The organism is Isosphaeraceae bacterium EP7 (assembly GCA_038400315.1).
Lineage (GTDB): Bacteria > Planctomycetota > Planctomycetia > Isosphaerales > Isosphaeraceae > EP7.
The window spans coordinates 5,590,426-6,051,798 of the sequence record CP151667.1; the positions used below are offsets into that span (position 1 = coordinate 5,590,426).

Sequence of the window (461,373 nt, forward strand, 5' to 3'; positions counted from 1 at the left end):
GGTTCGAGGCAAAACCCCAGAGTGCGCCGACCGAGGGGATTCGGGCGTGATAGGCCGCCTGCGAATCGCCCGGATCGTCTCCCACGCACAGGCATTCGCCGGGGGCAACGCCGAGCTGCTGGATTGCGTAGTTGAACGGCTCGGGGCTCGGCTTGTGGGCCTCCGTGTCCTGATATGCGACCAGGACGTCGTGCTCGATGGCGAAACGCTCGAGCACCTTGGTCGCATACCCTCTCAGGGAGGAGGTGACTACAGCCACCTTCTTACCCCGCGCGCGGAGAGCGGCTGGAATGGTCTCCGCCGCTGGTCCCGCCGTTGATGGGAATGTTTGCACTTCTCCCAGTCGGCGGAACACCCGCTCCCAGTTACCAGCTTTGCGGTCGGCCTCCACCCGAGATGAATCGACCAAAGTCATGTCCAAGTCGAAGATTACAGCTTTCGGGTCCAATATATACTCCCTGGGGAAACCCTCTTAAAAGGCGCGGTCTCGCTGTGGAGCGGGCGAGGTGCATTTATAAATTAGCTAGCTGGTCGAGATTATTGAGGAGGGGTGAATTGCGGAGTGACAGAAAGGGCGATCCGTCGCCCAGGGCGCTTGGCGGTTGATCACTCGCCGCGGCCTGCCTTGTTGCGGGTGGGGTCGTTCATCACGTATCCCATCCCCGGCCTGGGAGTCGGGGGCAGCGGCTCGCCGCGGACGACCGTGACTTCGCGGCCGGTGTCGCCGCCGCGAGGGCCGACGACCCCGTACTGACCGGATCGCGGGGCGGTCTGACCGGGCTTCATGGGTTTGGCGGGCACAGCCTGGTTCCTTTCCGGTTGAGCCGAGCGGCTCCTCTCGAGTGCGGGGGGGGGGAGACGACCCCGCCCGCTGTCATGAATGGACTCGCTCAGCTCCGGCCCTCGAACCAAGGAAAACCCGGGCTCGCGCGATTTTAGTGGTCTGAATCGTGAACCATATAGGTTAGCGTCAGCCCCGTGTTCCCGAGCCGTTGCGCCTCCTCCCAAAGGGTGCCGCGCCGATTCTCGTACCAGACATCCGCTTCTATCTTGCCTTCAGAGAATTCGTCCGAGCCTTCCACAAGTAGGCGGGCCGTCTTCGACGTCTGCGGCACGCGTGAGCGATGGCGAACGAACCTGTAGCCGAGGCTTTGCATGTCGTAGGACGCGACGTGAAATAGCACCACGCCCTCCCTCGCGAGGACCACGCTGCTAGCCTCGATGTCCAGTTCGCAGTAGCGGCGGACGGTCGCAGTGATCGACGTGCCGAGCCGTTCGGAGAGAGTGATCAGATCCCTGAGCGTACACACCCTCTGCCTGAAGCGTGCTACCGCCGTCCTAAATAGATCCGCGGGCATCAACAACCCGGCGGAGAAGCGATCGGCCTCCCTCTCCAGCCTGTTGTCGCTGACGAATCCGGTGTGAGAGCCGTGCCAAAGGCCGCTCAGGAGATACTCTTTGTGCTCTTCGAGATAGTAGTGGCCGAGCTCGTGGCCGATGGTGAAGTGAATACGGCCTTCGGTCCGTCCAGTTCGTTTATCCGCGTAGAGGAGCAGGAACCTCCCCTTCTTGCGGTGGAATTCGAGCCTGGCGTCGAATCGCCCCCCGAATATCCCCGGAGCGAGGCGGATGCGCTCGTTCTTGGCGATCTCGAACGGATCGACCGGGAGCTTATAAAGGCCGTGAGCCTTTAGGATGGACGCGGCATAAGCCTCGATCGCCCGGTCGTCCATCGGCTTTGAGCCGGCCATCGATGCGTCACTCCTCGAAGTCCACTTCCTCATCTTCCAGAAGTTCTCGCCGATGTTGTTCGATCTCGTCTAAGACGTCCTGGGGCAGATCGTCGTCCCCGCGGTGGAGCGCCATGATATCCGGCGAGATCGTTACGGGGCCTGGAGCTTCGATCCAGGAAGGAGGCGCGACAGGCCCCTCCTCCCCAGCCTCCCTCCTGGCGATGAGCCGGTCGACCAGGTCATCGCCGAGGCCATCGATCGCCTTCCGATCCTCGGCGTCCAAGACGGAGGGGTCGTCAACGTTCCCCACAGCGTCCTCGGAGCTGATGTGGAAGAACGACGCGATAAGTGCATCAAGTGCTCTCTCCTCCCGCTCTCTGTAGGTCATGACGCGTCTCCAAAAATCTCGCTGGCCTGATATCCACGCGTTTCCAGGTGTCGCCGCAGCGAAACCCGGCCGTTGCTCAACGCTCGCTTGACCGAGATGAAGGTGTGGTTCGGTCCGTCCTTCTTGCGGACCAGTTCGCACAAGTCCTGCTCGCTCGGTCGATCACCGGTCGCCTCAAGCGCTTCGAAGAAAACGCTCCAGACAAGACGCTCTTTGGAGGGCAATTTTGCGATTGCCATCCGAACCTCGTCGCGGATCTCGCCTCGCACCACCGCTTCGAGCCCCTTCCAGCACACGCCTGCCTCGGTGCCGCCGAGCGACGATCCGACGTACTGAATAAACTCGTCATGTCGCCTGGCCCTTCGAAGCCAGTCGACTCCGCGACGGCGGGCGATCGTGAGCAGAAATGGGAGAATCGGTTCGTCAGGATTGAACGACGTAGATTGGGTAGAAGAGGCGGGCGCATCGAGGATCCGCATGAAGTGGATGAGGACGTCCGAGTAGCATTCGGCCACGTCCTGGGGCCGCATCCCGGGGAAGTGGGAGCGGAGGCAGGCGCACACCCGCATTCGGTATGCTTCATCCAGTTTGCGCAAACCCTCGTCGCGATCGGTCTTACCCCCGATTAGCAGGACGGCGATCTCGGTTTCATCGAAGTCGCTGGTCTCGTTCAAGATACGGACTCCCAAACCTGGCCACCTTGAGCAGATCGAGAAGTGGCGCTCCGTTTGGCTGGAGTATAACTCGCTCGAGATGAACTTTCGGACCAAGAGAACAAAAATTCAGTTGCCCCTAATCTCGATCGACCCTACGGGCGGGAGGGGCTGGAGCAAATCGTCGCCTCTTCCTGGTCCCGTGGCCGCTGGTGTTCCAAGCTCTGTGCCGGTATCTTGGACAAAGTTTCACCAAAGGGCGGGGCGATGAGGCATGGCTGACAAGTCGAAAATCGAATGGACTGACGCAACCTGGAACCCGGTAAGAGGTTGCACCAAGATCAGCCCCGGATGCACCCACTGCTACGCCGAAACGTTCGCCGAGCGGTTCCGGGGGGTCCCCGGCCACCCTTACGAGCAAGGGTTCGACCTCCGAACCGTACCCCACAAGCTCGTCGAGCCGCTTCGCTGGTCGCGCGCGAGGATGATCTTCGTCAACTCGATGAGCGACCTGTTCCACAAGGACGTTTCGGACGCCTATGTCGGGATGGTCGCGGATCTCATGCGCGCCGCGAACTGGCACACCTATCAGGTCCTGACGAAGCGCTCCGAACGGCTGGCCCAGATGCTACGGTCCGACCTGGCCGGGGCTGCCCAAGAGCCCCACATCTGGTGGGGGGTGAGCGTCGAGAACCGGAAGCACGGGTTGCCGCGCATCGATCACCTCCGGGATGCGCCTGCCGTCGTGAGGTTCCTCTCGATCGAGCCCCTCCTCGAAGACCTGGGCCAGATTGACCTGGCGGGGATTTCCTGGGTGATCGTCGGCGGGGAGAGCGGTCACGGTGCGCGGCCGATGCAGCCCGAATGGGTGCGTAACATCCGCGATCAGTGCAAGGACGCTGGCGTCTCCTTCTTCTTCAAGCAGTGGGGCGGGGTCCACAAGAGCCTCACCGGGCGCGAACTCGACGGCCAGACCTACGACGCGATGCCCGAGCTGAGCCCGAACCCGATCGCGCCGGCCTCCGTCCGCGCGGGCCATCAGCGGAGACTCGAATCGCAACTCGCCGCCGCTCTCTGACGCAGGAAGGGGTGTCCGTTGATTCCTTCGTTGCAGAAGTTCGGGGACCGAAGCTGGACCCAGGACAAGCTCGAACGCGTCCGGAAATATCTGGTCGCCTACAGCAAGATCATGTCGAAACGGCGGTATCCATACGCCTACATCGACGGGTTCGCCGGCACGGGTTACCACGAGCTTGAGCGCGAGGAAAACGAGACGGAAAGCCTCTTCCCAGAGTTGGAGGAGCCCGCGGTGGAGGAGTTCCTCGACGGCTCGGCGCGAATCGCCCTCCAGGTCGAGCCGCGATTTCACAAGTATATCTTCATCGAAAAGAGCCGGAAGAAGTCGAAGGAACTCGGGAAGCTTCGCGAAGAGTTTCCGGAGCGAGCGGCGGACATCGTCGTCGAGAAGGCGGAGGCGAACGCCTACCTCCAGAAGCTCTGCCTCGAGCGCTCCTGGTCAGACCGCAGGGCGGTGCTATTCATCGACCCGTTCGGGATGCAGCTCACCTGGGAGACGGTCGCCGCCATCGGGACGACGAAGGCCATCGACACCTGGATTCTCTTCCCGGTGAGCGCGGTGAACCGGCTCCTGAAAAAGGACGGTAACATCCCGCCCTCTTGGCGACGTCGGCTCGACACGATGTTTGGCGAGCCCGCGTGGTTCGACGTCTTCTTCCCGGAGGAGAAGCCGGGCCTGTTCGGGAGCGACATGGTGGTCCGCCGCAAGATCGCCGGCATGGACCTGATCGGGAAGTATTTCAATCAGCGACTCGCGACGGCTTTCGCCGGGGTCGCCCCGAATCCCTACACCCTGCGAAATAGCCAAGGCACGCCGCTGTTCCTCCTATGCTTCGCGGCGGCGAACCCGAACGCGGTAGCCCCGGCGATTAAGATTGCCCAGGACATTCTCAAGCGAGACCCGGCGACGGCGCTCCTTCCTTTGGGTGATTAGCAAGTGATGCGCGTAGCGGCTACTCGCCGACGACCCGCGGCTGGACCCGTGAGTCGCCGGCGAGGACTGCCGCCTCACGAGCCTACCGTCTGCGGCCTCCAGCCGTGCTTTCGGAGGCTGATCAGCCCCTTCAGGATGAAGACTCGACCCAGGCGGGGAGCGTTGAGCCGTTTCCGCACGGTCGCACAGTAGGTGGCGCTCGTCTCTTTCCCGAAGGCGAGGATCTCGTCGGTGATGTCGGGGTAGAGCTCCGCCTTCACGGCGGCGAGCGTCTCTCGGAACGTCTCCAGGTCTCCGGCGTAGCCCGACTCCTTCAGAACGTCGGCGTGACGCGGTCGCATGGTAGTTGCTCCCGGATAGTGAATGGATATCCACTATCATTCTAGAAGCCACCAAGCGACAATCAAGTGATCACTTTAGAATCTCAAGCGGCGCGATTTTGCGGTGTCGATATTGGAGAGAGGGGCGGGATTCGAACCCGCGTGCCCTGGGTTGCAACCAGGTGGCTCGCCTCTTGCCTACCCTCTCGGAATGGGTGTGGAGGGATTCGAACCCCCTCAGTCAGGGACACCGCGTTTACAGCGCGGTCCGGCTCTCCAACTCCGGCGCACACCCATGGAACGGAAGCGGCAGGATTCGAACCTGCGGTGGTTTCCCACACCTGGTTAGCAACCAGGCACGATAAGCCTCTCTGACACGCTTCCAGAGAGCGGAGGGAGAGGGATTCGAACCCCCAAGTCCTTTCGGACGGCAGTTTTCAAGACTGCTGCCTTACCAGTTAGGCTATCCCTCCGTCGGGTCCGAACGAAACGGGCCGAGCGTCCACCGTGGATCAGGCGGGCGATCGAATCGTCTCAGCTACCGAACGGATTTCTTGGGGATATAGGCCGGAGGGGATCCGGCCACGACGGGCCACGCGTCATTACGACAGGTGGCCCGAACTGGAATACCGCGAACAATAACTCGCAAATCGCGCCGGGAGCACGAGGGAGGTGACGAGTTGTTCGGGGTGGGTGGTCATGATTGAGCCGTAGCATAGCTTGGGGACGATGCGCCAGTCGAGGATTCGACACGGCAACCGCTCGCCAGGTTCGCCGCGAGCCGACGTTTTACGAGATCTCCCGGGCCGTGCTACCCTCGACCCATGGTCAAGAAGCTAGCCCCTTTCGCCCTCGCCCTCTTCATGTTCGGTTGCGGCAACCCAGCCGACGAGACGGACGACGTCGAAGCCACGCCGTCGCCGACCGTCGAGCCGACTCAGGCGCCGACTCCCGTGGCGTCGCCTACAGCGACCCCCGTGGCAACGCCCAAGCCCAAGCCGACCATCGCGCCCGCGCTCGTCCCCGATGCCACCTGCACGCGGATGAGGACCGGAAAACCGGGGGGCGGGCAGTTCGTGAACAACCCGAACAACGACAAGGGCGTCCTGAAAATCATCTGGCCGAACGAGTACACCAACAAGATCGTCGACGTCACGGTCTGGGGCGGGATCCACTTTTACGAGCCGCTCATCCGGAAGACGCCCAACGAGTACAACGACCGCGAGCGTTACTACGGCAAGCTCCAGGTCCGCGAGTATCCCAAGCCCCTCGTGGTCGGAGCTCGGCTCTACGACGGGAATCGGGTCTGCGTGACTATCCCCGACCCGGCTCAGAGGCTGGATCTCAGGCTCGACTAAAACCTGCTTGCGCTTCGCGCCAGGACGAGATACGTTCGGGCCATGAATCATTGCGGCTAACATTTCCCTGACTCACTACGTCGTCATCCGGGCCGATCTTCCGCTCGGCTTCATGGCGGCCCAGATCGTCCACGCTGCCGGAGAGTCCGTCTCCGGCGAAGTTCCACCAAACACGAACGCCGTCGTTCTCGCCGTCGAAGACGAGACGGAGTTGCACGTCGTCGCGCGAAGGCTTCAGCTTGCTAGCGTGCCGCACATCCTCGTGCGTGAGGTGGACCCGCCCTTCGATGGGCAATGCACGGCGATCGGGGTTGTGCCGGTGTCGGACCGGGCAAAGGTCCGGCCGATTCTCGGAAAGCTCCCGCTTCTCGGGACGTAATTTTTACGGGGGAGGGGTGTGTAGACGCACTCCGGGGTCAGCCCGGAGGAGTTGGTTCAATTCCAACCTCCCCCACCATTTGCCCCTGTGATGAAACGGCATCATACCGAAACTAATGACTTCGGATTTGCGGGTTCAATTCCTGCCAGGGGCTCCATTCCTCGTTTCAATCAGCTCGCTCCCTCGATCCCGTCACTAAAGTCGGGTGCCGCAACGTGGTTGGGCACCGCCGCCGTTGCAGCCTTAACGGTTTCCCGGTCGATGCTTGTGAGCTTCTTATCGACTGCATACTGAATGACGTTCGCCGCGCGAGAAAGTGTTGTGCGGGGGTGAACCGAGGTCGGCACGCCCAGCAACTCGTCTAGGCCATCCGTCGTAAACGGCCTGATCGAACCCTTCTCTTTCGGGTTCATGCGATAGTAATCGAGATGGGCAACGATGATGTCTTTCGCCTGATCCTTACTCGGGAAGGGAAGCTCGACCGAGTTCTGCGAGCCCGGATCGAGGCGACCGACAGCGGCCAAGCCCGCCTCGCCCCATGCGACAGCCAGGTAGGACGAGGCCTGCTGGTGCGTCGTGAGAACGCACGAGAAGAACTTGTAGGCCGTATTCGCGTAGCCCGGTCGAACAGTGCAGAGTCCGAATTCCTTAGCGAATTCGATGCGCTGTTTCCGCGCCATCTGATCGACCAAGTTCTCGATGTCGTCGATGAACAAGTAGCCGCCCCCATAGCCCGCCGCGCGCAGGTAGTTCACCACGTCATCAAAGAGCAGCCTGCGTGAGTATTCGAGGATCTTCGTGTCACGAGGCATGTAGAGCGGTTCAAGCTGCCCGTCCTTACGCATCGATCGCAGGTAGTCTTCGAAGGTGCCCCGGGCAAGTTGGCGAGCGACCACGGCCTCCACGCCCCCGGCAGTGAGCGTCTTCGCGACCGTTTCGTCGAGCTTGATTGGATCGACACCATGCTTCGTCAGGATGTGATCTTTGAGCAGATTATCGGCGCTCGCTTCCCCTTCGGAATCATCGGAGAGCACCAAATCCGTCTTGTCCTCCGGCATCGCATTCAGGCGTAGTACGGCGCGCGAGGCTTCCAGCACGCCGTTCTTGCAGACATCGACCAGGCCGGAGAGAGCGAGTTGTTCCATGTAGCGACGGTCCACCTGGCTTTTGAAGCCGACGTAGATGACCGCGGCTGAGAACTTGCCATTGAATTCCGTGTTGCCCCAGTCCTTGTTGATGCGCTGACGGAAGTACTGGAGTAGAGCCGTCTTGCCGACACCACGACCAGTCTCGCTGTCGCCCTTCGCCCACAGGTAGGCGAGCTGCGCGCGGTTGGGGAAATCGTCCGGCCGAATTAGCAGGCTCTCGAACTTGGCGATCGTTTCCCTCGCTGTGGACTCCGCGTAGATGGCCCCGTTGATCTTCGGATCGGGACTGTGCGGGTTCACGAAACCGTTGCTAGGGAACGGCATGTTCGTCAGCCCGAGGGGCGCGTAGATCGAACCAAGCGAGTCAGAGCTCTTCTTCGGCAGGTTGATAGGCATTAGGCCCTCGTGATCAAGTTGAAAATCTGTGTGTTTTCACGCGCGCGAACCAGCGGCTTGCGTCGCCCTGTGATTCGGTCATATGTCAGCCCGAGTGTCACGGGAGGCTGCTTCATGTCGAGAAGAGCGTTAATGCCCTCGTCGAACGCCGCTTCCGGGATCAGCAGATTTTGACAGACAAGATCCCTCACGTCCGGCAAATCGTAATATCCCGCTTGCGATTTCAGCGCGTCGAATGCCGTCATCACACCCGCAAGAAATTCTCCCCTGGTGGTCCGGTCCGCCATGTCAGGCTCGCTAAGGTAGATCGTGTAATGGCCGTAATTCGGAATCGTCACCTCCATTGAGTTGTGCCACCGCCTGTTGTCTGCACCCTCGGTGCATGGCGAATAGCTTTTGGAAAACTCACCGCTCTCGTTCGTGACCCGCATAATGTTGAGCAAACGTAAACTGATGAGTCGATCCCCCATCGCACGGAAGATCGGGAGCTTGAGCCCCGGAACGGCCTTGTCGAGAATCCGTTCTCGAAGAGCGTTTTCGAGGGCCTTCGGCGAATCTCTGTCTATTTGCTGGAGGAGTTGGGCCGCCTCCGTTTTGGCGGCGCCGTCGAAACTTGGAGTCAGAAGGCCCTCAATGTATTGAACGTCCCCCTGTCTCCCTGTCTCCACGATCGGGCTCAGGAGGCCGCCGAGAGCGATGTGCGAGTGGACGACGGCGAATAGGTTCGAGTAGGTCCGCAGATGAACGGCCGCCATCGTGCGTCGCAGCTCAACAAACTCCTTGTTTTCGAGGAGCGCCAAGACACGCGAGCCCTCGTCGGTGAGCGTGTACCCCTTATTACGGACGGGATCTGCGAAATTGAAGTGGGCAAGCTCCTGACAGATCTTATCTCCCAAGGATTCGTAGTTGCTCTTTGGCTCGGGCAGCATAAGGCGGATCGCCTTGTCGCGCGAAAACTTCAACACGCTTCGCGAGATCGTTTGCGTTTGCTCCTCGCGCGTAGCCGTGGGCATCGCCGCGACAACTCGCAGCCCGATGTAGTGATAACCAACATCGGTCACGTTGAAGCTGGTGATTTTCATGAAGTTCTCCTGACGGTGGCCGTTTTAACCACTTCTATCAGGCGAGAGCATTCCGCGTTCACGGCACGCAACTGGTCACCGATTTCCACGGTCTGACTCATCTTCGTGGCGCGGATCGTGATCGTTTCTTCGTTGAGAGAGTCGCACCGTCTGTTGAGGTCGGCTGGCGAAAGGAGAGCCGATAAGCGATTCAGCTCTACGCAAAAATCCTCGTATGCGTCCCACTCACCCTCGGGGAGCGCGAGCCCCTTGTCCCGCTCCGCCCCCATGCAACGCGCGTTGTGAACGAGCAGGGGTAGGGGTCTCAGGCCGGGAGCCACGGGATGGATGCCAAGACCGATGCACGCGGCGAGTCCGGTGTACTCGAACGCGAAAGCCGACATGAACACCGGCACCAAGGTCTGCTTGAGCAGGCTCGGGTTGACGCACAGGTAGTCCAGGATCTTCGCGAAGAACACGATCACGTCGTTTTTCTCGGGCGGAAAATCCTGCCGGTTCTTTAGCTCGAAGATGCACCTAAGCGGTTCGTTCTGGGCTACAAGATCGATTTCGTGGAGCACGCCCGACGAGGTGGTGAGCACGCTGCCGAGGTTCAGCTCGCGGTGCTGAGAGATGACCCAGCCCGGCTGAAGGCAGCTTTCTCGAAATCGCTCCTCGAAGCCCTGATCGGGAATCGGCTCGCGTTTCATGTGCTGCCAGCGTTCGGTAACGAACAGGTAGGTGTGACGAAGGAGAGCCACTCCACCTTGAGGTAATTCGTTTTCGATGCGAAGCGTCATGCGAAGCCGGGCCCCCAACCGCCACGAGATCGCCTTTGGCGTCCCGCGAACAGGGACCGACACACGATCTCGCTATCCAGGTATATTGTAGGATTTTGCGACGCTACGCGACAGGTCAGTAGGCGGCGAAAAAACGCCGTCACGTGACGGAATTCCAGAGACGGGCTCCAAGGCCTGACCGCCGCTCCTGTCCCCGTTTGTCCCCGATTTGTCCCCGAGCCTATTGCAAGACGATCAAAAGCCTGTAGAATTCTGCGAACCGGCCGGTCGTCGCTGAGGTTTCTCTGCGGGGACATGTCGGGGACAAAACCCCGCAAGGCTTGCACTTACGGTTACGGCAGAAGCCAAAAAGCTGAGTTAAACCAGCTGTCTACGGAACCGAAGGTTATAGGTTCGAATCCTATCGGGTGCACTCAAAGTCCCTGCCGTTACGCGGTTAATAGGGCACGCAGTTCGATCTCGGTGCGAAGTACTTCGAGATCGAATTGATCGGTTAGGATCTCATCAACATGCCGTCCCGGATGGCTTCAGCCCCCCGAAATTGGGCTGAACGTCCGATCGTTGTTCCTTCATCGGCCCACCGAGACTGTTGTCGATCGGCCGGCTGACCTGGGTGACGCTCACGGTCTGTATGGGTCGTTTTGTCGCGGGGATTTTCAGGCAGCTTGGCTCGGGCCGCGACCTCTCTGCCCATCAATTCAAGGCACGCCAGGCGGCGCGAAGCTTGTTGAAGAGATCCGCGCCGCGTGGGGAGATTCGTGCCGGGCTCCGACGACGACCTCAGGCGATGTGGCCGTGCGGCAGGATGTAGCCCAATTCGAGGAGCTTGTCGATGATCACGTCGGCGCACTCCTTGGCGCCGAGCGTGCTCGTGTCGATCGTGACCTCGGCGTTGAGTGGTGCTTCGTAGGGATCATCGACGCCCGTGAAGCCCTTGATCTCGCCGGCGCGGGCCTTGGCGTACAGGCCTTTGACGTCACGCTTCTCGCAGACCTCAATCGGCGTGTCGCAGAAGACCTCGACGAAGTTTCCCTTCGACAGCTTGCGGGCATTGTCCCGGGTGTGGCGGTAGGGGCTGATGACCGAGCAGAGGGTCGTCCCGCCATGGGAAGCGACGAGGCCAGCCACGTAGCCGACGCGGTTGATGTTCGCGTCGCGGTCTTCCTTGCTGAAGCCGAGGCCCTTCGAAAGGTGCGTGCGGATCTCGTCGCCGTCGAGGAACGAGACGTTGCGGCCGAACTCGGCCAGACGCTCGACCAGGGCGTGGGCGACGGTGCTCTTGCCCGACCCGGACAGGCCGGTGAACCAGATCGTCAATCCCTGTCGGAACCTGGGCGGACTGGCTTCGTTCAGGATCGCGGCGACGGCCGGGCGGCTGAACCACTCGGGCAGAGGGATGCCCTTGGCCAGGTAGTCGTCGCGCACCTGGGTGCCGGAGAGCCCGGCGGTCTTCGCCCCATCGGGGACCTCGTCGACGGCGCTGTAGCGGTCTTCGTCGGGCAGATAGACCATCGGCTTGACGTCGACGATGCCCATGCCGATCTCGTCTTTGTACCTGGCCATCGCCTCACGGGCCTCATCGGGACCGTAGAAAGGCTTGCCCTTGCTGTCGGCACCCGGGCCGGCGTGGTCGCGTCCGACGATGAAGTCGGTGCAGCCATAGTTGCGGCGGATAATCGCGTGCTGCAGAGCCTCGCGCGGGCCGGCCATGCGCACCGCCAGCGGCAGCAGGCTGAGCACCACGGAACCGGGCGTGTAGGCGGTATCCACCAGCGCGCGATAGCAGCGGATGCGAGTGTAATGATCCACATCGCCGGGCTTGGTCATGCCGACGACCGGGTGAATCAGGAGACCGCCGCCGATCTGCTTCGCGGCTCGCTTGGTCAGCTCTTCGTGAGCCCTGTGTAGCGGTTCGCTGGTCTGGAAGGCGACGACCTTCTTCCAGCCGAGGCTCTCGAAGTGCTCGCGAAGCTTCGAGGGGGTCAGGCGTAGGTCGACGAAGTCGAAGTGCGGCGGGACGCGGATGACTTCCAGGCGGCCCGCCGCGTAATGGTCGGCCGACCGGTCGAGGTAGGCGACAGACGGGTGCCTGGAGTCATTGGTGCCGTACGCGCCTCTGGCCTCGACCGCCTTGTCGTAAGCGTAGATTTCCTCGATGTGGAGGAACGCGAGGAGGTTGCCGTAGACGTCTCTGAGCGCGAGGGTCTTGCCCACCTCGACGCCGTCGCCGGGCTCGACCGGCAGGGTCACCGGCAGCGGCCAGAGGGTGCCGTCGGCCAGCCGAGCCTCGGCAACCACGCGATCGTAATCGGCCTTGCCGAGAAAGCCGGTCAGGGGACTGAACCCTCCGATGGCCAGCAGTTCCAGGTCGCACAGGGTACGCTCGTCGAGCGTCAGGGTTGCGAAATCTTTCGCGGTGGCCTTCATCTCGCCGGCGCGGGCATCGGAGACGATCAGGTTGACGAGCTTGCCACCATACGGGGAGTTCAGTCCGGTGGCCGGGATCGCTGTGCCGGAAATGGGAAGGCTCCTTGAATCCGCCAATGGAGAGGGGTTGGCGCATCGTGGCGCCCGAGTTCGGCGATTCGGGGCGTTCTCGACCATCGCGTGAGCACGCCCAACGGCCGCCATAGCATGTCGGTCCGAGATCGAGCTTAGATGACCCAATCAGGGGGAGACGGAGGCGCGGCCAATTGGGCGATCGATGTGGAGTCGAGCACCGACCGTTCCGCGGCGCGGATCGCGGCCCAGACGGCGGCCAGGGATCGGGCGGACGGGCCATCCCCTTCCTCGCGCTCTCGCTGGGCCAGGTCCGGGCCGTCGATGGCCGAGAGGACTTGCCCCAGGGTCATTAGCTCGGCGGGCCTGGCCAGGCGATAGCCGCCGGCGGCTCCCCGGGTGCTGACCACCAAGCCGGCCCCCTTCAATTGCAGCAGGATTTGCACGAGATAGCGCTCGGGAATCGCGTGCGACTCGGAAATCTCCCGGATGCGCAGGGGCGGCTGATCCTCGCGTCGTCTGGCCAGCGCCAGCACGGCCAGACAGGCGTACTCAGCCTTGGCGGAGATCCGCATCGAAAACGCCCCCACCCTCAAGGCCCCAAGTGTGGGACCCTGAGGGACCTGCCTTGGTTCAGAGTTGGCTGCTGTCCAGGGAATGCAGCCCGCATTCGGTCTTGGCCTGTCCGGCCCAGCGGCCAGCCCGTTCATCGGTCTCGCCCGAGCCGACCGCCCTCGTGCAGGGCCAGCAACCAATCGACGGGTAACCCTGGTCGTGCAACGGGTTGTACGGCACGTCGTGGGTCACGATGAACGCCCAGACGTCGCGTTTCGTCCAGTTCAGGAGCGGATTGATCTTGGCCAGCTCGAACTTCTTGTCCCAGCCGACGACGCTCGTTTTGGCCCGGTGCGCCGACTGCTCGGCCCGGATGGCCGAGATCCAGGCGTCGTACCCGGCCACGGCCCGCCGCAGCGGCACGAGCTTGCGGTCGTTGCAGCACTGGTCGGAATTGGTCACGTACAACGGCCCGCCGTTCTTCGCCTCGTACTCGGCCACCGAATCATCGGCCCCGACCAGCTCGACCTCGATCCCGTACCGGGCCGCGATCTTGTCGCGTAGCTGCAAGGTCTCGGCGAACTGATAGCCGGTGTCGAGGTTGAAGACCCGCACCGTCGGATCGATCTCCGAGAGCATGTGCAGGATGATACATCCCTCGGGTCCGAACGCCGTCGCCATCGTCAGCCTGGAGGAATAGGTCTCCACAGCCCATCGCAACACGTCCTGGGGCGAGGCCCCGGCTAGTTGCTGTGCTGCCGATTCCAGATTGACGCGAGAGACGACTTCGATGGCCATCGACCGATCCCCTCCAGATTGAGTTACCACAATCTTACTCATCATACACAACGAAGTCAACTTAGTCGGATTTAAGTGCCCTGTCTTTTCGGCCCTGAGCGAAGTGGGCGGTTCAGGGAGTCGGTCGGGCCTTCTTCGAGTTGGCAGGCTTGATGTCGCGCGGCTTGAGGAACATGAGGACGAACGTGCCCTCCTTGGGGATGGCCGCGGTGTTCGCCTCGAACGTTCGATTGGCGTCCTGGTCCGAGCTGGCGAAGGGAAGGTCGAGTAAGGAGCTGGGGAAGTTGACCACGGTGATCAGGTCTCCGTCATCGGCACCGTAGATCATTCGCTTGGAGTCGGGGTCCTGCCAGAGCTCGCTGCCGGTGAAGACCCAGTCGGTCTCCAGCGTGCCACCGGACTTGAGGTCCTTGATCCAGCTTCGTGCATTGGCCGTCTTCGATTTGCCGTCCTCGACCCAACTCAGCTCGATCGCCATCGGCGTCCCCTTGGGCGGGACGAAAGCGGGACGGAAGCGGACGGTGCTCCCCTTCTCCGCGCCGGTGAGCAGGATCGCGGCGTGAATGGCCCGCGCGGGGGCATCGGTGGCCAGCACCGACTCGTGCTCCTTGGTCCCCTTCAAGCAGAGCAGATGCTCGAGGGGCCCCTCACGGAGGGCGACGCGGGCGCGTACGACCACCCGACGTGCGGCGGGATCGAACCAGAGATTGGTCCCCAGGCTCTTCCAACCCGGCTCGGGCTGGAACGCGTCCTTGGCGGGCTCCTGCCCCCCGGCCTGGGCCAGGACGGCTGCCAGCAGCAGTGTCAACGTCATTGGTGCCTCGCAAGGTGGAAAGTGGGGCAGGTGGACCATCGGCAAGGTTGCGTGCGGAGCGTGGGAACCGGCCCTCGTGGACGTTCGATTCTATGCGACCTGCCTTCGACTTCGAAGGATGAGGCGGCGCATTGCCCACCTGACTTCGGAACCTACGCGGATCATCGGCGACTCGCTGGGCAGGAACTTTGGGAATGAAAACGAGCGTCGCCCGTCGGGCTGGGGTTCAGCCGACGGGCGACGCCCGCTCGTTCCGGCCACAATCGTCGGTGGACTCGGCATCCATCGCGGCGTTGGAGTCGTCCGACCTCAGACCAGGTCCTTCAGCGCCTTCAAGGGCAGAGCCTTGATCGCGCGGCGGGCGGGCTTGGCCTTGATGGTCATCGGCTCCTTGGTGAACGGGTTGACGCCCTGCTTGGCCTTGGTGGCGGGCTTGTTGACGATCTTCAGCTTGAGCAAGCCGGGCAGGACGAAGAGGCCGGGGCCCTTCTTGCCAAGCTGGGCGGTGATCAGCTCGCTCATGGCGTCGAAGACGCTGGTGATTTCCTTCTTGCTCAGGCCGGTCTTCTCGGCGAGCTTCGTGTAGACCTCGCCCTTGGTCGCGGCTTTGACGCGCGGGGCGGACTTGGCGGGCTTTTCCGCGGGGGCCGGGGCGGGGGCCGGGGCGGCTTTGGATTCGGCGGCCTTGGGCGCGGCTTTCTTGGCCATGGGTCGAGAACTCCTCCTGCAGCGGCGTGCTCGTCGATCGGCGGACCCGCCGGCCACCAACTTCCCATCGAAGGTGGCGCCGTGATCCCTGCCGAATTTTTCGGCCCGGACGCTGGAAACATACAGGAAAAAACGAGGATGTGCCCCTGGAACCCCAAATTTCCCCGGAAAATGCCGCCGGAGGGCGTCTCAATGGGGAAAACAGGCCACGTCGACCGCTCCGAGAGGCCTCACGCGAGGTTTTTCGACCACCGACGTCGGACGGCGGAACGGGGGTGACATTGACCAAATGTCGATCCGGAGACACCATGTCCGCGCGGGCTGGGCATAGGCCGTCGATGGATCGCCGCCGGGCCCGGCCCCCCCACGGCAAGGATGCCCGCGATGCCCCAGGCGACAACGATCTCCGCCGCCCCACGCCTCTCGGTCATCATCGCCGCGGTCAACGGCTGGGACCTGCTGGGGCCGACGCTCGAAGCCCTGGATGGCCAGCCGGAGCGAGCCTCGATCGAGATCATCGTCGTGGCGAAGTTCGCCGACCAGGTCCGCGAGCCCCTGGCCGCGGGGCCCTGGCCGGTCAGGCTCATCGAGGGAACGGCCGGCGCCACGATCCCGGCGCTGCGGCATCAAGGGGTTGTCGCTAGCCGGGCCGATGTCGTGGCCATCCTCGAGGACCACGTCCGGGTCGGTCCCGACTGGGCCGGCGGGATGCTCGATGCCCATGCCAGCGGAGCATGGGGAGCCGTGGGCGGGGCGGTCGAAAACGGCCGGGAAGGGCTGGTCAACTGGGCCGCATTCCTCTGCGAATACGCCAAATATATGGGCCCTCGGGCCGACGAGGCGACCGACGACCTTCCAGGTAACAATATCTCTTATCAACGTTCCCACCTCCTGCGGCATGCCCACCTGCTGGCCGAGGGGAAGTGGGAATCCTGGATCAACGACCAGCTGCGTGCCGACGGCATCCCCCTCCGGGGCTCGAGCCGGGCCGAGGTCCGCCACATCAAGCCTTTCAAACTGGCACACTTCCTCGTCCAGCGGTTCCACTTCTGCCGATCGTATGCCGGGATGCGTCGGCCCGACCAATCTTGGGCCCGCCGACTGATCTACGGAGCCGGCTCGACCGCCCTGCCTGCCCTGCTCACGCTGAGGCTGGTCCGGACGGTCCTGGAGAAGGGCCGACACCGTCTGAAGCTGGCGGCCGCTCTACCGCTGATCGCCGTCTTTTTCGCGGTCGGGGCGACGGGCGAGATGCTCGGATACTTGATCGGGCCGGGGCGAAGCCTCGAACTGGTCGAATGAGCGGCCCAACGCCCGAAATCCCGGCCCTCTCGGTGGTTGTCATCGCCGGCGGTTCGGCCAAGGCCGTCGACCGACTCATCGCCTCATTCGGCGCTAGAACGACCGCTCGGGTCGAGGTCATCGTCGTTGCCGATTCGGTCCTCGGCTTTAATGGCGACGCTCGGGAAGTCGTTTGCCATCCGGGCACCGCGGCCCCGGCGATGCGGATTCAGGGGATGAGGTCGGCACGATCCCCGTTCGTGGTCTTCGTGGAAGATACGTCGGTCTGCGATCCAGGTTGGCTCGAAGCCTGGATGGACTCAGCCCGGGATGAAGGGATTGTGGCGGCCAGCGGGCCGGTCTCGCTCGATCCAGGCGCCTCGGCCGTCACCTCCTCGGTCTATTTCTGCGAATACGCCCGGTACTCCCCCGGGAGCCTCCCCTGCCCGGCGGGCCATCTGGCGGGCAACCATTTCGGCGTCCGCCGGCTCGCGATCCTGGACGTTGAGGCGATCCACGAAACCGAGCTGGCCGATAGTCTGCGAAGAGCCGGCCTCGCTCCGGCCTGGATCAACACCGCACGAGTGCGACACGTCGAGTCCGCCGGATTCGCCCGAGCCGCCCGGGATCGGCTCCGATTCGGCTTCGACTTCGGCCTGGGTCGCGGCCGTCACGACCGATCGAGCGGTCGCTGGCTGGGTCCGCTGGTCGGCCTCGGGATCTGGCCCATCCAGGTTGCAAGGCTGACCGTGCTTGCGGCCCGCTCCGAGCAGCCCTGGCCGCTCGGGCGATTCGTGACCTTTTTCCCGCTCACGCTCCTGCTGCTCGCCCTCTGGAGCCTGGGCGAGTGGGCAGGATGGACGATTGGACTGGCGGGCTCGGCCGCTCGACGACCGCGTGCAGGATCGGCCCGATCCGCCTTGCGAGCCACTGGCCAGCCCAGGTCGAGGCCAGGCGGTTGTACAACTGGCCCAGGCGGCGTTTCAGCGGGCTGAAGTGGGCGAGGTCGGCGGCCGGTAGGAGTGGGGCCAAGATCGAGCCCCCGCCGAACGGGCTGGATTTGAGAAGCTGGCTGAACTCCCCCGCCCCGAGGTTGCGGATCGCCCGGTAATCCCGACCGGTCCATACCCTGACATACCAGCCCATCCAGGCCCGCGGCAGATAACCGACCCCGAAGACCCCGACATGCGGTTCGGCCCCGAGACTGAAGCGGTTAGGGGTGGCGAACATCGCCCGGCCTCCAGGCTTCAGCACTCGGAAGGTCTCCCCGATCGTGGCAGCCTGGTCGCGGACGTGTTCGATCACGTCGCCCGAGACGAGCGCCGCGAACTGGCCGTCGGCGAACGGGAGCCGCTCCGAGCCGCCGCAGACGAGCCTGGCCCGATGGAGTCCCCCCTCGTCGAGACGCTTGCGAGCGACGAGCAGCCAACGCATCGCGATGTCCACCCCCACCCAGGTTCGACCCGTTGCCTGAGCGGACGCCAGGAACGAGCCGCTTCCGCAACCCAGATCGAGGCCCGCCCCCTCGCCGACCTCGCCCAGAGGACCGATCCAGCCGCCGACCCTGCCCGGCGCCGTCCTGATGTGCCGGGCGTAGCGGGATCGATCGGCCTCGGGCACGTCACCTGAGAGCTCGAAGAATCGGGCGAGCAGGCCGTCGAAGTCGTGGCGGTCGAACTCGGCATCCAGGGCTTCGGCGATGGCCCAGTCGGCTTCGTTGTCGAGGTAGACGTCGTCCTCGATGCGTAAATCCGGGATGCCCCGAAGGCCGCGGTACGTCGCCGAGCATCCGTCGCACGTCCAGGACTGGGGTGTCGTGGCTTGCAGCGGGGTTCGGCAGGCCGGGCAGAGGATTTGGACTTCGAGGTGTGGCGGAGCTTCCGAGCTCACTTCGCCCCCGCATCCTTCGTCCCGGCAAGGGTCCGTCGGAAGAACTCGACCGTCCTGTCCAGCTCGTATTTCCGACCGCTCTCGCGCCTCGATGAGTGGCGATCTTCGGGCAGCGGGATGAGCTCGAACGACTTGCCGGCGGCGATCAACGCTGTGGTCAGCCTGGCCGTGTGGCGGAAGTGGACGTTCTCGTCGAGCATGCCGTGGATGACGAGCAGCGACCCCCGCAGCCGATCGACGCGGGTCAGGACCGTCGACGCTTTGTAGCCGGCGGGATTCTCCTGAGGCGTACCCATGTATCGCTCGGTGTAGCCGGTGTCATAACCGTCCCAGTCCGTGACCGGCGCATTGGCCACCCCGGCCTGGAAGACCTCGGGGGCCTCCGTCAGGCATCGGAGAGTCATGTAGCCGCCATAACTGGAACCCGTCACACCGACGCGCGACAGATCGACCTCTGGCTTGATCGTCTTGAGGAACGCGACGCCGTCGACCTGGTCCCGGACCTCGACGGAACCCATGTCGCGCGAGAGGGCAGCCTCGAACACGACCCCTCGGCGTGATGACCCGCGATTGTCCATCTTCCAGACGGCGAAACCTTCGCTCGCGAGGAGTTGGGCCTTCATATCGGCCGTCAGCGTCCAAGAGTCAGTCACGGTCTGGACGTGCGGGCCGCCGTAGAGCATCACGACCACCGGGACACCCGCGCCTGAGCGTAACGCCTCGGACCTCGGAGCGTAATAGGCCCCGAACAGGCGAACACCATCCCGCCCACGGAACTCGAGAAGCTCCGGGGCTGGAAGATTCATCGCGGCGATCCTGGAATCGGAGTCGCCGCGACCAAGCTCGGCACGGACCGCACCCGCCCGATCAAGTAGTCGGGCGACCGGAGGGTGGCTGCGGTCCGAGGAGACCACAACGCGGTGCTCGCCGTCGGGGGAGACCGCCGCGGCGTGCGTTCCTGCATCATTGGTCATGCATTCGACGGGACCGCCATCGAGCGAGACCCGGTACAGGTGCGACTCCAGGGGCGACTCGCGATTGCCCTGGAACCAGGCCTCACGTCGAGCCGAGTCGAGGGCCACAACGCCGCGCGACCCGGCATGCGTCGCGGTCGGGTCGACGGCCCAGTCCCCCTCGGTGAGGGTCCGCACGAGCTTGCCATTCTTGTCACGCAACTCCAGGTGGCGGAAGCCGCTGCGCTCGGTGGACCAGAGCAGCTCGCCGGTCCCCTCGACGATGCGCAGATCGTCGTGCAGATTGATCCAGTGTTCGGCCCGCTCCTCGATAAGCACCTGCCTCGATCCGTCGTCGAGACGATGGCGGGCCAGGATCGTCTGTTTCTGGTCACGCGAGAGGGTCTGCACGAGCAGGCTCAGCGGCGACTCCCAGGTCACCCGGGCGAGGTAGAAATCTTCGGTCGGGACCACCAACTCCAGCCAGCGAGTCGACCCGCCGCCGGCCCCCACGATGCCAAGCTTGACCCTTGCGTTGGCCTTGCCTGGGAACGGGTAGCGGTGCGTCTCGACCGAGACCTCGGTGCCTCCCTGATGAACGATCGGATAAGGCGGGATGTGCCGCTCGTCTGTCTCCTGATAGGCGATCGTCTTGCCGTCGGGCGACCACCAGTAGCCGCTGAACCGATCCAGCTCCTCCTGCGCGATGAACTCGGCCAGGCCGTGGGTCAGGCCATCCGCCGCCCTCGTGGTCAGGCGGGTCTCGGCCAGGGTCGCCAGATCGAGGACGTAGAGGTCGCCCTCGCGGACAAACGCGACGCGCGTGGCCGCGGCGTCGAGCTTTGGGTCGAGTTCCGGGCTGGGCGTGCTCGTCAGGCGAGTCAGCTCCCCTTCCCCTCTCTGGAGATAGAGGTCGCCGTTGATCGGGATGAGGGTCGCATCGGCGGCGCTCGCGCGGACGACCTGGGCCAGCCCCGTCGCCGTCTGCCGTTGCCGCTCGCGTCTCAGCGCCTCCTCGGGCGAGACGGTTCGCTCGGACACCCCCTCGCCGGGGGCCCGGGCGATGACCCGCGGCTTGCCGCCGGCCAGGTCGACTTTCCAGAGGACCTTGGCCAGGCTCGCCCCTTCGGGCTTCAGATAGGTCAGCGACTTTCCGTCGGGGGTGAAGCCGAAGGAGTCGGGCATCGCGACCCCCGGGAACGGCCTGCGGGCCGCCTCGATGGGCTCGACTCGATGCATCTCGGGCTCCTGTGCGGGACGGGGCGGCGCCTGCGCCGCGGCGACCGAAGCCAATCCGACCCAGGCCCAGGCGGAGGCCAGCGCGATCAAGCGGGCATTCAACGGGGTGCGCCTCCGGGGTGAACTCTCGGCCGGGCGCAAACCGCCCAGCCAAAGGGTAATCACCGGCGGGTCGCCGACCAACCCCTCACTGCCCGTCGACACGCGGCTGATAGGCCAGCCAGAGTGAGCGGAAGTACGCCAGGACGCGCTCGGGGTCAGAGCTCCCGGGGATCTCCGCGAGCGTGAACCCGTCATAGCCCGCCTGGTTCAGCAGGGCGAACAGGTCACGCCAGGGATAGGCCTCGTCGGTCAGGTCCCGCAGGTGGACCTCACGGATCTTGGGGGCCACCAGCTTGAACGTCTCGCGGATCGAGCCATCCTTCAAGTCGGTCGGGTTGGAATTCCAGCAGACGTAGACATTGGGATGGTCGGCGTAGTCGATGATCTTGGCGAGGTTGCCAAGATCCTGAGTCACGGCCCCGTGCACCTCGACGCGAATCTGGACACCGAACCCGTCGGCATCCTCGCCCACCTCATGTAAGGCCCGGCCGATCTGCCGCAGGGTCGCGTCCAGGTCGGCCCCACGCGGGATTCCGTTGGGCCGGACCTTCACGCCAGGCGAGCCGATGTCGTGGGCCAGGCGAACGTACTCCTTGGTCCCCTCGACATTCTTCTTGACCTCGGCGGGATCAGTCGCCTGATACTCGAACGCGCTACCGAGGCCCGCCAGCTTCACCGGGCTGTCGTCGAACCGCTTGCGAACCTCGGCGCGTTGAGCGGGCGTGAGGGAGACCTCAACGCCGTGTTTATGGGTCGTCCGAAGTTCGACCCCTTCGTACTTCAGGACCGCCAGCTTGGTCAGGAGCGTCGGCAGGTCCCAATCCTTGGCGATATTGTAGGTGATCGTCCCGAGTTGGAGCATCGCGGAAGTCCCCCGACCTGGCGCATTCGACCCGACGTAGGCATCAAGTTCCTGGGAACCTTACTCGCACGGCGGGTCGTACGCCAGCGGGGGCTCAGCCCATCTCGGGGATGAACAGACCGTCGGATCCGAGCGTGATGGGGCGGCCGGCCCGGTTGGGGAAGGCCAGCTCGGTGTCGATCCCGAGCTTCCGGTAAATCGAGGCGGACAGGTCTTGCGGTCGCAATGGGCGGTCCTTCGGGACCTCGCCTCGGGCATTCGAGGCCCCGATCGTCTGGCCGCCCGGCACGCCCCCGCCGGCGACGAGCACGCTCATGACGTCGCCCCAATGGTCGCGGCCGGGAGTAGGGTCCTGCGGCAACCCCTTGTTGATCCGGGGAGTCCGTCCGAACTCGCCCATCACGAGCACCATCGTCGTGTCGAGCATCCCGCGCCGGTCGAGGTCGGAAATGAGCGTCCCGACCGCATGATCCAGGACGGGGAGGACGTCGTGCATCCCCTTATCAAGGTTTGCGTGCCAATCCCAGCCGCCATACGTGAGCGTGACAAAGCGGACGCCGGCCTCGACCAGCCTGCGGCCGAGCAGGGCACTCTGCCCCCAGAGGTGGCGTCCGTAGCGATCGCGGAGCCGAGGGTCTTCCTTAGACAGGTCGAACGCAGCCCGCGCGGCGGGACCGGTCACCATATCGAAGGCTTCGCGCTGGAAACCGTCGAGCCCTTCCATCAGGCCCGACCCGTCGGCATCGCGACGCATCGTGTCGAAGGAGTTGAGCAGGCCCCTGCGGTCGTCCAGCCGGGGCGAGTCAACACCGCTCAACAGGTCGAGGTTGGGCACCCGGTAATCGGGGTTGTTGGGGTCGCCGTCGGCGTTGAACGGATTGTAGCCAACCCCAAGGTAGGCCCCTCCGTGATAGCCCGGGGCCAGGCCCACCGAGTGCGTGTTCGGCAGCCCGACATACGCCGGCATGCCCGGACGCCGAGTCCCCTTGACCTTGGAGATCACCGAACCGATCGAGGGGTACTGCGCCGCCAGGTTCGCCGAGTTCGAGCCGAGGTAGCCCGTCAGCATCCAGTGGGCGGCGGCGAAGTGATCGCCATTGGAGTGGGCCATCGACCGGATCAGGGCGATCTTATCCATCTGCGCCGCATGCAGAGGCAATAATTCGGAGAGGTGGATGCCCGGCACCTTGGTGGGCATCGCCTTCAGGGGGCCGCGGAATTCGATCGGCGCATCGGGCTTGGGATCGTAGGTCTCGTGCTGCGGCGGCCCGCCGTCGAGCCAGATGAGGATGACCGAGATGTCCTCGGTCTTGGGCCTGGCCGCGGAGCCCGCCGCGAACGCCGCCTTGGCTCGCAGCAAATCGGGCAGGGCCAGGCCTCCGATGCCGAGCGTCCCCACCTTGAGGAACTGTCGACGCGAGACGCCGCTGCAATTCCCGAACGTACGATCGCCGAGTCCGATCATGGCAGCCTCCTCTTAAGCCTCCCGAGGCCCCGGACGGGGCGACGAGGCGCGGGCCAGCTTGGCCCGACGGTTGGATCGTATGTCAGTCGTTGAACTGAAATTCCTTGGAATTGACCAGGGCCCAGAGGATGTCCTCGAAGGCCTCGCCACGCTTCGTCGCGTGCGATTCCAGATAGCTCGTCGCGCCGGCCGACTCACCCGTCGTCGGGGCCCGGCCGAACGCCGCCCAGAAGAGTTCGTCGACCTTCACGACATCGGGCCTGGGATCGGCGGCGAGCGCGATCGCCCTGCCTCCGGCGGCGGCCAGTTTCGACTGCACCTCGCCGGAATTCAGCAGCATCAGGCTCTGGCCGAGGCTGGCGTCGGTCACCCGTTCGCACTCGCACGATGTGTCCCGCTTGGGGCGACCGAAGACGTCCAGGAACGTCGAGGCGATGCTCTCGTCGGGCAGTTCCACCGCCCTGGTCCCCGCCGGCATCCCGCCGAACGGGGTAGCCACGCCGGTCAGTTCCGAGATCGCGTCGAGCAGCACCTCGGCCGTCATCCGCCGCGGATAGTGCCGGGCGAAGCTCTGCTTGTCCTTCGCGTTGAACTCATTGGGGATGCTGGAAAGGGCATACGTCCGGCTCGTGCAGATCAGCCGCACAAGCGCCTTCAGGTCGTACCCGCTCTCCTTGAATCGCGAAGACAAGGCGTCGAGAAGCTCCGGGTTCGACGGCGGGTTCGTCAGCCTGAGGTCGTCCATCGGCTCGACGATCCCCCGGCCGAAGAAGTGCGACCAGTATCGATTGACGAGCGCCCGGGCGAAGAACGGGTTGTCCGGATTCGTCATCCAGTCGACCAGGTTTTTCCGCGGGTCGGCCGTCGCCGCCAGCTTCAATTCAGGGCCGCCCAGCCCGCGAGGAACCATCACTTTGCCCGTCTTCGGGTGAGTGACGGCCCCCTGCCTCGCGTTGAAGATGACCTCCTCGGCAGGAGCGACTCCGGGCGCGGGCGGTAGACCGAACGGCTTTCGACCGATCTTGGCGAAGAAGGCCGCGAAGCCGTAATAGTCGTCCTGGCTCCACTTTTCGAACGGATGGTGATGGCACTTGGCGCACTGGAGTCGCATGCCCAGGAAGACCTGCGCCGAGTCATCCACGAACGCGTCGGCCTGCCTCAACCTGCGGAACCACTGGACGGGCGGGGCCGTCTCCGGAGTGCCCGTGGCGGAGAGGATCGACCTCACGAACTTGTCATAGGGGACATTCGTGTCCAGGCTCTCGCGGATCCAGTCGTGGAAGCTGAACGACCCACGCTGATAGAGCGGATTTCCCTCACGCTTGTTGCGCAGGACATCGGCCCACTTCAGGGCGAAGAACGACGCATACTCGGGGCTCGCCAGCAGTCGATCGACGAGAGCGCGACGCTTCTCCGGGTCGGTGTCCGCCGTGAACTCCTTGATCTCCGCCGCTTTCGGCAGCGCACCGGTGATGTCGAGGCTCGCCCTGCGGATGAACTCGGAGTCGGAACAAGGCCCCGACGGGGTCACCCCGAGTGCCTGCCACTGATTGCGTGTCGCGGCGTCGATCGGATTGGAGGAGTCGAACTCCGCAGCGACTACGGCCCCCTTGCGGAGCGGGACCGTGGCGCGAAAGACGGCGACGTTGCCCTGGTAGCGGGCCATGATTGCCGCCTGACCCGACATCTCGCGAGCCCGGGCCACGCCCCCCTGGGCGACCTCGGCCACGTCGACGTCGTTCGACTGATACTGGGCCCAGCGGGTCACGTCCTCGGTCGCCCCGTCCGTGTAATGGGCGGTGACGATGACTTGCTGCGTCTGTCCGGCCGACATCACCCGGGCGTCGGGATAGATCTCAACCTTGGCGACCACCGGGTCGGTCGACTTCCCGAACGGCATCCCCGCCCCGATCCAGCGGGCGATGACGCGATATTCGTGCGACCCCCGCTCCATCTTTCGACCGCCACCGTGGGGCACCTCGGCCACGGCCTTCTGAAGCAGCAAGCTCCGCTCCGGGTTCGCCGGGAAGAGGCGCCGCCCCCGGCCTTCCTTCACGAGCGTCTCGTAATCCAGGGGAGGATCGAAACCGAAGAGGCTCAGCTTGAACCCGTTCTGGCCCGTCGCCTTGCCGTGGCAACCGCCCGAGTTGCAGCCGAGCTTGGTGAAGATCGGGACGACCTGATTGCTGAAATTGGTCGGCGTGGTGCCGGCGAAGTCCTTGACCTCGACGGGCACAACCTCGGTACGCCCCGCCGCTGTCACCCGGATCGATGCCTTGCCGTCCCCCTTCGCGGTCACCGTCCCGGCCGCGTCCACCGTGGCCACCGCCTCGTCCGAAGACGCGAAGATCGCCGCCGCCGTCACGTCTCCATGATTCTGGAGGTTCTCGACGGCGAGTTGTTGAACCGAGTCGGGACCGCGCAACGTCGCCTTGGGGGGGATAACTCCGATGCCCGGCTCCTCAGAGGCAGCAACGCCGGCGATTCCGGAGATGCAAGCGACCAAGACCAGGCAACAGAGGCGTCGAAGGTGCGATGGGTGCATGGTGAGATTTCCGCGGTTCGGGCGGCCATCGCCCCTGGAATCAGTCTGGCGGATCGGGCAACCCTTACCCCGGCCGTCGAGTCTCCGGCCGAACTCTATTCAATGTGTACTCGATTTACAAAGTGCATTGTTGGATATTTCTTGGAAATCGCTCGTCGTGGTGCGATTTTTCCACCAACCTTCCGCGACCAACCGGCCTGAACCCTGGACGGAGGGACGATGTCGGGTTAAGGTATCAGTCGATCGCCGGGGCCTCGTGCTCCTGCGGCCGGATGACCGGGTAGCTCAGTCGGTAGAGCAACGGACTTGAAGGCATCGCAAGATGCAATCGGAGCCTCGCGCGGGAAGAAATCGAACTGCGCGAGTGCATGCCGCAGTATGCTGGGACGCCCTGAGAGCGGACGACACCACAGCGTGGCCGGTAACGGCGAGCGCGACGGTCGAAAAGGCGTCCGATTGGGTAATCAGCAGGCAAGGGACCGCCCACTCAAGCGGCCCCGGCCCCAGAGACTAGACGCGGCACGCCTGCGATGGCGAAGGGATAGTCCAGACTTGCAACAACCCAGCCCCAAGTCGGAATGACCTCAAACGTCTTCCTTCCTTAAAGCTGAAGTTGGTCGGTGAAAGCCGAAGCGGTATGTTAATCCGTTGGTCCTGGGTTCGAGTCCCAGCCCGGTCACTTTTCAACACCCCACTTCCCCCTCTCCTCTCCCGCCTTCGAACTCGCCACTTCGTTCTCGGTCGCTCGCCAGGATGATGGCAATGACGAGGAACCCGGCCGAGATCCTCATCATCGGTGCGGGGCCCACCGGTCTGACGCTCGCCCTCTGGCTGGCGAGGCTGGGGGTTCCGTCACGGATCGTCGAGAAGAACAGCGGCCCCGGTCTGCAATCGAGGGCCATGGTCGTTCAGGCCAGGACGCTGGAGTTCTACCGCCAGCTTGGTTTCGCCGAAGAAACGATCGAACGAGGCTTCAAGCTCGACTCGGTCCATCTCCGCCGGGGAGGGGCCGAGGTGACCCACTTCCGAATCGGCGAGATCGGGGTGGGGCTCAGCCCTTTTCCGTTCGTCCTTAGCTTCCCCCAGGACGACCACGAGCGGCTCCTCATCGAGCAACTCTCCGATGCAGGAGTTGAGGTCGAGTGGGGCACCGAGCTGACGCGCTTCCGGGAGGAAGACGGTCGCGTCCGCGCAATCTTGCGGCACGAGGGATGCGAGGAAGTCGTCGAGACCTCGTACCTCTGCGGCTGCGACGGGGCCAAGAGCACGGTTCGACAGGGGCTCGATCTGGACTTCCCGGGCGGCACTTACGCTCAGACCTTCTTCGTCGCCGACACGGTTGCAACCTGCCCCAGCGGCGAGCGCGATGTCACGCTCTTCCTGGGCGATCGCGATTTCTTCGTGATCTTCCCGATCCGGAGCAGCGGCATGCGCCGGGCGATCGGGATTTTCCCTCCCGAGGTCGAAGGGCGAGAGGAGCCCTCCTTCGAGGACGTCAGACCCAGGCTGGAAGCCGTCGCCGAACTTCGGGTGTCTAAGGTGAACTGGTTCTCGACGTACCGCGTTCATCACCGGGTCACCGACCGATTCCGCATCGGCCGAGTCTTCATCGCCGGCGATGCGGGGCACGTTCACAGCCCGGCGGGCGGCCAGGGGATGAATACAGGGATCGGCGACGCGGTCAACCTCGCCTGGAAGCTGGCGGCCGTGCTCCAGAATCGCGCCTCGCCGGCCCTCCTCGAGACCTACGAGGCCGAACGACTCCCCTTCGCCAGGCTCCTCGTCTCCACCACGGACACCGCGTTCCGGTTTCTCGTGGGCAAGGGCGTGCTCGGGAAGGCGTTTCGGACGCTGGTGATGCCTCGTCTCGTTCCCTCCCTTCTGCGCATCGAGTTCGTCCGGACCCTGGCCTTCAAGGTCGTCTCCCAGACCCGCATTCACTACCGGAAGAGTCCCCTTTCGAGCGGCCACGTTGGGAAGGTCAGGGCCGGCGATCGGCTCCCCTGGCTCGCCGAGGATGACAATTTCGCGCCGCTCGAATCGCTGGATTGGCAAGTTCACATCTATGGTGACGTTGCCCCGCACGTGAGGCGGCACATCCTCGCGACGGGCCTCCCTCTCCATATTTTCTCCTATACGGAAAAAACTCGGGCCACCGGATTGGCACGTGACGCTCTTTATCTCGTCCGTCCCGACGGCCACATTGCGCTCGCGGACACCGGACAGGACCCAAGTCGACTCGATACCTACCTCTCCCGCTTCGCAATTCGTCCCGCCAATCGATCGATCCTCCCGACGGCCTGATGGCCGAGCCTCGACCGAGTCGGCCGGGATTTCTTGACGTAACTTCTTGCAGAAAAAAGATGTTCCGACCTGAATCGTGCGTAGAAGGCCGGCATGCCCGTCCCCGGGTTCACGCATGCCTAGAATGGTTCGTTGCGAGGTTCCAGCCCCGGCTCACTCGAACGTCGACCTCCTCTTGTTGAGAGCGATCAAGACGATGATGACGATCCGTTTGAACCGACTGGGGTGTGCCTTCATCGTCCTCTGGATGGGAGCTGGCCTGTCTCCGACGTTCGGGGCGGAACCGGGGGCCAAGGATGCCTACCGGGACAAGATTCTCCCCCTTCTCGAGCGGTTCTGCATCGACTGCCACTCGAAAGACTATTCGGAGGGGGGGGTCGTCCTCGATCTCTTCGAGTCGCAGGACGCGGCCATCAAGGACGGGCAGACCTGGCTGCGGGTCAGAGACGCCATTGAAGGGCGGATCATGCCGCCGGTGGATTCCGATCAGCCCACGCTGGAGGAATTCGACGCAATGATCGGCTGGATCGAGAACGACTTCCTCGCCGCCCAGTGCGGGACGAGGGAGAGTTCGGCCTCGGTCGTAATCCGTCGCCTGAATAAGCAGGAATACAATAACACGATCCGGGACTTGCTCGGCCTGGACCTGAAGCTAGGCGATTCGTTCCCGGCGGACGACATCGGTTTCGGTTACGACAACGTCGGTTCGGCGCTGAACATCTCCCCGGTGCACGTCGAGAAATATCTCGACGCTGCCGAGCTGGCGATGGGCAAGGCGATCATGCTGCCCGATGCCGAAGGGCATCCGCCGATTGAGCTGATCGGCCTGAAGACGTATCCGCTGAAGCCGAAGGAGCCGGTCGAGTTCAAGCACACCCTGAAGCCGGGTCGGTACATGGCCGACTTCAGCCTCGTGCGGGTGGGGATCCCCGAATCGGTCCCCGCCCCCCGAATGCTGATCGGCCTCGGCAAGGACAGGCGGACCGTGGAGGCCGTGCAGATCCAGGATGAGACGGTCGTCTATCGGTTCTGGATCCAGGTCGCTGAAGGCGACGATACCGTCCATGTCGAGATTGCACCGGGACCGATCGCCCCCCCCAAGGACGCCAAGCTCGGGGATGTCGCCGACAACGTGAGCGGGGACAAGCGGTACGGCAATGACCGCGGCCTGCACGTCGATTCGATCGTCGTCCGCGGCCCGGTGGTTCTTGCGGCCAACTCGGCCCCTGAGTCTCATCGCAAGATCCTGGTCCGGATGCCCGAATACGGCGACCAGTCGCGGCTGGACGCAGGCCGCGAGGTCATCACAGGCTTCGCGACGAAGGCATTCCGCAGGCCGGTTCAGAACGATGAAGTTGACCGCATCCTCACGGTCTTCAGTCTGGCCGATGACCGCGGCGAGAGCTTCGAGCGTGCGATCCAGGTGGCCCTGACGACGGTCCTCGCGTCGCCCGAGTTCCTGTTCCTGGTCGAGCCCGATGAATCCAGCAAGGATCGCCCCCTGACGGAGTTCGAGCTTGCCAGCAGGCTTTCTTACTTCCTCTGGAGCAGCATGCCGGACGAGGAGCTGTCACGCGAAGCCGGGACATCGACGCTGCGAGCGAACCTGAGGAAGCAGGTCGTCCGGATGCTGGATGACCCGAAGTCGGGCGAGTTCGTTGGGAATTTCGCCGGCCAGTGGCTTCAGCTACGCAGGCTGGCGGGGGTCGCACCCGACCCGAACCTGTTCCCTGGGTTCGACGACACGCTCCGCGACGCGATGCGTAAGGAAACCGAGCAATACTTCGGGGCGATCCTCCGAGGCAATGGCAGCGTGCTGGAGCTGCTCGACTCGGACTACACCTACGTCAACGAAGCATTGGCAAAGCACTACGAGATCGAAGGGGTCAAAGGGGATGAGTTCCGTCGTGTCTCGTTGACAGACCGGCGTCGCGGTGGGGTCCTGACGCAGGCGAGCGTGCTCACCCTGACGTCGAACCCGAACCGGACCTCGCCGGTGAAGCGTGGCCAGTGGATCCTGCAACAACTGCTGGGAACCCCGCCCCCCCCTCCCCCGGCCGACGTCCCAAAGCTGGACGACAGCGAGCAGGCCTCGGGCGTCTCGTCATTGCGCGAGCGTATGGAGCTGCATCGGAGCAATCCTCAGTGCGCCTCGTGCCACCAGCAGATGGACCCGCTCGGGTTCGCCCTGGAGAATTTCGACGCGGTGGGTCGCTGGCGAACGAAGGACGGGGACTTCAAGGTTGACGCCTCCGGCGAGCTGACCGGCGGACGGAAATTCTCCGACATCAAGGAGTTGAAGCAAGTCCTCGGGTCGACCGCGACGAAGAAATTCTCGAGGACCCTGATCGAGAACATGCTAACGTACGGGCTGGGTCGCGGGCTCGAGCCCTATGACTTCTGCACGGTCGAGGAGATCCGTGGGCGGCTGACCGCCGACGATTATCGAATCCGGAACATCCTCTTCGGGATCGTGGAGAGCCGATCGTTCCAGTATCGGGGTGCGGCCGAATAGCGATTGCACCGCCCGAGCGCTCCTCGGAATCTCACATGCCAATGCGATGGTGACTGCAACCTTCGCGAATCGCGCCCGGCTCAAACGAGGTCATGATGATTCAGCCGACACGTCGGACGATGCTTCGCGGGATGGGCGCGGCCCTGGCCCTCCCCTGGATGGAGAGCTTCTCGGGCGTGGCCCGCGGGGCGGCCAAGGCGGCTGTCAAGCCTCCGGTGCGGATGTGCTGCTGGTATGTCCCCAATGGCGTGCACCTGCCGACCTGGTTCCCGCAGAACGAGGGGACGCTCGTCGACCTGCCCGACACCCTGAAGCCGCTCTCATTCGCCCGCGAGTACCTCAATTGCTTCCACGGGCTGACGCATAACTCGGCCATGACCAACGGCGACACCGAGGGATGCGGCCACGGCCAGGGCTCGGCAAGCTTCTTGACCGGCTCCCAGGCGTACAAAACGCAGGATGCCGTCAAGGTCGACATCTCGGTCGACCAGCTCTACGCCAGACATGTCGGCAACGCCACTCGCTTCCCGAGCCTGGAGCTGGGCTGCGAGTCGGCCCGGTCGGGCAATGCGTTCGGATACAGCGGGACCTACAAGACTCACATCTCCTGGCGCACTCCGACCTCGCCTGCCCCCTATGAGATGAATCCGAAAGTGGTGTTCGACCGGCTGTTCACCAAGGGAAGCAGCAGCCTCACCCAGGCGACGGTGGCCGATCGCGACTTCTACCGCAAGAGCATGATCGACTACGTTCTGGCGGACGCCAATCGGATCCGCAGCCGGGTGGCCAAGGCAGACCAGCGCAAGCTCGACCAGTATCTGACGGGAGTCCGCGAAGTCGAGCGGCGGATTCAGCATGTCGCAACCTCGTCGGAGCAACCGGGGGCCGAGTTCCCCAGGCCCGCGGGCATCCCGGAAGACTTCGACGACCACCTGAAGCTGATGTGCGACCTGATGGTGCTCGCCTTCCAGACCGACAGCACCCGGGCGTCGACCTTCATGCTGACCAAAGAGGCCAGCGACCGGAACTATCCCTGGCTCGGCTTCACCGACGGCCACCACGAGCTGTCGCATCACGGCGGCGAGGCGGAGAAGAACCGCAAGCTGCGTGAAATCGACCGGTATCACATCTCGATCCTCGGCTACATGGTCGAGAAGATGATGGGTGTCGAGGAAGCCGACGGCTCGACCTTGCTGGACAACTCCTTGGTCCTCTTCGGCAGCGGGATCAGCGACGGCGACCGCCACGACCACGTCAACCTGCCGGCCATCTTGCTGGGCAAGGGGGGCGGGACGATGCGTGCCGGGCAGCATCAGAAGCTCCGGGCGGAAACCCCGATGTCCAACCTCCTACTCGCCATGCTCCAGCAGGCCGGCGTCCCCATCGACCGATTCGGCGACAGCACCGAGCCGATCTCGGGCCTGCTCGCCTGAGCGACCCGGGCTTCAATGCTCTCCCCTCGCCGGATCACAACGGGCGAGGGGAGGGACGCGCCAGGGAGTCAGACCAACCCGCGAGAACGCCTCACCGAATCTGAGCGGCCGAACGAGGATCCGACCATCCCCTCACCACGAAGGGCCGAGTGCGGATGCCCCTCCCAGGCAACCTCGAATGCGCCACGAGTAGGAGCTTCGCCGTGTGCATTCGTCGCCCCATCCGGGCCATTGCCATCGTCGCCTGCGTCATCGGATACGGACCTTTCGCCTCGCCGGGTTGGGCTGTCGAGCCCACGGCCGCTCTCCTCGAACATCTGCGATCGGGCGAGGTCGAGGTGCGTCGTGATGCGGCGGCCAAGATCCGGCTGGCGGAGAAGAACGTCCAGCGAGAGGCACTTCCCGTCCTGATCGAACTCTTGCAAAAAGAGAAGGATGGCCAGGTACGGCTGGCGGTGCTCGACACGGTTACCTACCTCGGCCCCGACGCCGAACCCGCCGTCCCGGCGCTCGTCCAGACCCTGCGATCCGACTACGGAGGCCTGGGAAAAGAGGAGCTGCACCAGGATTATCGGTCGGCCCTGGCCCTTGCGACCGTGGGCAAACCGGCCGTCGAAGGGCTCCGCGGCCTCCTCTCGGAGAAGAAGGAGAGTGTGAGGGCCGAGGCGGTGATGGCCCTGGGCCGAATCGGGCCCAATGCCGAGGCGGCCGTGAAGGACCTGATCCCGCTGCTCGGTCATACGTCTGAACGGATTCGACGGGAGGCCTCGCTGGCGCTGGGTCGGATCGGCAAGCCCGCGATAGGACCTCTGGTCGACGCCGCATCGGGCGAGAATCTGCAGGTCCGAGCCCTGGCGGTCGATGCACTCGGGCACCTTCCCGCGACCGACGACATGACCCGAGGAGCGGTCCTCGCGGCGGCCCATGATGGCTCGCCCGAAGTCAGGGCGGCCTCGACGAGGTCGCTGGCCAGACTCGGGCTGCCCGAGGACGTCGTGCTACCGATCATCAAGGAGAATCTCCGGGACGAGGACGAACTTGTCAGGTTGGCAACGGTCGACCTCCTGGTTGGTCGACCGGCATTGCTCCAGCCTTTGGTGGCGGACCTGGAACAGCTGCTGACGTCCAAAAACCCGGGGATCTCTCGCCACGCCGCTCTCCTCTTGCGTCGAGTCGGGCCGGATTCCGCCCGTCTGCTTCTCAATGCCCTGGCCCGCAAGGAGAGCCGGATCGATCAGATTGCCGAGGCGTTGGGGCAGGTCGGCCGTCCGGCGGTGAGCCAACTCGTGACATCACTCCAGGACCCCGAGCCCCGCGTTCGCCGGGGCGCGGCCCTGGCACTCGGACAGGTCCGGCCGCTGGCGCCTGGCGTCGTGCAACTCTTGACGGCCGGACTCAATTCGGACGATCCAGAAATGAAAGCCTCGTTCCTTGCCGCCATCGGCTCACTCGGCCCGGGCGCCGCGGAGGCCGTCCCTGCGGTGCGAGGCTTGCTGAAGGACGAGTCCGAGGAGATCCGACTCCAGGCAATCTCCATACTGTCCCGGTCCGCACCGCGCGACGAGCGTCAGGTCGGCGACCTTGCGGGCTTGCTTGGAGACCCGAGTCCCCGGGTCCAGCGCCTATCGATCGAGACGATCCGCGCGCTAGGACCGCTGGGCCGCAAAGCGCTGGGACAGGTTATCGAGTTGCTGAAGAGCCCCAGCACGGATGTTCGCCTGGCCTCGGCCGAATTCATCGGCAGCCACGGGCAGTCGGCCGAATCGGCCGTCCCGTCGCTTCTCACGCTACTCGACGACCCGACTCCCGCTGTCCGGTCGATGTCCGCCAAGACGCTGGGCTCGCTCGGAAAGGCGTCGCAACCGGCCCTTCATCGGCTCGCTTCGTTGCTTGATGACGGCCAGGCGGAAGTCCGTTCGGCCGCAGCCCTGACCCTCGGGAGCCTGGAACTCGAGCCCGAAGCGATCCGTCCCCACCTGGCCAAGGCCCTCAGAGATACCGATCCTGACGTTCGGAAGTCGGCGATGGGGGCGATCCAGCGCCTGGGACCTCCGGGTGCAATGTTCATCCCGGACATCATCCTGATGGCCGAGAAGAAGGAGAACGTCGGCGCGGTTCAGCGCATGCTGCGCCGGTTCGAACGCAAAGGCCCGGACGCCCGCTCGGTGCCGGAACTCGTCAAGCAGTTGGATCACCAGCAGGAACCGGTGCGGCTCCTGGCGGCGAAATTCCTCGGCCTCGCCGGCACTCATGCCCAGGATGCGATCCCCATCCTGGAAAAGATGCGGGACGACCCGAGCACCGAGATTCGAAAGCAGGCCGAGGCTTCGATCGAGCAGATCAAGAAGGGCTCGGCCCCGAGCTGAGATCGAAGCGTCTGGGGACGATCCGGCGACAGCCTTGCCGGCGAAGTCCGGCAGGGCTGATGCGCTTCGAGCAGCCCTGAGCCCTCGAGCGCTCGCAGGTGACGAGCGGAATCGTTCAACAGGATCATGCGTCGACGAAAAAAGGGGCCCGAGGCCCCTTGATTGAACGTTCAGTGGAATGGCTGTCGTGAACCATTCCGGGTAGTGGAGGATAGGGGATTTGAACCCCTGACCTCTTGCATGCCATGCAAGCGCTCTCCCAGCTGAGCTAATCCCCCGGCTCTGGATCTGCTTCGGAAACAATCCAAAACTTCCGTATGAAACGGCCGTCTTGAATTCTTTCCGACGGGCGAATCATCCCAGGAAATGGGAGCGTTGTCAAGGATGGCCCCACGATCTGACCCAACATCAAAGGAGTCCAGGCGTTGAGATCGAGCTGGGCTCACGGTTCTTTCGCAGACCCGTGGGAGGATTGAAAGCGTCCTGGCCATACGGTCCTACCGGCGAACCTCGGGCAGAGGGTCTAGCCCTAACATAGAGAGAGTATGTAACGAGGTAACAAGACCTCGATCGAGGCAAGCGGTCTCGAGAGCGAAGGCTCGCTGCGTTGACACTGTCGATCGAGAGGGCGTATGATGACTCCGGGTTCGACGCGAATGCATGCACCCTTCTTCCTCGCGTCCCCTTCCGCTTCCGCTTAGACATGGTCCGGCATGGATGTGACTCCGCGCGGGGAGCCGAGCCGTCGCCCCATGGACCTCGGGTGAGATTCTTGATGCAGGGTTCCGAGTTCGGGCACCCCCAGGGACATCCGGAGGCAACCGGGTCGTGGCGACCGGCTGCGGCCGACGAGGCTCCCGAGATCGGGGCCGATCCCCCCACGGTCCGATCGGGCAACTCCGGCTCGACCAATGTCCGCAAAGGCGGGCCCGTACCCGACCCGACCCCGCTGCCCAAGCCCGGCGAGTCGCTGGACCAGTTCGTACTGGAGGACGGCATCGGCGTCGGCGGCATGGGGGCGGTCTATCGGGCCCTCGATGCCCAGCTCGATCGCTACGTTGCGCTGAAGATCCTGCCACCCGAACAGGCGGTCGACCCCGAGGTCGTCCAGCGGTTCTATCAGGAAGGGCGGGCCGCGGCCCGGCTCGACCACGAGAATATCGCCAGGGTCTATTCCATCGGGCACGACGCGGCGATCCATTACATCGCGTTCGAGTACATTGACGGCACGACGATCCGCCAGCGAGTCGACGCCACAGGGCCCCTGCCGGTCGGCGAGGCGGTCAATTTCACGCTCCAGATCGCCAATGCGCTGATCCACGCCTCGGAACGCGGGGTCGTGCACCGCGACATCAAGCCGTCGAACATCATCGTGACGCACCAGGGGCGAGCCAAGCTTGTCGACATGGGCCTGGCGCGAAGGTTCGAGCGCGGGGGCGATGAAGGGCTCACCCAGAGCGGGATGACGCTCGGGACGTTCGACTACATCAGCCCCGAGCAGGCCCGCGACCCGCGCGACGTGGACGTCCGCAGCGACCTCTACTCGCTGGGCTGCACCCTATTCCACATGCTCGCCGGGCGTCCCCCGTTCGCCGAGGGAACCGTTCTTCAGAAGCTGATCCAGCATCAGGAAGAGCCGGTCCCCGAGATCCGCGACATTAACCCGGATGTCCCTTCCGAACTGTCGGCCATCCTTAACAGGCTGATGGCCAAGGACCGAGACAATCGCTTCCAGACCCCCGAGCAACTGGTCCGAGATCTCCTGATCGTCGCCGGGAGCATGGGATTGCGGTCGACGAGCCCCGAGGGCCTCATCTGGATGGCCCCGATTCAGTCGCCCGCCTGGCAACGGCACGCCGCCTGGGCCCTTCCCACCGCAGGGCTCGTCGCGTGCCTTTGCTACCTCCTGCTCAGGCCCGAACCGGTCATCATCCCCGAAACTCAGCCGAGTCAGGCCATCCCCAAGGTCGCCGATTCGGGCGCGAAGACCCAGGCCGTGACCAAACTGGTCGAGGAGCCCACGAGCCCCCGCGTGGGCGCAAGCCTCGGCTCAACACTTCCGGGCCTTCCCGGCGAGATCTCGGTCGATTCGAGCCAGGATCTCTGGGCGTCACTGGTCCGCGCCCCGGCAGGTTCCGTGGTGGTGCTCGTCGACGACGGCCCATACCTGCTCAAGCCGATGCCGAGCGACCCCGACCTGCCGGCGCGACTGGAGTCTCCCGACCTGACGATCCGTGCCGGTGAGGGAGTCTCCCCCTTGATCCGGCTGGACCACACCGGCGAGCCGTTCGACTTCGCCCCGAGCGAGGCGGTGCTCAACGTCAAGGGCGGCCGCCTCAATCTCGAAGGCCTGACGATCCAGATCGACGGGGGTAGGCCCGAGCAAGATGGGCAGATCTCGGCCCTCCAGGCCGTTGACGTGGACCTGACCGTCCGCCGCTGCTCGTTCCGCCGGAAAGGACCGACCTCGCCGGGCGACCGATCCGTGGGGATCTCGCTCACCGCAACGAAGCGGCCGACCGCCGAGATGAAACGCCCCCCAGACGTCGAGATCGAATCCTGCCACATCGAAGGGGCATCTGCGGCGATCCACGCGACAGGTCCGGTCGACCTGACCATGCACGACTGCACGGTCGCGGCCGTCGAGAGCATCCTCTCCGCCGAGAATTTCGACCAGACGCCCACCGCGGCCGAATTCCGCCTCAAACACGTCAGTATCGCGGCCGGGACCCGGCCCGTTTTCGTTTTCATCGGTGAATCACCCAGAGTTCGGCTCGATGATTCCGTGATTGCACCCTCTCAAAGTCGCGACCCGATGATCGACGGCCCGCTCGTGCTGGTCGCCGCCGACCATCCCGAGCAGCTCGACTGGCGCGGGCGGAACAATCTTTATTCCAAGATCGACACTTACCTGCTCCCCTCCAGGGGGGCTGGCGTCCTCACATTCAAGGATTGGCTGGCCTACGGGCCTTCGACCCGCGAATCCAACTCGATTGCCCGGCAGGGCCCCGACTGGCGCGTGGGCAACCCGCTGGAGACGCTCGCCCGGACAGACCGCGACACCACGCACGCCTTTCAGCTTGTTGACGTCCCGGTCAAGCTGCCCGGTGTCGGCGTGACTCGCGGACCGCACGCCACGGCCGAGGCGGTGGCTTCGACGGCCCGCGATGCGACGTCCGACGCCCGTAATCCGAGGGCCGGGGGCACCTCGCAGCCCGCCTCGCTGAAGGACAGGATTCTCGCGGCGATCCCCACCGGAGCCCTTCTCCCCGACACACAGCCGAGCAAGACGGTTATCCGGGACAATCCGATCGGCGACGCGGGCGCCAAGGGCTCTCCGAGTCCGCCCACGGTCCCCATCGAACCCGGCGGGGGCGTCCTGGGGGCATCGGAGCCAGAGGCCGGCCGCACCGAGACGACGATCCGCCCGGATGGGTCGTCTCGGAAAGTTCCTCCGGGACTTACGCCCCCATCCCCCCGGCCAGGTGCAATCGTCCGCACCGATCGAGGGGCTCTTGCCGGCGTGGAGCCCGCTTCGGACTACCCCTTGATCCGCACGGCAGAGCAATTCGTCGAGCTGCTCGGACGCCCCGAGGCTCGCGGGGGGACGGTGATGATCGCGTCGAACGCGAACCTGGAGCTCCCCAGCACGACGGTCCGGGCCAGCGGCTCCTGGAAGATCCGCGGAGAAGCGGGCAAGACAAGGCCGAGGTTCACGTTCCGTCCGGAGCCCGGAGACGCCGCCAAGGGAGCCGTCTGGCCCGCCTGGCTCCACCTGGTATCCGGCAGGCTGAAGCTGGAAGGGATCGACATCGTGCTACCCGATGTCGCCGCCGACGGCATCAAGCGGGGGGTCTTCAGCGTCGCACCCGGCACCGACCTGACCCTGGACGTATGCACGATCACCGTCGAGGGGACCCGCGGCCCCTCGGCCGTCTTCCTCATCCACGGCGAAGGCCCCACGCGCGACGCGGCCACGGAGCCCGAGCCGCCGGCCGCGACCGTCGGTGTCAGCAATAGCCTGATCCGAACCGGCGGAGTCCTCGTCGACGTGGCCGCGGGCCGACGCGTCGATCTTGAGTTGAACAACTCGGTCGTCGGCACCGGAGGCCCGATGGTCGCTGGCCACGGCCTTCCCCGCGGCAAGCCGGTCGAGCGGATCAAGATCGAGCTGCGCCAGGTCACCGCCCGCGCCATCGGCGGCCTGGTTGAGCTCAAGGGAACCGATCAGGACCCCGAGCTGCCGACCGCCGACGTCCTAGCACGCGACTCCATCCTGGCCACCACGTCTGAGGGCGACCCCCTCTTCCGCGTCAGCGGCCCGGACAGCCTGGAGATGCTCCGCGATCGGATTAAGTGGGAGGGGCACGCCGTCGCTTATCACCAGATCCGAACCTACCGGATCGACGAATCGCTCAAGCCCGGCGGCCAGCCCAAGTTCTACGACCGAACGGGGTGGGACGACGCCGTGTCCCTTTCCGACTCGGCGCCCTCGCACGACAAGCTCAAATTCACCGGCGACTGGGACTCGGGCCAGCCTCCCTGGAGCCTCAGGCTCGACGACGTCAAGCTCGCGCCCGGCGCCACGATGGCAACTTCTGGCCCGGAACTCCAGCGAATCCCCAGCCCGCCCGCACGCTGAGGCGAACCCGGCCCCAGGGGTCGACGACTCTCGACGCGGCCCGTTCAACGCGGTTGCTTGAGCCGCTCGCGCACGAGATCGGGCAGATACTTAACCGGCAAGGTGCCGTGCGACATCACGGCCTCGTGGAAGCGCCCCAGCTCGAAGGCGTCGCCTTGCTCACGCTGCACCTTCTGCCGGAGCCGGTAGAACGCGGTTCGTCCGGCGAAATAGGTCGAGAGCTGCGTCGAGGACTGCTTCGATCGGATGACTTTCCCGAGGGCCTCCCCCTCGCTCTGGAAGGCTCGGCCTACGAGCAGCTCCATCGCTTGCGTGTCGGTCATGGTCTCGCAATGCATCCTGTGGTCGAGGATCGCGTTGACCACGGCTCGCAGGTAGAACTTCAATTGCTGGAGCCTGAGCTTCAGGTCGCCGTCACCAAACCCCTGGTCAAGCATCATCTGCTCGGTGTAGACGGCCCATCCCTCCGCGAATGTCCCCGATGAGAGGATCAGGCGGATGGGCGACGGGCACCGGTTCGCATATTCGAGCTGCACGTAGTGGCCGGGATAGGCCTCGTGGATGGTCAGGATCTTGAGCATCGCCCGGTTGTATTCTTCCAGATAGCTACGCACCTGCCGCTCATTCCAGCCCGACGGGGGTGGGCTGATGGCGTACTCGCTGGGTGCCTCGCGATCGAGCGGCGGGGCCGACTCCAGGTAGGCCACCGAATTGCCCCGCTTGAACTCGGGCATCTCCAGAATCTTGCAGCGGTCGGGTTCGGGGAGGCGGAGGATGTCTTTCGTGGTGATAAACCGCTTGATCGCGTCGACGGTGGAGCGAGCGTCGCGCACCAATTCCTCGGGCGTGCCGTGATCCCTGGCGATCTCGGCCAGGACGCGCCGGGTCATCGCGCGCCGACCCTCCTCGTCATCGGGAGGGACCGCCTCGATCGGGAACATCGAAGACCAGAGCACCCGAGCGATGACGGCCATCTCGCGCTCGACCCGGGTGGCCTCGGAAAGCGCCTCGGCCAGCAGGTCGTCGGCCGTGATGCCGGCGTCGATCTCCAGATCCAACTTGCGGGCGAACTTCTCCTTGCCGAGCCTCCAGTCTTCGGTCGCCCGGGCCAGCACGTCTCCTTCCAGGTTGCGCTGATGCGTCTTGAGGGCTTCGACGATCGCGTTCGCCCGCTGACCCAGCTCGCCTTGCCCGGCGGGCTCTCCGGCCAGCGTGAACAGCTCGCCTTGATAGAAGCCGATTGCCCCCTTGGTCTGGCGGATGGCCGTCTCCACCATCACGCGCGGGGCCTTGCCGATGGTTGAACGGGCCACGTCGACCAGGGCCGGGATCTTCTCCATCCTCGACAGCACGTTGCGAAGCTTGATCTCTCGCGGCTGTGTCGACTGGCTCAAGATCAGGTAGACGCTGTCCGAGAAATAGTCGCCATAGATCCGCGGATCTTCGACGAACGGATCGGTGTTCTCGGCAAGCCAGATGTTCCGAACGAGATGATGTTCGAGGATGTCGAAGTCGACCCGGCCGTCGCCCGAGAGGCTGGCGCGGTCGACGAGCGTCGGCAAGTCGGCCAGCATCGTCCGGTCGCGTTCGACGTTCGACTTGCGGGCCTCGGGGCTCAGATCATCGAGTTCTGAGTCGAATCGACGATCACCTAGGCGGGTCGCCAGCAGGGGCTCGGCGCGGAAGACCCGCTCGAGATAGTCGCGGAACACGCTCGCGAGCTTGGCGTCTTCGGGCGTGGCGACGCCCGCTATCGCGGCCGGATTGACGATCATCGCCCACCCTCCAAGCAGCAGACAACACGCGGCAAGTCGACGCGGCATGGCATCCCTTCGATGGATCCGAAGCCCGGCCCACGCGTCCGACCGGCCGGCCGTCGTCATTCCGGGCAGGCGGCTACTGTAACGCGACCGGTCCCGTCGGCGTACCCGCCATCAATCCGTCCAGTGTTTCGATCGCCGCGGCCTGGTTCCCTTCGGAAAGATGGATCGAGGCCCGTCTCAGCGCGTCCACATGCTCGACCCGAAACGGCACGGCATCCCTCGCTCCAGGGGCATTCATGGTCAGGCGGGCGGCGATGGCTTCGATCAGCGCGGGGAGCCCTTCGCCGGTCGCGGCCGAGACGGCGAGGGCGTCGACTTGTCCTTCATCCCAGGCGGCGGGCAGGTCGGACTTGTTAGCCACAATCAGGGAGCCGGGAACCTCTGGTTCGCAGTCATCACGGGGAAACGACCGATCGAGGACCACTACGACGAGGTCGGCCCTAGCGTGCCAGCTCCTGGCCGCGACGACCCCGGCCGCCTCGATCGCGTCGCCCGTAAGGCGCAGCCCCGCGGTATCGGCCAGCTCGACGGGCCAACCAACCAGGGACGTCGCCGCGGTCACCACGTCGCGCGTCGTGCCGGGCGTCGGGTCGACGATGGATCGGTCGTAGCCCGCAAGCGCGTTGAGAAGGCGGCTCTTGCCGACGTTGGGACGGCCCGCCAGCGCGACTCGCCAGCCCGTGATGAGCCGGGTGCCGACCTCGGCCCGCTCGATGAGGCGAGCCAGATGGTGCGCGGCAGCCACCGGATCGTGGGAGACCAGGTCGATGATCAGTCGAATTTCGCGGTCCAGCGCCCCGTCGACCTGATCCATCAGGATCTCGGCGGCCCGAGCCGTGGAGGCCGCGGCCAGATCCAGCTCGGCCTGGACGGCAAGCGGCGAGGCTTGACGACTCACGAGCCAGTCGGAGGGAGCCGCCAGCGCGACGCCGGAATCGACGAGCGCGTCGAGCACCAGCGATAACGCGGCCGGCCCGCCGTGGGTGTGGATCTCGACCTCGCAAGCCGCGCCGGGAACGATCGAGACGACCACTTCATCGCCCAGGCCCCGACCGATGCGTCCGAGCCGGGGGCGTCCGGGGTCCGTCCGCGTGAGAGCCCGAGCTCGGTCGGGGCGGAACGCAGAGTCGACCGCGTCGACGGCCCCGTTTCCCCAGACCCGGACGACGGCCAGGGCCCCTCGCCCATCGGCGGTCAGGACGCATGCGCGGGAACCGGCGTCCTGCTCGGACGGGTTCACGGCCGGGCCCCGCGGGCGAGGATCGCCAGGCCTTCGAGGACCAAGTCGGGGGCGACCTCGATTCTCGAGTCGCCCAAACCGGCGGCGATGGTGACGGCATCGCCGCCGCAGAAGACGATCCAGGGAGTGCCCTCGGACTCCTCCGCCTGGCGGGTGAGAAGCTCGCGGGCGATGCCCACGGCCCCCCAGTAGATCCCCGCTTCCATCGCCGGGCGGGTCGAGTCGCCCGATGGTGGCGGCGAGCTCACGGGCGTGATCTGGGGGAGCTGATCGGTTCGCTCTCCCAATGCCCTCGCCATCATGTTCAGGCCCGCCGCGATCGCACCACCGCGCCAGATTCCGTGGTCATCGATCGTCTCCACCGTGATCGCCGTCCCGCAGCAGACGACCTGGCCCGGCCCGCCGACCGGGTGAGCGGCCAGGGCCGCGAGCACCGCCAAGGCCCGGTCGACCCCGGTCGAATCGGGCCTGGCCAACGCGTGGCGGACCTGGACATCAGATGCCGAGGTGAGGAACGTCGTCTGGCCCACGCCCCGGCGCTCCAGGAAGGCGCGGAAGCGGGCCATCACGGGTCGATTCACCGAGGCGACGGTCCACTGCAACTCTTCGGGATCGCAGGGGCAGAAATCGTCCCAGGCGTCGTCCCAGGTGCATGGGTCGTCGAAGACCAGGGCCCTGACGTCGACGAGGCGCCCGGCCTCGTCGAGTCGGCCCCACTTGAGCCGCGAGTTGCCCAGATCGGCCACCAGGTGGGGCAACGCTCAGACCCCCATCGGGGCGGTCGTGTCATCCGTCAGGGACGAGATTTCGCCGCCGGCATCGGTGTCGTGGTCGGCCGGAAGTTCTTCGGGGATCTCGATCTGAGTCAGCTCGGCAAGCCTCGATGTGATCGTGCGGATCAGTTCGGGGATCCCCTTGCCAGTCACGGCGGAGATCGACAGCGGCTCGACCCCGAGCTCGGCGGCGAACCGGTCCCGGGCCTCTTCCGATCCCGTCAGGTCGAGCTTGGTGACGATCAGGAGCTCGGGCCTGGACGAGAGCGCGGGGCTGTAAAGCTCCAGCTCCTTGCGAATCGTCCGGTAGTTAACGATCGGGTCCGAGCCGTCCATCGGCATGGCGTCGACCAGATGGACCAGCAGCCTGGTCCGTTCGACGTGCCTGAGGAATTCATGGCCGAGGCCGTGACCCGAGTGAGCCCCCTCGATCAGGCCGGGGATGTCGGCCACGACGAACGCCTGGTCGCCGTCCCCGTGCACTGTGCCGAGGTTGGGATACTTGGTCGTGAACGGATAATCGGCGATCTCGGGGTGGGCCCGGGAGATGCGCGAGAGCAAGGTCGACTTGCCGGCATTGGGCAGGCCAAGCAGGCCGACGTCGGCGATGACCTTCAATTCGAGCGAGATCTTCCGCTCCTCGCCAACCTGCCCCTGCTCATGCTGGCGTGGGGCACGATTGGTGGACGACTTGAAGTGGGCATTGCCGTGCCCACCTCGACCGCCGCGGGCCGCAATGACTTGGTCGCCGGGGACCTTAAGATCCTTGAGGATGTGCTGGCGTTCCTGGTCGCGGACGATGGTGCCGACGGGGACGTTGATGATGAGGTCGTCGGCCCCCCGCCCCGAGCAGTCGGAGCCCGACCCGTTATCGCCTTTTTCGGCCCGCCAGTGCCGCTGGCTGGAAAGGTGGGCGAGGTTGGTGAGCCCATCGGCGGCGCGGATGATCACGCTGCCGCCGCCCCCGCCGTCGCCACCATTGGGGCCGCCCTTGGGCGCGTATTTCTCGCGACGGAAGGCCAAAGCCCCGTTGCCACCGTCTCCGGCCTTGACGTAGATGGCCACGCGATCGACGAACATGGGAGCACTCTCGCCAGAGGGAGCGGATTCGCTCGACTTCGAGGCGACCTGGAGACGTGAACGAGGTGCCGGAGGTCCGACCCTAAGTTAGGCCGGCTCCCGCACCTCATGGAAGATCAGACGGATCGATCGGGCGGGATTCGCCCGGATGCGACCCTTGATCAGACGGCGACTGCGGCGACGGGGGCATCTTCCAGGATCGGATCGACGTTGATCCGGCGGCCGTCGCGATCGAACCGGACCGTGCCGTCGATCAGCGTGAAGATCGTGAAGTCGCGGCCCAGGCCCACGTTCTTGCCGGGGGTCCAGCGCGTGCCACGCTGGCGGCAGATGATGCTGCCGGCGCGGGCAAACTGGCCGCCGTACAGCTTGATGCCCAGCATCTTCGGATTCGAGTCGCGGCCGTTGCGGCTTGATCCCTGACCCTTTTTATGTGCCATCGACGAAACACCCTCGTTCTCGGACTCTCAGGCGGCCATACCCGGCTCGCCGTGGGCGCAATGCGGTCTCGCCCAGCGGCGGAACGGTAAACCCCGAGCATACCCAAGTCTCACGAATGCTGGCAACCCACGTCGACTTCAGATTCGCGACCTGGGATTGCGCAAGACCTCGCGATTCACCAGGTTCCTGGGGGCTTCCCCGGACAGGATCCGGCGGGCTTCCTGGGCCGCCTTGGTCCGCATCTCCACGAATCCTTCCCCGCTGTAGAACGCCGAATGCGGCGTCAGGATGACCTCGGGGTGCGACCTCAGTCGATCGTCGTCCAGCGGCTCGCGTTCGAAGACGTCGATGCCCGCGCCCGAAAGGTGCCCGGACTCGAGCGCGGCGATGAGTGCCTCCTGGTCCACCAGGCCGCCGCGAGCCGTGTTTAACAGGATCGCGCCCGGGGGCAGAAGGGCGAGCGTCCGCGCATTGATGATGTGATGGCTCGTGTGGTCCAGGTAGCAATGCAGGCTGAGGAATTGACTCTGGGCCAGTAGCGAGTCCAGGTCGTACTCGCGGCGGATGCCCAACGCCTTCTCCATGCCCGGCGGCTGCACCGGATCATAGAAGACGACGTCCAGCCCGAAGGCCTTGGCCCGCAGCGCCGTGGCGATGCCGATCCGGCCGCAGCCGATCAGCCCCAGGGTCTTGCCACGCAGCCTGGGGGCCGACTGCCCCACCTTGTAATCCCAGACGCCGGCCCGCATCGACGCGTCGAGGTGCAGGAGCTTTCGAGTGGTCGCAAGCAGCAACATGATCGCGTGATCGGCGACCTCTTCGGTGCCGTAATCGGGCACGTTGCAGACGAGGATCCCGCGCTCGCCGGCCGCCTTCCAGTCGACATTGTTGTAGCCGACCCCCGCGCGGATCACGGCCTTGCAACGCTCGGCCTTTGCGAAGGTGGCGTCGGTCAGGGCCGCGATGTCGTGGAAGATGATGATGACATCGGCGTCGCGGCAGAGTTCCTCGATGTCGCGCTCGTGCGTCGCGTGGCCGAGCACCAGGTCGGCCAGGCCGGAAAGTTCGGGAGCTTCGAGCGTCGTCTCTTCGAGGAAGTCGGTGATCAGAACTCGCTTCGGGCCAGCCATCGTTGTTCGTCCTTCGGAGGGAGAGGGTCGTTGCGTTCGGCCCGCCGGGCCGGGGCCCGATCGGTGACCAGGTCTGCGTTCGCGTCGAGCCAGGCGACCGTGCCCCCGGGGTCGGCAAGGGCGAAGATCTCCTCGACTCCGTCGCGTCGAGTGAGTCGGACGTAGTCCGGTAGATCTCGGACCATCCCGAGGAACATCCGCGGAGCTTCGACGACCTTGACATCGGACCAATCGCCGGCGGGCAGGCAGAGGGGTTCGTGGTCCGACGAGTCGGGGAAGAACCAGAGACGCGTGTTGGTGCGGACGAGCATCCCCGGCCCCCACGACCAACCGCCACGTCGCCGCGCGGGGCTCGAGCCGATGACCGACTCGAACGCACCCAGGTGGAACGACGCCGCCTCTCCGCCTGAGGACGGCGCGTGCCAGCGTAAGACCGCGGGACGGATGATGAGCCGGACGATCAGGTCGGCCGCGATCGTACAGCCGGCGGCCACCATGAATGCGATGAAGAGGAACCGGGGCGAATAGAAGAAGAAGATCGCCCACCGGGGCAGGGCCGGCGGGTTCGCCAGCTTGCCCGCCTCGCTCCAGAGGGCCATCTCCACAAGCAGGAAGAGGACCATCGAGAGGCGAAACAGGAGGCGTGCGAAGGCCAGGCGAACTTTGGGCCTCGATCTGGCCGCAGGCTCGGTCTCGTTCGACATGGAGACGGACCTCAATGACCCGCAGCTCGCTCGTTTGACCCGGCCGGGGCGCCGCTTCGTTATCGCCGACCGGACGTGTACGATCAAGTCTCTGAGCGATCGACCCCAGACGAGACGAGGGCCGCCCATGCTCCGGATCAAGCCGCTACTAGCCGAGGGGAAGGTCGTCCGCCTCTTCGGCGTCGGCCAGCTGTTCCTCCCCAAACTGGTCGAGATCGTCGGCCGCCACTCCGGCTTCGACGGCCTCTGGATCGACGCCGAGCACGCGGGCCTGACGATGAAGGAGATCGAGCTGGCCACCCTGGCGGCCGACGCGGCGGGGCTCGATCACTTCGTCCGGATGCCCGCGACCGACTATGCCTCGGTCATGCGGGCGCTCGAAGCGGGCGCGCACGGCATCATGGTGAGCATGGTCCGGGAGGCGGCCGACGCCGAGCAGGCGGTGCGCTGGGCCAAGTTCTGGCCGAGGGGCGAGCGCGGCATGAATGGAGGCAATCGGGATGGCCGGTTCGGGCTGACCCCGCTTTCCGAGTATGTGGTCGACGCTAACGCGGAGACGTTCGTCGGCATCCAGATCGAGACCGCCTCGGCGATTGAGCAGATCGACGCAATCGCCGCGGTGCCCGACGTCGACCTCCTGTTCGTCGGCCCCGCCGACCTCAGCCAGGTCCTGGGCGTGCCCGGCCAGTTCGAGCATCCGAAGTGCCTGGCGGCGATCGAGAAGATCGCCGAGGCCTGTGCCCGCGCGGGCAAACCCTGGGGGACCGTGCCGCGTGGGCCCGAATATGCCGCGAGGATGGAGGCCCTGGGCTGCCGGATGTTCGTCATCGGCATCGATATCCACGTCGTCCACGCCGGGATCCGGGCCGCGCTGGAGCGGTACGCGACACTTGGCACCTGATCGCCGACCTCAGGCCCTGGCCACTTCAGAGGCGAGAGGCGATTGACGCGGCCCGGCATCTAATTAGAGTAGGGGCCCCAGAGCCGGGTCGGGCGTTCCTCTCTTGCAGCGACGAGGCAGAGTTTCATGGCGACAGCGATCCTCAATGAGACGCAGCTCGAAGAGCTGCGCCGGTACAACACGCCGACGATCGCGAACGCGATCGAGATCTTCGACGTCCGCCCGCGCCATGTTGGCTTCCTGCCTCATGAGATCCGCTGCCTCCTGCCCGAGATAGGCCCGATCATCGGCTACGCGGTGACGTCGCAGACCAGGGCGCTGCCCAGGCAAGACGATGAGCCGACGGCTGACCTGCTCGGAGACTATCTCCGCTACGTCGCCGCCCAGCCAGGTCCGAAGATCGCCGTGGGGAGTGACCTCGACGATCCGCCGGGTCTTGGAGCCCAGTTCGGCGAGGTGACGGCCACGATCCACAAGAAGCTCGGCTGCGTGGGGCACATCACCGACGGCTGTCCGCGCGACCTCGACGAGGTGGCCAATCTGGACTTCGCCCTCTTCGGCCGCAACCCCTGCGTCAGCCACGGCTACGTCCGCCTGGTCGGCTACGGCAAGCCTGTCCGCCTCGCGGGCGTCGAGATCAAGCCCGGCGACCTTCTGCACGCCGATAAGCACGGCGTCTGCATCATCCCGCATGAAATCGCCTCCAGGCTCGCCGCGGCCTGCGCCGCCGTCGAGGCCATGGAGCGACCGCTGCTGAACGCCTGCACGACCGAGAACTTCTCGCTGGAAAACTACATCGACTTGCGGAACGAGGCCAAGGTGACGATCCGTGAGTGAGACCCGCCAGGTTTCACCCCGACCTCCGTCCGTCGAGGACCGGGCCCGATGACCCATCCGCCCTCCATACTGACGCGGCTCGTCGTCCTTGGGATCGTCCTCGCGCCCCCGTCACCCCTTCGCGGCGACTTGTTGTACTTCAAAGGGGGGGGACGGGCGCAGGTCGCGGCTCGCGTCGAGGGCGATTCGGTCATTGTCGACGCCCCGATGGGGAAGCTCGCCTTCCTGCGATCGGATTTCTTGAAGCTCGTCCCGGGGTTCGACCCCCGGGGGGCCTGGCCGGCACGACGCGAGGCCGTCCGCGACGCGCCGGCCGAGGCCCAATTCCGCGAGGCCTGGTGGGCCCTGGAAAACGGCCTGCCGCGCGAGGCCGTCGCCCTGCTTCGCGACCTTCATGTCGGGCACCCCGATCATCAGCCCACGGCCCGGATGATCGCCGCCTATGACAGGCTCTGCGTCCCCATCGAAGATCCCGACCTCTCCTCGCTCACGCCGGCCCTGGCCCAGGTCGGCCGCCCGCATCGCACGGCTCATCTCCTTCTGTATCATGAAGGGCCCCCCGAGGAGGTCGCCGAACGGGCCGAGATGCTCGAGGACGTGGTCTCGGCCTACCAGCTGATCCTGACCGGTTGGGGACTCGACCTGAAGCCTCCCGCGCATCGGCTCCCCTCGATCTATCTGAAGTCGCGAGCGAACTATCTCGAACTCCTCGGGCAGCAGGGCTCGGCGGCGTTCGCCACCACCCGGGGCTATTACCACCCGACGCTCAGAGTCGTCTTCGCCTACGACACCCGGGGCGACGAGGCCCAGGCCCGATCCAGGTCGCGGATCGCGGCCGTGCAACGCCAAGTTGACGGCTTCGAGACCATGCTGTCGCGAGTTCCGGAATCGGGTCGGGTGCTCATCGAGGCGACCGGTGCCGACGGCAGCCGGAGAGTCACCAAGGCGGAAGCCGGCCGGGTCCTCGACGACAAGGTGCGCGACCTCCGGCGCCTTCGGATGCTGGCCGATCTCGACTGGCGCGCAATCGACCTGGGGATTGCCGCCCACGAGACGATCCATCAGCTGGCCGTCGAGACCGGGCTCGTCCGCCGCTTCGACGACCTGCCGACCTGGCTGCACGAAGGGTTGGCCGCGCAATTCGAGGTCGTCCGGGGTGGCCGCTGGGCCGGATTCCGCAGGGCCCACGACCTGAGGCTCCCCGATGCCCGCAAGCTCTCGCCCCCGCCTCCGCTGGAACCCCTCGTCCGGGGTCGAGGTTTCGGGCCCGGCTACGACCGCGACCGCTATGCCGCCGCCTGGTCGCTCGTCGACTTCCTCGCCAATGAAGCCCCCGTGGGCTTCGTCTCGTTCCTCGAGATCCTTCGCACCTCGCCCCCGAAGTTAGCCGATGATCGGGGCGATCGGGCCTGGAACGCCTTCAAGCTCAGCCTGACCGCTCCGACATCGGACCTTCAGCGAGACTGGCATCGCCACCTGAACGATCGCCGGACACCCCTCGAAGAGGAAGCCCCGCCCCCATAGACTCCTTCTCGGAACATTTTGAAGACCGGAAACCCCGGACAGGCCCGAAGTTTCGCCGAATTCCTCGATAACAAGACATTTTGTCTAAGCGAATGTTGCTCCCGGGCAACACGCCGAGGTCGTCCTCAAAAAATGCGTGAGCAAATGACCCTTTACGTAAAGGAAGACGGGAAGGCCACTTAATGCATCCATCCAGCTAAACATCGGCAGGAACGATTGTCCGGCATTTTCCGGCCGCATCGTCGCCCCTACCATGCTTAAGTACGATCTTTCTCGTGCGTCACGGGCTCGCTAGACTAGAGTAAATCTATCGTAAGTTGGCAGGACGCAGATCGTCATCAAGGGCTTGAGTCGCGATGTTCAGGCGGCTCGTGCGACGAGATTTTCCGGGATGCCGGCCCGCGATGTGATCTGCGGCCCGGTCGCTAACTTCCTTCTCGTGGCGAAAGTACGAATCCATGGCCCGCGCGAAAAACTCTCCCGAGGCGGTCAGGACAAAACATTCCTTGGCGGAACGCTTACGTACGCTGAGGATCGAACTGTATGGCGAGCGTGGCGGCCCCGAGCTGGCGCGTAGCCTGGGGATCCCGGTGCGGACCTGGTACAACTACGAGGCGGGCGTGACCGTCCCGGCCGAGGTCGCCCTGAAGATCGTCGAGCTGACGTCCGTGGAGCCGCTCTGGCTGCTGCGGGGCACAGGCGTGAAGTTCCGCGAGGAGTCGGGCCCGGGCGAGACCCGTCGTGAGACCAGCGTCGCAGGCCTGCTGCGCCAGGCCATCGAACGGCTCGAGCAAGGCAGGGACTCAAACAGGGCCGAGGGCGAACAGGGGCGCTCCGTCCACGAGCTTCCCGGCACCCCCGAAGACCACGTCGAAGATGGCTCGGACTTCGTCCTGATCGCGGTCGAGGACGAAGGCCGGGTGGCACTTTCGCGAGTCTCGGGGCCGCGTTACATCGCCGCCAGGCGCGAATGGCTCTCGGCCGAGCGCGACTGCCGATGCGTCCAGGTCGAGGGAGATGCCATGGCGCCGATCATCTCGGCAGGCGCCTACGTCGCATTCGCCGAGGCCGAGGAAGCCGCCTCGACGCTCGACGGAAAGCTCGTGGTCGTCTGGATCGAGGGGCAGCCGATGGTCCGCTGGTTCCAGTACAGCGGCCAGTTCGCCCTGCTGAAGACGGAGAATACCTCCGCCGAGATGGCCACCACGCTCGTCGAGCTCGACGCGATCCGCGCCTCAGGCCGGGGCATCCGCCGGGTCCTCTGGATCAACACACCTCATTGACCCGCCGTCATCGGGGCCCCAGATGACCGCCTCGCCCAGGCAGGGGACGATCATGATCTTGCCGTCGCCGATTCGACCCGTGCGGGCCTGCCCCTGAATGGCCCGCACGGCCGCCTCGGCATCCACGGCCCGCACGAAGAGGGTCAATTCCACCTTGGGCAGGAACGACGAGTTATACTCGCTGCCCAGATAGCGGCTCAGCCGGTTCTTCTGCCGGCCATAGCCCATCGCCTCGCGGACGGTCCCTCCCAGGATCTCGACCCCTTCCAGGGCCGCCAGAACCGCCTGGGCTCGATACGGCTTGACCGTCGCGATGATGCAGACCAACACTCACCTCGGATCGTCCCGGCGAACACCCGGCCCGACACCCGAGCCGCGTCCACGAGTTGTACGGGGCGGGGCGTCTGCTTGACAAGGCGATTGAGGGAGCGGAGATTTGAAGGGACGTGCCCCGGCGATCCGATCCGGGGCCTGCCCTCTTGCGGTTCGAGGTGACGCATGCGACGGGTCTCGGTCTTGCTCTTCTCCGCGTCACTACTCGTCGCGACCGGCTGCGGCCTGAAGCGCTATGAGCAGCGCATGGACCTCAGCTTAGAAAAGCTCAAATACGAGAAGCGCCTCGCCGACAATCTGGCCCCGCCGCCCACCGATCCCAGGTTCCAGGAGCTGGGCATCTACGTCCGCCCGCCCAAAGGGCTGGAGCTGACCAAGGTCTTCCAGCTAGGCGACGTGCCGCCCGGCCTCTATGACGTGGAAGCCAGCTTCATCGAACCACAGAAGCAGCAGATGCACATCGTCGCCCGCAACAAGCAGGCCGCCAAGAAGGCCGTCCCCAAGGGCCAGGCAGCCCCGCCCAAGGCGGCACGCAACGACTTTAATGCCGACGTGCTGCAGGGCATGCTGGGCCCGGTCTACGGCGTGACCGAAGAGGTTCAGCTCACGAAGCTCAAGGATGAGACCAAGAAGGCACCCCCGGGTGTCGGGGCGGGCAACAAGTTCAAGCGTCTTCTGTTCCAGGTGGCGACGGGCGCGACCACCAGCGACGTCCAGGTCTACATCTACAAGCAGGACCCGTACGACGTCGCCTTCGTCTTCGTCTTTCCCACCGGTGACGCCAATAAAGCGGCTTCCAAGATTGAGCTGACCCTCGAATCGTTCGCGGTCGGCGAGCGTGCCAGGCGTATCTTCTCGGGCGGCAGCGCCGACGAGGAGGGAGAAGGCGTGGAGACCGGCGGCGGGGTCGCCTTCTGACCGGCCGTTCGATCGCTCATCCCATCCTGTCCATCGCGTCCGACGGCCTGCGTCGGCACGCGATCGGGCCCTGGGCTGATCCCTCTCTCAGGGATCAGCCCGTCAGGAACCGCTGCCGGTCAGGGTCACGCTCTCACGCCAGGCCTTGCGAGCCTCCAGGTCTTCGACATCACCCAACAGTTCTTCGCGGATGATGGAGATGCCCTGGGGGGCCTCGATCCCGAGCCTGACCTGATTCTTGTCGAGCTTGACGACGATGATCCGGATGTCGTCGCCGATCAAAATCCGTTCCGACCGCTTGCGGCTGAGTACGAGCATCGTCGCCTCCTGGTGTCTCCGGGGCCCATCCCTTGGGCATCCCGGTCCGTGGTCTTCATCCTGCAACCACTAAGACTTCGCGTTTCAAGCCCGATCCACGACAGAGATTCGCCGATCCTGGGCCAAACTTGAACGGTTCCGCAAAAATCAATCAATTCGACCCGCACGGCCGGCCCCCTTGGGTCGCTTCAACCTGAACGGGATCATCCAGTTAAGGGCGAAATGATTGAGCCTGCGAGTGTCAAGCAATTCGTGAATTCCGGTCCCGCGGCAGACCTCTCCGGTCGCCTCGCGGATCTCCCAGTCCGAGATCCATCGCAGGTAGAACGGCCCTGAATCGACGAGCGAGCGAGGACGGACAAGGATCTCGGCCCCGTCGGCGGAGATCCGGATCAGGCCCGGGAATGGGATGCCGAACCCGGACCGAGCGGGTTCGTCCATGATAATGGCGGCGGGGCTGCTGGACTCGGATTGAGCCTCGCCGGCGTGGGATAGCCAGAGCGATCGATGGTTCCCGTCCTCGGTCATCGAGTCGTAATAGACGCAGGTCCGATCGCCCAGATGGGCCCGTCCCCAGCCCCATCGGCGCACCGAGACGGAAAGCTCGTGGGCACCGGCGTTGTGATCGTGATAGCCACGCCCTCGGAATTCCAGGGGAGGCGTGCCGTCGATGACGATCTCCCCCTCAACCCGGCAGTCGGCGGCCGCCAGGATCCAGGTATGGGGCGAGCCCGGGGTGCCCAGTTCTGACTCGAAGGGCACGGTGGCCGCCGCGGGCCGGAATCGAAGCTTGGCTCGGATTCGCCTGCGGCCGTCGACATCCGGGACATCGACCTTGATCAAATAGCCTTCGTCGTCCCGCGACACGACGCTCCCGGCCACATCAACGCGGAATGGGCGGGCGGTCTGAGTAAAATCGTCGCGTCGATGGACATTGAGCGCGAACGCCCGTGTTTCCGCGCCGGGCTGGCCAGGCCAACGCCGGGGCGGCCCAGGCTCACCCGGGCGATACCAGCTGATCCCGACCGCGCAGTGGTCGAGCGGATCGGGCGCCACCCCTCGCCCCGTGCGGAGGACTTTCCGCGATGGGACCCCATAGGCGGGGTCGAACGGACATCCCGCGTAGAAGATGATCACGACAGCGTCGCGGCCGTCGTCGGAGATGGCGTCGAAGTACCACCACTCCTGAGAGCCAGGCGTCTTCCTCGCGAAGAAGCGGTCGGGGTCGGGCGTCAAGGCCGCCGGTTCGTTCAAGGGACGTTCCGCCTCTTGCTCGCGGGAGTTGAGATTCAGAGCCAGAACCGGCGAGCCGCATCAGCCCACCCCTCGCCCTGGCAGGCGGCCAGCGTGGCGAGTTTTCGGGCCCCCGACACCCGGGCCCGCGACCGGAACACATCCAGGCCTTGCCGCTCGATCGCCCCCAGGATCCCGCCGTAGAGCCGCCCCATCACCCGGACCGTCAAGCGACTCGACGCCCCTTCCAACCAGGCCACGCCCGCCTCGGCCTCGGCGTAATAGTGCCTGGCACGCCCGATCTGGAACGTCATCAAGTCGCGGAATCCGTCGTTGACGTCCCCTCGTGCAATCTGAGCTTCGGTCACGCCAAACCGACGAAGCTCATCCTGCGGCAGATAGACGCGGCCCATCGCCGAGTCCTCGCCCACGTCACGCAGGATATTGGTGAGCTGCATCGCGGTGCCGAGCGCCAGAGCCTGGGGGAAGCAGCGGTCGTCGCGATAGCCGAAGAGATGGGTCATCATCAGGCCGACGACTCCGGCCACTCGGTAGCAGTAGAGGTCGAGCGCGGCGAAATCCTCGTATTGGCGGACGGTCAGGTCCATTTCCATGCCGTCGAGCAGGTCGTCGAACAGCGGCCGGGGAATCGAACGCTCGCGGACGGTCCGGCGGAACGCGGACAATCCGGGCGCGACCGGCCCTCGTCCATAAGCATCGTCGAGCGAGGCCCGAGCGAAGTCCAGCCGCGCGACGGCCTCGGCCGGGCTCGCGGCGTCGTCGACCCCATTATCCGCCCAGCGGCAGAAACCGTACACGGCATAGGCATGGGCGCGGGTCTTACGAGGCAGGCAGGTCGAGGCGAAGTAGAAGGTTTTGGCGTACGACCGGGTCACCCGCCGGCAGACGCGCGTCCCGCGCTCGTTGGCCTCGTCGGTGCAGGTCTTGACGCTCAAAGGAACCGCTCCAGCACCTTCGCGCTGCTGATGACTCCGGGCAGGCCCGCGCCAGGGTGCGTCCCCGCGCCGACGAAGTAGAGCCCGTTCACATCCTCGCTCCGGTTATGAGGCCGGAACCAGGCGGATTGAGTCAGCGTCGGCTCGAACTGGAATGCGGAACCCTGGTAGGCGTCGAGCTGCGTCTCGAAGTCTTTGGGCGTGAAGGTGATCTTCGAGATGACATGCTTGCGGACGTCCGGGAGCAGGTGCTCGCGTTCGAGCGAGGCCAGGATCCGATCGGCGTATTCATCCTTGATGGCGTCCCAATCCTGGCCGCCCCCCAGGTGCGGCACCGGGCTGAGGACGTAGAAGCACTCGCAGCCCGGTGGCGCCAGGCTCGGGTCGGTCCGGGTCGGGGCATGCAGGTAGAGCGAGAAGTCCTCGGCCACCACCTTCGCGTCGAAGATGTCGCCGAGCAGCCCCTGGTACCTCGGCCCCAGGATAATCGAGTGGTGAGGCATGTGCTCGTAGGTCCGATCCGTGCCGAAGTAGAGCACGAAGAGCGACATGGCATACTTCATCTTCTCGATCCGCCGGTCGGTCCACTTCCGCCGGTGCTCGGGCTTGATCAGCTTGCGGTAGGTGTTTGCCACGTCGCCGTTGGAGACGACCACATCGGCCGTCAGCCGCTCGCCCCCCTGCACTCGCACGCCCGAAACATGCCCGTTCTCGATCTCGATCTCCTCGACACGACGGTTCAGCTCGATCGTGCCGCCCAGGTCTTCGAACAGCCGGACCAGGCCGCGGACGAGCGCCCCGGTCCCACCCATGGCGAAGTGGACGCCCCAGGTCCGTTCGAGGAAGTGGATCATCGAGTAGATCGACGACGAGCGGAGCGGGTTGCCGCCGATCAGCAGCGGCTCGAAGCTGAAGACCTGCCGCAGCGCGGGGTCCTTGATGAACTTCGACACCTGGGCATACACCGAACGATCGGCGCGGAGGCGGATGAGGTCGGGCGCGACCTTGGCCATCTCCCAGATCGAGTGGAACGAGTGATCGGCCAGGTCGGTGAAGGCCCGGTCGAAGATGCGACGGCTGTAGTCGAGGAACGCCCGATAGCCGGCCACGTCGTCGGGGTTGAACCGGGCGATCTCGCCTTCGAGTCGCTCCGTGTCTCCGTTGTAGTCGAAGGTCCGGCCATCATCGAAGAAGATCCGGTAGAACGGGTCGCATGGGACGATCGTGGCGTAATCGGCGATCGTCCGGCCGGCCAGGGCCGCGAGCTCGTCGAGGACGAACGGGACGGTCACGATGGTGGGGCCCGCGTCGTAGGTGAAGCCGTTGTCCTCGTAGACGTAGGCCCGGCCGCCCGGCTTGTCTCTCATCTCCAGGATGGTCGTCCCGTACCCTTTGGCCGCCAGCCTGATGCCCGCGGCCAGGCCGCCGAAGCCACTGCCGATGACGACCGCCGTCTTGCCCTGGCCGGTTTGCCGGGCCTTCGACTCCAGGCGTTTTCGCGGGGCGACGTCCTGGGTGGCGAAATCGAGGGGCATCAGGTCGTCGTTCCTGGCATGGGGCCGGTTCTGATTCAGGTGACCGTCACCGGGCAAGGCTCGCCGATCACCGAAGCAGGGGTGGCCTGCGGCGGCGTCGGGAAGCCGAAAAGGTCCATCAGGGCGACGAAGGAACGCCGCTGGGCCGGCTCGATTGACGAGGCCCGGAGCGCCTCGACCGCTTCTCGCTGGAGATTCATGAGCGTGTCGCGGCTCGACTCGATGGCCCCGCTGTTGCGGATCAGGGCCAGCAGGCGATGCCGCCTCAGGACTCCCGCGGGTGCCTCCAGTGCGTCTTCGATGGCGCGTCGACCGCGCTCCGTCGAGGCCCGATAGGCACGCATCAGAACGTACGTTCGCTTGCCCGAGTCGAGGTCCGCGTGATCGCCGGACGTCTCGTCGGCCTCGAGCCCCTCCAGGTCGTTGCGCACCTGGTAGCCGAAGCCGAGCAGGTCGCCGAACTTGTCGAGCGCCCGGCAGACCGAGGAAGGCGCCCCGGCCAGGACGGCCCCCAGGACCAGGGGGCCCGAGACGCTGTAGCGGGCGGTCTTACGCAGGTAGGCCTCGACGACATGTTCCTCGTCGAGCGTGTCGAGTGGGCAATTGCCATAGAGGACGTCGAGCGCCTCGCCCAGTCCCGTCTCCAGCATCATGTCGGCGACCAGCCGATGGACGCGGCCAAGCCGCGAGTCGTCGAGGCCCGACCGGGCGATGAGCCGCAGGCCCAGCGAGCAGAGCAGGTCGCCGGAGATCAGGGCCAGGTCGGCGGCCGATTTCCGGGTGGTGGGGCACTCGGGCGTGCTCGACCGGAGGCGAAGGTCTTCGTGCAGGGTCGCCCGGTCGCGCCTGAGCAGGCTGGCGTCGATCAGGTCATCGTGCACGAGCATGAAGGCGTGGAGGATCTCCAGGCTCGCGGCGCAGAGCCAGACCGGCCTGGGCGGAGGCTCGCTCCCGCCTTGCAAGATCCGGTAGCTGGCCAGGCAGAGACGGGGCCTGAGCCGCTTGCCCCCCCGCACCACGAACTCCGAGGCCGCCTCGTACAGCGGCCGGACGTGGGGGTTGGAGGCGTACTTCCGCCCGGTCTGGGCGAGGAACGCCGTCAAATAACGGTCGACCCGCTCGCGATCGCGGGCGGGCGAGACTTCCGCCGATGCCGAGCACGTCGCGGAACTTGCAAGCTCGGGCATGGATCCGACCCCCGCGACTCGAGACGACCACCAGGGGTCGCAGCCCAGCCCTCGACACGCCGGAGATCCGGCGTCATCCCGGGATTTCGTCGGGCTCGATTCAATCCCTGAGCATTGTACTCCCCCGGATAGGGGGCAATGACGAAGGGTCTCGACTCAGGAACGGGGGCGAGTCGAGACGTCCGCAGGGAGGATGACGGGGGCCCGTCGCGCGCCCGAGAGAGGTGCGCGACGGGGGCGGGCAAGGCGGCGTTTCAGTCGTCCTCGTCGATCTTCAGGTCGAGCAGGAAGTCGGCGACGGCGTCCTCACCGATCGCGGCTTCCTTCTGGAGCGGGATCACGTCGACGTCGGTCTCGGGCGCCTTCTTCGGGGGCGAGCCCGTGACCGTCTTGGGTGGATCGACTCCCGGGATGGTGGTCGGCTCCTCGCCGAAGTCGAGCTCGAAGGTCTCGTCGTCGATGCTGTCGTCGATGAGGGCCTCGCTGATCGCCGTGTCGCCCGGCGCGGCGGCCCTGACCGAGGCGACCTTCACCGGAGTCCTGGAGGCGAGCTCGCTGATCTGATCAATCCGGAACTTGATCGGGCCGACGGTGAGGGTGTCGCCGTTCTTCAGCGCGACGGGCTTCTCCACCTTCTGGCCGTTGACGAGCGTGCCGTTGGAGCTGCCCAGGTCCTTGACCATGAGCTTCCCCTTGCTCTCGTACAGCTCGCAGTGCCTGCGGCTGACCTGAGAAGAGTTGATACGGAGCTGGCAGTCTTCCTGCCGCCCGACCGTGGTCACGCCCCCGGCTAGTTTGACCACGTTCGAAGCGCTCCGTCCCTTCAGGACGGATAGCTGATAATCCATAGTCGAGATCATCCTGCTCGGGAACCGCGATCGGTCAGTGAACCCCGGGCCCCCCGCGCGTGGGCCGAGACGACATTCTGCCCCTAGCTTAACTCATGGATTCGGCCCGTCGCAATCATCCGCGCCACGCTTCGCGATGACGAACTCGTCGGCCCGCCTCGGAGGTTGCGTCTTGGGCACACCGAGTCGATTAGTAGCCGGCCGCCATGCCGTCCTTGCGCGGGTCCGAGCCCCCCATCAGCACGCCCCGGTCGATGTCCATCCGGATCGCCTGGTAGCCGCCGAAGCCCCCCTTCCCCTCGACGAGCCGATGCCCCAGGGCTTGCAGCTTGCGGCGGACCTCGTCCTCGATGCCCGACTCCAGCGCAACCGACCCCGAGCCGTCGGCCTTCGCGCCGGTCGGGTCGCTCGACCCGGCGTGGCGGAACCGCGCGGAGTCGCCCGCTTCCTGCACGTCCATGCCGAAGTCGACCATGTTCACGATCACCTGGGCGTGCCCCTGCGCCTGCATGTCGCCACCCATTAATCCGAAGGTCATCCAGGGGTGCCCGTCTTTGGTGACGAACGCGGGGATGATCGTGTGGAACGGGCGTTTGCCGGGCTCCAGGCGGTTGGTACTGGCGGGGTCGAGCGAGAAGGAACATCCGCGGTTCTGGAGCGCGAAGCCGAGCGAGCCCGGAACGTGCTGCGAGCCGAAGCCGCTGAAGTTGCTTTGGATCAGGCTGACCGCGTTGAAGTCCTTGTCCACCACCGTCATATAGATGGTGTCGGCCTCAAGGATCACGCCCGGCTCGGGCTTGTCATTGGCCCGATCCAGCTTGATCAGCTCCCCGCGGGTCCTGGCATATTCCTTGGAAATGAGTGTGGCCACTGGCACCTTGGAGAACTCGGGATCGGCGTAATACCTGGCCCGGTCCTCGTAGGCCAGCTTCTTGGCCTCGATCAGCAGGTGCAGGGCCTCCGCGGAATTCGACCCCATCGACTTCAGGTCGTAGGGCTCCAGGAGGTTCAGCATCTGGAGCGCCGCGATCCCCTGGCCGTTGGGGGGCAGCTCCCAGACGTCATAACCACGATAGTTCGTCGAGACGGGCTCGACCCAGGTCCCCTTGTGGGTTTGGAGATCGCCCAGGGCCAGCAAGCCGTCAACCGACTTCGAATAATCGGCGATCGACGCGGCGATCGGCCCCTTGTAGAAGGCGTCGCGGCCCCCCTCGGCGACCAGTTTCAGGGAGCGGGTGAGCCCCGGGTTCTTGAAGACGTCGCCCGTCCTGGGCGGCTGGCTGCCGGGCAGATAGGTTGCGGCGGAGGTCGGGATCCTGGAGAGGGATCGTGTCGAGCCCTGCCAGTCGGCGGCGATGATCTCGCTGACGGGGAACCCGAACTCGGCGTATTCGATGGCGGGGGCCAGCAGTTCGGCCAGGGGCTTGGTGCCGAACCTGGACCGGAGCATCTCCCAGGCGTCGACGCAGCCGGGCACCGACCACGACAGCGGGCCGCTCGTGGGGATGCTGGCCATCCCCTTCGACTTGTAATAGTCGAGGCTCGCGGCGGCCGGGGCACGGCCGCTGCCATTCAGGCCGTGGAGCTTCTTCCCCTTGGCGTCCCAGACGATGGCGAAGAGGTCGCCGCCCATGCCGCACGACATCGGCTCGACGACGCCGAGCACGGCGTTCGCCGCGATGGCGGCGTCGACCGCATTGCCCCCCTGCTGCAAGACCCGGATCGCCGCGGCGGTCGCCAGGGGCTGGCTGGTCGCGGCCATCCCCCCGCGGGCGATCACCGCCGACCGTGTCTTGTGCAGCGGCCCGCTCGGCCTGTCCTGCGCCGCGCTTTGATTTGGCATGATCATCGGGGTCAGGACGTAGGCAGCCAGGGCGGCGATCGGTCCGAGTCGTCGGGCGGTCATCGGGTCACCTCGGTCGGTTCGCAACGGGCGTTCATGCGTGCGAAGCCGGCCGATGACAACGCGCCCCCCGACCCGAGTCAAGCGGTCGGGGGGCGCGGCTACTCCGATCAGTGGGAGACGACAAGCTCGGTCTCGACCAGGTTGGCGTCGTCGGATTCCGCCGACTCCCTGACCGGCCGGCGCCACTCGGCCAGGCGCTGCATCACGACGTAGAAGACGGGGACGAAGAAGACGGCCAGGAAGGTCGCCGCGATCATCCCGCCGAAGACGGCCGTGCCCAGCGAGCGGCGGCTGGCGGCACCGGCCCCGGTGGCGTTGACCAGGGGGTAGATCCCCAGGATGAACGCGAACGAGGTCATCAGGATCGGCCTGAACCGCATCCGGGAGGCCTTGATCGCCGCGTCGACGATCGAGAGGCCCTGGGCCCTCAGCTCGCGGGCGAACTCGACGATCAGGATCGCGTTCTTGCTCGCCAGCGCGATGATGAGCACGATACCGATCTGCGTATAGATATTATTATCCATCCCGCGATACGACACCGCGGCCACGGTCCCCAGCAGGGCCAAAGGGACGACCAGGATCACCGCGGCCGGCATCGTCCAGCTCTCGTACTGGGCGGCGAGCACCAGGTAGACCATCAGGACGCCAAAGGCGAAGACATAGATGGCCTGGCCGCCGACGCGCTTCTCCTGGTACGACATCCCGGTCCACTCGTAGCCCATCGAGCCGGGGAGCTTGCGCTCGGCCATCTGCTCCATGAGCAACATGGCCTGGCCCGAGCTGAACCCCGGCGCGGCCTGCCCCTGCACGGTCGCGGCCGGGTAGAGGTTGTACCTGGGGATGATCTGCGGGCCGTTGGACCGCTCGACGTTGGCGACCGTGCTCAGCGGGATCATCTGGCCGTTGAGGTTGCGCACCTCCAGCCGGCGAATGTCCTCGGGATTACGGCGGAACTTCTGGTCGGCCTGAACCCGGACCTGCCAGGTGCGGCCGAACTTGTTGAAGTCATTGACATAGGCCGACCCCAGCGAGGCCTGCAAGGTGTTGTAGAGTCGGGCCAGGGGGATGCCCAGGCTCTTGGCCTTCTCGCGGTCGATGTTGGCGTAGATCTGCGGGACGCCCGATCGGAACGAGGTCTGCAAGGCGGTCAGGCCGGTCTGGGAATTGCCGTCTCGGACCATCTCCTCGGCCACCTGCTGCATCTCGGCCAGGCCGGTGCCCCCCTTGTCTTCCAGCTTCAGCTCGAAGCCGCCCGCCGTCCCCAGGCCCATGATGGCCGGAGGCGGGAAGGCGAAGATCATCGCCTCGGGGATCTTCTGGGCCTCGGTCATGAAGTGGGTGAGGATCCCCTGCAGGCTCTTCTCGGGGTGCGGCGTCCGCTCTTCGAACGGCTCCAGGTCGAGGTAATACGTGGCCGCGTTGGGCAGCGCGGCGCCGTCGAGCAGCGAGTTGCCGCCGTTCATGAACCAGCCGCGGACCCCTGGGGTCCCTTCGAGAATCTTGTTGACCTTGGCGATGACGGCGCGGGTGCGCTCCTCGGAGGCCGCGTCGGGGAGCTGGATGCCCATGATCGCATAGCCCTGGTCCTCGGTCGGCAGGAACCCGGTCGGCAGCTTGGTGAACCACCAGCCGGTCAGGGCCACCAGGGCGAGGAACAGGGTCATCATCGGCAGGGTATGCCGCACCGCGCGGGTGACGATCGACGCGTAGATGGCCTCGCATCGGTCGTAGATGCGGTTGAACCAGGTGAAGAACCAGTTCTTCTTCTCCGCGGTCGGCCGCAGGTAGACGGCGCACTGCGCGGGCTTGAGCGTCACGGCGTTGATGGCGCTGATGATGGCCGTGGCGGCGATGGTCAGCGAGAACTGGCGGTAGAGCTGCCCGGTGATCCCGCCCAGGAACGAGGCGGGGAGGAACACGGCCATCAGGACGAGCGTGATGCCGATGACCGGCCCGATCACCTCGCCCATCGCCTTGATCGTCGCGTCCTTGGGGCTCAGCTTGCCGCGGTCGATGTGATGGACGGCGTTCTCGACGATGACGATGGCGTCGTCGACCACGATGCCGATGGCCAGCACCAGGCCGAAGAGGGTGAGCATGTTGATCGAGAAGCCCATCGCCGCCATCGCGGCGAAGGCGCCGATGATCGTCACCGGCACGGTGGTCGCTGGGATCAGGACCGCCCGCCAGTCTTGCAGGAAGACCATGATGACGATGAGGACCAGGATGCCGGCCTCGAAGAGGGTCTTGTAGACCTCGTGGATGGCCTCGTCGACGAACGCGGTCGGGTTGAACGGGGTGCTGTACTCGACCCCCTCGGGCAGCCTGGCCTTGATGACCTGCATGGCCGCATCGATCCGCTTGGCCACGTCGAGGGCGTTGGCTCCCGGGAGCTGGAAGACGCCGATGCCGGCGGCCGGCTTGCCGCGGATCTCGACCCACTGGTCGTACGACTGGGCGCCCAGCTCGATGCGTGCGATATCCTTGATGCGCGTCAGCCGCATGCGGGAGGGCTGGTCCTCGACGGCCTTGACGATGATGTTGCCGAACTGCTCCGGCTCGCTCAGCCGCCCCATGGTGGTCACGGTGAACTGGAAGTTCTGGCCCTCGGACGTTGGCGACTGGCCAACCTGGCCGGCGGCGACCTGGACGTTCTGCTCGGAGATCGACGCCAGAACATCCTCGGTGGTGAGGTTACGGGCCTTGAGCTTCTCCGGGTCGAGCCAGATACGCATGCCATAGCTGGAGCCGCCGAAGACCATGATGTCGCCGACCCCGGTGATTCGGCTCAGCGCATCCTTGACGTACAGCGTGGCGTAATTGCTGAGGAAGAGGCTGTCGTACCGTCGGTCGGGCGAGGTGAGGGCGACGACCATGATGATGCTGGTCGACTGCTTCTTGGTCGTGACCCCCTGCCGCTGAACTTCCTGCGGAAGCCTCGGCTGGGCGATGGCAACCCGGTTCTGCACCAGGACCTGGGCCCGGTCCAGGTCGGTGCCGACCTCGAAGGTGACCGTCAGGCTGTACGCCCCGTTGGAGGCGCAGCTCGAGTTCATGTAGAGCATGCCCTCGACGCCGTTGATCTCCTGCTCGATGGGAGAGGCCACGGTATCGGAGAGCACCTGGGCGTCGGCGCCAGGGTAGGCGGCGACGACCATGACCGTCGGCGGCGTGATCGAGGGGTATTGCTCGATCGGCAGGTTATACATCATGACCGCGCCCACGAGCATCGTCATGATGGCGATGACGTTGGCGAAGATCGGCCGTTCGATGAAGAATTTCGAGAACATGTGGGGGTCTGCCCGTCGGCCTCTGGAGTGTTCAGTTGGGACGGGCAGCGGGCGCATCGCCCGCGTCTTCGTGCCTGGCCACGGCGGCCGCGGCCTCCTGGTCGAGCTTCGGGCTGACCTTCAGGCCGGGCCTGGCTCGCAGCAGGCCGTCGACCACGATCCGGTCGTCGGCGCCGATCTTGCCGGTGACCTCGCGGAGGCCGCCATCCTCGATCCCGAGCTTCACCTGCCGCCTCTCGACCTTGTCTTCCTTGCCCACGGCCAGGAGATAGGCCCCTTGCTGGTCGGAACCCAGGGCACGCTCGGGCACCATCAGGGCATTCTGGCGGCTCTCGAACGGCATCCGGACGCGGACGAACTGGCCCGGCGTGATGATGCCCTCGGTGTTGGTGAAGAGGCCTCGGGTGCGCCTGGTTCCGGTGCCGGTGTCGACCATGGGGTCGATGTAATCGACCTTGCCTTTGTGCGGATAGCCATCCTCATTGCCCAGGCCAAGCTCCATGGTCAGGGTCGCCTCGCGATAGTCGCGCTGCTTGCCCGCGCGGATCATGTCCTGGACGCGGAGCATGTCGTCCTCGCTGACGCTGACGTAGGCGTAGACCGGGTCGATCTTGACGACCGTGGCCAGGGTCGTGGCCGTCCCCTCGCCGACGTAGTTGCCCACGTCGAAGTCTCGGTTATTGATCCGGCCGTCGATGGGCGACGAGATCCGGCAGTAGCTCAGGTCGAGCTCCGCATTGCGAACGGCCGCCCTGGCCCCTTCCAGGCTCGACCTGGCCGAGAGGATGTTGATCTCGTAGTCGGCGGTCGACTGCTCGATGGCGGCGAGGTCGGCATCCATCTGGGCCTCGCTCTTCTTGCGGGTGGCCTCGGCGCGGTCGAGGTCCTCGCGAGAGGCGGAGTTGCGCGCGACGAGGGCCCTGGTGCGTGCCTCCTCCAGCTTGGAGAGCGAGAGCTGCGAGTTGTCCAGCTCGTGCTGCGCCTTGGCGATCTCACGCCCCTTGGATCGCTCGGCCTTGGCCAACCCCGCCTCGGCCTCGGCGAGCTTGGCCTTGGCCTGCTCCAGGCCGACCTTGAACGGCTCCTCGTCGATGACGAACAGCACCTCGCCCGCCTTGACGTCGGCCCCGTCCTGGAACAGGCGTTCCTTGAGGAACCCCTTCACCCTCGCCCGCAACTCGACCTTCGAGGTCGGCTGGGCGGTGCCGGTGTATTCCAGGTAGCTGGTCACCCCGCGCAGGACCGGCTTGGCCACGATCACCTCGGGCGGCGGCGGCTCGTGGTAGACATTCCCCTGGCCGCAGCCGGCCGCGAGCAGCGAGACCGCGAGCATCGGGGCGAACATCGCCGCGACTTTCGTCAGGGGACGCCCGTACGGCCGGGCCGTCGTCAGGTCGGGATCGAGCATCGTTGGGCCCATGTGAGTCTTTCGAATCCGGCGGCTGTTTACTGTTCGATCGATCAACTGTAAGATTCCAAGGTCGTCTGAGTCAAGATGGGATGCCTGCGAAGGGTCAGACGTCCAGATCCTGCCGAGGCGAGAAGGTTCGCATTTTCAGGCAATTTTTAGGCGAGATATCCATGATTGATGGGGAGGGGCCTCCCGCCGGCGAGTCGCAAGTCCGGGTCAGGAATGCAACCGCGACGAAGGCGGCCGTGCTGGCCTCGGCCGAGCGGCTGTTCGCCGAGCGAGGGTTCGCCGGCACCTCGATGCGCGACCTGGCGGCGGCTTCGGGGGTCTCGCAGCCCTTGATCCAGCACCACTTCGGCGGCAAGGACGCCTTGTACGCGGCGGTCTTGCGGCATTCCATGGAAGACTTCGTCGAACGCACCCGCGACGAGGCGACGCGCACCGACCTGCCGATCAGCGTCGCCGAGGACTTGACCAGGCTCTTCGCGTTCCTGTGCGCGCACGCATCGGTGATGAGGATCATCGGCTGGGCGCGGCTGGAGGGGAAGCATGACCTGGTCTCGGGGTGCGAGGGGATACGGCTGGCGATGATCGGGAGGATCGTACGCGGGCAGGAGCTCGGCCTCGTCAGGACGGACATCGACGCCCCCTCGCTGGCCGTGATGCTTGAAGGATTGCTGATCTACTGGTTCGAGAATAAGGCACTGAATCGGGTCCTTTTCGACCACGAACCGGACGACGAGGCATTCCTGCGTAAGGCGATCCTCCTCCTGGAGCGCGGGATCGCGCCGGCGACGCCCGGGGCCTGAACGGCTGGCCCCCGGGCGACGCCAGAGGGTCAATTCCCGGCCTCGAACAGCTCGGAGAGGACCCGGCCGTCGGGGCGTCCGAGCGAGACGCCCAGCAGGTGCGCGGCGGTGGGGGCGATGTCGACGGTGTTCACCCGGTCGACGAGTGCCCCGGCCTTGACCCCGGCGCCGTTGACCAGGAACAGGGCGTTCATCTTCGGCTCGGTCGAGACGTAGCCGTGGGAGCCGGTGGGCGTGGCATTGGCCTCGATGAGCCCGGCGCCCTTGGCCGTGGCGGAGAAGCCGTAGCCGTCCTTGGCCACCAGCACGAGGTCGGCCATCGACCGGTTCTCGGCAGGCTGGGGGAAGTGATATTCGGGATAGTCGGCGGGCTGGAGCACCGCGGCGATCCCCTCGGCATCCCGGAAGAGGGACGTGACGGCGTCGCGATCCTGGGCCGCCGTGGAGGGGTCGGTCAGGTAGACCATGCCGATCCCGCCCTCGGAAATGACATGGGCCTTGGCCGACTTGATCTTGGCCTCGTCCGCGACCAGCAGGCCGGCATCCCGCAGGGCGATGTTGGGGCGGATGTTCTTGGTGACGGCGATGAAGCCGTGGTCGGAGAGGACGAAGAGGGTCGTCTGCTTGCGGATCCCGGCCTCCTCAAGGGCCCCGACGACCTGCCCGACGAGGCGGTCCAGCAGCGATGCGGCGGTGTAGCCCGGGGCGGAGTCGGGCCCGTGGCGGTGGTGGGTGCCGTCCAGGTTCAAGAGGTGCAGCGCCAGCAGCCTGGGCTTGCGGGCGCGGAGGATCTGGCAGGCGGCCTCGGTCCAGACCTCGTCGCGGACGACCCCGCCCCCCTTCTCGTAGTTGACCAGAAGACCCTTGTCGGCAAGCTCCTGCTTGAGCCTGGGGGTGGTGAAGTCGAGGTCCTTGGGGACGTCGGGCATGTTGTCGGCGATGCTCTTCGAGCCCCGGGTGCAGGGCCAGAACAGGGCGGCAGAATCCATGCCCGCGTCCTTCAGGACGTCGAAGAGGAGCGGGATCTTGACCAGGTCTTGCTGGCTCCGCGCGGGGTCGACGAGGGTCGGGCTGCCGGGCTCGCCGCGGGTGGCCACGCCGTTGAAGAGGACGCCGTGGCGGTCGGGGTAGACGCCGGTCATCAGTGAGGTGTGATTGGGCCAGGTCACCGACGGGTTGACGACCCGCATCCCTTGCCTGGATGAGGCCCCCTCGGCACGCAGCTTGCGCAGGTTGGGCAGCGAGACGTGGGGGTCGTCCAGCAAGGTCGCCGGGAAGCCGTCGAGGGTGATCACGACGACATGGCGGTCTTCGGCCCGTGCCGTGGACGGCATGACGAGGGCCAGGGCGAGGGCGGCCAGGGCGAGGCGTCGATGCATCGGCTGTTCTCCATGCGATTGGGGCTGAGCCAGGTGCGGGAGGTCTTCCGAAGGTCGAGTTTAGCGGGTCGTGTGTCGAGCGTTCGGTGCATGGAATGTCGGGGCCGTGAAGATGGTGGGAACCTTCATGCGTCGGCCCAGGCGGCCTGCGAGACGGGCTTCGGCCGGGTCGGTGGGCTCGGGACGTCGGCCGGTTTGGGGAAGCGGAGTATGAAGCGGGCGCCCGCGTCGGGACGACTCTCGACCCGGACCGTCCCGCCCCCGGCCGCGGCGATCCGCCTGACCACCGACAGCCCCAGCCCGACGCCGGGCCGGCCGACCATCCGGGCCCTGGGCGAGCGATAGAAGGGGTCGAAGACCGCCTCAGCCTCCTCGGCCGAGAGCCCGCAGCCGTGGTCCTCCACCACCAGCATGGTGGCATCGGCCTCGGGCCAGCAAGCGACACGGACCGACGTCCCGGTTTCGCTGTATTTGAAGGCGTTGTCCACAAGGTTGTCTACCATCTGCGAGAACAAAGGGGGGTGGGCGTTGACCCTCGCCGGGGCGTCGGAAACCTCGACGCGGAGGTCGTCGCCGCGGTCGTGGTCGTGCCAGCGGCGGAGCTGCTCGGGGAGCCAGGTGGCCAGGTCGATCACCTCGGAGTTGGGGTGCACGGCCTCCGCCTCGGTGCGGGCCAGGAAGAGGAGCGACTCGACGATCTGCCGCAGCCGGCTGGCCTCTCGGTGGACCTGGTCGAGGGTCTGCTCGTACTCGTCGGCCGGCCTCGGGCGGCGACGGACCACCTCGATCAGGCTGAGCAGGCCGGCAATCGGGGTCCGTAGCTGGTGAGAGGCGTCGCCGGTGAATCGCCCCTGTCGGTCGAACGATTCATGGACCCGGTCCAGCAGGCCGTTGAAGGCGCGGCCCAGGTCTTCCAGCTCGTCGCCCGTGCCGGGGGTGGGCAGGTGGTGCGAGGCGTCGGCAAGCTCCATGCTCCGCGCCGAGGCGGCCATCTTCGTCAGCGGTGCAAGCGCTCTTCGGATGAAGCGGCGGCCGGCGACGGCGCAGGCCAGCCAGAGGGCTGTCGACACGCAAATCACCGCCATCGCCAGGTTCCGCAGGCTGGCCTCGGCGGGCGCCGGCGAGAGGCCGACGGTGAGGATCATGGTCGAGAAGACGGGGTCATCCTGGTCGTCGTCCTGATGCCCGCGGCCCAGCTTCAGCAGCTCGGGAAGCCGCAGGTGGCGGCGGGCCAGCCTCCAGCCCGGCAAGGTGCCGACCACCGTCGCGTCCCCCTCCCGGGGCGGCAGCACCGACGAGTTCGGATCGGGCGGGGCGAAGCTGCTTTTGAACGAGTTCACCGATTGGTCGAGGATCCGCCCGTTCGCAAGCTGGATCGCCCAGCGCACGTCCTCGACGTCGGGCTCCAGGCCCAGCAAGAGCCGCCGGTCCTCGGGCTCCCACTCCAGGCCCTCGGTCTCGACGTCCACCGCCGCCTCCAGGGTGTCGAGCGCCTGCTCCAGCCGGTCGTCGAGCTGGCGGGTCAGGTATGACGCCCCCAGGGAGTAGATGGCGCCCGAGAAGCCGATGAGCACCGCCGCCAGGGCCGCGAGGAAGAAGACCGACAGCCGAGTGGTCAGGCTCATGTTCATGACGTCTCCTTCGCCGCCGCGGCGGGCCCCTCGCCCAGCACGTAGCCCCGGCCCCTCAGGGTGTGGATCAGCCGAGGGCCGTGCGCCTCGAGCTTCCGCCGCAGCTCGAAGACGTGGACCTCAAGGCTGTTGGAGATCCCGTCGTGACGCTCGTCCCAGACATGCTCATAAATCCTCGTCCTGGAGAGCACCTGGCCCGAATTTCGCATCAGGAAGACCAGCAGGGCGTACTCCTTGGCGGTCAGGTCGACCGCGCGGCCCGCACGAAGGACGCGCTGGCTGGCCAGGTCGAGGCTGATGTCCGAGAAGTCGAGCGTAGTGCCCGATCGACCCTCGCTCCGACGCATCAGCGCGCGGCAGCGTGCCAGCAGCTCCTCGAAGGCGAAGGGCTTGCTCAGATAGTCGTCCGCCCCGCCATCGAGCCCCCGGACCCGGTCGGAGACGGCATCCCGCGCGGTGAGGAACAGGACGGGCGTCTCGCGGTCGCGCTGGCGGAACCGCTTCAGGACCGTCAGGCCGTCCTGCCCCGGCAGCCACCAGTCCAGCACGACGAGGTCCCAGCCCCCGCCCGCCAGGGCCGCCCAGGCCGCGTCGCCGTCGGCGGCGTGCTCGACGACGAAGCCCTCTTCACGCAGCCCCCGCACCAGGGATGACGCGATCAGCTCATCGTCCTCGACCAGCAGGATGCGGATCCCCATTTTCGGCCCCCCTTCGGCCTTAACCCACAAGGCCGTCCACCCCACGCATTTTACCCGGAAAAGGCCGCAATCACATCCAGCGGGGAGCCTCGTCGCCGTCCCGACCCGCAAGCAGGCCCAGCCGCCTCAGCTCGGCCTCATCCTCGGCGGGCTCGCAACCGGCCAGGCCCATCCGGCCCAGGTCGCTCCAGGACTCGACGGCCGGGGGCGAGGCGACGACGTCGGACGGGCCATCGGCGGTCATCGGGGGCTGCATGTCGCGGTCGGTGATCTGGACGAAGCGAAAGAACATCGGATGTCCTCCGGAATGGGCCTTGAAAGGTCGATGGGCTGCGGGCGAGCCTCAATGTTCCAGGTCCTCCCGGAATGGATCTTGGTCGGCCTGGTCTTCCGAGGGCTGGCTGACGAAGACACAGAAGGCGTCGAACGCATCGACCATCGACTTGATCACATAACCACCGGCCAGCCCCGTCACCATGGCCTCGCAGGCGGGCACGATCAGCAGTTCAAAGGCGTTGGATTTCATCGGACTCTGCTCCGCTCGGGTTCGTTCCTCTCAAGGCGGCGTCTCATCTCGCCGGCCACGAAAGAAATCTACCGGGCGAAGCTTAACCCACCGTTACCAAGGGATTAAGATTCGCTAAGTTTGACTTAACACCTTAATTTCATAACCTTTAGGCCCACGAAATTCCCCCCGAAATACGGTCGTTGCCCCCGCTTTGGTCGACCATTCCTTCGCATGACAGGCCGACTGGCTGGAAACGGGACGGCCGGACCCCGGAACCTCCGGCGCTCCGGCTGAGAGACCCTTGGACCGAACCCGATCGCGTTCGTCGGCCCGCGACGCAACGGCCATGGGAGACAGCCCGGGGCGGAACCATCGACCGGCCTGGTATGCGCGATGCCCGCGCGGGGAATCACCTCGTTCGCTCCGAATTGTCAAAGATGGGGGCGATTTCAAGGGCAATGGACCGGGATTCAGGCGGCAGGAGCGGCCAGGAGACGGAGAATCCCCGCTCGTGCAGGAAGCCTCGATGCAACGGACGGCCGGCATAGGCGCCGAGCGGGCCTGGCGAGCGGCTTCGCAGTCAAAGCGGCCACGTTCAGGCCGACGAGCGAGCGGGCCAGGCGGCGGAACAGGCCCGACAGGTGGCTTCGTTCGGCGAATCGGGTCGGGACAGCTTGATGGGTTCGTTCTGTGCGGAGGACCGGGGCGGATTGTGGCTGGATTCCCGCCTGTTCCACGTCACCGGGCGGCTGGGAGTGGCCGCTTTGTTCCGAGGAGTTCCCCCGATCGGGACCGGATGCGGGGGGCACGGGCTCGTGGTCGGGGGCCGGGTCGGTGTCGGGGAATTCGCGGGCGGGCGGACGGACGTAGGAGGTGTCGCGGGGCCGCTCGCGGTAGTCGTCGGACATGGTCAGGGGCGCGGTCTCGCGTCGCTGGCGCCCCTTTTGCAGCATGTCCAGGGCCCACCGCTGGCGGCGGAAGCTGGCCGTCTCGTAGCGCCGGAGCAGGACGAGCGTCGGGTCGTCGACGGCGATCAGTCCCATCGACGTCGCCTCGCGCAAGTCTTCATCGATCTCGTCGAGCATCCCCTCTTTGCGGTCGTAAAGCCCTTCCAGCTCGCCCTCGACCAGCTCACGCAGGTGGGACAGTGTCTCTTCTCCCTCGTCCGCATTGAGCGGGCTGTCCAGCTCTCGCAGCTCGGCGGCGATGCCCAGCAGGTCGTGGGCCAGGCCCTTCTGCTCGGCGGTCCAGCCCCCGTTCTTGTCGAGGCCTTTGCCAAGAGCCCGCCAGCGAGCAATCAGCCAGTCGCACCCGGCCGAGGTCGTCGCCAGCCGCGCCGCCACCTCGTCGGGCCGGTCCGCCAGGGTCCGCCCCAGCTTCGCCGCCTCGGCCTTGCGCTCGTCGCCCCAGCAGGCAACCGCGCGTCTCGCCCGGACATCCCGCACCAGCCGCTCCTCGATCCGGCACCGGTCGATCCGCACGCCCTCGATCGCGATCGTCTCGACCAGCCCCATCTCGAACGCGTTCATCGGCCTGAGCGACGAGACCAGCTGCTCGCCCCGCTCCTGTGCGGCCTGCGCCTCGCATTCGGGAACAACCACGCCACTGCCCGCCAGCCCGTGAATCAGGCTGTTCCGGCGTGATTTCTCCTTCCCCTCGGCGGTCCTCGGCCCGGTGCTGCGCTGAGCATTGCGTCGGTTGGCGTCGATGCGCCGCTGGCTGACTTCGAGCTTGCCCATGATGCTTCGTCGCTTCCCTGGGTGCGAGTTCGAGGGGGTGGATTCGCCGACATCGGCGAGGGGCGGACCGCGTGACTTCGCGAAGAACGGCCCCAGGAGAGACTATCCCGAAATCGGGACTCCCGTCAATGCAAAATTCCATTTTATTCGAGCTGCGGGCCTCGCCGCCCACCCTGGAGTGTCCCTGCCTGCTGATGCCCGGATGACCCCCGCGAACCACTCCATCGATCGCATTCGCTTGCCATTGTTTTCCCCCCAGAATTCGCGAACCAATCCAGTTTGATTTTGTACATACACCGCCGTACAATCCTATTCTGTCATGACGAAAGGATCTCAGGGCCGGCCGATGGGCTTCAAGCAAACTCGCCGGGCCCTGATCGAGGCCTTGCTGGCTCGTCGCATCGAGTTCGAAGACCGGCGGGATGCGGGAAGCAAGAATCTCCTCTATACCGGCGAGGTCACACCGGAGTTCGTCGTTGAGTTGCTACTCCGTTGCACAGGCGACCAACACTCGACGAGCCGGCACCATATGGATCGAGACCAGATCGTCGACATTTTCAAGGTCCCGAATGATGGCGTCCGTTGGTATATCAAGTCATATCTCGTCGAGGACGACGGGGTCCTGGCGATCTTCATCAGCGTGCATCCTTGAAGACGGTCAACTCCCGGGAGGCAGGGCGATGAGGTTGTTTCAGCCGGGCGATCGATCGGTGGGCATTTGCCAGCACTGTCGGTGCAAGGTCCGGACGGTCATGAAGTACGTCGACTTCACGCCGGCCGGGACCGACGCGATTGTCCCCGACGTCCTGCTCGGCATCTGCGAGAGGTGCGACAATGTGGTCGGCATCCCGTACCAGTCGACCCCGAAGATCAACGAACATCGCGCAGCCGCCGCCCACACCCAGGAGAACATCGAGGCCCGCGTCCCCAGGTCACTGGAGGAAGCCCTCGAGCTTGTCACGGCATCGGTCGGCGGCACGCATAAAGAATTCCGGCCTGCCATGATGCGTTATTATTTGAATCAGGTTTCGAAGGACCCGGAGGTCGCCAGGCAGGTCGAGGCCCGGTCGAAGGCAGACCTGGCGAGGGGGAAGGCGGATCGACGCCTGGCGCTGAAGGTCCCATCCCGTCAGTGGGCCGCCGCATGGACGGCTGCCAAGGCCGCGGGGATCACGCGGAATAGCCAGCTCTTGCGGGGTGTGGCTGCGCTGATCGCCGACGATTACGGGATCTCGCTCAAGGGCAAGGGCGGGGAGGGTTTGCCGGCGACCAAGCCTTCGAAGGGGGCCCGGGCACGGATCGCGTTCCTTAAAGATCTCGTTGAATCGATCTGATCGGGCGAAGTCGTGTCGAGAGGAACAGCATGCGGATTATGGTGTGAGGGGCCCAAGTAAGTTAGCCTGGGGTTCACATCTCGGGAGTTTGCCGATGCGATTGCCTGCATTCCGTGTCCGCACCTTGATGCTCGCCGTGCTGGCGTTCGCTGTTATTGTCGGCGGCCCGATGGAGTTTTCCAGGCTCAGGCGGCTCTCGGCTTATTACCGCTGGTGCGCCGAAATGTGTGCGGCGAATGCTCAGAAATCCGATCAAGCGACCCGTCGTGTGATGCGACAACTCGCCGCGGCCAACCTTAAGCCAGGGGAGGCCGAGCGTCTGAGGCTCGATCTCGAGATCTTCTGTTCGCGGACGGCGAACGAGGCCAACCGCGCGGCAATCTTCGATCACGCGGCGTCGCACCCCTGGGAGGCGGTCCCGGAGCGGACCGCGGAGGCGTACGGGCTCAGGCCTGATACCCCACAAGTGCGTCGACTTCTGGCCCTGCCGATCGATACGTCGGCGCCAGCTCCCGACCCGGGGCCGAATTTCCAGTGGCCCGGCGAGACCATGCTGACTCGCGACATCCCGCCGAATCCCCCAGATCCCTCGGCCGCTCCCAGAACGACCGCCGCACCGTCGCCCTGACACCGTGCCCCGGAAAGGTTCGGCCGATTCGTCGAAAGTCCCTGAAAACTTCGGGCAGGCCAGGGCCCGATCGAATGCGGTGGTGCGCCCGGGGTTGAGGTCGGTATGATGGCGGTTTGGCCGGTGGGTCGGTACGCGCGGTTGTCGGTCGGTGAGAGGGGTGGAGCTTGGAGATGGGGATCGAGGGGGAAATCGAGTCGCTCGATTACCCGGTGGATAATGCTCCGATCCGGAGCCTGGTGCATCGCGGGCTCACCATCGAGGGGTATTCCAGGGCCGCGGTTCAGACCTACTGGCGCATCCCCGAGATGAAGCTGGGGTTCGACCTGGGGGTGCAGCCCTGGTCGTTCATGACCACGCCGACCTGGTTTTTGTCGCACACCCACCTCGACCACGTCGCCGCCCTGCCCGTCTACGTGGCCCGGCGGCGGATGATGAAGATGGCCCCGCCGACGATTTACATGCCCGCCGACGCGGTCGAGCCGGTCGAGGCCCTGCTGCGGGCCTTCCAGCGGCTGGACCGGGGGCGGATGCCGGCGAACCTGGTCGGGCTGGTCGACGGGCAGGAGGTGAACCTGTCGCGCGAGCTGGTCGTGACGGCGTTCGACACCAAGCACACGATCCCGTCGCTGGGCTTCCTGGTCTGGGACCGCCGCCGCAAGCTGAAGGCCGAATACCAGGGGCTGCCCGAGGCCGAGATCCGCGACATCAGGCTCTCGGGCCTGGAGGTCTCCTCCGAGGTCCGGTTCCCGAAGCTTGCGTACATGGGGGACACCGCGCCGGCCGGGCTGGACCATTTCCCCGAGGTCTACAAGGCCGAGATCCTGATCATGGAGATGACCTTCGTCGCCCCCAACGAGCGCGCGTCGGTGATCCACAAGTACGGCCACACCCACCTGGACGACTTCCTGGCGCGGGCCGACCGGTTCGAGAACGACCTGATCATCGCGTCGCACTACAGCACGCGGATGCACCCCGACCAGATCCAGCGCATCGTCGAGAAGCGCCTGCCCGAGAAGCTCAAGTCTCGACTGAAAGTCTGGCTGTAGGCGTCGCGGCCCGGGCCGGCATCCCCTCAACGCGGGCGTCCCTCATCTTCCCCTCCATCAACGACACCGAGAGACGCATGCCCGAACCCGTTCACATGAAGTGGTGCTCGATCCGCCATGGTTCCGACCTGTTCGAGGTCTACTGGGATGCCGCGGAGGGGCGGGCATTGCGGGCCTTCTCCGGGACCTACGTCAAGGACGAGGAGCCCGAGGCGACGGCCAAGCCGACCGGCATCGTGGACGTGCCCTGGACGGCGGTCGAGGCGCGGCGGGCGCGGGCCTGGCTGCTCGACGCCCTGAAGTCGGCCCCCCTGGAGCCCGATTCGTTCGAGGTCGGCCAGCGAGTCGCGCTGATCGGCGGCCACAAGAACGAGACCCTGATCCGCTCCACCGAACCCTGCAAGCTTTGCGCGGGGACGGGGACGCTGGCCAACCCCCGGAAACGCAAGGGGACCGAACCCTGCCGGACCTGCAAGGGGGAGGGGACGATCGTCAAGAACCTGGAGAAGGTGCGCGACGACGCGGGCAACCAGGTCTACGAGGCGTTCGAGCCGGACTCCGCGGGCGTGGTGACGAGGCTGGGGAAGGACCGGGGGACGCTACCCGCTCGGAGCAATAACCTGGACGTCTTCGTGACCCTGGACGACGGCCGCGAGATGAAATGCCCGGTGCGCAAGCTCCGCCTGGAGCGGGCCCCCGAGGGCTACGGCCAGTTCTTGAAGGAGGTCGAAGCCCAGGCCGACGCGATGGACCCGACCCCGTTCCTGGGGTTCCGGGCATCCAGCGTGGAATTCCGCGAGAACAAGGGGGGCGCCTTCCTGGGCACCTTGAAGCGTAAGAGCCTCTAGGCCGGGAGGATGACGGCCTAGCCCCCCGCCCCGCATCACTTGGCCGGGCGCCGCGATCCGACGTCGACGGGCGGGCCTCAACGGGCGGCGGGCGGGAGGAGATGAGTGCCGAGCCAGCGATAGGCGGGGATCTGGGCGGCCCGGAAGTACCTGAGGTCGTGATGGGCTTCGGGATTCTCGGTGAGGTCGACGGCGATGCCCCGACTCGCGGCCAGCCAGGCGAACGAGCGGGCCTGGGCGTCGAAGTTGTAGTTGTCCCGCCCCGGAAAATTGACGTAGATCTCGAGCTGACCCGGACGCAGGTCGGTCCGATTGATGAGGTCGTAGGGGTTATCGTGGGCGATCCTGGACAGGACGTCGGGGCCTGAGCCGTAGACGGGTCCCACATACCGCTTCACCCTGCGGGTGAGAAAACCGTGGTAGTAGCGGGCGATGACCATCTCGGGGTCGTACTGATTGCGTTCGCGGAAGGTGGCGGGGTCGAAGTCGTCGCCGTAGCGGTCGTCGCAGGTGTTATAGAGCATGTTGAGCGGGCCGGCGAGGGTGGCGACGACGCCGAAGAGGTCGCGATGCCGCAGGGCGATGGCCATCGCGCCGTAGCCGCCTGCGGAGATGCCGAGCAGGGCATGCGCGCGGGCCTCGGGGCGAATCGGGTAGGTTCGCACGAGGAAGGGAACGACCTCGTCGATGAGGTGGTCCTCGAAGCGGCCGCCCAGGCCGTTGATCCAAAACGAATGGGTGGCGTTGAGCCTATTCTTGCCCTCGTAGGTGCCGTCGGGCGCGGCGATGATCGCGGGACCGAGCTCGCCCCGGTCCATCATCCGGTCGAGCTGCTTGAGGACGACGGGATCGAGGAGGCCGTGCTCGTCGACGTCGGCGCTGTGGAGCAAGACGATCAGGGGGTAGGAGAGGGCCGGGTTGTATCCGGGCGGAAGGTAGACGTAGAGGTCTCGGGGCCCGCCCAGCACATTCGAGACGAGCCTGCGGTCGGCCCCGTGATTGGACGTGTAGTCGACCACCCGGCCGCAGAGCTTGCCGTTGAGATGATCCAGGCCGATCGGTTCGAACAGTTGAGCACGGGCCGGGGACGCCGTCGCGGCCAGGAGGGCGAGGGCCGCCACGAGTCTTCGCATTGATCGATCCTTCGACCGTGACGAGGCGTGAGATTCATCCGATAACCCGGACAAGATCGGACGTGAGGGGGCGACCTCGCGAGCGATTTTGGCCGGGACGCCGAGTCCCCCGCGAATTCCAGGCTCGCGCGGGGCAAAACCGTCGTTCGGTGATCGGGGCTCACGCCGGCGACGGGCGGCAACAAGGCCCGCACGTCCGCGACCGATGCCGGAAATCGTGCATGGTTCATGGCAGCTTGAATCGACCGCTCCGTTCGGATGACGGTCGAGATCGCTCAAATCAGGACTTCTTTGCCGGAGGCGGGGTCAGGTGTGGCTGGCCGACCAGGCTCGCGGGGATCCCCCACGGGGCTCCGAAGACGAATTCGGCCAAGGGTTTCCGGGTTCTGGGAGCTAGGTCCCGCTGGCGATACGTCTCCGGCAGAGTGTCGGGCTCGGCGGCGTAACCGATCGCCAGGCCGGTCAAGGGCTGCACGCCCTCGGGGATCTTGTACAGTTCCCTGGCCCTGTCGGGCAGGATGCCAATCATCTGGTGGACGCAGAGTCCGCGGGCCGTCGCCTCCAGGGTCAGGCCGGCGCTGGCCAGCCCGAGGTCGTGCAACGCGGCGGCGTTGGGCTTCCCATTCAGGGTGAAACTCAACCTCGTGCAGCCCAGCGCAAGCACCGGCGCGGCCGCGGCCCAGGCCTGGTTCCCCTCGACCAGGCAGGAATGGAGCCGCCCGAAGGCTTCGGGCTCCTCCTTCGTCGCCACGAGGTAGCTCCAGGGCTGCTCGTTGTACGAGGAGGCCGCCCAGCGTGCCGCCTCGAACAACGAGCGGAGATCGTCCTCGGAGACCGGGCGGTCATCGAAGGCGTAGGGGCTCCATCGCTGCGCGAGCAGCTCGTGGATGAGATGGTCGGGGGCCGCGTGCTTCTGGGCGTTCATCACTCGCTCCATGCGCCTCGGCGGTTGAGTCGGAGAGGAGATTCGGCGCGTGATGCACCCGAGTTCGGCGCCGAAGCCCGTCGGTGTCGGTGTCGGTGTCGGTGTCGGTGTCGAGCGATCTTCTGAATCCATCCGCGCCATCCACAACGATTAACGTTCCATTATTTCAATTTCCATGTGATCCGCTAGCGCGTTGTGGAGAAAGGTGCCGGCCAGCCCAGGTCGTCAACGAAGCCGGGGGACAGGGCCGGTCCCCGCTCCGTGGTCCTCCGAAGAGATGTTGATGAACGAGGTTCTGCCGCCCAGGAACGAGCGGATGCCAGTCGCGAGATTTCATCGATCCCGGTCAAGATTCAGAATCGTCACGACCGAAATAACGAATCTCAGGTGTCATGCCTGTTGAGTTCCGCATTTCATATTGCTCGTTATGCAGGATGTCCGGGCTGAAGCGGCCTTGCCAGTCCTAGGAGATTTGAGTGATGGGATGGATCTGCCGCTTGGCGTGCGTGCCGGCCGCCCTGCTCATGTCGACGGTCGTCGCGGCCCAGGACATTCCGGTCGATCCGGCCGAAGCAACGGGCCCCCCCCCGGCGAATTACGCCTCCGGCCTCCAGGCGGAATCGCTGCCGGGCGAGCTCTCGGAAGACATCGACGGGGCCCTGCCCGGGACGCCGTTGGGACCGACACCGGTCGCCGACGTCCGTTTCTTGATGGATAATCTGGGATTCAAGAATTTGGTCGGCGAGAGCCGGATCCGTACCTTCGGCTGGTTCGAAGGGGGTTACACGGGGGCGTCGTCCGGAACCGGCATGCTCTCCGTCCAACCCCGGCAGAACCGCTTCGGCAATGAATTCCTGGTGAACCAGATCGGCTTCGTGATTCAGAAGCCGCTCAAGCAGGATCAGTTCGACATCGGCTTCAACGTCCGCTACTTCGCGGGCGGGGATGCGGCCCTGGGACAGCCCAAGGGGGGCATCGGCGACCCGGTCAGCAACCAGCACTTCGCGCAGGACTTCCGCGACCTTTACATCTCCGCCCACTTGCCCATCCTCACCGAGGGGGGCGTCGATGTGAAGGCCGGCCGGATGAACTCGATCATCGGGTATAACGGGTTCCTGGCCCCCTATCGCCCGTTCTACTCCAGCGACTACCAGTTCTTCTACTCGCAGGACGGTGCCTTCACGGGCGTCCTGACGAATCTGCACGCCACGGACCGGCTTGAGATCTGGAACGGCGTGACGTTCGGGGCGAACACGTTCTTCACCAAGCGCAGCTCGAATTCGATCTGCTACATCGGCCAGGTGAATTACTGGCTCACGGACGAGCACAGGACGCGGCTGACGGCCTCGGTCTACACCGGGCCCGACGCCATTTTCGCCGCGCCCGGCATGAACGGCGACTTCAACACGACCGTGGAACTACGCCTCCAGCACAACTGGACCGAACGGCTCTTCCAGGTGGTCCAGTCCAACATGGGCTGGGATGCCAACACCCCGGTCGGCACCGGCTCGTGGTACGGCCTGTACACGATCGGGATCTACAACCTGACCGACACGATCAGCACCCAGGCCCGTGCGGAATGGTTCGACGACGTCCAGGGGACACGGACCGGGGTCGGGACCAATTACTCCGAGGTGACCCTGGGCCTCAACTGGCACCCCAGCAAGTTCTTCGAGCTTCGTCCCGAGATCCGCGGCGACTTCGCCGGCGCGCCCGCCTACGGCGTCGGCGGCGAACACACCCACTACAGCCAGTTGACCGGCGGCATCAGCGCGCTCGTCAAGTTCTGAGGACCGATCGATCGATCGACGCGAGAGGCATCGAGGCGGCGTTCGGCCCGCCGCCCCGATCGTGTGGCTCAAGCCGTCGCCACCCCTTGCGGCCTCGAGAACCAGTGGTTGGGGGCAAGGTCGGTCGAGTCGAGCAGCCAGGGCCGGGCGTCGGGCCCGACGGTCCAGATCGCGGCGAGGCGGAGGGCGGTCCGGACCAGGTCGGCGGTGACGGCCGACGGGTGGCCGCACCAGCGCATGCAGGCCTCGCCCGACTCGAGCCGGAAGAGCGAGCGCCTGAGGTCGGGGCCGGTCTCGGTCCCGGGAAAGTCCTCGGGAACGGGCCCGGCGATGAACAGGCTGCCCGTGGCCAGGAAGCCGCCGACGTGCCAGCCGGTCTCGTCGGCGTTCCAGGGCCCGTCCCAGCGGAATCGGTCGCGGTAGACGAGCGAGCCCCCGCGATGGGCCTGGAAGTCCTGGACGATCCGCTCGAACTGGTACCGCTCGGAGAGGACTCCGCGGTCGTAACGACCCGGCAACCAGATGTCGCCCCAGAGCAGCCTGGCGCGAGGGGCGAGCGCGACCCGGCCCCGCTGGTAATAGCGGCAGGCGCGGAACGGGATCGCGGGGCCGGGCAGGACGACCAGGCAGGCATCGTCCTCGACCTCGACGTCCCATTGCTGGGTCGCGTAGCTCGAGACGGCCGGGTGGATTCGCGTGGCCGACTGCCCGGTCACGACGGAACGCGTCCCGGCCCTCGCCTTCAGCTCGATCAGGTGCCCGTCGCCGTCCATCAGGCCGGCGGTCAGGTTGATCAGATACAGAAGCGAGGCGGGCTCGCCGTCGAAGTCGAACGGCGGCATCAGACAGACGGGGACCTGATGATAGCTCGAGCCCAGGCGGGTCGAGTCGTCGGGCCCGCGGATCAGCTCGATGCGTGCGCCGCCGACGCGGGCGGCCTGGTGCTCCTTGGGCTGGATGTCCCGGAATTCGGGCGGGATCAGGAGTTCTTGACGAATGATGCGAGTTGCTGGCGCACCCACTTGATCACCTCCTCGACCCCTTCCTTCTGGCGGAGGCTGACCATCAGGAACGGCCGTTCGCCGCGCATCTTCAGGCTGTCCCGCCGCATCACGTCGAGGTCGGCGCCGACGTGGGGGGCCAGGTCAATCTTGTTGATGAGGAGCAAGTCACTGTTGCAGATGCCGGGCCCACCCTTGCGGGGGATCTTGTCCCCTTCCGCCACGTCGATGACGAAGATGAACTGATCGGCCAGTTCCCTGGAGAAGACGGCGGTCAGGTTGTCGCCGCCCGACTCCACGATGACCATCTCGAGCCCGGGGAATTGCCGCTCGAAGTTGACCACGGCGCTGAGGTTGGCGCTGGCGTCCTCTCGAATGGCGGTGTGCGGGCAGCCGCCGGTCTGGACGCCGACGATCCGCTCGACGGGCAGGACGCCGCTGCGAGAGAGGAATTCGGCGTCCTCGTGGGTGTAGATGTCATTGGTGATGACGGCCAGGTTGATCTCGGGCCAGAGCTCGCGGCAGAGCGCCTCGACCAGGGCCGTCTTGCCCGAGCCGACCGGGCCGGCGACACCCAGGGTGAAGACCTTGCGCGACGGGCCGGCATAGCGTGCCGGTCCGGGCCTCCCCCTATGATCGTGGGGATTCTCATCGAAGTGGAAGGCGAGGCCCCAGCGGGGCGCGCGCCGACGGCTCGGCGGGTCGGACATCGGGTCAGGACCGATACATCCGGGCATAGAGTTGAGTTTGCTCATCGCAAAGGATCTCATAAAAGGGTGAGCCGGCGCCCGCGGTCTCGGGCTCGCGGTCGACGAGTTCCGCGACCAGGCCCCGAATGACATCGTGAAGGTAGGCCACCACCTGCTGGCCGTGGGTATGCCCGACCGGGATGGCGCGAACGCCCGCGCCGATCATGCCCAGGGCGGCCTGGTGAAGGTAGGCCGTCAGCACCCCCTCGGGTCCGGCGCCCGCGAGGGCCCCGAGCAGACCGAAGGCGATGGCGTGATGCCAACCGGCCGGGATCTCCGGCGTCGGCCCCGTGAATGGCAGCATCCCCGCGGAGCACCAGGCCCAGGTCGCCCCCAGGGCCAGAAGCTGGTCTCCCATCTCCCGGCTCGCGTGTCGGGTCGAGGGGGGGACGATCGAGGCTTCGAGGAGCACGTTCAGGGCGAGGAAGTCGGCCGGGCGGCCAGCATGCACCGCCCGGCAGGCCGAGGCCACGAGCACCCCTTCGAGCGGGCCCAGCGAGTTGCGGAGCCAGAGGCCGGTCCAACGTTCCAGGGTCTCGGGGTCGTGGACCAGCCGTCGGGCGATCGCCGCCTCGAGCCCCCACGAATGCGTATAGCCGCCGATCGGGAGGGCCGAGTCGGAAATCTGAAGCAGGCACAGATTCATCGTTCACCGAAGTTCGCGGGCGGTTGACGGCGAGGCGGGCGGGGGTCGGACCGTCCGGATCAGAACAGGAAATACCGTTGGGTCAGGGGGAGCGACTCCATCGGCTCGCTGCCGACCGACTCGCCGTCGACGTACACCTGATAAGTGTCGGCGTCGACCCGAATCTCGGGGGTCGCCTCGTTGCGCCTCATGTCCTTCTTGCCGATCGTGCGGCAATTCTCCACGCCGACGAGCTCGCGCTTGAGGCCGTAGCGCTCGCCGATCCCCGCCTTGATCGAGGCCTTCGACACGAAGCTCAGGCACGAGTGGGAGAGGGCAAGGCCGAGCGACGCGAACTGCGGGCGCATGTAGACCGGCTGGGGCGTGGCGATGCTGGCGTTGGGGTCGCCCATCTGAGCGGCGACCAGCAGGCCCCCCTTCAGGATGAGGAACGGCTTCACGCCGAAGTAGGCCGGGTCGTACAGCACGAGGTCGGCCAGCTTGCCCCCCTCGATGCTGCCGACGTGATTGCCGATGCCGTGGGTGATCGCCGGGTTGATGGTGTACTTGGCGACATAGCGCTTGACGCGCTCGTTGTCGTTGCGCGAGCTGTCGCTGGCGAGCGGGCCGAGCTGCACCTTCATCTTGTGCGCGGTCTGCCAGGTCCGCACGATCATCTCGCCGATGCGGCCCATGGCCTGCGAGTCGGAGCTCATGATGCTGATGATGCCGCGGTCGTGGAACACGTCCTCGGCGCCGATGGTCTCGGCTCGGATCCGGCTCTCGGCGAAGGCCACGTCCTCGGGGATGCTCCTCGACAGATGATGGCAAACCATCAGCATGTCGAGATGCTCGTCGATCGTGTTGACGGTGAACGGCCGCGTCGGGTTGGTGCTGGAGGGGAGCACGTTGGGCAGGCCGGCGATCTTGATGATGTCCGGGGCGTGGCCGCCGCCGGCGCCCTCGGTGTGGAAGCTGTGGATCGCCCGGCCGTCGATGGCCGCGATCGTGTCGTCGATGAAACCGCACTCGTTCAGGGTGTCGGTGTGGATGGCGATCTGGATGTCGTACTCGTCGGCCACCTTCAGGCTGGTGTCGATGACGGCGAGCGTGGTGCCCCAGTCCTCGTGCAGCTTCAGGCCGCAAGCACCGGCCTCGACCTGGTCGCGCAGGGGCTTGGCGATGCTGCCGTTGCCCTTGCCCAGGATGCCGACGTTGACCGGTAGGCCTTCGAAGGCCTGGAGCATCCGCATGATGTTCCAGGGCCCCGGCGTGCAGGTGGTCGCCCAGGTGCCAGTGGCCGACCCGGTGCCGCCACCGATCAGGGTCGTGACACCGCTGGCGATGGCCACCTCGATCTGCTGAGGGCAGATGAAGTGGATGTGGGTGTCGATCCCGCCGGCCGTGCAGATCCGGCCCTCGCCGGCGATGATCTCGGTGCCCGGCCCGATGACGAGCCTCGGGTCGACGCCGTTTTGGGTCAGGGGGTTGCCCGACTTGCCGACGGCCACGATCCGGCCTTCGCGGATGCCGATGTCCCCCTTGACGATCCCCCAGTGGTCGATGATCACCGCGTTGGTGATCACCAGATCGCAGTGGGGCGGGCTCATCGGCTCGTCCAGCGGGCACTGGTCCTGGCCGTCGCGGATCGACTTGCCGCCGCCGAAGATCGACTCCTCGCCGTAGTCGGTGTAGTCGTGCTCGATCTCGATGATCAGCTCGGTGTCGCCCAGGCGGATCCGGTCGCCGGTGGTCGGGCCATATTTCTTTGCGTACGCCTTGCGGGAAATTCGGACGCTCATCGCTCGATGTCTCCAATCGTTCTGGGTGAGAAGGCTTCGGACTCTATCCGGATGGTCAGCCCGACTTCTTCTCAGAACGAGAGGGACCTTTGCCGCCGCCCGGCTTCGGCCCGGCGGGCTTCGTGTCGGCGGCGCCGGGCTCGGAGGGCTTGTGGCCGTACCCGGCGGCGAAGCAGCGATCCAGGCTGCACTGCTTGGTGTAGGGGTCGTCCAGGCGGCCCATCACCAGCGCGTTGAATCCGTAGACGACGCGCCGGCCGCCGTAGGGGATCAGATTGACGTCCCTGACATCGCCCGGCTCGAATCTGGCGGAAGTGCCGCTCGGCAGGTCGAGCCGCATGCCATAGGCCTTCTCCCGGTCGAGGACCAGGGCCCGGTTCACCTCGAAGAAGTGGTAGTGCGCCCCGATCTGGATGGGGCGGTCGCCGGTGTTGTTGACGGTCACCGTCACCACGGTCTGGTGCTCGTTGAGGACGATGTCGTCGCCGTCGAAGAAGTACTCGCCGGGGATCATGGGTCTGCCTCCGAGGTTTCGATGCGTGCCTGGATGTGCCGAAGACGACGTTTAGCGGATCGGGTCGTGGACCGTGACCAGTTTGCTGCCGTCGGGGAAGGTCGGCTCGACCTGGATCATCGAGATCATCTCGGGGACCCCGTCCATCACGTCATCGCGTCCGAGGATCTCGCGACCGGCGGCCATGATCACCGCGACCGACTTGCCGTCGCGGGCCATCTCCATCAACTCGGCCGTGATCAGCGCGATGGACTCGGGCACATTCAGCTTGAGGCCGCGTTCTTTGCGAGCCCTGGCGACCTGGGCGGCGACGAAGATCAGGAGCTTGTCGCGCTCCTGCGGGGAGAGATTCATCGGCGAGACTCCACGGGACAGGTGCTCATCTTCTGCGGGACGACTTCCGACGCTCCGGGCGCCGGCGGTCCATTGATCCGGGTGATACGGGTGCGGACGTCGTGTGCGGCCCGAGCAGCCTCCCTTCGAACCAGCCCAATGCGAGGACGATCCAGGTCGCAAGGACGAAGGGGGCCGTCAGGGCGGGCAGGCCGAGCAGGGGGACGACTTCGGTCAGGGGGACCGACAGGAGGATGCCCAGCAAAGGCGGGATCAGCGAACGCCGCCAGAGAGACAGGGCCACCGCCGCCAGGGTCGCGTTGTATCCGTAGAGACCGAGCGCGATGTTCTCGAGCAGGGCGCGTTCGACGAGCCGCTCGGGGTCGATCGCCCTGGCCGTCACGGTGGCGTGGTAGCTGCCCACCAAGGTGCCCACGATGGCACCCACCACCACCCAGGCCGCGTGCTTCGTGCTGCCGAGGGCGATGCCGAGCAGGAACAGCACCCCGGTCGCGATGCTCGCCTGGAACATCACCTGGCCCACCCCGTGCAGCACCGCCTCGGCGAACGTGGCCGAGATCGCCGCCCCGGGGGCCACCGGTGCGACGCCCGTCCTCAGGCCCAGGAAGTAGATCGCCCAGGTGATGAGGATGAACGGAGTGGTATAGGTCGGGAACGGCACATGTTTCCGCATCAAGTGGGTCAGTGCCGCCGCGGCGACGCTGCCGACCACGAGCATGGCGATGCTCGCCGGCCCCTGCTTGAAGAAGAAGAACGTGGCGATGCCGACCAGGGCCGAGTTGAATCCGTAGATTCCGGCCGCGATTTCCGCCTCGTCGAATTTCAGCAGCTTGGCCGTCAGCAGCCCGAGCGCCGAGCCGACGACCGCGCCGATCGCCATCAGCGGAGAGCCGATCGCGATGCCGATGACGAAGCAGAGGCCCGAAAGGGCGTTCTCCTGGAAGAAGACCTGCCCGATCCCCCGGAAGACGGGGCGGATCGGGCCCGGGATGACGGAATCCGACATGATCTGCATCGATCGAGCCTCGAAAGGACGATGGGCAATTCTTCGACGGATCTCGACAATCGACGGCCCGCTCACTCCGCGCGGCCAGGCGCCCGTAGTCCCGGACCACGCGTGGCCCCGAGACTGCTCGTGGGTGATGGATCAGGACCAGTGGTCCGCTCCGGTCGGACGCGAGGTCCGACTCAGGAGCTGGACTCATGGCCGGGTCGGCCGATCAGCCGAAGATTTCGACGGTGCCGGACTTCAGATGATAGGTCCCGCCGACCACCTTGAGATCGCCGGACTTGACCATCCCCGACAGGATCGGGTCGAGGCCCTTGAGCCGCTCGACGTTTTCGAGGACGTTGGCCTTGATTGCGTTGGTCAGCTTGTCGCCGGGCTGTTCCCTGCTCTTGATCGCGGCCGGCCTGATCAGGTCGACCAACCCTCGGATTGATCCGGGCAGGACGTCGTTGGCGTCGATGTGATCGATGGCGGCCTGGACGGCGCCGCACTTCTCGTGGCCAAGGACGATGATGAGCCGGGCGCCAAGCTCGGCCACCGCGAACTCGATGCTCCCCTTCAGGGCGGGGCCGGTGCCGCTGATGATGTTGCCCGCCACGCGGACCACGAAGAGGTCGCCGACCCCTTGGTCGAAGATCAGCTCGGGCGAGACCCGCGAGTCGGCGCAACCGACGATGATTGCGACGGGGGCCTGCCCTTCCGCGAGCGGCAGGAAGTCGGCCGGCCTACGCCCGGGGTGAGTCAGCTCCCCCTTGACGAATCGCTGATTGCCTTCGAGGAGGCTGGCGAGCACTGCGTCGGGCGTGGCCCGCACGGCCGGCTCCGCGACGGCCGGGCGGGCGCACGACAGGGCAACGCCCGCCGCGCCAATCGCCAGGCCCGAGCGGCTGAGGAACTCGCGACGCGACGACGCGGCCGCAACCTCCGATGGGTTGCCTCCGCCCTCGACGACGGACATCGGATCCTGAGCCTGGACGTTCGTTGGCCGGGGCTGATTCCGGGGCGTTCTCATGGCGATCGTTCCAGCAGGTTCGCCAAGACCGGCGGGGTTGAACGCAATTCAACCCGACGCGTCGTCGGCGGGGAAGTGTGTTGAGACCGCAAATTCGGAGTCATATTCGGTTATTGCCCATACTCTCGCCTTTACGCGAGCTGCAAGCAACAGGTTGCTCGGGTCGCCGAAGGAATTGGGCCGGTTGACCCGAATCTAGGCATCGGGGAATTCATCAAGGAGCGTTTTTGCTCGAATTTGCTCGGAGGACTGATGCGTTCAGAGGTTCAGACCGAGCACCCTGGTTCCACTCTCCTCAGAAGTAGAGCTGGAACCTCAGCCAGAACATGTCGGCGCTCTCCTGCAAGTGACCGGCCCGGTACTGGACCGGGTCGCCGAATTGCCCGTGGAGCCAGAACATGTAAATTTTGATGTATTCGTTCCAGTACCAATTTGCACCGAGCTCGGTCGTGACGGCCGAGTTGGACCAGAGATTCGGATCGGCGAAGCCCGCGTTGAAGATTTCCCGCCCGAGGCTCAGACGACTGACGCGAGCGACGGCCTCCCAGGCGCCCGGCCCTCGGATTCCCCCCGACTCCAGCGGGATGAACGGCCGCAAGGGCCGGACCCTGGCACGCTGCTCGATCTGCTCGCCGGTCAGGAAGTAGGCGCCCGTGAGGTAGAAGCCCGAGAACGGAACTCGAGTCGACGACGGGTTGGCGGCCGACGCATAGCCGCCGTAGCCGTACTGCCACTCGCCGATCAGGGAGAGGCTTTTGTAGAAATACGCGGCATGGGTCGAGCCCAGCACACGCTGTCCGCGCTCGACCACGTCGCGGTTGAGAATCAGGAACGGGGTCGTGCCGGCCCCCGGGATATCGCCGTTCGGCGAGCCGCCGCCGAGCCGGAACGACATCGGCACGGCCTGCTGGTCCTGGTGGCCGACCGCGACCGAGGTGCCGACGTTGAGGAACCGGGCGAACGGCAGGGCGTCCGTCTGTTGAAACGGCCGCGCATTCAGGTAGCCGACGAAGTCCACGCCGTTGGCGAGGCTTTCGAAGGAGTTGCGCGAGCCATTGAAGATGCCGGCGGCGTAATCGACCTGCTTGTCGAACAGATAGCCCCAACCCATCAGGCCGAACTGGCGATTCAGGCTGAGATTCGTCGTGAACAGCGAACGCTCGGGAGTCGGCAGCCAGTAATTCGAGATTGCGTACTGATCATAGGGAAGCGGCGTGAAGAAGCGGCCGAAGCGGACCTGGAACCGGTCGTCCAGATGCAAGTTGATGAACGCGTTGAGGACGTTGACCGTCCCCCCCGACCCTCGGTTGATCGCGAGCTCGTACTCGACCTGCCGCGTGAGATGCCCGCTGAAGAAGATTCGCTGACGGGGAAGGAAGATCCCGCTATTGTTCGGATCCTGATCGGACCGGCCCCAGACTCGCCCCTCGATCTGGGACTCATAGTGGATCTGGAGCTGAAATTCCCGGTTCTCGGTCTGAAACTGAAACCCCGGCCCGAAGCTGCCCAGGAGCGGCAAGCGGCCTGAGCTTGAGCCGGGTCGCCCCGTCGGGGGGGCGAAGCCGGGCGCGGGCGTGAATGGGGCGAACTGGCCTTCGGTATAGTCCGGGACCGGGCTGACATCCGCCGTCGGAGGGTCGCCCGTCGGAACCGTCGCATCCTCGAGAGCATCGCCACCGAGCCCCGGGCGCGTTGTCCGACCATCGGTCTGATCCCCGAAGCGTTCGAGGATCTCCCTGATCTGGGCGTCGTGCTCACGCTTGCTTCGTTCAAGCTCGTCGGCGAGCTTCCGATTCGTGTCTTCCATCGCCCTGAGCCGCTCGGCAAGTTGCTCGACCGTGATCGGCCCAGCCTGGGGGAGCGGAGGTGGGGCCGTGGTGGAAGGGGTCGCGGGGGTGGGCAGGATGACCGGCGGACGATCCTGCGACCTGGCGATCGAGCGGAATACGGCCAGGGTCATCCAGATGACGACAACGACCCTACGCCAGACAGGCCGACGAATCCCCGATCTCACGCGATTTCGACTCCGTCCACCGGACGCACAGGCTCCATCGCCCTTGGCCGACCCGGAGGCCGATCAATCCCTCGCACGCGGTTGGGACGCAACCTAATCTTTGTCGGCGAATCTCACAATCTCGGATGTCGCGATCTCGGGGCCGCGCAGCGGTCACCCGCCGGCGAATCCGGGCGGTGAGTCGAACGGACCAGGCCTGATCACATAAAATTCTTAATATAATCACTTTTTGACGTGCGGTGAGTCCTCACGCGAGGGCCTTGCGATGGCGTCGAGAATCTCAGATCATTTGCGGGGTCGACGGCAGCGCTTCGAGCCTTCAATTCGACGGTAACGGGCCGCGGCACAAACACTTCGGCGCGATCGCGGCCTCGCCGCAAGCCCCCGAATTCTGCCCGCAGACGAGCGATTCAAGCGAAACTGCCGCCGAGGATGGGCGGGGATTGATCCCCGTTCGGCGGTCCGGCGGTGTTCGATCCCGGGAGAAAGTCCGATGAGAACGCGTTCCTACCCGAGGGCCACGATGGCCGTCGGTGTCCTGATTCTCGGCGGCCTCGCCGGCCTGGCAACGGCCGCGTACCAGGGGGCGGCCCCCCGCTTTGTTTACGCCTCTGGCGCCCAGGGGGTCCGCTACTATGCCAACCCCGGCGCCCGTGCCGTCACTCAGGCACCCCCCGCCCAACGCCGGACCGTCGGGCCGGGCACGCGAGATTGGACGTCAGGACGACGGCTGGGCATGCACAAGCCCTGGCTCCAGTCCCGGGGCTGACCGAATCCGCAAGCGACAACATCCACCCAAGCATAATGATCCGGCCGTCGTGCCGGCGAGGGAGACGGCGATGATGAAAGACTTGAAGGTGTGGCTCGCGGTCATCCTTCTGGGCGCATTTGCGCTCGCTGAAGGAACCACACACGCGGCGGATTGGAAGTCGGAGCACGACGCCGGTTGGGCCGCTTACAAAGAAGGTCGGCTCGACGACGCCGAACGGCATCTCAAGCTGGCGGAAGCGGAAGCGAAGAAGCTCGGCGAGCAGGACCTGGGGCTGGCGACGACCCTCGACCACCTCGCCTGGGTCTTCTGCGCCGAGGGCAAGTGCGACGAGGCCGTGACCCTGGCCAAGTCGGCCCTGGCGATCCGCGAGAAGGCCCTGGGCAAGGACCACCCCGACGTCCTGGTCAGCCTGAACACGGTGGCCTGTGCCTTCGATGCTGCGGGCCAGCCTGCCGAGGCCAAGCCCGCATACGAGTCGTATCTGGCCGCCGCGGAAAAGGCCCACGGCGCCGAGAGCGTGATCGTGGCCGAGGCGCTGGACAACCTCGCCACGGTCGATCATCTGCTGGGAAACGCCCCCAAGGCCGAAGCCTCGTACAAGCGGGCGCTCGCCATCCGCGAGAAAGTCGCCGGCGACAAGCCCGTCGACCTCGCCCCGACCCTGCATAACCTTGGTCTCTTCTACATCGATCAGAAAAATTACGCGGCCGCGGAACCGCTCCTGAAGCGTGCCCTCGACATCAGCACGAAATCGCTGGGCGAAGATCACCCCGACGTGGCTTCCAACCTCGAAGCCCTTGGGTGGCTGTACGCAAGCCAGGACAAGGCCGCCGAGGCGGAGTCGGTGCTGAAGAAGGCCCTGGCACTCTACGAGCTCGACCTCGGCGCGGATCACCCGCACGTGGCGCGATGCAGCTCCAAGGTGGGCCAGGTCTGCTCGACGCTAGGCCATCAGGCCGAGGCCGAGGCCTGCTGCAAGCGAGCGGTGGCCATCTGCGAGAAGGCCGGCAACGATCCGATCGAAACGGCCGTCACCCTCGACGAATACGCAGCCGTGCTCCGCAAGGCGGGCAAGAAGGACGAAGCCGAGGCGGCCGAGGCCAAGGCCAAGACCCTCCGCAAGTCTCACGAACCGGCCAAAGCCCCGAAACGCTGAACTTCGGGCAAACCAGCGAGTCGGCCCGGTGTCACTCACCCAGGGGGAGGTCTTCTGACCATCATGACGCCGGACACAGCCGGACCCGAGCTGAGATGACGCATTGCGTCAGATCAATGTCCGAATGAGACCTCCTCACCGCGACTCGGCCCTCGACCGTCGTCGGGCCAGGGCGTTCAAAAGACCCCTGACCCCGACGACGTATCCCGACGATCGGCCGTGGCTTCGATGGACGACCGCAAGTCGAGTCGCGCCCTTGAGTGTGATCGTTTCCGAGAACGTGACGGTGGCTCTCGAATGTAAGCCGGTCACCTGCCTGTGCTGCGTGCGTGGCAATCGGCGGGAGATTCCCGAGCAACCAATCGCCGTGTTGGCCGACGTCAGGCGGCCCGCGCCTTGGTTCGATGATGTCGCCGATGACGCATCCTGGAGGCCGCGACGAATGAATTTTCGAACTCATCGCAAGCTCGTCCTGGTCCTCCTGGCCATGCACATCGCCCGTCCGGCGACCGCCGATGGGCCGGGGATTCTCTCCCCCGGCGCACGCCCGGAACTCCTTCAGGAACATGGCGCGGGCGAGGGGCCGGCCTGGCACCCGAAGCTCGGCCTGCTCACAAGCGGCAACGGCGACATCGTTCGCCGCGACCTCGACGGCAAGGTCTCGGTCTTCCGCAAAGGGGCCGGTTCGAATGGTCTGATGTTCGACCGCCAGGGGCGGCTGGTCATCTGCGAGGCCGCGAACCGCCGCGTCACACGGATCGAGGTCGACGGGCGACTGACCATCCTCGCCGAACGCTACGACGGCCACCGCTTCAACCAGCCGAACGACCTGGCACTAGACTCTCACGATCGCATCTACTTCACCGACCCCTGCTACGGCGACCGCACGGGCATGGAGATGGTCGACGCCGACGGCCGGAAGGTTGAGGGCGTTTACAGGATCGACCCCGACGGCCGGGTCAGCCGCATCATCGCGCACGAGGTGGACCGGCCAAACGGGCTGGTCGTCACCCCCAATGACCGAACACTCTTCGTCGCCGACAACAACAACGACAGAGTCGGCGGTGCCCGGAAGCTCTGGAGGTTCGTGCTCGGGCCCGAGGGAACGATCGACCCCGACAGCCGGACGCTCGTTTATGACTGGGGCGCCACGCGAGGCCCCGACGGCATCAAGCTCGACGCCGCCGGACGCCTGTTCGTCGCGGCCGGCTCGAACCGGCAGAACCCACCCTACGAGACGCAGGAGAAGCCCACGGCGGGCATCTATGTCTTCTCGCCGACTGAGAAGCTCCTCCAGATGATCCCGATCCCTCGCGACGAGTGCACCAATTGCGGCTTCGGCGGCGACGATTTCAAGACCCTCTTCGTCACGGCAGGCGGCACGCTCTGGTCGGTGAAATTGAATGAGCCGGGGCGCACGGTTTGGAACGTGAAATGAGGCCCTGAGATCACATTCGATCAGCAATCCCAAATCCGTCCCGCCGACAGCGATTTTCATCAGACTCATCCCGTTCGGCCTCATGCTGTCGACACTAGCCAGCAAGGTTGGTGTCCGAGCAAATCTCCGGGCTCGCGACCGAATTCGCGCGTTGAATGAGTTGTTCAACAAGGAAGTTACGGGCAACGAAGCACGATTTGGAGCAAGCCCCCAAGGCCAATCGGATCGGCCAGAAGAAGTGGCAGGACGTGGTGCGGCCATTGGGCGAGAAAAGGAGCGGCGGATGCAGCGAAGGACATTCCTCGGTGCACTGGCAGTCGGCACGCTGCGCGGGGCGGAAACGCCCCCACTCCGGCTCGGAATGGCCGGCCTGGTGCACGGCCATGCGGCAGGATTCCTGTCCCGATACCGTGATTCCAAAGAGATCGATCTCGTCGGTGTCGCCGAGCCCGATCGGGAGGTCGCGGCACGCTACGTCAAGCGATCCCGGCTCGATCCGGCGTCGGTCTATCCCTCACTCGAGGTCATGCTCGACCGTTCGAAGCCGCAGGCCGTGGTCGCGTTCACCGACACCGCGGATCATCTTGCGGTCGTCGAAGCCTGCGCTCGCCGCAAGATCCCGGTCATGGTGGAGAAGCCCCTCGCCATCAACATCGAGCAGGCTCGTGCCATCGAGCGGGCCGCGGCCGCGGCCGACATCCCCGTGCTGGTCAACTACGAGACGACCTGGTATCCGTCCAATCACGCCGCTTACGCCCTGGCCAAGACCACAAAATCACTCGGCGAGATCCGCAAGGTTGTGGTCCACGACGGCCACCGCGGGCCGAAGGAGATCGGAGTCCAGCCCGAGTTCCTCGCCTGGCTGACCGATCCGGAACGTAACGGTGCCGGTGCCCTATTCGACTTCGGCTGCTACGGCGCCAACCTGATGACCTGGTTGATGGACGACGCGCGACCGACCTCGGTGACCGCCGTGACCCGGCAGTTCAAGCCCGAGATCTATCCCAAGGTGGACGACGAGGCGACGATCCTCCTGGAATATCCCGGCGCGCAGGCGATCATCCAGGCGTCGTGGAACTGGCCGTTCGACCGGAAGGACCTGGAGATCTACGGCCGGACCGGGCAGGTGCTGACGGTGGCGAAAGACGGACTCAAGGTTCGCCTGGAAGGGAAACCGGAAGAAGTCCGCCAGGCGGACCCGCTGCCGTTACCCGTCGACGACTTCTTACGCTATTTCGCCGCCATCGTGCGGGGTGAGGTCAAGCCTTCGGGGCTATCCTCGTTGAAGAACAATCTGATCGTCGTGGAAATCCTCGACGCCGCCCGCCGCTCAGCCGCGATGGGTCAGACGGTGCGTCTCAACTGACTGCCCATGGGGATGTCGCGACCGGCGCCCGCTCACGCCGCCCACCGGGCCAGTTCCGCCCGTTTCAGCTCATCGCGCCAAGAGGCACAGGATAGCCCCCCTGCCCCATCGAGACACGACACTCGAAGAGAAAGGGGGCGCCCCGGGTCGACGTCGCGATCCCGGGCGCCTCGTGTTCACTTCCCGCCGTTCGCGGCACCGATCTTGGCCGGCGACGCGCCGGCGAGCTTGATCTGTCGCGGCTTGGCGGACTCCGACTTGGGCAGCGAGAGCGTGAGGACGCCGTGCTCGAATTGGGCCTGCGCCCGGTCCGAGTCCACCGGCGTGGCCAACGACACCGATCGCTGGAACGATCCGGAACGTCGCTCGCGGATGTGCCAGTGCTCGCCCTTCCTCTCCTGCTCCTCCTTGCTCTCGCCGCGGATGGTGAGCGTGTCGCCGTGGACGGTGATTTGCACGTCCTCGGGCTTGACGCCCGGCAGCGACGCCTTGACAACGAAGCTGTCCTCCGTCTCGGAGACGTCGAGCGGCAGCGTCGCCAGGCCGCTGGTGGCCGAGAGTGCCCCGGGCCGGACGAAGCTGTCCTGGAACAGTGTGCTCATCGCATCACGGAGGCTGATCGGCTCGCGGAATGGAAAGGGATCCCAACGTTCGATCGCCATCAGATTCCTCCTTTCTGATTGGGGAAGGTCCTCCCAGCCCTCAATCGCGGAATGAGTCTTCTCCCGGAGCGTGGTCGAACCACCGAATTTCACAGCAAACAACGCGCCGATTCTTTCAACAAATGTGACAACATCGTGAACGCAATTGGAAGCACGTTCCGGGGACGACTCCCATTTCCGGCCGACGCCATGGGCCGGTATGCTACGGTCATGCAGAGTCTCGCTCGATCACCATCCATCGGTGCGAAGCGGCGGAGAGTCGATCCGATCGTCGTTCAGAGTTGCATCTTCAAGACATGGCGGACGTCGAGCATTTCTGGCGACGGCGGCGGCGAGAGCGACCGCAAGGCGCCTTCATCCACGCTTTCGTAGAATCGGCGGATCGCTGCGACTCGGGGCCTCGTCTCGCGATTCGTGTCGATCCGATTGCCCATAGGCAAGCAGGCGAGAACTCAGGCCGATGCAGCGGGACGTCAGGCTTCTCGACGTTTCGAGCGGAGCAGTTGCGCGGGCTCGCGAAAATCGGGCATTCACAACCTGATAAAGGATCCGCGAGCCATCAGGGCGGATCGAACTTTGAGGCCTCGGCTTCCGACCTCCACGCCCGCCAATAGGCCCCAAATCGGGCGACGAAGACTCCGGGACGCTCGCCAAAAATGTCCCGTCCCAGGGCGATTGCGTCCCGCTGGAGTTCGGCCCGGCGGCCGTCGATTAGCGGCAGGAGCGTTGCTGCCGACGCCGTCTCGGCCTCCCCGTCGCCGATGGCTTGGATCGAATCTCGCAAGATGACCAGGTCGTGATCCTCGCCCAGGAGATCCGCCAGCCAATGTGCCGCCACGGCCCGATCTTCGATGAATCCGGGCCGAATGGGCAGGAGCATGTCCAGCGCATAACGGAGGTCCTTGACCCGCTTCCGCCACTCGTGAAGGCCCTCGTCGGTCGGGGCATCCGTCGCTTCGTGGAACGCCCCGAGGCCCCGCTTGTAAATCCTCCGCAAGCCGACTTCGAGGGCGTCCCAGTCGTGCCCTGCGACCTCCCAACGCTTCACCTCCCGACGGGCCTTCTCCAGTGTCTCGACGAGTTCTTCAAGGGCTTTCCCCTCATCGAGGACCCGCCGGTCGACTTCCCCTTTGAGACCGAGGAGAAAATCACGAACCGGGCCGATGGACTCCGGCCCGATTTGCCCGGCGGACCACTCGGCCAATCGGTCGAGCGTCTGGACGAGCACGCTGGCGTCTCGCAGTTCGGACAGGGGACGCCCTGCATCGCGAAAACGGGCGTCCTCCCGGTCGGCGAGCTTCCCCCCAAGTCCGCCTCTGGTAAGTCGGATCAAGGCACGGACCTTCCTGAGCCGCTGGCGGATACGATGGACAACGTCCTCTGGCGCGGCAGCGTCCGAGCCCTTCAGTTCGCCCAGCGCCTGGTCGATCTGGGTGCCGGCGATCCGCCGGACCCTCTTCGCGACCGATTCGTCTGCCTTGAATTGAAATGCCATCGTCCGTCTCCCGACCGCGTCCACGATCACCTCGTCTCCGGCGACTTCCCGCCCCAGCCAGTGGGGGCCTGGAACTGGCGGGCGGCTTCCTCGCGGGGAAACTCGATCTCGGCGGTGACGTGCCCCATGAGCCTGCGCCGGGAAACATCGGCCTTGATGGTGGGCCCGTCGTGCGGAAGCTGGCGATGGGCTTGCCCAGCGTTGAGGGTAGCACCGACCAAGCATCGCCTTACCGAAATTCTCGGTCGAACCCGGCCTGGAGTGCCTTGCTCCCACGCTCCCGGACGATTGCCTCGACTCTCTCGCGCAGACGCGGGTCATCCTTGTAGATTCGAATCGCCGACAGCGCGTCGATTGCGGTGAGTTCCGGCCCGGTTCCGATGAGCTCGTTCAGGTACTCAACCGAGGCGGGTCGCCTGAGGATGGCGATGGCCAGAAGTACGTGCTGTCTCAATTCAGTTGAGTGACACCGCTCAAGGCATCGCTTCAGCGGGTCGAGGGCTTCGGACAGGCGTGACTTTCCAAGTGCCAGTGCCGCCGCCTCGCAAGCAGCCGCATGGCCTGGTTCAAGGAACTCGATGACGATCGACAGATTCTCCACCGGGTCAACCGTGAGGAGCCCCAGGAGGCAATCGGAGAACACATCGAGATCTTTGTCGCCGATGCGAACCTTGAGGCGGAGAATCAACCCCGCGCTCTCGGTCCCGATGGCTCCGAGCGCCATTGCCGCGGCGGATCGCACGTCCCTTGCGGGGTCGATCATCGCATCGACGAGCAAGGGCAAGGAACTCGCGCCTTCAACGCGCGCCAGCGCGACGAGTGCGGCCGCTCGCACGGGTGGGGCGGAATCCTCCGTCGTGCCCCAGACCGGCTCGAGTTGGACGTGTCTCGCCGCCTTCAGGAAGACGTCCGACTTCTGATGCTCCATCTTGTCGAGGGCCTGGACGATCGCGATCTTGGCGCGGCAGAGCTTGTCATCCTTGAGCGGATTGACGAGAAACCGATCGAAGGCCGCTACCAGGTCTTTGGACAGTTCGACGAGCATGTTCTCGCCGGCGATGGGCGCCGCCGCGGCGACGACCAGATTTGACCGATCGCCGATCGACTTCCGCAGTTCGGAAATCTGCTCTGGTGTGAGCGATTGCCCGCGGAGTGTTCGAATCGCCGCCAGTTTGTCATCCAGCGACGCGCGCCCAGCCATGCTTCGTTCCGAGGCCTGGAAGAGGTGAGTTCGTGGAGCCCCATCATACCCCCAATCGTTCACGGCGAGCGACGCCGACCTGGCTGGGAGGGTCGTCCTGAAGGCGCTAATAGACAATCCCAACGAAAAAAGGGCTCCCGGCAAATGCCGGGAGCCCTTTCAATGCAAGTGCCGAAGAGAGGACTTGAACCTCCACGGGCCGTTAAGCCCACTAGGACCTGAACCTAGCGCGTCTGCCAATTCCGCCACTTCGGCATTGAGATCAAACGGAAATCGCCTTGATGGCGAGAGAACTTACGTCACCTCACCGTATTCGACGAGTGATGGGGTGATTCTAAACGATGCACCCAGTTAGGGCAAGAGCTTCGTCGCGGGCGGAGGCGTTTTTAGCGGTCCCCTTTGGGAGTCTCGGAGCTCCCGCTCGAGCGCTGATCTTGCGGTCGTCCACAAGCGTAGAAATTCATCGATCGGATCAGGATTTGACGGCCGCATAACTCGGGCGGAACCAGGTGCCGATCAGGCCGAGGAACAGGCCGGCGAGGGCGGCCGTCGAGAGGAAGAGGCCGTTGCGGAAGGAGACAGGGTTGTAGGTGTAGACGAGCTTGTGCCGGCCCGATGGGACGCCCGCGCCTCTCATGGCCCGATTGGCCCTGAGGATCGGCGCGGGCTTGTCGTCGATGGTCAGGGTCCAGCCCGGATAGAAGACATCGGCCAGGACGACGATCCCGGGCCGCATCATGTTGACGTCGATCTCGACCCTCTGCGGCGAGGGGTAGCGGACGACCGGGACTTCCGACGGATCGGTGATCGAGCGGGTGATGAAGGGTCGCACCTGGTTCACGTCGGTCGTCTCGATCCAGGCGATCGCCTTCGGGTCGATGACGGCCCAATCGGGCATCTTCCAGATGGGGTCATCGGCGTAGAGGATCTCGTTCATCGGCTCGACGCGCGAAGTCTTATCCATCCCTTCGACGGGCTTCAGGAGCCGGACATCGTGGACGACCCAGGCACGGGGGTAGGCGGAGCGATTGCGCAGAATCCGGTAGTCACGAGTCTTGGCGTATTCCAGCTCACGGGCCTCGCGATCGGGCCCGTCGAAGGCGCCGGCCGGGGGATGAACCGCATCGGAGTTGAAGACGAACGAGGCATAGCCCCGATTTTCGTCCTTCCAACCGGCCGAGATGCTGGGCACGACGAAGTATCGAGTATTCCAGAGATCGTAGCCGCGTCTGGGCTGGTAGACGATCCTCTCGCCTTCTGGAATCATGAGGGCGCCGGAGACCTGGGGATTGGCGGATCGCCAGAACGGGGCGAAGAACCAGTCGTAGTCATATAACTCGGCGGTGCCCAGGGTATGGGTATACTCGGCGCCGTAGTTGATCCCGTACTTGGGCTGGATGGTGGCCCGCTCCCACTCGACGAAGTCGGCCACGCGATCGTTCGAGGCCTGCTCCTGCCAGATCATCGGATCCCAGATGGGCATCCTGTGGATCCGGAACGGGCCCGTCGCCGGGTCAAGCTTCTCCGCGTCCTGGATCAGCTTGAGGACCTCGGGCGTCCCCTCGAGCATCGATTGCGGGACCGTGGCGATGAACCGTGAGTTGGCCATCGCCAGGTCAACCGAGGCGAGGAGGAGCAAAGCGGCGCCGGCGAGCCTGGGCCGACGACTCGCGAGAGCCGCCAGCAGCGCCAGGCAGGCGAGCACGCCGGCCGAGTGCACGAACGCCATCCTCGCATTCTGGAACGCCCCCTGGACGTTGAGCGGCCCGAGCTGCGAGCCCGAGGCCGGCTCGGCCGCCGAGGCCGTGAGCCAGCCTACGAACGGCCCCCGGGCCAGCGTGATGGCGAGGATCGCGGCCAGGCCGATCCCCGAGAGGGCCAGCGCTCGCCGCCGAAGGCGACGGGCGGCCTCTTGGTCGGCGATGACGCGGTCCCAGCCCGCACCCGCGAGGATGGCCAGCGCCAGCACGGTGAAGGTGAGCAGCTTGGCCGGATAGCGGAAGGTGTGGAACCCCGGGAAGATCAGGGTCATCATCCAGTAAACGCTGCCATCTCCGTCTCGCAAGTGGCCATCGAATCGGATCGCCGAGGTATCCGGGCCGTCGGGGATGCCGATCAGGCGGGTGAGTGACGGGACACCGCGGGCCCACCAGAGAGGACCGCCGTATTCACCGAGACCGGCGACGAAGCTCAGGCCCGCGACCACGAAGAGCCAACGACGCCACGGGGGGGCGGAGCCCGACTCGGGCCGGGCCATTGCCGCCCAGGCAAGCAGCAGGACCGAGGCCCCCATGTAGAGCGTCGGGACCCAGTTCTTCGCGTGGCGGGTGCGGGGCGGAAGAAACTGATGCCAGGACGTATTGCCGGCCGTGCCGATGTATGAGCCGAAGAAATTCGGCCAGATGGCCCCGACAAGCGCGTCCGGCTCGACGCTGAATGGGTAGATGTCGTGGGTCGACTGGTCGGCCGACCTGGACGTCAGGGCGGTGAACTCGACCACCGGCAACAGTTGCGCCGCGGAGAGCGCCCCGGCGAGGCCGGCGGCGAAGCCCAGGCCCGCCAACCGAACGACGATCGGTCCCCGCCTTCCCCCCTTCCTGCGTGACAACATGACAACCAGGACCAGCGCCCAGCAAGCCGCCGTCAGTCGGGGAAGCCAGGGGACGATCGGCAGGACAGGGGGCGGAAAACCCTTGGGTCGCAGACTTGGCGTGATTGCGGCGAAGGCGAGCACCGCCAGACAGTAGACGATGCCGATGGAGAGCAAGCCGATCGGCCCAGGCATACTGGATCGTGCGAGCGAACGTCCTTCCAAGCGTCCAGAGAGCATGAACGCATAGAGCCCGGCGAAAAGGCCGGTGAGGTAGGATGCCTGCGGGTCGCCCCCCAGCACCTGCATCGCCAGGACCGTGGCCAGGCCCAGAATCGCACGGGTGCGCCCCAGCCTCAACCAGCGGTCGACGGCAAGAAAACCCAGCGGCGCCCAGGCCGCGCCGACCAGGAAGATGATGTTGCAGTACTGGAACACGATGGGACCGGCGAACGCATAGCTGAGGCCCGCCAGCCCCGATCCGACCGCCGAGATCGACCAGGAGCGTGCCAGCGCGAACGCGGCGACAAATGCAAGGACGACATGCGCCACCGCATACAGCCGTGCCCCCCAGGCATAGGGAAGGACGGTGTAGATGAGCTTGCCCGGATAGAGCACCGCGGCCGTGGGCTGTCCCAGCAGCGGCATCCCGGAGTTTTCTTCCATCTCCCAGAGCGGCCATCGGCCCGCCTGCCACTCGGCCTCCACCCGCTGATAGAGCGGATAGTAGAAGTGCGCCGAGTCTCGGAAGGCGAGCTGACCGCCCCGGAACAGGGCATCGCCGAAGAAGACCGCGACCAGGGCCACCAGGCACGCGAAGCTCAGGGCGGGCAGCGGGAAGCGGCGCATGGAGGGATGGCCCGTGACCTTTGTGGGAGCGACTGGTCGACCTCTGAGGACGGACCAATGTACCACGAAGGAGCGACCACGAACGCAGGCCCGCCCCGCTGGCCCGGCCAATCGACCGGGGGCGGGGCGGGCCTTGGAATTTTCAACCTATCGCGAAGCGGAATGGACTCAGCGCACGGGGGCGTGGACGTCGCCCAACGCGGTCTTGGGGCTCGGGGGGGTCAGGGCATCCCTGGGATTGGGGGCCTTGCCGTCGGGGCCGGGCGGGAGGGTCGGCAGCTCGACCTTGATGATCTCGCCGTTGAGGGCCTTCATGAACTCGACGAGGTCCTGCTTCTCCTGGGGAGTGAGGCCGAGCTTCTTCATGTCCTTGTCGATCCAAGGGTTGGCATTGCCGCCGCGGTCGTAGTATTCGACCACGTCCACCAGCGTCTTCTCCTTACCGTCATGCATGTAAGGGAATGTCCGCTCGATGTCCCGGAGAGACGGGGTCTTGAAGGCCCCCTGCTCGGCCGGGTTCTTGGCACCGACCGGGGCGATCTCGAACCGTCCGATGTCGGCGAATTTGTTGGTCGCGACGTCAAAGCCGACGCCCAGGTTATGGAACTGCTCGTCGGTGAAGTTGGCGCCGATGTGGCACGAGGTGCAATTGGCCTTCTTGAGAGTGACCTCGGGCTTGAACTCGTCGTCGGCGTTGAGCCGCAGGCCGAAGAGAACCATCCCACGCTTCTGGCTGTCGGTAAGCGCCTTTAGGTCCTCGGGCGACTCATCCTTCGAGGCCAGGTTGTAGCGGTCATAGGGAGAGTTGCCCGAGAAGGCGGTGCGCTCGAAGGTGGCGATGGCCTTCGCCACGCCGTCGAGGGTCACATCGGTGCCGAAGACTTTCTGGAACTGTTCGCGGTAGCTGGGAATGGTCCGCAGCCGGTTGACGATCTCGCCGTAAGACTGGTCACCCATCTCGATCTTGTTCTGGGGCGGGCCCTGAGCCTGGCCTTCGAGCGACGGTGCGCGACCGTCCCAGAACATCGTCTTGCCGTAGACCGTGTTCAACACGGTCGGGGCATTGCGTCCGCCGACCTGTCCGAGGATGCCGACGGACGTGGGAAGGTTGTCGGTCCAGGCCTTCTCGGGATTGTGGCAGGTGGCGCAGCTGACGGTGGTATCCTTGGAGATCCGCGCGTCGAAGTAGAGTTGCTTACCCAGGTCGAGCTTCGCCTGGGTCATGGGGTTCGCCGCCGGGATCAGCGCCGTGATCGGTCCCAGCCCTTTGGGGGGGGTGATTGCGACGACTTCGGCGGGGGCAATCTTGCTGCTGTCGGGCATGGCCCAGAGGTGGTCGATCGAGGTCGGCACCGCGGCGGTGGCCTCCCCTCCCTTGATTTCTTCCTTCACGACGTCGACCACCTTGCTGGTGTCGACCTCACGGACCGGCGTGACCGACTCGCCCAGCTTGCCGCCGCTCGGGGCCGGGGCCTTGCCGGGGGCCTGGGATTCCGGGGCATCGGCGACGGCGACCGGGGGAGTCGCGGGGGGGGAGGCCTCATTGCCGGCTCCGCCACAGCCGGCCAGGGACAGAAGCGCCGCCGGCAGACACCAGGCCAGCCGCGACGCAATCCGGGACGATGCGAGACGCATGCAAGAACTCCAAACAAGAGGCGTGGACGAGCCGGGCCGCCGCACTGGGCGGGGCTTCCGGCTGGCCGGGACCGGCCTCGGGATCGAGACTCAGGAAAGTACACGGGGACCGAGCAGCACCCGTTTGGGGCGGCCGGCCATGGGGCGAGCAGGTCGCACGAGCGGTCGGCCGGGCTGGGCCGGCACGACGCCCGGGCGGCCCGATTATTTCTTCTTGGCGGCGAGGGTGAGCGCGTTACGCTGGGCGGCCTCGACGAGGTCTTCCCAATGCTTTTCGACGTATTCCGGGGGGCCGCCCTTCAGCGCCACGTACTGGGCCACTTCCAGGGTGTCGACCATGTCGATCGTGTCCCAAGGACAGACCTGGGCGCAATGCTTGCAGCCGATGCAGCGATCAAGGTCGACGTCGCACCAGGTCTGAAGGCTTGGGTGATCCTCACCGGGCACCTTGTAGATGCAGTCGACGGGGCAGACCTCGAGGCATGCCTCGCACCCGGTACATCCATCGGCGTGGATGACGGCCAGGATACGGGGGACCACTTTGCGCGGCTTACCGGCGGTCGAGGCGGCCATGGTGAATCCCGTCTCCTGACTGTGTGCAGGGCCTTACGTCGCGTCGGATCGACGTCGAACCGATAATGATTATTGTTCCGCAGGCCGCGAGGGTCAAGCAATCAAACCCGCTCGCCTCGCGTTTCATCCACAATGGTCCCCGAGGGTGGGGCAAAGCCCCTCGTTCCAGACGTGAAGTATCCGCCCAAGCAAGGCATGTCGGCCGAGGAACGGTTCATCGTCGACGAGACAAACCGGATCACGTTCAGCGATTCCCAGATGCCCGCCGTGCTGGCGACCCCCTGGCTGATCCTCAGGCTGGAGTTCGCCGCGCGGCACGCGATCGAGCCTTGCCTGGAGCCGCACGAGCGCAGCGTCGGCACCTACGTCGAGGTCGAGCATCTGGCCCCCGCGCCCGAGGGCTCAGAGGTCGTCTGCCGCGCCAAGGTGATCCACGTCAATGGACCGGTCGTCACCTTCCAGGTCGAGGCCCACGACGGCATCGAGCCCCTGGCCCGCGGCATCCACCGACGTCGGGTGATCGACACCGAACGCTTCGCCCGCCGCCTCGCCCGCAAGAAAGCCCAACTCGACGAAGGGAGAGGCTGATCCGGAGACAGGGGTCACCGTCGCGCGTGCCCCTGGCACCCCCGGCCCGGCGTGGATATGGTACGCCATCCCCAACGGAGAACTCGGTCCATGGATCACGCGTCGAAGGTGCCGTCGAAAGCCTGGGTCGTGACGTTCGCCGGCATGTCGGTGAACCTCTGCCTGGGCATTCTCTATGCGTGGAGCGTCTGGAAGGCCGGGCTCCTGAGCGATCCGGCTCATCCGGCCGGGACGCCCATGGGAGGGCGGAATGCCGGCTGGACGTACCTGACCGACGCCCAGGCAACCTGGGCTTACGCGCTCTGCGGCATCATCTTCGCGCTGTCGATGATCCCCGGCGGCCGGATCCTCGACCGGTTCGGGCCGAGCTTGGGTGCCACCCTGGGCGGCCTGTTCCTGGCCTCCGGATGCATCCTGGCCGGGCTCATGAAGAGCTATCTCGGGCTGCTCCTCGGCTTCGGGGTGCTGGGGGGAATCGGGATGGGCCTGGCCTATGCCGCGACGACCCCCGCGGCGGTCAAATGGTTCGGCCCGCACCAGCGTGGTCTCATCGTCGGCCTGGTGGTGGGCGGCTACGGAGGCGCGGCGATCTACATCTCGCCGCTGGCCAAGTCGCTCATCGCCGATTATGGCCTGACCGGCAGCTTCGTCGTGCTCGGCAGCCTCTTCGCCCTGGTCGTCGTCGTCGCAGGCCGCTTGCTGGCGTTCCCTCCGGCGGGATACGTCCCCCCCGGTGCCCCGTCCTCGGGCTCTGGCTCCGACCAGTCGGGCCTGACTCGCGTCGACTGGACCCCCGGGCAGATGGTCCGAACCTGGCAGTTCTACGGCCTGGTTTTCCTGTTCATCGGTTCGGCCCAGTCGGGCCTGCTGGTGATTGCCAACGCAACGCCGATGCTCAACGGGACGGCCAGCAAGGTCGCCTTCTTCGCGGCCAATGCCTGGTTGCTCTCGTCGTTCGGAGGTCTTGCCAACGCGACAGGTCGGGTGGGCACGGGGATCTATTCCGACCGGATCGGCCGGGCCAACGCCTACCTGATCAACGGCCTCATCTCGGCAACCTGCCTGTTCCTGATGCCGACGATCATGGCCTCGGGCAGCGTGCCGCTGCTCTTCCTGGCTGTCGGGGTGGCCTACTGGCAATACGGCGGCGGCCTGGCCCTGATGCCCGCGTTCACGGCCGACTACTTCGGCCCCAAGCACCTGGGGAGCAATTATGGTCTCGTCTTCCTCGGCTGGGGGATCGCCTTCATCGTCCCGCAGCTCGCGGGTTACGTGAAGGACGCCACCGGCAGCCTCGACGCGACCTTCTACGCCTCGGGAGTCCTGCTGCTGGCGGCCGTCGTCCTCAGCAGGATGCTGACCCGCCCACTCTCCCCGACGGAGACGATTCGGGCGGAAAGCCCGATCCTGCTCGCATCAAAGTAAGTTGTCCCGCCCGGCATCTCAGCGAGCCGACGCGATCCGGTCGAGGAACGCATGCAATGCGTCCTCGACGCTCCGGCCTCCCGCATCAAAGTAGTCGTTGTGGTCGGCCGCATCGACATCGATGCGTGTCGCGCCGGGCACGCGCTCGGCCAGCCTTTCCGACATGGCGAACGGAATGAGCTGGTCGCGTCGACCGTGGCCGATGAGCACCGGGACCTTCACTCCGCCGATCTTCGAGAGGTTGTCGAATTTGTGCTGCAACAGCAGCGAGGTGGGAAGGAACGGGAAGGAACGGCGGACCATCTCGGCCAGGCTGGTGAACGGGCTGAAGATGGCCAGACCAGCGACCGGCCGACGCGCCGCCAGGTCGACCGCGACCGCCGCGCCGAGCGACCACCCCGCGGCCACGATCCTGGCCGGGTCGACATCCTTACGCGATGAGAGATGGTCGAAGGCCGCGTCGGCGGTGCGGTAGCATCCCGACTCGCCGGCCGATCCGCCGCTGAGACCAAACCCGAGATAATCGGGGATCAGCACGTTGGCCCCCAGCCTCCGGAACGACTCGAACCGTGAGATCGAGTCGGCCAGGCACATGCCGTTGCCATAGAAGAAGAGGATGGTGGGCCGCCTTGACGCCTCGGGATCGGGCGAACCCCCCGGCCCAAGCGCCGGGCCGAAGAGGGCCACCACCTTGTCTCCGTTGGCGTCAAGTGTGACGATCGTCGCACCGGGAGGCGGGGTCACTCGGGCCTCGGGCCTCCCTTGCGAGTCGGCTCCCGGGAAGATCAAACGGTCCTGAATCGCGGTCAGCACGATGAGCATCCCCATTAGGACGAAGACCGGGAGCCGCAGGAAGCGCCAGACCCGGCGGGCGGCGGAATGCCCCGGGAGAATCATCACGTGTCAACCCTCTTACCCGATCACGCGGAGGCAGCAGGACTCCGTGGCGAATCGCCCGTAGGAAGGTCGCATGTCCGGTCACTTCGCGAAAGGCGCAGCACGACGACGGCCGCGTCATCCCCTGGGCGGAAGGATGACGCGGCCGTCGTGCTTGCTCTGGCTCGGGGCAACCTCGGCATCGATCCCGTCGGGGACCGGATCTGTTCAGATCCCTGAGCCGAAGGAGATGTCGCGGTCGGAGGCGACGCCCTCGGCGGAGGTCTCCTTGCGGGGCGCGACGTGGGGCCCGCGTATGACCGACTGTCCGTTCCGGTTGTGCTGGGCGTGGCCGCGGAGCGGGCTGCGACGCAGGGGCGGTGCCTGCTCGGAGCCGGGTGCGCCGGCCTCGGCGCCCACGTGAGCGGGGAGGTTGACGTCGAACTCGCCGCCGTCGAGGTCATCGTAGCGCGAGACGTAGCCGGGCAATTTGGCCCGTTCGAGCTCGTCGGCGTACGAGGCCAGTACGGCCGATTGGATCTTCTCGCGGCAGGACGAGTTGATCGGGTGGGCGATGTCGGCGTGCAGCTTGGCGCGGCCGTCGGCGTCACGCAGGGCGCGGTTCTCGTCCAGGCGGCAGCCGCACTGGTTGCAGAACCGGCTGCGGAGGTGGTTCTTGGTGCCGCAGTGGGTGCAGCGGTCGGTCAGCTTGCGAGATGGCATGGCGACGAAGAAGCCCTTGGCCCCTTCGATGATCTTCAGGTCACGGATGACGTACGAGTCGTCGAACGTGATGCTGCAGAACGCCTGCAAACGCTCGTTGCTGCCCGAGTTGTCTTCCATGAGCTTGATGCGGACTTCGGTGATTTCCACGGCCGGTACTCCTTTACGAGGCGTGTCCCGCTCAAGGGTCGCAGGTGACGGCCCGGACCTGTCCCAGTCCGGGGAGTTGCAGTCGGTTCGCGGCCTCGCGTGCCGCGTCTTTGTCGCGGCAGAGCCCGAAAAAGGCAGAGCCGCTGCCGCTCATCAGGTGCCCGTCGAGCAACGGGCCGAGGTCGGCCAGGGCCTTGTTGACCCTCGCCAGCTCCGGCCGGATCGACTCGGCGATCGGCTGAAGCCGATTAAACAAGAGCTCAGCCAGTTCGGCCGGCTTGCCGCCGGCCAAGGCCTCCACAATCCCTCCCATCGGCCTGGGCCGAGGGGGGGGCACGAGCGCCCGGTACACGTCCGCCGTCGAGACTCCAACGGGGGGGCAGACCAGGACGAAGTGCAGAGGAGCCTTCAGATTGATCGGTTCCACACGCTCGCCTCGACCTCGGCAGACAGCCGCAGGACCGTGCAGGAAGAAGTTGACGTCGCTGCCCAGGCCCGAGGCGAGCTCGTCCAGCGCTTCGATTCCGAGGCCAAGGCCCCAGAGTCGATCGAGGCCGACCAGGGTGGCCGCCGCGTCGCTGGATCCGCCCGCAAGGCCTGCCTGCGACGGGATCCGCTTCTTCAGCTCGATCCTCACGCCGCGCATCGTCCCGGCTCGATCCTTGAGCCGTAACGCCGCGCGGACGACCAGGTTGTCTTCGTCGGTCGGGAGCGTCGGGTCATCGCATTCCAGGGAAACCTGCCCCGATGGGTCATCGACCAGGCGTAACGTGTCACGCAGGTCGACAGCCACCATGACTGTCTCAAGCTCGTGGTATCCGTCGGGCCGCTTGCCCAGGATCTCCAGGAACAGGTTGAGCTTGGCCGGTGCTTCCACCTCGATCGCACCGTCACGGTCATGCACGATCATCCGATCGACACCCCGCGACGGGCCACGCGGGCGGCGTCCCGACTCATCCCCAACTCGTTCCCTAAATCCATGTTCCGGCCTCGACTTCCGTCCATCCCCGGCCGATGCCCGGGCGAGCTCTCGGGGCCACTTCCGGCGACCCTCCCGGAACACCGGACCTTGTATCCCGATCGCGGAAAGGTCGCAAGCCGAAATCCTCAAGTCGCGAACGACGCCTGCCGGATGACACATTTCGCGGCAATTTCACGACGGGCGGCCCGCGCGTTGCTTCGGGGCCACACGTCTCCTAGACTGCGGACTTCGCACCCATTTCGTCCCGATCTCGATCGCGGGCCGAGCGCCCGCCCGGAGGATGCAGCGATGAGCGGCAATCGTTGGAGTCGCAGGTCGTTTCTCGGGACGATGGCCGCCGGCGGCCTGGCCCTCGGCACCGGCGTCCGGCCGGCATTCGCGCTGGCCGGCGGCCAGCCCAAGCCGGGCAAGATCGGCGACTTCAAGATCTCGCTGGCTGAGTGGTCGCTGCACAAGGCCCTCCGCGAGAAAGACGCCAAGATCACCAACCTCGACTTCCCGCGCATCGCACGCGACGAATACGGCATCGAGGGCGTCGAATACGTCAATCAGTTCTTCAAGGACAAGGCCCACGACGCGGCCTACCTGAAGGACCTCAACAAGCGGGCCGCCGATAACGGGGTCACCAACGTCCTCATCATGATCGACGGCGAAGGGGACCTCAGCCTCGCCGACGCCGCCAAGCGCAACCAGGCCGTCGAGAACCACAAGAAGTGGGTCGACGCCGCCGCCACTCTCGGTTGCCATGCCATCCGCATCAACACCGGCAGCAACTACGGCCCCGACAAGACCGACGACGCCGCGGCCGGCTGCTCGGCCGTGGCCGAGTACGGCGCCAAGCACAAGATCCACATCATCTGCGAGAACCACGGCGGGCCGTCCAGCGACCCCGACTCGCTGATCGCGCTGGTCAAGGCCGTCAACAATCCGATGTTCGGCACCCTGCCCGACTTCGGCAACTTCCCCAAGCATAAGAATAACAACACCTACGCGATCGATGTGTATGACGCGATCGCGAGGCTGATGCCCTACGCAAAGGGGGTCTCCGCCAAGAGCTACGACTTCGCCTCCGACGGCACCGAGTCGAACCTCGACTTCGCCCGGATCCTCAAGATCGTCACCGATTCCGGCTACAACGGCTGGGTCGGCATCGAGTACGAGGGCAGTCGCCTGACCGAGCCCGAGGGCATCCGCGCCACCAAGAAGCTGCTCGAAAAGCTGAGGGGCGCGGATTACCGGGGCTGAGCCGGAACCGGCCGCGAACTTCCAAAGGCCGCCCGCGCACGGGAAACCGGGCGTGGGCGGCCGATCCATCTCCAGGGAAGCCCGAGATGCCCGACGATCGCAGGCCGGTGGCCGCCGTGGTGACCGAGTGGCGGACGAACAGCCACGCCGACGTCTTGCTGGCCCGACTCCTTGAGCCCAAGGCCTGGGGCCACGCGGTCCCGTTCAAGCTCAGGCTCGCGTCGCTCTACGTTGATCAGGTTCCCGCCAACGACCTCGCGCAAGACTATTGCCGCCGCCACGGCATCCCCATCTTCCCAACGATCGCCGGGGCCGTCGGCGTCGACACGGGCGGCGAGCCGGTGGCCGGAGTCCTGCTCGTCGGCGAGCACGGCCGATATGCCAGGAACTCGCGCGGGCAGACGATGTACCCGCGTCGCGGACTATTCGAGGGGATCGTCGACGCGTTCCGCTTGAACAAGCGCTCGGTGCCCGTCTTCTGCGACAAGCACCTCTCCTATGAATGGCTCTTCGCCCGCTGGATGGCCGACCTGGCCCGTCACGAGGGCTTCCCCCTGATGGCCGGCTCGTCGCTACCCGTCGGCTGGCGGGTTCCGGCCGCACAGACGCCGATGGGGGTTGAGCTGGAAGCGGCCTTTGCCGTGGGCTATTCCGATCTGGAGGCCTATGGCTTCCACGCGCTGGAGACCCTCCAGTGCCAGGTGGAACGTCGCAAGGGAGGAGAGACCGGCGTGGCCTCGGTTCAGTGCCTGACTGGCGAAACCGCCAAGGCTCGCTTGCGGCCCGGCACAGTGGATGGCGACATTCTCGCCGCCCTATCTAATGGTCGCGTGCAAGCGGTCCCCGGCGCCTTGCCTTATCGGGCTCTTCCCGACGACGTGGTTTTTCTCATCCGCTACTCCGACGGCCTGGAGGCCGCCGTGGCGATGGTCGGCTCCATGGGGGAATGTTTCGCCTTTGGCTGCAGGCGCAAAGGCGAGACACGGCCCGAGACATTCGCGATCGAGCTTGAGCAGGTCCGCCCGTTCGGTCACTTCGGCCACCTGCTGCGGGCCGTCGAGCACATGATCGTGACCGGATCGCCCCCCTACCCGATCGCCCGGACTCTGCTGACCACCGGGATGCTCGCCGCCCTGATGGAGAGCCACCACGAGGGGGGCCGTGAAATCCCCACCCCGCACCTGGCCACGCTGGGCTATTCCCCGACCGACTGGCCCTATGCCCCGGGAGGGATGGGAACGCCGGCCTGAGTCGGCCCGCCGCGGGCGGGATTGACCGATTGTGCGGGCCTTCGTATGGTACCGGCTCGATCCCGGCGCCAAGGATTCGGAGGCCGGTCGCCCCCTCAGGGATGGAGCCCGTGGGTACGCACATCGTCGTGCTGAATTACAACGGCCGCGAACTGCTGGCCGAATGCCTCCCGTCGATCGCGCTGGCCGCCGCCAGGGCGCCGGTCTCCTGCCCCATCACGGTGCTGGACAACGGCTCGACGGACGACTCGCTCGCCTACCTGGCCGAGAACTGGCCCGCCGTGCGCGTCGTCAGCGAGCCGAATGCGGGCCTGGCCTCCTTCAATACGTTGCTCGGCCGCCTGACAGAGCGCACGGTCCTGCTGCTGAACAACGACGTCAAGCTCGCCTCGGACGCAATCCAGCCGCTTCTGGACGAGCTTTACGCGAATCCGGACGCCCTGTTCGCCGCCCCGCTTTGCTGGGACTTCGCCGGCGAGGCGTGCGAGGGGATGCGGACTAAAGTCGGCATGCGGTACGGCCTGATCCGGGGCCTCTGCCGGTTCCCCGGCCATGAGTCGGGGCTCGATTCGCCCGACCTCACGGCCTCGGCCGGGCCGGTGCTAGCGGTCGATCGGCTCAAGTTCCTGGCACTCGGCGGCTACGACCGGATCTATTTCCCGGGCCGGATCGAGGACCTCGACCTCGGCTTCCGCGGCTGGATGGCCGGCTGGACCGGGAGGTACGTCCCCGGCTCGGTCGCCTATCACCGTGGCTTCGGCTCGTTCGGTCCGGCCTTCGGGGTCGGAGGCTGCGACCGCCTGGCGATGCGCAACAGCCTGCTCTTCGCCTGGAAAAACCTGGGCCTCAAGCGACTGGCGGGGCACCTCGCCTGGCTCCCCGCGCGGCTGACCTACGCGACCGTACGCGGCCAGACGACCCCCTGGCTTGCCCTGGCCGGAGCGCTGCGTCGACTTCCTGCGGCCGTCCGTGGTCGCAGGGCGCTGGGAGTGGGCAAGGCGGGGTGGTCCGCGCGAGAAGACGCGTTCTTCGAGAGGTTTGACTGGACGAAGGACGCCCCGACAACTCGCGCCGCCTGAACCCCGGCGGCGTCAAGGAAGGTGTCCCATGGCCCGACCCGCACTGGTCATCGACGCACGCCCACGCGGGCCCGAGGGGCCCATCGCGCTGGCCCTGGTGCAGGGCCGGCCGGTGCTGGCTCATCTCGTGGAGTTGGCAAACACCCTCGACGAAGTGGCCGTCGCCGTCCATGCCCGGCCCGACGAGCAGGCGAGCTTCGGCGCCGTCCTGGACCGCCGCTCCGATCGCTTCCTCTTCCGCACTGGCCCGCCCCCCGAGGGCGCGGCGATTCTGCGTGCCGACCGCGTCTACGACGCCGCAAGGCTTCGGAAAACGCTCCGACGCGGCGGCGACCCTGAGCAGGCCGTGGTCTGGAGGCTGGATGGTGCGCCCGCCTTGCGGGCCGTCGATGATGAGCTGAACCGACGTGCGACTTACCAGCCGCTCGGATCCTACTGGGCGATCGGCCCGGCCCGGTTCCTCGCTCAGCGGCTTTGCCCGACCCATATCCGGCCGAACGCGGTCACGCTCGCCTCGGCAAGCCTGATGATGGCCGGATCGGCCACTCTGGTGCTCGCCCCGGCCACCCTACCCATCCGGCTCGCCATCGCCGGTGCCTTCGCCCTGGCCCTGGTTCTGGACACCGCCGACGGCCATCTCGCCCGCTTGCAGGGGACGACCAGCGACTTCGGCCGCTGGCTCGACTCGACGCTCGACGAGTGGTCCGACATGGCTCTCCACGCCGCGATCGCCTGGTCGGCCTACGCCCGAGACGGACGGCCCGAGTGGCTGGCGGTCGGGATCGCCTACGCGATGGGCAAGTATCTGTACATGGTTGGCGTCCGTGCCTGGGAGCCCGCCGAGGAGTCCGAGGCGCCGAACCAGGCCGCCGTGCCGTCGGGGCTCGCCCGGTGGCTGGTCCGGGCGATGGGCCATGCCGACCTGCGTTGGCACGCCTGGATCCTCCTGGCCGCGGTGGGCCGGCTGGATGTCGCCCTCGCGGTCTACGCGGTTTACTTCCCTCTCAGGGCCGCCGCCGGGCTGGTTGGCAAGGGGGTGCGACATGCCTGAGCCGCGACTTTCCGCCCTAATCCTGGCCAAGAACGAGGCCCTAAACCTGCCCGGATGCCTGGCCTCGGTGCAGTGGGCCGACGAGGTGGTCGTCGTCGTCGACGATGCGAGTCGCGACCGAACCGAGGAAATCGCCCGGCGGGGTGCCGACCGAGTCGCCGTCCGCCCGTTCGACGACTTCGCCGCCCAGCGTAACGCCGCGCTCGACCTGGCCACCGGCGACTGGGTCCTCGCGGTCGACGCCGACGAGCGGGTCACCCCCGACCTCGCCGCCGAGATCCGCCGTGTCATCGACCCGAAGTCCGCCCCCGCATGCGGCTACCGCGTGCCCATCAAGAGCGTGATCCTGGGCCGTCGCTTCTCGCACTCGGGCACCCAGCACGACCGCCCCCTGCGCCTCTTCCGTCGCGACGCGGGCCGATGGACCGGCGCCGTGCACGAGACGGTCGACCTGGCCGGCGAGGCCGGACAGCTCGGGAACCACCTGACGCACAGCACGATCCCAGACATGCAGACATTCCTGCACAAGATCAATCTCTATACGACGCTCGAGGCGGAGAAGTTCCGCCGCGAGGGTCGAGAGACCGGCGCGGTCGACCTCGCGGCCCGCCCGGTCTGGACGTTCCTCAAGCTCTACCTCGGCAAGCAGGGGTTCCGCGACGGCCTGGAAGGCTTCACCTTCTGCGCCCTTTCCGGCCTGTCGGTCGCCGTCCGCCACTGGAAGCATCGCGAGCTGACGCGAGCCGGGAGGGCGGCATGACGGCCCTGCACGAGGCGGGCGTGGCCCTCAGCTTCAACCGTCACGCGGCCCGCTTCAAGCGCCAGGTCGACGCGGATGACGTCCGCCTCCGCGCGGTGATCGATGCGCTCGGGCCGCTCGTAGGGCGGACGATCCTCGATCTCGGCTGCGGCAAAGGGCGGTTCGCCGCCAGGCTGACCGAGGCCGGGGCGTTCATCGTCGGGCTCGATGTCTCGCCCGAGATGCTCGCCGAAGGGTCCGGCGCACGGACGCTCGGCTCGGCCCGACGCCTGCCATTCGCCGATGCGTCGTTCGATGGAGTCTTCGCCATCGAGGTCCTTCAGCACGTCCACCCATCGCATCTCGACGAGGTCCTGTCCGAAGCCCGGCGGGTCCTCGCACCAGGCGGACGGTTGGCCATCGTCGACAAGAACGCCGCGGCTCTCGACGCGAATCGACCCTGGTTGCCGGCCCTGGCGGTGAAGTGGATCGATGTGCGTCGAGGTCGCTGGATGTACCCGGCCCGCGGCCCGCTTAGGGAACGCTGGTTCCTCGCCAGCCGCATGATGGCCCTCCTCTCTCGCCGCCAGTTCAAAGGGGTCGAGGCCACGCCGATCCTCTCGCCTCGCGAGGCCGGTCGGGCCATCTTCCGCATACTCCCGCATGCCCGCTCGTTGATCCTCTGGACGGCGCACGCGCCGGGGGGGCTGAATGACTGAGACGCCCGATTTGAACCTCCCGCTGCTCCCGCTGCTGCTCTACAAGACCCCGCCCGGCCTGGAGCTGATCCTGGCCCAGGAAGGGGTTGCGCAGAAGTCCATCGCCGACCTGACCCCCGCGACCCTGCTCGCAGGCCGGTTCGTGCTGTATGACGGCCGCGTCACCTCGCGAGATCGCCTGAAGGCGATGCTCACGCCCGAGCACTTCGCCATCGACGTCGACCCGTTGCGAGGGGGCGAGTCGGTCGACCCGTTCGCCGCCCTGATCGACAACGAGAGCCGGATGGCGTCGTGGAACATCGGCGGTGCCTTGCCTCGCGAGCGGATCGCGCGGAGGCCGAAGGGGCGTATTCGCCGGACTCTCATCGACCGCCTCAGGCGCACCGTCGGCGAAGCCGGCGGCCTCTGGGCACGCCTCGGCTCGTTCCCCTATCCTTATCGATCGGCCTTCAATTTCAGGGCCGACCTCGACGAGTCGGTCCCCGACGATTACTGGTCGTACGCCAACGCTCGCAGACCGATCGAGGACTGCTCGACCCACTTCGTCTCGACCCGCGCTTACGGCAATTGCCCCGCTGTGCTCGACGACCTGCGTGACTTCGACGCGCAGTCGCACGGCCACTATCACGTCATCTCGCGTGATGCCGACTCGAACCGCCGGAACCTCCGGCGCGCCCACAGGCTGCTGGTCGACGCCGGGATCACCCCGACGGGGTTTGCGTCGCCGCACGGACGCTGGAACCCGGGCCTGGACGACCTGCTCGAAGAGCTTGGTTATGAGTATTCCTCCGAATTCCAGATCGGCTACGACGACCTCCCCTTCTTCGCCTGGAAGGGGGACCGCTTTTCGAAGGTGCTCCAACTTCCGATCCACCCGGTCTGCGAAGGGATCCTCCTGGAAGCAGGCGTGACGGGCGGGGCCGACATCGCCGATCACCTGGCGCGGGTGGTCCGGGCCAAGATCGAAGCGGGCGAGCCGGCCTTCGTTTACGGCCATCCCGAGCACCGTCTCTGTCGCTACCCGATGGTCTTGCGGGCGCTTGCCGAGACAATCGAAGGGGAAGCCTTCGTCTGGCGGTCCACGATGACGGCCTTCGCCGACTGGTGGCGCTGGCGGTCCGAGCGTGCCTGGTCGGTGGTGGGCCGAGGCCCGGGTCGATATGAGGTCATGCTCGAAGGTTGGTCGCTGCGCTATCCCCTGGGCATCGAGGTCTATCGCGGCGACCACATCGCCCGACTGCCGATCGACGCGCCGCGGGTGAACCTGAACCTGGGTGAGCTGGCCTACGAACGTTCGACGTCGAGGGCCGACATCCCCCATCCCACCCCCACGCCCCGAGAAATCGGCTGGCGAAACTTCGTCCGCGAGGCGCTCGACTGGGAGACGGTCACTCCGCTGAGCGAGCTGCCCGCATCGTCGTTGACCGGCCTGGTCAAACGCGAGCTGAGGCGATGGCGAGACAGCGACGACTCCGATGCCCTGGCCCTGGAAAGGACTTCGTCGTGAGCACCCTCGCCCGCGTGGAGCGGGCCCCGAAGATCCTCGGGAACGACTGGCCCGCTCATCGGGTCGAGGGCCCGATGGTGCCGGGCTCGGTGCTGGTCCACGCTCCGTCGTCGGCCTTCCAGGCCCCGGGCGGCGGCGAGAATCAGCTCGTCCAGACGGCCCGGCAATTGGAACGGCGCGGGCTCGTGGTCAGGCCGTTCAACCCCTGGCTCGACCGGGTCGAAGACTCAAGGCTGCTTCATCTCTTCGGCATGTCGCGCGAGGGCCTGGAACTCGCCCGGGTGGCCAGGGCGCGTCGAGTCCCGGTGGTCCTCTCGCCGATCTGCTGGTTCGAGCCGGCCGCCCTCCGGGCGCTGGCATCGAGCCCCTTGCGGGGTTGGCTGGATGTGTCGAAGCTGGCCGCGCGCCGGTTTCTCCCCGGCCTGCCCGACTGGCGCCGCGAACTTCTCGCGATCTCCGATGCGATCCTGCCCAACTCGAAGGCCGAAGCCGATCAGGTTACCCGCCTCTTCGGCGTCGATCGGTCTAGGATCCAAATCGTGCCCAACGGGGTCGACGCGCGATTCGCGCAATCTAGTCCGCGGGCCTTCCATGAATGGGCGGGGGTCGACGACTTCGTCCTCTACGTCGGCCGGATCGAGCCGAGGAAAAACGTCCTCGGCCTAGCCCGCTGCCTCAGGGCGATGGGCCGTCGTCTGGTCGTCATCGGCGAGGCACCGCACTGGGCCCGTGACTACGAGCAGACCTGCCGACGAGAAGCCGGCGAGCTTGCGACCTGGCTTCCGCGCATCGGCCACGACGACCCGCGGCTGGCCTCGGCCTATGCCGCGGCGCGCGTCGTCGCGCTGGTGAGCTGGTTCGAGACGCCCGGGCTCGCGGCCCTGGAAGGCGCGATGGCGGGGCGACCCGTGGTGGTGACTCCTTATGGAAGTGCCCCCGAATATTTCGGCGGGCTCGTCCGCTATGCGCGCCCCGACAGGCCTTCGGAAATCGCCGGTGCGATCGACGAGGCATGGGATGCGGGTCCTCAACCAGGCCTCGCTCGCCAGATCGGCGGTCGTTTCAGCTGGTCGGTCGTGGCACGACTCACGGCGGAGGCCTATGATCAGGTCGGCGCTTGAACCCAGGCCTGTGGTGCTCGGTCGCTACCGCTACAGCAAGTGGCGGTGGCGCATCCTGGTACGTGCCTTCGACGCCGCGGGCTCAATGGCCCTGCGCGGCTGGAGGACCGTCCGCCCCGCGCCGATAGCCCCCGAGCCCCGCCGGATCCTGGTGGTCCAGCTAGACCACATGGGGGACGCGGTGCTCAGCAGCCCAATGTTCCCCAGGCTCAAGGCGGCCTTCCCTGGCGCAACCATCGACGTGCTCGCCTCGCCCAGCAATCGCGAGGTCTTCGAGGCCGATCCGCACGTCGACCGAGTGCTCCTGGCCGAGCGCAACTGGTTCGAGCGGAGACGCGGACATTGGTCGCTGGGCCAGGCCGTCTGGACCCTCGGGCGTTCGCTCAGGGGCGAGAAATACGACCTCGGCATCGATGTTCGCGGGGATATCCTGACCGTCCTGGTCCTCACCCTGGCGGGCATCCCGCGCCGCGCGGGCTGGGCGATGGGCGGAGGCGGATTCCTGCTCACCGACGTGGCCGATTGGGTGCCCGGTCGGCACGAAGTTCGATCGAGGTTGGCCCTGCTCGATGCGATCGGGATCGCCGTCGACGACCCGGCGCGGGTCCACGTCTATCCCAGCGACACCGACCGAGCGCGGGTCGCGCGGATGCTCAATGAGACGTGGAGCGGCGGGTCGAGGCGGTCGGCCTTGAGTCGAGGCCTGGCCCAGGTCGGCCGCACGGCCAGGGTGCTCGCCGGGGTCGGCCGGCGCGATGATGGGGCGTCGTACAGGGACGACGAAGTCGACCTGGACGCCGATTCTCTACACGCAGGGCGGTTCGGCGAACCCTCGCCGCTGCTCGCGGTGCACGTCGGAGCGGGGACGGCCGCCAAGCGCTGGCCGCGTCGGTACTGGGCGGCCCTGGTCGCCCGGTTCCTCGACGAAGGGTGGCGCGTGGTGGTCATCGGCGGACCCGACGATACCGAGACGGCCGAAGCGATGGAACCGCACGATCTGCTGGCCGACTGGGTCGGCAGGATGTCGCTGACGGAGACCTCCGCGCTGTTGGAACGTGCTGATCTGTTCATCGGCACCGACAGCGGCCCGGCCCACCTGGCCGCCTGCGCTGGAGTCCCCTCGGTGGTCCTCTTCAGCGGGACGAACCGGCACGCGCAGTGGCGTCCCTGGTCGCGGCGGACCCTGGTCTTGCGGAAGCGAACGGGCTGCGGCCCGTGCCATCAGAAAGTCTGCCCGGTGCCGGGTCATCCCTGCATGTCCAGGCTCACCCCCGACCGGGTTCATCGCGCGGCCTGCCGCTGGTGGTCGAGGCTCCACCGATCGGAGTCGCCGCATGCACCGGTCTGACGGCGATTCGCCGCAAGCCTGGAAGACCTGGGTAATCCTCGCCTGGGTCGTGCTCATCGCGGGCCTCTATGCCGGCACGCTGGCGCGATCGAGGCCCGGCCTCGCCGCCGGCGTTCATCGGGCGTTCGCCCAGTTGCCGATCCTCCGTCGCTGATCCGACGCGAGGCAATTTCTCGGACCGTGGCGCGTGACTTCGGCACCCGGATCGAGTCCATTAGGCGAACTCGAAGCGCCCCGGCCGATGCACCTTCAACGGCCGGGCGTCGTTCCTCGAACCGCTAACAACGGACTTGAAAGGACGCCCCATGCTCGTCGCCTGCCTGCTGCTGAGCTCAGCCCTCGTCGCCGCCGACCCATCGCCGCCGCCCGGTTTTATTGCCCTCTTCAATGGCAAGGACCTGGAAAACTGGAAGAACGAGGGGAAGGCCAAGGGCCACTGGACCGTCAAGGACGGCGTTCTCCATTACGACGGCAAGGGTGACAGCCTGCTCACCGCCAAGGATTACGGCGACGTCGAGTTCTTCGTCGACTGGAAGATCGGGCCTAAGGCCGACTCGGGCATCTATCTCCGCGGCAAGCCCCAGGTGCAGATCTGGGACGACCCGGTCGGCTCGGGCGGCCTCTACAACAACAAGGTCAACCGGAGCACACCGCTGAAGGTGGTCGACAAGCCGGTGGGCGAGTGGAACACCTTCCGGATCATCATGAAGGGCGACAAGGTCACGGTCTATCTCAACGGGACGCTCGTCACTGACAACACGACCCTGGAAAATTGGCCCGACTACAAGGGGCCCGTCCCAGCCAAGGGGACCATTGAGTTGCAGCACCACGGCAACCCGCTCGAGTTCCGCAATATTTACCTGAAAGAACTCTGAGACAGTCGAGGCTCGAGGCCCCCTATCCAAGGGGGCCTCGGCCTCCGGGCCGCGCATCCGAGGCAAGGTTCACGCCCTCAAATCGACGCAAGCAACGAAGATTACAAGAGTTCATGCGATGAGGACGCGGCAGGGTCGAGAAACTTGAGTGATTTCGCCGAATTTGTCGCCTTTTTCCTTGAGTCTCGATGGTGCGACCGTTAAACTCCGCCTGCACGTCAAAGACACCCCCGACGTGCAGCCAACTGGCCATCTGAACTTTGAATTTGCTCCAGGCCCGCACGCGTCAACGATGACCGTCGTCCCGGCCCATGTCGCATGGATTTGCGGCATGGAGCACCCCCGTCCTGCCCCAGGCCGCCACGCGTGGAACGCGTTGGGGGTCCATGCCACAGGTCACTCTGCAGGGACAGCCGCCCGCCGACTTCTCCGGTGAACGGCGTCGAATGCTCGGGTTTTGGAAGACCCGCAGGCACCGACGTTCGGAGCGTTCGGGTACCGAGTTTCAACTCGCCAAGGCACAAGGAGGGCTATGCCATGAAGGACCGGCCTCTCATCGGGATCAACACCGACTACCGCGCGGCCGTCAAGGGTCGCGCCCCGCAGACGATGGTGCACAGCGGATACTATGACAGTATCCTCTCCGCAGGCGCCATCCCCATCCTGCTGCCGCCGCTCACGAAAGAACAGGACCTCGGGCCGATCCTCGACAGGCTCGACGGCGTGCTGCTCACCGGCGGCGACGACCTCGACCCCAAGAAGATGAACCTGGGCTTCCACCCGTCCGTCACCATGATGAACGAGCGGCGCGAGAACAGCGACCGCCTGCTCTGTCGACTGGTCCAGGAGCGCAAGCTCCCCGTGCTGGCCATCGGCGTGGGGATGCAGGAGCTGAACGTCTGCAACGGCGGCGGCATCTACTTGCACCTGCCCGAAGACCTGCCCAAGGCCATCCCGCACCGCGACCCCCAAGGGGGCCCGCATCGTCACACCGTCGTGATGGAGCCGGGCACGCGGATGGAAGAGATCTACGGGCCGGGCGAGATCCGGGTCAACAGCTACCACCACCAGGGCATCCGCAAGCTCGCCCCCAACTTCGTCGTCGCCGCGCTCGCCCCCGACGGGCTCGTCGAGGCCTACGAAGGTCGCGACCCGGGCTGGTGGGTCGTCGGCGTCCAGTGGCACCCCGAGAACGAGGGGACCATCTCGCTGGACACCCAGCTCATCGAATCATTCGTCGCCGCCTCGTCGAATTCTCACGCCAGCCCGAAGCTCGCCAAGGTCGGCTGAGCCTGAGGACTTGGAAGTTTGGCACGCCGCTCGTCCAACTCCATCGAATTCGGAACGCCGCATCGCCGGGTCATTTCCGGGCACCGATGCCGCAAACGTCCCAGCCCAGGGAGCATTTTCCCGCAGGGGCCGGACGAACCGAGATTCCTTCGACTGATGAGCACGCGAAGTCCGCGGGGATCGATTCCCGGCGGACTTTTCGCGTCGACGGCCGCAAGTGATCCCTCATGCTCATGCGAGCAGCATTCGCATGCGATGCCTGGCTTCTCATCGCAACCCCGTCGCGACGAAGGCCCGCCGGATGCGGTTTCCGGCGGGCCTCGAATGACGCACTGATCTCACAATTTCAACGGGAAACGCGAAGCGATCACCGACGGCCACCGCCTCCGCCGCCGCCACCGCGCCCGCCCATTCCTCCACCACCTCCGCCACGCCCGCCCATTCCGCCGCCGCCGCCCATGCGAGCGCCCCCCATTTGACCGCCTCCCATTCCGGCACCTCCCATGCGCGGACCTGCCATCTGGCCGCCTCCCATGCGCGGACCTGCCATCTGGCCGCCTCCCATGCGCGGACCGGCGACCTGGCCGCCTCCCATGCGCGGGCCGGCGATCTGGCCACCTCCCATGCGCGGCCCTGCCATCTGCCCACCTCCCATGCGCGGGCTGGCGATCTGGCCACCTCCCATGCGCGGGCCACCCGCCTGGCCAAATTGGCCGAGGCTACCCTGTGAGAGACCACCGCGGGCCATGCCGGCGTTCTGCTGCGGGTTTCCCCCCATGCGGGGCTGGCTTATCCCGGGCGCTGCTTGCCCGCGGAATCCCTGCGTCGGCCCCTGGCCACGCGGTGGTTGCACCATAGCTCCGACCCCGGGACGGTTACCCTGAGGGCCGCCGGCACGCGGCTGCACTGCGGGAGATTGAGCTTGTTGACCCATCCCCGGCCGTAGATTCCCAGGTCCGAAGCCCCCCCCTTGTCCGGGCCGCGTTAGCGGCCGTTGCTGACCTGGCTGACCCGGACGCATCCCTTGGACTCCTCCGCCAAGCTGGCCGGGGTTCTGCGATCGGGACGCCTGAGCAGGCCCCACGCGTCCCGGAATGATCTGCGAGGGAAGATTGGCCCCGCCCGCGTTGGATGAGTTGAACGCCGGTCGACCGACAGAGTGGCTCAGGCCCTGAGCATTCTGGCCAGGGCGAGTTCCCCCGTTGAAGCCTGGTCGCCACGATTGACTGGCCATCGAGGTGGTTGGTCTCTGCCCCTGGGCTCTCGGAGCCTGGTTCTGGCGAAACGGATTCCCATAAGCCGACGACGCGGGGGGAGCCATCGACCCCGGACGCGGCATCGAAGCGAATGAGCTGCCATTCGTCCGTCCTCCCGGACGATCGCGGCCCGGCTGACCCATGGAAGGACGACCGCCACCCGGCTGCCCCGGACGGATGGGGCCCTGCCCCGGTCGGCCGCCTGCTCCCATCTCGCCGCCTGGTCGGTTCACGAACGGTCCGTTGCCATTCGGCCTGCCACCTTGCCCGCCGCCGTTCGGCCGACCTTGATGGCCGCCATGATTGGGCGCGAACGGATATCGGTTGTGACCACCTTGATGGTTCCAACCATTCCCCCGATTAACCCATCCATTGTTGCCCCAACCTCGGTTGCCCCAGTTCTGTCTGCCCCAACCGCCACCTCCCCAGTTGTTGAAGCCGAAGCCCGAATAGACGGGCCAGCCGAAGCCGCCGTAATTTCCAAATCCACCGAAACCGCCGAAGCCATAATTCCCGTAATAAGGGAAGCCAAAACCCGAGCCGAATCCAAGGCTCAACGAGTTGAAGCCGCCGTAGCCGCCGAACCCGAAGAGGCGGCCAATCGCCAGGCCACCACCCAGGCCGCCATATCCAAATCCCCCCGGGCTAAACCCGCCAAACCCTCCCGGGCCGTAGCCGCCGAAACCGCCGAAGAGACCATTACCGCCGTAGCCGGCGGAGGTGAGGTAGGGGTAGCCGAAGGAGCCCTGATAAGGAAAGTCGAGGTAGCCGGAGTAGGTCCCGAGAGACCCGTAGGAGGCGTAACCGTAATACTGGCCTTGGGGGTCGTAGTAGCAGCCGGGGTAGCCGTCGTAATAGCTGGTCGGTCGGCCGAACGCGCCGTAGAGTTGGCCGAAGGACTCGGGAGTCACCTGCGTGATTGGCTGATAGACGACCTCGCCTGCGTCGCGCGCCGTGGCGTCGACCTGGGCCGGCGCGAAGAGGGTGCCGCGATCTTCTAGTGTCCGGTCCCAGTACCCGTCCTGGAACGCCCACCCTTCAGGCTGCTTGATCCACTGAGCGGGAACCCACGCCCAACCTTCCTGGGCCTTGGTCCAGAAGCCGGGTTTCCAGACGACGCCATTTCCGTCTGGGTAGTACTGGCCGGGGATGTAGAAGGCGTCGGCCGAGGGGGCCTCGCCGGGGGTCTCCTCGGGCCGATCCGTGGGCGGGCCGTCCTTGCGGAAGTCGACCCGGTCGGTGGTCCGGTCGCTCCAGAAACCGGGCACGCGGGCCCACCCCTGGTCGTCTCGCTTCCAGTATCCGTTGACCCAGAAACGGCCCGGAGGGGGGACGCGCCAGGCGCCGGTCACCCAGGTGAAATCTTGGCGCTTGGTATCCCAGTCCCAGTAGCCGTCGATCCATTCGGCCTTGGGGTCGGGCTTGTCGATGCCGGGCCGTTCGACCACGGGCGCAGGCGGCGACTGCTTGACGCGCACAGGGTCGCGATCGCGGGCCGGCGAGAGGAACCCTTCGTTGAGCGGGCCTTCCATCAACGCCTTGACGTTGGGGTTGGCGACTCCCTCGCGCGGGGCGTCGGGAAGGGCCTCGGGAAGCGTCGTGATGTCCTGGGCGGGAGCCTCGGGCGCGACGAGGGCGGGAAGTTGCAGCGCGAGGACCGCCGAGGGCCATGAGGCCAGCCCGAGGGCCGCCGTCAGAAGGCCCTGGCCAAGCCGGGACTTGACGACTGGTCCAACCATGGTAGGTGCTCCATGGGCGCCGACGACGCCCGTTAGCCGATGCTTCAGCCTGTTGCTCTGATTCTACGAGACATAGAAGCAAACCCCGAGCCTCACGGCGCGGAATCGCCTGCCGAGTCCCGGATTCGGCCGCAAACGCCGATTGTCCGAGCCGAGGGATGATCCTGCGATCGCGCTCGTCATCAGGGACCTCCCTTCCTACGCCAGAAACCTGGCGACGGGACGGAGAGATCTCACGGATCGACCCGCGAGGTCGATCCTCACCTCGGCACGGCTGACGGTCCTCCTTCGATTCGATAGGCCCTCGCGCATCGACGGGCTCGACGTCTTGGAGAGGGCCAACGCACGCGTCGAAAGCTCGCGAGATGCCTCGGACGTATGCTCCGCAGGGAGCATTCGCTTCGCCCGAGAGAGACGCTGCAATCACCAAGAGCCGCAAGCTCACCGCGACCGCCAGACTCGCCCCATGTCGCTCCTCCGATGACCTCACTCAGGCCGCCCCGGCCAGGCGCCAGACCACCTGAGCCCAGCCCGCTTCGGTCGTTCGATGGACCTCGTTCGCCCCTCTTCTGGAGAGCTCTGAGAGGAGCCGAGAGAGCCCTCGGTCGTCGACGCGAAGACTCCTCGAAGGACCCTCCCGGGATCTCTCTCGGAGGTCCTTCTCGCAGTCAGTCGGGGCAGTGAGTTGGAACCCGCACGTCCGTCGCGTCCGTCATGATCGAAACGAAGGGTGGCCCGAGCGGGGCTGACATCGCGTGGCTGACATCGAAAATCCTCTCCATTCCGAGATTTTTTTTCGGACCCGATCCCGCGCGCGTCTGGCCGCGACGAACTTGTATTCTTCGAAGGGTTGCGACGAGCCTCGAACGGAGACCCTGGCCTCGAACCCGCAAAAACCGCGGATTTTCAAAGGTCCGCGGCGTCCCATATCGAATGTATAATTTTGATCACATCCTTATTTGGATCATGAGAATCGCACTCCCACTTTGGCTCCGATCGATTCGTTTGGCAAAAACCTCCCGGAAATCGACCGAAACGGGTCGCGGGTGTCCCATCTTCGTCTTCCCGAGCGTGATATATTTCGCTAAGAAATGAGCGGCGAGGCGGTGGAGTTGGGACCCGGCCTCGTCGCAGTTCCACACTCAGTTGAAGGAAGATACGATGGCGGTGAAGAAGCGCGAGGCGAGCAAGTCCGAAGTCGCGGCCAGCACCTCCAAGGCCACCAAGCAGTCGGCGCCCAAGAAGGCCGCCGCCAAGAAATCCGAGGCCCCGGCCGCCCCGGTTGCGGCCCCGAAGGCCGCCCCGAAGAAGGCGGCCGCCCCGGCCCCCGTCGCGGCCAAGGCCCCCGCCGCGGCCAAGGCTCCCAAGAAGCCGGCCCCGGCCCCGATCAAATTGTCGGCCACTCAGACCGAGTTCCTCAAGAAGATCAAGGACACGGCCGAGGAGGGTTACCTCGCCTCGAAGAAGGTCGAGCAGAAGACCCTCGAGGCTCTGCTCAATCGCAAGCTCATCAAGAAGGGCGGCAAGGACAAGACCTCAGGCGGCTTCAAGTACCTGATCTCCAAGCAGGGCGAGAAGCACCTCGAGACGCAGCCCACGGCCTGACCGGCCTGGACTGTTCTCGACCTTCTGCCCCAATGTCCGCCCGCCGAGGGAGCGTCCGTCTCGCACGGTCGGCTCGGACCCGGGGGCAACCCACGGGGACGGGTCCGCGGAGGTTCGCTCCGCACGCGAGACCTTCCCAACACGCTTCGCCCGGGGGGCCGCAAGGCACGCCGCCCACCCCCGGGCCCGCCAGCCGAAGACGCCGCGTCACCCGTTCAAGCTCATCTCCGGCAGCCCTCGCGGGCGGGTCGGGCGATGGGCCGGGCGAGAGACGCGGCGTTCTTTCGTTGAGGCCTCGACAGGATCCCGAGGTCAGGCCGGAGGCAGTTCGTCGTACAACGGGGTGCACTCGACGAGGCGGGCGGAGTCGCCGTCATGGAGCGCCATCTTCTCGCCCGCCCAGAGGCTGGCGCCGGCGTACTTGCCGTCCTTGGTGACGCAGTAGAACTTCACCTGGAAGTTGGGCCGGCCCTTCTTGTCTCGCAGCCGATCGAGCTTGTTCGTCGCCACCACCCGCTTGCAGGCATCGAGAACCGCGTCCTGGGGCGCCCGCCCGGCGCGCAAGGATTCGACGATGGTGTGGCTCGACAGGTTCAGGAGGTTGGCCTCGCCCCGACCGGTCGAGCCGGCCGAGCCCACCTCGTTGTCGAGGTAGAGCCCCGCGCCCAGAATCGGCGAGTCGCCCACCCGTCCGGGGATCTTGAAGTAGAGGCCCGACGTGGTCGTCACGCAGCCGAGGTTGCCGTGCGTGTCGAGCGCCGAGCAGTGGATCGTGCCCGGCTTGCGGATGCCGAACTCGGTGCGCACCGCGTCGTCCAGCTCGTCGTCGGGCGGGGGGAATCGGTCGTCGTCCTTGCCGTTGGTCTCCTTCCAGTAGAGCCAGATCTTGCGGGCGTCGTCGGTCAGCAGGTCCTCCTCGGGGAACCCGTGCGCCTTGGCGAACCGGAGCGCGCCCTCGCCCACGAGCAGGCAATGGTCGGTGCGCTTCATCACCAGGCGGGCCACCGCGGCGGGGTGCTTGATGTTGCGGAGCGAGGCCACCGCGCCGGCCGAATGAGTCGGCCCGTGCATCACCGCGGCGTCCAGCTCGACGACGCCGTCTTCGTTGGGAATGCCGCCGTAGCCGACGGTGTGGTCCTCGGGGTCGGCCTCGACGATGGCGACCCCGGCGATCGCGGCGTCGAGCGGGTCGGCCCCGGCGCGGATCTGCTCCATCGCCTTCTCGACGGCCCTCAGGCCATTGCCGCTGCTGACGACGATCGGCCGTCGCTGGCCCGGAGGCTTGGGCCGCGAGGCGCCAAACGAGGCGGAGGCTCCCAGGCCTGCCGCGGCGTTCAAGGTGAGGAAGGTCCTGCGATTGAGCGGCTCGGCCATGACATCGTCTCTCGCCAGGCAAAGGGGTGAGGTCCGTCGGTGCCGGGCCTCGTTGATCGGTTCGGCACAAGCATATCGGCCCCCCCTTGCACACGCCACGACCGCACCTCGCGCATTGCAGCCGGTCCGGAACCGGTTAGCCTGGAGGAGCGGGCGGGAGCGGAGAACGTCTCTCCGGCCATGCCCGATCACCCACACCGCGGGGCCTTGAACCGATGCGGCGAGCCTCATTCGGGACGATCCTCGCGGCCGCCTCCCTCATCGCGGTCGCCCGTGCGCAGGCCCCCGTCGGGATCGCCCCGGTGCTGACCACGATCCTCCCGCCGGGCGCCACACGAGGCGCCACGTTGGACTGGATCCTCTCGGGCCGTGGGCTGCCCAAGGCCGAAGACGCGAGGCTCATCATCTCCGGCGAAGGCATCGAGGTCACCTCGATCGAGCCGGCCGGCGAGGGGACGCTGAAGGCCTCGATCAGGGTGGCGGTAGGTGCGAAGCTCGGTGTGCGCGACGTCAGGATTCTCGGCCCCGAGGGGCTGTCGAACCTCCTGCCCATCGTGGTCGACACTCTGCCGCAGGTGGCCGAGGTTGAGCCCAATGACTCGATCGAAGGAGCGACGCCCATCGACCCGGAGAGTGTCGCAACGGGGACGATCCGGGCCAGGGACGTCGACCATTTCCGGGTCAGGGCAACCGCCGGCACCCGGCTCACGTTCGAGGTTCAGGCGCAGCGCGTGGGCTCGCCAATCACCCCCTTGCTCACCCTGCTCGGCCCCGGCGGCGTGGCCGTCGCGCAGGCCCGTGAAGGGCGAGGCGGCGATCGCGATTGTCGACTCTCCTTCGTGTTCCCCGACGACCGACCTTACTTCGTCCAGCTCCGCGACAACACCTATGGGGGTGGAGACGGCGTCGCCTATCGGCTCCGAATCACGAGGGCCCCGTTCTCCACCGCGGCCTTCCCGCTGGGCGGCCCAGGCGGCAAGCCACTCATCGTCGAGGTCTCGGGAGGAAGCCTGAGCGAGCCCGCAACCGCGACCGTCGACCTGCCCGACGACCCCGGCGCACTGGTCGATCCGGGGTCAATCGAGGTGCCCGGCGGGACGACCACGATCCCGCGCAGGCTGGTCGTCGGAGACGGCCCCGAGATCGTCGAGCCGACCGGCCTGGACGGCAAGAGTCCCCCCGTCCCGCTCGTGCCAGGCACCACGGCCAATGGTCGAATCGGTCGCGCCGGGGAGGTCGATCGCTATTCGCTCTCGATGCTCAAGGGAGCCCGTGCGCGGGTGAGTCTGCGGGCCGACGATCTCGGCTCTTGGCTCGACTCGGTCCTGTTCGTTCGAGGCCCCAAGGGTACGGTCGTCGCCGAGAATGACGATGCAGGGCCCGGGAGCCAGAATCGAGGCGGGGCCTTCTTCGGCATCGGCACGGGGGACACCGACAGCCGCCTTGCCTTCGAGGCCGATGCCGACGGCGACTACATCATCGAGGTGGCCGACCGGTACGGCGACGGCGGCCCCGAGTACGCCTACCGACTCTCCGTCGAGGACGACCGGCCCGACTTCGAGGTGACGCTGCTCATCGGCAGGACCGGCAACGGCAGGGCCGCAGACCCGGCGAAGGCGGCCAACGTCCCGCACCGCCCCGGGGCCTTCGGCGTCTTCAACCTGAGGCCCGGCTCGCAAACGCCCCTGAACTTCCTGGTCGTCGCGCGGGGCCGCCCGGGGCCCGTCGAGGTCCGCGCGGAAGGGCTGCCGCCGGGAGTGACCGCGGCGCCGTCCAGGGTCGACCTTCCCCGCCCCTTGAAGACTAGGGGGCCGATGGCGACGGCGGCCATACCGGTCGGCGGATCGATCGTGCTCAAAGTCGCCAACGACGCAAGGCCTGGATGGTCGGACGTCCGGATCGTGGCCACGGCACATCCAGATCCCCGGACGACCCTCCGACGCGTGGCCACGGCGACCCTGACACTTGACGCGTCGGACATCCAGGGGTCATCCAGGCCGGTGGTGCGGGTCGTGCGCGAGATCCCCTTGAATGTGCTCGGCCCGACATCGGACAAGTGACTCGACGTCGTCTTAATCGATAGGACCCGACGGCCGACGGTCATTGACGCGAGAATTCACCGATGTTGGACGCCGGGGATTGCCGAAGAGTAGGGAAGACACGGTCGAATAGTCCGGGCGCCTCAGGCGTCCAGAGGATATGTCGCGGGCGCTGTGATGCAGCTCTCCATATCCGGTCAGGGCGACTTCGATCCGACGATCGACGTGAGTCCGCCGCGTCGGCGGGCTTTCTTCCGCGATTTCTAAGGGCCGACGCGGCCTGTCCCGGGTCCAGACGCGACCGGGGCGGCCCTTTCCAGAGAGGTCCAGCGCGATGCATTGGCGAAGCCTGAGCCCGGTCCGGGCCTGCTCGGCCGCGGGCCTCCTTTTCCTGACCGCCAGCGGAGCCTTCGGCGACGAGCCGGCCGGGCCCGTGCCGAGCGCCGCCTCGCTGTCCGAGTCGGTTGACATCCTCAAGGCGCGTAAGTCGGGCGAGCTTCAGGTCGAAGTGCGAGGCCAGGGCGAAGGCCAGGTCAAGCTCTCGGTCAAGAATCTCGGCACGCGCCGGCTCAACGTCGTCCTCCCCCCCGGCCTGGTCGCGGCCTCCTCGACCGGTCAGGGCGGCATGCCCGGCGGCGGCGGCGGCAACCAGAGCATGGGCCTCGGCCCGGCGAACGGCGTCGCGGGCGCCTTTGGCCAGTTCCGCGGCACGGATGAGGGCGTCGGCTTCCGCAGCGTGGCCGCTGAGCCCAAGACCAGCGCGGCCGGGACGATCGTGGTGCCCTCCGGCCAGTCGGTCGACGTCTCGCTGCCGGCCGTCTGCCTGAACTTCGGCCTTGCCACCCCCAAGGCCAAGGACCGGCTCCAGCTGATGGATGTCGACGACTACTCCAACGACCCCCGCACCCGCAAGGCCCTCCGCAGCCTGGCCACCTACGGGTCGAGCTTCGGCGTCGCCCAGGCCGTCATGTGGAACGTCTGCAATGACCTCTCCTTCGACTCGATGGCCGAGAAGGGGGGCAAGCTGATCAACCGTCAGGAGGTCGCCCTGGCCTCCCGCTTCGTCGAGGCCGTCGACGCCGCCTCGGACCGCGACCTGATCGACCCGGCCTACCTGACCGAAGGTCGCCTGTTCGTCCGGGTCCGTGGCGAAGGGGCTGTTGCTAAGGACGCCAAGCGGCTCGAAGAGCAGCTCGACGGCCAGCGCATCTTCGGGCTCCCCGCCCGGGTCCTGACCGAAGAATCGACGGTGCCCGCCTCGTCGTCGGCCATCTACCTGACCGTCCAGCTCTCAGCGACCGCCAAGGGCCAGACCCGCGGCAAGGTCGCCGTGCACGCCGTCCTTGGACAGGGCAACGCCTCGTCGCTGGGCACGGTCTCGTTCTCCGAGCTGTCGGCACCTTCGGGCCTCGACGGTGCGACGCTGGCCGGTGCGATCGACCACGCGGTGGCCGCCGGGTTCGTCTCGGCCAAGCCGACCAAGAAGATTGAGGGGGGCACGGTGCTCCGCATCGAGAACCGCCTGCCGTTCACCATCGCCAGCCTCGACGTCAAGCCGACCGGCTCGTCGGGCAGCCCGACGGTGCACTTCGGCGGCGTCGGCGTCGGTGCTGGCCGCACCGGGACCGCCACGATCCAGGCCTCCGGCGGCACGGTCGAGCATGTCGAGCTGAACGGGCTCTGAGTTCCGTTGGGCCGATCTTTCGAGCCTCTCCGCGACCACATCCTCCCGCCCGGTGGATGTGGTCGCGGCCGTTGACGGGCCGAGATTTTATGGAATCGTTCGAACTTTTTTCCCCAGGAGACGTAGTGGCGTCATGGCCATTGAGCGTCGGCATCTTTATTATCAAGGGCGAGTTCAAGGGGTTGGCTTCCGGGCCCGGACCGAGCGGATTGCGGCCGGCTATGCTTTGAGCGGCTTCGTACGCAACCTGGATGACGGCCGGGTCGAGCTTGTGGTCGAGGGAGAACTCGGGGAGATCCAGCCGTTCCTCGCGGCCCTGGACCGCGAACTCGGGCGCCACATCCGCGACATCAGCCAGACGACCGAGCACCCCGAGAAACCGATTTACGACGGCTTCACGATCGAATACTGAGCCAACTTGCCGGGGCGGCAGTGCGTCGGGCCCCGGCGGCGGACTCTCCTTCATCCTCAGAGCGATTCGTCCATGAAAGCCCTCACCATCGCGCTTGCCACGGCCAAGGAAGCGATCCGCCAGCCGGCCTTCTTCGTCCTGGCGGCCTTCGCCGGGTTCATGCTGGTGATCACCATCTTCGTGTCGTACTTCACGTTCGGCGAAGACATCAAGATGTACAAGGACACGGGGCTGACGACGATCTCGTTCGCTGCCCTGCTCCTGGCCTTGCTGACGTCGAGCTCGACGGTGGCCGAGGAGATCGACGGCAAGACGGCCATCACGCTGCTGTCCAAGCCGATCACCCGCCGCCAGTTCATCCTCGGCAAGTTCTTCGGCATTGAGCTGGGCGTGCTGGCCCTGTACGTGCTGCTAGGTAGCCTGTTCATGGTCGGGGTCTACTACAAGTATCCGTACGACCTCCGCGAGTCGGCCGGTGGCGCGGCCGACGTGGCGAAGCAGCTTGCCCAGGTCAAGCAGGTCCTCCCCGGGCTGGTGCTCGGCTTCTTCGAGGTCACCGTCCTGACGGCCGTGAGCGTGGCCATCTCCACCCGGCTGCCGATGCTGGTGAACCTGGTCGTCTGCATCGCCCTGTTCTTCCTGGGCCACCTCACGCCGGTCCTGGTCGAGGCCACCGGCGGCGGCAACACCAACGAGCTGATCAAGTTCATGGCCCGTCTGTTCGACTGGGCTCTGCCGTCGCTCGAGTTCTTCAATGCAGGTCCGGCGATCTCGACCGGGGCGCAGATCCCCTGGGTCGGATATGTTTTGCCTGCATTGGGATATTGCGTCATGTACAGTGGAGCAGCCTTACTGTTCGCGTTCCTGCTCTTCGAGGATCGCGACCTGGCCTGATGACGCTGCCCTCGCCGGTGGGGCGGGCCGTCCGTCGTCGGGCACCGTCCACCGGCCCGCGGGGTCCTTTGCATGTCCACGGCGGCGTATCATCGCGCTCGCGATCAGAAGTCCGACTCCTCCAGGTTTGCGACGACGGCCAGAATCCTGTCCGTCGTCCAACCGCTGCTCGTCCTGGCGCTGGCCGTGGTGGCGGCCCTGCTGGTCTCGCTGCTCATCGGCCGGGGCGAGGCCCGAGTCGCTCCCGCCGACGTCCCGAGGCTCCCTGGCTGGGTGTCGGGACGGTCCACCGGGCAGGATGGCGGGCTCGTCCTGATGGACGACACCGGACTGCTGCCCCTGGCCACCGACAACATGAACAGCGGCAACCCCCTGCACCGTCTGGGGTCGAGGATCGTCTTCGCCCTGACCGGACGGATCCGCCCCCTTCGCAACGACGCGGGGGCCCTCTCGACGCTTCTGGCGGTCGGGCTATCGCTGGGTCTCCTGATCTCGGCACTGGCCTCCTGGCGCAGGACCGCGGCGGCGGAGGCCAGCAGCCGTGTGGCGGCCAACCTCAGGCGGCAGATCCACCGCCAGATGTACCGGCTCGGCCAGTCGTCGCTGCCGGCCGAGGGGATCGGCACGGTCGTGAACCTGTTCACTCGCGAGGTCAACGACGTCCGCGACGGCGTGTTCGCCGAGCTGAACCATGGGATCAGGTCCCCGCTCGTCGCAACAGGGCTGCTCGTCCTGGCCCTCGTCATCTCGCCGGTCACCACCGTGTTCCTGGCCTCGCTCTGGGCCCTGATCTGGCTGGCCTACGGCGCCCTGGCGAGGTCGGCCAGGCTGGCGTCTCAGGCCGCCTTCCGCGACTCGGCCGTGCAGATGACCTTGCTGCATGACGACCTCGGCCGGCTGCGGACCGTGAGGGTCTACGGCATCGAGGGGATCGACAAGGAACGGTTCGACGAGCACCTGGAGCACCAGCGCCGGGCCGACGTCGTCCGGCTCCGAGGCGAAGGGGCCGTCACCCCGTCCTCGGGCCTGCTGGCGGGAATCGGCATCGCCCTGGCCGTCGGGCTTCTGGGCTCCAACGTCATCAATAACCGGGAAACCCCGGCGGCCGAGCTGACCCTGGCCGGTGCCCTGCTGGGCCTGGGCGTGCCGACCTGGAACTGGATCCAGGCCCGTAAGGCCATCCGCAGGGCCGAGCGATCGGCCGGCGCGATCCAGGAGTTCATGACCCGCAAGCCCGAGCTTCAGCAGGCCGTCGGAGCCCACTTCCTGCCTCCCTTGAAGGGGAAGATCACCTTCGAGAACGTGACCCTGAAGGGGGCCAGCGGCCGGACCTTGCTGGAGGGGTTCTCCGCCGACATCCCCGCCGGGGCCCGCACCGTGATCATGGGCCTGGACGAGGATGCCAAGCAGGCCCTGCTCTGCCTGATCCCCCGGCTGATCGACCCCGTCGTGGGCCGTGTCAGGCTGGACGGGCTGGACCTCCGCGACCTGACCCTGGAGTCGGTCCGGGCCCAGGTGGCCACGGTGCTCCAGGCCGACCTCAGCTTCAGCGACACCGTCGCGGCCAACATCGGCCTGGGCGACTCCAGCTACGGGATGCCGAAGATCATCGATGCCGCCAAGATGGCCCATGCCCATCAGTTTATCCAGGACCTTCCGCAGGGGTATGACACGGTCATCGGGCCGCTAGGGCACCCGCTCTCGACCGACGAGCGATACCGGATCGCGCTGGCGAGGGCTTATCTGCACGACCCCTCGATCGTCCTGATCGAGGAGCCTGCCGAGACCCTGGAAGACGACGTCAAGGCGATGATCGACGACACCATGAACCGGATCGCGCCCGGGCGGACTCTGGTCATCCTGCCGCACCGGCTGTCGACGATCCGGTCGGCCGACAATGTGATCATCATGCACAATGGCCGGGTCGAGGCCTCCGGCAACCCTCGGGACATGCACGAGGCCAGCCAGCTCTACAGGCATCTGCAATACGTCGAGTTCAACCAGTTCGCCACCGGCGAAGTCGAGGCCGGCCAGATGAACGGTTGAGCACTCGTCTCTGATCTCAATCTGACTCCTGGGGCGGGGCCATCATCGGGTGGCCCCGCCCCTCGTCCGTTCAGGCCCAGTCGTCGACGGTCGGCTTGATGACCAGCTCGGGGATGTGGGCCCGAGGGTGCAGCTCGACGAGGAACTTGACGGCGGCGGCGACGTCCTCGCCCTGGAGGATCTCGGCCTTGCGGGCGTCTTCGACCTTCACGGGGCGAGCGTCGAGGATCGGGGTGTTGACCTCGCCGGGGTAGATGACCGAGGAGCGAATGCCGTTGGGGCCTTCCTCGCGGGCCAGGCAGAGGCCGAGCGCCGCCTGGCCAAACTTCGAAGCCGAGTAGGCCGAGCCGCCGAGCACGCTGGCCCGCTTGCCGGCGATGGAGGCGACCTGGACGATCAGGCCGGCGCCGGCCGCGCGCATGGTCGGCAGCGCCGCGTGGACGAGGTTGAAGGCGCCGGTCAGGTTGGTGGCGATGAGCCGGTCCCACTCGGCCGGATCGAGCACGTCCAGCCGACGGTCGCGGGTGTTGGTGCCCGCATTACAGACGAGGACGTCGAGCGAGCCGAACTCGTCGATCGTCCGGGCCACGGCGGCATTCACCCCGGCGCGGTCGGCGACGTCGCAGGGAAGGACCAGGGTCGTCGCGGCCGCGGCCCCGAGGCCGGCGCGGGTGGCTTCGAGCTTGGCGGCGTCGCGGCCGATCAGGGCGACGCGCAGGCCCATGGCCGACAGGGTCGTGGCGACCGCGCGGCCGATGCCGCTGCCCGCTCCGGTGATGAGGGCGGTTCGTGCTGGAGAGGCCAAGCGAGTTGCTCCGCGCGAGGTGAAACCCCGTCGGGTCGGCTTGCGGGCCGCCCCGGCGGGATCGTGAGTTCAAAGGGTGTTGCGGTCAGGCTCTTCCCGGCCCGCCCCGGTGAAGGGGCGGGCCGAGGCTCATCTTATCGGCGGCGGGCGCCCTTCACAAACCCGGCGCTCCAGGCCCGGTTCATCGCGACCCGCTGGGACTTCGCTACGCCCAGGGCAACCGCCCCGGCCTGGCCTTTCTGGGCGATCGTCACCTTCTGGATGACTCCCTCGGGCTCGGCGTCGCCGGTCTCCGACGAAGCGGGGACGGCTTGCTTGCCTTCGGTCGTGCTTGCCGATGACTTCCAGACCTTCACGTCGGACCACTTGCCCGAGAGCTGGCCGAAGAGGCCCGACCAGATCGAGTCGGTCGAGCCCTTCTTGATGTCTCCCTGGCTTGCATTGCCCAGGACGCTGCCCTTGGCCGCGTTGTCGGTCCCGGTCGAGACCTGGGTCGTCGGCTTCGTCGCCTGGACCGGGGTCGTCTGGACGGGGGCCTTGGCGGGGGGCGTCGTCACCTGGACCGGGGCGGTCGCGGTGTCGGCGGGCTTGGTCACGGCGGGCTTGGACTGGGCCGGGGGGGCGACGTCGACCGGCTTGGTCTGGGCCGGGGGGGTGGTGGCCTGGACCGGCGTGGTCGGCTTCGCGGGTGCGGCCGGCGCCGTCGGCTTCGCCGGGGTGGCCGGCGCGGCGGGGGTTGTCGGGGCGACGGGCGCGGGGGCGACCGTCACGGGGGCCGGGGCGGGGGTCGCCTTGGGTGCCCCGGGGATCAGGGCGGCGGCCTTGGGAATATCCAGGCGGCCGATCGTGGCCCCGGTGATGGGGTCGTTGATCGGGTCGGAGCCCTGCTTCAGCCAGCTCTCCACGTCGGCCAGCTTGGGCAGGACGCCGAAGCGAGACTTGTAGATCTGCTGGAGAAGGACGACGGCGCCGGAGACCAGCGGGGCCGCGAAGCTGGTGCCGTCCACCGTGGTGAACTGGTTCCCCTGGATCGTCGAGGTCAGGCCCTGGCCGGGGGCGGCCAGGTCGGTGGCGTTGGCGCCGCCCATGCGCTGGGCGTTGGCGACGAAGTGGTCGGTGCTGTCGGTGGCGGTGACGCTGATGGTCTCGCCCAGGATGGCCGTGAAGCCCTCCCCGGCGGTCCCGCTGAAGCTGTTGCCGGTGGCCGTGACGACCGGGATATTCAGGGCGGCAAGGCTGTGGATCAGCTCGGTCATGCGCTGGCCGATGCCGCCGTCTTTGGCGAACCAGTTGTTGGTATAATTATTATTATCGGAAATAGACAGGTTGACTACGGTGATTCCGTATGTGTCGTGATTGTCGATGACCCACTGCATGGCGTCGGCGACGCGATCGAAGCTCCCCTGATTGTCGTTGCCGAAGACGCGGAGGGCGACCAGGTCGGCGCCGGGGGCGACCCCCAGGTGGGCGGGATCGCTGGAGGCGATCAAGCCGGCGACGGCGGTCCCGTGCTGCCAGGTGGTGGCGTCGGGGTCGGAGTCCTTGTCGGCGAAGTCGTAGCCCGCGACGACCTTGTGGCCGGCGCCGAAGCCCGAGCCGAGGGCCTCGTGGTTGTAGTTGATGCCGGTGTCGATCACGGCCACCGAGGAGCCGGAGCCGTCGACCTGGTAGGCCGAGCGGGTCGCCGAGGCACCGGTGATCGAGTCGAAGTCGGCGAGGGCGCCGGACGCAGCCGTGGTGCTGGATGCAGCGGGCTCCGCGATCGGCCCGGCGACGAGGTCCGAGGCCATCAGGCGTCGGTCTTCGAGCGCCTCAAGGTTCGGACGTCGGTCGAGCCTGTTGGAGCGAGCTCTGTCATGCATTCGCCTCATCGTACGTAGACCTCCCCAGGCGACCGCCACACCATCGGCTTGGCCGCCCCGCGAGTCGGATGTGAACGCCCCCCTTCCATGGCGCGGCCCCAGGGGGAGGTCCCCGTCGGGGTCGCGGCAGCCGGGTCCCCGCCATGGAGCCCCGGACCGATCAGAGCGCTAGCAGGTGGTGAGATGAATCCAGGCCCGATGGCGCCAGTCCCGCCGCACCACTCGCCCGGGCCAACTTCGGCCTGGGGTGACGGCGCGGGGTCTCGGCGCCGACGGGCTCGACCCATCGGCGACCGGCCGGGTCGTCGGTGCGCCGTCGATTCCCGGGGAGATCCTTCCCCCCTCGTCGGCGACCCATCGTCCCGGTCGGTTTCGGCATCCTGCCAGCGGAGACGGGCCTCAATGCCCATCCCCATTCGACAGGCTCAGGTCATCCTGACCCGAGCCCGACCGGGCCGCGCCTTGGCTTGCATCTGGTGCAATCCGACGCGGCCCGGCTACATTGGGCAACCCCGACGACCCGCGACGAACTCGCCGCGAGCCGATCCGGCTGATGACCCATGTATCGGATCAGGGAGGCGGGCACTCTCGCTCCAACCATGCAGATTGTGGCCGTGGTCCCAGCCCGTTTCGCTTCAACCCGACTCCCCGGCAAACCCCTGCTGAGCGACACAGGCCGGCCCTTGATCCAGCACGTCATCGACGCTGCAAGGCGTGCGACCCGCCTGGATCGGATCATCGTCGCCACCGACGATCAGCGCATCTTCGACGCCGTCCTGGCCTTCGGCGGCGAGGTCGTCATGACCCGCTCCGACCACGCCACCGGCACCGACCGCGTGGCCGAAGTCATCGCGGCGATCCCCGATGCCGGCATCGTCGTCAACCTCCAGGGCGACGAGCCCGACATCACGGGTGAAGCCCTCGACCTGGTCGTCAACCTCCTGGAGAACGACCCGGACGCGCCCATGGCGACTCTGGCCACGCCCATCCACAGCGAGACGATCTACCGCGACCCCTCGTGCGTGAAGGTGGTCTGCGCCGCCAACGGCCGGGCCCTCTACTTCTCACGCAGCCCGATCCCGCACCACCGCGACGGCCTGCCCGATAAGCCTCCCTACGGCCACCTGCACCTGGGCCTTTACGCCTACCGGCGCGACTTCCTACTCGGTCTGGCCAAACTGCCACAATCCCCCCTGGAGTCGGCCGAGAAGCTGGAGCAGCTCCGAGTCCTGGAAGCCGGCCACCCCATCGCCGTCGGCATCGTCGACGAGCCGAGCGTCGGCATCGACACCCCCGACGACTACCGCCGGTTCGTCGCCCTCTGGAAGGCCCGAGGCGGAACCTGAGCCCGAGCGGCACGCACCATCCCCGAATTGTCAAAGATCGTGAACGAATACGGACGACCGTAACGCATCAACAGATTGGCTAACGGCAGAAGCAACCTCGATCGGACGACCTGGAGGTCCGCCCGCCGACCGTCAAGGGAACCGGAGCGGTCCCCGACCGGCTGACATGACATGAAGAGGCCGGCTCCACGCGCAATGCGCGCGGGCTTGCGGCCGGTGGCTTACCGATCAGGCCGGATCATACGGCGACAGCTTGCGACGGACGATTCCGACGCGTCTGGCTTAGCTCGCGGAGCAATCGGGCGTTGCGATTGGCAATCTGCCGGGCCTCGACCCGCGACCTGGGCGTCGAGGGTACAGCCCTGGCGACCTTCGCGTTGGGTTCGTTCTGCAAAAGGTCGGCGAGTCGCGGGTGGGTCGGGATGACCTTCACCCGGGCCGATGCGTGGGCGGGCTGGCTTCGTTCTGCCTCGGCCTGTTCCTTGCGGAGCTGGTATTTCTCGATCTCCTCGCGGGTCGGGTATGGGCTCCGCGAGGCGGGGGCGTTGTCGTCCCACTTGGGGTCGGGGACGGGATTGTTGGGCCGGGATCGCCCCTTGTGCATCAGGTCGAGCGCCCACTTCATGCGGCGGAAGCTGGCGGTCTCGTAGCGACGCAGCAGGACGAGAACGCGGTCGTCGCCCGTCGAGAATCCCAGGATCGTCGCCTGGCGCTCGTCCTCCTCGATGTCGTCGAGGCTCGAATCCTTGCGGTCGAGCAGCCGTTCGAGCTGGTCGTCGATCAACTCCTGGCGATGGTCGAGCGTGCTGGAATCATCGGCGGGATCGAGCGGCGTGTGCAATTCACGCAGCGTGTGATCGACGCCGAGCAGGTCCAGCGCGAGCGTCACTTGTTCATCGGTCCACGTCCCATTCTTATCCAGGGCATGGCCCAGAGCCCGCCAGCGGTCGATCATCCAGTCACAGCCTGGTGCGTTGATGCTGAGCCTGGCCGCAACCTCCGCCGGCCGGCGTTCCAGACCACGAGCAATCCTGGCCGTCTCGGCCTTCCGCTCATCGCCCCAGCAACTGACGGCGCGGCGGCCTCGATTGTCGCGAGCGAGCCGCTCTTCAACACGGCAACGCTCGATGCGCAGCGATTCGACGGCGATCGTCTCGACCAGGCTCATCTCGAACGCGTTCATCGGCCGCAGCGACGAATTCCACTGCTCGGCCCGCTCCCGAACTGCCTGCTCCTGGTCCTGAGGCAGCACAACCCCCGCCCCCGCCAGCCCATGAACCAGGCTATTCCGCCGAGACTTCTCCTTCCCCTCGACCGTCCGGGGCCCGGTGCTGCGCATCGCATTGCGGCGGTTGGCGTCAATCCGCTTCTGGCTCGTGGTCGGAGTATCCATGGTGCGTCGTCGCGCCTCTCAAAGTCGGTCGGTTCAAGATGTCGCCGGCATGGCGATGGCCCCTCCTGCGCGACGTCGCGCAATCGAGGCCCCTATCAAGAACAATCTGAAAAAACGGCCGTGCCCTCCCTACTTTCTTGGAAATTTTCCAAATGATCGCGAAACATGCCCGATAGACCACGTCCGCCAGATCCAACAATCTCCATGATGACCAGTTCACTGGTCGCTATGGTGTCGCAGTTGACGCGGCTCGTCGCGTAAAGTTCTCGTGACGGATATCGAACTGGGCACCGAGGAAGAAGTTGACAAACTGAACCGGTGTCAAAGCCTGTCAGCTCCATGAGCTGTACGCCGATGTTTAACGGCTCGGGTCCAAATTGGGGCACGACCTCGTGCGGCCGTCAGCCGGAGCCGTCAGATGAGCTTCCCAGAGGAATTGCTAGCCCGTTTACGGCGTGTCCCGTTTGGTCAGGCCCCGGCGCCATGGCGGCAAGTGACCGCCCATGCCGTCGGCGGTCTGACCGAGGTGGGCTTCGCCAGTCGGTCGGATCTGCTGTTGGTGGTGTCGTCACAAGGCAGGGGCCTGTTCGAGGGCAGAACCGGAGAACGCATCGCACACGATCCGACCCCGCCGGACGACGGCTGGTACGACGAGGTCAGGCTCACCGCCTCGGGGATCGGTCCCCTCAACGATCAATTAATCCGCTTGGCGGGGCTGCATGGGGGAGGCTTGTCGGGCTGCACCGACGACGGTTGGGGGGTCACCCGGATCGCGCCGGATTGGCCCTTGGAGTCAATTGTTCTCGATCCCCCCGGATCGGCGGTCATGTATGAGGGACACACCAAGGGATGCATGAGGATTGCTGAGGACCTCGGGCTACGTGCCTTCGGCTTCTCGGAGACGGGCCTGAGCCTCGTCGTGGCTACGAGCGATCGAATCGAGCTCTGGTCTCGCCATGAACTCCCTAAGCTCCGGTAACCAGACACTCGACGATGGTCTCGACTATCAAGATCGCTTCTCTTTGCCAATAAAGTCACTCGAATCGTCGGCGACTGAGAGTGTCTTCGACAGGAAGAATCGAGACTCCCCGATCGGGTAGTCCGGCAAGGTCCCAAACACCTTGTATCCGAGCCCCTCATAGAACGGCCGAGCCTGGAAACTGAACGTATCAACCCAGGCGTGATGACAGCCCCGCGACACGGCCCGTCGCTCCATCTCGAGCATCAGTTGGCTTCCCCACCCCTGCCCTCGCAACTCTTCCGCGACGGCCAGAATTCGCACATGAAGCCAACCCCAGTTCGTCTCCCCCATCGCCCCGCCGACGATTTGCCCCGCGTCGTCGCGAAGCACCAAAATCAAACCCTCAGGCTTCCAGACGAAGCCCGACGCCCTGCTGAATGAGTCGAGCGGCGCGAGGATGGCCTCGAATTCGGCCTGGGTCGGGTTGTCGAGTGGTTCCATGTGCGGCATGGTGGTTCTCCTCCCGGATCGAGAGATCCTGCTTCGTGACCCTTCTGGCCGTCGCCCGACAACATCCTCGCAGCCCCCCTCCCCGTCGGGCCAGGTGGTTTGCCGGTATTGCCAGCGGCCCGAGGCGCAGGGCTCCGAGGTCGGCTTTGCGACGTGGGGTCGATCAACGATCACGTTCCAATGTCGGAGATTCGTTGACGAATGCCCTGGCGGAGATTCCCTTGGCCGCGAAATTCAGGCGAAATCCCCCGATCAATCGGATGCGGAGTGCAGACCATGACGTCGGACGAGAAGTCTGATTCCCCTTGCCCGACGTGCGGCGGGTCGCGCTTCACCTGGGGGATGCTCGGCGCGCAGGGCCTCAATTTCACCCCCCAGGACGCCTCGGTCATCCGCAAATTTTTTACGATCGGCTGGGAGCTACCGGCTCGACGGTGCGATGATTGCGGGAATCTTCAGCTCTTCGCGAAGCCGCCCGGCAGTCAGGGCTGAATCGCCGCCCCGAGTGATCGAGACGACTTGCCATCGAACCGCCACGGCGACGTTGCGACAAAATCGGGCGATTCTGCCGCGACTTCTCTTTCCCCTGATGTCCTCGGTGAGTCGTCGCTCCGTTCGCCTTGGATCGAACGAATCGACGTGAGGCGGGCCGATTGAGGGTCTTTTTCACGATTGGGGAGAACCATGGATCGAAGACGGTTTGTGCAATCGCTGCTGGCCGCGGGCGTCGTCGTCCCGAGCCTGCACGCCGAGGCCGCGCCCGATTGGGGAGGCCCTGTCCTCGATACCCACCTGCACCTCCGGAGCGACGCGGACGCGTGCTTCACGCACATGCAAGGCTGCGGCGTCACCCACGCGGTCCTCCTGACGCGCGCCGGGGATCAGGGCAGGGCCAAGCAGGAGATGGAACGCCGCAAGGGCCGCTTCGCGCGGTCCGTGAGCACCGATCCCGCCGCGCCTGATGCGGAGAAGGTCCTCCGCGACGCGCTCAAGGGAGGGGCCGTCAGCATCGGAGAGTTGAAGTATCACCTGGCCCTGGACTCGCCCGAGATGAGGCGCGTCTACGACATCGCCGCCGAGATGAAGGCGCCGGTGATGATGCACATCCAGACGTTCCCCCACTTCCCCGGAGAGATCCCTTACAACACCGGCTACCCCGAGTTCGACAAGATTCTCCGCGCCTACCCGAAAACAATGTTCATCGGCCACGGCGACCTCTTCTGGGCCCACATCAGCGCCGATGTCCCGACCGATCGAGGCTATCCGGCCGGGCCGATCAAGCGAGGCGGACTGACCGATCGCTGGCTGTCCGACTTCCCCAACCTCTACGCCGACGTGTCGGCCAATTCCGGCAACAACGCACTCTCGCGCGATCCTGATTTCACGCCCGACTTCCTCGTGCGGCATCGCTCCAAGCTGCTCTTCGGCAGCGATTGCAGTTGCGCAGACGGCATGGGATCGGGCGTCTCGCAGAACAACAACCCCGAGGCAGCGAGGCTGGCCGGCAAGTGCGTCGCACGCGAGACCCTTGGCCTGCTGAAAAAACTCGCGACCCCCGAGATCTTCCGGAGTGCGGTCTGGGAGAATGCAAACCGGCTGTTCCGGCTTCACTTCTCCTGACTCTGCCGTAGGTCATCGGCGATGTTGCGCCGCCGGAGAATCCATCCGAAGGCGGCCGACAAGCCGGACGCGCTGCTGGCATGGGACACCCGCATCTGCGACTGAAGTCAGGTTGATCGACGATCCTCGGGCGTCGGTTGATGCGTCATACAGGCCGCCCCGCTGGGGGCGCCATCCATCGTCTCGTCGCGAGGATGGGTCGCACGGACAGTTCGGCATGATCGATCAATAGTCGCCGGAATTCAAAATTTCGCCGCCGTTCCTGGTCGAGAGCGCCCTCCAGACGTTCAACGCGATGCCCTGCCTGGCACCTGCCGTGTGCCCGTCGACGAATAGGGCATTCACACGGCCGGAATGGTAGCTGCTCGCCGTCCAGGCGCCTTCCTGGATATAGCCGTCATTCGTGCAGGTTTGCTCATTGATCCCGAGATTGTGATTGTAGAGCGTATTGGCCAGCTGTCCTTCGATCCAGGATTGACCCTTCAACGTATTGGTCGCCCTAACCGTCTCGGTACGACATCGGGCCGTGAACTCGTCGAACTCATCCAGACCGGTGAGTTTTTGGGTGGAGAAGACGATTCGCTTGAGATCCGATCCACCCTCGCCGCGAGGGGCCGAGACCAGGCACTCGGACATCGCGACTGTGTTCGAGAGACCATCGCGAACGCTCGAGAAGGAAATCGGGCCCTCGACCATATAGGCAAACGGCCCGTTGTTCCGATGGTTGTCATCGTCCCTGGTTTGTGCGCCGTAACCGACGCACGCGACATAGTTCGTCAGGCCGCCGGCGGAGGCGGAGGACATCCCATCGGAGGGGCAGACATAGAGCTCGACCTTGGTGTTCTCGGAGGTCGAATTCGAGCGATCGTAGGTGGTCCTGGCGAAATTCAAGGAATTGAAGGTATTCGCCTGCTCGATGTAGTTCAACAACGACGAGTGCATCGAGAAGCCGTTCACCAGGCTGGCGGGAGGGAGGGTGCGGAAGGACGCCTCGTAGGAGGCGAGCGCGATTCCGATCTGCTTCAAGTTGCTCGTACAAGTCATGTTCCTGGCCGACTCCCTGGCCGACTGCACGGCTGGGATGAGGAGTGCAATGAGAAGGGCCACAATCGAGATGACGACAAGCAATTCGATCATGGTGAAGCCGCGACGACGATCGCTCATCAGGAACCTCCGTGTCTCGAGAGTATGCAAGACCTGAGGCGAGGAGGACCGAGGCACGCGGTCAGTGGGCTGCGGCGGGCGGGGCTTTGAGGCTCAGGAGGTATTCGACGAGGTCGGCGAATTCGACGGCGGTGAGGGTGTCGGCGAGGCCGGCGGGCATGATGGAGACGTCTCCGACTCGACGCTCCTCGATGGTGGATTTGGGGAGGGTGTGGATGCGGGCTTCGGCGTCGGAGATTTCAAGGTTGGTGTCGGTCTCGGCGCGGACGAGGCCGGAGAGGACCTGGCCGTCGGCGAGGGCGAGGACGACGGGCTGGTAGCCGGTGGCGATTCGGGCGGAGGGCTCGAGGACGGAGCGGATGATCTCGGCCTTGTCGTACTTGGCGGCGAGGCCGGTGAGGTCGGGGCCGAAGTTGGCTGTGCCTTTGCCAGCGGCGGCGTGGCACTTCAGGCAGCCGATCCCTTTGGGCTCGAAGAAGATGGCCTCGCCCTTCTTCGCGTCGCCGGGGTTGGAGAGGGCGAAGGAGCGGAGACGCTCGGCCGGGGTGGTTCCGGCTCCCGCCGAGGCGAGCAGGCGGTCGGAGGGGTCGGAGAGCTGGACGCTGAAGGCCCAGGGGCCGATCCCTTGGCGGGTCCGCATGAGGAGGCGGTTCTTGCCTCGCTTGAGGTCGACGCGGACGGAGTCGGAGCCCGGGGAATAGGGGCGGCCGGCGAAGTTGTTGTAGTTGAAGGCGGGACGCTCGTTGAGCGTGACGATCAACGAGCCGCTGGACCCAATGCGGAGGATGGCCGGGCGTTCGGAGGTTGACTCGATCTCGGCATAGGCGAAGGAGGCGAGGTCGGGCGAGCCGTTGGTGTCGTAGCCGAAGCCACCTTTATCGCCGGCTCCCGCCTTGAAGTCGTCGATGAGGACGCGGCCCGTGGCGGGGTCGCCGGCGCGGGCCTGCCAGGCGATGTCGCGGCCTTCCACGCCGCTGTGATGGTGGGCGAAGTCGATGGAGGGCTCGCCGATGAAGACCTGCGCGGTGGTGCGGGCGAAGGGGCCGATGACGCGCCAGTCGACAATGGGTCGGAACCGAAGGAGCAGGCGGTCGACGGCCTGCGAGGCGGTCGGGGGGAGCGTCCCACCCCGCGCGGCGGCCTCGATCTGGTCGAGGGACGTCTCTCGCACCGCGGCGAGTGCTCCCTCGGCGGCGAGTCTGAGGCGCGGGTCGCGATCGGCCAGGGCATCGAGGAAGAGGGGGATGGCGCGGGGGTCGGGCATGATGGAGAGGGCGAGCAGGGCCTCGGAACGCTCGGGCCCCTTGCTCAGCTTGAGCAGGCCCGGGATGGCGTCGCGGATGCGGGCCTGGGCGGACGCCTCGATGGCGGCCCGGCGGACGAGAGGGTCGGGATCGGCGAGCCGCTCGACGATGACCTCGGAGGTTCCCGGCGGCTTCTTGCGGACGGCGGCCAGCACGACGAGTGCCGAGGCGCGGAGCGGGACCTCGTCGCTGGTGATGAAGCTGAGGACGTCATTTCCAGGCAGAAGACCCTGTCGGCCCAGGCCGTCGAGGGCCTTGGCACGCAGGACCGCGGGTGCGGCCTCATCAAACAGCAGGGTCATCCGGGCGTTGGACGCGGCGCGATCGGGGAGTGAGGCCAGGGCGTCGAGCGCCGAGGCCCGGACGGGCAGGGACCGGCGGGGGTCGTTGAGGAGCTTCGCCAGCACGGGGAGCGAACTCCGATCGGCCAGGGCGCCCAGCGCACCGACCAGGGCCGCGAGGTTGGCGTCGTCGGTCTCGCGGGCCAGTCGGCCTCGAAGCGGGAGGAGGCCGTCGGAGCCGGTCAGGGCGAGCCCGGCGATGGCCGAGCGACGGACGGCGGGGTCGGGGTCCTCGATGCCCAGGGCGAGCCCCTTGATGACGGCGGTCATCGCGCGGGTGTCCCAGTTGACCGTCTTGGCGGGAAACTCGCCGGCCAGCGGGTTTGTGCCGAACCAGGCGCCGGTCCAGGCCGGATAAGTCCGGTAGAGGCCGGCCAGGGTGCGGACGATCTTGTCGCGGAACGGGGCGTCCTTGGAGAGGACGAGCGCCGCGGCGAGGCCCTCGACGGCGGGCAAGGTCCAGAGCTCATCGGCGAGGAGGATGGCCTGGTCGCGGCGTTTGGGGTCGAGAAGCGCGTCCTTCAAGGGGGCCGAATCCCAGGTCTTCAGGGATCGCAAGGCACCCCGGATGGACCAGCCGGCCGTGGTGTCGGGCTCGGACAGTGCGGCGAAGAGGGCGGGGATTGCGGCCGGATCGCCGGTGCGGCCGAGGGCGATGGCGGCCTCGCCGCGAATGGCGGGGTCGGGGTCTTTCAGGAGCTTGATGAGCGAGGGGACGGCCCCGCGATCGCGGCGGTTGCCGGCACTGCGAGCGGCCTGGAGGCGGACCTCGGGTGAGGTGTCGACCAGGGCGGCGCGGGCAGCGGAGCGGGCGTCGGGGGTGCCAATCGCATCCAGGGACCAGAGGGCGTGGATGCGATCGGTCGCGGGCTTATCCGAGAAGAGGAGCTTGATCAGCGGGGCGACGGATTTCGATCCGGCAAGCTTGCCCTGGGCCTTCAGGCGTACGGAAAGCGCCGGGTGGCCGAGGGCGGCGAGGTCATCGGCGGGGGTCGCGACGGCGGAGGGCGCGTCGGATCCGGTGTAGGTCAGCTTGTAGAGGCGGCCCGACTTGACGTCGGCGGAGAGCCAGCCGGCGTAGGCCCAGTCGACGAGGTAGAAGCCCCGGCCGTCCTCGGCGACGGCCATGGAGAAGGGTCGGAAATCGGCCAGCTCCCCCTTGGTGACGAGGGGGGTCTTCGACTTCACCGTAAAGGTGCCGCCCGTCTTCTCGATCTCGTAGCGGAAGACGGTCTGCACGCCCCAGTCGGCGAAGAAGAGGTTCCCCCGATAGGCAGCAGGGAGCCCGGCCTCGTTGTAGCAGACGCCTTGCGCCCCCGATCCGCCGAGCTGGCCGGCGACAATGGGGAGGTTGCGCCAGGGGGTGCTGAGGAACTCATACGGATAGCCGTAGTGGCCGCCGACGACGTGGTGGGTCAGGCTGTTGGGCCACTTCTTGCTGTCGTCGTCGTTGCCGTACGTGAAGATGTCGTTGGTCGCGGTAAGCGCCACGGAGAGCGGGTTGCGCTCGCCGGTGGAAACGACCTCCAGACCGGTGCCATCGGGCCTGACGCGGACGACGCCCCCCCCTTTGAGCTGGATGGTCGCGCCGTCGGTTCCCGTGGCCTTCGGAATCCCCTTGTCGCCAACGGCGATGTAGAGGTAGCCGTCGATGCCCAGGCGGATCCCCGAGGCGACGTGGTCGTTGATCCCGCTGAAGCCCGGGAGCCGGGGCCCGAGGCCCTTGACGAGGTCGATCCGCTGGTCGGCCTTGCCGTCGCCGTCGGTGTCCTTGAACGCAGAGAGGAACGGGGCGTGGACGACATAAAGGGTGTTGTCCAGCCATTCCAGGCCCATCACGCTCCAGAGCCCGTCGGCGAAGAGGCGGACCTTACCGCCTTTGATGGCGACGACCGAGTCGATCGGCTGTGTGGGGGGGCCGGGCATGTCCATCGGGTCTTGCCCGAGGTAGACCGTGCCGTCGGGCGCCGCGACGACGGCGGTGGGGTAGAGGATCTGCGGGGCCTGCTCGATCAATTCGATCTTCCAGCCCTCGGCGACGGCTGGCAGGGGCTGGACGTCGGCAGAGCGGGCTTGGGCGCTGAGGAAGAGGCCGAGGACGACGAGGCCGGCGGCGCGGCTTGCGAGCATGGAGGCTCCTCCCTGAATGTCGAAGTCCTGGATGCGTGCGGCCTCGTGCCGGGCGTGGGCGTTGGGCGCCGTCGGATCGGATTGGGCGGATGTCGTGTCTTGGCCTGGCGATCGGGGGGGCGTTGCGGCAAAATTGTAGCGAACCGAGGTGGGCCCCACAACGCGATGCGCGAGCCTCGACCGGGCGCGTGGCATCGAGCCGTCCCGAGCCGATCCGATCGAGGAGCCGACCCTTGTCCCAGCAGAACTTGCCCGCGAGCCTGTCGAACGCCGGGCCGACCGAGATCGCGCCCGTCCAGCCCGCCGACCCGAGGCGCAACCCCAGCTATCCCCGGAGGTTGCACACCAACGAGCGCCCGCACTGGGAAGGCGTGCTGCGAGCCTGGGACGAGCGGATCGCCGAGGCCGCGGCGAAGCTCCCCGGCGCCGCCAATCGCGAGGCGCTGGACTACCTGCACGCGCAGATGCTCGGCGGCCGCGACCAGATCGCCATGACGGCCAGACGGCTGCCGCAGGAAGTTGGCGCGGGCTATGCGGAAGACCTGCACCTGATGGAGCGGGCCATCGCCGCGCTCGAGCGCGTCTTCCAGAAGTGGGACGCTGCCTCAAAAGCCTGATGGCCCGCGCCATGTATTGACGTGATGCGGCCTCCTCGAAAATAGGGAGGCCGTTCGTGGTAGCAGCTCCGCCGCTCTCCCGCGTCGGGCGGGCTCAGCAATTGGACGCTCGATCGGGGCTTTCCGTGCAGTATCTCATCTCCGCGACGACGCCCGACTGGGTTCGGGAGCGCTGTCGGACCTTCTGGGATCCCGGCCGTCAGCTGATGAAGGCCATCCGCCGCCACGATCATTGGATCGTGAAGGGCAAACCGCTCCGCTGGATTGCGGTCTACTGGCTCTGGAATTATCGATTCTGGAGTTTCGTCACGGGCGCCGAGATCCCTCTGAACGGGCGGATTTCGGGGGGTCTGCTGATCCCTCACCCAAACGGCATCGTGATCCATCCGGCGGCGGTGATCGGGCCGAACTGCCTGATCTTCCAGCAGGTGACGCTGGGCGGAGGGGGCCGTAGGACGGGCTTCCCGACGCTGGGAGGGCATGTCGACGTCGGCGCAGGGGCGAAGATCCTGGGCGGTGTGACGATCGGCGATCATGCCCGGATCGGCGCCAATGCCGTCGTCCTGATCGACGTCCCCGAGGGGGCGACCGCAGCCGGAATACCCGCCAAAATTGTCAAGTTCGCCGACGCCGCAGACCCGCCGCGCTGACGACGCGACCTGGTCCGATAGAATTCGGACCACGACATGATTAGGCCTGAGTTTGAGCCATCGCGTCCGGATGGGTGCGTTGACGGGGTCGCGCGCCTTGCAAGAGGCCCCGCCACTCCTTCAAGACCCGACCCGAGTTTTCCGGGGTTTATGGTGATCTTTCGGGACGCCCGTGTGCACCGAGGCCGGCGTATGGTCCACTAGAGTGAGTGATTGCGTGACGGCGATCACGGGGGGAGCAGAGCCGCCTAAAAACTAAAGGCGATCCGGGCGATGTTTTTTTTGGACATAACGTCCGAAGACAAGAATTCGACCGTAGAAAGTTCGTCAGGCCGCCTCAACCTCCTAAAGTCCCCTTTGGTCACTCATCCATGGCCCACCATCAGCCGCAGCAACAAGCCGCCCGCCTGAGCTTCACCGTCCGGGAGGTCCACCTCCGGCGGGGCGACCGGGAACTCATCGCCTTCGACCACAAGTCGCTGGTCGGACAGCTCGTGCAGGCCAAGTCGTTCGCGTCGTCGAACGGCGGCGACCTGCCGCACACGGCGCTGCTGGACGCGGCCGCCCGCGTGTACAAGGCAGATCCGCAGCTCTTCACGGCCCTGCACCAGTGTCGGGCCCTGATCCGCCTCCTCCGAGGCGACCTGGCCCACGACTCCGAGACGCTCGAAGTCCCGATCGCCCAGGTCCCGCCGACCGTCGCCCCGCAACTCTCAGGCCTGACGGACAAGCCCCCGACCCGCCCCATCACGATCCAGGGGCAGCCCGACGAACCCGTGAACCCGATCTCGACCCAGGCCGTGCCGGAGCCCGCGGCGTTGGTCATGCTCACCCTGGGACTGGCGATGGCCTTTCTGTTCGTCAAGGGCGCGAGGAAGCGCCCCGTTCAGCCGCAGTCGGCCCTCTCCTGACGTTCCGACACAGCCCGGCCTCGCCGATTGATCTCTGAATCTCGCACGACCGCGACTTGGATTCTTGCAAGACGAATGAACCTGGCGTAGCTCGGTGATAATCCGCACCTTCGATCGATGAACTCGCGATGTCGGGGGTGCGGATCTGCCGAGTTGGATACGATCCGCCTTTGTCCTTTCCCCGTGGCTCCTTTGTGAGCGTAAGCGCTACGTATTCTTTGTAGGTATACTCTCTAAGCTATTGTTGATGTAAAAATTTCTTGACACGGGGATCAGGTTTAGTCATGCGATCTTCCGTGCGTCGATCTCTCTGGCAGAGTGTGATCCTAGGTAGCATGCTCCTGCTCTGGATCGGCCTCTCCTGGCTATTCGTCGTTTCTCGAGGCGACCCCGAGACCTTCCTCCGAACGACCTTCGCGGGAGACAGCCGGCCCGACGCCTTCAAAGCCCTGAACAAGGCCTCGGTATCCTTCTGGGTGGCCCACTCGTGCTTGTCCCTGGTCGCTCTGTCGGCAGCATGGTTCCGACGCCCCGATGTCCTTGTGGTCCTGCTGATCGGCCCGGCCATGGCCCTGGGGCTCGGCGTGCTGAGTCAACAGTGGAGTGACCCCAACTGGGTCGTTTTCGTCGGCGTATGCCTGATGTGTTGGCTCGCGAGCACGTTGGTCGGCCTCGCGTACTGGGGTGTAAGGCCCCCAGGGAAGCCGGCTTGAACTCGCGCTGCAGTAGAAGTAGGGTCCGCTGTGCGGACCGTATGTCTCGTGTGGGCTGTCTCGAAAGGTTCACGGGTGCGATGCCGAACTACCGCCGGGCTTACGTACCGGGAGGGATGTTCTTCTTCACTCTGATCACCGAGCGACGCGCGCCGTTCCTCGCGGAACTTGCGGCGCGAGACCATTTGCGGCGCGCGTTTCTCAACTGCCGATCCCGGTGGCCGTTCCGCGTCGAGGCCATCGTACTGCTGCCTGACCACCTTCACACGGTCTGGTCCCTGCCGCGGGGTGATACCGCGTACTCCGTGCGCTGGGCGTGGATCAAGAAGGAGTTCACGAAGGCTTGGGTGGCTGGCGGTGGGGCCGAGGAGGTGGTTAGCGAATCGCGGCGCAAGAACCGGCGACGGGGGGTGTGGCAACGGCGCTTCTGGGAGCATTCCATCGGGGACGAAGGCGACCTGGAACGCCACTACAACTATGTCCACGATAACCCCGTGAAACACGGACTCGTCTCCGCCCCGAAAGACTGGCCCTATAGCTCCTTTCACCGATTCGTGAGACTCGGCGCCTACCCGGCCGACTGGGGACGCACCGAGGAGCCCCTGTCCTTCGGTAGCCGACCGATCGAGGGCACCGGCGAGTGAAACCTGACGGTCCGCACAGCGGACCCTACCTTACTGATGTGTTAGTTGCCGGGGGACGCAGGGTCATGCCAGACTGGCAACAAGACGACGTCACGCCCCATCATCCCCAGAATCGATCGGCGTCCCCATCCAAGTTGCGGCGAAGCAAGCGGTCTACCGAGTCGGACACGCTCCGCCTTTGTCCTTTCCCCGAGGACCCTATGTGAGCGGAAGTGCTACGTACCCTTTGTCGGGATAACTTGGGATTCTTTTCCCGTTTCACACCGCTTCGATCATGGGCCACTTCCAGCCAAGTCGATGGGTCTTGAGGATGGGAGTTTGACGCTTCATTTGGAGAGTGAGGGAAACCTTGCCTCGTCCTCCGTAGAGTAACTCATCATGCGGTGAAGGCCGCCCTCGGAGAGTCGCAATCGTGAGATTCATCAGCTTCCATTTCTCGATGCCAATCAAGCTCGCCGTGGTATTCGTTAGCGTTTTTATCGCATTGGCCGTGAAAACGTGGGGAGGGTTCTTCTTCGTTCATGGCCTCGTGATCGCGGGCATCTTTCTGGTCTTGGGCTATTTGCTGCTGTTGTGCATCATGCGTCAGTATCGTGAGCAGCAAGAAGGCACTGGAGGGCCTCCCCACTCCTGACATCTCTCGGCACCTGCCGCCTTGGCGATGTTATCCCTATCCCTCGACGATCGCCCCACCGTTGATCGATCCGAGGGGCGACGACACACAGGGACGAGTGGAGTGCGGGAGGAGCCCGGTCAGGCGGCGGCGAGGTCGTGGCTCGATCAGGGCATCCCGCGCGGCCAGTTGAGGTGGCGGGCGAGGAAGGCGAAGGTGGCCTTTCCGTCGATCTGGTGGCCGGCGTTGAAGTAGCCGACCTCGGTGCGATCGGAGAGGCCGAGGGTGTCGTAGAGACGCTTGACCTTGGCGTATTCGTAGCCGATCCACTCGTCGGGGGCGACTCCGTCCTGGTGGCCCCGCTCGACCATGAAGGGGCGGGGGGCGATGAGGGCGGCCATCTCGGCGTAGTTGAAGCGCTCGGCCAGGGCGAACTCGTACATGTCGTACTCGAGGGTGTACATGTAGGAGTAGGCGCGGTCGATGTTGGTGGTCTTGACGGCCCACTCGTTGAAGTCGGCCGAGCAGATGGAGAGGCAGTAATCTTCGAGCATCGCGGGGACTCGCATGGCGGTCTTGCCACCATAGGAGAGTCCGTAGAAGGCGATGCGGCCGGGGTCGACGTTGGGCTGGGTTTTCAGCCAGTTCAGGGTCTGCTGGTGCTGGGCGGCGATGATCGAGAAGAGGGTCTTCTTGAGGGGCTGGGCCTTGCGCTGGAGGGTGCGGAAGGTGTCGTGGCCGGTGTATGGGTTCTGCGGGGCGTAGACGATGTAGCCGCGGTCGGCCAGCTGCGCTCCGTAGGAGTTGTAGACCGACTTGATCGACGGGTCGACAATCGGGTCGGGAGTCCCTTCCAGGCCGTGCTGGCAGACGACGACAGGGCGCCGCTCGCCCGGCTTCAGGTCCTTGGGCAGGAGCAGGACTCCCGAGGCGCTCACGCCGGGCCAGACGGGGATCTCGACGGCATGGGCCGTCCAGTTGGGGCGGTCGGCGAGTTGCTTGGTGCGGGCGGAGATGGGCTCGGAGGGGGGCGGGAACCGGCCAATGAGTTCTTCGTGGAAGGTCGCGCGGAAGGGCTTCGTCGAGGCGGACCAAGCTTCGGGTGAGCTGCGATTGGCCTGATTCCAGTAGGCGTCGCGACGAAGCTCCGAGGTGCGAATGAGCCCCTGAGTATAGCTGACCATCTGGTTGACGATGCGTTGCATCCGGGCGTCGGGATCGGTCAGCTGGCGCGGCGGGTACTGGAAGGAATTCGAAGATTCGAGTGTCTGACCGGTCAGTGCGAGGAGGAACGCGGAGAAGCCCTGGGAGCTCCAGGTCGAGGTTTCGTCGCCGAGAACGACGGGAAATTCGGTGGTATGGGCGGGGATGAGTCCGGCGATGCGGGCGGCCTCGCGGTCGACGGCCGACCGGGCCGGGGAGGTCAGGCGGCCCGAGGCCGCGTCATTGAGGCCATTCACCGGGGGATTGGGGCCGGTCGTCTCGGGCCCTCGGCTGGCCTCGATGACGAGCTTGCGGGGATAGATGAGCGAGGCGATCTCGGCATCGCCGAACTCGTCGAGCAGGCCCCAGACGTTGCGGTCGATGGGCTCGGCCCAGCTCCCTTCGCGGGGGCCGAACGAGCCGGCGACCCAGGTGGCGGCGATCCGAGGGTCGAGCGCGGAGGCCCCGAGCGCGACGAGCCCCCCTTCCCCGTGACCGGCGACGCCGATGGGAAGGCCCGGATGCTTCGCGGAAAGCCAGTCGACGGCGGCCCGCACCTCGTCGATCTCGTAGCCGAGGATGTGTCGGCCGGCCTCGAAGGCCATCCGGTAGACCCACTCGCGATGCGAGAGGTTGGTCATCCGCACGGCGGGATTGCCGGAGAAGGTGGAGGCCCGGCTGACGAGGGTGGGGATCAGGACTCTGCAGCCGGCATCGCACAGGCTGCGGGCGGAAATTGGAGCCCCGGATGCATGCGTCCCGGGCGCGAGGCCGGCGGGGACTTCCGGGCGAGCGTCGGCATCCCCGAGCAGGACGACGCAGGCCTTGGGCTCGCCTGCGGGATTGAGGAGCAGACCCTCGGCCTCGAAGCCGGGATAGACCGACCAGCGCACGACGATCACGGGCACGCGGAAGGGGTCGTCGGAGGGTACGGTTGCGATGGCGGCGTCGGGGACGATCGCGTCGAGCGTGACCGGCGAGACTCGCTTGCCGGTGGCCCCCAGGATGTGTTCGAGGCGGGCCCGGTTGGGGGCGACCGAGGCGAGGTAGGCGGCGTCGGAAGAGAGGTCGCGGTTCCAGTGGCGGGGGCGTCGGGCGACGCTGGCCAGGGTCTCGGCATCGAGGAAGAGGTGGAGATCGGCGACCATCGATGCGGCGGGGTCGGCCGGGCGATCCCAGGGGAGGGTCCCGGGCAGGGATTGGCCTCGGGCGGCCCCGCCTGAAAGCAGGACCGCCGCGAGGAGGACGCCCGCGTGCACGTGTCGCATCGATGATCTCCGATTGATTTTCAGGCCGAGAGGAAGGCCTCGCGGGCCATGAGGGAGGCGCCCAGGATGCCGGCGTTGTCGCCGAGGGCGGCGGCCACGAACTTGATCTTCATCTCGGGGTCGACCAGGATCTGACGGCGGGCGGACTGGCGGATGAGGTCGACGTAGGGGTCGCCCAGGGCCTCGACGACCCCGCCGCCGATGATGACCAGCTCGGGACCGAAGACGTTGACCAGGCTGCCCAGGCCGAGCCCGAGGTAGTGCGCCGACCGCTGGACGGCCCGGACGGCGACGAGGTCATTGGCCTGGACGGCGGCGGCCAGCTCCCCGCTCTTGATCTTGCCCGACTTGCGGTCGATCTTGCTGCCGAAGACGCTGGGCTGGCCGTTGCGGACCGACTTGGCGATGCGGCGGGCGATGGCCGTTCGGCTGGCCAGGGCCTCCATGCAGCCGCGCTGGCCGCAGCCGCAGCGGGGCCCGCCGGCCTTGACGGTCATGTGGCCGAGCTCGCCGGCGTTGCCGGTGGAGCCCTCGACGATCTTGCCGTCCATGATCAGGCAGCCGCCGATGCCCGTGCCGACGAAGGCGCCGATGAGGCTGTTGTAGCCGCGGCCGGCGCCGAGCTTGAACTCGCCATAGCCGCCCACGCGCACGTCGTTCTGGAGCAGGACGGGGAGGCCGCCGAGCGCCGCGGAGAGTCCCGGCCCGAGGTGGAACTCGCGGACGTTCATGTTGGCGCTGAAGTGGATCACGCCGGTTTTGGGGTCGAGCGGGCCGGGCGAGCCGATGCCCACGGCGGCGATGTCGTCGAGGGTCAGCCCGGACGCGGCGACGGCCTCGCGGACGCACGACTCGATGGCGGCGAGGATCGCATCTGCCCCGTCCTTGGCCGGGGTCGACTTTTTGGATCGGCCTGAGATCGCCTGATCCGGGCCCACAACCCCGGCAAGGACCTTGGTCCCCCCCAGGTCCACGCCCACAACAGGCCGACCGCCATCCAGCTCTGACATAGTCATCCCGGCCTCGGACCCTGGAGATCGATCATCAACGCCCGATGGCGAGCGGAGATCCTAACCGATTGGAGGGACTCTTAGGAATGGGGCCCGCGACGGTGCCCGCCATCGGGTTGCGGTGCGGTCAACGAGGGCGGAGGTCGCCGATGCGCCGGGTCAGCTCGGCGGCGAAGTCAAGGACCAGGGGGCGCCGATCACGCCGGCGGTCGTCGGTCACCTCCGGAGCCCCCTGGAGCAGCCCCGGCCAGTCGGCGACCCAGGCCGATTCGCGCTCACCGGCGTGGACCAGCCAGGACGCGAGCCGGGCGAGCAGGACCTCGCCCCAGGCGTCGGCACCGTAAACGAGGCGCGCCACCAGGGCCCGGCGATCGAACTCGGACAGCCCGGCCGCTGGGAGTGTTTTCGTCCAGCGTCCGAGGGTCTCGCGCCGCGAACCCGGGTCGGAGCCTTCGCGCTCCAGATCGGTGAGCGCCTCGATGAACCGCCAGCGCACCAGGCCGCCGGCCGAGAGCCGAGACTCGTCGCGCTGAGTGGACCTGGGGGCGATGGCGTCGTCTTCGGGGCTGAGGCTGAGGTTGGCGAGCGGGTCGGCGGAGAAAATCCTGGGGACGAGCCATTCGCGCAGGGGTGCCAGCAATTCGAGGGCGACCGGAGCCATCGGGGCGCGTCGCGAGAAGGCATCGCGGAGGTCATCCTTCGCATCGGGGTACGAGCGGTGGTCCCACCAGGCCAGATCATACGGCTTGATCTCGGCGGCCCTCGACGCCAGCAGCGCGGCCAGCACGGCGCCGGGGCAGGCCCGGTCGCAGGCGTTGAAGAAGACCTCGCAGAACCGGGGGAGATTGGTCCCCTGGTTCAAGGCGTGGTCCCATTCGAGGAAGAGGGCCAACACCTCGGCGGCCGACTTGCCTCGCAGGTGGCGCTGGATATCGCGATAGAGCAGAGGCCAGTGCCCCTGGGCGTGGAGGAGCATCTCGCGCCAGGGGAAAAGGCCCCTGGCCCGCGACGCCCCCTTCGAGGCCAGCGCGACGATCTCGGAGGCGAGCCCGTCGTATTCGAGCCCTTCGTTCCGCGCATGCAGACCGATCCGTCCGAGCAGCCACGAGAGCCTGGAAAGCCAGGCCTCCCACCCCAGGGTCGGGTCGCCGAGTGCCTCGGCAAGCGGCCTCGCCAGGCCTTCGAGGCCCGGTGCGCCGGCCTCGAAGGCCCCCGGCCAGGCGACGACGCAGCGATCGAGGAGGGGCGTGAAGGCGTCGTTCGAATCGCCGGCGAGGTAACGCTTCAGCAGCGCGAGCAAAGCCCCACGCTCCTCGGGCTGGACGTCGGCCAGGTCGACGCCGGCCAGGTCGTCGGGGCGTCGTTTCGCCAGGGCGGTAAGCAGCGACTGGGCGTTGCGGAACCGTTCGCGTGAGCGGGGTTCGAGGTCGTCGCGGTCGGCATCGATCCAGGCGCGGAGGCCGCGGTCCTTGAACTGGCTCAGGGAGGCGACGAGGGAATAGAGACTCGATCGGCTGAGGTAGGCATCGGCCCAACCTTCGCCGACAGGGCGGTCGGACGCGGGAAGGGTGAGGAGGACTTCCTCGACGGCCCACCGGAAGGGCTCGCGGGCCGCGAGTTCCGCCGCAACCCCGAGGACAACCCGGGCGAAGGCGGGACGCAAGAGTGCGGGGACGCGGTCGCGTCGAAGTCTCCAGTCGTCGCGGCCCTCGCCGGCCTGGAAGACGCGGGTCCAATAGGGGCGGAGCCAGGTCGCGGCGTCGTCGCGGCCCAGGGGCCAGTTCTCGACGTCGGGCAGGTTGCGGCCGTGGGCCTTGTCGAACGTCCCGGCCAGATGCGAGGCGAGCGGACCGAGCTCCGAAGGCTTCGAGCAGGCGGCGAGAGCGTCGAGCACGGCGACGAGGGCTCCTTCGCTCTCGATCGCTTCGGTGAGTAGCGTGCGGAGCGGGCCGAGGTCGCCCGCCTCCAGCGAAGCCAGGGCATCGGGGGCGGCGAACGGCAGGAGCAAGCCCCGGCCGCAGAGCCCCGAGTTCGACAGCCAGAGGCGATCGAGTGTTGCGGCCTCGGGCGGGAGGGACGAGACCAAAGCGCCAACAAACGCCGGCCTGCATGCCTCGGGGGCTTTCTCCAGGGCAACACGAATGGCCGACCGACGCTCCTCGGTCGACGACTGCACGAAGCCGAGGCCGAGGGCCCGGCCCCAGGTGGACGCGGCGGCGGGGTCTGGCCATGCCCCACGGAACTTGAGATGGACGGAGAAGGCCTCGAACGCGGAGGCTGGCAGTGGTGCACGCCCGACGACCGCGAGCCACCAAGGGGCCCCGCGCCGGGCGGACCAGTCATTGCCGAGGCCGTTGCGGGCGGACCAGCCGGCGAGCTCGGCAATCCGACGCCAGCCCCACTCATCTGTCGGCGGCTCGTTGGACTGCAACGCCAACTCGACGCCGACCAGCCCATCCAGCCAGGCGTCGGTCCAGCGGTCTTCGGTGGTCTCTGGCAGGCGGCAGGAACGGGCCCGGCGGTCGAGGCCGGACCTGGCTTCTCCGCCGGGCTGGACTGACCAGGCGGCCAGCGTCTCGGCCCAGCGCGGGACCTCGACGGGCGGGTCGATTGTCCCGGCGGTCAGGTCGGCGATGGCCCCCAGCGAGAGCAAGGCCGGGCGATTGGGCCGGGCCGCGAGGGCGGTCCCCTGAAGGCGGAGGCCGGGTAGTTCCTCGGGGCGTTCATGGAAGGTGGAGAAGGTCAGGTCGGGCCGTAAAGGGGACGGAAACGCCCAGGTGAGCAGGGCAATCCGGTCGGCCAGGTGGTCGGGCTCATCGATCAGGAAGAGAGTCCGCCCCTCGCGGACGGCCCTTGCCGTTGCGGCCAGGAGGGCCGGCAAGGAGGGGTTCGTCGGCGAGAGCTCAACCGGGGGGAGCAGGTCGCCGCGGCCAGGCTCGATCGGTTCCGGCGCCCGACCGAGGCTCGGCTCGGGGTCTCCCCGTCGCCAGATCCGGGCCTCGCGGAGGCCGGCGGGCCAGTTGTCCAGGCGGGCAAGCTCCTCGGGTTCCAGGCGAAGGCCGTGGGCGAAGTGGCCACCGGGTCGTCCCCAGAGGCCGCGCTCGGTCTCGTACTCGTAGGGGCGAGGAGTGAGGTAGGCGACCTCGGCGGTGCCGGACTCCTCGTCGCGGCGGTAGCGCAGGACGGCGGGGGCGAGGGTGCGGGTGCCCGGCAGAAAGGCGCGATAGGCCAGGTGGCGGAAGTCGCCCGCGACGGGGTATCCCGGGGTCTTCCGCTTGATCTGGAACCCGCCGCTGGCACCCAGGCCGTAACCGGTGGGGCACTGGGTGTAGTAGATCTGCTCCAAAGGGGCCGTCCTCGGCATCGGGTCGGAATCAGAAGTCGATCAGGTCGAAGGCGACGGGGGCCAGGCCGTCGACGGTGCGGGCAGGGTCGGACCAATCGGCGTCATTGCGACGGCGGAGGAGCGCGGCGATGCTCGATCGGAGCCTGCGATCGAGGGCCCCGAGGTAGGCGTCGTCGGCGCGGAGCAGCTCCGACTGCGTGCGTCCGAGCAGGCCATCGGGCCGGGCGGGGGGAAGGCCTCCGCGCATCTGGATGGCATCGGCGAATGTCTGATCGCCCCGATCGGCGGCCAGAAACGACGTCTCGCCAGCGGCCGCCGCGGCGCCGATGCGGGCCAGGTCGACGAGGTCGGCCGGGGCCGAGGCGGCGGCCTTCTGCCAGGCGACCAGTTCGCGAATCAAGTCGTCCAGCTCGTCTCGACTCATCAGGACATCCAGGGTCACGAGCCTGGCCTCTCCCATCGTCTGAGCAACCCAGCCTCTGCGGACCGAAGGGGCCTTGCGACCTCCCTGGCGAGGGTCGGGCCTGGGCACGGCGTCGGGTTCGCCCCGATGGAGGTCAACCAGCACAGGAGCGACCTTATCGAGCGTCAAGCCGCGGGCGTTGACGTATTCGGCAAGCTTCCCTTCGGCCTCGGCCGCGGCGAGCGCCGCCAGGGTCCGGGCATGCTCGACGCGGTCGGCGATGAGCGCCTGGAGGGTCGATTCCAGGCGGCCGGAATCGGTCAGGTCGATAACGACGGGCTCGATTGGCCGGGCGAACCCGTTGGCCTTGTCGCCGGGCAGGAATGAGCCGGCGGCCAGTGCGTTCCACTGGGCCTCGCGGCGATTTTTCTCGTCGCGCGAGAGCTGGCCCGGCCGGTCGAGGCCGACCGCCGCGATCGTGATCCCGGCGGTCTTCGCCAGGGCCGCCAGGGCATCGGCGCGATCGGTTCCACGCTCGTGGTCGGGGGCGTCGCCCAGCAGGACGAGCATCTTGGTGGCCAACTCGCCGGCGCGTCCCGTGGGCCAGTCGAGGTGCCTGAGCGTGCCCACCGTCTCGCCGGGGGCCGCGGGAAGGGCGACCGCCAGGCCGTCCATCACCGCCTCGTCGACCGAACCATCGCCGCGACTTGCAGCCTCAATCTGTTCGAGGGCCTTCAAGAAACCCTGCGGATCGGTGAACTCGGTGACGACACGGGCCCTGAAGCCGAAGGCGGGGGCGGCGTCGCGGTACTCGACTAGACCGAGGCGCAGCGTCACGTCTCGGGCGTGCCCCTGCGTCTCGTCGGCCAGGCCCGAGGCAAGTCGTCGCGCGGCGTCGATGGTCGCCTGCATCGAGGCGGTCGTGTCGACGGCGAACGCGACGTAGGTCCGCTTCAGGGCCGGCAAGAAGTCGGCGGGAACCTCTCGCGGGCGAGGCTGCGGCGGAGCCCGGTCGCTCACCAGGCTGGCAACCTGATAGATGGTCCTCGGCGGGCCTTCTTGCTGGGGAACGACCTTCGTGGCGAGCACCGGAATTCCGAGCGTCGCGGCGGCCTGGCTAGCGGCGTCTTCTTCGCCCTCGGTTGGGCAGGGATTGGGGGCGTGGCGCGGGCAGTCTCGGCCGGCCAGGGCATCGAGCAGGCAGGGCTCCTCGCGGTAGATGACCAGTGGAGCCCGGCCAGAACGCGGGGTGGGCCGGGCCATCACGCGGGTATCCCACTCGAAGACGGAATCCGCCGGTACCCAGCCGCGCGGGGGCCCTTCCCTGGGCCCGATCTGGATGACCGGCCGGCCGTTGGCGCTGGCCTCGCCGTAGACGAAATGGATCGAGAAATAATCGAGCGGGCGCCCCGCCTTGTAGCCGGCCACCGGGTCGCTGGAACAGACGACATCGAGGTCCTTGATGACCACCTTGCGCCTCAGGCCGTCGGCCGTGCGGAGAATGCCGTCGGCGGGCGGTATCGCAACCGCGAAGGGCTTCGGCTTCGAGCTCGCGTCGGTTTTCTCGGCGGAAACGGCGGGCGTCGATGCCGCCGGCCTCGTCGCGACCCGGCGCGCGAGCAAGCCCGGCAGGCCCCAGGCCAGTACGGCCAGCAGCGTGACGAGGTAGACAACGGGCATCCGGTAGAGCGCGGGCATGGGCTTCGATGATTCCAGGCGCGAGGGTCGGACGCTGGGCAGCGGCCGACTCTCGCGGTACGTTCGATCGTATGACGGCGGTGCCCTCGCGGGCAACCCGCCGGGCTCGGACCCCTGGAGGCCTTGGCATGCCGCGTCGGTTCTGGATCGTCTGGTTTTCTGGCCTGATGCTGCTGGCCAAGTCGGGGGAATCGCTCGCCGAGTCGGTCTCGCTCCGTGGCTGGGAAGCCACTGCCAGGCTGGGGACCGGCCCGGCCGGTCGCGGGACATTCCGACTCATCGCTCGGTCCGACTGGCGTCCCGACGCCCCGCGCGAAGTGGGCCGATACTCCGTCCGCCTCACCCGGGGCGACGGCCGGACGACCGTCTCCGACCTCGCGCACGAGGATGCCCCTCCCTCGCGGCGGCTTCACCTGGAACTTCCCGCCGCCGAGATCCGCAACGTCCGTCCTGTCGACTTCTCGCTGCGCCTGGAGGTCCTCGACAAGTCGACCGGGGCGGTGGTCGGCGGCCCGCTGGTGGCGACGATCGCCCAGTTCCCGCACGGCCGGCCAGAGCCCGGCACCGTGCTCAACACCCGCCCATTCGGCTGGGGTGAGCCGCTCGCCGTCGATGGCAAAGCCCACCCCCTGCCCCGGCCCGGCCCCGACGGACTGTCGTTCGTCCGCGTGCCGGGCCTGGGCGATATGCCTGGGTTCTTCATCGCCGCTAGTGAGGCCAGCAATCGTCAGGTCGCCTCCCGCCTGCCGGGCTACGATCCGCGGGCGGGCCGATCCGACGAGTTCAACCTGGAAGACACCGACCAGCCTGCGGTCGGACTGACCGTCGAGCGGGCCGGTGCATATCTAGACGCCCTCGGTAAGGCCGATGCATCGGGGATGTCTTATCGACTTCCTACTCGGGACGAATGGATTCGAGCCGCTCGTGCGGGCCGTAAGACGGCTTTCTGGTGGGGCGACGAGCCCGCGTATTCCTCCGGCGCGAATCTGCTCGGGCCCGAGCCCGCGCTGGCCATCGACTCCACCGCCCCGGTCGCGGGGACCAGGGCCCGACACTCGTTCGCACCGAATCCCTGGGGCCTCTTCCACACGTTCGGGAATGTCGAGGAGTGGGCCGCCTACCCCGAGGGGAAATTCGCGCGGATGGGGGGGCACTTCCGCACCGAGCCAGTCGCCAAGCCCGACGAGCCCGTCTTTGATCGGAAGGACGAGGTGGGGGACGACGCCTACGTCGGAGTCCGGCCGGCACTGGACGCGACCGCGGCCCGCGTCGAAGGCCTGGCGAAAACGCTCCTCTCGGGGCGCCCGGGGCTTGAGCGGGTCACCGCCCGCTTCGATCCGGACCGGGCCATGCTCACCCTGAATGGCACGGTGGCCGATGCCTCGATGCGACGGGCCGCCGATGCTCTGATGGGCCGGCTCTGGTTCGTGGCCGCCCTGGACGACCGGATCGAAGCCCCCGCCGTTGGCCCCCGGCACCTCGCGGCACTGACTCCGATCGTCGGCCCCATGACGAGGCGCACGGGCGGAGGGCGCCCCTACTTCCAGGTTGCCGTGCCAGCCCGCTGGGTCGATCCGCTTCCGGCCGAGGGCTCCGACTGGTACGTGAATCTCGACGTGGGAGGCGTGGCCTCGTCGCACAGGCTGGTGGAAACCCGCCCCGGCACCCGAGGAGTGACGCTGCTCCTCGATCGCCAGGCCCTCGCCTCGATCCCGTCGGGCGGTGCCTTCGACGTGTCCGCCTGGCTCAGCCTGGGGGCGCCGGCGGTGAAGCCGGACGAAGCCTCGGTGGTCAGCAACCGGGTCGTTGTCCGGCCGAGGAAACCCTAGGACCAGACGCTCGCGGAGGAGGCTTCACGTCGGAAGCGAGGGGACCGCCCTGGCGGTTCCGAAGTCCGTCGAGAGCGCGTCCGGAACGTCCGACGGTTCGAGACCCCGAGCCACCTCGGCGCGAATCTCTTACTTCGTCTCGGCTCGGTGATGGCTCGCCGTATTCTTTGGTGGAGCGGAAGCGGCGGCGGAAGAGCTTCCGAGGATCAACTCTTCGGCCTCGCGGCGCAGGATGCGAATCTCCACGTCGTCCCAGGAGAAATCGGAGCCCGCCTTGGGCTGATAGGCCGCCAGCTTTTCCAGCCAGTGTTTGGCCTCATCGCGCCGGCGCAGGCGGTGGTTGACCATCGCCTGGAAGGCGAACCCCTTCGGATCGCCTCCATCCTCACGGGCTCGATTGCTTTCGTCGAAACGGCGGGCGGCGTCCTCGAATCGGCCAACGCGGTAGAGAGCCGCCCCGAGGGTCATGAGATACCCGCTTAGCTCTCGACCTCGCACCGGTTTCGCGGCCAGAGCGTACTCTGCCAGACGCACCGGGGCCTCGTAGTCCTCGACCGAGCCCGGAGCCAGCACGCAATACCAGGCTAAGCTGTTGGCATGGACGAAATCGTTCACTTTGCCAAACCTGCTGAGCAGGTCTTCGCAGGCGCGCCGGAGCCCGGCGCTGTCCCGAGCCCCCGCGAGGGACCGGATGTATGAATACCGAAGGGTCGGGCTGTCGGGCTCCTGCTCGACGAACTTGCTGAAGGCCGCGGCCGCCAGGTCCCACCGCCCGCTCCGAGCCAGGCTCTCGGCCCGTTGGGCCGCCTCGGTCACCCTGGCAAGTTCCTCGAACGCCTGGACCCGCTGCTGATTCCGAGAGTCGTGCGCCCGGAGGACGTCGTCGGTGAGCGGGGTCGCGTCCCAGACGCGGGCGGTGAAGTCGATGCCGCCGGAAACGATCCGGCGGCCGTCGGGGCTGAAGGCCACCACGAGCAAGCCGGCGGTATGGCCGCGGAGGGTGAAGACCTCGCGGCCGGTCGCCGTGTCCCAGAGCTTGATCGTTCGATCATAGCTGGCGGTGGCGATCCGACGGCCGTCGGGGCTGAAGGCGATAGCGACGATGTCCGCGGTATGGCCGACAAGAGTGTGGAGGACCCGGCCGGTCGCCACGTCGAGGACCACGACCGTGATTTTCGCGTACTTCTTGCTGCGATCGAACGTCAGGAACCCATCACCCCCAACCCACACACGGGCGAGCCGCGTGCCGTCAGGGCTGGTCACGGGCTGAGGCATGCCCTCAAATGGGAATAAGGATGGCGGGAGGTATGCGTCCCCGTGTGACGCGGGGACGACACCGGTCATCGCGGGGTCGGGGTCGCCCGTAACCGGGTCCCAGCCCATGGTCGTATCCCCCTCGAGCCGGTAAGGGCCCGCTTCGGAGACGACCCGCCTGCCGTCACGGCGGAAGCCCAGGCTCACCACCCAGCCCGTATGCCGGTCGAAAACGACCGGGAGACTCGTCCGCCGGTCCCAGACCTTCATCGTCCCGTCCAGGCCGCCCGAGGCCAGCTCGCGGCCGTCGGGAGCGAAGGCGACGGCTTGCACGAAGTCGGCATGGCCGTGGAACACACCGATCGGGCGGCCGGTGGGAATCTCCCAGAGCCGGACACTCCTGTCCTCGCCCGTCGAGACAAGCGATCGGCTGTCGGGGCTGAAGGCCAGGTCGCGGATGAACCCCTGATGCCCGTAGAGTGTCAGTTGCTCCTCGCCGGTGGCCGCGTCCCGGAGCTTGATCACCCGGTCCCAGCCGCCGATGGCCAGCCACTTCCCGTCGGGGCTGAAGGCGACGGTATACACATACCTTGAATCGCCCGGGATTTCATGGACTCTCATGCGGGCCACGACGTCCCAGACCTCGACGAGCTTCGAGCCGGCGACGGCAAGATGTCTACCGTCGCGGTGGAACGCCAGGTCGTTGACCCCTCCCTTCGGGCCGGGGAACGTGAACGTCTTCCGGCCGTTTGCAACCTCGTAAAGCGTGACCTTGTGGACATTGTCCTGGCTGAATCGGCCAAAACCCACGGCCAGCGATTTGCCATCGGGGTTGAAGGCGACGCTCATGGCATGAGGTAACTTGGGCTCATGTTCGGCCCAGAGGATTTCCCCGGTCTTGACATCTCGGATCTCGATTTGGGGGTTCGACCCGCCAATGGCCAGCTTGGTTCCGTCGGGACTGAATCTCACGCTCCAAATGAGGTTCTCGACGCAGTGAATGAGCTGCTGCCGCTGGCCAGTCTCCCGATTCCACAGCTCGACGATTGAACTGCCCTTGCCAATGGAGGAAGGCCCGCGCGAGCCAATGGCAATGAGGCGTCCATCGGGGCTGTAGGCGATTGAGACGACGATGCCGCCGAGCGCCTCAACAGACAGGCGCTCGGGGTGGCAGAGCCGATTGACGTAGTGCCACTCCCAGCCGCGGCGCTCGATCGGACAGCCGTGGAGCAGGTCCTCGGCCAGTGCGATGTTATCGGCTTGCACCTCGCCATAGGCCCGGTTGACCCGGTTGATGTAATCTTCCCAGGCCAGGTCCTCCGCTCGCTGGTTGGCGATCTTCGTCTGATCCTGGGCGATCGCATTGGCCACGGCTTCGGTCCTGGCCAGTCTTTCGGCCGTCGCGAGCGACCGGTGGATCTCGGCGTAGGACCAGATCCAGAGCCCCAGCAATAACCCGAGGAGCAGGAAGACGGACACGGCCAGTGACACGATCGATGGCCGGCGCCGCGCCCACTTGATGGCCCGCTCCCAGGGCGGGACCGGTCGCGCCACGATCGGCTCGTTGTCGAGGAACCGTCGGAGGTCGGCGGCCAACGCTTCGGCCGAGTCGTAGCGCTTCCCTGGCTCCTTCTCCAGGCATTTCAGCGCAATCGTCTCGATGTCGCGCGGCAGGCCGTGGACAAGCCGCGACGGCGGCACGGGCTCGACCGTCTTGACCTGCTCCAACGTCTCCTGGACCGCCGCACCCCGAAACGGCGGGCGGCCGGCCAGCAGCTTGTAGAGGATCGCCCCCAGGGCGTAGACGTCGGCGAGTGGCCCGAGCCCCTTGGTCTTGCCCTCGGCCTGCTCGGGGGCCATGTAGCTGGGCGAGCCCATGACCGATTGGGTGGCCGTCAGGTCGCTCTCGGTGTTCATGGCCCTGGCCAGGCCGAAGTCGGTGATCTTGGGGGTGCCGTCGGCGGCAATCAAGATGTTGGCAGGTTTCAGGTCGCGGTGGACGATGCCCAGGCGATGCGCCTGGGCAACGCCGCGCGCCAGTGACTCGACCAGCTCGGCCGCCCGCCGAGGCGGCCAGGGGTTGCCGTCGAGCCGTTTGTCGAGGCTGCCCCCCTCGACGTACTCCAGCTCGAAGAACGGCAGGCCGTCGGCCTCGCCAACGTGGTGGATCTGGACGATGTTCGGGTGTTGCAAACGGGCGACAGCCTCCGCCTCGGCCAGGAAGCGGGATTTGGCCTCGTCGTCCGCATGGGCGCCGGCAAGGATCATCTTCAAGGCGCAGGGGCGATTCAGACCGACCTCTCTCGCAAGGTAGACGACCCCCATGCCGCCGCGGCCCAGTTCTCCCAGGATCTGGTAGCCGCGGATCGCGGGGATGGGCCGCTCCCGGGGAGCCGGAGGAGTCTCGACTTCCGGCTTTTCGACGATGGAGCTGGCCGACGAACTGCTCGACGATAGAACTGTCAGATCAAGCTTGGCCACGCATCGGTCGTATTCCCCGAAGGGAGATAACGTTGCGATGGTGGGCACATTGATCCGATGGAGTAGGGCGGCAGGGCCCGACGTATCGAGCGCGGCTTCATCTAGCGAGGAGGACGGCAAGGTTGGGAGTTTGCGGCCCTCGTTCTCTCCCATTGTGTCGGCTGGTCCGAACACGGGCGGACCAGGGCCAACGAAACGCGACGAGCCGACCTCATCGTCCGGTAAGGGTCTCGGACCGTCCTCGAGGGACTTACGGTCAAAGGAGTTCGCACCTCCCATCATGCATCCTCTTGGCTCGGCGGCCGGCAGGCTTTCGGTAGAATCCCAAGATCGATCTCGCCTGCACCGGCTCAGGCGAAGGGGACCACGTTCATCGTGGATGGTTGCAATGAGCGAGTCGCTGGCAGTCAGTTCCGTCGGATCGATTATCCCATCCGATCATCAATCCGAACGATCACGTTCTTGTAACATGAGTTGGGACTGAGGTGCTGAAGATGGGCCAGCTATCGGACGAAGATGCCGCCCAGATCGATGCAAAAGACCCCTCAGGATAAGTAAGTCTCCTCAATCCAGCGTCTTTTAATCCCCCCTACGAAGTCTCCGAGGTGAGCTTTCGAGTCCGATTGAAGGATGGAGGTTGATCGACGATACGCCCAAGATCGCGGTGCGATCCCGCATCCGGCGAAGGTTAAGGAAGGTCGAGCAACGGCACGCCATGGCCTGCAACATGTTCTACGTGCGGCCGCCGAGAGCGGTTCAACCCACGAGAGCTTCGAGGGCAATCGAACTCGTATCGCTGCCCGACGCTGGTCCTCACCTGCGTGATCGGCCGGCAGGCGAAGGGGATCTCAAGGCTCGTATGTTGGCGAGAGCCGTCGCATCAAGCGATTGACATCGCCCTGACGGATCGCATTGGCCCCATCGAATGGGAAAATGTCACGCTGGACCGCCACGACTAGCTGGGGCGTGTCCAGGTCTACCGACCCGCATCCTTAGAGCCGATTTTGGCGACGATCTGGGTGGTTGCCAATGCATCCGGGGGCGTGGTCGTTGACGATCCCCGTCGCCTGCATCCAGGCGTAGACGATGACGGGCCCGACGAACTTGAATCCGCGTGCTTTCAGTGCCGATGAGATCTCCGCAGAGAGCGCGGTTTTCGTCGGGATTGCGGATCCGTCGTTCTTGATCGGCGAGCCCCCCGCCATGCCCCAGACGAAGGCCGAGAAGTCCTCGCCGGCCTCGGCCATCGCCAAGTAGACGCGCGCGTTGCCGATGGTCGCCTCGATCTTGGCCCTTGAGCGGACGATGCCCGCGTCCTCGAGCATCCGGGCGACGTCCGACTCACCAAATCGCGCCACGATTTCCGGGGCGAAGCCCCGGAAGGCCGTGCGAAAGGCGTCTCGCTTGCGGAGGATCGTGAGCCATGAGAGCCCGGCCTGGAACCCGTCCAGCATCAGCTTCTCCCAGAGAGCACGGCTGTCGCGTTCCGGCACGCCCCACTCCTCGTCGTGGTAGGCCCGGAGCAACGGATCGGACTCCGCCCAGGTGCAGCGATCGGGCATCGAAGGTTCCTCGACTTGACTGGCGTTGGATGAGTCAAGGATTCGATTCGCGGGCTTCGTCTAGCAGCCGCCGGTTTTCCGGGGTCCATCGATCGAGGACCCAGCGGACGATCCGATGGAGCTCTCGCCCACCGCCCGACTCCGCCGCCCCGGTTCGCCGCCCGATCACGTCGAGTCGATCGAGCGCCTTGCGGTATACGGCCTTCGACGACGGAGTCAGGGTGCCCTGGGCCTTCATCGCCCGAAGTCGATCGGGTGAAGTCAGCGGCGACGGCTGACACCAGGTCCGCTCGTTGAAGAAGACTGCCTGGATCTCCAGCAGATCGGCGCTGGCCTGCGAGGTCGTCGAAGCCCCTAACACCTCCCGGCCCAGGATTTCCTCGAAACGCTCGAGCTGCAAGTCAGGATCCCGACTGAACTCGCGGTAGGCAATTCGGTTGACTCGCATGGGTAATTCGTCGTAGGGCGGTTCGCCCGGCTCGAGCCATCCGAAGCCCAAGGGGACCTGGCGTCGCCCCTTGAGCCAGGGCTGCCCCTCTTCGGCCTCGGTCGCGACGAACGTGAATGCCTCCATCGATGGAATGTAGCCGTTCATCCCCGCCTGCCGAGCACGCCTCGCGTTCTCGCGGATCTCGCGAGGGCCGTGTCGGGCCGGCGAGTCGTCCCACCAGATGCTCCCGACGGACTGCTTGATGAGGGCGGGTTCTGGCGGCGCGCTGTGAGGCGTAAACATCAGGGTCCAGCGCGGGTCGAAGGGGAGCTTGGCCGCCTTCATCCCCAAGCCAGGGACGTCAGCCCCGCTGAAGTAGTGGGGATAGACCACGACCGTGTCACCTGGCTTCTTCGCCCAGACCTCCTCGGAGATCGCCCTGACGAAGGCGAACTCCTTCTCGAAGTAGCGTTCGCCGCAGTCGATGCAGTGGCAGATGGCGTAGTCGGACGACTCGATCATCAGGCCGTCGGCGTTCGGGTAGCGGGCGACGATCTCACGGGCGTAGTCCAGCATGAACCGCTGCGACTCGGGGCGCGACGGGCAGAGGTTATAGCCCCAGCAGCCGATGCCGAATGGGGCAACCGCCTTGCCGTCCTTGCCGATCGCCTTGAGTTCTGGGCGTTCCAGCGCGTATCGGTTGACTCCGTCGTACCCGAACGGGGTGAAGCCGAGCAGCACCTTGATGCCTCGGGCATGGGCGTGGTCGATCAGCGCTCGCACGAAATCGCTGCGGACGTTCTCGTGCTCCGCGTTGTAGGCCCAGGTGATCGGGGCGACCTCGGATCGGAAGCCACCGGCGACCCAGAGAATCAGAGTATTGCCCCCGTCGTCGCGGATACCGTCGACGATCCGCTTCCAGTCGGCCAGGTCGTAGGTCGGCATCCGCATGAAGGTGAGATACGCGCCCCTCATCGCGAACGGGCCGTCGGCACGCCTCGTCTCGCCTGCGGGAGGGGCCATCGTCAGCAGTGTCAGCGTGGTCAGCATCGCGAGCATCGGCGTCCATTCCTCGGCAGTTCATCCGGTTCGGACGCAAGCGGAAAGTCCCGATCGAGAGGGAGGTCGGGGGAAACATCCCGTCCAGGATGCGGACATCAGGCCCGCTTGCAGACGAAGATGCCATGAGGGCAGCCGATGTCGAACGGCTCGCCCTCCCAATCTCCGAAGATCCGGCGATCGACGAAGCCCGCGGCGGCGAGCAGGGCGTCGACCTCCCTGCAGGTGTAAACCCGGTGTGTGTTGCACTCGACCTGGTGCGCGTCTCCCCTGGTCAGCTCGTAGCGGGTCTCGACGCGGGTCGTCAGCGGCAAGTACATGTGGGTGCTGTCGACCCGGATGCCGTCGAAGTCCATGGCCATCCCCCCCTCGTAGACGGGGAAGAGGGTCTCGGCCAGCATCTGAGTGGCGAGGACGAGCGTGCCTCCAGGTCTCAAGGTCCCGGCCAGGGCAGACAGGAACGCGGCGTTCCCGTCGTCGGTCAGGTAGCCGAAGCTGTTGCCCACGCAGTAAGCGGCGTCGAACCCGGCTGACGGCGGCAGGTCGCGCATTTCGCCGACGCGGAACGAGTCGGCGAGGTCTCTGGCAGACTCGCGGGCGATGGCGATGAACTCGGGCGAGATGTCGATGCCCGTCACGACCATGCCGCGCGAGGCCAGCTCAATCGCGATCCGGCCGTCGCCGCAGGGGACGTCCAGCACCCGCATCCCGGGCTCGAGCCCGGCCAGGCGGACCAGGCCGTCGGCCTCCTCGGCGGTCATCTCGGGGGTCGTCACGGCACGCCAGAAGTCGACGATCAGGCCGCCGAAGAAGCTGCGATACCAGTCGTCGGGCACGGTCATGGGGTTCGGTTCCTGCGGGGCGACGAGGGCGGCGGAGGTCGCCCCTCGACGTCGAACCCGTTGAGATCACTCTAGGCCATCTCGAAGCGGGAGGAGGAGCTTGCCCTGTCGCAGCGAGAACGCCCTGAGGGTCTCGGGATCGAATCCGCGCGACTTCGCCCAGGCCGTCGAGCAGAGGAAGACCCGCATCCGCCGCCGAAAGGGGGCGATGCAGGCCAGATGGACGACGACCAGGCCCCCGGCGAGCAGCGGCAGCCAGGGCATCCACCATCCACGAACGAACGACATCACGCCGACCATCAGGGGGACCTGCAACGTCGCCGCCACCCAGACCCCGTAGAATCCGCCCATCCGCATCGACGTGTTTCGCTCGTCGGGAGTCATGTTCTCGCAGATCGCCCGGACCTCGGGCGACTGAAAGGGGCTCCAATTCTTCCAATCTCGCGCCATTGATCGGTCTCCCTAGGACATCGCTCGACGCGGAGTCAACTCATACCGATCATGCCTCTTGGACGCTCACGATGCCAAATGAGTTCAACCGATCGGGCCGAACCCGATTTCAGGTCGTCCTGGCCGCCTCTTTGAACGCGACGGCGGCGCGTGTCGTCTGATCGGCCGAGACGTTCAGGTGCGTGCAGGCTCGGACCACCTGAGGGCCGAGCGGACTGACCAGAACGCCATGCTCACGCAGCCGAGCGGCAAAGTTGGCCGCGGTGCCGAGCCTGGGGGCGACGGCGATCCAGATGAGGTTGGTCTCGACCGGCCCGCACTCCAGCGAAAGCCCGTCGACAGCTTCGACCGCGGCGGCAATGACGCGGGCGTTGGCGTGGTCTTCGGCCAGCCGATCGACGTGGTGGTCGAGCGCGTGTAGCGCCCCGGCGGCGATGATCCCGGCCTGGCGCATCCCGCCGCCGAAGACCTTGCGCAGACGGAGCGCCGCCTTGTGGATGATTTCAGCGGGCCCCACCAGGGCTGAGCCGACCGGAGCGCCGAGCCCCTTCGAGAAGCAGACCGAGACCGTGTCGAAGGGCGCCGCCCACGCCGAGGCGGGGATGCCCGAGGCCACGACGGCATTCCAAAGTCTTGCGCCGTCGAGGTGCATCTTCAGGCCGTGTTCATGGGCCCATTTTGAGATGGCTTCGATCTGCTCAAGAGGCTGCACCCGGCCTCCGCTGCGGTTGTGAGTGTTCTCGAGGCTGACGAGCCTGGTCTGGGCATAGTGGATGTCATCCGGCTGAATCAGGCCGCGCAGGAGGTCGACGGTTAGCCTGCCTCGGTCGCCGACGATCGTCCTGGGGCTGACCCCATGCAGCCGAGCGATGCCCCCCCCTTCCCAGACGTAGACGTGGGCGGTGGAGTCGCAGATCAGCTCGTCGCCGGGGCGGCAGTGGGCGCCGATGGCGATCTGGTTGGACATGGTGCCCGACGGCACGAAGAGGGCGGCCTCCTTGCCCAGCAGCTCGGCCGTGCGCCGCTCGAGCTCGCGCACGGTCGGATCTTCGCCGTAGACATCATCGCCCACCGGGGCCTCGGCCATGGCCCGGCGCATGGCGGCGGTCGGCATCGTCAGGGTATCGGACCTAAGGTCGATCGGGCTCGACTGACTCATCGGGGACGTCTCGTTCGATGGGCCGGCCCGGGGATCACCCCCGACCGCTCCGGCGTCCCCATTCGTATCACAGCCGGCGGCGCGACGCACCGCCCCGGATCAACGCCCACGCTTCCGGACCTCGGCCGAATCGGGCTTCGACTCCAAGGTAAAGTCAAACTGATTGGACTCGCCGGGCTTGATCACGGCCGTCAGCTTGCTCCGGTTGTTGTATCGCGTGGGGATGTCATTCACGAATTCCTCGACGGTCGCTCCGGGCTCACCATCCACGTCGGCGACGCGTCGGCCCGTCTTCTTCGAGGAGCGGATCTCGACCCGGTACGAACCGGCGACGGGCCCTTCGGCCTGGGCGATCGAGTACTCACCCGCCTTGATCAGTCCACCGACGGCTGACTCGGCCCCGCTGGGGAGGAACGTGATCGTGCCATTTTCGACGGGAGCGCCATCGAGGGTCAGTCGCCCCGAGACGGCCACCCTCGCGAGAACGTCGGCCGGCACGTCGCAGCCAGACAGGCAATGAAGAGCGAAAATACCGACGCAAACGCGGAGAGCGGGCGAGGTCATGGGACAATCTTCCTGGCTTCGTGACGCGAGCACGTCGAAGGACAGAGGTGAAGAACGACGTCCGGCATCAATCGATCGAGAGGCCCTCGCCGCCCTGCGTGGTACTCATCGCTTTCCAGGTCGCCAGGGCGACCGAGTCCTTGAAGAAGCGCGCCGAGCCGTCGCAAAGAAGGGCGTTCAGGCCACCCGGATGCTGGCTCCGAGCCGTCAGGAAATGATTGGCGGGGTCGGTGGAATAGAGGCAGGGAAGATTGTCGCTGGGGTCGTTGCCGCAGATACCCCTGTCGGGAGCCTGATTGTTCGGCGTCAGCTTCGCCGTGAGCTGATAGCACGACGAGTTGTCGTTCCAGATCCGGCCGCGGCGGTCGAGCAAGCCACCAGTCTGCGAGGGGGATTGACGCATCTCCATCATTGCCAGCGTGTTGCTCGCTCCATCGATGAAGTCAGCGAAACCCGCTCCGTAATTGATGTAGAACGGCGCCCCACCGGGCTCCTGATTAAAATACGTATTCGGACCCCAATTTACGCCATAATTCCCCTTGTGATCGATGGCCACCGATTGCGAATTGACATACACCACGGGGTCGTCCGACGGACATTGAAACGTCTCGATCCTGGTCAGCCGCGAGGTGGAGTTCTCAGAACGTTGGAACGAGAGGTTGATATTGTAGTTCGAGAACGACGCGCCCTGCTCGATGTAAGGTAACAGCGAGACGCAGAATGGGATCCGGTGGTTTCCGCCCAGCGTCGTGACCGGGTCGCGGCTGACAGACCCGAGCGGGAACTGGCCGTGGATATCGTGGTATTGATGGAGCGCGAGACCGAGCTGCTTCAGATGATCGATGCACTGGATGCGCCTGGCCGCCTCGCGGGCCGACTGCACCGCCGGCAGCAGCAGCGCGATCGCCAGCGATATCACCGAGATGACAATTAGCAGCTCGATCAGCGTGAAACCGTTTCGCGCCCCGTGCCGAACGCACGCCCCACGCTTGGCCGACCATCCCATTTCACGGATCATTCGGGAGCCTCGTCGTTCCGAGGTGCCTGGACGCAGGATCTTGAATTGGGCCCGGGTCGGCCCTCGGTTCGGGGGGGAACCGTCCCGATCATCGATTGAGTCGATCGAGACGGTCAATGAGAATTTCTCAAATGTTGCCTGGAACGGACAGGGAGCTTTCCACGTCAGGGCAGGCGCCGCCGAGTCACGACGTGGGCCATCATCCTGTGCATGCTCGTCCGGGCTTGCCTCGCCGGGTAGAATGCCCTTCTTCTCCTTCGGATCGAAGCAAGGGTCGGGGACCCGGAGTTGCACGTTTGATGGCCACCACGCTGCCGATCGCCCGCATCGACACCAGCACCGAGGACGCAGGCGAGGCCATCCGCGAGCTGCGGCGTCGGCTCAGTCCTCGCGGCGACGTCGTCAGCCCGCAGGGGCGGGCTCGCACCATCGCCGCCTTCGGCGAGCCGCTCACGCCCCAGCAGGTCGTTGAACGGATCTGTGCCGACGTCCAGGCGCGAGGCATGGAGGCGGTGCTGGATTATACCTCGCGCATCGACGGCGTCCTCCTCGATCCGGCGTCCGTCCGCGTCAGTCTCGACGAATTGGCGGACGCCCACTCCAAGGCCGATCCCGAGTATCTGAAGACGATCCGCCGCGTTCGCAACAATATTCTCGGGTTTCAGTCGGGCATCCTCCATCGCGACGCCACGATGCGCCAGGGGCCCGGCTGCGAGCTGAAGCTGCGATATCGCCCGCTCCGGCGCGTGGGCGTATGCATCCCGGGTGGGGCAGCCGCCTATCCATCGTCGCTCCTGATGACGGTCGTCCCCGCGCAGGCGGCCGGGGTTCCCGAGATTGCCGTCGTCGTCCCTCCGACCCCCTTCGGCGGCTACAACGTTGATCTTCTCGCCGCCTGCCACGCCCTGAACGTAAAGGAAGTCTACCGAGTCGGCGGTGCCCAGGCGGTTGCGGCCCTGGCCTACGGAGTTGACGGGATCGAGGGGGTCGACAAGATCGTCGGGCCCGGGAACCTGTTCGTGGCGCTAGCCAAGCGGCAGGTCTACGGCGAGGTCGACATCGATAGCATCGCCGGCCCCAGCGAGGTCGTCTTGATCGCAGACTGGACCGCCGAGCCCCGCTACATCGCCGCCGATCTCATCAGCCAGGCCGAGCATTCCCCCGGCGCCAGCGTCCTCATCACCTGGGAGCCGGACCTCATCGACCGGGTCTCAGACGCCCTCGTCGACCAGCTCTCTCGCCTGAGCCGGGGCGATCTGGCCCGCGACAGCCTGGAGCGATTTGGCGCACTGATCCTGGTGCGCGACGAGGCCGAGGCCGTCGCCCTGACCAACAAGATCGCGCCCGAACACCTTCACATCTCAACCTCCGACCCCGACCGCCTCGCCGAGGTCCTCTACGACGCGGGGGCCATCTTCCTGGGCCACGACACACCGGTCGCCGTGGGCGACTATGCCGCCGGCCCGTCGCACGTCCTTCCCACAGGAGGGACCGCCCGCTGGGCATCGGGCCTGACGGCGAACGACTTCCTCAAGCGAACGAGCCTCATCCGCGTCGACCGCGAGGGCCTCGCCTCGCTCGCCCCCGACATCCGCATGCTCGCCGACAAGGAAGGCCTCTCGGCCCACCGTTCCAGCGTCGACATCCGCCTTGATGACACCCAAGGGACCACGGCCGATTGAACCTTGCGAACGAACCAATTGGCGTGTTATGACAATTGTCAGGCAAGCCGAGCTGGTCAAGGATCCGGTCGATGGTTTCAGGAAGACCCGAGCAACTGCGCAGGAATTGGATCACGTCGAGGGGTCTCCTCAGGGTCGGGCTCTGGGTGGGTCTCCTGGGGGCACTGGTCATGACCGTCGGGCTCCCCTGGTTTATCTTCAACACCGTCCTCCCCCACCAACGTGCCTCGCTCGTCCTGACTGTCTCCGGCACGCAGCCCATCTGGACGATCGACTCGACGAATTGGACGCTCGGTGGCGAGACCGAGGTCCGGGTCTCTCCGATCGATCCATTTCTCGGCGATCCCGAGGGACCGCCGTTTAGTCAGCTCACCTCGCTGCACCGTGTCACCTCGTTGAACCTCAACTCTGTCCATACCCTCCGAGACTCTGACTTGAGGTTTCTGAACAGCTTGAACGTGTTGCGCTCGATCAGGATCGATCGGGCGATCAATGCAAATGAGATCTGGGGCCCGAAGCTCACCGACCTCGGCCTTGCCGACATCTGCCGGAGGAAATCCCTGATCGAGATCTCGCTCGTCAATCAGCGGGCGATGACCGATTCCGGCCTCGTGGCCTTTCCTGGGTTGAAGCAGCTGGAGTCTCTCGACCTCTCGGGCACCAAGATTGGCGACGCCGGGCTCCCCCACCTCGGCCGCTGCGTCTCGATTCGCCGACTGGCGTTGAAGAACACCGAGATCACCGACGCGGGGCTCGCCCACCTTCGCGGACTCAGGTCGCTGGAGAGTCTCGACGTCGAGGGAACGAGGGTCACCAAGGCGGGCGTCGACTCGTTCGTCTCGGCCTTGCCCAACTCCATTTTCGTGGGCTACGGTAAAGGCCCCTCCCCCAGGCCACGAACCGAGTTCCAGGAAGCGTATCGATGACCGTGCCCGCCGCCGTGATCCGCCCCGCTCGCCCCGAAGACATCGAGACGCTTATAACCATGATCCGCGAGTTGGCCAAATACGAGGCGCTGGAGCACGAGGTCAGGGCCACCCCCGAACTGCTCAACTTGCACCTTTTCGGCGAGCGACCTTTTGCCGAGGCCTGGATCGCCGAGGCCGAGGGAGAGGTCGCCGGCTTCGTGCTCTTCTTCCACACGTTCTCGACCTGGCGCGGCCTGCCCGGGATCTATCTGGAAGACCTCTACGTCAGGCCCGCCCACCGTGGCCTGGGCCTGGGCAAGGCCCTGCTGGCTCGCCTGGCCACCCTCGCCCTGGAACGCGGCTGCGGAAGGCTGGAGTGGGCGGTACTCGACTGGAACGCGCCTGCGATCGGCTTCTACCAGGCGATGGGCGCCACGCCGATGGACGAGTGGACCGTCTTCCGAGTCGAAGACTCCGCCCTTGAAACACTTGCCGGTCAGGCCTCGATCTGACGTTCAACCGACCTTTCAACGCGTTCAACGAGGCCCAGGGATGAGCAGCTACTTCCGCCCCGAAATCGACCGGATGCAAGGCTACGTTCCCGGCGAGCAGCCGAGGGGCGGGAGCGTGACCAAACTCAACACAAATGAGAATCCATACCCCCCCTCGCCTCGCGTGGCCGAAGCCATCGCCGCGTCCCTGGGCGAGCCCCTCCGACGGTACCCCGACCCCGTCGGCACCGACTTCCGCAAAGCCGCCGCGCGGCTGCACGGCGTTTCCCCTGAGATGATCCTGGCCGGAAATGGCTCCGACGACCTCCTGACGATCCTCACCCGTGCCTTCGTCGGCCAGGGCCAACTGGCCGTCGCACCCACCCCCAGCTACATCCTCTATCGCACTCTGATCGAGATCCAGGGCGGACGTTTCCTGGAAGTCCCCTTCGATTCCACCTGGCGTCTCGATCACTCCAGGTTCGCTCATCCCGAGGCCAGGCTTGCCTACCTAGCAAATCCAAACAGCCCGTCGGGCACGATGCTCACCCCCGACGAGGTGTCCGACCTGGCGAACAAGCTTCCCTGCCCGTTGATCGTGGATGAAGCCTACGGAGACTTCGCCGACCTCCACTGCATCGCCCTGATCGCCGATCACCCAAACGTCATCGTCACCCGAACCCTGAGCAAGGGCTACGGCCTGGCCGGCCTGCGCCTTGGCTACCTCATCGCGCGTCCCGAGATCGTCGATGGACTCTCGAAGGTCAAAGACTCTTACAACTGCGACCTCCTGAGCCTGGTCGGAGCCACTGCGGCCCTCGACGACCAGCCCTACCTCGGAACAACCCGCGCCCTGATCCTCGCCACCCGCGCCCGGCTCGTCGAGACCATGCGTCGTCGCGGTTACACTGTCCCCGATACCCAAGCCAACTTCGCCTGGTGCACCGGTGGCCCCCCGGCTGCCCCACTCTACGAGGCTCTGAAATCCCGAGGGATCCTCGTCCGCCTTATGCGTTACCCCGGCTACGACGACGGCCTGCGCATCACCGTGGGTACTGACGAGCAGGTCGACCACTTCCTCGAAGTCCACGCCGATTTGACCCGCCCATGAGGTCATCTTATCAATCCCCAACTCACTCAATCCGAATTCGCCGCCGTCCGAACCTAGCCAGACCGTCGAGGTTCCTGCGCGAGACGCATTGATTACGGCGGCAGGCCCCGTATAATCCATCGTGCAATCGGGGGCGAACTAGGATCGACCGGATTGTGGATGACGTAAGCTGCGTGTCGAGGTTGGTCAGCAGGCCTCGTAAAAAGCGGACCAAATTTTATCTGCCGAGAGGACTCCCTCTCTCCGTCTCGCTGCCTAAAGCAGCCAGATAGACTTCGCGACAAGCCTTCTCCCGCTAGGTTTGTCCGGAGACGCTAATGCGGGATCGCTTGAGCCACGCCGTCTGTCTGGGCTCGGGTTAGACTTGACAGACTAAGCCGAAGTGAACCCGGTCGTCAGGGGTCAACAGGACGAAAATCAAAGAGACGGCTACACACGTAGACGCTGCGTTTGAATCATCTCGGGACGCGGGTGCAATTCCCGCCGCCTCCACTACTTACGCCAAATGCCAGCTCCTGACTGGCGGCGTCAGAAGACGACATAAACCCCGGCAATCCCGGGGTTTGTTCGTTTTCGAAGCCCTCGCCCTCGTCGTCCTCGCTGCCAGCCGCTGACACCTCCTGACCCGCGACGCCGCCCGAAACCCGACACATTCCCGACAATTCAACGGAATCGGATGTGTCCGGCGTGACCAGGTTGCCCAGCGCCCTGGCCCGGTCCATCATCCCGATATGGGTGTACTTCGCCGTCTGGCGGATGTCGGCGTGGCGGGCGAGTTCCTTCGCCTCCATGATCGACGCCCCGAGGACATCAGGCCAGTGATGTGGGAATGCCGACCGGCGGCGTGGAAGTCGGCCAGGCCCTCGTGGGTCTCGTAGGGGATGCCCGCCCGGACCAGGTTCTTTTGGACCATCGTGTAGGTCTTCTTCCGGGCCAGCCTCGGGGAGATTTTCCTCCGGCCGAGGTCGAGCGTCCACTCACGCACCAGTGCAACCAGTTCCGGGTGCATCGGCAGGGTGTCCTTCCGGCGATGCTTCGAGCAGGAGGCCTCGACCACCAGCGTGGGCTGTTCGTCGTCGAGCCGGAACGATCGGGGCGTGAGGCTGCCGAGTTCCAGACGCCGGAGCCCCGTGAAGAACGACATAAGGCACACGCGTGCACGCAGCTCGCCGGAGTACCCCTGGACCTCGACGCCCGACTCTCGGGCGGCCCGGACCAGGCGGCCCATCTCCTCGGCCGAGAGGGACCGCCGCTTGTGACGGACATCAGTCTCGGCGTTCAGTCGGTCGATCCCGGCTACAGGATTCGTCGGCAGACGCTTCGTCGAGACCAGCCACTTGCCGAACTCGTCGATGGCTTGGAGATAGTGGTTGTAGGTCCACTTCCCCAGATCCTTGGCCAGCCGGATTTTCTTCAGGGCGTCCTCGACTTGCTCCGCATCCAGTTCCCCGATGGTCTTCGCCCCCGAGGCCTCGACCAGAGTGCGCACCCGCGTCATGGTCAACTTGATGTGCTTGGGGGTGGTGTTGTCGAGCGACCGCTCGAAGGCGGTGAGTGCCTCGGCGATCGGTGACTTCTTTATCGCGAGCGTCCGCTCCTGGACGGGATCGATCATCCCCCGTTTGCGGAGCACGACCTCGTTCTCGAGCTTGGCCGCCAGCTGCTCGGTCAGCCCTTTATCAGTGAAGCCCTTGGCGTAAGCCCGCTTCCCGTCGGCGTCGACGTATTCGATGAGCCAGGGCTTGTTCTTCTTACACTTGTCCGCGGGCCGCTTATAAATCGATGCCATGAGGAAGACTCCTGGGGCGAAGAGGACGGCAGGGTGACTAGAGGCTGTTTCATAACCGTCTTCACGCAACTTCCGTCACATCAACCCTTTGTGTGCGATGTCTCCACCCCGCGAGGCGTCGCATGGCCCGCAAACGCATCATCTGCATCCGCCAGCCCGAGCTGGCCGACGAGGAATGGGCCCTGCTCGCACCCCACCTCCCCGAGCCCCGGGCCTCGGCCAGGGGCGGTCCCAGGCCGGTCCCCAACCGCCCGGTCGTCGAGGGCATCCTCTGGATCCTCCGCAACGGCGCCCGATGGAGGGCGATGCCCGAGGGCTTCCCGGCGCCGGCGACCTGCTGGCGGCGGATCTCCGCGTGCGAGGCCGACGGCACCTGGGTCGCCGCCCGGCGGGCCTTCCTCGGCGCGCTCGACGACCGGATGCGGCTGCGATGGGACGAGTGCTGCGCCGATGGGTCCTTCGCCCCGGCGAAGAAGGGGGCGACGGCGTCGGTCCCACCAAGAAGGGCAAGGGGACCAAATGGATGCTCGTCGTCGACGGCGACGGCGACGGCGTCCCGCTGGCCTGCCACCTCGACTCGGCCCGCCCATCGGAGGTGACGCTCCTGGAGCGGACGCTCGACAACGTGAGCATCAAGCGCCGGCGGGATGGGACGACGCCACGCCCGAGGCTGCTGATCCTGGACCGGGCCTACGACAGCGACCCGCTGCGGGACCGGCTGGCCGCGCGGGGGATCGAGATGGTCTGCCCGCACCGCAGGAACCGCAGGAGGCCGGCGACGCAGCGGGCGGGCCGGCTGCGTCGTTACTACAGGTGGCGGTGGCGGGTCGAGCGGACGTTCGCCTGGCTGGGCAACTTCCGCCGGCTCCTGGTCCGGCACGAGCGGACGCCGCGAATCTACCGGGCGTTCTTTCACCTGGCCTGCATGCTGATCACGATGCGGAAGTTATGAAACTACTTCTAGCCTATCATCGCCGGAGTACGCCCCGGCCGGTCTGGTGATCGCAAATTTCCTTCCTGCGCTTTGGGGCGGACCTCTCCCGCCCCCTCACGCCGCTCCCCACGTACCGCCAATGATCTGACCGTGGTTGGCCAGCCTCGAACTATCGGTCGCCTGATCTCCCATCCCCTCGTTCAGCAGGAACTCGGCTACCAGGTCGTCACCCGGCGGCAGCTCGCCCGACGCGTACAGCGCCGTAATCTCGTCGTCGCTCAGGAGTCGCTGCCAGATCCGCACCCGGGCGATGGCGCCGAGGAAATGGCTTCTCCCGTCCCGCGTGCCGATCCTGAGCATCGCGTCTTTGGCTTCGGGCTCCACGGGATCGCCGCTGGCGTCGCATTCCTCGACGTTCGGGTGCCCGACGCACTCGCCCTTTCTCGCTTCCCGGTAGACGTCGCAATCCCGGAACCGACCGTTCTTGTGAAAATGCGTGCAGCCGGCATCGGCCACTCCGACCAGGTGCATCCACTCCCCGGGCCGGTCGGTCTCTTGCTCGTAGCTGCCCGTGCCTCGGTTGCCTGCCGGGTTGAAGACGTAGAAGCTGGTCCGGTTCGGCCTCGGCGGGCGATCCGTCGTGGTGAGACAATACATTCGGAAGGCCCATTCCTGCCTGCCCGATTCGCCCTTGCCCATCCAGTGAACGTAGCCCGTGCTCTCCGCATGCGGGAACTCGAGCGTGTCGGGCCGGATCCACGCCGAGACGGTGAGCGTGTGGCGGGGAGCCAGGCTGTACTCCGGGCGGCTCGGGATCTCGATCTTTGTTGTATGGCCATTGAAGAGCAGGATGGGGCCGGTGGGAGTCGCGGGCATGGCTGGTCTCCGGGTAGTTGGTTCCCGGAAGCCGATTATCCGTCACCGCGGCACCAGGAACAGCCCATGGTTCACCAAGTGGGCTGGGCTCAGGACGGAGCCGGGGAGTTGGCAGGGGCGATGTTAGCGTTCCTTCGAAAGAAGTTCGTGGGATCGAACTGGTTCTTGAGGGCCAGGAGCCGGCGGTGATTCGGGCCGAACACCGATGGCGAGCCCGCCTTGGTCTCGTAGGTCTGGTAGTTGGCGTAGATGCGTTCGTCCGAGGCGGGACGGAGCAGGCGCAGCCACTCGTCCCCCCAGGCCAACCGCTTTTCGTTTGCTTGAGGATCGTTCCAGTTGTAGGCGACGCGGAGATGGACGGAGTGGGCCTGGCGATGCGGGAAGGCGGTCGCGTCGGGCTTCACCCGGCAGACCTCGCCGTGCATGTAGTGGCTGAGGCCCATGATCGTATCGGGCGAAGCGTGGGCGAGCTGGTCGACGTAGATGTCGATGATCTCGTCGGTGAGGCGGTCCCGGTAGACGGTCTGGATGGAGCGGAACGCCGGCGGCGGGCTGTTGCCCGGATTCGTTGCAGGTGCTTTCTCGGCGAGGGTGGCGAAGGGCTGGCGTTGCACCGCTTCCTTGGTCGGAGACGCAAACGAGCGGAGCGTCCGAAGAATCTGTTCCGTTTCTTCCTCGGCGCCGGCGTGACAAAGGCTGAGGAAGATGCCGCGTTCGCCCGGGGTCAGGTTGAGCGTCGCCTGGAACCCATCGGGCGCCCCGTGCATGAGTTCGCGGAAGCCGCGCAGGACGGCGCGTGCGTCGTGAACGGCGTAATGGACGTCGCCGGCAACGACCGAGCCGACGGGATAAAGCCTGGCCTCGAATGACGTCGTGACGCCGAAGTTCGCACCGGCGCCGCGGAGGGCCCAGAACAGTTCGGGATCAGTCTCTTGGTTCACATCCAGCGTACGGGCGTCGGCGGTGACGAGGCGAGCGGAAAGGAGGTTGTCGCAGGAGGCGCCGAAGAGCCCCGAGAGCCAGCCGAGCCCGCCGCCTAGCGTGAGGCCGGTAGCGCCAACGCCCGGGCACTGGCCCAGGACAGGGGCGAGGCCGTGCCGGCCTGCAACGCGCGCGACTTCCCCGCTCAGGACGCCCGCCTGAGCGCGCACGATGCGACGATCTGCATCGATCGTGATTTGTTTGAGCGGGGAAAGATCAATGACCAGGCCGTTGGAACTGCCCCACGCAAGATGGCTGTGGCCACCCGCGCGGACGGCAACTTCGAGTTCGTGGCGCCGCGCAAACTCAACTGCGCGGGTTGCATCGTCCTCGTGGCCGCACTGTACGACGGCAACAGGTACCCGCTCCGTCCTCGGGTTCCAGTAGAACACCCGCCGGGCATTCTCATAGACGGAATCACCCGGCAGGATGAGACGGCCCTTCAGCTTCGAGCGGAGCCGCTCGAACACGTCCGAACCAACCTCATTCTCCCCAGCAGCAAGGAGCCTCCCACAACTCGCCGCGTATCCGAGGCTACCTGTGAGAGCGGCGGTCCGTTCGATGAAGTCGCGTCGGGTGGGCCGTTTCACGATGGGTGGAGGGTCCAAAAGGGACGAAGGGGAATGGCACTCAGCGACTTGTAAGCTCCGGCTGTGAAACGAGCCGGGATTTCCCAGATGAGGGTTGACCTCGTTATCTGGGTTTTTGCTCGGATCGCCGAACACGCATTAGAGGCCTGCCGCATCCACGGGTCAAACGAAAAAGGCGAAATCCGTTGACCCGCAGCGCCCCCGCCAAGCTCACCGACGCTCCGATGGCTTCCACTCATCTCTCCCTGGGAAACAGCCCCAACATCGCTCAGGCGGAAAACCCCGCTCACGACCTTCCCGGGGAGTCGCCTTATCCCACTCATAGGGCACGCCAGTCTCGCCGATGATGAACTTCACCAGACCGGCGAACGCCGCCTCGGAGCGGACGTCGTTGAACAGGATGAGCACGCAGCGCCGGCCCTTCTCGATGCAGACCATGGTGTTGGCGGACTGGTTGTCGTGGCCGCCCTTGTAGAAGCCGGGGCCCTGCGGTCCGTCAAAGGCGATGACTCCCAGCCCCGCGTGCAGGTCCCTGCGTTGCTTCTCCGCAGGCAGGTCGGGTGGCAGGGTGGGGAACTGGCTGGGTGTCGTGATGTGCAGCTGCGGCCTGGCCAGCTCGGCGCGGGAGGACGTGCTCAGGCCGACGCCGGGCATCAGGGCGGCGGCGAATTTCGAGAAGTCGGAGATAGTGGTGTCCATCGAGCCCGCCGACCGCACCTTCTTCCGGTGAGCGTGTCCCCCCGGCTCTCCCCGATCGTTCCAGCCCTCGGCGAGGTCGCCAGCGAAGTCGTCCCGCCACATCACTTGCGAATGCGGAGGACGGTCCCGGTGGGGCACCAGGTGCGGCTGCGTTGATGCGAGGAGTTGGCCTCGCGGAGGACCAGCCAGATCGTGTAGGTGGAGACCTTGGGCAGGCCATCGGGTGCCGAGCGGAGGGCCTTCTGCAGGGTGGTCGGGCTCCAGGTCGCCGTGCCGTCGGCCTCCGGGGTCGGCGTGCGTCGTGCCTCGCGGAGGATCCGCTCGGTCGCCTCCCGATCATAGGTACGCCGTTGCCCGCCGCCGTGGCGTGGGTCGAGGGCGGTCAGGCCCTCGGCGTTGAAGCGGGCGACCAGGTTCGAGACGGCGACGCCGGAACGCCGCCCGGCGGAGAGGGCGGCCTGCGGATCATCCTCACCTCGGGCGACGGCCGGGAGCATGATCGCTCGGGCGACGCGGGCAGCGGGCTCGGTCTGCGCTGCGATCGACTGATCCGGAGGAGGAAGGCGGCCTCTTCGTCGGCGAGTGGGCGAGGAGGGTCCTTCTTGAGACGCGACATCGTTGACCTCCGTGGGGTCAGAGGTCGTTAATGCTAGCAGATCGTCGGTTCTATAGTCACGGGCAAGACAAACGACCCACTATGAGGCTCGCCAAAATAACCTGTCTAATCGAGGCGACAACTTTTCGCGGGGTTTGTGGTTCCAACTCGCCTGAAACTCAGGGAGAATGTCACGGGATGAGACAAGCGAAGCTCGGGCCGTCAGACCCGATAGCGTGCCTCTGGAAAGTTTTTCCGAAGGCGGCAACCAAGGGTGGCGGATGGACGTTCGATACGGGGTCTTATCGAACGTCTTCGGCAAGCCCGCACGACGTGACGATTACACCTTCATGCTCGCTCATGTCGAACTCGAGGAAGCTCATTCAGCCTCGATTACCGACTGTCCGATCAACCTGGCGATCTGCTACCGCCGGACCTCCGCCTTCCGGTCAGTCAGCGGATAGATGCGGCTTGGGTTCGAGCCCGTATCCCAAACGTCTTCGGCTTCACACCTGAACCGGCCGAGATCGAGAAGTCTCTCCTTTACAGCGGGTTCGTCGCCGTGACCGAGGACCAGTCGGTTTGCTATCCCTTCCGCTGCAGCGACCACTACGGTAGAGCGGCCTTGATGTTCAGCAACGACGGCCCCGGGGAGGCGGTCAAACGGGCCATTGCCGATGCATTCTGGGGAGCCTTGGCCCAGGACCCCGGCGACCTGATGGATTTCGAGGAGCGAGTCTACCACCCGGGTGCGATGGTGTGGCTGAACTATGGCTGCCAGTCCGGTCGGGTGTATTGCGACGAGTCGGAAGAATAGGGCCTCATCCCGACGTTCCGATCATCGCCGAGAAGTTCTCCAGCCTTGAGCCGGTGCTCAATGAGCGGGCTCGTCGGCTCTGGGCGGCTGCCGAAGCCCATGCGATCGGGCGAGGTGGGATCTCCCGTGTCGCCGAGGCCACCGGGTTGTCACGCATGACTATCCGATCAGGTTTGAGCGAACTCTACGGCTCATCGCCAACCGATGGCCAGGTGGAGGACATCCGGAGGGCGCGGCGGAAAGGGGCCGGGCGGAAGCCGCTGACCGAGCACGACCCGAAGCTCGAACGTGCCCTTGAGATCCTGGTCGATCCGGTGACCCGTGGCGACCCGATGTCGCCCTTGCGGTGGACGTGCAAGAGTGCGGCCAACCTGGCGGCCGAACTCCAGGCCCAGGGCCATACGGCGAGCGAACGGTCGGTCAACCGGCTGCTCCACGCCTCGCGGTACTGCCTCCAGTCGAACCGCAAGACGATCGAGGGAGGCGATCACCCCGACCGTGATTCCCAGTTCCAGCACATCAACCGGCGGGTCAAGGCATACCAGAAGCAAGGGCAGCCGGTTGTCTCCGTGGATGCCAGGAAGAAGGAGCTTATCGGCCGATTCGGCAACGGCGGGCGGGAGTGGCAGCCCTCGGGAGAGCCCGAGGCCGTCAACATCTACGACTTCATCGACAAGGAGCCGGGCAAGGCGATCCCCTACGGCGTCTACGACCAGACGACCAACACCGGCTGGGTCGGCGTTGGCATCGACCATGACACCGCCGAGTTCGCCGTGGAGACGCTGCGGCGATGGTGGTCGAACATGAGCCGCCGTGTGTATCCGCAAGCAACGAGGTTGCTGGTCACGGCCGACGGGGGCGGGTCGAACGGCAGTCGCTGCCGCCTGTGGAAGATGGAACTGCAACGGTTCGCCAGCGAGGTCGGCTTGCGGATCTCGGTGTGCCACTTCCCGCCGGGTACGAGCAAGTGGAACAAAATCGAGCACCGGATGTTCTGCCACATCATCGAGAACTGGCGGGGCCGCCCGCTGGTGAGCCGTGAGGTGGTCGTCAACCTGATAGGCAACACGACGACCGAGACGGGGTTGTCGATCCGGTCCGAGTTGGACGAGGGAAGTTACCCGATCGGCCGGAAGGTTACAGACGAGCAGATGAAGGGCTTGGCGATCAAGAAAGACAAATTCCACGGCGAGTGGAATTACACGATCATCCCGAAGGCCGATATTGGATAGGTTATTTCGGCGAGCCTCCTAGTTAAATAATTAGTCAGGTTTTAAGAGAAGGCTTGTGAAGCAGGCCGCCTCTTAAACCTGATGGATGCCATCTGGTGGGGGGAGTCCGGTGCAAGGCTGACCGGACGGCTATTTTGTTCCGCGAGGAGCCGCTCTTGCGGCGGGTAAAATAGTCGTCCGGGCACCCGTAGGGCTTGGCCTTGTGGCGGATGGGGGACGTCCCCCACTCTCTACCGGCGGTCAGCCGGTCCTGCCGCGGTGTGGGATGCTGAGGCCCTGGCACGAATCGGCTTGGTTGCTCGAACACCGGCAACCGTGATAGTACTACAGTTGCAACTAACCGATCAGCCCGGTAGTTTGGCCATGGAATCCCCGAGGAGGATCACCATGGCCAGCACCGATGCCGCCTTCAGCCCCGAGGACGTCCACGATTGGGGGCGGCAGATCGACGAGGTGGCCCGCCGGATCGGGGCGAGGTTTCCTCGAAGCGAGACCCGCGATCGCGTCCGGGCCTATCTCATCGGCCTGCTCGGGCCGGTCCAGCGGAAGAACGCCTGGCAGGTCGCCGAGCAGATCGGTGACGAGACGCCCTACGGCGTCCAGTACCTCATGGGCCGGGCCGACTGGGACCCCGACTCCGTCCGCGACGACCTGCGGGCCTACGTCGTCGAGACGCTCGGCGACCCCGACGCCGTGCTGATCCTCGACGAGACCGGGTTCCTCAAGAAGGGGACCAAGTCGGTGGGCGTGGCGAGGCAATACACCGGCACCGCGGGCCGGATCGAGAACGCCCAGGTCGGGGTCTTCCTCGCGTACGCCAGCCGGCATGGCGTCGCGTTCCTCGACCGCACGCTGTACCTGCCCGAGGAGTGGGCCGGCGACCCCGGGCGGTGCAAGGCGGCGGGTGTCCCGGAGAAGACCGCCTTCGCGACCAAGATCCGGCTGGCCAGGGCGATGCTCGAGCGGGCGTTCAAGGCCGGGGTGCCTGCGGCGTGGGTGACCGGCGACGAGGTCTACGGCGCGTGGGAGTTGCGGCGGTGGCTGGAAGAGCAGAAGCGGCCGTACGTGCTGGCGGTCCGGGCCAACCAGTATGTCTGGGCGGGGTCCGGGCAGGCCGCGGTCGCCACCCTGACCAGAGCGTTGCCGAAGCAGGCCTGGCACAAGATCACCATCGCGGCGGGCAGCAAGGGGCCGAGGCGGTACGCCTGGGCGTGGCTGGAGATCAACAGCGACCTGGGCCCGGCATGGAGGCGGTGGCTGCTGGTGCGCAAGAGTCTGGATGGCCGCGAGGAGTTGGCGTACTCCATCGCGGCCGGCCCGAGCCGCACGACGTTAACCCGGCTGGCCCAGACCGCCGGGGCTCGCTGGGCGGTGGAGGGCGGTTTCGAGGCGGCCAAGCAGGAGGCTGGACTGGCCGACTACGAGGTGCGGAGTTGGACCGGCTGGCATCGGCACATCACCCTGGCCCTGCTGGCCCATGCCGTCCTGGCCGCGATCCGGAGACTTGCCGGCGCACCGCCCAAAAAAAGTCGGCCGACGAGCCGGAGTTGATCGCCCTGACGGTGCCCGAGGCCCGTCGGCTCCTGGTCCGACTCCTGTGGGGACGCCTGCCGGAGGCCGTCGAGGTCCTGGATTGGTCGGTATGGCGGCGCGCCCACCAGGCGTTCGCGCGGCGTTGCCACTACAAGAAACGCGAGGCCGGGCCCCCGGGTTAGTTACAACTGTAGTAATAGGGATGGAAGCCCGATAGGGCCGAGACGCCTTCGTCTCGGTTCACGACAGCCCGGGCCGGAACGGCATCGCCCGACCGCCCTGAATCGCGTAAAATCGGCCCATGCCGAAGACCAAAACAGCTTACATCCTGCTCTTCCGTGGAGTCGGCGGCGCCACCCAGCTCCCCACAGCCCCTCTCCGCGAAACCCTCACCGAATCGGGGTTCGAGAACGTCGCCACATACATCAACAGCGGCAATGCCGTCCTCCGAAGTGACCTCCCGCGGGAGAAGGTGATCGCCGCCGTCGCGAAGATATGCGAGGACAAATTCGGGTTCACCAAGGCGATCTACGCCCCGACATTGGCGGAGTGGGAAGTCCTGATCGCGAACAACCCATTTCCGGGGTTCGAGACGGGGAAGAACCTTCACGCGGCGGTCCTGGCAGGCGAACCCACCAAGGAAGCTATCCAGGGCCTGCGAGGGCACGCGGTCGATGGCGAGGGGATCGAGGTCGTCGGGAGAGTCGCCTACCTGCACACCCCGAACGGGTTCGGCACGGCGAAACTCGCCGAGAAGTTCGACAAGGGCATCGGCGTGGCCAACACCGCCCGGAACTGGAACACCGTGCTCAAGCTGCTGGAAATGGCAAGGATGGCTGCCGGGTAGGGATCGGTCGCACATGATCGGCGGCTGATGTGGGTATGGCTGGCGCAGGCCCCTCAGAACATGCCGTTGTCGTTGGCTGCCGTGGGTATGGCTGGCGCAGGCCCCTCAGAACATGCCGTTGTCGTTGGCTGCCTGCTCGGGCACCGTCTGGAGCACATCCCAGTGTTCGACGATCTTTCCGCCCTCGTCCAAGCGGAAGATGTCGATTCCCGCCCAGTCAGGGCCGCCCGGCCAGACCTGATGGCAGTGCAGGACGACGTAGGGCCCCTCTGCGATGACCCGAACGAATCGCACGTGTTTCCCGGGGTACTCCCGAGCCATCCGGCTGAAATACGCGATGAAGGCGTCCTTACCGTCGGCCACTACGGGGTTGTGCTGGGTGTAGGTTGCCCCGACGTACCGCCCGACGGCTTCGAATGGCTGGCACTGGTTGAACATCAGATCGTAGAACTCCAGCACGTGCCGCTTGTTCTCGTCGGGCCGGTCGCTCATCGGAACGTCCCCTCGTCCTCATGGAGTAAGCCAGCCGTCGAGGCTTAGCGACCAAGCTTAGCGGCGGCGGGGGCCCGGTGAGCTTGATGTTTCAGAACCGAATCATGCCCCGCCGTCTGCTGCAGCACCTGGTTCGGCGTGCCTTTACTCGCCGACCAGATCCGCCCGCAACCGCTCCAGTCGTCCTTCGATCTCGCCGGAGCCGGAATAAACCTCCAGGCACTCGCCCAGCACACGCTCGGTGAGTGCCGCATACTTGCCGAACTGCGGAAAGAACCGGGCCTGGGCTTCGCCCACGCGGGCCAGCGGCCAGACGGCCAGCCCGCCGTTCGACACGTCCGACCACAGCCACAGGCCGCCGAGACTGCACCTCGCCCATTCCAGGCCGGTCTGTCGGGCCAGCACCCGACCCCACACCAGTGCTGCCGCAGACACCCCGCCAGGCGGGTAGCCGATCCCTTCGTAGTCCAGGTAGTCCAACGCCCGAATGTCTCCGAGGCCACCGCCGAACGGCTCGCCGAACCACGGCATCGACCGCAGAGACTCCCACAGGGCGCAGAACTCGGCGGCTGCCCGATCTACCCCGGCCAAGTCGTCTTGTGTGGCCGGCGTGAACTCCACCCGCGTACCCTCCGTTCGCAGAACACCCTAGTTCAGCAGACCAACCCGCCAGAGCGACTTTGAATCGTAGCAAAAACTGTCGCGGCGGGGAGGGTCCGCTGCATCAGTCGTCGATCACACCCGACCGGACTCGATCGAATCAAGCCCCTCGGGTATAAGATCACGCCACTGAAGTAGTTGCGGGACGACCTACCGAGGAAGCGAGACCCAGGAGCCCGGCATGACCGTCGATGAAATCCTCGCTCAGCTCGAGTCGCTCGGCGACGACGCCCGGCGCAAGCACAACACGAAGGCCGGGGCGCCTGACAACCAGTTCGGCGTGAAGCTTGGCGACATCCGCACGATGGCCAAGAAGATCAAGACGGACCATGAGCTGGCGCTCAAGCTCTGGGAGACCGGCAACGTCGAAGCCCAGCTCCTCGCCACGCAGGTCATCAAGCCCAAATCGCTCTCCGTCGACGAAGTCGACAAGTTGACTCGCTCCACCACCTGCGCCCAGGTGGCCGACTGGCTGAACTCTTACGTAGTCGCAGAGCATACCGAGAAGGAATCGCTTCGTCAGAAGTGGATGAAGGCCAAGGATCGCTGGGCCGCCCGTGCGGGTTGGCACTTCACCGCCAGCCGCGTGAACAAGGCTGGTGACGGCCTCGACCTCCCCGCTTTGCTCGATCGCATCGAGAAAGAGATGCAGAGGGCGATGCCCGAGGTCCAGTGGACGATGAATAACACGCTCGCCGCGATCGGCATCCACCACCCCGAACTCCGCGATCGCGCGGTTTCCATCGGCGAGAAGATCGGCCTGTACCGCGACTGGCCGGTCTCCAAAGGCTGCACTCCCCCCTATGTGCCGGTGTGGGTAGGCGAGATGGTAAAGCGGCAGGGGTGAGGTCGCTGCGGGCCGGGCTTGATACCGGCTTGCCATTCTCTCGTTGGGGTGGGATGCCCTACGATTAGCCGACACGATGCAACCCAGATGCACCGGGTGTCCTTCCACGCCGCAGCAGCAGACCGACACTGGCATGACTCGATCGCTCGGTCAACAACTTCAGCAATCCGCCGTCGAGGTCGTGATGGACCCGAGCTACTTCGCAACGCCCGCCGACTTCAGGGCCTGGCTCGCCGCGAATCACGACCAAGCTGAGTTCCTGCTTGTGGGCTTCCACAAGAAGGGAACCGGCCAGCCGAGCTTGACCTGGCCCGAGTCGGTTGATGAGGCCTTGTGCTTCGGCTGGATCGACGGCGTCCGGAAGGGCGTCGACACCGACCGCTACACGATCCGGTTCACGCCGCGGAAGGCCGGGAGCATCTGGAGTTCGGTGAACATCGCCAAGGTCCAGGTGCTGACCGAGCAAGGGCGGATGCAGCCCGCGGGTCTGGCCGCGTTTGAAAAGCGGAAAGACGCCCGCTCGGGCATCTATAGCCACGAGCAGGAAAGCGTCGAACTGACCGAGCCGTATCTCGGGACTCTTCGCGGAAACGCGGCCGCTTGGGAGTTTTTCGAGAAACAGCCAGCGGGCTACCGGAAGGCGGCCAGTTGGTGGGTCGCAAGTGCCAAGCAGGAGAAGACCCGCCAGTCGCGATTCGAGAAGCTGGTGGCGTACTCGGCCAAGGCGGAGCGGGTGCCCCAATTCACGTGGAAGAAGTCCGATGGGTGAGTCCGCCCGAAGTCCCCTCGACCAGTCATCCGCCCAGAGGTGCCCCTTGGCGTTCAGCGAATCCCTGGCTGCCCGTACCCGAGATGCCTTGGCTCGCGAGCGTGGCATCACTGAGAAGAAGATGTTCGGCGGACTATGCTTCCTTCTCAACGGGAAGCTGCTCGTCGGCGTCTTCAAGGACTCCCTACTTTTGCGTCTCGGGCCTGACGGGGCGAAGACGGCTTTGGTCAAGCCTCATATCAGGGAGATGGATTTCTCCAGCAGACCGATGAAGGGGTGGGTAGTTGTCGAACCGGATGGCATCGATAGCGACCGCGAGTTGACAGCATGGACCCAGCAGGCGATCGACTTTGTCGGGACACTCTTGTGAACCCCGATCGCTGCCTCGCCTCATTGAGCCATAGACGGGTCAGACGTCTCGGCAAAGGCGATGTGATTGCCGTCGGGATCGGTGACCATGACGGTCTTCACTTTGGCCCCGGAGGTACGGGTGCCGGTATCGACGCCCATCGCATCCAGGTGGGCCACGGCCTCCTCAACGCTGCGCACCGCGAGGGTAAACGAGCCCGACCCCGCCCGTTCGGGGAGTTGGTAGACCTGGAGCCACCCGCCGCACTCGGACTTCCACTCGGCGACCTCGCCCATCGGCCTAGAATCGGCGGGCCTGCCGAAAAGTTTCTCGTACCACTCGGACGCGACGCTCAGATCTTTGACCGCGACGCTGGCCAGCACGTTCTTGATCGTCATCAGGTCCCCCGTAGTCAGCCGTATTTTTCCTTCCACTCCGCTTTCATCTTCGCGTAGACGGGCTTCGCCTCGGCCTTCTTCCAGGCGTCGAAGAAGATCTGGGCGGACTCCGCCTTCACGGGGTCGCCCGTGCCTTTTTCAAGCTGATGCTTGTCCTTCGGGTCGTATTTCCGGCCGCCCTTGTAGTTGGTGTAGCGCCTGGCCCGGGTGAAGCCCATCTGGAGGAACTTCCGGGCCATGTCCGCCCCGACGAAGTCATTCTGCCGCAGGTAACCCAGGAACAGCTTGTAGATCGCCTTGCTGCTCGCCCTGGCGATCTCCGGCGTCTTGAACCGCCAATGGGGGACGAGTTCGCCCTTGTACGGCTCGCAGATGAGGACGCCTTGCTCGCCCTTGCCGACCCGATACTCTTCCGGATTCGCCAGGTAGTCGACGTCAGGACGCCAGTGATATTTCGACTTGTCGAAGTTCAGGTAGCTCGGCTTGTCCATGCCGAATCGAGATCGCAAGTCGCGGGCCGGCATGGAAAAGACGAACCAAATCCCGATCGCGGGGGAAGCCGCCGGTCATCGCGGCGGTAGTGGAGCGACTTGAGGCTCACTCCGCGTAGATGCTCTTCACGAAGCCGGTTACGTCCTTGATGGGCCAGTCCGGATACTTCTTTTTAAACTCCTCGGTGAGCTGCTTCCCGGCCTCGTCAGCGGCAATGCCCTGTTGCTTGAGGGCCAGCCCACGGGTCCGCAGATCGACGATGAATGCCTTCTCCTTGGCCACGAGCGAACCGTCGCCGGCGGGGCTGTGCGTCGGCATGACGTGCTCGGCCCCGAGATTCTCGACCTGGTCGAGCACGGCGATCCAGCTCGAAGGCGTGCCGCCGTCGCCGAAGATGTTCGGCACAACCTTGTTCTGCACGACGTCGCCCGAGATCAGAGTCTTGTCGGGCAGGACGAAGATCAGCTCATCGCCCTTGGTGTGGGCACCGCCGAACCACAGGAGTCGTGCCTTCACGCCGCCTCCGAGGTCCAGCCCATGCTCCTTGTCGAAGGTCTTGTCGGGGGCACGAAGCTTGGCGCCGACGAGGAACTCCTTCCACTTCTCGTTCCGGTTTGAGAAGAGCTGGATCATCTCCTCCCCATGCTTGTCCATCTCATCCTGCTGCACCTTTGGGCGGATCAGGATCGTCCCTTCAGGGAAACCGGCCACGCCCCCGGCGTGCTCGGGATGGAAATGCGTCGTCGTCAGGTAGAGCTTGTTGTCGGGGGCGAGTCGCTTGGCCACCTTCGCAACCGTGGCTCCATTGCGGGGCCCGAGGCCGGTGTCGACGACCAGCGTCGCCTTCTCCCCCACGACGAACCCGATGTTCGGCCAGCCGACGATCTGCCAGACGTGCTCGGAAACCTTCACGGTTTCCTCGCCGAGAGGTTTCTCGCGGTCTGCGTCAGTCTGGGCGTGCGCCGTGGCCGCGATCAGGCACAGCGAGGCCAGGGAGAGGAAGGTCTTCGTGGTGCCGATCTCCAATGTGTTTAGTGCCACCGGCCTCAGGGCGGGAACTCACGGTTGAATACTATGGTCAATTGACTGAAATGTTTAAGTGGACGAGGGTTTAGGCGAGGCAGAAGGCTGATCGACGGTGGTGAACTGATCTCGAACTAAACGACCAACCAGTGAGGACGTTTACCCCGACTGGTAGAATACGACTGATGAAGAACGATTCAACCGGGCGGGTGTTACGATGCTGACCATCGACGTGATCTCGGATATGATCTGCCCGTGGTGCTTCATCGGCAAGCGGCGGCTGGAGAAGGCTTTAGATGGCCGCCTTGCCACGGTCCGCTGGCACCCGTTCCAGCTCAACTCGGACATGCCCGCCGAGGGCATCGACCGACGTGGATACCGAATCAAGAAGTTCGGGAGCTGGGAGCGGTCGCAGGAACTTGACGCCCAGGTAGCCGCCGCCGGGCGGAACGAGGGTATTACGTTCAACTTCGACCGGATGGCGAGCACGCCGAACACCATCGACGCGCACCGGGTCATCTGGCTGGCCGGGGAGCGTGGCGTCCAGGACGCGGTTGGTGGAGTCCCTGTTCCTGGCCTACTTCACCGAAGGCCGTGATCTGTCAGACCGAGCCACACTCTCGGCGATCGCGGTCGGTGCCGGACTCGACAAGGCAGAGGTTGACGGGCTCCTGGCGAGCGAGGCGGGCCTGGATGCCGTCCGGGCTGGGGAGGAACAAGGCCGCCGCCACGGCGTGTCCGGCGTGCCGTTCTTCGTCGTCAACGGGAAGGTCGCCCTGTCCGGTGCCCAACCGCCGGAGCTATTCCTGCAGGCGTTCGAGCAGGCGGGCGAGACGGTTGTGGCTGGGGAGGCGTGTGATGGACTTCCCCACGAATGGCGAGCGCCGGGTTAACGGTTTATGAGGCTTTTTCGTACTCGGCGGGTGACAGGTAGCCCAGCGACGAATGCCGCCGGACTCGATTGAAGAAGACCTCGATGTACTCGAAGATGCTCGCCCTCGCCTCCGCCCTCGTCGCGAAGTTCTCGCCCTGAGTCAGCTCCTTTTTCAGGCTCGCGAAGAAGCTCTCCATCGGCGCATTATCCCAGCAGTTCGCCCGACGGCTCATGCTGCCGGTGATCCCGTGCCTGGCCAGCACCCCCCGGTAGTGCTCGCTGGCGTACTGGCTCCCCCGGTCCGAATGGGTCACCAACCCCGCGACGGGCCGCCGGCCGGCCAAGGCCATCTCCAGGGCGTCGACGACCAGCCGGCTGTCGATCCGCTCGGACATCGACCAGCCCACGATCCGCCGCGAGTGGAGGTCCTCCACCGCCGCCAGGTAGAGCCACCCCTCGGCGGTGGCCACATAGGTGATGTCGGCCGTCCAGGCCCGATCCGGGGCCCCCGGCTCGAACTCGCGGTTCAGGACGTTCTCGGCCACGGGGCGGTCGTGGTTGGAGTCGGTCGTGACGCGGAACTTCCGCCTCGTCCTGGCGGCGATCCCCTCCCGACGCATCAGCTTGGCCACGGTGTTCACGCAGCAGGGCTCGCCCCGTGCGATCAACTCGGCGTGAATTCGAGGGCTTCCGTCGCGGGCCTTCACTTCGCCGTGGATCGCCTTGATCGAGACGACCAGGGCCTCGCGCCTCCGGGCCTGCTCGCTGTCCGGCCTTCCCCGCCAGTCGTAGTCGCCGCCGGCGGAGACGCGCAGGACCCGGCACATCAGCCGGACCGGCCATCGATCCCGGTGGCGCTCGACGAAGCCGTACCTCATGACGACTCCCTGGCGAAGAAGGCCGTCGCTTTTTTCAAGATGTCGCGCTCCATCGTGAGCCGCTTGACCTCGGCCCGCAGCCGACGCAGCTCCTCCTCGTGCGCGGGCGGGTTCCCCTTGCCGGGGAAGGCCTGGTCACCGCCCTCGGCCGGGGCCCGCTTCCAGCCCCGCAGCAGGCTCTCGGAGAGGTCGAGGTCGCGTGCGACCTCGGCGACGCTCTTGCCCTGCTCGTTGACGAGCTTGACGGCCTGGGCCTTGAACTCGGGTGTGAAGGTTCGTCGTGTCGTCGCCATCGGGGGACTCCTGGGTTCGAGCTTATGCTCTTAACCCGGCGCCCGCTATCCGTGGGAAAGTCCATTCAGCATCTGCTTGTCAAGCAGAGGTCGGCGACCAGCTGCTTGAGCTTCTGGCTCTCCGCATCGAGGAGCCGCATCCGTTTTGGCTCGGTAGTGCCGAGCTCGCGATATTCGAACTTCCTGCGGAAGTAAGCTGCCTAGCTCACGCCCGGCTTGCGGCACGTCTTCTCGACGCCTAGGTCTGCCTTGGCCTTCCTCTGCGCGAAGACGAACTACTCCTCGGTGAACCTTGACTTCCTCGCGAATCGGGCACATTTAAGGGGAGCCTTGCCGCATCCGAGTTCTCGAATAAGACTGTCCACCCTTTCGGGGGCATGTCAGAAATCAAACGTTGGCCGCACCGCCTCGACCCCTATTGACAATCAGGTGGCCAGGTTCTTGCCGAGGAGGGGGAGTTTCGATCCCCTCCACAGCGACCGGATCATCGCCGGCTGGCCACCGAGTCGCTCCAGATGGCCGTTGATGACTCGATCCAGGTCGTGCACGTCTGTGGGCACGAAGTTGGCCATCAGGCCGTGCTTCAGGTGCCCCCAGATGAACTCCACCGGGTTGAGGTCCGGGGCGTAGGCCGGCAGCCGCCCCTGATGCAGGCGAGGATAGCGGGACAGGAACGCCCGGATCAGCGGGCCCTTGTGATTGCTCCCACCATCCCAGACCACGATGACCCGCCCCCGAAGGTGTCGCAGCAGGCCCCCCAGGAATGCCACGACTGCCGCCGTGTCGATGGAATGCGCCGGGTCGGTCCGCCAGTAGAGCCCCACCCGCCGCCGGACCGGGGCGACGCTGATGGCGGCGATCGTCGAGACCTTGTCGCGGTGCCGGCCGAACCCGGTGAGCACCGGCGTCCGCCCCACCGGGGCCCAGGTCCGGCGCACCGTGGGGTTGATGAAGAACCCGCTCTCGTCGATCAGGACGAGGTGGGCGTGCTCGTCCCGGGCTTTTTTTCCAGGCGCGGCCAGTCCTCGGCGGCCCAGCGGGCGATGGCCGGGTTGTCGCGTTCCACCGCCGTGGTCACGGGCTTCTGCGGCGAGTGGCCGCGGCGGCTGAGCCACTCGGCCAGGTCGTTGGAGTTGAAGCGGACGCCGTACCGCTTGGCGATCACCTCGGCCAGCCTCCGCGTCGTCCAGAGCCGGGTCTTGAATCCGAAGGCCTCGGGGCTGGCGGCCAGCCAGGAGAGGACCGACCGCTCCTGCCTGCGCGACAGCTTCGGAGCGGGCCCAGGGTGCGGCTTGCCCTTGAGACCGTCCTCGCCGGCGGCGCGATAGGCGGCCATCCACTTGCCGACGGCCTTGAGCGAGACGCCCAGGAACGCGGCGACATCCTTCTGCTTCCAGCCCTCATTGACCCGCGTCACCGCCAGGCGGCGTCGGGCTTCCAGTTCGGCGGCGGATCCCCGGGGTTTCATCCCCCAATGCTACAGTCGATCCGACGGGCGTGACAAGTACCGGGCTACCTGAACGTCAATAGGCCCCGAGCAAGGGAGCCGTGCCGTCCTAGTTTTTTTGATAAATTAGTTTCTCCAGCCCCGGTTTTCGCGCTGTAACGTACACCGCTGTTCGAAAGAAGGGCCGTTTGGTTACGGCCTCGCTCTCGAACAATGGCTTGTAGTTACGAAAAAGTGGCCGAATCTCTCACAAATTCCAATCGACATCTTAGGTTTTCAATTTTTCGTCACGGTCTCGCCCAGGCCGAAACACTAACCCTCGAATGATCATCCCTGACTTGCACTGGGATTTCGCACAGAGGTCGGTACCCTTCCAGATGCCATCTACTGGATGGGCCTGTTCGTGCTCGCACATCGTCTCATCTTGACGATGATCCCTTTATCAGATGGGTTACACCCTTTTATAGGGCTGGTCAAGGAGCCTGTCGGAGTCGGAAATCCTTCGAGGATGCTCCGTTCCAAACATCGCCGGGATCGGACCTTAGTTGTCCACTTTTGGTCTCAATCGCCGGAAGATATCAATCGCTCTTCGATCGATCCAAGAACATGCGCTATTTGTTTCTTCCCCCAGTGCGGTCGGGAGGGCGGTTTTGGATCAAGGCAACAAGTTTTTTATGTTAATTTTTACTTATGACTTCTCTGTAGAACTAGACCAGGCGACCTCACTTCGAACGGAAGTTGCTCATCATCTTCTCCTAAGGAATACCGAGGTTTTATAGATGTTTAACTTCAAAATACACTCTCATCCTCATCGAAATTTGCGGTCACGAGCGATTTTCAGTATTTCGCGGCATAGCACCAGCCTGGAAATGCTGGAAGCTCGAATCTTATTGGCCGTGAATGCGATTGTGGCCGAAAATCAACTTCCCGGAACGCCCGATACTGTTTGGAACGTCAATGGTGCCGGTGATTCCAGTATCCAAGGCTTCGCCACCGACATTAGCGTTGATCAGGGACAGACAGTTTCCTTCAAGATCAAAGACACGGATAGTGCCCCTTACCGTGTCGATATTTATCGGATGGGATACTACGCCGGACTTGGAGCACGTCTTGTTTCCACGATTCCGTCGTCGCAAACCCTGAGGCAGGTGCAGCCCAATCCCTTGAAGAACAACACGACAGGGTTGGTCGACGCCGGAAATTGGGCCGTTTCTGCCAGTTGGGCCGTTCCCTCGAATGCGACTTCAGGGATTTACTTTGCACGTATGACCCGTGAGGATACAGGAGGAGCCAGCCTGGCCTACTTCGTCGTCCGGGATGATGACGGTGGTTCGGATCTACTTTTCCAGACCTCCGACACGACCTGGCAAGCTTACAACACATGGGGCGGAAATAGCCTGTACTCGACAACCGATCCCTTACCGGCCAGTCGGGCCTTCGCGGTCAGCTATAATCGCCCTCTGACCGTCGATTCGACGTATGGTGGATCCGGCAACTTCAATTCGCCGCTGCATGCCGAATACCCGATGGTTCGTTGGCTTGAGGCAAATGGATACAATGTTAGTTATTTCACCGATGTTGACAGCGACCGAAACGGGAGTCTAATTCGTACACACAAAACCTTCGTTTCTGTTGGTCACGACGAATATTGGTCGGGGAATCAAAGAGCAAATGTGGAGTCGGCCCGCGACGCGGGGGTGAACCTGGCTTTCTTCAGCGGCAACGAATGCTTCTGGAAAACCCGATGGGAGAACAGCATCGATAGTTCCGGAACTCCTTACCGAACTCTCGTTTGCTACAAAGACTCGAAGAACGCTTCGCCTTTGGATCCCTTGTACAGTTCGCCGAATTGGGTCTGGACCGGCACCTGGCGAGATAATCGCTACAGTCCTCCGGGCGACGGTGGTCGTCCGGAAAATGCACTGAGCGGAAACATGTACATGAACGATCGAGCATCTACGGATCTCGGGATCAGTATGCAAGTTCCCTCGTCCGACGCCTCGCTGAGATTCTGGCGGAACACCAGCGTTGCAAACCTGGCGCCGGGACAGGTGGCCACGCTTGGTCAATATGTGGTCGGTTACGAGGTCAATGAGGATCGGGACAACGGATACCGGCCGGCCGGTCTGTTCCAGATGTCCTCGACCACCTTCGATACGTCCTTTCGGGTTCTGGTTCCCTGGGGTACTGATGTCGGGCCGGGCACCTCAACCCATAGCATCACGATGTATCGGGCTTCCAGCGGGGCACTTGTTTTTGGGGCGGGGACCATCCAGTGGTCCTGGGGCCTGGACGGGAGCAACAACAACGTTGCGGTGACCCCTGACCCCGCCATGCGTCAGGCGACCGTCAACCTCTTGGCGGAGATGGGCGCTCAACCGCAAACGCTTCAGCCGGGGCTCGTGGCGGCGACCGCTTCGACCGATACCACGGCCCCGACAACGACTATCAGTTCCCCCGTCGCGGGGACGATTCTACAAAATGGAGTGCCGGTCACCATCTCGGGAACGGCCATCGATACCGGTGGAGGCGTGGTGGCCGGGGTCGAGGTTTCTGTGGATGGTGGGTTGACCTGGCACCCGGCGGTGGGACGATCGAACTGGACTTACAGCTGGACTCCGAACCAGGTCGGGTCGGTCTCGATCCTCAGTCGCTCGGTCGATGACAGCGCGAATCTGGGTCTCTCGAGTGCGGTGACGACCATCACCTCGCAGGGACCGATCTCGATCTTTGGGACGAAGATTCCTGGGGTGCTTTCCACGCCCGACTCGAGATCGATCGAGCTCGGCATGAAATTCCGATCCAGTACAAGTGGCACGATCTCATCCGTCAGGTTTTACAAATCGAGCAGTAATACCGGAATCCACATCGGAAGTCTCTGGACAAGTACTGGGACGCTTCTGGCTCAAGCCACATTCGTCAATGAATCGGCCACGGGTTGGCAACAGGTCAACTTCTCAAGCCCGGTTAGCATCCAGGCGAATACGACCTACGTCGTTTCCTATCACACCAACGCGGGCTACTACTCGTCCGACAGCTTGTTCTTCAAAAGGAGTGGGTATTCGAACGGCGCGCTCCAGGCCCTGGCTGATGGCTTCGACTTTGGAAATGGTCTGTACAAGTACAGTTCAACCAGCACGTTCCCTACGGATACGTACAATTCCGAGAACTATTACGTCGATGTTGTGTTCGATTCGGGCGGCATCGATTCGACGCCACCCACGGTCGTGAGTCGCTCGCCTGCGCCTAATGCCACCTCTGTTCCCCTGGTCACAACCGTGACTGCGGGTTTCAGTGAATCGGTCTCGGCGGCCTCGATTGTTTTCACGTTGAGTGGGCCGGGTGGAATCGTTCCATCAACCGTCTCGTACAACTCGATTACCAACGTTGCCCTCCTGACGTCCGTGAGCCCCCTTTCGCCTTCGACCACCTACACGGTCTCAGTGAGCGGAGCGACGGACGCATCCGGAAATGTCACGGCTCCAACGTCCTGGAACTTTACGACGACGGCCCAGACCTCGTCCTCGTCTGATTATTCGATCTGGGGCGACCTGGTGACCCCCTCGATTGCCTCGTTTGCCGATTCGAGTTCATACGAACTGGGGGTCAAGTTCCAATCGTCGGTGACTGGATCGATCACGGGGATCCGTTATTACAAGGGTGCGGCGAACACTGGAACCCACATTGGAAAACTGTGGAGTTCCAGCGGGACGCTGCTGGCATCAGCCACCTTCATCGCAGAAACGACGACGGGTTGGCAGCAGGTTAACTTCAGCACGCCTGTTCCAATCACCGCCAACACCACGTATATCGCCTCCTACCACACCGACACCGGGGGCTATGCCCTGGACGCCGGATACTTTGCCAACAGCGGCATGACCAACGGACCTCTGACCGCACCGGCGAGCGGAACTTCCGGTGGGAACGGCGTGTTCTCTCCTGGGGCCAGTGCGTTCCCCACTCAATCGTTCAATTCCAATAACTACTGGGTTGACGTCGTCTTCTCGATCCCGACTTCAACACCTACAGCGACCACGACCACGCTGAGCTCGTCGGCCAACCCGTCCGTCTTTGGTCAAGCGGTGACCTTCACCGCGACGGTGAGCTCGGGCAGTGGAACACCGGGCGGAACGGTCACCTTCCTGGACGGCTCGACGGTCCTGGGAACCTCGACGCTCAACCCCTCCGGCGTGGCCACCTTCGTGATCTCCACCCTGGCTGCGGGCAGTCGCACGATCACCGCCAGTTACGGCGGCTCGACCAGCTTCGCGTCCAGTTCATCCACCGCTCTGATCCAGACGGTCAATCAGATCCAGATCCAGAGTACCACGACCACGCTGAGCTCGTCGGCCAACCCGTCCGTCTTTGGTCAAGCGGTGACCTTCACCGCGACGGTGAGCTCGGGCAGTGGAACACCGGGCGGAACGGTCACCTTCCTGGACGGCTCGACGGTCCTGGGAACCTCGACGCTCAACCCCTCCGGCGTGGCCACCTTCGTGATCTCCACCCTTAATGTGTTCATGGCCGAGGGTGCCCACTCGATCACGGCAAACTATTCCGGTTCGACCGCCTTTGCCCCTAGCACCTCGGCCGCTCTTGGCCAGGCCGTGGCTCCTGCGCCCACGACGACCACTCTGACCTCCTCGACCAATCCCTCGGCACTAGGGCAGTCGTTGACCTTCACAGCTACCGTCAGTGCGCTAAATGTCGTTGGTACTTATAGTGGTACCATCGTCTTCAGGGATGGATCGACAACGCTGGGATCCGTGCCGGTCGATGCCTCGGGCGTGACTACTTTCACCGTCTCCAACCTGATTTTGGGTACCCACTCGATCACCGCAGCCTATGTCGGATCGATAAATTTGGTGTCGAGCACTTCGGCCACTCTGGTTCAAACCGTAAATCCAGTTGTGGGGCAGGTGACAACGACCACGACACTGACCGTGACACCTACCTCGCGGGTGGCTGGTCAGGCCGTCACGTTCACGGCCACGGTTGGCACCAGCAGTGCGAACAAGCCGACCGGAACGGTGACTTTTTTTGATGGCACGACTGCAATCGGCTCAGGTTCGTTGAATACTTCAGGCGTCGCCACTTTCACAACCACTTCGCTGATCGTGGGAAGCCACTCGCTCAGAGCAGCTTATGGCGGCGACTCCACCTTTGCCACTAGCACCTCGGCTACTCTGACAAGAACCGTCAGCAAAGCGTCAACGACGACCTCTCTCTCCACGTCATTAACCCCCACAGTCTTCGGCCAGGCTGTTACGCTCACCGCTACCGTTGCCATCGTCTCTCCCGGTGCTGGAAATGTTACCGGCACGGTGACCTTCTTCAACGGCTCCGTCGCTATTGGTACAGCCTCGCTCAATTCCTTGGGCGTGGCAACCTTCACGATCTCGAGCCTGGCAGTCGGGAATCGTTCGATCAAGGCGACCTACGCTGGGGACACTTCCTTCTCCACCAGCACCTCAGCCACACTCACGCAAGTCGTTAGCAAGGCGTCTACTACCACGAGTCTCGTTGCGTCTTCACAGTCAACAGTGTTCGGCCAGACCGTCACTTTCACCGCCACCGTCGTCGCTCCAGGGGCCGGGGGCCTCGCAGGAACAGTTAATTTCTTCAACGGCACCACCAATATTGGTTCACGCACGCTCGATGCCTCCGGCGTGGCTACCTTGAGTATCTCATCTCTTGCCGTGGGTGCCCGATCAATCCGAGCGACTTATGTTGGGAACCCCTCCTTCGCGACCAGCACCTCGGATACGATTGCATTGACCGTCAGCAAAGCATCCACAACGACCACGCTCACCTCCTCGTCAAATCCCTCAGTCGTGGGCCAGGCGGTGACCTTTACGGCTACTATTGTCGCTGATGCTCCAGGGAGTGGGACGCCCGCCGGTCGAGTCACTTTCTACAATGGCTCGGCCACACTCGGTTCGGTGACGCTCGATACCTCTGGGTTGGCGACCTTTACCACTTCCAGCCTGGCCAGTGGTAACCGTTCGATCCGAGCGGTTTACGTTGGTAACACCTCCTTCTTGACCAGTACCTCCGACACTCTGATCCAGACTGTCAACGCCGCTGCAATAGCAGCCAGTTCCACAGTCGTCGGTTCGCCCAACCTAGTCTCAGCTCCGCCGGCCCAGTCCTCCTTGAATTCCTTGGTTTCCACGACGAATACGATGGTATCCGGGTCGAAGCCTGGCTCAGGTGTTCCTCCCATCGACCCGCCGATCTCGACCAACGCCAAGTTCACAGTGATGGTTCAACCAACATCCTCGAAGATGTCTGCATACCACGATATTGCATTAGAACAGGTCGAACTGAGCCGAACCGAACAGATCCTGAATTTACTGGCTTCGGACCAGACCTCCAAGCCGTCTCTTTCGCCGGGTCGGTCATCAAGATCGATCAAACCCGTCAATCTCACCTGAGCGTCGATTTTGCTGGATGATAAAGATCTCCTCGTCGCTTAACACAGATGCATGACTGGAAAGGTCATCCAATCACCCATCGACCAGGTGTGATCCGTAAGACTCGACGCTATCGACGGAGTGCGTCTCACCCGTCGACCGTGTTCGTCCCTGATTGGGAGCGTTAGCCCGGTTTTCCTTTGAGCGTGTCGGTTGACGCCTCTACCCCGCTCCGGTATCCGCAGTGGCCGAACCAGCCGCGGAGGTCGCCCGGCTCGACGGCCCTCAAAGCGTGTTGAGAAAGGCTATCATTCGAGCTTCTTGACCAGCCTTCGTGCCATCAGGTGGATCATCGCCAGCTTCACGAATGCCTCGCTGCTGGCGACCGTCCCCTCGTAGTCCTTGGACAAACGACGGCATCGGCCCAGCCAGGCGAAGGTCCGCTCCACGACCCATCGTCGCTTGACGACCCGGAATCCCGGACCCTCGCGCTCGACGACCATCAGCCGGATCGGGTACGCCCGCCGCCAGGCGAAGACCCAGTCGGTCACACGCCTGTAGATCCCGTCGGCCCAGACCGACTTCAGCCGGCTGAAACGGCCTCGGATCGACGCGAAGACGAGCGTGGCCCCGTCCGGGTCCTGGACGTCGGCCGAGGTGACGACCACCGCCAGGATCAGGCCGAGCGTGTCGACGAGGATGTGCCGCTTGCGGCCATTGACCTTCTTCCATGCATCGATGCCGTGGGGCCCCCCCTTTCGGTGGTCTTGACCGACTGGCTGTCGAGGATGGCCCCCGAGGGCTGCCGACGCCGCCCCTCGGCCACGCGGAGGTCGCCCCGCAATTCGGCCATCAATCGGTCGAAGGTGCCGTCCTTCTTCCAGCACCGGAAGTGCCAGTAGGCGATGGTCCAGGGGGGGAGGTCGTGCGGCATTGCCCGCCACTGGGACCCCGTGCGGGCGACGTACAGCAGGGCGTTGACGATCTCGCGGCGGTCGTATTTGGCGGGTCGGCCCCCGGGCTTGGGGGCCGGGATGAATCGGCAGACCTGGGCCCACTGGGGGTTGGTCAGGTCACTGGGATAGCGACGTCGTGTGTCCATGCTCCAAGCCTAGGACACCCTTTCTCAACTCGCTCTCAGGCCGTCGCCCATCGCACCGATCCGCGCCTCGACCGTCCGCGCCTTGGCCGACCTCAGGTGCGGCTTCAGCTTGGAGAACATCGACTCGATCGGGTTGAGGTCCGGACTGTACGGCGGCAGGTACCGCACCTCGGCCCCGGCCGCCGCGATCAACCGGCCGACCTCGGCCGTCTTGTGGCACGGCAAGTTGTCGATGATCACGACGTCGCCCGGACGGAGCGTCGGGGCCAGGCACCGGCCGATGTCGGCCTCGAAGCAGGCGGCGTTGGTCGCCCCGTCGAAGGCCAGGCAGGCCGCCGCCGGCACGCCGTCGAGGCGAACCGCGGCGGTCAGCGTCGTGACCTTCCAGTGGCCGTGCGGCACCGGGCCGTCAACGCGGACCCCGCTGGGGGCCCGGCCGTGGGTACGGTCCATCGCCGTGCTGGCGCCGCTCTCGTCGAGGAAGACCAGCCGCCCCGGGTCGACCGCGGCGAACTCCTCGCGCCAGGCCCGCCGGTGCGCCTTCAACTCGGGGCGATCCCGCTCGGCCGCCCGCCGCGACTTTTTTGGCGCGTGATGCCCAGTCGCCTCCGCGCCCGGTGCACGGCCGACGGGCAGCAGCCCACGCCGGCGGCCTCGGCCAACGGCGCGAGCGTGGCGTCGTCGTCGGCCCGGACCGCCTCGCGGAGTCGCCCCGCGGCCTCGCCGTCGAAGGCCGGGGCCCGCCCGCCGCCGTGCGGCCGGGGGGCGATCGAGCCGGTGTCGCGCCGCTGCCGCACCAGCTTGCCGATCCAGGTGACGCTGACGGAGAACCGCGCGGCGACCTGCTCGCGGGTGCCGTCGCGCCCATCGCAGGCGGCGAGGACCCGCGCGCGCAGGTCGGTCGAATAAGCCTTCATCCCCATGCCCTCCATCCAGGAAGGGATAACAAGGGACAACCGGCTCAGTCAAAGTGAAACCGCTCTAGGGCCTGGAACGAAATAATTTTGCTCTATCTTCTCGCCGTCGCACATAATGACATGATGCACGACAATACGGAATGTGAACGGCGGCGGGAAAGTGCAGCGCGGGGCGGGGGCCGAACGGCGGCCGAAATGGGCGACACCTTTTGTCTGACTCACTGCTCCTTGCCCACGATGGAGGCCCATAGGCCGACCATCGAGGGCAAGCGTAGTGAGGCAACGGGGTGTATACCGACATGGAAAACTGGGCCGAGATCCGCCGTCGCGTCCTCGCCGACGGCCTCTCCGGGCGGGCCGCCTGCCGAGAGTACAGCATCCACTGGAAGACACTCCTCAAGATCCTCGACAACGCCGAGCCGCCGGGATACCGCCGCACCAAGCCCAAGCGGCCCTCGATCCTCGATCCCTTCCTGCCCGTCGTCCATCAGATCCTCGAGGACGACAAGAAGGCCCCCAAGAAGCAGGGGCACACGGCCAAGCGGATCTTTGACCGGCTCAAGGCCGAGCACGGCTACCAGGGCGGCCTGACCATGGTCAAGGTCGCCGTCCGCGCCTGGCAGCTCTCCACGGCCGAGGACTTCGTCCCCCTGGCCCACCCGCCCGGCGAGGCCCACGCCGAGGGCGTCCTCGACGGACAGCCGGCGAAGGTCACCGTCTTCGTCATGACCTTGCCCTTCTCCGACGCGGTCTTCGCTTGCACCTTCCCGCGCGAGTGCGCCGAGGCCTTCCTCTAGGGGCACGTCCGGGCCTTCAAGTTCTTCGGCGGCGTCCCCCGGAGGATCAGATACGACAACTCCAAGATCGCTGTGGCCAGGATCACCGGCACGCGCGACCGCGAGCTTACCGACAAGTTCCTCCGGCTCGAGAGCCACCACCTCTTCGAGCACCACTTCTGCCTGGTCCGTAGGCCGAACGAGAAGGGGCACGTCGCGACGCTCGTCGGCTTCGCCCGCCGCAACTTCCTCGTCCCCGTCCCGGTCGCCCGCGGCGGCCTGGAGACGCTCAACACCCGGCTCGAGGCCGACTGCAGCCCCGACCTGGCGCGGAGGCTCCGCCGAGGAGCACGCGTCGATGCGGCCCCTGCCGGCCGAGTCGTTCCTGGCCGCCCGCGTCGAGCAACTCATGGCCGACTCGCTCTCGCTGGTCCGCTTCGACACCAACGACTATTCCGTGCCGACCGCCTACGCCCATCACATGCTCACCGCCGTCGGCACGGTGGACTCGCACCGGATCATGGCCGGCGACCGTGTGGTGGCCGAGCACCGGCGATGCTGGGATCGAGAGCGCGTCACCTATGACCCGGTCCACTACCTGGCCCTGCTCGAGCGCAAGCCCGGGGCGTTGGACTTCGCCGCCCCGCTGGCCTGATGGGGGCTGCCGGTCTGCTTCGGCGTCCTGCGACGTCGCCTGGAGGCCGAGCTGGGCGGGCCGGGGACGCGGCAATTCATCAAGGTGCTCCGACTCCTGGAGCGGGTTCACCCGCGAGACCTGACCCGGGCGGTCGAACGGGCCCTGGAGCTGGGGGGTGGCCGATGCCGACGCAGTGCGGCTGATCCTAGAGCACCGCGGCGAGGAGCCGTCGGGCCTGTTCTGTCTCGACGGCCTCATTTATTGACGTTCAGGTAGCCCGGTACTTGTCACGCCCGTCGGATCGACTGTCGCATTCGGGGATGAAACCCCGGGGATCCGCCGCCGAACTGGAAGCTCGACGCCGACTGGCCGTCACCCGCGTCAACGAGGGCTGGAAGCAGAAGGATGTCGCCGCGTTCCTGGGCGTCTCGCTCAAGGCCGTCGGCAAGTCGATGGCCGCCTATCGCGCCTCCGGCGACGGCGGCCTGGCGGGCAAACCCCACCCGGGGCCCAAGCCGAAGCTGTCGGGCCGCCAGGAGGCGGTGGTCCTCTCCTGGCTGGCCGCCAGCCCCGAGGCCTTCGGCTTCAAGACCCGGCTCTGGACGACGCGGAGGCTGGCCGAGGTGATCGCCAAGCGGTACGGCGTCCGCTTCAACTCCAACGACCTGGCCGCGTGGCTGACGGCACGCGGCCAGTCACCGCAGAAGCCCGCGGTGGTGGCGGTCGAACGCGACAACCCGGCCATCGCCCGCTGGGCCGCCGAGGACTGGCCGCGCCTGGAAAAAAAGCCCGGGACGAGCACGCCCACCTCGTCCTGATCGACGAGAGCGGGTTCTTCATCAACCCCACGGTGCGCCGGACCTGGGCCCCGGTGGGGCGGACGCCGGTGCTCACCGGGTTCGGCCGGCACCGCGACAAGGTCTCGACGATCGCCGCTATCAGCGTCGCCCCGGTCCGGCGGCGGGTGGGGCTCTACTGGCGGACCGACCCGGCGCATTCCATCGACGCGGCGGCAGTCGTGGCATTCCTGGGGGGCCTGCTGCGACACCTGCGGGGGCGGGTCATCGTGGTCTGGGATGGTGGGAGCAATCACAAGGGCCCGCTGATCCGGGCGTTCCTGTCCCGCTATCCTCGCCTGCATCAGGGGCGGCTGCCGGCCTACGCCCCGGACCTCAACCCGGTGGAGTTCATCTGGGGGCACCTGAAGCACGGCCTGATGGCCAACTTCGTGCCCACAGACGTGCACGACCTGGATCGAGTCATCAACGGCCATCTGGAGCGCCTCGGTGGCCAGCCGGCGATGATCCGGTCGCAGTCGAGGGGATCGAAACTCCCCCTCCTCGGCAAGAACCTGGCCACCTGATTGTCAATAAGCACCTGGACTCGGTCTTTCTATAATTCCTGCATGATCCGCATCCACCTCGAACAACCCACTCGCGACGAACTCGTGTCCCTGCGGCGGAAACCCGTGCCGCCCAAGGCCCGTGACCGCATCGAGATGCTCACCCTCGCCGACGCAGGCTGGTCGGCCCCCAGGAACGCCGCCCATCTCGGGCATTGCGCCCAGACCGTCCGCGACTTCCTCAAGGACTTCCTCGCTCGCGGATTTGAAGCCCTTCACCCCCGTCGTAGCGGGCCGGCTCCCGACCTCCGGCGGCGAGACCATGTCGCCGGCGAGCTGCGACGGTGCCTGGCCGAGGATCGGACCTGGACCAGCCGCCAACTCGCCGACGCTCTCGCCAACCGCGGCATCGAGCTGGGGCCTCGCCAGGTCCGCCGCTACCTCAAGCGGATGAAGGCCGGCGACCGCCGCACCGCCCACTCGCTCGGGCACAAGCAGGATTCGGTCAAGGCCGAGCGGGCCGGCAAAGTCCTGGCCAACCTGAAGGCCAAGGCAGCGGCGGGCGCGATCCGGCTCTACGACCTCGACGAGTGCGGGTTCTCGCCGACCCTGCCGGTGGGCTACACCTGGTCCCTGCCGGGCCAGCGGAAGCTGATCAAGTACGAGGCTCCGCAGGGACGGAGAGTCAACGCCTTGGCCGCTTACAGGCCTTTCGGGCGGAAGCCTCGACTGGACGTCACCACGGCCGAGCGGACGTGGAACTCCCACGACCTGATCGGCTTCCTCAAGGCCCTGCCGTGGTCGAAGGCGCCTCGCATGGTGGTGCTGGACAACGCCGGTTTCCACACGAGCAAGGTGATCCGCGCAGCCCGCGAGGGGCTGGCCGACCGGAAGATTTTCCTCTACTTCCTGCCGCCGTACTCGCCGGAGCTGAACCGGATCGAGCCGGTCTTCAGGCAGATCAAATATCAGGAAATTCCACAGCGCAGTCATACGACGCGGAGCGGCTTGAGGGAGGCCGTCGAGGCGAGCTTCAATAACTACGCCCAGAGGCTACGCAAAAGAAGTCAAGAAGAACTACGTCCAGCTGCTTAGAAGAAACGCGGGGCGGAACCACCAGATTAGTTACAACTGTAGTACTAGTTGGACTGTCACCGATTGCACTGTTGCTTACGCATGCCGGGAGTTAGGATGAGGGCCGGAGGCCACCGACTGGGAGTGACCGCCATGTCGCTCCTCGATCACCCCGACGCCCGCGCCATCCTGGCCGACTCCCTCCTGACGGCCGAGGCCGTCCGCGGCTGCGACGACCGTCTCACATCCTTCCTCGGGCGCTACCTGCCCCGCTTCCGGCGGGCCGAGCAGCGCCACAACGCCACCCTCGTCATCCGGGGCCTGCTCAGCGGCCTGCGGCGCAAGACCTGCGAGCCGATCGCGGTGGAGGCCGGCGTCCACCGCAAGCCGATCCAGTTCCTCGTCGGGGCCGGCCGGTGGGACGACGAGGCCGTCATGGCCGAGGTCCGGGGCCACGTCGCCGAGGAGTTGGGCGACGCGCGTGCCGTCCTGGTCCTCGACGCCACGACCTTCCCGAAGTCCGGGGCCGACTCCTTCGGCGTGGGCCGCCAGTGGTGCGGCCGGCTGGGCAAGCAGGAGAACTGCCAGCGCGGGATCTTCCTGGCCTACGCCGCGGCCCGCGGCTACGCCCCGCTGGACCGCCGCCTCTACCTGCCGAAGGACTGGGCGGCGGACGCCGCCCGGCGGGCCAAGTGCCACGTCCCCGAGGACGTCGAGTTCCGCGAGGGCTGGCGGATCGCCGCCGAGCTGATCGAGCGGAGCGGGCCGGGGGTGCCGCACGCCTGGGTCGTCGGCGACGACGAGTTCGGACGCCCGGCCCAGTTCCGCGCCTGGCTCAGGGGCCGCGGCGAGCGGTACGTCCTCGACGTGCCGAGCGACACGATCGTCCGCGACCTGGAGTGCGCGCCTCCCCCGGGCCGCCGCCCCGGCCACGGCCGCCCCTGGGCGGTCCCCTTCCGGCGCGTCGATGCCTGGGCGGCCGCCCAGCCGGCGGGCCGCTGGACCCGGCTGACGATCCGGGCCGGCGAGAAGGGCCCGCTACGGGTCGACGCGATGACAGCCCGGGTGCGGACGAGGCTGGAGCACCGGGTCGGGCCGCAGGAGCGGCTGGTGGTGATGCGCACCGTCGAGGCCGAGCCCGAGACGCACTACGCGCTGAGCGACGCGGCGGCCGACGTCCCGTTGGAGGAGCTGGTGCGGGCCCGGTTCGCGCGGCACCGGATCGAGGAGGTGTTCGAGGCGGCCAAGGGGGAGGTCGGGCTGGCGCAGTACGAGGTTCGGGGCTGGGTGGGGTGGCACCACCACGTCACGCTCTCGCTCCTGGCGCGGTGGTTCCTCTGCTGCGAGCGGCGGCGAGTCGGGGGGGAAAACCCGGGCCGTGACGGTGTCGCAGGTGCGCGAGGTGTTCGCCCGGCTGCTGCGCGTCCCGGCGCCGGGCCCCGAGCGGATCGCCGCGGAGGTGTCGCGCGTCCTGTGGCGGAAGGAGGCGGCGCGGATCGATCACTGGCACAAGGCCACCGGCGGCTTCCCGCCGCGCCGGCCGCCACCGGATACCAGTTGATCAGGTGAGACTTCGTTGAATCGGTGACAGTCCAACTAAGTAGGTCACCAGTAGTGATTGGACGACTCCCCGGAGTTGACCTATGGTTGCGATAGCCCCACAGAGGACTCGCGACCATGGCCCTGATCACACTCCAGCCGGCCGAGCGCGAGCACCTGCGCGGCCTGGCCCGTCACTCCGACGACCGCCGCGTCATCCACCGCGCCCTGGCCCTGCTGGACCTCGATTCCGGCCAGCCGCCGCTCGGCTCGGCGTCAGCCGATCGACCGTCTACAACTGGGCCGGCCGGTTCGCCAAGGAGCGAGATCCAAGCCCGTCGCTGGGCGATCGCCCACGCGCCGGCAGGCCGCCGGCCGCCAGGCGGGCCGCCGAAGAGTTGGCCGAGGCCGCCCTGGGGACGGATCCCCGCGCGGCCGGCTATCGCCACACCAACTGGACCGTGCCCCTGCTGCTGGCCCACCTGAACCGGGCCTCAGGCCAGCAGGCCAGCGGCACCACCATGCGGCGGGCCTTGCACGGGCTGGGCTATCGCTGGAAGCGGCCCCGCTTCGTCCTCTCGCGCCGATCGCCCACCTGGCGGCAGGCCAAAGGGGGCTGAGGCGCGGGCTGCCCGGACGCACGCGCACCGTCGTCCTCTTCTCCGACGCCACCATCCTCACCGAGACTCCGCCGCTGCGGGCCGCCTGGGCCAGGGCTGGCCAGCAGGCCGAGGTGCCGATCACCGGCAACCGCGACCGCCGCGTCCTCTTCGGCGCCATCGCCGTGGGCCGCGGCACGCTCCGCCTGGACCGCGCCGGGCAATGGAACCAGGACAGTTTCCAGAGCCATCTGCGGCACTTCCGCCCGACCTGGCGCGGCTGGCGGATCGTGCTGTTCCTGGACCGGGGCTCGCCGCACACGGCCAGGCGGTCGCGGGCCCTGGCCAAGCAGTTCTCCATCGAGCTACGGTTCCTGCCGACGGCGTGCCCGGAGCTCAACCCGATGGAGGGCCTGTGGCGCGAGATCAAGGGGCAGATCCTGGCCAACGAGCCGACGCCCGAGCTGGACGTTTCGCTGGAGCGTGCCGTCGATCACCTGATGGCCATGACCGGCAAACAACGACGCCAAACCGCGGGCATCCTCTCCGAGAACTTCTGGCTAGCCACTTAGGCTTGAATCGGTTCTGCCCCGCGAGCCTTCTTACCCGCGGCAGCCCATGAACGCCGATCGCAAGGCCAAGCTCCCGAAATGCCAACCGTTGCACAGCAGGACGACTGAATAGAAGCGACGAGTCAATCCCTTGCACGCTTCGCTCGGCCTCGGCCAAGAGGTGATGCAACAGTTCGTGACGTACAATTCCTCGCTCAAAAATCAACTCCGTGAGTCGCGTTGCGTCATCCAACAAGCCACCGATCCCGAGCGGGTCATCGCTAGCCAAATGAACTTGCGAACACATCCGAGTCATGTCGGCGATGGCGAAGGTCAGGTCCGCCCCGTCTTCCGGCTCGAACCGCGAGGCTGTTTGCAACTCTATTGACTCCAGCCTAGCCAACTGAACCGATAGGCTTTGCCATTCGTATCAGTAATCATGAGACCCATCGGCACCGCAGAAGAGCTCCAACGTCGCCGCATCCGGGCCGTCGAGCTCGTCGCCCAGGGCGAATCGCCCGACGACGTCGCCCACTTCGTCGGGTGCGGCCGATCCTCCGTCTACACCTGGGTGAAACTCGCCAAGGAGTCGATCGAGACGATCGCCGCCAAGCCCCACGCCGGGCCCAAGCCCCGCCTCGGCTCCGCCCAGTTGGAGCAACTCGAAGACGAGCTGAAGAAGGGGGCCGTGCACCACGGCTGGCGCACCGAGCTGTGGACCGCCGCACGTGTTGCTGACCTGATCGAGCGACGGTTCAGGATCACGTTCCACCCCGAGCACGTCCGCAAGATCCTCAAGCGGCGCCTCCGCTGGACCAGCCAGAAGCCCGAGAAGCGGGCCGAGGAGCGAGACGAGGAGGCGATCCGCCACTGAATGGGTCAGGAACTGCCCAACATCGTCCGCAAGGCCCGGCGACGAGGCGAGCAGCTGGTCTTCCTCGACGAATCGGGCTTCATGCAGGCCCCCACGGTGCGACGCACCTTCGCCCCGAGAGGCCAGACGCCGATCCTCCGACGCTGGGATCGCCACGATCGGATCTCGGCGATCAGTTGCATCACGGTCGGCCCGGCGAGGCGACGACTCGGCCTGTACTGCCAACTCTCGCCGGATGACACCAACGTGACGGGCGAGCGGATGGTGGAGTTCTTGCGAGAGCTTCGCCGTCAGCTGCCGGTGCCGATGCGGATCGTGTGGGACCGCGGCAACGTGCACGACAGGAGCAAGGCGGTGCGGGCATTCCTGGCGGAGCACCCGTCGGTGAAGACGGAGCGTTTCCCGTCGTACACGCCCGAGGCGAACCCCGACGAGGGGGTGTGGCAGGATACCAAGCACGGACGGCTGGCGAACTTCACGCCCGAGGACACGGCGGAGTTGCGTTCGGCGGTGAGCGGGGAGTTGACGAGGTTGCAGCGGAGTCCGAAGCTGCTGGCGTCGTTCATCCGGCACGCAGAAGTCCCGATCCGCCTACCCAAATCGTTCCGTTAGCTACGCTGGAGTCAATAAACAGGTAATCAGCCCATCCAGCGGATCGTGTTGACCCACGGAAGACACCAGGGGTCGGCTGAGATCAATGCTCATCTTCCACACGAGCCGCGTAGGACCTTCTGAAGGTATTCTGAAGGAAAAACCCTATGTGCGTCGCCGCCAATTCGACAGCCCAATTCTGAAAGCAATGCTCACCGGTCTCCTGCCCCATACGATAGAGGGCATGCATCCATTTCGTCAGGTAATGGAAGTATTGACCAGCCTGCTGCCACTCGAGTTGCGAATCCGGCCGCTGTCCCTCTCCTCGCTCATTCTGAGGCTTGCCGATGCGGAGGCCACCGCGGGTAGGATGCCGCTCGCCCTCTTCCTGGGACAGGCCGCGAATCCAACCCTTCCGTGGGTCGTCATCCCGATGGCGACCCAGAACATGATGCACCTGGTCGACGAGTGCCCGTGCAAACCGGAGATAACGGTCCTCGCCGGTTTGCCGAGCGAGGCCGAGGAAGTTACAAACGGCGAACGCGTCGGTCCAGAGATAGCGGCGAGGCTTCACCTTTCCGGAGACACCGGTGGCGTCCGCGAATTACTCCATCAGCGCCTGAGCGAGTTCGGCTCTCATGCCGCTTCTCGTGGCTTATCAGGCGGATCAGTCCAGGAAACTCGAGCGGATCCGTTCGTCGTGGCCGGCCGGGGGCAGATTCCATCGCCGGCCTCGCCAAAATCCTCACTCATCAATAATAGCAAATGGATGCGGAGGTTCGTGCGTGGCAGACTGTTGAGTCGTGAGCGGGTGAACCGCCGAGGTCCCGTCAAACCAGATCCACTCGTCGAACTGGTTGGGGAGCGAGGCATCGAAATAATGGCTTAGTCGCTCGGTTTCTGGGCGATAAATCACGCCAATGGCTCGCTCCAACCGCCTCTGCGTCAGTGCGGTGGTCAACTGCTGGTTGCGCGATTTTGCCAGCGGCAAGAAAAACGAATCCATCTCAGTCAGGTGCATCAACCGCTCGTAGCTGTCCGGAAGGGCGGGACGCACTTGTTTCACCTCCATCGCACCTTCCCAAGCCGAGGCGGCTGCCACAGTTCCATGGTCCGTCCCCTGTCCAATCGCGTAGACATCCTTGCCAAACGCCTGCCGGCAAAGTTGACCGACGTTAAGTTGCCCGTGTTTTCCAAACTGCGTGGCTGCCGCATTTCCCAGGTGAGAGTTGTGCTCCCAGATCACGGCTTTGGATCGGCCCCGGTACCGGCCGAGCAACAACCGCAATGTTTCGAACATGTGGGTGTCGCGGTGATTCCAGGACTCGTCGGACCCATAATACATGATCCGATAATACTGCTCGGCATCGGCCACCAGCCGGGCGTTCAATTGGGCGTCGAACAAGTCCTCACCGTCGCGGACGGAGGCCTCCACTCGACGTTGGGTCATCTCTCGGAGCATCCGCACGACTTCGGTTTCGCAGCTGTGATACTCCCCGGTCAACGTCGCCCGACCGTAGGTGGCGGGATCCCCTTCCCAGGGCGTCAGGCATCCATAACGGACCCGTGCCACGGCCGCCGCCTGGGAATCGACGCGGTCAAGATAGTCCAGCACACAATCCACCGAGGTGAACAGGCTGTATAGATCGAGACCGTAAAATCCGACCCGTCGCTCCGGCAATCGCTGTTGCAGGTTGTAATCACGAAGCCAGTGAATGAAGTCGAGCACTTCCTGGTTGCGCCACATCCATGTCGGGAATCGAGCGAACGCCTCCCAATCGTGAGGCTCATCACGCTCTTTGTGAGTGACAAAGTCGTGAATCCGGTATGCATCGGGCCAGTCTGCCTCGACCGCGACAAAATCGAAGTTCTTCCGCTCGATCAGTGCCTTGGTGATCTCGGCTCGGATGCGATAAAATTCCGATGTTCCGTGACTCGCCTCGCCAATCAACACCAAGCGTGCATCGCCGATCCGATCTAGGAGAGGCTGCAAGTCTGCGTTTTCTATCGAAGAAAATGGCTCCGCGGCGTTCCGAATCAATTCGGGTAGTCCCATCGACGCTTTGGTCGGCCGTCTCATGATATTAGGCCGCTTGCTCTCACCTTCCTCCTGCCAACCGGCTTCGCCGATCAAGGGGACAAATCGAACGGCCCCCAACTCTTCATACTCGAAATCATCGTCTCCTCGTCGGATCGCGCGAATCAGCTGTTGGGTGTCTTGCTCCTCACCGACGGGAATCACGAGACGTCCGCCGATACGGAGCTGTTCCAGGAGAGCATGCGGGATCCCCGGACCGCCCGCCGCCACAACGATCGCATCAAACGGGGCCTCTTCTGGCCAGCCACGAGTACCATCTCCCCAGAGCACGTGGACATTCCCGTAGCCCAACCGCTTGAGTCGCTCCCCCGCCGATTCGGCCAATGCTTGATGCCGTTCGACCGTGAACACTTCTTTCGCGATCTGCGACAGGATCGCCGCCGCGTACCCCGAACCGGCCCCAATTTCGAGAACCCGCTCGTCAGGCGACAGTTCCAGCGCCTCGGCCATATGCGCCACGATCAAGGGCTGCGAGATCGTCTGTCCGGAGCCGATCGGTAGTGGCGCATTGCGGTAGGCGAATTCCTTCATTTCCTCGGACACGAACGATTCCCTAGGGACGATACGCATCGCATGCAGGACGGCTTCGTCTCGAATCCCGAGAATCCGCAGTTCGTGCTCAACAAGCCGTTCTCGTTGCCGCTCGAAACTCATTTGAGTCACTCGATGTGGTTCCGGGACATGCCGAGTTGGGTTTTTGCTCGAAAGATGCTCGCTAGTGGGCAGGGTCCGCACCGGCTTCCCTGTCTCTCGCCTTGAGTTGTCCGTCCTTCGAAAACAAATCTGCGCTACGCCGCCGACATCGCGGCCGGTGTGCCAGCTGCGTTCGACCTCGTCCAACATTACTAATAAGTGAATCTTACTCTTGAGTCCATCTCGAGTCTACTCATGACATGAGATTTTCGATGGATAGGGGGGGGACTTCCGCTCGTTCCCCATGGCCTTTGCATATCGCCCAGTCCGCCGTGCGGGTGGTCCTGTTATACCCAGCCCGCCATGCCTAGATCTTTGAACAGGCATGTACTACAGCCGCAAGATCCCGTTCTGGGATATGCGCTCGCCGACACAGCCGTCCGTTGCAAAACGACCAATGGCGCCGGCCGAGAGTTGGCGTGCGACCGCGGGGCATTTCGTTGCGAGGCCAACCTCTCCTCGTCGCAGCGGTGATCGTCCCTCCTGTAGTTGCCCCCCCAGCCCTCGCGGCGAAGCAGAAACGAGAGACGGCGATAAGCGGATCGCACGTGTGCCCGTCCAGATCGCGTAGTTGCCCCACGCAGGCCGTAAGGCGAGCTCACCGGCGGAAAGGCCATCGCCGGGCAGCCCCGGGGTACCGCTCATCCAAGGCGTCAGCCAATAGGCCCTCGACGACTTCGCGACGCCGGGCGGGAGTATCCTTTTTTGACATGTTGTCCCGAAGCATCGCCCTGTCGAGGCTCAGGTCGGCGACAAGTTACTCGAGCTCCCGGTCCTCCTCCTCGAACTGCTCCGGCCGCTGAAACTCGCCGATGCCCATCCCACCCCACCGAGATGGCTTCTTCCTTCGCAAATAGAGGTGACCTGGCTGACGACCGGCTCGACCGACCTGACAACCCCGGCATGACCCAAGGCGAAGGCGATTAGTTCTCCAGTGAACTTACGCTTCCACATGGTTCCGTCCTCCGGTCCGAGGCCGACCAATCCCATAGATGTTCTTAAATACAAACGACTCGATTTCGGGTCAATCGAATCCATCGAACGGGACTGCTTCGTGACATCCCCGATGATGTACGGCAAACTCGGACCGCTCTCGGGCCGCCGAGTCAACGACGATCATGTCGAATAACCGAACACGAAGCCCCGTGAGGAAAGGCCCAGACACTTCCGATTAGGAGGATTTTGCCGAGCATAAAATGAATAGCGCAATAGCTTCATCGGGAGATCATGGTGATGGAGGAGGTCCTGGCCCGAGTAATCCAGGATTCAGGCGCCGGCGAATCACCCTGGACGGGGAGCTGACGGCGTGTTCCAATTAGCAGTCCGCTCGGGCGGGCTAGGCCGGGTGGTCGGCCGGAAGGGTCTGATTTTCCGCGGCGAAGGGCCACCCGCCGCCGATTGCGGAGTCGATAGAGATGTCTCAGGTCGAGACCAGCGGCAGCGATCGGCGTAGCTTCCTCCAGGCCGGGGCAGTCGCCACCGCCGCGGCGCTCGGCGCCGGGGCTTCCAGGGCCGAGGCCCAGGCCCCCGAACAGGCCAAGCCCGCGAAGCCGACCGTCCTCCCCATGCGAACGCTGGGCAGGACGGGCATCCAGATGACGATGCTGGAGATGGGCACCGGGGCCCTCCGCGAGCGCGGCGTGCTCGACCGCATGCTCCGCCAGTCGTACGCCAGCGGCGTGCGGACCTACGACACCGCCAAAGCCTACGGCACCGAGCCGGGCTTCAAGCGCTGGTTCGAGCAGTCGCCCGAAGTCCGCAAGGAGATCGTCCTCGTCACGAAGGACGTGCCCAAGGCCCCCAAGGACATGATGGCCCAGCTCGACGAGCGCCTGGCCGCCATGGGCACCGACTACGTCGATCTGTTCTTCATCCACGGGCTGGGCGACGATCAGTCGAGCGTCGACTCGGCGATTAAGTTGGTGACGAGCAAGGAGTTCAAGGAGGCCGCCGACGCCATTCGCAAGTCCGGCAAGGCCAAGTTCCTCGGCTTCTCCACCCACCACCGCAACCGCGCCGAGATCATTGAGGCCGCTGCCAAGGCCGGCTACATCGACGCCGTGATGCTCCAGTACACCCCCTGGCTGGAGAAGGATTCGCCGCTGAACAAGGCGCTCGACGTGGCCCACAAGGCGGGCGTCGGCCTCATCTCGATGAAGCAGGTTGCCGGCCAGTTCCCCGAGAAGCCCAAGGTCAACATCCTCGACGAGGTCGCCAGGCGAGTGCCGATGCTCGCCGAACGGAAACTGACCCCGTATCAGGGCCTGCTCCAGGCGATCTGGACCGACGAACGCATCAGCGGCTCGTGTGTGTCGATCAAGACGGTTGACCAGCTTCGCGACAACGCCGACGCAGCCCGCCGTTACGAGCCCCTGAAGGCCGCCGAGATCGACCAGCTCCGCGACGCCGCACTCGCCTTCGGACCGACCATGTGCGCCGACTGCGACGGCCGCTGCTCCACGGCCGCCGGCACCAAGGCCGAGCTGGGCAACCTGACCCGGTTCTACACCTACCACGAGCACCACGGCCTGCGCTCCGAGGCCCGCAAGCAATACGCCGCCATGGCCGGCGACGCACGCGACTGGGCCGGCGCCGACCTGGAAGCCGCCCGCAACGCCTGCCCTAATAAGCTCAATTTCGCCGAACTGCTCCCCCGTACCGACGATCTGCTCGCCTGATCAGTCTGCGATGAATCATGAATCACGCCCGCCTTCGCCTCGATCACGGGTGAAGGCGGGCGTTTTTGTTGATGGGTTTCGTACTCGGATCGGGGCGCCCGGCCCGCCCGATCGCGCCAGCTGCCACGTCCCGACCGGCAGGCCTCGGAATGCCTCCCCTGCATTGCGGAATGCCCTCCCTGGTTGCCGAAAGAAAGGGCGGTCAACCGCCTTCGGTCCTCGTGAGGAGCCCGCATCGATGAATCGCCCCGAGTTGCTGGTGGTCGACGACTGCGAGAGCACCCGCCAGGTCCTGGGTACCATCTTCCGCAGCCTGGGGTGGTCGGTCACCCTGGCGGCCACGCTTGCCGAAGGGATGGCGGGCCTGAGGCAGTCCCCCCGTTGCGTGATCCTCGACCTGGGCCTGCCCGACGGCGCCGGCGAGTCGATCCTGAAGACAGTGCGCTTCGACATGCCGCATACGCGTGTGGCCGTCTGCTCCGGCCTCGACGATCCCCGGCGGCTCTCGACGGTCCGCGACCTGAAGCCTGATCTGATGCTCTGGAAGCCCTACGAGTTGGCCCCCCTGATGCAGCTCTGCGAGGCCGCCCTCGCCGCACCCGCCTGACACCCGCCCGCGCCAAGGATTGGCAACGCGGCCCCCTTGCGAGTACGATCGTCGATGGTCCCGATGGGCCAGGTCGACCCGATTCGTGCACGCGAGGGATCCGCAATGGGGCCAAATTTCCTACGTCGGCCTCGGCCGACGGTTGCTCTCGGGGCGATGCTGGCGCTCGCCCTCGTCGCCTCACCCCTCCGGGCGGACGAATTCAGATTCCATCATGAAAACGTGATGGGCACCTCGCTCGAGCTACGCGTGAGGGCCGACGACATCGGCATCGCCTCGCGCGCCGAGCAGATGGTCCTGGCGGAGATCGACCGCCTCGCCGCGATCGTCAGCACCTATGAGCCGACCAGCGAGCTGAGCCGCTGGAGATCGGCCGGCCCAGGAGCGGCTCCCCAACGCCTCTCGGCCGAGCTTCACGATCTCCTCGCCACTTCGGACGAATGGACGAACGCCACCGGAGGCGCGTTCGACCCGCGAGTCGAGGCCGTCATCCAGCTCTGGAAAGTCGCCAGCTCCGCCCCTCCGTCGGATGCCCAGGTCCAGGCGGCCTTGCGGCGAATGAAGCCTCCCGCCTGGCGACTCGATCCGAAGACGAAGACGGCCGAGCTCCTCACCGACTGCCCGATCACCCTGGATGCCATCGCCAAAGGAGAGATCGTCGGCCGTGCTTGCGACGCCGCCTTCGACGGCGTGCCCGGCCTGCACGGGCTGCTTCTCAACGTCGGCGGAGATCTCCGCGCCCGCGGAAATGAGACCTGGCGGATCGGCGTCGCCTCGCCCAGTCAAGATTCCGAGACGAGCGCCCCGCTGTGCCTCATCGAGATCAATGACGTTGCCGTTGCGACCAGCGGCCGCTCGCAACGAGGGTTCACCGTCGGCGGTCGGCGAGAATCGCACATCCTGGACCCCCGCACGGGCCTGCCCGCGCGGAGCATCGACGGCGCCACCGTGATCGCCCCGCGTTCAATCGATGCGGACGCCCTGGCCACCGCATGCAACGTGCTCGACCCGGCCGCCAGCATCAAACTCGCCGAGTCGATCCCCGGCGTCGAATGCCTGATCGTCGAGTCGAACGGCCGGATCCATCAGAGTAAGGGTTGGGCCCGATACGAGGCAGTCGCGTTCGCCTCGGCCAGGGAGGTCGCCCTGCCAGCCGCCGAGGAGAAGGCCGCCGAGCCCGCGACCTGGGGCGTCGATCACGAGGTGGTGGTCGAGTTCGAGATCGTCAAGCCGGCCACCGAGCAGGGACGGTACCGTCGGCCCTATATCGCCGTCTGGGTCGAGGACAAGGACGGACAGCCGGTGCGGACCCTGGCCCTCTGGGTCTCGCAAGGGGGCGCAGGGCCGTTCCAGTGGCTGCCCGACCTGCGCCGATGGTTCGCGGCCGACCAAGAGCGGAAGAAGTTCGACAAGACGGACATGGTGCTCACCATCTCCAGACCGACCCGCCCGCCCGGCAAGTACTCGGTGATCTGGGACGGCAAGGATAACAAGAAGAAGCCGCTGGGCCCCGGCCAATACACCCTCTGCATCGACTCGGCCCGCGAGCACGGCACGTCCGAATCGATCCGCCAGGAGATCAACGTCGGCGGCGATACCTTCCGCGTGACCGCCGAGGGGAACGCCGAGGTCTCCTCGGCCGCCTTCGAGTACCGGGTCAAGGCGGTGAAGAAGTGACCGAGGACTCCCCACGGCCGAGACTGCCGCGACGCTCGAAATGGCGCAGTTTCAGCATACGCATCGCGTCGACCATGCGATGGCTGCATATTTACCTGTCGATGCTCGGGCTGGCCGTCACCCTCTTCTTCGCCGTCACGGGGCTGACCCTGAACCATCCGCAATGGTTCCACACTGAGAGGCGGATCGAGGCCGAGGGAACCATCGAGGGACGCTGGCTCACCCCCCGCCCCGGTGCCGATGGGGCGACCGACGACGTCGCCAGGCTCGAAATTGTCGAGCACCTGCGGGCCAGCCAGGGCTTCCGCGGTGCGCTCGCCGATTTCCGCGTCGACGACCGCGAGTGCTCCGTCACCTTCAAAGGTCCCGGCTACTCCGCCGACGCGTTCATCGACCGCGAGACAGGACGCTACACGGGAAGCCAGACCATCCACGGCCTCGTCGCCGTGCTGAACGACCTGCACAAAGGGCGGGACACCGGCCCGGCCTGGTCGTGGCTCATCGACGTCTCGGCCGTCGTCCTCGTCGTCATCTCGCTGACCGGCCTGATCCTCCTTTTCTACCTGAAGCTACGCCGCCGCCCGGGCCTGGTTGTCGCCCTGGTCGGATTGATCCTGTCCGTCGCCGTGGCCTACCTGTGGGTCCCCTGAACGGGCCTCAGAGGTAGACCCGGCGATTGTAGATATACCACTCGACCAACAGGACGCCCAGGGCCAGCAGTGCCAGCGGCTTCCACCAGTCGACCCGCGCCGGGGCGCTCTGCCTCGACCCCGACACCGGGTTGTAGCCGATCTTGATCTTATAAGCGTCGGCCTCCGCCTCCGTGGCGCCCGCGGGCACCAGACCACGGGGGGAGAGGTCGGCCTCGCGCGGGTCGAACTGGTTCACGGCGTAGCCCTTCCCACCCCTCGGCGTCCAGCTCGCCCGGTAGAATCCGGTCCGGTCGGTGGCGTTGATCACGAACGTCCCCTGAGTCGTCTTCGGCAGGGTCGTCGTCCGCCCCGATGGATCGGTCAAGTTCACCGTCTCGGTCGCCGCGTCCGCCCGCAGCACGATCGGCTGGCCCGGCGGATGGGCCTCTTCACCCACGGCCTCGCCCACGTTGCCCAGCAATTGCAGGGCGTTGTACAGGAAGAGCGGAAAGCTGTATTTCAGGACCCAGTCGGTGTTGAACTCCTTGCCGTCGACCAGGCTGAACGTGATCACCGCGTCGGCATATCCCCCTGCCCTGGGGGCCAGGAAGGCCAGCGGGCCGCCGTTCCCCTCGATGAGCACGGTCGAGCCCGCGGGCGGCTCGACGGCCAGGGCCTTGGAGATCCGGATCGTCGGCAGGTCGCGGATGAACTGGAGGAGCGGGTGGCCGACGTTCCAGTCCATCACGATCGGCGCGGTGACCGGCGTCGACTTCGCATAAGCAGGGCCCGGGGGTAATGCACCGAAGTAGATGGCGTTCGACTCGGGATCGGACGTCGGGGTCACCCGGTCGAAGATCGCCAGATCATAGGCCCCCGACGCCAGGTCGCGGGCCACCGGGTCGGTTTTGAGCGCATCCGGGCCCACCACCTCGACGTCGGCGCGTTCCTCGGCCAGGGAAGTCTGGAGCGTGTCGACCAGGTAGCGATTGCCGGGTGTGACGACGAGCACCTTGGCCTGCCGCAGGTTGCCGACGAGGGCGAACGCGCGGTCGTCGAGCGGTTGCGCGTCCTTCAGGTCGAGCCTCACCTCGAGCTCGGCGCTCCCCGCGTCGGGCAGGTCGAACTTGAACGACTGCTCCCCCTGCGCGGGCAGTTTCAGGTCGATCTCATCGACGAGCGTCCCCTCAGCCGAGGGCTTCAAGGGGTCGTGCCGCAGCAGCCTGGCCCGAGTCTCGACGTCCTCCCCCTTGAAGTTGCGTACGCGGCCGAAGACCTGGAACTCCTCGGGCTTGTCCTCATTTCTGCCCGCCTGAAGGGCCAAGATCGCCACGTTATCCGACGTGGGCGTCCTGGAAGTCGCCACGGGGGTCTCGCCGTCGGCGGCCGTGGCGTTAGGCGGGGACGGGGGGCCGATCACGACGACCTCGGGCTCCAGGTTCCCCAGGCTGAAGCCCTCGACGTCGGCGAAACCGCCGTCGGTGTAGATCAGGAGCTTGGGTGCGACGATCGACGTGGCGGCCACCCCCTCGATCATCTTCGATGGATTGGCCAGCCCGGCCGCCACCTGCAACGCCTCGCGCAGGGAGGTCGACGCTCGGGTGGGCTCGATCGCATCAATGCGCCGGACCAACTCGCGGCGGTTCGCGGTGTAGTTGGAGATCACGCGGGCACGGTCGCTGAAAGCGATGACCATCGCCAGGTCATTCTCCTCCATCGACTCGACCACCTTGCGTGCCTCCGCCTTGGCCCTGGCCAGCCGGCTGGGCGCGATGTCGGTCGCGGACATGCTCGCCGATTGATCTATCGCCAGCACGAACCGCCGTCCCTCACCGGCGGACCCGTTGAACCTGGGGCCCGCCAGGGCCAGCATCGCCAGGGCGACGGCCAGGAGCTGCAGGAACAGCAGGAGATTGCGCCTGAGCTTCTGGAAGAGGCTGTTGACGTGCATGTCTTCCATGCTCCGCCTCCAGAGCAGGGTGCTGGGCACGCGCACCGGCTTGCGCCTGAGCTTCAAGAAATAGAGCGCGATGATGCCCACCGGCACGCCCGCCGCGATCGTCCAGGCGGCCAGGTCGAGCGGGCTGGCGAATTGCAGCCCCGAGGTCGGCAGTCGCAGGCCCAGCGCGTTCATCGAGGGCTCCCCTCGCGGGATTGGTGCGTGCTCACAAGTCGGGCTCGCGATCCGGCTCGCCCGGCCTCAGCCCGTGCCGCTTGCGCAGCATGGTGTAGAGCAGGTAGGCCAGCAGCAGTCCGGCGGCGGTGTAGAAGACGAACGGGTCATTGATCTTCATCGGTCCATCCAACGTCGTACGCCGGGCCGCGTCAGCGGACCAGGCCACGCTCGCGCAAATAGTTCAGGACAAGTTGATCGAATGGGTTGTGCGTCGTGGTGAAGATGTAGGTGATGCCACGCTTGGTGCACCACTCCTTCAGGCCGCCGACGAAACCGTCGAGGGTTTGTTTGTAACGCCTCAGGAGCGGTGCGCTGATGGTGATCTCGGCCTCGTCATCGTCCTCGCTGTCCACCAGGCGTAGGTCGCCGACGAGCTCCGGCTCGACCTCCTCGCGGCTCAGGACATGGATGACGTAGATGTCCATGTTGCGTGCCAGCAGGTAGCGCAACGCATCGGAGTATCCGCGTTTGTCGAGGAAGTCGGAGATGACGACCACCACCCCCTTGCCGGAATGCTTGATGGCGAACGACTTGGCCGCCGCCGTCAGGTCGCTCCCCCCGGAGGCCGACAGCCGGTCCAGGTACTGCACGACCCGGTACATCTGCGACCGTCCCCGCACACCCGGAAGGCCAACCTCGAGGTTGCTGGCGAACGTGTCCATCATCACCCGGTCGTGGTTGACCAGGCCCACGAAAGACAACGCCGCGGCCACCTGCTTGCCGTAGTGCAGCTTGGTCGGGTCGCCGAAGTCCATCGACAGGCTGGTGTCCAGGAGCGTGAAGATTTGCAGGTCTTCTTCTTCCATGAAGAGCTTGAGGAACAGCTTGTCCAGCCGCGCGTAGACGTTCCAGTCGATGTGCCGCAGGTCGTCTCCGGTCGAGTAATTCCGGTGGTCGGCAAACTCCACGGAAGATCCACGCTGCTTGCTCTTGCGCTCCCCCTTCATCCGGCCCGCGAAGATCTTCTTGCTCACCACCTCAAGCTGCTCGAGCTTGTGCAGGAACTCGGCGGAGAGCAAGGGGACCGGCGTGGTGGCGGGCATCGTCGGGGTTCTCCGTCGGCCAGGGATCGTCTCGCTTCGCAGCCTTGAATCGAATCGTGGGCCGGGCTCAGCTCGCCTTCGCCAGTTCCTCGGCACGCTCGGGCACCGCTTCCAGCACCTTCAACAGGACCTGGTCGGTGGCGATCCCCTCGGCCTGAGCCTCGAAGTTCAGGAGCACGCGGTGCCGGAGGCTGGGCAAGTAGACGCGGCGGATGTCCTCGAAACTGACGTTGTACCGCGAGTCGAGCAGGGCTCGCACCTTGGCCGCCAGGACCAGCGTCTGCGCGCCACGCGGGCTGGCTCCCCATCTTACATATTGATTGGTCGCCGCGGCGGCGTAGGGTCCCTCCGGGTGGGTGGCCAGGACCAGGCGGATGGCGTAGTCCTGCACGTGGGGCGCCACAATCACCTCGCGTGCCAGCCGCTGCATCCTCAGCAGGGTCTCGCCGTCGATGACCTGGGTCACCTTCGCCTGCTCGTTGCGCGTGGTCCGGTCCAGGATGGTCGTCAGTTCCTCGCGGGTGCTGTAGCCCACGGTCAGCTTGAACAGGAACCGGTCGAGCTGCGCCTCGGGCAGCGGATAGGTCCCTTCCTGCTCGATCGGGTTCTGAGTGGCCATCACGAAGAAGGGGGGCCGCAGCTTGTGGATGGTGCCGCCGACCGTGACGGAGCGCTCCTGCATGGCCTCCAGCAGTGCCGACTGGGTCTTGGGCGTGGCGCGGTTGATCTCGTCGGCCAGCACGATCTGGGAGAAGATCGGCCCACGCTGGAACTCGAAGACGCGGCGGCCGTCGGGGCCTTCCATCACCACGTTGGTGCCGATGATGTCGGCCGGCATCAGGTCGGGGGTGAACTGGATCCGGTTGAAGTCGAGCGTCAGGGTCTCGGCCAGGGTCCGCACCAGCAGGGTCTTGCCCAGACCGGGAACGCCTTCCAGCAGTGCATGGCCGCCGACGAACAGGCATGTCAGGACGCCGTTGACGATCTCGTCGTGGCCGACGATCACCTTGCCGATCTCGTCTTTGACTCGTTTGTAGGCGTCGCGGAACTCGTCGGCGCGTGCTTCCATGGTCGGGTCCTGGGCATCGGTCGCCATCGTCTCGGTCCTCGCGGCTTGGTTCGTCGGGGCGTCGGGGATGGGCCGTCTTCGATCAAGGATTTGGAGGAGTCCTGGGCGGGTCGTCGCCCTTGGCGCGATCTTCCCAGACCTTCTGCTTGGCCTTCAGGAGCCGGTCGGTATAGCTTTCGGGTTGCTCGGACTTGGGGTCGACCCCCATGCCGGACTTTTGCTCGGGCCCTCGGGGCTTCGGCTCAGCCGGGCCTCGTTTCAGGGGCGTCTCGCCCAGCAACGGCTCGCCGGACGGGGCGGAGGGTTGCGGCTCGAACCGGTTGGTCGATCGGCTTCGCTCGATCTGCTCGCCCACCTCGGCCTTGCGCCCCTTAAGCTTCTCCATGTACTCGGTCGACGGCTGCACTTTCTCGCCCCGAATCCTCTGATACTGGTCGCCCGCAAACTTGCGGATCCGGTCGATATCGGGGGCGATCCGACGCACGGCGACATCGGCCAGGAAGACGATCAGGGACCACCAGAGCAGGGCCGGCCAGAGGTCCTGGAAGGCCCTGGGCATCTCGACCCCATCTCGGCGGAAGGCGTTGGTCCCGCCCAGCGTCAGGGGGACGTCGACCGATCCGTCCTTGCGAAACTTCCAGGATAGGACCTCTCCGTCGGTCAAGCTGGCGAGGGTCTCCAGGTTAGGGGCGTTGGACTTCAGCTCGCGGTACTCATCGGAGTAGGGGACCGAGACGCCCGAGGAGATCACCCCCTGCACGCCGTCGGACCCGCGATAGCCCAGATTCACGAAGTAGTTCCCGCTCGCGTCCGCCTCCTCGATGGTCGCCTCATAACGACCGGGTGCGGTCTGGGCCAGCTCGACCGTCCCGCGCTTCAGCGATGGGCTGACGATATTCCCCTGGAACTGGAGGAAGTTCAGGAACTGGTTTTCCTTGTCCAGCGCGTCGACCACCACCTTGATCCGCCCCTGCTCGCGTCGCACCGAAAGCGTGAGGTTCCCCCGATCGACGGGCCGCATGCTCCAGCGGATGACCTGCGACCAGAACGCGGCGTAGTTCTCCCAGTCGGGCCATGAGGTGGCCCAGCGGCGGCCCGCGTCGGAGGTGAAGGCCACCGACCGGCCCAGACCGTAGGTCCAGTGCGCCAGGATTGGGTTCAACTGCCCGCCGGGGAGCGGCGACGTGATCGGGATCTCGACAAGCTCGCTCTCCTTCGGGCTGGTCAGCACATAACCGCTGATGGGGGGTAGCTGCTGCGGCAGTCCGGTGACGGGCTCGCTGGTGAAGGCGAGCGTGGGGCGCCAGGGGGGCTTCTGCTCGAAGATCAGCGGGCGCGAGATGATCCGCGCCTCTTTCTGGTAGATGCGCGGCAGGGCCTTGTTGTTCGTGACGTTGTAGAACCGCCCCTTCGTCTTGGTCGCCAGGTCGCGCATCACGAAGGTTGCGCCCTGGTCATTGCCGTGGGCGGCCGTCAGCACGGCCGTCACGGTCACCTTGTTGGCCCTCAGCAGGTTGATCGTTTGCGCCGTGGGCGGCGAGGGGTCGCCGTCGCTGATGACGATGATATGCCGGGTCATCGCGTCGGTCAGCTTGCCCAGCGCCCTGGCCGACATCTGCAGCGAGGGGTCGAAGGCGGGCATGTCGCCGGGGGTCATCCGGTCGATCGCCCGCAGCATCCGGTTCTTGCCGCCGCCGATAGCCTGCAGGGAGAAGAGCCAGGCTTCGCTCCCCTCCCAGTGCAGCATCCCGGCGTAGTCGTAGCTGGACATCGTCTTGATCGCTTCCTGCGCCACCACCTTCTGCCAGTAGTTCCCCTCGGCGATCTCGCTGGCGTGCATGATCAGGACGAGTGCCCCCTTGCCTTGCACCCGCAGGGCCTTGATCTGCATGTCGACGGGCAGGGCCTTCTCGACCGGCGTGTTCATCCAGCCGCCGGCGCCGAAGCTGTCGGGGCCGCCCAGCATCACCAGGCCCGCGCCCATATCGTGCACGTTCGACTCGAGCAGCGTCTGCTGGGCCTCCGTCAGCGCGTCCTTGGACACGTTTCCCAGGATCACCGTGTCATAAGGCTGGAGCTGCGCCAGGTCGACCGGCAGTGCGTCGCCCCCCTCGTCGCCGCCGCCGCCCACCTTGGGGGCGGCCAGCACGGTGACCTCCATCTTCTTCTCGCGCAGGGCCTTCACCAGCTCGTTGTGCTCGCCCCGCGTCCCCTCGATCAGGAGGACCTGGGCGGTTCCGCGGGCGTGGGTAAATCCTTCGGCCACGTTGTTGATCGCCCGCCGGTCGCCGCTCCCCTTGCCCGGGTTGAATTCAGCCGTGAACGTATAGAAATTCGGCTCGGTGATGAGCTGCTTCAGGGTGAACACGTTCACCCCACGTTTCAGCTCGACCGGCACCGGCTTCTCGTTGCCGGGGCGCGGGGGCGCGATAGTTGTCGGCCTTCTGGAAGACTTGCAGCGTCCCGCTCGTGGGGGCGTTGGCCCGCACCACGACGTTGATGTTGACGGTCTCCCCCTTCTTCACGTCGGGGGGGAGGCTCACCTTCTCGACGAGGACCTCCTCGTCATACGAGTAGTCGATCGGCAGCACGTCGATCGGCACGCCCAGGTTCTTGGCCGAGAGCGCCTGCTCGACCGCGTTGCCCCGGTTCTCGTTGCCGTCGGAGAGGACCACGATCCGCCTGGCGGTGTCGCCCGGGAACGTCGCCAGAGCCAGCTTGATCGCCGCGGCCAGGTCGGAGTATTCGGGGTCGATCGTGCTCTCGATCCCCATCGACAGGTTCGACTCGATGGGCGCCGGCGGCGACTCGACGCGCGGGGTCTTGCCGAAGACGACCACACCGGAAAGATCGTCCGGCCCGCGCTTCTTCGACTCTTCGGTGACGTACTGCAAGGCCGGCCCGCGCATCTCGCGCGGGATGCTCTCCGAGGCGTCGACGACGAACAGGGTCGTCAGCCGCTCGCTGCGGCGGACCGCCTGCAACTCGGCCAGGGCCAGCACGACCAGAGTGACGACCGTCCCCCGCAGCGCGATCGCCAGCAGCCGCCGCACCCGGCCCAGGCCCGACAGCCCTCGGTAGCTGAACAGGATCAGCGGGGGCAGCACCAGGGGGAGCAGGAGCAGCCAGAGCGGGCGTCCGGCGTTCAGCGACAGGCTGCCGACCATCAGGCCACGTCCCCCTTCTGAAAGAAATCGCCCTCTCCATTGACCACCGAGCATACGCCCGCCGGCCCCGCAAATCATCGCCCCCGGCCCGGCTCAGAACCGGAACCGCTGCACGCGATGATTGTTCGTGTCGATCACCGAAACCGCCCCCTCACCGTCCACCGCCAGAGCCCAGGGGTTGTAGAGCTGACCTGGCCTGCGGCCCGAGGCACCCCAGACGCCGAGCGGCTCCCCTTCCTTCGAGAACTTCTGCACCCGGTGATTGCCGTATTCGCACACATAGACCGCGTCATCGGGGCCGATCGCCACGTCGTACGGATAGGCCAACTGCCCGGGACCACTTCCATGCTCTCCCCAATACCGCAGCAGCTTGCCCTGAGTATCGAAGACCTGGATCCGGTGATTTGTGCTGTCGGCCACATAAATTCGGTCGTCGGCGTCGATCGCTAGCGCACGGGGACGCAGGAATTCGCCCGGTTCGTATCCGTGGCCCCCCCACTGCCGCAGCCATTTCCCGTCGGGAGAGAAGGCCTGAACGCGGTCGTTCTCGCCATAATCCGCGACGTAGAAATTCCCGAGCCTGTCGATCACCACGTCCGTCGGATACCCGAACCGGCCCGGAGTCGCCGCCTGCACCCCGTCGCCGATCTGCTGGAGCAGCTTCCCCTCGGGCGAGAAGACGAGCACCCGGTAGAAATGGGTGTCCGCCACCAGCAAACGACCCAGCTGGTCGACCGTAAGGCCACTCGGCCCGTCGACGTTGAACTCGGGCATCCGCCATCCGCGCAGATAGTTGCCCTCGCGGTCGAAGACCTGGATCCGGTCGGTCAGGTCGGCGATGTAGAGCTGATCCTTGCCGTCAAACGCGGCCACCCTCGGCTTCTGCAGCCAGCCGTCCTTCGACCCGTGGATCCCCCAGACGAGGTCGGCCCTCGAATCTGCGGAGCGGTTGCATCCGGCCAGGCAGGCCACCAGGGCCCCGAGCAACAACCCGCCGAACTTGCCGCGCAAATCGGGTATCATGGGTCGCCGCGCGGAGCCGGGGTCTCCCTCGCCGGGCGGATGTCGCACGGCCGGGCCTGCCCGGACTGTGTGCTACTTTACAAAAGTCAAAGGTCGTCCCGCAAGCCGACGCCCGCCCCGTTCCCTCAAGACAATCCGCAGGAGGATTCTCGAGTGGCCGAGTTCGTCAAGGTCTGCTCCGTCGGCGATGTCGAGGAGGGCGGATCCATCACCGTCGAGGTTGGGGATCTGAAGATCGCCATCTTTTTGAAGGGAGAGACCTTCTACGCCATTGCCGACCGCTGCCCTCACGCGGGCGGCTCGATGGGCCTGGGCTGGATCGACGAGGGAGAGGCCGTCTGCCCGCTTCATCGCTGGCAGTTCAATCTGGACACCGGCCGCTGCTCGACCATCCGCGGTCAGCGGATCCGCAAATACGACTGCGAGGCCCGCGAAGGCTCCGTCTGGGTCAGTGTCCCCAGCTGATCGGATCGGCCCGCCGAAGGGGACCAGGGCATGAAGTCCCTCGCCCAGTCGGCGGGCCCGTCACAGCTGATCGGATCGGCCCGCCGAAGGGGACCAGGGCATGAAGTCCCTCGCCCAGTCGGCGGGCCCGTCACGTCAGACGGCTTCGAGATTGATCGTGCTGACGGCCAGGTCGGTCAGCGCTTCGTCTGTCGCCTTCTCCTCCGAGAGCGTCGCGTCGACGAGCTTAACCACCGCGTTCAGCTTCAGGAGCTTGGCGAACGCCTTGATCGTGCCGTAGCCGGCCATCTCGTAATGCTCGACCCGCTGGGCCGCAGCGATCAAGCCCGCGTCCCGGACCTCGGGCTCAGCGTCCTCCTTGATCATCTCGTCCCCCTCGGCGATCAAGCCCTTGATCGCCTTGCAGGTCTTGCGCTCGGCCTTCTCATCCAGCGCCTCGAACGCCTTGTCCAGTCGGCCGATCTGCCCTTCCGTTTCCTTCAGGTGCTTGCGGAACGCCGCCTTCAGCAAGGTTGAATGCGCCGCCTTCTCCATCTTGGGAAGGGCCTCGGTGATCCGATGCTCGGCGTCGTAAAGGTCCTGCATCTGTTCGACCAGAAGGTCGCGCAAAGTTTCGAGTTTCATCGTTGCGATCCTGGCATCAGCCATTGATTTGGAATCGGGAGCGAAGCCTTCAACACCCGGCAACCAACGCAAACCCCATTCCAAGATCGGTTCGAACTAGCACCCGGGCAGGCGCCAGGATCACACACCTGTTGAAGTCGCTCTGGGGAACGATTCCGCAGCCGATCCCGCACGTTGGCGAGAGCTTTGCTCCCCGTCAAGCGGAATGGCTGCGCGCCCTCCGGGGCGACCGTAGCGGGACGCACCTGGCGAATGATGGCCGCGGCCCTCGATAAGCTCGAATTTATCCTCGACTCAGATAGGGCTTAGGATTCGCTGATAGTCTGCAAGGGCTTGAACAGAGAGTGACGAGGGCACGGGGGGCGACGCCCGGCCTACGATTGGTTGCGAGAGAGGAGCCGACCTTGGGACGATTCAATCGGTGCCAGAGACGCCTGGTGCGGGGGTTTACCCTGATCGAGCTTCTGGTGGTGATCTCGATCATCGCCGTGCTGATCGGCCTGCTGCTGCCGGCGGTGCAGAGTGCCCGTGAGGCCGCCAGGCGAGCGCAGTGCGTGAACAACCTGAAGCAGATCGGGCTTTCGCTGCACAACTACCTGTCGGTACACAACACATTCGCCCCGTTCTCGGTGCTCCCGCGAACCAGGACGGCGCAACCCTGGTCGGCCCTGGCTCGGATCCTTCCGTTCATGGAGCAGACCAACCTGGCCAATCTCATCAACTGGGATAGCGACTACGAGTTCCCTTCGAAACCGACCGTCGCGGCCATCCGTGTCGCGGCGTTCATGTGCCCGAGCGAGATCAATGACCGCCCCAGGCCCACGGCGACCCTGACGTACTATCCGTCGAATTACGCCTTCAACTCGGGGACCTGGTTCTTCTACGACCCAGCCAGCGACCGCGAGGGGGATGGAGCCTTCGCCCCCAACCGAGCGTTTGCCCCTGCGGCGATCTCCGACGGACTGAGCAACACACTGGGTGCGGCCGAGACCAAGGCTTACCAGCCCAACCTCTGGGACACCAAGGTCCCGGCGACCACGGGCACGGCGGCTCCGACCACCCCCGCAACCCTGAACACCTATCTCAGCGGCGGGACGTTCGATAGCAACGGCCACACCGAGTGGATCGAAGGAGACATCCACGAGACCGGTTTCACCACCACGTTCACGCCCAACACCAAGGTCCCGTATACCTCCGGCGGCCTGGTCTATGACGTCGACTTCACGTCGATGCGCGACGGCGAGTCGATCAACCTGCCGACCTACGGGGCCATCACGTCAAGGAGCTTCCACCCGGGCGGCCTGAACGGGATGATGATGGACGGCTCAGTCCGGTTCTTCAAGTCGACGATCAACCAGGCGGTCTGGCGTGGGCTGGGCACCCGGGCCGGCGGCGAGGTTATCTCGGCCGATGATTGACCCACGGGGCCCGATTTATGTTTGACCGAGACCGCCGATGCACAGCCGCCTGGAAGGCCCTGGTGCTCCCGTTGATCCTGATCACCCTGGCGTCGGCCTGCTCGGCGCCAGGAGACTCGGCCTCCGACCTCGATTCGTCGAGGGCCGCGGCCGACGCATTCCTGGCGGAGATCCGGACCGGGAAGGTCGACGCCGCCTGGACGTCGACGACCGCCGAATTCAAATCGATGCTCGGCCAGGAAGGGCTGCGTCAGTTCGTCAGGAGCAACCCCGCCCTGCGCGAACCGGCCACCTTCGTGTCGGTCGTCCCCGTCACGAAGAACACGCTCGCCATGACCGAGTGCACCTATAAGCCCGCCAAGCGCACGGTCTCGGTCAAGGTGCTGCTCGCCCCCGAGACGTCCAGCTGGAAGGTCGAGCGGCTGATCGTCGAATGAGCTGCCCAGGCTCGCACGGGAAGGTGGTCTGAACGCATGAGCTTCCGTATCCTGGTGGTCGAGGACGAGTTCCAGCTCGCCGACTTCCTCGTCCGAGGCCTGCGCGAGGAAGGGTTCGTCGTTGAGCACGCCGCGGACGGCGAGTCGGCCCTCGATGCCCTGAAAGCGGAGACCTGGGACCTGGTCCTGCTCGACTGGTGGCTGCCGGGCCTGGAAGGCCTCGCCGTCCTGCGCCAGTATCGGGCAAGGGGCGGGACGGCGCCGGTCCTGTTCCTGACGGCCAAGGACTCGGTCGACGACCGGGTCCGAGGCCTGGACGGGGGAGCCGATGATTACCTCTGCAAGCCGTTCGCCTTCGAGGAGCTGCTCGCGAGGTCACGCGCCCTCCTGCGCAGGCTCGACCGGAGCCCGGCCCTCCAGTTAACTCACGGCGACCTGAGCGTGGACCTGGCCACCCACCAGGCGAAGCGGGGCCCGAACACGCTGGAATTGACCGCGAAGGAATTCGCCCTCCTGACGTTCCTGCTACGCCATCCCGGCCAGGTCCTCTCCCGCACCAGGATCTATGACCACGTCTGGGACGAGCATTTCGACCCCATGTCCAATACGCTGGAAGTGCACGTGATGGAACTGCGGCGCAAGCTGGAGGCCCATGGCCCTCGCCAGATCCAGACCTTGCGGGGCCGGGGGTATCGGCTCGATGCCTCCCCCGAGGAGGTCCGCTGATGAGCCTGACAGGCCGATTCTCGGCCCTGGTGCTGGCGGCCATCGGCGTGGTGCTCGTCGGCTTCTCGACGGCCCTGTTCCTGGCCGCGCGCGTCTACCTCGATCATCAGATGGGCGACCGCCTCGCCTCCGCTCTCGACATCCTCGTCGCGGCCGCCGAGGTCCACCCCAACGGGGTCGAGTGGGAGCCCCACGAGCGGGTCCTCCCCCTGGGCCAGATGACCGGCGAGGGAGAGATCTGCTGGGTGATTTACGATGACCGGGGCCATCGCGTCGACCGCTCGCGGAATTTCCCCGAGGCCGACCTGACGGACGTTCGCACCATAAATCGGCGGCAGACCGGCCTTCCCGCCCAGCAGGTCGACCGCCTGGGCCATGTCTGGCGGATGGATCGCCGCACCATCGTCCCGGGCGCGAAGAATTCGGGATCGCAGGCAGCCGCCGATCGGACCCTTCCCGTCGAGGTCGACCCGCCCGAAGCCTTCTATCCTTCCCTGACGCTGATCGCTTACGCGCCGATGGCTCCGACCCGCGAGCTTCTCGCCAGCCTGGCCTGGGGTCTCGTCGTCCTGGGGATGACGACCTGGGGCGTCTCCGCCCTGCTCTGCCGCCGTCTGTCGCGCACGGCGCTCCAGCCACTGAGCAGGCTGGCCGAGTCAGCCCGAGGGCTCGACACCGCCGGCCCCGGCTGGGTGCTCGAGCGGTCGGGCACGGGTGACGAGCTGGACGACCTGGGGCAGGCATTCAACGAGTTGCTCTCCAGGATCCACGTCGCCTACGAACGTCAGCGCCGGTTCGGCTCCGACGCCTCGCACCAGTTGCGCACTCCCCTGACGATCCTGATTGGCCAGATCGAGGTCGCCCTTCGCCACGAGCGTACCCCCGAGGAATATCGGCGGACTCTGACGTCGGCCCTGGGGGGTGCCGCCCAGCTTGCCCGGGTCGTCGAGGCCCTGCTCTTCCTCGCGAGGGCCGAATCGGACGCGGCGATGCCCGAGAGCGTGCTGCTGAATCTGGGCTCATGGGCCAGGGCCCACGTCGAAGCCATCGCGCCTTCGTCGATGCTTCTCGAATTCTGCGAGGCCGAAGGCGGGCCGATCTGGGTCCGCGCGAACCCGCCGCTACTCGGTCAGTTGCTGGACAATCTGCTCGACAACGCCCGAAAGTACAGCCCGCCGGGCTCGCCCATCACGGTGGGTCTTGGCTCGGATCGCGACTCGGTCCGCCTGTGCGTCGAGGACCAAGGGCCGGGCATCCCGACCGAGGAGGCAGACCGAATCTTCGAACCCTTCTTCCGATCGAGGCAGGCCCGTCGCCTGCCGATCTCGGGGGCGGGCCTCGGACTCTCGATCGCGCAACGGGTCGCCCAGGCGATGGGCGGACTCATCACCTATCGGCCAAGGCCCGAAGGAGGCAGCAACTTCGAACTGCGAATCCCGCGGGCCGCATCGCCACCGGCCGTCGTCTCAAGGGCAGAGACCGCCTCGCTCAAGGATCTGGTCGCCTCTTGAACGAAAGCTGGGGCATACACTCGCTTATCGGCCGACGCCAAGACCAAAAGTCCGGCCGAGGAGATCTTGAACCGAGGGCACGGTCAGCAGCACCCCGACCAGGATCAGGGCCGCCCCCACGACGGAGAGGGGCCTCAGCGGCTCGCGCAGGACAACGACGCCAAGGGTCATGGCGATAACGAAGCTGAGCTTGTCAATGGGCGCCACGCCAGAAATGGGGCCCGCCTTAAGCGCCGCGAAATAGAACAGCCAGGACAACCCGGTGGCGACCCCCGACAGCACGAGCGCCGCCCAATCCCGGCCCGAAAGCCTGCCGATCGCCGAGAATTCGGACCGCGCCCCGACAATCGCCGCGGCGAACGCGACGACCACAACGGTCCGGATAAGCGTCGCCACATTTGACGGCACCTGACTGACGCCGATCTTGGCTAGCAAGGCCGTCAGGCCGGCGAAGATTGCCGACAGGATCGCATACGACTGCCACCCCATGCGACCATCCCCTCATCAGCTAAGGCCCGATCCTGTACGACCTCAACCCCGCGCGACTCGTCTTCCGGCCTGAGGTGAGCAGTCCGTACGCCCCGGCAATTCACTCGAAACTGACACAAAACGAAGAAAGCCCCCTGATTCACAGGGGGCTTTCTTCGTTCAATCCAGCTCGTCCAAACGAATCAAGCGGAGGAGGTGGGATTCGAACCCACGATACCCTTGCGGGTACTCCGGTTTTCGAGACCGGCCCATTCAACCACTCTGGCACCCCTCCGGTGCATCCCGTCTCACACCGGCTCGTTCGAGCTGGGAGCGGGCCTGGAAACTCGCCGAGACCCGAAGAAATCCGCCAGTACCTCGCCACACTCTCGAGAACAAACACCTGCCGTGACAGCTGCTCGATGATTCAGCCGCGGGTCATCCAGGAGTCGATAAAGACTCCGGCAGGCACCCCCCTTGGGGTCGGCCGCTCCGTAAACGACCCGAGCAATTCGTCCTTGCAGGATCGCCCCGGCACACATCGGACATGGCTCGAGCGTTGCGTACAGGACGCAGCCATCGAGATGCCAGGTCCCCATTGCACGACCGGCGAGCGTCAAGGCGAGCCGCTCCGCGTGCGCGGTCGGATCGCCCGTTGACTCACGGAGATTATACGCTTGAGAAAGTACGCGACCATCTCTGACAATGATCGCGCCGACCGGAACTTCTCCCAGTCGACCGGCCTCCCGAGCAAGCTCAAGGGCACGCTTCATCCAGATCAGGTCGTTTTCCGCCCCGGCATCGCTCATACGACTTGCGAAGAGCATCCGCCTGCACGTCAACCGACTCAACCGAAAGGCCAGAATAACACCCGATCTCGGACCCCCGCAAGACCAGAATCACGAGAGAGGTAACTCGGAATGATTCACCGAGTTGCCACCTTTCGAGCAGACGAAAGGATCCTCTGCGGTGGGTACGGGCGACTCTCATGATAATCTCAGTCGGCCGACGGGACGCGGACCGAGAGCCACTCTCCGTCGTGCTGCCGGGCCACATCAAACGAACGAAACACCCCTCGCGGCGATCGAACCATGAAAACACCCGACCCTCTCCGTTGGGGCATCCTCGGCTGCGCCCGGATCACTCGTCGCGGGATCATCCCCGGGGTCAATGACTCCCAATCCGGCGTATTGCACGCGATCAGCAGCCGCGACGGGACGACCGCGCGAGCCTGGGCAGACGAATTCAAGATCCCCAGGGCCTATGACTCCTACGAGGCGGTGCTCGCCGATCCCGAGGTGCAGGCCATCTATGTCCCCCTGCCCAACGAGTTGCACAAACCCTGGGTGCTCGCCGCGGCCGACGCCGGAAAGCACGTCCTCTGTGAGAAGCCGCTTGCGCTGAACTCGGCGGAAGCTCGCGCCATGGTCGAGCATTGCCGCGAGCGTAACGTCATCCTCATGGAAGCGTTCATGTGGAACCACCAGCCCAGGACTGCCGGCGTCCTGAAACTCGTGAGAGATGGGGCCATCGGCCATCTCAGGCTCATCCGCTCGTCATTCTCGTTCGCCATCGACATGACCGACTGGCGGCTCGATCCGGCCCGAGGCGGCGGTGCGCTCATGGACGTCGGCACGTACGGGGTAAGCACCGCTAGGCTCTATGCCGGATCCGAGCCGACACGAGTCGAGGCATCGGCCCACCTGTCTCCCAGCGGCGTCGACATCTCGCTCTCAGCCCTGCTCACCTTCCCCGGCAACATCAGCGCCCTCATCGATTGCAGCTTCGAACAGCCTTTCCGCTGCTCGTACGAGCTTGTGGGGACCAAGGGGAGCATCGAGGTGCTCGACGCCTATCTCCCGCCCGAACGCCCGGTCGTCGCCGTGCGAGATCTCAAGGGTAACGCCATCGAACATTCCTTCGACGGGACCAATCAATACGCAATGATGGTCGACGCCTTCGCCCGTGGAGTCGCCGACGGCACCCTACCCGCCCCGGCTGAGGACGGCCTCGCCCAGATGCAGACGCTCGACGCGATACTTGCTTCGATCAAACGGGGATGATCCTACGAACAACCCCTCCCCGCGCCGGATCGGCGCGGGGAGGGGTCGAGTGTGATTCAAGGGCGTGACTCAGATCCGCTGATCGAATCGGAGGCTCAGCGAGGGGCCGGGGCCGGGACGGCGAGGTTGGGGACAGGGGCAACCTCTTCGGGACGACGGCCGCTCTCGATCAGGTTTTTCGCAGAGTTCTGCGGCTCGGGCACGCGAAGATTGCGGACCTGGTTGATCACAACCTGCTGGGCCGCCTTGGCTTCCTCGGCCGAGATTTGGCCGTCGTTGTTGGCGTCGAGGGCCTTGAAAACCGCCTTCGACGGCTCGACAATCGCTTTCTCATACTCGGCCACGCTGATCTGACCATTATTGTCGGTATCGGCGGCCTGGAAGCTGGCCTGGGCCACGGCGCGGGCGGCACCAATCATGGCGGCATTGACCTCGGTCGGGCTCATCTGGCCGTCCCGATTCGTGTCAGCTGTCGCGTACAGACCTTGGACGGCCGTCTGAATCGCCTGACGGACCTCGGTAGCCTGAAGCTGCTTGTCGTTGTTGCTATCAAGCAGGCTGCCGGCCATCGCCAGCGGATTGCCAGCCGTCCCGCCGGCGGGAGCCTGGCCGGGCTTTGCATTGTTCGCGGCGCCAGTGCGCTCGAGAACAACCCGAAGCAGCGGCTTCTGGGCGAGGAACGACTCGCGAGCCTGCTTGGCTTCTTCCTGCGACAGCACACCGTCGCCATTGGCGTCGGCACGGAAGAAGAAGCCGCCTACCATGAGGTTGGCCGCGTCAATCGCCTCTTTCTGCGAGATCTGACCGTCGTTGTTAGCGTCGGCCGTCTTGAACAGGATCCGGCCGCTTTCCTGCAAATCCTGCAGGCTATCGATCGGTCCGGGGGTGTCTTCAGCGCGAGCAATCCCCACGGTCGCGGCCAAACCAAGACCAGTCACCAGTGCCCATGTCTTCAAACGCATCATCACTCTCCCTTAATTGATCAGTCCGCATTCGCGGTCGATCGCCGTCGGCATCGATCAGGACGCTCCGAGCGCCCGAGGTCGCCTTGGCATACGTAGGGAGTGAAAAGCAACCGAAGTGCCATAAGCATCCTGAATCGCTGGACTCCATGATTTTTTGAGAGTGAGCTATCGCAGCTTTCCCATTTCGCTCATATTTCCCGAAAATTCCAGCCGTCGCGCATCCCCGCGGGATTGAACGCGCAAACGTGTTCCTGATTACCACTTAATCAACGGAAAAACTGCCCCTGCCCCACCGCGTCGAACGCCCCGCGAATATGATCGATCCGGGGCGTCCCCCCTCCCTCGGGCCAGACGATCGCGACGACATCGAATCGACCACGAACGCCGGGTGCATTCAGTAGCCGATGATGCCTCAGGAAATGCAAGGCGGCCAGGGTCAACCGACGCTGCTTGCCCGCGTCGACCGCCTCGGCCGGGTTCCCTTGCTGTCGGGTTTTCACCTCGACGAAGACCAGGACATCGCCGTCCCGAGCAATCAGGTCGATCTCACCCGCCGAGGTCGAGTAGCCGCGGGTGATGATGCGATAACCCTGACTGCGAAGCCATCGGGCTGCTTCACGCTCACCCCGTGCCCCCAGCCAGCGGGACCAGAATCGACGTCCGCCGGCTCCAGGCATCGTGATTCTCGCCCGATCAGTGGATCCCGAAGTCCTGCTCGATCTCCCGAGCCTGATCGCTCAGGCCGCCCGAGAGTCGGTTGTTCTTAAATAGCTTGGACTTCGCCGGAGCCTCTTCGGATTCTTTGGAAACGACAGGCGGATCGAGCGCCGCCAACTCATCGGTACTCGTCTTGGTCCGGACCTGCTTCTTCGTCATTAAATCGCAGCCGGGTCCGGAAACAACCATCCCAAATGCCAAGAACGCTAACCCCACTCGACGTCCCATCATCCAATCACCTCGCGTCCGCGTTCCGCCCAGGCCGCAAGGCCGTGACAAGTCCGCGTTCATCCATGAAGACGCAAGGGTGCATGCGGTCGATCCAACGTCGCCGCGACAGAGGGAGACGCCTCGGATCCTGCCACAATCCAAGTCTTCCGTCTAGTTCGCTTGAATCGAGTCGGCCTCTCCTTCCCCCTGAGGACCCCACCCCCAACCGATGATGACTGCGAGTATGCCCAGCAACGGGAGTAAACCGACGACAACGAACACCGAAGAGAAGCTCCCCGTCTGATCCTTGATCCGGCCCGCAATCGGCAAGAACCCGGCCGCAAAGAGATTGCCCAGAGCGCCAAGAACACCAACAACCAGGCCGGTATATCGAGGGGAGACTTCCTGACAGAAGGCGAAATAATTCGCCATGTAGGCCGCTGTGCCGAACGCCACCAACGCGAGTATCAGGATCGTCAAGGCCGGGTGAGACGAACGGCCCACGAACAATGCGAGCCCGATGAAGAGGCAACTCACCAGGATCACCTTGGCCCTTGCTCGGTCGGAACGTTCTCCACGCCGGGATAGGAACCTCGAAAACCAACCTCCGCCGAGATTTCCCAGATCCGCAGCCAGGAACGGGATCGCGCTCGCCATACCGCCAATTAAGTAAGGCATCGAAAGATCAGTCTTGAAGAGGGTCGCCATCCAGTTCACGAGAAAATGCCAGGAGACGTTCACCGAGCATGCCATGATCACGAGGACCCAGAATCGACGAAGCCGGACGATTTCACCCATCGACCTCGCCCAGTCTCGGCCTTTCAACTCGCTGAGCGGAACCAGCCGGGCCACCGCGAGGAGTCCAAACATGAGGAAGGCAATGCTCCACCAAATGGAATTCAGGCCGAATCGGGGCGCCGTTGCAGCGATGAGGATGGAGAGCAGACCGATCAAGCCAAACGATCCAACAGCTCTAAGGCTCAATCCAGAGTTGCTCAGGTTTTGATTTGTTGCAACTGGCTCCGGATGCGTCTCGCCGAAGGCCCCATGAGGATCACGGTTCACGACGAACGGCCAGAGCACGACCCAGACAAACCCAAGCAAGCCGACGATGACGAATGCAGTCCGCCATCCGAAGTAATTCGCCAGCGGCGGAACGATCAAGGGTGTGACCACAGCCCCGATCGCCGCGCCCGAATTGAAAATCCCATTGCCCAGACTACGACTCTCGGGAGGTAGAACGGTCGCGGTGATCTTCAACGCGCAAGGCCAGTTGAACGACTCGGCGATACCGAGTAGAGCACGGAAGGCGAGGAGAGCACTTAATGTGGGGGAAAATGCGACCAGAATAGCCGCCAGGGACCAGCAGCCAACGGCAAAGGCATAGACCTTACGAACATCCCAGCGATCCGCAAGATATCCAGCCGGGACTTGAAACAACGCATAAGTGAGTTGGAAGGCGGCAAGGACCCAACCGAAGCCTTCGTGATCGATCCTGAATTCAGCCCTGACATCCTCACCAACGAGAGACATCGACTGACGATCCATATAGTTGAGCGTTGTCGAGGCAAAAAGCATCCAGCAAACGTGCCAGGCCCATCGATTGGTCGAGACAGAAGTAGAGTCGCGAGGAACGAGAAAAACCACGTCGAAAGCTCCGGGACGAGATGATCCGAACCGAGGATCAAGTCGTCCCAGAGTGCCAGGTTGGAATACGTCTCGCAATCGGTCGAGAAGGAAGATTACAAGAATCGAAAAATCAGCTCATGAGAATAGCTACAGGTTGGAAAAGTCCTTCGAAACGCCGAACGCCCCGCCGATTCCGTGGGGGGAATCGGCGGGGCGTTGGGCGATTGGGGGATCCCGGCGATGACCGACTTTCGCGCTTGCGCACTATCATGGGCCTGGCGGGCTTAACGGCCGTGTTCGGGATGGGAACGGGTGTGGCCCCGCCAGTATGGTCGCCGGGAAAGCGGACGGCGGGCGGTCAGGCCCGACGTTCGCGGTGGATGCTGCTCTGGCAATCCGGTCAGTCACGCGATCAGAATCTTCGGGCGGGATGCGATCGTCCGCGAGGGGCGTCGTTGGACGCCTCGTCTCGTGGCGAAAGATGGGCCGGAGCGGTGATTCCGCATTTCGACGGAGGTCGAGGGTGCGGGCACTCGCGGCAGGTTGAGGACTCACCCTGTTCGTCTCGGGTGGCCCGCCTTGGTGGGGCGGGGCCGAGTCGGGGTGGTCAAGCGTCTTGGCTGTTAGTACCGGTCGGCTGAGGCGGTCGCCCGCCTTACACTCCCGGCCTATCGACCTGGTCGTCTTCCAGGAGCCTTCGTGACCTGAAGTCACTGGAAACCTCGTCTTGGAGGGGGCTTCGCGCTTAGATGCTTTCAGCGCTTATCCGGTCCCGACCTGGCTACCCGACGATGCCCCGAGCGGGACAGCCGGCACACCAGAGGTCGGTCCTCCCCAATCCTCTCGTACTAGGGGAGACGCTCCGCAAGTTTCCGACGCCCACGGCAGATAGGGACCGACCTGTCTCACGACGGTCTGAACCCAGCTCGCGTACCGCTTTCATTGGCGAACAGCCAAACCCTTGGGACCTTCTCCAGCCCCAGGATGCGATGAGCCGACATCGAGGTGCCAAACCTCCCCGCCGCTATGGACGCTCGGGGGAGATCAGCCTGTTATCCCCGGAGTACCTTTTATCTGTTGAGCGACGGCCTTTCCATCCAGCACCGCCGGATCACTAACGCCGACTTTCGTCCCTGCTCGACTGATGGGTCTCGCAGTGAGGCACCCTTATACGTTTGCGCTCGTGTTGCCCGATTGCCGACCGGGCCGAGGGTACCATTGCACTCCTCCGTTACGCTTTGGGAGGAGACCGCCCCAGTCAAACTGCCCGGAGAACACGGTCCCGGCGCGAGCTCGATCGCGCCGGTGAGGGCCAACGTCCAAGCAGGGTGGTATTTCACCGGTGGCTCCCCGCCGGCTGGCGCCGTCGGATCGTAGCCTCCCACCTATGCTACACAGCGTGGACGCAGGACCAATGTCATCTTGCAGTAAAGGTTCACGGGGTCTTTCCGTCTGACCGCGGGTACGTGGCATCTTCACCACGACTACAGTTTCACCGGGTCCCTCGTGGAGACAGTGCTCCAGTCGTTACGCCATTCATGCAGGTCGGAACTTACCCGACAAGGAACTTCGCTACCTTAGGACCGTCATAGTTACGGCCGCCGTTTATCGGGGCTTCGGTCGCCGGCTACGCTTGCGCTCACCGCCTCCCTTAACCTACCGACACCGAGCAGGCGTCAGACTCTATACGTCCTCTTGCGAGTTAGCAGAGTCCTGTGTTTTTGATAAACAGTCGCTAGAGCCGATTCTCTGCGGCTCCCATCTCGCGATGGGAGCTCCCCTTATCCCGAAGTTACGGGGTCATTTTGCCGAGTTCCTTCACGAGGGTTCTCCCGAACGCCTTCGGATGCTCGCCTAGCACACCTGTGTCGGATTGCGGTACGGGCCGACGGATCGTCCTCGCGGGGCTTTTCGTGGCCATGAAGTCATCAGGCTTCCAGATCGAATGCTGTCGGCCTTGCGGCACGGGGCAATCTAACGCCCCGACCTGACTCATCACGGCGTCCTCCGCGATTCAACCTCACCGCCGGGTGGAGGAATATTAACCCCCTGCCCATCGTCTACGCCCTTGGGCCTCGACTTAGGTCCCGACTGACCCTGGGCGGATTGACCTTCCCCAGGAAACCTTGTGCTTTCGGCGGATGGGCTTCCCACCCATCTTATCGTTACTCGTTCCGGCATTCGCACTCGGGGGCGCTCCACCGGTCCTTACGGTCCGGCTTCGATGCGGCCTCCGACGCTCTCCTACCATTCAATTAAGAATCCGCGACTGCGGCGCGACGCTTGAGTCCCCGTCATTTTCGGCGCGGGATGGCTCGACCGGTAAGCTGTTACGCACTTTTGAAATGGTGGCTGCTTCTAAGCCAACATCCCGGCTGTCACCGCGATCCCACTTCCTTTACCACTGAGCGTCGTCTTGGGGGCCTTGGTCGGCGGTCTGGGTTGTTTCCCTCTCGAGCATGGAGCTTATCCCCCACGCTCTGACTCCCGGAGTACATCGTGCGGTATTCGGAGTTGGGTTTCGGTGGGTAGGCGGGAAGCCCCCCATCCGAAGTCCGTCGCTCTACCCCCGCACGACAATGGTCCGAGGCTGGCCCTAAAGCCATTTCGGAGAGAACGAGCTATCTCGAGGTTTGATAAGACTTTGACTCCTCCCCACGGGTCCTCCCCCAGTTTTTCAACACTGGTGGGTTCGGTCCTCCACGGCCGGTTAGGGCCGCTTCAACCTGCCCATGGGTAGATCACCTCGTTTCGCGTCTACTGCGTGCGACTATGTCGCCCTGTTCAGACTCGGTTTCCCTGCGGCTCCCCTCCTGAAGAGGTTAACCTGGGGCCGCACACAGTAACTCGCCGGATCATTATGCAAAAGGCACGCGGTCAGGCTGGCACGAGGCCAAACGCCCTCCCACCGCTCGTAGGCACGGGGTTTCAGGATCAGTGTCCTCCCCTGGTCGGGGTTCTTCCCACCGTTCGGTCGCCCTACTGGGTTCGCTATCGGTCGTCATCGAGTGCTTAGCCTTGCGGGAGGGTCCCCGCCGATTCAGGCCGGGTTTCACGTGCCCGACCCTACTCGGGTACCGGATAGGAGGAGTTCCCATGTCGCCTACGGGACTATCACCCGCTGCGGTGCCGCATTCCAGCGGACTTCGGCTACAGAAACTCGCATTCCATGGCTCCGGCCCCACGACCCCGCCGGGTGTCCCCGACGGTTTAGGCTGGTCCCCGTTCGCTCGCCGCTACTGAGGGAGTCTCGGTTGATTTCTTTTCCTCCGGGTACTGAGATGTTTCAGTTCCCCGGGTCTTCCGCAGGTATTCCGGGATCAATGCTCGTTGGGCAGCTCCCCCGGACATTTCGCAGCCTTCCACGCCTGCATTCCTGATGACGCCTAGGCATCCCCCCCGTGCCCTTAGGAGCTTGACCACGCCGACCCGAACCCGCCCTGTCGGACCCACGACCTTTCGGCCTTGATCCAGCCTGGCTCATCCGGACCGATGCGGTCCTCTCTCTGCTCTGCAAGTCAATCGTCGCCTCACGGCGAGGACTGACTTATCACTATCGCTCCGAAGGTCCACTTTCGTGGAGATGAAACGTGCAAGTCGCCCCTCCGAGGCTCATGGGCCGAAGCCCACGCCCGCCGGAGGCGGAGATGTATCACGTCCTAGAAACTTCTTGCGTGACTGACACCGGATTGTCAAAGAGTGTCCCTCCGACGGCCGAAGCCGCCGAGAGACCCGGCCACCGGCCGGAGGGCGACGTCCGCACAGTCAAGTGCAGGCGACGCCCCCCGCCCGGTGAAGCAGGGGGGGGACCGAATCCCCAAACCATCCGAGTGAACAATCGCCGGACGGGACGAACCCGGCCGGCGACTATCCGCGCGGTGATCGATCGAGCGAGAAGACAGATCCAGCGTGTGAACCTCTGAGGGAAGCCGACGCGTGCCGCCGCGGTTGCGGGCGGTGCCGATAACTTGGAGACATCCTTAGAAAGGAGGTGATCCAACCGCAGGTTCCCCTACGGTTACCTTGTTACGACTTAGTCCCCATCACGGGTTTCATCTTCGGCGCCTGCCTTGCGGCTCCGGCGACTTCGGATGCCCCCCGCTTTGGTGGCTTGACGGGCGGTGTGTACAAGGCTCAGGAACACATTCACCGCGGCATGCTGATCCGCGATTACTAGCGATTCCGGCTTCATGCGGGCGGGTTGCAGCCCGCAATCCGAACTGGGGGGCGGTTTTTGCGATTGGCGCACCGTTGCCGGTTGGCTTCGCTCTGTCCGACCCATTGTAGTACGTGTGCAGCCCCAGGCATAAGGGCCATGAGGACTTGACGTCATCCCCGCCTTCCTCCGGCTTAACGCCGGCGGTCTGTCCAGAGTCCCCGCCATGACGCGTTGGCAACTGGACACAGGGGTTTCGCTCGTTAGGGGACTTAACCCAACACCTCACGGCACGAGCTGACGACAGCCATGCAGCACCTGTGCACGTTGTACCTTGCGGCCTCACCGACGTTTCCGCCGGCTAATCCGTGCATGTCAAGCCTGGGATAAGGTTTTGCGCGTAGCCTCGAATTAAGCCACATACTCCACCGCTTGTGTGAGCCCCCGTCAATTCCTTTGAGTTTCAGCCTTGCGACCATACTCCCCAGGCGGGACACTTCACGGTTTCCCTGCGGCAGGGAGCCCATCGGCGAGCCCCCTACCCAGTGTCCATCGTTTACGGCTAGGACTACCGGGGTATCTAATCCCGTTCGCTCCCCTAGCTTTCGCGCCTCAGCGTCAGTAGACGTCCAGGGGCTCGCTTTCGCCACGGGCGTTCCTTCCGATCTCAACGCATTTCACCGCTCCACCGGAAGTTCCAGCCCCCCCTACGTCCCTCAAGACTGCCCGTTTCGGATCCAGTTCCCCGGTTGAGCCGGGGGATTTCAGACTCCGACGCGGCAATCCGCCTACGCGCTCTTTAAGCCCAGTGATTCCGAATAACGTTCGCACGGTTCGTCTTACCGCGGCTGCTGGCACGAACTTAGCCCGTGCTTCCTCCAGGGATCGGTCAAGGACGGCTCTGCGCCGCCCCTTCCTCCCCCTCGACAGGAGTTTACAACCCGAAGGCCTTCATCCTCCACGCGGCGTCGCTCGGTCAGGCTTGCGCCCATTGCCGAAGATTCTCGACTGCAGCCTCCCGTAGGAGTCTGGGCAGTGTCTCAGTCCCAGTGTGCCGGGCCACGCTCGCACGCCCGGTAGGCATCGAAGGCTTGGTGGGCCGTTACCCCGCCAACTACCTAATACCACGACGGCCCGTCCCACGGCGGAATCGCACCTTTGGTCGCGGGGAAATGCCTCCCCGCGACGTCGCTGGGAATTACCCGGGATTTCTCCCGGCTATGCCCAACCATGGGGTTGGTTACCGTCGCCTTACTCACCCTTGCGCCACTCACCTTGCGGTGCGTACGACTTGCATGCCTAATCCACGCCGCCAACGTTCATTCTGAGCCAGGATCAAACCCTTCGAGATGAGGTCGAGATAAGAGAAGCGTAGTCCGGGAATAAATCCCCGTCCCGCACTCCTCCTCCGAACCATTCCTCTGGGTCGAGGAAAAAAACTTGGTCGCACCAGCCAAGGGCTTTAACCCCCCCGGCCGGAGCTGAGTCCGCCCGCATCATCCGTCCGAGCGACTCCGAAGAGCCCCCCGTCCCGATGAGTGCGACGACTCGCATCGGCTTCCCTCAAGGGTCCACTCATGTGGACTGTCTTCTCGATCGACCGAATTGTCAAAGAACCGACTCGAACCGAACAGTCGATACCGGGGCCGCGATCGCTCGCCGCCCGTCGCGACCGGGTCGTCTCCGGGCGTCTGCACGCCCCTCGAACCCCCCGGCCACCTTCGACACCCGCATCCGCGTCACCGCGTTTCCGCAGCGTTTCGCGTCAGGAGGGGCCACTGTATCGCGTGGCCCCGTCAGGCGTCAACCCCGATTTTTTCGGCCCCGTCGTCTCGACCGGGCCACGTCTTGAATGATCCACCCGTCGGGTCTTGCGATCTTTGCCCCGGAGGGCCTGACCGCGGACTCGGATGAACCGGACGTTTGAGTCACCGTCGTGTCGTTTCGCGTCTCCGCGTCTCGTCACTGGCGACAAGGGGATAGTACCAGGGTCTGGCGGAGTGTCAACGAAGTGACGGCGAAGTTCTTCGGATATTCGCCGCACTTCGTTAATTCAGCTGGCTTTACGTCTTTTACTTGAAGAAAACAGATGCTTCTTCGTAGTACGTCAGGTCGAGTGTTTTCGTGCCCGAGACGCCCGCCGCCAGGGTTGTGTCGATGATCTTGGTCCCCGAGAGAGCGACCATGGTCCCGAAACTCTTGCGGACGACGAGATCGGCGGCGGCCAGACCGAGTCGCGTGGCCAGAATTCGGTCGCAGGCGCTGGGGGAGCCGCCTCGCTGGAGGTGCCCAAGGATGACGCAGCGGGTCTCGTTGCCCATTTGCTCTTCGATGATCTTGGCGACCGCGTTGCCGACTCCGCCGAGGCGGACGTGGCCGAAGGCGTCGGTCTCGGCTTCCAGGGTCGTCATGCCCGTCTCGGGGAATTCGGCCCCTTCGGAGACGATGACGATGGCGTACCCCTTCCCTTCCGACTGCCGCCGCTTCAAGACCTCGATGCAGTGCGGCATATTGATGGGCACTTCGGGGATCATCACGTAGTCGGCGGCGCAGGCGATGCCGGAGAAGCAGGCGATCCAGCCAGCGTGACGGCCCATGGTCTCGACGACCAGGATGCGCCGATGGCTCTCGGCGGTGGTCCTGATGCGGTCGACGGCCTCGGTGACGATGTTCACGGCGGTGTCGAAGCCGAACGTGAAGTCGGTGACCATCAGGTCATTGTCGATGGTCTTGGGGACGCCGACCATCGGCAGGTTGAAGTCTTTATGCAGGCGGTAGGCGACCCCGAGAGTGTCGTCGCCGCCGATGGCCACGATGGCGTCGAGGCCCATGGCCTTGATGTTCTCGCGGACCTTGGGGATGTCGACGTCGGGATTCTTGTAGGGGTTCGTGCGCGACGACCCGAGAATCGTGCCGCCTCGAGCGATGATGCCGTCGGTCTCGGAAATCTGGAGGGGACGTTGCAGGCCGTTGACCAGGCCGCGCCAGCCTTCCAGCAGGCCGACGCAGCTCCCCCCTTCATTGTTGATACGCTGGACGACCGCGCGAATGACGGCGTTGAGCCCGGGACAATCTCCGCCGCCCGTGAGCAGACCAACTTTCATGGCGATCGAGTCCAATCCTGGGCCCGGTCCACCCCGTTCGAAACGAGAGGCCGGATCGGGCCGTTGTCAAGGGAGACCGAGGCGAATTCGTTGGCCCAATCTATCGAGTCGGCGCCTTGGATTCCAGGCCAGACCGCGCGCGGAGACGCCTCGCGGCACGTCGGGTGACGTGAGCCGCGAGGCGTCGGGTAGATCGGGTTAGGTTCGGACTCAGTGGCCGGTCGCGGGCATCAGGACGCGCTCAACCCAGGTGGTGTCGACGCGGCCGGCGATGAAGTCGGGGTGACGCATGATCCGGCGGTGCAGCGATAGCGTGGTGTGGATGCCGTCAACGCCCATCTCGTCGAGGGCCCGACGCATCCGAGCGAGGGCGGCCGGCCGGTCGGGGGCGTGCACGATCAGCTTGCCGACGAGGGAGTCGTAAGTCGGAGGGACGGTGTAGCCGACCTGGGCGTGAGAATCCCAGCGGACGCCGGGGCCACCGGGGAGCCGCAAGCCGGTGATCTTGCCCGGCGAGGGTCGGAAGTCGTGGTCGGGGTCCTCGGAGTTGATCCGGACCTCGATGGAGTGGCCGTTGCAGGGGATATCGTCTTGTTTGAAGCCGAGGGGCTCGCCGCTGGCGATCAGGATCTGCTGCTTGACGAGGTCGATCCCGGTGATCATCTCGGTGACGGGATGCTCGACCTGGATCCGGGCGTTGACCTCGATGAAGTAGAAGTTGTCTTCCTGGTCGACGAGGAACTCGCAGGTGCCGGCGTTCACGTAGCCGACGGCCTTGGCCAGGCGGACGGCGGCCTCGCCCAGTCGGCGGCGCACTTCGAGGGGGAGTGTGGGCGCCGGCCCTTCTTCGACGAGCTTCTGGTGGCGGCGCTGGAGCGAGCAGTCGCGGTCCCAGCAATGGACGACGTGGCCTTGCGAGTCGGCGAGGAACTGGACCTCGACGTGGCGGGGGCGGTCGATGAACTTCTCGAGGTAGACGCTCGAGTTCTTGAACGCGGCCTCGGCCTCGTTGCGTGCGGCCTGGAGTGCGCCCTTGAACTGGCTCTCCTCGTGGCAGACGCGCATCCCCTTGCCACCGCCGCCCGCGGCGGCCTTGATGAGGATCGGGTAGCCGATCGTCCTGGCCAGGCGGATGGCCTGCTCGTCATCGGCGATTGGGCCATCAGAGCCGGGGACGCAGGGGACCTTGGCGGCGGCGGCGACCGCCTTGGCCTCGGTCTTCAGGCCCATCTTGCGAATGGCCTCGTGCGGCGGGCCGATGAACTCGAAGTTACAGCTCCGGCAGATCTCGGCGAATTGGGGGTTCTCGCTGAGGAAGCCGTAGCCGGGGTGGATCGCCTGGACGTCGGCGACCTCGGCGGCGGCGATGATCCGGGGGATGTTCAGATAGCTGTCGGCGCTGGGAGCCTTGCCGATGCAGATGGCTCGATCGGCCAGGTCGAGATAGGGGGCGCCGCGGTCGGCCTGCGAGTAAACGGCGACGGACTCGACGCCGAGTTCCTTGCAGGCGCGGATGATCCGCAGCGCAATCTCGCCTCGGTTGGCCACCAGGATGCGCTGAAACATCGGCATCGCGGGAAATCGCCTCGGATTAGGCAGGGTTGACGCGGAAGAGGGGCTGACCGAACTCGACGGCCTGGCCGTTCTTGGCCAGGACCTCGAGGATGGTGCCCGCGACCCCAGCGGGGATGTCGGTGAAGACCTTCATGGCCTCGATGACGCAGACGGTCGTCTCGGGGCGGATCGCTCCACCGGCGACGACGAACGGCGGCGAGCTGGGGGAGCTCGCCGTGTAGAATGTGCCGACCATCGGGCTCTCGATGATCAGGCCGACGGGCGCGGCGGCCGGCGGCGGGGTCGCCGGCGCGGCCGGGAGGGCTGCGGCGGCCGGCGCCTGGGCGAAGGCAACCGGGCCGACGGCCTGGACGACGGGTACATCGGCGCCTCGGCGTCGGAGACGGATCTTGGTCCCGGCCTCCTGGATGTCGATGGCCGTCAGGTCATAGACCTTCATCAGGCGGACGAGGTGGCGGATTCGTTTCACGTCGGGTGATTCGGGTCGATCCGTCGGGTTTTCCGCCATGGCAAGCGAGACTCCGGGGGCACTGGCGACTGCGGCGAGGGCGGCCTCGGCCTTGTGGCAGGGGCGGCCGAGAGACGAATGAGAGAGTATCGGTCAGAGGCGGGTCGAGTCGATCGACTTCGGCAGGGAGGTCAGAACTTCGTGTCCGTCGGGTCTGATGAGGATGTCGTCTTCGATCCGGACACCCCCCCATCCCGGGAGGTAGACGCCGGGCTCGACGGTGACGACCATCCCCGGCTGAAGGATCACGCCGGACTCGCGGTTCATCCTCGGCTCTTCGTGGATGTCGAGCCCGAAGCCGTGTCCCAGGCCGTGAGTGAAGGCCGGGCCGAAGCCCGACCCGTCCAGCGATCCTCTGGCGACGGCGTCGATCTCGGAGGCGGTCGTGCCCGGCCTGATCGCGTCGATGGCCCTCTGCTGGGCCTTCAGGACCGCCCCGTAAACCGCTTCGAATTTCGGCCAGACCTTACCGATGACGACCATCCGAGTCAAGTCGCTTTTGTACCCGCGGGTGCTCGCGCCCCAATCCACGAGTACAAATTCGTCGGGGCCAACCTGGCGTTCCGCCGAGGGCCTGGCGTGCGGCAACGCGGCGTTCTCGCCGGCGGCAACGATCGGGGGGAAGGCCGCTCCGTCGGCGCCGGAGCACCTCAGGGAGCCTTCGAGCAGGTCGGCCGCGTCCTTCTCGGACTGGCCGACCTGGAGGCCGGCGCGGAATAAGAGGAAGGCACGCTCGGCCTGATCGACGGCGCGGCGAATCTCGTCGATCTCCGCATCATCCTTGACCATCCGCAGCCCTTCGACCAGCCCGTCGACGGCGACGAGTTCGATTCCGGGTGCATTCTCGGATAGCTTCCGGTGCTGAGCGACGGTGAGGGAGGCCGGCTCAAAGCCGAGCGATTGAACGCCGAGCTTGGCCGCGACCTCGCCGATTCCCGCTGCGAGGGGCTGGCCGATCGGCCGGATGTGGGCCTCGACGTCGGGGCATTCGCCGGAAAGTTGGGTGGTGTAGCGGCCATCGGAGATGGCCAGGACGCGGCCTGGCAGCACGAGCAAGGCCGTGGCATCGCCGGTGAAGCCGGTGAGGTAGCGGACGTTGGTCTCGGACGTGATGAGCAGTGCGTGGACGTGGACGTCCGTCGCCATCCACGTGGCACGAAGCCGCTCTCTCCGCCCCGCCTCGCGATCCGCCATGCGTCCGTGCCCGCTTCTTGAGATCTCGACTCGCCCCAAGGCGTTGCGCTAACAGTTACCAGACCCGGCGCCCCGGGGCAATCGAACAGGTCAGCGATATTGGTTCAGCAGGGCGCGGACTTGCTCAGGATCGGGGATTCCCGCGACGTCGATCTCGACTCCACTCTGGCCCGAGCTGGAGATGCCGACCGAGCCGACACCCAGGATGCGCTGGAAGAAGGACTGGTTGAGCTGGATGTTGCGGACATCTTCGTTGCGGATGTCGCTGAGCCGCTTGGAGAGGATGCCGGTGCGCAGGACCGTCCGGCGATTGGTAACCGTGAGGGTGGTCCCCTGGCAGTGCAGCCACCAGCAGAGCAGGATCAGGAAGCCGACCCCGAACAGCGGGACCAGGAGCAGGCAGACGACGTAATCGATGGGCCGGTTGCGAAACATTGACGGGTGGGCGTTGTAGAGGACGACCTCCTCGTCGAAATCGAGGCCGGAAACCAGGGCGGGCTTGGTGGCGAGCATAGCGTGCGAGTCTCCCGGACGGGTGGGGCCCCGGGGAAGATTCGCACGCCACGCCCGATTCTTGGATCAGAGGCTCAGCCGGTGGCGCCCAGCACCATCCGCTCGACGGCCCCTCGGGCGAGCTGGATGAGGAACTCGCCGTAGGCCAGGCCCGCGGCTTCCAGGGCTTTCGCCAGGCCGCCGTGGGGGCCGAGGTCGGGGTTGGGGTTCACTTCCAGGAGGACCGACCGCCCATCCGGACGTAGACGAACGTCCATCGTCGCGTAATCTCTGCATCCGACCGCGTAGAATGCCCGCTCGGCGAGGTGATTCAGGCGTAAGGCGAGTTCGGGTTCGAGGTCCGCGACCGAGTGGCTCAGGCCCCGGCCCTCGGCCCATTTCCGGTCATAGGTCACGATGGGCCAGGAGTCGCCCTCGAAATGGATCTCGGTCGGGGGGAGCATGGTGAGGCCGGGGGCCTCGATGACGTGGAGCTGGAACTCGCGGCCGGCGATGTATTCTTCGATCAGAACCGGGGCGCCGTACTCGGCCAGCAGCAGGGCGACGCGGTCGCGGAGCTGCTCGTCGGTCCGGACGACCGAGCCGTCGTCGATCCCCTGGCTGCTGTCCCTGAGGGCGGGCTTGACGATCACGGGCCAGCGGTCGAGGGACTCGACAAGGGGCAGCTCGCTGACGATCAGGCCGTCGGGCACGTCGATCCGGGCACGCCTGGCGAGCCGCTTGGTCCGGTCCTTGTCGCGGCCGGCCCGCAGCGCCGTGGCGGGCGAACCGGTGAAGGCGACGCCCGAACGCTCCAGGATGGTGGCGACGCGGGCCTCGGAATGGGGCTCATCCAGCATCCGCTCGTACAGGTTCACGACAACGTCGGGTCGGCGCGACCTGAGGGCCTCCACCAGCACCGAGAGGTCGTGCCCCACCTCGAGGCATTCGACCTGCATGCCGGCGCCCTTGAGCGTCTCGGCGACCGCACGCACCGCCGGGATGTTGCCGCGCTCGGAGGCGGACTCGGGGTGCGACTCGGGAAGGATCATCGCGTTGTGCAAGACGAGCAGTCGCATCGATGCCCTCGAACAGGACGCGAAACGAGCCGACCCTCGCGGGCCGGTCTGCCAGACCCGTGTCTATCGGCGATCGCCTTCGTCGAACTTTCACGATCGGGAAATTGCGTCACCATCGACGTCGTCGCCATGCGGGCTGGTCCGGTCATCCGCCGGGAACTCATCGCCGTCGATGAACACGGGGGGCGGGTCGCGGTCGATCCTGGGCGGCGGTGGTCTTCGCTGATAATTCCGCATCAAGGCCAGAATCAGGACCAGGGCTGCGCCGCCACCAACCGCCCAATCAAGCGAGATCGGCCGCGGCGGAGGACGCACATCCACTTTTGAAGGCGCGATCACCTCAGGTACGCCCGGCCCGACGATCAGCGGCGCCAGCCTGGGGACGTCCGTCGCGCGATACTCGATCTTCTTCAGATAAACACCGACGAAGGAAACCCTGGACCCGATCTTCGGGCTGGCCTCGGGGCTGAGCAGGCAGATTGGATCGCCGGAACCGGTGGTCAGCCAGACTTCCACGAGCGCGGGCAGCTGGCCCGCGGCCCCCTGGTGAAAGAGTCGCCGGACTTCTCCCTCGACGCGCACTCGCTTCCCGAGGAACGACTCCGGGTGGTCCCATAGGTCGCGGAAGCTTGCCGTCCTGGGCGGATCGGTCGCCGCCCCGGGCTGCAAGGCCGCGTGTAGCCCGGCGATGTCGGCCAGGGTCAGCGGGCCGTCTTCCGCCAGGCAGGCGGTGCCAATCAGGAGGGTCAGGGCGACGAATAGCCGGCCGTCCCGTGGTTTCATGGCGTGGCCGTCGACGCGTTGGTGCCCGAGGGGTCGGCCAGCCGGATCGCGGCGGCCCCGGCCTTGCTGCAGACGGCGATCAGCTTCGCGGCGAATTCGTACCGCAGGCGGTCGTCGGCGGCGATACGGACACGCAGGGGGCGGTCGCCCAGGAGCTTGGAGTACCGTGTAAGCCGATCGCCCAGGCCGTCGATATCTGGGACGGGGGCGTCGCCCAGCTTGAGGGCTTTCAGGTCGCCCAGGTCGTCGGCCTCGACGCGGAGCAGGAGGTCGTTTTCCAGGTCCGAGTCGATGCGGGGGGTGCTCGAGCGTGCCTGGCCGCCGGGCAGGCTCGGCAGCACGGCGGGGGCCGCGGGCAGATACATGTCGAGCCTCGTCTCCAGGGTGGGGGCCTGGAACGTCAGCACGAAGAAGGCCAGGAGCTGGAAGGCCATGTCGAGCATCGGGGTCACGGGGAACATGACCTCCTTGTGCTCGGTCAGGCGTTGCCGCATGGCCCGGCTCATGATTTGGGCTCCCGCGTCAGCACGATCAGGCTGAAGTGGGCGAACCCTCGCTCTTGCGCCGCCTGCAACGTCTTACGCACCGATCCGTAAGGGGCATCCTTGTCGGCGCGGATCACGACCAGGGTGGGCAGCTCGGCCACCGGCCCGGCCGGGGCGAAATCGGCGCCGGTCGGCCCTCGCTTGCGGTCGGCCAGAAGTTCCTGCCCCTCTCGCCTGAGCTTGGCCTGGGCGTCCCACCAGCGCGCGGCGCTCGCCTCGTCGACCGCCTCGTCGTCAACGAGCAGCCGCCCCCGGGCGTCGATGGCGGCGCTCAGACGATCGATGCCCAGCTCGCCGCCGGGCAAGGCCGCCGCGGCCACGGGCAGGCGCACGCGCTTGGTCTCCCCTTCCAGCTTGGTGCCGAAGTGGATCAGCATCATGAAGAAGGTGATGAGCTGGAGCACCACGTCCAGGAGCGGAGTCAGGTTCAGCTCGAACCCGCCGCCCCCCCTCCGAGTCCGGCGTCTCATCCGTCACCCCCCTGTTTGTCGGCCGGCGAGGCGCGGACCATCGGTCAGGCTTCCGGCTTGGGCAGGGTCGATGCCGTCGACGACGCGGTTGCCGACGACGATGCCGCGGAGTTGGCCGTCGGAACCAGGGGAGGTCGCTGCGGGCTGATCGGCGGCAGCCCGGTCCCCGCCTGCATCTGGGGGTGGAGCGCCCGCAGGCCCGGCGTGAACAGCTCGAGCAAGCTCTCGGCCGCCAGGGCCACTTCCAGCGAGATGCGCGCGATCCGGTTGCGGTACAGCGCGTGGAAGTAGATGGCCGGGATCGAGATGGCGATGCCTTCCAGGGTGGCGAACAGGGCCGTCGAGATCCCCGCCGCCAGGGCGCTCGCCTGGGGCGACGAGCCCGCCGTGGCGATCACGCGGAAGCTGAGGATCATCCCGTAAACCGTCCCCACCAGCCCGATCATCGGGCCCAGCGTGCCGACCGTCGCCAGGTAGGTGGTCCTGTGCTCCATCGCCATGCTCATGTCGTCGTTGGACAGCTCCATCGCCCGCTGGGCTTGCGCCGCACCCGACGGCAACTTGCGCACCCCCGCGGCCAGCACCCGAGCGAAGAACGAGTCGTCGCCTGTCAGCCTGGAATAGGCCTCGGTGTATTGCTTCCGGCCGAGCAGCTCGGTCAGGTCGTCGACCAGCCTCGGCGGCATGGCGACGACGCGGCGGAAGTGGAACGCCATCCAGGCGATCAGGGCCACCAGGTAGAACGACATCAAGAGGATGATGATGCCGATCCAGCCCGAGGCTTCGAACATCCACTTCAGGAAGTTCTGGGTCGTCTCGGCGTCGGCCTGCTCGACGACCTCCTGGGCCACCGCCCCACGCGCGACCGCCAGGATGAGCAGGGCAAGGCAGAAGCCCTTGACGTTCAGGCCGAGCAACGGGCGTCTGCGGGACCTCGGCATGGAAACGCCTCTCCAACTGAGAATCGGCACGTCGCGGCCGGCTGCGAAGGGCACACGGCCGACCCCGTCGCCCGCCCGGTTCACACTATCCGATCGGCCCCCGGCCCACAATCCGGGCCGCAGCCCCTTGCGCCGCGGGCACCTCGGGACGCAGAAGTCAGCGTCAGGCGGGACCAGGACGGCTCGGCGTGGAGTCCACTCGTCGCGAGGTGAGGCGGCCAGCGTCGCGATCGGTGGACAGGCGTTTCGAGCGTCGATACACTGATCGGGATTCGACGACGGCCGGCCCTCGCTCCCCGGCGGGCCGGACCCGGGCCGATCGTCGGCGCTTCCATCGACGAGCGAACGAACCAAGGACGTCCCACGGATGGCCAGCACGGACATCGTGATCCGAGGCGCACGCGAGCACAACCTCCGCGACGTCGCCCTCGACCTCCCGCGCGGCAAACTCATCTGCTTCACCGGCGTCAGCGGCTCGGGCAAAAGCTCCCTCGCCTTCGACACCCTCTATGCCGAGGGCCAGCGCCGCTACGTCGAGAGCCTCTCCAGCTACGCACGCCAGTTCCTCGGCCAGATGCCCAAGCCCGAGGTCGACAAGATCGACGGGCTCTCCCCCTCGATCTCGATCCAGCAGAAGACCGGCGGCCGCAACCCCAGGTCGACCGTCGGCACCATCACCGAGATCAACGACTACCTCCGCGTCCTGTTCGCCCGCGTCGGCCAGGTCTCCTGCCCTCGCTGCAAGACGCCCGTCGCGGCCCAGACCCGCGAGCAGATCGTCGAGCGCATCGCGGCCATGCCCGCGGGGACGTCCTACTCGATCCTGGCCCCGGTCATCCGCGGCCAGAAGGGCGAATACAAGGACCTGTTCGCCGACCTCGCCCGATCGGGCTACATGCGGGCCCGCGTCAACGGCCAGATCATCAACCTCTCCGACGCCCCCAAGCTCGACCGCTACACGAAGCACTCCATCGAGGTCGTCGTCGACCGCCTGAAGGCCGGCCCGTCCAATCGTTCGAGGCTCGCCGAGGCCGTCGAGGCGTCGCTCAAGCTGGGCGACGGCACCCTGATCCTCGCGGTCGAGGAGCAGGCCGACCAGCTCATGTCGTCGAAGTATGCCTGCCCCACCTGCGGGCTCGGCTTCGAGGAGCCCAGCCCGCAGCTCTTCAGCTTCAACAGCCCGCAGGGGATGTGCCCCGGCTGCGACGGGCTCGGCGAGCGCAATGACTTCGACATCGACCTGATCGTCCCCAACCCCAAGCTCTCCGTCTGGAAGGGGGCCATCGAGCCCTTCGGCGCGGTCGGCAAAATCAAGGGAACCTGGCGCAGGCACCTGTTCGAAGGGGTCGCGGCCAACTACGAGTCCGACCCCGACGGGCCCCCCGCGGGCACGATGCTCAAAGGTCCCTGGGCCGATCTCAGCCCCCAAATGCGCCACGTCTGGCTCTACGGCTCGGGCGATCGGCTCATCGTCCAGCACCTGGTGAACAAGGGCAAGCACCTCGCCCACGCCGAGCCCTGGCCGGGCATCGCCGTCGAGCTGATGGCCAAGTACCGGTCCTACAAGACGGGGACGAAGAAGGCCGCGCTCGAGCAGTATCTCCGGTCCATGACCTGCCCCGACTGCGGCGGCACCCGCCTGAATTCCAGGGCCAGGGCCGTGCGTGTCGGCGGCCGATCCATCGTCGAGCTGGGCTCGATGCCCATCGGTCAGGTCTCGCGGTTCTTCGACGCCCTGGCCGGCCAACCCGCCGCCGACCTCGCCCCCGCCCAGATGCCGACGCAGCTCGATTCGCTGTCGCGCACGATCGCCGACGAGTTGCTGAAGGAGATCCGCGGCCGGCTCGGGTTCCTGGTCGACGTCGGCCTGCACTATCTGGCCCTCGACCGCTCGGCCCCCACCCTCTCCGGCGGCGAGGCCCAGCGCATCAGGCTAGCCAGCCAGGTCGGCGCCGGGCTCGTCGGCGTGCTCTACATCCTCGACGAGCCCTCGATCGGCCTGCACCCGCGCGACAACGACAAGCTCATCGCCACCCTCGGCCGGCTCCGCGACGCGGGCAACACCGTCATCGTCGTCGAGCACGACGAGGACACGATGCGCGCCGCCGACTACCTCGTCGACTTCGGCCCCGGCCCCGGCGTCAAAGGAGGCGAGGTCGTCGCGCAAGGCACCCTCGCCCAGCTCTCCTCGGCCGAGCGTAGCGTCACCGGCGCGTTCCTGTCCGGCCGCGAGTCGATCGCCGTCCCGGCCGAACGGAGACCGCCCGGCGACCGCAAGCTCAAGATCGTGGGGGCAAGGCACAACAACCTCAAGGGGGTCGACGTCTCGATCCCGCTCGGTCTGGTCGTCGGCATCACCGGCGTCAGCGGGTCGGGCAAGAGTTCGTTGATCGGGGATATCCTCCGGGATACCCTCGCCCGAGACCTCAACGGCGCCACGACCGTCCAGCCCGGCGACCACGACCGGATCGAAGGGGTAGACCAGCTCGACAAGATCATCGACATCGACCAGTCCCCCATCGGCCGCACCCCCCGGTCGAACCCTGCGACGTATATCAAGCTTTTCGACCTGATCCGCGACCTCTACACCAAGCTGCCCGAGAGCAAGACGCGCGGCTACAAGACGGGCCGCTTCAGTTTCAACGTCGAAGGCGGGCGGTGCGAGGCCTGCACGGGCAACGGCTCGAACAAGCTGGAGATGGACTTCCTCGCCGACGTCTGGGTCCAGTGCGCCGTCTGCGAAGGCCGACGGTTCAACCGCGAGACCCTCAACGTCCGCTTCAAGGGGAAGAGCATCGGCGAGGTCCTGGAGATGGACGTGCAGGAGGCGCTGGAACACTTCGCCAACGTCCCCAAGATCGCCAACATGCTCCAGACCCTGCACGACGTGGGGCTCGACTATCTCAAGCTCGGTCAGCCCTCTCCCACCCTCTCCGGCGGCGAGGCCCAGCGCATCAAGCTGGCCCGCGAGCTGGTCCGCAAGGGGACCGGCCGCACGCTCTACGTCCTCGACGAACCGACCACCGGCCTCCACTTCGAGGACGTCCGCAAGCTCCTGAAAGTGCTCCACGGCTTCGCGGATGTTGGCAACACGGTGGTCGTCATCGAGCACAACCTCGACGTCATCAAGACGGCCGACTGGCTCATCGACCTCGGCCCTGAGGGGGGCGCGGGCGGCGGCCTCATCGTCGCCGAGGGTCCCCCCGAGCACGTCGCAAGCGTCCCCGCCAGCCACACCGGCCGGGCGCTCGCCAGGATCTTCTCGGGCGAGCACGCCAAGGTCGCCAACGCCCCCAAGAAACGCGGCAAGGGCTCGAAGGTGGCCGCGTCGTCTGAGTCCAATCTTGGCGCCATCTCGGTGCGGGGCGGCCGGCAGCACAACCTCAAGGGGGTTGATGTCGACATCCCCCGCAACAAGATGACCGTTTGCAGCGGGCCCAGCGGGTCGGGCAAGAGCTCGTTCGCCATCGACACCCTCTATGCCGAAGGCCAGCGCCGCTACGTCGAGAGCCTTTCCAGCTATGCACGCCAGTTTCTGGCCCCCCTGCCCAAGCCCCGCGCCGAGAAGATTACCGGCCTGAGCCCCGCCGTCAGCATCGAGCAGAAGACGACCAGCAAGAGCCCACGCTCGACCGTGGGCACGGTCACCGAGATCCACGACTACCTGCGCATCCTCTTCGCCCGCCTGGGCCACCCCCACTGCCCGACCTGCGGCTCCGCCATCGGCACCCAGACCGCCGACGAGATCGTCGAAAAAGTCCTGGAGATGGGCGACGAGACCAAGGTCTACGTCATGGCACCCATCAACCGCCGCGAAGGGGAAGACTACCAGGCGCTCTGGGACGACCTGCGGACCTCGGGGTTCGCCAGGGTCCGGGTCGATGGCACGTCGTATAACCTCGACGAGCCCCCCAAGCTCAACCAGCGCAGGAAGCACGCGATCGAGGTCGTCGTCGACCGCTCGATCGTCCGCCGCTCCACCCGCTCGCGCCTGGCCGACTCGATCGAGGCCGCGCTCGACCTGGGCAAGGGGGTCGTCCTCATCGCCCGGGTGGGGGACGACGCCGACGAGGCCCGCTGGCAGGTCGACCGCTACAGCCAGCATCGCAGCTGCGAAGGCTGCGGCCGGAGCTTCGAGGAGCTGACCCCGCACAACTTCTCGTTCAACAGCCCGCTCGGCTGGTGCCCGCTCTGCGAAGGCCTGGGTACCCAGCACGGGGCCAATCCCGCGGTGCTCATCCCCGACGGCCGTCGCTCCTTGCGAAATGGGGCCGTGGCCGTCTGGCCGAGCTTCGCCGAGAACCCCTTCTTCGCCCGGACGATCGACGCCTTCGCCCGCGATCAGGGGATCAGCCTGGACATTCCGTTCGACGAACTGGAAGGCCGGCACCGCAGGCTCATCCTCCACGGCGCCGGCGACGCCTGGTTCGTCGTCCCCGCCGCGGGCAAAGAGCCGAGCTTCGCCTTCCAATATAAGGGCCTTTTCCCCGCAATCGAGGAGGCCGCCCGAGTCTCGTTCGTCTACCGGATGAAGCTCTCGGGCATGGTCGACAACGTCCCTTGCAACGCCTGCATGGGGGCCAGGCTGAGGGATGACTCCGCCGCGGTCAAGTTCCGCGGGTCCACCATCGACCAGGTCAGCCACTGGCCGCTGGCCCGCACCCTCAAGTTCTTCCAGGGTCTGAAGCTGGCCGGCGCCGAGAAGCATATCGCCGGCGACCTCGTCCGCGAGGTCCGCGACCGCCTGAAGTTCCTCGACGACGTCGGCCTCGGCTACCTCACGCTCGGGCGCGGCACCCCCACCCTCTCCGGCGGCGAGAGCCAGCGCATTCGCCTGGCCAGCCAGGTCGGCAGCGGCCTGACCGGCGTCCTTTATGTGCTCGACGAGCCGACCATCGGCCTCCACCCCCGCGACAACGCACGCCTGCTGACCGCGCTGCAAAAGCTGCGAGACCTGGGAAATACGCTCGTCCTGGTCGAGCACGACCGCGAGATCCTAGAGGCCGCCGACTACCTGGTCGACTTCGGCCCGGGCTCCGGCGACGGCGGCGGCGAGATCACCGCGGCGGGCCCCCCCGCCCAGGTCAAGCTGTCCAAGACCTCGCTCACCGGCCGCTACCTCAGCGGGCTCTCGGCGATCCCGGTCCCCACCAATCGCCGGGTTCCCGACGGCCGGGTCCTGGCCATCCGCGGCGCCCGCCACCACAACTTGCAGAACATCGACGCCGAGTTCCCCATCGGCTGCGTCACGGTCGTCACCGGAGTCAGCGGATCGGGCAAGAGCTCGCTTGTCGAGGACATCCTCTCCAAGGCCGCCGCCAAGGCCCTCCATCGAGCCCAGGAAACCCCGGGCGCCCACGACCGGATCGACGGGCTTGACCTCTTCGACAAGGTCATCCGGGTCGACCAATCCCCGCTGGGTGGCACCCCGGCCTCGACCCCCGGCACCTACTCGGGCGCCTTCGACCTGATCCGCGAGCTGTTCGCCAAGCTCCCCGAATCGAAGCGAAGAGGCTACACCTCGCGTCGGTTCAGCTTCAACCAGCCGGGCGGCCGATGCGAGGCCTGCGAGGGGGCCGGCCAGAAGCGGATCGAGATGCATTTCTTGCCCGACGTCTGGGTCACCTGCGACGCCTGCAAGGGCCGACGGTACACCGCCGAGACCCTGCTCGTCACGTTCCGTGACAAGACCATCGCCGACGTCCTGGACATGAAGATCGACGCGGCGCTGGCGCTCTTTGCCGAGGTCCCCAAGATCCGCCGGATCATGCAGACCCTGCACGACGTTGGCCTCGGCTACGTCGCGCTCGGCCAGTCGGCCCCGACCCTCTCCGGCGGCGAGGCCCAGCGCGTGAAGCTCGCCGCCGAGCTGGCCCGGCCCGACACCGGCAAGACCCTCTACATCCTCGACGAGCCGACCACCGGCCTCCACCTTGACGACGTCCGCAAGCTCCTCGACGTCGTCCACCGACTGTCCGACCTGGGCAATACCGTCATCCTCATCGAGCACCATCTCGAAGTGATGAAGACCGCCGACTGGATCCTCGACATCGGCCCCGAGGCCGGCGCCGAGGGGGGGAAGATCGTCGCGGAAGGGTCGCCGGAAGTCGTCGCCAAGGTCGCCAAGAGCCTGACCGGATCGATCCTCGCCGGGGTCCTCGCCCTCGGCCCCCACGCCGAACGCCCCCGCTTCGACGCCAAGGCCGCCGCCAAGAAGGCACTCGCCGAGGCCCGCGCCCGCCTGACCTCCACTGAAGTGGCCAAGCTCGCGGGTGCAACCAGCCTCAAGAAGCTCGCGGCCGAGGATTCCGAAGCCCCTAAAGTCGGAGGCCGGCTCTGGCACACAACCCACCGCACGAGTCGGACCGGAAAGCCGGTCCGCTGGGACGGCCGGGTCCTCGACATCGTCGTCGAAGCCATGTCGTCCCTCCCCAACTACCCGCCGGCCGACTGGTCCAAGCGCACCGTCGTCCGGGTCTGGCCCCCCCTCGACCAGCAATCGGATGAAGACGGGCAAAACCTGCCCCCCTTCTTCGAAGCGTCGACCGGCGCCGAGTGGATCGTCACCCTCAACTTCGTTGTCCCGCACGGCACGTTCACCCTCCCCGAGCTGAACAAGCGCCTGAAGCTCGACCCCTTCTATCTGGCCCGGCCCCCCGTGAACTCGGACAAGGACCGGATTGTCCTCGCCCCCGGCTTCGTCCTCGACCTGGTCACCATCCACGCCCACTCCGCCGAAGAGCTGGACACCCCCGAGTTCCGCCACTTCCTCCAGGACGCCGCCCAGGCCCGCCTCAATCCCCCCAAGCGCCGGGCCCGAGTCTTCCGCGCCAGCGAGCTTTGACCAACCCAGGGATGACCCGAGTCCGCAACCAAGAACGCGACGCCAACGCCCCGTGGTCGGGGCGTTGGCGTCGCGTTTGGCCGTTGGATGCCCAGCCCGAACCGGGACGAGGCCAAACTGCATCCACGCATTGACAAAATCGGGAAATCGTCAAGAAATCAGGGAGAAAATCCGGAGTTCGAACGATGGTTTTCTATGAAGGATTGTCATTCGAGGGATGTGGGCGAAAACCCTCCTGCTTTTACGCCCAGGATTTGGTCCGAACCGCGAAAACAAAGATGACGAAACGAACCCGGGAACACCTCTTCGCCCCAGACGCAGTCATGGTCCGACTCGAGATTTCCCGAGACAAAACGAACCCAAGCTCCCCTGGAAAACCCCGGTCAGGCCCCGGCCGATGAGCCTGCGTCACCTACAAGGCAGTCACTCGCTCGCTCTTTGACAATCCTGTGAACCCGGCCCCATCGGCCTCCCACGACGAAACGAACCCGAGGGCCGACGACCGGGCCGGGCCGTCGCCGCGAGGGTTGCCGACGATGGGTGGCAGCGATACCATTCGAACTGGCTTCTATCGCGACTCGTAGAACAGGGACACGTGGCCGGCGAGATGCCGCCGCCCTGACCCTCTTCGTCTCGCGGTGGACCTTGCCCCCGCCTACCGCAGTACCTCCCGCCCGTGCCAGCGTCGAATCAAGCCTCGCGCCCCCCAAGCGTGCCGGCGGCCAGGCCGTCCGAGGGTCTAAGATGATGCGCCGACTGACCGACTTGCCAGCCTGCCCATCTCGCCGAACAAACCCAATGGCCCCGATGCTGGCCGCCGCCTTGATCTGTCTGGCGCAGTCGGTCTGGGCCGATGTCCCGGCACCTAAGGTCCAGTACAACCGAGACATCCGCCCGATCCTCTCGGAAAACTGCTTCGCTTGCCACGGGCCCGACAAAGGGCATCGCAAGGCGGACTTGAGGCTCGACCTCCGCGACGTGGCCATCGAGATGGGCGCCATCACCCCCGGTGACGTCGACGCCAGCGAGCTGGTCGCTCGCATCCTCGCCGCGGCCGACGACGAAGCCCTGATGCCGCCGACCGAGTCGAACAAAGTCCTCACCTCGGCGCAGAAGGACCTCCTGAAACGCTGGGTCGCCGAGGGGGCCGAGTACCAGCCCCACTGGGCCTATGTGCCGCCCAAGCGACCGATGCCCCCGGCGGTCGACGCCACGCGCGGGCAGGTCGTCAACCCGATCGACGCGTTCATCCTGGCCGGCCACCCCCTGAAGGCATCGCCCGAGGCCGACAAGCGGACCTTGCTTCGCCGCCTGAGCCTCGACCTGACCGGCCTGCCGCCGAGCCCCGCCGAGGTGAATGCGTTCCTCGCCGACGAGTCGGCCGATGCCTATGAGCGGCAGGTCGACCGACTGCTCCGGTCCCCTCACTATGGCGAGCGGATGGCCGTCCCCTGGCTCGACCTCGCCCGGTTCGCCGACACGGTCGGCTACCACGGCGACCAGAATCAGAACGTGTTCCCCTACCGCGACTACGTCATCAACGCCTTCAACACCAACAAGCCGTTCGACCAGTTCACCACCGAGCAGCTTGCCGGCGACTTGCTGCCCGACCCGACCCCCGAGCAGCTCACCGCCACCAGCTTCAACCGCCTGAATATGATGACCCGCGAGGGGGGTGCCCAGGCCAAGGAATACCTCGCCAAGTACGCCGCGGACCGCGTCCGCACAGTCTCGTCCACCTGGATGGGCTCGACCCTGGGTTGCGCCGAGTGCCACGACCACAAGTATGACCCGTTCACCGCCCGCGACTTCTACAGCCTGGGCGCCTTCTTCGCCGACGTCCGCCAGTGGGGCGTCTACTCCGACTACGGCTACACCCCGGTCCCGGAGCTGAAGGGCTTCAACAACGACTTCCCCTTCCCGCCCGAGATCGAGGTCGACAGCCCCTACCTCAAGCGCAGGCAGCAGGGCATCGAACGCGAGATCGCCAGGGTCGCCGCCGAGGCAACCGCCCCAATCGACGCCGACCGTGCCACCCGGGACGCCTTCGAAGCCTGGCTCGCCCAGGCACGCAACACGTTAAAGGTCTGGCCCGACGGCTGGATTTCGCCCTCCTCGACGATCCTCCAGCCCAAGCCCGGAGACGCCTCGACCGCCGCCGAACTCGAGGATGGCTCGATCCTCGTCGCCGGCAAGCCCGCGGGTGGTGGCGGCCTGAAGGTCGAACTCCGCCCCACGCCCGGTCGCGTCTCGGCCCTCCGCGTCGAGCTTCTGCCCGACCCCGCGAACCTGGGTTATCTCGCCCGCGACAAGGCCGAGTCGATCTCCGTCAGGCTCGAAGTCGGCCTCCTGAAATCGGGCCAACCACAGCCAACCCCGCTCCCCATCTGGTTCGCCGATGCCGAGATCAAGGCCCCTCGATACAACGGCGGGTCGCCCATCCAGGGCGTCACCGACGTCTGGACTTCCCCCAACACAGTGAACGCCCAGGCCCGGTCGGCCGTCTACGTCTTGAGGACTCCCATCCGCCTCGCGGAGGGTGACGCCCTCGTCGTCTTCGCCGCGTCGTCCAACCTCGGCCGCGTCCGGGTCTCGGTCAGCCCCTTCGGCACCGATCTCCCCCTGACCCCGGTCGTCGATGCCCCCCTGGTCGAAGCCTTGAATGCCGAGCGAGACAAGCGGACGGCCGAGCAGACCGCGCGGCTCCGCAAGCTGAGCCTCCTGTCCCACGCCGACGATCCCGACGCCCTCGCCCGGATCCAGGCCCTTCGAAACGAAGCCAACGACTGCCGCGACGGCCGGGCCTATATCACGGTCACGAAGGCCTGGGAACCGTCCACGACGAGGGTCCTGCCCCGCGGCAACTGGCAGGACGAGACCGGGCCCGTCGTCACGCCCGCCGTCCCCGGCTTCCTCGCCATCGGGACGAAGTCGGAAGGGCGGCAGACGAGGCTCGACCTGGCACGCTGGCTGACCTCGCCGGAGAACCCGCTCACCGCCCGCGTCTTCGTCAACCGCCTCTGGAAGCAGTTCTTCGGCAACGGACTGAGCACGGTCGTCGAGGACCTCGGCTCACAGGGCGAGGCTCCCACCCACCCCGAGCTGCTCGACTGGCTGGCGGCCGACTTCGTCGAGGGGGGCTGGGACGTCAAGGCGACGGTCAAGCGCATCGTTATGTCCGGCACCTATCGGCAGGACTCGCGGCCCAGGCCCGAGCTGCGTGAGGCCGACCCCAACAACCGGCTGCTCACCTCGCAGAACCCTCGGCGGCTGGAGGCCGAGTTCGTCCGCGACAACGCCCTGTCGATCGCAGGCTTGTTGAACCTGGAGCTGGGCGGTCCGAGCGCCCACCCCTACCAGCCGGCCGGCTACTACGCCAACATCCAGTTCCCCGACCGCGACTACAAGGCCGAACGGGACGACCGCCAGTATCGAAGGGGCCTCTACTCGCACTGGCAGCGCACCTTCTTGCACCCGATGCTGGCCAACTTCGACGCCCCCTCGCGCGAGGAATGCAACGCCGCCCGCAACGTGGCCAACACCCCGCAGCAGGCCCTGACCCTGCTGAACGACCCCACCTTCGTCGAGGCCGCCCGCGCCCTGGCAAGCCGGACCCTGGCCACGCCGGGGGATGACGACGCACGCATCGACGGTCTTCTCCGCCTCGCGCTCGCTCGCCCCGCCAAGCCCGCGGAACTCCGATCGCTGATCGGTTTCCTCGGGGAGCAACGCCGGATCTACGCCAGCGACCCCGACGCCGCGGGCAAGCTCGTCGCCGCCGGCCCTACGCTGTTCCGCTTGCAGCCGGGCCCGGACGCCTCCGAGACGGCCGCCTGGATGAGCGTCTGCCGCGTCGTCTTGAACCTGCACGAAACCATCACGCGGTATTGAACCCATGAACAACGCCCACCCCTTCGACTCGCCCGAGTTCCGCCAGGGCGTCAACCGCCGGACGTTCCTCGGCCGCTCGGCCTACGGACTCGGCGGGATGGCGCTCGCCGGCCTGCTCGATCCCTCGTCCGCCGCCCGGGCCGATGCGGCCGCGGCCGTCGAAGCGGCCGGCCGCTGGCGTGGGGTGATCCGGACGCCGCAGTCGCCGGTGCGGGCCAAGCGGATCATCCACCTCTGCATGGCCGGCGGCCCATCTCAGCTCGAGACGCTCGACTACAAGCCCGAGCTGGCGCGGCTCGACGGCAAGCCGTTCCCCGAGTCATTCACCAAGGGGCAGCAGCTCGCGCAGCTCCAGGGGGCCGAGCTGATCGCCCGGGGCCCGGCCTGCGGCTTCAAGAAGTTCGGCCAGTCGGGCCAGGAAATCTCCGATCTCTTCCCCAACATCGGCGCCCTGGCCGATGACCTCTGCATCATCCGCTCGATGCAGACCGAGCAGATCAACCACGACCCGGCCCACGCCTTCATGAACTCCGGGTCGATCATCAAAGGCCGCCCGAGCATGGGTTCGTGGCTGCTGTATGGCCTGGGGTCTGAGACCGACGACTTGCCCGGTTACGTGGTCCTCACCTCCGCGGGCAAGACCGGCCAGCAGCCCGTCTCGGCCCGCCAGTGGTCCGCTGGGTGCCTGCCCAGCAAGTTCCAGGGGATCCAGTTCCAGTCCAAGGGAGACGCCGTCCATTACATCGGCAACCCCGAGGGGGTCTGCCAGAGCACCCAGAGGCAGGTGATCGAGGAGGTCAACCGACTCAACGGCCTGCTCGCCGAGGACCGGCCCGACCCGGAGATCCAGACGAGGATCAGCCAGTATGAACTCGCGTTCCGGATGCAGACCTCGGTGCCCAACCTGACCGACTTCAAGAGCGAGTCGCCCGAGGTGCTCGACCTCTACGGCATCAAGCAGCCAGGCGACGGCAGCTTCGCCTCCAACTGCCTGATGGCCCGCCGCCTGGCCGAGCGCGGGGTCCGTTTCATCCAGCTCTATCACCGCGCCTGGGACCACCACGGCGAGATCAAGAAGAGCATGGAGATGACCGCCGAGGAGGTCGACCGCCCGTGCGCCGCCCTGGTCAGCGACCTGAAACGGCGCGGGCTGCTCGACGACACCCTGGTGATCTGGGGCGGAGAATTCGGCCGGACGCCGATGGGCCAGGGTTCCGGCCGAGATCACCACATCCTCAGCTTCGCCCTCTGGATGGCCGGCGGCGGCATCAAAGGGGGGGTCACCCACGGCGCCACCGACGAGCTTGGCTATCGAGCCGTCGAGGACGTCGTCCACGTCCGCGACCTGCACGCCACCCTGCTCCACCTCTGCGGGGTCGATCACCACCGCCTGACGTACAAGTTCCAGGGGCTCGACCTCAAGCTCACCGGGGTCGAGCCCGCCCACGTCATCAAGCAGGTCCTCGCCTAGCCGCTGGAAGAGACCGATTTCAGGTCGGCCCGCTGGCTCTCGTAGGTCTCGGCAAAGGCGAGGGCTTTCGGGTCGGGCTCGATCCCCCAGTGCTTGCAGGCCTGAACATAGACGCGCGGCCACCAGTTCTCGTGCTCGGTCAGCCCTTCGTCGCGCACCGTCGTCCAGTTGCTCAGAATCTTGGACCAGCACTTGTCGCCGTAATCGAGGGCTTCCTTCCAGTGCTTGAACTGGGGGACGTACCACTCGCGGCCGATCGCCGCGTGCAGAACCTCATCGGCCCAATCGAAGTCCTGGATCGTCGCCATCAGAGGGCTGCCCGAGCGTACCCCGACCTCCCACTCAAACTTCTTGCCCGTCTTGGACATCAGGCCTTGCTCGATGAAGTAGAGCACCGCGTGCCGTTCCAGGGGCTCGCACTCAGTGTTCAGCCGCAGCGACCAGTTGTGGGTGAACCGGGCCTCGGTCCAGTCGACTCCGTTGGCGACGAAGCCGACCTCGCCCATCATCGCGTGCCTGGCCTCGTCCCAGAGCTGCCGGGTCATATCTCGATAATAGCCCCAGGGCTTGCCGGGGGTCTGCACGATGATGCTCGCCATCATCTCGGGGACGTCGATCTCCCGCAGCCGCTTGAAGAGCATCATCAGGCTCTTGGTGCGGTCGTCGAAGGAGGGGTCATACAGCAGGGCCTCGGGGTTGACCCCCTGGTTGTAGGGGTCCTTGAACCGCTCATCACGCTGCGGCACGGGGTCGTACACATAGGGACTGGCCGAGTGCATCCGCGCCGGAGCGAGGGTGTGCGGGCCCGCCGAGGTGCTCAGCAGCCCCGACGTGTCGAAGGCCCGTTCGAGCAGGTCGAGCCAGGGCCGCATCGCCGCGAGTTCGTCGGGGCCGACGAGTGCGGCCACACACTCGCGGCCGAACGTGATCATCTCGGCGATCTCGAGCCTTGCGAACCGGAGCAGGCGCAGCGAGGGGGCGTCGGTCAGCGGGTTGGTTTCCTCGGCGTAGAACTCAATGGCCCGGTCGAGCGAGGGGAGGGCGGTCTCGTAGATTCCGACCAGCAGCTCGAGGGTGTTCGGCGCCGACCTGATCTCGTCGAAGGCGACTTCCATCGCGGGGTCGGGGATGGCGTCGAGACCGAGCGGTGGCTCGCGCATCTCGCCCACGCGGTCACGCAGGGCCATGACGTGCTCGGAGCAGAGGTAGGCGTGGTGCGAGAAGCCCGTCTTCAGCTCGTAAATGGGCTCGGCGGTGATGCGTCCGACGAAGATCTCGTGCAGCCTGCGAAACGCGTAGTGGAACCGCTTCAGGCGGCTGACGCAGTCCTCGATCCCGAGGCCGGGCCTGGCCGCGCCGGCCACCGTTCCGAGACCCGCGAGCTGAGGCAGACCCTTGTACGACCGATAGGTGCCCGGACCCATGATTCGCCCCTCCATGCAACGTGCCCTAGGCCGCAGGTGGCCGACTCGATCATAATCGGTCGGGCCGAGGGCCAGACAGGTGGGAACGAGCGAGAAGGCGGGCGGAATGGCCGATGAGTCGGGAATCGAGTGGGAATTTGGCATTCCGATCCCGGGCAGGATCCTCCCCGAGGCGGAGTGGGCCCGCACCGGGATCAAGCGGATGCCCCCGCCAGGGGCGCTCGACTGGCCCGAGATCTTCGGCCGATCCGCGCCGGTTGTGCTGGAGCTGGGCTGCGGCAACGGCCGCTATACCCTGATGAGCGCCTTGCGGCGTCCAGACCACGATCACTTCGCCAGCGACCTGCTGCCGGTGGTGATCCGTTATGCCACCCGCAGGGCCAACCAGCGCGGACTGGCCAACGTCCGGTTCGCCGTCCGGGACGCCCAGTCGATCGTCCGGTCGTATGTCGCTCCGGGGTCGGCGGCCGAGATCCACCTGTATCACCCGCAGCCCTACCACGACCCGCGGATGGCCCACCTCAGGCTGATCACCCCCGCTTTCGTCGCCGACGTCCACAAGGCCCTGACGCCGACCGGGCTGTTCGTCGTGCAGACCGACAACCCCGATTACTGGCAGTACATCCGCGACCTTCTGCCCCACTTCTTTGACTTCCAGCCCCTCTCAGAGCCCTGGCCCGATGCCCCCGAGGGGCGTTCCAGGCGAGAGATCCTGGCCCGCAGCCGGGGCCTGACGATCTACCGTGCGGAGGCACGCAGGCTCGACGATCTCTCGGTCGCAGAGGCCAGGGCGCAGGCCGAGCGGCTCCCCCTGCCCCGCTTCCGGAGCCGAGGGCCCTGGTGCGATCTCGACGCCTGGGAAGAACGTCAGCGTCCGGATTGAGGATCGATCATTCAGCGGGGATCGGTGGTTCTCGATCGGTGCCGACGAGGACGCTCGTCCTGGGATGGTCGCCGGTCCACGCTGCCCAGGTCGTCTTGACGAGCGGCTTGTACGTCGGGAGCGACTTGCCCTGGAGCGGCCCTGCCACGCAGTCGAGCTGATCCTTGCCCGGCAGCCAGAGGCTCCGCGTCCGCCGGTCGTAGAGCAAGGGGCGAACCTCGCTCTGATAGCCGGTCGTCCCGAGGCTGAGGGAGCGCCCGTCCAGGATCCGGGTGTAGGTCTCCGCTCGGCCGGTTCCCCGCGACACGACGACCGCGAAGGGTACGCCGGTCTCCTCATCATTGACGACTTCGGCCTTCAGCAGCAGGTCGAGCGGAAAGGCCCGCGGCCCGTCGCCGCTCTCCATTCCGAAGACCTCCTTGCGCGGGGGGAAGTGCCTGCCCAACGTCGTGTCGACCCCCTGGAAGATCGGGTAATCGATCCCGACGATCGAGTCCATGCCGAAGCCGCCGCTCAAGTTCAAGGTCGGGTCGAACGCGGCACCGGTGATATCGAAATAGATCGTGGGCAGGTTCTTGTCGTCCATGGCGGCCCAGAGCAGCCTGCGGCCTTCGCGTTCGACGATGAACCGGCTCGGCCGATTATTGTAGGTCCTGCGGTAGTGCAGGCCGACGTAGCCGATCGGCGTCGAATCCTCGGCCGCCCGCTCCTCCTCGCGCGTGATCTTGTAGTCGCGCCAGAGGTCACGGCCGACGAAGAACCAGACCACGATGACGATGGCCGCGAGGGCGATCCACGAGAGGATCCGGCGGACCCGGAACGGGATCCTCGATTGGAGGGGCGAGATGCCTGGCCGCTCTGCGCTCAAGGTCGGACCTCGTGGGAAAGGAGCCCAACGGCTTCGAACCGGGCGCGATCGGGACGGACTTCGACGGCCGCCTCTTCCTGACGCACGATGATCCGGCACCCGACGGGTAGCCCCTCATGCGACTGCATCGTCCCATCGGGCCAACGCACGAGCAAGCGGTCGACCCTCTCCGCAGCCCCGACGCCGAAATGGGCCGCCACATCCGAGGCGGCCAGCAGGCTGCCGCCTCGCCTGACCACCGCCACCTGGGTCCGGCCGGCCGCGGTCAGTTCCACGACGGCGCCGACCCCCTCGGTGTTGGGGGCCTTGCCGGCGAGAACCACCCGGATCGAGCGATTGGGGCTGCTCCCTTCGTTGACGAGAACGCGCAAGGGGCCGTCCATGGTGGTCATCACCAGGTCGACATCGCCATCGCCGTCCAGGTCGCCGGCGGCGACGGCCCGGCCTGACTGCATCTCCGCGAGCCTGGGGCCCCAGGCGTCGGTCACAGCCCTGAAGCTCGCCCGACCTTCGTTCTTCAGGAAGAGGGGGGGCATCGCATAGGTTGCGTCGGGAACCATGGGATAGACGTGGCCGTTGCCCTGGAAGAGGTCGGGCCAGCCGTCGTCGTCGAAATCGGCCAGGACGATCCCCCAGCCGACGAACCCGAGCGAGGCGACCCCGATGCGGCTTCCGGCCGAGGCGTCGAGATAATTCCCATCGGACTGTCGCAGGTGGAGTCTGGTCCCTTCCTGGCGGAAATTGCTGTAAACCAGGTCAAGGTGGCCGTCGCCATCCATGTCGGCCACCTCGACACCCATGCTCCCCTCGGGGTTGCCGAACGTGTTGGCGGCGACCCCGACCGCGACGGCCACCTCCTCGAATCGACCCCGGCCATCGTTGAGGAAGAGTTCGTTCGGCTGGGTGTCATTCGTGACGTAGAGGTCGAGGTCGCCGTCCAGGTCGAGGTCGGCCAGGACCGCACCCATCCCCTTGCATTCGGGCCGGACGAGCCCCGCATCTTTCGTCGCATCCACGAACGTGCCGTCACCCCTGTTCTTCCAGAGGACGTCCGGCTCGCCTCTGAGGACGGACGGGCCGGCGAAGACCATGTGGCCATTCATATAATCGATGAGCGGGGCCGGGGCCAGCGGGTCGGCGACGAGGTAGTTCGTCACGTAGAGGTCGAGCCAACCGTCGCCGTCGACGTCGCCCCAGGTGGCCGAGGCGCCCCAGAGTTGCTCCTCCCCGAGCCCCGCCTCCGCGGTCACGTCCCGGAAGACGCCCTTGCCTTCATTCCGCCAGAGCTGGTCGGGGCCTTCGTGGGCGACAAACAGGTCCGAGTCGCCGTCGGCGTCATAGTCGGCCACGGCAACACCCTGGGCCCAGCCGGCGTCGGTCAGACCCGACCCCTTCGTGATCTCGGTCCAGCGACCTGGTCCGTCATTGCGGAACAGCCAGGGGCCGCCCGAAGACTCAACCCGGCCGCCGACGACCCGACTTCCCGCGGCGACGTAGATGTCCAGGTCGCCGTCGACATCGAGGTCGAACAGGGCGACGCCGGTCCCGAGCGCATCAAGCGCCGATCGCTTCTCGGGCGAGCCGCATCGGGTGACCACGGCGAGTCCCCAATCGGCCGCCCGGTCGACGAACCAAGGGGCGTCGCCGCTGCGTGTAGGCCTGACGACGGCCGCAGGCGAACTGGGTGCAAACTCGATCGACGGCCCACCGCAGCCGCCGCCGCACGTCGCAATGCTGGCGGCTGCGATGAGAAGAATGAGGGGCCTGATGGGTCCGTGCCCTTGCTCGGCTGACAATCGCGCCGCGCTCATCGAGGCCCCTCGCAGGTCACTTGATATTCGCGGCCTTCTTGGAGCTCTGGCCGTATTCCCTCTGAATGCGCTGCTTGGCTTCTTTCTGCGCTTCCTCGATCTTGGCGGGGCTCTCGGCCGGGGCAGTGTCGCCGCCGCAGCCGACGAACCCGACCATGAGGGCCGCAAGGGTGAGCGTTGCGAGCGGGCAGGACAGCGTCTTCATAGGTTCAGATCCTGAGGAAATGTGAGACTGGAGAGCGGCGACGGGCCGGCCCCGGAGGATCGGACGGCCCGTCGCGTTGCGTCGAGTCGATGATCAGTAGGCGTCGGACGAGATGACCTCGCCGCCGGCCCTCGTGCTGAGACCCATCCAGACCTGCTGGTTGATGGTCTCCTTCACCGCCTTGACGCTGCCATCGGCCATGGCGGCGGTCGCGATGCCGGGGTGGTAGGACGAGGCGGGCTTCATGATGTACCACCAGCTGACGTCATCCATCGTGCAGCACGACTGGTTGGGCGTGCGGATGGTGTTGAACCAGTTGCGCCACATCGAACCCTCGACCCAGGTGTACCCCTTGTAGCGCCAGCCGCCGGTCCAGGGGATCTGCCCGTTCTGCCAGCTGATTGCGCTGCAATTGGCCGTCGCCTGCTGCACGGTCGAGGTCGCGGTCAGGCCTCGGACTTCGTAACAGTCGGAGACCTTGGTGCGAGCCGCGCCGGAGACGAGAGGCCCGTTGGCCACTTCGGAGGCCATGAGCGTGTTGCTCAGGCCGTCGGTGATGGCATTGAACCCCACCTGCGTCGGGACGTAAGGCCGGAGCGAGGCGTCATCGTCATAAGAACGGCCGAACAGGCCGTCCCAGGTCTTCGTGCGGGGCCACCAGGTCCCCGAGTTCCAGGCGTAATTGCTCGCCCAGAAGTTGAACCCGTCCGTGGCGTAGTTGGTGTAAATTTCCGAGGGGCAGACGTAGCCGGCCACTCGGGTCCGGCCGGCCGTCAGCGTCGCCGCGTTCGTCCAGATCCAGCGGTCGCCGAGGTTGAAGTTCATCGAGTTGTAGACCTGGTTCTGCTCGATGAACGGCAGCAGCGCGATGTGGGTCGAAAGCCCGCCGGGCATCTCGCCCATCGGCAGAATTCCCCAACTGCTCGCGTAGTTGTGGAACGCCAGCCCGATCTGCTTCAAGTTATTGGTGCACTGCATGCGCCTGGCAGCCTCGCGGGCGCTCTGCACCGCGGGCAACAGGAGGGCGATGAGCACTGCGATGATCGAAATGACCACGAGCAGCTCGATCAGCGTGAAACCGGGACGTCGTCTTCTCGACATGATCGTACCTCTGTTTCTGATGAGGGCGGAGTGAGAGATCGGCCTTGGGCAGGCCTGAGACAGGACCATCCAAAGTCATGAACGAAGGATGAGGCGACTCGTCTGGGCGGGACCAGCGCGTGCGACTACTCCCCCTTTGATGGGTTTGCGGGAGATCCCAGGTTTTCGAAACTTCAGGTACCGACGGGTTGGAGTGCCGGACGTCTCGAAGGTTGAGGACGTCGACCGCGTCGAGAAAGACTGACGGAAGGATCGAGGTGGCGAACGTTCCTTGCCGTGTTGCGAAGTGAACGGCAAGTTGTTGAGGTAGGAACGTCCCGAGCGAAGGAGCTTCGCGGGAAGACCCCACCTCAATTAGACGTTAATATCACGCCTCAAAATTCGTGTCAAACACTAAGTGAAAATTCGCGTCTATAAATGCGGTTACATCGATCCCATCAAGAGCCGATGATTTTTCCAGTCCAATCGCTCATGACTGATGCAGTCAGTCATATGCTGGTTGCACCAAGTTCCACTTTGAGAGTCAACAAGGCATGGATCACTGGACCGAGGCACTGGCCCCAACGCACTTCCTGGATTGGACTTGTGCGACACCTGCCGAGGATCTCGCCCTCGACGAGGCACTCCTCGAAGAGGCCGAGGCGGGCCGACTCCCTCCGATCGTTCGCGTCTGGGAACCGAAGGTGTTGAACGTCGTTCTTGGCGCCTCCGGACGCGTCGATTTAGAGACCAATCTCGAAGCATGCAAGGCGGATGGCATCGGGATCTTGCGGCGTTCGAGCGGTGGCGGGACGGTCCTGATCGGCCCAGGCACGCTCAACTTGACGGTTATCGTCCCCATCGAGATTAGCCGGGCGATGCGGGCGGTCGACGAAGGGCAGAAGGAAACGCTCGGGTTGCTGGCACGCGCATTGCGTCGTCCCGGACTCGATGTCGAACTGCGAGGATCGGGCGACCTGACGCTCGGGGACCGGAAATTCTCCGGGAGCGCCCAGAGGAGGATGAAGCGGTTCGTCCTGATCCACGCGACCATCCTGTACCGGCTCGATCTCGGCCTGATCGCCGGCTACCTCAAGCAGCCTTCGAGGCAGCCGGACTATCGCTTGGGTCGGTCGCACGCCGAATTCCTGACGAATGTCCCGCTCGGCCGCGACGAGATCCTAAGCTCCATCCGTCAGGCCTGGCTCGTGGATTCCCGATGTCCCGGATCGGTCAGGCCACCCGTAGAGGTGGTCGACCGGCTCGTCCGGGAGAAATTCGGCGATCCGAACTGGATCTGCCGCTTCTGATCGGAGAGCCGATGACCCGACCCAGGTCACATTTCGAGGCCCTCATCCCAGGCCAGCCGTCGGCCCCGCCGCCCGGTTTGGACTCGGAAAAGGGGTGTGTGCAGGCTTGGGTTTGGGTTATGCTTGAATTGGAGCGTTCGCGCGCCCTGCGCGCACGGACTGGACGCCCGAACGACTCGCCTCACGGCACAGGGACCGGCAGCCTCGGCCGGCCCGACACGGGACCTTCATTCCATGAATCGCCCGACGGTTGCCAGTCGGTGGAATCTCGAACTCCTCGAAGATTACCAACGACGCTGGAAGAATGATCCCTCCTCGGTCGACGAATCCTGGCGCAACTTCTTCGAAGGATTCGAGTTAGGCTCGTCCGGCGGGTCACCGCCCGGCGGCGCCGATCTCGATGCCGCGCGAGCCCAGGCCGCCGTCACCCGACTGATCGACGCCTACCGCGAGGTCGGCCACTATCTCGCCGACCTCGACCCTCTGAAGCTCAAGCCCCCCCGCGATGCGTCCGAGTGGCTCGAGCCCTCGGCCTTCGGGCTGACCGAGGCCGACCTCGACAAGACCTTCGCCACCCAGCTCTTCGAGTCGGGCCAGTCAACACTCCGCGAGCTGATCTCCACCCTGCGGGAGATTTATTGCCGCTCGGTCGGCGTCGAGTACATGCACATCCGCAATATGCGGGTACGGCAGTGGCTCAAGGAGCGGATGGAGCCGAACCGCAATCGGCCCGACTTCGACCAGAAGAAGAAGCGCCGCATTCTCCTGAAGCTGACTTCCGCTGAGCTGTTCGAGAATTTCCTCCAGACTCGGTTCGTCGGCAAGAAGCGTTTCTCCCTCGAAGGGGGCGAGTCGCTCATCCCGCTGCTCGACGCGATCATCGAGCGGTCGTCGAAGCACGGGGTCGGCGAGATCCTGATGGGCATGCCCCATCGGGGCCGCCTGAACGTGCTGACCCACACCTTCAACAAGCCCTACAGCCTCATCTTCTCCGAGTTCAAGGAGATCATGACCGAGGCCGTCACCGACGGTGACGTGAAGTACCACCTCGGGTTCTCGGGCAAGCACGTCACCGCCGAGGGGTACGAGGTCCACCTGTCGCTGACCCCCAACCCCAGCCACCTCGAGGCGGTCAACCCCGTCGTCGAAGGGCGGATGCGGTCAAAGCAGCGGCGGTTCAAGGACGGGAATCGGGCGCACGGGCTGCCGGTGCTCATGCACGGCGACGCCGCGTTCGCCGGTCAGGGGCTCGTCTCCGAGACTCTGAACCTGTCGCAACTTCCCGGCTACGACACCTGCGGCACGATCCACATCGTGGTCAACAACCAGATCGGCTTCACGACCAACCCCGAAGACGGCCGGTCGACCCGATACTGCACCGACGTGGCCAAGATGCTGGAAGTGCCCATCTTCCACGTCAACGGAGACGACCCCGAGGCCGTCGTTTACGTGGCCGAGCTGGCGATGGACTATCGCCAGACGTTCGGCCAGGACGTGGTCATCGACATGGTTTGCTACCGCAAGAACGGCCACAACGAGACCGACGAGCCGGCGTACACCCAGCCTTTGATGTACGACGTGATCCGGTCGCGCAAGTCGGTGCCGACGAAGTACGCCGAGAGCCTGATCGCCTCGGGCGAGATCACGTCTGAAGACGTCAAGATCATCACCGAGACGATCACCAGCAAGCTGGAAAGCTCGTTGAAGGAAGTTCAGGATCAGGACGGCCCCAGGCCCCCCCAACGCCGGTCGTTCACCTCGCAGTGGTCGGGGCTCCAGGCCAGATGGTCGTTCGACGCGGTCGACACGACGGTGCCAGCCGCGACCCTGCGGGAAGTCGCCGCGTCCGCGACCCGGTTCCCCGAAGGGTTCACGCCCAACCCCAAGCTTCAGAAGATGTTCGCCGGCCGCCTCGCGTCCGTCGAGGCTGGCGGGCCGATCGACTGGGGCACCGGCGAGGCCCTGGCCTTCGGGTCGCTCCTGCTGGAACAGATCCCCGTCCGCCTCAGCGGCCAGGACAGCCGGCGCGGCACGTTCAGCCATCGCCACGCCAGCCTCGCCGACATGAAGACCGGCAAGCATTACGTCCCCTTGAATCACATCCGACCGGGCCAGGCCGGCTTCTGCGCCTATGACAGCCTGCTCTCCGAGGCGGCCGTCCTGGGCTTCGACTACGGGTTCTCGATCGACGAGCCCCACATGCTCATCATGTGGGAAGCTCAGTTCGGAGACTTCGTCAACGGCGCCCAGGTCATCATCGACCAGTTCATCACCTCGGCCGAGTCGAAGTGGGGCCGCTCCAGCGGCCTGGTCATGCTGCTTCCGCACGGCTACGAGGGGCAAGGGCCGGAGCATTCCAGCGCCCGGCTCGAACGGTTCCTCCAGGCCTGCGCCGAGGACAACATCCAGGTCGCCAACGCGACCACCCCGGCGCAATTCTTCCACCTGCTCAGGCGTCAGGTGAAGCGGGACTTCCGCCGACCCCTGATCGTGATGAGCCCCAAGAGCTTGCTGCGGCACAAACTGGCCGTCTCCAAGATCGAGGACTTCACCTCGGGCACCTTCCAGGAAGTGCTCGACGACACGGTCGACCCCGCCCGGGTGCGCCGGGTCCTGCTCTGCAGCGGCAAGGTCTTTTACGACCTGCTCGCCCAGCGCGAGGCCGCCGGCAAGCAGGCCGAGGTGGCCATCGTCCGCCTGGAACAGCTCTACCCCTGGCCGGCAGAGCGGCTGGCCGCGGTGCTGGGCCGCTATCGGGCGGCCAAGGACTGGGTCTGGGTCCAGGAAGAGTCTCAGAACATGGGCGGCTGGTCGTTCGCGGCCCCCAGGCTCCTGGAGACCCTGGGCAAGTCGTTCCAATACGTCGGCCGGGACGCCAGCGCCAGCCCGGCCGCCGGGTCGCTCAAGGTCCATCAGGCCGAGCAAGACGAGCTCGTGCAGGCCGCCATCGGCGCGGACCTGCCTCACCTGGTCGCCTCGACGCCGGTCCGGTCCGTCGCAGCCGCCAAGGGCTGAGTTGCCCAACCATCAACAGGGCCCGGGCGGCGAGCGTCGCCCGGGCCTCGTCATGTCAGCGAGTGCTGCCCCAAACGCCCGGCCCGCCTCGCGCACGTGAGGACGGCCGGGCCCCAACGCCTTCCGGGCTCGCCTCCCACAAACGGGCCGGAGTCGCGCGACGACGGCCGGAACCCGAACCAGGACTCAACGATGGCCAGCCAACCGATCATTGTGCCCAGCTTCGGCGAGTCGATCACCGAGGGCGTCCTGGCCAAGTGGCTCAAGCCCGACGGCGCCGTGGTGAAGACCGGCGAGGATCTCTTCGAGCTGGAGACCGACAAGGCCAACAACGTCGTCCCGTCCCCCTTCTCAGGGCGCCTGAAAATCGAGACGCCCGAGGGGACCACCATCGACATTGGAGCGGTCGTCGGCCAGCTCGATGACTCCGCCGTCGCCGCGTCTGCCCCGGCCCCAGAGCCCGCACAGGCCAAGGCCCCCGCCCTACAGGCCGCTTCGCTCGCCACGGCGCCGGTCAAGGCGGGCGCAAACGCGGGCAACGGCAACGTGGAGCTCGCCCCGTCGGTCCGTCGGATCGTCGCCGAGTCGAACATCGACCCGGCTCAGGTCACCGGCACCGGCCGCGATGGTCGCCTGACCAAGGGAGACGTCCTCGCCCACGCCGAGGCCCCCAAGGCCCAACCGGCTGCCGCACCCAAGGCCGCGCCCGCCCCGTCGCCGAGCCCCACGCCTTCGGACGCGAGCCGGGGTCCCCGCGAGACCCGGCAGCGGATGCCCCTGATCCGCCAGAAAATCGCGCAGCGGCTGGTCGAAGCCCAGCACACCGCGGCCATCCTGACCACGTTCAACGAGGCCGACCTGTCGCGGGTCATCGAGCTGCGCACCAAGTACAAGGACGCGTTCAAGGCCAAGCACGGCGTGAACCTCGGCTTCTCGTCGTTCTTCATCAAGGCAACGATCGAGGCCCTGAAGGCCTTCCCCGCCGTCAACGGTCGGGTCGAAGGCACCGACATCATCCTCAACAATGTCTATGACATCGGCGTGGCCGTCAGCACCGAGCGCGGCCTGGTCGTGCCCGTCCTGCGCGACGCAGACCGGATGAGCTTTGCCCAGATCGAGAAGGGGATCGGAGCCTTCGCCGCCAAGGCCCGCGAGGGGACGATCGCCGTCAGTGACCTTCAGGGCGGCACGTTCACGATCACGAACGGCGGCGTTTTCGGCTCGCTCCTCTCGACGCCCATCCTGAACCCGCCCCAGAGCGGGATCTTGGGCATGCACTCGATCCAGCAGCGGCCGGTCGCCATCGACGGGCAGGTCGTCATCCGCCCGATGATGTATCTGGCGCTCTCCTATGACCACCGGATCGTCGACGGCCGCGAGGCGGTCGGCTGCCTGGTCCGGATCAAGGAAGGGGTCGAGAACCCCGAGCGGTTGATGCTCGACCTATAATCTTTCGCCGAGACGAGTACGGCGATCTCGCCAGCGGGGCCGGGCGGCCCCCGGATTCCCCGCGCGGGGGCCCGGCCGCCCTTCGCCCCGCTCGCGTCCTTCAAGGAGCCTGCGGTGTCGGATGCTTACGATCTGGTCGTCATCGGGGCCGGTCCCGGCGGGTATGTCGCCGCCATCCGCGCGGCGCAGCTCGGCCTGAAGGTCGCCTGCGTCGAGAAGCGGCCGACGCTCGGCGGCACCTGCCTGAACGTCGGCTGCATCCCCAGCAAGGCCCTGCTCGATTCCAGCGAGCTGTTCTACCTGGCGCAGAAACGGTTCGCCAAGCACGGGATCAAGACCGGCGAGATCGGCATCGACGTCCCGACGATGCTCGCCCGCAAGGATGAGGTCGTCAGGTCGATGACCGTTGGCATCGGCGGCCTGTTCCGCAAGAACAAGATCGAAGGGATCTTCGGCACCGCCAAGGTCACCTCGCCGACCACAGTCGCGGTCGACGGCAACGACGGACAGGCCCGGACGCTGGAGGCCAAGAACATCCTCGTGGCCACCGGCAGCGTGCCGATCGAGCTGCCATTCCTCAAGTTCGACGGCCGGGCCGTTGTCAGCTCGACCGAGGCCCTGCTCTTCGACAAGGTTCCCAAGCATCTCGTCGTCGTCGGCGGGGGCTACATCGGCCTTGAGCTGGGCTCGGTCTGGAAGCGGCTGGGCGCCAAGGTCACGGTCATCGAGTTCCTCCCCCGCGTCGTCCCCATGGCCGACGTTGAGGTGGGCAACCTGCTGGCCAAGAGCCTTCAGAAGCTCGGCCTCGAGTTCATGATGGAAACGAAGGTCACCGGCGCCACGGTCAACGGGGATAGCGTCACCCTCAGTGCCGAGGCCAAGGACGGGTCGAAGATCAGCGTCGAGTGCGACCGGGTCCTCGTCGCCGTCGGCCGCAGGGCCTACACTGATGGGCTCGGCCTGGCCGAATTGGGCGTCGAGCTGAACCCCAAGACCGGCAAGGTGGGCGTCGACGCCCACTACCACACCAAGGTCCCCACCATCTCGGCCCTCGGCGACGTGATCGACGGGCCGATGCTCGCCCACAAGGCCGAGGAAGAAGGCGTCGCGTTCGCCGAGATCCTGGCCGGCAAGTCGGGCCACGTCAACTATGACACGATCCCGAGCGTCATCTACACCTGGCCCGAGATGGCGAGCGTGGGGATCACCGAGGAGCAGGCCAAGGAGCGCGGGATCGAGTACAAGGTCGGCAAGTTCCCGTTCCTGGCCAACGGCCGGGCCAAGGCGATGGACGAGACTGACGGCATCGTCAAGGTCCTTGCCGACGCCAAGACCGACCGCGTGCTGGGCGTCCACATCATCGGCCCACGCGCCAGCGACATGATCGCCGAAGCGGTCACGACGATGGAGTTCCAGGGAAGCGCCGAGGACATCGCCCGGATCTGCCACGCCCACCCGACGCTCTCCGAGGCCCTGAAAGAAGCCGCGCTGGCGGTCGACAAGCGGACGATCAACTACTGATCGGATCGGCTGACCGGGAATCAAACGAGGCCCGCGCGACGGTCGGATGACCGTCGCGCGGGCCTCGTCGTTGACATCATCCGATCGGGATCAGATGTGGACCGACTCGCCGTAAGCCTGGCCCGCGGCCTCCATGATGGCCTCGGAGAAGGTCGGATGCGGGTGCATGGCGTAGATGATCTCCTCGGCGGTGGCCTCGAGCTTCTTGGCCATGACCAGCTCGGCGATCAGCTCGGTCGCCTGCGACCCGATGAGGTGGGCGCCCAGCAGTTCGCCATGCTTGGCGTCGAAGACGAGCTTGGCAAACCCTTCGGTCTCGTCGGCCGCCTGGGCGCGGCCACTGGCGATGAACGGGAACCGGCCGACCTTGACCTGGTAACCCTTCTCGATCGCCTGCTTCTCGGTCAGGCCGACGCTGGCGACGCCCGGATCGGTGTAAGTGCAGCCGGGGATGTTCGTGTAATCGACCGTCTTGTCGCTGAAGCCGCAGATCTTCTCGATGCAGCAGATGGCCTCGTGGTGCGCCACGTGGGCGAGCCAGGGGGGGCCATTCACGTCGCCGATGGCGTAAATACCCTTGACGTTGGTCTGGTAATATTTGTCGGCTTTGATGTGATTCTTGACGATCTCGACCTTGATCGAGTCGGCGAAGAGCCCCTCGATGTTCCCCGTCACGCCGATGGAGACGAGCAGCTTCTCGGCCTCGAAGGTCTTCTTCCCTTGCGAGGTCTCGACCTCGACCTTCACGCCGGCGGCGGTCTTCTCGACCTTGGTCGTCTTGGTGGAGGTGAGGATCTCCATCCCGCGCTTCGTCAGGCTCTTGGCCAGAGCCGCGGAGACCTCTTCATCCTCGCCGGGGAGGATGCGGTCGAGCATCTCGATCAGCGTGACCTTGGTGCCGATCGCGTTGTAGAAGTAGCCGAATTCCAGTCCAATCGGCCCTCCGCCTATGATGACCATGCTCTTGGGCTGGGCCGGCAGCGACATCGCCTCCTTGTACGAGAGGATCGTCTTGCCGTCGAACTCGGCACCCGGAAGGGGACGAGGCCGGACGCCCGTGGCGATCACGATCGACTCGGCCGTGACCTTGGTGTCGCCGAACTGCACGGTGTTGGGGGCGATGACCTTGGCCGAGCCTTGCTTCCAGTCGACCTTGTACTTGCGGAAGAGGCCTTCGATCCCCTTGTTCAGGTTGCCGGCGACGGTCCGGCTGCGGCCGATCATCTGGCCGAAGTCCCACTTCGCCTCGCCCGAATAGCCGAACGCCTTTCCATGGCGGCTGATCAGCTCGACCAGGTGGGCGTTGGTGAGCAGCGCCTTGGTGGGGATGCAGCCCCAGTTCAGGCAGATGCCGCCGAGCTTGTCCTTCTCGACGCAGAGCACCCGCTTCTTGAGCTGGGCGGCGCGGATGGCCCCCGCGTAGCCGGCGGGGCCGCCGCCGATCACCACGATGTCGTAGTCGTAAGCCATCTCGTTGAATCCTGCGTGGTGGGGTGGGTGCCCGCGTCGGCGTGGGCCGTTGTGGAATTGTAGGCAAGCCGGGAAATAGCAACGCCCCCGGGGCTTTTCAGACCCGGGGGCGAGCAGTTTCGTTCGAGCAATCGCTCAGAGCAGCATCGACGCCGGCTCTTCCAGCAGGCCTTTCAGGGTCCGCAGGAACTCGGCGGCGGTGGCACCATCGACGGCCCGGTGGTCGGCGGTCAGGGTCACCGTCATCACGGTGGCCACGGCCAGCGCGTCGCCCACGACGACGGGCCGCTTCTCGGCGGCGCCGACGGCGAGGATCCCGACCTGCGGCAGGTTCAGGATGGCATCGAACTGCTTGACGCCATACATCCCCAGGTTGCTGATCGTGAAGGTGCCGCCGTTCATCTGATCGCCGGTCAGCTTCATCTGGCGGGCGGCGTCGTAGAGCGTCTCGCTGCCGGTGCGGATGTCACGCAAGCCGAGCGTGTCGGCATTGCGGAGGACGGGCACGATCAGGCCGCCGTCGAGGGCCACGGCCAGGCCGACGTTGACGTCGGAGTGGCGGACGATGGCGGACTCGCCCAGCTTGTCGTTGCTCCCCTCGAAGGTGGCGTTCACCGCCGGGTGCCGACGGAGGGCGACGGCGACGGCCTTCGTGACGAAGTCGCCGACGGACAGCTTGACCTTCTCGGCGGCCAACGCCTTGTTCAGACGCTCGCGGAGCTTGACGATCTCGTCGACCTTGATATCGACGGTGACATGAATCTCGGGGGCGGCCTTCTTGGCTTCGAGCATCCCGCGGGCGATCGCCTGACGCATCCGATTGAGCGGCTGACGCTCGGTGGCGCCAGGGGCTCTTGGTGCGGGCGCGGTCGAGGGCCTGGCGGAAGGAGCCGGGGCAGAGGTCGACGGGCCCTTCTTGAGGAAGGCCTCGACGTCGTCGCGGACGACCCGGCCGTTCGGCCCGCTGCCGGTCACCTGGGCGATCTGGATCTTGGCCTCGGCGGCGACCTTGCGGGCCAGCGGGGTCGACTTCACCCGACCCTCGCCGACCGAAGCGACGACCGGCTCGGGTGCGTGCGAATCCTGGCCGTTGCTGGCGGCATCCGACTGGGGAGCGGCCTGGGCGTTGTTCGCCTCCGCGGCGCCTGCCGGAGCCTTGACGGCCTGCTTGGCAGTGGCTCCTCCGCCCATCGACGCCGCAGCCTGCTTGGCGTCCTCGCCCTTCTTGGCGATGACCAGCATGCGTTGGCCGAGCTGGACGTCGTCGCCTTCGTTGACGTCGAGGAGGGCGATGGTCCCCTCGTCGAACGACTCCATGGTCATCACGGCCTTGTCGGTCTGGATCTCGGCGAGCGCGTCCCCTTCTTTGATCGGGTCGCCGACCTTGACCAGCCACTTGACCAGTTGGCCGCTCTCCATGGTGGGGCTGAGCTTGGCCATTTTCACTTCAATCGGCACGGCAGGCGCTCCTGGTCGGCGTTGGACGCGGCGAAGGGCGGGTGCGACGGGGGCGGGCGCAGTTGCCCCGGGAGTCTGCACGCTTTGATCGACGGACAAGGGCGAGCCCGCGAGATCGGAACGAAGTCCGATCTCGCGGGGAGTTCTCCGGCCGATCAGCGATACATGACTTCATGGACCTTGGCGACGATCCGCTCGACGCTGGGGAGCATCGAGGCCTCGAGCGCCCGATTATACGGGATCGGCGCATCGAGGGTGGCGACCCGGCCGATCGGTGCATCGAGCTCGTCGAAGACGCGCTGATAGATCCGGTCGGCGACACTGGAGCCGACGCCGCAGTAGGGCCAGTTTTCTTCGATGACCACGACGCGATGCGTCTTGACCGTCGAGGTAATCAGGGTGTCGAGGTCGAGCGGCCGGATGGTGCGAAGGTCGATGACCTCGGCGCTAATCCCCTGCTCGGCGAGCGCCTCGGCGGCGGCCAGGGTCGTCTTCACGGAACGTGAGTACGTGATGAGAGTCACGTCCTCCCCCGGCCGCTTGATCTCGGCCTTGCCGATGGGGACGAGGTGGTCGCCGTCGGGGATCTCGCCCTTCTCGCCGTACAGGTTCTCGTGCTCAATGAAGATGACGGGGTCGTCCGACCGGATGGCGCTCTTGAGCAGCCCTTTGGCGTCGGCCGACGAGTAGGGGGTAACCACGGTCAGGCCCGGGATGTGGGCGTACCAGGCTTCGAGCCGGTGCGAGTGGGTCGCGGCCAGGCAGCCGGCCATCCCCGATGAGCCGCGGAAGACGATCGGCACGGCGAACTGGCCGCCCGACATGAACCGCATGTTGGCCGCGTTATTGACGATCTGGTCGATCGCCACGAGACTGAAGCTGAAGGTCATGAACTCGATGATCGGGCGCAGCCCGACCATCGCGGCGCCGATGCCGATGCCGGCGAAGCCTTCCTCGGAGATGGGCGTGTCGATGACTCGCCGGCCGCCGAAGCGGTCGAACATCCCCTGGCTGACCTTGTAGGCGCCGTTGTACTCGGCGACCTCCTCGCCCATCAGGAAGACGCGGTCGTCGCGGTCCATCTCTTCGGTCATCGCCTGGTTCAGCGCGTCGCGGTACGCAATGACGGCCATCGGTCGTCTCTCACTCCTGAGGGGTGTAAGGGGCCACCGTGATATCCTCGTAGAGCGCCTCGAAGGGCGTCTCGGGGCTCTCCTCGGCGAAGGTGATGGCCTCTTCGATCTCCTGCTTGACCTCGTCGGTGATCCGGTGAAGGGTCGCCTCGTCGATCCAGCCGCGGTCCATCAGGATGGCCTGATAGGCGATGATCGGGTCGTTCTTCTTGGCCTTCTCGAGCTCGTCCTTGGTCCGATACTTCATCGGGTCGCTCATCGAGTGGCCGCGGAAGCGGTAGGTCCGGGCCTCGATGAAGGTGGGCCCTTCGCCGGCGCGGGCGCGGCGGGCGGCTTCGAGGGTGACCTTGGCCATGGCCTCGATGTCGTGGCTGTCGACCAGGACGCCCGGCATGCCGTAGGGGGCGCCGCCGCGTGCGGTGAGGTCGAGAACCGCCGACGAGCGTTCGAGCTGGGTGCCCATCGAGATGAGGTTATTCTCGACGACGTAGATGACCGGCAGCTTCCACATGCTGGCCATGTTGAAGGTCTCGTGCAGACCTCCCTGGTTCATGGCCCCGTCGCCGAAGTAGCAGATGCAGACGCGGTCCTGGCCCTGGTACTTGCTGGCGAAGGCCATCCCGGCGGCCAGGGGGATGTGGCTGCCGACGATGGCGTGCCCCCCCATGAAGCCCTTCTCCGCGTCGAAGAAGTGCATCGAGCCGCCCTTGCCCTTGGAGCAGCCCGTCACCTTGCCCATCATCTCGGCCATGCCGAGCTTGACGTCCATCCCGCGGGCGATGGCGTGGCCGTGGTCGCGGTAGGCGGTGATGACGTAGTCATCTTCACGCAGCACGCCGATCGAACCGACGGCCAGCGGCTCCTGTCCGCTGTACAGGTGGCAGAAGCCGCCGATCTTCTGGTTCTGATAGAGCATCGCCGAGCGCTCTTCGAACCGGCGGATCAGCATCATCTGACGGAGCCAGCCCACCGCCTGATTTCGGGAGACGATGGGCTTGGACTCGGCCTGGACTTGAGACATGGAATCCAGCTCCTGATCGGGGTCGCAGGGCGACGAAAGCCGGGGCATGGCGGCGATCGGCGCGGGAGATTGGGGTTCGACCGCGGAAAGTGCCGGGCCGCCGCCGGGAGGTCGTCGATACGCTCCGGGTTGGGCCGCCCGGGGAAGGAGCGACCGGATCCACGATAAGATCCTAACCAAGAAGCGTGACCTCGTTCCAGCTAGGTCGACGAAAGTTCAACGTACGGGCGGACCCAGAGGGGCCGGATTGCCGGCGAGTGGGGAGCTCGCCGGGCTTGCATCGCATGAGATCGGGGGATCCCGACCGGGTGGCGACGGACGTCACGGCCGCGGCAGACGGGGGCTATTCGCGGCCGGTCAGGAGTTGTCGCAGGACGTAAGGCAGGATGCCGCCGTGCTGATAATAACGGATCTCCTGGGGCGTGTCGATCCGGACGGTCGCCTGGAATCGATGCTCCTCGCCGTCGGGGCGTTTGGCCACGACCTCGACCTGCTTGCCATTCGCAAACTCGGTCGCGATTCCCTCGGCCAGCCCCTGGATCGAGAAGAGTTCCTCGCCGGTGAGGCCAAGGCCCTCGGCGTTGTCGCCGGCGCCGAACTGGAGCGGGAGGATCCCCATGCCGACGAGATTCGAGCGGTGGATCCGCTCGTAGCTCTCTGCGATGACCGCCCGGATCCCGAGCAGCTTCGGCCCCTTGGCCGCCCAGTCACGCGACGAGCCCGAGCCGTATTCCTTGCCGGCCAGGACGACCAGGGGGACATCCCGCTCCCGATACCGTTCGGCGGCGTCGAAGATCGACATCACCTCGCCCTCGGGCAGCAGACGGGTGACCCCGCCTTCGGTCCCCGGTGCCAGGCGATTGCGGAGCCGGATGTTGGCGAACGTCCCGCGCACCATCACTTCATGGTTGCCGCGCCGGGCGCCGTAGGAGTTGAAATCCTTGACGCCCACGCCATGCTCGGTCAGGTATCGGCCGGCGGGCCCCTGGACCTTGATGGAACCGGCGGGCGAGATGTGGTCAGTTGTGATGCTGTCGCCCAGCAAGGCCAGCACGCGGGCGTCCACGATCTCGCGGACGGGCGGCGGCTCCAGGGTCATCCCGTCGAAGTAAGGCGGGTTCTTCACGTAAGTGGACGACTGGTCCCACTCGTAGAGGTCGCCGATGGGGACCTGGAGCGAGTTCCAGTGCTCGTCGCCCTTGAAGACGTCGGCGTATTCCGAGTGGAAGTGGTCGGCGCGGACGCTCTTGGTGACGGCCTCGGCCACCTCGGCCTGGGTCGGCCAGATGTCCTTCAGGTAGACCGGATTTCCTGACGGGTCGTCGCCGAGGGGCTCATTGATCAGGTCGATGTTCATCGTCCCGGCCAGGGCGTAGGCGACAACCAGGGGAGGAGAGGCCAGGTAGTTGGCCCGGATGTCGGAGTTGATCCGACCTTCGAAGTTGCGATTGCCCGAGAGCACGGCGACGGCGACGAGGTCGTCGTCCTGGATCGCCTTGCTGATCTCCAGCGGGAGCGGCCCCGAGTTGCCGATGCAGGTGGTGCAGCCGTAGCCGACCAGGTTGAACCTGAGGGCGTTCAGCGGCTCGGTCAGCCCGGCGTCGTCCAGGTAGTTCGTAACAACCTTCGAGCCTGGGGCGAGGCTGGCCTTCACCCAGGGCTTGGTCGTCAGGCCCCTGGCCACGGCCTTCTTGGCCACCAGTCCGGCGGCGATCATGACCGAGGGGTTGGACGTGTTGGTGCAGCTGGTGATGGCGGCGATGACGACCGACCCGTGATCGATGACGCCCGACCGTAGCGGGCGGACTGCGGCGGAGGGGGCGAACGGATCTTCCGACCCAACCGCGGTGCCGCCTCCCCCTTCTCCTTCCAGCCTGGCCTCGCTCTTGACGTCGTTCGTCGCCCCGACGGTCGCCGCCGCGGGCTTGCTCGCCGCAACCGGCTTGACGTCGAGCATGACCTTCAGGGCCTTGGCGAAGCTTTCCTTCGCCTGGCTCAGGGGCACGCGGTCCTGAGGGCGCTTGGGGCCGGCCAGGCTCGGCTCGACGGTCGAGAGGTCCAGCTCCAGGGTGTCGGTGTAGATCGCCTCGGGGGCGCCCACCGTGTAGTACATCCCCTGCTCTTTGTAATAGGCCTCGACCAGCTTGATGAGCGGCTCGGGCCGGCCGGAGAGACGGAGGTAGCGGATCGTCTCGTCGTCAATCGGGAAGATCCCGCAGGTCGCCCCATATTCGGGCGCCATGTTGGCGATGGTGGCGCGGTCGGCCAGGGGGAGGGTCGCGAGGCCTTCGCCGTAGAACTCGACGAACTTGCCAACGACGCCTTTGCGCCTGAGCATCTCGGTGACGGTGAGCACCAGGTCGGTGGCCGTCGAGCCCTCCCTGAGGGTGCCCAGGAGCCGGAAGCCGACGACCTGCGGCACGAGCATCGACACGGGCTGGCCGAGCATGGCCGCCTCGGCCTCGATGCCGCCGACGCCCCAGCCGAGCACGCCGAGGCCGTTGATCATCGTGGTGTGCGAGTCGGTGCCGACCAGGGTATCCGGGTAGGCGGCCGGCTCGGGGTCGTTCTCGTGACCGGCGATATCGGTCGAGGTGAAGACGACCCGCGCCAGGTATTCAAGGTTCACCTGGTGGACGATCCCCGTGTCGGGCGGCACGACGCGGAAATTCTCGAATCCGGTCTGGCCCCAGCGGAGGAACGCGTACCGCTCGCGGTTGCGGGCGAATTCCAGCTCGGCATTGGTGACGAAGGCGAGCGCGGTGCCGGCTTCGTCAACCTGCACCGAGTGGTCGATCACCAGCTCGACGGGCTGGAGCGGGTTGATCCGCGTGGGGTCGCCCCCCATCCGCTTCATGGCGTCGCGCATGGCGGCCAGGTCGACAACGGCGGGAACGCCGGTGAAGTCCTGGAGTAGCACGCGGCTGGGGCGGAACGCGATCTCTCGGCTGGGGATCGCCTTGGCGTCCCACTTGCTCAGGCCGACGATGTCGTCGGCGGTCACCGTCGTCCCGTCCTCGTTGCGGAGCAGGTTTTCGAGCAGGACCTTGAGCGAGAAGGGGAGCCGGGCGAGATCCACGCCCTGGCCGGCCAACGCATCGAGGCGGTGGATTTTGAAGGTCCGGCCGTCGACCTCGAGGGAACCCAGCGCGCCGAAGCTATTAAGCATGATCCTGACAACCTTGGCTGAGGCGAGAGTTCCGGGCGGGCCCGACGGCCCGAGCATCCGCGACGAGGCCACGCCTGAAGTGGGGCGCAAGAGGCGTGGCCGCGGTCCTCCGATGATACACGAAGATGCGCCGGCATGCGACCGCGGCCCGGATCTCGCCTTGAGCCGTGGTTCAACCCACGAATTCGACGGAAAGCGGGCCGGGGATCAGGCCCTCACGCTCGGCGCGGCCCAGCAGGGCCCGGACCGCCTCGCGGCCGCGGGGGCCGTAATCCACGGTCCACTCGTTGACGTACATCCCCACGAATCGATCGGCCAGCTTGGGGTCGAGATCGCGGGCGTACTGGAGGGCGTAGTCCAGCGCCTCCTGGCGGTTGGCCAGGGCGTATTCGATGCTCTGCCTGAGCAGCCTGGCGATCAGCTCGACCTTCTCGGCCCCCAGATCCTTGCGGACGACGTTGCCACCAAGGGGCAGCGGCAGGCCGGTCTCGCCGAACCACCACTCACCCAGGTCGACGACCTTGTGCAGGCCCTTCTCGCCGTAATAGAGCTGTCCTTCGTGGATGATGAGCCCGGCGTCGACCCGTCCTTCAGCCACGGCGGGGAGGATCTCATCGAACGGCATGACGACGACGGGGACGTCCTTGCCGAGGCAGAGTTGCAAGGTGAGATAGGCCGTCGTCAGGGTGCCCGGGATGGCGATCGTGGTGCCGGCGGCCTTCAATTCGTCGAGCGTCTTCGGCTCGCGGGTGATGATCGTCGGGCCATAGCGGTCGCCCATGCTCGAGCCCGAGGCCAGCAACGCGTACTTGTCGGCCAGGTGGGCAAAGGCGTGGATGCTGACGGCGGACACCTCCAGCTCACCTTGCAGGGCTCGTCGGTTGAGAGTCTCGATGTCTTCAAGCTGGTGGACGAACGTCAGCCCGCCCGTGTCGAATTTGTCGTGGGTCAGGGCATAGAACATGAAGGCGTCATCCGAGTCCGGGCTGTGTCCGACGCGGATGACCTGGCCTTCGGGGCTTGGGCTGCTCATGGGATCGCGATCTGCCGTGAAATGAGTCGGGGAATCAGGCCGAGGGCCGCGACGGCCTCGCATCACCCGATTATGGTACGCACGAGCGACCCCCGAGGCCACCTGTCGACGACGAACCCCCCGGTGGACGCCGGGGGGTTCGAGGTGAAGCGTCCGAGTTTGGGATGAGCCTCAGCGGCTCGCGGGCGGGGGTGAAGTCGCACCGCTCCGGCTGTTGGTGGGCATCATCTCGAGTGCATCGAAGGGGTCGCGGGTGGTGTCCTTGGACGCCGCCCTGGCGAGGTCGAGGAACGGGGTCTTGTCCGGAATTTCCTCGTTGAGCTGGGTCAACGTCCGCAGGTATCGCTGGGCGACGAGACCGGTGTCTTTCTTGTTCAGGTCGTCATTGCGATACGCGGTGTGGTTTTCCAGCAACTTGGCCCAGATGCCGAGGCCCTCCTCGAACTTGACCTTGGCGGCGGGGAACTCGGCCCGCTTGTAGGCCTTGGTCCCCTCGTAGAAGAGCCGCCGGGCCTGGACGCCCTCGTCGGTCTTCTCCGCCGCGCAGCGGTCTTTCCAGTAAGGGTAGTTCATCTGCGAGGCCCAACGCTCGGTCCAGTACTTCACGTTCGGATGGAGCGTGTCGTAGACAACGGGGTTGGTGGCGTCGTCCATTTTCACCACCTGGCCCGCGTAATCCTCGATGTTGTTGTGCACCGGGAAGGTGTAGGAGCCGAAACGGACCCACTCGCGGAGCGCCTTGTCCCACTCGTTCTTGGCGACCTCGCCGAAGGTGGCCTCGATCCCCATGATGCTCTCCTTCTCCAGCCCGGCCGCGTAGCGGGTCTGGGCGTGAGGGGGCATCGAGCGGAAGGCCAGATCTCCGGGACGGCCCTTGCGCTGGACCGGGGCATCGACGAACTCGACGACATCTTCGGCGCCAGAGACGAGCCGCTCCTGACCGAGGTCGACCAGGTCGATGGCCGACTGGAACCAGCCACGACCGAGAAGGAAGTTGTCGTTGTGGACGACATTCTCGATGGGGTCGGTCTTAAAGTCGTCGTCGGGGTCGTCGCGGAAGAGACGACGGAGGATGATCGTCTCGTCGGAGAAGCCGAGCTTGTGGTAGTAAGTCCAGGCGGTGTCCCACCGAAGGTCGGGCGACTTGGCGTTCTTGCGGACGCCATCCTTCAGGAACTTGATCCCCTGCTTGATCCACTCGTACTTGTCTTCGGGGGCGTCCCACTCGACCGAGACGTTGTAGGCCAGGTTCCACCCCTGGAACGTCCAGACCGAGAGGAAGTGGGGCTGGAGCTTGGTGATGAGGTCGACGGTCGACTTCATCTTGTCCCAGTCTTGCGCCCGCTTCATCTCCTCGGCGCGATTCCAGAGGACGTTGGCCGCGATGCCGCGTGCCCCGCCCAGCAGGGCCAGCTTCAGCATGAAGCTGCCGGTGTCGACCTGGCCGATGGTCGCCTCGCCGAGGTCCTTCTCGGCCTTCACCTTGTTGAGCCACGAAGTGTACGGGTAGATCGCGCCGAAGATGACGACGATCGCCAGCCCGTAGAGGAGCTTGCGCGACTGGTTGGGGTTCGTTTTCAAGCGGCCACCTCGCGATTCTTCAAGATGAAATAGCCGGCGATGGTGAATGGGAGGGCGTAGGCGAGGGCCATCAGCGTGTTCTCGAGCAGCAGGCGGCCGCCGACGGCGTAGCCCTCGGCCACCGTGTTGCTCACGTCAAGCGCAGTGAAGTTCGGCACGATGTAGACCAGCCTCGACATGACCGGCAGGACCAGCGAGTCGAGCGTCTTGGCCACGACGACGGCCATCGTCGGCGACAGGTCGTTGACCAGGTTCTCGTGCGAGAGCAGCCGGATCAGCGACTCGAACGGCCCGCCCCCCTGCATCTGGATCGCCTTGAGGGCGAACTCTTGCAGGAAGCCGAATGCCATCTGGCCCGCCACGAAGAAGGCGATCGTCAGCAGGAGTGCCACCGGCCAGCTCAGGAACGACCCGGCGAAGACTCCGATGGCCGTCAGCACCATCGCCTGGAGCCAGACTCCGAAGAGTCCCTTGAGGAAGTTCCAGCCGAACGTGCCCGACGGGGCGACCAGGTACAGGTCGCTCTCGGCCATCCCCAGATACTGGGTCGGGCTGAGACAGCGGACCTCGATACGGAGGGCACCCTGCGAGCCGGCCAGCAGCGTAGCCGGCAGGAGGAGCTTGTTGGTGTAGTACTCGCGGATGGCGAACGTGTCCTCGAACCGGGCATTGGTCACGGGGTTGACCGCCTGGATCGACGCGTAGACGGGGTCGCCAACGATCCCCTTGGTCGTCCTGTAGACGCTGAAGGTCATCTCGGCGGGGACGTCGGGCGAGTGCAAGGCCCGCTCGTCGCGCCTGGTCTTGTCGGCGTCCGCGGCCTTTCCGGCCGCCTCGTCGGCGTCGGCCTTCTTCAGCAAGTCGGCCGACTGCGTGACCATGCGGGCGATCTGGGCGTCGAGCCCCTTGACCTCCTCCATGTTCCGCGAGATCGCCGTGGTCAGCCTCGACGATTCAGCGGCCGGAAGGTCGGGGCGGCCCTTGGCCTGCTCGGCAGACTGGGTCTGGACGAGCAGGTCGCCGCGGCGATTCTGGAGGTCTTCGATCGTGTCCTTGCGGAGGAACTGGTCGACCGGGATCCGCCGATCCAGCGGCAGCTTGGGATCGATCGGGTCGGGCACAACACCGAAGACCCAGATGGCCGCCGACGGGGTCGCCCCTTCGACGAAGCTCCGTCGCTCGGTCTCCTGGCCGACATCGATGCCCTTGTAGTGCGGCTTGCCCAGCGAGTCCAGGAATGTCAGCGAGCCCTTCACGGGCACTCGGGCCGACATTCGGGTACGCAGCTGATCGGCCTGATCGCGGGCGGCCTTGGCCTGGGTGGTCAGGTTCTGCGAGGTGTACTTCTTTGCATCCTCGTCGACCTTGCTGATCGTCCCGCCGACGGTCCTGCTCAGGTAGAAGAGGCTGATGCCGCCGAAGATGGCGATCATCACCGTGACCAGGCCCATGTAGCCGATCAGGCGTCCCCAGATCAGCTCCAGCCGACGCACCGGCTTGCTGACGATCGTGTAGATCGTCTGCTGGCGGATGTCATTGGGTAGGCTGATCGACGACAGGATCGTCACCATGACCGTCAGGAGCAGCGAGCAGAGCAGGGTCAGCATGCCGACATACAGCCGGCCCATCTCGGCCGCGCGAGGGGCCTGGAGAAACCAGTGGGTGAAGGCCAGGATCACGCCGAAGATCACGAGCACCACGTAGGGGGCCCACATCCGGCGGTTGGCTTCCAGGATGCTGAAGTTGGCGATCGAGTAGAGACGGCGCCAGCGGATGGCCGCCAGCTCGGTGGAGAGGATGAGGGCGAGTTGGATCAGGGCCACGAAGCCCATGTAGGTTGCGCCCAGCCGGGCACCAGAGGCCAGGACGTACGGGAAGGATGCCGGCGTGAGGGTCGTGTTGAGCAGGCCTAGGGCGGCGAAGAAGCCGAGCACCAGGGCCAGGTGGGCCCCGATCAGGACCAGCGGGTCGGACTTGTGGCCGACCCGGCCGACGGTCGTCCAGAGCAACTTTTCGACCCAGGCCAGCAGCACCAGGCCGAAGCCGGTCGCCAGGACCGTCGTCAGCGGGATGCCGCCGAGGCCGAACGACCTCACTCGCTGGGTCGCGACAAGGACCTGAAGGAACGACGTCCCGATCAGGCCCGCGAGGGCCGCCAGCGCGGCGATCGACAGCCAGTCGAGGCGGACTTGCCCCCCCTCCTTGGCGGCCCGCAGCACCCGCGAGCCCACCCAGCCCATCAGCGTGAGCAGGCCCACGATTTTCAACCAGGTGATCAGCGAGCCGAGGAGCCCCGGGACCGAATACATCGGGTCGCCGAAGACCAGCAGCCACTGCAAGGGGATATCCAGCCAGGGGCGAGGGCCCGCCGGGCCGGGACCGGCTTGCGCCCAGAGCATCAATGTAGGGAGCAACGAGACCATCGGAGATCACTCCTCGGGCGCCGCGCGGATCGTCGCGGGCGTTCAGCCGAGCCGTCGTCAGTCGGTAGGTCGTAATGCCGCGGGGAGCGTGCTGCGTGGATGGGCAAGGGCAAAAGCCCGGATTCGATCCGGGCCCGCCCGCCTTGGCGTTTCGAAAAAACAAGGAGAGGCGGCGGCGGGGCTCAGTTCTTGCCCGGGACGGCCGCCAGCTCTTCGGGAGTCATCGTGGGCAGGCCGGCGTCGCCCGGCTTGTCGCCCACCCGGCGTCGGCCCGGGTGCAGGTCGCTCTCGCGGACGATGCGCAGGAAGAGTTCTTCCAGCGTGGTCGTCGGGTGATCGACCGCCAGGAGTTGCGCGCCGTGACGTCCCAGGACGCCCTTGATCTCTTCGAGCGCCGTGTCGGGCAGGTCGCGCACCTTGAACTGGGTGACGTCCTGGACCGTCAGCAGGTCGCTCACCTTGCCGAGCTCTTTCAGCTCGCCGCGGTGAAGGATGGCGATCCGGTCGCAGATGTCCTGCATGTCGGCCAGAAGGTGACCCGACAGGACGATCGTCTTGCCCTGCTCTCGGAGGTCGCGAATCAGCTCCTTGATCTCCGACGTGCCGATCGGGTCGAGGCCGCTGGTCGGCTCGTCCAGGAGGATCAGCTCGGGATTGTTGATCAGGGCCTGGGCCAGGCCGATCCGGCGCTGCATCCCCTTGGAATATTCGCGGAGCTGCCGGTGCTTGGCGCCCGAGAGACCGACCATGTCGATCAGGCGGTCGACCCGCTTGGTGCGCTCGGCCCGCGACATCTTGAAGAGCCGCCCGTAGAAGTGCAGCGTCTCCTCGGCGTTCAAGAACTTGTAGAGGTACGACTCCTCGGGGAGGTAGCCGATCCGCTCATTCTTGGCGACGTTGGTCGTCGGCTCGTTGAAGATGAAGGCATCCCCCTCGGTGGGGAAGAGCAGACCGAGGAGCAGCTTGATCGTGGTGGTCTTGCCCGAACCGTTCGGTCCGAGGACACCGAAGATCTCTCCCCGATAGACCTTCAGGTCGAGCGCCTTGAGGGCCTGGACCTTCGGCCTGCCCCAGAAGTCGCGGTAGACCTTCGTCAGGTTCCGGGTCTCAATGATGACGTCTCGGCTCATCGCGGGCGCCTTATTCGGGGACGAAAGATGGAGACGATTTCGGCCGCCCTCGGCGACCTCGTCGAGTCCGCCGCGCGGACGCACTCGAGACCGGCGGGCACGTATGTGCGGATAGAAGATCTGCTCGATGAATCGGAAGAATCGTCCGAGGCGAGACGACACGGGGGTCGACTCGCGAGCCCCGGAATCCGCCAGAAGACGCCGGCGATTTGCCAAGACGGCAGGGCGGCGTCACGCTTGCTACGCCGCACCGACCTTGTTGGTTCGCCACCGGCACGAATCATTTTCGCCCGAACATGGCAGGCTGGGCAAGGGACTGCCCCGATTTAGGTGCGACATCGCCGGGCCAGCACGCCTCGTTAGACGCTCGAGGCCGCTTCGGCCCCGAGCGATTCTCGGGGCCGAAGCGGCCAGCTCAGACGCTCGCGAGATCACGGCCGATCAGGGGGTCAAACCCGAACCACCGGGAGCAATCGGCGTCGCCTCCACCCGACCACTGAACTTGGGCGTGGCGATTCCGGAGTCCCTCGCCAGCGCCTCTTCGTAGGGGAAGACGGGCGTCATCGCGCTGGCAATCGCCGGGCCTCCCATCGGGTGGCAGCCACCGCAGCCTGCGTAAGCGATGTAGCGCTGACCGCGGGTGACATACGGGTTGTAGTAGCTGGGGAGGAACATCTGGATTGGCGGGGCGGCGAGATAGCGCGGGAAGTAATATTCGGCGATCCGATCGGCGCCGATCGGCAGAGCCGTCCCGAAATCGACCCAGCCGTAGCCATCGGGGTTCCCATTCGGGAATCCGTATCCGTTGCCGGGCCCGGGGCCAAGAATCTGGCCCCCTCCGCCGTGGGAGTGGCCCTGGACCGGATGGTTGTGGGCGGGGGGGCCGGCGACGGCTCCCAGGGAGATCGCGAGTGCAAGCGAGGCCAACGCGCCAGTCATGCTCACCTCCATGATCGGCCGGGCTGCTCGATGCGCCAGGCTCAAGTGGGACAGGCCGAGCCAAAGTGCTCGCGGCGATCCTGCCGCGGGCGAGACGCTCGTGCCACCAACGCAGAGCCTACACGCGCAAACCGAACCATGTCGCCGGAAGCGCGGTCTGCCACTTCCGGTCGCGCCCACGAATGGGTACGATCCGGACGAGGCGGAGATCCGCGCCCCTCGATTTCTCGGAACCATCCGCGCGGGCTGACCCCCCTTCCGGGAACCGCATGATCCTGCTGATCGACAATTACGACTCGTTCACCTACAACCTCGTCCAGAGGTTTGGGGAGATCGACCCGACGCTCGACCTACGCGTCGTGCGCAATGACCAGATCACGCCCGACGAGATCGAGGCGAGCCGCCCCACCCACCTGATCATCTCGCCCGGCCCTTGCACGCCGCGCGAGGCCGGCATCTCCAACGCCGTCATCGAGCGTTTCGCCGGCAAGATTCCCCTGCTCGGCGTTTGCCTGGGCCACCAGTGCATCGGCCACACCTACGGCGCGATCGTCGAGCGGGCCGAGCGGATCATGCACGGCAAGACGTCCCTGATCTACCACGACGGCCAGGGGGTTTACCGGGGCCTCTCCAACCCGTTCCAGGCGACGCGTTACCACAGCCTCGTCATCCGGCCCGGCACGCTCCCCCCCGAGTTCAAGGTCGTCGCCTGGACCGAGGAGAACGAGATCATGGGCATCCGCCACGAGCGGTTTGCCCTGGAAGGGGTGCAATATCACCCCGAGAGCTTCCTGACCCTGGAGGGGTCGAAGCTGCTGAGGAACTTTCTCGAGACGCCGGCCACTCCGCCCGCGCCGGCCGCGTCGTGACGCGAGGCCCGGTCAACCACCCCGAATCACGACGGGCGCCCCGTCCATGCTGACCGACAAGGAAGCGACACTCGCGGTGCTGGCCGCCGCCGAGCCACTGCCCGCGCACCTCGTCTCGCTCGGAGACGCAGGCGGCCTGATCCTGGCCGAGAATGTCTCCGCCGACCTCGACTCTCCCCCCTTCACCAAGGCTCTCGTCGACGGCTACGCCGTGCGGTCCTCCGACCTCGGGGCGGCGGGCTCGTCGTTGCCTCTGGGCCGCCAGATCCTCGCGGGTCAGAGCCCGGACACTCCACTGGGCCCACGCGAGGCAGCCTCGATCATGACCGGGGCGCCCATGCCCGAGGGCGCCGATGCCGTCGTGATGATCGAGCGGACCGTGCTCGCGGGCGACCTGGTCGAGTTCCTCGATGATGCCCCCAGGCCGGGCAGGAACCTGATGCCCAGGGGCCGCGAGATGCGTGCCGGAGACCTCGTCGCACGCCTCGGCGACGTCCTCAGTCCCGCGCTCATCGGCCTCCTCGCGGCCGTCGGCCGGCCCAGGATCGCCGCGTTTGGGCCGGCCCGAGTCGCCGTCGTCCCGACCGGTGACGAGTTGGTCGAGGCCGACTTCCAGCCCGGCCCGGGCCAGATCCGCAACTCCAATGGCCCGATGCTGGCCGCCCTGGCTCGCGAAGCCGGCGCCCTCGCCACCCTTTACCCGATCGCACCCGACGACGAAGGCCCGCTCACCCTCGCCCTCAAAGAAGGGCTGGACGCCGACGTCCTGCTCATCATTGGCGGCGTCTCGGCCGGGGTCCGCGACCTGGTCCCGCATGCCCTGGGGTTACTGGGCGTGGAGACCGTCTTCCACAAGGTCCGGATCAAGCCGGGCAAGCCGCTGCTGCTCGGGCTCGGGCCGAACCGGTCGGAACGCCCGCGCTGCCTGGTCTTCGGCTTGCCGGGCAACCCGGCCAGTGGCTTCGTCAATTTTCACGTCTTCGTCGCCCCGGCCCTCGACAAGATGACTCACCGTCAGGATCGGACTCGTTGGGCAAGGCTCCGGCTCAGCACGGACTTCGCCCATCGCGGCGACCGCCCGACGTATCACCCTTCTCGGTATGAATTTCGAGACGGGTCGATCGCGATCCGGCCGCTCGACTGGGCGGGTTCGGCCGACCTCCGGAGCCTGACCGACTCCGACGCCTTGATCCGGTTCGCCGAAGGCGACCGTCACTATCGAGCCGGCGAGGAGGTCGATATCCTCCAGACCCGCGGCCGATCCCCGGACCTCCCCCAGCCTTGAGCACCCGACCGATGACCCCCGAAACGATCGCGGTCTCCCCACAGCCGAGGTCTCCGCTTGACCGCAGCCCGGCGTTGCTCTCGGTCGCTTCGGCACTGCTCACCTGGGCCACCTTCCCGCCGGCCGAGGCCAGTTGGCTCGCCTGGGTCTCGCTCGTCCCCTTCTTCTCGGTCCTCGGCAGCCAACGGCCCGCCCGGTCGATCTACTTCGGGGCCTGGCTGGGCGGCCTGGTCTTCTGGGTGCTCGCCATCCAGTGGATCCGGCATACCGACGAGACCGCCTGGCTGGGTTGGCTGGTCATGGCCACCTTCCTCTCCCTCGGCTGGCCCCTGTTCGTCTGGCTGACCCGCACGGCCGTGCTTCGGCTGAGAATCTCGCCGCTGGCCGCCGCACCGATCATGTGGGTTGCCCTGGAGTTGGTCCGCTCTTACATCCTGACCGGGTTCCCCTGGTATTACCTGGCCCATAGCCAGTTCCGGATGCTCCCGGTGATCCAGATGGCCGACCTCACGGGTGCGCTGGGCCTGAGCCTCCTGATCGCCCTGGTCAACGCAACACTCACGAAAGCGTTGCTCTCGTGGACCAATCCCGCCAATCTGGGCCACCCGCAACTCGACCGTGACGCGATCCGCGGGGTGATCGTCACCTCAGCCTTGCTGATCGCGACCCTCGCCTACGGCGGGATCCGGCTCGCGACGTCCCGCTTCGAGGCCGGCCCGCGCATCGCCTTGATGCAGACGAATATCCCCCAGAGCTACAAGAACAGGGCCGAGAGCACAAAGATCATCGCCGATATCGAGGCTATGATCGCTCGACTGGCCAAGGCCAAGGAGCGGCCCGACCTCCTCGTCTGGCCCGAGACCTCGTACCCCCACGGCCTCGTCCAGATCGCCGGCGGCCTCTCCGCGTCCGAGTTGGAGACGCAAGGCAAGGTCTACGGCCCCAACCGAGAGCCAGCCTGGTACAACGAGCAGAAACGCATCACCGATGGCTATTTGCTCGAACTCGCCGGCTACCTGAAGACGCCCATGGTCGTTGGGGTGACCTTGTACGACTTCGCTCGGGGGGGGGCCTCGCGATTCAATTCGGCCGTCGTCATCGAGCCCGGCAAGGCCGTGTCGCAGGCCTATCACAAACTCTTCCTCGTCCCGTTCGGCGAGTACATCCCGCTCTTCGAAGTCTTCCCCTGGCTCATCACGCTGACCCCGTACCGCGATGGTTACGTCCCCAACCTGTCGTTCGGCCGCGAGACGCCGCCACTCGACGTCAACTCCTGGCGTTATGCCGTCGCCATCTGCTTCGAGGACACGGTGGCCCGCGTCGTCAGGCGCGGCATGGTCCCGGACGCCACGGGGCGCGCGCCCGATGTCCTCTTGAATCTGACCAATGACGGCTGGTTCCACGGGTCGCCGGAACACGAGATGCACCTGGCCGTCAGCGTCTTTCGGGCCGTCGAGAACCGGGTTCCCCTGGCCCGTGCGGTGAATTCCGGCATCTCGGCGATCATCGACGGCAACGGCAAGATCATCGCCAGCTTGCCCAAGATGACCGAGGACATCCTGAGCGTCGTCACCCCGCTCGATGGCCGCGTGAGCCTGTATACCAGGCTCGGAGATTGGGTCGGCGGTCTCTGCCTGGCGGCCTGTCTGGCCGTCACGGTCATGGCATTCCTGGGCAAGACACGCCACCAACCTATCTCCGCCAATCTTCCCGGCTTGCCCCAAGGCGGATGATGAGGTAAGTTTGCCCCAATCAGGTTGCACAACGGCGCGAGCCATGGGTTGTCAGGGCGTAGGTCTCGATCTGTGCCCTGACCCTCCTTGCCGCGACTTGCGTTGCGCCGATACGATAGATCGAACCTAACTCGGCACACGCCCACGGCGTCGTCGCCGGGCGTGTGCTCATACCCTCACTTCGGACGCGAACGGACCAAACGCCCTCGCCTCGCTCGTCCTGTGCCGGCGTGGTCGGAGGGTTGGCCGGTCGACCGTCTCCTCCTGACATTTAGGGTGGAACTATGACGTTCGTCGGCAAGATCCTGGTGATCGCCATCATGGCGTTCTCCCTCCTGTTCCTCGCCTTCACGACGGTGGCGTTCGTGACGGGCACGAACTGGAAACTCGAGACGAGCAAGGTCAAGGAAGTCCTCAACAAGAAGCAGTCCGAGGTCTCGAATCTCACGGCCGAGGTGACCAAGCAGAAGACCGAGATCGACGCGGCCAAGAAGACCCACGAGACCGAGGTCAAGGACTTCGACAACAAGATCGCCCAGCTCAACAACGATATCGCCCAGATCCAGCAGCAGGCGACGGAGGCCAAGGGCTCGCTCGAGGCCGCCCAGCAGGCAGCCAAGCTGGCGCTGGATGAGGCCAACGCGAGGACGAAGGAAGTCGACCTGCTCCGCGCCCAGAATGAGGCGGTTCGCAAGCAGTCCGACGAATTCAAGCTCTCCAAGACCGCCCTTGAAGACGCCCGCCGCGAGCTCGAGCGTCAGCTCGAAGTCGCCAAGAAGCTGAACGAGAACCTGCGAGATCGGGTCTCGACCCTCGCCGCGTTCCTCCGCAGCAAGGGCCTGACCGACAACATCAATCAGGTGAAGGCCGAGATCCAGGGCGCGGTCGCCCCGCCGCCCGACGTCGAAGGCGTCATCACCCGGATCGATGCCCAGTCGAAGCGGGTCGAGATCAGCATCGGCTCCGACGACGGCCTGATCATCGGCCACGAGCTGAACATCTTCCGCACCAAGCCGAGCACCGATTATCTCGGCAAGATCCGGATCATCTCGGTCGAACCGAACCAGGCCGTCGGAACGCTGGTCAACGGCAAGACGTACCAGGGCAAAAAGCTGGAGGAGGGGGACATTGTCGCGTCTACGATCCACCCGAGGGGCTAAGGCCCCCAGCCGACCCGCAGGCGGGCGCCCCGGCGTCTTCGTCCAGAGCCCGCAGAGCGACATTTACGTCGTGATGCTCTCCATCGCCCTGGGCGCGATCCTGCTCGGATGCCTGCTACTGGCGCTCATCATGAACCAGTACGGCTTCTCGACCCAGGTCTCGTCGCTCGTGACCGAGACCTCGAGCCGGCTCCTCGCCTGACCCCCGAAAATTTCGTACACTGTACGCTTGTCAATCCCCAGCCAAAGCGATACAATCCCTACCGTCCGACCGATCGTTCCACCCGGAACGGCCTGTCGGACGGTGGCGCGCCACTTGCTTTGGACTTGTGCCTCGGCGTGCCGACGAAACGAACCCGGCGCGGGCTTTGGCCTGCCCCGTTTCGCTTCTCGCGTCCAAGAGGCGATTGATTTGCACCCGGTGTCCGACATCAAACGAGGGGGGCTGACGACCATCGAGTCGCGGCCCAGTCCTCCGGGGGGCGGTACTCATGACCCAGAATCCCGACCTATTTGCGGCCCTCGCCGCGTCCTTCGACCCGCAGGAAGTCCGCGTCCGCTCCCAGGGCGGCCGCCAGTTGCACTACATCACCGCCCGGACCGCCATGAACCGGCTCGACGACGTGCTCGGGCCCGAGAACTGGTGGGACGATTACGCCCCCAACGCCAACTCGGTGCTCTGCCGCCTGACAATTCGCCTGCCGGACGGTTCCACCGTCACCAAGCAGGACGCCGGCGGCTACGCGGGCATGGCCGACCAGGGCGACGACGATAAGAGCGGCTTCTCCGACGCCTTCAAGCGGGCTGCTGCCAAGTTCGGCATCGCTCGGTACCTTTACCGCGACGGTGTCCCGGCCTTCGTCCGGGAGCGAGATCCCGCCCTCAACATGCCCGCGCAGGACAGTTCAGCCCCTCAGAGGGCCGTCGCGGCCCCGGTTCCGCAGGCTGTTCCGGCGAATAACAACGCCAATGTCCGGCCTGCCGGCTCGGCTCCTCGCAGCGGCCGTGCCCTGTTCGCCTGGACCAAAGAGCAGGAGCAACTCCATGAAGTTGGCCTGCTCAAGTATCTGAACAACTGGGCCAAGCTCCAGGAATTCCCCGCCAGGATGGTCGACTGGGACGCCGATCAGGTTGCTCTCGCCTATACCGAGGCGACCCGTAAGCTCCAGTCGATCCAGCCGACCCACTCCGAATCGTATCAAGAAGCGCTGTCCAACTGATCGGCTTGACCTTCGGAATTTGAGCGTCACATTCCGGCCCTTCGTGCTTCACAAGCACGAGGGGCCGCTCCATTTCTCGGGGCTAGGGCCAAAGCCATCGTGCCATTCAGGGAGCCACGGCAACCTGGGCTGGCATCCTCGGTCGCGTCCGGTCGGAAGCCGTCGTCGGGGTTGTATCGACGAAAAGGCTTTTCCAGGCGAGGAATCGCTTTTCGTAGAGGTGCCAACTAAGCCAGGCTGTGGCCATCGAGCCTGCGACGATGATCCCAACCCGCGACGCAAGGGCCCAACCGGGGTCGAGCATTCCCATGGTCATCCGAGCCGCCAACATGATGAACAGAGGATGGAAGACGTACAGGCCGTAGCTGTACTTCCCCAGCCAGCGAAGCATGGCCGAGCGGAACGGAACGGCGGCCCATCTCGAGGTTACGGCAAGCACCAGGATCGATCCATAAAAGACGCCGATCAGCGAGTACTTGAACACCTGCAACCAGGCCGCGCCTGAGCCGGAATTCGCCAGATAGATCGGGGCTGCCAGGCCCGCCGTCACGATCGACGTCACCCAGGCCTTGCCACGCCAACCTGCCATCCCCAGCGGTCCCCGTGCGGCCAGGGCGAGCCAGGCCCCCAGGGTCAACGAATCCATCCGCGCCAGCGTGAACGTGAATGACGAGAACCCATAAATTTCCATCACCACGCGGATGGCCGCGGCGCCCGCGATGCAGCCGAGGCAGACGCCCATGAGCCGTCGACGCCCGAACGCGAAGATCACGGCAGGCCAGACCAGATAAAACTGCTCCTCGATCGCCAGCGTCCAGAAGTGACCGAACGTGCCCCCCTCAACCCCGAACGTCGCCGGCAGATTGGCCGTGTACGTCCAGAGCCAGATGGGGTTTACGCCCACGGGTCCGATGCCGAAAAGAGCGGGCGTAAGCACGAACGCGGCGATCAGCACGCCGTAGTAAAGCGGGAAGATGCGAAGCGTGCGGCGTCCGTAAAAATTGAAGAAGTAGCGGGGCGAGGCCTTCGTGTCGTACAGAATCCCTGTAATCAGGAATCCAGAGAGCACGAAGAACAGGTCTACACCCGTCTGGCCAATCCGAGTCGCACCATAGAATGCCCGCGCGATCCCGCCGGATGGGGCGACTTCGGACTGAGCGATATGGAAGACCAAGACCAGGAGCACGGCCAGCCCTCGCAGGCCGTCGAGGGCCGGGACGTGGCCACGAAGTTCAGACGGGATCGAGTCGACGTCGTTGGTGAGCGGATTCATGGTGGTCAATCCTTCGACCCTGAAAATTCGCGCAATTTCCGTGACGGGCCTCCGCCCGCTTGGTCGCGGAGTACTATCCGCCGACGATGACGTTCCTGTCAAGCATTCCCCTTGACCCCTGCAAACGCGAGTCCGCCGGTATTGAGGTCTCCTGCCAGTTGCCGCAGGGTCATTGTGCGGTCGGTCGGACGACGGAGTCGAGCCCCTCCGAGGGAATGCAAACTTCGAGGAACGCTTTAGAGATCGCTCGAGCGACGATCCAGGTTGCCCGCCGCCTCGCGACTCGTTACAACCGACGACCGGTCTCGCGGCCGAAACGGTCGCGCGACGCCGGCCCACGGACGGCCATCGACGCAGTTGACGAGACGGTTATGCGACGAGCAGGCGAGGACTCTCCACTCCACATCGCGATCGTCGCCTCGGAGGCGGTCCCGTTCTCCAAGACGGGCGGACTCGCGGATGTCGCAGGCTCGCTCCCCCGCGCGCTCAACGCGATCGGGCATAGGGCCAGTCTCTTCGCCCCACTCCACCGGTCCAGCCGCCAATCGGGCCTGCAACTCGAAGACACGGGCCTGAGGCTGGACATTCCCGTCGGACCACGGATCATCCAGGGTTCGGTCTTCCTCGTGAGGCTTCCCGGCACGGATGTCGTCGCTTATCTCATCGACCAGCCCGAATACTTCGACCGGCCACAGCTCTATCAGACGGACGGCGTCGATTATGGCGACAACTGCGCCCGGTTCGTCTTCTTCTGCCGGGCTGTGCTGGAGACTGTCCGCCTCCTGAACCTCGATGTCGACGTCTTCCACTGCAACGACTGGCAGACCGGACTGATCCCGGTCTATCTCGATGAGCTTTACCGCGCCGACTTGAGACTCGGCCGGGCCGGCACGCTGATGACGATCCACAACCTCGCCTATCAGGGATGGTTCTGGCATTGGGACCTGCCATTGACGGGCCTCGATTGGGGCCTGTTCAACTTCCGGCAGCTCGAGCACCACGGCCAGCTTAACTTTCTGAAGGCGGGCATCGTCTTCGCGGATCTCGTCAGCACAGTCAGCCCGACCTACGCCCGAGAAATCCAGACCCCGGCCTTCGGCTGCGGCCTGGAAGGTCTGCTCCAGCAACGCGGGGCCGACCTCCGAGGGATCGTCAACGGCATCGACACAGACGTCTGGAACCCTCGCATCGACCCTGTACTCGCCGCGAAGTACGACATCGAGAGCGTCGCCATCGGCAAGGCGGAGTGCAAAGCCCAGCTCCAGCGTCGGGCCAGCCTGACCGAATTTCCCGATGTCCCGCTGTTCGCGCAGATCGGCCGCCTCGACAGCCAGAAGGGCTGGGACCTGTTGCTCGAGGTGGCCGAGCAACACCTTCAAGGAGACGTGCAGGTTGTCATCCTCGGCGAAGGGAGCCCGCGCTACCACGAGGCCCTCGATCGCCTGGCGCATCGGTATTCGGGGAAGCTGCGCGTCTTCCTCGAGTTTTCGAACTCGCTGGCACACCAGATCGAGGCGGGCGCCGATCTGTTCCTGATGCCCAGCTTGTACGAGCCATGCGGCCTGAACCAGCTCTATAGCCAGGCCTACGGTACCGTGCCGATCGTTCACAAGACCGGCGGCCTGGCCGACACAGTGGTCGACGCAACCCCGGAGAACCTGGCCTTGAGGACAGCGACCGGGGTCACCTTCGACGAACCGACCCCGCAGGCCCTGATGGGCGCGATCGAGAGGGCGACGAGGCTCTTTCGCGACCGGGGCGCCTGGATGTCGATGGTCCGAGCGGGAATGGCGCGGGACTCCTCCTGGAATCAGAGCGCCCGCGAATACGTCGCCCTCTACCGGGAGGTCGTCGAGCATCGTCGAGTCTCCCCGGCCGAGGTCATCTGACTCGGTTGCGTCGGGGCGATCGCCCGACGATGATCGATGCGGAACGCGCGATTCAGCCGGTCGCCAAGTTGTCTGGGGATTGTGCACGCATGCCCGAGCTCCGCAAAGATCCGATCCTGGGACGCTGGGTCATCATCGCGATCGAACGGGCCAAGCGTCCCCACGACTACAAGTCGGCCGCTCACCAGCAGCTCGACGGTGACAACTGTCCGTTCTGCGAGGGCAACGAGGCACAGACGCCCGCCGAGGTCCTGGCGTACCGCGAACGAGGAACGCTGCCCAATCATCCCGGCTGGCGTGTCCGGGTCACCCCTAACAAGTTTCCCGCCCTGAAGATCGAGGGAGACCTGGATAAGCGCGGCGATGGCATGTACGACATGATGGCAGGAGTCGGGGCGCACGAGGTGATCATCGAGAGCCCCAGGCATCACGTCAGCATGGGCGAGTTGCCGGAAGAGGCGATCCGCGAGGTCATCTGGGCCTACCGCGACCGCATGGTCGACCTCAAGAGAGACCAACGGTTCCTGCACGGGATGTTGTTCAAGAACGTCGGGGCGGCCGCGGGGGCCAGCCTGGAGCACACCCATAGCCAGCTCATCGTGCTGCCGGTCGTCCCGGTCACCGTCTGGGAAGAGATGATGGGCTCCCTGGAGTTTTTCAACTACCGGGGACGCTGCATCTATTGCGACATGATCCTCCAGGAATCCACCCAGCAGAAGCGGATCGTCCTGGACACGCCGCACTTCTCGGTCTTCTGCCCCTATGCCAGCCGCTTCCCATTCGAGACCTGGATCGTCCCCAAGGCCCATTCAAGTCACTTCGAAAACATCACCAAATCGGCCGTCGACGACCTTGGGACTGTGCTGAAGTCGGTGCTCAACAAGCTGGAGGTCGGACTCGACAAGCCGGCCTACAATTACATCATCCACACAGGTCCGTTCGACCACGGCGACTTGCCGCACTATCATTGGCACATCGAGATCATCCCCAGGCTGACGAACATCGCCGGGTTCGAGTGGGGCACCGGGTTCTACATCAACCCCGTTCCCCCCGAGGCCGCCGCCACGTTCCTCGACAACGTGCGCGTGCCCGAGACCGTCCGGTGATGGCTCGTCTGGCGGCCTGGTGGAAGCGACGGCGCAAGCTCGATGAGATGGCCCCGTCGACCCGCAATGAGTTCCCGAGCCAGGCCGCGGCCTTGCTCCGCCAGGTCCGGCGCCTCCGTTTCAGGGCTCGACCCGGCGACCTGGCCCAACTCTCCGGGGCTTATCTCGGCAGCCGGCCGGGCTCGGGCCTGACCTTCTCCGAGCTCAAGCCTTACGAGCCGGGAGACGACGTCCGCCACCTTGACTGGAACGTGACCGCCCGCCAGGGAAGGCCTTATGTCCGTTCCTACATCGAGGAACGGGCCCTGACGCTCTGGATCGTCGCCGACATCTCGGCGAGCCTGGGATTCGGCCCACCGCGGGCCCGCAAGGCCGACCGAGCCATGCAATGCGCGGCGCTCCTGGCGACGGCCGCCTTGCGGAACCAGGACCGGGTCGGGTTGCTGCTGGTTGGCGATCGGATCGAGCACGAACTTCCGCCCGGCGGGGGTGTTCCTCATCTCTCCAGGCTCCTCAGGCTGCTCGTCCTCGCCCCGTGCTCCGGCCAGAAGACGAACCTGAACGCGGCAATCGAACGCCTCGCGCGCCTGGAGCGACGTTCCTTGATCGTCGTCCTGAGCGATTTCCTCGACCTCCCCGACCCGATCGCCTGGGGCAAGATCGCGTCGAGGCATCAGGTGCGGGCGCTCCGATTCGTGGCGCCCCTGGAACGGGAGATTCCCCAAACAGGCCTGCTCTCAGTCACGGACGCAGAGAGCGGCGCATCAATCGTCCGTGACACTGCCTCCACGCGTGCCTCAGCCCGCTATTCTCACGGGGCAACGCAGCGGCAAACCGCCTTCACCCGCTGGTGTCGCTCCTCCGGAGTGCTCGGCACCGAGGTCGATACCCGTCACGAACCTCTCGTGGCCCTGCTCCGACTCTTCCGCAATCTCCCATGAACCAACCCGGAATTCTCATCCCACCTCGCCCCCTGCCCGGCCTCGAAGGCTACCCCGCCGCGCGGACCTTGCCCCTTTGGGGCGTCTCGGCCGCCCTGGCCATCGCGGCATTCGCCTCGATCTGGTGGTTCCGCCGTCGCCGGCACGAACCAAGACGCGCAGCCGCCCCTTCGATCAGGCAATCGCAGGACGTTGAAGGCGAACTCACGCACGAGCTGGTCGCACGAGTACGAAACGCGTTGGTGACGCGCTTCGGGGCCGGCTGGTCGGCGAGGACCACCGAGGAAATCGCCGCCAGCACGGAGCTGGCGGCGATTCTCGGCGACGACTTGAGTCGCATGCTCATCGCCTGGCTGGCCGAGCATGACCAGTTTCGGTTCGCGCCAAATCGAGGAACGGAGGACGAGCCTCGAATTCCGCCCGGACCATGGCTCCAGGATATTCTCAATCGACTCGGCCAAGTCGACGGCGTGACGCGCTGAGCCGACACCTGCCAGCCTCTCTCAATCACCGACTTTGGAGGGACCAGGGGAGGCGGGCTTCTGCGCGTCGTTCGCCGTCAGTTCGAGAGGTTTCTTCAACTCCTCCGCGGCGACGACTTTTTCAACGCCCTTTTTACGTTCGGCCGCGTTGGGGTCGATGTACTGCGTAGGTGAAGCTTCGGCCTGATCGGCAAACGGTTCGGAATAGACAGGTCGTGCCGACCGCCGGTAGATAATCCGGGCCTCCTTAATTTTCAAAGAATCGGCCTGGCTGCGACTATTTGTATGGCCAAGCTTGGCAACTTTGAGCAAGTCAACCGGTAGCTGTGGCGCCAGCTCGGCAACATTCGACCCCTGGACCGTCAACAGACGCGACCCCTCGACGACCTCCTCGGCACGAACGATCTCATGTCCACCCGGGAAGTGAGTATCCATGAGCTTGTCCGCCTGGCTCCGATATTTGGTCGGCCAGTGGTCGGTGTTCTCCGGGATGGCGACAACGCCGAAGTCTTTGTCTTGGTAGACGTAACGCACCCCTTTCGTCGTTCCACAACCGACGACCAGGGGAATCAGGATCGCGAAAATCGTGTGCGGGCGCATGTTGAGCCTCCCATGCGAGCGCCGCTATTCCGGAGCCTGGCCGTTGTATCCGTTCCAACGGAGGCCAGAGTCCGGGCGCGTCGAGGCAGACTGACGCAAACAAATCGAGTTAAGCTCAAGGTAGTCGATCGAGGTGAGTGAAGAGGTCAAGAGCAAAATTCGCGCCGAGCCTCACTTGACATCGCTCGATTCAGCAGTTGCCAGGTCGATCTCAACTCCTAGCCGACACAAATCAAGCGGCCAGGTTCGCCGAAATTGCACCGTTCCGACGAGTCCCTCGACCACATCCGCCCTCCCTGCGGGCGAGGACGAGGCGATCGAACTCGCCTTCACGAGTCGAAATTGCGAACTGACCTTGGGAACGGATCATTCCGCGGAGCATCGGTTCGCAACCCTCCGGATCGACGGGCGTGCTCGGTATCGTAGCCAAGTGGTGGGCCACGGCTGCTCCGAAAACCTGGACCGTTCAGCCGCGGAATCCAGCGCGATTGACCTTGACCAAGGCCCCCCGATCCAATAAACTTCGACTCTCTTGATGAGGGCGATTAGCTCAGTTGGCTAGAGCACCAGCTCGACACGCTGGGGGTCACAGGTTCGAATCCTGTATCGCCCATGAAGTTGTTATCTCGCAAGTCGTTGCAAAACTTCTTGGAGTAATAGACTGAAGAATCCCTCTGGGTCACGATCCAGGGTGATGGATTCTTCCAGACGACCGATGAAGTGTCGAGGCCCGGCGAATCCTTCAGGGATTCGCCGGGCCTTTTTTATTGCCTGTCGGCCCACTTCCGAGTTGACCGAGAGGCAACTCATGGGCACAGACTTCGTCCTCTCTCGAGCAACAAGATGAACGGTCGCAATGCGACCACCACGACTCCGCGCGATCAGGAGTACGTCGAAGTCGGCCATCCCCTGGGCTTGCAACTGCCGCGAGGCGTTGAGGTCCTTCAGAGCGAGGACATTGGGGACACCAGGTCGCCGGGCCGTGTCCGCCGTCACCTGGATGGTGGCGATCAAGCGGCGGTGTCTACCGTTCAAGTTTACGCCCAGAGAACTCAGGGTGATTCATCCTCCCCTTGCCGTTTGACGCTGAATTGCGAAGTCGTCGCGGATGCGTCTTCGCAGTTTCCGACCGCTTGGGGCGTTCAGCGACGAGGAACGCCTCAGGGGCGTGTTCGGGGAGCCCCGGACGGTCGAACTCGGGATGGCCGACTCCTCGATGTCGAACAGACCAGGGGCGTAGACAGGTTCTTGCGGTCCGAGATGACCTGGAAAGTGTGCGGACGCGTTGACCAACGCCGTCACCTGCGACAGATCACCGCAGCCCCCATCTCCACCGCCCCCAGCGACGCGTCGTCGGGATTCAGTCTCGCCATGAACTCGTGATCTTCCGCGTCAGGCCTGGCTCGAACATGGGCCGGGGGGCTCAGAGCTTCTTGAGGAGATCCGCCACACTCTTCTCGAAGCGCTGCTGCCATTCGGGCGCGAGGATGCAATCGCTATCCTCCTGGGCCCCGCCCACGTTCCTGAGCTGGTCCGCAGTCGGCGCATAATAGAGATATCCGTTGGTATAACCCGCGATGAATGTCAGGTCGTGCGGAGACCTCTCCTTGATGTCGAGGCCGGTCCGTACGGTCAACTCCCCTGGAAATGTGACGAGCACGAAATCGCCGATCCTGAGGCCCATTACCTCGACTTCGATCGTCCGACTGCCTGCCGCCAGGTTGTCCGCCTGATGCTTCTTCAGCAGGGCCAGATTCGTTTTCGTCCTCGTCATTTGCTCCATGATGTGAATATTCTCGCGATAATCGTTCATGTTCGCGCGGTTCTCCGCGTCGAGTCTCGTCAGATCATCCCGGCCTGCCGCTTTCTCGGACAGATAGCGGTGCGAGGCGGCTGAAGGAGACTGGCCCGAACCCTCGTATTTCACGACGAGCGGGATGAACGATTTCAAGTTCAAGCTCGTGCCCTTCAGGGATTGGAGCAGATCCTGAAGCTCGGCCTCCCTGGCCGCGATAGGTTGCGCGAGATCGGCCCGTGGCAGCGAGACAATCTCGCGGAAGATCTTCAGGCGACTCTCCGGGACGCAGCGGATTGTCTTCGATGCGTGCAAGGTGCTGAGGCCCAGCATGTTCCCGAGGGGCTCGGCGTTGCGCGGGTGGTCGACGGCTTTATAGGAGACGGGATTGATGTCGCCTCCGCACCCTTGAAGGAACAGGGCGACTGTTCCGTCGCTGAGATTGGCCTCGATCACACTGGAGGCAAACCCCGTGAGGTCGGCGGTGATCCCTCCACTCGGTACACCTTGGATTGGATGGCAGGCGAAGTTGTAGACGATAGCCAGGGTGCGCCCGTCTTCCCTTTCCAGTCGCAGGAGGCCAATCTCCGGGTCGACCGGGCCGACCCCGGTGACGAGTTCATCGGGCGGGAGCGAATACGCATGGCGGACGTCAGCTTCCTTGCCATTCTTCAGCGTCAGCCTGCGATTCTCCATGATGCGGTCTTCGTGGCCCGCACCGGCGCCGACCTTGACGGGGACCATCGCCTTCGAGGCTTCCTCGACCGCCCGAACGGTCCGCTCGGCGACATCCGCGCAGACCACGCCGTGGCAGTGACTCGCATTGATGAGCACTCCCTCGGGCTTGATGCCCAACGTCTTCTCCAGCTTCGAGCGGACCTCGGGAAGGTAGTTATTGCCGATATGGCCGATCTCGCCGATGGCGACCGCGTCGACGGTGATGATCACCGCCGTCGTCAGGTCATCCTTCAGCACGAGTGCCCTGGCGTAGAGGCGGTCGTTGATCGGCCCGGCGACGGTGCTCGTGATATCCACCTTCGCAACGCCAGCCCTGATCCCGGCCGCGGTGGCGACGCCCGGCTGAGAGCAGAACGCAGCACACATCACGAGAAGTCTCAGCAGAAACCTCACGGAACGAGATCCCCCGCCCTTGATGCGAGACTTTTCCATGGATCCGAGATTCTGGCGAATGGTTGCGGTCATCATGGTTGGCACCTTGTCGCGGCGGTCTGCCCGATCGTTTCCGGACCGGAGAGTGTCGCAGCGGAACGGGCTCGTCGCTTCGTCGCCGAGCGCGGCGAGGAATGGAGACGAAGAGTTTAGAACGTGTGCGAGGCGAGATCGACCTTCAGGCTTGGCGGCGGCCCGGATCGACCATGACCGGACTTTGCCGAGAGAATGGTGCCGCTTGGGGATTCAAAGGAGAAGTGCAATCGCTCGATTGCTCGTCCCTCTCCTCAGACCACCGGCCCGGGTCGGATCTGCGGGAAAGATTCACCGACCGAGCTCTTCGATGGCTAGAATACGGCCGGCTCGGCCCGGTCATCGTGCTCAGCCTGACAGGAACGGAGCAAGAAAGCGACCGACCTTCATTTCAGTGGTTCTGAACGGGTGATGCAGGCTTGACCACTCCTATCGCATTTAGACTTGCGAATTCGTCCTTCTTCAAGACCGCGACGTGTTTGCAGTAGAGAGGATTCGCCCGCCGGTATTGACCGTGCGATGGAGCCGCCGACCCTGGAGATCTTTTATGTCCCGGACATACCGAATGACGCAGGCCTTCGCCCTGGTGGCGATCGGCTCCCTGTTAACACTCTCGACCCTCGAGGCCGCCCCCGGGGAAGGTCGGGGTTTGCCCTCGGCGGAATTGGCCGCAAGCGAGGGCACGCCGAAGCGTCATGGCGAGTTGCCCGATGCGCCGTTGCTGGCCTTGGCTCGACGGAACGAAGCCGCCGCCTCCAAGGCCTCCCAGGCGGGCAAGAAGCCGAACATCCTGGTTATCTTCGGCGATGATATTGGCCAGGCGAATATCAGCGCCTACACGATGGGCCTCATGGGCTACCGAACGCCAAACATCGACCGGATCGCCAGGGAAGGGATGATCTTCACCGATTACTACGCAGAGCAGAGCTGCACCGCAGGCCGATCGTCGTTCCTCACAGGCCAATGTACCTTCCGGACCGGCCTGAGCAAGGTCGGGGTCCCTGGGTCGCCCGTCGGGTTGAAAAAGGAGGACCCGACGATCGCCGAGTTACTCAAGCCGCTCGGTTACGCAACGGGGCAATTCGGCAAGAATCACCTGGGAGACCTCAATGAGTATCTTCCCACGGTGCACGGATTCGATGAATTCTTCGGCAACCTGTACCACCTGAATGCCGAGGAGGAGCCTGAGCAGCGGACCTACCCGCGCGACCCGAAGTTCAAGGAGATGTTCGGGCCCCGAGGCGTGCTGAAGTGCAAGGCCACCGACGTGGACGACCCGACCGATCAGCCTCGATGGGGCAGGGTCGGCAAGCAGACGATCGAGGACACCGGCGCGCTGACGAAGAAGCGGATGGAGACGATCGACGACGAGACATCGGACGCGGCGGTTGACTACCTCAAGCGGCAAACTTCGGCGGGCAAGCCGTTCTTCTGCTGGTTCAACAGCACCCGGATGCACTTCCGCACCCACGTCGCGGCCGACCGCCGCAGCCCCCCAGGCCTGACCGCGCGGACCGAGTATGCCGACGGCATGGTCGAGCACGACGGACATGTCGGCAAGCTCCTCAAGGCCCTGGACGACCTGGGCATCGCGGACGATACGATCGTTCTCTACACGACCGACAACGGCCCGCATATGAACTCATGGCCCGACGCGGCGATGACCCCGTTCCGCAACGAGAAGAATTCCAATTGGGAGGGGGCGTTCCGGGTCCCGTGCGTGATTCGCTGGCCTGGCAAGATCAAAGCTGGGTCGGTCTCAAACGAGATCGTCAGCGGTCACGACTGGCTGCCGACGTTGCTCGCCGCGGCCGGAGAGCCTGACATCAAGGAAAAGCTCAAGAATGGCCACGAAGCGTCAGGCACGACCTACAAGGTTCATATCGACGGCTACGACCAGTCGGCCTATCTGAGCGGGCAGGCCGAGAAGAGCACGAGGCGCGGATTCTTCTACTTCAATGACGACGGAGATCTCGTCTCCCTGCGCGTCGAGAACTGGAAAGTCGTGTTCATGGAGCAGAGGGCAACCGGGACCTTGCGCGTCTGGGCCGAGCCCTTCACTCCTCTGCGTCTTCCTAAGCTGTTCGACCTGCGAGCCGACCCCTATGAGCGGGCCGACGTCACGTCAAACACCTACTACGACTGGCTGCTCTCGCAGCCCTATCTGATCTTGGCCGCTCAGACGGCCACGGTCAGGTTCCTGGAGACGTTCAAGGATTTCCCTCCACGACAGAGGGCACCAAGTTTCAGCGTAGACCAAGCGGTGCAGAAGATGAAGCAGCACCTCGGCAGCGACTGAAAAACGCCCCTCCGGAAAATGAGGTCCGCCGGCACCGATCGAATCGGAGGGCCGCGATCGCCGCACGACTGGGTGCTGCATCGCGGCCTTCGCCGGGCCAAGAATCGAGCGTCGCCGAACTTCAGGGTTCGCCGTTGATCTAAAAGTGGAACGGAACTGCGTCTTCGCTTTCGAGCGATGATTCCCGATGCTCCCTGGGCGAGACCGTCGAGCCCCGATTGACACCAGACGAAGCGATCTCCTGCCTGTTTGACCAAGAATGAAGACGAGGCCGTGATGACCGACAGCGTGAAATCGAGGGATACAAGTGCCGGCGGGTTCGTGGACCGTTCGGCTCGGGGCAGGGTGAATATCGGCGGGCCCGATCGCCTGAAATTCCTGCATAACCTGACGACCAACGAGGTCAAAAAACTTGGAGCAGGCAAGGGGCAGGAAAGCTTCGTGACGAGCCCCCAGGGCAAGACGCTTGGGTACGTCACGCTGCTCGCCCTGGAGGATCGGATCGTGCTGCGCACAGCGGTCGAGGGGCTCCCCCCTGTGCTCGCCCATCTGAGGAAATACGGGGTGTTCGACGACGTCTCCATCGACGATGTCAGCGGCTCGACGTGCGAGTTCCACCTGTTCGGCGATGACCTGGGCGAGTCCGGCCAGTTCCTCGGGATCGAGTCTTCCGGCGTGGGGGAATACGACCACGTCGCCAGCCAGACGTTCCCGGGATTCCTCGTCGTCCGCGAGTCGCCGACCGGCCTCCCGGGGCTGACCCTGATCGGGCCGGCCGAGTCTCGTGACGAGTTGATGGCCCGAATGGAGAAGTCGGGCCTTGCACGGGTCGATCCCGACGTGTTCGAGGCTCTGCGGATCGAGGCGGGGACACCCGAGGTGGGGCGAGAGGTGAAGCCGGAGAACCTGCCCCAGGAGCTGGATCGCGACGACCGGGCGATCAGCTTCGTGAAGGGGTGCTACCTGGGACAGGAGACCGTCGCCAGACTCGACGCCATGGGGCACGTCAACAAAATCCTCCGGGGCGGCCTGGTCAGCGGGGAGCTTCCGGTCGCAGGCACCCCGCTGACGCTCGACGGCAAGCCCGTGGGCACAGTCACGTCGTCGGCCTACTCCCCGCGGCTGGGCCGAGGGGTGCTGCTGGCCTACGTACGGACCGCAAACGCCAGCCCCGGGACCCTGCTGACCGCGGAGTCTCCTACCGGCGGCCCCGCGCCGACCGTCGAGATCTCGGCGCTGCCGATGAACGAATCCCGATAAGGCGTTAGCGAACGTGGCGCAGTGAGACGATCCGGCAGGTTGGCGGGATTGTCTCGCTGCGGACTTCGTACGAGTCGGCCTCAATACGATCGACCGGCAAGTGCGGCAATGCCTCGTAGAACCGCTCGACGGGCTGGATTTTGAGGTTGATGAGCGGGGTGAGGTAGTGCATCGGGATGACGATGCACGGGCCGATCGCGGCGATCAAGGCGGGGATCTCGGGGAAGTCGATCGTCGGCGGTCCCCCCGCCGCGACGATCAGGATGTCAGCCCCGCGAATCGGCTCAAGCTCGTCCTCGGTCAGCGCGTGGCCCAAGTCACCGAGAAAGGCGACGTGCAACCCCTCGGCCCGAAAGTGGACGATCGTCACCTCGTCTTCGGGCTTTCGTTCGGGGGTCTCGAAGACGTGCACAGCCCGGAACCGGATGCCTCGAAATTCGCGGCCCTCGGGTGGGAGTTCCAGGGCCCTGACGACCTCGAACGGGGCCTGGATCTGGCCGAGATGGCTGTGATAGCGGTCGTTCTCATGGCTGACGACCACAACGTCGGCCGGGTCATTGATCGGGGCGTACCCGCCGGAATCGGGTGAGCGGTAGGGGTCGAGGATCAGGGCGACCCCTTGGGTTTCGATGCGGAAGGCGGCGTGGCCGTACCAGGTGATTTTCATGGGAGCAATTCCGTGCGGCCAGCCACGGTTTGAGTCGCGGCGTCGTTTCATTGGACGGGGCAAGTCGCCCAGGTTAGTGTCGGGGCATCGCGGTCGCCACCGCAAGCTCTCCCCATGATTCTTCCACCGGGGTTCGCCGATGCTCAGCCGCAGGAAGTTCCACGCGTTGACGATCGGGACGCTGGGCCTCGGCCCGGCCGCAGTCGCGTCGGCCCATGCGCAGGCCGGATCGAAGGCCACGACAACGTGGCTGACGTATGCGGTGAATGTCGAGATGTTCTGGACGAACCTGCCATTCCCGGATCGTCTGCGAGAGGTCGCCAAGGCCGGGTTCACGCATTACGAGTTCTGGCCCTGGCGGAACAAGGACATCGCCCTGATCGCCGACCTGAACCGCGAGCTCGGGCTGACACCCGTGCAGTTCACGGCATCGCCGCGGTCGTTCGATCGGGGCATTGCCGACCCGAAGCGCAGGGGGGAGTTCCTGGATGACGTGCGGGCGGCAATCCCGATCGCCAAATCCCTGGGCGTCAAATTGCTGACCGTGGTGGCCGGCGAGGAGCCCGCGGGGGTCGGTCGCCCAGCGCAGACGGCGGCCGTCATCGAGTCCTTGAAGGAGGCGGCACCGATCGCGGAGGCGGCGGGCGTCACCTTGATCCTGGAACCCCTGAACGTGCTGGTCGACCACCCGAAGCAGCATGTGGTCACCTCGGAACATGCCGCGGCGATTATGCACGCCGTCGGCTCGCCCGCGGTGAAGATCCTGTTCGACGTCTACCATCAGCAGATCAGCGAGGGGAACCTGATCGGCAACATCCGCAAGTACAAGGATGTGATCGGCTATTACCAGATCGCCGACCACCCCGGCCGGCACGAGCCCGGCACCGGCGAGATCCACTACGCCAACGTCCTGCGTGCGATCCACGAGACCGGCTACCGAGGACCGATCGGGTTGGAACTGAGCCCCAAGAGCGACCCGGCAGAGGCTTTGCGTGCGGTCCGTGAAATGGATGCGGCGGCCCGAGATTCAGGCTGAGCCACTTCGGTTCCGTCCGAGCTCGCCAGGCATTCGACTCTTCCCATATTCCGTCGAGCGCATGCCACCCGGAGCCCAGTGGGTGGCATGCGCTGAATCGATCGGGCGGATTAGAACGTGGGGATGGCGATCTTCTCGCCATTCTTCATCGCGGACTCGTGGGCGAGGATGCCGACCATGGTCCAGTTGGCCGAGGTCTCGGCGTCGGGCAGGGCCGGGCGGTCGCCCTTGATGGCGCTGAGCCAGGCGTGGACGAGGTGGGGGTGCGAGCCGCCGTGGCCTCCGCCCTGGGTGAAGGAAAGGTGCTGCTCGTCGTCGGAGGAGTAGACCCCTTTGGTCGTGAACTTCTGGATGGGTCCGGGGAGCAAGTCGGCGAAGTCGGGGACGGGGACGCGTGTGGGAATCTCGGGCTCGGGCAGGCTCCGGGTATGGATGACGGGCTCCTCGCCCTCAACCTGTTGCCACTCGAACGACTTGGTGTCGCCGTAGGCGTCGAAGCTCTCGCGGTACTGCCTCGCGACATTGAAGAGGCTTCGGGTAACCTCGGCGCAGAGGTCGGAGTCGCGGAACTTGAAGGTGGCGGTCTCGATCGCGAACGGGCTGCCGTACTTGGGGATGAGCTTCTCGTCGATGCGTCCCGAGCCGTGGCAGACGACGTGCTCGGCGTGCTTGCCGACGATGGCCAGGCAGGGGCTGACGCAATGGGTGGCGTAGTGCATCGGCGGCAGGCCTTCCCAGTAGCCGGGCCAGCCTTCCATGTCTTGCTGGTGAGAGCCGCGGAGGAACTGGAGCCTGCCCAACTCGCCGCCGTCGTACAGCTTCTTGACGAAGAGATATTCGCGGCTGTAGACGACAGTCTCCATCATCATGTAGACCTTGCCGCTGGCCCGCTGGGCCTCGACGACCTGGCGGCATTCCTCGACCGACGTGCCCATCGGCACGGTGCAGGCGACGTGCTTGCCGGCCTTCAAGGCGGCGACGCTCTGGGCGGCGTGGTCCTTGATGGGGGAGTTGATGTGGACGGCATCGATCTCGGGGTCGGCCAGCACGTCCTCGAAGCGGGTGAACCGCTTGGCGATCTTCCAGCGGTCGCCACATTCATCGAGATCGGCCTGCGAGCGGCGGCAGATGGCGGACATCTCGGCGCCGGGGTAGTTCTGATAGATCGGGATGAACTCGGCCCCGAACCCAAGGCCGATGATCGCGACGCGGACGGGCTTCTCAGTGGCCATCGGGCAGGCTCCTCGGCGGTTAACTCGAAGCGGGACTGGAGCATAGTCACCGCGCGAGGGCCGGGCAAGCGAGCATCGGGGGCGTCGACCGGGCGAACTGACGGCGAGGCGTTCAGGCCGCCGGCTTGTTCCGAGAATCGGCGTGCTTCGCTTCGACGGGCCGGGTGAGGCGATAGAGCCCCTTCTGGGCGACGTCGTCGAGGGGGTCGCGGGCGATGGCCAGGCGATACCAGGCGCGGGCCTCGGCGGTACGGCCCGCGGCTTCGCAGGCGACGGCCAGGCGGGCGGCGAGTTTGGGATCCTTCGCCCACGCCTCGGCCGAGGCCCCCGCGATCAGCGGAGTCAGGGCGTCGTGGCGCCTGGCGGCCTCCTGATATCGCTTCGCACGCTCCGCATCGCCCGAGGAACGAAGGGCCGTCGCCAGGGCGAAGAGGGTGGCGCGGTCGTCGGGTTCCGAGGCGAGCGCGATCCGGAGCGAGCGGGCTGCCTCGGCTGGTTTCCCCTCGGCCAGGGCTAGCTTGCCTCGAACCCGGGCCAGGTCCGGCTGGTCATCGGGGCCGCCCGCGAGGAGACGCTTGGTCCGCTCGCGGTCACCACGCTCCAGCGCCACCTGCGCTCGCAGCGCCAGGACATCGAGGTCGGAGTCGGGCAATGGGGCGAGGGTCTCGTCGGCCAGATCGAGCTGGCCCATCTGGCGATAGCCGTCGGCCAGCGTCATCCTCGACTGCCGATCGTCGGGGTCGGCCGCGAGGAACCGCTTCAGGGCCTCGTTGTCGTCCTTCGGATTCCAGACCGCATTTCGGGTCTTCCCCCAGTGGAGCAGGTGCTCGAAGGACAGGGCGTTCAGCCCCGAGAGGGTCTCCATCGCGCGGTCGAACTCGGCCCGGCGATGCTGAACGTTGTAAACATAGGCCAGCTCGCGATGGGCCTGAATCTCACCCGGGGCGACCGCCAGGGCGGCGAGGAACTGGGATTCCGCAGCCCGGACGCGGCCGCGTTTCAGCTCAATCCGGCCGGCCATCGTCCGGGCGATCGGGGCGAGGCCGTCGCCTCCGGGAATGCGGGCAAGATCGGCCAGGGCCTCGTCGGGATGACCCGATCCCTGGGCCACCTCGGCCCGCGCCAGGCGGTCCATCGGGGTCGGCTCGCGGAGGAGGGCGAGCCGATCGAGCGCGAGCTTGGCGGATGCGAACCGTCCGGCCTGGAAGTCGGCCTGGGCCCTCGCGAGCAGCTCGGTTGGACCTTCGCGATTTCGAGCAAGCCAGGCGAAGCTCGAGGAAACCGCGAGACAGAGCGAGGCAAGGACGCCACCAATCAGCCATTTCCGCCGGATGGAGTGCATGCGTGGCTGCCTTGCCTCGTTAACCTCGATTGAGATCGTGCTGTTCGGGTCCGTCGAGATACGGGCGGGCGACTCTCGTCCCGCACTTTATCTCCGGCTGCCTTTTGCCGCAGTTGGCGAGGGGGCCTTTTTGGAGGCCTTCGAGATGCCTCCCCTCATCGCAGCCCACTGATCTTCCGTGGGGGCGTAAGGAGATTTCGGAATCGGAGACGTGTCGGCAACACCGCTGGAGCCCCCGCAGCCGATGACGAAGCTGCACAGAAATGCCCCGATGACGGCTAGGCGAGTCTTCCTCATCGCTCGTGATCTCCTCTCGTAATCCTTGATCACACCACCCGCCCGGCGTGACCTGGCCAGGGCATGGCGGAGCGTGGCAGGAAAGGTCGGGTTGAAGGCTGGGGAAACCGAGAGACGCCCATCGGGGAGGGATGCACGCGGACGTGGCATCCCTCCCCGAGTCTTGACGGCCTCGACAACGCTTCCGGATCAGTAAGAGTCGGAGCTGAGAATCTCGCCGCCGGCGCGGGTGCCCAGGGCCCACCACGTCGGGACGCTCACGGTGTCCTTGATGAACTTGACCGAGCCGTCGGCCATGGCCATGTTCACGCCACCGGGATGGTTGCTGCTCGGGGGCTGGGCGTCATTGATGTTGCCCCACTGCTCGGTGTTCCCGTCGGCCGCGTTGTAGCATCCGGCGGAGTTCGGGGGCATCCAGTGGTTGTATGCGTCCCACATGAGTCCCGAGTTGGCGTTTCCGGAGATCCAGACATTACCCGACGCGGGGGCCAGTCCACCGCCGGACGCCTTGGCGGGGGTCGTCCCGGGCAAATTCTTGCAAGTGTTCACGAACAGCAAGGCCGCGGCGCTTCCGTTGATCCCCTGGTCGACGGCCTGGTTCAGCCCACTGACGAAGAGGTAGGTCGACTTCCGCTTGGTCGTGCCGAGCGTGACGCTACCCGCCGGGGGTCCCGAGCCCATCAGGGTCTCGCTGAAGAGCGCCGTGTTCGAGGTGCCATCGGCAATTCCCTCGACGCCGAACGACGAGTTGTTGCTGTTGTTCTGGCCCGCGGTCGTGCTGCCGAAGCCTTGCGGGTCGCTCTTGAAGCAGACCATCGTGCCGGACCACATATTCATGGGCGAGGGGCCGCCGATGTTCCCGCGATAGTTCTTCCAGCCGGCCTGGATCGTCGGGACTTTCTGATCCTCGGACGGACACATCATGGTGCCGAGCTTGGTGAAGAGAACTGTCGTGTTCATCCCATACGTCAGGCTGCCGTTGCCGCCGTGGACGGACCAATTCAAGGAATTGGCCATGACCGTCTGCTCCATCTGCGAGAGCAGCGACGCCGTCCAGTCGAGCGGCCAGGGGTCTCCGCTGGAGGTGGCCGCGTTATAGGCGTTTGACATGTTCTGGATGAGCGGGGGGAGGCAATTCTGCTGGGAGAGGTAATTGTGGGTGGCCAGGCCCAACTGCTTGAGATTGTTGGTGCACTGGGCACGCCTGGCCGCCTCCCGGGCGCTCTGCACGGCGGGCAGCAGCAGGGCGATCAGGACTGCGATGATGGAGATGACGACGAGAAGTTCGATCAGCGTGAATGCTCTGCGAGGTCGCACGGATGACATCCTTGCGTTTTCGAGGCGACGTCCTGAACAGGAGTGACATCGAGCACACGCCTACGCAGCGGTACCGAGCCGTCCCTAGGGCGTTGCAGACAAGTGGTCGTTAAGGGGGGAGGCCGACATGGTGGGAACCTGGGGAACGAAAGGTGGGGCTAATGCGGTCCGGCGATTCAACAGTTTCACCTAAACCTTTAGTCTTCCTCTTCTTAAGTCAGGCTTAATTCTCCATAGGCGCATCGAAAGCAAGGCGATGGCACATTTCTGCACGCCTTACTCGATCATTCGTATATCTTTGGGAACTTTTCACCCAATCGGATGCCTAGTCCGGAAGGGGTCGCTCTTTTAGATTAGCGTCACCGGCACCATTCGGACACCGGATTTTTGTCCAAAATATTTAGACGTCCTTTTCTCAACAGATCCGACGCCGAACGCGGCCGAATCCGAATATGTCCCGCAAGGCGACCTCCGCCGTCGTTTCGAATCCTACTGTCGGCCGGGTGGGAGAACGGTCGGAGAATCGGTTCGGCTCGCGGGGTTGCCCGTCGGGGTCCGAGCCATTAGCCTGTGGTGCGGCGCGTCGCTCGCCCATCGCCCTCCTCCGCTGCCCGGAGCCACTCCGATGACCGATCCGAGCTCGACCTCTCGACGCACGTTCCTCGCCACCGCGGGCGCCGCGGCCTTGCTGCCGGCACGCGGTTTCACCGCCGGGGCGGGTGCCAATGAACGCATCAGGATCGGGCTGATCGGCGTCGGGACGCGGGGGGCTCAGTTGCTCAAGCCCCTGGCCGAGTGGAGCAAGACGGGGGAGAACAATGTCGAGGTGAGTCGGATCGGAGAGATCTACACCAAGAGGCTCGACCGGGGGCTCGACCTTGTCGCCCAGCATGGCGGAAAGGCCAGGGGGGCCCGGGATTACCGCGAGATTCTCGACGACAAGGACGTTGACGTCGTGGTCGTGGCCACGCCAGATCACTGGCACCACAAGATCGCCAGCGAGGCGCTGCTGGCGGGCAAGCACGTCTACCTCGAGAAGCCGATGTGCCACACGATCGACCAGGCGAAAGACCTGGTCAAGGTCGTGAAATCCACCGGCAAGAAGCTGCAAGTCGGCGTGCAGGGGACCAGTCTGGAAGTGGCCGACAAGATCCGCGAGTGCATCAAGGCTAACGGGATCGGCAAGCTGGTGCTGGCACAGTCGAGCCTGACGCGGAACAATGTCGCCGGCCAGTGGCGGGATTACGGCGAGTACGACGTCGATGCAAAGCCTGGCCCCGACCTGGATTGGGACCAGTTCCTGGGCCACAAGTTTGGGCTCGCCCCCAAGCGAGATTGGTACGCGCCCCGGTACTTCCAGTTCCGCTGCTATTGGGACTACTCCGGGGGCGTGGCCACCGACCTCTTCTTCCACCAGCTCGCCTTCCTGGTCAAGGCGATGGGCGTGGACATCCCCAAGCAGGTGACGGCCGCGGGGGGGATTTACGTCTTCGGCAAGGACTCGACCACGCCGCAGGGGCTGCCCGACGACCGCGAAAACCCCGACCTGTTCCACATGTTCGCCGACTACGACGGGGGCCCGACCGTGACCCTCCTGGGCTCGCAGGTTAATGACACCGCGCTGACGGAGCTGATCGGCGGGCACGACGCGACCATCTACGTCGACCGCAAGACAGACACGGCCAAGGTCGTGCCGCAAGCGGGCATGGGGCGGAACAAGGAGACGATCACGCTGAAGGGCGGAGGCGCGATGAATGAGCGCGTCCACCTCGCCAATCTCTTCGGGGCGATCCGCGAAGGGACTCCGCTGAACTGCCCCGTCGAGCTGGGATACAAGGTGAACGTGGCCATCGCCATGAGCGTGATGGCCTATCGTCAGAAGGCGGTCATCGCCTGGGACCCGAAGACGGAGACCGCGAGCCCGGCCGGTGGAGCGGCGGCCTGTTCCGCCGGGTGACCGGCGGGCTCACTTATCGCGGTCGAACTTGTCCTTGCCGAAGTCGTCCGCGGCCCGCTCGGACCCGGTGGCCTCGTCGACTCCCTTGAGGAGTTCGGAGAGAATACCTCCCCTTGGCGAGACCTTGAGGCTGTAGACCCGGCTGCGCTGGCCGACATTCGCGAGTCGGCCACGGAAGATCTCGACCTTCCCCTCGTGCTTGACGCGGACCTTCCAGTTGGTCGGCTTGGCGATGCCACCGAAGCCTCCGTAGTAGTGGACAAACCACTGATACTCGCCGGAAGGCCCCTGCCCCTTGACCTTGCTGCCGTCAGAGCTGTCGGTCATCCAGTAGACGTTCTCGGGGCCGAAGCCGTCGACGTCGTCGACGTCGAGTTCCCCGCCACGCTTGCCGTGGCGGACCTCCCAGAAGATCTCGGCGCCCCCAGGCTCCAGGACGTGCAGGTCGATGTCAGCCTCGGTGTCCCAGATGAGTGTGAACTGGGGATCACCGACCTTGACCTGGACCCCCTTGATGTTCTCGCCACCATTGCCGAAGCGGGCGATGCCGAACCCTTCGCCACTGCCCGCACCCAGGCTCCCCTGCCCGCCTCCTCCGCCGCCCGCGTCGGGCGTGGGCCTGGGCAGGCTTTCAAAGGCCTTGGACGAGATTTCGGGGCTGTCGAGTTCGGACTTCAAGACCGTGATGGGCTGATCGATGGGCGAGGCGAGCTGCCCCTCGGATGGGCCGAGCGGGGTATCGAAGCCACCGAGCAGCTCGGTCCCGTCCGCCAGCCCGAATTCCGATCCGGCGAGCCTCGACTCGATGGTCGTGCCGTTGTTGGAAGGGGCGTTGAAATACCAGAGCCCGAGAGCGAGGAGCAGCAAGCCGTGCGCGACCAGCGAGACGGCATAGCTGCGGATCGCCTCGGGGGTGAGCCTGAGCGACTCGGCCTCGGCGGCAACCTCGGGCGCGGTCTCCACCTTCAGGGCCGCATTCGCGGGCCTTGCGACCTGGATGCGCAACTTTGGGTCGGCCGTCTTCCTCGGGTTCGACTCCGACGCGAGCATGGGGTTTGCCTCGGACATTCCCAAGAACCCTCTGACGCAGACCGGCGTCGGGCCGTCGCCTTGCAGACGAAGCGTCGGGCAAGAGGCGAACTCGACCTGCAAATTGTATTCCCGGACGGAGCTCACGGGAATGGGCCATGCGGTTGCGATCCGATGGCCCGGGCGGTTAGGCTTATCTCCCGGACGATCGAAGAGGCGCGCCCTCCGGGCTGGTAGGCGTTCCTCCCGCCTCGCCCCTACGGGCGCGGGAACCAGGCAAGGCAGGCCCGCGATGGACGCCCAGGAACTCAGGACACTGCTCGACGCGGTCCGTCGCGGCGAGGTCGCCCCCGCCGAGGCGGTCGACAGGATCAAGACCGCACCGCTGGCCGAGGCGGGCGCTTACGCCACGGTCGACCTCCAACGCAAAATGCGTTGCGGCTCGCCCGAGGTCATCTTTGGCCAGGGGAAGACGCCAGAGCAGATCGTCGGCATTCTCAAGACGCTCGTCCGCCACGGGAGCGGCGGCCTGGTGACGCGGCTCGCCCCCGAGGCCGCCGCGCTCCTCGTGCGCGAATTTCCTGAGGGCGAATACAACGAACTCGGCCGGACGTTCCGCGTCCTCAGCCCGGAACATCCCGGACCGAAGCTCGGGCGGGTTTGCGTGGTGACGGCCGGGACGGCCGACCTGCCGGTGGCCGAAGAGGCACGAGTCGCGGCCGAAACCTGGAACTGCGACGTGCAACTGATCGCCGATATCGGCGTGGCGGGCATCCACCGGCTGTTCAACCGCCTGAAAGATTTCTCGGGGGCCGACGCCCTCGTGGTGGTCGCGGGCATGGAAGGGGCACTGCCCAGCGTGGTCGGGGGCCTGGTCGACTGCCCGGTCATCGCGGTCCCGACCAGCGTGGGTTACGGAGCCCACTTCCAGGGATTGGCGGCCCTGCTGGGGATGCTCAACAGCTGCTCCTCCAACGTGGTCGTCACCAATATCGACGGCGGATTCAACGGAGGCCACGTCGCCGGCCTGATCGCCCGACGTGCGGGCCAGGCCAGGGCGGGCTTCGACGCCACCTGAACGGGAAGCCCCCGTTCCCACGAATTTCATGGTTGTTGCCGTCGCGCGGGGCGCGTTGTCCCGATCGCGGCGGTTTTTGCATCGTTGAATCGACAAAAGGAACCTGCAATGTCCCTGGAGCGGATCCACAATTCCCCGACCCTTCCCGAGCGCAAGACCGACGGCCACAAGGGCCTCTATGGCTCAATCCTGGTGGTCGCCGGCGGCCGAGGGATGGCGGGGGCCGCAGCCCTCGTCGGCGCCGCAGCCTTGCGGTCGGGGGCGGGCCTGGTCCGCGTCGCCTGCCCGGTCGAGGTCCAGCCGACCGTCGCCAGCTTCGAGCCGTCGTACATGACCTATCCCCTCGAGAACGACGCCGAGGGACTCACACGCGACGCGCCGGCCCGCCTGGCATTGGCCAAGCTGCTCGCCAAGGCCGACGTCCTGGCGATGGGCCCGGGCCTGGGGGACTCGGCCGACATCAAGTCGCTCACCCGCTGGGTCCTGGAGACGGTGACCCTGCCGACGGTCCTCGACGCCGACGCGCTGAATGCCGTGGCAGGCGACCAGGACGCGTTCAAATCGCTGAAGCGTCCCGTGGTCATCACACCGCATCCGGGCGAATTCGCCAGGCTCACCGGCAAGACCACCGCCGAGGTGCAGGCGAACCGCGAGGCCCTGGCCGTCGAGTTCGCCGGTCCCGAGAACCTGGTCGTGGTCCTGAAAGGGGCCGCGACGATCGTCACCGACGGCCGACGCATCTACGTCAACGGATCGGGCAACCCGGGCATGGCCACCGGCGGGGCCGGCGACACGCTCACCGGGGTGATCGCCGCGTTGATCGGCCAGAAGCTCCCCGCCTTCGAGGCGGCCGTGCTGGGGGTCTACGCCCACGGCCTCGCCGGCGACATCGCCCGCGACGGAAATGGGGTGGTGGGGATGATCGCGGGCGACCTCGTCGACTCGCTCGCGGATGCATTCTCGCACCTGGCCCCGGCCTGAGTCGCGCGGATCTGCCGGCCACGCAGGGGGGCGGGACGCAATGTTCCGCCCGCTTGCCCTGTCCCGGGTTGACGCCGTCGCGTATATTTCCTCAGTGGCCATGAACCTCGACGCCGAGGTGCGGCAGCGAGTTTCGGCTTGGTCGCCCCGCGAGGGCGTAAGGGGGCCCGGTTGTCGTCTCGCGAAAATCCTCAGTCTGAACTCTGGACCTATCGGATGGAAGTCTCTCCGACCGGCCAGAACGGGGTCGTCGGCAATCCGAATGATCCGGTCACTCTCCTGCACATGATGCTCAACCTCCAGTCGCAGTCGCTGGAACTCCAGCGGCAGGGCCTGGAGATGCAACGTCAGCAGCTCGACCTCGCCCGCGAAGCCGCCCAGGTCGCCCGCGACCAGCGCACCCGCCAGGTCGCCGAACTCGAGAAGTGGCAGACCGCCCACGACTCGACGATCGACTCGTGTCGCGACGCCCTGGGCAAGCTCGAGCAGGTCCACTCCTCCCTGATGGGCGACCTGGCAGAGTTCGTCGACGAGAACCACGAAAACCTCGTCGACGGCGATTTCGCCCTCTCCGACTTCGTCGACCGCTTCGGCCCCCGGCTCGCCCACCTCAACACGATGCTGGCGGTCCTCCGGCCCCTGGCCGTGAACATGAAGCGGTCCGAGAGCTGAGCAGGTTCGGGACTATTTGCGACGCGCGAAAGCGTACGTTGCAAATCTCCAACTCCCAATGAGAACGGCCCCCGGTGGATATCCACCGGGGGCCGTTCTCATTTGTCTAGAGTTCATCACGACTCATCAACGCATGCCGCCAGGTCCGCCCATCATTCCCATTCCACCTGGCTGCCGCTTTTTCTTGGAATCGTTGATGGCCCGACGATAGTTCCGAGTCATTTCCTCGCGGACGGGATCGGGCTCGTCGATCGCCTGGTTCCGGAGGATGACCGAGCCGTCGGACATGACGACCAGCGAGGTCGATGGGACGTTCATCATGCCGGGCGGGGTGCCGATTTGCGGGATCGGCTGCTGACCGCCGAGGGAGTCGAGCACGAGCATGTGACTTGTGAAGTCGATCGGCTTGGACTGCGCCCCCTTGCCCTCGTGGTCGGGGACGGCTGCGGCCCGATAGTCGCCGATCACCTCGCCGGGCCCGGCCTCGAAGTTCGAGATGACCGTCTGGCCATCCTCGGGGTTCCAGCGAACCACCTCATAGATGACCCGGTCGGGCCTGAGCCCGGCCTTGACCTTGGTCGTGGCGAAGGAGACGACGTCGGCGGGCACATGAACTTCGTCGCTCGGCTCGCTCCACGGTCCGAGGAGTTCCTCGGCCTGGGTGTCGACACCGGGTGTGACATCCTCATGCTTGAAGTTGGGGTTGTTCACCACGATCCGGATGCGGAAGCGATAGCTTTCGTCGGGGTCAACGGTGAAGTCGAGCGAGCGGACCATGATTTCAGGCTGTTCCGACTTCTGGAACGCCGTGTAATCTCCGCCTCCACCCATGCCCATACCGCCCATCATCCCGCCCATCCCCATCCCGCCCATCGCCATACCGCCACGCATACCACCCATACCACCGCCGGGCATGCCGCCCATCTCACCATCGTCTCCACCACCCATGGCCATCCCGCCACGCATGCCGCCCATGCCACGCATCCCCATCATTCCGCCCATCATCCCGCCCATTCCCATGCCGACGTTCTGCTCCTTGGGAAGCTCACGCTTCTCCTTGGGTACCAGGCGGGCGACGTGGACCTTCTCCCAGTAGCCCGCGTTGAGGAACGGCAGGGGATCGACGAGAGCTTCCATCCGAGCGTCATCGGGAACCCACTCCTCGTCGACTTCGGGCAGGTTGTCGATGACGAGCAGATTCTTGTCCATGTCCACGGCCTGCCAGTCGCTCCAGGTCCCGTCGGGCTTCAAGGCCTGCCGCTCGGAATCGACCCGCTTGTAGTTGGGATAGGCGAGGGCCGGGTCCTTCAAGGCGGCGAGATAGTTGCTTTTCAGCTTCTTGTTGTCGAGCACGGCGGTCAGCGAGACCCAGCGAAGACCTCGGGTCTGCTCCTTGGCCGGGGGCTCGATCTCGGCCGGTGCCCCTCCGGCAAGCGCTTCCTTCTCCTTGGCCTTGGCCTTTTCCGCTTCGGGATCGACCTCGCCGGCCAGGACGCGGGCGATCTTGGCTTCTTCATCCTTTCGACGCTGCTTGGCCTCGTCGATCTGCTTCTGAGTCATGGCACCGCCGCCCATGCCGGCCATCATCCCTCCGCCGGCGCCGCCCGCGCCTTGCCTGCGGCGAACACGACCAGGACGCGGCTCCTTGCGTTCGGCGGGGTCGTTCTCGTCAATCGGGATCCGGTTGCCCTTCTCATCGAGTTCATAGATGAGGGCACCACCCCGGCCTGCGTGCGCGATCAGCTCGGTGGGCGCGATCAGGATGGGAGTGTCTCGGATCAGGCCGGCGCCAGGCTCGGTGCTGACCCAGAGCTTCTCGACCCGGTAGAGATCCGGATTGATCTGAGCGCCTGCGGCGGCGTCGACCATCTTCTCGAAGCCGGGGAGGGTGATGTTCTCCTCCTTCAGCTTCTCCTGAATCTGCTCGGGATCCTGGCGTCGTGCCAGGTTGGAATTGGCCGCCTCGGCCGCCTTGCTGACCTCGTCCGGGGTCAGCGGGATGGTCGGCTTCATGACGGCCAGTGCGACGAGCAGGACGAAGGTCGTCGCCGCCAGGGCGATGGCGGCTTTCTCGCCGTGGCGGATGCCGACGGCCTTCAGCTTCTCGACCATCGGGTGGGCCATGGTGGGCTCCAAGGGGTCGTGAGTCTTGGGGGAGGGGAAGTCGCCGCGAGTCGATCGCGGCTCCGAGGCTGGATCAGGTCAAGTTACTTGGGCGCCGGCTCGGCCTTGGGCTCATCGCCCTTGGCCGGCTCGGTGGGGGTGACGGCGGGGGTCTCGGCTTTCGGCTCTTCCGCCGGGATGGCCGCAGGCGTTTCGGCCTTCGGCTCTTCCGTCGGAGCCGGGGTCTCGGCCTTGGGCTCCTCGGCGGGCTTGGCCGGGTCGGTCACGGCCGGGGCCGGATCCACGGCGGGTGCGCCCGGGTCGATCACGGCAGGCGCCGCGGCCTCACCCTCCGCGGGGGTTTCGGCGGCCGAATCGGAGGGAGCCGCCTCGGGCTTGGTGGGCGGGTTGTAGAAACGTGCCTGACCGTAGACGACCACCTCGACGATGTTGTAGTAGGGGTCGTGGATCGTCCGGACCGTCACCTTGGCGAGTGCCTTTTCCTCGGTCTCACGCTTCGTCTTGCGATTCTCGCTGCGCTTGTCGACCCCCTTATTGACGGGGCCACCCATCCCCATGCCCATGCCCATTCCTTCTCGGCCCATCATCCCCATGCCGCCGGGCATCCCCATGCCCTGCTGCCCCCTCATGCTCATCCCCATGCCGCCGGGCATCCCCATCCCTTCTCGGCCCATCATCCCCATGCCCATCATGCCTTCCATGCCCCCCATGTAGCCGCCACCGAAGCCGAAGCTTCCCATGACGCCCTTGACGGGCTTCTCGACGCGAGTGGAGGGCTTGGACATCTCGAAGTCGCGGACTTCGATGGCCATCGGGGAGTTTTCCAGGGCGATCAGGAATTCGGGGATACGGGTCTGGTCGATCAGGACCGAGATCTTGACGGGCATCACCTTGAACTGAGTGCTCTCGGTCGTGATGTAATAGACCGACTCGGTGGGGGCGCCGAACCCGCCCATCCCGCCACCCATCATCATCTCTTGCATGCCGCGCCCACCCATGGTGGGTTCCTCGACGACCTCCTCGGCGGCGACTTCCTCACCGCCGGCACTGACCGGCTTCAGCTCTGGGGCTTCGGCGAGGACCTGTCCGTCGGCGATGGAGATCTGGTCCTGGGAGAGCTGGTCGCCGACGTCGACGAGGTTGATCTGCTTGATGATCGCGCCGTCCCAGTCCTTGGCCTGGGCATCATCATTGACCTTGCGGACGACGTCGAGCAGGGCTCGCTGGATCCAGAGGCGTTCCTGGGCACCCCAGACCTTGCCGAGTTCGGGGAGCTTGTTGACGTCGAACGGGGCGGGGCGCAACAGCGTCTCCTTGGGAGGCGCCGAGACGATTCCCTCGCCCGACTCGGGGTCGAATGGCTTGAAGGTGGAATAGATGCTGGTGACCTGGTCGGGATAGGCGATCACATAATCATTGATGGCCTGCTGGACCGACTGGGCATCGACGCCTTCTGGCCACTTGTTGCCCCACTCGTGGAACCTGGACTCGACGACCTCGGGCCAGGTCAGCAGCGACTTCTGGCGTTCGTAAAGCTTCTCCCAGCTCTTGGTGACGTCGCCGCTGAGGGCTTCGGTCTTCTCCTCGAGCAAGGGCGTGTACTGCGCATTGATGACGGACCCGGAAGCATAGGGCTTGACGCCTTCGCTGGCCGACTTGATCAGGGATTCCTTGTCGGAGGCGGCCTTCTTGACGGGCCCCGAGCCGACGAAGTAGGCGATCATCGGCAGGATCGCCGCGATCCCCATGGTGATCCAGAATCGATATTTGACCGCAAGGTTGAGGTAGACCTTGATCTGGTCCATGGGATCATCCCCCGAACGTAAGGCTCGTGAGCATGGGTGTGGGACCGATCCGGCGCGGACCGGCCCGTGGGTTCTGGCGTTGGGCGACGACTCCGTCACGCCGGCGATTGGGTCAAGCCGGCGTGACGGGTCGGTTAAGCGAGTTACTTCGGCGTCGCAGGGGCTTCGGGCGTCGCGGGGACGGCCGGAGTCGCCGCGGGGGTCGTGCCGTCCACCGCGGCCGGGGCGGCCCCCGGATCGGCGACGGCGGCTGCGTCTCCGCCCTCGGCCTTGGCCACGGCGGCCTCGACCTTCTGGAGGGTCTTCTTGAAGTCCTCAATCGCCTTGTTCGTTGCCTTCGATGAGCTGGCGGCCAGGGCCTCGTCGCTGGGGGGCCTGCTAACCCCCTTGTTCTTGGTGGCAGCCTCGGTCATCGCGGCCTGAATCTCGGCGATGGACTTGGAGGGTGCTTCGGGCGTCGGGGGCTGCCAGACCATCTGGATCATGAAGTCGGTGCGAGGGCGGGTGGTCAGATTCTTGGTGGCGGCAGTGCCCATACCCCCCATCATCCCACCCTGTCGTCCCATCATCATGCCCATCATTCCCTCGCGGCCGCCCATGCCGCCGGGCATTCCCATGCCACCGCCGGGCATTCCGCCGCCCTGCTGGCGGCCCATCATGCCCATCATTTCCCGCATCCCGCCTCCGGGCATGCCTCCACCTTCACCACCCTCGCCGGCTTCAGCGACGGGCGGCGAGGCGCGGGCGAGGATGGGGACGCCGGCGGCCAGGCCATTGCCGCCCGCGGTCTTCTCGGTGGTCCAGGTCGGGTCGATCTTGATCCAGGCGAGGGCGACATGGTTGACGCCGAAGGCCCGGAAAGACGCGGCCTGGAGCGTGGGAATCACGATGTTCTGGAGATAGTTGCGCGGACCGAGCTTCCAGGGGGCCGACTTGGCCTTCAGCTCGGCATTGGTGGGCGTCGGGTTGTAGTGGTGACCGATGACCTGGATGACCCAACCCTTCCCCTCGGGCGGGGTGTCGCGGTCGAGCGGATGCATGAAATACTTGAATTCCTCGGGGAACTCAGCGAACCACTCGGCGTTGAGGTCGTTCCGCCAGACGGGTTTGATCGCGTCGATGTGAACCCGCAGATCGTCGATGATCGCCTGATCGGTCGGCTTCTCCTGGGGATTCAGGTTGAACCGAGCCACGGGGTCGGGCAGGTAGAGCGAGAACATCTTGAGGAACTGGGGCCAGGCGGCGCGGTTGGACGCGCCCGAGGTGAGCAGCTTGCCCTCGCCGAGTTTGGCCTCGAAGACCCCCTTGGCCGCGTCGTAGTCGGCCTTGAACTTGGCCCCCTTCGCGCTGGCGCTCTTCGCGGCGTCGACGGCGGTGGTGAAGGCGGGCTGGTTGACCTTCGCCAGGGCCTTGTAGTCGCCCAGGAAGAGGGCCGCGAAGCCGCCAATCAGCAGGGCCGCGGCGGCGAGGACCCAGGGCTTCTTGCGGCGGATCATCCGGACTTGCTCGATCTCCGGAGGCAGCAAGTTGGTCCGCATCGCGGCCTTGCCCAGGCCTTGCAGGGCCAGGCCGTAGACGCCCGGGAACGACGCCAGATTCTCCTGGAACTGCGGGGCGTTCTTGACCTCGTCGCCGGTCATCTGGGCGAACGAATCGAGCCGCTCGACCTCGTTGGAGAGGTTCTGCTGGAGGAACTTCTGCAACCCGGGCAGCTTGAACCCGTTGCCCATGCCCACGATCTTGGTGATCTTGGCGGCGCGGTTGACGCTGGAGTAGAAGCCGATCGAGCGGGTGATCTCGCTCGAATAGTCATTGAAGACCCCGCGCATCGCCTGGAAGATCTGGCGAGGGTCGGGGGCCTTGGTGGCGTTGCGCTTCAGGTGCTCGGCCTTGGCGAAGGTCTGCTTCAGCTCCTTCGTCAACGCACGCGTGAAGTGATTGCCGCCGATGGGCACGTTGCGCTGCCAGATGCGCACGCCGTCGGTGATGACCAGGTCGGTCTTGTCCGCGCCCATGTCGAGCAGGACGACCGCCTCGTTCTTCTCCATCCCCTTCTTCAACTGGTCGAAGACGATGAAGTTGTACAGGGCGATCGGGTTCATCTGGACGACGTCGACCTCGATGCCGGCGACCCTCAAGGGGAGGATCGCTCGGTTGATCTGGTCGCGCTTCATGGCGAAGAGGCCGACCTCGGCCATCGTGAAGTCATCGTCGCCGTCGCCCGCATCGCCGCCGATCTGCTGGTAGTCCCAAACGACCTCCTCCAGCGCGAACGGGATTTGCTGGCGGGCTTCGAACTTGACGATGTCGGGGATGCGCTTCTTCTCGACCGGCGGCAGCTTGATGAACTTGACGAGGCCGGCCTGGCCGGGGACGCCGATGGCGACCTTGCAGCCCTTCAGCTCGTTGCGGTCCATGAACGTCGCCAGCGCCTCGCGGACCAGGGCCTCCGGGTCGGCGTCGGGCTGGGAGAGGATCTTGGGGTATTCAATGAAGTCGAACGCCTCGGCGAGGACCGTGTCGGGGGTCTCGCCCGGGACGAGCTTCAACGCTTTAAGGGCAGCTTGCCCGATATCGAGCGCCCAAACGGCCTGGATCTTCGCCATGCGAGGAGTCTCCTGACGGCTGACTGATGCGCGGTCGCCCGGCGCTTGCGGCCGTCCGCGGGATTGGCTCGGATTTGCGGTCGGAACGTTGCGGATTGGATCGGGGTCGGATCCGGGCGATGGCCATTGCACGGGCCGCTGAGACGCGAACCATGCGTGCCGAAAGAGATCCGGCGAGGCGAGACGCCCGGACGCTGCGAAGAGCGGACAACCTAGCACGCGCGATCGAGGGGCGTCAACGCGTCGGCACTTCACCCCCGCGGACGGGGCTCGACCCCCATTTGAACATGAGGAGGCGAGGCCGGAGGAAGACGTCGTCGGGCCTGATCTTGCGTGCTGGTTCACCCTTTTCGACGACGGCGCGGACCTAAAAGTTCCCCGGTATCCCGAAGTTCATCGTAAGCCGACAAACGCGGAGAGCCCGCAGACCGTCCATTCTACCATACGGGAGGACCATCGACTCGCCTCGGAGAGCGTCCCGGTCTGTTGACCGAGCCTCCCGGGGGCGGCACAATCGGCCGCAACCTCGCGCCAAGCGACCGGGAAGGTCGCGGCGCCCACTCTCCGAACGATCGACACGAGGATCCGACCCGATGAGATTCCCACGCGTAGCCACGGCGATGGCCGTCTTGACCCTGGCCGTCGCCGCCTCCGGTCTGGCCAGGGCCGCCGACGAGGGCTTCAAGCCCCTCTTCAATGGCAAGGACCTGGCCGGCTGGATCACTCCCTCAGGCCCGACCCTGTTCACGGTCGAGAACGGCGAGATCGTCGGCAGGACCACCGACGAGAAGCTCAAGAAGAACGAGTTCCTCGTCACCGACCGCGACTACACCGACTTCGTCCTGAAGGCCAAGGTCAAGTACCGCAACGGCAACTCCGGCATCCAGTTCCGCAGCAAGCGGGCCGATGACGGCGCGGTGTCGGGCCTTCAGGCCGACATCGCCGACGGCTACTGGGGCCTGCTTTATGAAGAGCGCCTGCGAGGGATCCTGGAACGCTACGACGAGAAGAAGGCCGCCGAGCTGATCAAGAAGGGCGACTGGAACGACTTCGAGATCACCGCCAAGGGCAACCACATCGTCATCAAGATCAACGGCACGACGGTCATCGACCGGACCGACCCGGAGATCGCCAAGTCGGGTGTCATCGCGCTGCAACTCCACGTCTGGCCCGATCCCATGGAGGTCCGCTTCAAGGACCTGGAGATCAAGGAGCTGAACGGGGCCAAGTGAGCCCGTCGAGAACGGACAACGGCCGCCCGGGATCATGTGATCCCGGGCGGCCGTTGTGTTTTGTTCGAGCGGATCCGACAGGCCAGATTCAGGCCTTGGGAATGCGCGGGGGCTTCTCGCGAGTCCCCTTCCAGTCGGCCAGCAATTGCTTGAGCTCTTCGACGGTCACGTCGCCGTGATCGTCGCCCGAGTCCCAGCGCTGCATGATCGCGGCGTGGCGGACACGCAGGACGCCCTTGGGCAGGAACCGGCCCTTGAACTTCTTGAGAACCTTGAGCCGAAGGTCGGGCGGGGTCGTCTTGGCGGCCGGGGTCGCTTCGGCGACCGGGGTCGGGTTGGCGTCAGTCGACATGGATCAACCTGTCTCGGATCGAAGAGGCGTGCGTCCACCCCGAGGTCTCACCCGGGCGAAGCGAACATCTTAATCATGAAAGGCGGTCGTTGACAAGCGAAACGCGGCCCAGCCTCCGCCGATCGTCCGCCGGGACCATCCCTGAGGCCGACTCTCGGTCTTACTCGGGGATCGGCCGGCCGAGCTTTGCGGCACGCCTCACCTCGTTCACGTACTCGTGAGCCATCCGGGTCGGAGTTGGGAGCCGCAGCTTGCCCGTGGTGCCCAGGACCAGGGCGACCGCCTCGTCGAGGTCGCACAGGTGGCCCGGCGAGACGAAGAGCGGGCTGACCCGGTCGCGGGTGCGGACGACGGCGCCGATCGTTTCCCCCTTGTCGACCAGCGGGCTCCGCTCCCCCCGCCGGGGTCCGGGTTCCACAAAGTCTCCGCAGAGCCGGCTCTTGCCGCAGCCGACCGTGGGGAGATTCAGCCAGAGCCCGAGATGGCTGGCGATGCCGAGCCGCCGAGGGTGCGCGGTCCCCTGCCCGTCGCAGAGGACCACATCGGGGACCGCCGAGATCCGCTCGAAGGCCGAGAGTACGCTCGGCGCCTCGCGAAACGAGAGCAAGCCCGGGACGTAAGGGAACGTCAGCGGGGCCGAGACGCCAGTCCGCTCGACCAGCTCGAACGTCGGCATGCGAACGACGACGACCGCGGCGTAAATCTCGGTCCCCCCGCGATCGAACGAGGCATCGACGGCCGCGATAATGCCCCCTTCGAGAATCGTCGGGACGTCCAGCGGGCCGTGCGTGATGACCTCGGCGGCGAGCTTGCGTTGCAAGTCGCGGGCTTCGGCCGGGGTCAGGCCCCATTCGTGTCGCGGGTCGAGCTTCATTTCGAGCCGGTCACCTCGGCGGCCGGCTTCGCGGCGTCCATGTCCTTCTTGGCGGGTTCGTCCTTCTTGGCCTCGGCGGGCGCGTCCTTGGCCGTCGCCTTGGCGACCTCGTCGGCCTTGGGATCGTTGACCCGATACAGGGGGAGGTAGCGATAGTAGACTTCCAGGGTCAGCAGCGAGAGCGCGGTCACATAGAGGCGACCCCCCGCGGCGCCCCAACGATCGGGCTCGGGCTCGCGCGGGTTCCAGCTCCCCCGGTCGCAGCCCCCGCCGCCCATCTGCATGCTCACCAGGCCGTCGCGCACCCGGGCGTTCCAGACGTCCCAGGCCTTGCCGTGCATGTTGTGCAGGAGCTGAGTGGCGTAGTACCAGTAGTAGATGTTTCGCTCCTGCGACTCTTCCAGGTCGGCCGAGACCAGGGCCACCCCCTTGAGCAGCGCGGGGAAGTCGCGCGGCCAACCCAGATATTGCCGGGTCAGCAGGGCCTCGGCGGTCATGACGGGGGTTACGACGCGGCCGGGCATGTAGGCGTAAGTCACCTTGGTCTCGTCGACGGCCGCCAGATCCAGATAGCGTTTGCAGCGGGCGAGCACATTCTTGTTCAGCTCAAGGCCGGCGAGTCGGGCGCTGCGCAGGGCCATCATCTGCCAGCCGAAGACCGACGTGTCGCCGGGCGAGCCGGGGAAATAGCGCCAGCCGCCGTCGTCGGGGTTCTGCGACCGGATGATGAAGTTGATCGCCTTCTGCGCGGGCGCCCGCAGGCTCTTGTCCTGGGTCAGGCCGTACGCTTCGCAGAGGGCCATCGTGGCGATGGCGTGGCTGTAGAACTGGGCGGTCCCTGCGCCGCCGGTGAACAGGTCTCCGTCACGTTTCTGGTTGCTGATAATCCATTGAAGCCCGCGACGCAGGGCGATCTGGTAGCGTCCCTTGGCCATGTGCGAGTGGCCCGAGCCCAGCATTGGCAGCAGGGCAAGGCCGGTGGCGGCGGTGTCGGAATCCATCGACGGGGTCTGGGGGCAGCCGGGGGCCACGCATTGCCCCTGATACTGGAGCGACCAGCCGCCATCTCCCCGCTGGTGGCGGGCCAGCCAGTCCAGGCCGCTCTCGACGGCCTTCTCCGACTGGACGGTCCCCCCCTCGCGCCGGACCAACTCGGCCCGCGCCGGGCCTTGCCGGCCGGAGAAGGGGGCCGAGATCGCCTCGGCGGTCATCGCCCCCATCGAGATTCCGTCGGAGAGCCGACCGGGCTGGATCGAGAGGTTGGTGACCGAAAGCCGACCTGTCTTCATCGCCCCCGGGGCCAGCATCGGCCCGGCCAGGTTGGCCGCGATCCGGGTCTCGGGGGGTAGGTCGGGCTGGTTCGAGTCGCGGACCTCCGACGCATTCTCGATCGAGAGCGAGGGCGCATCGGGCGTCATGGCGTCGTTGAACGGGTCGCCGGCGATATCGGCCGGCAGCAGCGAGTCGAGCGAGTCGGTGAGCGTCCCAGGGAAGCCCAGCTCCATCGCGGGTTCTCGGCGCCCGCCGTCGTTTTGCAGGACGATCAGGGCCAGGGCCATGAGGACCACGGCGTGCAGGGCCAGGCTGGTGCCCCAGCTCGGGATCCCGTGCAGCCAGCGGCGATCGAGGTGATTGAGGCGTCTGGCCAGCAGCCAGCCCCGTGCCCGGACGAGACGCCAGGTCCTGCTTCGCTGTCGCCGCATGGTGGGCATCCCGGGGCCGAGACGATCCGTCCAAGGCATCCGTCGCGAGAGTGCGCGAACGCCTTCCCAGGGGTCGACGTCCTTGGTAGACGGCCAGGGGGAGGCCCGCATTCGATCGTACCACGAGGATCAACGCCGCGGGCGCCCCCATTGAAGCAGCGTTTGTGGTTGACCGATGTCAACACTTGGGCTAAGACACCCGGATCACTCAAGGTCGGGGTCCATTGGCGCGGACGAGTCGCCGGGCCGTCCGACGTACACGGGCACGCAGGGAGGCGGGCCGCGATGGAGCTGGCGGAACTTCAGAAACACTGGAACGCGTTCGGCGAGACCGATCCGCTCTGGGCCATTCTCACCTCACCCTCGAAGCGCGGGGGCAAGTGGGACCTGAAGGAATTCTTCGGGTCGGGCCAGGGCGAGATCGACTGGGCCGTCAAGCACGTCCGCTCCTTCGGGGTGACGATCGACCGATCCAGCGCCCTGGACTTCGGCTGCGGAGTCGGCCGGCTGACCCAGGCCCTCTGCGACCACTTCGAGCACTGCGTCGGCATCGACATCGCCCCGTCGATGATCGAGCACGCCCGCCGGCTCAACCAGTTCGGCGCCCGCTGCGAATACGTGGTCAACGACCGGAGCGACCTGGGCGTCTTCCCCGACGCCACGTTCAGCTTCATCTACAGCAACATCGTGCTCCAGCACATCAACCCCGAGTTCAGCCGCAAGTACATCCAGGAATTCGTGCGGATCCTGAAGCCGGGCGGCATCGCCCTGTTCCAGATTCCCAGCGAATGGCTGCCCAACGTCGAGGACACTGCGGCGACGGCCCTCCGGCTCTCGCTGAGCGACGCCGACTTCCGCGCCAGGATCATGCCGCGACGCCCCTTGCGTCAGATCCGCCCAGGCGAGAAGGCGGTCATCAACGTCAAGGTCAAGAACACCGGGGTCTCGACCTGGCCGGCCCCCGATGACTGCAACGGCTGCGAGGTCCGGCTGGGCAACCACTGGCTCGACGCCGAGGGCGCGATGCTCGTCGCCGACGACGCGCGGGCCAGCCTCACCAAGGCCGTCCCGCCCGGCGGTACCGTCAATTTGCAGCTCGAGGTGAAGGCCCCCAAGGCCGTCGGCAAGTACCGGCTGGAGCTGGACTTGGTGCGCGAGAGCATCAGCTGGTTCAACAACCGGGGATCGGCGACCGTCGTCCTCGACGTCGAAGTCTCCGAGACGGCCAGGCGCAGCTCCGACGGCCTGGTCTGGAAGCTCGGCCAGGGAATCCAGCAGGCCTCTGCACGGCTGGTCGGCCCCAAGGGCCGGACCCCAGGGCGGCTCGACGTCGCCCCGACCGCCTCATCGGTCGAAGCCGACTTCGAGCCCGTCATGGAGACCCACGGCATCCCCAAACCCGAGGTCATCGCCTTGGTCGAGGGCGCCGGCGGCACGATCGTCGGCATCACCCCCAACCAGCGGACCGGCCACAACTGGTCGAGCTTCGACTACTGCGTCACCAAGAAAGCCTGAGCACGGGCTTAAGCAGATGCACGCACTCGACGGGGCGGGTCCGACAGGTTCGGGCCCGCCCCTTCCTCGTTTCAGGCCACGCCCAGATCGTTCACTCGCTCGACCTCGCCCCAGCCCAACGCGTCAAGCTGCGGGGCAGTCGTCTCGGCGTCGCCGATGACGACCACGACGAACGAGTCGGGATGGATCTGGCGTCGGCCCGCCTCCTTCATCGAGTCGAGCGTGACGGCCTCGAGCCTCGCGTTGAAGTCGACGAAGTAGGTGGATGGCAGGTCGTGGATCTTAAGGCCGGCGTACCTGGAGACCAGGGCCGAGGGGGTCTCGAAGTGGCGGGCCTGGCCTTCGATCAGGGCCCTGCGGGCATCGTCCAGCTCGGCGATCGTCGGCGGCCGGTCGCCGAGCAGGGCCTCGACCTCGCCCAGGACGTCGGCAAGCGCCTCGCCGATCTTATCGGCCTGTAACGACGCCGAGATCGCGAACGGGCCGGCCGAGCGGCGAGCGTCGAACCCGCTGCGAATCCCGTAGGTGAACCCCTTCTCTTCGCGCAGCTTGGCGTTGAGCCTCGACGTGAACTGCCCGCCCAGGACCTGGTTGAAGACAAGGGCATCGACGTACCCCTCGTCCAGCCTGGTCAGCCCGACATGACCGAACTTGGCCACCGACTGCGGGGCCCCCGGCCGATCGAGCAGCAAGATGCGCCGCCCTCGCGGTCGGTCGATCGTCGGTACCGGCTCGGTCGGCGTGTTCCGCCTGGGGTCGGCCTCGATCAGGCGGTCGAGCATCTCGACCATCCGGTCGGGGTCGATGTCCCCGGCGAAGACCCAGGTCGCCTCCGAGGTGGCGTGCCGACGTCGATGGTAGTCGACCAGGTCGTCGCGAGTGATCGCCTCGACGCTGGAATACTCGCCATCGGAGGGGGTTCGATACGGATGGGTTGGCCCGTAGATCGCCTTGAGAAGCGCGCGATGGGCCCGGTTCTCGGCGCTGTCGCGTTCGGCCTTTAAGGAGGTGAGGACCTGCCCCCGGACCCGGTCGAAGTCGGCCTCGGGGAAGGCGGGCCGGGTCGCGACGTCGACGACCAGGTCGAGGCTCGCTTCCAGGTACGGGACCAGACTCAGCATGTTGACGTAAGACCCGTCCCAGCCCGCCGAGGACGTCAGGCTCGTCCCCATGCGTTCGGCCTCCTCGGCAATCTGGCCGGCCGAGCGTCGGGTCGTCCCCTCGTCCATCAGGCTCGCCGTCAGGCTCGCCAGCCCGGCCTGGGCCGACGGATGCCGCCCCGCGCCGCCGTCGAGAACCACCGTGCCGGCCACGATCGGCAACTCGCGTCGGGGCAAGACCCAAAGCGTGGCGCCACTCTTGAGGGTCCGAATCTCGGGGGTCGGGGCCCGGAAAGTCATGGCGGGCGCCGGCGTCGGCACGACCGTGCGATCCAGGGCGGGCCCGGAGACCGTGGCCGCCCTTCGTCCCTCGACGGTCAGGATCACCCCGGGGCGGCCGATCAGGTACCGCGAGGCGACGGCCTGCACCTCTTCGGCGGTGACCGATCGGAATCGCTCGAAGTCCGACGTGATCCGCGACGGATCGCCAAGATAGGTGTTGTACGCGTTCAGGCGGTCGGCCACGCCACCGAAGCCGCCCACGTTATCAAGCGCGTAGATGAACCCGGCCAGCCGGCCATTCTTGACCCGATCCAGCTCGGCGGCCTCGACCCCATCCCGGGCGATCGCCTCCAGGTGGCGGTCGACGACGGCCCTCGCCTCGGCCTGCGTCTTGCCAGGTCGCAAGCTCACCGTGATGCCGAATGAGCCGGCCAGCTCACGGCCGGTCTGCGACGCCGAGACGTTCTGGGCGATGCGCGACTCCATGACGAGGTCGCGATAGAGCCGACCCGACTTGCCGCGGGTGAGCACGTCGGCCAGCAAGGTCAGCGGGGCGTCGTCGGCGGCGAAGTTGCGGACGGTGTGCCAGGTCCGGTAGATCCGGTCCAGCTCCACCGGCTCGCGCACCGACAGCTCGACGTCGGCCTCGAGCCCGACCGGCGGCGCCCAGGGGAGCAGGGCTTTGGTGCCGCCGGGGAGCGAGCCGAAATAGCGTTCGGCCAGGTCGAAGGCGCGCGACTCGTCGAGGTCGCCCACCATGCAGAGACTGGCGTTGGCGGGGACGTAGTACCGGCGGAAGAAGGCCTCGACATCATCGCGGCTGGCGGCCTCGACGTCTTCCATCACGCCGATCGTCAGCCAGCTGTAGGGGTGCTGCGGCGGGTACATCGCCTCGGACAACATCCGCGAGACATAGCCATACGGCCGGTTGGCGTAGTTCTGGCGGTACTCGTTCTTGACCACGTCCTTCTGCACGCGGAGCTTGTGGTCGTCTAGGGCCGGGAGCAGGAAGCCCATCCGGTCGGACTCCATGGCCAAAGCCAGCTCCAGGTGCGCCGCCGGCACGTCCTCGAAGTAATTCGTCCGGTCGGCGGACGTGGACCCGTTGATGCTGCCGCCCAGGCGCTGGAGCGGCTTGAAGAAGTCGCCCGGGTAGTGCTCGGAGCCCTCGAACATCAGGTGCTCGAAGAGATGTGCGAAGCCCCGCTGGCTGCGTTCTTCGTTCTTCGAGCCGACGTGATACCAGAGGTTGGAGGCCACGATGGGCAAATTGGCCTGCCGGCGGACGATGACGTCGAGCCCGTTGGCCAGGGTAGTCTTGGTGTAAGGGACCGGGGGGAGGGCGAGGGTGGCGGTCATGCGCGAGAGGTCCGGAAGGGCGGTGCGAGGCGAGATTACCTCGTCGGATGGTCATCGGCGCGAATTCGGCCGCCCCGGGCGGGCCATTCCGGTGGATTTCAGGTCTCGGTCGGTCACACGAGCACGATAGCGTAAGTAGAAGGAGATGCCTATCCCCGGGATCGACCGTGGGGCCATGGTGGCCCCTCCTGTTCATTGACCAGCACGCACGCACTGAGAATTCTCTTCCCGAGCGAGATTGGTGCGATACAATGCCTGGGAACGTTCCTCATCGAGTCTCGCCCCGCGACATGCCCCCACAACCGGCGGCGGCCGACCTCGGTGAATCCCCGGATCGCGCGGTACGAGACACACCGACGAGCCGACGGCCCGCCGACGGCCTCCAGGTCGCCGGCAATCGGCCGAAGGCCCGCTCCCCACACCTCGGACAAGGCCAGGTCGTGAACTGGGACGACTATCTCGTCGGGGCGGCAACAGACACAGGGCTGCGCCGCTCGAACAACCAGGACTCTCACGCCGTGGTCCCGGCCCCCAGCGAGGGGGTCTGGACGCAGCGAGGCCACCTCTTCATGGTGGCCGACGGCATGGGTGCGCACGCCGTGGGCGAGCTGGCCAGCAAGCTCGCCTGCGACAACATCCCGCACCACTACGCCAAGTCCAAGAAGGACACCCCGGTCGAGGCCATCACCAAGGCCTTCCGCCAGGTAGGTGCCCTGATCCACGGCAAGGCCACCGCCAATAAAGATTTCGCGGGCATGGGCACCACCTGCTCCAGCCTGATCCTCCTGCCGCAGGGCGCCCTGATCGCCCACGTCGGAGACTCCCGCGTCTACCGCATCCGCGGCCCCTTGATCGAGCAATTCTCCTTCGACCACAGCCTGGTCTGGGAGCTGATCCGGCGCAACCACCTGTCGTCGGAGAACGAGTCGCGGGCCATCCCCAAGAACGTCATCACCCGCAGCCTCGGCCCCGACCCGTCCGTCGAGGTCGACATTGAGGGGCCCTTCGCCGTCCAGACCGGGGACACCTTCCTGATCTGTTCCGACGGCCTCTCGGGCCCCGTCACCGACCCCGAGCTGGGCGCACTGGCCTCGAGCTTCGCCCCCGAGGACGCCTGCCGCTACAGCGTGCAGCTGGCCAACCTGAGGGGCGGGCACGATAACATCACCGTCGTGATCGTCCGGATCGGGCCCTGGGTTGATCCCGACCACCCCGACGCCGCCGGTTCGCCCGGATCCGACGCCCCGGCCACCGCCAGGCGTGGGCTGATGTCCCGGCTCGGCGGGATGATCCTCGGCGGCAAGGCCCGCAAAGAGGACGACGCGGTCGAGGAGAAGCCTTACCGCACGGCCTCGGCGGAGATCAATCCCGAGCTGCTCGACAACCTCGAAGACCTGGTCCGAAGGGCCCAGGCGGCGGCCGTCGAGCAGGCCTGGTCGGTCGACTGGATCGAACTGTCCGTCTACCGCAGGCAGATCGCCGAGGCCCGCAAGGCGGGCAACCTGCGTGCAAGCCTGCGAGGCATTTGCGAGTCGATCGTGGTGCTCGGCCAGGCCGCCCGGGTCCACCGCAAGGCGGGCGGCCCGGCCATCGTGATCTGATCCGCGTCGACGCCCGGCGGTTGCGGCCGTAAGCCGGATCGGCGATGCTCCTCGGTCGAAGCCCCGCCCATTCCCGTCGGGCGGGCCGTCACGACCCGAGGCGCCCGCCATCATGAATTCGGCGACCACCAGACGCAGTTTCCTCGGTGCCGCGGGCCTCGCCGTCGGCCTGGCCGAGACCCAGGCCCTCGCCCAGGATGCCGCCGGCCAGGGGCCCAACACGGCCCCGTCACCCAGGCCCGCCCCCGGCACCGGCCCGAGGCCGAAGATCGCCGTACTGGCGTCGGTCTACCACTACCTGTCGCACGCCTACCACATCGCCGGCCGGTTCCTGGACGGGTTCGAGGTCTACGACGGCCAGGGCTTGCACCACCCGCACGCCGAGATCGTCAGCCTCTTCATCGAGCAGCTTCCGGCCAACGACCTGGGCCGGGGCGTGGCCGAGCGGAACAAGGTCAGGCTGAGCCCGACCATCGCCGACGCCCTGACCCTGGGCACCGGCAAGCTGGCCGTCGACGGCATCCTGCTCATCGGCGAGCACGGCGATTACCCGTTCAACGCCAAGATGCAGAAGCTCTACCCGCGAGGCAAGTTCTTCCGCGAGGCCGCCGCCGTCCTGGAGCAGTCGGGCCGAGGCGTGCCGATCTTCGTCGACAAGCACCTGTCCTACGACCGGGCCGAGGCCCAGTCGATGGTCGACACCGCTCGCCGCCTGAAGGCCCCGTTGATGGCCGGCTCTAGCCTACCTGTCACCTGGCGGCTCCCCGCCTTCGAGCCGCCACTGGGCGTCCCCATCGCAAGTGCGCTGGTCGTCTCGCGCGGCGAGATCGAGATCTTCGGGTTCCACGCGTTGGAGTCGCTCCAGTGCATGGTCGAGCGCCGCGACCGAAAGGGTAAGCCGCAGGGGGTGGTCGCGGTCACCTGCCTGCAAGGGGAAGACGTCTGGAAGGCGGGCGACGAAGGGCGCTGGGACAAGTCCCTGCTTCCCACCGCGATCGGCCGCAGCCACACCCTGAACCCAGGCGACATCCGCCGGACCACAAAGGACTTCACGCCCCCCGCGGGCCGTCCGTCCTACCTGAACGAGCCCCTGGCCTTCCTGGTCGAGTACACCGACGGGCTGAAGGCGTCGGTGGTCATCGCCAACGGCCATGTGGACGACACCACGGTGGCCCTGCGCACGCCGGACGGCAAGCTCGGCTCGACACTCTTCTACCTGCCAGCCCCGCCTGGTGCCTGCTTCTTCACGCCGCTCTGCCTGCGGATCGAGGACTTCTTCCGCAGCGGCAAGCCCCCCTACCCGGCCGAGCGCACCCTGCTGACCGGGGGCATCCTCGACGCCGCGCTCGAGAGCCGCGTCCGGGGCTCGGTCCGGATCGAGACGCCCGACCTGGCCGCGATCGACTACGCGGCCCCGGCCAACTCGGGCTTCATCCGGACCCCGATCGCCGACCCCACGCCGAACGCGATCTGAACCGGCGCCTCGCCGATCAATCTGCCGAGCGGTCGGTCTTGGCCGACTGCTCGGCGACGACGTCGGCGAGGATCTGGTCGAGATTTCGCGTGGGCTTGTAGCCGGTCAGGCGGCGGATCTTCGAGAGGTCTGGCACGCGTCGTTGCATGTCCTCGAAGCCGGCGGTGTACGCCTCTCGGTAGGGGACATACTTGATCGGCGCGGCCGAGCCCGTCACCCTGCGGACGCGCTCGGCGAGCTGGGTGATGGTCACCTCTTCATCATTGCCGACGTTGAAGACCTGGCCGTGGGCGGCCGGGTTGGAGAGGAGCTGCACCAGGGCAGTCACCACGTCGGAGACGTGGGCGAAGCAGCGAGTCTGCTGGCCGTCGCCGAAGACGGTGATCGGCTCACCCGCGAGCGCCTGCTGGACGAACCTGGGGACGACCATGCCGTAGCGGCCGGTCTGGCGCGGGCCGACGGTGTTGAACAGGCGGGCGACGACCACCGGCAGCCTGGCCTCGTGCCAGTGGGCCAAGGCCAGGAACTCGTCAACCATCTTGGCGCTGGCGTAGGCCCAGCGGCGGGTGGTGGTCGGTCCGATGACGCAGTCGTCACCCTCGGCGAACGGGATCCGTTCGCTCTTTCCGTAGACCTCGCTGGTCGAGGTCAGCAGCACCGGGCGTCGATAACGGGAGCAGGCCTTCAGCACGACGTCGGTGCCGGTGACGATCGTCTCGATCGTCTTGACCGGCTGGTCGACGACGAGCCGGACGCCGACGGCGCTGGCCAGGTGATAGACGGCCTGGCAGGCGACGACGCAGTCCTCGACCACGCGGGGCTCGGTGACGCTGGCCACCCGCATCTCGAATCCGGGGCGCCCCTCCAGGTGGGCGAGGTTCCCATACCGGCCGGTGCTCAGGTCGTCGAGCACCAGCACCGAGTGCCCCTCGTCGAGGAGGCGCTCGGAGAGGTGTCCGCCGATGAATCCGGAGCCGCCGGTGATGAGATAACGCATCGCTTATTCCGATTCCGATCCGACTCTGTTTTCCGGGGAACCCGCGGCCCGTCTCAGGCCGAGGGGGGATCGTCGATGGGGACGTTCCAGTAGGCTTCGCTGAGGAACCGCGACCAGCTGGCGATCCGGATGTTGGGGGCGTCGTAGAAGGGCTTCCAGGCGGGCCGAACCGGCAACTTCCGCAGCTTCATCCCGGCGCGTTCGACGGTCCTGTTCGACTTCCTGGCGTTGCACGAGACGCAGGCCAGGACGCAGTTCTCCCAGGTCGTGGCCCCGCCGAGGGACCTGGGGTGGACGTGGTCGATGGTCAGCTCCTCGCTGCCCGGCTGGCAGCCGCAATACTGGCAGGTCGAGTGGTCCCGCTTGAAGAGGTTGCGGCGGCTGAAGGTGACCGGGTTCTGCCGGGGCCGGTCGTGCCGGGTGAGGGTCAACACCTCGGGCACGCGCAGCCTCGACGAGACGGTGCGGATGAAGGGCTCGCCCTCCTTGGGGGCAAGGCGGATCCAGTCGGCCCAGTCATAGAGGCGGAAGTCGTCGGGGTCGACGATCCTGGCCGCCTCGTTCCAGACGAGGGTCAGCGACCGTGCCACGGTGGCCACGTTCACCGGCTGCCAGTTGCGATTGAGGACCAGGGTCGGGCGTTCCAAGACGGCGCAGACCATGCAAAGCCTCCCGGAATGCCGCGGAAGCGGCGGGTCGACTCGATTCGGCTCGGCGCGCTCGATGCGGCCCGGGGAGGGGCCTCGGCATAAGCATTACACCATAAACGAGGGAGGCGCGTCAGATTTTCCCGACCCTCCCCCGTTCCTCGCCGCCCCTTCATGACCCCCGCACGCCGGGTTGGGTTCGCCGGGCCGAGGATGGCCTGTTACATTGGTGGATCCAGAGCACCCGCCAGGCCAATGACGAGCACCCATTCATGAGCGCCGAAGTCCTGTCCATCGGCAGCGAGCTGGTCAGCGGCCAGAACCTTGACACCAACAGCCAGTGGATCAGCCGCAGGCTCGGCTCGCTGGGCATCACCGTCCGGTTCCACACCACGCTGGGCGACGACCTGGCCGAGAACGTCGACGCCTTCGGGATCGCGGCGCGTCGATGCGACCTGGTCATCGCCACTGGCGGGCTCGGGCCGACCCAGGACGACCTGACCCGCGAGGCCCTTGCCGCGCTGGGGGGCGTGGGGCTCGTCGAGGACCCCGCGTCGCTCGCCGCCATCTCCGACATGTTCACGTCCAGGGGCCTGGTCATGGCCGACCGGAACCGGGGACAGGCCCTCTTCCCGGCCGGGTCCGAGCCCCTGCCCAACCGTGCGGGCACCGCGCCGGGCATCTGGATGGCGGTCGGCAAGTCGGTGGTCACCTGCCTGCCGGGCGTGCCGGCCGAGATGAAGATCATGTTCGACGAGCAGGTCGTCCCCAGGCTGAAGGCCGCGGGCCTGGTCTGCCGGTCGATCGTGCATCACAAGATCAACATGTTTGGCAAGGGTGAGTCGGACATCGAGGCCCAGGCGCTCGACCTGACCGTGCGGGGGCACGTCCCGGAGGTCGGCATCACGGCATCCAAGGCCACCATCTCGTTCAGGGTCCGCGGCGAGGGGGCCGACGAGGCCGAGGCGCTTGCCTCGATCGCCGACACCCTGGCCCAGATCCGCGAGCGGTTCGCCCCGTTGATCGTCGGCGAAGGGGATGAGGACGTCGTCGACGGCCTCGTCTCCCAGCTCAAGCGTCGAGGCGCGACCCTCGCGCTGGCCGAGTCGTGCACCGGCGGCCTCATCGCCAGCCAGCTCACCGAGGTCCCGGGCGTCAGCGAGTGCTTCCTCGGCGGGGTGGTCTCCTACTCGAACAAGGCGAAGACCGACCTGCTGGGCGTGCCGGCCGACCTCATCGAGCGTCACGGCGCGGTGAGCGAGGAGGTGGCCCGCGCGATGGCCGTCGGCGCGTTGGAGCGGTTCGGTGCCGACCTGGCGTTGTCGGTCACGGGCATCGCGGGGCCGGGCGGCGGGACGCCCGAGAAGCCGGTGGGCCTGATCTACATCGGCCTGGCCATGGCCGGCGAGTCGGCCGTGCGGCGGCTCCTGATGCCATCGACCCACACCCGCGACCTGATCCAGGCCAGGACCGCCAAGCACGCCATGAACTGGGCGCGCCTGGCCCTGGTGGAGCGGGCCGCGGGCCGGCCGATCCCGTCATCTTGAGATGGGACCTCGGCTCACTTGGGGATCGGGGCACGGACGGGCTTGGTGGCGTCTTCCTTGGCGGCGTCGGCCGCGGTGTCGGGGCCGCCGATGGGCCTCAGCACCACCAGACTGGCGGCCAGATTCTTCGAGGCCGACGCCCGGCGGTAGTCGACCTCGACGAAGAGGCCGTCCTTCAGGTCGGCGGGCTTCAAGGTCAGCGGCTTCTTATCCTTGTCGGTCGCTTGATCCTTGGCGGCCGGGTCGACGGAGCCCTCCCTGGCGCCGGCCGGGGTGGCGCTCCCCTTGGTGGTCTCGTCGGTGGAGGCGCGGAAGCGGGTCTCGATCTTGGAGTCGGGTCCGAGCTCGATGACGATCAGGTTGTCCTTGTCCTTGGGCTGCCCCTCGGTGGCCACCGACTTGGCCCCGGCGCGGGCCGCCTTGTCGGTGGTCTTCACGGTCCCGAGCGTCGCCTGGTCGCGAGCCCAGTCACTCCAGATCACATCCGCGTTGACCGTGACGACGACTGGCAGCTTGTCCTTCGGGCCGTCGCCGGGCCTCCGATCGACCTTGACGATCACGCCGGAGACCCGCTCCGAGGCGGCGCCGTCCTTGCGCTGGGCCTTGGGGGGATCGGGGACTTCCTTGCCCTGCACGTCCTGGGCGTCGGCGGTCATCGGGGCCAGGGCCCCGGAGATCAGGGCGAAGAGTGCGATTCGTCGGCTCGTTCGGTTCCACATGGATCGGCTGCTCCGTCGGAGGGGCGCGACGGCCGGGTCAGCCCTGCGGCCGACCCGCGGTCGTCTCTGGCCCTTCCGGCTGCAACTCCCGGGCCGGTTTGACTTCCGAGCCCGACCAGACGGCGACCGCGCCGGGGTGGTGCCCCCGGACCCAGGCCGTCGCATCGGCAAGCTTGGACCTCCGCCCCGCGTTGTCCGAGGCCTCCAGCGCCCCGAGCAGGAACCCCGCCAGCTCGCGATTCGGCGTCTCGGCCGCGGCATCCCGCCTCAGCCTGGCGACGGCCTCGGGCTTCGGGTCGAGCCCCGCGGCGCGAGCGTAGTCGGCCCAGAGGCCAATCACCGGGTCGGCGTTGTCCGCCAGGGTCTTCAGAGGCTCGGGCGGCACCCTCGGCCTGCGATCGGCCGCCAGCGCCAGGGGCCTGAGCAGGAGTAGCCTGAGCCAGTCGGGCCAACCTTCGCTGAGTGCCACCGACAGGACATAACCTCGCGGATCGCCGGAGACGGCGTCGGCCGTCAGCCCCTCGGCCAGCAGGTATCGGCCCCGGGCCGGCACCTCTCGATCCAGGGCAATGTCCCACTTCTGGCGATCATTGACCGTCGGGTTGACCGCCAGCCGCCCGGCCGCCGCCACCCGATCGACCTCGGTCCGCCCGGGATCGTTCAGCACATAGACGTCCTGCCAGACCTCCCGCGTGGTCCAGATCCGGTAGCCGAACCACCCCAGCAGGGCGACCATCACCGCCAGCCCGCCGATCCCCAGATAGAACAGCCCGCCATATTTCTCGGCCTGCGTCAGCTTCTTCGGGGGCAGATCCCCCGGCCCGAGCGTGATGATCGGCAGCGAAGGAAACAGCGGCTTGAAGGGCTCGTGCCCCCCCTGCCCCGATGATTTTTGATCGGCCATGCTCGGTTCAACTCTCGGTTAGCCAGCGCGACGCCTTCCGCCACTCTAGCGAACCCAGCCTATCCACGTCATCCAGAGCCAAGGCTCGGGTCGCCCCCCTCAGGCCCACACCCATCGGCTCTACCCCCTTGACTTTCAGCATTCCGAGAGAGGATTTGCTGGCCAAAATTGTTGAATTCTCGGGTTCGTTTCGTAATCTTAATTTTCAGCCCACTAATCCACCCGCACACGAATCACACCATTAATTGAATCTAATCTTTGATTTAGAAGAACTTACGTCAGTTTTTCAGGGACGTCTCGACATCGAACGAGTGGAGATCGTGGGTCCGATAATCAGCGACCCCCACCAAGTTCGGACACTCGTGTTCGTGGGACAAGTGCCGAAGTAGAGACGGAGTTCGGACTTTCGAGGGAAGCGTCCGGTCGTTCGAATTGCCAAAGAGTTCGACGGGGCCTCACAGACCATCGAGGATCGATGGTAAGGCCTTCCCATGAAATAGTCTGAATTGTCGGGGGATTCGTTCTGCCTATTTTCAAAATCGACCGAATCCCTCGAATTCGGGTCGAGACGTTGCCCGAATGCAACGTTTCGACCGCGATCACTCGCCCTGTCACCGAGTTCTCCGAGGCCGTTGCGGGCGGGCTGTTGGACTGAATCGGTGGGCGAGGCATGGCCCGACTTTCGAAAATTGACGGTGCTGGGGAGAAAGCTGGATTGGCCGGGCGACTTGGTGCACTCCTTGAAGTATCGAAGCTTCAAAGGGCGATCGGGGCGACGGCATGGCCAGCTTGGGTGGCGGATCGGTCTTAGGCCGGGTCCAACGACTGTTCGGGCACGGGACCGTGGCCGGATTGGGCGAGCGCGAGCTGCTGGATCGGTTCGTGGCGGCCCGGGACGAGGGGGCGTTCGAGGCGCTCCTGGATCGATTCGGGCCGATGGTGATGGGGGTCTGTCGGCGTGCGCTCGACGACCCGCACGACGTGGACGACGCGTTCCAGGCGACGTTCCTGGTCCTGGTTGTCCGCGCCCGAACGATCCGCGACGGCGACCGGCTCGGCCCCTGGCTGCACGGGGTTGCGACCAAGGTAGCGTCCCGTGCCCGGATTCAGGGGCGACAGCGACGGCGGCGCGAGGCCGGCGACGCGGAGGGCCTGATGGGCGAGGTGCCCGTTGAGGTCGAGCGGAGCGAGCTTCGGGCGGTGCTCGACGAAGAACTGGAGCGGCTCCCCGAGTCGTACCGCCAGCCGATTATTCTCTGCTACCTGCAAGGCCAGACCCACGACGAGGCCGCCGCCCGCCTGCGCTGGCCGGTCGGCACCGTCCGCAGCCGGATGGCCCGGGGCCGCGACCTGCTGCGGGGCCGCCTGGAACGGCGAGGGATGGCCCTGTCGACGGCCGCCCTGTTCCTGGAAACCGAGGTCGGCCCGGCGACGGCCTCGGCCGCCCTGATCCGAGCCACGCTGGAGGCCGCGATGCGCGTCGCGGCCGGCAAGACGATCGCCGCCGGGATGGTCTCGGCGGCCGTGCTAACCCTTGCGCAAGGAGTGACGACGACCATGACCATGAGCACATTCACATGGACCGCCGGAATCGTGCTGGCCCTGGGCCTCGCCGGCGGCGGGATCGGCGTGGCGGCCTTGCAGGATAACGCCGGTGCGCAGGTCCCGGGCGACGAGCCTTCGGTCGAGGAGTTAAAGACGCAGCTCCACGAGGCCAGGCAAGAGCTGGCCGACTCGCATCGACGCGAGGCGGAACTGGCCCGCTCGGTCGAGACGCTTCAAGGTCGGCTCGATACCGCGTCCACGCGAACAAGGACGCAACCGAAAGCCGGCGCAGCGACGGGAAAGACGCGAGGGTTGGCGACTGCTCCCGGAGGCGAGCAGAACGATCAGGACCTTGAAACGGCGCAGGCTTCCAGGGGCACGCCCAAGGATGAGGCCAAGCCGGGAAGAGGCCAGGCCAGGAACTCGCGTGAGGGCATGCCCGGCATGGGAATGCAGGCGATGATGCGCATGACGGGCCGTCAACAGGGGATTCCTGGGGGCGAGCAGAACAACCAGGACCTTGAGAGTGAGCAGGTCTCGGAGGACACGCCCAAGGATGAGGCCAAGGCTGGGAGTGGAATGAGGGGGATGATGATGGGCCGTCAGCCGGGGATGACCATGGGCGGCGCCATGAGAGGAATGCCGGGCGGCATGGGGATGATGGGTGGCGAAGGCATGAGCATGCCCGGAATGGGAATGATGGGCATGATGGGCGGCGGAGGCATGAGCATGAGTGGGAAGCCACCCGGCTACGTGTCCGGTGGCTCAATCTTCACGATGGTGAAGCCGCGTGACGGAAAGTTCTGGGCTTACAGCCTGGAGTCGGGCGTTTGGGACGCCTACACGCTTCCTCCGGGTGTCAGCAAGGTCGTGCCTGTCGTCGACGGCAAGGTCGCGATGCTGATGATGGAAGGGCCCAGGATCACGCAGGTTGCCGCATTCTCCGGCCAATCAGGGAAATGGATTCCTCAAGACTTGCGCGAGCCCGCGACGAAGGTCACGCCGATCGTCGTAGGTGGCTTGAATGCGGTCTACATCGTGGGCCGGTTCGTCTACGCCTTCGGCGTCGAGGCGTCGGCCTGGGGGGTGCTCGAGCTGGAAGAGGGGGCCAAGCCGGGCCCGATGATCGGCCGTGACTCGGTGACGCTCGAACACGGCGGGAAGTTGCACATCTTCAGCGGCAAGCTCGCCAAGTGGTCGAGCATCGAGATCAAGGCGCCCGATTGAGGCGTTGCCAGCTGTGCAGTTCCTCGCGTTAAGCGAGGCGCGGCCGGCTCAATCCTTCGCGTGCGAGGCGGCCGCGTCGCCCAGTCGGGACGAGAATTCACCCAGATCCGTCATGTTGGTGTTGCTCAGCAAGATCACGGTGATGTCCGCGTCCATCCGATGGGAAAGGAGGCTATTCGCACCCTGGATGCTGCCATATCGCTCGAAGACCTTGTCCGGCTTCCCGCCGACGTCCAGGCCCCTGACCCAAGCCCCGTATCCATAATTGTCCAGGCCCGGCTTCAGCATCCGGTCGAGTGAGTCGGGCTTCAGGAGTATTCCGCCGAAGAGGGCATCGGCGAACTTCTTGAGGTCGGTCGCTGTCGAATACATGGCGCCGGCGGCGTACCAATTCTCGGGATACATCGGCCAGTCGTTCGTCAGTTCCTCAGACCCCTTCGGCCGCCAGTAGGTCCTCGCGAGCTTCTTGGTGATCTTGCCGTGATGGATCATCCCCGAATCGGACATCCCGAGCGGGGTCAGGATCCGATCCGCGAGCACGACTTCGTAGGGCCTGCCATCGAGGGCCTCGATCACCTTGCCCAGGATCACATAGTCGGCATTGTTATAGTCGAATTTCTTCCCGGGTTCGTTGACGGGCTTGCCCCGGGCGAGTTCGTCGAGGAGCTGTTCGGTCGTGTGGGGCAACTGGTAGAGTTCCAGGCCTTTCTTCCCGGCCTCCTCGTCCGTCAACAAGGTGTCATAATTCGCCAGGCCCGATGTGTGGTTCAGGAGATGGTGGATCGTGATCGCGCCGGCCCCCGGGCCAGAATGGCGCGGGAGGTAGGTGCCGAAGGGGGCATTCAGGTCGAGCTTCCCCTGCTCATTGAGCTGGAGGATCAGCACCGACGTGAAGGCCTTGGTGATCGACGCGATACGGAATTTCGTGTCGTCCTGGACGGGGATGTCGAACTCGCGGTCGGCGAGCCCGAAGCTCCGGTGGAAGAGCGTCACTCCCCGACGCTCGACCAGGATCGTCCCGTGAAAGTTGTGACTCGTCGCATAGTCACGCGCGACTTCTTCGAGCGCCACGCCCTCTCCCGAAGCGTGTGAGGTGACGACGAAGAGGAGGGCCGCGACGAGCGCAAACGAAGCGAGTCCGCGACACGACGGGGTTGCGACAGCGCGTGAATTCATCTGGCGGGCTCCGTTGGAAGGCCTGGCCGTCGCGACAGAGATCTGTGCCGCGGCGCGGCCGGTCCTCGATTTCGCGAATCGTCCGACGTTCTCCCCCTTCCACAATCGGGGGGCTGCACGTTGAATCGCGTTCTGTCGAAACGGCTGCCATCATTAGGCGTATTCATCATCGCGACCACGCATCCGATCCCAAAGGGTCGCGTTCTCGGGCAGTTGTTCCTTCGAGTCTTCGAGAAGGACGCCGCGAAGATTGGAGTACGAGCGGGGTGGGTCGAATGGTTTCGAGGGATGGTGCGGGAGAGGACGGGGCCTGGGCAGGAGTCGGGCGAATTGGGTCCTAGGTCGGTGGAAGTCGGGTTGGCGAAACGCCGAGTTGGTGTTAGAAGGTCGAGCAACCCGACCCCCGGATGGCGTTTACGCTGGGATGGGGGGCATGGAGGCTCAAGGGTTTCCCCGTCTTGGGCGCTGGCCAATCATGAAGAATTTCGCCCGCCTCGTGCGGTTCTCCTGGCCCTACCGAGTCAGGTTCGCTCTCTCGCTCTTTTGCGCGATGCTGGTGGGTCTGCTCTGGGGGGCGAATCTCAGCGTGGCCCTGCCGCTGATGAAGATTCTCTTCTACAACCAGAATTGCCAGATCTGGATCAACGACCAGATCGACTCCAGCGAGCTGGAGCGCGCCCGGCTGAGTGGACGCCTGGAAGAGCTGGACAACATCACGCGTCTGTCGGCGGCAAACCGCCGGGACGAGTTGTCGGATCACTTCCAGACGGTCAGGGCCGAGCACGAAGCCCTCTCTGATGGGCTTCGCGACGACGTGAGCGGCATCGACCTGATCGGCCCGCAGCCGCCGGCGCTGGTCGAAGCAACGGTGGGCGAGATCGCGCAGCTGAACGCCAGGAAGCGCGCGTTCGCCGTGATCGAGGCCCGACTCGACGAGCTGAAGCGGTCGGCGAAGAAGACCGAGGACGGCGACCATTCGGACATCGAGACCCGTCGGGACAAGCTCAATCACGACAAGGCCGATGCCGAGACCTGGCTGAGGCGCTATCAGTGGTGCCAGCCATTCATCCAGCGCTACCTGCCGGATGACGCCTTCCGGACGCTTCTTCTGATCATCGGCGTGGTGATGGCCAGCGTCGCGCTGAAGGGGCTCTTCCTCTTCTTCCAGGAAGTTCTGGTTGCCGACATCGTGCAGCTCTGCCTGTTCGATATCCGCAACAAATTCTACCGACGGACGATGGCGCTCGACCTGGCCCACTTCTCGAAGCAGAACTCGGCCGACCTGATCGCCAGGTTCACCAACGACATGGAGTCGGTGGGCCAGGGCTTGAGCACGGTCCTGGGCCGGGTGATCCGCGAGCCCTTGCGGGCGCTCAACTGCCTGGGGATCGCGCTCTGGCTGAACTGGCGGCTGACGCTACTGGCCCTGGTCGTGCTGCCGATCTCGGTGGCGACGGCCAATCGCGCCGGGCGGGTGATGAAGCGTGCCGTCCGGAAGTCTCTGGAGAGCATGTCCAACATCTACAAGATCCTCCAGGAGACCTTCCAGGGGATCAGCGTGGTGAAGGCGTACACCACCGAACGACGCGAGCGGCGGCGGTTCTTCCTGGAGACGAAGGCGCTCTACAAGAAGGCCGTGCGGGTGGCGACGATCGACGCGATGTCCGACCCGGTCCTCGAACAGCTCGCCCTGACGACGGTGAGCATCGCGCTGCTGGCGGGCTCCTACCTGGTGCTCCGGCGGACGACGTTCCTGGACCTGGGGTTCATCAAGCTCCAACTCGCCAACAAGCCGCCCGCGATCGAGGACCTGCTCTACTTCTACGTGACGCTGGCGGGCATCTCCGACCCGGTGCGGAAGATGGCCAACGTGCACTCGAAGATCCAGCGTGCCGCGGCGGCCGCCGACCGGATTTGCGTCCTGATGGACCGCGAGCCCGAGGTGAAGACCAGGCCGGGCTCGGTTCGGATGGGCAGGCACCTGCGGGGCATCGAGTTCGAAGACGTCGCGTTCCGGTATGACCAGGGCGAGCCGGTCCTGAGGGGCCTCAGCCTGAACGTCAAGCACGGCGAGACGATCGCGCTGGTGGGTCCCAACGGCTGCGGCAAGTCCACCCTGATGAACCTGATCCCACGGTTCTACGACGTCACCGGCGGCTCGATCCGGATCGACGGCCACGACGTCCGGGACATCCACCCGAGGAGCCTGCGAGGCCAGGTGGCCGTGGTGCTCCAGGAGACGATCCTGTTCGAGGATACGGTGGCGAACAACATCGCCTACGGGCGGCGTGACGCGACCCGCGACGAGATCATCGACGCGGCCAAAAGGTCGTACGCCCACCAGTTCATCTCGGCGATGCCCGAGGGGTACGAGACGATGGTCGGGGCCCGAGGGGCCGGGCTGTCGGGCGGCCAGAGGCAGCGGATCGCGCTGGCCAGGGCGATGCTGCGTGACCCCGCGATCCTGATCCTGGACGAGGCCACCAGCGCCGTGGATATCCAGGACGAGGCCCTGATCCGCAAGGCGATCGAGGAATTCTCCCGGGGCCGCACGACGTTCCTGATCACCCACAGCCTGAGCTCGCTCCAGTTCGCCGACCGGATCGTGCTGATGAACGGCGGGAAGATCGACGCGGTGGGCACCGAGGCCGAGCTGCGACGGACCTCCCCCTTGTTCCGCAAGCTGCACGAGATCCACTTTCAGCGCGAGAGCGCCTGACGCAACGACACCGACAATCGACCTTTAAGGGCCGGCCGGGTCATTCACCCGGCCGGCCCTTGGTCGTTCCATGAGGTGCCGACGCACCGGCCGGGCACATCCATGGATGGCCGGTGGCATTTTCATTGACCGGAAGATGATCGGCAGCGTACATTTCTAGGACGAGGGTCCGCGAGCCAGGCCGGCGCCCTCGCACGTCCGTTCCGGCCTCAGCCGCGAGTCAGGAGCCCGTCAATGCGACCGAGTCGTCACCCTCGTTGGTTGCTGGGGCTGGCCGGATTCGCGCTCGCCTGGGGCGTGGTCTGTCCCGAAGCCGATGCGCAGTCGGGCCGCGGCCGTGCCCGGGCCAAGCCGCCCGCGTCTGCGAAGGCAAAAGAGGCGGGGCCCGAGGACGAGATCGACCGGATGATCCGGGAGGCCTGGGATGAGTCCAAGATCAAGCCGTCCAGGGTGGCGCCCGACTCCGAGTTCATGCGCCGGGCCTATCTCGACCTGTTGGGCCGGATCCCCAATATCCGCGAGGCCACGGCGTTCCTGGAATCGAAGGAACCGGCCAAGCGGGCCAAATTAGTCGATTATCTGCTTGAGCACCCCGACTACGCCCAGAACTTCGCCAACCAGTGGTCGGTGCTGCTGATCGGTCGCAACCGACAGGAGCGGACGGTGGACCGGGTCGCCTTGAAGACCTGGCTGCGAAGGCAGTTCGCCGAGAACAAGCCCTGGAACGAGGTGGCCCGCGAGTTGATCGTGGCCAAGGGGTCGAACAAGCAGAACGGGGCGGTCAACTTCACGCTGGCGCATCTCGAATTCGAGAAGGTGCCGCTGACGTCGATCACCACCCGGGTCTTCCTCGGCCAGCAGATCCAGTGCACCCAGTGCCACGACCACCCGTCGAACGACTGGAAGCAGGCCGATTTCTGGGGGATCAACGCCTTCTTCAAGGGCCTGAAGCCACCGAAACCGATCCCCAGGACCGACGAGAATGGCGCCACAGTCGAGGACGAGTACGAGTTGATCGAGGAGCGGACCGACGCTTACTCGACCTTCGAGCGCCGGAACGCCGAGATCCGGATCGTCTTCCCGACGTTCCTCGACGGAAAGAAGATCAGCCAGGACGCGGACGTCGACCGTCGCGAGTCGCTGGGCAACTTCATCACCGACAAGTCGAACCGCGACTTCTCCAAGGCGTTCGTCAACCGGATCTGGGGCCACCTGATGGGCCGCGGATTCGTGCATCCCCTGGACGACTTCGGGCCGCACAATCCGCCCAGCCACCCCGAGCTGCTGGACAAGCTGGGCGACGAGTTCATCGCGGGGGGCTACGACATCAAGGCCCTGATCCGGCGGATCGCATCGACCCAGACGTACAACCTGACCAGCGCCACGATCCCCAACAATGAGAAGGACGAGACCCTCTTCTCGCACATGACGCTGAAGCCGATGAACCCCGAGCAACTGTTCGACTCGCTTTTGATGGCCACCTCGGCGCAGAAAGCGGGGGGGACCGGCGACAACGACAGGCTGCGAGCCGACTGGTATCGCCAGTTCGAGTTCGCCTTCTCGACCGACGAGGGGGACGAAGGGTCGAGCTTCCAGGGGACGATTCCGCAAGCCCTGATGATGATGAACGGCGACCTGATGGCGAAGGCCGTCGGCGGTAAGTCGGGGAGCTTCCTGGGCGACCTGAAGGAACGTGCGGCCTTGCAGAACGAGGCGTCCGCGGACGCATATATCGTCAACCAGCTCTATCTGGCCGCGCTGGGCCGGACGCCGACGCCCAAGGAGATGTCGATGGGCCGCGGATTCCTGGGGAACTTCCCCGACACGATCGCGGTCATGGAAGACATGTTCTGGGCCTTGCTCAACTCGAACGAGTTCATCCTGAATCGCTGACAGGACGCGACGCCGAAAGGGGCATGGGGCATGGGCGGATCGGACCGACTGATCGTACCGAGCGGCATGAGCCGGCGGCACTTCATGGGCCACCTGGCGACCTCCGCGATGGCCTTGCCGGCCATCCAGTTCGCCGGCGCGCTCCAGACCAACGCGCAGCAGGCGGCGCGCAACCAGAAACACTGCATCGTCTTATGGATGAGCGGCGGCCCCAGCCACCTGGACCTCTGGGACCTGAAGCCCGACAGCCCGAAAGGCAATGGCGGGCCGTTCAAGCCGATCGCGACCTCGGCGCAAGGGGTGCAAATCAGCGAGCACCTGCCCACGGTCGCCAAGCAGATGAAGCACCTGAGCATCATCCGGTCGCTGGACTCGAAGGAAGGCAACCACGACCGAGGCACGTACATGATGCATACCGGCTGGGCGCCCAACCCGACGGTGGTGCACGCGGGCTTCGGCTCCGTCTGCTCGTATGAGCTCGGCTCGAAGCTCGACAAGTTCGACCTGCCGCACTGCATCTCGATCAACTCGCCGGGCCAGAGCGCGGGCTTCCTGGGGATGGGCCACTCGCCATTCATGGTCCAGAACCCGACCGCACCCGTGGCCAATCTGAGACCCCCGGCCGGGGTCGACGCCGACCGGATGGGCCGACGGTTCGAGATGCTCAAGCTGGTGGAGAACAACTTCGCCAGCCAGCGCAGGGGTCAGGCGGCGATCGACCACAGGTCGGTCTACGACAAGACCTTCCGGATGATGAGCTCCCGCCACACCAAGTCGCTGAGCCTGGACAGCGAGACCGACGCGGTGAAGGAGCGGTACGGCAAGAATTCGTTCGGCGCCGGCTGCCTGATGGCCCGCAAGCTGGTCGAGACGGGCGTCACCTACGTCGAGGTCTCCCTGGGCGGCTGGGACACCCACCAGAATGCCTTCGAGACCCTTTCCGAGCGTCTGATGCCCGAGCTGGACAAGGGGATGGGCGCGCTGGTCGAGGACCTTGCGGCGTCGGGGATGCTGGAGAACACGATGGTCGTCTGGATGGGCGAGTTCGGCCGGACGCCCAGGATCAACCAGGACGGCGGCCGGGACCACTGGTCGCGCTCGTGGTCGATGGTGATGGGCGGCGGCGGCCTCAAGGGAGGCCAGGTCATCGGCTCCACCGACGCCGACGGCGTGGACGTGACCGACCGCCCCGTGGGCGTCATGGACGTCATCGCCACGATGACCAAGACCATGGGCATCAACCTGGCCACCGAGTACACCACCCCGCGCGGCCGGCCGATGAAGGTGGTCGACGGCGGGGCGCCGATCAAGGAACTAATCTGAATCCGATCGACTCGGTCGTTGCCCGCAGCCCCGCGCCGGACCACCACGGCGGGGGGACGCGGGCAATTTACGCGCTCGGCCACGGCTTCGGGCATAATAGTTTCTAGAGAGAACCTGACTCTCCCGAAATTGGCAGGCCCGGTGGTCCGATCAAGCGAGTGCCTACACGATGTCATTGATGACCCCTCCCGGACCTGCAACCTCCCCCGAAGAGATCGACCTCATCGTGCACGCGGCGCACTGGGATCCGTTCTCAGTGCTGGGACAGCACGAGGTCGGCGGCAAGTCGGGCAAGACGGTCGTCACTCGTGCGTTCCTGCCCGAGGCCTCCAAGGCCTGGCTGGTCGACCTGCGCGATGGCGAGCCGGGCATTCGCCGGCCGATGCAACGGCTCCACCCCGACGGCTTTTTCGTTGACGTGGCGGTCGATGACTCGGCCCGATTCCCCTACCGCCTGGCGGTCGAGAATCACGACGGCCACACCTGGGAGTTTGTCGACCCCTACCAGTTCGGCCCCGTGATGGGCGACCTGGACGTGCACTTGCTCGGCGAGGGTACGCACTATCGCAACTTTGAGCGATTGGGTGCGCACCTGATTTCCCACGAAGGGTTCCGCGGGGTCCACTTCGCCGTCTGGGCGCCCAACGCCGAGCGGGTCAGCATCATCGGCGACTTCAATCACTGGGACGGCCGCCGCCACACCATGAGGAGCCGGGGCGCTGCGGGGCTCTGGGAGCTCTTCATCCCCGACTTGGTCGAGGGCGAGGTCTACAAGTTCGAGATCAAGAGCCGGGTCAACGGCTACCTCGTCCAGAAGGCCGACCCTTACGGATTCTACGCCGAGATGCGGCCCAAGACGGCGTCGAGGGTCTGGGACCTCAACCATTACACCTGGCGTGATGAAACCTGGATGGAGGAGCGCCTCGTCCGCCAGGGTCTCGACGCGCCGATCTCCATCTACGAGATCCACCTCGGGTCCTGGAAGCGCGTCGCCGAGGAAGGGGATCGCTTCCTCACCTATCTCGAGATGGCCGACCACCTGATCGAGTATCTGGGGCATACCGGGTTCACTCACGTCGAGCTGATGCCGATCACCGAGTACCCGTTCGACGGGAGCTGGGGCTATCAGCCGGTCGGTTACTTCGCCCCCACGGCGCGCTACGGAACGCCCGACGAGTTTCGCGAGTTCGTCGATCGCCTGCACCAGGCGGGCTACGGCGTGATCCTCGACTGGGTTCCCGCGCACTTCCCGCGCGATATCCACGGGCTCGGCTTCTTCGACGGCACGCACCTGTACGAGCACGAAGACCCCAGGCTCGGCGAGCATCGCGACTGGGGGACGAAGATCTTCAATTACGGCCGGGCCGAGGTGCGCAATTACCTCTTCGGCAACGCCCTCTTCTGGATGGAGAAGTACCACATCGACGGCATCCGCGTGGACGCGGTCGCCTCGATGCTCTACCTCGACTATTCGCGCGAGCCCGGCGATTGGGTGCCGAACAAATTCGGCGGCCGAGAGAACCTGGAGGCGATCGACTTCCTGCGCAAGCTCAACGAGGTCTGCCACCTGGAGCACCCGGGGGTCCTGACCATCGCCGAGGAGTCGACGAGCTGGCCGGGCGTGTCGCGCCCCGTGTATCTCGACGGGCTGGGCTTCAGCCTGAAATGGAACATGGGCTGGATGAACGACACCCTCTCCTACTTCGAGCACGACCCGATCCACCGCAAGTTCCATCACTCGATGCTGACGTTCAGCATGATCTACGCGTTCAATGAGAACTTCATGCTGCCGATGTCGCACGACGAGGTCGTGCACGGCAAGTCGTCGCTCGTCTCCAAGATGCCGGGCGACGACTGGCAGAAGTTCGCCAACCTCCGCCTGTTGTATGGGTATATGTTCGCCCACCCCGGCAAGAAGCTCCTCTTCATGGGCGACGAGTTCGCCCAGCGCGAGGAGTGGTCACATCAAAAAAGCCTGGACTGGCACCTGCTCCAGTGGGACGACCACCAGGGGATCTTGCGCCTGATCTGCGACCTGAACGCGATCTACAAGCGCGAGCCGTCGCTGCACGAGGTGGACTTCAACTGGAACGGGTTCGAGTGGCTGGAGCTGCACGACTCGGAGAACAGCGTGATGGCCTTCCTCCGGAGGGCCAAGGACACGCAGGACTTCGTTGTCGTCGTCTGCAACTTCACGCCGGTCGTGCGGGTCGGTTATCGCGTGGGCGTGCCCAGGGCGGGGACTTACAGGGAGTTACTCAACACCGACTCGGGGTTCTACAGCGGGTCGAACGTGGGCAACCAGGGCGGGGTCGACGCCGTGGAAGGTGAGGTTGCCGGTCGGCCCTATCACCTCCCCCTGACGCTGCCGCCGCTGGGCGTGCTCATCCTGAAGCCGGAATGACGCCTGTCTGACACATCCACCGGATCGAGAATCGGCCGAGGCGATCACCTCGGCCGGTTCTCGTCATTGAGGGTTGCGAGCCCCAGCTGTGGGCGGTGCCAACTCCACGGGAAGTGCTCACCTTGACAGTCGTCTGGCGCGATCTTGGCTCAATCGCATAATCGCTCGTTCTGTGAAATCGCAGGTTTGACAGAGCCGCTGAATGTTGGCGGCTCGATCACGGTCACATGTAGACCTTGCTGACATGCCCCCGATTGCCATGTTCGTGGGGTCGGTCTAACTTCGGCGGTCTGCACGAACGCTCGCTCATCGAAGGAAGATGCGATAGACGGGGTTCTCCGTTTCCTCGACGTAGGGATAGGCCAGGGTCTCTAGAAACGCTCGGAAGTCGGCGTTCTCGTCGGATGAGACCTGGATTCCGACCAGGATGCGTCCGTAATCCGCGCCTTGGTTGCGATAGTGGAACAGGCTGATGTTCCAATCCGGGTGCATGCTCGACAAGAACCGCATCAGGGCGCCCGGCCGTTCCGGGAACTGGAAGCGGTAGAGCCGCTCGTCATGGGCGAGACGGCTTCGTCCGCCGACCATGTATCGGATATGCTCCTTCGAGAGTTCGTCGCCGACGAGGTCTATCGCGGCGAAACGGTGCTCGGCGAACGCGCGGAGGATTTCGGTGGCTTCCGATCGGTTACTCGTCGCGAGGCCGACGAACACGTGTGCCTCCCGCTCGTCCGAGATCCGGTAGCTGAACTCCGTCAGATTGCGACCGCCGATGATCTCGCAAAGCCGCCGGAAGCTCCCCCGCTCCTCGGGAATTGTGACCGCGAACAGGGCCTCGCGCTCCTCGCCGACCTCGGCACGCTCGGCGACGAAGCGGAGCCGATCGAAGTTCATGTTGGCACCGCAGGTGATCGCCACCAGCGATTCGTCTCTCAGCCCGTTCGCCGCGACGTACTGCTTCATTGCCGCGACACCCATCGCCCCTGCCGGTTCGAGGATGCTCCTCGTGTCCTCGAAGACGTCCTTGATCGCGGCGCAAACCGCATCGGTGTCGACGACGATGAACTCATCGACCAGGGCGCGAGTCAGGCGGAACGTCTCCTCGCCCACCTGCTTCACGGCCGTCCCGTCGGAGAACAGGCCGACATCCTGGAGCGTGATGCGTTCTCCGGCCTTCACGGAGCGGATCATCGCGTCCGAATCGGTCATCTGCACCCCGATGACCTTGATCTCCGGCCTCACGGCCTTGATGTAAGCGGCGACGCCCGAGATGAGGCCTCCGCCGCCGATGGCAACGAATACGGCGTGGATCGGTCGCTGGTGCTGGCGTAGGACCTCCATGCCGACGGTCCCCTGGCCGGCGATGACGTCCGGGTCGTCGAACGGATGCACGAATGTATATCCGTGCCGCTCCTGTAGCTGCCGGGCGTGGAGATAGGCGTCCGAGTAGCTGTCGCCGTGCAGCACCACCTCGCCCCCGAGCGAGCGCACGGCGTCGGACTTCAACCGGGGCGTCGTCTGGGGCATGACAATGACGGCACGGCATCCGAGCCGTTTTGCGCTGAGGGCGACGCCCTGGGCGTGATTGCCCGCCGATGCGCAGATGACCCCACAGTCCAGTTCCGCGGGCGAGAGGCGGGCCATCTTGTTGTAGGCCCCGCGGAGCTTGAAGCTGAAGACCGGCTGGGTATCCTCGCGCTTCAGCCACGCCCGATTCCCGAGCCGGTCCGAGAGCTTTCTCGCAAGCTCAAGGGGTGTTTCCACCGCGACATCGTAAACGCGAGCGGTCAGGATCCTCTGGAGATAGTCCAGCAGCCAGGTTTCCATCGATGCGATTCGCCCCGGTGACTTCTTCAGGCCGGGCAGTGCCGGCGTTCCGCAAACGACCCATGATCTTAACGGATCATTGGGCCGGTTCACCTGACAGGCCCTGGCAAGACCCAGGCAGCCTCCCATTTTTCCGGGCTTCACCGGAGGTCTTGTCGGAGTTTGTGAATGACGCGGTTCCGTATGATCGGCTGCCACCTATCCCCTATGCGTATCCAAACCATCGGATCCGGGGGTGGACCAGGGCAGTAACGACGACTTCCAGGTTGATCCGCGGGCGAAAATTTGCAGATAGCCGCCGATTTGACGCCGTGAGCAGGGCCGGTGACAATCGGTGAAAACCTGCCCAGACCGATGGCCCGCCCCTGGAAGGTGCTCCCAACCATGACGAAGCGCCTGCGTCTCCTCTCGCTCCTCGCCATCGCCCTCATCACGCCGGCGCCCGGACACGGAGCGGCCGCCGATGGAGAGGGCTGGGTGTCGCTCTTCGACGGCAAGACGCTCGACTCCTGGACGGTCAATGGCGGCAAGGCGGATTATCAGGTCGAGGACGGTTCGATCGTCGGCACGACCGTGGAGGGGAGCCCGAACACATTTCTCTGCAAGGGCGACTTCAAGGATTTCGTGCTGGAGTTGGAGGTCAAGTGCGACCCCCGGCTGAACTCCGGCATCCAGGTTCGCAGCCACGTCTACGGCAAGGATGCCCCCGATCCCGAGGAGCGGCGGAAGGCGGGGGTGGTCTTCGGCCCGCAATGCGAGGTCGCCCGCAAAGAAACCGGCACGGCGGCTCGGTTCTACGACGAGGGTCGTCGGGGGAAGTGGTTGGCTGAGATCAAGCCCGAGGCGAAGGACGCCTTCGCCGACGACGGCTGGAACCGATACCGCATCGTCGTCCAGGGCAACCGCTACCGTTCCTGGATCAACGGGGAGCCCGCCTCCGACTTCACCGATGATCTGGATCAGTCCGGCTTCGTCGGCCTCCAGGTCCACGGCATCCCGAAGGGCGAGGGGCCGTACCAGGTCCGCTGGCGGAACATTCGCATCCGGGAGTTGAAGCCGGGGGAGCAGGTGCAGACGCCCGGCGAGGTCCTGCGCATCACGACTCGACCGGAGTGGGATAAAGCCCGGGCCGAGGGCGGGTACAGGGGCGATACGCTGGCGACCGAGGGATTCATTCACCTCGCGACACCGAAGCAATTGTCTTGGGTCGTCGAGACGTTCTACAAGGGGCGGACCGGGCTCATCGTCCTACGAGTCGACCCGGCGAAGCTGACCTCGCCGCTGAAGTGGGAGAGCCCCCCCGACTCCGAGGAAAAGTACCCGCACCTCCACGGCCCGCTCAACCTGAACGCGGTGGTCGAGGTTGCGCCGCTCAAGGACCTCCTGTCCGAGGGCAACCGAGATTGAGACGGTGTTGGTCCGCTCGAATCGGGAACCGATGCCGATGAGTTGTCGGCCACGGGTGCCCATTCGATCCGGGGATTTCGCGATCTGAAAAGACAGACCGAGCCGTCCATCCAGACGGTCAGTTTCGCTTCCTTCCGCAGGCAGATCACGTCGGGGACGGGGATGTTGGTCGGGCTCTTCGGCTCGGAGGGGTCAATCTCTGGTCGTATGACGCGAAGGATGGATCTCGGCGAGCTGATGGCCGAACGAGTGCAGATCGCCTCGATTCTGGCCATGCCGTACAATCGTTGAATCCTTCGATTTGCGAACCCATGGAGAGTCGGTTGATGAGCATCGTCGAGAGGCTGTTGGAGACGGCTGCGCGGGCGGACCGGGCGGGCATCACGGTCACACGGATCGGGCTCGTGGTGGTACTGGTCTGGATCGGCGGCCTCAAGATCTTCAACTACGAGGGCGAGGGGATCGTGCCGTTCGTGGCCAATAGCCCGTTCATGAGCTTCTTCTATCGGCAGCCCGCCGGGGAATACAAGTCGCACATGAACCGCGAGGGCGCCCTGGTGCCCGCCAACCAGGCCTGGCATCAGCAAAACGGGACCTACCTCTTCGCCTATGGGCTCGGGTCCGTGATCGTCGCTTATGGGATCATGATCGCGGTGCACCCGTGGCTCCCGGGGGTGTCGGCCCTGGGGAGCTTCCTTGTGGCGGTCATGTCGGTCGTGACCCTGTCGTTCCTTATCACGACGCCTGAGTGCTGGGTTCCCGACCTCGGCACCTCCGAGCACGGCTTCCCGCTGCTCACGGGCGCGGGCCGGCTCGTGGTCAAGGACGCGATCATGATGGGGGCGGCGCTGGTCACCATGGCCGATTCGGCCAAGGCCGCCTTGCGCAAGCGGGCCGCCTCGCGTCCGGCGAGTCCTTCCCAGGATCTGGGCTACGTCGGCGTCTGATCGCGAGAGACTTGAAGGCCGATGCGTTCGAAGGCCGGATGAACGAAGGCCGCCCGACATCCCACGGAGGGACGTCGGGCGGCCTTGTGCTCGGGTGCTTCCCCTCGCGATGGAGACGAGGCTCGGCGGATCAGGCGAAGATCTCACTGACGACCTGGCCGGCGACGTCGGTGAGGCGGAAGTCTCGACCAGCGTAGCGGTAGGTCAGGCGTTCGTGATCGAGGCCCATCAGCGCGAGCAGAGTCGCGTGCAGGTCGTTCATGTGCATGCGGCCCTCGACGGCGGCCTGGCCATATTCGTCGGTGGCCCCGTAGGAGAAGCCCTTCTTGACGCCGGCGCCGGCGAGGATCATCGGGTAGCCGGTGATGTTGTGGTCGCGGCCGTCGGGCCCCTGCGCGGTGGGGAGGCGGCCGAACTCGCTGCCGAAGATGACGAGCGTGTCGTCGAGCATCCCGCGCTGGTCGAGGTCGGCCAGCAGCGCGGCGGTCGGCTGGTCGGTGGCGGCGCAGTTGCGGATGAGCCCTTGGTGCAGGTTGGTGTGCTGGTCCCAGCCCGGGTGGCAGATCTCGACGAACCGGACGCCGGCCTCGCTGAGCCTGCGGGCCATGAGGCACTGGCGGGCGAAGCTACCGGCGGGGCCATCCTTCACGCCGTAGGCCTCGCGGACGTGCTCGGGTTCCTTGGAGATGTCGAGCAGCTCGGGCACCTTGCCCTGCATCTTGAAGGCGAGCTCATACGACTCGATGATGCCGTCGAGCTGGTCGGGGGCGCCGGGGGTGGCGCCCAGCTCGCGGTTCATCGCCTGGACGAGGTCGATCTGCTTGCGCTGGATCCGGTTAGCCGAGGTGGCCCTGAGATTGGGCACATAGCCCGAATCGCTGATGCGCGTGCCCTGGAAATGGGCGGGCAGGAACGCGGAGCCGTAATTCGTCGCGCCGCCGAAGTTGGGCGACGGGTTGATGGTGATGTAGCCGGGCAGGTCCTGGTTCTCGGAACCCAGCCCGTACATCAGCCAGGAGCCCATCGACGGCCGCGTCAGCGAGGCGAGCGCGGCGCCGGTGTGAAGCTGGATGACGGCCTCGGGGTGGGCCGGGGTGTCGGTGTGCAGGCCGCGGACGAAGCAGAACTTGTCGACCTGGGTGGCCAGGTTGGGATACAGCTCGGACATCCAGGTGCCGGTCTGGCCGTGCTGCTTGAACTTGAACTTGGAGCCGGTGAGCGTGCCGCCGCCGGGCCCGACCTTGCCGTCGTCCTTCTGGAGCTGCGCCTTGTACTCGAACGTGTCCATCTGGCTGACGGCGCCCTGCATGAACAGGAAGATCACCCGCTTGGCCTTCGCCGGGAAGTGGGGGATGCGAGGGGCGAGCGGCCCGAGGTGCGGCGAGGTCGAGACGGTCGAGGCGACCTCGGCGGCTCTCGCCATCTTCGGGGCCGACTGGCCGAGGATGTCAGCCAGGGCCAAATAGCCGAATCCGGCGCTGACGCTGCGGAGTGCCTGCCTGCGGGTGATCGGGCCGCCGATCGGGCCTGGATTGGACGGCTGGGACATGACGTTTGCCTCGCTGCTGGCGTGTGGATGTGTGGGAAAGATGCGATGGGCGGCATGACCAGACCTGTCGGGCATGCCGCCCTGAATCATCGGGGCAATTCGATTACTTGATGTAGCGGAACTCGGCCGAGCCGAAGAGGGCCTGGCAGAAGCTTGCCAGAGCGGCGGCCTTGGGGGACTTGGCCTTGATGATCTCCTCGACGACGGGTGCCTCCTCGGGCACGAGCTGGTCGGGGTCGATGATCGGAGTCGGCTTGGCCTTGGCCCCGGCGGCATCCTCCGCCTTGGCGACGACGACAGGCTTGGCCGGCTTCACCTCGGGGGTGGGCTGGGGCTGAGGTTCGGGCTCGGCCGCGGCGGCCTGTTCGAACTCGGCGAGGTACCCCTTGGCCCGGTCGGACTCGGCGGCGGACGGGGCCCGGCCGAGCGTCTTCAGGTAGACGTCGCGGATCCTGGCGTCGTCGTCGAGGTCGGCCCTGGCCAGCAGGGTCTCGGCGAAGGCGACCGAGTTTTTACGCACGAATGGGTCGTTGAGCAGGTAGAGCGCCTGGGGAGCGACGGTGGTGGTCGACCGGCTGCCGGTGACCATCCCCTGCTCGGCGAAGTCGAAGACGTCCAGCGAGGTCGGCGTCAGGCCACGGAGCAAAGGAAGGTAGACGCTGCGGTGCAGGCTGCCGCGAGCCTGGTCCTGGAGCTTGCGGGCCTCGGGGCCGTTGTTACGCAGCTCGGAGACCTTGAAGGTCGCGCCAAACGAGCCGTCGGGCCGGCTGGCCGCGAGTGCACCGGAGGCGGCCAGGGTCGCGTCGCGAATCTCCTCGGCGTCGAGCCGCCGGGGGGCGTGCCGCCAGACGAGCCGGTTGGCGGGGTCAATCGCCTCGTTGGTCGAACTGGCCTCGGCGCTGAGCCGATAGGTGCGAGTCAGGACGACGGTGCGGACGAGTGACTTGACCGACCATTTCCCCTGGATGAAGCGATCGGCCAGGTGGTCGAGCAGCTCGGGGTGGGTGGGGACGTCGCCCTTCACGCCGAAGTTATCGACGCTGGAGACGATCCCTCGGCCGATCAGGTGCTGCCAGACGCGGTTGGCCATGACCCTGGACGTGAGCGGGTTGGCGGGCGAGGCGAGCCAGTTGGCCAGCTCCAGCCGGCCGCTCTGGGCGGGGTTCACGGGGGCCTGGTCGGGCAGCTCGAGCAGGGTGAGGAAGCCTCGGGGGACGGCCGGGCCGAGCTTCTCGGCCTCGCCGCGAATACGCAGCTCGGTGTCGCCGACGGCCTTGGCGTCGCGGACGCCCTGGATGACCTTGGCACCGGTGGCGACTGGGTCGCTCAGGGCGACGATGGCGGCCTGGGCCCGGTTCATCTTCTGGCGGGCGACCTGCCGCTTGGGCCGGCCATCGGGGCCGGGCTCGGCACCCTTGGGATCATCGCGGAGGATCTCGAAGGCCTTCTTGGCCTCAGCGTGCGCCTTCTTGGCCTCGACGACCTTCTTTTCGAGTGCGACGGTATCAACCTTGACCCCGCCCTTCTGGTCGACGATGAGCATGGCGGTGTCGTAGTAGTCGAGCCCACCGCCGCCCATCTTGTTACGCAGCCCGGCGCAGAGGTCGGTGCTCTTGAAGATGCCGGCCAGTGCGTAGTAGTCCTTTTGCGGGACGGGGTCGAACTTGTGGTCGTGGCAGCGGGCGCAGCTGGCGGTGACGCCCAGCACGGCGCGGGTGACGGTGTCGATCTGCTCGTCGATGTTGTCCATCACGTAGCGGACCTTGAAGCGCTGGTTGACGTCCTTCACCCCCAGGGCGAGGAAGCCGGTTGCCACCAGGTTCTCAGATCGCTCCGCGTCGTTGTTCGCCGGGAGGAGGTCGCCGGCAACCTGCTCGCGGAGGAAGCGGTCGTAGGGCTTGTCCTTGTTCAGGGCGTCGATCACGTAGTCTCGATAGCGCCAGGCGTGCGGGAACGGCAGGTTCCGCGAGGCGCCCGATGACTCGGCATAGCGTGCGACGTCAAGCCAGTGCCGGCCCCAGCGCTCGCCGAAGGCGGGCGAGGCGAGCAGCCGATCGACGGCCTTCTCATAGGCGTTGGGCGACGCATCGGCGACGAACGCGGCGAGCTCGTCGGGGGTCGGCGGCAGGCCACCGAGGTCGAAGCTGAGCCGACGGAGGAGAGTCGCCTTGTCGGCGTCGCCCACCGGTGCCAGACCGTCCTTCTCGAGCCTGGCGAGGATGAACCTGTCGATGGTATCGACGGGCCACGAGCCGTCGACCACGGCAGGTGCCTGCGCCGGAGGTTTCAAGGGCTGCCAGGCCCAGTGGTTCTTCTTCAGTTCGTTATACTTTTCATTGGGCTTGGATATGGTCGCCGAGACGGCGGCGACGGGAACTTCGGGCCAGGCAGCTCCGTCCTTGATCCACTGGGTCAGGTCGGCAAGCTCCTGTTCGGTCAGCTTGCTCTTGGGCGGCATCTTGGGGGCGCCGTCCTCGTGCAGGACGGCCTGGAGCAGCAGGCTTTCCTCGGGGTTGCCGGGGAGGACGGCCGGGCCGCTGTTGCCGCCGTCGACCAGGCCGTTGCGGTCGTCGACACGCAGGCCCCCCTTGGAATTGGTGTCGGCCGAGTGGCAGGTGTAGCAGTTGGAGACGAGGATCGGCCGGATCTTCTTCTCGAAGAACTCGACGGAGGCCGGATCGGGGGCCTTGGCGGGTTCGGCGGCGGTCGCCGCGCAGGCGCCCAGGGCGAGCCATGCGGGGGCGAGAAGTTTCCATCGCGGGCGGAGTGTCATGGGCTTTCGTCCTTGGGACTGCACGGGCCGGTGTCCGGCAAACGCCGCTCGGGGCGGAGGGGAGGCTCGACGCCCTGCGAGGCGGCGATGCCGGGGAAAGTTCGGGTGAGATCAGCGGGCTGACTTCATGGCGACTTTGGAACGGGTCAGGTCGAACTCGAAGTGGTTGGCGTCCCCGGGCTTGACCTCGGCGGCCAGGCGAGACTTGACGTTGTATTGCGGCGGGATGATCTCGCGGGTGACGACCATGGGGTTCTCCGGGTCGTTGCGGTCGGGGATCGTCTTGCCGGTCGCCTCTTTCGACCAGATGTCGACCCGGTGTGGGCCGTGCGAGGGGCCCTCGGCGCGGGGGAGCGTGTACTCGCCGTCGATCACGAGGCCGCTGACGACCAGGTCGGAGCCGCCGGCGGAGGGCGTGAACGTGATCAGGCCCTTCTTCAGCGGCTGACCGTCGAGGGTCACCTTGCCGGAGATCGCCTCACGAGGGGGGCCTTCCAGCTCTCCTCCGCAGCCGACGAGGGCCAGGAGCGCGACTGCTGCGTATCGAGTCGGAAGTGCGTTCTTCAAGATGCGGACCATCGTCGGCTCCCTTGAGCACAGGTCGGTACGACACCCGCGACGGCCCTGCCCCCGGCGTTGCGCTCGGGGCGGGACGGACGTCGCGGACGCGGGGAAATGGTCCAGCTCACCAGGCGTCGGCGGAGACGATCTCGCCGCCGGCGCGAGAGCCGAGTGCCCAGATCGTGGGGAGGCTGACCGAGTCCTTGAGGAACCGGACCGAGCCGTCGGCCAGCACGATATTGGCCCCGCCTGGGTGGAGGCTGGAAAGGCCAAAGACGCCCGGGCTCTGAAGCGTGCCCGTGCCATTGACCGAGCAGTTGGGATACTTGGGATTCGGACCCAGAAGGGTATTGCCCATCGAGTAGCCGACGAGGCCCAGCGACCAGTTCTGGCCGAGTGTATTGGACTTGCCGTAGGTGCCCGTCTTGTCCTTCGCCGCGGCACCGCACTGCGAGATCCACTGGAGGAACGAGTCCGCGAGCTTGGGCATGACCAACGTGCCGTCGTTGCGCTTCGTGCCGGCCGGGAAGGTGCCAATGAAGACGATGTCGGTCGGGATGGTGACGATGCTGGAGCTGCCGCTGCCGGTGCGCCACTCGCCGAACGCGATGGTATTGCTGGTGCCGTCGGTCACCTCGGCGATGCCGTGGGTCCGGCCTTTGTTCCCGACATACTCGAAGATGCCATTGGGCGGGCCGCCGCTCTGCTCGCCGGCGAATTCCATCGACGAGCCGAGCGAGGCGAAGTAATTTCCGCCCGGGGCACGCAAGCTGTTCAACAACGAGCCGGAGCCCTGGTGATTCCACGACGGCGGGGGCGACGAAGGGCAGAGCATCAGGGCCAGCCGGGTCGTGGTGGTCGTCGAATTGACCCAGTTGCCGTAGGCGTTGTCGTTGAACGCGGCCAGCGAGAAGTTGGCCGCGTTGTACAAGGCCGTCTGCTCGGAGAAGCCCAGCAGGCGGACGTGGGCCGAGAAGTCGCGGTTGTTGCCCGTTGTCAGGTCGGCCCTGCGGCCGAACAGGGCACCGGGGGGGAACGTGTCGAATGCACTGTGATAGTTGTGCATCGCCAGCCCGATCTGCTTCAGGTTGTTCGTGCACTGGGCACGCCTGGCCGCCTCGCGGGCGCTCTGCACGGCGGGGAGCAAGAGGGCAATGAGCACGGCGATGATCGAGATGACCACCAAAAGCTCGATGAGCGTGAAGCCGCGTCGGCAGTGGGTGTGAGTCGCAGCCGAGGGTTTGCTGGCGAGGGCGGAGGACAGCATGGGCCGTCCGAGGCGGGCAGGCGTTTGCATGGGAAATCTCGACTGACACGCCGCGGCCTCCGGAGGTTCCGGTCGGCTGGCGTCGGTGGAGATCGGGCGCCTCTCGTGTTCGAGTCGGCGGGGCGGGCCTTGGGCCCGCATCTCACGTCTCAGCGAAGACGTTCTTTTTCGATCCGCTCGATCTGGACGACGAGACCGTCCTGAATGATCACGCGGACCTCGCCGAAGCGGATCCCCTTGACGGCGGCGCGGATCCGATCGATTTCGACGTCGCGGGACGGGCCACGCGACGCAACTCTGGCCTCGTCGCGTCCGGAGATGGCGAGTTGTTCCGACATGTTTACCTCGACCATTGACGACGGATGAGGAACGGACCGGCGCATCGCCACGTCATCGAACAGGAAATCAAGGGGCAACCGTGGCGATGTCGGATGCATTCTTAACAACCTCGTGCCACGCGTCAAGAGTTTTATCGCCAATCCCGATCAGGATTATCAAGTATTTTCCAAAATTGCCATAACACCCTTCGCAACAATCCATTAAACCAACGCAGTATTCTTGATTGGTTTAGTAGGCGGGAATAGTCGAGGACGGAACAAGATGGGGAATCGAGCCCTTTTTGCGAAGGACAGGCGCGAATCTGCAGCCCGGCGCCGAGGGATGGGGCGGGACGTGCGGGACGTTGGACTCAGCGGGAGAGAGGCCGAACGCCTCAGGACGAGCTACGCGTCCGGCCCGAGGCGCGAGGCTGCCGCGATCCCGACGGGTCGTCGCCCTGAGCTGACAGGCTATCTTCGGGCGACGCTTCGAGTGTAAGTCCGATGGCGGAGAGCGCGGCGTAGAGGGACTCGATCAGCGGCTCGGCGACCTCGACGGCGGTGGGTCCGAGGCGTTCGCCCAGCAGCGGAGCGGTGCTCGGATGCTGGGCCAGGCCGTCGAGCAGCTCGGACGAGCGTGTCCGCAAGATCAGCGGACGAGAGGTGCTCAGGGCGCCCGGCTCGGGGTTGGCCGCGTGAAGCAAGAGCCGGATTGAGGCGGGGACCTCGCCGCCGGTGCGATCGGAGAACCAGCGTGCCAGGGCCTGAGGCGTGGCCCCCTGCTCCACGGCGCGGGCGAGCGATTTTCTGGAGACGACGAACCGACGCCGCAAACCGGTGCCGCTGCCGGGGCTAGGTGGGTCTGCGGGAATCTCGTCGGCGAACCGGGCGAGTTCGGCGTCGATGAGCAGATCGGATCGGGCCAGGTCGAGCGTGAGCGTCACGCCGTCGCCAGCGACCTCAACGCACGACTCGGGGGGCCTGCGATAGTCGCGGGAGCCGGCCATCCGGAATCGCTGGAAGGGGATGGTGGTCTCGTCCTCGACGAGAAGCATCCGCTCGGCCACCCGGGCGGGGGCCTTGCGGCCCTCGGCCTCCCAGAGCCCGAGCGCCGCGTCCAGGTCGTCGACGGTGGCGAACTCGATGAGCGTGGTGGCCGCGTGGTAAGTGACCTTGTCGCGGCGTACCGACCAGGTGCGGACGGAGTCGGCCACTCCGGGGGGCAGGGCGCGCTGGCTGTGCTCGGCCATCTCGCGGACCATCGAGTCGGGGGCGAGCCCCCCTTCCAGGCCTCGATAGACGCTCTCGGGCGTGAGCTTCAGCTCCAGGGCCGCGCCGACGCGGGTCCAGAGCAGGAACCGGCTGAGCCGGCCGATCAGGCCCGGGGTCAGCCCCTGGCGATAGGCGATGATCTCGAAGTTGGGCTGCACGTACAGGAAATGCTCGAACACCGCCCGGCCTTCCGGCGGCGGCCCCAGCGCCAGGACGTAGCGGCCCAGGGCGGAAAGCTGCACGACCCGCCGGCCCGTTTCCTCTTCCTCCGCGGCGCGGAGCAGGCCGAACTGGTAGGCGGCGCCCAGCAGGACGGCCTCCAGAGTACCCACCTCGACGGTCTCGCGCTCGACGGGCGCCGCGACGACGGCGGGCCCGGCGGCCGCCTTGTTGGCCTTGGAGTACTTGCCGGTGACCCGCGCAGGGGGGAGCGTCAGCAGCGGCGCGGGGGGCTCGACTAGCAGGGCGCGGTCCCAGGTGGGGTAGATGCGCCCGAGCTGCGTGCTCAGATCGTCCAGGGCGACCCAGTCCCCTTCGGGCACGGTGGCCAACCAGAGCAGGAGAGAGATCCGGAGGTAAGGGCTCGCAGGCTCGAGCGGAGCCTCGTCGGACTTGCGGCCGGCCAGCTCGCTCCAGTCTCGGAGGGCGAGCCAGCGGGTGGCGACCATCTGGCTGAGGTGGAACGCGTTGTCGTCCCAGAACTCGGGCTTCGCGGCCGAGATCCGCTCGCCTGCGGCATCGCGCTCGGCCAGGCCCGTGGCCAGGGCCAGCGTCAGCCAGAGCGGGGCCATGTCGGGCAGAGGTTCCAGGGCGTCGGCGATGGGGCCGGCCAGGGTCGGGTCGTCCTCGACCCGCTCACGGTCGCGCTTGTAAAGCATACCCTGCTGTGTCTGCCGCAGCGGGGCCTCTTCCATGCGCTGCCAGAGCGCCGCGAGCCGGAGGATCGGTTCCAGGGCGTCGGTTTCTCGAACCTGGCGGACCCGGTTAATTCCGGCGGGCAGGGCGGGCTCGGGCAAGATGGTGCGGGCCAGTGCCAGCGCCCCGGGATGGGCCCGAAGGCTAAGCGTGGCGGTCGACGTGCCCTCGATCAGGCCGCCGAGGTCGTCGATCGGCGGAGCGTCCTGGCCCACCATCGCGGCGAGCAGGCCGCGCTCGACCAGCGTCCGGATCGTCTCGCGAGGTTTAACCCCGAGGGCGGCCAGCGCGTGCGAGAGCCCCGCGAAGGGCCAGCGTGGCTCCTCGCCGAGCGCGATCAGAGACAGAGCCAGTCTGGGCCCGTGGTCGAGCCCGTCGACCAGAGGACGCAGGATCTCGGGGGTGTCGAGCGACTCGATCAGGAGGTCGAGCTGCGCCACGATGGCGTTGCCCGGCAGGGGCTCCACGCCGATCTTCTGGAGCACGCCGATGAGAAGCCGTGCGGGGTAGCGGCGCAGGGCCGACCGGAAGGCGATCATCGGCGGCTCGGCCGGAGTCGGGGCGGCCCCAAGGGCCGGTTCGTCGCGCTGGGGTCCGCTCATGTGCCTTGCCGCCGTCGGTCGTGTCGGTCGCTCGTCGTCGATCCCGCCGCGTGTCGCCCGCCGATCAGCGGACGATCCTGGGGGTGTGGCCCAGCCGCCTCAGCTCGTCCAGGATGGAATCTTCGTCCTCGGGCCGGACGAGCAGGACGGTCTCGGAGAGCCGGCCGACGATCATCCGGGCGAGGGACTTGCGCGCGAGGATTTCCTCGGCGACCATCGGCTCCGAGGTGCGAATCAGGCTGACCTGCTTGTGCAGCTTCACGGCGATGCGGAGCAAGGGGGGGGCCATCGGCCGGCTCTCCGAGGTCGTGTGTCATGGTCGAGACGTCGGCCTCGGCATCATTCCGGGAGGGAGACGCGTCGGTCCTCGGTCTCTCCTTCGCTTTTGACTTCGCCATGACCGCTGCCATTCGCCCCGAGGTCGCCGTGGCCGTTGGCCCCGTCGGCGACGTCGGATTCGTCGTGGATCTCGTAGCTGTAACCCTGCTCGGTGAGGAAGAGCTGGCGGTGATGGGCGAAATCCATCTCGCGAGTGTCTCGCGTGACGAGAGTGTAGAACGAGGCGGTCTCGGCATCGCCCTTAGGGCGGAGGATTCGGCCGAGGCGCTGGGCCTCTTCCTGTCGACTGCCGAAGGTGCCGGAGACCTGCACCATGACGTTGGCATCGGGCAGGTCGATGGCGAAGTTGCCGACCTTGGACAGGACCAGGCGGCGGATCTCGCCGCGGCGGAACTGGCCATAGAGCAGCTCGCGCTCGGCGTTGCCGGTCTGACCGGTGATGAGCGGGATTTCGAACCGGTCGGAGATGCGCCTGAGCTGCTTGATGTACTGACCGATGACCAGGACGCGATCGTCGGGCCCGTCGTGGCGCTTCAGCAGGTGCTCGACGATGTCGTCCTTGACCGGGTTCTCGCTGGCGATCCGGAACTTGTCGCGCCACTCGGCGACGGCGTATTCCAGGCGCCCGGTCCCGTCGGGCAGGCCGAGTCGGATCTCGTGGCAGTGGGCCTCGGCGATCCAGCCCTTCTGCTCGAGCACGCGCCAGGGAACGTCGTACTTCTTGGGACCGATGAGGCTGAAGACGTCCTCTTCGCGGTTGTCTTCGCGCACCAGGGTCGCGGTCAGTCCGAGTCGGCGGCGGGCCTGGATGTCGGCGGTGATCCGGAAGACGGGGGCGGGCAGGAGGTGCACCTCGTCATAGATGATCAAGCCCCAGTCGCGCTGGCTGAACAGCGAGAAGTGGGGGAACTCGCCGTCCTTCTTGGGCCGGAAGGTCACGATCTGGTAGGTGGCCAGGGTCACCGGGGCGATGGCCTTGCTCTCGCCGGTGTAGGTGGCCACCGAGGCGTCGTCGAGGTCGGTCTTGTCCAGGATCTCGCGCCGCCACTGCTCGACGGAAGTGGTGCTGGTCGTCAGGACGAGCGTGTTCTTGCAGAGCGCCACCAGGGCGGCGATGCCGACGATGGTCTTGCCGGCGCCGCAGGGGAGGACGACCACGCCGGACCCGCCGCGCACGTCGCCGCCGGCGTGGAAGGCGGCCACGGCGTTACGCTGGTAGTCGCGGACCTGGAAGGCGTGGCCTGAGCGGCTGATGTCGCGCAGGGCGACCGCCAGGCTGGCCCCCTCGGTGTAGCCGGCGAGGTCCTCGGCCGGGTAGCCGACGGAGATGAGCGCCTGCTTGATAATGCCGCGGTGGGCGTCGTCGATGGCGAACCGAGTCTCGTCAATCCGCTCGCCCAGGTAGTCGCGCACGTTCTTGCGGCGGGCCAGCTCTTCGAGCAGGGTCAGGTCGGTGGAGACGAGCTGGAGCTGGCCGTCGACGCGTTCCAGGCGGATCCGGCCGTATCGGCCGACCAGCTCGCGGAGGTCGACGGCGAGGTTTGGGGGGAGTGGGAACTTGCTGTAGGTGGAGAGGGCCTCGATCATGGCCTCGTCGGTCATGCCCGCGGCCGCCGCGTTCCAGAGCGAGAGCGGGGTGAGCCGATAGGTGTGAATGTGCTCGGGGCTCTTCTCTAGCTCGGCGAACGGGGCGAGGGCGTCGCGGGCCTCGGCGTAGAGGGGATTGTCGACCTCCAGAAGGACCGTCCGGTCGCCCTGCACGATGAGCGGATTCGCGGGATTGTACTGCATGGGCTCCTTGCTTGGCGGGCGGGTGCGAACTGGCTCCATCCGGCCGGGTCGGCGGGGACCATGGTAGACCGACGCGCGGGGGCGCCGCAAGCCGGCTTGAATGGCCGAGGCCGGGCGGGCTCACTCGTCGTCGTCGGCGCTACCCCTGGGCTCCTCGCCTTCGAGGCCGAGATATTTGGCCACCGCGGCGAGCTGATGCTGCACTTCAAACATCCCCGCCGGCCGCCTCCCGCGGTTGAGCTGGAGGCAGGCGAGGATCGTCTCGTTGAGCGTGCCGGCGATGTTCGGGTTGATCTGGATCGGCGGGGCCGGCTTGTACTTGCTCCCCTCGGTGGGGGGCCCGCCCAGGTTGGCGTAGCGGCCGGTGAACATCCGGTACATGGTGGCGCCGAAATTATAGATGTCGGTCTTGGCGTCGACGATCTTCTCCGTCGGCTGCTCGGGGGCCATGTACTGCGGCGTCCCCTGGATGCGTCCCTTTACCTCGCCCTTGATCCAGGCGGTGCCGAAGTCGATCAGCTTCACCCCTCCGGCCTTGCTCAGCATGATGTTCGACGGCTTCATGTCGCCGTGGTAGACCCCCCTGCGGTGCATGTGCACCAGGGCCGAGGCCACCTTGTTGAAGATCAGCACGAGCTGGCCCATCTCGGGCATCTCGACCTCATCCAGCGGCTTGCCGTCGATGTACTCCATCAGCAGCTCGACCTTGGACAGGCGGAACCAGCGCTTCTTCCGGCGGCAGTCGAAAATCTTGATGATATTGGGATGGTGGAGCCGCTGGGCGACCTCATATTCGGTGATCGCCTGGGCGATGTAGACGTCGTCGTCGGCATCCTGGCGGTTGACCACCTTGAGGGCGAACTTGGCCCCGCCCCGGGTCTTGTCGGCGATGAGCAGGACCGTGCTGCCGGCGCCCGTTCCGAGGGGCTCGACGACCCGATACTCCATGTGAGACAGCTTCGGGATCGCGGACAACTTGGACATATCGCTCGTTCGCCTCGTCAGTCGTCGCGCGCAGGGTGGGCCGGCGGGCGTCGGTCGCTCATGGTGTTGATATTGGGTGACGATCGCCGGGAAGAAGGTCCAGGGTGGGCAGCCTGACGGGGTTGGACAGGCGGGCGAGGAGGATCTCGGCGGAGCGAAAGGGATTGCCGCGGAGTCAAGATTATCCAAACCGCAGCGGGCGGGCAATCCCCGGCGTGTCGTCCGCGGGCAAGCCCCCGCGTACAATAGGCAATCGGCCGCGCCGGGCGTGGCCATCGAGCGTTCAACGTCGCTTATGAGGAGGCCAAATTGCCCCAAGACTCGACCGACGACATCCTCCGCGCCCTGGGACGACTGCCCAGCGGGCTCTACATCGCCACGGTCGCGCGCGGCGAGCAACGAGCCGGGATGCTCGCAAGCTGGGTGCAGCAGGCCGGCTTCGAGCCGCCGACGCTGACGGTGGCAGTCGCCCGCCAGCGATTCTTTGCGGACTGGGTCGCCGAGGCCGGGGGCTTCACGCTCAATCAGGTGGCCTCCGGGCGAAAGTCGTTGCTGAAGCACTTCTCGCGCGGATTCAATCCCACCGACGACGCCTTCGAAGGACTCGAACTGATCGAGACGCCCGGGGCCGCCGGCCCGGTGCTGGCCGACGCGATGGCGTATCTCGACTGCCGGGTGACGGGCTCGATGGACTCGGGCGACCACCGGGTCTTCCTGGCCGAGCTCGTCGGTGGACGCCTCATCGACACTGGCGCAGATCCCTTCGTCCACGTCAGGAAGAGCGGGGCCAACTATTGAAGGGGCCGTGACGGGGCCGCCACGGCGAGTCGAGCCGCCGGAGGCCCGGTTGTTGCAAGGTGAGGCGAGCGCCCCCGCACCGCGGCGACCGACGTGGTCAGTCGAAGGCGCGGGAGGTCCTCTCGACGCGGCGGATACCGGCACGATGACGAACGAAAACCTGGTCCATAAACTCAGAGATCACTTCGGCTTCAACCGATTTCGACCCGGCCAGGAACGCGTCGTAAGGGCGGCCATCGACGGGCGTGACACGGTCGTCATCATGCCCACGGGCTCTGGCAAGAGCCTCTGCTTCCAGCTCCCAGCGCTGGCCCTGGAGGGGACGACCGTCGTCGTCAGCCCCCTCATCGCCCTGATGAAAGACCAGGCCGACAACCTCGCGGCCCGCGGCATCTCGGTCGTGGCCATCAACAGCACGCTCGGCATCGACCAGGAACGCGAAGCCCTCGCGGCAGTCGCCTCCGGCAAGGTCGAATTCGTCTACACCACCCCGGAGCGGCTGGCGACCCGCGAGTTCCGCGACCTGCTCGGGGGGATCAAGATCGACCTATTCGTGGTCGACGAGGCCCACTGCGCCAGCCAGTGGGGGCACGACTTCCGGCCCGAGTTCCTGGCCCTCGGCGAGGCCATTGACGAACTGGGACGGCCTCCCGTGCTGGCGCTCACCGCCACGGCGACCGAGGACGTGGTCGAGGACATCAAGCGCCTGCTACGCATCCCCGACGCCGAGGTGGTGCACACCGGCTTCTATCGGCCCAACCTCGTGCTGGAGGCCCGGCATGTCGCCGGCGAGGCGGCCAAGGAGCAGGAACTGATCGACCTCCTGGAACAGGCCGACGGCACGGGCATCGTCTACACGTCGACCATCAAGGCGGTCAACGAGCTGACCGAGGCGATCGAGGCCAGGGGCATCTCGGTGGCCGCCTATCATGGTCGTCTGAAGCCGTCGGTAAGGACCGAGAATCAGGATCGGTTCATGCGAGGCGAGGTCAAGGCGATGGTCGCGACCAACGCGTTCGGCCTGGGCATCGACAAGCCCGATATCCGCTTCGTGCTGCACCACCACCTGCCCTCGAACCTGGAGGCCTACTACCAGGAGGCCGGACGGGCAGGCCGCGACGGCGAGCGGGCGAGGTGCGTGCTGCTGTTCGATCCGGCCAAGGATTCCAAGCTTCACGCCTTCTTTCAGGGGGGGAAGTACCCCTCTGGCGACGACCTGGTCAACGCCTTCCACGCCCTGTCCAGGGCGGCCGAGAAGCCCGAGCCGCCGACCTTCGAGCATTGGACCGCCATCAGCCCGGTGGGCAAGGGCCGGCTGAAGGTGATCCTCAACCTGTTCAAGGCCAAGGGGATCGTGACGCAGTCGGGGGACGTGCTGAGTCTGGTGCAACCCGACATCTCGCATGCCACCCTGAGGCGAGTCGCCGACTCGTTCCGGGAACGCGACGAGTTGGATCGCCTGAAGCAGCAGCGGATGCGCGACTACGCCTCGCTGAAGTCGTGCCGGTGGGACTATCTGGTCAACTACTTCGGCAAGGACGACGTGGAGTCCGACTCGTGCGGCCATTGCGACCGCTGCGAGGAGTTGGCGCCGTCCCTGACGGGCTGACCAATGAAAGAGCCCTGCTGGCGGCGCGTGACCTTCGGGTCTCGCGCCGCCAGCAGGGCCTTGTGTGGACCGGCGAGTCTCGGGCGTGTTGCCTCGAAGCTCACTCGTCGACGCGGAAGACCTTATGGCACTCGCTGCAGCTCTTCTTGACGGCGGTGTGGGCTTCCTTGGCCTGAGCCTGGCCTTCCTTCTCGGAGACCTCGGCCAGCTTGTCGGAGACCTTGACGAAGTCGTCCATCAGGGCGACCCACTTCTCCTGGGTGGCGCCGGGCTCCTTGGACTTGGCCACCGACGTCTTGTCGTCGCGGAACTCCTTGCCGAGCTTGGAGAGTTCCTTGGCGGCCTTGACGACGTCGGCCTGGGCCTTCTTGAAGTTGACCGGGGAGCGGACCCCCTTGCTAATCTCGTTGTTCTTCTTGTTGACGGTTTCCATCATCTTATGGAGGGGCGAGGCGTCGTCGTCGGCCCACGCGAGTCCGACCGTCAGGGCCGCCATCGGGGCCATCATCGCGGCGAGAACGGACCACTTTCGCAGCATTGGGAGCAGGCTCCTGTTCGGAGGGGAGGGTGTCGGACGATCCGACGCGGCGGTGGGGGGCCGGTCTGGTGGGTCCAGCCGACCCTCCGGCCATTTTCGGGGATGCTTCCAGCCTAAACCGAAACCCCCCGGCCGATCAAGTCGCCGTCCGCGTCATCACCAGTACGGGGAAACGGGCGTCGAAGATCAGTGGAGCCGGCGAAGAAGAGGTTGGGATCGGCGTGTCGGCGGGGTACACTCACGGGTCGAAGATCGACGAGAGGGCGGCCTCGACCGGATCGCCGCAACGCCAAGGCCTGTCCCCGCGGATCCCCGTCCATGACCCAGCCGATCGATTATAAGGCGGCCGGCGTCGACCTCGACGCCTACGAGCAGACGATGGCCGCCCTGCCCCCCCTGATGCGCCGGACCTATGGCCCGCGCGTCATGGAGTGGAAGGACGGCTTCGCCGGCCTCTTCCGCCTGGACGATAATATCCGCCTGCTGAGCCGGACCTATCGAGACCCCGTGCTCGTGGCGTCGACCGATGGCGTGGGCACCAAGCTCAAGCTGGCGTTTGCCACCGGCCGGCACGAGACGGTGGGCATCGACCTGGTCGCCATGTCGGTGAACGACTGCCTCTGCGCCGGGGCTGAGCCCCTGCTCTTCCTCGACTACGTGGCGATGAGCAAGGACGACCCCAAGCTGACGACTGCGATCGTCAAGGGGATCAGCGACGGCTGCATCGAGGCCGAATGTGCCCTGCTGGGGGGCGAGACGGCCATCCTGCCCGACTTCTACAAGCCCGGCGAATATGACCTGGCCGGCTTCTGCCTCGGCGTCGTCGAGCGCAAGCAGGTGCTCGACGGCCGCGACGTGCGGCCCGGCGACAAAGTCATCGGCCTGGCCTCCAGCGGCCTGCATTCCAACGGATACAGCCTGGCGAGGAAGATCGCCATGGACCACGCCGGCCTGGGCCCCGACTCGTTCGTGCCCGAGTTAGGCAAGACGGTGGCCGACGAGTTCCTCACCCCGACGCGCATCTACACCCGCGCCCTGAAGACCATCAGCCGGCACTACCGGGTCAAGCGCATCGTCCACGGGATCGCGCATATCACCGGCGGCGGCCTGATCGAGAACCCCCCGCGCATCTTGCCCGAGGGGATGTCCCTGAAGCTGACCCGCACCTGGGACGTTCCGCCGGTCTTCCCCTGGCTTCAGACGCTGGGGAACGTACCTGACGAGGAGATGTTCCGGGTCTTCAACATGGGCATCGGCCTGACCCTGATCGTGGCCGAGTATTACGCCGAAGCCATCGCCAGGCACCTCCGCGAAGAGGCGAAGGTGCCCGCCTGGGTCATCGGCGACGTGGTCGAAGGGGACCGGACGGTCGCCTGGGCCTGAGCACGACGCCAAGCGGCATGGCGCCGGGGATTATTCCCCGGCGCTGGCCACGGCCGTGCCTCCGGTTGCCTTTTCGAGCGAGCCCTTCAGGAAGCTGACGAACTCGGCCGGGGAGACATATCCGCCGAGGACCGAGACGGCCTTGCCGTCGGGGCGTATGACGACGTATTGCGGGTTATCCGCCTTGTCGGTCATGTCGATCTCGCGGTCGAGGTTCTGCCTGCCCAACTTGTCGCGGTCCTCTGCGCTGATCGACTTGATTGGCACGAAGTCGGTGTAGAGCTGGACCGGGACGAATTTGCCAAGCAACTCGATGACCTCCGGCTTGACGAAGACCTCCTGCTCCATCTGGCGGCAGTTGGCACAATTGACCCCGGTGAAGTCGATGAGGACCGGCTTGCCGCTGACCTTGGCCTGCTCCAGTGCGGCCTCGTAGCTCATGCCCCATGACACGCCGTGGAAGACCTTCTCCTGGGTGACGGCCACCTCGGGATCGGTGCTGGTGGCTGTGGCCGTGACCGCTTCCCCCGCAGGGCCGCCGGCGGCCAGGATCGGTCGGGCCCCCAGCTCTCCGGCATCGGCGGGTAGCAGGCCGACCAGCATGTACCAGAGCCGTCCCTTGGGCGGGTTGCCGAAGAGGGCCGGGCTGAAGTAGAGCGAGAGCGACAGGAAGACGACGCCCAGCACGATCCGACCGGGGCCAACCCCTTCGTCGCCGTAGTCATGGTCGGTCTTGAACAGGCCCAGCAGGTAGAGGCCGCAGACGGCCGACAGGACGATCCAGGCGGTCAGCACGACCGCCGCGTTGAAGAAGGCATCGGCCGGAACGACCGAGGCGACCTCCGCGGCATTCAGGAACTTTAGGGCTGCGCCGATCTCGACCAGGCCGCCGACGACCTTCACCGAGTTCATCCAGTTGCCGCTCTTGGGAACCTTCGAGAGCAGCCCGGGCGCCAGTGCCAGAATGAAGAACGGCAAAGCGATGACCGAGGCGAACGTTGCCAGGCCGATCACCGGGTAGAGCAGGCTACCTCGCGAGGCCATCACCAGCAGGCCGCCGACGACCGGGAACGTGCAGGTGAACGATGTGATCGTCAGCGTCAAGGCCATGAACATGACGCCGATCAGGCCACCCTTTCCTTCCCCTTTCGAGGTGGCGTTCACCAGGAAGTTGGGCAGACGAATCTCGAAGAGTCCCAGCAGGCTCAGTCCGAAGACGATGAACAGCGTCGCCACGCCCAGGTTCAGCCAGCGGTTATTCGCCAGGGCCGACAGCGACGAGGCCCCGAACGCGAACGCGAACAAGACCCCAACCAGTGTGAAGACGCCGATGATCGAGAAGCAGTAGGCGAATGCCAGGCCCACGGCGCTTTTGTGGTTCCGCTGGCTCTGCTTGACGAAGAAGTTGACGGTGATCGGGATCATCGGCCAGACGCAAGGCATGGCCAGCGCGAACAGCCCGCCCGCGGCGGCGAACAGCAGGAACGGCCCGAGGCCGCGCTCCAACTCGCGGTCGATGTCGGTCTGAAGTCGCGCGGGCTCGGCCTCGACCGTGGCGACTGCGGGCGTCTCAGCTTTAGGGGCCGAAGCCTCGGCGGATGCAATAACGGGCGATGCGGACGCGACAACGGCCGCGCTCTCGGCCTTCGGAGCGACTGCGGACGCGGCGGGCTGGGCCGGGGCGGGCGGCTCGAAGGCGAGGTGATTGTCGATAAAGCCGGCCGGGGCGACTCTCGGGACAGTCCCGGCGGCGAGGCCGCCAGGTTCGACCGTCAGGCCGGCGGGCTCCAGGGTCCACTGGCCGGGCCTGCTGCAGAACTTATCGGAGCAGACCTGGTAGTAGATCTGGCTGACGATGCTCTTCTTGCCGGGTTCGGTGCCGGCAGGGACCTTCAGCTTGACCGACCAGACGACCTCGCCCTCGTGGTACTCGACGAATGGCAGGCTGGGGAAGACGGCGAGCTTGTGCTTCTCGGGAGGCGATGACGGGTTCCAATCGCCGTCGACCTCAAGGCCGGCGGTGTCGAACAGGTCGAACTCAGTGTAGACCGGGCCATTGCCGGGCTGCTTCTTGGCCTGCCGGAAGATGTGAAAGCCGTTATTGATCGTAGCGGAGACCTTGTAAGTCACCGTGTCGCCCGCCCTGGCCGTGGCGGGCTCGATGGAGGTCTTGAAGGAGACCTCCTTCGATCTTGCCCGCGCTGGGCTGTCTTTCTTGACCGGCTTGGCCGCGGCCGGCTCCCCTTGGGCGGCCGAGACGACCAGGGTCGAGGCCAGGCACAGGGCGAGGCCGGCGGCGGCCGCCATGGTCCGGAGGGGGCGTGCGTGCATGGCATTCATCCCGATTGACACGTTCCGCGGGCCGACGGCGACGGAATTCGCGGCCGACCGATTGCAATGCATCGTATCCCGCCGACCGGAGCAGCGGCAAGCCGGCTCACTCCGGGGACACCTCCGCATGCGTTTCGGGCCGGAACCTCGGCGGATACGGCGGGTGCCGTGCGCTCGGCGTCCTGTGCGGGCGGTACGAACGGGAGATCGTTGTCGAAAAGGCCTACCGGCGCGGCCGTGCCGATGAAGCCGCCGCATCGACGGTCAGGTCGGCGGCCTCCAGGGTCCAGCGGCCGGGGATGCTGCAGGTCTTGTCGGAGCAGACCTGATAGTAGATCTGGCTGCGGATGCTCTTCTTCCCCGGCTCGGTGCCGGCGGGGACCTTCAGCTTGACCGACCAGACGACCTCGGACTCGTGATATTCGACGAACGGGAGGCTGGCGAAGACGGCAAGCTTGTGCTTCTCGGGCGGGACCGATGAACTCCAGTCGCCTTCGACCTCCAGGCCGGCCGGGTCGAACAGGTCGAACTCGGTGTAGACCGGGCCATTGCCGGGCTGCTTCTTGGCCTGCCGGAAGATGTGAAAGCCGTTATTGATCGTAGCGGAGACCTTGTAAGTCACCGTGTCGCCCGCCCTGGCCGTGGCGGGCTCGATGGAGGTCTTGAAGGAGACCTCCTTCGATCTTGCCCGCGCTGGGCTGTCTTTCTTGACCGGCTTGGCCGCGGCCGGCTCCCCTTGGGCGGCCGAGACGACCAGGGTCGAGGCCAGGCACAGGGCGAGGCCGGCGGCGGCCGCCATGGTCCGGAGGGGGCGTGCGTGCATGGCATTCATCCCGATTGACACGTTCCGCGGGCCGACGGCGACGGAATTCGCGGCCGACCGATTGCAATGCATCGTATCCCGCCGACCGGAGCAGCGGCAAGCCGGCTCACTCCGGGGACACCTCCGCATGCGTTTCGGGTTGACCGACCTGGGGTTCTCTCCTACCATCCGCCGCCATTGCGGCCGGCACCGTTGGACGGGCCGGAGGCCGCGCGCCCGGGTCTCGATGGCGAGGCATGGACGCGCCGGGGCCATTCTCCAAGGGCGGAGCCCATTTGATGTTGAGGATGCGCATCGCCGCCGTCGTCGCCCTGAGCCTGGCCCTCGCGGCGGGGGTCGGTTGGCTCACGGCCGAGGAGCAGCGGAACCGCCTGGTCTGGGACCACTGGGACGAGGTCGTCCCGGGGACGCTCTACCGCAGCGGTCAGCTCCGCACCGAGCAGCTCGCCGAGGCGATCCGCCGCCACGGCCTGAAGACCATCGTCAGCTTCCAGACTCATGGGAGCGACGTTGCCAGCGAGCGTGAGCTGGCCCGGAAGATGGGCGTCGACTTCCTCAACCTCCCCATGCCGGGCGACGGATTCGGCAAGGAAGAGCAGTTCCGCGAGGTCCTGAAGGCGGTCGACGACCCCGCGCGTCGGCCGGTCCTGGTGCATTGCGCCCGGGGAACCTGCCGGACCGGAGCGTCGGTGGCCCTCTACCGATTCGAGCGCAATGGCTGGACGATCGACGACGTCTCGGCCGAGATGGAGCGGCAGACGTACCGCGAGGGCTGGCTGCCCGGCTACGTTTACAACATGGTCGACGACCACCCCGGGCGCGACCTGTTCGAGCCCCGCGTCCGGCTCGACAAGAATCTGCCCACCAGCGTGCCGGAGGCGACCGATGTCCACTGATGCCGCCCCCCTCGTCAAGCGGGCGCCCTCGACGCTTCGTGCCGATCACCCGGAGACGGCCTGGCTCCCCACGGGCCCGCTTGCCCAGGCAACCGCCGTGGCGGCGCTTGCTGCCGTGTTCGTGCTGGCGGGGCCGCAGTTCCAGCTCGGCCGCGAAGAAGCCCGGCTGGGCATTGCCGCCGCCGAGCGGCTGGGGCCGATGGGCCAGGTCTTCGGCGGCTGGGATCCCGGGGTCTGGCCCCTTCCGGTCATCCTGGGCAAGCTCTGGGCCGCCCTCTGGCAAGGCCCGGTCGACACATGGGCCGTTCGAGGCCCGGCGGCGCTGGCCGCCCTGGCAATCGGGGTCATGGCCTCTCGCCGGGTCAGCCTCGCCCTGTCCCCCCGCGCGGGGTTGCTGGTCGGCCTCGCCTGGTTTTCCTGCCTCGGGGCGATGGATCGGTCGACGGCCTTCGGGCTGGACATGATCGTGGGCCTGGGGACGGTTCTCGCCCTGGACCGGATCATCGGCCGCCGCTGCGACGCCGTCGCCGGCGCCTGGGCGGGGCTGGCATTCCTGGCCGGCGGCTGGCCCCCGCTCGCGGTTGTCCTCATGGCCACAATCGTCATCGGCCGGCCCGAAGCCTGGGTCGGTGTCGGATTCTTGCTGCCGGTCGCGGCCACGATCGCTGGCTGGTCGGCCTGGGCGATCGCGGCGGCACCGACCGGAGCCTGGGTCTCGGCCCTGACACTGCCACTGACCAAGGGAAGCGCCTGGTGGATGGCGCCGGGCCTGCTTCTGGCCGCCCTTCCCTGGTCGCCGTTCGCGCTGCTGGCCCTGCGCCCGTCGATCCGCCAGGGGTGGTCCGAGCCCGGTCGGAAGGTTGTCGTCGGTTGGATGCAGACCGCCGCGGCGGCACTGGTCGCCGGCACCCTGGTCCCCGGCCTGGCCTCCTCGGCCCGCATCCCGGCGCTGGTCGGACTGGCCATCGCCGCCGGCGCCTGCTGGGATCGGATCGCCTTCGGCGGCGACTCCATTGGCCGCCGCATGCGGCGTCTGTCGCTGATCATCGCGTTGGCCCTGGCCTGGACCTGGGCCCTGATCGCGATGATGGGCGGCACGTACCTCGGCCTGGCGGTCTCGTACTACCGGGGGCTGGCAATCGTGGTCGCCTGCGTCAGCGCGGGGGCCTTCGTCTCGGTCCTGATGGGTTTCTGGAAGAACGCCCCCCTGCGCAGCCTGGCCGGCATGATGCTCATGGCCCTGGCGATGAAGCTCTCCTACGCCGGCTTCGTCATTCCCGAGTGGAATTACCGCGCCGGCCAGGGCCCATGGGGCCGGGCAATCGACCAGTGGGTGCCCGCTCGGAGCCCGATCTACGTGACTCACGGCTGGGGCGCCGACCTGGCCTTCGCCACCGGCCACCCCTTCCGGCAGCTCGCCGACGCCAGCCTGCTGGCCCGTCAGCCGGGGGCCCGCCCGCTGTTCACCCTGCTGCACCCCGAAGAGTTCAAGCACTGGCCCAAGGATGCCCCGCCCCTGATGGAGGTCCACACCTTCATGGATGAGCTTGGCTACCCCAGGGTGCTCGCCCGGACGACCGAGCCGTACTCGTGGCGCGCGATGGCCGAGGCCGCCCGCCGGGGCGAGTGAGCGAGCGATTGCTCCAACCCGTTCAGGTCGAGGGCCGATTCGCGGCCCTCGACTCCTTCTCGTCGATGCCGCTGATCCCGAAGCGGCGGCCAAGCTCTCGCTCGACGTCGCCCCAGGTGGCGTCCCGATGGGAGAGCATGACGGCGGCGTGGAAGACGAGGTCGGCGACCTCGCGGACGAGGTGCGCCCGGCCCTCGTCGCCAGGCTCGCCGGCGGCCTCAACCACCTCGGCGGCCTCTTCGACGATCTTGTCACCGATCTTGGGGACGCCCCCCTCAAGCAGCTTGGCAACGTAAGAACGCTCGCCGGCTGGGCGGCTCTTGCGTTCCTCGATGACGGCCATCAAGGCGTGGAGGATAGGCGGCGACGGCTCGGCCATGGCGGGCGGTGCTCTCGGGTCCGGGGATGATTGGCGAAGGAACGGACCCTGACAGATTGACCCGCCCGGCGCCGCCCTGGCAAGACGATCCTGCGCAAGTCGTGGGAAGAAGGCAGTCACTCGGCCAGGTCACGACGCTTGGGCCGACCCGTGGCGGATGCCCGGCTTCCCGCCGGAATCCCGTCCGGAGTGGCGACTCGCAATGCGGCAAGCTCACCGCAAGGGCCGTCGCGGGCCGACCGAATCCCCGCCCTGGAACCGAGGCGAATGCCCCGCGATCCGTCCCCGCGGTGAGCGAAAGGCGGAGAAGGCCGATTGCCCGAACATCACCGCCCGATGGAATCCCAAATTCATTTGCAGCCCAAACTCAAAATCTTCGCGTCGGATCGACCGTCCGCAATCGCTTGCAACCCCATTTCATGATGTCAAGTTGTTGATTTCTTGACATGCGTTAGGGATCTTGAAATCTTAGACCTTTGTCGAATACGAATGGATGCGCATTCTCAACCTCTTCAGCACCTCCACCAGGATCGACACCTCATGAATCTCGTCAACCTGATCAGAGATCAACTGACCGGCGGGGTTGCCGACCAACTCGGCTCGATCATCGGGGAAGACGCGACGAAGACGCGGGCGGCCCTGGGTGCCGCGGTGCCGGCGATCCTCTCGGGGCTGACAAGTGTCGGCTCGACCCCGGCCGGCGCATCGAAGGTGAAATCGGCCCTCGACCAGTTCAGCTCCCCCTCAACGGGTGACCTGGGCAGTTTGCTGGGCGGCGACACCGGGGTGTTGATACAGAAGGGGATCGGTCTGCTGACGTCGTTGCTCGGCGAGAATTCCCTGGGCACGATCATCGCGGCGATCTCGAAGTTTTCGGGCATCGGCGGCGGCTCGGCCAAGAGCCTGCTGGCCCTGGCACTCCCGCTCATCATGAGCGCGATCTCGGGCAAGGCGAAGGGGCTCGACGCCAATGGCCTGATGGGCCTGCTGTCGTCGCAAAAGTCGAACATCGCCGCGGCCATCCCCGCCGGCTTCACGATGCCTGCCCTGCCTTCGGCCCCCCCGCTGAAGATCAGCATGCCTGACACCTCGGCCCCGGGACTGCCGAGTTGGCTTGTCCCGGCCCTGGTTCTCGGCGCACTGGCGCTCCTGGCCTACTTCTTCTGGCCGGCGGCGAGGCCCATCGAGCCGGATGCCCCGTCCGACGTGGCGACGGTGAGCAGCGGCTACACGAAGGTGTTCAACTCGCTGACCGAGATCCTCGGCGGCGTCAAGGACGAGACGACCGCGGTCGTGGCGATCCCCAAGCTCGAAGAACAGAAGCTGACGCTCGATCATCTGAAGCCGATGCTCGACAAGATCCCGGTCGCGGCACGCGGACCGATCAACGCGATCATCAGCAGCGGGAGGACGAAGCTCAAGGAACTGACCGACCCCTTGCTCGCCCTGCCCATCGTCGGCGAGAAGCTCAAGCCGTTGATCGATCAGATCATGGCCGCGCTGAACGTCTGATCGCGAAGATTCAAGTCAGATTCCCCGCGCACGGCCTCGACCCGTGCGCGGGGACCTGCCGTCGACGAATCGGCCCCATGTCCAAGTCCCGCGGGCGGCGTTCGGCTCGGTTGAATCGTGCCGGGCGTTGCTCTAGGATCTGGGGCACGCCATCCGCGGACGGGTGCTCGACGACGGGCCGCAGCGGGCCCGGGGGTCCGGCCGGTCGGGTGGCCGGGCGCGAGGCTTCAGATGCGGTATCGGACGCTGGGTCGGACGGGCTGGCCGGTCTCGGAAATTGGTTACGGGATGTGGGGGATGGGGGGCTGGACGGGCTCCGACGACGGGGAATCGCTGGCCTCGTTGCGGCTCGCCGTGGCCCGCGGCTGCACCTTCTTCGACACCGCATGGGGCTACGGGGCCGGGCACAGCGAGTCGCTGCTCGGCGCGATCGTCCGCGAGTATCCCCACCGGGATCTGGTCGTCGCGACGAAGCTCCCGCCCAAGAATTTCATCTGGCCGTCGAGGCGTGAGTTCACCCTCGATGATTGCTTCCCGCCCGAACATATCCGCGAATATGCCGAGAAGAGCCTGGCCAATCTCGGCCTGCCGCACATCGACCTGCTCCAGTTCCACGTCTGGGAAGACGCCTGGGCCAAGGACGACCGCTGGCAGCGCGCCATGGACGACCTGAAGCGGCAGGGGATCATCCGGGCCGTCGGCATCAGCGTGAACCGCTGGGAGCCGGAGAATGTGCTGGAGTCGATCAAGACCGGGCACGTCGACGCCGTGCAGGTGATCTACAACATCTTCGACCAGGCCCCCGAAGACGACCTCTTCCCGCTCTGTCGGGAAATGAACGTCGCCGTGCTGGCACGGGTGCCGTTCGACGAGGGAACTCTCACCGGGACCCTGACCAGGGAGACGACCTGGCCCGAAGGGGATTGGCGGAACACCTATTTCGTCCCCGAGAATCTCAACGCAAGTGTCGACCACGCCGAGGCCCTCAGGCCGCTCATCCCGCCGGGGATGACGATGCCCGAGCTGGCCCTGCGCTGGATCCTGGCCAACCCGGCGGTCTCGACGATCATCCCGGGGATGCGCAAGCCCAGGCATGTCGAGGCGAACACGGCGGTTAGCGACGGCCTCCCGCTCGACCCCGACCTGGTCGAGCGTCTCAAGGCGCATCGGTGGGATCGTTCACCGACGGCCTGGTCTCAATGAACGATCGATCGCTCGCGGCATGAGACGACCTGTGTCCCCCTCGACGACTGACGGAGCCCGCCCCCATGCGCCTGCTGTTTCCAATCGGACTGGCCGCCCTGCTGGGGTTCTCGGCCGCGGCGCCCGCGACGGCCGACGAGCCGCCGGGCCTGGAGGCGGCCCTGGCGCACATCGGCGAGGACTCGCTGAAGGGGCACGTCTCATTCCTGGCGTCGGATCTCCTGGAAGGGCGAGATACCCCCTCGCGGGGGCTCGACCTGGCGGCCCTGTACATCGCCTCGCAATTTCGCGCGGCCGGGTTGCAACCGCTGGGCGACGACGGCTATTTCCAGACCGCGAAATGGGTCCTGTCGAAGTCGGACCCCGACGCATTCAGGCTGCAAATTGACCTGGCCGGCAAGGCGTTCACCATCCCCGTGGAGGGGGTCAGCCTGAACGCACCGTCGACTGGGCCGGGAATCCAGCTGGACGGAGTTGGCTTATTCAAGGTGGATGCCACTGACGCAGAAACGCTGTCGAAGGTGACGGAGGAGCAGGTCGGGGGCAAGGTCGTCGTCACCAAGCTTGCCGATCCTCGATCGATCCCGCAGGCGAATCGAGGCGCCGCGTTCCGGGCGCAGCGGGCATTCATCGAGCGGTTGGGGGAGTTGAAGGCCGTCGCGGTGCTGAGCCTGGACTCAGCCTCGCCGATCGGCAGCGGAGTCGGCCCCGGCCGGCTGATCGACCCCGAGGCGACCAGGCAGGCGCCGATCCAGCTCGCCGTGAACCGGCCGACGATGATCGCCCTGCACGAGCCGGCTGCCGTCGCCGCGCTCGAGGCCCTTCCCGTCGGCCCGATCGACGCCAGGCTCTCGCTGAGCGTGGCCCCCTCGACGGATCGGCCGGCGATCGTGCGGAACGTCATCGGCATGCTCAAGGGGTCCGACCCCGAGTTGGCCAGCACGTATGTCATGGTGACGGCGCATTATGACCACCTCGGGACCGGGACAGCGGTCGACGGCGACCGGATCTTCAACGGGGCGAATGACGACGCCAGCGGCACGGCTTCGGTGGTGGAGATCGCCGGGGCCCTGGCCACGTTGAAGGAACGGCCGAAGCGGAGCATCGTCTTCATGACGTTCTTCGGCGAGGAGAAAGGGCTGCTCGGCTCGCGCTATTACGCCAAACATCCGGCAGTGCCGCTGGCCGGGACGGTGGCCGACATCAATCTGGAGCACGTCGGCCGGACCGACGACCTGGAAGGCCCGACCGAGGGCAAGGCATCGATGACCGGATTTGACTTCTCGGACCTGGGCACGATCTTCCAGGCGGCGGGCAAGGCCGAGCAGATCGAGGTCACCAAGCATCCGAAGAACAGCGACCTGTTCTTCTCCAGGAGCGACAACCAGGCCCTGGCCGACCTGGGCATCCCCGCGCACTCGCTCTGCACGGCCTTCCTCTTTCCCGACTACCACGCCCTGGGCGACCACTGGGAGAAGCTGAATTACCCCAATATGGTGAAGGTCGACCGCCTGGTGGCGCGTGCCCTGGTGAGCATCGCCGACAACCCCGAAGCTCCGCGGTGGAACGCCGAGAACCCCAAGGCAAAGGCCTATCTGGACGCCTGGCAGACGCTTCACCCGTCGAAGTGAGGCAAGAAGGCCAGCCCGCATCCCGGAAGGGCATCCGGATCTCTTGGTTCGAAATATGAAAGCCCGCGGGGTCGGTTGGCACTTGCCTTCCAACCCCGCGGGCCACGTCATTTCCGGATGAGCAATCGGTGAATCGAGCGGGCGAGGCCGTTACCAGCTTCCGCCGCCGTCGCCACCACCGCCGCCCCAGTCGCCACCACCGCCGCCGCCGCCCCAATCGCCGCCGCCATCACCGCCTCCGCCGCCCCAATCGCCGCCTCCGTCTCCGGAGGTCGACCAGTCAGGGCCGGCTTCCGCGGGGCCTGAGTCGATCGGTGTGGATCCGCCGTAGTCGGCGCCCTGGCTGCGTCGGCCGCTCATCTGGTCGTAGATCCAGTTGCCGGCCATGGCCCCGCCGATGCTGCCCATGATGTTGCCGAACATCCCGCCGCCACCGCCGCCGCCATAACCGCCGCCATAGCCAGGACCCTGAGCCGGGCCGCCCATTCCTCCGGGGCCGGGCCTCATGTAGCCGCCCGCGGATTGACCGCCGCCGAAGAGCGACTTGATCAAGCGGAAGGCCAGGAAGCCGCCGACGAGGAGCAGGACGATCGGCAGCCATGACGGAAGGCCGCCACCTTGCCTCGGCACCGGCGCATTGCGATTTCCGCGGCCGGCCGGGACGGGGGCCGTGGTTCGTGCCGTCGCCTTGGCCTCGGACAGCTCGCGTGCGGCGACCTTCGACCCATCGATCAGGCCGGCATCAAAGTCGCGGGCCTTGAACTGGGCGACGATCGCATCTCGGGTGGCCAGACGGTGCGGTCGGGTGACCGCCTTGCTGTACTCGCTGGAGGCGCCCACCTCGACCTTGGCCTCCTTTTTGGCGATGAGGATGTAAAAACCCCTGATCCCCTCGGAGCGGGCCCGCTCGGGGAGGACCGTCTCGATGTTCCGGCCGTTGATCGTTTCCACCGTCTCGACGGTGATCGGGATATTGTTGTCGCGCTCGGCTTTCTCGAGGATCTTGTTGGCTTCGCGCAGGGCGTCGGCCCCGAACATATTGGCGCCGTCGCGGATCGTCGCGGCGGATGCCGGGATCGTCGCGGCGAGCGCCAGGGCCAGCGCGGGGTATGCCAGCCGTCGGCTCAACGCGTTCATGGTGTTGGATCCTTCGCGGTTGGAAACTCAAAGGGGACGCGGGCTGCTCCACGCGCCGGAGAGTGATTCGTGCGGCGGCCCCCGAGATTGGCCCCGGGCGAAAGTGCGGCACTATTCATGCCAAACCTTCCGGCCGGCGATCAGGATTCGGCGACGTCGCGCACCAGGGTGACGGCGACAACTTCATCGTGGCGTAGGAGGACCCGGGCACGGTTGCGGCGGACGCCCAGGCGGGCGGAGTCGTAGACGTAGACCTCGCGGGTGGCGGCACTATCGCGGAAGTCGTGCAGGTCGGCGTCGCTCAGCTCCAGGTAGGCCTCGTCATAGCCGATGAGCTTGCCGAGGCAGACATAGGTCGATCGCAGGTCGATGACGACAACCTGCCCGATCAGGTCGTGCAGCCGCCGGTTGGGGTCGCGTTCGTCGCCGGGCATGGGCATGGGCCCCGCTGGTCGGAGGGTGCTGCCGGGCGCCCCACGGGGGCGTCGGGCGCGGTTGTTGTTCTTCGTCTTGACGGATTTTAGGGCCAGGACTATGGTCCCGCCACCATGTCAACCAAATACGCCACCGCCATCGTCGGCCTGGCCGCGCCAGGGGTCCTCGGGTTCTGTGCGACCGTCGTCGCCTGGGGCCAGGAACCCTCCGGAGCGCCCGCCGCGTCTCCGGCGGCACCCGCCGCCGCCCCGTCGTCCGCGGCCGCCCCGACTGAGGCGGTCGTCTTGCTGACCAATGGCCTGGTCCATCGGGGAGTTCTCTCCGAGGATGACTCAGGTTACTCGCTCCGCGTCCGCGGCGGAACGCTCGCGTTCAGGCGTCGCGACGTCGAGCGCCACTTCCCCTCGATGCAGAAGCTTTATGAGTACAAGTCGAGCCTGGTCCCGCATGAGGACCCCGACGAGGTGATGAAGCTGGCGCAGTGGTGCCTCCATCAGGGGCTCGACGCCGAGGCGGGCGAGAATCTCGAGGCCGTGCTCGCCGTGGCCCCCGACCATTCCAAGGCCCTGGCCATGCTGACCAACCTGCGGTCCCAGGCCGCCGTCCGCAGTCGCAAGCAGGGCCAGGGCGCGGCGCCCGCTCCGCTCGACATGGACCTCAAGCGTACCGAGGCGCTGGTCCCCGGCGACGCGCCCGAGCCGATCAACCAGCAACAGATCCGCCGAGGTCTCCAGCGGATGGGCGTCACCGACGTCCCGGTCGTCCTCGACCTGCCGCCCGTGCAGGCCGTGCGCCAGGCCAGCGACTTCAACCAGTACGTGCACAAAGAGATGCAGCGACTCTGCGTCGGCTGCCACAACGAGAAGTACGCCGGGTCATTCCAGATGATCCAGGTGAAGCTGGGCCGAGACTATCGGAACCCGGAAATCAGCCGCCAGAACCTGGACGCGGCGATCTCGCTGGTGAATCCGGACAACCTGTCCCAGAGCCCCCTGCTGTCCAACACCCTGCTGCCGCACGGTCCCAACAAGAAGCCGATTTTGCGCGGGCCGAATGACCCGACCTACCGGCTGCTTTCCAGCTGGGTCATGAACATGCAGCCCCACCGCACGGCCGACCCCCGCCTGGCAAGGGCCGGCGGCGGCTTCGCCGGCCGGGGCGAGGGAGTGACCCCGGCAACGGGCTCCGCCGGCGGCTTCGGGGCCTCTCGGTTCGACGACACCCCCGGCCTGCCCGATCCGGCCGCGCCGCCCCGTTCCGCCGTCGTCGACCCGTACGACGGCAAGGTGCCCGGCGTCCCGCTCCCGCCGCCCAAGGCGAGACTCGTGCCGAAGGACGTCAACTCGATGGTGCCCAACAGCTATAACGGCGCGAACCCGTACGCTCAGGGCCTGGACTTCCCCGGCAATCCCCTGATGGGCGGGGCTCCCGGCACGCCGAACACGCTGCCGGCCTTGCCCGACGCGCCCGCCCCCACACGTCCCAAGGCCAGGACCAATCCCGCTGCGGCCGAGCCCGCAGACATGCCCGACGCAGTGGCCGACGGCGTCCCGCTGCCGCTCGAAGGGATCTCCGACGCCCTGCCCATCACCCCGCCATCCACCAAGCCGAGCATCGGCAAGAAGCCGGCCAAGAAGATCGACCCGGCCCTGTTGGATCGGATCCTCAAGAACCGGATGGCCAAGTAGCGGACCGTCTCGCGATGGCAGAGCCAACGAACGGCGGGGACGACCCTTTAAAAGGGTCGTCCCCGCCGTTCCGTTTGCGCCCGGGTGCTGCCTGTGACACGAACAGGCAGATCGTGTCCGGGTGCTCGCTTGAGGTGTCCGTTCGGTTCGTCATTAATATCTGGGAGTGCCGACAGCCCGCCGGCCCGCGACCGACGACCTCGGATGTCGCGTCGAGGGCCCAGACGAGGAACTGCCCGTGACCGCCCCGGTTTTGCTGAAGCTGTTCGAGAGCCTGTATCTGCTCGCGTTGACGAGTTGGGTCGGGAGCATCTTGTTCCTCTCGTTCGGGGTCGCCCCGATCATCTTCAAGGTGCTCGACGCGCAGTCGGCCTCCAAATTTGTTCGGGCACTGTTCCCTCGATATTACGCCTGGGGGGCGATCTCGGCGGCCATCGCGGTGCCGGCGTACATCGCCGTGCCGCTGAGCTTCCCTGAGATGAGGGGCCCCTTGGTCGCGGTGCAGGCGCTGCTGCTCGTCTTCGGCGCGCTCCTCATGTTGTATTGCGGCAACGCCCTGACTCCGGAAATCAACGAGGCCCGCGACGCCGGGCCCGCCCGGGACGCTCGGTTCAAGGCCCTGCACCGGCGATCGGTCCGGCTCAACGGCCTGGCGATGGTCATCGGGGTCGGGTTGCTCGTCGCCTTCGCCGTCAGGTCTGCCCCGACGACGACGGGGCTGGTCGAGCTGCCTCCGAGCGAACGCACCGAGTATGACGCCGACACACTCCAGTTTATGAACGACGTGGTCGCCGAGATCGGCCAGGGCGAGATGGGCCCGTCCGCCTCCAAGACCGCCGCATTCGCACGATCTCCGCTGAAGGCCGAGGCCAAGCAAGAACTCTGGGAGATGCTGGCGGCGCAGCGGCGGCGCAACGCAGTCGAGATTGGCGAGATGCTCGGCGAGACCAAGGCTCCGGTCTTGCCGGGTCCGGCCGCCCCTAGGTGACCCCTGGCCGGGATCGGCGGTCGGCGCGTACACTGGCTTCTCCCGGTCGACTCCGTGGCGCGGCTCCCGACGGGACCGAGCCCCCGTCGGTGGCATGAGGTAGATGAGCGATGGACGTCGAGGTCGGCCCCAGTGCAGACGTCACCGTCGAGCGGCGTCATCGCTCCGAGCGGTTCCTGTCGACGATCTCGCGGTTCGGCCGCATCGTGCTGGCATCGCACGTCAACCCCGACCCCGATGCCCTTGCCAGCATGCTTGGTATCCGCGCCTTGGTCGAGCAGCGGCAACCCGGCAAGGAGATCATCCTGACCGTCGAGGGGATGATCGCGCGGGCCGAAAACCAGGCGATGGTCGACCTGATCCCGATCGAGATGGTCCCGGTCGAGTCCGTGGAGATCGACCAGGAGACGGCCCTGGTCATGGTCGACACCCAGCCCAGAACCGGCCGGCGCGCCAGCGAGGCCTCCACGCCAACGGCCGTCCTCGACCACCACGACACCGGCGGAGTCCTCGAAGGGGTCGAATTCGTCGACTTGCGCCCCCATCTGGGCGCGACCAGCACGATGGTCACCGGCTACCTGCTGGAGCAGGGTGTGAGCGTCGGGCCCAGGCTGGCCACAGCGCTGCTCTACGGCATCGATAGCGAGATCGAAGGCTTTCCCCGCGAGGCCGGGCCGCTCGACGATGGGGCGCTCGTCTGGCTCTTCCCGCGTGCGGACAAGGACCTCCTCGCCCAGATCCGCCATCCCAAGCTGCCGCAGAGCCACTTCGCGACCTTCCAGCACGGCCTTTCCAACGCCTTCCTGTACCGCGACGTGATCGTGAGCTGGCTTGGCCCGGTCACCCAGCCCGACATCGTGGCCGAGATGGCCGATTTCTTCATCCGCTTCGACCAGGTGAACTGGGCCCTGACCGTGGGCCGGTTCGGCGACATCTTGAAGCTGTCGCTCCGTGTCGACCACCTGGGCGCCCATTCCGGGGACGTCTTGCGCGAGGTCGTCGCGGGCATCGGCACCGCGGGCGGCCATGACAAGCGTGCCGGTGGCGCCGTGCCGCTACCCAAGGCCGACTCGGCGACCGTGGACGTCTACCTGACGCTGATCCGTCGCCGGCTCCTGGAACGCCTGAAGGTCGAGGAGCGCCAGGGTCGCCACCTCGTCGAAGCCTGCCCCACCATCGCGGCCCCTTGACTTCGATCGACCCGTGACGCCCAGGCAAGATCCATGCGTGGCAAGGGCAACGAGGCCTTTGACCCACGCGAACCTCTTGCCTTGCAAGATCTTCCGGCGTGACGCGGTTCAGAGCCCAGGGACGGCAAGTGTCGGATCGAGGCCACGTCGAGCTGGACTCGACTTGCCGGGCGCTGGTGTTCGGGTATACCCTGAATTGTCGCCGCTGCCACTGGCCGCAGCGGCATGATTTGAGGGGGAAATGGCCAATGCCCGAGGCCTCGGGCCGACTCCGAAATCGAGGGTCTGATCCGCGATGCCCACCCCTCCCCTCGAAGTGTACTTGCTCGGCCTGGTCGATTTCGACGACGCCCAACAGCTCCAGCGACGCCTTGCCTATGACCTCGGCGAGGCCGGCGGAGGGGCCCTGATCCTCTGCGAGCACACGCCGACGGTCAGCATCGGCCGCGCGGGCAGCCGCGGGCACCTGAGGGTCGACCCCAAGCAACTGCAAGCGTCGGGCATCGCCGTGCGATGGGTCAACCGCGGCGGTGGCTGCGTCCTCCACCTTCCGGGGCAGATCACCGGCTACTTCGTCTATCCGATGGCCCGCGCCGGCCTCGACGTTGGGTCGTACGTCGGGCATCTGGAGCGGGCGATCGTCGCGACGCTCGCGGAGTTCAATCTGGCAGGCAGCCCCAGGCCCGAGGCGCCCGGGATCTTCCTGGGTCACTCACGGGTGGCTTCGATCGGCGTGGCCGTCAGCCGCTGGATTGCCTATCATGGATTTACGCTGAACGTGGGGGCGTATCTCGAGCCATTCGACGCGATCCTGGACGAGCCGGGGTGGGACGGATACTCCCTGCGGCAGACGTCGATCGAGTCGAGGCGGCAACGCCCGGCGCCCATGGCCCAGGTGCGAGAGTCCCTGATCCGCCAGGTCGAGACGTCCTTCGGCCTGGAGCGGCACCACCTGTACACCCACCATCCCCTGGTCCGCCGCAAGGTGGCATCGCATGTCTATGCCCAGAGCGCGGGTTGACGCCCTCCCCATCCTGCCGATCGTGACCCCGGACGCACCGGCCGCAGCCGGCTGCGGGTCGGGCGGGCCGATCGCGGCGCAAGCCCCGGCCTTGACGGTGATCGACGCCCCGGCCGAGGCCCCTCGCAGGCGGCTCCCTTCGTGGCTGAAGCGGCCGATCCCCGAGTCGGGCGGCACCTACTTCACCAAGGATCTGGTCGGCGAGCTGGGCCTCGAGACGATCTGCGAGAGCGCCAAGTGCCCGAACCGTTCGGAGTGCTGGACCCGCCGCACGGCCACCTTCATGATTCTGGGCGAGACCTGCACCCGCCCCTGCGGCTTCTGCGCCGTGAAGCGAGGCCACCCCGAGGCGGTGGCCATCGACGAGCCCGCCCGCCTGGCCGAGGCCTGCGCCCGGCTTGGCCTCAAGCACGTCGTGATCACCAGCGTGACCCGCGATGACCTGCCCGACGGAGGAGCTGACCACTTCAGGCAGTGCGTCGAGGCCGTCCGCGCCCGCACGGGCGCCACGATCGAGGTCCTCACCCCCGACTTCGATGGCGACGAGCGGGCGATCGAGATCGTCCTCCAGGCTCGCCCAGAGGTCTTCAACCACAACCTGGAGACCGTCCCGAGGCTCCAGCAGTACGTCCGCCGCAAGAGCCAGTACGCCGTCAGCATGAAGGTGCTGGAGCACGCCAAGCGGATCGGCGGGCCCTTTGGCGTGCGGACCAAGAGCGGCCTGATGCTCGGCCTGGGCGAGACGACCGAAGAAGTCCTGGAGACGATGGCCGACCTGCGGGCCATCGACTGCGACTTCCTCACGATCGGCCAGTATCTCCAGCCCTCGCTGAAGCATCTGCCGGTCGACCGCTACCTCCACCCCGACGAGTTCGACGAGCTTGGCCGCCTGGCCCGCGCGATGGGCTTCGCCGAGGTTGCCAGCGGCCCGTTCGTCCGCTCCAGCTATCACGCCGACGAGATGGCCGCCTCAGCCCACACTCATTGATGAGCGGACGCCACGGCGTTGCGTGGGTCCTGGCGTCTTCTCGCCCGGAATCGCTAGAATGAAGGACGAACCGCGAGGCCGGGAGGTCTGTCCCTCCTCCCGGGGTTCGACCAGGATCGTCCGATGTTGCCCTGGACGGAGTTGCGCAGGAGATCGTCCGTGCCCGAGACGCTGTTCCAGAAGGTGTGGAATCGTCACGTCGTCAAGGCCACCGACGAGGCGACGCTGCTTTATATCGATCGGCACCTGATCCACGAAGTGACCAGCCCGCAGGCCTTCGACGGCCTCAGGCTCGCCAATCGCAAGGTGCGCCGGCCCGACCTGACGTTCGCCACGCTCGACCATAATGTGCCGACCGAAGATCAGCTCAATATTCGCGAGCCCAACTCACGCAAGCAGGTCGAGGCGCTGCGGAGTAACGCACGCGAGTTCGGCCTGACCCTGTATGACATGGGCAGCGGCCGGCAGGGGATCGTCCACGTCATCGGCCCCGAGCTGGGCCTGACCCTTCCCGGCACCACGATCGTCTGCGGCGACAGCCACACCAGCACCCATGGCGCCTTCGGCGCGCTGGCCTTCGGCATTGGCACCAGCGAGGTCGAGCACGTCCTGGCCACCCAGACCCTCTGGCAGGGGCGTCGGCCCAAGTCACTGGGCGTCGAGGTGACCGGCAAGCTCCCCGCGAGCCTCGAGCCCAAGGATATCATCCTGGCGATCATCCGGGCGATCGGCACCGGCGGCGCAACCGGGCACGTCATCGAGTATTACGGGCCGGCCATCACGGCGCTGTCGATGGAAGGCCGCCTGACGATCTGCAACATGTCGATCGAGGCGGGTGCCCGCGCGGGCATGATCGCCCCCGACGAGACGACCCTCGACTACATCACCAAGGGCGACCGGCCATTCTCCCCCAAAGGCCGTGATCTCGACATCGCGCTGGCCGACTGGAAGTCCCTGACGACCGACGACCCCGAGGCGTTCGACCGCCATATCACGCTCGACGCCTCGACGCTCGTCCCGCAGGTCACCTGGGGGACTAATCCGGCGATGACCGTCGACGTGACCGGCAATGTTCCCGACCCCTCCGAGGTGCCCTTCTCCAGTCGAGAAGACGCCGAGCGGGCGCTCGCTTACATGGGCCTGAAGGCCGGCACGCCGATCCGCGATATTCCGGTCGACGTCGTCTTCATCGGCTCGTGCACCAACGGCCGGATCGAGGACCTTCGCGTTGCCGCCAACGTCTTCCGCGGCCGCAAGGTCGCCGAGAGCGTGCGGGCCCTGATCGTCCCCGGCAGCGAGCAGGTCCGCAGCCAGGCCGAGGCCGAGGGGCTCGATCGAATCTTCATCGATGCCGGAGCCGAGTGGCGTCAGGCCGGTTGCAGCATGTGCCTGGCGATGAACCCGGACAAGCTCACCGATGGTCAGCGTTCGGCCAGCACCAGCAATCGCAACTTCGAAGGCCGCCAGGGCCCCGGGGGCCGGACCCACCTGGTCAGCCCCGCGATGGCCGCCGCCGCCGCGGTCGCCGGAAAGTTCGTCGACGTCCGCACGCTGCTCAACTGAGTCCATCCAAAACACCGAGTCCAGGCAGCCGGCCGCGCCCCTGCTCCAGTGGCCGGGCCGGGCCGGCCGCCTGCCTTCGCGCCGAAACTCCACACCCGAGATTCCCGCCCATGGAACCGTTCACCCAGCACCGCGGCCGGGTCGCCGTCCTCGACTGGTCCGACGTGAACACCGACCTGATCATCCCGGCCCGCTACCTCAAGCGGATCGAGCGGATTGGCTACGGCCCCCTGCTCTTCGCCGACAAGAAGTACTGCCCCGGCGAGTCTCCGCAGATCGACGACCCGGGCGTGCACGGCGCGCTCGACCCAAGCTTCCCGCTGAACAAGCCAGAGCTTGCAGGCGCCACGGTGCTCGTCGCCGGCCGCAACTTCGGCTGCGGATCGAGCCGCGAGCACGCCGTCTGGGCCGTCGCCCAGGCCGGCTTCCGCGCCGTCATCGCCCCCGGTAAGGACGAAGGCTTCGCCGACATCTTCGAGGGCAACGCCCGCAATAACGGGCTGCTCCCCATCGAGCTGGACGACGCCGAGTGGAAGACCATCGCCGACGCCGGCCAGAAGCCGGGCGGGGCCGAGGTCACCATCGACCTGAACAAGAAGACGGTCACGCTCCACGCCGAAGGCGTCGGGCCGACCGAGTTCGCCTTCGACATCCCCGAGTCGGACCGTCAACGGATCTTGCAGGGCCTCGACTTCATCGCCGAGACCTTGCAGTATGACTCGGCCATCGCGGCCCAGGAACAGGGAATGCCCGCCTGGATCACCCCGAAGACGGGCTGAAATCGTCTGAATGAAGCAGTTACCCGGCCAGGATTCGAACCTGGAAAAGCAGTACCAAAAACTGCTGTGTTACCGTTACACCACCGGGTAATGGAGAACTGACCCTGCCCTCGCATTCTAACGAGGGCAATGCCCGACGAAAAGACGATTCAGGTCGCGGGGAGAGAATGGTGCGAGTGACGTTGCAACTCTTCGCCCTGGCTCGCCAGCGGGCCGGCCGAGATCGGGTCGAGCTGGACCTGCCCGACCCCGCGACCGTGGCCGACCTCAAGGCGGGACTCGCGCGTGCCGTGCCCGAACTCGCAGCCCTGATCGGATCAATGCGGTTCGCCGTCGACGAGGAATACGCCGACGACCTGACGACGGTCCTCGCAGGCTCCTCGCTCGCGGCGATCCCGCCCGTGAGCGGGGGAGCCACGGCGGAAGACTCGGCGACCGAGGTCCCCCGATGATCGAGATTTGCGAAGGCCCCATCGACCATGCCGCGCTGACCGACCGCGTCCGCTCGAACGACGCAGGGGCCGTCTGCACATTCCTTGGGACCGTCCGGGAGATGACCGGCGATCGGCGTACGTCGAGGCTCGACTACGAAGCCTATCCCGCGATGGCCGCCAAGACTCTGCAAGCGCTCGAGGACGAGGCCCGAAGCCGCTGGCCGATTCTCGACGTGGCATTGGTGCATCGCATCGGGCGGATGGAACTGGGCGAGATCAGCGTCGTCGTTGCGGTGAGCTGCCCGCACCGGATTCAGGCCTTCGAAGCCTGCCGCTGGCTGATCGACACGCTCAAGGAGCGGGTGCCGATCTGGAAGAAAGAGACCTGGGCCGACGGATCCGAAGAATGGGTCCATCCGGGTTTGCCCACGCAGACAACCGAGCCCCCCGCCGCTTGATGGGGCAGTTTGGCACGCGTACGATGTTGGAGGATTCTTCAACGACATCGGGGCCCGGCTTCCGAGCCTCCGCTGCCCCCGTCCGGAGCGGCCTTCATGATGCGTCTGGCCTGCCTGGCCGCAATTCTGGCCTTTCTCTCGGCTTCGACCTCATTTGGCGGGGAACCCGCGACGGACGCGTCGGCCCTGGCATTCTTCGAGTCGAAGGTCCGGCCGATCCTCGTCGAGCGTTGCCTGAGCTGCCATTCCGCGGCCGAAGGCAAGAAGGTCCGCGGCGGGCTGCGGCTCGACACCAAGGAAGGCTGGACGACCGGCGGCGACAACGGCCCCGCGGCCGTGCCGGGCAATCCCGACGAGAGCCTGATCGTCCAGGCCATCAAATACGGCGACCCAGACCTCCGGATGCCGCCCAAGGGGAAGCTCCCCGAGGCCGAGATTCAGGTCCTGAACGACTGGATCCGTCAGGGGGCCATCGATCCGCGGACCGGTGCGACGGCGACCGCCAAGAAGGCCGGGATTGACCTGACAGCCGGACGCAGGCATTGGGCGTTCCAGCCGCTCGTCCGTGGTGAGCGACCCGAGGTGCGCGACCTCGCCTGGTGCCGGACTCCCATTGACCGCTTCATCGCGGCGAAGCTCGACGCGGCGGGGCTGACCCCGTCCCCCGAAGTCGACCGCCGTCGCCTGATCCGCCGGGCCACATTCGACCTGACCGGCCTGCCTCCCACCCCCGACGAGATCGCCGCCTTCCTCGCCGATGCCCGGCCCGATGCCTATGACCATCTCATCGATCGCCTGCTGGAGAGCCCGCGTTATGGCGAGCGCTGGGCGCGGCACTGGCTTGACCTGGCCCGATATGCCGAGAGCCACGGCTTCGAGCACGACTACGACCGACCTACCGCTTACACGTACCGCGACTTCCTGATCGAAGCCCTCAACGCCGACCTGCCCTATGACACGTTCGTGCGCTGGCAACTGGCCGGCGACGAGCTTGCCCCCGAGAGCAACCTGGCGCTCAAGGCCACCGGTTTCCTGGCGGCCGGGACGCACAGCACGCAGATCACGGCCAATCAGGTGGAGAAGGAACGGTACGACGAGCTCGATGACATGCTGGGAACGACCAGCACGGCATTCCTGGGCCTGACCGTCGGCTGTGCTCGCTGCCACGACCACAAATACGACCCGATCCCGACGGCCGACTACTACCGGATGCTGTCCACCTTCACCACCACGGTGCGCAGCGAGGTCGAACTGAACGTCGACCCCAAAGGGTTCGCCCTGGCCAAACTGGCGCACGACGCCGAGCACGCCAGCCACGTCGCCAAACGACATACCTTCGAAGCCGAGACGCTCCCTGCTCGGCTGGCCGCCTGGGAATTGAGCCGCAAGCAGGCCAGGTCCGACGGGCCGGCCTGGGTCGCGCTCGACCCAGTCCAGATGAAGGCGGACGGAGGCGCGTCGTTCAGCAAGCTGGAAGACGGGTCGATCCGCGTCGCGGGGAACAACCCTGAGTTCGACGTCTACACTGTGAGCGCCGCCTGCGACCTGCCCAACGTCACCGGGGTCCGCCTGGAAGCCCTGGCGGATGCTGCCCTGGTGCGTGGCGGCCCCGGCCGTGCGGACAACGGGAACTTCGCGCTCACCGACCTGAAGGTGGTTTCGGGCCCTCGCTACGGCATCGGGCCGATGTCGGACCTGACCCTCGTGAATCCCAAGGCGACGTTCGAGCAGGCGGGTCTTCCGGTCTCGGGCGTGGTGGATGCTGACCTCAAGTCGGCCTGGGCCGTCGACCCTCAGTTTGGCCAGGACCAGGTCGCCGTCTTCGAGACGGCCGCCGACGTCCCCATCGACAGCGCCTGCATTCTCACGTTCCGCCTCTCCTTCAAGAACAACGCCCGCCACGGCCTCGGTCGTTTCCGGCTGGCCGCCACCGCCTCGCCCCGCCCCATCGCGCTGAACGATGACGGCGTCCCGCCCGCCCTGAAGCCAATCCTCGCCCTCGCACCCGCCGATCGTTCCGAAGCCCAGAGCCGGCAACTCCTCGACTGGTTCCGGACGATCGACGCGGAATGGCGGGCCCTCGACGCGTCGGTCGCCGAGCATGCCAGGTCGGCCCCTCAGATGCGGGGGTCGAAGGCGCTCATCTCGACGGAGGGGCGGCCAGCCGTCCGGCTACACACGCAAGGGGGCGACTTCCTGGAGAAGACGCACTACTTGAAGCGTGGCGACGTCAATCAGAAGCAAGGTGAGGCTCCCCCGGGGTTCTTGCAGGTCCTGGAGAATGCGTCGGAAGGCGAGGCCCGATGGACGACCGCCCCGCCGCCGGGCTGGCACACGTCCTATCGCCGTGCCGCCTTGGCCCGCTGGATGACCGACCTCGACGCCGGGGCCGGGGCGCTTGCGGCGAGGGTGGCGGTCAACCGGCTCTGGCACCATCATCTGGGCCGCGGGATCGTGGCGACGCCCAGCGACTTCGGCAACCAGGGGGAACCGCCCACCCATCCCGAACTGCTCGACTGGCTCGCCTCCGAGCTGGTGCGCGGCGGCTGGAAGCTCAAGCCGCTGCACAAGCTGATCATGACCAGCGCCGTCTACATGCAGGGGACGACCTTCGACCCAGCGAAGGCCGCCATCGACCCCGAGGATCGCCTGTTGTGGCGGCGGACCCGCAAGCGGCTCGAAGCCGAGGCGGTGCGCGACAGCCTCCTGTTCGTGGCGGGCCAGCTCGACGGCCGGATGTACGGGCCGGGCTCGCTGGATGAGCGGATGAAGCGCCGGAGCGTCTATTTCGCCGTGAAGCGGAGCAAGCTGATCCCGATGATGAGCCTGTTCGACGCCCCCGACGCCCTCCAGCCGATCCCCGCGCGGTCGTCGACGACCATCGCGCCGCAGTCGCTCTTCCTGATGAACAGCCCCCTGGTCCGTGACTGGGCCGAGGCCTTCGCCGGCCGCCTGGAAGCGAAGCCCGATGGGCGGATCGACGCCGCCTATGCCATCGCCGTCGGTCGCCCCCCCACTCCGGACGAGGCGTCCAGGGCCGTCGAATTCCTGGCCGGGCAGGCCGAGTCGTACAGGCTCGACGGCCAGGCCGACGCCGATCACCGTGCCCTGGGAGACTTCTGCCAGGTCTTGATGGGCCTGAACGAATTCTTGTACGCCGACTGATCCAGACTTCGACGGCCGATCACGCCCCAACGAGGCCGATTCCAATGCCCATCATCCCGCATTTCAGCGCACAGCCGGCCGCCGCCTTCCCTAGCCGCCGATCATTCCTCACCCGCACCGGCCAGGGGATGGGGATGCTCGCGCTGACGGGCTTGTTGCAGCAGGAAGGGCTGGCCCTGGACATCGCCGGTCCCGCGGCCACCGTCGACCCGCTCGCCCCGCATGCTCCCCACTTCCCGGCGAAGGCCAAGTCGGTGATCTGGCTGTTCCTCAACGGCGGGCCTTCGCAGGTCGACACGTTCGACTACAAGCCGGAGTTGGAGAAGCGGAGCGGCGAGGAACTCCCGGGCTTCGACAAGAACACGGGGTTCTTCACCGGGTCGGTCGGCCCGCTGATGAAGTCGCCCTTCAAGTTCGCCCAGCACGGGCAGAGCGGTTCGTGGGTTTCAGACATCTTCCCCCACCTGTCCGGCCACGTCGACGACATGGCGTTCTTGCACGCCTGCCACACCGAGACCAACAACCACTCGCCGGCCCTCTTCCAGATCAACACCGGCATGAGCCGGATGGGATACCCCTGCGTGGGGGCGTGGGTCACCTATGGACTGGGCACCGAGAATCGGAACCTCCCCGCGTTCGTCGTGATGTACGACACCCTGGGCCGGGGCCTGCCCAAGGGACACGCGCAGAACTGGGGGACGGGCTTCTTGCCGGGCGTCTATCAGGGGACTGCCGTCAACCCGCGTGGTGCCCCCATCAATAATCTGGAGCGCCCATCGACGCTCGGCGACCGTCGCCAACGGGCCCAGCTCGACCTGCTCCGCTCGCTCAATACCGACTACCAGGCCGAGAACCCCGGCGAGGCGGCGCTCGCCGCGCGGATCGAGTCGTTCGAGCTGGCCTATCGGATGCAGATGTCGGCGCCCGAGGCCTTCGACGTCGACCGAGAGTCGCCCGCCACGCGTGCGCTCTACGGCATGGACGACCCGAAGTGCGGCCACTTCGCCCGCCAGTGCCTGCTGGCCCGCCGCCTGGTGGAGCGTGGCGTCCGATTCGTCCAGATCTTCAGCGGCGGCATGGAGAACGAGCGGAGCTGGGACGGCCACGCCGACATCGTCAAGAACCACGGCGGTTTCGCCCAGGAGACCGACCGACCCATGGCCGCGCTCCTTGCCGACCTCAAGGGGCGTGGGCTGCTCGACGACACCCTCGTCGTCTGCTGCGGCGAGTTCGGCCGCCTGCCGATTGTCCAGAAGGGGGGGACGGGTCGGGACCACAACCCCCACGCCTTCACCACCTGGATGGCCGGCGGCGGCACCAAGGGCGGGACGCATTACGGCGAGACCGACGAGTTCGGCCACAAGGCGGTCGTCGACCGGGTGAGCGTCAACGACCTCCACGCCACGATGCTCAGACTCCTCGGCCTCGACCACACTCGCCTGACCTACCGCTACAGCGGGCGCGACTTCCGCCTCACCGACGTCGCCGGTCGAGTCGTCGACGAGATCATCGCCTGACCTTTCCCGGCATCGTTCCGCCACAAACCGGGATGAGGATTGACGCGTCCCGAGCATTAGTTTACACCTAAACGACATGAGCGATGTGCGGAAGACCGACGACCGTTCCCTCCCGGTCTTGAATCAGGATCCTCGCCCCTGGTCCGCCAGGGCGTGCGTCGCGCTGTTCCGATTTCAGGGGCGTTTCGAGCGGCGGATGGGCGCGACTCTCGGGGCCCATGGGCTGACCCCGGCGCAGTTCGACGTGCTCGCGACTCTCTGGCACGGCGAGGGAATCACCCAGCAAGAGCTGGCGCAGCGACTCCTGGTCACGAAGGGGAACGTGGTCGGGCTCATCGATCGGATGACCGCATCGGCATGGGTCGAGCGACGCCCCGATCCCGAAGATCGGCGTGCCAATCGCCTCTACCTGACCGACGCCGGCCGGACGATCCTGGCCCAGGCGGGCCCCAGCCAGGTTGGCCTCGTCGAACAGGTCTTCGGGACCTTGAACGAGGCGGAACTCGGCCAATTTCACGCCATGCTCGAACGGCTCGAAACGACATGCATGCGGGGCGAGTAATTATTTAACAGGGTAGTTTATCTATCGACCGTCGCCACAGAAACTTTCTTGAAGGAGTGGTTTCCATGATTGCAGAACGCCCGAGTCGCGCTGAAGAGAACGCCCTGGACCTACTCTTCCGGGAGGCGCGTACCCACAACGCCTGGCTCCCGCAGCCGGTCGCCGAGAGGTCCCTCAGGGAGATTTACGACCTGGCCAAGATGGGCCCGACCAGCGTCAATTCGTCGCCCGCGCGCTTCGTCTTCCTGACGACGCCCGAGGCGAAGGAGAGGCTCGTTCCGGGCCTCATGGCCGGCAACGTCGAGAAGACTCGGTCGGCGCCGGTCGTGGTCATCGTGGCCCAAGACATGGAGTTCTACGAGGCCTTGCCGCGACTGATGCCCGCCATGGACGCCCGGTCCTGGTTCGCCGGCAATCCCGCGTTGATTGCCGATGCTGCGTCGCGCAACAGCACCTTGCAGGGCGCCTACCTCATGCTCGCGGCCCGTTCGCTCGGGCTCGATTGCGGGCCGATGTCGGGGTTCGACGCCGAGAAGGTCAACGCCGAGTTCTTCCCCGACGGGAAATGGCGGGCCAACTTCCTCTGCAACCTTGGTTATGGTGACGCACAAGGCCTCCACCCGCGCGGACCGCGACTTGCCTTCGATGAAGCGTGCCGCATCTTCTAATCCGAGTGATCGCTTCCAGGAGTGAGCCCATGTCCTCGACGAACCCGATCACCGCGACGGCCAGCCCGGGCCGCGGGACGAACATCGCCTTGTGGGTCATCCAGGTGCTCCTGGCCCTCGCCTTCGCGATGGCCGGGACCATGAAGCTGGTCGGGCCAGAGATGGCAGTCAAGCAGTTCGAACTCCTCGGCCTGGGCCAGTGGTTCCGCTACCTGACCGGTCTCCTGGAGATCATCGCCGCCGTCTTGCTCGTCCTGCCGGCCTGGAGCGGCTTCGGGGCCCTGCTCCTCGTCCCCATCATGATCGGGGCCGCCGCCGCCCATGTCGCCGTCTTCAAAGACAACCCCGCGGCGCCCCTGGTCATTCTCGGCCTGGCGGCCATCGTTGCCTGGTTCAGGCTCAAGGTTTATCCGATCAACGCACGGAATTCTGGCTGATCGTTGATCCGCCGGCCCAGTCTGTCGTCCGATCGCAAGGTCGATCCATTGACAGCCTGGGCCGGCGGGCGGCGTCATGAGCCCCGCTCACACCGAGCCGGGCCTGCGGCGGGGCTTCTCGGGGAGGGCACCTTTTGCAGGGGGAACTTTCTTGGGCGAGGGATCGGGCTTGACGATCGGCGAGCGGGGCTTGGTCGCCCCTGGCCGGACCTTACCTTGGGTCCCCTTGGGCGGACCGAAGAGGAGCGGCATCACGTCATCGAGGGTGTCGACGGTGTAGAAGGTCAGGTCGTCGCGGACCTCCTGGGGAAGGTCCGCCAGGTCCTTCGCGTTGTGGGTCGGAAGGATGACCGACTTGATCCCGGCGCGCCTTGCCGCCAGGACCTTCTCGCGGACCCCGCCGACGGGCAGGACCCGGCCCGTGAGGGTCACCTCGCCGGTCATGGCCAGGTCGCGGGGAATCGACTGCTTCTTGACCAGGCTCAGGAGCGCACCGGCCAGCGCGATGCCGGCCGAAGGGCCGTCTTTGGGGACGGCGCCGGCGGGGACGTGGACGTGGACGTCGTGCTCGCGGAAGAACTTGGCGTCGATCCCCAGGGTCGTCGCGCGGCTCCGCAGGTAGCTAAGAGCCGCCTGGGCGCTCTCCTTCATCGACTCGCCGAGCAGGCCGGTGAGGGTGAGCCCCCCCTTGCCCTGCATGGCTGTGGCCTCGATGAACAGGATCTCGCCGCCGGTGGGAGTCCAGGCGAGGCCGGTGGAAACGCCCGGATCGTCGCCGCGGTCGGCCATCTCGCGGTAATGCTTGGGCGGGCCGAGCAACACGGGCAGTTCGGCGGGCAGGACCGTTCGGGCGGTGCGGGTCCCCTCGGCGTGGCGGCGGGCGACCTTGCGGCAGACGGTGGCCACCTCGCGCTCCAGGTTGCGCAGGCCGGCCTCGCGGGTGTAGTCGGAGATGATCCGCGAGACCGTCTCGTCGGGCAGCTTGAGGTCCTTCTCGGTCAGGCCGTGGGCCTCGAGCTGCTTGGGGACGATGAACTTCTGCGCGATGAGGACCTTTTCTTCTTCGCTATATCCAGGCAGCTCCAGCACTTCCATCCGGTCCAGCAGCGGCGCCGGGATCGTGTCCAGCATGTTCGCCGTGGCGATGAACATGACCTTGGACAGGTCGAAATCGACGTCGAGATAGTGGTCGCGGAAGGTCGAGTTCTGCTCGGGGTCGAGGACTTCCAGGAGCGCCGCGGAGGGATCGCCCCGGAAGTCGTGGCCGAGCTTGTCGACCTCGTCGAGCATGAAGACCGGGTTATTGGTCTTCGCCTTGCGAATCCCCTGGATGATGCGCCCGGGCATGCTGGCGACGTAGGTGCGCCTGTGTCCGCGGATCTCCGACTCGTCGTGGACTCCTCCCAGGCTGATGCGCACGAACTCGCGGCCCAGGGCCTTGGCGATGCTCTTGCCCAGGCTGGTCTTGCCGGTGCCGGGGGGGCCTGCGAAGCAGAGGATCGGGCCCTTCATGTCCTTCTTCAGCTTGCGCACGGCCAGGTATTCGAGGATCCGGTCCTTGATCTTCTCCAGGTCGTAATGGTCGGCGTCCAGCACCTTCCGCGCCCGTTTCAGGTCGAGCCGGTCGCGGCTGGCCTTGCTCCAGGGGAGGGTCGCGAGCCAGTCGAGGTACGTCCGGACGATCGAGTACTCGGCCGAACTGGGGTGCATCCCGGCGAGGCGTTCCATCTCGCGTTCGGCCTCGACCAGCACGTCGGCGGGGGGCTTGGCCTTCTCGATCCGGCTCCAGAGTTCGTCGAGCTCGGGGTTATCCCCCTCGCCTTCGCCGAGTTCTTCCTGGATGGCCTTGATCTGCTGACGGAGGAAGTGGTCGCGCTGGGCCTTGGTGATCTCGCTGCCGACCTGCGCCTGGATCTTGCTCGAAAGCTCCAGGATGGCCAGCTGGCGTGCGAGGTACTGGCCGAGCTTCTCGAGCCGCACCTTGACGTCAACCTCGGCGAGGAGGTTCTGCTTCTCCTCGACGGTGAACGGCAGGCTGGAGCCGAGCAGGTCGGCGAGCCGGCCGGGCTCGCGCGTATTCATCGCGGCGACCTGAAGCTCCTCGGGCACCTGGCCGCTCTGCTCGATCATCCGCTGGAAGAGGAGGTTGACGTGGTGAACCAGGGCGTCGGCCTCGACCCCCTCGACTTCGACATCCTCGCAGGGCTCGACCCGGCCGATCAGGAACGGCTCGGTCTGGAGGATCTCGACAAGCCGGCCGCGGACGAGCCCCTGGCAGACGATCCGGGTCGATCCGTCGGGGAACTTCAGCATCTTCAGGACGGAGCCCAGGCAGACCGTCGGATACAGGTCGTTCAGGGAGGGTTCGTCGATGTCTGGCTGGCGCTGGGTGACCAGGCCGACCATCTTGGTGCCGAGGAGCACCTCATCGACGAGCCGGATTCCCTGCGGCCGGTTGACGACCAGCGGGACGACGGTCTGGGGGAACACGACGTCGGTGCGAAGCGGGAGCAGGGGCAGCCGATCGAGGGTCGGTGGGACCGACTCCTCGCGGTCGGAAAGGACCAATGCCAGGCCCGTCGCCGAGGCGTCGGGGGCGACTGCACCCTGGCCGGCGGGGTCGGATTTCGCGGGGTTGCGCCTGGATTTCTTCTTCATAGCCTTCCACGACGGGCAACATGATCGACCGGGCGGGCTGCATTCCGCCTTCGGACCGGAGGTGCCGCTCCCCGGAATGATTGTTAACCGCTGCCCGGCCGAAAGGAAGGGCCGTCGCCCGGCCCGGCCGCAGTTTGAGGGCCACCCATGCCGGGACGTGGCGATTACACCGTCATTTCCGCCACCAATCCCCGTCTTCGTCGCCGCCAAATCCGCCGTAACGCGAATGCTGATGCAAGGCTTGGAGACGCTGAAAGTTGATCAGGCCAAGATAAGCGCAAAACATCGCATTAATCTGTTGATTACGAGAGAAGAGAAATGCCGCCAGGCCACCGGCCACCAACAGCGAGGCGACGTGGGCCCATCGCATCCCGTTGCGGCGGCTGGCCATGCCGAGCACAACTCCCGTGATTTGTCCGCCGTCAAGCGGCCAGATCGGGAACAGGTTGACGATGCTCCAGACGAGGTTGATCCATAACATCGAGGTGAGCACTTCGAGGGCGATCGGGTTGTCCCGAAGCTGTTCCCAGCGGATCAGGCCCGTCTCCAGGAGCCCGAAGTTGATGACGGCGAAGATGAGCAACCCCGCGCCGGGCCCTGCGAATAGGACCGCGAGCCGCTTCCAGGGCGATTGGTGCTCGATATCGGAATAGCAGAGGCCGCCCATGCCGTAGAGCACGATGGAAGGGCGACTGCCGAAGGACTTCGAAGTCAGGCCGTGTCCCAGCTCGTGGGCCAGGATCGAGACGAACGCGCAGCCCACGAAGACGAGCATGCTCTGGTAGTTGCCGTCGCTCCAGCCCAGGAGCGCCATGATCCCCCAGAAGAAGGGATGGACCCGGACCGGGATCCCCAGGACCCGGAAATTGAGGTCGAAGTCGGTCGTCTCCGGGATTCCGAACATGCGCGTGCGGCCTCGTCTAGCGTGATCTCTGGCGAAACGACCAGGTTAGGGCGTGAGTCGCCCGCCGACAAGCGGGGCCTGCCCGGGATCAATCAGCCGTCCGCGTCGCCGCTGGGCCGATCGCCGGCCGGCAAGGCCGCGAGCCTCGCCAGAATGACGTTGAGGTCGACGGGCTTGACGAGGTGAGAGTCGAAGCCCGCATCACGCGACTTGCGGCGGTCATCTTCCTGCCCATAGCCCGACACGGCCAGCAGGACGAGACCCGGGAGTTTGCCCGAGCCCCGCAATCTGCGGGCGACCTCGTAACCGTCGATGCTCGGCAGGCCGATGTCCAGCAAGATCACCTGGGGGAAGAACTGGAACGCCGTCTCCAACGCCTCCAGGCCATCGTGGGCGACGCGGACCTCGTGCCCGGCCAGCCCGAGGAGCCTGGCCATCCCGCGCGCCGTGTCGGGGCTGTCGTCGACGACCAGGATCCGCCTGCGACTCATTCCTCGGGCCCCTGCGGCCGAAGACGGCGCGAGATTGATCGACTCCGAGGGTGACAGGCGTGGCAAACGGATGGTGAACTCGGCCCCTTTGCCGGGGCCATCGCTGACCACCGACGCGGTCCCACCGTGCAGTTGCGCCAGCCGCCTGACCAGCGAGAGTCCCACGCCCAGGCCTCCCTGCGACCGGTCCAGAGACTGGTCGGCCTGGATGAAGAGTTCGAAGACGTGGGGCAGGATCTTCGAGTCGAGCCCCACGCCCGTATCCCGGACGCGTACCGCCGCGGTCTCCCCCTCGATCGCGGTCGAGACCCAGATCCGGCCCCCGGGCTCGGTGTACTTGGCGGCATTGGTCAGGAGATTTTCGAGGATCTGCTCCAACCGGGTTGGGTCGGCGTCGACGTCGACGGGCCCGGGGGGCGAGGAGATCTCGAGCTGGTGCCCCTTGGACGAGATCAGGGGCAGCGTGGCCTCGACGGCACGCGAGACTGCCTCGCGCAGGTCGAGCGGCTCTTTGCGGAGCTGGATCTTGCCGACGGCGATGCGCGAGACGTCGAGCAGGTCTTCCAGCAACCGGCTGAGGTGCTTGACCTGACGCTCGATGACGTCGCCCGACCATTCGAGGTCGGCCGGCTCGACGCCCCCTCGGCGCAGCAGCACGACGGCGTTGGAGATGGCGGCCAGCGGGTTTCTCAGCTCGTGCGCCAGCATCGTCAGGAACTCATCCTTGCGGCGGCTGGCGTCCTCGGCCTCGGCCCGCGCCCCTTGCTCGCGGATCAGCCTGGCCTGGCCCTCCACGAGCTGCCGCTCGGTACGCACCTGCGCCATCACGCGTGCCACGCACGGGAGGAGATAGTCGAGGTAGTCGGCCGTCTTGGGCAGGAAGTCGCGGATGCCGACGCGGATGGCCTCGCCCAGGACCGCCTCGTCGCCGAATCCTGTGATCAGGATCGACGGCACGGCCAGGCCGAGCGTCTTCAGCTCGGCATAGAAGTCCAGGCCATTGGTGTGGTCAGTCAGCTTGTAATCCAGCAGCATCAGGCCGATGCCGCCGCGCCTCAGGGCGTCGCGGGCCTCGGCCGCCGAGGCCGCGACGACGACGTCGTAGTCGGCCTTGCGCAGCCGACGGCTCTCCAGCATGGCGATGCCGGGGTCGTCCTCCAGGATCAGGATCGTATCGGCCGTTCCCTCTCCCTTCCCCGCCTCAGCCGTCATGCGTGACCCCGATCTCTGGGGCCCCATTACGCGGCGGGATGCGGACGACCTGGAGGAACAGGCCGAGCTGCTTGATGGCGTTGACGAAGCTGTCGTATTCCACGGGCTTGGTGATGTAGACGTTGCAGCCGAGCTGGTAACACCGTTCGACCTCGCGCGGGTCGTCGGTGGTCGTCAGCATGATCACCGGGATCGAGCAGGTCGACGGCTCGGACTTCAGCCTGCGCAAGACCTCCACGCCGTCGATTCGCGGCATGTTGATGTCCAGCAGCAGCAGGAAGTCCTTGTCCAGCAGCTTGCCGACATATTCCCCCCGCCCGTGGATCAGGTCGAGCGCCTCCTGGCCGTCGCGCACCCGGTAGAAGCCGTTGACGAGCCCGGCTCTCTGGAGGTTCTTGTGGATTAGCGTTGCGTGTCCATCGTCGTCCTCGGCGAGCACGATGGTCAGGGATTTCGGCGTCATCGGGACAGACTCCCCTGGCCGTAGATGGGCCGTTTCCTGGCCTCTTCGGGCGCGGCCCCCGTCGCCTCCGACGGGATCCTGACGTAGAAGGTGCTGCCTTCGCCCGCCTTGGACTCCACCCAGATCTTACCACCGTGGCGCTCGACGACGCGACGGACAATGGCAAGGCCGATCCCCTCCCCCTCGGCCACGCCCGGGTGCAGCCTCTGGAAAGCCTGGAAGAGCTTGGGCATGTGGTCGGCCAGGATCCCGAGCCCGTTATCGCGGACGAAGTAGGTCCGCATCCGCGAGGCCTCGGCCCGGAGCGGCGTCTCGGGCTCGTCCAACTCGCCCACGTCGATCACCCCCGGTCGCGATGGATCGAGATACTTCACCGCGTTGTTGATCAGATTGGCGAAGATCTGCTCGATCGCCGTCTGATCGCCCCAGGCCGGATGCAGCGTGCCGATCTCAATCCGGGCCCCCTTCTCCTCGGCCGTTCCCCTCAGCGCGTCGGCCACGTGCGTCGCGGCCATCTGCACGTCCACGACCTGAGACAGATATTCGACCCGCCCGGCGCGGGAGAGCCGCAGTAGCGCGTCGATAATCGCCGAGAGCCGCCTGACGGCGACCGTGATGTAGTGCACCGACCCCTGGATGTCGTCATCCAGGATCGCCGAGAACCGCCGGCGATCCTCCTCGGGCACGTCCAGAAGCCCGATGGCCGTCTTCAGGTCGTTGCAGGAGTAGACCAACTCCTTGCCGAAGCCCTGGAGATTCACCAGCGGCGACCGCAGGTCGTGGGAAACGCTGTAGATGAACATCTCGTTCTCTTGCTCGCGTTCCCCGAGCGTCCGGGCCATCCGGTGGAACGCCGCGTCCAGCGCCCCGATCTCGTCCCTGCCCGTCAGTGGTTTGTGCAGCGGCTTCCCCTCGGAAAGCCACCTGACGTTTTCCATCAGCATGCCGATCCGCCCGGAGAAGGTGCGATTCACGACGAGGGCCAGGCCCGCGACCAGGCATAGCGTCAGCAGGGCGGCCGAACTGAAGAACCACCTCTGCCAGGCCCAGGTCCGATCCACCTCGATGCGGCGGAGCCCATCGAGCCGTTCTTCCTCCGTAAGAAATTCCTCGACAATCGACCGTACCGAGTCGAACGCCTGTTTGCCCGCGAGCTCACGGACATGAGCCACGGCCTCGGCCGAACGGCCCTCCGAGACCAGGGCGACCTTCTCCGACAGCCAGTCGGTCAGGATTCTGCCCCGGACCGCCACGAGCTCGACGCGGGCGGCTTGCTTCGGGTTGTCCGCGACCAGGCCCCGCAGCTGTGCCAGCTCTGCCCCCGCGAGAAGCAGGGTCGCGTCGAACTCCTGGGTGAAGGCCCGTTCGCCGGTCAGTACGTAGCCCCGGACGCTATTCTGCGCCTGCATATACAAACGCGAGAGGATCTCGGCCTTCGCGATCACATTCTTGGTGTGGATCGCCCAGTGCTGCGCCGACCTTCCGCTGGCCTGCGTCTGGAACAAGACCGCCAGGAAGACGAGTTGGAAGGCAACCGGGATCGCGATCACCAGCAGCACTTTTTTCAGCAACGAAAGATCGTCGAGCATGCGCCGGAGGCCCCGAAGATCGAGTCAGGAGGCCATCGTCTACGGACGCTCACCACCCCGTTCCGGGGCGGATTAAGCGGCCGGAAAATGCAATCCTTCGGGAACTTGAGCCAGATAGTAACCGACCCGGCCCATGAATCAACTGCAACCGACGCGTCGCGATCCGGACGTCGATGCACGGCCACTCCGGCCGAAATTGGGGAGGACCGCTTGCCCGCCGGGTCTGCCCCCGACGAAGATGATGATGAGGCCGTTCGCCCGCAACCTGATCCTTCCGCGGGCCGGCCGACGCCCATTGAAACCGAACGCGAGCCCGCCCGATGAAGTTCACGAAGATGCACGGGATCGGCAACGACTACGTTTACGTAGACCTCTTCGATTCGCCCGCCGACTTCGACCCGGCCGCGCTGGCCAGGGCCGTCAGCGACCGCCATACCGGCATCGGCTCCGACGGCCTGATCACGATCGGCCCCTCCAGGCTCGCCGCCGACGCCCGGATGCGCATGTTCAACGCAGACGGCTCCGAGTCGGAGATGTGCGGCAATGGCGTCCGTTGCGTGGCCAAGTATGTGCACGATCACGGGATCGCGGTTAAGGAGCGGGTGCTCATCGAGACCGGCCGGGGCATCCTGACTCTCGACCTGGAAGTGAAGGACGGCAAGGCCAGCCGCGTCCGGGTCGACATGGGCGCCCCCATCCTCAAGGCGTCGGACATCCCGACCACCCTCGAAGGCGACCCGCCCGTCAACGTTGCCCTGGTCGTCGAAGGCCGCGAATTCCCGGTCACGGCCGTCTCGATGGGCAACCCTCACGCGGTCATCTATGTTGACGATGTCGAGGCCTTCCCTGTCGAGCACTTCGGGCCTCTGATCGAGCACCACCCGAGCTTCCCCAGGCGGGTCAACGTCCACTTCGTCCAGGTCCTCGGCGACGGCGAGGTGCGGATGCGTACCTGGGAACGTGGCTCGGGTATCACGCTGGCCTGCGGCACGGGAGCCTGCGCCGTCTGCGTCGCCGGCGTGCTCACCGGCGCCACCGGAACGTCGTTGCTGGCGCACCTGCCGGGGGGCGATCTCGAACTCCAGTGGGCCGGTCAGGGCCAGCCCGTCTTCATGACCGGGCCGGCCGCCGAGGTCTTCTCCGGCGTCTGGCCCGACTGAGCCCGGCTCGTCAGGGGCCGGACGCCGCCGGCCGAACTAAAGGGATTTGCCGCATGCGCGAGCCATTCCACTACCTTGGCCCACCCGGCCCCTGCGTCTACCTGCCGGGCCTCACCCAGCGCATGGAATACGTCGTCGCCCCCGGCGTGACCGGCCAGCAGTACCTGAACGCCATGCACGTCGGCTGGCGGCGGTTCGGCGAGACCCTGTTCCGGCCCCGTTGCTTCGACTGCCGGGCCTGCCTCTCCCTCAGGGTCGACGTCGCCCGCTTCCAGCCCGACCGCAGCCAGAAGCGGGCGAGAAAGGCCAACCTGGGGAGGACCCGCCTGGAGATCGGCACCCCCTCCGTCGACCCCGACAAGCTCGCCCTGCACCACTCCTTCCACCGCTTCCAGGAGCACGACAAGGGATGGCCCGAGGCGTCCGAAGATTCCGATTCGTATATCGATTCGTTCATCAATAACCCATTCCCCACCGAGGAGTGGTGCTACTTCCTGGAGGACCGTCTGGTCGGGGTCGGCTACGTCGACCGACTGGGCGACGGCCTTTCCGGCATCTACTTTTTCCACGACCCTGCACACCGCGAGCTCTCGCTCGGCACCTGGAATGTCCTCTCGCTGATCCGGAGGGCCGCCGACCTGGCCTTGCCGCACGTCTACCTGGGCTATTACGTGGCGGGCTGCCGCTCCCTGGAGTACAAGGCCAGGTTCGTGCCAAATGAGATCCTCTCGCCCGAAGGCACCTGGGTCCCCCACCTGGGCCCCCGCGATTGACCTTCGCGGGCCGATCGGTCTGGGGTAATGTCAGTTTCCTTGACATTCGGATCAGGCCCAAGCCCACGCCAACGGCCGCGGATCGAGGGCCGGGATGGACCCCTTGCGGAGGGCGCGACGGATCGCGCGTCGTCGATGAAGATCCAGCACCCGATGCTCGTCAACGCCGTGGGCATCGTCGGCTCTCGCCTGGTCCGAGGCCTGGTCGGCACCTCGCGGTTCCACTTTCGCTACGCCGAGCCGTCGGTCAGCCCCGAGGTCGCCCGGCTCACGGGCCGGCGGTACATCTACGCCTTCTATCACGAGATCATGCTCTTCCCGGCCTACTTTTGGGCCTGGCCCGAGATGCAGATCCTGATCAGCGACCACCGCGACGGCGAACTGATCACCCAGGTCGTGAAGCGACTCGGCTTCGGCGTCGTCCGAGGCTCGACGACCCGGGGGGGTGCCCGGGCCCTCCGCGAGATGACCTCGAGGGTCGACCGAGGGCACCTTTGCGTGACCCCCGACGGCCCCAAAGGCCCCCGGCGTACCGTCCATCAGGGGCTCGCTTATCTGGCGAGCCGGACCGGGTTGCCCGTCGTCTGCACCGGGATGGCATTCAAGGATCCGTGGAGAGCGAAAAGCTGGGATCGATTCGCCGTCCCCCGCCCCTTCTCGCACGCCTGCTGCGTCACACCCGCGGCCATCATGGTCCCACCCCGGGCCGATCGCGAGACGCTGGAAGCCAGTCGCGTCGAGATCGAATGCCGCATGCTGGCCGCCTCTGAAGAGGCCGAACGCTGGGTCGCCGAATTCTGAGCCCGCAGCTCAGGGCTTCAGGAGCACCACGTTGTCCACCCGACAGACCACATCCTGGAAGTCGTCATTGGTCGAATATTCCCAGCCGATCAGGTAGCTGTTGGGCACGATCATCCCCGTTGCCTTGTCTTTGTAGGGATAGATCATCGCCTTGTAAGGCTGGGCCCTCAGCCTTGAATTGACCCGGGCCACCACCGCGGGCTCGGTGAACACGCCCCCGTCCTTCATCCCGTCGTTGGCCACCCAGAGCCCGAACGAGGCGTCGCCGGGGTCGAAGCTGGTCGTCGAAGCCGTGGCAAGCACGGGAGGTAGGTTCTTCCCTTCCTCCAGGTCTTCGCCGGTATTCTTGAATGTATAGCTCCACAGCTCGACCCCCTTCGGCACTCCGTCGCCCGGCCTGTACCAGCCGCCCCGATTGGTGGTCTCCAGCCCCAGCGCGATGACCGGCGTGTAAACGACCGGCCCGGGGCCCGCCTTGCGAAAGAGCCCAGGGACGGACTCGGCGGTGGTCTTCAGTGGATTGAGCAGATCGCCGAACATCGAGAGGTCGTAGAAGGCCCCCAGGATCGCCACCCAATCGGGCTCATTCGGGCCGTTGGCCACCCTCGGCTGCTTCGGCGACTGCCCGAGCACGGGCATGCAGGCCAGGGCGACGACGAGCACGCAGCCGGGCAGAACAGTTCGGCGATCGTTCATGAGAAACCTCGGACAGGGGCCGATGCCGGTCGAAACTCGAACTCAGCCGACGCCATCGACGTGGCGCCCGGCTTGCACCACCCGACTTTAACGCGGCCCGCGCCGAGGACAAAGTGCCGCCCGATGTCGTCCTCCGACCATCGACCCGGCGCCAGAAACGGGCTCTACACGCCGAAGATCGTCGCTTATGAGAGCGAAAACGGGGCATTCCCAGGGTCGGGAAGCAGCCCTGCCCGGATTCTCGGCAGCGGGAACACCCACGGGCGGGGCCAGCGGGAAACCTGCTCTCCGACGGAACATCGGGGAATTCTGCCAACTGTATCTTCTCAATCGATTTGTGTCGTCGTCGGGGGTCCCGAGGTGCCCCCTGCAGGCGAGTTTCAAATGCTCACGAAGTTGGCTGGCGTGAGGCTTGCAATGAGTGGCATGATGAGCGTCGGGGAGAAGCCTCCCGAGACCTCAGGATGGCCGCGTGACTCTCGGTCATCCCGCCCCGACTGTGATGGTAGGATCACTCGATGTCGCAGCTCTTCCACCCCAGAACGAACACGTTCTCACGCTTGAGCGTGTTTGGTTCCATCTTCTTCGTCGGCGGGGTCCTGTACCTCGGCTACGTCTTGGTCCGCTCGCCCTACCAGACCGAGGTGGGGATCGTCCGAGACCAGCCCGTGCCGTTCATGCACAAGCACCACGTCGCGGAGCTGGGGATCGACTGCCGGTATTGCCACACTCAGGTCGAGAACGCCTCCAACCCCGGCATGCCCACGACCGAGACGTGCATGTCGTGCCACTCGCAGGTCTGGCTGAACAGCCCGCTGCTCGAGCCAGTGCGGGCGAGCTGGCGAGATAACAAGCCGATCCAGTGGACCAAGTTGCACGATCTGCCCGATTTCGTGTACTTCAACCACGGGATCCACGTCCAGAAGGGCGTCCGCTGCACGACTTGCCACGGCGACGTCAGCGCGATGGCCATGATGTACAAAGACCAGCCCATGACGATGCAGTGGTGCCTGGAGTGCCATCGCGACCCGCTGCCCAGGACAGGCCCCCTCAAGGATGTCTTCGCCAACGGCCCACCGCCGGGGCCCAGGCCCGTCACCAAGAAGGCGGACTACGCCGACGCCAGACTGTTCGACCGGTATCTGTCGAACTCAGGCAAATCGGCGATCCAGAAGGCGCAGGATCCGCATTTTTCGGGGATGACCAATTGCTCGACGTGCCACCGATGAACATCGTGACGAACCCAGATGAAACGCTGGACCTCGACGCGGTCCGCGCCCGTCTCGCCGGCGTCAAGGGCCAGGCCTACTGGCGTTGCCTGGATGAGCTGGCCGACGCCCCCGCGTTCGCCGAGACCCTGCGCCGCGAATTCCCCGACCGGGCCGACGAGTGGGCCGACGGGACGAGCCGGCGCCAGTACCTCCGAGTCATGGGCGCTTCCATCGCGCTGGCCGGATTCAGCGGGTGCGGCTTCGGCAACAACAGGACGGAGAAGCTCGTCCCTCCCGTCCGGCAGCCCGAGTCCGTCATCCCCGGCGCCGCCCAATATTTCGCCTCCTCTTTGACGCTGGGGGGCTATGCCACCGGCGTCTTGGTCGAGAGCCACGAGGGCAGGCCGATCAAGGTCGAGGGGAATGACCAGCACCCGGCGAGCCTGGGCGCGACGGACCTCTTCTCGCAGGCATCCGTGCTGTCGCTCTACGACCCGGAACGCTCGCAAGTCGTGCTCCGCGAGTCGGCGATCAGCACCCTGCCGAACTTCCTGTCCGACCTGGGCCGGGCCCTGGAAGCCCAGAAGCCGAGCAAGGGGGCGGGCATCCGCCTGCTGACCGAGACGATCGGCTCTCCCACGCTCGCATCGCAGATCAAGGCCTTCCTCGACCTCTATCCGGCCGCGAAGTGGGTCCAGTATGAGCCCGCGTATCGGGCCTCGGAGCGGGCCGCGGCGATCCTCGCGTTCGGCGAGGACGTCGAGTCTCGGTACGACCTGTCTAAGGCCGACGTCATCCTGGCCCTCGACGCCGACTTCCTCGGGCAAGGGCCGGCGGCGCTTCGTTACTCCAGGCAGTATGCCGAGCGTCGGACCCCCTCGGCCAAGATGAGCCGCCTCTACGCGGTCGAGTCGACGCCGACGGGCGTCGGGGCGGTCTCCGACCACCGGCTCGCCCTGAAGCCGAGCCTCATCGATGCCCTCGCCCGCGCGGTCGCCGCCGGGCTCGGGATCGAGGGGGTCCAGCCCGGCCCCGCGGCGGCCGTCGAGGACCACGCCGCCTGGGTTACCGCGCTGGTCAAGGACTTGAAGGCCCACAAGGGTTCCAGCCTGATCATCCCCGGCCCCGGACTGCCCCCCGCGGTGCACGCCCTGGCCCACGCGATGAACGACGCCCTGGGCAACGTCGGCTCGACCGTCACCTATGCCGAGCCCGTTGCGGCCCGATCCGACGACCAGGCTGCCGGCCTGCGTGATCTCACACGCGAGATGGACGCCAAAGCGGTCGACCTGCTGGTGATCCTGGGTGGGAACCCGGCCTACACCGCGCCGGCCGACATCCCCTTCGCGGCGGCCCTCAGGAAGGTCCGGCGTGCCGTCCACTTGAGCCTTGAAGAAGACGAGACTTCCGAGCTCTGCCGCTGGCATGTCAACGCCTCCCACGAGCTAGAATCGTGGGGCGATGCCCGTGCCTTCGACGGCACGGCGTCGATCGTCCAGCCGCTGATCGCCCCGCTCTACGACGGGATCTCGCCCTTCGATTTCCTTGCCGCGTTGTTGGGCCGATCCGCCGTCACCGGCCGCGATGCGGTCCGCGAGTTCTGGAAAGGGAAGAAGCTCGGCGGAGAGGCCTTCGAACCCGCCTGGGAACGGGCCGTGCACGACGGCCTGATCGCCGACTCCGCCACGCCGGCCAAGGCGGTGACGCTCAAGGCCGAAGCCGCCAAGGTTGCCGCCACCTCGGGCGCGGTCGATTCGCTGGAGATCGTCTTCCGGCCCGACCCGACCATCTGGGATGGCCGGTTCGCCAACAACGGCTGGCTCCAGGAATTGCCCAAGCCGCTGACGAAGATCACCTGGGACAATGCGGCGCTGATGAGCCCCGCCACCGCCGGCCGCCTCGGACTGAAGAACGAGGAGCAGGCCGAGCTGACTTACCGGGGCCGGAAGGTGACCGCCCCCGTCTGGATCACGCCGGGCCATGCCGACGGTTGCGTCACGGTCCATCTCGGCTACGGTCGCCGCAAAGTTGGCAAGGTCGGCGAGGGGGCGGGCTTCAACGCTTACAGCCTCCAGACGTCCGACTCGCCACACACCTCCCCCGGGCTGGAAGTGAAGGGGACCGGAACGACGTATCCGATCGCCTGCACGCAGACGCATCGGGGCCTATCAGGCCGCGACCTGCTGCGGACCGGCACAATCACGGAGTACCTCGCCAAGCCCGACTTCGCCAGGCGGCACGCCGACGAGATGCCCGCCGATGAGTCGATGTTCGCCCCCTACCCCTACGAAGGGAACGCCTGGGGACTGACGATCGACCTGAACCGGTGCACGGGCTGCAACGCCTGCATCCTGGGCTGCGTCTCGGAGAACAACATCCCGGTCGTCGGCAAAGACCAGGTGATGACCGGCCGCGAGATGCACTGGATCGAGATCGACCGGTACTACACCGGCGAAGACGCCGACGTGCCCGAGTCCACCGAATTCCAGCCCCGCATGTGCATGCACTGCGAGAACGCCCCGTGCGAGCTGGTCTGCCCCGTCGCTGCGACCTCCCACAGCGCCGAGGGGCTCAACGAGATGACCTACAACCGGTGCGTGGGGACCCGATACTGCGGGAACAACTGCCCGTACAAGGTCCGCCACTTCAACTTCCTCGAATACAATCCCCCTCGCCCATCGAGCCTGACGATCCTGAGCAACCCGGACGTGACGGTCCGGTCGCGCGGCGTCATGGAGAAGTGCACTTACTGCGTGCAGCGGATCAACGGGGCCCGGATCCTCGCCAAGGAGGACGGCCGCGAGATCCGCGACGGCGAGGTCGTCACGGCCTGCCAGGCGGCCTGCCCCACCCGGGCGATCACCTTCGGCAACATCAACGACAAGACCAGTGAGGTCGCCAAGCTCAAGGCCGACCCCCGGAGTTACGGCATGCTCGCCGAGTTGAACACGAGGCCCCGCACCTCCTATCTGGCGCGGGTCCGCAATCCCAACACCGAGATCACGCCGGAGGCGGGCCATGACCACCCTACCCACCTCGGCTGAGGAACCAAACGGGCTTCACCCCGTGCTGGCACCCGGGCATACCCTGGGCACAGTCACCGACAAGATCAGCGAACTGGTGCTCGCCCGGCCCCTGAACTGGCGCTGGATCACCGGTATCACCGTCGGCTCCTCCTTGCTGACGCTGCTGCTCGTCTCCGTGGCCGCCGTGCTCGCGAATGGGATCGGCGTCTGGGGCCTGAACAGGCCCGTGATGTGGGCCTTCGACATCACCAACTTCGTCTGGTGGGTCGGCATCGGCCACGCGGGCACGCTGATCTCGGCCATCCTCCTGCTGCTCAAGCAGGAGTGGCGGACGAGCATCAACCGGTTCGCCGAGGCGATGACCCTGTTCGCGGTGGCCTGTGCCGGCCTCTTCCCGCTGCTGCATATGGGACGGCCCTGGCTGTTCTACTGGCTGATGCCGTACCCCAACACCATGGCGCTCTGGCCCCAGTGGCGCAGCCCCCTGGTCTGGGACGTCTTCGCCGTGTCGACCTACGCGACGGTCTCGCTACTCTTCTGGTATGTCGGCCTCGTCCCCGACCTGGCGACCCTCCGGGACCGGGCGAGGAACCGCTGGCTGAAGTTGATCTATGGGATCTTCGCCCTGGGCTGGCGGGGCTCGGCCAAGCACTGGCATCGCTACCGGACCGCCTACCTGCTGCTGGCCGGCTTGGCCACGCCGCTGGTCGTGTCGGTGCACACGGTCGTGAGCCTGGACTTCACCGCGGGCATCGTGCCCGGCTGGCACTCGACGATCTTCCCGCCCTACTTCGTCGCCGGTGCGATCTTCAGCGGCTTCGCCATGGTCTTGACCCTGGCTATCCCGCTCCGAGGCGCCTTCGGGCTGCACGACTTCATCACCCAGCGCCACCTGGACAACATGGCGAAAGTCATGCTGGCCACCGGCCTGATCGTCGCCTACAGCTACACAATGGAGTTCTTCTTCGCCTGGTACGGCATGAACATCTACGAGTACCAGCAAATCGTCGTGGAACGCCCGACGGGCCCTTATGCCCCGTTCTGGTGGGCCCTGATGACCTGCAACATCCTGATCCCGCAGGCGCTCTGGTCTCCCTGGGTCCGGCGCAACGTGCTGCTGCTCTGGGTCATCTCGATCATCGTGAATATCGGGATGTGGCTCGAGCGGTTCCTGATCATCGTCGTCAGCCTGCACGCGGATTACATCCCCGCCTCGTGGCGGATGTTCTATCCGACGTTCTGGGACTTCTCGACCTTCCTGGGCACCATCGGCCTGTTCATCACGCTCCTCTTCCTCTTCATCCGGGTCCTGCCCGTGATCGCGATGGCCGAGATGCGTGAGCTGGTCCATGAGACCCAGGGACATAACGGCGGCGCCCACGCCTCGGGCCTCTCGACGCCGACACCGACGCCGGGGGTGGAGTCATGAAGCCGATCCCGCACCCCGATCTCTACGGCCTGATGGCCGAATATCACGAGACGGGCCCGCTGCTTGAGGCCGCCCGCAAGGCCTACGCCGACGGCTTCCGCCGGATGGACGCATTCAGCCCGATCCCCGTGGAGGGGCTCGCCGAGGCCATCGGCTTCGAGCGGAATGCGTTGCCGAAGGTCGTCTTCGCCGGCGGCCTGATCGGCTGCTTCGGCGGGTTCTTCATGCAGTGGTACTCGGCCGTCGTCGACTACCCGCTGAACATCGGCGGTCGGCCCTTCAATAGCTGGCCGGCGTTCCTGCCGATCACGTTCGAGACCACCGTCTTGTGTGCGTCGCTGTCGGCCGTGTTCGGGATGATCGCCCTGAACGGCCTGCCCAAGCCCTACCACCCGGTCTTCAATGTCGAGAGCTTCGAGCTTGCGTCCCGCAGCCACTTCTTCCTCTGCGTGCAGTCGGACGACCCGAAGTTCGACCGGGTCGCGACGCGGGCGTTCCTCGAAGGGCTCGGGCCGGTTGCCGTCCACGAGGTGGGTTTCTGACGTGGGGAGATCGCCGGTGATCAAGGTCGAGGAGAGTTCAAGGCCCCCCGCCCCCTCGGCGGCGGGTGCCGGGTTGCTGCCCGGGCGCGCGTGCTGCGTCGCGGTCGCTGGCCTCATCCTGGCCAGCCTGGCCGGCTGCCATCGCGACATGTACGACCAGCCCCGATACGACGCCTACTCCGAGAGCACGTTCTTCAAGGACGGGACCTCGTTCCGCCCCCTCGTCCAGGGGACCATCGCCCGCGGCCAGCTCCGCGAGGATTCGCATCGGTACCGCGGCAAGGACGCGGACGGGAAAGAGGTCAAGGAGTTTCCCTACCCCGTCACCGAGGCGGTGATGGAACGCGGCAGGGAGCGTTTCATGATCTTCTGCTCCCCTTGCCACGGGGCCAGCGGCGACGGCCTCGGCATGATCGTCAAGCGCGGGATGTCCCCGCCCCCCTCGTTCCACATCGACCGGCTGAAGCAGGCCCCCGAAGGGCATTTCTTCAACGTGATCTCCAACGGCTACGGCAAGATGTACCGCTACGACTACCGCGTCCCCGTCGACGACCGCTGGGCCATCATCGCCTACGTCCGGGCCCTCCAGTACCGTGGTGAGGCCAAGGCCGACGACCTGCCGAAGGACGTCCGTACCCGTCTGGAGGCCAGCCGATGAGCGGCCCGACCACCGGACTCGCCCCCTCGCTCCAGCGTTCGCGCAACATCGCCCTGCTCGCCGGCCTCGCCGGGATGCTCGGTTGCGGGATCGGCTACGCGGTCGACCCGACGCAGACCCTCCGTTCCTACCTGGTCGGCTACTGCTTCTGGACCGGGATCGCTCTGGGCTGCTTCCCTTTGATCTTGATCCATCACCTGACGGGCGGTCGCTGGGGCTATGCGGTCCGCCGCCCCCTTGAAGCCGGCGCGTTGACCATCCCGCTGATGGCCCTGCTGTTCGTGCCGCTGGCGCTGGGTATCCGGGCCATCTATGGCGCCTGGGCCGACCCATCGCAGATGGCCCACCATGCCGTGGTCCTGGCCAAGAAGCCTTATCTCAACGAGGCTTTCTTCCTCCAGCGGTCGGCCGGCTACTTCGCCTTCTGGACGATGCTGGCCCTCTGGCTGAACCGGCTCTCTCGCCGGCAGGACAACCCCGCGACCGAGGCGGGGGCCTCGCGCTGGCTGGGCACGTTCAGCGGGCCCGCCCTGCTGCTGCACGTCTTCGCCGTGTCGTTCGCGTCGGTCGACTGGATCATGTCGCTGGAGCCCGAGTGGTACTCCACGATCTTCGGGCCCCTCTGGATGTCCGGCCAGGTCCTGACCGCGTTCGCGTTCATGATCCTCGTCGTCGCCCCCCGGCGCGACGAGATGCCCCGGCCCGATCTGACCGCACCCGAACCTCTGAACGACCTGGGCAACCTGCTCCTCGCCTTCGTCATGCTCTGGGCCTACGCCAACCTCTCGCAGTTCCTCATCATCTGGTCGGGGAACCTGCCCGAGGAGATCCCCTGGTATCTGAAGCGAATGAAGGGGGGCTGGGAATGGGTGGGCGTCGCCCTGATCGTCTTCCAGTTCATCCTGCCGTTCCTGGTCCTGCTGCACCGCGAGAATAAGCGGAGCCCCGCGCGGCTGGCGCGGCTGGCGAGCCTGATCGTGGTCATGAACCTGCTCTCGACCTACTGGCTGATCGTCCCGTCGTTCACGCCCGGCAAGTTCACGCTGGCCTGGCAGGCGCCGGTCGCGGTCGTCGGCATCGGCGGGATCTGGATCTCGGCGTTCCTCTGGCTGCTGGGCCGGACGCCCGTCGTGCCGGGTAACGCCCCCGAGCCCGAAGCCCATCACCACGAGGGGGCCCACTGAGCATGAGCCACCAAGGACACTCGCCCGACCATCTCGGGCACGACCAACCAACACTTGCCCAGGCGGTCGCCAACTACGAGTCGACCGAGATCCGCCTGAGGCCGCTGCTGATCTTCGTCGCCGGCCTGTTCGGCTCGGTGGTCCTCGTCCTCCTCGTGGTCCAAGCTCAGTTCGCCTTCTACGTGAACGACCAGAGCAAGGGCCAGGTGACGCCGATCCGCCACGACCTGCCCGCCTTGACCGACGGGCCGCCCGTCGAGCCGAGACTCCAGGAGACCCCCGAGCTGGACATGGATGCCTTCCGTGCTGAGGAGGCCACCAAGCTCTCGAAGCTCGGCTGGGTGGATCGTCCCAAGGGTATCGCCGAGATCCCCATCGACGACGCCATGAAGCTCCTCGTGCAGAAGGGGCTCCCGGTACGAAAGACGCCCCCCCCGCCCGAGGGCGAGAAGGCACCGGGGACAAGGACCGGCCGCCCCACCGGGGTGGCGCCGAAGGGGACTCCATGAACGTTCCAACACTCTTCAGGGCCTTCGTCCTCGCCCTCGTCTTCTTCGCGCCGGCGAGGGCCGAAGACCTGCGCAAGCGGGTCGGCCTCGACCAGCTCCTGGGCGCCCAGTTGCCTGCGGACGCCTTGCTGAAGGACGAATCGGGGGCGGACGTCCGCGTCGGCCGGTTCTTCGGCCCCCGGCCGTTGATCCTGACGTTCGTCTACTTCGACTGCCCGATGCTCTGCAATGAGGTCACCAACGCCGAGTTGCGCACCTTGCGGGCTCTGAACCTCAAGCTCGGCCAGGATTACGACGTCTTGACGATCAGCATCGACCCGGAGGACACACCGGAGAAGGCACGGGCCCGCAAGGCCCGCTACCTGAACCGGTACGACCTGCCGGGGGCCGATGTCGGCTGGCACGTCCTGACGGGCGGCGCCGAGGCCTCGCGTAGGCTGGCCGAGTCGGTCGGCTTCCGCTACACCTACAACAAAGAGACCCGGCAATTCACCCATGCCGCCGGCCTGATGGTCCTGACGCCCGACGGCAAGGTCGCACGCTACTTCTACGGACTCAGCTACCCGCCGAGGGACGTGCGGCTGGCCCTGACCGAGGCGTCGGAGGGCAAGCTCGGCTCGCTCACCGACCAGATGCTCCTCTTCTGCTACCAGTACGACCCATCGACGGGCCGTTATACCCTGGCGATCCTGAACCTCGTGCGGGTCGCCTGCGTGGCCACCGTCCTCGCCCTGGCCGCCTTCATCTGGAAGGCGACCCGGAGAGATCGGCCGAGGGCCGGGCCGGATCCAGCCTTCACCTGAAACCCGTCCGGCCGCCGCGGGCCTCGAACCAGAACCACCGACACCCGATCGGACTATCCCGAGCCAAGATCTCCCATGTGGAATTTCCCCTTCCTGCCCGATCAGGCCTCCGAGCAGGCCAACCAGGTCGACGGCGTCATGTACGTCCTGCTCGCCGTGACGGCCTTCTTCACGGTCCTGATCGCCGGCCAGGTCATCTTCTTCGGCATCAAGTATCGCGCGGGCTCCAAGGCCAACCGCAGCGGGCGTAAGTCGACCAGCCACAACCTCGAGGCGTTCTGGATCGGCAGCACGTTCATCATCTGCGTGGTCATGTACATCATCTCCACGCACGTCTTCTTCCAGATGTACAACCCGCCGGCCGACGCCTCCGAGATCTACGTGGTGGCCAAGCGCTGGATGTGGTACCTGCAACATCCCGAAGGCCGACGCGAGCAGGACGAGCTGCACGTGCCGCTGGGCAAGGCGATCAAGCTGGTCATGACCTCCCAGGACGTGATCCACAGCTTCTACGTCCCGGCCTTCCGCGTGAAGCAGGACGTGCTGCCCGGCCGGACGACGGCCCTCTGGTTCCGGCCCACCAAGGCGGGGGCGTACAACCTCTTCTGCGCCGAGTATTGCGGCAGCGACCACTCCCGGATGATCGGGACCGTCTACGTGATGGAGCCGTCCGACTACGAGCGTTGGCTCACCGGCGGCCCCGAGAGCGGCGGCCGGGTCTCGATGGCCTCCGCGGGCGAGCAGCTCTTCCAGAAGAACCACTGCTCCGACTGCCACTCGCCGGCCGGCCAGCCCAACCGGGGCCCGACCCTCGTCGGCCTCCACGGCGGCAACGCGCCGATTCAGCAGAAGGGTGGGAGCGTGTCGATGGTCAAGGCCGACGATGCCTACATCCGCGAGTCGATCCTCGACCCCCGCGCCAAGCTCGTCGCCGGCTTCGAGCCGATCATGCCCAGCTTCAAAGACCAGATCAGCGAGCAGGACTTGTTCCAGATCATCGCCTACATCAAGTCGCTCGGTAAGGGCCAGGAGGGGGGACGATGAGCGGGACACTAGTCGAGCCGCACGCACATTCCGGGCATCGGCCACCCGAAGAGGTCGAGAACTACATCGCCGCCGAGCACTCGGTTCGGTCGTGGCTCCTGACCGTCGACCATAAGCGCATCGGCATCCTCTACATGGTGTCGATCACGCTCTTCTTCTTCATCGGCGGCGTGATGGCCACGCTGATCCGCCTGGAGTTGATGACCCCCAAGGGGGACATCCTCAAGAGCGCCGACGAGTACAACCGGCTGTTCACGCAGCACGGGATCGTCATGATCTTCTTCTTCCTCATCCCGTCGATCCCGGCGGTGCTGGGGAACTTCCTGATCCCGCTGCAGATCGGCGCGAGGGACCTGGCCTTCCCCAAGCTCAACCTGCTGAGCTGGTACATCTTCATCATCGGCGGAGCCATCTCGCTGGGCGTGATGGTCACCGGCGGCGTCGACACCGGCTGGACCTTCTACACGCCGTTCAGCAGCATGTACTCGAACACCAACGTGATCGCCACGGCGATCGGGGTGTTCATCGTCGGCTTCTCGTCGATCCTCACCGGCCTGAACTTCATCGTGACCATCCACACGATGAGGTGCCCCGGGATGACCTGGGGCCGGCTCCCCCTGTTCTGCTGGGCCACCTACGCCACCAGCCTTGTCCAGGTGCTGGGCACCCCCGTGCTGGCCATCACCATCGCCCTGCTGGGCCTGGAGCGACTGCTCCACGTCGGCATCTTCGACCCCAAGCTGGGCGGCGACCCGGTGCTGTTCCAGCACATGTTCTGGTTCTACTCGCACCCGGCCGTCTACATCATGGTGCTGCCCAGCTTCGGGGTGCTCAATGAGATCATCCCCTGCTTCTCGCGGCGGCCCATCTTCGGCTACAAGTTCATGGCCGGCGCCATCCTGGCCATCTCCATGCTGGGGTTCCTCGTCTGGGGCCACCACATGTTCGTCAGCGGCCAGTCGATGTACGCCGGGATGATCTTCGCGATCCTCAGCCTGCTGGTAGGCATCCCCTCGGGCATCAAGGTCTTTAACTGGACGGCCACGATGTACAAGGGGCAGATCATCGGCAAGACGCCGATGCTCTACGCCCTCGGCTTCGTCGGCCTGTTCACCATCGGCGGCCTGACGGGCCTGATGCTCGCGTCCCTGGCCATCGACGTCCACGTGCACGACACCTACTTCGTCGTGGCCCACTTCCACTACATCATGGTCGGCGGCGCGACGATGGCCTACCTGGGCGGGCTCCACTTCTGGTGGCCCAAGATCAGCGGCCGGATGTACCCCGAATTCTGGGGCAAGGTCGCGGCGATGATCATCTTCGTCGGCTTCAACCTGACCTTCTTCCCCCAGTTCCTGCTCGGCTACCTGGGCATGCCCAGGCGCTACTATGAGTACCGGCCCGAGTTCCAGATCCTCCACGTCATGTCGACCGCCGGCTCGTCGATCCTCGCCGTCGGCTTCGCCATGCCGCTGGTCTACCTGATCCTGTCGCTCTGGTACTCGCCCAAGGCCCCGGCGAACCCCTGGGGCGCGACGGGCCTGGAATGGACCACCCCCTCTCCTCCGCCCCCCTATAACTTCGAGACCACTCCGATCGTGACCGAAGGCCCCTACCAGTACGATCATGACGAGGTGGCCCATGCATGAGCCCGTGGCCACTTCCGGCGTCGCGTTCGACCTCGATGACGTCCCCCTGGCGCATCACTTCGACACCCCCGAGCAGCAGCACCAGAGCGCCGTGCTCGGGATGTGGGCGTTCCTCGCCACCGAGGTCATGTTCTTCGGGGGCGCGCTGACGGCGTATGCCGTCTACCGGACCCTCTATCCCAATGAGTTCGCGGCCGCCAGCCAGCAGCTCAGCCCCGCGCTGGGCGCCTTCAACACCGTGATCCTGCTGGGCAGTTCGCTGTCCGTGGCGTTGGCCGTCCGCTCCTCGCAGCTCAGGCAGCGGCGCGAGACCGTCGCCCTGTTGCTGATCACGATGGTCCTGGGCGTCGCGTTCCTGGGCATCAAGGCCTACGAGTGGTCGACCGAGTTCAGCCACCACCTCGCCCCCGGCGCGAGCTTCCATTACGAGCCCACCGGGGAGCACGGCGGCGGTGGCCAGGCGCCCGTCAAGATGACGGTCACGGACCTCTCGGCCGTCGGCGCGCACGCGCTCGATGCCAACAAGGTGCAGATGTTCTTCGTCTTCTACTTCTTCCTCACCGGCCTGCACGGCTTCCACATGATCATCGGCCTGGTGATCCTCGGGCTGCTGGCCTCGATGATCGCACGGCGGAAGCTACCGGCCACGGGGGAGCGGCCCGTCGAGATCACCGGACTCTACTGGCACTTCGTCGACGTCGTCTGGGTGTTCCTCTACCCCCTGCTTTACCTTATCGAAGTGGTCCACCCATGAGCGACCAGCACGTCCTGCCCATCCGTACCTACCTGATCACCTTCGTCGCGCTGCTGCTCCTGCTCGGTGCGGCCGTCGCCGCGGCCTACATGCCGCTGGGCCAGTTCCACCTGGCCGTCACCCTCTCGATCGCGGCGATCAAGGCGATGGTGATCATGGTCGTCTTCATGCACCTCAAGGATAGCAGCCGCCTGACCTGGGTCTTCGCCGGCGGCTCCTTCGTCTGGCTGGGCATCATGCTCACCATCACGATGGCCGACTATCTCTCTCGAGAATGGCTCGTCATGCCCGGCAAGTGACCCGATCCGGTCGCTTCTTCCATAAAAAATTGCCGCCGTCCCATCGCGAAAGCCGCGATGGGACGGCGGCATTTTTGTTGATTCGCAATCCCTCGATCAGCGGACGATCAACTCGCCGTTCATGACCATCCAGTGCCCCGGGAAGGTGCAGAGGAAGGGGTAGCGGCCGGGCGTCTCGGGGGCCTTGAACGAGATGCGATACCGTTCGTTCGGCTCGACGATGTCGGTGTAGACGAGCACATCGTCGGTCTTGGGGATGTACTGGCGTGATGCGGCGTCGGGATCGCTGATGATCTTGTTCACCAGGTCGCCCACGGCGCGAAGCGTACCGGGCTTCAGCAGGGCCCAGTTGTGGGGCACGGCGTCGGGGTTGATGAACGTCAACGCAAGCGTCTCGCCGGGCTTGGCGGTCAGCGTGCTGGGCAGGTAGCCCAGGTTCTTGCCGGCGGTGATCTCGATCGACCGGGCGCCCTCGATCTTGGGCTTCCAGGGGTTCGGCGTCGTCTTGCCGAGGCGGGCGAGGTCGGCCAGGATCGGGTGGGCGGCGACCGGCCTGTCGACCGGCTTGTATCCGGGGAAATCGCGGAACTCCGGGGCCATCGCGTGAACCGTGGCGAAGAGGTCGATCGGGTCGCCCCGATCCACCCTCAGGTGGAGTTGCAGCACATTGACCGGCTGCAACTCGGGGATCTCCAGAAACAGAGAGCGGCCGTCGGGAAGCACCGTGGCCGATCGGATGCTCAAGGTGTCGTGGCCCTGCACGCCGACGTGACTGGGGGAGTATTCCAGCGAGCCATAGTTGGGCGAGTAGCGGTAATTCCAGGCCTGGGCGAACTGATGAGGGGCGTCCTCGGCGGCCGAGGCATCCAGCGGCCGGCTGAACGTGAGCTTGATCCCGTTGCGGTGGGCCCTGATATCGACGGGAAGCTGCACGGGGTCGCCGGTGTAGCGGACCCGCTGGAAGGAGCCGTCATCCGGCGTGTAGGTCCCCCACCCGCCCATGCCCGAGACATAGAGCTGTCCGTCCTTGGGGTTGAACCGGCCGCGATGGGCCCCCGAGCGGAACTCGCCGGGCAGCGGGACGACCGCCCCTTGCGGCTGGCCCTTCACCTCGTCCTTGAGCACCAGGAACGCCGTCCCCGAGCCGAACGAGAAGTGAATCATCCGATTGCGCAGGGGCCCCCAGCGATCGTCGTCGGGCACCGAAACCTGCCCGCCGCTGGAGTTGTCCATCCCGCGAGGGAGGTAGACGAGGGGTAGATCGGGGACACGTCCCTCCTTGGGCCCGCCGAAGCCGTAATGACCGCCGGGGCGGATGAGGTTGATGGCCGAGGCCGGGGTCCAGTCCCCTTCTGAGGTCGGGACCGTCACCGACCCGTCGGCGGCCAGGCCGATCCCGTCGGGGTTGCGGAACCCGGTCGCCAGGACCTCCACGGTGCGGCCATCGGCCGAGATGCGCAGGGCTCCTTGCTTGCTGGACGCGGTGTAGAACCGCCCCGCCGCGTCGCGTTGAAGACCGCAGATGAAGTCGTGGCCCGAGGTCGACGTGAAGTAGGCGTTGCTCAGGCACTCGTAGAAATCGGCTTCGCCGTCGTCATTCAGGTCGTGCAGCCGGGTGATCTGATCGCGGCCCAGGACGTGCGCCAGGCCGTCGACCACGATGAGGCCCAGAGGCTGATGAAGGCCCGTGGCGAACCGCCTCCAGCGGACCTCGCCGAGCGTGTCGTCCAGGCCGGAGACATGCCAGACGTCCCCCTGCATGGTGGTGATCAGGGCCGTCCCATCGGGCAAGAAGTCGTGATCGCCGAAGAAGAGGGGCGCCTTCCAGGGGTTGTCGAACGGCGGCTTGATCGTGTCGATCGCGTAGGGCCGGGCTTTGCCCAGTTCACCTTTGGTCGTCAGCACCTGCGGCCAGCGGGCGGGGCCGCCCGCCGTCAGGGCCTTCAACGGATGCGAGGCGGCGGGCCCGACGACCCGCTTCAGCTCGCCCCCTTCGGCCCAAGGAGCGTCGAGATACTCCGTCTCGCCGAGCTTGTAGGAGAAGAGCACGCGATCGCCGTGGCGATAGAACCCCCGATAGGTGAACGGTCCCTGCGGCTTCTCGCCCCTCGGCATGGAGAGCGACTTCCCGTCCAGGGTCAGGCCGCCCAGGAATCCGTGACGGGTCGGGCTGAACTTGACGAACCCACCGCTCCAGGTTGAGTCGTAAGTCAACGTCTCGGGGTTGAAGCAGGCGGCCAGCTCACCCTTCTCGCCGAGGCGGACGCAAATTCCCTTGGGAACGGTCAGGCCGTCCGCGCCGTAGAAGACCCCCGAGAGCACCCGCCCGAGGTCGGCGTCATTCCAGCGCCCGTCCTTCCAGGCTTCCTCATTCTGATTGCCCCAGTGGCCGTCCTTGCCGCCGTCGAGACCCGGGAACGACGCGAGCAAGGGGGGCCTGTCGGCCTGCTGGGCGAAGAACTCCGCCTGCTTGGAATAGAAGTCATAGAGCCGGCCGCGATTGACGGGAAGTGTGGAGTCGGGCCGAAGCTCGGGGTGAATCGGGGCCCGCTCGTAGGGAAATTCGGCGGGCCCGTGGCCGTGCTTCATCATCGCGGCGACCCGCGGATCGTTCGCCTTCCCCTGGTCCAGCAAGAACCGGATCAGGTCGCGTCTCTGGTCGGGCGGCAGGGCGGCGACCAGGCCGTCGGGCATCAGGCTGCCGACCTCGCGCAGGTCCTCGATCTCGGCCTTGGCCAGCCGGACGTCGACGCCCGTCTTGGCGTCGCGCAAGACCAGCTCGGTTGCGGTCTCCTCGCGTCGATAACCCTGGATGACCCGGCCGTCGGCGGTGGCGACGACCGTGGCCGCGTAGCCTTCCTTCACCTCGCGGTTGGGCCAGAGGACCGCCCCGGCGATCTGCTCGGGCTTCAGGCAAGCCCCGACGGTCGTCAACGAGGGGCCAACCTCGCCACCAACCTCGCCCACCTTATGGCAAGTCTGGCAGCCATAGCGGGCATTCATGAAGACCAAGGCCCCGCGAGCCGCGTCGCCGTGCTCCTTGGCCTCGGCCACCAGCTTCGCAACGACCTCGGCCTCCTGCTCGGTCGTCGTCGAGGCCTGGCCGGGCGGCGGGGTGTAGGTCCTGGGCTTCGGCCGAGGGCCGGGCGGCGTCCCGTCGAGCTGTGGGACGAGCCAGTCGAGGCCGTCGAGGTTGTCCTTGAGGCGTTGCTCTGCGTCGTCCTGGGTATGGCCCAGGATGCCGATCGGCCCCGCATAGCCGCTGTCGACGATCGTCTGCATCAGCCCAAGGTCGAGCGACCCTTGCCCCAGCGGCAGGATCTTCTTGTCGTGCTTGTCCCCCTCGGGCTCCATCCCGTTGAGGTTCAAGGTCACCAGATAGGGCTTCAGCTTGGCCAGCTTGGCGGCGAACCCGTCGAGATGGTCATGCCCGTGATGCTGGTTGTAGACGATCCCGGCGTCGGCAAATCCCATCGCACGCAGCCGTTCGACGATCACGATCTGATTCTCGGGCTCGCCGAACCAGCCGCCGTGGTTATAAAGCGCGATCGAGCAGCCGGCCTCCTTGGCCGCCGCGGCCAGCGGGGCAAGCTTCCCGACGGCGGCCTCGACCCGCCGCTCCTGCTCGGTCCCCGTCACGCGGTCGGCCCCGAAATCCAGGAGCACCCAGAGCCTGCTGCGAACCCCATTTCGCTTGAGAACGTCGAGGATGTTGCGGGTATCGGCGTTCAGCTCGCCGGAGGCCCAGAAGGCGTCGAGAGCGACCCCCCGACCCTTCAGCGCCGCGATCTCAGCATCGAAGGTGGGGACGTGCTCGGCACGCCAGTCATAGGCGAAGTGCTTGAACCCGAGCCTGGCCAGCATCTCCGCGCGGGCCTCGGGGCTGCGCTTCTGCGAGTCGAACGGCACGATGCACCAGGCAATCAGGTTCTCCCGGCCGAAGAGCCGCCTGATCTGATCGGCCCGTTCCGCCTTCGGATCGGCCGCCTTGGCCTCATTCAACCGGGCGGCCCCGCAAGCCAGCCCGCCTAGCGTCACCAGTCCGACCAGAAGCCGCGTCATCCTCGAACGAACCATTCGAATGGCCCCCGCAAGACCGAAACCCAGCGAAACTCGCACGCTCATTCGCACCGTGCGGCGATCGGGGGGCTTCCGGCCCCGCGTCACCGCGACCGCGCCTTCGCGGCAAAACATCCCAGGAAGGCGACCCCTCGCCCCTCCCTCGACGGCATCCATCATCCGGCCTCCGAAGGCGACGGGCAAGCGAAAACGCCATCAGCCCGCGGTGTTGCGACACGGCCAGCCCCCTTCTCGACGCCCGATCTCGGGAACTCCTTTGGCGGTGGCAGTTGACAGGTGCGGCAAGCCTGGTATTCTTGGACTCGACTGACGCAGATCGGGGCGTAGCTCAGCATGGCTAGAGCGCACGGTTCGGGACCGTGAGGTCGGAGGTTCAAATCCTCTCGCCCCGACTGATCTTCAAAATGAGCCCTTCGACGTAATCGTCGAAGGGCTCATTTTGTTGAATCACTGGACTCCTTGCGGCACGAGCAGCGTTTCCTGCCGCTGGGGTTCCGATGGGCACCCTCTCTGGCTCCGGTTGGTCGGCCCCGACGCCGCCCGTCACGTCCGCGTGGCCGAGGAGTGGAATTCATCTCCTCAGGTCACGCACGCCGCCCTTCAAACCGTGCAGCATCCGCACGTCATCGGCGTTCAGTGCCCGGTTGAAAACGGCGAGGTCGTCCATCTGGCCCACATAGGATGCGCCGAGGACCAACAAGACCTGCGCGGGATCCCAGGCGAAGGTCAGATCCCAGTTCTCGATTGCGCCCTGCGCCTTGCCGTTCAGGTAGAGCCGACCGACCTGCGGTTTGCTCTTGTCATTGACGTTCTCAAGCGTGAAAACCACGTGTGTCCATGTGTCGCGAGAGAAGGACGCCTTTGCGACCTGGACCATCGGCCGCTTCTCGAACGGGATGTCGGCCCACTGGACGTTGGTCGGGTTCCAGATCTGAAACAGCGGGCGGATCGCGTAGCGGAAATAGCGGGGCGTCTCGTCCTTCGACCATTCCAGGAAAATGTAGCCCTTCTTGCTGTCATCGCCGACGATTTGCACGGGGTCGCAGTAGCCGGGTTCCAGATCGAGGTCGGGGTTCAGACGCAGCCAGACGGAAACGGTCGCATTCCAACCTTTGTCGTTGTAGCCGAGGACGCCAGAGTCTTTGAAGGCCGGGCGGAACTCATTCTTCTTCGTGAAGATTAAGCCGCCGCCAAAGCGACCCGCTTCGGGCGAGAGTCGGACTTCAGCCGTGGGCGCGGCGGCCAGCAGATTCTTGCCCTGCTGGACATAGCACGTTTTGTCGCCGCGTGCGAAGTCTGCGTCCAACCCGTTGTCGAACGACGCGTGCAATGTGAGGGCTCGGGAGAGGCTCGCTTTCGTTTCCGCCTCGGCCGCGCGGAGGGTTTCCTTGGCTTCCTCGGCGCCGATCTCGCGGACGAAGATGTTCCGCCAGCGGATTTCGCCGCCGTGCGTCTGCAACATGATCGGCCCCCTGGCGGGGAGCGGTCGCGTGCGGTCCGCGTAGTTCTCCATCACGGCGCCGTCGACCACGAGCTTGTCGTTCAACCAGACCCATGTTCGGTCATTAATTTGTCGGATCCGAAACCGATTCCACTCGCCGAACGGGCGGTCGGCCAGCACGAGCGGATCGCGTCCTGTTGCTCCCGGGGTGTTATTGAACAGGCCGCCGGAGCCGAGATGCGGCTTGCGGGTGGGCACCTTCGGATCGAAGACTTGATTCCAGTCCCAGATTTGCACCTGGGGCGTGCCTCGCAGGTAGATGCCGCTGTCGGCATTCGGCACCGTCTTGTAGTCGATCAGCAACTCGAGATCGCCGAACTCCTCGTCGGTCGTCGCATATGGGCCATGACCGTCGTTGATCAGTTCGCCGTCGGCCACGGACCAGTTCTTCGGGAAATCGGCGCGTTGCTGCGTCAGGTTGGCTTCCTTCTTCTCGCCCGTCAGATCGCCGACGGAGTGGGGGTTCAGGCCATGCCAGCCGGCGAGATCTCGGCCATTGAAGATGGCGCGGAAACCTTCGGGGGGGCTCGGCTCCGCGGCGCGGCCTTCGGCCACCAGCGCGAGCCCGATCATGGCGACGCTCAAAAACCAGGTACGCTTGAGAAGAGTTCCCATCGTATTGCTCCGATGCATCGTCGTTGCGCGTCGCAAAAGCCGGTCTCTCGCGGGCCACTTTCAGCAGGCGAGTACTGTATCAAACAATTCGCGGCGGGGTGTAATCCGGGGTTCGATGGCGCCATCGCTCGAAAATGATGGCGCCTAGGCGACTGAGGGATCGGGAGTAACCCGCCCTGTCGAGGCCCCTTCGCCCGGCGTGACTTCCCCCTGTCGTTCCCTTTGCCGCGGCGCCCGAGGGTGGGCCGTGTCCGGCGGTCGGATTCTCCGCGAACACGCCCGGCCCGTTTCGACCGGGTCGCATCGTCGAGTCTCGATTGAGTGGATTGGCGGTCCCGCCCGGCCGGGAGTATCCTTCTAGGAATCCACCTCCCGTCCTGGGGGGTGCCTTCGCTTCAAGGACCGGCGGGACTCCACACCATGAGCGTGCGAAACTGGGCTGCCATCCTCGGCGCATCGACGATTCTCCTCACCACAGCCAACGCCGCGGAACCGGCGGCGGGCGGGCGTCTCTCCTGGAAGAAGACGACGGTCGAGGGCAAGTTCCGCTCCGAGGGCGTCGCGGTCGCCGACGTCAACAAGGACGGCAAGAACGACATCCTCATCGGCGACTCGTGGTACGAGGCCCCGGCCTGGAACAAGCACGAGATCCGCAAGCCGGGCGAGTATGGCGACGGCTTGCAGAGCTACAGCGATTGCATGGCCGCCTGGGCCGACGACGTCAACCACGACGGATGGGCCGACCAGATCGTGGTCGGCTTCCCGGGCAAACCCGCCTACTGGTACGAGAACCCCAAGGGCAAGCCGGGCCACTGGTCCCGGCATGAGATCTGGCACAGCGCCTGCAACGAGACGCCGCTCTACACCGACCTCCTCGGCGACGGCCGCCGCGTGCTCGTGATGGGCTTCCAGCCCGCAGGCAAGGAAAACGAGGGGCAGATGGCCTGGTTCGCCCCGACAAGCGACCCGACCCAGCTCTGGGAGATGCACGCCATCAGCGAGCCCAGCGCCAACGGCAAGGAGATTCCCGGCACCTTCAAGTACGCGCACGGGCTCGGCGTGGGCGATCTCAACGGCGACGGCCGCAAGGACGTGACCTGCACCGCCGGCTGGTGGGAGCAGCCCGAAGCAGCCCAAGACGCCAAGGCGGCCTGGACGTTCCACCCCGCCAAGCTCGGCGACGCCGTGGCCGACATGATCCCCTACGACGTGACCGGCGACGGCAAGACCGACGTCATCGCCAGCTCGGCCCACAAGTTCGGCATCTGGGCCTTCGAGCAGGGAGCCGTCAAGGATGGCTCGCCCGAGTTCACCCGGCATGACCTCTTCCCCGAGCTGGTCTCCGAGACTCACGCCCTGATCGCCGCCGACATCGACGGTGACGGCCTGAAGGATCTGGTCACGGGCAAGCGGTTCTGGTCGCACGGCAAGAGCGAGCCGGGCTCCGACAAGCCCGCCCGCCTCTACTGGTTCAAGGCCACCAAGGGTCCCGACGGCAAAATCAGCTTCGAGCCGCGCGAGATCGACGACCAGAGCGGCATGGGCACGCAGTTCGAAGTTGTTGACTTCAACGGCGACGGGCTGCTCGACGTCGTCACCTCGAACAAGAAGGGCGTGTTCCTCCTCGAACAAGTGCGCAAGCCCGACTGACGACGATCCTGAGCAACAGTGAAGGGCGTGCAGGACTTCTGCTGTCATGAAGAACGCCGATTGTCCCCCAGGGGCAAGCGGCGTTCTTCCGTTTCGTTTGATGGGCTTCGTTCTCGGCATGTGCCATTCCGATCCCGATGCGTCCGTGCCTCAATGGCCCAGTAACGCCGGCAGCGAAGGCGCCGCCAGGGCCAGAGTGAAGACTGCCGCGGTCTTGATCACCGTGATCGCGAAGATGTCCGGGTACGACTGCCGATGGGTCAGCCCCGTGATGGCCAGCAGCGTGATGACAGCCCCGTTATGCGGCAGCGTGTCCATTCCGCCTGAGGCCATCGAGGCGATCCGGTGCAGCAACTCGGGGCTGATCCCCTGCGCCCGGGCGGCTTCCAGGTAGTGCTTGCCCATCACCTCCAGTGCGATCGACAGCCCCCCCGACGCCGAGCCCGTGATCCCAGCCAGGACATTGACGGCGACCGCCTCGGAGACGAGCACGTTGCGGCTGACGTCGAGGACCCATCCACGGACGACCCCGAAGCCCGGCAATGACTTGATGACCGTACCGAAGCCGACCTCCGAGGCCGTGTTGAAGATGGCCGGAAGTGCACCCGCCGTCGCCGCCGAGAGCGTGACCGAAACCTTGCCTCGCATCCGGCGGGCGTGCAGGCCCAGCGTGGCGACGATGCCCGCCGAGAGTGCGACGATCACGGCCCAGCTCGGCCCAGCGTCTCGGGGGTTGGTCGCGGGGAACTTCAGGCGGAGCGCCGACTCGGGATACCACGACTCGGTCGACCAGGACGTCCGGCTCAGAATGAAGTTGACGGCGAGCACGAGGACCAGAGGGAGGATCGCCGCGCCAAGCGAGGGGAGGTCTTCGGTCGAGCGGGCCTCGGGTTCGTTGAGATGCCCGGCGCCGTAACCCTCGCCGGCCGCGGCCGCCCGGGCCCGCCGCCGTTCCAGCCAGAAGAGGCCGCAGAGCAGCACGAGCATGCTGCCGCACAGGCCGACGGCGGGCGCCGCGTAGGCATCGGTCCCGAAGAACCGGGTGGGGATGATGTTCTGCACCTGCGGCGTGCCGGGCAGCGCATCCATCGTGAACGTGAAGGCCCCCAGGGCGATCGCCGCCGGCAGCAGTCGCTTGGGGATGCCCGCGTCGCGGAACATCGCCGCGCCGAGCGGGTAGACGGCGAACGCGACGACGAACAACGACACGCCGCCGTAGGTCAGGACGGCACCGGCGAGCACCACCGCCGGGATCGCGTGGCGAGGGCCGAGCGCCCGGACCATCGAGCCGGCAATCGACGCGGCGCCGCCGCTGGCGTCCATCAGTTTGCCGAAGATGGCGCCCAGCAGGAAGAGTGGGAAGAAGGACCGGATGAAGCCGGCCACACCGGTCATGAACAGCTCGGTATAGCTGGGCAGCAGCGGCAGGCCGGACAGCGCCGCGGCCAGCAAGGCGCAGAGCGGCGCGAAGATGATGACCGGCAGGCCGCGATACGCCACGGCCATCAGCAGGCCCAAGGCCAGGACGATCGCTCCGACCTCCGTCACCATGACTCGCACTCCTCGGGTTTGATCCGGGTCATCAGGGCTCGGTCAGGATGACCTTGACTGTGCACGTTGGGACCGGAATCCGACGCCACATTGCGCGATGGTCGGATCTCGTGCAACTCCCCCACCCGAAGCCGCGGTCCACGATGCCGCCGAGCAAACGATCGCATGCGAACATGAAGATTAACCCCTGCTCCGCAGCAGGGCGGCGACGCCCATACCGCCACCGACGCAGAGGCTGACGGCCGCCTGTCGCGCCGAGCCTCGATGGATCTGATGGGCGGCGTGCACCACCAGCCTCGCGCCGCTGGCGCCAATCGGATGTCCGAGCGCGATCGCCCCGCCGCAACGGTTAACGACGTCGTCATCGACCGAAAGGTCTTGCAAACATGCGAGGATCTGCGATGCGAACGCCTCGTTGATCTCGATCGCATCGCAGTCATTTAGTCTGATGTGTTGCCGTTCGCAGAGCCGTCGCAGCGCGAAGACCGGCCCAAGGCCCATCTCCGCCGGTTCGCAGCCCACCAACGTCGAATCGATCCAGTCGCACAGAATCGGCCACGACTCGCGCTCCGCCAGCGCCCGATCGGCCAGGAGCACCATGGCCGCCCCGTCGTTGATGCCGCTCGAGTTCCCGGCCGTGACGGTCCCCGCCCCGTCGAAGGCGGCGTTCAATCGCGAAAGATCGTCCGTGGTCGTCCCCGGCCTGGGATGTTCGTCGGCATCCATCCCTTCCAGCGCGACCAGCTCATCAGCGAAGGCGCCGGAGGCCACCGCGGCGGCGTACCGCTGCTGACTCCGGGCCGCCCATTCATCCTGGCTGCGGCGGCTGATGCCGCGGGCCGAGGCCATCGCCTCCGCGAGCAGACCCATGTGGCGACCGTCGAACGCGTCCACAAGGCCGTCTCGCAGGATCGAGTCGATCAGCGACGCATCGCCGAACTTCAGGCCCTGCCGGACTCGCGGGACCAGGTAGGCCGCGCCCGACATCGACTCGGTCCCACCGCAGAGGATGGCCCCGGACTCCCCGCTCTGAATCGACTGGGCGGCCAGGCGGATCGCTTGCAGGCCCGATCCGCACATCATGTTGACGGTGAACGCGGGGACTTCCGGCGGCAGCCCCAACCGGATGCCGACCTGCCGCGCGAGGTTCATCCCGTGACCGGCCCCCAGCACGTTTCCCAGGATCACCTGATCGATCTTCGACACGTCCAGATCACGGACGATCGGCCCGGCCGCCGCGCAAGCCAGGTCGACCGGTGAAAGGTTCTTGAGCTTCCCGAGGAAGCGTCCCAGGACCGTCCGATGCGCCGCGACGATGCAAACTCCGCCCATCATCAAACCCCCGTGTCCCGGTCGAATGCCGATGCCGGCATGGTTCGCGGGCAATGCACCAGCGGACGGAATTCCATTTGCGCGATCACGTCGCGTTCGAGGTCAATCCCCGGAGCGACCTCGATCAGTTCCAGCCCCTCGTCGGTGAGCTTGAACACGGCCCGCTCGGTGACATAGAGCGCCTCCTGCCCCTTCTGGCGGGCGATCTCGCCGGCATAGGACAGCTGCGAGACCTCGTGGACGAACTTGCGGACACGGCCTTCGCGGACGATCCGCAATTGCCCTTTAGCGACTTCCACTTCAAGCCCGTCGGACGTCAGCGTCCCGCAGAAGACGACCCGACGCGCGTTCTGCGAGATGTTGACGAACCCGCCGACGCCCGCGAGCCTCGATCCGAACCGGGAGACGTTCACGTTCCCCCGGCGATCGATCTCGGCGGCGCCCAGGGCGGCGAAGTCCAGGCCTCCGCCGTCGTAGAAGTCGAACTGGGCCGGTTGGTCGACGATCGCCTGCGGATGGAGCGAGGCACCGAAGCTCAGCCCGCCAGCCGGGACGCCGCCGATGGGCCCGCTCTCGACGGTGAGGGTCACCTCCCCGAGCAGCCCGCGTTCGGCCGCGATCAGGGCGATCCCTTCCGGCATGCCGATGCCCAGGTTGGCGATCGCGCCACGCTCCAGCTCGTCGCAGGCCCGGGACGCGATGACGCGGCGGGCACCGGCCGGCAACCGCGGCATCCTGGCCATCGACCCGTCGTCGGCCGCGCTGAAGTACGCCGGGTTGAGTTCCTCGGCGAAAGTCTGATGGTGATGCTCGGCGTCCGCAACGACGACCCGGTCGATCAGGATTCCGGGCACCCGGACCGACATTGGCGGCGCCGCATGGGGGAGCAATCGCTTGACCTGAGCGATCACCGTGCCGCCGCAATTGTGGACGGCCTGGGCGATGGCCAGGACCTCGCCGATAATCGCTTCCTCATCCATCACGAGGTTGCCGTGGATGTCGGCGGCCGTGCCTCGGATGAGACCGACATGGACCGGGAAGGCGGGGTAGAAGAGCCAGTCGCGGCCGTCGATCTCGATCCGCCGAACCAGGTCGGGCCCCGGGCGTGAATTCAGACGCCCCCCCCCATGGATCGGATCGATGAATGTCCCCAGCCCCACGCCCGTGATGCACCCGGGCCGGCCCGCGGCGATGTCACGTAGCAGGTGGCAGACCACGCCCTGCGGGAAGTTGTAGGCCTCGATCTCGTTGGCGAGGGCCAGCTGTCCAATACGCGGGGCGAGCCCCCAGTGGCCGCCGACGACCCGCTTCAGGAGCCCTCGATGTCCCAGGTGATTGAGCCCTCGGCATGAGCCGTCGCCCTGCCCTGCGGCGTAGAACAGCGTCAGCCCACGGGGGCGCCCGGTTTCGAGAAATCGCGCCTCAATCGCGGCGGTGAGAGCCTCGGGATGGGCGGCGCCCACGAAGCCGCCGCTCACGACGGTCTGATCGTCTTCGAGGACCTTCGCCGCCTCGGACGCCGAGCAGAGGAGCGTCTCGATGCGTCCGGTCACGACCACCAGCCCCCGTTGACGTGGACCGTCTGCCCCGAGATATAGGACGCGAGATCGCTGGCGAGGAACAGGATCGCATGAGCGATGTCCTCGGGCTCGCCGAAGCGGCGCAGCGGGATCTCGGAGATCATCTTGGCCCGGACCTCATCGGGGATGGACTTCCCCATCTCGGTCAGCACCACCCCGGGGGCCACCGCATTGACGTTGATCTGCCGCGAGGCGAGCTCCTTGCTCAGCACCTTGGTGAGCGCGATCACGCCCGCCTTGGCCGCCGCGTAGTTGGCCTGACCGAAGAAGCCGACGACGCCTGAAATCGAGGCGACGTTCACGATCCGGCCGCCGTCCGCCATGAGGGTCGAGGCCGCGCGGCAGACGTTGAAGACGCCGGTGAGGTCGGTGTCGATGACGTCGCGCCAGTCCTCGTCGGACATCTTCTTGACCGTGCGATCGCGGATGATGGCGGCGTTATTGACGACGATGTCGAGCCGGCCGTAACGCTCCATGACGGCTGCCAGCATGGCGTCGACCTGGCCCGGATCGCGCACGTCAGCGGACAGGGCCACGGCGCGATCGCCCAGGCCGGCGGCGACGTCCTGGGCCAGTCCGGCGTTCCGCCCGGCCGCATCCGGCGCGTAATTCAGGACAACGGAAGCGCCGGCGGCGTGCAGGCAAGTCGCGGTGGCCCGACCGAGCCCCTGGCCGGCGCCGGTCACGAGGGCGACCTTGCCACCGAGATCAATCCCGATCACAATGACGGCCTCTTTGGTATGAGTGTGTGCGGACGGTTGTTGGAAGAACGCCGACATCCGGGGACGAGAGATCGTCCAGCCGGCGTTGAAATTCGGTATCAGTCGACCCGGGCCTGAAGGGTATCCGGCGGCCACCTGTTCAACAAGCAACCAGTCCCAAGGTTCTGTGACGGCCGCCCTCCCATGCCATCCATCCGCACCTCGTGCGGCACCCTATCCCGAGGTCGGCGATGGTGACCCGCGTCTTTCCCGCCGGCCCGGTCGAACTCTCCTACGCCGAGGGCCCGGATTCAGGGCCGCCGGTCGTCCTGCTTCACGGCGTCGTCCGCCGCTGGCAAGACTTCGAGCCGATCTTTCCCGCGTTGATCCCTCGATCCCACCTTCACGCCGTCGACTTCCGCGGCCACGGCGCCTCGGGCCGAACGCCAGGTGGTTACCGGGTGGTCGACTACGTGGGCGACATCGTCGCGCTGCTCGAAAAGCGGATCATGGTGCCGGCCGTCCTGATCGGTCACTCGCTGGGAGGGATGGTGGCCGCCGGCGTCGCCGCGGCCGTGCCGGACCTCGTCCGTGGGATCGTCTTCGAAGATCCCCCCTTCGAGATGATGGGCCGTCGGATCGCCGAGACGTCGTACCTGAGCCTCTTCGGGGCCTACCGCGACCTGTTGGACTCGACCGACTCGGTGGATGCTCTCGCGGCCGCGCTGGCGGAAGTCCCCATCGCCGTGCCGGGCACAGGCCAGTTCGTACGCCTGGGCGACCAGCGGGACGCGGCCTCGCTGCAATGGCTGGCCTCGTGCCTGGGTCAGATCGACCCGGACGTCCTGACGCCGCTCATCGAGGGACGTTGGCTCGACGGATTCGACACGGGCGAGTTGCTGTCGCGCGTTACGTGCCCGGGCCTGTTCATCCAGGCCGATGACTCCGCAGGGGGCGTCCTGCCCGACGGATACGCCCTGAGCCTGGTGGAGAAAATGCCCCGCGTTCGGCACACCCGGCTGGCGGGGGTCGGGCATAACATTCACATCACGAAGCCCGAGGAGATGGCACGGCTGACGACGAGCTTCCTCGACTCGCTGGACTGAGCGCGGCCGGGTCGTACTCCGTTGTCGACACTGTCTCGCACCGAGGGGGCACGCTCTGGCACCCTCGCGTGCGGTCTCGTAAGATCCCCCCTCTCGCCGAACGCAACCCCGGTTCGATGTCGCGGAGTTGTCGACGACGGAACAGAACGAGGAGAGCACGCGTTGGAGACCTGGTTGAAGCGAGGGACGGATCAGGCGGAGGTTGCCGAGGCCGACGCGAAGGTCCGCGAGACCGTCGAACGCATCCTGGCCGACATCGCCCGCCGCGGTGACGACGCGGTTCGAGAGCTCTCCGTCCAGTACGACAGGTGGGACCGCGCCGACTACCGGCTGACGCCATCCGAGATCCAAGGCTGTCTGGCCGAGCTCAGCCGCCGCGACATTGAGGACATCAGGTTCGCCCAGGAGCAGGTGCGCAACTTCGCCCGGCACCAGCGCGAGGCCCTGAGGGACGTCGAGGTCGAGACCCTGCCGGGTGTCATCCTCGGCCACAAGAACATCCCGGTCGGCTCGGCGGGGTGCTATGTGCCGGGGGGGAAATATCCGCTCCTGGCCTCCGCACACATGTCGGTCGTCACCGCCAAGGTGGCCGGAGTGCCGAGGGTGGTCACCTGCGCTCCGCCGTTTCAGGGGAAGCCGGCCGCCGCGATCGTGGCGGCGCAACATCTCGCGGGCGCGGACGAGATCTACTGCCTCGGCGGCATCCAGGCGGTCGGGGCGATGGCACTCGGGACGCAATCGATCGCCCCGGTCGACATGCTGGTGGGCCCCGGCAACCGATTCGTGGCCGAGGCCAAGAGGCAGCTCTTCGGTCGGGTCGGCATCGACCTCTTCGCCGGCCCCACCGAGACCCTGGTGATCGCCGACGAGACCGTCGACGGCGAGATGTGCGCCACCGACCTGCTGGGCCAGGCCGAGCACGGGCCCGACTCCCCGGCGATCCTCCTGACGACGTCGGAGGCGCTCGCCCGCGACACGATGGCCGAGGTGGAACGGTTGCTCAAGATCCTCCCCACGGCCGCCGTCGCCCGCCAGGCCTGGGACACGCATGGCGCGGTCTGCGTGGCGGAGAGCGACGAGGAGATGGCGCGGATCGCCGATCGGATCGCCTCGGAGCATGTGCAAGTCATGACCCGAGATCCCGACTATTTCCTCAGGACGATGACCAACTACGGGGCGCTCTTCCTCGGGCCGCGCACCAACGTGGCGTATGGCGACAAGGTCATCGGCACCAACCACACGCTGCCGACGAAGAAGGCGGCCCGCTACACGGGCGGGCTCTGGGTGGGCAAGTTCCTCAAGACCTGCACGTATCAGAAAGTCCTGACCGACGAGGCGTCCGCATCGATCGGCGCCTACTGCTCGCGGCTCTGCGCCCTCGAAGGCTTCGTGGGCCACGCCGAGCAGGCCAATCTTCGCGTCCGGCGCTATGGCGGCCGAGACGTGCCCTACGGCGGCGTCGTCCGAGCGGATGAAGACTGACCCGGTTAAGAACGATCGAGACTCTCCCAGAAGGAAGCCGATGCCATGACGGAGCAACCTCCTCGGGTCGAGACCCTGTTTCTCAAGCCCAACGGCAGGGTCCCGAACAGTCGATTTCCCGTCCTGATCCACCGCGGGGCCGTGACCGCAGGCGCGGGCATTGACCTCGCCGACGCGATCGAGGCGACCTTCCAGCGGAACGACTGGCTGAACAACTGGCGCGAGCTGGGTGTCTATGACTACAACCATTTCCACTCCACGAGCCACGAGGCGCTCGGCATGGCCCGCGGCCAGATCACGCTCCGACTGGGTGGTGAAGGGGGGACGGTCGTGACGCTGAAGGCCGGCGACATCCTCGTTCTGCCGGCCGGGACCTCGCACATCCGGCTCGACAATTCGAGCGATTCGCAGATGGTTGGCGGCTACCCCGAGGGCCGCGACTGGGACCTGATCCGCGACGAGGAGGTGACCGAGAGCGAGGCGAAGGCCGCCATCAAGCTCATCGGCAGCCTGCCGATCCCGGCCCTCGACCCCGCGACCGGCGAGCCGTTGACGCTCTGGCGGCAGGCACCCAGAACCTACGGAATCCAGTTCTGAGCACATCTCGAATCCTCTCCATCTCCTGGGTGCTCGCGGACGGCCGCGAACACCCAGGCCAACGGGCGACGATCGGTTTCGGCATGCGGCGGGCTCACAACGTCTTCAGATATTCGATCACCTGCGTTCGTTCCTCGGCGGTCCATGTGGTGCCGTAAGGGTGGCCCGCGTTCGAGTTGCCGGGGATCACCGTTCCATCCGGTTTCGCGACCTGGAATTTGGGGAAGCCGGCGACGTCGGTCAGGTAGCCGACCTTCGACGGGTCGAACGTCCGGACGCCGATGCTGAAGGCCTTGGGCCGCTGGTCGACGGGCTTGAGGAGGTCGTCGAGGGTGGGCACCGACCCGTTGTGCAGGTAGGGGGCGGTCGCCCAGATGCCGTCGAGGGGGCGACCCTTGTAGACCCCTCTCACGACCACCTGTGGCGCGGCGCGCATGACGCGCTTTCCGGCGAAATCGAGGGTCTTCAATGGGTCGGGCGGGGCCGCCTTGTAGAAGCCGAGCAGGACGCCCGTGACGACGTTAGAGAGGACCGGGTCGGAATTGGTCGGCGACTGGATCTTGGGCTGCGTGAAGAACCGCTCCCCTTCCAGCTTGCCCGAGGGCCGCGTGATTCCGAAGAAATTGTCGTAGGCGAGCGAGTCGGTGCCCGAGCCCTCCATCATCGTTGCGACCGAGATCTTGCCGCGGTCGAGGGTCCTGCGGTTGATGACCGCGTGGCAGTCGAGGCACGAGTCTCGCCGCCCTTGGGCGCTCGGCCGCTTGTACAACTCCGCGCCCAGGGCGGCCGCGGCGGCGTCGATCTTGGGGAACTCGGCCGGCCACTCGGGCGACCAGAGGATCTTCAGGAACGAGTTGAGCGCGATCAGCTCGTTGAATTTGACGGACGAGCTGTAGCCCGGGTTGAGCAACGACGACGGGTTATCGTGGATGGTGAAGTCGCCGAAGACGCCGAGCACCTCGCCGACGTTGCGGGGGAGCCCCGAGAAGTCGCCGTGGATGCCGTCGATCGAGCTTCCGAGGTCGCCGTTCTTGGCGATGCCCAGCCATTCGACGAAGTCGAGCTGGGGGGTGTCCCACAGGAAGGGGTAGCTGACCGGGGCATCGCACGGCTTGGCCACCACGGTCGGGTGATCGGGGTCGGGGTCCTTGACGGTCCTCCAGAACGCCTCGTTCACGATCGAGTCGACCGCGTCGAGCCGGCCGTACCGGGTCGGCGGCACCGGCGAGGTCTGATTGGGGTCGAACCCGGGAAAGTTGCGGAGGTTGTAGCCCTCGCGGATCTTGATCACCTTGGTGAGGTCATCCTTCAAGTCGGCCCGGCTCGACGGGTCGTCGCTCTTCAGGACCTTGGCGGCGAACCTGCCGAATTTCGCGGGGTCGTCCCTCGTCTTCTTGAGCGCACCGGAGAGATCCGAGAGGAAGGCCTGGGCGTCGGCCTGGGCCGGGGCCCCGTCGATCCGATACCCGGTCTCTCCCAGCCTGATCTCGTTGGTATGGCACGCCGCGCAGGTGAATCCCAGCCAGCGACGCCCCACCCCCTCCCCCTCGACGAAGCCGACCGGCAGGCCGTCCGGGTTCGACAGGCCGGGATTCCTCGGCAGATAGCGATATTTGAGGATGTTCTGGTTATCGCGGAACAGCGAGTCCGAGTCCGCCTGCTCGAGCGCGAGGAACCACACATAAGGGACGAGCTGCGACCCTTGCGGCCTGGAGTAGTAGCCCAGGCTCTGGCCGGCAGTCCAGTTCTGATCGAGATAGACGACCTTCTTGACGGATTCGCCCAGCGGGTCGGAGATCGCGACGAAGGCGTCGCGTGTCAGGCTGACGCTCACGACCGGCGGCTCGACCTCACTATCGCCGCCGCAACCGCCGAGAATCGCCAGGCCGAGGCATGAGACGGCAACGATTTCACGCATTGCGGGCGCTCCCTGCAACAGGATGGATCAACCAGGTTTGAGTTTCATCATCGCCCCTGTCTTTTTAACAGCTCTGATTAATCCAATCACCCTTGCTCAAACGCTATAAAAAAGTCGCTTCGTCCGTCAATATTTTTTGATTCGAGCTCTCCGATCAACCCGGGCCCTCTTCCATCAGGGCGGCGATGGCGATCGAGTCGGCATCAGGCTGGGAGCGGAGGGCCTCGGCGGTCCGGCGGCGGCGTGGCTCGGGGTGGTTCTGGCCGAGCTTCCACTTGCCTTCGAGGCGTGTCAGCTCGATTCGGAAGCCGACGATCGCCTTCAAGAGCCCGTCCACGTTGACGCCCGACTCATCGAACAACCAGGGGGGCTGGCGGCCAGCCTCGTAGACGTCGACACTCCGGCGGAGGATGTCCAGAAGGTCGTCCCGGCCCTCGACCGGGGTCAAGATACCGTAGGCGTGGACGGCCACGTAGTTCCAGGTCGGCACCATGCCGGTCTCGGCATACCAGGTGGGCGAGATGTAAGCATGAGGGCCCGAGAAGACGGCCATCACCGGCCCTTGCGCCTCGCGCCATTGCGTGTTGGCGCGTGCCATGTGGCCAAACAGGGTCCCCCGGGGCCCGGCCTCGGCGTCGAGAAGCAGCGGCAGGTGGCTGGCGACCAGACCGCCCGGGGACTGCGAGGCCAGAAGGGCGAAGCTGTTCCGACGCATCAGGTCGTGCAGCTTGGCTTGATTTGTCTCGGCGAACGAGGCGGGGGTATACATCTGCGGACCTCGATCGAGTTCCAGGGGGCCAGGGCGGGCGACGCGGCGATCCGCATTGGACAGGGGGCGGTGCGGGCCGGTTCGCCCGCCGGACGCCTTTCGCTCCCTACGCTTTCAACTCCATCCTTACGCCGGCATCCGCATTGGCTGCGACGTCAGATCGCGTGTCCACTTGACTTTCTCGACGATCCATCTCGTGAATTGTTGAATTCTCGGGTTCGTTTCGTAATTTCTTGTTTTCCAATCCACACAGGACAAGCGACAATGGGCACCACATAACAGCCACAAATTCCTCTTGTAAAATACGTTGTGTCATTATCTTGGCCACGAATGACGTCTTTTCCTCAAGAATGTGTGTCCGATAATCTCGAATCCGGGGCTAAATCGGACACTCGTGAACGCGGGACATTTGCCGCGTATGGGTCTCACGCCACGGATTTCACCTCCTTTTTCATCCACTTGCCAAGGCTGCGTGGAGCGTCTGCGGCGGTGGTCGAAACTCTTGACAGAACGCTCCCAGGAAATAGTCTGAATCTCGCCCGATTTCCTCCCTACTTTTTCCAAAATCTGGCGAATTTCTTTGGCATGCTGCCAAATTGCAACACCTCGACCGTAACATTCGTCGCTTCAACGGGGGGCGGGCTGATGTCACGACTGACCGAGTTTTATCGCGGCGAGGCCAATGACACCTCGGGGCGGTCGCTGGCCGAGATCCAGGGGTATTCCGACCAGCGTTTGGAGTCGGTCCACGACTTCATCCAGTGGCTGTTCCCCCTGCGTGAGCGGAGCCAGTTCAACCCGGGCGCCCCTCTGCTGACCGACGCCGACGTGGCCGAGTTCCGGGCCGACCCCCTGCTCCGCCGGAATCTGCTCCGGTCCTTCGACGTCTTCCTCGCCTTCCTGGGCCTGACCTCGGAAGACGGGAAGGTGATCAATGCCGGCGACTTCGACGTCAAGTCCGACGTCTGGAGGTTCCCCAACCACAACTGGTTGCGGATCACACGCGTGCTGGCCAGCACCCGGATGCTGGGCCTCGAGGCGTCAAGCCTCGCCTTCTATGCGTTCCTGAAGACCCTGAAAGAGTCGGGCCGTTCGGGCATTACCGACGACACGTTCGGCTACTGGACCAGGGCCGCCGGGGGTGAGAATTGAGCATGCGACGCCGGATTCAGGGGGTCCTCGGCCCGAACAAAATGATCCCCGCACCCGCCAGGCAGACGGCCGCGCCGAGACTATCCCATCGGTCGGGCCGCACGCCTTCCACAGCCCAGAGCCAGGCGAGCGAAGAAACGATGTAGATGCCCCCGTAGGCCGCATAGGCACGTCCGGCATTGGGGGTGTCGACGCGGGTAAGGGCAAGCGCGAAGGCGACGAGCGCCACGACGCCGGGGATGACCCAGAAGGGGCTTTTGTTCAACCTGAGCCATGCCCAGAATGCGAAGCATCCGCCGATTTCGCCCGCCGCGGCGATGAGATACCAGAGGATGACTCTCAATGTGTCCAACTCCGGGAGGTCGGGCGATTCTCCGCGGGCCGGTCGCCGCCTCGGCCCGAACCATCCCCCGGACCCTCCGCGAGCATATCCAGCTCATCGTGGTCGAGATCGTCGACGCGGTGTTCCACATTTCGACGGACCATGCTCACACCTTTGCGGAGATGGCCCCGGCGGGGGATCGAGGGCCGAGGGCACTCATCGCCCCGATGATCCTGGGCTTCAGAATCCATGCACGGCCAGGTCGAAGACGAGGGGCAGAAGGATCAGAGCCAGGATCGGTCCGCAGAGGATGCAGAGCCAGAAGAGCAGTCGCTTGCTGATGATCCTGTAGCGGACGAGATAGAGGATGATCGAGACGAAGAGCAGGACGATCACGACGCCGGGGAGCCGCATGTCTCCCCTCTCCCGCTTCATCGACTCGGCAACGGCGGTCGCGACCATGGCCACGACCGTCACCCGGTTGAAGATCAGGGATTTGTCGACGGGCGGACGGGGCTCGAGGTCGTCGTGCGGATTCCAGCGTTCAAATGGGTCGTCTCCGGGGAGATCCATCGGCTCGTCGGGGCCTCGCCGGATCAGTGGCATTCCCTGTCTTCCGAGCCGCCTCAGAAAGTCGAAGTGCATGTCCGATGTTACCTCCCCGACAGCTTCCTGTCTGCGTTGATGCAGGCGGACATCAAGCCTCATCGTGGACGGGCGAGCCAAGTCGGGCGATGCTGGATGTGACCGCATCGAATCTTCCGTCAGCCGCTTCGACGCATCCGGACCAATTCGGAAACACGCACTGAGCACGCTCTTGGATGCCATGCTCGGATGATCGGATGTGAAATCTCCCTCCGCTATCCCCTTGGACACCATCGGATGCCCCATCGACCAATCGCTCGCCCTCTCTTCCCGGCCGCACTCCTAATCGCGGCGATCTCGTCGGGAGCAAGTCCGGTCGAGCGGCCGGCCGCCGATGTGTATGAGCCAACCTCGCGGTACGAAGTCCGCCAGGTCGAGGGCTGGACGGTGCTCGTCCACAAGGGATTTCTCGCCGATGAGCCGGCCCTGGCCGAGCGGACGATCTCGCTGCTCGGGAGGCAGCTCGACGAGATCATCAGGCGGGTGCCAGCCGGGGCTCTGGAGAAATTACGGACGATCCGGATCTGGGTCGAGGAGGCCGAGCCTCATCACCCTTGCATGGCCTATCACCCCGACGCCGGCTGGCTGACCGAGCATGGGATGAATCCCGAGAAGGCGGGCTGCGTCGAGCTGGCCAACGCCAGGAACTTTTCGAGCTGGACGCTGGATCAGCCCTGGATGGTCCTGCACGAGCTGGCCCACGGGTTTCATCACCAGCACCTGGAGGGGGCCTACGAGAACAAGGACGTCGAAGGCGCCTACCGGCGGGCGATGGAGGCGAAGCGGTACGACTCGGTCCTGCGCCTCAGTGGTCGCAAGGAGAAGGCGTACGCGGCGACCAACCCGATGGAGTATTTCGCCGAGGCCACCGAGGCCTACTTCGGCACCAACGACTTCTACCCGTTCGTCCGCCCCGAGCTGGCCGAGCACGACCCCGAGCTGGCCGAGCTGCTCGCCAGGCTCTGGGGCGTGCGGTGAGGATCGAGCCTATGCGGCCAGCTTGCGGCCGACGAGGACGGCCAGCGGGAAGGAGAACTGGATCGCCCCGTGCTCGTCGCGCCTGGCGTTGACTCCCAGGCGGTCGCGGCCGAGGTCTTCGGCGAAGAGGGAGCGGACCTCGTCGGCGGCTCCCGGCTCGGGGAAGGACGCGGCCAGCAGCGAATCGAGGTCGACGTCCAGCTTGTAGAAGACGATCGACGGCCCCGTCAGGCCCGCGCGGACGAACAGGGAGGTCAACTCGCCAAGGCCCAGAGCCCGGACGTGCGACGGGTCGCGGAGGCGTTCGGCGCGGTCATAGGCCTCCCCCTGCTCGGGGCTGCTTGAATAGACGTCGACCACCACGACGCGCCCGCCCGGCTCGGTCACGCGGACCATCTCGGCCAGGGCTTTGGCGGGTTCGAGCAGGTGATGGAAGCTATATCGGGTGAAGGCGACCGAGAAGGAGGCCGCGTCGAAGGGCAAGGCGTCCACGTCGCCGACGTGCCAGGCCAGGTTTTCCAGCCCCTTGGATTGCTGGAGCGCGCGGGCCTGATCGATCATGGCCGGGGTCAGGTCGAGTCCGACGACGTGCAGGGCGTGGGCCGCGAAGTCGCAGGCCACCAGCCCCGGGCCGCAGGCCAGGTCGAGCACTCGGTCCCCCGGGCCGATCTGCGCGACCTCGCGAACAAGCGCCATCGAATCTTCCGCCGAGTGCGCCCGGAACTCGGCGAACGGCGCCGCCTGCCTGGTGAACTGATCCACGATCAGACGCTTCTGGGTCTCGTCATTCATCCGCAATTTCTCCCATCAACGCCGGAGTCAACTCTGTGCAATGCCTCGCTTCGGAGGCAGGCCGGCGTGTAGAGGTTCGTTCGGTGCATGCGGTCAGAGGCCGCTGCGTCGGGGGTAGTCTTCCAGCTCGTGCATGGTCGTCTTGCGCGAGATCTCCGCCGCGCCGAAGAACTTACGGTCGAGGGCCTCGGCGCGGACGATGTCGCCGGATTCCCAGACGAGTCGGTGCGAGGAGACGTCGTAGGCGGCCAGGGCAAGCTTGACGACGGCATCCTGGCGACTCTTGCGGGTGATCGCCTGCGTCTGCATGCTGGCCGTCGCCAGAGGGAAGAGGCCCGGGGTGATGTTGGCGCCCGGGATGTTCATCCGGCGGTCGACCTCGTCGGTGCCGTAGGCCGCCGCGGCGACCTCGACGACGACCTGCGCATCCTTGCGGGTCTCGACCAGGAGCAGGCCCTGCCTGGCCATCGAACGACGCAGGTTGAACTGGAGCCAGCCCGCATCGTCGGCCTTCAGCATCGACGTATCGAGGTAGGCCCGGGCACCCGCCAGCGGTCGGAAGTCGACGCAGTCGATCGCGCGGTTCGCGGTGCCCGTCAGCATCAACTGCTCGGAACCGGCCCGCGCTGAGCCGGTAATCTTGGCCGTCACCCCCGCGCAGCCGCCCAGGGGCGCGAGCGTCAGGGCGACGATCAGGGCCCTCGTCAAGTCGGCCATCCCAGGGTTCCCGCAGGCCGATCCGTCCTTCATACCCTGCAAGATCGGCAGAACCGGCGGGATCAGGCCAGCTTTCCCCGGCTGGCCCGAGAAGGCCTCAGCGTGAGGTCAGGAGAAGAGGTCCGTGATGGCGTGGCCCTCGGTGACGCGGAGGGGACGGCCGAGGTGATCGTTGATCATGGTGTCGGAGTCGACGCCAAACGCATGGAGGATGGTCGCGGCGAAGTCTTCGGGGCTGACGGGCCGGTCCTTCACGTAGCCCGCGTTCTTGTCGCTCGTGCCGTAAACCTGGCCGCCGCGCACCCCGCCGCCCGCCATGAGCTGGGTGTAGCACGAGCCCCAGTGGTCGCGGCCCGCCATGCTGTTGATCTTGGGAGTCCGGCCGAAGTCCCCGGCGACGACGACCAGGGTCTCGTCGAGCAGGCCGCGGGCGTCGAGGTCTTCCAGCAGGGCCGAGAACGAGCGGTCAAAGGACGGGGCGCAATATTCGTGCGTGAGCATCTGCTGGCCGTTGAGGATCCCGCCGACCCCGCAAATCTCGGTCGTCACGCCGTGGTTGTCCCACATGTTGAACTGGCAACCCTTGGGGTCGAAGTAGGTCCAGAAGACGTTCACCATCCGGACGCCCGACTCGACGAGCCGACGGGCCAGCAGGAAGCTCTGGCCGTACTCATTGCGACCGTAGCGGTCGCGGACGTTGACCGGCTCGCGCTCCAGGTCGAAGGCCCGACGACAGGCGGGGCCGGAGAGCATCTCGACGGCCGTGTTGTTGTAAGCATCCCAGCGCGTGTGCACCTCGGGCTTCGACGCAAGCCCGTTGCCCGGCTCGATCCCCGCGAGCAGCGACCGGCGGCCGGTGTAGCGGCGGGCGTCGACGCCCTCGGGCAATTCGAGCGCATCGAGCTTCAACGTCTTGGGGGCCAGCGAGTCGTACTTGGGCTCGTTGAGCGCCACTGGGTCGAACGGAGCCCCGAGGAAGCCGGCCGACTGCCCTTTGTGCGGCGGCGAGAGCGTGGTGAACGGCCTGGGCAGGATGACCCAGGGGGGAAGCACGCCGCAATCACCCTTGAGCTTGTGCAGAATGGCCCCGAGCGCCGGGTGGTCGGTGCGGGCGACGAAGACGTCATTCGGCTGCGACGGCTTGCAGCCTTGCAGCGTGTGCGCGATGCCGTAGTTGTGGTCGACGCTGCCGTGGTTCATCGACCGGATCACGGCCAGCTTGTCCGCATGCGTCGCGAGCCTGGGGATCAGCTCGGTGAACATGATCCCGGGGACGTTCGTCTCGATCGGCTTGAAGACGCTGCGAATCCCCTCGGCCGCGTCGGGCTTGGGGTCCCAGAGGTCGAGCTGAGACGGCCCGCCGCACAGGAAGATATAGATGCAGTTCTTGGCCGTGCCGCCCGGCCCTCCGCCCGACCCGCTAGCCCGCTGCAATCCCAGCAAGGGAACCCCGCCCATCCCCGCCAGGCCGAGTTGAAGAAGCCTGCGGCGGCTGACGACCCCGAGCCCCTTGGCGGCGAGCAGGTTGACCACTCGAGATCCCCTTCGACGATCGCGGGCTGGACTTGCGCCGGGACATCCGGGACCGCGATTGTAAGCCGGCGAAATGGAGTGTTCAACAAAAATCAGAGGTCGAACCAGGGTGAGGGAAGGAAGAGGCAGTCGTGCTTCACGCCAGAGCCAGCCCCCCGATTTCACGCCTGATCTGCCCGACAACTCTGTCAAAAACCAGCCCTTCTCCCAGTTTGCCAGGCTTCACCAGAAGCTTGTCAGTCGAAAAAGGATGGACGACTTCCGAAGATATTCGGAGGAGCAATGAGGCGTCACACCCTGAGAGATCGAGAATGAGAGTTCCCGGCGGCCGATCGACGAGCGATTGCCCCGATCGTTTTCCACTCGACAAGCGACCCCGGACAAACCGTCATCTGCTCGGAGCGGCCGCTTCGCGTGCAATGATGACCAATCGCGGAACGACCTCTTGAGTGAGCCGCTCAAGCTGGGTAGTGACAGGGGCAAGGGTGACCGAACACCGGCGCCCGAGACATGCGGATGAACCCGCGTGTCTCGAACCCCCAAGCATGTGACAATGAACGCAGTCTGCAACTTCGAGGATGAGAATATGGAAAAGTCGGGCGAGAGCCAGGGTCAGTCGGCATCGGAGCTCATCTCGAAAAAGATCGCCGAACTCGGTGACTGGCGAGGGGATACCCTCGGCAGAATGCGCGAGCTCATCAAGGAAGCCGACCCTGACGTCGTCGAGGAGTGGAAGTGGAAGGGCACGCCGATCTGGTCGCACGACGGCATCATCTGCACCGGCGAATCCTACAAGAATGTCGTGAAGCTGACCTTCGCCAAGGGCGCATCTCTGACGGATCCAGCCCATCTCTTCAATTCGAGTCTTGACGGAAACACACGCCGCGCGATCGACATCCACGTCGGAGAAGAGGTCGACGAGTCCGCCTTCAAGGCGCTCATTGGCCAGGCGGTCGCCCTCAATCGTTCCGGCAAGTCGAAGCCTTCGAAGTGAGCGTTGACGGCGGCATGATTGCCGAGACGCCTCTCCCGCGAGATCCCTGGGACCAGATCACGCCCGCTGTGCAGGCGGCAGTCCTCGCGCTGAGACCGTCCCTGGAGCGGCGGATCGCCGCGCTGGAGGCGCAGCTTTGACAGGACTCATCCAACTCCTCCAAGCCCGTTCCAGCGACCCGATCCACGTCAGACACCGTCCGCCCCGGCCGCTCTCAGGGAAGAGGCGAGGCGGGCAGCGGGGGCACGAGAGGTCCGTCGCCCCCACGCTCGTGGCCGGGGCGTGAGTGGCAGCACGATACGCCCAGACGGGCATCCCGCTGCTGGACTCGCCGTTGCGGGCGGCTTACATTGAGCGATCAGGGTTCCGGAATGGTTGATCTCTCCCTCAACCTGGAGGCCCGATCGATGTCCGATTCCGATGAAATCCCGATGGATCGTCGCGCGTTCGTCCAGAACGGTGCGGCCGCGACAGTCGCGGCGACGGCCCTGTCGCAAGCGCCGACTCTGGCTCAGGACGCCAAGCCGGGCGCCGATAAGCCGGTCGAAATCCCCAGGCGCATGCTGGGTGATACAGGTGTGGCGGTGACAATCCTGAATGGCGGAACCGCCCGCGCGCCCGACGCCCTCGACCGGCTCCTGCGGTTCGAGTACAGCCGCGGCGTCCGCTTCTTCGACACGGCGGCGACGTATGGGACGGAGGGTGGATTCAAGACATGGTTCGCCGCCATGCCTGAGGTTCGTCCCCAGATCTTTCTCGCCACGAAGGACGGCGTCGCGCGGCCCAGCGACATGATCAAGCGAGTCGACCTGCGGCTGGAGGCGCTCGGGACAGATTACATCGACTTGCTTTACTTCCATGCACTGTCAGGAAAATCGGTCGACTACGGGCTGACCCGCAACGAGATGGACTGGCCCAAGAGCAAGGAGATGAAAGAGACGATCGCCGCCCTCAAGAAAAGCGGGAAGGTGCGGTTCGTCGGTTTCGCGACCCATGACCAGCTCCGGGCCGAGCAGCTCGAGGCCGCAGCCGAGGGTGGCCTGATGGACGCCGTCATGGTCGCCATGAATCCGTGGTTGGAGAAGGATTCTCCACTCAACCGGGCCATCGACGCTTGCTACAAGAAGAAGATCGGCCTGGTGGCGATGAAGGTCGTGGCCGGTCACCTGGTCATCTCCGGCTTCGAGCGGAGCTTGAAGCATTTGCGGCTCGATGCCCCGGTCTTGAAGGAGCGAGGCCTCAACCCTTATCAAGGGATTTTGCAGGCCCTCTGGTCTGATGAGCGGATCGCCTCCGTCTGCGTGGCCATGGGGAACACCGACGAGGTCAACCAGAACACCGAGGCCGCCCGGCGTTACCAGCGCATGAAGCCATCCGAGATTCAGGAGTTGCGTGTCGCGATGCTGGGTGCCGGCCCGACGATGTGCGCGGAATGCGACGGCAGGTGTGAACTCGCCGCGGGCACGAACGCTCGCCTGGGCGACTTGACCCGCTTTCTCACGTACCACGAGCATCATGGCGCCCGCCAACACGCCCGTGATGCCTATACCAAGCTCACGCCGGGCGAGCGCGACTGGAGCGGCGCCGATCTCGAGGCCGCCAGGGCTGCCTGCCCGACCAAGCTCGACTTCGCCCGGCTCCTGCCCGAAGTGGATCGATTGCTGACCTGATGAGCGGTGCAGTTGCGGCCACCCCGCTCCACGGGAACCCACCGGCGGATGCCATGAGTGGTGCATCGGGACATGACGGCGATCGGCCGACAAATGATGGAGGCCGATCCATGAGTGATATTTGCTTCATGGATCGGCCTCCGACTCAGGGTGCGTCGATCACTTCGCCTTGTCGAGGAACCCTTGCCCCTTCAGCCAGATCTCGCAGAGGCCCGGC

General features: G+C 66.0%; 374 protein-coding genes, 12 tRNA genes, 3 rRNA genes and 1 other RNA gene (2 of these 390 cut by a window edge). 182 read left to right on the plus strand and 208 right to left on the minus strand.

Features of this window, described 5'->3' with window-relative positions; genetic code table 11:
- The 5 genes from EP7_RS21980 to EP7_RS22000 all read right to left on the minus strand — a co-directional run.
- Positions 1–415, minus strand: partial view of an HAD-IA family hydrolase gene (locus tag EP7_RS21980; protein WP_463524288.1) — the start only. It extends 833 nt beyond the left edge of the window; only the first 415 of its 1,248 coding nucleotides appear in the window; the start codon lies at positions 413–415; its stop codon lies beyond the left edge, outside the window.
- Between the two features lie 191 nt (positions 416–606).
- Complete coding sequence (locus EP7_RS21985; RefSeq protein WP_463528453.1) at positions 607–786, minus strand: hypothetical protein; 180 nt, start codon at positions 784–786, stop codon at positions 607–609.
- A 149-nt stretch (positions 787–935) separates the two neighbouring features.
- Entirely contained in the window at positions 936–1,751 is an 816-nt protein-coding gene (locus EP7_RS21990; protein ID WP_463524289.1) for an ImmA/IrrE family metallo-endopeptidase, read from the minus strand.
- A 7-nt stretch (positions 1,752–1,758) separates the two neighbouring features.
- Positions 1,759–2,121 carry a hypothetical protein gene (locus EP7_RS21995; protein ID WP_463524290.1) on the minus strand — a complete coding sequence of 121 codons (363 nt, stop codon included), beginning with the start codon at positions 2,119–2,121 and terminating at the stop codon, positions 1,759–1,761.
- Positions 2,118–2,795: an RNA polymerase sigma factor gene (locus EP7_RS22000; protein ID WP_463524291.1), complete on the minus strand. Its 678-nt coding sequence runs from the start codon at positions 2,793–2,795 to the stop codon at positions 2,118–2,120. Before EP7_RS22000 ends, EP7_RS21995 begins: the two co-directional genes overlap by 4 nt.
- A 253-nt stretch (positions 2,796–3,048) precedes the next feature.
- Here EP7_RS22000 and EP7_RS22005 point away from each other — a divergent pair, with 253 nt between their 5' ends.
- Positions 3,049–3,852 carry a DUF5131 family protein gene (locus tag EP7_RS22005; protein ID WP_463524292.1) on the plus strand — a complete coding sequence of 268 codons (804 nt, stop codon included), beginning with the start codon at positions 3,049–3,051 and terminating at the stop codon, positions 3,850–3,852.
- An 18-nt stretch (positions 3,853–3,870) separates the two neighbouring features.
- A complete protein-coding gene (tcmP, locus tag EP7_RS22010) occupies positions 3,871–4,785 on the plus strand; it encodes a three-Cys-motif partner protein TcmP (RefSeq protein ID WP_463524293.1) in 915 nt (304 codons plus the stop codon).
- Between the two features lie 74 nt (positions 4,786–4,859).
- Here the strand turns inward: tcmP and EP7_RS22015 are convergent, their stop codons facing one another.
- The 5 genes from EP7_RS22015 to EP7_RS22035 form a co-directional block, all read right to left on the minus strand.
- Positions 4,860–5,126: a hypothetical protein gene (locus EP7_RS22015; RefSeq protein ID WP_463524294.1), complete on the minus strand. Its 267-nt coding sequence runs from the start codon at positions 5,124–5,126 to the stop codon at positions 4,860–4,862.
- A 113-nt stretch (positions 5,127–5,239) separates the two neighbouring features.
- Positions 5,240–5,313: transfer RNA gene (locus EP7_RS22020), tRNA-Cys, on the minus strand.
- Between the two features lie 4 nt (positions 5,314–5,317).
- Positions 5,318–5,400, minus strand: a tRNA-Tyr gene (locus EP7_RS22025).
- A gap of 6 nt (positions 5,401–5,406) precedes the next feature.
- A tRNA-Ser gene (locus EP7_RS22030) sits at positions 5,407–5,489 on the minus strand.
- A 6-nt stretch (positions 5,490–5,495) separates the two neighbouring features.
- Positions 5,496–5,578 (minus strand) — tRNA-Ser (locus EP7_RS22035).
- Between the two features lie 351 nt (positions 5,579–5,929).
- On the opposite strand from EP7_RS22035, the gene EP7_RS22040 reads away from it, so the two are divergent.
- From EP7_RS22040 to EP7_RS22050, 3 genes are all read left to right on the plus strand, one after another.
- Positions 5,930–6,463 carry a hypothetical protein gene (locus EP7_RS22040; protein WP_463524295.1) on the plus strand — a complete coding sequence of 178 codons (534 nt, stop codon included), beginning with the start codon at positions 5,930–5,932 and terminating at the stop codon, positions 6,461–6,463.
- 112 nt (positions 6,464–6,575) lie between these two features.
- Entirely contained in the window at positions 6,576–6,842 is a 267-nt protein-coding gene (locus EP7_RS22045) for a peptidyl-tRNA hydrolase (protein WP_463524296.1), read from the plus strand.
- Between the two features lie 81 nt (positions 6,843–6,923).
- Positions 6,924–6,999: transfer RNA gene (locus EP7_RS22050), tRNA-OTHER, on the plus strand.
- Positions 7,000–7,012: 13 nt separating this feature from the next.
- Here the strand turns inward: EP7_RS22050 and EP7_RS22055 are convergent.
- The 8 genes from EP7_RS22055 to EP7_RS22090 form a co-directional block, all read right to left on the minus strand.
- A complete protein-coding gene (locus tag EP7_RS22055; protein WP_463524297.1) occupies positions 7,013–8,386 on the minus strand; it encodes a hypothetical protein in 1,374 nt (457 codons plus the stop codon).
- Positions 8,386–9,468: a hypothetical protein gene (locus EP7_RS22060; protein ID WP_463524298.1), complete on the minus strand. Its 1,083-nt coding sequence runs from the start codon at positions 9,466–9,468 to the stop codon at positions 8,386–8,388. The genes EP7_RS22055 and EP7_RS22060 overlap by 1 nt, the downstream gene beginning before the upstream one ends.
- Complete coding sequence (locus EP7_RS22065; protein WP_463524299.1) at positions 9,465–10,247, minus strand: hypothetical protein; 783 nt, start codon at positions 10,245–10,247, stop codon at positions 9,465–9,467. The genes EP7_RS22060 and EP7_RS22065 overlap by 4 nt, the downstream gene beginning before the upstream one ends.
- 780 nt (positions 10,248–11,027) lie before the next feature.
- A complete protein-coding gene (locus EP7_RS22070) occupies positions 11,028–12,791 on the minus strand; it encodes a bifunctional sulfate adenylyltransferase/adenylylsulfate kinase (protein WP_463524300.1) in 1,764 nt (587 codons plus the stop codon).
- A gap of 110 nt (positions 12,792–12,901) precedes the next feature.
- The gene (locus EP7_RS22075) at positions 12,902–13,321 is read right to left on the minus strand and encodes an RrF2 family transcriptional regulator (protein WP_463524301.1); all 420 of its coding nucleotides are present in this window, start codon (positions 13,319–13,321) and stop codon (positions 12,902–12,904) included.
- A 58-nt stretch (positions 13,322–13,379) separates the two neighbouring features.
- A complete protein-coding gene (locus EP7_RS22080) occupies positions 13,380–14,099 on the minus strand; it encodes a phosphoadenylyl-sulfate reductase (RefSeq protein WP_463524302.1) in 720 nt (239 codons plus the stop codon).
- A gap of 112 nt (positions 14,100–14,211) precedes the next feature.
- On the minus strand, positions 14,212–14,913 hold the full coding sequence (locus EP7_RS22085; protein WP_463524303.1) for a YdjY domain-containing protein: 702 nt from the start codon (positions 14,911–14,913) through the stop codon (positions 14,212–14,214).
- Between the two features lie 309 nt (positions 14,914–15,222).
- Complete coding sequence (locus tag EP7_RS22090; RefSeq protein ID WP_463524304.1) at positions 15,223–15,621, minus strand: HU family DNA-binding protein; 399 nt, start codon at positions 15,619–15,621, stop codon at positions 15,223–15,225.
- A gap of 384 nt (positions 15,622–16,005) precedes the next feature.
- Between EP7_RS22090 and EP7_RS22095 the strand changes: the two genes are divergently transcribed.
- Positions 16,006–16,923, plus strand: coding sequence for a glycosyltransferase (locus EP7_RS22095; protein WP_463524305.1), 918 nt, complete (start codon positions 16,006–16,008; stop codon positions 16,921–16,923).
- A 789-nt stretch (positions 16,924–17,712) separates the two neighbouring features.
- Here the strand turns inward: EP7_RS22095 and EP7_RS22100 are convergent.
- The 5 genes from EP7_RS22100 to EP7_RS22120 form a co-directional block, all read right to left on the minus strand.
- The gene (locus EP7_RS22100; RefSeq protein ID WP_463524306.1) at positions 17,713–18,792 is read right to left on the minus strand and encodes a class I SAM-dependent methyltransferase; all 1,080 of its coding nucleotides are present in this window, start codon (positions 18,790–18,792) and stop codon (positions 17,713–17,715) included.
- Complete coding sequence (locus EP7_RS22105; protein ID WP_463524307.1) at positions 18,789–21,086, minus strand: S9 family peptidase; 2,298 nt, start codon at positions 21,084–21,086, stop codon at positions 18,789–18,791. Before EP7_RS22105 ends, EP7_RS22100 begins: the two co-directional genes overlap by 4 nt.
- A gap of 85 nt (positions 21,087–21,171) precedes the next feature.
- Positions 21,172–21,948, minus strand: a complete 777-nt coding sequence (locus EP7_RS22110; protein ID WP_463524308.1) for a sugar phosphate isomerase/epimerase family protein — start codon at positions 21,946–21,948, stop codon at positions 21,172–21,174.
- 94 nt (positions 21,949–22,042) lie between these two features.
- On the minus strand, positions 22,043–23,413 hold the full coding sequence (locus EP7_RS22115) for a DUF1501 domain-containing protein (RefSeq protein WP_463524309.1): 1,371 nt from the start codon (positions 23,411–23,413) through the stop codon (positions 22,043–22,045).
- Positions 23,414–23,495: 82 nt separating this feature from the next.
- The gene (locus EP7_RS22120) at positions 23,496–25,958 is read right to left on the minus strand and encodes a DUF1549 domain-containing protein (RefSeq protein WP_463524310.1); all 2,463 of its coding nucleotides are present in this window, start codon (positions 25,956–25,958) and stop codon (positions 23,496–23,498) included.
- Between the two features lie 605 nt (positions 25,959–26,563).
- Here EP7_RS22120 and EP7_RS22125 point away from each other — a divergent pair.
- From EP7_RS22125 to EP7_RS22145, 5 genes are all read left to right on the plus strand, one after another.
- Positions 26,564–26,634: transfer RNA gene (locus tag EP7_RS22125), tRNA-Asn, on the plus strand.
- A gap of 86 nt (positions 26,635–26,720) precedes the next feature.
- Positions 26,721–28,262 carry an FAD-dependent monooxygenase gene (locus tag EP7_RS22130; RefSeq protein WP_463524311.1) on the plus strand — a complete coding sequence of 514 codons (1,542 nt, stop codon included), beginning with the start codon at positions 26,721–26,723 and terminating at the stop codon, positions 28,260–28,262.
- 199 nt (positions 28,263–28,461) lie between these two features.
- Complete coding sequence (locus tag EP7_RS22135) at positions 28,462–30,777, plus strand: DUF1592 domain-containing protein (RefSeq protein ID WP_463524312.1); 2,316 nt, start codon at positions 28,462–28,464, stop codon at positions 30,775–30,777.
- Between the two features lie 95 nt (positions 30,778–30,872).
- Positions 30,873–32,210 (plus strand): DUF1552 domain-containing protein, encoded by a 1,338-nt coding sequence (locus EP7_RS22140; protein WP_463524313.1) that lies wholly within the window; start codon positions 30,873–30,875, stop codon positions 32,208–32,210.
- Positions 32,211–32,413: 203 nt separating this feature from the next.
- Complete coding sequence (locus tag EP7_RS22145) at positions 32,414–34,576, plus strand: HEAT repeat domain-containing protein (RefSeq protein ID WP_463524314.1); 2,163 nt, start codon at positions 32,414–32,416, stop codon at positions 34,574–34,576.
- Between the two features lie 205 nt (positions 34,577–34,781).
- Here EP7_RS22145 and EP7_RS22150 read toward each other — a convergent pair.
- Positions 34,782–34,854, minus strand: a tRNA-Ala gene (locus EP7_RS22150).
- A 497-nt stretch (positions 34,855–35,351) separates the two neighbouring features.
- Here EP7_RS22150 and EP7_RS22155 point away from each other — a divergent pair.
- Entirely contained in the window at positions 35,352–39,218 is a 3,867-nt protein-coding gene (locus tag EP7_RS22155) for a serine/threonine-protein kinase (protein WP_463524315.1), read from the plus strand.
- A gap of 44 nt (positions 39,219–39,262) precedes the next feature.
- On the opposite strand, the gene EP7_RS22160 is transcribed toward EP7_RS22155, so the two are convergent.
- The 7 genes from EP7_RS22160 to EP7_RS22190 form a co-directional block, all read right to left on the minus strand.
- Entirely contained in the window at positions 39,263–40,993 is a 1,731-nt protein-coding gene (locus tag EP7_RS22160; protein ID WP_463524316.1) for a DUF885 domain-containing protein, read from the minus strand.
- A 121-nt stretch (positions 40,994–41,114) separates the two neighbouring features.
- Positions 41,115–42,281, minus strand: a complete 1,167-nt coding sequence (locus tag EP7_RS22165; protein WP_463524317.1) for a GTPase — start codon at positions 42,279–42,281, stop codon at positions 41,115–41,117.
- Positions 42,278–43,039 carry a type III pantothenate kinase gene (locus EP7_RS22170; protein ID WP_463524318.1) on the minus strand — a complete coding sequence of 254 codons (762 nt, stop codon included), beginning with the start codon at positions 43,037–43,039 and terminating at the stop codon, positions 42,278–42,280. Before EP7_RS22170 ends, EP7_RS22165 begins: the two co-directional genes overlap by 4 nt.
- Positions 43,040–43,042: 3 nt before the next feature.
- A complete protein-coding gene (gene obgE, locus EP7_RS22175) occupies positions 43,043–44,134 on the minus strand; it encodes a GTPase ObgE (protein ID WP_463524319.1) in 1,092 nt (363 codons plus the stop codon).
- Positions 44,135–44,295: 161 nt separating this feature from the next.
- Positions 44,296–44,574 carry a 50S ribosomal protein L27 gene (rpmA, locus tag EP7_RS22180; RefSeq protein WP_463524320.1) on the minus strand — a complete coding sequence of 93 codons (279 nt, stop codon included), beginning with the start codon at positions 44,572–44,574 and terminating at the stop codon, positions 44,296–44,298.
- A 138-nt stretch (positions 44,575–44,712) separates the two neighbouring features.
- Positions 44,713–45,705, minus strand: a complete 993-nt coding sequence (locus tag EP7_RS22185) for a C-terminal binding protein (RefSeq protein ID WP_463524321.1) — start codon at positions 45,703–45,705, stop codon at positions 44,713–44,715.
- The gene (locus EP7_RS22190; RefSeq protein ID WP_463524322.1) at positions 45,681–46,409 is read right to left on the minus strand and encodes a hypothetical protein; all 729 of its coding nucleotides are present in this window, start codon (positions 46,407–46,409) and stop codon (positions 45,681–45,683) included. The genes EP7_RS22185 and EP7_RS22190 overlap by 25 nt, the downstream gene beginning before the upstream one ends.
- Positions 46,410–46,536: 127 nt before the next feature.
- On the opposite strand from EP7_RS22190, the gene EP7_RS22195 reads away from it, so the two are divergent.
- The 4 genes from EP7_RS22195 (at position 46,537) to EP7_RS22210 (ending at position 50,954) form a co-directional block, all read left to right on the plus strand.
- Positions 46,537–47,310: an HpcH/HpaI aldolase family protein gene (locus EP7_RS22195; RefSeq protein ID WP_463524323.1), complete on the plus strand. Its 774-nt coding sequence runs from the start codon at positions 46,537–46,539 to the stop codon at positions 47,308–47,310.
- A 126-nt stretch (positions 47,311–47,436) separates the two neighbouring features.
- Positions 47,437–48,147, plus strand: a complete 711-nt coding sequence (locus tag EP7_RS22200) for an RraA family protein (RefSeq protein WP_463524324.1) — start codon at positions 47,437–47,439, stop codon at positions 48,145–48,147.
- Between the two features lie 48 nt (positions 48,148–48,195).
- The gene (locus tag EP7_RS22205) at positions 48,196–49,671 is read left to right on the plus strand and encodes a DUF1570 domain-containing protein (RefSeq protein WP_463524325.1); all 1,476 of its coding nucleotides are present in this window, start codon (positions 48,196–48,198) and stop codon (positions 49,669–49,671) included.
- A 506-nt stretch (positions 49,672–50,177) separates the two neighbouring features.
- Entirely contained in the window at positions 50,178–50,954 is a 777-nt protein-coding gene (locus EP7_RS22210) for a S24 family peptidase (protein WP_463524326.1), read from the plus strand.
- Here the strand turns inward: EP7_RS22210 and EP7_RS22215 are convergent.
- Positions 50,907–51,281 (minus strand): P-II family nitrogen regulator, encoded by a 375-nt coding sequence (locus EP7_RS22215; RefSeq protein WP_463524327.1) that lies wholly within the window; start codon positions 51,279–51,281, stop codon positions 50,907–50,909. The two genes, EP7_RS22210 and EP7_RS22215, sit on opposite strands and share 48 nt — an antisense overlap.
- Positions 51,282–51,452: 171 nt before the next feature.
- On the opposite strand from EP7_RS22215, the gene EP7_RS22220 reads away from it, so the two are divergent.
- On the plus strand, positions 51,453–52,205 hold the full coding sequence (locus EP7_RS22220) for a hypothetical protein (protein WP_463524328.1): 753 nt from the start codon (positions 51,453–51,455) through the stop codon (positions 52,203–52,205).
- 102 nt (positions 52,206–52,307) lie between these two features.
- On the opposite strand, the gene EP7_RS22225 is transcribed toward EP7_RS22220, so the two are convergent.
- The 9 genes from EP7_RS22225 to EP7_RS22265 all read right to left on the minus strand — a co-directional run bounded on the left by EP7_RS22225 (position 52,308) and on the right by EP7_RS22265 (position 64,898).
- Positions 52,308–52,523 (minus strand): carbon storage regulator, encoded by a 216-nt coding sequence (locus EP7_RS22225; RefSeq protein ID WP_463524329.1) that lies wholly within the window; start codon positions 52,521–52,523, stop codon positions 52,308–52,310.
- 147 nt (positions 52,524–52,670) lie between these two features.
- A complete protein-coding gene (locus EP7_RS22230) occupies positions 52,671–53,777 on the minus strand; it encodes a hypothetical protein (protein ID WP_463524330.1) in 1,107 nt (368 codons plus the stop codon).
- Positions 53,778–53,812: 35 nt separating this feature from the next.
- Positions 53,813–54,712 (minus strand): phytoene/squalene synthase family protein, encoded by a 900-nt coding sequence (locus EP7_RS22235; RefSeq protein ID WP_463524331.1) that lies wholly within the window; start codon positions 54,710–54,712, stop codon positions 53,813–53,815.
- The gene (locus EP7_RS22240; RefSeq protein WP_463524332.1) at positions 54,709–56,247 is read right to left on the minus strand and encodes a phytoene desaturase; all 1,539 of its coding nucleotides are present in this window, start codon (positions 56,245–56,247) and stop codon (positions 54,709–54,711) included. Before EP7_RS22240 ends, EP7_RS22235 begins: the two co-directional genes overlap by 4 nt.
- Before the next feature lie 35 nt (positions 56,248–56,282).
- Entirely contained in the window at positions 56,283–57,434 is a 1,152-nt protein-coding gene (locus EP7_RS22245; protein WP_463524333.1) for a polyprenyl synthetase family protein, read from the minus strand.
- Positions 57,435–57,688: 254 nt separating this feature from the next.
- The gene (locus EP7_RS22250) at positions 57,689–58,282 is read right to left on the minus strand and encodes an FHA domain-containing protein (RefSeq protein WP_463524334.1); all 594 of its coding nucleotides are present in this window, start codon (positions 58,280–58,282) and stop codon (positions 57,689–57,691) included.
- Between the two features lie 190 nt (positions 58,283–58,472).
- Positions 58,473–60,188 carry a gamma-glutamyltransferase gene (gene ggt, locus EP7_RS22255; RefSeq protein ID WP_463524335.1) on the minus strand — a complete coding sequence of 572 codons (1,716 nt, stop codon included), beginning with the start codon at positions 60,186–60,188 and terminating at the stop codon, positions 58,473–58,475.
- Between the two features lie 107 nt (positions 60,189–60,295).
- Entirely contained in the window at positions 60,296–63,478 is a 3,183-nt protein-coding gene (locus EP7_RS22260) for an efflux RND transporter permease subunit (RefSeq protein ID WP_463524336.1), read from the minus strand.
- Positions 63,479–63,509: 31 nt separating this feature from the next.
- On the minus strand, positions 63,510–64,898 hold the full coding sequence (locus EP7_RS22265) for an efflux RND transporter periplasmic adaptor subunit (RefSeq protein WP_463524337.1): 1,389 nt from the start codon (positions 64,896–64,898) through the stop codon (positions 63,510–63,512).
- Positions 64,899–65,059: 161 nt separating this feature from the next.
- On the opposite strand from EP7_RS22265, the gene EP7_RS22270 reads away from it, so the two are divergent.
- Entirely contained in the window at positions 65,060–65,698 is a 639-nt protein-coding gene (locus tag EP7_RS22270) for a TetR/AcrR family transcriptional regulator (RefSeq protein WP_463524338.1), read from the plus strand.
- A gap of 29 nt (positions 65,699–65,727) precedes the next feature.
- Here EP7_RS22270 and EP7_RS22275 read toward each other — a convergent pair whose 3' ends face one another.
- From EP7_RS22275 to EP7_RS22300, 6 genes are all read right to left on the minus strand, one after another.
- A complete protein-coding gene (locus tag EP7_RS22275; protein WP_463524339.1) occupies positions 65,728–67,077 on the minus strand; it encodes an alkaline phosphatase family protein in 1,350 nt (449 codons plus the stop codon).
- 125 nt (positions 67,078–67,202) lie between these two features.
- Positions 67,203–68,702, minus strand: a complete 1,500-nt coding sequence (locus EP7_RS22280; RefSeq protein WP_463524340.1) for a sensor histidine kinase — start codon at positions 68,700–68,702, stop codon at positions 67,203–67,205.
- A 2-nt stretch (positions 68,703–68,704) separates the two neighbouring features.
- Positions 68,705–69,406, minus strand: a complete 702-nt coding sequence (locus tag EP7_RS22285) for a response regulator (RefSeq protein WP_463524341.1) — start codon at positions 69,404–69,406, stop codon at positions 68,705–68,707.
- A 70-nt stretch (positions 69,407–69,476) separates the two neighbouring features.
- Positions 69,477–69,698, minus strand: coding sequence for a hypothetical protein (locus tag EP7_RS22290; RefSeq protein WP_463524342.1), 222 nt, complete (start codon positions 69,696–69,698; stop codon positions 69,477–69,479).
- A 51-nt stretch (positions 69,699–69,749) separates the two neighbouring features.
- Positions 69,750–69,932, minus strand: a complete 183-nt coding sequence (locus EP7_RS22295; protein ID WP_463524343.1) for a hypothetical protein — start codon at positions 69,930–69,932, stop codon at positions 69,750–69,752.
- A gap of 452 nt (positions 69,933–70,384) precedes the next feature.
- On the minus strand, positions 70,385–71,653 hold the full coding sequence (locus EP7_RS22300; RefSeq protein ID WP_463524344.1) for a hypothetical protein: 1,269 nt from the start codon (positions 71,651–71,653) through the stop codon (positions 70,385–70,387).
- A gap of 319 nt (positions 71,654–71,972) precedes the next feature.
- Here EP7_RS22300 and EP7_RS22305 point away from each other — a divergent pair, with 319 nt between their 5' ends.
- The 5 genes from EP7_RS22305 to EP7_RS22325 all read left to right on the plus strand — a co-directional run bounded on the left by EP7_RS22305 (position 71,973) and on the right by EP7_RS22325 (position 75,512).
- Positions 71,973–72,305: a hypothetical protein gene (locus EP7_RS22305; RefSeq protein WP_463524345.1), complete on the plus strand. Its 333-nt coding sequence runs from the start codon at positions 71,973–71,975 to the stop codon at positions 72,303–72,305.
- A gap of 28 nt (positions 72,306–72,333) precedes the next feature.
- The gene (locus EP7_RS22310; protein WP_463524346.1) at positions 72,334–72,987 is read left to right on the plus strand and encodes a hypothetical protein; all 654 of its coding nucleotides are present in this window, start codon (positions 72,334–72,336) and stop codon (positions 72,985–72,987) included.
- Between the two features lie 94 nt (positions 72,988–73,081).
- A complete protein-coding gene (locus EP7_RS22315) occupies positions 73,082–73,615 on the plus strand; it encodes a hypothetical protein (RefSeq protein WP_463524347.1) in 534 nt (177 codons plus the stop codon).
- Positions 73,616–73,788: 173 nt separating this feature from the next.
- A complete protein-coding gene (locus tag EP7_RS22320; protein ID WP_463524348.1) occupies positions 73,789–74,664 on the plus strand; it encodes an MBL fold metallo-hydrolase in 876 nt (291 codons plus the stop codon).
- Between the two features lie 77 nt (positions 74,665–74,741).
- Entirely contained in the window at positions 74,742–75,512 is a 771-nt protein-coding gene (locus EP7_RS22325; protein ID WP_463524349.1) for a DnaJ-like cysteine-rich domain-containing protein, read from the plus strand.
- A gap of 77 nt (positions 75,513–75,589) precedes the next feature.
- Here the strand turns inward: EP7_RS22325 and EP7_RS22330 are convergent, their stop codons facing one another.
- Both EP7_RS22330 and EP7_RS22335 read right to left on the minus strand, forming a co-directional pair.
- A complete protein-coding gene (locus tag EP7_RS22330) occupies positions 75,590–76,645 on the minus strand; it encodes an alpha/beta hydrolase-fold protein (RefSeq protein ID WP_463524350.1) in 1,056 nt (351 codons plus the stop codon).
- Between the two features lie 280 nt (positions 76,646–76,925).
- On the minus strand, positions 76,926–77,570 hold the full coding sequence (locus tag EP7_RS22335; protein WP_463524351.1) for a nitroreductase family protein: 645 nt from the start codon (positions 77,568–77,570) through the stop codon (positions 76,926–76,928).
- A gap of 479 nt (positions 77,571–78,049) precedes the next feature.
- Between EP7_RS22335 and EP7_RS22340 the strand changes: the two genes are divergently transcribed.
- A complete protein-coding gene (locus EP7_RS22340; RefSeq protein ID WP_463524352.1) occupies positions 78,050–79,360 on the plus strand; it encodes an outer membrane beta-barrel protein in 1,311 nt (436 codons plus the stop codon).
- A 68-nt stretch (positions 79,361–79,428) separates the two neighbouring features.
- Here the strand turns inward: EP7_RS22340 and EP7_RS22345 are convergent, their stop codons facing one another.
- From EP7_RS22345 to EP7_RS22385, 9 genes are all read right to left on the minus strand, one after another.
- Positions 79,429–80,382: an urease accessory protein UreD gene (locus EP7_RS22345; RefSeq protein ID WP_463524353.1), complete on the minus strand. Its 954-nt coding sequence runs from the start codon at positions 80,380–80,382 to the stop codon at positions 79,429–79,431.
- Positions 80,340–81,071, minus strand: coding sequence for an urease accessory protein UreG (gene ureG, locus EP7_RS22350; RefSeq protein ID WP_463524354.1), 732 nt, complete (start codon positions 81,069–81,071; stop codon positions 80,340–80,342). Before ureG ends, EP7_RS22345 begins: the two co-directional genes overlap by 43 nt.
- 4 nt (positions 81,072–81,075) lie before the next feature.
- On the minus strand, positions 81,076–81,756 hold the full coding sequence (locus EP7_RS22355; protein WP_463524355.1) for an urease accessory protein UreF: 681 nt from the start codon (positions 81,754–81,756) through the stop codon (positions 81,076–81,078).
- Positions 81,757–81,815: 59 nt separating this feature from the next.
- Positions 81,816–83,537 carry an urease subunit alpha gene (gene ureC, locus EP7_RS22360; RefSeq protein ID WP_463524356.1) on the minus strand — a complete coding sequence of 574 codons (1,722 nt, stop codon included), beginning with the start codon at positions 83,535–83,537 and terminating at the stop codon, positions 81,816–81,818.
- A gap of 55 nt (positions 83,538–83,592) precedes the next feature.
- Positions 83,593–84,051: an urease subunit beta gene (locus EP7_RS22365; RefSeq protein WP_463524357.1), complete on the minus strand. Its 459-nt coding sequence runs from the start codon at positions 84,049–84,051 to the stop codon at positions 83,593–83,595.
- 51 nt (positions 84,052–84,102) lie between these two features.
- Positions 84,103–84,405: an urease subunit gamma gene (locus EP7_RS22370; protein ID WP_463524358.1), complete on the minus strand. Its 303-nt coding sequence runs from the start codon at positions 84,403–84,405 to the stop codon at positions 84,103–84,105.
- Between the two features lie 25 nt (positions 84,406–84,430).
- Positions 84,431–85,420, minus strand: a complete 990-nt coding sequence (locus EP7_RS22375) for an urea transporter (protein WP_463524359.1) — start codon at positions 85,418–85,420, stop codon at positions 84,431–84,433.
- Positions 85,421–85,625: 205 nt separating this feature from the next.
- A complete protein-coding gene (locus tag EP7_RS22380; protein WP_463524360.1) occupies positions 85,626–86,426 on the minus strand; it encodes a carbonic anhydrase in 801 nt (266 codons plus the stop codon).
- A gap of 295 nt (positions 86,427–86,721) precedes the next feature.
- A complete protein-coding gene (locus EP7_RS22385) occupies positions 86,722–88,440 on the minus strand; it encodes an OprO/OprP family phosphate-selective porin (RefSeq protein ID WP_463524361.1) in 1,719 nt (572 codons plus the stop codon).
- A gap of 493 nt (positions 88,441–88,933) precedes the next feature.
- Here EP7_RS22385 and EP7_RS22390 point away from each other — a divergent pair, with 493 nt between their 5' ends.
- The 4 genes from EP7_RS22390 (at position 88,934) to EP7_RS22405 (ending at position 93,172) form a co-directional block, all read left to right on the plus strand.
- Entirely contained in the window at positions 88,934–89,209 is a 276-nt protein-coding gene (locus EP7_RS22390) for a hypothetical protein (protein WP_463524362.1), read from the plus strand.
- A 73-nt stretch (positions 89,210–89,282) separates the two neighbouring features.
- Complete coding sequence (locus tag EP7_RS22395) at positions 89,283–90,368, plus strand: tetratricopeptide repeat protein (RefSeq protein ID WP_463524363.1); 1,086 nt, start codon at positions 89,283–89,285, stop codon at positions 90,366–90,368.
- A gap of 442 nt (positions 90,369–90,810) precedes the next feature.
- The gene (locus EP7_RS22400) at positions 90,811–91,806 is read left to right on the plus strand and encodes an SMP-30/gluconolactonase/LRE family protein (RefSeq protein ID WP_463524364.1); all 996 of its coding nucleotides are present in this window, start codon (positions 90,811–90,813) and stop codon (positions 91,804–91,806) included.
- A 283-nt stretch (positions 91,807–92,089) separates the two neighbouring features.
- The gene (locus EP7_RS22405; protein WP_463524365.1) at positions 92,090–93,172 is read left to right on the plus strand and encodes a Gfo/Idh/MocA family protein; all 1,083 of its coding nucleotides are present in this window, start codon (positions 92,090–92,092) and stop codon (positions 93,170–93,172) included.
- 176 nt (positions 93,173–93,348) lie between these two features.
- Here EP7_RS22405 and EP7_RS22410 read toward each other — a convergent pair whose 3' ends face one another.
- From EP7_RS22410 to EP7_RS22445, 8 genes are all read right to left on the minus strand, one after another.
- Positions 93,349–93,834 (minus strand): Hsp20/alpha crystallin family protein, encoded by a 486-nt coding sequence (locus EP7_RS22410; protein ID WP_463524366.1) that lies wholly within the window; start codon positions 93,832–93,834, stop codon positions 93,349–93,351.
- Positions 93,835–94,393: 559 nt separating this feature from the next.
- Positions 94,394–95,329, minus strand: coding sequence for a CHAD domain-containing protein (locus EP7_RS22415; RefSeq protein WP_463524367.1), 936 nt, complete (start codon positions 95,327–95,329; stop codon positions 94,394–94,396).
- Positions 95,330–95,355: 26 nt separating this feature from the next.
- The gene (locus EP7_RS22420) at positions 95,356–95,550 is read right to left on the minus strand and encodes a hypothetical protein (protein WP_463524368.1); all 195 of its coding nucleotides are present in this window, start codon (positions 95,548–95,550) and stop codon (positions 95,356–95,358) included.
- A gap of 8 nt (positions 95,551–95,558) precedes the next feature.
- The gene (locus EP7_RS22425; RefSeq protein WP_463524369.1) at positions 95,559–96,530 is read right to left on the minus strand and encodes a HEAT repeat domain-containing protein; all 972 of its coding nucleotides are present in this window, start codon (positions 96,528–96,530) and stop codon (positions 95,559–95,561) included.
- Positions 96,531–96,699: 169 nt separating this feature from the next.
- A tRNA-Leu gene (locus tag EP7_RS22430) sits at positions 96,700–96,785 on the minus strand.
- 217 nt (positions 96,786–97,002) lie between these two features.
- Complete coding sequence (locus tag EP7_RS22435; protein WP_463524370.1) at positions 97,003–99,969, minus strand: hypothetical protein; 2,967 nt, start codon at positions 99,967–99,969, stop codon at positions 97,003–97,005.
- Positions 99,970–100,137: 168 nt separating this feature from the next.
- On the minus strand, positions 100,138–101,604 hold the full coding sequence (locus EP7_RS22440; protein WP_463524371.1) for a cytochrome-c peroxidase: 1,467 nt from the start codon (positions 101,602–101,604) through the stop codon (positions 100,138–100,140).
- Between the two features lie 204 nt (positions 101,605–101,808).
- Complete coding sequence (locus EP7_RS22445; RefSeq protein ID WP_463524372.1) at positions 101,809–102,177, minus strand: indolepyruvate ferredoxin oxidoreductase subunit alpha; 369 nt, start codon at positions 102,175–102,177, stop codon at positions 101,809–101,811.
- Between the two features lie 195 nt (positions 102,178–102,372).
- On the opposite strand from EP7_RS22445, the gene EP7_RS22450 reads away from it, so the two are divergent.
- Positions 102,373–102,765: a thioesterase family protein gene (locus EP7_RS22450; protein ID WP_463524373.1), complete on the plus strand. Its 393-nt coding sequence runs from the start codon at positions 102,373–102,375 to the stop codon at positions 102,763–102,765.
- A 90-nt stretch (positions 102,766–102,855) separates the two neighbouring features.
- A complete protein-coding gene (locus tag EP7_RS22455; RefSeq protein ID WP_463524374.1) occupies positions 102,856–104,190 on the plus strand; it encodes an L-lactate MFS transporter in 1,335 nt (444 codons plus the stop codon).
- Positions 104,191–104,208: 18 nt separating this feature from the next.
- Here the strand turns inward: EP7_RS22455 and EP7_RS22460 are convergent, their stop codons facing one another.
- From EP7_RS22460 to ispE, 3 genes are all read right to left on the minus strand, one after another.
- On the minus strand, positions 104,209–105,087 hold the full coding sequence (locus EP7_RS22460) for an alpha/beta hydrolase (protein WP_463528454.1): 879 nt from the start codon (positions 105,085–105,087) through the stop codon (positions 104,209–104,211).
- A 207-nt stretch (positions 105,088–105,294) separates the two neighbouring features.
- Complete coding sequence (locus EP7_RS22465; RefSeq protein ID WP_463524375.1) at positions 105,295–105,939, minus strand: SpoVG family protein; 645 nt, start codon at positions 105,937–105,939, stop codon at positions 105,295–105,297.
- A gap of 31 nt (positions 105,940–105,970) precedes the next feature.
- The gene (ispE, locus tag EP7_RS22470) at positions 105,971–106,849 is read right to left on the minus strand and encodes a 4-(cytidine 5'-diphospho)-2-C-methyl-D-erythritol kinase (protein WP_463524376.1); all 879 of its coding nucleotides are present in this window, start codon (positions 106,847–106,849) and stop codon (positions 105,971–105,973) included.
- Positions 106,850–107,209: 360 nt separating this feature from the next.
- Between ispE and EP7_RS22475 the strand changes: the two genes are divergently transcribed.
- From EP7_RS22475 to EP7_RS22530, 12 genes are all read left to right on the plus strand, one after another.
- A complete protein-coding gene (locus tag EP7_RS22475) occupies positions 107,210–108,166 on the plus strand; it encodes a sugar phosphate isomerase/epimerase family protein (RefSeq protein ID WP_463524377.1) in 957 nt (318 codons plus the stop codon).
- 86 nt (positions 108,167–108,252) lie between these two features.
- Positions 108,253–109,416, plus strand: coding sequence for a hypothetical protein (locus EP7_RS22480; protein WP_463524378.1), 1,164 nt, complete (start codon positions 108,253–108,255; stop codon positions 109,414–109,416).
- Positions 109,417–109,517: 101 nt separating this feature from the next.
- On the plus strand, positions 109,518–110,495 hold the full coding sequence (locus EP7_RS22485) for a glycosyltransferase family 2 protein (protein ID WP_463524379.1): 978 nt from the start codon (positions 109,518–109,520) through the stop codon (positions 110,493–110,495).
- A 28-nt stretch (positions 110,496–110,523) separates the two neighbouring features.
- Positions 110,524–111,546 carry a CDP-alcohol phosphatidyltransferase family protein gene (locus EP7_RS22490; protein WP_463524380.1) on the plus strand — a complete coding sequence of 341 codons (1,023 nt, stop codon included), beginning with the start codon at positions 110,524–110,526 and terminating at the stop codon, positions 111,544–111,546.
- Positions 111,539–112,306, plus strand: a complete 768-nt coding sequence (locus tag EP7_RS22495; protein WP_463524381.1) for a glycosyltransferase family 2 protein — start codon at positions 111,539–111,541, stop codon at positions 112,304–112,306. Before EP7_RS22490 ends, EP7_RS22495 begins: the two co-directional genes overlap by 8 nt.
- Positions 112,303–113,004, plus strand: coding sequence for a class I SAM-dependent methyltransferase (locus EP7_RS22500; RefSeq protein ID WP_463524382.1), 702 nt, complete (start codon positions 112,303–112,305; stop codon positions 113,002–113,004). Before EP7_RS22495 ends, EP7_RS22500 begins: the two co-directional genes overlap by 4 nt.
- Positions 112,997–114,511, plus strand: a complete 1,515-nt coding sequence (locus EP7_RS22505; protein ID WP_463524383.1) for a hypothetical protein — start codon at positions 112,997–112,999, stop codon at positions 114,509–114,511. The genes EP7_RS22500 and EP7_RS22505 overlap by 8 nt, the downstream gene beginning before the upstream one ends.
- Complete coding sequence (locus EP7_RS22510; protein ID WP_463524384.1) at positions 114,508–115,632, plus strand: glycosyltransferase family 4 protein; 1,125 nt, start codon at positions 114,508–114,510, stop codon at positions 115,630–115,632. Before EP7_RS22505 ends, EP7_RS22510 begins: the two co-directional genes overlap by 4 nt.
- On the plus strand, positions 115,613–116,980 hold the full coding sequence (locus EP7_RS22515; RefSeq protein WP_463524385.1) for a glycosyltransferase family 9 protein: 1,368 nt from the start codon (positions 115,613–115,615) through the stop codon (positions 116,978–116,980). Before EP7_RS22510 ends, EP7_RS22515 begins: the two co-directional genes overlap by 20 nt.
- Entirely contained in the window at positions 116,967–117,134 is a 168-nt protein-coding gene (locus tag EP7_RS22520) for a hypothetical protein (RefSeq protein WP_463524386.1), read from the plus strand. The genes EP7_RS22515 and EP7_RS22520 overlap by 14 nt, the downstream gene beginning before the upstream one ends.
- Positions 117,135–117,285: 151 nt before the next feature.
- Complete coding sequence (locus tag EP7_RS22525; RefSeq protein WP_463524387.1) at positions 117,286–117,855, plus strand: 3-keto-disaccharide hydrolase; 570 nt, start codon at positions 117,286–117,288, stop codon at positions 117,853–117,855.
- Between the two features lie 537 nt (positions 117,856–118,392).
- Positions 118,393–119,145, plus strand: a complete 753-nt coding sequence (locus EP7_RS22530; RefSeq protein ID WP_463524388.1) for a gamma-glutamyl-gamma-aminobutyrate hydrolase family protein — start codon at positions 118,393–118,395, stop codon at positions 119,143–119,145.
- A 367-nt stretch (positions 119,146–119,512) separates the two neighbouring features.
- On the opposite strand, the gene EP7_RS22535 is transcribed toward EP7_RS22530, so the two are convergent.
- Entirely contained in the window at positions 119,513–122,140 is a 2,628-nt protein-coding gene (locus tag EP7_RS22535) for a hypothetical protein (protein WP_463524389.1), read from the minus strand.
- A 1,161-nt stretch (positions 122,141–123,301) separates the two neighbouring features.
- Here EP7_RS22535 and EP7_RS22540 point away from each other — a divergent pair.
- On the plus strand, positions 123,302–123,745 hold the full coding sequence (locus EP7_RS22540; RefSeq protein WP_463524390.1) for a hypothetical protein: 444 nt from the start codon (positions 123,302–123,304) through the stop codon (positions 123,743–123,745).
- A gap of 312 nt (positions 123,746–124,057) precedes the next feature.
- On the opposite strand, the gene EP7_RS22545 is transcribed toward EP7_RS22540, so the two are convergent.
- Complete coding sequence (locus EP7_RS22545) at positions 124,058–125,119, minus strand: N(4)-(beta-N-acetylglucosaminyl)-L-asparaginase (RefSeq protein ID WP_463524391.1); 1,062 nt, start codon at positions 125,117–125,119, stop codon at positions 124,058–124,060.
- Positions 125,120–125,334: 215 nt separating this feature from the next.
- Here EP7_RS22545 and EP7_RS22550 point away from each other — a divergent pair, with 215 nt between their 5' ends.
- From EP7_RS22550 to EP7_RS22570, 5 genes are all read left to right on the plus strand, one after another.
- Positions 125,335–127,179 (plus strand): PPC domain-containing protein, encoded by a 1,845-nt coding sequence (locus EP7_RS22550; RefSeq protein ID WP_463524392.1) that lies wholly within the window; start codon positions 125,335–125,337, stop codon positions 127,177–127,179.
- Positions 127,180–127,492: 313 nt separating this feature from the next.
- Entirely contained in the window at positions 127,493–128,842 is a 1,350-nt protein-coding gene (locus EP7_RS22555) for a hypothetical protein (protein ID WP_463524393.1), read from the plus strand.
- 133 nt (positions 128,843–128,975) lie between these two features.
- Positions 128,976–129,254, plus strand: a complete 279-nt coding sequence (locus EP7_RS22560) for an acylphosphatase (protein WP_463524394.1) — start codon at positions 128,976–128,978, stop codon at positions 129,252–129,254.
- Between the two features lie 72 nt (positions 129,255–129,326).
- Positions 129,327–130,148, plus strand: coding sequence for an ABC transporter permease (locus EP7_RS22565; protein ID WP_463524395.1), 822 nt, complete (start codon positions 129,327–129,329; stop codon positions 130,146–130,148).
- A 72-nt stretch (positions 130,149–130,220) separates the two neighbouring features.
- Positions 130,221–132,194: an ABC transporter ATP-binding protein gene (locus EP7_RS22570; RefSeq protein WP_463524396.1), complete on the plus strand. Its 1,974-nt coding sequence runs from the start codon at positions 130,221–130,223 to the stop codon at positions 132,192–132,194.
- 70 nt (positions 132,195–132,264) lie between these two features.
- Here EP7_RS22570 and EP7_RS22575 read toward each other — a convergent pair whose 3' ends face one another.
- Positions 132,265–132,999: an SDR family oxidoreductase gene (locus EP7_RS22575; RefSeq protein WP_463524397.1), complete on the minus strand. Its 735-nt coding sequence runs from the start codon at positions 132,997–132,999 to the stop codon at positions 132,265–132,267.
- Positions 133,000–133,133: 134 nt separating this feature from the next.
- On the minus strand, positions 133,134–134,861 hold the full coding sequence (locus tag EP7_RS22580) for a S8 family peptidase (protein ID WP_463524398.1): 1,728 nt from the start codon (positions 134,859–134,861) through the stop codon (positions 133,134–133,136).
- A 560-nt stretch (positions 134,862–135,421) separates the two neighbouring features.
- Between EP7_RS22580 and kdsB the strand changes: the two genes are divergently transcribed.
- Entirely contained in the window at positions 135,422–136,207 is a 786-nt protein-coding gene (gene kdsB / locus EP7_RS22585; protein WP_463524399.1) for a 3-deoxy-manno-octulosonate cytidylyltransferase, read from the plus strand.
- A gap of 238 nt (positions 136,208–136,445) precedes the next feature.
- On the opposite strand, the gene EP7_RS22590 is transcribed toward kdsB, so the two are convergent.
- A complete protein-coding gene (locus EP7_RS22590; protein WP_463524400.1) occupies positions 136,446–137,600 on the minus strand; it encodes a hypothetical protein in 1,155 nt (384 codons plus the stop codon).
- A 418-nt stretch (positions 137,601–138,018) separates the two neighbouring features.
- Between EP7_RS22590 and EP7_RS22595 the strand changes: the two genes are divergently transcribed.
- Positions 138,019–138,579 (plus strand): hypothetical protein, encoded by a 561-nt coding sequence (locus EP7_RS22595; RefSeq protein ID WP_463524401.1) that lies wholly within the window; start codon positions 138,019–138,021, stop codon positions 138,577–138,579.
- A gap of 27 nt (positions 138,580–138,606) precedes the next feature.
- On the opposite strand, the gene EP7_RS22600 is transcribed toward EP7_RS22595, so the two are convergent.
- Entirely contained in the window at positions 138,607–139,071 is a 465-nt protein-coding gene (locus tag EP7_RS22600) for a GNAT family N-acetyltransferase (protein WP_463524402.1), read from the minus strand.
- A gap of 702 nt (positions 139,072–139,773) precedes the next feature.
- Here EP7_RS22600 and EP7_RS22605 point away from each other — a divergent pair.
- Positions 139,774–140,691, plus strand: a complete 918-nt coding sequence (locus EP7_RS22605) for an amidohydrolase family protein (RefSeq protein ID WP_463524403.1) — start codon at positions 139,774–139,776, stop codon at positions 140,689–140,691.
- A gap of 225 nt (positions 140,692–140,916) precedes the next feature.
- Here EP7_RS22605 and EP7_RS22610 read toward each other — a convergent pair whose 3' ends face one another.
- A complete protein-coding gene (locus tag EP7_RS22610; RefSeq protein WP_463524404.1) occupies positions 140,917–141,855 on the minus strand; it encodes a DUF1559 family PulG-like putative transporter in 939 nt (312 codons plus the stop codon).
- 61 nt (positions 141,856–141,916) lie between these two features.
- Positions 141,917–145,630 carry a HEAT repeat domain-containing protein gene (locus EP7_RS22615; protein WP_463524405.1) on the minus strand — a complete coding sequence of 1,238 codons (3,714 nt, stop codon included), beginning with the start codon at positions 145,628–145,630 and terminating at the stop codon, positions 141,917–141,919.
- A 233-nt stretch (positions 145,631–145,863) separates the two neighbouring features.
- Here EP7_RS22615 and EP7_RS22620 point away from each other — a divergent pair, with 233 nt between their 5' ends.
- The 6 genes from EP7_RS22620 to EP7_RS22645 all read left to right on the plus strand — a co-directional run bounded on the left by EP7_RS22620 (position 145,864) and on the right by EP7_RS22645 (position 149,799).
- Positions 145,864–146,247: a hypothetical protein gene (locus EP7_RS22620; RefSeq protein ID WP_463524406.1), complete on the plus strand. Its 384-nt coding sequence runs from the start codon at positions 145,864–145,866 to the stop codon at positions 146,245–146,247.
- Between the two features lie 125 nt (positions 146,248–146,372).
- Positions 146,373–146,897 (plus strand): serine O-acetyltransferase, encoded by a 525-nt coding sequence (locus EP7_RS22625; protein WP_463524407.1) that lies wholly within the window; start codon positions 146,373–146,375, stop codon positions 146,895–146,897.
- Between the two features lie 371 nt (positions 146,898–147,268).
- Positions 147,269–147,808, plus strand: a complete 540-nt coding sequence (locus tag EP7_RS22630; protein ID WP_463524408.1) for a PEP-CTERM sorting domain-containing protein — start codon at positions 147,269–147,271, stop codon at positions 147,806–147,808.
- A gap of 284 nt (positions 147,809–148,092) precedes the next feature.
- Positions 148,093–148,521, plus strand: a complete 429-nt coding sequence (locus EP7_RS22635) for a hypothetical protein (protein WP_463524409.1) — start codon at positions 148,093–148,095, stop codon at positions 148,519–148,521.
- A gap of 80 nt (positions 148,522–148,601) precedes the next feature.
- On the plus strand, positions 148,602–149,165 hold the full coding sequence (locus EP7_RS22640; protein ID WP_463524410.1) for an REP-associated tyrosine transposase: 564 nt from the start codon (positions 148,602–148,604) through the stop codon (positions 149,163–149,165).
- A 412-nt stretch (positions 149,166–149,577) separates the two neighbouring features.
- Positions 149,578–149,799 carry a hypothetical protein gene (locus tag EP7_RS22645; RefSeq protein ID WP_463524411.1) on the plus strand — a complete coding sequence of 74 codons (222 nt, stop codon included), beginning with the start codon at positions 149,578–149,580 and terminating at the stop codon, positions 149,797–149,799.
- Positions 149,800–149,945: 146 nt separating this feature from the next.
- Here the strand turns inward: EP7_RS22645 and EP7_RS22650 are convergent, their stop codons facing one another.
- From EP7_RS22650 to EP7_RS22665, 4 genes are all read right to left on the minus strand, one after another.
- Positions 149,946–152,249 (minus strand): alpha/beta hydrolase family protein, encoded by a 2,304-nt coding sequence (locus tag EP7_RS22650; RefSeq protein WP_463524412.1) that lies wholly within the window; start codon positions 152,247–152,249, stop codon positions 149,946–149,948.
- A gap of 20 nt (positions 152,250–152,269) precedes the next feature.
- Entirely contained in the window at positions 152,270–153,265 is a 996-nt protein-coding gene (locus tag EP7_RS22655; RefSeq protein WP_463524413.1) for an ROK family protein, read from the minus strand.
- Positions 153,266–153,386: 121 nt separating this feature from the next.
- Entirely contained in the window at positions 153,387–156,623 is a 3,237-nt protein-coding gene (locus EP7_RS22660; protein ID WP_463524414.1) for a GAP1-M domain-containing protein, read from the minus strand.
- Positions 156,624–156,633: 10 nt separating this feature from the next.
- A complete protein-coding gene (locus EP7_RS22665) occupies positions 156,634–158,706 on the minus strand; it encodes a vWA domain-containing protein (RefSeq protein ID WP_463524415.1) in 2,073 nt (690 codons plus the stop codon).
- 128 nt (positions 158,707–158,834) lie between these two features.
- On the opposite strand from EP7_RS22665, the gene EP7_RS22670 reads away from it, so the two are divergent.
- Positions 158,835–160,535 (plus strand): formylglycine-generating enzyme family protein, encoded by a 1,701-nt coding sequence (locus EP7_RS22670; RefSeq protein ID WP_463524416.1) that lies wholly within the window; start codon positions 158,835–158,837, stop codon positions 160,533–160,535.
- Between the two features lie 129 nt (positions 160,536–160,664).
- Here EP7_RS22670 and EP7_RS22675 read toward each other — a convergent pair whose 3' ends face one another.
- From EP7_RS22675 to EP7_RS22710, 8 genes are all read right to left on the minus strand, one after another.
- Positions 160,665–164,270 carry a protein kinase domain-containing protein gene (locus EP7_RS22675; protein WP_463524417.1) on the minus strand — a complete coding sequence of 1,202 codons (3,606 nt, stop codon included), beginning with the start codon at positions 164,268–164,270 and terminating at the stop codon, positions 160,665–160,667.
- Positions 164,271–165,262: 992 nt separating this feature from the next.
- Complete coding sequence (locus EP7_RS22680) at positions 165,263–165,832, minus strand: DNA-3-methyladenine glycosylase I (RefSeq protein WP_463524418.1); 570 nt, start codon at positions 165,830–165,832, stop codon at positions 165,263–165,265.
- A 34-nt stretch (positions 165,833–165,866) separates the two neighbouring features.
- On the minus strand, positions 165,867–167,321 hold the full coding sequence (locus EP7_RS22685) for a hypothetical protein (protein WP_463524419.1): 1,455 nt from the start codon (positions 167,319–167,321) through the stop codon (positions 165,867–165,869).
- A 98-nt stretch (positions 167,322–167,419) separates the two neighbouring features.
- Positions 167,420–168,163: a methyltransferase domain-containing protein gene (locus EP7_RS22690; RefSeq protein ID WP_463524420.1), complete on the minus strand. Its 744-nt coding sequence runs from the start codon at positions 168,161–168,163 to the stop codon at positions 167,420–167,422.
- A gap of 66 nt (positions 168,164–168,229) precedes the next feature.
- Positions 168,230–168,613, minus strand: coding sequence for a hypothetical protein (locus tag EP7_RS22695; protein ID WP_463524421.1), 384 nt, complete (start codon positions 168,611–168,613; stop codon positions 168,230–168,232).
- 109 nt (positions 168,614–168,722) lie between these two features.
- Positions 168,723–169,772: a low-specificity L-threonine aldolase gene (ltaE, locus tag EP7_RS22700; RefSeq protein WP_463524422.1), complete on the minus strand. Its 1,050-nt coding sequence runs from the start codon at positions 169,770–169,772 to the stop codon at positions 168,723–168,725.
- A gap of 99 nt (positions 169,773–169,871) precedes the next feature.
- On the minus strand, positions 169,872–170,336 hold the full coding sequence (locus tag EP7_RS22705) for a hypothetical protein (protein WP_463524423.1): 465 nt from the start codon (positions 170,334–170,336) through the stop codon (positions 169,872–169,874).
- 67 nt (positions 170,337–170,403) lie between these two features.
- Positions 170,404–171,354: a DUF1559 family PulG-like putative transporter gene (locus EP7_RS22710; RefSeq protein WP_463524424.1), complete on the minus strand. Its 951-nt coding sequence runs from the start codon at positions 171,352–171,354 to the stop codon at positions 170,404–170,406.
- 299 nt (positions 171,355–171,653) lie between these two features.
- On the opposite strand from EP7_RS22710, the gene hisD (EP7_RS22715) reads away from it, so the two are divergent.
- The 5 genes from hisD (EP7_RS22715) (at position 171,654) to ssrA (ending at position 176,041) form a co-directional block, all read left to right on the plus strand.
- On the plus strand, positions 171,654–173,036 hold the full coding sequence (gene hisD, locus EP7_RS22715) for a histidinol dehydrogenase (protein ID WP_463524425.1): 1,383 nt from the start codon (positions 171,654–171,656) through the stop codon (positions 173,034–173,036).
- A 71-nt stretch (positions 173,037–173,107) separates the two neighbouring features.
- A complete protein-coding gene (locus EP7_RS22720) occupies positions 173,108–173,962 on the plus strand; it encodes a hypothetical protein (RefSeq protein ID WP_463524426.1) in 855 nt (284 codons plus the stop codon).
- A complete protein-coding gene (locus EP7_RS22725; protein ID WP_463524427.1) occupies positions 173,959–174,456 on the plus strand; it encodes a GNAT family N-acetyltransferase in 498 nt (165 codons plus the stop codon). The genes EP7_RS22720 and EP7_RS22725 overlap by 4 nt, the downstream gene beginning before the upstream one ends.
- Positions 174,457–174,496: 40 nt before the next feature.
- Positions 174,497–175,546, plus strand: a complete 1,050-nt coding sequence (gene hisC / locus EP7_RS22730) for a histidinol-phosphate transaminase (RefSeq protein ID WP_463524428.1) — start codon at positions 174,497–174,499, stop codon at positions 175,544–175,546.
- Between the two features lie 129 nt (positions 175,547–175,675).
- Positions 175,676–176,041: a transfer-messenger RNA gene (gene ssrA, locus EP7_RS22735) on the plus strand.
- Here the strand turns inward: ssrA and EP7_RS22740 are convergent.
- A complete protein-coding gene (locus EP7_RS22740) occupies positions 176,002–176,337 on the minus strand; it encodes a hypothetical protein (RefSeq protein WP_463524429.1) in 336 nt (111 codons plus the stop codon). The two genes, ssrA and EP7_RS22740, sit on opposite strands and share 40 nt — an antisense overlap.
- Positions 176,268–177,335 carry a site-specific integrase gene (locus tag EP7_RS22745; protein WP_463524430.1) on the minus strand — a complete coding sequence of 356 codons (1,068 nt, stop codon included), beginning with the start codon at positions 177,333–177,335 and terminating at the stop codon, positions 176,268–176,270. The genes EP7_RS22740 and EP7_RS22745 overlap by 70 nt, the downstream gene beginning before the upstream one ends.
- 122 nt (positions 177,336–177,457) lie before the next feature.
- On the opposite strand from EP7_RS22745, the gene EP7_RS22750 reads away from it, so the two are divergent.
- Together EP7_RS22750 and EP7_RS22755 are read left to right on the plus strand one after the other, a co-directional pair.
- Entirely contained in the window at positions 177,458–177,934 is a 477-nt protein-coding gene (locus tag EP7_RS22750; RefSeq protein WP_463524432.1) for a transposase, read from the plus strand.
- Positions 177,859–178,287, plus strand: coding sequence for an IS5 family transposase (locus EP7_RS22755; RefSeq protein WP_463524434.1), 429 nt, complete (start codon positions 177,859–177,861; stop codon positions 178,285–178,287). Before EP7_RS22750 ends, EP7_RS22755 begins: the two co-directional genes overlap by 76 nt.
- A gap of 96 nt (positions 178,288–178,383) precedes the next feature.
- Here the strand turns inward: EP7_RS22755 and EP7_RS22760 are convergent, their stop codons facing one another.
- From EP7_RS22760 to EP7_RS22775, 4 genes are all read right to left on the minus strand, one after another.
- Positions 178,384–179,145, minus strand: a complete 762-nt coding sequence (locus EP7_RS22760; RefSeq protein ID WP_463524435.1) for a hypothetical protein — start codon at positions 179,143–179,145, stop codon at positions 178,384–178,386.
- Positions 179,146–179,234: 89 nt separating this feature from the next.
- Positions 179,235–180,851, minus strand: coding sequence for an FAD-binding oxidoreductase (locus tag EP7_RS22765; protein WP_463524436.1), 1,617 nt, complete (start codon positions 180,849–180,851; stop codon positions 179,235–179,237).
- A 75-nt stretch (positions 180,852–180,926) separates the two neighbouring features.
- On the minus strand, positions 180,927–181,415 hold the full coding sequence (locus EP7_RS22770; protein WP_463524437.1) for a hypothetical protein: 489 nt from the start codon (positions 181,413–181,415) through the stop codon (positions 180,927–180,929).
- A 101-nt stretch (positions 181,416–181,516) separates the two neighbouring features.
- Positions 181,517–181,912 (minus strand): helix-turn-helix domain-containing protein, encoded by a 396-nt coding sequence (locus tag EP7_RS22775; protein ID WP_463524439.1) that lies wholly within the window; start codon positions 181,910–181,912, stop codon positions 181,517–181,519.
- 379 nt (positions 181,913–182,291) lie between these two features.
- On the opposite strand from EP7_RS22775, the gene EP7_RS22780 reads away from it, so the two are divergent.
- The 6 genes from EP7_RS22780 (at position 182,292) to EP7_RS22805 (ending at position 186,439) form a co-directional block, all read left to right on the plus strand.
- On the plus strand, positions 182,292–182,474 hold the full coding sequence (locus EP7_RS22780; RefSeq protein WP_463524440.1) for a hypothetical protein: 183 nt from the start codon (positions 182,292–182,294) through the stop codon (positions 182,472–182,474).
- A gap of 164 nt (positions 182,475–182,638) precedes the next feature.
- Positions 182,639–182,827 (plus strand): hypothetical protein, encoded by a 189-nt coding sequence (locus tag EP7_RS22785; RefSeq protein ID WP_463524441.1) that lies wholly within the window; start codon positions 182,639–182,641, stop codon positions 182,825–182,827.
- Positions 182,824–184,059 (plus strand): ISAzo13 family transposase, encoded by a 1,236-nt coding sequence (locus tag EP7_RS22790; protein ID WP_463528455.1) that lies wholly within the window; start codon positions 182,824–182,826, stop codon positions 184,057–184,059. Before EP7_RS22785 ends, EP7_RS22790 begins: the two co-directional genes overlap by 4 nt.
- A gap of 387 nt (positions 184,060–184,446) precedes the next feature.
- On the plus strand, positions 184,447–185,610 hold the full coding sequence (locus tag EP7_RS22795; protein ID WP_463524442.1) for an IS701 family transposase: 1,164 nt from the start codon (positions 184,447–184,449) through the stop codon (positions 185,608–185,610).
- Positions 185,607–185,774 carry a hypothetical protein gene (locus EP7_RS22800; RefSeq protein ID WP_463524443.1) on the plus strand — a complete coding sequence of 56 codons (168 nt, stop codon included), beginning with the start codon at positions 185,607–185,609 and terminating at the stop codon, positions 185,772–185,774. The genes EP7_RS22795 and EP7_RS22800 overlap by 4 nt, the downstream gene beginning before the upstream one ends.
- Positions 185,775–185,893: 119 nt before the next feature.
- Complete coding sequence (locus EP7_RS22805) at positions 185,894–186,439, plus strand: DUF1697 domain-containing protein (protein ID WP_463524444.1); 546 nt, start codon at positions 185,894–185,896, stop codon at positions 186,437–186,439.
- Positions 186,440–186,544: 105 nt separating this feature from the next.
- Here EP7_RS22805 and EP7_RS22810 read toward each other — a convergent pair whose 3' ends face one another.
- Together EP7_RS22810 and EP7_RS22815 are read right to left on the minus strand one after the other, a co-directional pair.
- Positions 186,545–186,931, minus strand: coding sequence for a nuclear transport factor 2 family protein (locus EP7_RS22810; RefSeq protein ID WP_463524445.1), 387 nt, complete (start codon positions 186,929–186,931; stop codon positions 186,545–186,547).
- A 144-nt stretch (positions 186,932–187,075) separates the two neighbouring features.
- Positions 187,076–187,552: a hypothetical protein gene (locus EP7_RS22815; RefSeq protein ID WP_463524446.1), complete on the minus strand. Its 477-nt coding sequence runs from the start codon at positions 187,550–187,552 to the stop codon at positions 187,076–187,078.
- 220 nt (positions 187,553–187,772) lie between these two features.
- Between EP7_RS22815 and EP7_RS22820 the strand changes: the two genes are divergently transcribed.
- From EP7_RS22820 to EP7_RS22830, 3 genes are all read left to right on the plus strand, one after another.
- The gene (locus tag EP7_RS22820) at positions 187,773–188,438 is read left to right on the plus strand and encodes a DNA alkylation repair protein (RefSeq protein WP_463524447.1); all 666 of its coding nucleotides are present in this window, start codon (positions 187,773–187,775) and stop codon (positions 188,436–188,438) included.
- A 184-nt stretch (positions 188,439–188,622) separates the two neighbouring features.
- Positions 188,623–189,207, plus strand: a complete 585-nt coding sequence (locus EP7_RS22825) for a YdeI/OmpD-associated family protein (RefSeq protein WP_463528456.1) — start codon at positions 188,623–188,625, stop codon at positions 189,205–189,207.
- Positions 189,208–189,253: 46 nt separating this feature from the next.
- Positions 189,254–189,577, plus strand: a complete 324-nt coding sequence (locus EP7_RS22830; RefSeq protein WP_463524448.1) for a TfoX/Sxy family protein — start codon at positions 189,254–189,256, stop codon at positions 189,575–189,577.
- A gap of 20 nt (positions 189,578–189,597) precedes the next feature.
- On the opposite strand, the gene EP7_RS22835 is transcribed toward EP7_RS22830, so the two are convergent.
- The 3 genes from EP7_RS22835 to EP7_RS22845 all read right to left on the minus strand — a co-directional run bounded on the left by EP7_RS22835 (position 189,598) and on the right by EP7_RS22845 (position 191,487).
- Positions 189,598–189,954 (minus strand): VOC family protein, encoded by a 357-nt coding sequence (locus EP7_RS22835; protein ID WP_463524449.1) that lies wholly within the window; start codon positions 189,952–189,954, stop codon positions 189,598–189,600.
- A gap of 14 nt (positions 189,955–189,968) precedes the next feature.
- A complete protein-coding gene (locus tag EP7_RS22840; RefSeq protein ID WP_463524450.1) occupies positions 189,969–190,445 on the minus strand; it encodes a DUF4385 domain-containing protein in 477 nt (158 codons plus the stop codon).
- A gap of 106 nt (positions 190,446–190,551) precedes the next feature.
- On the minus strand, positions 190,552–191,487 hold the full coding sequence (locus EP7_RS22845; RefSeq protein WP_463524452.1) for an MBL fold metallo-hydrolase: 936 nt from the start codon (positions 191,485–191,487) through the stop codon (positions 190,552–190,554).
- A 199-nt stretch (positions 191,488–191,686) separates the two neighbouring features.
- Between EP7_RS22845 and EP7_RS22850 the strand changes: the two genes are divergently transcribed.
- Together EP7_RS22850 and EP7_RS22855 are read left to right on the plus strand one after the other, a co-directional pair.
- Positions 191,687–192,067 (plus strand): DsbA family oxidoreductase, encoded by a 381-nt coding sequence (locus EP7_RS22850; RefSeq protein WP_463524453.1) that lies wholly within the window; start codon positions 191,687–191,689, stop codon positions 192,065–192,067.
- Entirely contained in the window at positions 192,027–192,362 is a 336-nt protein-coding gene (locus EP7_RS22855; RefSeq protein WP_463524454.1) for a DsbA family oxidoreductase, read from the plus strand. Before EP7_RS22850 ends, EP7_RS22855 begins: the two co-directional genes overlap by 41 nt.
- Before the next feature lie 4 nt (positions 192,363–192,366).
- Here the strand turns inward: EP7_RS22855 and EP7_RS22860 are convergent.
- The 3 genes from EP7_RS22860 to EP7_RS22870 all read right to left on the minus strand — a co-directional run bounded on the left by EP7_RS22860 (position 192,367) and on the right by EP7_RS22870 (position 194,982).
- Positions 192,367–193,514, minus strand: a protein-coding gene (locus EP7_RS22860) for an IS3 family transposase (RefSeq protein ID WP_463524456.1) whose coding sequence is annotated in 2 segments (ribosomal slippage) — positions 192,367–193,241 and positions 193,241–193,514 — 1,149 coding nt in all. Because the reading frame shifts where the segments join, the coding sequence is not laid out codon by codon here.
- A gap of 425 nt (positions 193,515–193,939) precedes the next feature.
- Positions 193,940–194,452: a transposase gene (locus EP7_RS22865; RefSeq protein ID WP_463524457.1), complete on the minus strand. Its 513-nt coding sequence runs from the start codon at positions 194,450–194,452 to the stop codon at positions 193,940–193,942.
- A 32-nt stretch (positions 194,453–194,484) separates the two neighbouring features.
- Positions 194,485–194,982 carry a winged helix-turn-helix domain-containing protein gene (locus tag EP7_RS22870; RefSeq protein ID WP_463524458.1) on the minus strand — a complete coding sequence of 166 codons (498 nt, stop codon included), beginning with the start codon at positions 194,980–194,982 and terminating at the stop codon, positions 194,485–194,487.
- Positions 194,983–195,740: 758 nt separating this feature from the next.
- Between EP7_RS22870 and EP7_RS22875 the strand changes: the two genes are divergently transcribed.
- The gene (locus tag EP7_RS22875) at positions 195,741–201,398 is read left to right on the plus strand and encodes an Ig-like domain repeat protein (protein WP_463524459.1); all 5,658 of its coding nucleotides are present in this window, start codon (positions 195,741–195,743) and stop codon (positions 201,396–201,398) included.
- A gap of 287 nt (positions 201,399–201,685) precedes the next feature.
- On the opposite strand, the gene EP7_RS22880 is transcribed toward EP7_RS22875, so the two are convergent.
- From EP7_RS22880 to EP7_RS22890, 3 genes are all read right to left on the minus strand, one after another.
- Positions 201,686–202,479 (minus strand): IS5 family transposase gene (locus tag EP7_RS22880; protein WP_463524460.1). Its coding sequence is split into 2 segments (ribosomal slippage): positions 201,686–202,131 and positions 202,131–202,479, totalling 795 coding nucleotides; the frame shifts between segments, so codons are not numbered across the junction.
- A gap of 24 nt (positions 202,480–202,503) precedes the next feature.
- Entirely contained in the window at positions 202,504–203,025 is a 522-nt protein-coding gene (locus tag EP7_RS22885) for an IS630 family transposase (RefSeq protein ID WP_463524461.1), read from the minus strand.
- Positions 203,022–203,396: a transposase gene (locus EP7_RS22890; protein ID WP_463524463.1), complete on the minus strand. Its 375-nt coding sequence runs from the start codon at positions 203,394–203,396 to the stop codon at positions 203,022–203,024. Before EP7_RS22890 ends, EP7_RS22885 begins: the two co-directional genes overlap by 4 nt.
- Before the next feature lie 287 nt (positions 203,397–203,683).
- Here EP7_RS22890 and EP7_RS22895 point away from each other — a divergent pair, with 287 nt between their 5' ends.
- The 10 genes from EP7_RS22895 to EP7_RS22940 all read left to right on the plus strand — a co-directional run bounded on the left by EP7_RS22895 (position 203,684) and on the right by EP7_RS22940 (position 211,400).
- Positions 203,684–204,193 carry a hypothetical protein gene (locus tag EP7_RS22895; protein ID WP_463524464.1) on the plus strand — a complete coding sequence of 170 codons (510 nt, stop codon included), beginning with the start codon at positions 203,684–203,686 and terminating at the stop codon, positions 204,191–204,193.
- Between the two features lie 337 nt (positions 204,194–204,530).
- A complete protein-coding gene (locus EP7_RS22900) occupies positions 204,531–204,827 on the plus strand; it encodes a Mu transposase domain-containing protein (protein WP_463524465.1) in 297 nt (98 codons plus the stop codon).
- A gap of 302 nt (positions 204,828–205,129) precedes the next feature.
- Positions 205,130–205,627, plus strand: coding sequence for a helix-turn-helix domain-containing protein (locus EP7_RS22905; protein WP_463524467.1), 498 nt, complete (start codon positions 205,130–205,132; stop codon positions 205,625–205,627).
- Positions 205,628–205,659: 32 nt separating this feature from the next.
- Complete coding sequence (locus tag EP7_RS22910; protein ID WP_463524468.1) at positions 205,660–206,172, plus strand: transposase; 513 nt, start codon at positions 205,660–205,662, stop codon at positions 206,170–206,172.
- Positions 206,173–206,214: 42 nt separating this feature from the next.
- On the plus strand, positions 206,215–207,246 hold the full coding sequence (locus tag EP7_RS22915; RefSeq protein WP_463524469.1) for an IS630 family transposase: 1,032 nt from the start codon (positions 206,215–206,217) through the stop codon (positions 207,244–207,246).
- Between the two features lie 132 nt (positions 207,247–207,378).
- The gene (locus EP7_RS22920) at positions 207,379–208,794 is read left to right on the plus strand and encodes an IS701 family transposase (protein ID WP_463524470.1); all 1,416 of its coding nucleotides are present in this window, start codon (positions 207,379–207,381) and stop codon (positions 208,792–208,794) included.
- 74 nt (positions 208,795–208,868) lie between these two features.
- Positions 208,869–209,384: a helix-turn-helix domain-containing protein gene (locus EP7_RS22925; protein ID WP_463524471.1), complete on the plus strand. Its 516-nt coding sequence runs from the start codon at positions 208,869–208,871 to the stop codon at positions 209,382–209,384.
- Between the two features lie 8 nt (positions 209,385–209,392).
- Entirely contained in the window at positions 209,393–209,935 is a 543-nt protein-coding gene (locus EP7_RS22930) for a transposase (RefSeq protein ID WP_463528419.1), read from the plus strand.
- A gap of 418 nt (positions 209,936–210,353) precedes the next feature.
- Positions 210,354–210,788 (plus strand): winged helix-turn-helix domain-containing protein, encoded by a 435-nt coding sequence (locus EP7_RS22935; protein ID WP_463524473.1) that lies wholly within the window; start codon positions 210,354–210,356, stop codon positions 210,786–210,788.
- Positions 210,789–211,400 carry a transposase gene (locus tag EP7_RS22940; RefSeq protein WP_463524475.1) on the plus strand — a complete coding sequence of 204 codons (612 nt, stop codon included), beginning with the start codon at positions 210,789–210,791 and terminating at the stop codon, positions 211,398–211,400.
- A gap of 82 nt (positions 211,401–211,482) precedes the next feature.
- On the opposite strand, the gene EP7_RS22945 is transcribed toward EP7_RS22940, so the two are convergent.
- Both EP7_RS22945 and EP7_RS22950 read right to left on the minus strand, forming a co-directional pair.
- The gene (locus tag EP7_RS22945) at positions 211,483–211,953 is read right to left on the minus strand and encodes a hypothetical protein (protein WP_463524476.1); all 471 of its coding nucleotides are present in this window, start codon (positions 211,951–211,953) and stop codon (positions 211,483–211,485) included.
- 171 nt (positions 211,954–212,124) lie between these two features.
- Positions 212,125–214,131 (minus strand): protein-L-isoaspartate(D-aspartate) O-methyltransferase, encoded by a 2,007-nt coding sequence (locus EP7_RS22950; protein WP_463524478.1) that lies wholly within the window; start codon positions 214,129–214,131, stop codon positions 212,125–212,127.
- A gap of 1,454 nt (positions 214,132–215,585) precedes the next feature.
- Here EP7_RS22950 and EP7_RS22955 point away from each other — a divergent pair.
- From EP7_RS22955 to EP7_RS22970, 4 genes are all read left to right on the plus strand, one after another.
- Positions 215,586–216,848, plus strand: a complete 1,263-nt coding sequence (locus tag EP7_RS22955; RefSeq protein WP_463524480.1) for an aldo/keto reductase — start codon at positions 215,586–215,588, stop codon at positions 216,846–216,848.
- Positions 216,849–217,086: 238 nt separating this feature from the next.
- Entirely contained in the window at positions 217,087–217,455 is a 369-nt protein-coding gene (locus EP7_RS22960; protein ID WP_463524481.1) for a response regulator, read from the plus strand.
- A 225-nt stretch (positions 217,456–217,680) separates the two neighbouring features.
- The gene (locus EP7_RS22965; RefSeq protein ID WP_463524483.1) at positions 217,681–219,132 is read left to right on the plus strand and encodes a DUF2271 domain-containing protein; all 1,452 of its coding nucleotides are present in this window, start codon (positions 217,681–217,683) and stop codon (positions 219,130–219,132) included.
- A 74-nt stretch (positions 219,133–219,206) separates the two neighbouring features.
- A complete protein-coding gene (locus EP7_RS22970; RefSeq protein ID WP_463524484.1) occupies positions 219,207–219,782 on the plus strand; it encodes a PepSY-associated TM helix domain-containing protein in 576 nt (191 codons plus the stop codon).
- 7 nt (positions 219,783–219,789) lie between these two features.
- Here the strand turns inward: EP7_RS22970 and EP7_RS22975 are convergent, their stop codons facing one another.
- The 7 genes from EP7_RS22975 to EP7_RS23005 all read right to left on the minus strand — a co-directional run bounded on the left by EP7_RS22975 (position 219,790) and on the right by EP7_RS23005 (position 228,242).
- Positions 219,790–221,898: a VWA domain-containing protein gene (locus tag EP7_RS22975; RefSeq protein ID WP_463524485.1), complete on the minus strand. Its 2,109-nt coding sequence runs from the start codon at positions 221,896–221,898 to the stop codon at positions 219,790–219,792.
- Between the two features lie 31 nt (positions 221,899–221,929).
- On the minus strand, positions 221,930–222,058 hold the full coding sequence (locus EP7_RS22980) for a hypothetical protein (protein ID WP_463524486.1): 129 nt from the start codon (positions 222,056–222,058) through the stop codon (positions 221,930–221,932).
- A 31-nt stretch (positions 222,059–222,089) separates the two neighbouring features.
- Positions 222,090–222,983: a DUF58 domain-containing protein gene (locus EP7_RS22985; RefSeq protein ID WP_463524487.1), complete on the minus strand. Its 894-nt coding sequence runs from the start codon at positions 222,981–222,983 to the stop codon at positions 222,090–222,092.
- 67 nt (positions 222,984–223,050) lie between these two features.
- Positions 223,051–224,079: an AAA family ATPase gene (locus tag EP7_RS22990; protein WP_463524489.1), complete on the minus strand. Its 1,029-nt coding sequence runs from the start codon at positions 224,077–224,079 to the stop codon at positions 223,051–223,053.
- Between the two features lie 55 nt (positions 224,080–224,134).
- The gene (locus EP7_RS22995) at positions 224,135–226,450 is read right to left on the minus strand and encodes a glutamine amidotransferase (protein WP_463524490.1); all 2,316 of its coding nucleotides are present in this window, start codon (positions 226,448–226,450) and stop codon (positions 224,135–224,137) included.
- Positions 226,365–227,219 carry a VWA domain-containing protein gene (locus EP7_RS23000; protein ID WP_463524491.1) on the minus strand — a complete coding sequence of 285 codons (855 nt, stop codon included), beginning with the start codon at positions 227,217–227,219 and terminating at the stop codon, positions 226,365–226,367. Before EP7_RS23000 ends, EP7_RS22995 begins: the two co-directional genes overlap by 86 nt.
- Before the next feature lie 93 nt (positions 227,220–227,312).
- Positions 227,313–228,242: an NHL repeat-containing protein gene (locus tag EP7_RS23005; protein WP_463524492.1), complete on the minus strand. Its 930-nt coding sequence runs from the start codon at positions 228,240–228,242 to the stop codon at positions 227,313–227,315.
- A 153-nt stretch (positions 228,243–228,395) separates the two neighbouring features.
- Here EP7_RS23005 and EP7_RS23010 point away from each other — a divergent pair, with 153 nt between their 5' ends.
- The gene (locus EP7_RS23010; RefSeq protein WP_463524493.1) at positions 228,396–228,707 is read left to right on the plus strand and encodes a Rieske (2Fe-2S) protein; all 312 of its coding nucleotides are present in this window, start codon (positions 228,396–228,398) and stop codon (positions 228,705–228,707) included.
- Between the two features lie 135 nt (positions 228,708–228,842).
- Here the strand turns inward: EP7_RS23010 and EP7_RS23015 are convergent, their stop codons facing one another.
- Complete coding sequence (locus EP7_RS23015; RefSeq protein WP_463524494.1) at positions 228,843–229,331, minus strand: YciE/YciF ferroxidase family protein; 489 nt, start codon at positions 229,329–229,331, stop codon at positions 228,843–228,845.
- A 404-nt stretch (positions 229,332–229,735) separates the two neighbouring features.
- On the opposite strand from EP7_RS23015, the gene EP7_RS23020 reads away from it, so the two are divergent.
- From EP7_RS23020 to EP7_RS23035, 4 genes are read left to right on the plus strand one after another with little or no spacing between them, the layout of a single operon-like run.
- Positions 229,736–230,749, plus strand: a complete 1,014-nt coding sequence (locus EP7_RS23020) for a DUF1559 family PulG-like putative transporter (protein WP_463524495.1) — start codon at positions 229,736–229,738, stop codon at positions 230,747–230,749.
- Between the two features lie 17 nt (positions 230,750–230,766).
- Entirely contained in the window at positions 230,767–231,186 is a 420-nt protein-coding gene (locus EP7_RS23025) for a hypothetical protein (RefSeq protein WP_463524496.1), read from the plus strand.
- 36 nt (positions 231,187–231,222) lie between these two features.
- A complete protein-coding gene (locus tag EP7_RS23030; RefSeq protein ID WP_463524497.1) occupies positions 231,223–231,912 on the plus strand; it encodes a response regulator transcription factor in 690 nt (229 codons plus the stop codon).
- Positions 231,912–233,423 carry a sensor histidine kinase gene (locus tag EP7_RS23035; RefSeq protein ID WP_463524498.1) on the plus strand — a complete coding sequence of 504 codons (1,512 nt, stop codon included), beginning with the start codon at positions 231,912–231,914 and terminating at the stop codon, positions 233,421–233,423. The genes EP7_RS23030 and EP7_RS23035 overlap by 1 nt, the downstream gene beginning before the upstream one ends.
- A 24-nt stretch (positions 233,424–233,447) precedes the next feature.
- On the opposite strand, the gene EP7_RS23040 is transcribed toward EP7_RS23035, so the two are convergent.
- The 3 genes from EP7_RS23040 to tadA form a co-directional block, all read right to left on the minus strand.
- Positions 233,448–233,912: an EamA family transporter gene (locus tag EP7_RS23040; protein WP_463524499.1), complete on the minus strand. Its 465-nt coding sequence runs from the start codon at positions 233,910–233,912 to the stop codon at positions 233,448–233,450.
- Positions 233,913–234,099: 187 nt separating this feature from the next.
- Positions 234,100–234,186: transfer RNA gene (locus EP7_RS23045), tRNA-Ser, on the minus strand.
- 13 nt (positions 234,187–234,199) lie between these two features.
- The gene (gene tadA / locus EP7_RS23050) at positions 234,200–234,718 is read right to left on the minus strand and encodes a tRNA adenosine(34) deaminase TadA (RefSeq protein WP_463524500.1); all 519 of its coding nucleotides are present in this window, start codon (positions 234,716–234,718) and stop codon (positions 234,200–234,202) included.
- Between the two features lie 264 nt (positions 234,719–234,982).
- Here tadA and EP7_RS23055 point away from each other — a divergent pair, with 264 nt between their 5' ends.
- A complete protein-coding gene (locus EP7_RS23055; protein ID WP_463524501.1) occupies positions 234,983–235,954 on the plus strand; it encodes a Gfo/Idh/MocA family protein in 972 nt (323 codons plus the stop codon).
- 95 nt (positions 235,955–236,049) lie between these two features.
- Here the strand turns inward: EP7_RS23055 and EP7_RS23060 are convergent, their stop codons facing one another.
- From EP7_RS23060 to EP7_RS23140, 17 genes are all read right to left on the minus strand, one after another.
- Positions 236,050–236,916, minus strand: coding sequence for an EF-hand domain-containing protein (locus EP7_RS23060; protein ID WP_463524502.1), 867 nt, complete (start codon positions 236,914–236,916; stop codon positions 236,050–236,052).
- 269 nt (positions 236,917–237,185) lie between these two features.
- Complete coding sequence (locus tag EP7_RS23065; RefSeq protein WP_463524503.1) at positions 237,186–237,596, minus strand: YraN family protein; 411 nt, start codon at positions 237,594–237,596, stop codon at positions 237,186–237,188.
- Between the two features lie 16 nt (positions 237,597–237,612).
- Positions 237,613–237,867 (minus strand): hypothetical protein, encoded by a 255-nt coding sequence (locus EP7_RS23070; RefSeq protein WP_463524505.1) that lies wholly within the window; start codon positions 237,865–237,867, stop codon positions 237,613–237,615.
- 150 nt (positions 237,868–238,017) lie between these two features.
- Positions 238,018–239,493, minus strand: a complete 1,476-nt coding sequence (locus EP7_RS23075) for an MFS transporter (RefSeq protein WP_463524506.1) — start codon at positions 239,491–239,493, stop codon at positions 238,018–238,020.
- A 214-nt stretch (positions 239,494–239,707) separates the two neighbouring features.
- Positions 239,708–239,815, minus strand: a 5S ribosomal RNA gene (rrf, locus tag EP7_RS23080).
- A 263-nt stretch (positions 239,816–240,078) separates the two neighbouring features.
- Positions 240,079–242,896 (minus strand): 23S ribosomal RNA (locus EP7_RS23085).
- Positions 242,897–243,459: 563 nt separating this feature from the next.
- Positions 243,460–244,982, minus strand: a 16S ribosomal RNA gene (locus EP7_RS23090).
- The 16S, 23S and 5S rRNA genes sit together here, the layout of an rRNA operon.
- 721 nt (positions 244,983–245,703) lie before the next feature.
- Positions 245,704–246,735: a 6-phosphofructokinase gene (locus EP7_RS23095; protein ID WP_463524507.1), complete on the minus strand. Its 1,032-nt coding sequence runs from the start codon at positions 246,733–246,735 to the stop codon at positions 245,704–245,706.
- A 210-nt stretch (positions 246,736–246,945) separates the two neighbouring features.
- Entirely contained in the window at positions 246,946–248,301 is a 1,356-nt protein-coding gene (gene accC, locus EP7_RS23100) for an acetyl-CoA carboxylase biotin carboxylase subunit (protein WP_463528457.1), read from the minus strand.
- Between the two features lie 25 nt (positions 248,302–248,326).
- Positions 248,327–248,779 (minus strand): acetyl-CoA carboxylase biotin carboxyl carrier protein, encoded by a 453-nt coding sequence (accB, locus tag EP7_RS23105; RefSeq protein WP_463524509.1) that lies wholly within the window; start codon positions 248,777–248,779, stop codon positions 248,327–248,329.
- 132 nt (positions 248,780–248,911) lie between these two features.
- Positions 248,912–250,012, minus strand: a complete 1,101-nt coding sequence (locus EP7_RS23110) for a M24 family metallopeptidase (RefSeq protein ID WP_463524510.1) — start codon at positions 250,010–250,012, stop codon at positions 248,912–248,914.
- 90 nt (positions 250,013–250,102) lie between these two features.
- Positions 250,103–250,525, minus strand: coding sequence for a PH domain-containing protein (locus tag EP7_RS23115; RefSeq protein ID WP_463524512.1), 423 nt, complete (start codon positions 250,523–250,525; stop codon positions 250,103–250,105).
- A 74-nt stretch (positions 250,526–250,599) separates the two neighbouring features.
- Complete coding sequence (locus EP7_RS23120; protein ID WP_463524514.1) at positions 250,600–251,583, minus strand: D-alanine--D-alanine ligase family protein; 984 nt, start codon at positions 251,581–251,583, stop codon at positions 250,600–250,602.
- 90 nt (positions 251,584–251,673) lie between these two features.
- Positions 251,674–252,366, minus strand: a complete 693-nt coding sequence (locus EP7_RS23125; protein ID WP_463524515.1) for a hypothetical protein — start codon at positions 252,364–252,366, stop codon at positions 251,674–251,676.
- Positions 252,363–252,872 (minus strand): ExbD/TolR family protein, encoded by a 510-nt coding sequence (locus tag EP7_RS23130; RefSeq protein WP_463524516.1) that lies wholly within the window; start codon positions 252,870–252,872, stop codon positions 252,363–252,365. The genes EP7_RS23125 and EP7_RS23130 overlap by 4 nt, the downstream gene beginning before the upstream one ends.
- On the minus strand, positions 252,869–253,381 hold the full coding sequence (locus tag EP7_RS23135; RefSeq protein WP_463524517.1) for an ExbD/TolR family protein: 513 nt from the start codon (positions 253,379–253,381) through the stop codon (positions 252,869–252,871). Before EP7_RS23135 ends, EP7_RS23130 begins: the two co-directional genes overlap by 4 nt.
- Positions 253,382–253,425: 44 nt before the next feature.
- Entirely contained in the window at positions 253,426–254,322 is an 897-nt protein-coding gene (locus EP7_RS23140) for a MotA/TolQ/ExbB proton channel family protein (RefSeq protein ID WP_463524518.1), read from the minus strand.
- Between the two features lie 367 nt (positions 254,323–254,689).
- On the opposite strand from EP7_RS23140, the gene uvrA reads away from it, so the two are divergent.
- From uvrA to EP7_RS23155, 3 genes are all read left to right on the plus strand, one after another.
- Complete coding sequence (gene uvrA / locus EP7_RS23145; protein ID WP_463524519.1) at positions 254,690–261,166, plus strand: excinuclease ABC subunit UvrA; 6,477 nt, start codon at positions 254,690–254,692, stop codon at positions 261,164–261,166.
- Between the two features lie 798 nt (positions 261,167–261,964).
- Positions 261,965–265,057 (plus strand): PSD1 and planctomycete cytochrome C domain-containing protein, encoded by a 3,093-nt coding sequence (locus EP7_RS23150; protein WP_463524520.1) that lies wholly within the window; start codon positions 261,965–261,967, stop codon positions 265,055–265,057.
- Positions 265,058–265,061: 4 nt separating this feature from the next.
- Positions 265,062–266,528 carry a DUF1501 domain-containing protein gene (locus tag EP7_RS23155; protein ID WP_463524521.1) on the plus strand — a complete coding sequence of 489 codons (1,467 nt, stop codon included), beginning with the start codon at positions 265,062–265,064 and terminating at the stop codon, positions 266,526–266,528.
- Here the strand turns inward: EP7_RS23155 and EP7_RS23160 are convergent.
- Positions 266,525–267,952: a hypothetical protein gene (locus EP7_RS23160; protein ID WP_463524522.1), complete on the minus strand. Its 1,428-nt coding sequence runs from the start codon at positions 267,950–267,952 to the stop codon at positions 266,525–266,527. The genes EP7_RS23155 and EP7_RS23160 overlap by 4 nt on opposite strands.
- Positions 267,953–268,031: 79 nt before the next feature.
- Here EP7_RS23160 and trmB point away from each other — a divergent pair, with 79 nt between their 5' ends.
- The gene (gene trmB, locus EP7_RS23165) at positions 268,032–268,835 is read left to right on the plus strand and encodes a tRNA (guanine(46)-N(7))-methyltransferase TrmB (RefSeq protein ID WP_463524523.1); all 804 of its coding nucleotides are present in this window, start codon (positions 268,032–268,034) and stop codon (positions 268,833–268,835) included.
- A gap of 7 nt (positions 268,836–268,842) precedes the next feature.
- On the opposite strand, the gene EP7_RS23170 is transcribed toward trmB, so the two are convergent.
- From EP7_RS23170 to EP7_RS23185, 4 genes are all read right to left on the minus strand, one after another.
- Complete coding sequence (locus EP7_RS23170; RefSeq protein WP_463524524.1) at positions 268,843–269,703, minus strand: DUF3179 domain-containing (seleno)protein; 861 nt, start codon at positions 269,701–269,703, stop codon at positions 268,843–268,845.
- Positions 269,700–271,301 carry a CRTAC1 family protein gene (locus tag EP7_RS23175; protein WP_463524525.1) on the minus strand — a complete coding sequence of 534 codons (1,602 nt, stop codon included), beginning with the start codon at positions 271,299–271,301 and terminating at the stop codon, positions 269,700–269,702. The genes EP7_RS23170 and EP7_RS23175 overlap by 4 nt, the downstream gene beginning before the upstream one ends.
- Before the next feature lie 229 nt (positions 271,302–271,530).
- On the minus strand, positions 271,531–271,719 hold the full coding sequence (locus EP7_RS23180; protein WP_463524526.1) for a hypothetical protein: 189 nt from the start codon (positions 271,717–271,719) through the stop codon (positions 271,531–271,533).
- Positions 271,720–271,812: 93 nt separating this feature from the next.
- Entirely contained in the window at positions 271,813–272,820 is a 1,008-nt protein-coding gene (locus EP7_RS23185) for a DUF1559 family PulG-like putative transporter (RefSeq protein WP_463524527.1), read from the minus strand.
- 533 nt (positions 272,821–273,353) lie between these two features.
- On the opposite strand from EP7_RS23185, the gene EP7_RS23190 reads away from it, so the two are divergent.
- From EP7_RS23190 to lpdA (EP7_RS23205), 4 genes are all read left to right on the plus strand, one after another.
- On the plus strand, positions 273,354–274,109 hold the full coding sequence (locus tag EP7_RS23190) for a lipoate--protein ligase family protein (RefSeq protein WP_463524528.1): 756 nt from the start codon (positions 273,354–273,356) through the stop codon (positions 274,107–274,109).
- Positions 274,110–274,343: 234 nt separating this feature from the next.
- Positions 274,344–277,124, plus strand: a complete 2,781-nt coding sequence (locus tag EP7_RS23195) for a 2-oxoglutarate dehydrogenase E1 component (protein ID WP_463524529.1) — start codon at positions 274,344–274,346, stop codon at positions 277,122–277,124.
- A 192-nt stretch (positions 277,125–277,316) separates the two neighbouring features.
- Positions 277,317–278,573, plus strand: a complete 1,257-nt coding sequence (gene odhB / locus EP7_RS23200; protein WP_463524530.1) for a 2-oxoglutarate dehydrogenase complex dihydrolipoyllysine-residue succinyltransferase — start codon at positions 277,317–277,319, stop codon at positions 278,571–278,573.
- A gap of 114 nt (positions 278,574–278,687) precedes the next feature.
- Entirely contained in the window at positions 278,688–280,094 is a 1,407-nt protein-coding gene (gene lpdA / locus EP7_RS23205; protein WP_463524531.1) for a dihydrolipoyl dehydrogenase, read from the plus strand.
- 90 nt (positions 280,095–280,184) lie between these two features.
- Here the strand turns inward: lpdA (EP7_RS23205) and lpdA (EP7_RS23210) are convergent, their stop codons facing one another.
- The 10 genes from lpdA (EP7_RS23210) to EP7_RS23255 all read right to left on the minus strand — a co-directional run bounded on the left by lpdA (EP7_RS23210) (position 280,185) and on the right by EP7_RS23255 (position 295,451).
- Positions 280,185–281,564, minus strand: a complete 1,380-nt coding sequence (gene lpdA / locus EP7_RS23210; RefSeq protein ID WP_463524533.1) for a dihydrolipoyl dehydrogenase — start codon at positions 281,562–281,564, stop codon at positions 280,185–280,187.
- Between the two features lie 135 nt (positions 281,565–281,699).
- Positions 281,700–283,022: a dihydrolipoamide acetyltransferase family protein gene (locus tag EP7_RS23215; protein ID WP_463524534.1), complete on the minus strand. Its 1,323-nt coding sequence runs from the start codon at positions 283,020–283,022 to the stop codon at positions 281,700–281,702.
- A gap of 155 nt (positions 283,023–283,177) precedes the next feature.
- A complete protein-coding gene (locus EP7_RS23220; RefSeq protein WP_463524536.1) occupies positions 283,178–284,155 on the minus strand; it encodes a pyruvate dehydrogenase complex E1 component subunit beta in 978 nt (325 codons plus the stop codon).
- Between the two features lie 10 nt (positions 284,156–284,165).
- Positions 284,166–285,176 (minus strand): pyruvate dehydrogenase (acetyl-transferring) E1 component subunit alpha, encoded by a 1,011-nt coding sequence (pdhA, locus tag EP7_RS23225; RefSeq protein ID WP_463524538.1) that lies wholly within the window; start codon positions 285,174–285,176, stop codon positions 284,166–284,168.
- Between the two features lie 343 nt (positions 285,177–285,519).
- On the minus strand, positions 285,520–288,345 hold the full coding sequence (gene acnA, locus EP7_RS23230) for an aconitate hydratase AcnA (RefSeq protein ID WP_463524539.1): 2,826 nt from the start codon (positions 288,343–288,345) through the stop codon (positions 285,520–285,522).
- A 172-nt stretch (positions 288,346–288,517) separates the two neighbouring features.
- Entirely contained in the window at positions 288,518–289,378 is an 861-nt protein-coding gene (locus EP7_RS23235; protein WP_463524541.1) for a menaquinone biosynthesis family protein, read from the minus strand.
- Positions 289,379–289,549: 171 nt separating this feature from the next.
- Positions 289,550–290,959 carry a hypothetical protein gene (locus EP7_RS23240; protein ID WP_463524542.1) on the minus strand — a complete coding sequence of 470 codons (1,410 nt, stop codon included), beginning with the start codon at positions 290,957–290,959 and terminating at the stop codon, positions 289,550–289,552.
- Entirely contained in the window at positions 290,956–293,382 is a 2,427-nt protein-coding gene (locus EP7_RS23245) for a hypothetical protein (RefSeq protein ID WP_463524544.1), read from the minus strand. Before EP7_RS23245 ends, EP7_RS23240 begins: the two co-directional genes overlap by 4 nt.
- Positions 293,383–293,564: 182 nt before the next feature.
- Positions 293,565–294,512: an ABC transporter ATP-binding protein gene (locus EP7_RS23250; RefSeq protein WP_463524546.1), complete on the minus strand. Its 948-nt coding sequence runs from the start codon at positions 294,510–294,512 to the stop codon at positions 293,565–293,567.
- A gap of 441 nt (positions 294,513–294,953) precedes the next feature.
- Positions 294,954–295,451, minus strand: coding sequence for a hypothetical protein (locus EP7_RS23255; RefSeq protein WP_463524548.1), 498 nt, complete (start codon positions 295,449–295,451; stop codon positions 294,954–294,956).
- Between the two features lie 269 nt (positions 295,452–295,720).
- Between EP7_RS23255 and EP7_RS23260 the strand changes: the two genes are divergently transcribed.
- The 6 genes from EP7_RS23260 (at position 295,721) to EP7_RS23285 (ending at position 301,718) form a co-directional block, all read left to right on the plus strand.
- Positions 295,721–296,320 (plus strand): anthranilate synthase component II, encoded by a 600-nt coding sequence (locus EP7_RS23260; protein WP_463524550.1) that lies wholly within the window; start codon positions 295,721–295,723, stop codon positions 296,318–296,320.
- 46 nt (positions 296,321–296,366) lie between these two features.
- Positions 296,367–297,605, plus strand: a complete 1,239-nt coding sequence (locus tag EP7_RS23265) for a molybdopterin molybdotransferase MoeA (protein WP_463524552.1) — start codon at positions 296,367–296,369, stop codon at positions 297,603–297,605.
- Positions 297,606–297,616: 11 nt separating this feature from the next.
- On the plus strand, positions 297,617–299,338 hold the full coding sequence (lnt, locus tag EP7_RS23270) for an apolipoprotein N-acyltransferase (RefSeq protein WP_463524553.1): 1,722 nt from the start codon (positions 297,617–297,619) through the stop codon (positions 299,336–299,338).
- A 284-nt stretch (positions 299,339–299,622) separates the two neighbouring features.
- Positions 299,623–300,498, plus strand: a complete 876-nt coding sequence (locus EP7_RS23275) for a hypothetical protein (RefSeq protein WP_463524554.1) — start codon at positions 299,623–299,625, stop codon at positions 300,496–300,498.
- Entirely contained in the window at positions 300,467–300,700 is a 234-nt protein-coding gene (locus EP7_RS23280) for a hypothetical protein (protein WP_463524555.1), read from the plus strand. The genes EP7_RS23275 and EP7_RS23280 overlap by 32 nt, the downstream gene beginning before the upstream one ends.
- A gap of 289 nt (positions 300,701–300,989) precedes the next feature.
- A complete protein-coding gene (locus EP7_RS23285; RefSeq protein ID WP_463524556.1) occupies positions 300,990–301,718 on the plus strand; it encodes a Rad52/Rad22 family DNA repair protein in 729 nt (242 codons plus the stop codon).
- Positions 301,719–301,824: 106 nt separating this feature from the next.
- Here the strand turns inward: EP7_RS23285 and EP7_RS23290 are convergent, their stop codons facing one another.
- On the minus strand, positions 301,825–302,991 hold the full coding sequence (locus EP7_RS23290) for an acyltransferase family protein (RefSeq protein ID WP_463524557.1): 1,167 nt from the start codon (positions 302,989–302,991) through the stop codon (positions 301,825–301,827).
- A gap of 371 nt (positions 302,992–303,362) precedes the next feature.
- Between EP7_RS23290 and glgA the strand changes: the two genes are divergently transcribed.
- The 4 genes from glgA (at position 303,363) to EP7_RS23310 (ending at position 307,409) form a co-directional block, all read left to right on the plus strand.
- Positions 303,363–304,880, plus strand: a complete 1,518-nt coding sequence (glgA, locus tag EP7_RS23295; protein WP_463524558.1) for a glycogen synthase GlgA — start codon at positions 303,363–303,365, stop codon at positions 304,878–304,880.
- Between the two features lie 89 nt (positions 304,881–304,969).
- A complete protein-coding gene (gene galT / locus EP7_RS23300; protein ID WP_463524560.1) occupies positions 304,970–305,986 on the plus strand; it encodes a galactose-1-phosphate uridylyltransferase in 1,017 nt (338 codons plus the stop codon).
- Positions 305,986–306,927 (plus strand): DUF58 domain-containing protein, encoded by a 942-nt coding sequence (locus EP7_RS23305; RefSeq protein WP_463524561.1) that lies wholly within the window; start codon positions 305,986–305,988, stop codon positions 306,925–306,927. Before galT ends, EP7_RS23305 begins: the two co-directional genes overlap by 1 nt.
- A complete protein-coding gene (locus tag EP7_RS23310) occupies positions 306,924–307,409 on the plus strand; it encodes a hypothetical protein (protein WP_463524562.1) in 486 nt (161 codons plus the stop codon). The genes EP7_RS23305 and EP7_RS23310 overlap by 4 nt, the downstream gene beginning before the upstream one ends.
- Before the next feature lie 21 nt (positions 307,410–307,430).
- Here the strand turns inward: EP7_RS23310 and EP7_RS23315 are convergent, their stop codons facing one another.
- Positions 307,431–308,009: a hypothetical protein gene (locus tag EP7_RS23315; RefSeq protein ID WP_463524564.1), complete on the minus strand. Its 579-nt coding sequence runs from the start codon at positions 308,007–308,009 to the stop codon at positions 307,431–307,433.
- 539 nt (positions 308,010–308,548) lie between these two features.
- On the opposite strand from EP7_RS23315, the gene EP7_RS23320 reads away from it, so the two are divergent.
- Positions 308,549–308,622 (plus strand) — tRNA-Val (locus EP7_RS23320).
- A gap of 810 nt (positions 308,623–309,432) precedes the next feature.
- Here the strand turns inward: EP7_RS23320 and EP7_RS23325 are convergent.
- Positions 309,433–310,935: a hypothetical protein gene (locus tag EP7_RS23325; protein ID WP_463524565.1), complete on the minus strand. Its 1,503-nt coding sequence runs from the start codon at positions 310,933–310,935 to the stop codon at positions 309,433–309,435.
- Between the two features lie 619 nt (positions 310,936–311,554).
- Here EP7_RS23325 and EP7_RS23330 point away from each other — a divergent pair.
- Both EP7_RS23330 and ygfZ read left to right on the plus strand, forming a co-directional pair.
- Positions 311,555–313,306 carry an arylsulfatase gene (locus EP7_RS23330; RefSeq protein WP_463524566.1) on the plus strand — a complete coding sequence of 584 codons (1,752 nt, stop codon included), beginning with the start codon at positions 311,555–311,557 and terminating at the stop codon, positions 313,304–313,306.
- 276 nt (positions 313,307–313,582) lie between these two features.
- Complete coding sequence (gene ygfZ, locus EP7_RS23335) at positions 313,583–314,566, plus strand: CAF17-like 4Fe-4S cluster assembly/insertion protein YgfZ (protein ID WP_463524567.1); 984 nt, start codon at positions 313,583–313,585, stop codon at positions 314,564–314,566.
- A 4-nt stretch (positions 314,567–314,570) separates the two neighbouring features.
- Here the strand turns inward: ygfZ and EP7_RS23340 are convergent, their stop codons facing one another.
- Entirely contained in the window at positions 314,571–315,233 is a 663-nt protein-coding gene (locus EP7_RS23340) for an MBL fold metallo-hydrolase (protein WP_463524568.1), read from the minus strand.
- 139 nt (positions 315,234–315,372) lie between these two features.
- On the opposite strand from EP7_RS23340, the gene EP7_RS23345 reads away from it, so the two are divergent.
- Positions 315,373–316,269, plus strand: coding sequence for a hydroxypyruvate isomerase family protein (locus EP7_RS23345; RefSeq protein ID WP_463524570.1), 897 nt, complete (start codon positions 315,373–315,375; stop codon positions 316,267–316,269).
- 110 nt (positions 316,270–316,379) lie between these two features.
- On the opposite strand, the gene EP7_RS23350 is transcribed toward EP7_RS23345, so the two are convergent.
- From EP7_RS23350 to EP7_RS23360, 3 genes are all read right to left on the minus strand, one after another.
- Positions 316,380–317,501, minus strand: coding sequence for a Gfo/Idh/MocA family protein (locus tag EP7_RS23350; protein ID WP_463524571.1), 1,122 nt, complete (start codon positions 317,499–317,501; stop codon positions 316,380–316,382).
- A 112-nt stretch (positions 317,502–317,613) separates the two neighbouring features.
- On the minus strand, positions 317,614–318,843 hold the full coding sequence (locus tag EP7_RS23355; protein WP_463524572.1) for a tetratricopeptide repeat protein: 1,230 nt from the start codon (positions 318,841–318,843) through the stop codon (positions 317,614–317,616).
- 486 nt (positions 318,844–319,329) lie between these two features.
- On the minus strand, positions 319,330–320,457 hold the full coding sequence (locus EP7_RS23360) for a DUF1559 family PulG-like putative transporter (RefSeq protein WP_463524573.1): 1,128 nt from the start codon (positions 320,455–320,457) through the stop codon (positions 319,330–319,332).
- Between the two features lie 625 nt (positions 320,458–321,082).
- On the opposite strand from EP7_RS23360, the gene EP7_RS23365 reads away from it, so the two are divergent.
- Entirely contained in the window at positions 321,083–322,414 is a 1,332-nt protein-coding gene (locus EP7_RS23365; protein WP_463524574.1) for a Gfo/Idh/MocA family protein, read from the plus strand.
- Between the two features lie 9 nt (positions 322,415–322,423).
- Here the strand turns inward: EP7_RS23365 and EP7_RS23370 are convergent, their stop codons facing one another.
- Positions 322,424–323,482: a YfaP family protein gene (locus EP7_RS23370; protein ID WP_463524575.1), complete on the minus strand. Its 1,059-nt coding sequence runs from the start codon at positions 323,480–323,482 to the stop codon at positions 322,424–322,426.
- Positions 323,483–323,735: 253 nt separating this feature from the next.
- Here EP7_RS23370 and larB point away from each other — a divergent pair, with 253 nt between their 5' ends.
- The 3 genes from larB to EP7_RS23385 all read left to right on the plus strand — a co-directional run bounded on the left by larB (position 323,736) and on the right by EP7_RS23385 (position 326,174).
- The gene (larB, locus tag EP7_RS23375) at positions 323,736–324,521 is read left to right on the plus strand and encodes a nickel pincer cofactor biosynthesis protein LarB (RefSeq protein ID WP_463524576.1); all 786 of its coding nucleotides are present in this window, start codon (positions 323,736–323,738) and stop codon (positions 324,519–324,521) included.
- Between the two features lie 108 nt (positions 324,522–324,629).
- Positions 324,630–325,502: an NAD(P)H-hydrate dehydratase gene (locus tag EP7_RS23380; protein ID WP_463524578.1), complete on the plus strand. Its 873-nt coding sequence runs from the start codon at positions 324,630–324,632 to the stop codon at positions 325,500–325,502.
- 216 nt (positions 325,503–325,718) lie between these two features.
- On the plus strand, positions 325,719–326,174 hold the full coding sequence (locus EP7_RS23385; protein ID WP_463524579.1) for a hypothetical protein: 456 nt from the start codon (positions 325,719–325,721) through the stop codon (positions 326,172–326,174).
- A gap of 126 nt (positions 326,175–326,300) precedes the next feature.
- On the opposite strand, the gene EP7_RS23390 is transcribed toward EP7_RS23385, so the two are convergent.
- The 3 genes from EP7_RS23390 to pilM all read right to left on the minus strand — a co-directional run bounded on the left by EP7_RS23390 (position 326,301) and on the right by pilM (position 332,709).
- On the minus strand, positions 326,301–328,298 hold the full coding sequence (locus tag EP7_RS23390; RefSeq protein ID WP_463524580.1) for a hypothetical protein: 1,998 nt from the start codon (positions 328,296–328,298) through the stop codon (positions 326,301–326,303).
- A gap of 83 nt (positions 328,299–328,381) precedes the next feature.
- On the minus strand, positions 328,382–330,103 hold the full coding sequence (locus tag EP7_RS23395; protein ID WP_463524581.1) for a hypothetical protein: 1,722 nt from the start codon (positions 330,101–330,103) through the stop codon (positions 328,382–328,384).
- Between the two features lie 143 nt (positions 330,104–330,246).
- The gene (gene pilM, locus EP7_RS23400; RefSeq protein WP_463524582.1) at positions 330,247–332,709 is read right to left on the minus strand and encodes a type IV pilus assembly protein PilM; all 2,463 of its coding nucleotides are present in this window, start codon (positions 332,707–332,709) and stop codon (positions 330,247–330,249) included.
- 593 nt (positions 332,710–333,302) lie between these two features.
- Between pilM and EP7_RS23405 the strand changes: the two genes are divergently transcribed.
- On the plus strand, positions 333,303–333,941 hold the full coding sequence (locus tag EP7_RS23405) for a 3-keto-disaccharide hydrolase (protein WP_463524583.1): 639 nt from the start codon (positions 333,303–333,305) through the stop codon (positions 333,939–333,941).
- A gap of 88 nt (positions 333,942–334,029) precedes the next feature.
- On the opposite strand, the gene EP7_RS23410 is transcribed toward EP7_RS23405, so the two are convergent.
- The 3 genes from EP7_RS23410 to EP7_RS23420 all read right to left on the minus strand — a co-directional run bounded on the left by EP7_RS23410 (position 334,030) and on the right by EP7_RS23420 (position 336,870).
- Complete coding sequence (locus tag EP7_RS23410; RefSeq protein WP_463524585.1) at positions 334,030–334,293, minus strand: hypothetical protein; 264 nt, start codon at positions 334,291–334,293, stop codon at positions 334,030–334,032.
- 160 nt (positions 334,294–334,453) lie between these two features.
- A complete protein-coding gene (gene nfi / locus EP7_RS23415) occupies positions 334,454–335,167 on the minus strand; it encodes a deoxyribonuclease V (RefSeq protein WP_463524586.1) in 714 nt (237 codons plus the stop codon).
- Positions 335,164–336,870, minus strand: coding sequence for a prenyltransferase/squalene oxidase repeat-containing protein (locus EP7_RS23420; RefSeq protein WP_463524587.1), 1,707 nt, complete (start codon positions 336,868–336,870; stop codon positions 335,164–335,166). The genes nfi and EP7_RS23420 overlap by 4 nt, the downstream gene beginning before the upstream one ends.
- A 285-nt stretch (positions 336,871–337,155) precedes the next feature.
- Here EP7_RS23420 and EP7_RS23425 point away from each other — a divergent pair, with 285 nt between their 5' ends.
- A complete protein-coding gene (locus EP7_RS23425) occupies positions 337,156–338,385 on the plus strand; it encodes a methyltransferase domain-containing protein (RefSeq protein ID WP_463524588.1) in 1,230 nt (409 codons plus the stop codon).
- A gap of 71 nt (positions 338,386–338,456) precedes the next feature.
- Here EP7_RS23425 and EP7_RS23430 read toward each other — a convergent pair whose 3' ends face one another.
- A complete protein-coding gene (locus EP7_RS23430; protein ID WP_463524589.1) occupies positions 338,457–341,126 on the minus strand; it encodes a M16 family metallopeptidase in 2,670 nt (889 codons plus the stop codon).
- 290 nt (positions 341,127–341,416) lie between these two features.
- On the opposite strand from EP7_RS23430, the gene EP7_RS23435 reads away from it, so the two are divergent.
- Positions 341,417–342,727 carry a PP2C family protein-serine/threonine phosphatase gene (locus EP7_RS23435; protein ID WP_463524590.1) on the plus strand — a complete coding sequence of 437 codons (1,311 nt, stop codon included), beginning with the start codon at positions 341,417–341,419 and terminating at the stop codon, positions 342,725–342,727.
- Between the two features lie 112 nt (positions 342,728–342,839).
- On the plus strand, positions 342,840–344,201 hold the full coding sequence (locus EP7_RS23440) for a hypothetical protein (RefSeq protein ID WP_463524592.1): 1,362 nt from the start codon (positions 342,840–342,842) through the stop codon (positions 344,199–344,201).
- A 16-nt stretch (positions 344,202–344,217) separates the two neighbouring features.
- Here the strand turns inward: EP7_RS23440 and EP7_RS23445 are convergent, their stop codons facing one another.
- Together EP7_RS23445 and EP7_RS23450 are read right to left on the minus strand one after the other, a co-directional pair.
- On the minus strand, positions 344,218–345,198 hold the full coding sequence (locus EP7_RS23445) for a GDP-mannose 4,6-dehydratase (protein ID WP_463524593.1): 981 nt from the start codon (positions 345,196–345,198) through the stop codon (positions 344,218–344,220).
- A 53-nt stretch (positions 345,199–345,251) separates the two neighbouring features.
- Complete coding sequence (locus EP7_RS23450) at positions 345,252–345,860, minus strand: HNH endonuclease (protein WP_463524595.1); 609 nt, start codon at positions 345,858–345,860, stop codon at positions 345,252–345,254.
- A gap of 257 nt (positions 345,861–346,117) precedes the next feature.
- Between EP7_RS23450 and EP7_RS23455 the strand changes: the two genes are divergently transcribed.
- Positions 346,118–347,392: a competence/damage-inducible protein A gene (locus EP7_RS23455; RefSeq protein WP_463524596.1), complete on the plus strand. Its 1,275-nt coding sequence runs from the start codon at positions 346,118–346,120 to the stop codon at positions 347,390–347,392.
- A gap of 14 nt (positions 347,393–347,406) precedes the next feature.
- On the opposite strand, the gene EP7_RS23460 is transcribed toward EP7_RS23455, so the two are convergent.
- Both EP7_RS23460 and EP7_RS23465 read right to left on the minus strand, forming a co-directional pair.
- On the minus strand, positions 347,407–348,111 hold the full coding sequence (locus tag EP7_RS23460; protein ID WP_463524597.1) for a hypothetical protein: 705 nt from the start codon (positions 348,109–348,111) through the stop codon (positions 347,407–347,409).
- A gap of 37 nt (positions 348,112–348,148) precedes the next feature.
- Positions 348,149–349,015: a hypothetical protein gene (locus EP7_RS23465; RefSeq protein WP_463524599.1), complete on the minus strand. Its 867-nt coding sequence runs from the start codon at positions 349,013–349,015 to the stop codon at positions 348,149–348,151.
- Between the two features lie 780 nt (positions 349,016–349,795).
- Between EP7_RS23465 and EP7_RS23470 the strand changes: the two genes are divergently transcribed.
- Positions 349,796–351,787 carry an RNA polymerase sigma factor gene (locus EP7_RS23470; protein WP_463524601.1) on the plus strand — a complete coding sequence of 664 codons (1,992 nt, stop codon included), beginning with the start codon at positions 349,796–349,798 and terminating at the stop codon, positions 351,785–351,787.
- Between the two features lie 48 nt (positions 351,788–351,835).
- On the opposite strand, the gene EP7_RS23475 is transcribed toward EP7_RS23470, so the two are convergent.
- Positions 351,836–352,963, minus strand: a complete 1,128-nt coding sequence (locus tag EP7_RS23475; RefSeq protein ID WP_463524602.1) for a serine hydrolase domain-containing protein — start codon at positions 352,961–352,963, stop codon at positions 351,836–351,838.
- A 475-nt stretch (positions 352,964–353,438) separates the two neighbouring features.
- Here EP7_RS23475 and EP7_RS23480 point away from each other — a divergent pair, with 475 nt between their 5' ends.
- The 4 genes from EP7_RS23480 to glgB all read left to right on the plus strand — a co-directional run bounded on the left by EP7_RS23480 (position 353,439) and on the right by glgB (position 361,302).
- Complete coding sequence (locus EP7_RS23480; RefSeq protein WP_463524604.1) at positions 353,439–355,682, plus strand: ABC transporter ATP-binding protein; 2,244 nt, start codon at positions 353,439–353,441, stop codon at positions 355,680–355,682.
- A gap of 234 nt (positions 355,683–355,916) precedes the next feature.
- Positions 355,917–357,575, plus strand: a complete 1,659-nt coding sequence (locus tag EP7_RS23485) for a DUF1549 and DUF1553 domain-containing protein (RefSeq protein ID WP_463524605.1) — start codon at positions 355,917–355,919, stop codon at positions 357,573–357,575.
- 30 nt (positions 357,576–357,605) lie between these two features.
- Positions 357,606–358,898: a DUF1501 domain-containing protein gene (locus tag EP7_RS23490; RefSeq protein WP_463524606.1), complete on the plus strand. Its 1,293-nt coding sequence runs from the start codon at positions 357,606–357,608 to the stop codon at positions 358,896–358,898.
- A gap of 169 nt (positions 358,899–359,067) precedes the next feature.
- Positions 359,068–361,302, plus strand: coding sequence for a 1,4-alpha-glucan branching protein GlgB (gene glgB, locus EP7_RS23495; RefSeq protein WP_463524608.1), 2,235 nt, complete (start codon positions 359,068–359,070; stop codon positions 361,300–361,302).
- A gap of 306 nt (positions 361,303–361,608) precedes the next feature.
- Here the strand turns inward: glgB and ilvA are convergent, their stop codons facing one another.
- Positions 361,609–363,129 (minus strand): threonine ammonia-lyase, biosynthetic, encoded by a 1,521-nt coding sequence (gene ilvA, locus EP7_RS23500; protein ID WP_463524609.1) that lies wholly within the window; start codon positions 363,127–363,129, stop codon positions 361,609–361,611.
- 384 nt (positions 363,130–363,513) lie between these two features.
- Here ilvA and EP7_RS23505 point away from each other — a divergent pair, with 384 nt between their 5' ends.
- The gene (locus EP7_RS23505; RefSeq protein ID WP_463524611.1) at positions 363,514–364,536 is read left to right on the plus strand and encodes a DUF952 domain-containing protein; all 1,023 of its coding nucleotides are present in this window, start codon (positions 363,514–363,516) and stop codon (positions 364,534–364,536) included.
- A gap of 326 nt (positions 364,537–364,862) precedes the next feature.
- Positions 364,863–365,483 (plus strand): DUF417 family protein, encoded by a 621-nt coding sequence (locus EP7_RS23510; RefSeq protein WP_463524613.1) that lies wholly within the window; start codon positions 364,863–364,865, stop codon positions 365,481–365,483.
- Positions 365,484–365,613: 130 nt separating this feature from the next.
- Here the strand turns inward: EP7_RS23510 and EP7_RS23515 are convergent, their stop codons facing one another.
- From EP7_RS23515 to EP7_RS23555, 9 genes are all read right to left on the minus strand, one after another.
- The gene (locus EP7_RS23515) at positions 365,614–367,032 is read right to left on the minus strand and encodes a DUF1501 domain-containing protein (RefSeq protein WP_463524614.1); all 1,419 of its coding nucleotides are present in this window, start codon (positions 367,030–367,032) and stop codon (positions 365,614–365,616) included.
- A gap of 103 nt (positions 367,033–367,135) precedes the next feature.
- Entirely contained in the window at positions 367,136–369,805 is a 2,670-nt protein-coding gene (locus tag EP7_RS23520; protein ID WP_463524615.1) for a PSD1 and planctomycete cytochrome C domain-containing protein, read from the minus strand.
- Positions 369,806–369,916: 111 nt separating this feature from the next.
- Complete coding sequence (locus tag EP7_RS23525; RefSeq protein WP_463524617.1) at positions 369,917–370,384, minus strand: hypothetical protein; 468 nt, start codon at positions 370,382–370,384, stop codon at positions 369,917–369,919.
- Between the two features lie 106 nt (positions 370,385–370,490).
- Positions 370,491–371,663, minus strand: a complete 1,173-nt coding sequence (locus tag EP7_RS23530) for a DUF1559 family PulG-like putative transporter (protein WP_463524618.1) — start codon at positions 371,661–371,663, stop codon at positions 370,491–370,493.
- Between the two features lie 119 nt (positions 371,664–371,782).
- Positions 371,783–372,070 (minus strand): YezD family protein, encoded by a 288-nt coding sequence (locus tag EP7_RS23535; protein ID WP_463524619.1) that lies wholly within the window; start codon positions 372,068–372,070, stop codon positions 371,783–371,785.
- Between the two features lie 275 nt (positions 372,071–372,345).
- Positions 372,346–374,739, minus strand: coding sequence for a helicase-associated domain-containing protein (locus EP7_RS23540; RefSeq protein ID WP_463524620.1), 2,394 nt, complete (start codon positions 374,737–374,739; stop codon positions 372,346–372,348).
- Positions 374,740–374,803: 64 nt separating this feature from the next.
- Positions 374,804–375,028: a hypothetical protein gene (locus EP7_RS23545; RefSeq protein WP_463524621.1), complete on the minus strand. Its 225-nt coding sequence runs from the start codon at positions 375,026–375,028 to the stop codon at positions 374,804–374,806.
- Between the two features lie 50 nt (positions 375,029–375,078).
- Positions 375,079–376,869, minus strand: coding sequence for a DNA repair helicase XPB (locus tag EP7_RS23550; protein ID WP_463524623.1), 1,791 nt, complete (start codon positions 376,867–376,869; stop codon positions 375,079–375,081).
- 120 nt (positions 376,870–376,989) lie between these two features.
- Positions 376,990–377,853, minus strand: a complete 864-nt coding sequence (locus tag EP7_RS23555; RefSeq protein WP_463524625.1) for a serine/threonine protein kinase — start codon at positions 377,851–377,853, stop codon at positions 376,990–376,992.
- Between the two features lie 309 nt (positions 377,854–378,162).
- Between EP7_RS23555 and EP7_RS23560 the strand changes: the two genes are divergently transcribed.
- Positions 378,163–378,651, plus strand: a complete 489-nt coding sequence (locus tag EP7_RS23560; protein WP_463524626.1) for a flavin reductase family protein — start codon at positions 378,163–378,165, stop codon at positions 378,649–378,651.
- A gap of 145 nt (positions 378,652–378,796) precedes the next feature.
- Complete coding sequence (locus EP7_RS23565) at positions 378,797–380,260, plus strand: RecQ family ATP-dependent DNA helicase (RefSeq protein WP_463524628.1); 1,464 nt, start codon at positions 378,797–378,799, stop codon at positions 380,258–380,260.
- A gap of 100 nt (positions 380,261–380,360) precedes the next feature.
- Here EP7_RS23565 and EP7_RS23570 read toward each other — a convergent pair whose 3' ends face one another.
- Positions 380,361–380,798, minus strand: a complete 438-nt coding sequence (locus EP7_RS23570; RefSeq protein ID WP_463524630.1) for a cytochrome c — start codon at positions 380,796–380,798, stop codon at positions 380,361–380,363.
- 318 nt (positions 380,799–381,116) lie between these two features.
- Here EP7_RS23570 and purM point away from each other — a divergent pair, with 318 nt between their 5' ends.
- Complete coding sequence (gene purM / locus EP7_RS23575) at positions 381,117–382,181, plus strand: phosphoribosylformylglycinamidine cyclo-ligase (RefSeq protein ID WP_463524632.1); 1,065 nt, start codon at positions 381,117–381,119, stop codon at positions 382,179–382,181.
- 30 nt (positions 382,182–382,211) lie between these two features.
- On the opposite strand, the gene EP7_RS23580 is transcribed toward purM, so the two are convergent.
- Entirely contained in the window at positions 382,212–384,512 is a 2,301-nt protein-coding gene (locus EP7_RS23580) for a protein-disulfide reductase DsbD family protein (protein WP_463524633.1), read from the minus strand.
- A gap of 223 nt (positions 384,513–384,735) precedes the next feature.
- Positions 384,736–385,335 carry a hypothetical protein gene (locus EP7_RS23585; RefSeq protein ID WP_463524634.1) on the minus strand — a complete coding sequence of 200 codons (600 nt, stop codon included), beginning with the start codon at positions 385,333–385,335 and terminating at the stop codon, positions 384,736–384,738.
- A gap of 278 nt (positions 385,336–385,613) precedes the next feature.
- Here EP7_RS23585 and EP7_RS23590 point away from each other — a divergent pair, with 278 nt between their 5' ends.
- Together EP7_RS23590 and EP7_RS23595 are read left to right on the plus strand one after the other, a co-directional pair.
- Positions 385,614–386,231, plus strand: coding sequence for a protein tyrosine phosphatase family protein (locus tag EP7_RS23590; RefSeq protein ID WP_463524636.1), 618 nt, complete (start codon positions 385,614–385,616; stop codon positions 386,229–386,231).
- A complete protein-coding gene (locus EP7_RS23595) occupies positions 386,221–387,861 on the plus strand; it encodes a hypothetical protein (protein ID WP_463524637.1) in 1,641 nt (546 codons plus the stop codon). Before EP7_RS23590 ends, EP7_RS23595 begins: the two co-directional genes overlap by 11 nt.
- Positions 387,862–387,883: 22 nt before the next feature.
- Here the strand turns inward: EP7_RS23595 and EP7_RS23600 are convergent, their stop codons facing one another.
- Positions 387,884–388,240, minus strand: a complete 357-nt coding sequence (locus EP7_RS23600; RefSeq protein WP_463524638.1) for a phosphoribosyl-ATP diphosphatase — start codon at positions 388,238–388,240, stop codon at positions 387,884–387,886.
- A gap of 540 nt (positions 388,241–388,780) precedes the next feature.
- Here EP7_RS23600 and EP7_RS23605 point away from each other — a divergent pair.
- From EP7_RS23605 to EP7_RS23615, 3 genes are all read left to right on the plus strand, one after another.
- Positions 388,781–389,752, plus strand: a complete 972-nt coding sequence (locus tag EP7_RS23605) for a DUF937 domain-containing protein (protein WP_463524639.1) — start codon at positions 388,781–388,783, stop codon at positions 389,750–389,752.
- 231 nt (positions 389,753–389,983) lie between these two features.
- Entirely contained in the window at positions 389,984–390,955 is a 972-nt protein-coding gene (locus EP7_RS23610; protein ID WP_463524640.1) for an aldo/keto reductase, read from the plus strand.
- Between the two features lie 65 nt (positions 390,956–391,020).
- Positions 391,021–392,586, plus strand: coding sequence for a M28 family peptidase (locus EP7_RS23615; RefSeq protein WP_463524642.1), 1,566 nt, complete (start codon positions 391,021–391,023; stop codon positions 392,584–392,586).
- A 150-nt stretch (positions 392,587–392,736) separates the two neighbouring features.
- Here the strand turns inward: EP7_RS23615 and EP7_RS23620 are convergent, their stop codons facing one another.
- The gene (locus tag EP7_RS23620; protein WP_463524643.1) at positions 392,737–393,723 is read right to left on the minus strand and encodes a TPM domain-containing protein; all 987 of its coding nucleotides are present in this window, start codon (positions 393,721–393,723) and stop codon (positions 392,737–392,739) included.
- Between the two features lie 140 nt (positions 393,724–393,863).
- Positions 393,864–394,157, minus strand: coding sequence for a hypothetical protein (locus EP7_RS23625; protein WP_463524644.1), 294 nt, complete (start codon positions 394,155–394,157; stop codon positions 393,864–393,866).
- A 114-nt stretch (positions 394,158–394,271) separates the two neighbouring features.
- Between EP7_RS23625 and EP7_RS23630 the strand changes: the two genes are divergently transcribed.
- From EP7_RS23630 to leuD, 7 genes are all read left to right on the plus strand, one after another.
- Positions 394,272–395,846 (plus strand): hypothetical protein, encoded by a 1,575-nt coding sequence (locus tag EP7_RS23630; RefSeq protein ID WP_463524645.1) that lies wholly within the window; start codon positions 394,272–394,274, stop codon positions 395,844–395,846.
- Between the two features lie 238 nt (positions 395,847–396,084).
- Positions 396,085–396,834 (plus strand): DUF4149 domain-containing protein, encoded by a 750-nt coding sequence (locus EP7_RS23635; RefSeq protein ID WP_463524647.1) that lies wholly within the window; start codon positions 396,085–396,087, stop codon positions 396,832–396,834.
- A 110-nt stretch (positions 396,835–396,944) separates the two neighbouring features.
- Entirely contained in the window at positions 396,945–398,024 is a 1,080-nt protein-coding gene (locus EP7_RS23640; protein WP_463524648.1) for a DHH family phosphoesterase, read from the plus strand.
- A gap of 295 nt (positions 398,025–398,319) precedes the next feature.
- Positions 398,320–399,045: a lipoyl(octanoyl) transferase LipB gene (gene lipB / locus EP7_RS23645; protein ID WP_463524649.1), complete on the plus strand. Its 726-nt coding sequence runs from the start codon at positions 398,320–398,322 to the stop codon at positions 399,043–399,045.
- 70 nt (positions 399,046–399,115) lie between these two features.
- The gene (gene lipA, locus EP7_RS23650; RefSeq protein ID WP_463528458.1) at positions 399,116–400,033 is read left to right on the plus strand and encodes a lipoyl synthase; all 918 of its coding nucleotides are present in this window, start codon (positions 399,116–399,118) and stop codon (positions 400,031–400,033) included.
- Between the two features lie 123 nt (positions 400,034–400,156).
- A complete protein-coding gene (gene leuC, locus EP7_RS23655; RefSeq protein WP_463524650.1) occupies positions 400,157–401,596 on the plus strand; it encodes a 3-isopropylmalate dehydratase large subunit in 1,440 nt (479 codons plus the stop codon).
- A 110-nt stretch (positions 401,597–401,706) separates the two neighbouring features.
- On the plus strand, positions 401,707–402,375 hold the full coding sequence (gene leuD / locus EP7_RS23660) for a 3-isopropylmalate dehydratase small subunit (protein WP_463524651.1): 669 nt from the start codon (positions 401,707–401,709) through the stop codon (positions 402,373–402,375).
- 19 nt (positions 402,376–402,394) lie between these two features.
- Here the strand turns inward: leuD and EP7_RS23665 are convergent.
- Positions 402,395–402,465 (minus strand) — tRNA-Gln (locus EP7_RS23665).
- Between the two features lie 80 nt (positions 402,466–402,545).
- Here EP7_RS23665 and EP7_RS23670 point away from each other — a divergent pair.
- The 7 genes from EP7_RS23670 (at position 402,546) to EP7_RS23700 (ending at position 409,616) form a co-directional block, all read left to right on the plus strand.
- Positions 402,546–402,827, plus strand: coding sequence for a MoaD/ThiS family protein (locus EP7_RS23670; RefSeq protein ID WP_463524652.1), 282 nt, complete (start codon positions 402,546–402,548; stop codon positions 402,825–402,827).
- On the plus strand, positions 402,824–403,267 hold the full coding sequence (locus tag EP7_RS23675) for a molybdenum cofactor biosynthesis protein MoaE (protein WP_463524653.1): 444 nt from the start codon (positions 402,824–402,826) through the stop codon (positions 403,265–403,267). Before EP7_RS23670 ends, EP7_RS23675 begins: the two co-directional genes overlap by 4 nt.
- Positions 403,268–403,363: 96 nt before the next feature.
- Complete coding sequence (locus EP7_RS23680) at positions 403,364–406,432, plus strand: PSD1 and planctomycete cytochrome C domain-containing protein (RefSeq protein ID WP_463524654.1); 3,069 nt, start codon at positions 403,364–403,366, stop codon at positions 406,430–406,432.
- Between the two features lie 44 nt (positions 406,433–406,476).
- On the plus strand, positions 406,477–407,949 hold the full coding sequence (locus tag EP7_RS23685) for a DUF1501 domain-containing protein (RefSeq protein ID WP_463524655.1): 1,473 nt from the start codon (positions 406,477–406,479) through the stop codon (positions 407,947–407,949).
- Positions 407,950–408,145: 196 nt separating this feature from the next.
- A complete protein-coding gene (locus tag EP7_RS23690; protein ID WP_463524656.1) occupies positions 408,146–408,511 on the plus strand; it encodes a MarR family winged helix-turn-helix transcriptional regulator in 366 nt (121 codons plus the stop codon).
- A gap of 65 nt (positions 408,512–408,576) precedes the next feature.
- On the plus strand, positions 408,577–409,179 hold the full coding sequence (locus tag EP7_RS23695; protein WP_463524657.1) for a malonic semialdehyde reductase: 603 nt from the start codon (positions 408,577–408,579) through the stop codon (positions 409,177–409,179).
- A gap of 29 nt (positions 409,180–409,208) precedes the next feature.
- Entirely contained in the window at positions 409,209–409,616 is a 408-nt protein-coding gene (locus EP7_RS23700; protein ID WP_463524658.1) for a DoxX family protein, read from the plus strand.
- 87 nt (positions 409,617–409,703) lie between these two features.
- On the opposite strand, the gene lon is transcribed toward EP7_RS23700, so the two are convergent.
- The 5 genes from lon to EP7_RS23725 form a co-directional block, all read right to left on the minus strand.
- Entirely contained in the window at positions 409,704–412,274 is a 2,571-nt protein-coding gene (gene lon, locus EP7_RS23705) for an endopeptidase La (RefSeq protein ID WP_463524660.1), read from the minus strand.
- A gap of 172 nt (positions 412,275–412,446) precedes the next feature.
- Complete coding sequence (locus EP7_RS23710) at positions 412,447–413,178, minus strand: metalloprotease (protein WP_463524662.1); 732 nt, start codon at positions 413,176–413,178, stop codon at positions 412,447–412,449.
- A 92-nt stretch (positions 413,179–413,270) separates the two neighbouring features.
- Positions 413,271–414,881, minus strand: a complete 1,611-nt coding sequence (locus EP7_RS23715) for a hybrid sensor histidine kinase/response regulator (protein WP_463524664.1) — start codon at positions 414,879–414,881, stop codon at positions 413,271–413,273.
- Positions 414,871–415,344 carry a response regulator gene (locus EP7_RS23720; protein WP_463524666.1) on the minus strand — a complete coding sequence of 158 codons (474 nt, stop codon included), beginning with the start codon at positions 415,342–415,344 and terminating at the stop codon, positions 414,871–414,873. Before EP7_RS23720 ends, EP7_RS23715 begins: the two co-directional genes overlap by 11 nt.
- On the minus strand, positions 415,341–416,933 hold the full coding sequence (locus tag EP7_RS23725) for a sensor histidine kinase (RefSeq protein WP_463524667.1): 1,593 nt from the start codon (positions 416,931–416,933) through the stop codon (positions 415,341–415,343). The genes EP7_RS23720 and EP7_RS23725 overlap by 4 nt, the downstream gene beginning before the upstream one ends.
- A gap of 320 nt (positions 416,934–417,253) precedes the next feature.
- On the opposite strand from EP7_RS23725, the gene dapF reads away from it, so the two are divergent.
- The 3 genes from dapF to EP7_RS23740 all read left to right on the plus strand — a co-directional run bounded on the left by dapF (position 417,254) and on the right by EP7_RS23740 (position 419,667).
- Positions 417,254–418,093, plus strand: coding sequence for a diaminopimelate epimerase (gene dapF, locus EP7_RS23730; protein WP_463524669.1), 840 nt, complete (start codon positions 417,254–417,256; stop codon positions 418,091–418,093).
- A gap of 53 nt (positions 418,094–418,146) precedes the next feature.
- Entirely contained in the window at positions 418,147–418,866 is a 720-nt protein-coding gene (locus tag EP7_RS23735; protein ID WP_463524671.1) for an arginyltransferase, read from the plus strand.
- 135 nt (positions 418,867–419,001) lie between these two features.
- Positions 419,002–419,667: a lysophospholipid acyltransferase family protein gene (locus EP7_RS23740; protein WP_463524672.1), complete on the plus strand. Its 666-nt coding sequence runs from the start codon at positions 419,002–419,004 to the stop codon at positions 419,665–419,667.
- A gap of 9 nt (positions 419,668–419,676) precedes the next feature.
- Here EP7_RS23740 and EP7_RS23745 read toward each other — a convergent pair whose 3' ends face one another.
- Positions 419,677–420,363 carry a hypothetical protein gene (locus tag EP7_RS23745; protein ID WP_463524674.1) on the minus strand — a complete coding sequence of 229 codons (687 nt, stop codon included), beginning with the start codon at positions 420,361–420,363 and terminating at the stop codon, positions 419,677–419,679.
- A gap of 518 nt (positions 420,364–420,881) precedes the next feature.
- On the opposite strand from EP7_RS23745, the gene EP7_RS23750 reads away from it, so the two are divergent.
- The 12 genes from EP7_RS23750 (at position 420,882) to EP7_RS23805 (ending at position 433,471) form a co-directional block, all read left to right on the plus strand.
- Positions 420,882–421,592 carry a cytochrome c3 family protein gene (locus EP7_RS23750; RefSeq protein ID WP_463524676.1) on the plus strand — a complete coding sequence of 237 codons (711 nt, stop codon included), beginning with the start codon at positions 420,882–420,884 and terminating at the stop codon, positions 421,590–421,592.
- Entirely contained in the window at positions 421,589–424,618 is a 3,030-nt protein-coding gene (locus tag EP7_RS23755) for a TAT-variant-translocated molybdopterin oxidoreductase (RefSeq protein ID WP_463524677.1), read from the plus strand. The genes EP7_RS23750 and EP7_RS23755 overlap by 4 nt, the downstream gene beginning before the upstream one ends.
- The gene (gene nrfD, locus EP7_RS23760) at positions 424,593–426,029 is read left to right on the plus strand and encodes an NrfD/PsrC family molybdoenzyme membrane anchor subunit (RefSeq protein WP_463524679.1); all 1,437 of its coding nucleotides are present in this window, start codon (positions 424,593–424,595) and stop codon (positions 426,027–426,029) included. The genes EP7_RS23755 and nrfD overlap by 26 nt, the downstream gene beginning before the upstream one ends.
- Entirely contained in the window at positions 426,026–426,571 is a 546-nt protein-coding gene (locus tag EP7_RS23765) for a DUF3341 domain-containing protein (RefSeq protein ID WP_463524681.1), read from the plus strand. Before nrfD ends, EP7_RS23765 begins: the two co-directional genes overlap by 4 nt.
- Positions 426,572–426,587: 16 nt before the next feature.
- Complete coding sequence (locus EP7_RS23770; protein WP_463524682.1) at positions 426,588–427,229, plus strand: c-type cytochrome; 642 nt, start codon at positions 426,588–426,590, stop codon at positions 427,227–427,229.
- Positions 427,226–428,413, plus strand: a complete 1,188-nt coding sequence (locus EP7_RS23775; RefSeq protein ID WP_463524683.1) for a hypothetical protein — start codon at positions 427,226–427,228, stop codon at positions 428,411–428,413. Before EP7_RS23770 ends, EP7_RS23775 begins: the two co-directional genes overlap by 4 nt.
- A gap of 2 nt (positions 428,414–428,415) precedes the next feature.
- On the plus strand, positions 428,416–428,922 hold the full coding sequence (locus EP7_RS23780) for a hypothetical protein (protein WP_463524684.1): 507 nt from the start codon (positions 428,416–428,418) through the stop codon (positions 428,920–428,922).
- On the plus strand, positions 428,919–429,725 hold the full coding sequence (locus EP7_RS23785; protein WP_463524685.1) for an SCO family protein: 807 nt from the start codon (positions 428,919–428,921) through the stop codon (positions 429,723–429,725). The genes EP7_RS23780 and EP7_RS23785 overlap by 4 nt, the downstream gene beginning before the upstream one ends.
- Before the next feature lie 75 nt (positions 429,726–429,800).
- A complete protein-coding gene (coxB, locus tag EP7_RS23790) occupies positions 429,801–430,769 on the plus strand; it encodes a cytochrome c oxidase subunit II (protein ID WP_463524686.1) in 969 nt (322 codons plus the stop codon).
- The gene (gene ctaD / locus EP7_RS23795; RefSeq protein ID WP_463524687.1) at positions 430,766–432,418 is read left to right on the plus strand and encodes a cytochrome c oxidase subunit I; all 1,653 of its coding nucleotides are present in this window, start codon (positions 430,766–430,768) and stop codon (positions 432,416–432,418) included. Before coxB ends, ctaD begins: the two co-directional genes overlap by 4 nt.
- The gene (locus tag EP7_RS23800) at positions 432,411–433,172 is read left to right on the plus strand and encodes a cytochrome c oxidase subunit 3 (protein ID WP_463524688.1); all 762 of its coding nucleotides are present in this window, start codon (positions 432,411–432,413) and stop codon (positions 433,170–433,172) included. Before ctaD ends, EP7_RS23800 begins: the two co-directional genes overlap by 8 nt.
- A complete protein-coding gene (locus tag EP7_RS23805; RefSeq protein WP_463524689.1) occupies positions 433,169–433,471 on the plus strand; it encodes a cytochrome C oxidase subunit IV family protein in 303 nt (100 codons plus the stop codon). The genes EP7_RS23800 and EP7_RS23805 overlap by 4 nt, the downstream gene beginning before the upstream one ends.
- A 96-nt stretch (positions 433,472–433,567) precedes the next feature.
- On the opposite strand, the gene EP7_RS23810 is transcribed toward EP7_RS23805, so the two are convergent.
- Entirely contained in the window at positions 433,568–437,548 is a 3,981-nt protein-coding gene (locus tag EP7_RS23810) for a DUF6797 domain-containing protein (protein ID WP_463524690.1), read from the minus strand.
- A gap of 320 nt (positions 437,549–437,868) precedes the next feature.
- Between EP7_RS23810 and EP7_RS23815 the strand changes: the two genes are divergently transcribed.
- A tRNA-Pro gene (locus EP7_RS23815) sits at positions 437,869–437,943 on the plus strand.
- Between the two features lie 179 nt (positions 437,944–438,122).
- Here EP7_RS23815 and EP7_RS23820 read toward each other — a convergent pair.
- Positions 438,123–439,667 carry a 3-keto-alpha-glucoside-1,2-lyase-like domain-containing protein gene (locus EP7_RS23820; RefSeq protein WP_463524691.1) on the minus strand — a complete coding sequence of 515 codons (1,545 nt, stop codon included), beginning with the start codon at positions 439,665–439,667 and terminating at the stop codon, positions 438,123–438,125.
- Between the two features lie 420 nt (positions 439,668–440,087).
- Here EP7_RS23820 and EP7_RS23825 point away from each other — a divergent pair, with 420 nt between their 5' ends.
- Positions 440,088–441,317 carry an FG-GAP repeat domain-containing protein gene (locus EP7_RS23825; RefSeq protein ID WP_463524692.1) on the plus strand — a complete coding sequence of 410 codons (1,230 nt, stop codon included), beginning with the start codon at positions 440,088–440,090 and terminating at the stop codon, positions 441,315–441,317.
- A 150-nt stretch (positions 441,318–441,467) separates the two neighbouring features.
- Here EP7_RS23825 and EP7_RS23830 read toward each other — a convergent pair whose 3' ends face one another.
- The 4 genes from EP7_RS23830 to fabG form a co-directional block, all read right to left on the minus strand.
- Complete coding sequence (locus EP7_RS23830; protein ID WP_463524693.1) at positions 441,468–442,868, minus strand: GntP family permease; 1,401 nt, start codon at positions 442,866–442,868, stop codon at positions 441,468–441,470.
- 180 nt (positions 442,869–443,048) lie between these two features.
- The gene (locus EP7_RS23835; protein WP_463524694.1) at positions 443,049–444,200 is read right to left on the minus strand and encodes an acetyl-CoA C-acyltransferase; all 1,152 of its coding nucleotides are present in this window, start codon (positions 444,198–444,200) and stop codon (positions 443,049–443,051) included.
- Positions 444,201–444,202: 2 nt separating this feature from the next.
- Positions 444,203–445,753 (minus strand): acyl CoA:acetate/3-ketoacid CoA transferase, encoded by a 1,551-nt coding sequence (locus EP7_RS23840; protein ID WP_463524695.1) that lies wholly within the window; start codon positions 445,751–445,753, stop codon positions 444,203–444,205.
- Positions 445,750–446,493 (minus strand): 3-oxoacyl-ACP reductase FabG, encoded by a 744-nt coding sequence (gene fabG / locus EP7_RS23845; RefSeq protein ID WP_463528459.1) that lies wholly within the window; start codon positions 446,491–446,493, stop codon positions 445,750–445,752. The genes EP7_RS23840 and fabG overlap by 4 nt, the downstream gene beginning before the upstream one ends.
- A gap of 239 nt (positions 446,494–446,732) precedes the next feature.
- Here fabG and EP7_RS23850 point away from each other — a divergent pair, with 239 nt between their 5' ends.
- From EP7_RS23850 to EP7_RS23860, 3 genes are all read left to right on the plus strand, one after another.
- Positions 446,733–447,587, plus strand: coding sequence for an alpha/beta fold hydrolase (locus tag EP7_RS23850; RefSeq protein WP_463524696.1), 855 nt, complete (start codon positions 446,733–446,735; stop codon positions 447,585–447,587).
- 162 nt (positions 447,588–447,749) lie between these two features.
- The gene (gene hisD / locus EP7_RS23855) at positions 447,750–449,069 is read left to right on the plus strand and encodes a histidinol dehydrogenase (protein ID WP_463524697.1); all 1,320 of its coding nucleotides are present in this window, start codon (positions 447,750–447,752) and stop codon (positions 449,067–449,069) included.
- Positions 449,070–449,114: 45 nt separating this feature from the next.
- Positions 449,115–449,666, plus strand: coding sequence for a hypothetical protein (locus EP7_RS23860; RefSeq protein WP_463524698.1), 552 nt, complete (start codon positions 449,115–449,117; stop codon positions 449,664–449,666).
- 94 nt (positions 449,667–449,760) lie between these two features.
- On the opposite strand, the gene EP7_RS23865 is transcribed toward EP7_RS23860, so the two are convergent.
- Entirely contained in the window at positions 449,761–451,584 is a 1,824-nt protein-coding gene (locus tag EP7_RS23865) for a di-heme-cytochrome C peroxidase (RefSeq protein WP_463524699.1), read from the minus strand.
- 154 nt (positions 451,585–451,738) lie between these two features.
- Entirely contained in the window at positions 451,739–452,353 is a 615-nt protein-coding gene (locus EP7_RS23870; protein WP_463524700.1) for an FMN-binding negative transcriptional regulator, read from the minus strand.
- Between the two features lie 645 nt (positions 452,354–452,998).
- Between EP7_RS23870 and EP7_RS23875 the strand changes: the two genes are divergently transcribed.
- On the plus strand, positions 452,999–453,505 hold the full coding sequence (locus EP7_RS23875; protein ID WP_463524701.1) for an opioid growth factor receptor-related protein: 507 nt from the start codon (positions 452,999–453,001) through the stop codon (positions 453,503–453,505).
- Between the two features lie 16 nt (positions 453,506–453,521).
- On the opposite strand, the gene EP7_RS23880 is transcribed toward EP7_RS23875, so the two are convergent.
- Together EP7_RS23880 and EP7_RS23885 are read right to left on the minus strand one after the other, a co-directional pair.
- A complete protein-coding gene (locus tag EP7_RS23880; protein ID WP_463528460.1) occupies positions 453,522–453,848 on the minus strand; it encodes a YnfA family protein in 327 nt (108 codons plus the stop codon).
- A 219-nt stretch (positions 453,849–454,067) separates the two neighbouring features.
- Positions 454,068–454,433 carry a hypothetical protein gene (locus tag EP7_RS23885; RefSeq protein WP_463524702.1) on the minus strand — a complete coding sequence of 122 codons (366 nt, stop codon included), beginning with the start codon at positions 454,431–454,433 and terminating at the stop codon, positions 454,068–454,070.
- 276 nt (positions 454,434–454,709) lie between these two features.
- Here EP7_RS23885 and EP7_RS23890 point away from each other — a divergent pair, with 276 nt between their 5' ends.
- The gene (locus tag EP7_RS23890) at positions 454,710–455,450 is read left to right on the plus strand and encodes a M90 metallopeptidase family protein (RefSeq protein WP_463524703.1); all 741 of its coding nucleotides are present in this window, start codon (positions 454,710–454,712) and stop codon (positions 455,448–455,450) included.
- A 9-nt stretch (positions 455,451–455,459) separates the two neighbouring features.
- Here EP7_RS23890 and EP7_RS23895 read toward each other — a convergent pair whose 3' ends face one another.
- The 3 genes from EP7_RS23895 to EP7_RS23905 form a co-directional block, all read right to left on the minus strand.
- Complete coding sequence (locus EP7_RS23895) at positions 455,460–456,242, minus strand: class I SAM-dependent methyltransferase (RefSeq protein ID WP_463524704.1); 783 nt, start codon at positions 456,240–456,242, stop codon at positions 455,460–455,462.
- Between the two features lie 93 nt (positions 456,243–456,335).
- A complete protein-coding gene (locus EP7_RS23900) occupies positions 456,336–456,959 on the minus strand; it encodes a DUF6655 family protein (protein WP_463524705.1) in 624 nt (207 codons plus the stop codon).
- A gap of 108 nt (positions 456,960–457,067) precedes the next feature.
- A complete protein-coding gene (locus EP7_RS23905) occupies positions 457,068–458,492 on the minus strand; it encodes a DUF1501 domain-containing protein (RefSeq protein WP_463524706.1) in 1,425 nt (474 codons plus the stop codon).
- Positions 458,493–459,078: 586 nt separating this feature from the next.
- Here EP7_RS23905 and EP7_RS23910 point away from each other — a divergent pair.
- From EP7_RS23910 to EP7_RS23920, 3 genes are all read left to right on the plus strand, one after another.
- The gene (locus EP7_RS23910; RefSeq protein WP_463528461.1) at positions 459,079–459,486 is read left to right on the plus strand and encodes a DUF1801 domain-containing protein; all 408 of its coding nucleotides are present in this window, start codon (positions 459,079–459,081) and stop codon (positions 459,484–459,486) included.
- Positions 459,483–459,626, plus strand: a complete 144-nt coding sequence (locus tag EP7_RS23915; protein WP_463524707.1) for a hypothetical protein — start codon at positions 459,483–459,485, stop codon at positions 459,624–459,626. Before EP7_RS23910 ends, EP7_RS23915 begins: the two co-directional genes overlap by 4 nt.
- Before the next feature lie 267 nt (positions 459,627–459,893).
- Positions 459,894–461,156 carry an aldo/keto reductase gene (locus tag EP7_RS23920; RefSeq protein ID WP_463524708.1) on the plus strand — a complete coding sequence of 421 codons (1,263 nt, stop codon included), beginning with the start codon at positions 459,894–459,896 and terminating at the stop codon, positions 461,154–461,156.
- Positions 461,157–461,315: 159 nt separating this feature from the next.
- Here EP7_RS23920 and EP7_RS23925 read toward each other — a convergent pair whose 3' ends face one another.
- A protein-coding gene (locus tag EP7_RS23925; protein WP_463524709.1) for an alpha/beta hydrolase crosses the window boundary here: on the minus strand, positions 461,316–461,373 show its end. 854 nt of this gene lie beyond the right edge of the window; the window shows 58 of its 912 coding nt (coding positions 855–912); its start codon lies off the right edge, out of view; it ends in the stop codon at positions 461,316–461,318.

Coding starts and splice junctions, on each gene's coding strand:
- EP7_RS23860 (WP_463524698.1), top strand. CDS start 449,115: ATGACGGAGCAACCTCCTCGGGTCGAGACCCTGTTTCTCAAGCCCAAC.
- EP7_RS22115 (WP_463524309.1), bottom strand. CDS start 23,413: ATGATCGGACTCGGCGATCGTACGTTCGGGAATTGCAGCGGCGTCTCG.
- EP7_RS23015 (WP_463524494.1), bottom strand. CDS start 229,331: ATGAAACTCGAAACTTTGCGCGACCTTCTGGTCGAACAGATGCAGGAC.
- EP7_RS23590 (WP_463524636.1), top strand. CDS start 385,614: ATGTTGAGGATGCGCATCGCCGCCGTCGTCGCCCTGAGCCTGGCCCTC.
- EP7_RS22635 (WP_463524409.1), top strand. CDS start 148,093: ATGCGATCTTCCGTGCGTCGATCTCTCTGGCAGAGTGTGATCCTAGGT.
- EP7_RS22060 (WP_463524298.1), bottom strand. CDS start 9,468: ATGAAAATCACCAGCTTCAACGTGACCGATGTTGGTTATCACTACATC.
- EP7_RS23920 (WP_463524708.1), top strand. CDS start 459,894: ATGTCCGATTCCGATGAAATCCCGATGGATCGTCGCGCGTTCGTCCAG.
- EP7_RS22720 (WP_463524426.1), top strand. CDS start 173,108: ATGGTTTCAGGAAGACCCGAGCAACTGCGCAGGAATTGGATCACGTCG.
- EP7_RS22840 (WP_463524450.1), bottom strand. CDS start 190,445: ATGGACAAGCCGAGCTACCTGAACTTCGACAAGTCGAAATATCACTGG.
- EP7_RS22870 (WP_463524458.1), bottom strand. CDS start 194,982: ATGAAACCCCGGGGATCCGCCGCCGAACTGGAAGCCCGACGCCGCCTG.
- EP7_RS23060 (WP_463524502.1), bottom strand. CDS start 236,916: ATGCGTTTGAAGACATGGGCACTGGTGACTGGTCTTGGTTTGGCCGCG.
- EP7_RS23040 (WP_463524499.1), bottom strand. CDS start 233,912: ATGGGGTGGCAGTCGTATGCGATCCTGTCGGCAATCTTCGCCGGCCTG.
- EP7_RS22670 (WP_463524416.1), top strand. CDS start 158,835: ATGCCGCGTCGGTTCTGGATCGTCTGGTTTTCTGGCCTGATGCTGCTG.
- EP7_RS23485 (WP_463524605.1), top strand. CDS start 355,917: ATGCGACCGAGTCGTCACCCTCGTTGGTTGCTGGGGCTGGCCGGATTC.
- EP7_RS22515 (WP_463524385.1), top strand. CDS start 115,613: ATGATCAGGTCGGCGCTTGAACCCAGGCCTGTGGTGCTCGGTCGCTAC.
- EP7_RS23070 (WP_463524505.1), bottom strand. CDS start 237,867: ATGATGGGACGTCGAGTGGGGTTAGCGTTCTTGGCATTTGGGATGGTT.
- EP7_RS23475 (WP_463524602.1), bottom strand. CDS start 352,963: ATGAATTCACGCGCTGTCGCAACCCCGTCGTGTCGCGGACTCGCTTCG.
- EP7_RS22770 (WP_463524437.1), bottom strand. CDS start 181,415: ATGGACACCACTATCTCCGACTTCTCGAAATTCGCCGCCGCCCTGATG.
- EP7_RS23510 (WP_463524613.1), top strand. CDS start 364,863: ATGAGCATCGTCGAGAGGCTGTTGGAGACGGCTGCGCGGGCGGACCGG.
- EP7_RS22915 (WP_463524469.1), top strand. CDS start 206,215: ATGATCCGCATCCACCTCGAACAACCCACTCGCGACGAACTCGTGTCC.
- EP7_RS22120 (WP_463524310.1), bottom strand. CDS start 25,958: ATGCACCCATCGCACCTTCGACGCCTCTGTTGCCTGGTCTTGGTCGCT.
- EP7_RS22090 (WP_463524304.1), bottom strand. CDS start 15,621: ATGGCCAAGAAAGCCGCGCCCAAGGCCGCCGAATCCAAAGCCGCCCCG.
- EP7_RS22055 (WP_463524297.1), bottom strand. CDS start 8,386: ATGCCTATCAACCTGCCGAAGAAGAGCTCTGACTCGCTTGGTTCGATC.
- EP7_RS23185 (WP_463524527.1), bottom strand. CDS start 272,820: ATGTCGAGAAGACGACGTCCCGGTTTCACGCTGATCGAGCTGCTCGTG.
- EP7_RS22480 (WP_463524378.1), top strand. CDS start 108,253: ATGCCCGACGATCGCAGGCCGGTGGCCGCCGTGGTGACCGAGTGGCGG.
- EP7_RS23305 (WP_463524561.1), top strand. CDS start 305,986: ATGGCTCGTCTGGCGGCCTGGTGGAAGCGACGGCGCAAGCTCGATGAG.
- nrfD (WP_463524679.1), top strand. CDS start 424,593: ATGACCACCCTACCCACCTCGGCTGAGGAACCAAACGGGCTTCACCCC.
- EP7_RS23330 (WP_463524566.1), top strand. CDS start 311,555: ATGTCCCGGACATACCGAATGACGCAGGCCTTCGCCCTGGTGGCGATC.
- EP7_RS23570 (WP_463524630.1), bottom strand. CDS start 380,798: ATGCTGCGAAAGTGGTCCGTTCTCGCCGCGATGATGGCCCCGATGGCG.
- EP7_RS23565 (WP_463524628.1), top strand. CDS start 378,797: ATGACGAACGAAAACCTGGTCCATAAACTCAGAGATCACTTCGGCTTC.
- EP7_RS23540 (WP_463524620.1), bottom strand. CDS start 374,739: ATGAGCGGACCCCAGCGCGACGAACCGGCCCTTGGGGCCGCCCCGACT.
- EP7_RS23385 (WP_463524579.1), top strand. CDS start 325,719: ATGGAAGTCTCTCCGACCGGCCAGAACGGGGTCGTCGGCAATCCGAAT.
- EP7_RS23695 (WP_463524657.1), top strand. CDS start 408,577: ATGATTGCAGAACGCCCGAGTCGCGCTGAAGAGAACGCCCTGGACCTA.
- EP7_RS23910 (WP_463528461.1), top strand. CDS start 459,079: ATGGAAAAGTCGGGCGAGAGCCAGGGTCAGTCGGCATCGGAGCTCATC.
- EP7_RS22460 (WP_463528454.1), bottom strand. CDS start 105,087: ATGATTCTCCCGGGGCATTCCGCCGCCCGCCGGGTCTGGCGCTTCCTG.
- EP7_RS22280 (WP_463524340.1), bottom strand. CDS start 68,702: ATGAGCCTGACCACTCGGCTGTCGGTCTTCTTCCTCGCGGCCCTGGCG.
- EP7_RS22095 (WP_463524305.1), top strand. CDS start 16,006: ATGCCCCAGGCGACAACGATCTCCGCCGCCCCACGCCTCTCGGTCATC.
- EP7_RS23830 (WP_463524693.1), bottom strand. CDS start 442,868: ATGGTGACGGAGGTCGGAGCGATCGTCCTGGCCTTGGGCCTGCTGATG.
- EP7_RS22810 (WP_463524445.1), bottom strand. CDS start 186,931: ATGAGCGACCGGCCCGACGAGAACAAGCGGCACGTGCTGGAGTTCTAC.
- lpdA (WP_463524533.1), bottom strand. CDS start 281,564: ATGGCTTACGACTACGACATCGTGGTGATCGGCGGCGGCCCCGCCGGC.
- lnt (WP_463524553.1), top strand. CDS start 297,617: ATGACCCCCGAAACGATCGCGGTCTCCCCACAGCCGAGGTCTCCGCTT.
- EP7_RS22260 (WP_463524336.1), bottom strand. CDS start 63,478: ATGTTCTCGAAATTCTTCATCGAACGGCCGATCTTCGCCAACGTCATC.
- EP7_RS23005 (WP_463524492.1), bottom strand. CDS start 228,242: ATGATACCCGATTTGCGCGGCAAGTTCGGCGGGTTGTTGCTCGGGGCC.
- EP7_RS23115 (WP_463524512.1), bottom strand. CDS start 250,525: ATGCTCGCCACCAAGCCCGCCCTGGTTTCCGGCCTCGATTTCGACGAG.
- EP7_RS22325 (WP_463524349.1), top strand. CDS start 74,742: ATGCCCGAACCCGTTCACATGAAGTGGTGCTCGATCCGCCATGGTTCC.
- EP7_RS22975 (WP_463524485.1), bottom strand. CDS start 221,898: ATGAACGCGCTGGGCCTGCGACTGCCGACCTCGGGGCTGCAATTCGCC.
- EP7_RS23250 (WP_463524546.1), bottom strand. CDS start 294,512: ATGAGCCGAGACGTCATCATTGAGACCCGGAACCTGACGAAGGTCTAC.
- galT (WP_463524560.1), top strand. CDS start 304,970: ATGCCCGAGCTCCGCAAAGATCCGATCCTGGGACGCTGGGTCATCATC.
- EP7_RS23875 (WP_463524701.1), top strand. CDS start 452,999: ATGTCACGACTGACCGAGTTTTATCGCGGCGAGGCCAATGACACCTCG.
- EP7_RS22980 (WP_463524486.1), bottom strand. CDS start 222,058: ATGAAGATCAATGACCCGTTCGTCTTCTACACCGCCGCCGGACTGCTG.
- EP7_RS22040 (WP_463524295.1), top strand. CDS start 5,930: ATGGTCAAGAAGCTAGCCCCTTTCGCCCTCGCCCTCTTCATGTTCGGT.
- EP7_RS22415 (WP_463524367.1), bottom strand. CDS start 95,329: ATGGCATTTCAATTCAAGGCAGACGAATCGGTCGCGAAGAGGGTCCGG.
- EP7_RS23890 (WP_463524703.1), top strand. CDS start 454,710: ATGCCCCATCGACCAATCGCTCGCCCTCTCTTCCCGGCCGCACTCCTA.
- EP7_RS22380 (WP_463524360.1), bottom strand. CDS start 86,426: ATGAGAACGCCCCGGAATCAGCCCCGGCCAACGAACGTCCAGGCTCAG.
- EP7_RS22740 (WP_463524429.1), bottom strand. CDS start 176,337: ATGGAGGCGAAGGAACTCGCCCGCCACGCCGACATCCGCCAGACGGCG.
- EP7_RS21990 (WP_463524289.1), bottom strand. CDS start 1,751: ATGGCCGGCTCAAAGCCGATGGACGACCGGGCGATCGAGGCTTATGCC.
- EP7_RS23685 (WP_463524655.1), top strand. CDS start 406,477: ATGCCCATCATCCCGCATTTCAGCGCACAGCCGGCCGCCGCCTTCCCT.
- EP7_RS23470 (WP_463524601.1), top strand. CDS start 349,796: ATGGCCAGCTTGGGTGGCGGATCGGTCTTAGGCCGGGTCCAACGACTG.
- pilM (WP_463524582.1), bottom strand. CDS start 332,709: ATGGCGAAGATCCAGGCCGTTTGGGCGCTCGATATCGGGCAAGCTGCC.
- EP7_RS22015 (WP_463524294.1), bottom strand. CDS start 5,126: ATGCGACCGCGTCACGCCGACGTTCTGAAGGAGTCGGGCTACGCCGGA.
- EP7_RS23265 (WP_463524552.1), top strand. CDS start 296,367: ATGCTGACCGACAAGGAAGCGACACTCGCGGTGCTGGCCGCCGCCGAG.
- EP7_RS22705 (WP_463524423.1), bottom strand. CDS start 170,336: ATGACCTCGCCCGCTCTCCGCGTTTGCGTCGGTATTTTCGCTCTTCAT.
- EP7_RS22195 (WP_463524323.1), top strand. CDS start 46,537: ATGCTCCGGATCAAGCCGCTACTAGCCGAGGGGAAGGTCGTCCGCCTC.
- EP7_RS23735 (WP_463524671.1), top strand. CDS start 418,147: ATGCGCGAGCCATTCCACTACCTTGGCCCACCCGGCCCCTGCGTCTAC.
- EP7_RS22570 (WP_463524396.1), top strand. CDS start 130,221: ATGTCCACGGCGGCGTATCATCGCGCTCGCGATCAGAAGTCCGACTCC.
- EP7_RS23820 (WP_463524691.1), bottom strand. CDS start 439,667: ATGGGAACTCTTCTCAAGCGTACCTGGTTTTTGAGCGTCGCCATGATC.
- EP7_RS22310 (WP_463524346.1), top strand. CDS start 72,334: ATGAGGTTGTTTCAGCCGGGCGATCGATCGGTGGGCATTTGCCAGCAC.
- EP7_RS23110 (WP_463524510.1), bottom strand. CDS start 250,012: ATGGCGGATCGCGAGGCGGGGCGGAGAGAGCGGCTTCGTGCCACGTGG.
- EP7_RS22775 (WP_463524439.1), bottom strand. CDS start 181,912: ATGCTCCCGGCCGTCGCCCGAGGTGAGGATGATCCGCAGGCCGCCCTC.
- EP7_RS22660 (WP_463524414.1), bottom strand. CDS start 156,623: ATGCCGAGGACGGCCCCTTTGGAGCAGATCTACTACACCCAGTGCCCC.
- EP7_RS22710 (WP_463524424.1), bottom strand. CDS start 171,354: ATGATCCGTGAAATGGGATGGTCGGCCAAGCGTGGGGCGTGCGTTCGG.
- EP7_RS22295 (WP_463524343.1), bottom strand. CDS start 69,932: ATGAAATCCAACGCCTTTGAACTGCTGATCGTGCCCGCCTGCGAGGCC.
- EP7_RS22285 (WP_463524341.1), bottom strand. CDS start 69,406: ATGGGGATCCGCATCCTGCTGGTCGAGGACGATGAGCTGATCGCGTCA.
- EP7_RS23870 (WP_463524700.1), bottom strand. CDS start 452,353: ATGTATACCCCCGCCTCGTTCGCCGAGACAAATCAAGCCAAGCTGCAC.
- EP7_RS22825 (WP_463528456.1), top strand. CDS start 188,623: ATGGACCCGAGCTACTTCGCAACGCCCGCCGACTTCAGGGCCTGGCTC.
- ggt (WP_463524335.1), bottom strand. CDS start 60,188: ATGACCGCCCGACGACTCGGACCGATCGCCGCCCTGGCTGCCTACGTC.
- EP7_RS23460 (WP_463524597.1), bottom strand. CDS start 348,111: ATGTGGAACCGAACGAGCCGACGAATCGCACTCTTCGCCCTGATCTCC.
- ureG (WP_463524354.1), bottom strand. CDS start 81,071: ATGTCCGACCCGCCGAGCCGTCGGCGCGCGCCCCGCTGGGGCCTCGCC.
- EP7_RS23900 (WP_463524705.1), bottom strand. CDS start 456,959: ATGGCCGACTTGACGAGGGCCCTGATCGTCGCCCTGACGCTCGCGCCC.
- EP7_RS23835 (WP_463524694.1), bottom strand. CDS start 444,200: ATGGGCGGAGTTTGCATCGTCGCGGCGCATCGGACGGTCCTGGGACGC.
- EP7_RS23505 (WP_463524611.1), top strand. CDS start 363,514: ATGACGAAGCGCCTGCGTCTCCTCTCGCTCCTCGCCATCGCCCTCATC.
- nfi (WP_463524586.1), bottom strand. CDS start 335,167: ATGAAGCTCGACCCGCGACACGAATGGGGCCTGACCCCGGCCGAAGCC.
- EP7_RS22890 (WP_463524463.1), bottom strand. CDS start 203,396: ATGAAGGCTTATTCGACCGACCTGCGCGCGCGGGTCCTCGCCGCCTGC.
- EP7_RS22140 (WP_463524313.1), top strand. CDS start 30,873: ATGATTCAGCCGACACGTCGGACGATGCTTCGCGGGATGGGCGCGGCC.
- EP7_RS23810 (WP_463524690.1), bottom strand. CDS start 437,548: ATGGTTCGTTCGAGGATGACGCGGCTTCTGGTCGGACTGGTGACGCTA.
- EP7_RS22435 (WP_463524370.1), bottom strand. CDS start 99,969: ATGCGCCGCTTCCCGCTGCCCGCCCTGAGCTTCGCGTGCCTGGTGGCC.
- EP7_RS22495 (WP_463524381.1), top strand. CDS start 111,539: ATGCCTGAGCCGCGACTTTCCGCCCTAATCCTGGCCAAGAACGAGGCC.
- EP7_RS23640 (WP_463524648.1), top strand. CDS start 396,945: ATGGACGTCGAGGTCGGCCCCAGTGCAGACGTCACCGTCGAGCGGCGT.
- EP7_RS22290 (WP_463524342.1), bottom strand. CDS start 69,698: ATGTTCTTTCGCTTCGTCCAGATCACCGACCGCGACATGCAGCCCCCG.
- EP7_RS22505 (WP_463524383.1), top strand. CDS start 112,997: ATGACTGAGACGCCCGATTTGAACCTCCCGCTGCTCCCGCTGCTGCTC.
- EP7_RS22185 (WP_463524321.1), bottom strand. CDS start 45,705: ATGGCTGGCCCGAAGCGAGTTCTGATCACCGACTTCCTCGAAGAGACG.
- EP7_RS23365 (WP_463524574.1), top strand. CDS start 321,083: ATGACCGATCCGAGCTCGACCTCTCGACGCACGTTCCTCGCCACCGCG.
- EP7_RS22955 (WP_463524480.1), top strand. CDS start 215,586: ATGTCTCAGGTCGAGACCAGCGGCAGCGATCGGCGTAGCTTCCTCCAG.
- EP7_RS22655 (WP_463524413.1), bottom strand. CDS start 153,265: ATGACTATGTCAGAGCTGGATGGCGGTCGGCCTGTTGTGGGCGTGGAC.
- EP7_RS22080 (WP_463524302.1), bottom strand. CDS start 14,099: ATGGCCATCGAAGTCGTCTCTCGCGTCAATCTGGAATCGGCAGCACAG.
- EP7_RS22615 (WP_463524405.1), bottom strand. CDS start 145,630: ATGCTCGCAAGCCGCGCCGCCGGCCTCGTCGTCCTCGGCCTCTTCCTC.
- EP7_RS22520 (WP_463524386.1), top strand. CDS start 116,967: ATGCACCGGTCTGACGGCGATTCGCCGCAAGCCTGGAAGACCTGGGTA.
- EP7_RS22990 (WP_463524489.1), bottom strand. CDS start 224,079: ATGGCGACCGATGCCCAGGACCCGACCATGGAAGCACGCGCCGACGAG.
- EP7_RS23235 (WP_463524541.1), bottom strand. CDS start 289,378: ATGAGCAGCCCAAGCCCCGAAGGCCAGGTCATCCGCGTCGGACACAGC.
- EP7_RS23120 (WP_463524514.1), bottom strand. CDS start 251,583: ATGCGACTGCTCGTCTTGCACAACGCGATGATCCTTCCCGAGTCGCAC.
- EP7_RS23675 (WP_463524653.1), top strand. CDS start 402,824: ATGATCGAGATTTGCGAAGGCCCCATCGACCATGCCGCGCTGACCGAC.
- EP7_RS23425 (WP_463524588.1), top strand. CDS start 337,156: ATGGAGCTGGCGGAACTTCAGAAACACTGGAACGCGTTCGGCGAGACC.
- EP7_RS22045 (WP_463524296.1), top strand. CDS start 6,576: ATGGCGGCCCAGATCGTCCACGCTGCCGGAGAGTCCGTCTCCGGCGAA.
- coxB (WP_463524686.1), top strand. CDS start 429,801: ATGTGGAATTTCCCCTTCCTGCCCGATCAGGCCTCCGAGCAGGCCAAC.
- EP7_RS22005 (WP_463524292.1), top strand. CDS start 3,049: ATGGCTGACAAGTCGAAAATCGAATGGACTGACGCAACCTGGAACCCG.
- EP7_RS22405 (WP_463524365.1), top strand. CDS start 92,090: ATGCAGCGAAGGACATTCCTCGGTGCACTGGCAGTCGGCACGCTGCGC.
- EP7_RS23260 (WP_463524550.1), top strand. CDS start 295,721: ATGATCCTGCTGATCGACAATTACGACTCGTTCACCTACAACCTCGTC.
- EP7_RS22665 (WP_463524415.1), bottom strand. CDS start 158,706: ATGCCCGCGCTCTACCGGATGCCCGTTGTCTACCTCGTCACGCTGCTG.
- EP7_RS23625 (WP_463524644.1), bottom strand. CDS start 394,157: ATGCCCGGCGACGAACGCGACCCCAACCGGCGGCTGCACGACCTGATC.
- EP7_RS22440 (WP_463524371.1), bottom strand. CDS start 101,604: ATGCGTCTCGCATCGTCCCGGATTGCGTCGCGGCTGGCCTGGTGTCTG.
- EP7_RS22630 (WP_463524408.1), top strand. CDS start 147,269: ATGGCCCACCATCAGCCGCAGCAACAAGCCGCCCGCCTGAGCTTCACC.
- EP7_RS23720 (WP_463524666.1), bottom strand. CDS start 415,344: ATGACGCCGAAATCCCTGACCATCGTGCTCGCCGAGGACGACGATGGA.
- EP7_RS23135 (WP_463524517.1), bottom strand. CDS start 253,381: ATGAGACGCCGGACTCGGAGGGGGGGCGGCGGGTTCGAGCTGAACCTG.
- EP7_RS23455 (WP_463524596.1), top strand. CDS start 346,118: ATGAGCGCCGAAGTCCTGTCCATCGGCAGCGAGCTGGTCAGCGGCCAG.
- EP7_RS23095 (WP_463524507.1), bottom strand. CDS start 246,735: ATGAAAGTTGGTCTGCTCACGGGCGGCGGAGATTGTCCCGGGCTCAAC.
- EP7_RS22275 (WP_463524339.1), bottom strand. CDS start 67,077: ATGCATCGACGCCTCGCCCTGGCCGCCCTCGCCCTGGCCCTCGTCATG.
- EP7_RS23715 (WP_463524664.1), bottom strand. CDS start 414,881: ATGACGGCTGAGGCGGGGAAGGGAGAGGGAACGGCCGATACGATCCTG.
- EP7_RS22960 (WP_463524481.1), top strand. CDS start 217,087: ATGAATCGCCCCGAGTTGCTGGTGGTCGACGACTGCGAGAGCACCCGC.
- EP7_RS23345 (WP_463524570.1), top strand. CDS start 315,373: ATGCTCAGCCGCAGGAAGTTCCACGCGTTGACGATCGGGACGCTGGGC.
- EP7_RS22065 (WP_463524299.1), bottom strand. CDS start 10,247: ATGACGCTTCGCATCGAAAACGAATTACCTCAAGGTGGAGTGGCTCTC.
- EP7_RS23850 (WP_463524696.1), top strand. CDS start 446,733: ATGGTGACCCGCGTCTTTCCCGCCGGCCCGGTCGAACTCTCCTACGCC.
- hisD (WP_463524425.1), top strand. CDS start 171,654: ATGGCCACCACGCTGCCGATCGCCCGCATCGACACCAGCACCGAGGAC.
- EP7_RS23025 (WP_463524496.1), top strand. CDS start 230,767: ATGTTTGACCGAGACCGCCGATGCACAGCCGCCTGGAAGGCCCTGGTG.
- EP7_RS22545 (WP_463524391.1), bottom strand. CDS start 125,119: ATGGCCGAGCCGCTCAATCGCAGGACCTTCCTCACCTTGAACGCCGCG.
- EP7_RS22340 (WP_463524352.1), top strand. CDS start 78,050: ATGGGATGGATCTGCCGCTTGGCGTGCGTGCCGGCCGCCCTGCTCATG.
- EP7_RS22640 (WP_463524410.1), top strand. CDS start 148,602: ATGCCGAACTACCGCCGGGCTTACGTACCGGGAGGGATGTTCTTCTTC.
- EP7_RS23130 (WP_463524516.1), bottom strand. CDS start 252,872: ATGAGCCGGGCCATGCGGCAACGCCTGACCGAGCACAAGGAGGTCATG.
- EP7_RS23420 (WP_463524587.1), bottom strand. CDS start 336,870: ATGCGGCGACAGCGAAGCAGGACCTGGCGTCTCGTCCGGGCACGGGGC.
- EP7_RS23140 (WP_463524518.1), bottom strand. CDS start 254,322: ATGCCGAGGTCCCGCAGACGCCCGTTGCTCGGCCTGAACGTCAAGGGC.
- EP7_RS23155 (WP_463524521.1), top strand. CDS start 265,062: ATGAACAACGCCCACCCCTTCGACTCGCCCGAGTTCCGCCAGGGCGTC.
- purM (WP_463524632.1), top strand. CDS start 381,117: ATGACCCAGCCGATCGATTATAAGGCGGCCGGCGTCGACCTCGACGCC.
- EP7_RS22335 (WP_463524351.1), bottom strand. CDS start 77,570: ATGAACGCCCAGAAGCACGCGGCCCCCGACCATCTCATCCACGAGCTG.
- EP7_RS22110 (WP_463524308.1), bottom strand. CDS start 21,948: ATGCTCCAACTCGGGACGATCACCTACAATATCGCCAAGGATTGGGAC.
- kdsB (WP_463524399.1), top strand. CDS start 135,422: ATGTATCGGATCAGGGAGGCGGGCACTCTCGCTCCAACCATGCAGATT.
- EP7_RS22685 (WP_463524419.1), bottom strand. CDS start 167,321: ATGCTCGCGATGCTGACCACGCTGACACTGCTGACGATGGCCCCTCCC.
- EP7_RS23445 (WP_463524593.1), bottom strand. CDS start 345,198: ATGCGTTATCTCATCACCGGCGGCTCCGGATTCATCGGCGGACACCTC.
- EP7_RS22750 (WP_463524432.1), top strand. CDS start 177,458: ATGGCCCGCAAACGCATCATCTGCATCCGCCAGCCCGAGCTGGCCGAC.
- EP7_RS23125 (WP_463524515.1), bottom strand. CDS start 252,366: ATGAAACCACGGGACGGCCGGCTATTCGTCGCCCTGACCCTCCTGATT.
- EP7_RS23450 (WP_463524595.1), bottom strand. CDS start 345,860: ATGGTCTGCGCCGTCTTGGAACGCCCGACCCTGGTCCTCAATCGCAAC.
- pdhA (WP_463524538.1), bottom strand. CDS start 285,176: ATGTCTCAAGTCCAGGCCGAGTCCAAGCCCATCGTCTCCCGAAATCAG.
- EP7_RS23805 (WP_463524689.1), top strand. CDS start 433,169: ATGAGCGACCAGCACGTCCTGCCCATCCGTACCTACCTGATCACCTTC.
- ilvA (WP_463524609.1), bottom strand. CDS start 363,129: ATGGAAACCTGGCTGCTGGACTATCTCCAGAGGATCCTGACCGCTCGC.
- EP7_RS23180 (WP_463524526.1), bottom strand. CDS start 271,719: ATGAAGACGCTGTCCTGCCCGCTCGCAACGCTCACCCTTGCGGCCCTC.
- ltaE (WP_463524422.1), bottom strand. CDS start 169,772: ATGAGTCAGTCGAGCCCGATCGACCTTAGGTCCGATACCCTGACGATG.
- EP7_RS22920 (WP_463524470.1), top strand. CDS start 207,379: ATGTCGCTCCTCGATCACCCCGACGCCCGCGCCATCCTGGCCGACTCC.
- EP7_RS22725 (WP_463524427.1), top strand. CDS start 173,959: ATGACCGTGCCCGCCGCCGTGATCCGCCCCGCTCGCCCCGAAGACATC.
- EP7_RS22935 (WP_463524473.1), top strand. CDS start 210,354: ATGAGACCCATCGGCACCGCAGAAGAGCTCCAACGTCGCCGCATCCGG.
- EP7_RS22595 (WP_463524401.1), top strand. CDS start 138,019: ATGAGCTTCCCAGAGGAATTGCTAGCCCGTTTACGGCGTGTCCCGTTT.
- EP7_RS23310 (WP_463524562.1), top strand. CDS start 306,924: ATGAACCAACCCGGAATTCTCATCCCACCTCGCCCCCTGCCCGGCCTC.
- EP7_RS23630 (WP_463524645.1), top strand. CDS start 394,272: ATGTCAACCAAATACGCCACCGCCATCGTCGGCCTGGCCGCGCCAGGG.
- ureC (WP_463524356.1), bottom strand. CDS start 83,537: ATGAGCGTCCGAATTTCCCGCAAGGCGTACGCAAAGAAATATGGCCCG.
- EP7_RS22780 (WP_463524440.1), top strand. CDS start 182,292: ATGGACGTTCGATACGGGGTCTTATCGAACGTCTTCGGCAAGCCCGCA.
- EP7_RS22530 (WP_463524388.1), top strand. CDS start 118,393: ATGAAGGACCGGCCTCTCATCGGGATCAACACCGACTACCGCGCGGCC.
- accC (WP_463528457.1), bottom strand. CDS start 248,301: ATGTTTCAGCGCATCCTGGTGGCCAACCGAGGCGAGATTGCGCTGCGG.
- EP7_RS22970 (WP_463524484.1), top strand. CDS start 219,207: ATGCGATGGCTGCATATTTACCTGTCGATGCTCGGGCTGGCCGTCACC.
- EP7_RS23410 (WP_463524585.1), bottom strand. CDS start 334,293: ATGTCGACTGACGCCAACCCGACCCCGGTCGCCGAAGCGACCCCGGCC.
- EP7_RS23825 (WP_463524692.1), top strand. CDS start 440,088: ATGAGCGTGCGAAACTGGGCTGCCATCCTCGGCGCATCGACGATTCTC.
- EP7_RS23255 (WP_463524548.1), bottom strand. CDS start 295,451: ATGACTGGCGCGTTGGCCTCGCTTGCACTCGCGATCTCCCTGGGAGCC.
- EP7_RS23370 (WP_463524575.1), bottom strand. CDS start 323,482: ATGTCCGAGGCAAACCCCATGCTCGCGTCGGAGTCGAACCCGAGGAAG.
- EP7_RS22535 (WP_463524389.1), bottom strand. CDS start 122,140: ATGGTTGGACCAGTCGTCAAGTCCCGGCTTGGCCAGGGCCTTCTGACG.
- leuC (WP_463524650.1), top strand. CDS start 400,157: ATGTTGCCCTGGACGGAGTTGCGCAGGAGATCGTCCGTGCCCGAGACG.
- EP7_RS22135 (WP_463524312.1), top strand. CDS start 28,462: ATGACGATCCGTTTGAACCGACTGGGGTGTGCCTTCATCGTCCTCTGG.
- EP7_RS22330 (WP_463524350.1), bottom strand. CDS start 76,645: ATGCGAAGACTCGTGGCGGCCCTCGCCCTCCTGGCCGCGACGGCGTCC.
- EP7_RS22500 (WP_463524382.1), top strand. CDS start 112,303: ATGACGGCCCTGCACGAGGCGGGCGTGGCCCTCAGCTTCAACCGTCAC.
- EP7_RS21985 (WP_463528453.1), bottom strand. CDS start 786: ATGAAGCCCGGTCAGACCGCCCCGCGATCCGGTCAGTACGGGGTCGTC.
- EP7_RS23195 (WP_463524529.1), top strand. CDS start 274,344: ATGAATCGCCCGACGGTTGCCAGTCGGTGGAATCTCGAACTCCTCGAA.
- EP7_RS22300 (WP_463524344.1), bottom strand. CDS start 71,653: ATGGGCAAGCTCGAAGTCAGCCAGCGGCGCATCGACGCCAACCGACGC.
- EP7_RS23785 (WP_463524685.1), top strand. CDS start 428,919: ATGAACGTTCCAACACTCTTCAGGGCCTTCGTCCTCGCCCTCGTCTTC.
- EP7_RS22410 (WP_463524366.1), bottom strand. CDS start 93,834: ATGGCGATCGAACGTTGGGATCCCTTTCCATTCCGCGAGCCGATCAGC.
- larB (WP_463524576.1), top strand. CDS start 323,736: ATGGACGCCCAGGAACTCAGGACACTGCTCGACGCGGTCCGTCGCGGC.
- EP7_RS22390 (WP_463524362.1), top strand. CDS start 88,934: ATGAGAACGCGTTCCTACCCGAGGGCCACGATGGCCGTCGGTGTCCTG.
- EP7_RS22925 (WP_463524471.1), top strand. CDS start 208,869: ATGGTTGCGATAGCCCCACAGAGGACTCGCGACCATGGCCCTGATCAC.
- EP7_RS22485 (WP_463524379.1), top strand. CDS start 109,518: ATGGAGCCCGTGGGTACGCACATCGTCGTGCTGAATTACAACGGCCGC.
- EP7_RS23895 (WP_463524704.1), bottom strand. CDS start 456,242: ATGAATGACGAGACCCAGAAGCGTCTGATCGTGGATCAGTTCACCAGG.
- EP7_RS23755 (WP_463524677.1), top strand. CDS start 421,589: ATGAACATCGTGACGAACCCAGATGAAACGCTGGACCTCGACGCGGTC.
- EP7_RS22550 (WP_463524392.1), top strand. CDS start 125,335: ATGCGGCGAGCCTCATTCGGGACGATCCTCGCGGCCGCCTCCCTCATC.
- EP7_RS22875 (WP_463524459.1), top strand. CDS start 195,741: ATGTTTAACTTCAAAATACACTCTCATCCTCATCGAAATTTGCGGTCA.
- EP7_RS23160 (WP_463524522.1), bottom strand. CDS start 267,952: ATGGGTCCGGGCACCTATCGGTCGTACAAGGGTCTGCCTCAGCTCGCG.
- lipB (WP_463524649.1), top strand. CDS start 398,320: ATGCCCACCCCTCCCCTCGAAGTGTACTTGCTCGGCCTGGTCGATTTC.
- EP7_RS22785 (WP_463524441.1), top strand. CDS start 182,639: ATGTTCAGCAACGACGGCCCCGGGGAGGCGGTCAAACGGGCCATTGCC.
- rpmA (WP_463524320.1), bottom strand. CDS start 44,574: ATGGCACATAAAAAGGGTCAGGGATCAAGCCGCAACGGCCGCGACTCG.
- EP7_RS22245 (WP_463524333.1), bottom strand. CDS start 57,434: ATGCCCGAGCTTGCAAGTTCCGCGACGTGCTCGGCATCGGCGGAAGTC.
- EP7_RS23275 (WP_463524554.1), top strand. CDS start 299,623: ATGACGTTCGTCGGCAAGATCCTGGTGATCGCCATCATGGCGTTCTCC.
- ygfZ (WP_463524567.1), top strand. CDS start 313,583: ATGACCGACAGCGTGAAATCGAGGGATACAAGTGCCGGCGGGTTCGTG.
- EP7_RS22525 (WP_463524387.1), top strand. CDS start 117,286: ATGCTCGTCGCCTGCCTGCTGCTGAGCTCAGCCCTCGTCGCCGCCGAC.
- EP7_RS23610 (WP_463524640.1), top strand. CDS start 389,984: ATGCGGTATCGGACGCTGGGTCGGACGGGCTGGCCGGTCTCGGAAATT.
- EP7_RS22455 (WP_463524374.1), top strand. CDS start 102,856: ATGGATCACGCGTCGAAGGTGCCGTCGAAAGCCTGGGTCGTGACGTTC.
- EP7_RS23490 (WP_463524606.1), top strand. CDS start 357,606: ATGGGCGGATCGGACCGACTGATCGTACCGAGCGGCATGAGCCGGCGG.
- EP7_RS22490 (WP_463524380.1), top strand. CDS start 110,524: ATGGCCCGACCCGCACTGGTCATCGACGCACGCCCACGCGGGCCCGAG.
- EP7_RS23620 (WP_463524643.1), bottom strand. CDS start 393,723: ATGAACGCGTTGAGCCGACGGCTGGCATACCCCGCGCTGGCCCTGGCG.
- EP7_RS22265 (WP_463524337.1), bottom strand. CDS start 64,898: ATGGGCCCAACGATGCTCGATCCCGACCTGACGACGGCCCGGCCGTAC.
- EP7_RS22475 (WP_463524377.1), top strand. CDS start 107,210: ATGAGCGGCAATCGTTGGAGTCGCAGGTCGTTTCTCGGGACGATGGCC.
- EP7_RS23440 (WP_463524592.1), top strand. CDS start 342,840: ATGAATTCGGCGACCACCAGACGCAGTTTCCTCGGTGCCGCGGGCCTC.
- EP7_RS23710 (WP_463524662.1), bottom strand. CDS start 413,178: ATGTTCGGAATCCCGGAGACGACCGACTTCGACCTCAATTTCCGGGTC.
- leuD (WP_463524651.1), top strand. CDS start 401,707: ATGGAACCGTTCACCCAGCACCGCGGCCGGGTCGCCGTCCTCGACTGG.
- EP7_RS22695 (WP_463524421.1), bottom strand. CDS start 168,613: ATGGCGCGAGATTGGAAGAATTGGAGCCCCTTTCAGTCGCCCGAGGTC.
- EP7_RS22130 (WP_463524311.1), top strand. CDS start 26,721: ATGACGAGGAACCCGGCCGAGATCCTCATCATCGGTGCGGGGCCCACC.
- EP7_RS23220 (WP_463524536.1), bottom strand. CDS start 284,155: ATGGCCGTCATTGCGTACCGCGACGCGCTGAACCAGGCGATGACCGAA.
- EP7_RS23430 (WP_463524589.1), bottom strand. CDS start 341,126: ATGACCGCCACCCTCGCCCTCCCCCCGGTCCCTTACACCAAGACTACC.
- EP7_RS22305 (WP_463524345.1), top strand. CDS start 71,973: ATGACGAAAGGATCTCAGGGCCGGCCGATGGGCTTCAAGCAAACTCGC.
- EP7_RS22940 (WP_463524475.1), top strand. CDS start 210,789: ATGGGTCAGGAACTGCCCAACATCGTCCGCAAGGCCCGGCGACGAGGC.
- EP7_RS22320 (WP_463524348.1), top strand. CDS start 73,789: ATGGGGATCGAGGGGGAAATCGAGTCGCTCGATTACCCGGTGGATAAT.
- EP7_RS22200 (WP_463524324.1), top strand. CDS start 47,437: ATGGCGACAGCGATCCTCAATGAGACGCAGCTCGAAGAGCTGCGCCGG.
- EP7_RS23535 (WP_463524619.1), bottom strand. CDS start 372,070: ATGCATCCGACATCGCCACGGTTGCCCCTTGATTTCCTGTTCGATGAC.
- EP7_RS22850 (WP_463524453.1), top strand. CDS start 191,687: ATGCTGACCATCGACGTGATCTCGGATATGATCTGCCCGTGGTGCTTC.
- EP7_RS23340 (WP_463524568.1), bottom strand. CDS start 315,233: ATGAAAATCACCTGGTACGGCCACGCCGCCTTCCGCATCGAAACCCAA.
- EP7_RS22315 (WP_463524347.1), top strand. CDS start 73,082: ATGCGATTGCCTGCATTCCGTGTCCGCACCTTGATGCTCGCCGTGCTG.
- EP7_RS22580 (WP_463524398.1), bottom strand. CDS start 134,861: ATGCATGACAGAGCTCGCTCCAACAGGCTCGACCGACGTCCGAACCTT.
- EP7_RS22240 (WP_463524332.1), bottom strand. CDS start 56,247: ATGCCCCTCGATTTCGCCACCCAGGACGTCGCCCCGCGAAAACGCCTG.
- EP7_RS22205 (WP_463524325.1), top strand. CDS start 48,196: ATGACCCATCCGCCCTCCATACTGACGCGGCTCGTCGTCCTTGGGATC.
- ctaD (WP_463524687.1), top strand. CDS start 430,766: ATGAGCGGGACACTAGTCGAGCCGCACGCACATTCCGGGCATCGGCCA.
- EP7_RS22950 (WP_463524478.1), bottom strand. CDS start 214,131: ATGAGTTTCGAGCGGCAACGAGAACGGCTTGTTGAGCACGAACTGCGG.
- EP7_RS22220 (WP_463524328.1), top strand. CDS start 51,453: ATGCGACGGGTCTCGGTCTTGCTCTTCTCCGCGTCACTACTCGTCGCG.
- EP7_RS23055 (WP_463524501.1), top strand. CDS start 234,983: ATGAAAACACCCGACCCTCTCCGTTGGGGCATCCTCGGCTGCGCCCGG.
- EP7_RS22190 (WP_463524322.1), bottom strand. CDS start 46,409: ATGTCGAACGAGACCGAGCCTGCGGCCAGATCGAGGCCCAAAGTTCGC.
- EP7_RS22155 (WP_463524315.1), top strand. CDS start 35,352: ATGCAGGGTTCCGAGTTCGGGCACCCCCAGGGACATCCGGAGGCAACC.
- EP7_RS23465 (WP_463524599.1), bottom strand. CDS start 349,015: ATGGCCGATCAAAAATCATCGGGGCAGGGGGGGCACGAGCCCTTCAAG.
- EP7_RS22650 (WP_463524412.1), bottom strand. CDS start 152,249: ATGCGACACGTGCACGCGGGCGTCCTCCTCGCGGCGGTCCTGCTTTCA.
- EP7_RS22375 (WP_463524359.1), bottom strand. CDS start 85,420: ATGCAGATCATGTCGGATTCCGTCATCCCGGGCCCGATCCGCCCCGTC.
- EP7_RS23615 (WP_463524642.1), top strand. CDS start 391,021: ATGCGCCTGCTGTTTCCAATCGGACTGGCCGCCCTGCTGGGGTTCTCG.
- EP7_RS22395 (WP_463524363.1), top strand. CDS start 89,283: ATGAAAGACTTGAAGGTGTGGCTCGCGGTCATCCTTCTGGGCGCATTT.
- EP7_RS21995 (WP_463524290.1), bottom strand. CDS start 2,121: ATGACCTACAGAGAGCGGGAGGAGAGAGCACTTGATGCACTTATCGCG.
- EP7_RS23700 (WP_463524658.1), top strand. CDS start 409,209: ATGTCCTCGACGAACCCGATCACCGCGACGGCCAGCCCGGGCCGCGGG.
- EP7_RS22755 (WP_463524434.1), top strand. CDS start 177,859: ATGCTCGTCGTCGACGGCGACGGCGACGGCGTCCCGCTGGCCTGCCAC.
- EP7_RS23865 (WP_463524699.1), bottom strand. CDS start 451,584: ATGCGTGAAATCGTTGCCGTCTCATGCCTCGGCCTGGCGATTCTCGGC.
- EP7_RS22820 (WP_463524447.1), top strand. CDS start 187,773: ATGACCGTCGATGAAATCCTCGCTCAGCTCGAGTCGCTCGGCGACGAC.
- EP7_RS23745 (WP_463524674.1), bottom strand. CDS start 420,363: ATGAACGATCGCCGAACTGTTCTGCCCGGCTGCGTGCTCGTCGTCGCC.
- EP7_RS23315 (WP_463524564.1), bottom strand. CDS start 308,009: ATGCGCCCGCACACGATTTTCGCGATCCTGATTCCCCTGGTCGTCGGT.
- EP7_RS23480 (WP_463524604.1), top strand. CDS start 353,439: ATGAAGAATTTCGCCCGCCTCGTGCGGTTCTCCTGGCCCTACCGAGTC.
- EP7_RS23545 (WP_463524621.1), bottom strand. CDS start 375,028: ATGGCCCCCCCCTTGCTCCGCATCGCCGTGAAGCTGCACAAGCAGGTC.
- EP7_RS22365 (WP_463524357.1), bottom strand. CDS start 84,051: ATGATCCCCGGCGAGTACTTCTTCGACGGCGACGACATCGTCCTCAAC.
- EP7_RS22560 (WP_463524394.1), top strand. CDS start 128,976: ATGGCCATTGAGCGTCGGCATCTTTATTATCAAGGGCGAGTTCAAGGG.
- EP7_RS23800 (WP_463524688.1), top strand. CDS start 432,411: ATGCATGAGCCCGTGGCCACTTCCGGCGTCGCGTTCGACCTCGATGAC.
- EP7_RS22610 (WP_463524404.1), bottom strand. CDS start 141,855: ATGAGCGATCGTCGTCGCGGCTTCACCATGATCGAATTGCTTGTCGTC.
- EP7_RS23885 (WP_463524702.1), bottom strand. CDS start 454,433: ATGCCACTGATCCGGCGAGGCCCCGACGAGCCGATGGATCTCCCCGGA.
- EP7_RS22370 (WP_463524358.1), bottom strand. CDS start 84,405: ATGAATCTCTCCCCGCAGGAGCGCGACAAGCTCCTGATCTTCGTCGCC.
- EP7_RS23680 (WP_463524654.1), top strand. CDS start 403,364: ATGATGCGTCTGGCCTGCCTGGCCGCAATTCTGGCCTTTCTCTCGGCT.
- ispE (WP_463524376.1), bottom strand. CDS start 106,849: ATGATCGTGCATGACCGTGACGGTGCGATCGAGGTGGAAGCACCGGCC.
- EP7_RS22540 (WP_463524390.1), top strand. CDS start 123,302: ATGGCGGTGAAGAAGCGCGAGGCGAGCAAGTCCGAAGTCGCGGCCAGC.
- dapF (WP_463524669.1), top strand. CDS start 417,254: ATGAAGTTCACGAAGATGCACGGGATCGGCAACGACTACGTTTACGTA.
- EP7_RS22160 (WP_463524316.1), bottom strand. CDS start 40,993: ATGATCGTCAATCCGGCCGCGATAGCGGGCGTCGCCACGCCCGAAGAC.
- EP7_RS22445 (WP_463524372.1), bottom strand. CDS start 102,177: ATGGCCGCCTCGACCGCCGGTAAGCCGCGCAAAGTGGTCCCCCGTATC.
- EP7_RS23395 (WP_463524581.1), bottom strand. CDS start 330,103: ATGGACCAGATCAAGGTCTACCTCAACCTTGCGGTCAAATATCGATTC.
- lon (WP_463524660.1), bottom strand. CDS start 412,274: ATGAAGAAGAAATCCAGGCGCAACCCCGCGAAATCCGACCCCGCCGGC.
- EP7_RS22425 (WP_463524369.1), bottom strand. CDS start 96,530: ATGGCTGGGCGCGCGTCGCTGGATGACAAACTGGCGGCGATTCGAACA.
- EP7_RS23245 (WP_463524544.1), bottom strand. CDS start 293,382: ATGGTCTCGTTGCTCCCTACATTGATGCTCTGGGCGCAAGCCGGTCCC.
- EP7_RS22555 (WP_463524393.1), top strand. CDS start 127,493: ATGCATTGGCGAAGCCTGAGCCCGGTCCGGGCCTGCTCGGCCGCGGGC.
- odhB (WP_463524530.1), top strand. CDS start 277,317: ATGGCCAGCCAACCGATCATTGTGCCCAGCTTCGGCGAGTCGATCACC.
- EP7_RS23725 (WP_463524667.1), bottom strand. CDS start 416,933: ATGCTCGACGATCTTTCGTTGCTGAAAAAAGTGCTGCTGGTGATCGCG.
- EP7_RS22690 (WP_463524420.1), bottom strand. CDS start 168,163: ATGACCGTGCCCGACGACTGGTATCGCAGCTTCTTCGGCGGCCTGATC.
- EP7_RS23530 (WP_463524618.1), bottom strand. CDS start 371,663: ATGCAAACGCCTGCCCGCCTCGGACGGCCCATGCTGTCCTCCGCCCTC.
- hisC (WP_463524428.1), top strand. CDS start 174,497: ATGAGCAGCTACTTCCGCCCCGAAATCGACCGGATGCAAGGCTACGTT.
- EP7_RS23550 (WP_463524623.1), bottom strand. CDS start 376,869: ATGCAGTACAATCCCGCGAATCCGCTCATCGTGCAGGGCGACCGGACG.
- EP7_RS23285 (WP_463524556.1), top strand. CDS start 300,990: ATGACCCAGAATCCCGACCTATTTGCGGCCCTCGCCGCGTCCTTCGAC.
- EP7_RS23585 (WP_463524634.1), bottom strand. CDS start 385,335: ATGCACGCACGCCCCCTCCGGACCATGGCGGCCGCCGCCGGCCTCGCC.
- EP7_RS23520 (WP_463524615.1), bottom strand. CDS start 369,805: ATGACACTCCGCCCGCGATGGAAACTTCTCGCCCCCGCATGGCTCGCC.
- EP7_RS23595 (WP_463524637.1), top strand. CDS start 386,221: ATGTCCACTGATGCCGCCCCCCTCGTCAAGCGGGCGCCCTCGACGCTT.
- EP7_RS22565 (WP_463524395.1), top strand. CDS start 129,327: ATGAAAGCCCTCACCATCGCGCTTGCCACGGCCAAGGAAGCGATCCGC.
- acnA (WP_463524539.1), bottom strand. CDS start 288,345: ATGCTTAATAGCTTCGGCGCGCTGGGTTCCCTCGAGGTCGACGGCCGG.
- EP7_RS22905 (WP_463524467.1), top strand. CDS start 205,130: ATGAAACCCCGGGGATCCGCCGCCGAACTGGAAGCTCGACGCCGACTG.
- EP7_RS23380 (WP_463524578.1), top strand. CDS start 324,630: ATGTCCCTGGAGCGGATCCACAATTCCCCGACCCTTCCCGAGCGCAAG.
- EP7_RS23740 (WP_463524672.1), top strand. CDS start 419,002: ATGAAGATCCAGCACCCGATGCTCGTCAACGCCGTGGGCATCGTCGGC.
- EP7_RS22985 (WP_463524487.1), bottom strand. CDS start 222,983: ATGCCCGCCACCACGCCGGTCCCCTTGCTCTCCGCCGAGTTCCTGCAC.
- EP7_RS23690 (WP_463524656.1), top strand. CDS start 408,146: ATGGGCGCGACTCTCGGGGCCCATGGGCTGACCCCGGCGCAGTTCGAC.
- EP7_RS23350 (WP_463524571.1), bottom strand. CDS start 317,501: ATGGCCACTGAGAAGCCCGTCCGCGTCGCGATCATCGGCCTTGGGTTC.
- EP7_RS23765 (WP_463524681.1), top strand. CDS start 426,026: ATGAAGCCGATCCCGCACCCCGATCTCTACGGCCTGATGGCCGAATAT.
- EP7_RS22075 (WP_463524301.1), bottom strand. CDS start 13,321: ATGCGGATCTCCGCCAAGGCTGAGTACGCCTGTCTGGCCGTGCTGGCG.
- EP7_RS22590 (WP_463524400.1), bottom strand. CDS start 137,600: ATGGATACTCCGACCACGAGCCAGAAGCGGATTGACGCCAACCGCCGC.
- glgB (WP_463524608.1), top strand. CDS start 359,068: ATGTCATTGATGACCCCTCCCGGACCTGCAACCTCCCCCGAAGAGATC.
- EP7_RS23290 (WP_463524557.1), bottom strand. CDS start 302,991: ATGAATCCGCTCACCAACGACGTCGACTCGATCCCGTCTGAACTTCGT.
- EP7_RS23780 (WP_463524684.1), top strand. CDS start 428,416: ATGAGCCACCAAGGACACTCGCCCGACCATCTCGGGCACGACCAACCA.
- EP7_RS23435 (WP_463524590.1), top strand. CDS start 341,417: ATGCCCCCACAACCGGCGGCGGCCGACCTCGGTGAATCCCCGGATCGC.
- uvrA (WP_463524519.1), top strand. CDS start 254,690: ATGGCCAGCACGGACATCGTGATCCGAGGCGCACGCGAGCACAACCTC.
- EP7_RS23525 (WP_463524617.1), bottom strand. CDS start 370,384: ATGGTCCGCATCTTGAAGAACGCACTTCCGACTCGATACGCAGCAGTC.
- EP7_RS22600 (WP_463524402.1), bottom strand. CDS start 139,071: ATGCCGCACATGGAACCACTCGACAACCCGACCCAGGCCGAATTCGAG.
- EP7_RS22805 (WP_463524444.1), top strand. CDS start 185,894: ATGCCGAAGACCAAAACAGCTTACATCCTGCTCTTCCGTGGAGTCGGC.
- EP7_RS23355 (WP_463524572.1), bottom strand. CDS start 318,843: ATGCACTCCATCCGGCGGAAATGGCTGATTGGTGGCGTCCTTGCCTCG.
- EP7_RS23580 (WP_463524633.1), bottom strand. CDS start 384,512: ATGCACGCACGCCCCCTCCGGACCATGGCGGCCGCCGCCGGCCTCGCC.
- EP7_RS22225 (WP_463524329.1), bottom strand. CDS start 52,523: ATGCTCGTACTCAGCCGCAAGCGGTCGGAACGGATTTTGATCGGCGAC.
- EP7_RS23190 (WP_463524528.1), top strand. CDS start 273,354: ATGGATCACTGGACCGAGGCACTGGCCCCAACGCACTTCCTGGATTGG.
- EP7_RS22680 (WP_463524418.1), bottom strand. CDS start 165,832: ATGCCCGATCGCTGCACCTGGGCGGAGTCCGATCCGTTGCTCCGGGCC.
- EP7_RS23605 (WP_463524639.1), top strand. CDS start 388,781: ATGAATCTCGTCAACCTGATCAGAGATCAACTGACCGGCGGGGTTGCC.
- obgE (WP_463524319.1), bottom strand. CDS start 44,134: ATGTTCGTCGATCGCGTGGCCATCTACGTCAAGGCCGGAGACGGTGGC.
- EP7_RS23775 (WP_463524683.1), top strand. CDS start 427,226: ATGAGCGGCCCGACCACCGGACTCGCCCCCTCGCTCCAGCGTTCGCGC.
- glgA (WP_463524558.1), top strand. CDS start 303,363: ATGCGACGAGCAGGCGAGGACTCTCCACTCCACATCGCGATCGTCGCC.
- EP7_RS23555 (WP_463524625.1), bottom strand. CDS start 377,853: ATGTCCAAGTTGTCCGCGATCCCGAAGCTGTCTCACATGGAGTATCGG.
- EP7_RS22270 (WP_463524338.1), top strand. CDS start 65,060: ATGATTGATGGGGAGGGGCCTCCCGCCGGCGAGTCGCAAGTCCGGGTC.
- tadA (WP_463524500.1), bottom strand. CDS start 234,718: ATGCTCTTCGCAAGTCGTATGAGCGATGCCGGGGCGGAAAACGACCTG.
- EP7_RS23150 (WP_463524520.1), top strand. CDS start 261,965: ATGGCCCCGATGCTGGCCGCCGCCTTGATCTGTCTGGCGCAGTCGGTC.
- EP7_RS22965 (WP_463524483.1), top strand. CDS start 217,681: ATGGGCACCTCGCTCGAGCTACGCGTGAGGGCCGACGACATCGGCATC.
- EP7_RS22400 (WP_463524364.1), top strand. CDS start 90,811: ATGAATTTTCGAACTCATCGCAAGCTCGTCCTGGTCCTCCTGGCCATG.
- EP7_RS22450 (WP_463524373.1), top strand. CDS start 102,373: ATGTCGGCCGAGGAACGGTTCATCGTCGACGAGACAAACCGGATCACG.
- EP7_RS22250 (WP_463524334.1), bottom strand. CDS start 58,282: ATGGATTATCAGCTATCCGTCCTGAAGGGACGGAGCGCTTCGAACGTG.
- EP7_RS23515 (WP_463524614.1), bottom strand. CDS start 367,032: ATGTCCCAGCCGTCCAATCCAGGCCCGATCGGCGGCCCGATCACCCGC.
- EP7_RS22835 (WP_463524449.1), bottom strand. CDS start 189,954: ATGACGATCAAGAACGTGCTGGCCAGCGTCGCGGTCAAAGATCTGAGC.
- EP7_RS23405 (WP_463524583.1), top strand. CDS start 333,303: ATGAGATTCCCACGCGTAGCCACGGCGATGGCCGTCTTGACCCTGGCC.
- EP7_RS22760 (WP_463524435.1), bottom strand. CDS start 179,145: ATGCCCGCGACTCCCACCGGCCCCATCCTGCTCTTCAATGGCCATACA.
- EP7_RS22900 (WP_463524465.1), top strand. CDS start 204,531: ATGCGGCCCCTGCCGGCCGAGTCGTTCCTGGCCGCCCGCGTCGAGCAA.
- EP7_RS22355 (WP_463524355.1), bottom strand. CDS start 81,756: ATGAATCTGTGCCTGCTTCAGATTTCCGACTCGGCCCTCCCGATCGGC.
- EP7_RS22745 (WP_463524430.1), bottom strand. CDS start 177,335: ATGGCATCGATTTATAAGCGGCCCGCGGACAAGTGTAAGAAGAACAAG.
- EP7_RS23000 (WP_463524491.1), bottom strand. CDS start 227,219: ATGGTCGGCAGCCTGTCGCTGAACGCCGGACGCCCGCTCTGGCTGCTC.
- EP7_RS23030 (WP_463524497.1), top strand. CDS start 231,223: ATGAGCTTCCGTATCCTGGTGGTCGAGGACGAGTTCCAGCTCGCCGAC.
- EP7_RS23390 (WP_463524580.1), bottom strand. CDS start 328,298: ATGGCCCACCCGATGGTCGAGAAGCTGAAGGCCGTCGGCATCCGCCAC.
- EP7_RS23035 (WP_463524498.1), top strand. CDS start 231,912: ATGAGCCTGACAGGCCGATTCTCGGCCCTGGTGCTGGCGGCCATCGGC.
- EP7_RS22795 (WP_463524442.1), top strand. CDS start 184,447: ATGGCCAGCACCGATGCCGCCTTCAGCCCCGAGGACGTCCACGATTGG.
- EP7_RS23065 (WP_463524503.1), bottom strand. CDS start 237,596: ATGCCTGGAGCCGGCGGACGTCGATTCTGGTCCCGCTGGCTGGGGGCA.
- EP7_RS23750 (WP_463524676.1), top strand. CDS start 420,882: ATGTCGCAGCTCTTCCACCCCAGAACGAACACGTTCTCACGCTTGAGC.
- EP7_RS23600 (WP_463524638.1), bottom strand. CDS start 388,240: ATGGCCGAGCCGTCGCCGCCTATCCTCCACGCCTTGATGGCCGTCATC.
- EP7_RS22085 (WP_463524303.1), bottom strand. CDS start 14,913: ATGACGTTGACACTGCTGCTGGCAGCCGTCCTGGCCCAGGCCGGGGGG.